Genomic DNA, 454,357 nt, shown 5'->3' on the forward strand with positions numbered 1-454,357 from the left:
CAATGCGCGCGGCTTTCCGCGACGAGCGCGTGGCCGGCCTCGTGATACGCGATGGTGAGCTTCTCCTGCGCGTTCATCACGCGGCTCTTGCGCTCGAGGCCCGTCAACGCGCGGTCGATCGCTTCGTCGAAATCGGCCATGCCGATCGCCGGCTTGCCGAGTTCGGCCGCATGCAGCGCGGCCTCGTTGACGACGTTCGCGAGATCCGCGCCGACGAAGCCCGGCGTGCGCGATGCAAGTTCGCCGAGATCGACGTCGGCCGCGAGCTTCACGCGCTTCACGTGCACGCCGAGGATCTGCCTTCGGCCATTCACGTCGGGCCGGTCGATCGCGATGTGGCGATCGAAGCGGCCCGGCCGCAGCAGCGCGGGATCGAGGATCTCGGGCCGGTTCGTCGCGGCCATGATGATCACGCCGGAGCCGGCCTGGAAGCCGTCCATCTCGACGAGCAACTGATTGAGCGTCTGCTCGCGTTCGTCGTTGCCCGACATCGGGCCGACGCCGCGCACCTTGCCGAGCGCATCGAGCTCGTCGACGAACACGATGCACGGCGCCTTCTGCTGCGCCTGCTCGAACAAGTCGCGCACGCGCGCCGCGCCCACGCCGACGAACATCTCGACGAACGCCGAGCCGCTGATCGAGAAGAACGGCACGGCCGCCTCGCCGGCCACCGCGCGCGCGAGCAGCGTCTTGCCGGTGCCCGGCGCGCCGACCACGAGCACGCCCTTCGGGATCTTGCCGCCGAGCCGCTGGTAACGGTCGGGGTTGCGCAGGAACGCGACGAGCTGCTGCAGCTCGGCCTTCGCTTCGTCGATGCCCGCGATATCGTCGAACGTGATGCCGGTTTCCTGCTGCACGTACACCCGCGCCCGGCTCTTGCCCATCCCGGTGAAATCCTGCAGCCCGCCGCGCCGGCGCAGCATCATGTTCCAGATGAACACGAACAGCACGAGCGGCAGCAGCCACGACGCCAGCGATGCGATCCAGCTCGTGTCGGACGCACCGTGATAACGGATGCCGGCGGCGGTCAGCGTGTCGGTCAGGTGCTCGTCGGTCACGCGGTTGGTCGTGAAGCGCCACGGCGCGCCGGCCTGCCGCACGGCCGCGGCTTCGGACGCCGGCAGCATCGTGCCGGCCTGCGGCATCTTCAGCGTGCCCGAGATCGATACGGGGCCGACTTCGAGATCGTCGACGAGCCGGGCGGCGACGAGCTGGTGGAAATCGCTGTACGCGATCGGCGCCGACGTCGGGCGCAGCATCAGCAACTGCGCGGCGAACAGCACGAAGAAGCCCGCCGCGATCAGCAATCCCGGGTAGTCGAATTTCCTGTCCATGGCAGCGGGCCGGACGTGCGCGCTACGCTTGCGTTGCGCGGCACGGCGGACGGGTGCGGGCACGCGCGCAGCCGGCGCGCGCCATCGGCGGCCATGCGGAAGCGGCATTCATGCGCGCCATCGTCGCCTCGCTTCATCGCCTCGTTCGTCGCATCAAATGGCTCCGCGGCGACGCCGTCGGCCGGCGCCGCCGGGCAATCCTCGCCCGGGCGGCTCGCTGCGACGCGCCGCCCCTGAATCCAGTCTAGTTCGCGCGCGGGCGTCGCGCATGGCCCGGGACGCGCGTCGAATCGTCCGACAAACACCTTTCATCCGCCCCCGTTGCCGCGTTATAGTCGCATTCGTGACATTTTTGTGACAGATGGATCGCGCCAGCCCATCCGTCACCGGGGCCGTTGCTTTCCATCCCGCGGCGCGGCAGCCTGTGCGACGCCGCCGCGCATCACGCCCCCGTCCACCCGCCCATTCGAGGAAACCACGACGTGAACGACACCCCCGATCGCCCCGACGACCTTCCCGCCGATCTCGACCGCCGCCGCGTGCTCGGCGGCCTCGCCGCGCTCGGTGCGGGTGTCGCGCTCAGCGGCTGTGAAACCACCGGAGGCAGCGCGCCGCGTTCGGCCGCCGACCTGCGCATCGACGAAGCGTTGCGCCAGCGCGTGCGCCACATCGTCGTGATCTATGCGGAAAACCGCAGCTTCGCGAACTTGTACGGCGATTTTCCGGGCGTGCGCCATCCGCTTAGCGAGGTGCGCCCCGAGCACGCGCAGCAGCTCGATCGCGACGGCAAGACGCCGCTGCCCGTGCTGCCGAAGATCTGGGGCGGGCTCGTGCCGCAGGCACAGGAAGTGGACGGCAAGCGCTACGCGATCGCCGAGCGCGACATCGACAAGCTGCCGAACGCGCCGTTCCTGATCAAGGACGCGCAGGGCAACCCGCTGCCCAACAGCGTGATCACGCGCGACCTGTGGCACCGCTTCTACCAGAACCAGATGCAGATCGCGGCCGGCCGCAACAACCAGTTCGCCGCGTGGGCCGATTCGGGCGGCCTCGTGATGGGTCATTACCGCAATTCGACCGACACGCTGCGGCTGTGGAATCTCGCGCGGCAATACACGCTGTGCGACAACTTCTTCATGGCGGCCTTCGGCGGGTCATGGATGAACCACATGTTCCTGATCTCCGCACAGCCGCCGCTGTATCCGGACGCGCACAAGCATCCGCATGCGGCGAAGCTGCTGTCGAAGGTCGAAGGCGACGATCCAACCGGTACGCGCCTGAAGCTCGCCGACAATTCGCCCGCGTCCGCGCTCGACGGCCCGCCGAAGTTCGTGGCCGACGGCCCGCTGACGCCGGACGGCTACGGCGTGAACACGATGGCGCCGCCGTACCAGCCGAGCTACGTGCCGCCGCCCGATCCGGGCAACGCCGCGTATGCGGATCCGGCCGACCATCGCGTGATGCCGCCGCAGGGCTATGCGACGATCGGCGACCGCCTGTCGGAAAAGAACGTCGACTGGGCGTGGTACAGCGGCGCATGGCAATACGCGCTCGAGCATCGCGACACGGGCACCGTGCCCGATTTCCAGTACCACCACCAGCCGTTCAACTATTTCGCGAACTACGCGCCGGGCACCGACGCGCGCCGCAAGCACCTGCGCGACGCGGGGCTCGGCGACGCGCCGTCGACCAACCATTTCATCGCCGACATCGACGCGGGCCGCCTGCCGGCCGTCACGTTCTACAAGCCGCAGGGCAACCTGAACATGCATGCAGGCTACGCGGACATCGAATCGGGCGACCGTCACATCGCGACCGTGATCGACCATATCCGGCGCGGGCCGCAATGGGACCACACCGTGATCGTGATGACGCACGACGAGAACGGCGGCTGGTGGGATCACGTCGCGCCGCCGGAAGGCGATCGCTGGGGGCCGGGTTCGCGGATTCCGGCGCTCGTGATCTCGCCGTTCGCGAAGAAGGGCTTCGTCGATCACACGCTGTACGACACGAACTCGATCCTGCGCTTCATCAGCCGCGTGCACGGGCTCGCGCCGCTCGACGGCGTGGTCGCGCGCAACAAGGCGTTCGCCGCGCGCGGCGCGACGCCGCCGGGTGATCTGACGAATGCGCTCGATCTGGGCTAAACGCCGACTGGCCTGACTGGCCGGCCGCCTGGCTGCTTGAAACGACGACGCCCCGGGCAATGCGATTGCCCGGGGCGTCGTTCATTGCGCGCCTGGAAACGCTACGCGGCGCGGCGCACTGCGTCGCACCCCGCTTGCGCGGCGTGACGCCCTGCCTGCCGGCCGAAGAACGTCGCGTCGGCCAGCGACAGCCCAGAGCTGTACCCGGCGCCCCAGCGCGGCAGCCCGCAGGTCGTGCGGCCCGCCGCATAGAGCCCCGGCACCGGCGCGCGTGTTGCATCGACCACCTGCCCGGTCGGCAACGTATCGAGGCCGCCGAGCGTGAAGTGCGGATAGAACGCATAGTCGATCCGGCAATCGAGCGCGACGAACGGCGGCTCGATCAGCGGCTGCAGCCATTTCTTCGCCTTGTGGAACAGCGGATCGGTGCCGTCGGCCGCATGGCGGTTGTAGACGTCGATGGTCGCCGTCAGCGTGCCGGCCGGCATCTGCAGGTCGCGTTCGACTTCCTCCCACGTTTCGCCGGCCGCCGCGATGCCGATCCGCGCGATCGCGGGCGGCTCCCGATAGGTGGCCTGATCGACGAGCAGGTAGATCCGGTCGTCGGCCTGATGGAACGCGTGATGGCCCGTGCGGCCGTGATAGCCGTCCTCGTTGATGAAACGCTGGCCGCGCGCGTTCACGAAGATCCCCTTGATCAGCGCTTCGGGCGCGTAGAACGGCAGGCTGACGAAGCCTTGATCCATGTGAATCGCCGCGCCGCCCGCGCTCTGGCCGAGCAGGATGCCCGAGCCGTCGTCGCCGGGGCTGCCGATCGGTTCGTCCGAGCGCAGGAACTGCGGCGCGTGCCGGCGCACCATGTCGCGGTTCATCGCGAAGCCGCCCGCGCACAGTATCACCGCGCGACGCGCCCGTACGAATGCCGTCTCGCCATAGGCGCGCAGCACCACGCCGCGTACGCCGCCGCCGTCGTCGACGATCAACGCGAGCGCGCGCGTGTCGTAGCGCGTCGCGACGCCGAGCGCCGCCACACGTTCGGCCAGCACGCGCATCAGCATCTGTCCGCCGCCCCAGCCCGGCCATTGCGGCGTGTGCCCGCGCGGGCACGGCTTCGCGGCCTCGCTGAACGGCCAGGCTTCCTCGCTGCCCGACCAGATCAGGCAATCGTCGGTTTCCGGTTCGACGATCCGCTCGGCGACGAACGTGTTCTTGTAGGTCAGGCCCTGCGCGACGAGCCAGTCGTGGTGCGCCAGGCTGTCGTTCGCGTAGAGGCGCACTTTCGCCTCGTCGGCGTCGCGGCCGCCGGCCAGCATCAGGTAGCGGTACAGATCCTCGGTGTCGTCGGTAAAGCCGGCCTGCCGTTGCGCGGGTGTGCCGCCGCTGCCGCCGAGGTAGATCTCGCCGCCCGACAGCGCGCTCGTGCCGCCGAAGCTCGACGCGCGCTCCACGATCAGCGTGTCGGCGCCGGCGCTCGCGGCTTCGATCGCCGCGCAGGCACCGGCCGCGCCGAAGCCGACGATCACGACATCGTGTTCGGCGTCCCAACGATGCACGTCGCGGGTATTCAGGGGGTGAGTCAGGGAATAGTCGGATGACATGAGGAATGGGTCAGCGTTTGGGGAAATCTGCGGAAAGCGATGGAGGTGGCGAGGGACTGACGCGGACGTTGCTGCGGGCCCCGTTGCCGAGGCGGACGTACGACGGTGCGCGTGCAACGCGCACGTCCGTCTCTCGTCCGGTTGAAGTCGAAGCGCGTAAAGCGGGATCGGCGCGCGGCGACTCCACCGTTGCCGTAGCGAATCGCATCCATACGCCATCGCGCCGCCACGGCTTCCGCGCTGCGCGGCGCGCGGCCGCGCCGGTGTCACATGCCGCGCATCGCGGCGAAACCGAAGTGCGACGGATCGATCGGCACGCAACCGGTCGGCAGGCCGTTCGCGTCGACCGAACGGCATTGCAGGATGCCGGCCGCATACGGCGGCGACGGGACCTGATCGGCGCCGTATCGCGCCATCGCCATGGCAGCGAACGTCCCTATCGCCAATACGCACAGCTTGCGAGTCGTCAGTCTCATGATCGTCGTCCCCTCCGGTTGTCCGCTGGTGCGGTTCGTGTCCGGCGTGCATCGCATGCGGCACCGGATGACTGCACGGTAGCCAGCGCCCGGCCGCCGGCCATCGTCCATTTCGACTAGGGGCAAACGCTGAGCGGACGATTTGCGGCCTGACGCGTCGCAACATCGCGCGCCGCGGCTTCGCCCACGCGGAGGAAACGCGGCACGTCGCGCGCCTGCCGCGGCCGGTCGCACGCATCGTCAGACGCATCTCGCACACCGGTCGCTGCGCCGCACCATCCCCGCGCCCTCACGTGACGCGTGGCGGCGTGCCCCGGTGTTTTCCCCGACCCTCGCCCTGCTCCGTATGGATGATGAATCCCGGCCTGCGCGATGCGAACCTGCGCGTCGACGTCGCAATGCCGTCGCGTCGGCCCGCCTTGCGCGGCCCACGCGTTCCGTTCTTCCACGGGAGCCCACGCATGACCGATTCCAATCCCCGCCACGCGCTGTACGAACTGGCGTGCCGCTACGCGCAAGCCGTCGACCGGCGCGACTGGCCACGCCTCACCACGCTCTTCACCCCCGACGCCACGCTGGCCGGCCCCGGCTTCCGCTTCGACGACCGCGACGCGATCGTCGCGGGCATGCGCGTGATCGAGCGCTACGAAGCAACCCAGCATCACGTGCACAACCAGCTCGTCACGCTCGACGGCGGCGAGGCCGACGTCGAAACCTACGGCGTCGCCTGCCACGTCTACGTGCGCGACGGCGTGAAGCGCAAGCTCGACTGGGGGCTGCGCTATCGCGACCGCTGCGTGTTCGACGGCGACACGTGGCGCTTCGCTGCGCGCACGCTGCACGTCGACTGGGCCCAAGATCTGCCGCTGGAGGGCTGAACGATGCGCACCTCCGCTCCCCTCGCCGGCCGCACTGCACTCGTGACGGGCGGCGCCGGCGGCATCGGCGCGGCCTGCGCGCATGCGCTCGTCGCCGACGGCGCGGCCGTCGTGCTGATGGGCCGCCGCCGCGACGCGCTCGAACGCACGCAGCGGCAACTGACCGACGCTGTGCCCGGCAGCCGCGTCGCGATCCATGCGGGCGACGCCTGCGACGAAAGCGACCTGCAGGCCGCGCTCGACTGCGCGTGGGCGCTCGACCATCGCCTCGACATCGTCGTGCCGACGGTCGGCGGAGCGGGCTTCCGGCCGCTGCTGCTGCACGACGCCGACACCTTCCGCGCGGAAATCGACCTGAACCTGCACAGCGCGTTCGCCGCGATCCGTCATGCGGCGCCGCGGCTCGCCGACAGCGGCGGCGGCGCGATCGTCTGCATTTCGTCGACGGCCGCACAGATCAATTTCCGCTGGCTGTCCGCGTACTGCGCCGCGAAGGCCGCGCTCGAAGCGCTCGTGCGCGGCGCGGCCGAGGAACTGGCCGGCGCGAGGATCCGCGTGAACGCCGTGCGCCCGGGCCTCACGCGCTCCGAAGCCACCGCGCCGATGTTCGACAACCGCGCGCTCGTCGACAGCTTTCTCGAACAGATCCCGCTCGGCACGCTCGGCGAACCCGAAGCGATCGCGCACGCGGTGCGCTATCTCGCCGGCCCCGAGTCGGGCTGGGTGACCGGCCAGAGCTTCGCGGTCGATGGCGGCCATGAGCTGCGCACCAACCCGCGCGTCGACGACACGATCGCGCAGATCTACGGCACGGCCGCGCTCGACGCGATCAAGGCCGGCCGTGTGCCGGGCGCCGCATGAGCGCGCCTTCTTTCAACGTCAAAGGAATCCGAACGAACATGAATCGAGTCGCAAACAAGGTCGCTCTGGTCACCGGCGCGGCAAGCGGCGTCGGCCGCGCGGATGCGCTGCTGCTCGCCGCGGAAGGCGCGCGTGTCGTGCTGACCGACATCGACGAGGACGCGGGCCGTGCGCTCGCCCGCGAGATCGGCGACGCGGCGCTGTTCGTCCGCCACGACATCGCCGACGAAGCCGGTTGGCAGCACGCGATCGCATCGACGCTCGACCGCTTCGGCCGCCTCGACGTGCTCGTCAACAACGCGGCGATCTGCCCGGTCGGTTCGATCGAGGACACGAGCCTCGACACGTGGCGGCGCGTGATGCGTACCAACGCCGATGGCTATTTCCTCGGCTGCCAATACGCGATCGGCGCGATGAAGGGCAACGACACGCCGGGCTCGATCGTGATGATGTCGTCGGTCGCCGCGCTCGGCGGGCTGCCGATGATGTGCGCGTACACCGGGTCGAAAGGCGCGGTGACGGCGCTCGCACGCAGCGTCGCCGTGCACTGCAAGCGCAGCGGCTACCGGATCCGCTGCAATTCGATCCATCCGGACGGGATCTGGACGCCGATGACGCAGGCGCTGATGCCCGATCTCGACGCCGCCGCGCTCGGCATTGGCAGCGATCCGATGGCGCGCATGTGCGACCCGCAGGACGTCGCGAATCTCGTGCTGTTCCTCGCGTCCGACGAATCGCGTTTCGTGAACGGTGCGGAGCTGCGGATCGACAACGCGCAACTGGTGTCGTCGCTGTGACGCGGCCCACTGCCTTCCCGTTCAAAGGAGTCCATCGATGATTTCATTCACCGGCAAGACCGTGCTGGTCACCGGCGGCGGCGCGGGAATCGGCCGCGCATGCGCGGAAGCGTTCGGCGCGGCCGGTGCGCGCGTCGCGGTAGCCGAGATCGACCCGGCCCGCGCGCAGGACGTGCGCCACGCACTCGAAGCGGCAGGCGTCGACGCGCTCGTCGGCACCGTGGACGTCACGCGCCGCGACGAGGTCGAAGCATTCGCGCGAAGCGTCGACGCACGCTTCGGCGGCCTCGACGTGCTCGTCAACAACGTGGGCGATTTCCTGCAGATCGCGAAACCGTTCGACGACTGCACCGACGACGACATCGCACGGCTGTTCGACGTGAACCTGCGCCAGGTCTTCCTCGTCACGCGCGCGATGCTGCCGTTGCTGCGCAAGCGCGGCGCGGCGCGGGCAGCAGCATCGTCGGCGTGTCGTCGATCGAAGGCTTTCGCGCGATTCCGAACTGCACCGTGTACGCGTCGTTCAAGGCCGCATTGACCGGTTTCACGAAGAGCCTTTCGCTCGAACTCGCGCCGGCCGGCATTCGCGTGAACCAGATCGCACCCGAAACCACCGAGACGCCGCAGGTACCTGTCAGTGCGATGGTCGCGGCCGAGCATCACGGGCACATTCCGCGCTGGATCCCGCTCGGGCGCTTCGGCGCGGCCGGCGATATCGCGGGCGCCGCACTATTCCTCGCGAGCCCGCTCGCCGCGTGGGTCACCGGCACGACGCTGCACGTCGACGGCGGCGCGCTCGCGGCGGCCGGCTGGTATCGCGACCCGAACGGCTTCTGGACCAACCTGCCCGTCGTCACGGGCAACGGCTTCAATTTCTGAGCGGCACCGCTCGCCTGTTCATTTCACGCGGCGAAATGGCGCCGCTTTCGGAGACATCATGAAGATCCTGATCGTCGGCGGCACCGGCCTCATCGGCGGCCATGCCGCGCTGCACCTGCATGCGCAGGGCAACCTCGTCACGCTCGCCGCGCGCAAGCCGCCCGCACCCGGCAGCGCGCTCGCGCGGTTCGACGTGCTGCTGCGCGACTACGTGGCCGGCAACTTCACGCGCGACGACCTTGCACCGTTCAATGCCGTGGTGTTCGCGGCCGGCAACGACATCCGCCACCTGCCGCCCGGCACCGACGAAGCCGCGCACTGGGAACGCGCGAACGTCGACGCGGTGCCGCGCTTCTTTGCGCTGGCGCGCGAGGCGGGCGTGAAGCGTGCGGTGCTGGTCGGCAGCTTCTATCCGCAGGTCGCGCCGGCGCTCGTCGACACGGTGCCGTACGTGCGCTCGCGCCATCTCGCCGACGAACGCGTGCGTGCGCTCGCGACGCCGTCGTTCGCCGTGTGCAGCGTCAACGCGCCGTTCGTCGTCGGGTCGGTGCCGGGGCTGCGCAACGAGATGTTCGCGGCGTACACGCGCTACGCGCAGGGCCAGTTCGCGGGGCTGCCCGTGTTCGGGCCGGCCGGCGGCAGCAACTTCATCTCGACGCAATCGCTGTCGGAAGCGATCTGGGGCGCGCTGCAGCGCGGCGAAGCGGGCAAGGCGTACCTCGTCGGCGACGAGAATCTCAGCTTCGCCGATTACTTCGCGGCCTTCTTCCGCGCGGCCGGCAATCCGCAGGACGTGCCGTCGCTCGACCAGGAGCATCCGCTGTTGCCCGACATCGCGATCTACACGGGGCGCGGCAACGTCGTGTCGTACGAGCCCGATCCGGCCGACAGCGCGCTGCTGCGCTACCGGCGCGGCGACGTGCTGCGCGCGGTGGACGAAGTCGTCGCGCATTGCCGCGCGCAGTAAGCGAACGGCGCGTGTGCGGGGCCGATGCAAAAACGTCCCGCCGCCGGCGATGCATGCCGGCGGCGGGACGTCAGGATGACTATACGAATGCGAACCGTCAGGCGCCGATGCGCTGCTCGATCTTCTTCATCGTGTCGGTCATTTCGGCCGGCAGGCGCAGCTTCAGCGTATCGAACAACGCCGCATGAAGCTTCAGCTCCTCGCGCCATTCATCGGCGTTCATCGACGTCACCGCATCGAACTGATCGCGCGTGAAATCGAGGCCGTCCCAGTGCAGGTCCTCATACGCGGGCGACACGCCGAACGCATGTTCGCCGCCACCACCGGTGCCTTCGAGACGATCGAGCATCCACTTCAGCACGCGCATGTTCTCGCCGAAGCCCGGCCACACGAACTTGCCGTTCGCATCCTTGCGGAACCAGTTCACGCAGTAGATTTTCGGCAGTGTCGCGCCCGCGCCTTCGAGCTGCTTGCCGAGCTTGAGCCAGTGCGCGAAATAATCGCTGACGTTGTAGCCGCAGAACGGCAGCATCGCGAACGGATCGCGGCGCACGATGCCCTGCTGGCCGACCGCCGCGGCAGTGGTTTCCGAGCCCATCGTCGCGGCCATGTACACGCCCTCGACCCAGTCGCGCGCCTCGGTCACGAGCGGCACGGTCGTGGAACGGCGGCCGCCGAAGATGAAGGCGTCGATCGGCACGCCGGCCGGGTTCTCCCAGTCGCCGTCGATCGACGGGCACTGCGCGGCCGGCGCCGTGAAGCGCGAATTCGGATGCGCGGCCTTGCGGCCCGTCTCCTTGCCGATCTCCGGCGTCCACGGGTTGCCCTGCCAGTCGGTCAGCTTCGCGGGCGGCGTGTCGGTCAGCCCTTCCCACCACACGTCGCCGTCTTCCGTCAGCGCGACGTTCGTGAAGATCACGTTCTCGGTGAGCGTCGAGATCGCGTTCGGGTTGGTCTTCACGCCGGTGCCCGGCGCGACGCCGAAGAAGCCCGCTTCCGGGTTGATCGCATACAGTCGGCCGTCGCGGCCCGGCTTCAGCCACGCGATGTCGTCGCCGATCGTCGTGACCTTCCAGCCTTTGAAGCCCTGCGGCGGAATCAGCATCGCGAAGTTGGTCTTGCCGCACGCGGACGGGAACGCCGCCGCGACGTGATACTTCTTGCCGGCCGGCGACGTCACGCCGAGGATCAGCATGTGTTCGGCGAGCCAGCCCTGGTCGCGGCCCATCGTCGACGCGATACGGAGCGCGAAACACTTCTTGCCGAGCAGCGCATTGCCGCCGTAGCCCGAGCCAAAGCTCCAGATCTCGCGCGTCTCGGGGAAATGCACGATGTACTTGACCGGATTACACGGCCACGGCACATCCTGCTGGCCGGCTTCGAGCGGATGGCCGACGCTGTGCACGCACGGCACGAACTCGCCGTCCTCGCCCAGCACGTCGTACACCTCACGACCCATGCGCGTCATGATCCGCATGTTCACGACGACGTACGGGCTGTCGGACAGCTCGACGCCGACGTGCGCGATTGGCGAGCCGAGCGGGCCCATCGAAAACGGCACGACGTACAGCGTGCGGCCGCGCATCGAGCCGCGGAACAGGCCGTTGAGCGTCTCGCGCATTTCGGCGGGTTCGATCCAGTGGTTGGTCGGGCCGACGTCGTCGCGCGAGGCCGCGCAGATGAACGTGCGATCCTCGACGCGCGCGACGTCGGACGGATCGGATTGTGCAAGATACGAGTTCGGGCGCTTCGCCGGGTTCAGGCGCGTGAGCGTGCCCTGGTCGACCATCGCCTGGCACAGCGCGTCGTTTTCTTCCTGCGAACCGTCACACCACACGACGCGCTCGGGCTCCGTCAGCGCCGCGATACGCGACACCCAGTCGATCAGCTTGCGATGTTTGACGAAAGCCGGCGGAGCGATCAGCGGGCCGTGTGTTGCTTCGGCCAAAGTGTTTTGCGACATGAGAATGTCTCCAGATTATTGGGCGGGGATGGGGGTTGCGGGGCGAGCCCGCGAGATGGGGTATGCGATTGGAGCGCAGGGTGCGGCGGCGCGCAGGACGGGACGCGCGAGCGGAGCGCGCGTCGATGCCGCGATGCGTGCGAGAGAAGGTGATGTCTCTTTAGTAATTGCGAACGCGAGTTTCGCCATACAAGCAACCTGCCGTACAACTCCATGACGGCCAGCATACCATCGCCGTTATTCGGCAAACGTTGCGTTGCAACAAGAAACAACTATGTCGGCGAGCCGGCACGCCGGTTGCATGTGCGTGCTTTTTACAGCGCCAGGGCGCGCGCTTTGGGGACGAAACGGCCAGGACGGCCGTCCGGCAAGGGTTTCGCGGAAGCGGCAAATTTGCCGCGCCGCTCACGCGTGAGGCCCACGCGAGCGCGGGCCGGGCGAATTCACGTTTTCGCTACTCAGGCAAACCCTGAATTAGGTTGCGTACACAAACATCCGACGTGAGCGTGTCGCAAGCACCCCTGCTCAAAACGGCGCGCCGGGCAATCCGGGGTAATACGCGCCTGCCGCCATCCCGCCGTCGACGGCCAGCTCGGCGCCGTTGCAGTACGACGCTTCGTCGCTCGCGAGGAACAGCGTCGCGCGCGCGATTTCGTCCGGCAGGCCGACGCGTTGCAGCGGCACGTTCGCATAGTGCTGGTTGATTTCCTCGAGCGGCGCGCCGGTCGGGTTCGACATCGCGGTGTTCACGCCGCCCGGATGAATCGAATTCACGCGCACGCCCTGATGGCCGAGTTCGAGCGCCGCGACCTTCGTCAGCCCGCGCACGCCCCACTTGCTCGACACGTACGCGGCCAGCGCGTTCACGCCGCGCAGCCCGTCGACCGACGAGATGTTGACGATCGACCCGCTCTTCTGCGCGATCATGCGCGGCGCGATGGTCCGGATGCCGACGAACGTCCCGACGAGGTTGATCGACACCGCGCGCTCGAAATCGCGTTTCGACAGCTCCGTGATGCCGCCGAACGTCAGCACGGCTGCATTGTTGACCAGTACGTCGATCCGGCCGAACTGCTCCATCGTCGCGTCGGTCACGCGCACCCAGCTCGCTTCGTCGGCGACGTCGAGCCGCACGAAGCGCGCCGCGTCGCCGAGCTCGCGCGCGAGCGCTTCGCCTTCCGCATCGAGCACGTCGCCGATCACGACGCGCGCGCCTTCCTCGACGAACAGCCGGCACGTTGCCGCGCCCATGCCACGCGCACCGCCCGTGACGATCGCTACCTTTCCTTCCAGTCGACCCATGTCGTCCTCGCTTCGATTCCGGATTGCCGGCGGCCGCGCTACGCCCATGCGCGGGTTTGCCGTCCCATGTTTCGCGCGCGGCCCCAGTGCCGCGCACCTTCGATTCCCGCCTTCAACCCCAGTACGCCTGCCCGCCGTCGAGCGGCAGCGTCGCGCCCGTCAGGTAGGCGGCATCGCGACTCGCCAGAAACACGATCGCGCGCCCGATGTCCTGCTCGCAGTCGCCGACGCGGCCGAGCGGAATCGTGCGGAAAAACGCCGCGGCTTCCTGCGGATTTGCGTCGACCCAGCCTTTCAGGCCCGGCGACAACGCATGCGGCGCGACCGCGTTCACGCGGATGCCGTCCACGCCCCATTCGCAGGCCGCCGCGCGCGTCAGCGCACGAATCGCCTCCTTGGTCGCCGCGTACGCGCCGTAGCCGGACGCATCCCAGCGCACCGCGGCCGACGACGCGAAATTGACGATCACGCCGTCACCCTTCAGATGCGGATGGCACGCGCGCATCATGCGCAGCGTCGCGATCGGCCCCGATTCGAGCCCCGCCAGGAAACTCGCGTCGGTCACGTCGAGCAAACGGCCGAGCGGCACGACCTGCGCGTTGTTGATCAGGATCTGCACGCCACCGAACCGCGCGACGACGTTGTCGACGCATTGCGCGATCTGCGTCGCGTCCATCACGTCGCACACGAACGGGTCGGCCACGCCGCCGCGTGCACGGATCGCCTCGCAGGTCGCGAGCAGTTTGTCGAGGGTGCGACCAACCACCGCGACGTGCGCCCCTTCCGCCGCGAGCGCCTGCGCGACGCCCTGGCCGACGCCCTGCCCCGCGCCCGTCACGAGCGCGACCTTGCCTGTCAGGATGCCCATGCGTGCTCCTCAGGCGACGATCGCCGGATGCGCCTGCACGGGGCCGCCGAGCAGTTCGCGGTAGGAAGGCGGCTGCTTGCCGTCGAGATCGGCGATGCCGTACCGCAGCGCGGCTTCCGCGCCGACGAGCACCTGCCCCGACAACGCCATGCGCTGCGGATCGCCGTGGATCGCGTGAATCACGCGGCCCGTGAATTCGGGGCTTTCCGCGACGAGCGAGAATTCCTTGTACAGATCCGGGTGTGCTTCCCACACGCGCGTCGTGCGCTCGGTGCGCAGCGGGCCCATCCAGATCGACACGGCTGCGACGTCGAACGGCTTCAGGTCGACGGCCATGTCCTTCGCGAACTTGTCGACGCCGGACTTCTGCGCGCCGTACGCCGCGCCGTGCATGTAGCAGCTCGCGCCGAACGACGACGTGAACGCGATCAGCCCGCTGCGGCGCCGCGCCATCAGTCGCGCCGCGTGCCAGCTCGCGACATAGGCCGAGCGCAGCCCGACATCGAGGATGTTGACGAGATCGAGCGACTTCTCCCAGAACGGGCCCGGCAGGATCAGCTGATCGTGCAGGTAGGTCGCGTTGTTGACGAGCATGTCGAGCCGCCCGCTTTCGCGCTCGACGCGCTCGAACAGCGCCTGCACCTGGGCGTCGTCCGCGTGGTCGCAGGCCACCGCGATTCCGCGCCCGCCGAGCGCATCGATCTCGCGTGCGGTCTCGTGGATCGTGCCGGGCAGCGGCGCATCGCCTTCGTTCTGCGAGCGGGCCGTTACATAGACGGTCATGCCGGCCGCGCCGAGCGCGCGCGCGATGCCCTTGCCCGCGCCGCGCGAGGCGCCCGTCACGACGGCGACCGGCGCCTCGTGGTGCTGTGTCATGTTCGATGTCTCCTGTGGAATGTGCTGGGCGCCACGTGGATGGCGTTCGCGTGCGTCACGCGGCCGCCGGCTGCGTGCCGGCGAACAGCACGCCCGGCGCATCGCCTTCGTAGCGGGCCGACAGCGTCGACGTGACGACGCAGCGCGTGCCCGCGATCTTCCATTCGCCGTCGACCTTCCGGTATGCGTCGTCGTAGTACGCGCCGAGCTGCGTGAGCGTGCGCGCATTCGTGTCGATCATCTGGTAGTGCAGGCCCCACGTGCCGCGTGCATGCGTCGCGTCGAGCACATCGATCTCGGGATTCACGCCGTGGTGCATCTCGACGATGTGCGGATGGCAGCCCAGTTGCGCGAAGACGTCGACGAGCGCGTCGCGTGTATCGAACGTGCCGATCCGGCCGTAGTCGATCTGCACGGGGCCGGGCGCGAAGCAGTCGCGCATCCCTTCCGGATCCTTGCGGTCGCAGCAGGTGAAGTAGCGCGCCTTCAGCCGGCGGATTGCGTCGGCGTCCTCGAGCCGGCGCACGCGCGCTTCCAGCGATTCGATGAGGGTCATCCTGTCTCCTTGTTCGGTGCCGGCGCGGTTCGAACGCCGCGTCGATGCCACGTTACCGCCGCGCGATGGGCCGGCCATCACCCGTTCGGATGAACTCCGCGATTCGTTTCGGCCGCGCTGTTGGCGCGTGTCTACGGCGTTCGTCCGAACAGACGATGTGATGCAGGCGGCTTCGTTCCTACTATCGAACGACACCACCACGAGACCCGGCGATGGACGACACGACCCGCACGCTCCACGAGTACGAGCAGATCCGACAGTTGAAGTACCGGTATTTCCGCGCGGTCGACACGCACGATTGGGCACTGCTCGCCGATTGCCTGACCGAAGACTGCGAGGCGCGGCTGTATGGCGGCAGCTATGCGTACGATGGCCGCGACGCATTCGTGTCGAGCCTGCGCGCGCTGATCGGCAAGCCGACCTTCCTGACGATGCATCACGGCCATCACCCCGAGCTCACGCTGGTGTCGGCCGATCACGCGTGCGGCGTGTGGTTTCTCGAGGATCACGCAATCAATCTTGAGGATGACTACCTGCTGCACGGCACCGCGTTCTACGACGACCAGTACGTGAAACGCGATGGCGTGTGGCGCATTCACGCGACGCGCCACGAGCGGCTGTTCGAAACCGTCACGTCGCCGATTCCACCGTCGTTCACGCTGACCGCGAACCGGTTCGCGCCGGATGCGCATCGGACGGCCGGATCGACAGAAGCCGCTTCCTGAATCCCGGCGGCGATGCCGCCGATCCTGTCATTTCCTTCTGGAGCCGGAGCAATGGAGAAAGTTATTTACGTGTTGTGGCGCGATACGCAGGCCGCGCCCGATCAGTGGAGCCGCACGGTGCGCGCTCAGCTCGCCGACAAGCTGCTGTCGCTCGGCGCGCACAGCGTGCAGGTGAACGTCACCGATGCGGATGTCGCGCCGGCCGCCGGCTTGAAGCAGACCAACACGCACCCTGCCATCGACGGAATCGTCGCGGTGTGGGTCGATAGCGCGAATGCGATGTTCCGTCAGCCGTTCGACGACGCGGTGCGCGCCGTGGTCCCGCACATGGCGGCGTATCTCGTCACCGAGTCGCAGCCGATTCCGAATACGCGCTTTCCCGCGCGGCCGGGCGAGCGGACGACGGGCTTTTCGCAGCTCGCGTTTTTGAAGCGGCCGCCGCGGCTGACGCATGAAGCGTGGCTCGATGTGTGGCACGGGCATCACACGCGCGTCGCGATCGATACGCAGGACAATTTCCTGTATGTGCAGAACGTCGTCGTGCGCGCGCTCACGCATGCGGCGCCGGGGTACGACGCGATCGTCGAGGAATGCTTCCCCGCTGCCGCGATGACCGATCCGCATGCGTTCTTCGATGCGGTCGGCGATGACGAGAAATTCCAGCGGAACGTGGCGGAAATGATGGACAGCTGCGGGCGCTTCATCGATTTCGACAAGATCGATGTGGTGCCGACGAGTCAGTATGTGGTGAAGGCGGTGCGGGGGTAAGGTCGGGGGATCGCTTTGTGCGGTCGCCTACGTCTGGATTGATTGCGGTTTTACGTTACGGGCCGGTGGAGCGCTTGTGCGCATCGCCGGCTTGATTTTTGCTGCTTTGCGAATTTCCGCGGTTGGCGTTGATCAACCTGGAACGGTCCCTGCTGGCCACGGGGAGCCGCCGTTCGTCGTGGTTGCGCGAGCTTTCCCGTCCCTCTTCAACTCACTCGAACTTGCCGACATCCACGACTTCCTTGACGAACTTCCCCATCGACAGGAGTGCGCTTTCGACGTCCGCGACGACGTGCGCGTTGTCGAACGTCGCCGTGACGAACAATCCCCAGATATCGTCGTCTATTTCGTAGTTGCCGCGGGCATACGTCCAATAGCTGAAGTAACGGTCCTGGGACAAGGCGACCTCGGGTTCGTCAAGGCCATCCGGATGCGGAACCTGGACCGAATGCAGTGCGTCTTGCAGGATCGCGGCGACGTCTGGAAAATCCGCTGCGCGATGGTCGTCGAGTACCTCGACCAGAAGATCGCTGCCGTGAAATACCGGCCGAACGCGGAATCGAATCAGGTTTGTCATGGTTCGTTTTTTGCGTTGACCGGTCGAATCTGCAACTCGATGCGGTCCTTCAACTAAGGCAGCCAAAGTTTTTTCAGCTCTGTCGTTCGTTGCTCTGTCAGATTGGTCAGACACGACGCTACGATCGCCGCACGCAATGTTCCATGTTGAAAGATGCGATCCTGAACCTGACAGTCAGCATCGCGGAACTTGATCCATTGTCGTTGTGCCGCCACCAACGCAGCTCTCGCATCGGCCCGCTCGGTGTCGGAACCCAAGAGATCAAGGGCGGCCCGGTAAGCGTCGTTTAGCTGCGCGTCAGCTCTAACGAAACCTTGATGCGCACAAGCAGCACTATCGGCACCCGATCCGTCGTCGTGACAAACGGGCGCTTGTGAGTTTGCCATCGTAGTGAAGCTGGCGGCAGCGAGGCAAAGGATCATCGATAGCGTGCGTCTCTTCATTTGGGAGCCTCTGTTCCGTGACGGTTACCGAACGGAAATAACGTGCTTCTGTCTTACTCCGGAACTAGCGCCGACTCGCTGGCGATGCGTGCACGAACGCCGCAATAGCCTCCACGACACCATCCGCCAGTGGCAGATCCGGGTTCGAATAAGCAGCGAGGTTTTCTTGCAGATCCGCCGTGCGGACGGCCTTGAGAACGTGATTGGCGTCGGCGATCAGCGCCATTTCGGCCTGCGGATTGGCTCGCTGTAACAGTTCCGCGTCCTGCACGGGAACCTGGATATCCCGCGCGCCCTGCACGATCAGCACGGGCTTCATGTAATCGGCCAGCAGTGCTGCCGGGTCGATGGTCAATTCGCTCATCAGGAAGCGCTGGACTTGCGGCCTGAACACCTGCATGAGCGCCGGATCGATATCGGTCGCGTCTACCCCATTCCCCGCTTCCAGAGAATCGAGGATCGACAGTGCATTGTCCAGGATCGGCGCATTTGCAGGGTTCGACCGCAGTTGCTGCCGCAATACGGGCCCGAGCGGACGCCCCGCCGTGGCAACCAGGATCAGGCCGGCAATGTCGGCCGATTGCCGCGCCGCCAGCAACGCCACCAAACCGCCCTCGCTGTGCCCCAACACCCATACGCTGGAAACACCTGTCCGCGCGCGGATGGCGGCTACCCACGAATGGACGTCGGCCGCGTAGTCGTCGATCACGACATCATTGGCATCCGGTATCGCCGACGCGCTGCCGTACATGCCGCGCTTGTCGATTCGTACCGACGCGATACCTTCTTCGCACAATCCTTCCGCGAGCAACCGGTACGTCGACGCCTGAAGCCAGCTCGGCGCGTTGCCATTTCTGTCGGTCGCGCCCGAGCCCGGCACGATCAGCACCACCGGCATGTCGTCGGAGTCCGGGGACAAGAGCGTGCCTTTCAGCGGGCCAGATGGCCCCGGCGCCTCGATTTCCGTCTGCATGGTTTGCAAAAGCCCCCTGGGAATGAGCTACCGACAATCGCTCCAACAGTGCAGCTCACGGCGCCTTGGCCAACGCCAGAATAGCCGTCACCGCATCGTCCTCGATTCCCTTGATATCCGACGGGAACCGATTCCTTTGCGGTATCAGCACGATGAGCCCCTCGATCTGCGCCGTCACGAGTGCCGCTCGCCGGATGCGCACCGCTTGTGGCAGCGCCGGGTTCACGGCTTCGATGAGGCCGGCGATCACGCCGCGTTGAAATTCATACCCCTCCTCGAGCATCTTCCGCGCGAACTCTTGCGTTTGGGCCAGTGCCCAGAAGTTCACGAACAGGCTTTGGGTCTTGGGCTGCTTTCCGTCTTCGAGCAACAGTCGGACCACTTTCTCCAGCCGACCCTCGGGCGTCAGCGACGTGTCCGCGCGCACGCCGTCGTATGTATTGGCGTACGCTTCCCGCGTCACGGCAAGGATGGCCTCGAAGATGTCTTCGCGCGTGGGAAAGTAGTGCTGCAGGTTCGACAGCGCCAACCCGGCTTTTGCCGCGACCTTCCTCATGGTCAGCCCGCCGTAACCTTCGTCCACGAAGATCTCGATCGCACTGACCATAATCTTGTTCACAGCGTGCTTGCCGCGTTCGGTCAAGACGCGCCCGTTATCGAGAGCCGCCCTCTTCAAGAAATCCTCCTGCAGCCCCGTGAGCGCATGCCCGGGGCGATGGTGCTGATGGCGCGCCAGCGCCGCTGATGCCCGGTCGCAGACCAACCACGCCGCATCCGCTCCATGCACGGGGAGTGGTGATATAGGTTGGGCGACCGGATTTTGCAAAACATCGATGCCTGACTCAGGGTCGTGCCGGTTCCACTGCAGAGACCGAAAGGCCGAACCCGACGGCGACATTCTACGCAGGATTGAAAATCCGGGGAGAGGCACCGATGTCGATTGACGAGCCTACACATGACTTGTTCGATACCCGTCACAAAATGGGTCGAGCGACACATTCTCGTCGATGCGCCCGAACGCCCTCGACTCCCCGCTCTCCCGCCCCTTTGCCACGCCCATGACAAAACGTCTATACTTGGACACTCCATCGACCGGCACGCCGAAGCATTCGAACCCGAGCGCGTCCCCGATTCCCCGGCCCAGTTTGCCCGGAGCGACATGAGCGACTACCCCGTTTTCGACACGCTTTGCGATCTGCTGAACACGTCCGGCGCGCGGTTCCGCGTGCTGGAGCATCCGGCCGAAGGGAAATCCGACGCAATCGCCGCACTGCGCGGCACGCGCCCCGAACAGGGCGCGAAGGCGATGCTCTGCACGTTCAAGGATGGTGGCGACACCACCGCGCTCGCGGTGATTCCCGGCCATTTGAAGATCGATTTCCGCAAGGTCGCCGATGCGGTCGGCCGCCGCAAGGCCACCCTCGCGTCGCCCGACCTCGCGGCCACCGTCACGCGCTGCGTGATGGGCGCGGTGCCGCCGTTCGTGTTCGATGCCAGCGTGACGCTCGTCGTCGACCCCGCCCTGGTCGAACGCAACACCGAGATCGCTTTCAACGCGGGCCGCCTCGATCGCTCCGTCGTGCTCGACGCGGCCGACTACGTGCGGATCGCGCAGCCGCTGCTCGCCGACATCACCCGGCCTGAAGCCGCGGAAGGCGAGTAACACGCCGGTTGCCCCTTCCCCCCGCAGTCGTCGCCTCGATCCGAAACCTGACCGCGAAACCATCATGAACACCACCCGGAAACTCGTGCAGTCCGAACAGGCGTCGCTGATCGAACAGGTGCAGCGCATCGCCGAAGGGCTCGGCGCGATGTTCGCGCCGTTCACCGAGGTCGTGGTTCACGACCTGCGCACGCCGAAGCACGCGATCCTCGCGATCCACAACAACCTGTCGGGGCGCGCAGTCGGCGATCCCGCGACCGAGCTCGGCCTCGCCCGCATCGCGGACGACGATTTCCCGCCCGTGCTCGCGAACTACCCGAACCGCTTCGCCGACGGCCGCACCGCGAAAAGCACGTCGATCGGCATCAAGGATTCGACCGGCCGCTATGTGGCCGCGCTGTGCCTGAATGCCGACGTCACGCTGTTCCGCGGCTTCCAGGGCATGCTGAACCAGTTCTGCAGCACGGACGGCGAAGCCGTCGCGGAAACGCTCGATCCGGCCGGCGCGGACGCGATCCGCCAACGCATCGACGCATTCGCGATGCGCCTCGCGACGACACCGCGCGAACTGAAGACCGACCAGCGCCGCGAGCTGATGCAGACGCTGAAGGCCGACGGTTTCCTCGAGGTGCGCCGCGCGATGGAGATCGTGTCGCAACATCTCGGCGTCTCGCGCGCGACCGTCTACAACGATGCGAAATGACGCAGGCGCGATACCCGCGCCGCTTTCCCGCTGACCGATTCCTACGACCACCGGACCACCCATGAACGCTCCGACTCTCCCCACCTACGACGACGTTGCCGCCGCCGCGGCCCGGCTCGAAGGCCATGCGCACCGCACGCCGGTGATGACGTCGCGGACGATCGACGAAGCGCTCGGCGCGCACGTGTTCTTCAAGTGCGAGAACCTGCAGCGCATGGGCGCATTCAAGTTTCGCGGTGCGTTCAACGCGCTGTCGCGCTTCGACGCGGTGCAACGCCGCAACGGCGTCGTCGCGTTCTCGTCCGGCAACCATGCGCAGGCGATCGCGCTGTCGGCGCGCATGCTCGGCATTCCCGCGACGATCGTGATGCCGCAGGATGCGCCGGCCGCGAAGATGGCCGCGACGCGCGGCTACGGCGGCAAGGTCGTAACCTACGACCGCTACACCGAGGATCGCGAACAGATCGGGCGCGATCTCGCGGCACAGCATGGGCTCACGCTGATCCCGCCCTACGACCACCCGGACGTGATCGCCGGCCAGGGCACGGCGGCCAAGGAACTGTTCGACGAAGTCGGCCCGCTCGATGCGGTATTCACGCCGCTCGGCGGCGGCGGCCTGCTGTCGGGCACCGCGCTCGCCACGCGCGCGCTGTCGCCGCACGCGACGCTGTACGGCGTCGAGCCGGAAGCCGGCAACGACGGCCAGCAATCGTTCCGGTCCGGCGCGATCGTGCATATCGACACGCCGCGCACGATCGCCGACGGTGCGCAGACGCAGCACCTCGGCAACCTGACGTTCCCGATCATCCGGCACGACGTCGACGACATCCTGACCGCGACGGACGCGGAACTGATCGACTGCATGCGCTTCTTCGCCACGCGTATGAAGATGGTGGTCGAGCCGACCGGCTGCCTGTCGCTCGCCGCGGTGCGACGGATGAAGGACGCGCTGCAGGGCAAGCGCGTGGGTGTGGTGATCAGCGGCGGCAACGTCGATCTCGAGAACTTCTGCGCGCTGGTGTCGACGCCGGCATGAACGTCGCGGCGCGCATGAATATTCCGTCATACGCGCCGCATCGCTCCTTCACGTCGCGTTAAGTTTCGCGCCCTAGACTGATGATGTTGTCCCGCAGTCAGTCGTGAAGGAGCCACCATGAAATCGCACGCGATCGTCGCCGCCGCCCTGACGGCTGCTTCCCTTTCGGCGTTCGCTCAACTGGGCGTGACGTCATCCGGTTTCCCCGCCGCGTCGCCGCACGACGCCGTCGCGCAAGCGACGCACCGCTCGCCCGGCGCGTTGCCGCACGCCGGCTTCGTGCTCGCGAAGATCGATCAGAACAATACGCCGCCCGATCGCGGCGGCGACCCGAGCGGCCGTTCGCACTCCGGCATGCGCATGTGACGGCACGCGCCGGGCGCGGTGCCGTGTCCGGCCCTCAGAACGCAGGCAGCGACGGATCGCGTGACGCGAGGATGTCGTCGGTACGCCGCTGCAGCGCGCCGTCGATCGTCTCCGGTTGCGGAATCAGCCAGTAGCGCCCTGCACGTATGCCGTCGAACACCCGCGCGGCGAACGCGTCGGGCGTGAGCCCGTGCGCGTTCAGCATCGCGCGCATCGTGTCGACGAAGCCGCGCACCTCGGGCCGGTCGTGCACCGCGCCGAACGGGTCGTTGAAGATGCCCGACTGCACGGGGCCCGGCGCAAGCAACGACACGCCGACCGGTGCGCCCAACATCTTCAGTTCTCCATACAGCGATTCCGTCAGCGCGACCACCGCGAATTTCGTCGCCGAATAAGGCGACATCAGCGGGCTCGGCAGGAACCCGCCGACCGACGCGGTATTCACGACGCGCGCCGGCAGGTTGCGCTCGAGCATCCGCGGCACGAAGCTGCGGATGCCGTTCAGCACGCCGTGCACGTTGATCGCGAAGCTGCGCTCGAAGCGTTCCGGCGTGATTTCCCAGCTGAAACCGGTCGCCATTACGCCCGCGTTGTTGAACAGCAGATCGACGCCGCCGAAGCGCTGCCACGCCGCTTCCGCCAGCGCGTCGACGGCTTCCGGCCGGCTGACGTCGGTCGGCACGCACAGGACGTCGGTGTCGAGCGTCGCGGCGAATGCGTCGAGCTTCGCCGGGTCGAGATCGGCCAGCACGACGCGCATGCCGAGCCCGGCGGCGTGGCGTGCGAGCCCGCTGCCGATGCCGCTGGCCGCGCCGGTGATCACGGCGGTGCCGCCGTCGAAGCGAATCGAGTTCGTCATGTCAATCAAAGTCCTGTCGGGTCGATGTGGGGATGCGCATACGCGGGAATCACCGGCGGCGGCAGCACCGTGCGGCCGTCGAGCGAGCGCACCGCGAGTTGCTGTGCGAGCGGGAAATGCAGGCTGTGCGTGACGAGGCCCGTGCGTTCGCGCGCCGGCAGGCGGCACAGCGCGAGCGCGGTCTCGGCGAGATACGCGACATCCTCGGTCGGATAGCCTTCGGGGATGTAGCGCGCGGCGCCCGGCGTGCGGATCGCCGTGCTCGGCGCGACCAGATTCACCGCGATTCCGTCGGCTTCGAGTTCGGCCGCGAGCCCCTGCGTGAAGCGCGACAGCGCCGCCTTCGCCGCCGCATAGACGGTCGCGCCGCCCGCGCGCGAGAAATCGTCGAACGGCCGCAGCGGCGGCAGCGCCGTCACCGAGCCGACGTTGACGATCCAGCCGGCGCCGCGGGCGCGCATCAGCGGGATCGCGGCCTGCGCCAGCGCGAACGGAATCCGCAGATAGTGTTCGATCGTCGTGTCGAACATCGTCATCGGCATCGCGTCGACGCACGCGTAGTCGGCCACGCCCGCGTTGTTGACGAGGATGTCGAGGCCGCCGGCGGCTTGCGCCGCGCGCCCGACGAGCGCTTCGCGCTCGGCCGCGTTCGACAGGTCGGCCGCCAGCGCGATGGCGCGGCCGCCGGCGGCCTCGATCAGCGCAACCGTTTCGGCGAGCGTGCCGGCGGTCGTCGCCGATTGCGTGAGGCTGCGCGCCGTCACGACGACGGTCGCGCCTTCGGATGCGAGGCGCTGCGCGATCGCACGGCCAATGCCACGGCTTGCGCCCGTCACGAGCGCGCACTTGCCGGCCAGTACGCCGGTTCGGGTATCGGTCATCGTTGTCTCCTGTGATGTGCGTGCGGGCCGCTCAGCGGGCGATATCCGCAACATGAAGCACCAGCTTCGTTTTCGCCTCGCCCGTTTGAACGAGATCGAGTGCGCGGGCCGCCTGTTCGAGCGGGAAACGGTCGAAGCGCGGCACACGCAGCGCGCGCTTGTCCAGTTGCGCGGCGATCCGGCCAAGCGTGCCGCCACTCGGCATCCGGCTGTAGGTCATCGCGGTGCGCAGGCCGCGTCGTGCGGCAACGGCTGCCGTCGCGGCGAACCGCTCCGCATCGCCGGCCGCGAACGTCATGATGTTCACCAGCGTGCCGCCCGGCGCCAGCAGGTCGAGCGGATTGGGCAGCGTGTCGCCACCGACCGCGTCGAGCACGAGGTCGACACCGCCTGGCGCCCAGGCGCGCAGCGCCGCGGCGATGTCCTGCGCGCGATAGTCGATGCTCGCCGCCGCGCCCAGCGATTCGACCGTCTCGCGGTTGCGCGCCGAACACGTTGCCGCGACGCGCGCGCCGGCCTGCACGGCCAGCTGGATCGCGAACGTGCCGACCGCGCCCGCGCCGCCGTGCACCAGCACGGTCTGGCCCGCCTTCAGCCCGCCGTCGTCGAACAGGCCGGCCCATGCGGCGAGCGCGGGCGTCGGCACCGTGGCGGCTTCCGCCAGGCTCACCGCATCGGGCACGCGCACGACCGAGTCGTGACGCACCGCGACGTATTCCGCAAACGCACCCCAGCGCCCCGCGCCGACGTCGGTCTGCGCGAACACGCGCATGCCGGGCGCGAAACCGTCGACGCCGTCGCCGACCGCTTCGACCACGCCCGCCGCGTCGAAGCCGATCACGAACGGAAACGTGTATTGCATGAAGGCGCCGAGGTAGCCTTCGCGGCATTTCCAGTCGGCGGGATTGATGCCCGCGTAGGCCACGCGGATCAGCACGTCGCCGGGGCCCGGCGTCGGGGCCGGCACGTCAGCCATGCGCAAGGTGTCGGAATGACCGACGCGGTCGATCAACAGGGCTCGCATCTTCGTGTCTCCAGGGTTGGTTCGATGTCAGCTCGATGTGGGCTGCGCGTCACGCCACCGTATCCACCAGCAGGCTCGACGCGAGCGGACAGAACGCATGCGAGATCGCATCGACCGTCCAGTCGGGGCTTTCGGCGTCGAACCGGCGGTCGACCCAGCCCCAGTGATACGGATGCATCAGGTATTCGCCGAGCAGATCGCCGACGTGCGCGAATTCCTGCTGCCACACGTGCGTCCATGCACCGGGCGTCTCGATCCGGCTCAGGCGCCAGTTGCGGATGCCGGGCATGAACGCGGGCATCCGCAGCAGTTCGCGTTCGAGCGCGGCGATCCGCGCTGTGCTGGCCTGCGGCCGCACGCGCAGCATCAGCGTGCGCCATACGCCGTCGCGCAGCGCCGGTTCGCGCAGGCCGCCGCCGATCACGCGGCATTCGGCGCCGTCGATGCGCTCGATACCCGGCAGCTGAGCCAGCGCCACAAAATCCGCCGTGCCGCCGGCTGCCGAATCGGCGCGCAGCACGTCGAGCGTGTAGTCGCCCGCCCCCCAGCTGCCGTCCAGATTGCGTGCCAATGCCACGCGTTTCGTGCCGACCAGCGCGTGCGCGGCTTCGCGCAATGCAGGCTCGATCCCGCCCGCATCGCAATCCGCGGACACGAATACCTGTGCCGTGTCATGCCGCATGATCGACCTCCGTCAGCGCGGGCAGCGGCGCATCGGCGTCCGTCATCACATGGCGGCGGCGCACGTCGCACAGCGCGTCGACCGCCATCCAGAATCCGACCACGTCGGCATCCGTCAACGCGCGCATCCGGTAGTAGGCCGGCGCGTCGGCCACGTGCCAGGTCAGCCATAGCGTGCTCGGCTGCCCCGGCACCGCGACGGGCGGCGACACCCAGCGGCCGGCCACCGTCAGCCCGCGCGCCGCGTGGCCCGGCAGGTAACGGTCGCGCAGCAGTGCAAGCACGTCGGGAATGCGCTCGGGCGCGAGCGTGATTTCGTCTACGATCTGGATCATTCGCGTGTCGTCCGTGGTCGTTCGTGACAGGGATGCGCAGCCGGCCTACGCCGTTCCGGCGAGGCCGAAGGCAGTCGGCGTGGATAGCATTCTTGCGTGGTGACGATTCGCAGACCCCTACCGGCCCGCTCACCGCCCCCTGTCGCAACGATCAGATCGGGAAACTCATGAAACAGCACGCCATCCCGGCCCGCGGCCGCGTCCTGCCGGGGCTCGGCGCGCGCCTGCTGAGCGAACTCACGCGCAGCGGCGCGCCGCCGGCCGACCGCGATGCGCAGCCGCCGCCACCGGCAGCGACGCCGGGCGATTTCGTCGCGCTGTACCGCGACGCGATCGAACGCCTCGAGGCGCAGGTCGCGCGCGGCGACGGCCACCCGCCGATGCGCAAGCGCGAAGTCGACCTGATGTGCCGCTGCCTGCTGAGCTGCGCGACGCTGGCCGACGCGATCCGCTGTGCGCGCGAATTCGGCGAGATGCTGACCCCGCGCGCCGGCGCGTTGTCGCTCACCGTGCGCGACGGGCGCGCGACGTTCCGGATGGATTCGCTGCGCCGCACCCGCAGCCCGGCCGCGTGCCTCGTCGACCTGACGGGGTTGCTCTGCTATCTGCAACTGTTCGGCTGGCTGATCGGGCAGCCGCTGCGGCCGACCGACGTATGGCTCGGCCATCCGCGCCGCGACGACGCGATGCCGCTGCTCGGGCTGTTCAATGCGCCGGTCGAGGTCGGCCGCAAGAGCTACGGCTTCGCATTCGATGCGGCGCGGCTCGCGTGCCGCGTGGTGCGGCAGCCGGCCGAGCTCGACGCGTTTCTCGTCGATTTTCCGTTTCGCCTGATCGATGCGGCGCCGGCCGTCGTGTCGTGGGCGCAGCAGGTGCGCGGTTTTCTCGACGCGGCGCTCGCGCACGAGCAGGCGTTGCCGGCGCTCGCCGAGCTCGCCGCGTGGCTCGGCGTCAGCGAGGCGACGTTGCGGCGGCGGCTGGTGGCCGAAGGCAGCGGTTATCACGTGCTGCGGGAGCAGTGTCTCGCCGAGGCCGCGCAACGCTGCCTGCGCGAGTCGGACTGGCCGGTCGCGCGGATCGCCGCGCATCTCGGGTTCGGCGGCGAGGAAGCCTTCCGCCGCGCGTTCGTCAGGTGGACGGGTGTCGCACCGAGCCTGTACCGGCGCGATTACATGGCAGCGAACCACGCCATTTCGTCAGACATGAAACGCGCCGTCGACGCATGAAAGACAGGATTTCGAAAGTTTTGGCGCGTCGATGACGTTTTTTCGCATCCGGGGGCTACCCGACAATTGACGCGCCGGCGCGCACGCCATTACCCTTGCGCGCTGATGGTTCCCAGGGATGGGATCAAAAGGGAACGCAGGCGAGGCAGTGCCTCGAATCTGCGGCTGCCCCCGCAACTGTGAGCGGCGAATCCGTGCCACTGCATGCCACTGGGAAACCGGGAAGGCCGGCACGAATCAGGACCCGCGAGCCAGGAGACCTGCCATCGACCCGAGGTCCAAGCAGCCGCACCGGGCGGGGTGTCCCGATGCGCCAGCACCGCCTTTGGCGGTGCCCGTTGCATGGACGGCCCGACCTCAGGATCCGCCCGATGTCCACTGTTACCGCATCCGCTTCCTCACCGGAAGCGTCGCGCCGGCACACCGCCGGCATGCACGGCCCGCCGGCTCGCGCGCGCCGTTCCCTGTCGATCGCGTCCGCCGGCATGTGCCGCGCCCACGCCCGCGATAACGACCTGGCCGGCCCGCTCGACCCGGTCGCGCGATAGCCCGATCACCGATAACAAAACCGGCGCTGCCCGCCGCACTCCCCCGATCGACACATGCGCAGCCCGACCACAACGACAGCCTCATGAAGATTCGACACCTCCTTGCCACGTCCGCCGCGACCGCGCTCCTTTCGCCGCTCGCCCACGCAGCCGGCGACACCGCGGTTGCGCAACCGGCCCCGGCCGCCGAAGGCGCCGACCTGGCGACGATCAATGTGACCGACACACGCCGGCTGCCCGAGTCGTTCGACCAGCGCTATGCGACGACCCAGGTGCTCACGCGCACCGATCTCGACCGGCTGTCGCCGAGCGACCCGAGCATCACGCAGGCGCTCGCGACGCTGCCCGGCGTGACCGTCTCGCAGAACGGCGGGCCCGGCTCGTCCGCGTCGGTCAGCATCCGCGGCTCGTCGGCCAGCCAGGTCGCCGTGTTCATCGACGGCATCCGGATCGGCTCGCCGACCACCGGCATCGCGCCATGGGCGGACCTGCCGACCGAATCGTTCGAACGCGTCGAAGTGATCTCGGGGCCGGCCGCCGCGTCGTTCGGCGCCAATGCGATGGGCGGCGTCGTGCAGCTCTTCACGCGCCGCGCGGCCAACCAGCCGAACCAGACCACCGTGTCGTTCGGCGGCGGCTCGAACAAGACGTTCGACACGCAGTTGCGCACGTCGGGCACGGTACCGTCGACCGGGCCCCTCGCCGCGCTCGGCGGGCTCACCTACTCGCTCGGCCTGCATTCGTACAACACGGCCGGCATCGACGCGACGCGGCCCTTCGCGTACGGGCACGAGGCGGGCCGCAACCCGTACCACGCGCAGGATCTCGATGCGCGCCTCGGCTACGCGCGCGACAACTGGTCGATCTCGACGTTCGCGCTGTATCACCGGTCCGATCTGTCCTACGACAACCGCGGCTATGCGAACCGCCAGCTCGATCATCAGCTGACGACCGGTCTCGCGTTCCACCTCGATATCACGCCGGACACGCAGTTCGATCAGTCGTTCGGTTATGCGAACGATCGCGGGTTCATCTACGCGAGCGATCCGACCATCCCGACCGACCAGATCAATTCGCAGCGCATCAGCACGTCGACGTCGCTGACGCATCAGGCGCGCGGATTCCATCTGTTCGGGCTGCCGCTGTCGGGCGAAACCAAGCTCGCCTACGACTTCACGCGCGAGCAGGCATTCCTGCCGGTCGACATTCCGAACGGCGTGCCGACGCGCAACGATTCCGCGTTCTCGCTGCACCAATCGGCGACGCTCGGCAGCGTGACGATGTTCCTCGCGGGGCGTCATGAAATCATCGCCGGGCAGTCGGTGAATACGGGCAACGCGGCGCTGTCGTGGGCGATCACGCCGGTGTACACGGCGCGCGTGTCGTACGGCAATGCGTTCAAGCTGCCGTCGTTCAACGACCTGTACTACCCCGGCTACGGCAATCCGAACCTCAGCCCGGAACGCAGCACGTCGGTCGAGACCGCGGTCGATGCGAACACGTCGTACGGCACGTTCACGGCCGCGATCTACGATACGCGCGTCAGCAACCTGATCGCGTACAACCCGGCGACGTTCTCGCCGATCAACATCGGCCGCGCGCATATTCGCGGTATCGACCTGTCGTACAAGGGGACGATCGGCCGCTCGACGCCGGTGAGCCTCGCGGTCGGGATCCTGAATCCGCAGGACGAGACCAACGACTCGTGGCTCAACCGCCGGCCGCGCCAGACGGTCAGCCTCAACATCGATCACACGTGGGATGAACTGCACCTGCATGCGTTGAGCACGGGGGCGTCGCTGCTTTATGGCGGCACGACGTTCGACGATCCGGCCAATTCGACCTATCTGCCGTCGTATCTGACGGTGGGCTTGCGCGCGTCGTACCGGATCAATTCGCACCTGACCGTGTCGGCGACGGTGTCGAACCTGTTCGATCGCCAGTACATGACCGCGTATGGGTACAACACGCTCGGGCGGACGGCGTTCGGGAAGGTCAGCTACACGTTCTGACCGGGATGGGGAGGCTTCGGCCGGATAGCTGGCGAAGCCTCCCATTTGAAAGGGCGCATCCGATGCCTGCGCCTCCGGATGCCTGAAACGGGTGATGCCGCCCTCAAACCAAGCGACAGACTGACGGCTGACGAGCCGTCGGTCTTTCGTCGCACTGCGCACGTTGCTGTCCGTATCAACATTGTTAGACTGCGGACACCTTCCCCGCCCATGTACTCACCATTCAGGACAGCGACATGACCGAATGCGCCCTGACATTCACCAGTCAGATCGAATGGGAAAACTGGTTGGGGCAAAACGGCAGCACGTCGGCCGGAACATGGTTGCGCCTCGCGAAAAAAGGGACCGGGCGGCGAACCCTCACCTACGAACAGGCATTGGAAAGCGCCCTCTGCTATGGCTGGATCGACGGTCAAAAACGGGCCGAGAGCGAGCAATACTGGTTGCAACGCTTCACCCCGCGCTCCGCAAGAAGCATCTGGTCCAAACTCAACACGGACCGGGCGGAAGCGCTGATCGCCGCAGGCAGAATGCGCCCGCCCGGCTTGTGCGAAATCGAGAAGGCCAGAAAGGATGGCCGCTGGCAGGCTGCCTATACGTCGCCCAGCAACTCGGCCGTGCCGGACGACCTGCTGGCGGCTTTGGACGCCAATCCGGAAGCCCGCACGTTTTTCGCAACACTGAACAGCCGTAATAGATATGCCATCCTGTATCGGATACAGCATGCCAAGAAGCCGGAAACACGGGCGCGCAAAATCGGGGAATTCATCGACATGCTGAATCGCGGCGAAACCATCCATCCATAGATTTTTCGCTGACGGGAATGGCGCGAAATGGGGCAACTCGCCCTTCACTGCCGCTTCGGCTCGGCAGCCGGTAACGCAACGCGCAACCCTGAAGGCGCAGCGACTGGGGGTGAACCATGGACCAAGGCGGAGACTTCATCGTGCGCACCATGTCGGCCGACGAGGTCGCCATGGCGGTCGAATGGGCGGCTGCAGAAGGCTGGAACCCCGGCCTGCACGATCCTGCCTGTTTCAGGGAAACGGACCCTGCCGGGTTCTTCGTCGGCGTATGGCGCGGCGAGCCGGTCGCGTGCATTTCTGCAGTTGCCTACGACGAACGCTTCGGCTTCATCGGCCTCTATATCGTGAAACCCGGGTTTCGCGGCAAAGGCTTCGGCATCCGAACCTGGCAGCACGGCATGCGTTACCTCGGAGACCGTAACATCGGGCTCGATGGTGTCGTGGCCCAGCAAGCGAACTACGGGAAGTCCGGATTCGAGCTTGCGTACCGCAACATCCGCTACGAGGGGCGCGTGGACGGCATCGGGTGCGCGCACGTGGCGGCAGCGGCCGACGTACCCTTCGAGCAGTTGCTTGCCTACGATCGCCAGTGCTTTCCCGTGGCGCGCGAGCGTTTCGTCTCCGCCTGGATCGGGCAGCCGGATGCCGTTGCGCTCGCGACGATGGACGCCGGCCGTGTCGCCGGTTACGGTGTCGTGCGCCGTTGCAGGACGGGCTGCAAGATCGGCCCGCTTTTCGCCGACGACGCGGGCGTCGCCACCGGGCTGTTTCGCGCGCTGGCGGCGCGCATGCCCGGCGAGGTCATCGTGCTCGACGTGCCGGAAACGAATCCTGCGGCCGTCGCGCTGGCCGAGCGGCACGGCATGACGAGCGTGTTCGAAACCGCTCGGATGTACACGAAAGACCCACCGGCGATAGCGATCGACCGCGTGTTCGGGGTGACGTCGTTCGAGCTGGGGTGATCGTCACGGACATGGCGGTGGGCGAATTCGGGAAATTGACATCGCCATCAAAACTAATAGAATTAGGTTTTTGACTAATTCGAGTAGCATCCGCCATGGCACGCGCCGGCATCACCCTGGACAAACTCGTCGAAGCCGGCGCGCAACTCGCCGATGAAACCGGCTTCGAGCACCTGACCGGTGCGGCGCTCGCGCGTCACTTCGACGTCAAACTGGCCAGCCTGTACTCCCACATCCCGAGCTTCGACGACCTCAAGAGCCGCATCGCACTCTTCGCGCTGAAGGAGCTCGCCGATCGCGCGACCGACGCCTTGGCCGGCCGCACCGCCAAGGACGCGCTCACCGCGCTCGCCAACGTCTATCGCGACTACGCCCGCGAGCACCCCGGTCGCTTCGCTGCCGCGCGCCACCCGGTCAGCGCCGAACGCGCCGCCGAAAGCGCGGGTGGCCAGCTCGTCAGGATGACCTCGGCCGTGCTGCGCAGCTACGCCATTCCGGAAGCCGAGCAGGCGCATGCGATCCGCCTGCTCGGCGGCTTTTTCATGGGCTATGTCACGCTCGAAAGCGCGGGCGGTTTCGCGCACAGCGCACCGGCTTCCGACGTGTCGTGGTCGCGCAGTCTCGATGCGCTGGACGTGATGCTGCGCCACTGGCCTGCTGCCACATGACTCGCCCAACGTCCAACGGAACCGAATCGATGAAAGACAAACCCGACGGCGTCGCCCTGCCGAGCCGCGTCGTCCCCTTCCCGACGTCGATCAGCGACGAAGCGCGAACCGCGTTGGAACGACTGGTCGGCAGCGACGGCGTGCCGCTGAACGCGCTGCACGTGATGCCGCCGCCGGACGATTTCGATGCATGGATGCGTGTGAAGGCAGCCGCCGACGCGCACTACGCGGCGGCCATCGAGCAGTTCGGCGGCTATCTGCGTTCGAGCGTGGAGACGATCCGGGCCGGCGCGGCGGACGTGCATGTCGCCACGCCCGAAGCTGCGGCGTCCGGCGAATGCGCGTACATCGAACTGCACGGCGGCGCGCTGGTGCTCGGTGGCGGCGCCGCGTGCCGCGCCGGCGCGCAGATGCAAGCCGACCGGCTCGGCATTCGGTGCTACGGCGTCGACTATCGCCTGCCGCCCGAGCATCCGTATCCGGCCGCGCTCGACGATTGCATCGCGACCTATGCGTATGTGCTGGAGCGCTACGCACCGGAAAATATCGTCATCGGCGGACGCTCGGCGGGCGGCAACCTCGCCGCCGCGATGGTGCTGCGCGCCCGCGACGAAGGCTTGCCGCTGCCGGCCGCGCTGGTGCTGCTGTCGCCGGAAGTCGACCTGACCGAATCCGGCGACAGTTTCGAAACCCATCGCCTCGTCGATGTCGTGCTGCCGGCGTCGCTGATGCCGAACAACCTGCTCTACGCGAACGGCGCGGATCTCGCGCATCCGTATCTGTCGCCGCTGTTCGGCGATTTCTCCGCCGGTTTCCCGCCGACCTTCATCCAGAGCGGCACGCGCGACCTGTTCCTGTCGAACGCGGTGCGCCTGCATCGCGCGTTGCGGCGCGCGCAGGTGCCGACCGAGCTTCACGTTTTCGAAGGGATGCCGCATGGCGGGTTCATGGGCGCGCCCGAGGACAGGGAACTGAGCGAGGAGATCGCGCGTTTCGTGCATGCGCATTTGCCGGCATCGGACGTCGAATTGAATCCGTCGAGCGTCGACCGATGAACGGGCAACGCGATCCGCACAACGCACCGACCTAGATGACCCCGCGCACGCCCGCGACCACCTGAATCACGCCGAATACCGCGATCACCGCGGCCGACACGCGCGACAGCCCGTGCATGAACGCGAGCGACATCTTCGTGCGCAGCGCGGCGGTCGTGCCGCTCAGGCATAGCCACCACGTCGCGGAACCGATGAACACCCCGGCGACCATCAGCGCCACGGCCGGCCACACCGCCCCTTCCCGCGCCCCCGACAGCGGGCCGAGTGCCGCGAAAATCCCGACGAACGACAGGATCGTCATCGGGTTCGACAGCGTCAGGCCGAACGTCGTCACGAAATCGCGCAGGACGGTCGTGCGCGGCAGGTCGCGCTGCGCCGTCGACGCGGCCGGCGCCTGGCGCGCGATGGTCCACGCCAGCCACACGAGAAACGCGCCACCGCCGATTTTCAGGCCGACGGTCAGCATCGGGAACGCCGTGACGATACCGGCGATGCCGAGCGCGCCGAGCAGGCCGTAGATCGCATCGGCGCACGCGGCGCCGACGCCCGTCGCGAATCCCGCCTGAAAGCCGCGGCTCAGGCTGCGCTGGATGCACAGCATGCCGATCGGCCCGACCGGCACCGCGATCGATAGCCCCATCACGACGGACTTGATGAACAGCATCGCCTGCTCCTTGCGACATGTAACGTGTTGAACAGGCATCGTAGGGAAAGTCCCGTCATTGCTGAATGCGGTTTTTAAGGAAAAATGGCCGCTCCGCCTTAAAAATTTCCGCCGCGATGGACGATCTGGACTGGAAGGTAGTGACGCTGTTGCAGGCCAACGGCCGCATCAGCTACACGGAGCTGGCGCGCCAGGTGCACCTGTCGGTGCCGGCGGTGACGGAGCGCGTGAAGCGCCTCGAAGCGGCCGGTATCGTCGAGGGCTACACGGCCCGGATCAATCCTGCCGCGGCCGGCTATCCGGTCAGCGCACTGATCGGCATCACGGTGCCGCAACCGGCAAAAGCAAAATTCCTCCGGTTGCTGGAGACCATTCCCGAAGTCGTCGAATGCCATCACGTGACGGGCGCGGACTCGTACATGATGCGGCTCGCCGCGCTCAGCATGACCCATCTCGAACAACTGATCGAACGCATCAACCTGTACGGCGAAACGCGCACGTCGATCGTGATGTCGACGCCGCTGCCCGCACGCGGGTTGGCGCGGCCGCCGTCGCAGCGCGACGTCGTTCGCGATTGACACATCTGGAGGCCCCGTCCGATCCGCTTCCCGCAGGGGATCATCAAGCCATTCTGGTTGGCGGTAACCGGAAGCCGATTGGTCGGTTGGCCGGTTACCGCCGTAACGATCTCAATCGATCGGCTACTTGCCCAGGCCCCCCAGGCCGCCCAGCAGGCCGCCCACCAGCCCCGTAACGGGTGCGAGCGGGTTGGAAAGACCACCCAACGGTGAGCCGCCGCCGGTGCCGCCCGTGCCGCCCGTGCCCGTCGTGGAACCGTTGTGGACGATCGCCGTATTACCGCCGACCACGCTCGTCACCAGGCCCGCGACGGGCACCGCGCCGTTCGCGCCGCCCGGGTTCACGAGGCCGCCCGCATTGGTCACGGTGTTGCCGACCGCGCGCACGAGGTCGCCGACGCCGCCGACCAGCGGCTGGGGCGACGTGGACGTCACCTTCCATCCCGCCGACGTGATCGCGCCGCCGATCTGTCCGAGCAGGCCCGCGACGGGCTGCCCGAGGCCGGTCGCCGTGCCGACCTGCTGCGTGACCTGGCCGACGGTCGTGACGAGCGGCGTGATCGCCGTGCTGATCGCCTGCGTCGTCTGCTGAACCGGGCCCGACGACAGCGCCGCGCCGAGCATGGTGCCGCCCGTCTTGAGGCCGCCGGCAACGGTGTCGAGCAGGCCGCCGACCGGCGTCGTGAGCGGCGCCAACGGCGACAGCGGGCCGGTGCCGAGCGCCTTCACCGTGTCGCTGAGGCCGGTGACCGGGTTGCTGATCGAGCCGACGATAGAGCCCAGCCCGGCGACCGTCGTGCCGACCGGGTTCGCCGTGAAGCCGATCTGACCAATGCCGTTGCTCACGGCGTTCGACGTGTCGCGGATGATCGTGCCCGCGCCCGCGACCGTGTTGCCAAGGCCGGTGGTCACGCCCTTGGTCGGTCCCGGCGGGCTCTCGCCGGAAATCGTGGCGCCTGCGTCGATGACGACCGCGCCGACGGCGCTGATGATGCCGTTCGTGCCCGGGGTGCCGCTTGTGCCGCTTGTGCCACCGATTCCGCTCGTACCGCTGGTTCCGCTCGTGCCACTGGTTCCACTCGTACCGCTGGTTCCACTCGTCCCGCTGGTTCCGCTCGTCCCGCTGGTTCCACTCGTCCCGCTGGTTCCACTCGTCCCGCTGGTTCCACTCGTCCCGCTGCTTCCACTCGTGCCGCTGGTTCCACTCGTCCCGCTGGTTCCGTTCGTCCCGCTGCTTCCACTCGTCCCGCTGCTTCCACTCGTGCCGCTGGTTCCACTCGTGCCGCTGGTTCCACTCGTGCCGCTGGTTCCACTCGTGCCGCTGGTTCCACTCGTCCCGCTGGTTCCACTCGTCCCGCTGCTTCCACTCGTCCCGCTGGTTCCGCTCGTGCCACTGGTCCCGCCCGTGCCGCTCGTACTCGTCCCGATCGTGTTGCCACCCGGCTTCGGCGCCGTAACATCGCTGCCGCCACACGCCGCCAGCGCGCAAGCCGCCGCAATGGCTGCGACCGCAACGTTCGCCTTGATGAAATGATTTTGCATGGAAGCCCCCGTTCGCTTTTTAGCTCGATCATCCCGACAAGCACCTATCGTGCCATTGCGATCGGCATCAACGTCGACTTCACGCCCACGCCGGACTGCCCTGTTCCAACGGCCGTCCGGGGCCCGACGCCTCGCATCCGGGCTCGCCTTCATCAGCGAGATCGAGCCTTGCGTTCCGGGTAACGCGTGCGTAACGCAGGCCCCGCGTTACGTAGCATCCCGCGGTGAAAGTGCCGGCATCGCTCGATGCAGGACCGGCCGCGGCCGGCCGTCACCCGTACACGGCGATACCACACGTCCGCACCCGCTTGCCCATGACGGCCCGTCACACGATCAACGTCGCACCGGCCCACGCAATCAGCACGACGCCCAGCGCGCGCCCGACACGTTCGCCGCCGGGCAGGATCTTCTCCGCGAACACGAAGAGCGACAGCGCGGCGATCCACACGACGTTCATCACGCCGCCGACGAACAGCAGCGCCATCAGCAACCAGCAGCAGCCGATGCAAACCATGCCGTGCCGCGCGCCAAGCAGGAAACCGCCGGTGACGCCCGGACGCCAGTGCGCGACCAGGAACCCGGCCGGCGCCCGGCATTGCCGAAGGCACGCGCGTTTCAGCGACGAGAATTGATAGAGCCCGGCGAGCGCCAGCACGATCGCGGAAAGGACGGCGCTCTTCGACCACAGCATCATCGCGGAGATCAGCCCGGCCGGCTGCAGCATCGCCTGAAGCAGCGCCGCGCCGATCGAGAACGCGAGCCATGCGGCCAGGTAGCCGGCCAGCAGCGACAGCGACGTGAACGCCGAACCCGCCCCGTCCACGCCGCGCTGCCGCAGCACCCGCCGGTACAGCATCACGAGCGGCGCAGCGCTGGGCGTCATCATCGCGATCATCATCACCCACCACATCACGATCACGGTGGGCAGCGACGGATCCATGCTGCCCATGGCGCCCTTCAGGCGATGCGGAAAGAGCGCAACGGCGGTCATGTCCAGCGCCGACATGCCGGTTCCCGCGCCCGTCAAAAGATAGAACCAGCACAGACCGACGAGCGACGCGATGCCGAGCAGCGTGATGACGCGCTCGCGCCCGAGCCAGTGGTCGACGGGAGTCATGCCGCGACGCGATGCCTGACCACCCCGTGGTTGTTCAGGTGCAGCCGCGCGAACTGCGCATAGCTGCCGTCGAGGGTCAGCGGGATGTGGCCTTGCGAGCGCGACGTGCCCGAGCCGATTTCGGCCAGCTCGTATTCGAAGCCGTGCGGCAGGTCGATTCGCGCGCGATGTTCGGCGCCCGACACCGGATTGAGGATGGGTTCGCCCGCGAGGTCGAACACGCCGTCGACGTGAATCCGGCCACGCCGCGCATCGACATCGACGTCGAAATCGATCTTCGCGAAGATCGGATCAAACGCCTGCTCGAGCGTCGAAGCGTAGACCGAGAACATCGTCGCAAACGGATCGGTATCCTGACCAGTCATGATCTTCAGCACAGCCTCGCGCTGGGCCGGGCCGGCGCGCTCGTCGACGATCGGCTGGCACCGGCCCCGTCCCTCGTGGACGGCCCCCGGCCACTCGAACACGACCGCGATCCTGACGCCGTCGAGCACCACGTCGCCGTAGTGGCCGCTGTCGATCTCAATCGCCCCCATCGCCGCACAATTCCCATGGGTCGGCAGCGCATTGAACTGGCACGGGCAACCGTATGAGCAATTGCAATTCATCAATTCGGTGCCCTGAATCTCCCACGGCGTCATGGCTCCACCTCGCGCTCGGCTACACAGGAATGTTTCGAATCTAGTGCACGGCACAGGGGAAATCAAAGCCGTCGTGGCGGCCCGAATCGACGCATCAAAACCGCCAGTCAAGCGCGCGTGGAAGACGTTTCGACACGCCCGTGCAAGACCGCACCGGCGGACGTCGGCGCATGCGAATCCTGCACGAAGCTCACACGACCAGCGACGCGACGATCGCACACCACAACGCACTCGCGCCGCACAGAAACACGCGTCGCGCGACGAACATCCTCGATTCGTCGTCGGGGGTCTTCATCGGCGACGTGGCGAGAAACGGCACGCTGACGAGGCACGCGAACCCGGCCAGCGCCGGCAGGATCACGACGTAGTCGCCGAACCGCCACGGCAGCGGCTCGTGCCAGCCCCAGTAGCCGAGAAACAGCATGCCCATCGAGAACATCGTCGCGGCGGCCGAACTGAGCGCGACCACCGATCCCGTCGGAAATTGCATGGGAGCCTCCCCTCGCGCGGCGTGCGCGACGCCGGACCATTATCCGGGCACGGCAGGAAAAAAGCACAACGACGGCCGATGGATGGCAACGCTCGTACCCGCGTGCGAGCCGACCAGCGCGTCGACGGAGCGGAACCCGATCCTGTCGGGCGGTTGCGCCTGCGGCGCGGAGATCCGAGGCGACGCTGACGATTGCGGCGATGCCGCATGAATGATCGTTGTCACGGATTGACAGCGACCGGTTTCGCGTAACGGAAGCGCCCGCCTTCAACCCGGCTTCTTCGCGGCCTGCATGACGGAGATCCAGCCCACCAGCGCCGCGGCGACCCAGCCGCACGCGATCATCAGGTCGAGATCCATCCAGCCTTCGAAGTTCGTGCTGTTTTCGAAACTGCAGCGCTGATGGCCCCTGACCCACACGCAGCCATTGATGAACTGCTGGATGTGCATATAAACGCTGTAGACGGCGAAGGCCGACGCAATGACGGTGAGCCGCAAACGAACGTGCTTTTTCATGTGACGCGGGTGCCGGTGGGAAAGCCTGTGCCGATCTTACGGCAACGGCAAGCTGCCCGGCAATCCGTCGCATCCTGGATCGCCCGGATGCCCGCTGCTCACCCGTCGATCGGCCTGATCGTCCTCAGGCAGTCCGCCGCCAGTTGCTGATAGATGCGCGTGCCGTTCGCCTTCGCGTCGATCTCCGCGTCGCTCAGCCGCCGCACGACGCGCCCCGGCACGCCCGCGAGCAGCACGCCGCGCGGCACGTCGTAGCCGGCCTTCACGAACGCGCACGCGGCGACGATCGTCGTCGCACCGATCGTCGCGCCGTCCATCACGACCGCATTCATGCCGATCATCGTGTCGGGTTCGAGCGTCGCGCCATGCACGATCGCGCCGTGGCCGACGTGGCTGTTGACGCCGAGCCGGCACGTCTCGCCGATCCCGACGTGCAGCACGCAGCCGTCCTGCACGTTGCTGCCGTCTTCGACGACGATCGCGCCGAAGTCGCCGCGCAGGCTCGCATGCGGGCCGATGTAACAGCGCGCGCCGATCGTTACGTCGCCGATCACGACCGCGCTCGGGTCGACATACGCGGACGGGTCGACGCGCGGGCGCATCCCGTTGAATTCGAACAGCGGCATCGGTCAGAGCGCCGCGGCCGCTTCCGGCACGAGCGTGAACAGGTCGCCGACCACGCCGTAGTCGGCCACGCTGAAGATCGGCGCGTCCGGGTCCTTGTTGATCGCGACGATCACCTTCGAATCCTTCATGCCGGCCAGGTGCTGGATCGCACCCGAGATGCCGACCGCGATGTACAGCTGCGGGGCGACGATCTTGCCGGTCTGGCCGACCTGGTAGTCGTTCGGTACGTAGCCCGCGTCGACTGCGGCGCGCGAGGCGCCGAGAGCGGCTTGAAGCTTGTCGGCCAGCGGCTCCAGCACCTTCGTGTAGTTCTCGCCGCTGCCGAGGCCACGGCCGCCCGACACGATGATGTTGGCGCTGGTGAGTTCCGGACGGTCCAGCTTCGTCACTTCACGGCTCACGAACTGCGACTTGCCCACATCGGCTGCTGCTTCGATCTTCTCGACCACGGCGCTGCCGCCTTCCGTTGCCACCGGATCGAACCCGGTCGCACGGACCGTGATGACCTTGACCGGATCGCCCGACTGCACCGTCGCGATCGCGTTGCCTGCGTAGATCGGGCGCTCGAACGTGTCGGCCGAATCGACTGCCGTGATGTCCGAGATCTGCGCGACGTCCAGCTGCGCGGCAATGCGCGGCGCGATGTTCTTGCCGTATGCCGTTGCCGGCGCAACGATGTGCGAGTAGTCGTTCGCGACGGTCATCACCGTCGCTTCGACGTTCTCGGCCAGACCGTCGGCCAGCTGCGGCGCATCGGCCAGCAGCACCTTCGACACACCGGCGAGCTTCGCCGCTGCATCGGCTGCCGCTTGCGCATTGTGTCCAGCAACGAGCACATGAACGTCGCCGCCGCCCACCACATTGAGCGCGTGTGCGGCAGCGACGGCATTCAACGTCGCGGCCTTGATCGACGTGTTGTCGTGTTCCGCAATCACCAGAATCGTCATTTCCTTCCGCTCCCTGTTACAGCACCTTGGCTTCGGTCTTCAGCTTCGCGACCAGCGTCTGCACGTCCGGCACCTTCACGCCGGCTGCGCGCTTCGGCGGCTCGTTCACCTCGAGCACCCTCAGGCGCGGCGTCACATCCACGCCGAGATCGTCGGGCTTCACGATTTCGAGCGGCTTCTTCTTCGCTTTCATGATGTTCGGCAGCGTCACGTAGCGCGGCTCGTTCAGGCGCAGATCCGTGGTGATGGCGGCGGGCAGTTGAAGCGACAGCGTTTCCGCTCCGCCGTCGACTTCGCGTGCGACCGTCGCACGGCCGTCGGCCACCACGACCTTCGAGGCAAACGTCGCCTGCGGCAAACCCGCCAGCGCGGCGAGCATCTGCCCGGTCTGGTTCGAATCGTCGTCGATCGCCTGCTTGCCGAGGATCACCAGTTGCGGCTGCTCCTTGTCGACCAGCGCCTTCAGCACCTTCGCGACACCGAGCGGCTCGACGCCTTCATTCGATTCGACGAGGATCGCGCGATCCGCGCCGATCGCGAGCGCCGTGCGCAGCGCTTCCTGCGCTTGCGCGACGCCGACCGACACGGCCACCACCTCAGTTACGACGCCGACCTCCTTCAACCGCACGGCCTCTTCCACCGCGATCTCGTCGAACGGGTTCATCGACATCTTCACGTTCGCGATGTCGACGCCCGTCCGGTCGGATTTCACGCCGACTTTCACGTTTGCATCGACCACGCGTTTCACTGCCACGAGCGCTTTCAACTGCCTGTCTCCTGTTCCGTTGCGTGCGCCGCGCCGCGTCAGCGCGCGGTAAAGCCACCGTCGATCACGAGCTCCGCGCCTGTGACGTAACGGCCCGCCGGCGACACGAGATACAGGATGCCGGCCGCGATGTCGCGCGGGCTGCCGATCTTCGCCATCGGCACGTGGGTCTGCATGTACTCGAAGGCGCGATCGGGGTCCTGCCCCATCTGGCGGAACGCGTCCTCGAGCATCGGCGTGCGGATGTAGCCGGGATGCACCGAGTTCGCACGGATGTTCTTCGCCGCGTACAGCATCGCGTCGACCTTCGCCATCATCCGCACCGCCGCCTTCGACGCGTGATACGCGGGCACGTCGGGCCCGCCGACGATCCCGTACATCGACGACAGGTTCACGATCGAGCCGCCGCCGGCCGCGTCGATATGCGGAATCGCCGCACGCGTGCACAGGAACACGCCGTTCACGTTGACGTCCTGCACGCGCTGCCACTGCGCGAGCGTGAGCTCGTGCGTCGGCACGTTGTGGCCTTCGATGCCCGCGTTATTCACGAGCACGTCGAGGCGCCCGAAGCGCGCGACGATCTCGCCGAACACGCGCGCCACGTCGGCCTCGTGCGTGACGTCGAGCGACCAGAACGCGGCCTGGCCGCCCTGCGCGCGGATTTCCTCGACCAGCGCTTCCGCCGGTTGCGACAGCACGTCGAGAATCGCGACGCTCGCGCCGGCGGCCGCCAGCGTGCGTGCGGTCTCCGCGCCGATGCCGCGCGCGCCGCCGGTGATCGCGGCCACCTTGCCGCGCAGGTCGAACAGGTCTTCGATGAGCTTCATGTCGTCTCCAGGGTATTGTTCAGACAGGCCGCCCGCATCGAGGCCGGCCTTCAAGGGCATCCGGCGTTATCGCGTATTCCGCGTCGCAAGAAAATCGAGGCATTCCCGATTGAAATAGTCGGCGTGTTCCACCATCACCCAGTGGCCGCACCGGTTCATCAGCACGAAGCGCGCGTCGCGGCAGCGTTCGAGAAACTTCAGCGCGCCGCCGACCGGATTGAAGCGATCGTCCGTGCCCCAGAAACCGAGCACCGGCGTACGCAGGTCGCGGAGTGCGTCGGTCAGGTTCGGCACGCTCATCGTCGACAGCACTTCGGTCGGCTGCTCGACGCACACCTTCATCCGCTCGGCGACGAGCGCGTCGGTGACGATCGCCGGATCGTGCACGAGCAGCGTCAGCAGCTCGCGCATCGTGTCGTCATTCATCTGGCGGTGGGTGAACAGCTGCACCATCCGCTGGATGCCTTCCATCCGGAAATAGGTGTCGCGATCCTCGACGCCGCCCGGCGCCATCATGATCAGGCCGTCGACTTCGTCCGGGTAGTCGAGCGCGTACTTCAGCGCGATCGCGCCGCCGAGCGAGTTGCCGAGCAGCACGGCCGGGCCGATGCCGAGCGCGGTCAGCTGCGCATGCAGCGCGCCGACGAAGAAATCGAGCGTATAGGCGACGTCGGCGGGCTTCGACGACTGCCCGTAACCGGGCAGGTCGACGACGATCGCGCGATAGCCGGCCGCCGCGAACGCGGGCACGTTGTGCTTGAAGTTGCTGAAACCGCTGGCGCCCGGGCCGCTGCCATGGATGAACACCACCGGCCGGCCTGCGCCCGCCTCGTAGTGGTGCAGGCGCAGGCCGCCCGGCACGTCGGTGAAGATGCCGGCCGGCGGCGTCGTGGGGATCGTCATCGCGGGTTGTCTCCTTCGTCGTTCGATGGCTGTCTGCCACGATGATTGCGCCGCCGGTGCCGGCCGGCATCATCCTTTCAGACTACGAAGCCGCGCGCGCTTCTTCCTATCATCGGCCCACCGAAACGGAGGCAACGATGAACGGATTCGACTACAGCGGCAAGACGGTGCTCGTGACGGGCGGCACCAAGGGCATCGGGCGGCGCATCGCCGAACGGTTTCTCGCGGCAGGCGCGCGCGTATTCGTCTGCGGACGCAGTGCGCCCGACACGCCGCCGTCGGCCGACGGCCGCACGGCGACCTTCGTCGCGGCCGACCTGCGCGACATCGAACAGGTCGACGCGATGCTCGCGACGATCCGCGCGGCGGCCGGCCGCCTCGACGTGCTCGTCAACAACGCGGGCGGCTCGCCGTTCGCGCTCGCGGCCGATGCGTCGCCGCGCTTCACCGAATCGATCGTGCGCCTGAACCTGATCGCGCCGCTGCAGCTCGCGCAGCGCGTGAACGCGCTCATGCAGCCGCAGCCCGAAGGCGGCGTGATGCTGTTCATCGCGAGCGTCAGCGCGTCGCGGCCATCGCCCGGCACGGCCGCATACGGCGCCGCGAAAGCCGGCCTCGTCAACGCGGTCACGTCGCTCGCGGTCGAGTGGGCGCCGCGCGTGCGCGTGTGCGCGATCAGCCCGAGCCTCGTGCAGACGGAATCGGCCACCGAAGGCCACTACGGCGACGGCGATGCGCTCGACGCCATTCGCGCGACGATTCCCGCCGGCCGGCTCGCGACACCCGACGACGTCGCCGCCGCGTGCCTGTTCCTCGCGTCGCCCGAAGCGTCGTATACGTCAGGCGCCAACCTGCGGCTCGACGGCGGCGGCGAACGGCCCGCGTTCCTCTCCGCCGCGCAGGCCGCCGCGCGCTGAATCGTTGCCAGTCCTAGGGAAGTCATCTAGTTCATTTTGACGATTCCCTGCTACCGCGATCTCCCTACTCTGCCTCTCACGACAACACACAGTCGACCGTCGTCGATACCCCAAGAGGAGACACCATGCATCAACGGATTTCGCGCCGTACCGACACGCGGGCAACCGCCACGCTGTCGACGCTGGCCGCCGCGCTGCTCGCGTGTGCCGCTCCCGGCGCACATGCAGGCAGCACGATCGAGCTGGGCGCCGACACGACGCTGGACTACACGTTCACGCTCAGTTACGGCCTCGGCATGCGCACCCGCGCACCGAGCGGCAATCTCCTCACGCCGGCGAACATCAACGGCGACGACGGCGACCGCAACTTCGCGAAGAACAAGCTGATCGAGAACCAGGTCAGCCTGCTCGGCGAAGTGAACCTGAAGCACGACGACTGGGGTGTGTTCGTGCGCGCCGACACGTTCTACGACCAGGCGTATCGCCGCCCGAACTACAACGACGCGCCGGGCACCGTGAACCAGTCGGGCCAATACAACAACTTCACGAGCGATGCACGCTACTGGTCGGGCGGCCACACGACGCTGCTCGCCGCATACGCGTACAACACGTTCAGGATCGGCTCGACGAGCCTGAACGTGAAGGTCGGCGACCAGGTCGTCGCGTGGGGCGAAAGCCTGTTCTTCCCGAACATCGCGGGCGCACAAGGGCCGTCCGACGCGACCAAGTCGTACATGGCCGGCGCCGAAGTGAAGGACATCCTGCTGCCGGTGCCGCAGATCTCGACGCAGTGGCAGATCACGCCGAACTTCAGCCTGCTCGGCTACTACCAGTTCTCGTATCAGCAGAACCGGCTGACCGCGCCCGGCACGTACTGGAGCTATTCGGACGTCACGGGCCCCGGCGCGCAGTTCATCATCGGCCCGGGCGGGATGATCATTCCGCGCGGCCCCGACGACAAGCCGAGCGCGCGCAACCAGTGGGGGATCGGCGCGCGCTTCCGCGTCCTCGGCGACACCGAGCTCGGGCTGTACCACCTGCACTACAACGACATGAACCCGAGTGTCGTCACGACCTACTTCCCGACGCTCCAGTACCAGCAGAAGTATTTCAGCAACATCAAGCTGACCGGCGCGAGCTTCTCGACGCAGGTCGGCCCGGTGAACGTCGCCGGCGAAGTGTCGTACCGCCAGGGCGCGGCCGTGCTCGTCAACACGCCGACCGGCCCGCAGTCGACCCGCGCGAACGTGCTGCAGACCAACCTGTCCGGCATCTACTCGATCGGGCCGAGCTTCCTCGCGAATTCGCAGTCGCTGATCGGCGAACTCACGTATGTGCACGCCGGCAGCATCTCCGAGCTCGACGGCTCGACCACGCTCGCGAATTCGCGCAATGCGCTCGCGATGGAGATCGCGTGGACGCTCAGCTACAAGAACGTGTTCAACGGCTGGGATCTCGACGTGCCGCTGACCTATACGCACGACCTGACGGGCACGTCACCGCTCGCCGGCGCGCTCGGCTCGCTGACGGGCCAGGGCGACCATCGCGTGACGGCCGGCGTGACCTTCACGCGCCTGAGCAACCTGCAGCTGTCGCTCGTCTACGCGAAGTTCCTCGGCTCGCCGAACCCGGTCACGCGCCCGCTCGCGGATCGCGACTACGTGCTGGCCACGGCGACCTACCACTTCTGAGCGGCCCGGCCGCTCGTCATTCAGCACTATGAGGATCGATATGAAACGCATTCATCTCCCCCTCCTGCGCGCGTCGGTGATGGCCGCGTGCGCGGTCGTCGCGACGGCGTCGTACCCGAAGGTCACGCCGGACGACCTGAAGGCGCTCGACGGCCCGCTGACGCCGATGGGCGCGGTGCGCGCCGCGAGCAAGGACAGCGGCGTGCCCGAGTGGTCGGGCAAGTGGCTCGGCACGCCGCCGGACGTGCAGTACAAGCGCGGCAGCCGCTACCCCGATCCGTTCGCGAGCGAGAAGCCGGTCGCGACGATCACCGCGGAGAACATGGCGCAGTACGCCGAGCACCTGACCGACGGCCAGAAGGCGATGTTCAAGCGCTACCCGGCCACGTTCAAGATCATCGTCTATCCGAGCCATCGCGACTTCCGTTACGCGGATGCCGTGTACAAGGACATCCGCACGTACGCGCCGGATTCGACGATGACCTCCGACGCGAACGGCCTCACGAACGCGCCGCCGACGGTGCCCTACCCGATCCCGAAAACGGCCGCCGAGCTGCTGTGGAACCAGCGCTTCTCGTCGGCGATCGGCGCCGAGCAGGCGACCTACGACCAGGCGGTCGTGTACTCGGACGGCAACATCGCATGGGGCAAGGTGCGCTACGACATCTACTCGCCGCGCAACGCCGGCAAGTACGACGTGAAGAGCGACCTGAACAACCGCACGTACTACCGCAACGCGACGGAGCTGCCGCTGTCCGACCGCGGCTCGCTGATCGTCGGCTTCACGAACTGGGACAAGGCCGGCGCGGACAACTCGTCGCGCACGTGGATGTACAACCCCGGCACGCGGCGCGTGCGCCAGGCGCCGGAATACGGCTATGACCAGCCGCAGGGCCCGGGCGGCTTCCGCACCGTCGACGACGACCGCCTGTACAACGGCCCCGGCGACCGCTACGACTGGAAGATCGTCGGCAAGCGCGAGATCTACGTGCCGTACGACAACTACAAGGCGATGGACAGCTCGGTGAAGTACGCGGACCTGCTGACCAAGGGCCACGAGAACCCGTCGTATATCCGCTACGAGCTGCATCGCGTGTGGGTGCTGCAGGCCACGCTGAAGAGCAATTACCGTCACCAGTACGCGAAGCGCGTGCTGTACATCGACGAGGATTCGTGGATGACGCTGCTCGCCGACAACTACGACGCGCGCGGCCAGCTGTGGCGCACCAACGTCGCGACGACGCTGTACGCGTATGACGCGAAGGTGTTCTACCCGGGCGTCGTGTTCTTTCACGACCTGATCTCCGGCGCGTACATGGCCGACCGCCTGACGAACGAAGGCCCGATGCCGAAGCTCGACAACAGCCCGCAGTTCAACGAGGCGTACTTCTCGCCGGACGCGATCCGCAGTTCGGGTAACTAAGCAACCCGCCGACGCGGCGCGCCCGCGACCCATGCGCCGGAGCCTCGCTCCGGCGCCCGGCGCCGCCCGCGACGGCGGCCTGTTCCATTCGATTCATTCGAGATTCTAGGGCCCTTTCATGTCTTCCCGCCTGCATACGACGCTCGGCGACGAGCTGTACGCCGCGTGGCACGCGCGTGCGCCGGTCGCGCCGCTGTCGAGCCGCCCGCGCCGCCTGTCGCTCGACGACGCGTACCGCATCCAGCAGCGCTTCATCGAACGCCGCATCGAACACGGTGAGGCCGTGGTCGGCAAGAAGATCGGCGTGACGAGCCAGGCCGTGCAGGACATGCTGAACGTGCGCCAGCCCGATTTCGGCATCCTGCTGTCCGGCATGCACTACGCGGCCGGCGAAGCGATCGCCGCCGATTCGCTGATCGCGCCGCGCGCCGAGGGCGAGATCGCGTTCATCCTCGCGCGCGACCTGCGCGGCCCCGGCATCGACCGCACCGACGTGATCGCCGCGACGGCCGCCGTCGCGCCCTGCTTCGAGATCGTCGATTCGCGCATCCGCGACTGGGCGATCCGCATCGAGGACACCGTCGCCGACAACGCATCGTGCGGCGTGTACGTGCTCGGCGATGCACGCGTCGATCCGCGCACGCTCGATCTCGCCGCGTGCGAGATGACGATCGACAAGAACGGCGAGCCCGTCGCGCACGGTCGCGGCGACGCGGCACTCGGCCACCCCGCCGACGCGGTGGCGTGGCTCGCGAACACGCTCGCCGCGTACGACGTGCCGCTGCTCGCCGGCGAGATCGTGCTGTCGGGCTCGCTCGCGAAACTGATTCCGGTCACGGCCGGCGACGCGCTGTCGATGCACATCTCCGGCATCGGCAGTTGCGACGTCCGCTTTATCTAAAGGAACAATCCTGATGAAGAAAATCAAATGCGCACTGATCGGGCCCGGCAACATCGGCACCGACCTGCTCTACAAGCTGCGCCGCTCCCCGGTGCTCGAACCCGTGTGGATGGTCGGCGTCGATCCGGCGTCCGACGGCCTCGCGCGGGCGCGCGAGTTCGGCCTCAAGACCACCGACAAGGGCGTCGACGGGCTGCTGCCGCACGTGGCCGCCGACGACATCCGCATCGCGTTCGACGCGACCTCGGCGTACGTGCACCGCGACAACTCCGACAAGCTCACCGCGCTCGGCGTGAAGATGATCGACCTGACGCCCGCCGCGATCGGGCCATATTGCGTGCCGCCGGTGAACCTCGACGCGCACCTCGACAGTGCACAGGCGAACGTGAACATGGTCACGTGCGGCGGCCAGGCGACGATCCCGATGGTGTACGCGGTATCGCGCGTGCAGCCGGTCGCGTACGGCGAGATCGTCGCGACCGTGTCGTCGCGCTCGGTCGGCCCCGGCACGCGCAAGAACATCGACGAATTCACGCGCACGACGTCCGGTGCGATCGAACAGGTCGGCGGCGCACGCAAGGGCAAGGCGATCATCGTGATCAACCCGGCCGAGCCGCCGCTGATCATGCGCGACACGATCCATTGCCTGACCGACGGCCCGCCCGACGTCGATGCGATCACCGCGTCCGTGCATGCGATGGTCAAGGAAGTGCAGCGCTACGTGCCCGGCTACACGCTGAAGAACGGCCCCGTGTTCGACGGCAATCGCGTGTCGGTGTTCATGGAAGTCGAAGGGCTCGGCGACTACCTGCCGAAGTACGCGGGCAACCTCGACATCATGACCGCCGCCGCGGCCGCCACGGCCGAGCGTTTCGCCGAACAGATGCTGGCCGCGACGGCCGCCACCGCTTGAGTTGAGGAGCCACGCAATGTCACTTGCAGGCAAGAAGATCACCGTCCACGACATGTCGCTGCGCGACGGGATGCACCCGAAGCGCCACCAGATCACGCTCGACCAGATGCGCAACATCGCGCGCGGGCTCGACGCGGCCGGCGTGCCGCTGATCGAGGTCACGCACGGCGACGGGCTCGGCGGCGCGTCGGTCAACTACGGGTTTCCCGCGCATACCGACGAGGCATACCTCAGCGCCGTGATTCCGGAGCTGAAGCAGGCGAAGGTGTCGGCACTGCTGCTGCCGGGTATCGGCACCGTCGAGCATCTGCGGATGGCGCACGCACTCGGCGTCGGCACGATCCGCGTCGCGACGCACTGCACCGAGGCGGACGTGTCGGAGCAGCACATCGGCCTCGCGCGCACGCTCGGGCTCGATACGGTCGGCTTTCTGATGATGGCGCACATGTCGTCGCCGGCGCAGCTCGTCGTGCAGGCGACGCTGATGGAATCGTATGGCGCGAACTGCATCTACATTACCGATTCGGCCGGCCACATGCTGCCGGATGACGTGACCGCGCGGATCAGCCAGGTGCGCGACGCGCTGAAGCCGGAGACGGAGCTCGGCTTCCACGGCCACCACAACCTCGCGATGGGCGTCGCGAACTCGGTCGCGGCGGTGGCCGCCGGCGCGAACCGGATCGATGCGGCCGCGGCCGGCCTCGGCGCCGGCGCGGGCAACACGCCGATGGAAGTGTTCGTCGCGGTGTGCGACCGGATGGGGATCGAGACGGGCGTCGACGTGTTTGCGATCTCGGACGTCGCCGAGGATCTCGTCGTGCCGATCATGGACGCGCCGATCCGCCTCGACCGCGATGCGCTGACGCTCGGCTATGCGGGCGTCTACTCGTCATTCCTGCTGTTCGCGAAGCGCGCGGAAGCGAAGTACGGGATTCCCGCGCGCGACATCCTCGTCGAGCTGGGGCGGCAGCGGCTCGTCGGCGGGCAGGAGGACATGATCGAGGACGCGGCGCTGACGATGGTGCGGGCGCGGGAGGTGGCGGCCTGAACCTACGCGGCCGGCATTTGTCCGGAAGCAACGGCAAACGGGGCGCAAGCAGCGTTTTCATTTCGGATGCGCGGATCGAGTCCCCTCGATCATGCATCGCCCGTCGACTTCAGCGATGCTTCCCGCCATGCCGCTTGCGCCGATGCGCTTCACGCGCCTGCAACAGCGACGGCATCAGTTCCTCGATGTATTGCCGCGCCTGGCCGCGCGTCACGATCTCGCTGAAGCGCTGATGGGCCTTGTCATGGCCGACCAGCGCCGCATGCGCTTTCTTCAGGATGTGCAGAAACGCGATCAGGCTCGTGCCGTCGCGCACGGGCAGCGCGTCGCGCGGGTCGAAGGCCGGTGTCGTACTCATGATCCGATCCTTTGTGGGCAGTCGGTGCGGCACGTCGGGGAGACGAGCGCCAGCAGGTCATTCGCGAGGCGGTCGCGATCCGTCAGCGGCGCGAGGCCGAACAGCCGCTCGAGCGTCGCGGCAACCGACGTATGATCGTACGGCGTATGGTCGACCTGCCCGGCCGCGACCCACGGCGAAATCACGATCGCCGGCACCCGCACGCCGTACACGTCGAACCCGAAGCCGCTCGCGTTCAGCGTCGCCGCCGCGCCGTCGTTCGGCGGCGGCGCGACGCCCGGCCTGACCGAATCGTAGAAGCCGCCGTGCTCGTCGTAGCAGATCACGAGCAGGCTGCTGTTCCACACCGGCGATTGGCGGATCGCGTTGTACACGCGCGCGGCGAGCTGGTCGCCACCGGCGAGGCCGTCCATCGGGTGTTGTGAGCTGCCGTTCTGGTAAGTGCCGTGCACGATGTCGCCGTAACCGGGCTCGATGAACGTGTAGCGCGCCGTATAGCCGGCCGCGAGATCGGCCTCGAAATGGGCGAGGTCGTCGATGTCGAAGAAGCTGATGCCCTTCAGCGACGCGACCTGCGGCACGTGGCCGAGCGGGTCGCCGGTCTGGTCCTGGTAGATGCGCCAGTTGCCGTCGCCGAGCGCGGCGAAGATCGACCCCTTCGGATACGGAAAGCCGTTGAACGCGTCCCATCCGGCCATTTCTTCCTTGGTCGGCGAATGGTCGAGCCCGGCCGACGACGCGCCGTGCAGGAAAAAGCGGTTCGGCCAGGTCGGCCCCGGCATCGACGCATGCCACGCGTCGCACAGCACGAACGCGTTCGCGAGCGCGTGCAGCGACGGCGCCTGCGTCGCGATATCGACGCCCTGCATGATCTTGCCCGCGTCGGCCGGCTGCGGCGGCGTGCCTTCGGAATGCGAGGTCGCGTAGTTCGACACGAACCCGGTGTTGACGACCGGCGGATACGGCTGCCCTTTCACGAACGGCACGCCCGCGCCGCACAGCTGCTCGAGCACGTCGGTGAATTCGTGGCACGGATCGGTCGGCATCCGGTCGGGCGCGCCGCCGCCGAACGGATAGACCGCATCGCCATACGCGTTGCTGTTGCCCGGCGACGCGGCGACGATGTCGGGATAGCCCGACAGCGCGAACAGGTGATCGAAGGAACGGTTCTCGAGCATCAGCACGAACACGTGCTGGATGCGGTCCTGAACCGACGGGGATGCGGGGGCTGCGTCTGCACTCATGGCGCCTCCTGGCGTCGCGCGACGAAAGTCCTGCTGGCACGGTCGTTGGCCCGCTGAAAGCTGCTGAAGGGATTGAAAGCCACGGCGCGGGCCGCGAATTGCCGACGAGTGTACGACCGCGCCGGCCCGCGCGTAAAGCCGCACGCGAACCGTGTGGCGGTGTGCGCGTTCGACCGCTTGCCGGCCCGTTGCACGAGGCCCTCCAAGACTAGGGCGTCGACCGTTTCAACTTCATCGTCGACCGTACGAGCAGGTCGCATCACGCGCCGATCGCCGAGACGACCGACGATGACGATGCGTTTCGCCGGCTCGTGCGATTCGCGACGGGGGAGTGTCGGCGCGCTGGGCCGACGTGAAGCTGCGGCAGAACCGCGCGCGCGTGGCGCCGGCTTGCCGGCTCGCGTATCTCGACATGCTGACCGGCACGGATTTCGTCGACGACATCCGCGGGCTCGACACCCGCTTCCGGGTGATCGTCGGCGACAAGGATCCGGGGCTCGACGCAGCGGCGATGCAGGCGACGTTCCTCGCGCGGCATCCGAACGCGCGGCTCGTGACGACACCGAATTGCGGGCATTACCCGATGCAGGAATGTCCGCCGTATTTTGCGATGATCGTCGAGGATTTCCTGCGGGACGCGGCCGCCTGCGCGTTGCGCACGCGCGGCGGCCGGTAAAGGCGGTATTGGCCGCCGCGGCCTGACGATGCCGGCGGCAACCGGCGGACGGCACGCGATGTGTCGTCCACCCGGTTCGTCCGGCTTCGTCGGCCGGACGGAATTCGATCGGCGAGGCGGTGCGGCATGCCCGCGCCGATCGTTGCCGCTTAACGGCGCGGTTGGCCGGTGCGCGGCGGACGCGGCGAATTCGCGTCCTTGTGACGGAAGTTGATGCGACCCTTGGTGAGGTCATAGACCGACAGTTCCAGCGTCACGCGATCGCCCGCGAGAATGCGGATGTGGTTCTTGCGCATGCGGCCCGACGCGTACGCGCCGACCACGACGCCGTTTTCCAGCGTGACACGGTATTTGCTGTCCGGCAGCACTTCGTCGACGATTCCGTCCAGTTCCAGCAGTTCTTCTTTTGCCAAACCAATTCCTCCAGACAAGGTAATTGACCGCGGCCGCGGCGATCTGCCCGGCGCCGTGCCCCACAACGGGACGGCGGCCGGCAGGCTGCCGGGGATCGGTTCGTTCAGACGGGCCCAGGGCCTGTCTTGCGATCGGAGCCCGGCGCGTTGCGGCGTTCAGGCGGTCGGTGGCGGCGGCGCATGGCGCGCCGCGCAAGTCGGGACCGCGCCTGCAACGGCATGGCGGCGGTCTGCTCGGGTTGATGCGTTGAAGCGGTGATGCGCTCGCGAAGCGGCGGGCGCTTCACGAGGGCGTTGCGTCGCACGCGGGTCGCGCATGCGATGAAGGAGGCGTCACGACCGATGCATCGCGGATGTCGCGATGCATCGGTCGTGCGCATCGGAAACGCGCCGGCTGCCGCCAAAGCGGCGCCCTGCGCGCCAATCCATCCGGCAGCGGCCACCGCGTGGCGGCCGTTGCCGATGCGACTTACTGCGGCGTGATGTTCGACGCTTGCAGACCCTTCGGGCCGCGCTTCACTTCGAAGCTGACCTTCTGGCCTTCGGCCAGGGTCTTGAAGCCCGTGCCGCGAATTTCCGAGAAATGGGCGAACAGATCGTCGCCGCCGTTGTCCGGGGAAATGAAACCAAAGCCCTTGGTTTCGTTGAACCACTTGACGGTACCGGTATCCACAAATACTTCCTTAATACAAATGACGAATAATTGAACATGCGCCCGCGACGGGCACATAAAGAATCAAAAGAGGGAGAGACCAACGACCGCCGCACGGAGTGCGGCCAATGATGAGCAATCGAACTTCTTGAACACTTCGGTCATGGACACTACGCGCGAGCGGCCGTTTCGTCAAGTCTTTTTGATGCGATGCACAAGCATGCCCGCCGTCTACGCCTTATGCGGCGGGCGTTGCGGGCCGACGGGACGCATTTCGATGCGCCCCCTTTTTCAGCCGGCCCGCCGGGTTTTTACTGCGGCTCGAACACGTGATGCAGCGCCGGCGGCGCGGCGCCTTCGCGAATCCGCATTTCGAATGCCTTGCGCGCGACGCTCGTCGGCCGCACGTCCGCCACGTCCAGATAGAACTGCGAATACCAGTCGCGCATCTGGTACAGCGGCCCGTCGCCTTCGCACAGCAGCGGGTTGTCGATCCGCGTCTTGCTGTGCCAGATGTCGACGTCCTCGTAGAACGCGCGCTGCGCTTCCTTCACGTACGCGTTCGCGATCTCCATGTTTTGCGCGTCGGTCAGCCCGGCCACCTTCTTCACGATCACGCCGTAACGCAGCTCGAAGCTGTTCATGTCGATCGGCACGTGGCAGTTCAGCAGCACCGAGTGGATCGGCTGCCCGCCGCTCTGCCCCGTCATCTGCGTGATGTGCACGGCCGGCCCGAAATACGTCGACAGCGCGGTCAGCGCATCGCCGCCAAGCTTCTCGCTGCGGCCGACCATCAGTTGCGTCGCCTTGTGATCCTCGAACAGGTTCGCGAAATAGTCGATCGGCGCGCGATGCACGGTCGCGAAGTGCGCGACGTCCGAGATGTTGTCGACCAGCTCGCGGCAGTTGGCCTGGATCACCATCGTGTCGACGACCCAGTCCGACCATTCGTCGGAGAAGCACACGTCGAGCCGCGGAATCGCGACTTCCGGCGGCGGCGCGTTGCCTTCCGGGTCGTTCCACACGAACAGCAGGTTGTTTTCCTCGCAGGTCGGCCAGGCGCCGATGCGCGCCTTCGGCGGGATCCGCTTGCAGTACGGGATCGATGCGCACTGCCCTTCGCCGCTCCACGCCCAGCCGTGGAACGGGCACACGAGATGGTCGCCCTGCACCGTGCCGAGGCTCAGGTCGGCGCCCATGTGCGGGCAATACGCGTCGACGACGTTGACCTTGCCGGTCGAATCGGCGAACGCGGCGAGCTTGCGGCCGAACGCGTTCAGCGTGTGCGGCTTGCCGTCCTTGAAATCGCGGGCGAGCCCGAGGCAGTGCCAGCCGCGCGCATAGCGCTGCGCGAGCGGCTGGGCTTCGATCTTGTAGGGGCGTGCGGACATGTGGGTTGACTCCTCTTGTGGAGAGCGCACGGCGGCCCGCCGCGCGCGGGGGAAATAGGGGCGCCGGTCAGCGCATCGGATTGCCGGGTTCGAGCGCGGGCGACGACTTCAGCGATGCCGGGGCCGCCGGCGACGGCTGCTGCCGGTGCGCCACGCGGCGCTCGGCCCGGTCGACGCCGAGCCAAGCGGCGAGCGCGGGCAGCAGGAACACCGCGCCGAACAGGTTCACGAGGAACATGAACGCGAGCAGCACGCCCATGTCGACCTGGAACTTCAGCGCGGAGAACGCCCACGTGCCGACGCCGATGAACATCGTGACGGCCGTGAACAGCGCCGCCGTGCCGCGCTGGCGCATTGCGTCGGCGAACGCGTCCGGCAGCGTCGCGCCGTGGCGGAGGTCGTGCTGCAGGCGCTCGTACAGGTAGATCCCGTAGTCGACCCCCACGCCCACGCCGAGCGTGATCACCGGCAGCGTCGCGACCTTCAGCCCGATGCCGAGGCGCGCCATCACCGCATTGCACAGGATCGACACGAGCGTGAGCGGCACGATGATGCACAGCACCGCGCGCCACGAGCGGAACGTGACCGCGCAGAGCAGCGCGATCGCGCCGAAGATCGACAGCAGCATCGCGATCTCCGCGTCGCCGACGGCCTCGTTGGTCGCGGCCATCACGCCGACGTTGCCGCCCGCGAGCCGGAACGCGACGTTCGGCGTCGGATTCTCGGCCGCGAAGCGCTTGATCTCGTCGACGACGTGCGCGAGGGTCGTGCCTTCGTGGTTCTTCGTGTAGATCAGCACCTGGATCGCCTTGCAGTTCGCGGTGTTCATCCCGTTGTCGGGGTCGAACGCGTTGGAACCCTGCGTGAGCCCGTCGCTGGAACGCGGCAGCGCGGCCCAGCGCGGATTGCCCTCGTTGAACGCGGCGATGAACACCTTGCCCTGCGACGACACGCTCGTCACCGACTGCACGCCGGCCACGCCGCGCATGTTCATCTCGAACTTCTCGATCGCGCTCATCACCGGGTAATGCAGGCACGCGTCGTCGAAGCCGGTCGTCTCGACGATCACCGACAGCACGTCCACGCCGATGTTGTACTGGTGCGTGATCGCCGCGTTGTCGAGGTTGTAGCGCGAGTTCGCGCGCAGCTCCGGCGCGCCGGTGCCGATGTCGCCGATCTCCAGCTTGCGCGATTCGAGCGTGCCGTAGGCGAGCAGCGCGAGCGCCACCGCGAACACGCCGAGCGCCGGCGCCGGCCGGGCGAACACCGCGAAGCGCGACCACATCCGGCTGCCGCCAGCCGCCGCGGTGCGCTGCGCACGCGCCAGCGTGCCGCGCTCGAGGCGCGTGTACGACAGCAGGATCGGCAGGAACACCTTGTTCGTCACGATCATCAGCAGCACGCCGAGGCACGCGGTGATGCCGAGTTCGCGCACGATGTCGATCCTGATCCGCATGATCACCATGAAGCCGAGCGCGTTGGTCAGCAGCGCAACCGTGCCCGGCACGAACAGCTTGCGGAACGCATCGCGCGCGGCATCGGCCGACGACGCGCCGCGCACCAGCGCCTGCTTCCACGCGTTGGTCATCTGCACCGCGTGCGACACGCCGATCGAGAAGATCAGGAACGGCACGAGGATCGACATCGGGTCGATGCCGAGGCCGAGCAGCGGCAGCGCGCCGAGCAGCCACACGACCGGCAGCAGCGCGACGACGAGCGCCAGCACGGTGGTCTTCAACGAGCGCGTATAGGCGAACAGCAGCGCGGCCGTCACGAGGAACGCGAGCGCGAAGAACGCCATCACGCCCGCGATGCCGTTCTCGACGTCGCCCACCAGCTTCGCGAAGCCGATGACGTTCACGTCGATGCCTTGCTTCGCGTACTTCGCGCGGATCTCCTCGAGTTGGCGCGCGACCGCGTTGTAGTCGAGCCGCTTGCCGGTGGCCGGGTCGGTCTCGCGCAGCTCCGCGCGGATCAGCGCCGACTTCAGGTCGTTGCCGACGAGGCGGCCGATCTGCCCGGAACGCGCGACGTTGCGGCGCACTTTCGCGAGATCGTCCGGGTTCGCGCTCGAGAACTGGCCCGGCACCACCACGTCGCCACGAAAGCCCGCCTCGGTCACCTCGGTGTAGTGGACGTTCGGCGTGAACAGCGAGAACACGCGCGAGCGGTTCACGCCGGGGATGAAAAAGACGTCGTCGGTCGCGTGGCGCAGCGCGTCCATGAACGTCTGGTTGTAGATGTCGCCTTCGCCCTTCCAGCGCAGGCTCACGAGGATCGTGTTGGCGCCGGGGAACGCACCCGCATAGCGCTCGAACACCTGCATGTACGGGTGCTGCATCGGGATCATCTTGTTGAAGCCCGGATCGAGCTTCAGGCGCGTCGCGGACAGCCCGAGCGCGAGCGTCACCGCGACGCACAGCAGCATCAGCAGCTTGCGCCGGCGGATGATCGTGTCGGCGCAGCGCTCGACGAACGCGGCGAGGCGCGACGCAGGAACGGCTTCAGGGGGGCGTGACAGGTCGTTCATGGAATTCTCTTGTCGATGCGAAACGAACGGGAGCAGGCAGCGGGACCGCCGCGCGTCAGGACGGGGTTGACGCAGCCGCGCCGGCGAGCGGCGCGACGCCGGCCTCGCCGCCGAGCAGCAGCGCGCCGTGGCCCATGTCGAGCACGGCCGCGAGGCTCTGCACGCCGCCGAGCTTGCGCACGTCGAAGGTCAGCCCGCCGTCGCGCGACGCGACGATCGCGCCGCCCTGGCCCACCAGCACGAGTTCGCCGTCGGCGAGCTGGGTCGCGCCGAAGTACGACACTGGCACGTGGCTGTCGACGTGCGTCCAGGTCGCGCCGCGATCGGTGCTGCGCACCACGTTGCCGCGCATCCCGTATACGACCCAGTCGCCGTTCGCGAGCATCAGCGCGCCGAACAGCGAGCCGGCGTACGGCGACGGCAGCTTGTCCCACGTCGCGCCGTTGTCGGTCGAGCGCAGCAGCGTGCCGCTCTCGCCCGCGACCAGCAGGTTGCCGTGGCCGTCGCCGACGATCGCGTTCAGGTGACGGTCGCCGGCCGGGGTTTTCACGGTCTGCCACGTGAGGCCCGCGTCGTCCGAGCGCAGCAGCTGGCCGAAGCTGCCGGCCGCGAACAGCGGGCCGTCGGCCGCCCCCCAGACGGACAGCAGTGGATCGGAATGCGCGTGATCCATGTGCACGTCGCGCCAGTGCAGGCCGGCGTCGTCGCTGCGCACGATCCGGCCGTCGTGGCCGACCGCGATGCCGAGCGTCGGCGTGATGAAGCGCACCTGCGTGAGCGTCGAGCCCTGATCGGGCGTCACCGATGCCGGCCGCCAGTGGGCGCCCGCGTCATCGCTCAGCAGGATCACGCCGCGTTCGCCGACCGCGACGATGCGCGCGCCGGCCCGGGCGAGCCCGTTGATCTGCAGCCGGTCCGCATGGATCGCGGTGACCGGGAACGCCGGCAGCGGGCGCGGCGAAAACGCGAACAACGCGGCGCCGAGCACCAGCGCCGACATCGCGAGTCCGGGCAAAGTTCGTTTCATCGCTTGTCTCCTGTGTCTGCGTTCGACGACGGTTCGCGCCATCGCGCCCACCGCCGTCGCCTGCAAGTCTCCGGGCCGTCGGTCGTTGCCGCGGCCTCGAATGGTCCTGAATGGCGGGCCGCCTGAGCGACGCGGCCCGTCCGCGCGCCGCTACGCGCCGACTTCGAACAGCGCGGCGGCGCCCATCCCGCCGCCGATGCACATCGTCACCACCGCGTGCCGCACACCGCGCCGTGCGCCTTCGAGCAGCGCGTGCATCGTCATCCGCGTACCCGACATCCCGAACGGATGGCCGAGCGCAATCGCGCCGCCATCGACGTTCAGCCGGTCGTCGGGAATGCCGAGCGTGTCGCGGCAGTACAGCGCCTGGCACGCGAATGCCTCGTTCAGCTCCCACAGCCCGATGTCGCCGACGGTCATCCCGAAGCGCGCCAGCAGCTTCGGAATCGCGAACACCGGGCCGATACCCATCTCGTCCGGCTCGCAGCCGGCCACCGCGAGGCCGCGGAACGCACCGAGCGGCGTCAACCCGCGGCGTACCGCCTCGCCGCGCGACATCACGACCACGGCGGCCGCACCGTCCGACAGCTGCGACGCATTGCCGGCCGTCACGAACGCGCCCTGCTCGACGACCTTGCCGCCGCTCCATGACGGCTTCAGCCCCGCGAGCCGCTCGGCCGTCGTATCGGCACGCACGCCTTCGTCGCGCGCGGCGTTCACGTCCTCGTAACCGGCCGGGTTGCCTTCCTTGTCGAACAGCGCGCGCCGCACGTCGAGCGGCGCGATTTCCGCGTCGAAGCGGCCGGCCGCCTGGGCTTCAGCCGTGCGCTGGTGGCTCTGCAGTGCGAATTCATCCTGTGCGGCGCGCGAGATCCCGTAGCGGCGCGACACGATCTCGGCCGTTTCCATCATCGCCATGTACGCAGCCGGCTGGTGGTCGAGCACGGCCTGCGAACGCGCGCGATACGCGTTCTTGTGCTGGTTCTGCGTGAGCGAGATCGACTCGACGCCGCCCGCGACGACGATCCGCGCATCGCCCGCGCCGATGCTGCGCGCGGCGCTCGCGATCGACATCAGCCCCGACGAGCACATGCGGTCGATCGCCATGCCTGGCACCGACGCCGGCAACCCGGCCGCCGCGGCCGACAGTCGGCCGATGTTGTAGCCCTGCGTGCCCTGCTGCGCGGCGCAGCCGATCAGCACGTCGTCGACGTCGGCCGGCGCGACGCCCGCGCGTTCGAGTGCGGTGCGCACGACGTGGCCGCCCAGCGCGGGCGCCTCGGTGTCGTTGAACATGCCGCGAAACGCCTTGCCGATCGGCGTACGTGCGACGGATACGATGACTGCGTCTTCCATGTCTCTGCTCTCTAGAAGTAGTAACGGCTGATCGTGTCGGCCACGCAACCGGGCTTCGCTTCGCCTTCGATCTCGACGGTCACGCGAATCCAGGCCTGCACGCCGCCGTCGAGCGGCTCGACGCGCAGCAGCTCGCCGACGCCGCGCACGCGCACGCCGACCTTCACCGGCGCCGGGAAACGGATCCTGTCGCAGCCGTAGTTGACGCCGAGCCGCGCGCCGTCGATCCGCACGATCTGCGGCAGGAAGTAATTGACGAGCGACAAAGTCAGGTACCCGTGCGCGATGCACGCGCCGAACGGGCCGTCCTTCGCACGCACAGGGTCGACGTGCACCCACTGGTGGTCGCCCGTCGCGTCGGCGAAACCGTCGATGCGGAGCTGGTCGATCGCGAGCCATGCGCTCGCACCGAGCGTGTCGCCGACGGCCGCCGCGAGTTCGCCGGGATGCGCGAACACGCGGGGCGTCGCGCGCACGGGGTCGAGGGTCGTGCTCATCAGGCGTGCTGGCTGCTGACCGACAGCACTTCGCCGGTCATGTACGACGCGTAATCGCTTGCAAGGAACACCATCACGTTCGCGACCTCCCAGACTTCGGCGGCGCGCCCGAAGGCTTCGCGCGACGCCAGTTGATTCAACAAATCGGCCGGGGCCGACTTCTTCAGAAAATCGTGCATCGCGATGCTCGGCGCGACCGCGTTGATGCGCACGCCGTACGGCGACGCCTCGAGCGCCGCGCAGCGCGTGAGCGCCATCACGCCCGCTTTCGCCGCCGCGTAGTGCGCCTGTTCCGCTTGCGCACGCCAGCCGAGCACCGATGCGTTGTTGACGATCGCGCCGCGGCCTCGGGCCTGCATGTGCGGCAGCATCGCGCGCGTCATCCGGAACGTCCCGGTCAGGCTAATGTCGATCACGCGCGACCATTCGGCATCGTCCATATCGACGATGCGGGTCGAGCCGCCGAGCCCGGCGTTGTTGATCAGCACGTCGACGCCGTCGAGCTTGTCCTGCGCTTCGGCAACCAGCGCCTGCACGTCGGCCTCGACCGCGACGTTGCACAGGCGGCCGTAGACCTGTTGCAGCCCCGTTTCGGCGCGCAATGTCTCGACCGCCTGTTCGAGGCGCTTTTCGTGGATGTCGGAGATGAACAGCGCGCGGCAGCCTTCTTCCGCGCAGCGGCGCGCGGCCGCGAAGCCGATGCCGGCGCCGGCGGCCGCCGTGATCAGCACCGATTTGCCGGCGAGCAGCTGGTGGCCCGGCACGTAGGCCGGCGCTTTCTGGATCTGGGGTTCGGTCATGCTGTTCCTCTGGCTTCCCTGGGCATGCCGAGCCCGCGCTCGGCCATGATGTTGAGCTGGATTTCGTTGGTGCCGGCGTAGATCGTGTCCGCACGGGAGAACAGGAACACGCGCTGCAGATGGGTGAGCTTTTCGTCGGCCGGATCGATCAGGTTCGCGCGCGGGCCGAGGGCATCCATCGCGAGCTGGCCGAGGTCGCGGTGCCAGTTCGACCAGAAATACTTGTAGATCAGCGCCTCGCGGCGCAGCGGCGCGCCGGCGCCGGCATCGGTGTCGTCCGCGCCGGACAGCATCCGCAGCGCGTTGTAGCGCATCACGCGCAGCCCGGCCCACGCGCGGCCGATCCGCTGGCGCAGCACCGGGTCGCGGTCCGCGCCCGATTCGCGCGCGGCGTCGATCACCCATTCGAGTTCGCGGACGAACTGCATCTGCTGGCCGAGCGTCGACATCCCGCGCTCGAAGCCGAGCAGCGTCATCGCGATCCGCCAGCCGTCGCCGGGTGCGCCGACGAGGTCGCGGGCTTCCGCTCTTGCGCCGTCGAAAAATACTTCGTTGAATTCGGCGCCGCCGTTGAGCTGCTTGATCGGCCGGATCTCGATGCCCGGCTGGTCGAGCGGCATCAGCAGGAACGACAGCCCTTTGTTGCCCTTCGATGCGGGGTCGGTGCGCGCCAGCACGAAAATCCAGTCGGAATCGTGTGCGAGCGACGTCCAGACTTTCTGGCCATAGACGCGCCACGTGCCGTCCGCATCCTGTTCGGCGCGCGTGCGTACGTTGGCCAGGTCGGAACCCGCGCCAGGCTCCGAATAGCCCTGGCACCAGAACTGTGTGCCAGCGAGGATGCCGGGCAGGAAGCGCGCGCGCTGGTCGTCGGTACCGCATGCAACGAGCGTCGGCCCGAGCAGCCCTTCGCCGATGTGCCCCATCCGCCCGGGGCCGCCGGCACGCGCGTATTCCTCGTGGAAAATCACCTGCTCGGCGACCGAGAAGCCTCGCCCGCCCGCGTCCGTCGGCCAGCCGAGGCCGGTCCAGCCGCCCTTCGCCAGCTCCTGCTCCCACGCCTTGCGCAGTTCGGGCCACGCTTCCTCGTCACCGGGGCCACCGCGGTATTTCAGGCAAGCGAAGTCGCCGGTCAGGTGCGACTGCACCCAGTCGGCCACTTCGTGCCGCAATTGCTGTTCGCGCGTTTCGCTGTTCATTGCAGGGTTCCTGCGCGTGCGGCCGATGGGCGCGATGCCATCGCGGCGGCGGGGGCGAACGCTTCGTCGCGAGGCGATGCGCCGCCGTCGATCGCATGGGTCGCGATCCATTCGAGCAGTTGCGGCGTGCTGCCGAACTGCGCGCCCGACGCCTGCGCGCGCTTGAAATAGAGATGCGGGTCGTATTCCCACGTAAAGCCGACGCCGCCGTGCAGCTGGATCGCTTCCTGTGCGCAGAACGCATACGCGTCGTTCGCGGCGGATTTCGCGGCGGCGATGTCGGCACGCAATGCGTCGCTCGGCTGCGTGCTGCCGGTTTCGGCATCCCACGCATGTGCAGCCCCGAGCACGGCCGATCGCGCCGATTCGATCAGCACCATCATCTGTGCGCAGCGGTGCTTGACGGCCTGAAACGATGCGATCGCACGGCCGAACTGCACGCGCTGGCTCGTGTAGTCGAGCGTCAGGTCGAGGCATTGCTGGGCGCCGCCGAGCTGTTCGGCGGCGAGCGCGAGTGCCGCGAACCACGCGGTGCGCTCCAGCACCTGTGCAACCGCTGTGCCGCCAGCAAGCAGCGCTGCTCGGCTCACGCAGGCTTCGTCGAGCGCCACGCACGCGATCGGCCGTGTCGCGTCGAGCGTGTCGAGCGGCGTGACTTTGAGCCCGGATGCCGTAGCGACGTCGATTGCGAACAGGCCGATCGACTGCCCTTCGTTCGCGATCCGCGCGGGCACCAGCAGCAGGTCGGCGCGCGCGCCGTCGAGCACCTGTTCGAGCGTGCCGGACAGCGCGTAGCCGCCCGCCGTTTCTTCCGCGACGACCGGCAACGACCGCACAACGGTCGGGAGTTCGAACGGCAGCGCCAGCGTCGCGCTGCACGCGCCTTCTCCGATCCTTGCCAGCCAGTCTTTCGTCAGCGGCGTCTCGGCACAGCCCGCGAGCACGGTCGCCGCGAGGCACGCCGTCGAAAAATACGGCACGCACGCGATGCGCCGGCCGAGCTGCTCCATCAGTACGGTCTGCTCGACCGCACCGAGCCCCAGCCCGCCGGCCGCCTCGGGCAATGCGAGCGCATTCCAGCCGAGTTCGGCGGACAGCGCGGCCCACAACGCATCGTCGCGGCCGGCCGACTGCTCGAGCGCGCGGCGCACGTCGGCGGACGCGCTGCGTTCGGCGAGCACGTCGGCCGCCGCGTCGCGGATCATCGCCTGTTCGTCGGTGAGCGCCAGATCCATTTCTCAGCTCCCGTACACGCGCTGCGCGGGGCGCGCAGCGGCGAGCAGCTGCGCCACCGCCGGGCCGACCTCGGCCGCTTCCCAGCGCGCGCCGCGATCGACGCTCGGGCCGGTACACCAGCCTTCCGCGACCGCGATCATCCCGCCCGCGACCTCGAACACCTGGCCCGTCACGTCGGCCGACAGCGCGCTGCCGAGCCATACGACCAGCGGTGCGACGTTGGCCGGATCGAAATAGTCGAAGCCGCCGTCCTCGGGCTTCTTCATCATGTCGGCAAACACGCCTTCCGTCATCGACGTGCGCGCGGCCGGTGCCAGCGCGTTCACGCGCACGCCGTAGCGCTGCAGCTCGGCTGCCTGCATCAGCGTGAGCGCGGCGATGCCAGCCTTTGCCGCGCCGTAGTTCGACTGGCCGATCGAGCCTTGCAGCCCGGCGCCCGAACTCGTGTTGACGATTCGCGCGTCGACCGGGTTGCCGGCCTTCGCCGCGTCGCGCCACACGCGCGCCAGCACGCTCGACAGGCAGAAGTGGCCGCGCAGGTGCACGCGCATCACGTCGTCCCAGTCGGTCTCGGTCATGCTCGTGAACATCTTGTCGCGGCAGATGCCCGCGTTGTTGACGAGCACGTGCACGTCGCCGAATGCTTCGCGTGCCGCGTCGACGATCCGCTGCGCGGTGTCGACCCGCGTGATGTCGTCCGCATTGGCAAGCGCGCGACCGCCGCGCTGTGCAATCTCGTCGACGACCGCTTGCGCGGCGTCGTGCCGGATGTCGTTGACGACGACCGCCGCGCCTTCGGCCGCGAACGCCAGCGCGTATTCGCGCCCGAGCCCGCCGCCCGCGCCGGTGATGATGACGGTGCGTCCGTTACAGATTCCCATGCTGGTGCCTCGTGGATCGTGAAGGTGACGCGCTCACAGGCGCTCGATGATCGTGACGTTCGCGAGGCCGCCGCCTTCGCACATCGTCTGCAGCCCGTAACGGCCGCCCGTGCGCTCCAGCTCGTGCAGCAGCGTCGTCATCAGCCGTGCGCCGGTCGCGCCGAGCGGATGGCCGAGCGCGATGCCGCCGCCGTTCGGGTTGGTCTTTTCGTGCGGGAAACGCGTGTCCGCAAGCCAAGCCTGCGCGACCGATGCGAATGCCTCGTTCATCTCGACGACGTCGATCCGGGACCAGTCGAGGCCGCTCCTCTTCAGCGCAGCCTTCGTCGCGGGAATCGGCGCGGTGAGCATCCACAGCGGATCGTCGCCGAGCACGCTCAGGTGATGGATGCGTGCGCGCGGCGTGAGGCCGTAGCGCTTCAGCGCATCCTCCGACACGATCAGCAGCGCGGCGGCCGCGTCGCAGGTCTGGCTCGCAACGGCGGCCGTCAGCGAGCCGCCCGGCGTCAGTGGTTCGAGCGTCGCCATCTTCTCCAGCGACGTGTCGGGGCGTGGCGTTTCGTCGTGCAGCACGCCTTCGAGCGGCACGATTTCCCGCTTGAAATGCCCGGCCTCGATCGCCGCCACCGCGCGGCGGTGGCTTTCGAGCGCATAGCGCTCCATCGCGTCGCGCGACAGGTTCCAGTGATCGGCGATCCGCTGCGCGGCGACGAACTGCGACACCGGCGCGTCGCCGAAGCGCGCGCGCCAGCCGGTGCTGCCCGAGAACGGGTCGTTGAAGCCGAGCGGCGCCGCGCAGGTCATCGCGGACGAGATCGGGATCTGCGTCATCGTCTGCACGCCGCCGGCCACCACCACGTCCTGCACGCCGCTCATCACGGCCTGCGCGGCAAAATGCACGGCCTGCTGCGACGAGCCGCACTGGCGATCGACCGTCACACCCGGCACCTGCAGCGGCAGCCCGGCCGCGAGCCAGCAGGTGCGCGCGATGTTGCCCGCGAGCGGGCCGATCGTGTCGACGCAGCCGAACACCACGTCGTCGTATTCATCGGCGGGAATCGCGTTGCGCTCGACCAGCGTCTTCAGCACGAAGCCGCCGAGGTCCGCCGCATGCACGTGCGCGAGCCCGCCCTTGCGGCGGCCGGTCGGCGTGCGCAGCGCGTCGACGATATAGGCTTGTCTCATCAGTTCAATTCCTCGAGGTCGAAGGTCTGCGCGGGGCCGATCGGCAACGCGTCGCCGAGGATCGCGTCGGCCACGCGGGCCTTGTGGAACGCGCTGTCGCCCCAGCTGCCGGACAGCGCCCAGATGCGTTTCATGAAGATCTGCAGGTCGAGCTCCCACGTGTAGCCGATCGCGCCGTGCACCTGCATCGAGTGGCGTGCGGCCAGTTGCGCGGCCGACGTCGCCGCGAGCTTCGCGTGCGACACGAACACCGCGCGCTGCGGGTGATCGTCGGCGATCGCCTGCGCGGCACGTGCGACCACCGGCCGTGCGAACTCGTAGCGGATCGCGACATCGGCGAGCAGGTGCTTGAGCGCCTGGTACGAACCGATCGCCTTGCCGAACTGCTTGCGCTGCGCGCTGTAGTCGATCGCGACGTCGAGCACGCGCTGCGTGAGGCCGAGCAGTTGCGCGGCGACCGCGAACGCGCCGTGGTCGAGCGCGCGGTTCAGCAGCGGCGCGGCTTCGTCGGCGCTCGCGATGCGGGTGGCCGCCGACGGCTCCCAGTCGAGCGTGAACAGCCGCCGCGACGGGTCGACGCTGTCCACCGCGCGCCACGCGCACTGCGCCGGGTCGACGCAGTGCAGCTCGCCGCGGTGCTCGCACAGCAGCGTCTGCGCGACATGCACGTCGGCCGCATACGGGTTCACCGGATGCACGAGCGCGACGCGCGCGCGCCCTTCGGCGATGTCGCGCAGCAGCGCGTCGCGCCAGTCGCTCGCCGGCAGCCGCGCGAGTACGCCGGCCGACACGAGCGCCGTATCGAGCAGCGGCTCGGGGCTGCCGAAATAGCCGTAGGCCTGCGCGAGCAGCGCCCATTCCGCTTCGGTCAGGCCGAGGCCGCCGTGCGCCTCGGGCACCGACACGGCGGTCAGCCCCTGCGACGCGAACAGCGCCCATAGGTCGTCCGAGCGCCCGGTCGGCGTGGCCCACAGCTCGCGGATCAGCTCGGGCGTCATCTCGGTCATCAGCAGGCGCTTCACGCTGTCCGCGAGCGCTTCCTGGTCTTCATCGAATACGAAATCCATACGATGTCCGTTCTGTAAGAGTGGCGCCGACGCGCTTACGCGCGCGGCATGCCGAGCATCCGTTCGGCGACGATGTTGCGCTGGATCTCGTTGGTGCCCGCATAGATCGTGCCGGCCTGCGCGAACAGAAAGCCGTCGAGCCAGTGGCCGAGCGTCGCGTGCTGCGCGGCCGTCTGCGGGACGACCTCGCCGTGCGCGCCGAGGATATCGAGCGCGGTCTGGTGCATGCGCAGGTCGAGTTCCGACCAGAACACCTTGTTGGTACTCGACTCCGCGCCGATATGGCCGCCCTTCAGCAGCCGGCTCGCGGTCGCGTAGGTCGACAGCGCATACGCCTGCGCATCCATCCATGCCTGCACCACGCGTTCGCGCAGCGTCGGATCGCGGTCGGCGCTGTCGCGGTGTGCGAGATACAGGTCGCGCAGCGCCTGCGCGGTGCGCTGGAAGCGTGCCGGCGAACGCAGCATCAGCCCGCGCTCGAACCCGGCCGTCGCCATCGCGACCTGCCAGCCCGCGCCTTCGGCCGCGAGCCGGTTCTCGACTGGCACACGTACGTCGTCGAAGAAGATTTCCGCGAAGCCGGTCTGCCCGTTCAGTTGGCGGATCGGCCGCACCGTGATGCCCGGCGCGGACAGCGGCACCATCAGGAACGTGAGCCCGTGGTGGCGCGACGATTCGGGATCGCTGCGGAACAGGCCGAACAACCAGTCGGCCCACACCGCGCGCGTCGACCAGATCTTCTGGCCGTTCAGCACGTATTCGTCGCCGATGCGGGCGGCCGTCGTGCGGATCGCGGCCATGTCCGAGCCCGCGTTCGGCTCCGACCAGCCCTGCGCCCACACGTGCTCGCCGGCCGCCATCGCCGGCAGGAAGCGCGCCTTCTGCTCCGCCGTGCCGAAATCCATCAGCGTCGGGCCGAGCAGGAAGATGCCGTTCTGGTTCACGCGCATCGGCGCGTCGGCACGCCAGTACTCTTCCTCGAAGATCAGCCACTCGATCAGGTCACAGCCGCGCCCGCCGAGTTCGCGCGGCCACGTGACCATGCTCCAGCGGCCGGAATGCAGCGTGCGCTCCCATTCGCGGTGCGCGGCGAAGCCTGCCTCGGTGTCGAAGCTCGGCAAGCGCTCGCGCGGCACGTGCGCCGCGAGCCATGCGCGGATCTCCGCGCGAAACGCCTGTTGCTGCGGCGTATAGGTCAGGTTCATGCGCGTGCCTCCTCGGCGGTTGCCTGCGCATCGAAACGCGCGTCGCGCTTCTCGACGAACGCGGCCCGCGCTTCCGTCGAGTCGTTCGTCATGTACGCCTGCAGCGTGAAGCCCTGCTCCCAGCGGTACTTGTCCTCGAGATCGCCGTCCTCGACGCCGTTCAGCGCCTCCTTCGCGAGCCGCACCATCGCCGGGCTCTTCGCCTCGATCTTGCGGGCGATCGCGAGCGCCGCGTCGCGCAGCGTGTCGCGCGTCACGACCTGCTCGACCGCGCCGAGCCGGTACGCTTCGGCCGCGTCGATCATGTCGCCGGTGAAATACATCGCGCGCACCTTCTGCACGCCGAACAGACGCTGCAAATGCGCGCCGCCGCCCATCGCGCCACGGTCGATCTCTGGCACGCCGAAGCGCGCGCAGTCGGCCGCGACGACGATGTCCGCCGCGCCGCAGATGCCGATCCCGCCGCCGAGCACGAAGCCGTGCACGGCCGCGATCACCGGCTTCGGGTTGCGGTGCACCGCGCGGAACGTCTCGTAGTTGCCCGCGTTGACCGCCACGATCCGCTCCGGATGCGCGGCCAGCTCCTTGATGTCGACGCCCGCGCAGAAACCGCGCCCTTCGCCGCGCACGACGATCACGCGCACGTCGTCGTCCTCGCCGAGCGCGTCGAGCGCGCGAGAGAGCGCGTGCCAGCCCTGTGCGTCGAGCGCGTTCACGGGCGGATGGGCGATCACCAGTTCGGCGATGCCGCCGGCGCGATCGATCCGGAACGGCATCGCGCCGGCCGGTTGGTTGGATGCTGTCATCTCCTCTGCCTCCCTGTGATTGTGTTCACGCGGCCTGTGCGGCCGGCACGCCGCGCAGCGGGGCCAATGCATCGAGCCGCTCGCCGGCTTCCGCGACGATCCGCGCGATCAGCGCGTCGCACGATTCGATCGCGCCGATCATCGCGGCCGCCTGACCGCTCGGCAGCACGCCTTCATCCGGGCGGCCCTCGACGATCGCGCGCTGGATCAGGAACGGCGCGTTCGCCGCCATCAGCGTCTGGCTGGCCGTGTAGTCGTGCGAACGCAGCGCCTTGATCGCGAGGCCGAGCATGTCGCCCGTGCTCAACCCGTTCTGGCGCCGCCACGCTTCGGCGGTCTTCAATGCGAACCACGTGCGTCGCAACGGGCCGAAGCGTTCGAGCTTCAGCAGATACGGGTTGTCGATCATCCGTTGCGGCAGCCCGTCGAGCGCGTCCGATACGCGGATGCGCGCCGGGTCGCCGACCGCGACGTAGCGTTCGAGCGTCTCGCGCGGCACCGGCGATTCGGCGCTCATCAGGAAGCGCGTGCCCATCGCGATGCCGGCCGCGCCGTACGCGAGCGCGGCCGCCAGCCCGCGCCCGTCGAAGAACCCGCCGGCCGCGACCACCGGCACGCGCACCGCGTCGAGCACCTTCGGCAACAGCAGCGTGGTGGGCACCGAGCCGGTGTGGCCGCCGCCTTCCGCGCCCTGCACCGTCACGATGTCCGCACCGAGTTCGACCGCCTTCGCCGCATGCTTCGGCGCGCCGACGGTCGGCATGCAGACGATGCCGGCCTCCTTGAAGCGGCGGATCGTCTTCGCATCGGGCCCGCGGCCGTAGCTCACCGCGCGCAAGCGGTGCTTGATCGCCAGCTCGACGACCTGCTGCGCGTTCTTCTGGAACATGTGGAAGTTGATGCCGAACGGCTGGTCCGTCAGCGACTTCACCTTCAGGATCTCGGCCTCGACCTGCTCGGGTTCGAGCGTCGCGCCGGCCAGGAAGCCGAAGCCGCCCGCATTGCCGGTGGCCGCGACGAGCCGGGCATCGGCCACCCAGCCCATCGCGGTCTGCACGATCGGGTAACGGCAGCCGAGCAGGTCGCACAAGGGCGTATGCAGCGTCGTGCTCATGCGGCGGCTCCGTTGACGGCAACCGGTGCCTGCGCCTGAGCCTGTGTGTCGCCGCGGTCCGCGCCGTTCGGCTGGCGCTGCGAGCTGGCCATGCTGCGCGCGTCGTAGCCGCCGAGACGGTCGCCGCTCACCAGTTCGTTGTGCGCATGCGCGAAGTGATGCCACGCGAACGCCGCATCCATCGCCGCGCGCTTGCCCTGCAGTTCCTCGACGTGGTTCAGCGCCTGCTTGGTCAGCGTGAGCCCGAGGCGCGGCATCGTCGCGATCTTCGCGGCGATCGCGTAGGTCGCGTCGCGCAGCCGCTCGCGCGGCACCACGCGGTTGACCATCCCCATCTGGTACGCGCGCTCGGCCGGCATCCGCTCGCCGAGGAACAGGAACTCCTTCGCGATGCGCGGGTTCAGCTCGTACGCATGCGCGAAATACTCGACGCCCGGAATCCCCATCCGCACGACCGGATCGGCGAAGAACGCATCCTCGGACGCGACGATCAGGTCGCACACCCACGCGAGCATCAGGCCGCCCGCGATGCACGCGCCCTGCACCATCGCGATCGTCGGCTTCGGCAGGTCGCGCCAGCGCCGGCACATCCCGAGGTACACCTCCTGTTCGCGCGCATAGAGGAATTCGCCGCCTTCCTTGTCGACGTGGTCGTACCACAGCGACGCGCGGTCGAACGACTCGTGGATGTCGCGGCCCGGCGTGCCGATGTCGTGGCCCGCCGAGAAATGCTTGCCGGCGCCCGCGAGCACGATCGCCTTCACCGCGTCGTCGTGCGCCGCGCGCCGGAACGCCGCGTCGAGCGCATACGTCATCTTCGAGTTCTGCGCGTTGTGATACTCGGGACGGTTCATCGTGATCGTCGCGATGCCATCCTCGACCGCGTAGTCGACGACACCGTCGCCGAAGGTCACCTGGGTCGCTTCCATGTCGTGCCTCATCCCCGGCGCGGCGCCGGATTGTTGCGCACGATCGTCGCGCGCAGGTTGTGCGGATCGAGCGCACGGACGATGCGCAGGTCTTCCGCGGTCGGCGGGGCCGTCGTGCCGAGGTCGGGTGCCGCGATCAGCGGGAAGCCCGTCGCGTCCTGCACTTCGTCGAAGCTCACGCCCGGATGCAGCGAACGCACGCGGATCGCATGGTCCGGCCCGCCGAAATCCATCACGCACAGGTCGGTGACGATGCTGCGCAGGTCGACGAAGGTCTTCATCCCGGGCAGCCGGCGCGCCGGGTTGTAGCCGACCGTGCACACCATGTCGACTTCGCGTTCGACGAACGTGCGCTTGCCGTGGCCGCTGACGAAGAACGAGTTCGCGTGGTTCGTCGTGTTGCCGGGGAAGCCGCGTGCGCCCAGCAGCTGGGTTTTCGGGCGCGCGTAGTCGCTGCCGAGCCACGAGATGTTGGCCTGGCCGAAACGGTCGATCTGCGTCGGCATCACGAGTGCGTGGCGGCGGCCGTGCCACAGGCAGTCGAACACGCGCTCGTAGGTCATCCAGCCGCTCGCCTTCACGCGATAGCCGTCGGGGCGGGGCCCAAGCGGCACCGGCTCCTCGACGAGATACGCTTCGCCGTCGGTCAGCATCAGCCCGTTGTTGTACGCGAGCCGCGCGAGACCGGCCGCGAGCCGCGGGCCCGTGCCGATGCCGGTCGCCAGCACTTCGCCGTCGTCGCGCCAGAGTCGCGCGGACGCGACGATCATCAGTTCCGCGAGGGAATGGTCGAGAGATTCGCTCACAGGCGCTCCTTTACAGAATCGGCAACGGCAGCGTCGTCACGTGCGACAGGCCGCCGACGCCTTCGAGGTACTGGCGTTCGTCCTGGCCGACCACGTCGCGCAGGTACGCCGTCGTTTTCGCGTCGTCTTCCGCACTCGCGCAGTACGCGCGCAGGTGCGGCAGGTCCCAGCCGTAGGCCGGCCCGCACGACGTCGGGTGCGCGCCGCCCGGCGCAGGCACGACGCCGGTGACGAGCGAGCGCTCGAAAGGATTGCGTTTGGCGGCATCGAGGTCCTCGCTCGCGAGCGATGCATCGACCGTTTCCGCCGACACGTAGCAGCGCCGTGCGGCCCGCGCCATCCACGCATCGAAGAACGGATCGGGGCCATCGATGCGCGTGTTGCCCATCCGGTCGGCCGCGTTCACGTGCAGCAGCGCGACGTCGAGGTCGATCGCGGGCATCGCGAGCAGCGTCTCGCCGTCGTCATATGGCGATTGCACGGTGCGCAGTTGCGGCGCGTGATCGAGCAGCGCGGTGCCGAGCCCGGCGCGGGTCGGCAGGAACGGCAGGCGCGCGGCGGCCGCGCGCAGGCCGAGCTGCAGCATCCCTTCGTCGAGTTCGAGCACGTCGACGCGGCCGTGCTCGCGGGCCCGGCGGAAATGCGGTTCGAGCGGAATCACGTCGAGCGACACGAAGCCGAACACCACCTTGCGCACCTTGTCCGCCGCACACAGCAGGCCGACATCGGCGCCGCCGTATGCGACGATCGTCAGGTCCTTCAGGTTCGAGCGCGCGATCTCGCGCACCAGCGCCATCGGCTTGCGCCGCGGCCCCCATCCGCCGATGCCGATCGTCATGCCGTCGGCGAGTTGCGCGACCACGTCGCGCGCGGACATCGTCTTGTCGAGAGGTTTCATCGTCATCGTGCTGGCTTACCGGTATCCGATGCTGAAATCGTGGCCCCACTGGCTCACCTTCGTGGCCTCGAACACCGCGTGCTTCGACCAGTCGACCGTGAGGCCGCCGAAGCCGTATTCGAGATCGAAGCCGCCGGGGGTCTTCATGTAGAAAGAGATCATCTGATCGTTGCAGTGGCGGCCCAGCGTCGCGGACAGCTTCACGTCGTGCGTCGCCACGCGATCGAGCGCGCGGCCTACTTCGTCCATCGAGCCGACTTCCGCCATCACGTGCACGCAGCCCGACGGCACGGCCATCTCGAACAGCGCGAGGCTGTGATGGCGCGCGTTGCGGCAGTGCATGAAGTGGATGCGCTTCTCGGGTTCGGCCGGATCGGGCGTGAACTTCACCCGAAAGATGTCGGACAGCTCGAAGCCGAGCACGCCGCGCACGAACGCGTCGGTCGCGTCGAACTGCGGCGCGGGCAGCACCGCGTGGCCGAGCCCCATGTCGCCGGTGACGAAGTGCGAGACGCCCAGCGGCGACACGAAGCGGCGGAAGTCGCAGCGCGCGCCCCAGTACAGCTCGTGGCGATTGCCGGACGGGTCGGTGCACCACGCCATCGCCTGCGCGCGGCGCAGCGCGGCTTCGTCGCGGGTCGCGCGCACCGGCTCGACGCCCGCCCGCTGCAGTGCCACCAGCGCGGCCTCGAACGCGGCGCCGTCGGGCAGTTCCCAGCCCGACGCGAAATAGCGGTCGGTCGAGCCGGGAACGATCACGTAGCGGAAATCGCGCTCGTCCATCTTCAGGTACAGCGCGCCGTCGGGCGCGTCGAGCGCCTGCATGCCCAGCACGTCTTCCGCATAGCGGCGCCACGCGTCGACGCGGGTCGCCTCGACGACGACATAGCCAAGCGCACGGACATCGATCATGTCGGCCTCCTCCTGGTTCAGAATCCGTTGTTCGTGAAAGGATTCTGGCCGGTCGGGGGTGGTGTTACATCGTCTGTTGGGACGAGAGGCGGCGGGGAATCGGCGCGGCGCAGGTGCGCGCGGAAGCCCGGTGGGACGGGCCATGCATGCGGGAGGAGACGGCGAGCAGGTGCGGGTCGCCGCGGCGCGGCAGCCCGGGTCAGTCGAACGGGTTCAGCAGCCGGACGCCGGTGCGGGCGAAATCCGCGACGTTGCGCGTGACCACGGTGAGATCGTTGATCAGCGCGGTGGCCGCGATCAGCTTGTCGAGTTCGTGCGTCGGATCGGGCACGCGCAAATGCCCCCACATCTGGCTGATCTCGATGTCGACCGGCAGGATGTTCGGCGCATAGCCGGACAGGATGGTCGCCATCCAGGCCTCGAGCGCCGACGCCTGAGGATGATCGCCGCGATGACGGATCAGATCGACGCCGCGGCGAAGTTCAGCAACCGTCACGACGGACAGGTAAAGCGGGCTTGCGTCCGCCGCGGCCTGCGTGAAGAACGCCCGCACGCCCCGGTTGGTTCGCTTGCCCTTCCTGATTTCGCTGACGATGTTCGTATCAATCAAAAATGCATGACTTTCCGGCATATTTACCTTCAATTTCAATGGTTTGATGCGCAAATCTGGCGGCAAAATACCCGCCAGAGTCTGCAACTTGCTGCCAGTAAAATCAAGCGCTTGCCGTAGGGTTCTGAACACCCTATTTCGCGCAGTTCTTCTGCCGCGCGAGCTCGTGCTCAAGGATCTCGCGCTTCGTCTCGGGCGTGTCGGCCGGTGATGCCGTCATGGGCTTGACCCACAGGCATCCAGTGTCGACGACGCGCGCTGGCGGCGCCGGCGGACAGGTCTGGCAGCCGGCGAGCAGCGCGGCCGCAGCGATCATCGTGCGCATGATCAATCCTTCCGCAGCGCGCCGATGTCAGCGAGCTGCGCGTCGAGGTCGGAATCGGGCGTCGCAGCCGCCTGCTGCTGCGCGCCGGCCGCCGCTGCCACCGCCTGCTGGCCGACCTGCGCCGCTGCAGCGTTCCCGGCGTCGACGGTAGCCTGGGCCTGAGCGACGGTCGCCGCCGCCTTGGCCGTGGCCGTCGCGGCCTGCTGGTGGCGGAACATGCCGAACAGCACGCCGGCCGCCGCGAGCAGCCACGGGCCGAGCTTCAGCAGGATGGGGATGATCGTCATGACGCGCTCCATTTGCCGGTGAGGAAGAGATCGCGTTCGCGCGCGCGGCGCGTCACGAGGCCCGGCATGACCTTTCCGTGAGCCAGATTCCACTTCGGGAACTCGTCGGCCGCCGCCTGGTAGTCGCCAGCATTCAAGCGCTTCAGGAGCGTCGAGCTCTCGAAGTTGCCTTCGCCGACGTTGTAGACGAAATCGACGAGCGCGGCCTTCTTCGCCGGTGTGAGCACGACCTTGACGAGTCGATCGACGATGTCCGCCCGGGCGTTCAAATCGAGCGTCAGGCGGCTGTCGGCATGCTCCTGTGTCCATACGGTGCCTTCGACGATTCCGGCGCCCGTAGCGCCCCATCCGATCGTCCACGGGGCACCGCCGCTTGCCGGGTCTGGATACGCCTTCAGACGGCACGATTCCGACGCCTCGGTCAGCGGGCGGCAGAGAACGAGCCAGTCCGGCTCATGGGCTACAGGAACCGGAACCACCGGGTCGACGGACGGCACCGGTGCAGCGGTTGCAGGCTTTTGCGCAGCGGCCGGCGTGCTACTTGGCGAAACCGGGGGCGCCACCATAGCGACCGGGATGGCGACCTCCGGAACGGTCGAGGCGGCCGGCACAGGGGGTTGCGGACGGGATTCAGCGGTCGGCGCGTGCCGGAACAGCGCGAGGATGGCGCTGATGAGGTCACTGAGCGCCATTGCCCCCTCCCTTCGCCCCGATCTCGAGCACGCGCGCGATCATCGCCAGCGCGACACCGGCCGCCGGCCAGAACGTCTGCGGGATGCTCGGGAAGTACGTCTGCACGTACGGATAGACGGTCGGCCAGTTGTCGGCCAGCATCTGCGCGAGGTGCGGCGCCGCGGCGAGCAGCGCGCTCAGCACGAACATGATGCGCATCTCGCTCCACTTCCATGCCTCTTTCCAGTCTTCGACGAGACGAATGCTCACAATGCAGTCCCCTTCGGAAACAGCTTCTCTTTGATCTGCAGACAGATCAGGATCAGCGACGCGACGCCAACGAACCAGGCGATGTCGTGCCCGGCGAGCCAGTTCCAACCGGCGACGGCTAGGCCGCTCGGTCCGACGATCGGCGCGGATGCGCTCATGGCGGCGCTCACCGCGCTCGCGGCAATTTCCTTTGTCATGGGTTCCCCGGTGTCCTTTGCGCGCTTCACGATTTTTAGTTTTCCATCGCGGCCGCGGCTGCTTGGGCCGCTGCCTTGTCTTGCTCGTCGACCTGCTGGCCGATGGCGGCAACGACGGGCGCGGCGCGGCCATACGGCACCGACGCCATGCCTTCGCCGAGGATCGCGAGCTGTTCGCGCGTGAGTTTCAGAAGGTATTCCACGGTGCGGCTCCTTAAACGTTGACTGCATTGGCAAAACCGGGCTGCGTCTTCACCCATGCATAAGCCTGCGTGAAGACGTCGGATTGACCTCCGGTGAGGTTCGGCATGAAGCCGAGGAGTGAAACGATCTGCTTGGGCGGATTGCCGGCGACGGCCGCCTGACTCGTCCAGACCTGCAGCCGCACGGTCATGCTGGCTGCAGTTCCTTCGAGATACGCCTGAAAGTAGGCAGCCGGCACCGAGGTGCCATCCGCGAATGTGAGCGGCATTTGAAGCGCCATGAGTTTCTCCTTAGCTGTTGCCGGCGCCGACGTTATCGACGACAGTCGTTTCAACGTTGCTAGTTCCGGCTACCGCAACGAGTTTTAGGGTTCCCGGCGTCGATCCACTTCGCCATCGGAGGGACGCGATGTTGCCGCCCGGTGCAATTGCAGGAACAGTCGTGCGCGTCATCACGAATGGCAACGCAAGGTCACCTTGAATCGTGATGCCTTGGCCAGTCACAGCCGGGAATCCGGAAACTGCAGTTCCCATATTGAGACGGCCGTTCTGATCGAACTTGAATTGTCCCGTGGCCAGCGATACCGAAATATCATTGCTGTCCATTCCCCAGAACCATTGCGTCGGGCTGCCTCTCCATAGCAAGAACGATCCTTCCGAGTTCAGTTTCCAAGGAACTGCAGCGCCCTTCTTCACGGCCATTTTTGTCGCGATGTTGTCGCCGAAAAGGATCCCAATTGGAGATGCGATCTGCGTATTATTGGGAGGGTCGCGCCAATAGACGCCTGAATCGATGAACATTCCCTGATCGACCCAACCGGTGCACAAAATACCGGTCGACCATCCGACCGTAGCGTTCGGACGAATGCTGATCGCGCGACTGTTGTGGAACGTCGACCAATCGGGATACACCTGAATTCCGAACGTGAAGTGCGTCGGATCAGTTTGGAGCGGCGTCGGCGACTCCATCCAGTTGGCATACTGGTTCGTGGTGTTAACTTCAATGCCGATGCAGTGCGTGAGATAGCCCTGATTGTTCGCGTCGAACCAACCACCCCATAGATCGCCACCCGAACCAGTGCCTGCCGGGTTACGGTTTGCCTGAGCGCGAGCCATCCCGACAATCGCAATCTGTTCAGCGTTGTTCGGCGCGTACGAGAGAATCTCTGAAAACAAACCGGCAACGAATGCGTTTGCACCAGGCCCCACAGTCGTCTGGACCTTCATGTTCGCCGTCCAATTGACGCCGATCGTCTCATTGAACGCAGTCCATAGTTGGCTGCTGAATACTGGGTTGTTGTCGGCCATGTAGCTGCCGATACCGCCCTTCGCGAGCGACGACATATCGCCACGACCACCCTCAAGGCGAGTTGCATATGCGCCAAACGTCTGCGGATAAAGCGGGATCTGCGAATACGCGTTGCCGGCCGACGCGCCCTGCAGCTTCCATCGACCTCCATCGTTCGCGACGATGACGGTGTTCCCGTTGTCTGTGCTACTCGTGTCGTTGGGGTCATACTGATAGGCACCTCCGCCACCATCATGTGGCGCGGAATACCCCGTGGCGAACGCGCGGGAGAAAAACGCGTGGTTTGTCGCCCGAAGCGATGCGATGGAATCGACGACTCGATTCAAGCCGAGCAACAACGTATTTGCCAGCGTGCTTCCGTCCGGCGTGCCGATCAAGGACGACCCAGTGCTTCCAGCCAACGAATCCGACGAGACGGCAGCGGATACGACCTGATCCCAGATCACAACGCCGAGCGCGTCTTGTGTGACTTGCCGATATGAGCCGTTGCCCCAGATGGTTGCTTGCCCCTTGGAATCGAGCACGACAGGATTCGTATTCGGCTGCGTCAGGGCTGCATCTTGGTATGTGTCCTTCTTCGTCGTGGTGCCGGGCAGATAGAACGTGACCGTCCCGTTGACGAGCGGCTTCCCGTTCTGATCGATGAACTGGTTTTTCCCGTTCGGAAGGATGGAGGCCATTGCCACCTCAAAACAAAAAGGCCGCTTCGATGAGCGGCCTATAATGAAAAACCCCGCACTGGGCGGGGTTCGGGGAGTCAATCGTGACGTTGCATTTTCAGGTGTTGGACCGGGGCGGCCGAGTGGTGCTCGAATATTCGAAGCGGCCGCGCGGAGCCGCGTTCGAGATCGATGAGGCTCGCGCGCGGCACGGAAAGCAGATTCCACAGCCGATGGCGATGTCGTGGAAGCGGTACGTCTTCATGATGTTTTTCTTCCCGTTACTGCTGCCAATCGATCTGTGGCTTCGAAAACGACTCAAGTAGCTTGTTCGCCGCGCGCTCGTTCACGAACTGCGTTGCCTTGCGCGTGAGTGCTGCGCCGGCCGGCGCAGCCACTGCTGCACCGAGCGGCCCGAACAGCGCGGATGCTGCGCCCGTCGTTGCTGCAGTCGGCGCCCAGATTACTGCGCGCTGCAGCAGGTTGTGGCCCTGCGCAGCCGCACCCGGATAGGCGGTCGGCTTCTGCAGCACGTGTCCGGCGTCGTTCAGCGTCCGGAACCTCCCCATCTGCGCATCATCGAACAGCAGCCCCATGCGTGATCGCTGATCATTCAGCATCTTCGTGACCTTCGCTGCATTCCATTCCGCGCCTTGTCCGGCATTTCGCACGCCGTCGGCGAATACGCCGCGTATTTCCGACAGCGCTTGCCGCGCGACCGGCTGCAGTTCGGCCGGCGCACTATTCAGCGTATCGACGATATGGCGCAGCTGTCCGACCGGCATCGACATCAGCTTCTGACCGACCTTTTCGTCGGGGATCGCCTGGTTGATGCCGTTCGGCCCCTGTTCGTTAAGCAGCGATGAGATCCCGTTCGGGTTGTCGAGCAGGTTCTTCCGCTCCGCGTGCAGCGCGCGTGCCTGCGCATACACGTCGTCGCCGGCCGACTTCGCGACATCCGTATCGAGCGATTCCTTGATCTTGCCAATCAGGCCGGAGTTCTGGGGCGACCACTGGCTGTTGATGTACTGGCGTACGCCTTCGGCCTGCTCTGCCGTCATGGGGTTGAACGTGCCATCGGCATTGCGCAGTCCCTGCTCGCGCAAGTACGCGTTGATGCCACGCCCGAGCGATCCGTTCTCGGCCTTCCCGGCGAAGTTGGATCGCGTGTCCATCATCGTCTTGAACGCGTCTGCGTCGATGCCGGCGATCCCGGCCGCGCGCTGGTCGGCGGCCTGGTAAATACCGCTCACCGCGTTGTCGTAGTACGCGTTCAGGTCGCGCAGCGGCTGCCGGATGATCTGCCCCACTTCCTCGGGTGATGCGCCACGCGCGCCGGTGTTCTGCGAGATCTGCTGCGCGTAGTTCTGGAGTGCCGAGCGCTCCCGGTCGAACTGCGCGCGTAGTACTTCGCCTTGCGGCGTGTCGGTCTTGGCGAGCTGGTACTCCTGCCCAGCGGAGAACTTGTCGCCGCTGATCGCGCTGGGGCGCGTCGAGTCAAGCCCGATCTCGCGCATCAGATCGAGGTTCTGCTGTTGCTGCGCCGGCGCGAGCGACGACTTGACGGTCGACGGTGCCTCCGCGTCGAAGCGGGGGATCTCGGCCGGTGCCGGGGTGGGCGCGGGAATCGGTGCAGCAGCGGCTGCATCGTTCGCCGGCGCGCCGCGCGCGACAGGCTGCGGCGTCGGCGCTTGAGGAAGGTTCGGACGTCCTCCGATCGCATCATTCGATGCACTGCGATTGAATGCTGTCACGTCATTCGCCGCAGACCCGATTGGAACGCCTGGCGCGGGCCCTCCAGATGCCGGTACAACCTCGATAGGCTGCCCGACGCGAATATCGCCCGGGCGTTGGATGAACGCAAGATCGTTCGACGACTGCCCCACCGGCAATCGATCCATCTGCGCGACAGGCAAACCCTGCGGCACCGGTCCAACCCCGCGGTTCGCAAGCTCGATGCTGCCAGGTGTAGGCGTCGGCACATCCGGGCGTCCGATCGCCTTGACGAGATTCGTCGCGCGCCCAGCGAGCTCCGGCGCAATCACGGCCGCCGTCACGCCGGGCACCATATCGTTCACCGTCGCCATGATAGGCGACTGCCCCTGCACGAAGTTGCGTTGGTATGCGTCCGTCAGCCCTTTCACAGGCGCCGTGTTGGCGATCGCGCTCAGTGCATTTCCGGCGACGCGCCCGATGTCGGCGTTCGCCTGTTGGCCGCCGGCCGTCACCGGATGGTAGGTCAGCGCATTCTGGACGTTTTCGCCGGCCTGCTTCGCCTGGTCGAACGAAGATCCGGTGAGTGCCGCGCCGAGGCGCGTCGCCCAGCCAGCCGGCGTCGCAATGGCACCCGTCGCCGCGGTCAGCAGCGGCTCGACGGCTGCGCCGAGGAGGTTCGTCGGTGTGGCAGGCGCACCAGGTGCCGGAGGCTTCGACGGTGCTGCCGGCGCTTGCGTGGCCTTCGTGGGTTGATCCTTCGCTGCCATGACGCCGGCAGCCATCGTCATCAGCGGATCCGCGTCGGCGCCTTGCGACGCGCCCGGAACCGCAGAAGGCGTCGACGATGCGCTTGCAGGCTTCGTCGTGCCGCCCATCACCCCATTCGCCATGTCGAGCAGCGGATCGCCTGTCGATGCCGTGGGGGTGCCGACAGTCGATGCCGGTGCAGTACCGACCTGCGGGCCGTTCAACCGCTGGCCCGTCGCCGAGATCACCGGTGGACCACCCATCTGCGCCGGCGTCAACTCGCTCGCATTGGCCGTGCCAGACAGCGCCGAGGCAATCGTGTCGCCGAACTTGCGCACCATATCGACCGCGCCAGAGAGCTTGCCGACGTACTTCGGGTCTTCAGCATAACCGCCGGCCTTCAGCGCGCCTGCGTAACCGGCGGCATCAGCACCCTTGCCGATCGCGTTTTTGTAGTTGTTCGCGATGAGATTCACGAAGTCGTTGCCGAAATCGAGCGGCGACGAATATGCGCGGTACTGGTCGACGGAGCCCGTCTGGTTGTCCTTCGCGGCAACGCCGGGCCCCTTGATGTTGCCGAGGTTGTTCGTTCCAGGGATAACAGACTTGCCCCACCCCGTCTCGAGTCCCCACTGACCGAGCAGCACGTCCGGAGCGACGCCGATGCGCTGGCTGACGGCCGCGGCCACCGGGCCGTATTGCTGAATGAACCCTTGGACGTCTGCCATCAGAATGCCCCGAGCGCCTTCATGGCCTGGTAGTCCTTCATCCACGACTGCAGCTTTCCCTGCGCCTTCAGCTGCTGCATGGCCGCCTGTTGCGCAGCCGGATCACCGAGCGAGCGAATGTAGGAAACGTCCGGATTGAACGACTGGTTCCACTTCGCCTCGAACTGCGGAAGCTGGCTCGTGTTGTTGCCGTTCTGCGCGAGAAAGTTCGTCGTCGCCTGCTGCCGGTCGAGGAGCGCTTGTTGCAGGCCCTTCGCATGAGCGATCGATTCCTGAAGCGCCGGCAGGTTCATGTTGTTCGGGTCGGGCTGTCCGGCCTTGGCTGCGGCCACGCGAGCGTCGCTGCCCGACAGGCCGAGCGATTGCGCTGCTTGGTCTGCTGCGCTGTTCAGGTAACTCACGGCCAACTGATAGTCCTTGACCGAATCGCCCGTCGGCTTCTGGCCGAGCGCGCCGAGCAGCGTCTGCACAACGCCACCTGCGGATGCGATCGGACCCGCGCCCTTGCCTGCGGCGATTGCCCCCTGCACAGCCTGATTCGCGAGGTCATAGGTCTGCATCATCGGCTTGGCCTGCGAGGCAGCCGTCTGGAGCGTGTTGTAGCGCGTCGCCGCGCCACTGGCAACATCGGATGCACCAAGCGGCGCGCCTGTCGCATAGCCGCCCCCAGGTGCCTGCGGAACCTGGCCACCAGCCATCTGACCTTTCGTGTACGTGGTCGGCTGGCCGTTCTGGTTGAGCGTGAGTCCAGGCGCAAGCGCCTCGCTGGGCGAGAGGCCGTTCTGCACCGTGTAGCCGACCGTGCCGACGCCGCCGCCGGCCGCGAGCGGATTCTGGTTGACCGCGACCGTCGCCGGGCCCGTGTTGACCTGGGCGTATTTCGGCATCATCGCGTTCAGCTGCGTCTCGCCGCTCAGCGCCGACATGTAGTGTTGCTGCAGCCATCCGCGGAGTGCCTGCGGGTCGGATGGCATCGACTGCATTTCGGCCTGAAAGACTTGCGGCGTGATCGCGCCGGCTTGCAACTGCGTTACGCCGAAATTCATCACGTCCTGCGGCGACAGATCGGGCTTTGTCAGCAGACTGCCGAGGCCCTGACGCAGTGCGCTCTGCGTCTTCATCGCCTGGTCCAGATTCGTGCCGGTCAGCGTTGCCTGCTTCTGCTGAGCATCGAGGATGGAGTTGTTGATTTGCGGCAGGTTGTACGCGCCCGCACCTGACGCCATGATCGAGCGGAACTTGTTGTAGTCCGTGTTACCGTTCGCGTCGGTCGACTGCTTGAACGCCTCCGACGCTGCCTGATTGGCTGCGAGCTGCTGCTGCTGAGCTTGGCCGCTCGCGTTGATCGCGCGGAACTGCGCAACCTGCAGCGCCTGCTGCAGCGGATTGAATTCAGACGTCTTGACCTGGAGCGGAATCGAAGGATCGAGCGGCATCGTCACACCTGGAAGTAGATCGGGTTGCCGGCGGCCGTGGTCCCATACGTCGGGTTAGCGGCGGTCGCGCTCGCCAGTGCGTTGTTGTTAAGCAGCCCGTATGTCATCGCACCGCTGCCGAGGCTACCCAGGGCACCCGAGAGAGCATTCGCTCCACCAACAATGCCGGAAGCCTGCGCATTCGCTCCGCTGGTCAACGTGTTGCCGATGTTACCGACGGCCGCCGCCCCGAGTGAGCCATTCGTCGCGGCCGCGTTCTGGCCATTGCCGACAACGCCCAGCAAGCGGTTCACATTGTTCGCGGCGCTGTTGTAGTTCGTCTGGAATGTGCTCTGCGCTTTCCCAAGATTCGTGTTGTACGTGTTCAGCGCGCGATTGAAGACGTCGTTGTATGTCGAGTCGGCGAGGCCGGTCGCATAATTCGCAGCCCCCTTCATTGCCGCGCCCGATGTTCCAAGCCCGCGCGCGGCCGCGCTGTTCTGGACGGATTTCAGCCCCTGATCAAGCGTAAATTGATAGCCCGGTGTCGCTGCCGCTTCCGCAGCGGTCGGCGCATTGAAGTCACCATAACTGAACTGTTGCGTCAGCATGGGGTTCGACAATGCGTTCTTCAGCGGATTGATGTAGGACGCCCCCAAATCCATATATGGCTGCAGGTTCTTCTGGGTCTGCTGCCACTGCTGATTTTGGAGCGCGGCCGCGTTATTCGCCGCATCGGCCTGGGTCTGGGCGGCATCGCCAGCGGCATTCGCGCCGATAACGCCAGAGGCGACGCTCCCAACTACTCCGGCGCCCGCAATTGCAGCAGCTACGCACATGCTTCACCTCCCGGCAAATCTTTGAGCTTGAGTTCCATCACCACGTCGTCGGCGATATAGCCGCGGCGCTTGAGAATCTCAAACAGACCACCAGTCATCGTGACCGGCCAGCCAATGATGCTGACGCCGCGCTCGCGAAGCGTGTCTTCGATCTTCGACATGAGACGCGGCATCGAGCGACGATGATCTGGCTGCACGAAGAACGTGTCGACGTTCCCGCACAGTTCGGTCTTCAGGTGCAAGCTTCGATAGAGGATCGCCAGGGCATATCCATGCAGACCGCATTCATCGTCGCGCAGGGTGAAGGCGATCAGCGATTGATGATTAGCCAGGTAGAGGTACTGGTCGATGTCCGGATCGATCGCAAGGCCGCGCTGACCGTGATAGGCACAGGTATCCTTCTTGATTTCCGAGCACTCGTCCCAGCTCTGTTGACCGAGCGGAACGATTTCTGCGGCGAGTTCGCGGGTGAACGTCTCGATTGCGATTTTCACGATGCGGTCGCCTCCGCGCCGGTGATCGTCAGCGTCACGCCGTTTCCATCCGCATACAGCGACGATGGGTTCACAACCTTCGTATTGATCACCTCGGTGACCGAAAGCGGGGACGTTGCTGGCACCGATACGCGATGGATGCGCGTTGCGTCCGTGGCGCTTCCCCCATTCGGTACAAGGTAGAAATTGACCGTCACGGCCGCTGCTGTGGGGTTCCAGAGGTTCACCGTATGCGCAGCGCCCTGAAGGGCCGCACCGGGCGCATAGACGGCCGCAGCGGTGCCCGTAAGAACGCCCTGATAGAGAGTTTTCCAGTTCACACTCATTTCCGAGCCTCGATAAGTTTGCGGAGATCGTCCGACGTACGCTGCGGGACGCTCACGGGTTCAGGAAGTGTTGTCGACGCGCGAGCGGGCATCGCGATGGGGTCGGGAAGCGTCTGTGCTGCGCGCGCCTGCACCGGCGCGACGCTCTGCACCATTGCTTCGAGCGCGACGAGGCGGCGGAACAGTGCGGCCGTGATCGCGCCAGATGCGGCGCTGTTCTCGAGGAAGAACAGATCGTTGATCTGGCCTGCCTGTAAATTCACCTGCTTCTGCAGGCTTCCGATGTCGACGGGCTGACCTTGGCCACCGGTGCGCGACAGCAGCGACAGGAAAAATGCGAACCACTCGGGAGCCAAGCGGCCATCCGGGCCGACAACCGGCGTACCCGGGTTCGGCATATTTGCGTTCGTGGCCGTGCTCACGTGCGCGCCCTCGAAACGTCAACCCACGCGCCATTCAAAGCGGTCCTGATCGGCTCCGACCATGAGAGCTCAAACACGCGATCGCGCGCGTATCCGAGTCGCTGGAACTGAATAGACGTGCGGAACTCGCCGCGGCGCCCCATCGTGCTCGTCACCGCATTGCCCCACGTCGCGCCGCGGTCATCGCTCCAACGCAGGCTGACGAGCGGATCGGTCGAATCACTGGGCATCCCGGAACCAACCTCCATATCCGCGATGAACTGGCGGAACATCACGCGGTTGCCATCGGCGCCGAGGATGTGCGGGAAGGACCGGATACGCTGGATCGGTGCTCCGTTGTCGGTGTAGGCGTTCGGGTCGAGCGCGTACACGACGCCCGTCTTCCAGTCTCCGACTAAGTTGCGGCCGCCATTGAACGAATGGCAGTTCATCCGATGGCGGCTCAACGAGCCGTCTGCCTCGAGATAGGCGCGCTGGTGCCACTGGCCGGTCGTCACGTCGAAGCACCACGTCGCGTTAGCGGTCGGGAACGTCAGCACATAGAATGCGTGGCCGCCCTGAAGATACGAGATGCCGATTGCGTCATCGATGCGGCTGTATGCGCTGATCGCCTGCTCGAGCGCGTGCGTCGAGATGCGTTCGGCCTGGTAATTCCGGCCCGCGAACACGACGCCCTGCCCTTGCAAATCACGACCGAGCCAGAAGAGCGCGAGATCGATCTTCGCGACCGAGTGTTTCGCCGCGCAGCCGTGCTCGATGAATACGCCGGGCATGCGCCCGAACGTGAAGTCGGAGGCGCCCGTGTTGAACCACACTTCCGTCGTCAATGCACCGAACAGCCAGATCTCGCGATGCATCACGGCAAGCGTTACGAGATCGTCCGAGTACGTCGACTTCGATGCAATATCGAGCGGATCAAACGTGATGTCGTTTGACCGCGAGATGTAGAACTGCGGCGTGCCGGGCTTGTTGAAGACAAAATAGCCGTCGACGAAATCCACCTTGTCTGCACCGTAGAACGCCGGATCGGTGCACTGCGTCATCGTGTTCCTGGCAATCGCGACCGTGAAGCCAGTCGCGGTGCCATCCACGATGAACATTGACGCCCCGTTGTCGACCATCGAAACAGGCCCGCTGATCGATGCGAGCGCGCCGAGCAATGTATAGCTGTTCGACGCGTCTACGTAATAGACGTTCTGCCCCACCACTTCATAGCGCTTGCCGTTCGATGCCGTGTAGATCCCACGCGACTCTGCCGCGACCGGCGGCGTCGACACGAGCGTGAGGCCCGGCGTCGGATAGTACGTGAACGGCACCGGCGCGTCCTGCGGGTTCTGCTCGCCGTACAGGTTCACGCAGCGCTGCGCCTCGGCAATCAGACTCTTCGCAGCATATGCGCCGATGGTAAGAGGGACGCGCATCAGTACGGCCTGTCGCTGTAGATGTTGTACCGCTGCTTCGTCGCGAGGCCGCGCGGCATGCTCATCGCCTTGATCTGCACGTTCATGCGCTTGACGACCCGCTTCGCATTCATTGCGAGGCGTACGAGCGCTGGCTGCGGATCGAGCTGATATGACGGCGCGATATAGCACGCGAGGTTGTAGCGGATCGCGGCCATGTACTGCGGCGGCAGATTGATCACGTCGGCCGGCGTCGCGAATTGCGGAAGTTCCTCGAGCGTCACGATGTGCAGCTCGAAACTCGCGTTCGGCACCGGATACATGAACAGCGCACCAAGCGGCCACGCCGAGTCGTAGAACGCGTAATTCGGGAACGACTGCAGCGCCTTGAGCGCGATACGCGCGTAGTCCTCGCGCGCCGGGATGATCGTCACCGGATAGTCGATCGGCGTCGCGGTGCCAGGATTCAGCCGCGCGTATGCCGCGTTGATCTGGTATGGCCACGACGGCGTGTTGAAGTTGCCGCCGGGCCCGACCGTGTACGACTGCGCGCCGGTCGATTGCAGCGCCGTGTCGACGAGGTGATAGACGCTCAGGCGCTCGCCCTGCCACTGGCCGAGCATCATGTTCAGCGTATTCAGCGCATCCTCGGTATCGTCGGGCGAGATCGACTGCCCGATACCCAGCGCGCCGATGTCCTTCAGCGCTAGGGTGATCAGGTCGACGGCGGTTGTCACGCTGCCTCCAACGCCGCACGGATCTTGTCGCTCGACCAGCGCTTGTCGATCTTGATACCCTTTTCGTCGGCGATCTGGATCAACACCGAGCGCTCATCGTCCGCTTCCACGGCCGGCGCGAGCGCGGCCTCTTCCTCGGCGCTCTGCACGAGCACATCGCCCACCCACTTCGGATACTCGATGAAATCCGGCGCCTGCTCGCGTGGCACGAGCTCGACGCGCGCGGGCTTCTTCCAGCCGTCGCCGAGCGACTCGAATGCAGCTTGCGACTCGACGATCTGCTGCGCGCCATTCGGGCCAATGACCCACATCGGGAATTCTTGGAACACGTCGCCTCCGGAAACAAAAACCCCCGCCGAAGCGGGGGGCGATTGCTGAAGCAGGACGCCCATCAGCGGACGATCCGGCAGGCCAGCTCGTTGTACACCGGCGCCCAGCCATACAGCACGTCGATACGGCACGGGACGGTATCGGTGCCGATCGCGTACTGGCGTGCGATCCGCATCGAAATGCCCTTGTGCACGCGACGCGCGCCCCAGGCGCCGTACTTGCTGACGTCCTCGAGGTCGGCGGTTGCCAGCGTGAACGCATCGCGGTGATACGCGAGGCTCGCCGTGTACTGCGTCGACGCGGCGATGTCCCACGTGACCGCGGCGGCGTTTGCCGGGCCGGCCGTGACGGTCTGGTATTGCTGGTTCGACGCGGCAGTATTGATGGCCGGGAAGATCGACAGCGTGGCATTCCCCGAACCGTCCGCCGTCGCATCGGCGAGCACCGTGAACTGGCGCAGCACGCCGGTGGACTGGCGGTTCTGCGGGTTCACGCCGAACACGCCAGCGATCGTGAACGTGTCGCCCTTCTTGACCGTCGCCGCAGCACCGAGACCCGTGACGAGCAGTGTCGAGCCGGTTTGGCCTGCGCCCGAGACGGTGCCGTTCGTGCGCGTGCCGGTCGTGAACGTGTTCACGTTCTGGCCCATGCCGATGTCGAAGCCGAGGCCCGACGGCGAGAAGATGCCGCTGTCGTACTGCTCGCCGATCTTGTTCGACGGATTGAACAGGCCGGCGGCCGACTTCACCATCGAGCCGTTCGTGGCCGGATCCCACACGACCGTACGGCGACCGTCGCGCGGCGCAGCCTCGTTGTCGAGCTTCACGCCGGCATCGAGCAGCACCTTGATGTCGTTCGGCGTGGTGCCTACCGTGCCGACGTTGTTCGCGACCGTCGTGGCGAGGCCCAGGCCGTCGAAATCGATCTTGTTGGCGATCGTCGCCATCGCCGGTTTGATGTAGCGGTCCGCAAACTCATCGACGATGAGGGTCAGCTCTTGCGAACTGAACGTGAAGTCGACGTGGAACTGCGTCGTCAGCGTGATCGGCACCGACGTTTCGTTCACGTTCTCGATGTTCAGCGCGGGGCCGGTCGTACCGACGAAGCGGTTCGGCTTTCGAGCGTTGACGGTCGCGCCGATCTTCGCGCCGCTGACTGCGAACTCGTCCGAGTAGTCGCGGTTCGAACGGGCCGTGAAGGTCAGCATGTTCTCGAGAATCATCAGCGATTCGTCGAGGATCTTGACGGGTGTGAGGAGAGTGTTCGGCATTTAAGACCTCATGAACGATTGCGACGACGCCATGCGACGTAATCCGCCGTCGTGGCAAATTCCTCCGGCTCAACCGGAGCGGACTTGCCGCCAACAGGCGAGATCGGCGCGGGCGCCTTCGATACGGGAGCGGGTTTCGCCTGACCGACCGTCGTTTCCAGACGGGCGAGTTCAAGCGCCATGCGAAGCGGAGGGAGAGACAGCAGGCGTTCGGCTTCTTCGGGGTTCTGGCCGAGGTGATGGAGCACCTTGTGGCCGGCATCCATCGAAGTGACCGCCTCCAGGAATTCGGGAGATGCGCCGCCGAGCATCTGGAACGTGCGCAGCGATGCATCCCAATCCGGGAATTCGGTCTTGCCGGCGTCGAAAACCTTGTTGCAGGCCGTATCGAACTTCTCCTGAGCAACGAGCCGGGCCGCCTCTGCGCGGATCTGGTCCGCGGTCATCGGCTGCGCCGTCGTAGTCGTCGCATCGGGTTGAAGCTCGCGCAGGCGTGCCTCGAGGGCTTCGCGCTGCCGCTTTTCCTCGTGCTTCTCCCGCGTCAGCTGGTCGATGCGCCGTTGAACCCAGTCGTTCTTGGGCTTTTCCTGCGGCTGCTGATCGGCTGCTGCTGCGGGTTGCTCGGTGCCCGGTACCGTGCTCGTTTCAGCGGGCTCATGCGCCTGTTCCGGGGTCTCCGTCGTCGGCGGTACGACTGCTTCCTGCGGTGCTACTTGGTCTTCGGTTTGCATGGACGTATCCAAGGATTTGCGCCCGGTGATGCCGCGCCGGTACGGAATGCAAAAAGGCCCGCTCCTTTCGGATGCGGGCCTTCGGGGAAAGCTGGAAGGTCAGTGGTTAGCGCTGGCCGCCGATGATGTATTGCTCGGCCGTCGGCGTGATCGGGCTGCCGGTCGTGTTCACGTACTGGATCGCCAGCGTGTTCGCCGCGGAGACGCGCACGTTGCCGATCGACAGGCCGACCTGGTGGGATGCCTTGTTGATGTCGAGCGAGTCGCCGACCTGCAGCCCGGGCACCGTGAACGTCTGCTCGGCCGTCGTGTTCGCGGCGACCTGCGCCGGCGTCAGCGTCTGGCGGATGATGAAAAGCGCGGTGATCGGCGTCGGATTCGACGCGTCCTGAAGCAGGCCGGGGTAGCTCATGTCACTGTCCTTGAGGTGCGGGCAAAGAAAAACCCGCACTCGGCGGGTTCTGGGGTTGCTGCTGCATCGGATCAGGCGATGGCGGTGGTGTACCCTCCGGCGCGCCAGTTCCCATCATCTGCATCACGACCTGCGTCGCGACGTGCGCAACGATCTGCGGGTCGAGCGGTTGGCCCAAGGCTGCGAGGCGCTTCGTTTCAGCGTCATATGCCTTGATGTTCGTTTCCTGCGCATCCTTGCCCTGCCGCGCGTTTTGAAGCTCGGCGGTCAGGTGCTCGATCATCTGGCCCATCTGCTGCATCTTGCCTTCCATGTCCTTCTCGGTAGGCGTGGGGCCTTCGCCGAGGATCTCTGGCGGAATCGTGCGATGCAGACGCTCCGCGACCTCATCGGCCATGGGGAAGTCGGCCGCCTTGAACAGCAGGTCGCCGGCCACCTTCATCAGCTCCTGATCCTGGCCCATGATCTGCGTGAGTGCATTGAATGCTTCCTGCCGGCGCGTCTCGTAGTTCGGGCCCACCTCGACGGTCACGTCGTAGCGGCCGATGCCGGGGTTGAAGATCATCTGCACTTCGTCGGCGATCGTCGGATGCGGCGCTTGCTGCAGCGGCTGCTGTTGATCCGGATCGACCGTTGCGAACGTCTCAGTACCATCCTCACCCACGATACGCACGACGCGCTTCGTGTCGTAGATCTTCGGGATCAGGTCGATCAGCACGCGGCCGGTGTAACGGATCGCGCGCGCCACGTTGTCGATGAAGTGGTACGTCGCACGGTCGCCCTGCCGCTGCCGCGCCTGGATCGCCACGCCGGCCTGCGCGTTCGACGGCTGGCCGAATTGCTCCTGATACTGGCCGGACGCCATCATCAGTTCCTGCTGCGCGTTCTGCATGCCCGTCAGGTACGCATTCGCACCCACTGGTGGCTGCTCACGCTGCGGGCGGTCGATCTTATTCCCGGCTTCGTCGAACGAGTTGTACGGCAGGTACGGCAGATTGTCCTTGTTCGCGTTCTTCCATTCGGATTCGTAGCCCTCAAACGCTTCGGCCGGCCCGACGAACGGCGTCTTCGTCTGCAGCGCGATGTACTCGACGTTGGCCGACGACATGTAGTTGTACATGCGCTGCGCGTCTTTCAGGTTCCGCGTGTGGCCCTTGCGTTCGACCTTGCCGTTGATGACGATTTCCTCGCCCACCACGCGCACGATCGGAATGTAGCGGCCGGCCCACGGCTTCGCGTCGATGATCTTGTCGCCGGCGATCAGATACCAGGTGATCTGCGGCTCGGTGATCTCGCGCTTCTGGATCGACGCATCCTTCTCGATCGCAGCGCGCTCGTCGGCGTCCTCGATCTCCGACAGACGAATCGGGCCACGCACTGGGTGATTTACCAGCTTGTCGACCTTCGCCGTCTTGCGGAAATACTCGCACACGCGGATCTTGTTCTTGCTGATCCAGCCGTCGCTCTGCGTATCGTCGCCAAACACGACGCTCTGCGCTTCCTCGCCCGGATAGCGCGCCTCGTACTCGGTCTTCGTCATTTCCTCGAACACGAATGCGAACTTCGCGTCGGAGCCATCGGCCGACTCGATGTCCGGGTCGAGGTAGATCGTCAGCGGATCCTTCACGCGGCGCAGGAAAATTTCCTGATCGAAGGAGCCGTCGTGCGCATATTCGCAGACGACGCGCCAGTAACCGAGGCCGCCCTGCACCGCGAACTCGGTCGCAGTGTCGTAGACGATCTCGGCGTGCGAGTTGTATTCGATGTGCCGCACGATGCCGTCGAGGATCTTGGCGATCTCGATGTCGGCTTCCCCGTCGACTGGCAGCGTCTTGACGCTCGGCTTGTTCTGCTTCGCGTCGTTGATGATCTGCAGATTGTGCTGGCGGACCTTGTTGATCGTCAGGCACGGCCGCGCATCGCCTTCCCGCGTGGTGCGGATCTGATCCGGCCACTGCCATCCGTTGTCAGCGTCCCCGTTCGAGAAACGCAGATCTTCGACGAAGCGCTGCCGAAACTCGGACTCGAACTTCTGGCAACGCTCGAAGCGCTCTTTCGCCTCGGCGACGATCTTCGCGCTCGAATCTTCTTTCGGTTTGCGGGCCATCAGCTCATCCAAGCGCCGCCGCCCATGACAGAGCGGCGCACGACGGGTTGTTTCGACTTCGCGGGTTTGGTAGCCCGGCGCGCGCCTTCGCAGGCATAGCGCAGCGCGTCGATCACGTGGTTGTCCTTGTCCTCCAGGATCGGCAGCACGGCGCCGGTCAGCTTGTCTTCCTTGTACTTGTAGAGCGTCAGCTCATCGATCAGGTGCTTGCACCGCGGATGCACGATGATGTCGAACGAGTTCAGAAACTCGACGCCCTCTTCCAGCGACTTCGCGCCCTTGATCGCGGCGCGGATCTTCGGGAAGCCGTGCTTCTGCATGTGGCTGATCGTCTCCGGACGTGCCGAATCGGCCGTAATCGGCCACTTCTCGGCCTCCGGAACAGCCATAAACAATTCCGGCAGGTTCACGATCTCGCAGCCGACCTGATACGCCTCATAGTCGACGTACAGGCGGTTGCCGTCGATGTCGCAGCGGATCAGCACCGAAGGATCGCTCGCGAAGCCCCAGTCGGCGCCCAGGCGGAAAACCGTGCCGGCAGGCCGCTCGAATTCCTCGACGTGCCAGTTCTTGAACACGCGCGCTTCGCTGCGCTGCTGATAGCCGCCCAGCCACACATGTGCGTACTTGTCGGGGTCGCGGCGCTTGTCGTACTCCATTTCTTCGTGGAGTTCGCGCGGCAGCCACGGGTTGTCCATGAAGTTCGCCTCGACGACGATCGAATCCGGCGGCGGCTCGGCGCCGCGCAGCAGCACGTCAATCGGGTCGGTCGGCTTGCTCGGGTTCCACCCGAACCAGAGCTGCGATCCCGGCTTGCGGATCGTCGGGCGAAGCAGCGTGAGGCTTTTCTCGGACGCGTTCTGCGCTTCCTCGAACCACGCGCGGTCGAATCCCTCCAGCGACTTGATCGAGTCGGCCGTGTGGTTCTGCATGCCCTCGAAAATCGTGACGCCACCGTGGCGCGACATGATGCGACGGTCCTGGATCTCGAAATAGTCGCCAGCGTTGAACGCGACGATCTTCGCCTCGAGCAACTTCTTTACCGAGAACTCGAGCGATTTCAGCGTCTCGCGCAGGCAGACGAAGTCGTACTTGTCCGAGACGTTTTCCTCCAGCCACAGCTCGCCGAAGAAGTGCGACTTGCCCGATCCACGGCCGCCGTGCGCGCCTTTGTAGCGCGCAGGGGCGAGCAGCGGAGCAAACACCCGCGGCGTCTGGATTTCGAGGATGGTCATTCCGATTTCGGATCGATGATGCGGCGCTCGACGCGCTGGAACTGGATGGCACCGCCGTCCTTGCCGGCGTGCTCGTGGTCGACCTTGTCGCGCCACTTGGCCGGCTGCCGGTTCTTCAGCCAGAAGATCTGCGCCGTCACGTTGCCGGCGAGCGCATTCGTGTAGAGCGCCCCGACCACCTCCGCGTCGGCGACTTCCTTCGCCTGCTCGAGCGCCTCCGCGAACTCCGGATGCTGCAGCTTCCACGTGCGAATCGTGCGATCCGTCGTGCCGAAGAAGCGCGCAAGGTCGACGTCGGTCGCACCGAGCAGGCAGTAGTTCCGCGCAAGCTCGACGAACTCGGGCTTGAACTTGGTCGGGTTGGCCATCACGCAATCTCCGCCACGAACCGGCGTTCGATCGAGCCGTGCGCACCCGTGTCGACCATTTCGACCGAAAGCCAATCCGGATCATCCGCGCGATCGGCCAGCACGTTATAGCCGGGATCGGCCACGATGCGCACGCGCTTGCCGTCGTTCGGACTGGCCGGACAGCAAATCACGTGCGTGGCTTCGGTGCGCATGGTCAAGAAGCAGGCCGTAGGCTCACGGTTTGGTTGGCCTGTGCGCCGCAGTTCGGGCATGTGCAGATCGCGCGGAGCTGCCGCGTCTCCCCGGGCATCGGAACATCGCCGCCGTCGTAGACATGCGCTTCACCTGCTTTCGGATCGGCCGAAGCCTCGAATTCCGTGAGGCAAAGCTGGCACGTGAGATCGACCACGCACGCGCTCATGTTCAAGCCAGGTTTCGTGATCTTCATGGCGTTACATCAGCTTCGCCAGGTGATCGCGCGCCGCGGTGACCTCGTGCGCGAACGTGTGAATGCCGGCGGCGATCTTCCGCTCGATCTCGGCGAGCATCGCGTCGAGCATCAGGAGGTGCGACGGGGCGTCAACGCCGCCGCCGACTGCGGGCGCATCAATGGTAGGTGCGTCCACCGTATCGTTCTCGGCGGATGCGCTCGTATCGCCAGAAACGATCGATTGCTCCCCCGATGTGGCCGTGCCAGCCTCCCGCACGGGCGGCTGACCGTTCTTCACCCAGTCCGGAAGCGCTTCGCGCTCGGCGTCGGTCATTGGGTCAGCCGGCTCGGTACTGCTCGGTGCTGCGTTCAGTTCGTCCATGTCATGCTCCGTTCGTTGAGGGAATTGCTGTCGCCCGTCGCCAGCACGAGTTCCGGAATCCGGCGGAGACCACTGGCTTCCAATACGTCGACAGCTGCCGCGGTTCGCGCACTCACGGCTTGCGGAAGAATCACTTCTTGGCCTTGTGCTTGGCCGTGCGCTCGCCGCGCTTCGGGGACTCGCCGAGCACCTTGTCGGCCTTGGCGTCGATCTTCGACTTTTCGCTCGGAGACATGCGCCCAGCGTTGACGGCCTGCGACGCGCGCGCCTTGGCGTTCGCCGCATGAGCGCGATCGTTGACCGGATACGAACGATCCGGGCCCGCAAACGCCTTCGCGGGCAGCTTGTCGCGCTTCTTCGTGCTCATCGTCGCCATGGCGGGCTCCAAAGCAAAAAGCCCGCTGGCGGCTGCCAAGCGGGCTTTCGGGTGCTGAATTCGGTTTTCTGAGGGCGAACGACTCCCCCACGGCGCGGATTATAGGCTGCCGCTATCGAGTTTACAAGTGGGATTCATTGCGCCGTCTCGACCAGATCACGCGCCTCGAACATCGGCCTGAGCAGCTTCTTCGCCCGCGCATACTCGTCCGGCAGCGGAGATTGCAGCCGAATCGACGACCAGGAACGCGCTCCGCTGAACCGGTTGCGCATTTCCGTCTGAATCGCCACGCGGCCACGCAGATCGAGTCGCGACACGCATGCATCAACGGCCTCGCAAACTGCCTTCCGCGCGCGCATGTCGGCCGCATCAGCCAGATCCGACGACTCGCGCCAGCCAGCCCGGTATTCGCGGCAAGCAGGATCGGCGCCCCCATAGCCGAGCTTCGGTCGATACGAATCTTGCCAGTCGTACCAGTCTTCGAGCAGGTCGTCGATTTCGTCGTTGGTGGTCATGCAGACTCCAGCGTGAGATAAAGCGCCCGTGTCGCAGGAGCCAGCGGCCGAGTGCGCATCGGCGTAGCGTGGTGCTCAGATGCGCAGTTCGGCCGCGAGCTGGCGGACAGTGCGTGTTTGCGAGTCGATGCGCGAAAGCAGCGCGCGAAGCAACCCGATCACCTCCGGGCCGGAAGGCGAGGCGCCAACGTTCTCCGGGTCGCAGGGCATCGGCTCGCGCACCGGATAAGTGAAATCGACAAGCCGGCCGAGTTCGTGCTCGAGCGTTTCGATGGCCTGATGCGCGCGCTCCGTGAGGCTGCGCACGGCGTCGGGCGCCGGAATTTGTGCGGCGTCGGCAATCTGCTTTTGGATTTGCTCGATCGATTGACCGGACGACAGTGGGCCAACGATCCCCAGGTTCCCTATTTTTTGGTATGCGTTCGATTGATTCATGCTGCTCTCCGGTTGTGATGCTGGGTTTGGACTACCAAAACTTCACGATGAAGTGCCAGCGGATATAGACGGTCGCCGCGAGAGCGACGACGCAAAATGCGAAAACGGCTTTTTCGAGGATGGTCATGCTGCTCTCCGTTCGTTGTGCTGCTGGTTGTCGCGCCAGACGACGAATGGCCGGCGCAGGAACTGGTGGAAGCGCTGCTGCGCCTGAGCGTCGGTCGCGAGCTCGCGGCGCGACGTGATCTCGCAGACCGTTCGGATGAACTCGGCCGCCGTATCGACGTCGACTTCGCGCGGCGGGACCATCCATTGCGCGACCCACTCGCGGAACTGCGCGTCGCGTGGGAGCATGCCGGCGAGTTGGATGAGGTTCATGCCGTCACCTGCGCGATGAGCGATGCGAAGTGGTTGCCCGGCGCCGTGCGAGCGACGCGCGCGATCACTCGCTTGCGAGCCTTGTAGCGACGCTCGACCTCTGGCTTGTTGCGCTTCGGGCGCTTCTTGCACGGTAGATCGCCACGCGCCCATACCGCGTTCTCGCGGCCGCCGTGCACGCGCGCCGGGAATTCCCAGTCCTTCACGTAGACGAGCTTCGGCTCGCCGCGCAGTTCATGGGCTCGGCGCATGACGTTGATCGCCGAGTGGATGTCCTGGATGCGCACGCCGAGGTAATCGGCGATCTCTCGCGCGCTCATCGGCCCGATCGTTTCGAGCAGGTTGAGCACGACGGCTCCGGTGGATGGCTTGCGGCCCAGCTTCATACGAGGTTCCTCTGCGCCCAGCGCGCGATCAGCACGCTTTCGGCACGGTTGTGATCCTTCGCCCGGGCCAGCGGCGCATGCGGGTACAGCCGGCGCGCAGCATCCAAGCACTGCGCCTTGTCTGCACTGAGCCCGTAAAAGCGCTTCCAGCGCTGCGGCGTCACGTACTCCATGCGCATGTCGCAGAGGATCGCGACAGCCTCGAGAACCCCCCGCGTATGCGCCAGCGCTCCCATGGTCTGCACCGATGAACCGCCGAGCAGCTGCATGTCCTCCATCGCGAAGATCGCGCGCTCGTCAGCGGGAACGCCGCGGCGCAGGATCTCGCGCAGCGCGCGGGCGTCGAGCTTGCGTTTGACGCGCGCCTTCGGGCCGGCAGTGGGAATTGGGCATGTCGGCAGATCCTCGACCGACAGCAGGTCGCCATTCGCGCCAAGGAACGTGAGCGCGCCGGTGAGGCCCGGGTCGCAGCCGATGATGATCGTCATGCGGCCTCCTTTTGGGCCGGAAGGTTCGCGCGGTGATTCCATGCCTCGATCGCCTCGGGTTCAGTGCGCCGCATCGGCCCCTCGGCCTCGCAATGGAGGCATGCGACGTCGAAACCGTCTGTCCACATCGGGAAGAGGCGCGCTTTCATGCCGCAGAAAGAGCATCGAAGCAGCTCGCGCGCGGGCGTAGTGGCTGCGGTCACCGGCTCCATTGCTGCCTCCATTGCGACGTTTCAAGGTCGAGGAACTGCGCGCCGTCCGTCCGCTGGTCACGAAACTGCAGCGACGCGGGATCGAACCAGAGCTTCAGGTTCCCTTCCCACGGGTAGTGCCGCTGCTTGGCGCAGATCAGCACCGTGTCGGCCTGCGCTTCGAACATCGCGCGCTTCTCGTCGTCGAGATCCTTCCGCAGCTCCGTTTCCTTGCGCTTGTTGCGATGCACGATGATCAGGTTGTCGACGAGGTCGGTGATTTCGCCGGCGCCCTTCAGGTCGAACTTGTCGGGGATGTCGGTCTCCCGCTCGCCCTTGCGGATGTGGTGCACGAGGTGGATATGCAGCCCGGTATCGCGCGCCAGCGAGCAGAGCTGATCGACGAAATTCTTCTGGCCGGCGTAGTCGTCGGGCGCAATCCCGCACTTCATCAGACTGTCGATGACCATGTGCGAGACGCCGAGCTCGTTGCGGCAGTACCGCGACACGGCCAGCATCCGATCGCGCTGCACGGTGCCGATGTGGTTGTAGATCCAGAGCCGGTCATCGGTCCAGCGCTCGAGAGAACGCAGGTACGTCTGTGCCGGCGCTTCGTTGCAGGCAGCCTGCCGCGCCATGCGCTCGAGCGTCTTGTGCGGAGGCATTTCCATCGAAGCGATGCACGCACGCTCGCCCTGCGACATCACGTGCAGGATCACCTGCCCGAGCACACCGGATTTACCGTGCCCATTGATGCCCCCCCATAGCGAGACTTCACCCGGACGGAAGGCGAGATCCTTGCCCAGGGACGACCATGGCGTCGACACACCGGTCTGCTGCTGCGCTTCGCCGTGGAACGCATCCACAACCATGTCGAAGAATTCGGACGCTCGACGGACGTCCGCACGACCGTCGTCTGCGTCGTTGACGTAGGCGTTCCAGTCGATCGAATCGGGAATCATGCGTGCCACTGCTGAGCCTCCTGTGCGGCCTTGATGACGAGCGTGCAAGCCTCGTCGTATGGGGTTGGTATGGACTTGCCGAGTTCGGCGAAGATGCGCGATGCGAGCGCCCGGGCGTCGTCCCAGGAGGGACCGCCAAGCGCCATCGGGCACCAGTCGAAAACACGGAAGTCGGTGATCTGGCGCCACTCGCCGAGCTCTACGCGCGGGCCCTCGCGGAACGTCAGCACCATGCGGCGCGGTACCGCTGCGGCCATGTCGACCAGCGAGCGCAGCAGCGCAGGAAACGCGATCGAAGCCGAAGCGAAAGCCTCGACGTCCAAGGCCGCAATCGGCCGCCAGTCGTAGCGCTCGTTGATCGAGGCATGCAGGGTCACGTTCGACCACTGCAGCGATCCAACGAACGAAACGAGGACCGAGCCAGCCGGAGCCTGACGGCGACGGCGCATGGCAACGAGAACTTCGGAGTTGGCGGGATAGCGGGTCATGGCGATCACGCGAAGGGGTTGTCGACCAACTGGCCGCGAGCATTTCGCACAAGCTCGCTTCCCGGATCAGTGCCATTGGGCTTGGTCGCGCCCAATGCACCGGCGTACTGCCCGAACTTCTCGGCGTTGAAAAGCGTCGCTGGACGCAGGTACTCGCACATCTTCGGGTCATGCGACCAATCCTTGACCTTCGCATCCACCACGGCCTTCAGCTGCTCGACTGTCGCCCCTTCGCGAATGCGAGCGGCGATGAGTTTCGTGTTCGCAGGAACCGCCTGAAAATTTCGATTCGCTTTCTCGTTGAGGTAGGACAGGATGTCCCGGGCAGCGTCGGGCATGCCCGACATATCCTCCTGTTCCTGCTCCTGTTCCTGCTCCTGTTCCTGCTCTTGGCTTCGATGGGGCTCCGAAGGGGCTTCCGAGGGGCTTAATTCGAACGCCTTAGATTCGCGTTTTTTCGTGAGATTGAAGACTTTCGCGTATCGGTCGTAGAAGGCCGCCAGGAAAGGGTTTTCGGGAAGCTGGTTGTATTCGTTCTGCACGCCGATTGAGCGCTTGTCGTTCTCCGACAGCTTCTCGGCGATCTGGAAACGAGCCATTTCGAACACCCAGACCATTTCCGACTCGCGGTCGTAAGCGCAAAATCCGGCCTCGATACACCTTTGGAGCCCCTTCGAAGCCCCTTCGAAGCCCAAACCAGTCTCATGCGCGATGAGCAATTCGGGCTGGTAGAACAGCCCGAGCATGTTCGAGTGCGGTGAGGTCATCAGATAGAGGCCCACGACGACCGCCTCGGCGCCCGCCTTCTTCAGCTTCTTGCCCGTGTCGCCGATCCAGAATTTCGGGGAGACGCGCGAGTAATCACGCATGGCGCACCTCCGCACGTGCGGTGAGGTAATTCGGGAGGTCGTTCACGCCCACCTCCAGCACGCGCCGAAGGGGAAGGAGATGACGCCTGCCATCCAGAAATCGATGATGAGTTCGATCATGGTCATTCCCTTCACCCTGCGATTCCCGCTTTCTTCAGCAGGTCGAGCAACTCCGGGCCGAGCGCCTGAATCTGCTCAAGCGCGGCCTGCTTCGTGTTGCGGCGATCGCCGAGGAATTTCTCGCAGAGGTAGTACAGCGGCGTCATATCGCCGCTGACATCGAGATAACGCTCGAAGCTGTCCAACGAGAAATGGCGCTGGGTATCGTCGGCAAGCTGGGCGCTGAGATTGCCCGGCGCCTGGTCCAGATCGATAGCGATGCGCTTCAATCCGCGTTGGTAGATACCTTGCGCCACACATTCACGTACGTTGCGATAGCGCTCGATGAGGCCCGGCTCGAAGTCCAGCGTGAGCTGGCCAGCGCCGGCATTGATGTTGGCTGATTTCATGTTCTATCGATCGCTATCGGTGGTTATCAATCGCGGCGATGAAAAATGGCGACAAGCGCCAGGCGAAAGGGAGGAGCTTCCAGCCATGTCAGAATCGATTCCGGCTGCCAGGCCAACGTCATTAATCCATTTCATGAAAGGAAGCTCCGTGAACCATCTGATCGTTTCGCTGCGCTACGACGCGCCGCTTTGGGTACTGCTCAAAATCATTTCGCGCCGGGCGAATCCAGACGCTGTTCTGCTTGAATTCGATGAGCCAGACGAAGCTCATCCCGAAAGCTCAGCCCTTCTTGGGTGCATCGAGGCTCATCAGGACGGATTCGGGTTTGTTCGCTTGGTCCTGAACCAGGAAGGAAATGACCCCGGAGACATTCCTCAATCGATCTCAGTGCCGCAGCACCTTGTGGCGTGGATAAGCGAAGAGACGAAACGGCCGACTGCGGGATTTCTCGCTGACTGGCGATCTGCGACGTGACCCTGCGGCGCGCGTCACGCTCACGTCGGCGCGCCCGCACTCGTTCGATATCAGGTCGCAGGCTCATACAGCCTCCGCGGCAAGATGAAACGGCACCAGGACAAGCGGCGGAAGCGCGTCCTTAGCCCATTGAGGGAGGGCATCGAATTCACGTTGCCAGCCCATCAACTGGCGGAAGAAATCGGCCTGGGAAAGAACCGTCTTCATGCGGGCACCTGAGCGGGTTCAGCGCCGCTGATGACGATCTCAGCGTGTACGCGTTGGATGGCGCGGAGAGTTTTCGACGAGCAGTCGACCTGCCCGTTAAGCAAACGGTTGACGGTGGGCTGCGAGATGCCGAGACGCTTCGCGAGTGCAATTTCGCCTTCTTTCGTCGTCTGCTTGATTTCGGCAAGCAGTTCGCTGGGGGGGCGCAGGTCCATGGTTTGGCTCGAACAGTTATTCACCTATACGCAATCTATACGATGATGAATAGTTTTGTCAATGCGACGGCGGATAGCGGCTTGAGCGACGCTTATTCGGTTCCGTATAGTTCGGGCATGAATCTCGCCGAACGACTTGATCTCGCGATGAAGGTGCGGGGCGTGGAAAGCCAGAGCGCGCTGAGTCGGCTCTCCGGCGTGCCGCAGCCCACCATCAATCGCATCCTGAAAGGAACGACCACGCAGCCGGACGTTGCAACGGTCCAGAAGCTGAGCGAAGCGCTGCAGCTCGATACCTCCTGGCTGCTCGAAGAAAAGGGCCGCGGGCCCGATCTGCCGAAAAGCGGCCCGAAACGCCCTCTTCCCGCCGAAAAGGGAAATGTCACTATCTGGGACAATCCCGAGGACTTAGAGCCGGACGACGATCGGATCTGGATCGATCGTTTCGACTACCATTTTTCGGCGGGGAATGGATTGATCCAATGGGAAGTGCGTGAGAAGCGGGCCCTCCCGTTCAATGCGGCGTTTTTCAAAGCCAAGGGCGCGCGGCCGCAAGACTGCAAGCTCCTCGTCGTCCGCGGGGACAGCATGGAGCCGTGGGCCGAGGATAAAAACGTAATCATGATCGACATCACATCGACGCGGATCATGGACGGCGAGCGCTACGCGATCTATTTTCAAGACGAGCCGCTTGTGAAACAGATCTTCAAAGAAGCCGGCGGCGGCCTGATCCTCCATTCCTACAATTCGCGCTATCCCGACAAGCTCGTCCCTCCGGATAAGCTCGAGTTCGTCCATATCGTCGGTCGCGTGATCTATCGCTCGGGGTAAACCATGAAATCTAGAAAAATTGCCGGCATCGCCCTGACCTTTCTCTCGCTTCAGGCATGGGGGGCCAATTGGCAAGAGTTCTTCGAGGGAAACGATGGCTCAAAAATGTATGTCGAAACCTCATCTCAAGCCGTAAAAAACGGGGAGGCGCGCGTCTGGATGTATATCGATTTTCCAGCACAGAGGGCAGACGGATACGGAATCTACAACTCTTTACGGCAAGAAATTCTGGTTGATTGTCGGCGCCGGAAAACCGCTTCGCTGCAGCTTCAAATGTTTCCGGAGGTCGGAATGGGCGGATCTGGCGGATATCAATCCGGCGTAAGCGATCAAGCGGCGAGAGCGAATCTTCGGGATGCGCCACCCGGATCAATGGTCGAAACTCTCATCCGGCTCACCTGCCGCTAGCCCAAATCATCCCGCCAGTGCGGGATTTTTTTTGCCCCGACCTATTCATAGACGTATTGACATTGCTATTCACTGTCGTATACTTGCCTCAACGTCACCTCCGACACCGAGGCCACCATGCTCCACCCCACCACCACCGAACGCGCGGCCGACTTCTGGTCAGACCGGCAGCTGCAGCGGTTCAACGATGCGCAGGCCGAGGCCGACGAAGCGCTCGAGCGCGCGACCGCGGTGGTCGCGCTCGACGACGTGCTCGAAGCGCTCGCCGGCCTGAACGAATCCGAGCAACGCAAGCTCGTCGACACCTACCGCGACACCTCAGACCGCGCGCATTTCCAGTGGCTGCTAATGGCTGCGTTCGAAGACGCCTTCTCTGCCGCAGCGAAGCGCATCGCCGAGTACTCGGGCGGTGGGCGCGTTCCGCCCCGCGTGCGCTTGTTTGATGAGATGTAGCCATGTGCGCCGTCCGATATGAAAGGGAGTACCGGATCTGGACGCTGATGCGCTCAAGATGCCGAAATCCTAAAACGCCTGGATTTCACTTATACGGCGGCCGCGGAATAAAAGTCTGCGATCGATGGGAATCCTACTCGAACTTTCTGGCGGATATGGGAAGGGCTCCGAGCAGGATGCATTCGATTGATCGAATTTGCACAAATAGTAATTACGAGCCATCGAATTGCCGATGGGCGACTCCCGCGCAGCAGGCTGTCAATCGGCGTGACAACGTGTTCCTCACGTATCAAGGGACGACGCTTTGCCTGAAGGATTGGGCGAGACGCTTGGGATTTCCCTACGAAACGATAAAGGCTCGGGTTCGATATGGATGGGAGGTGGCGCGAATTATTGAGACTCCCATCGATGTTACCAAGCGAAAGAAATCTGCAAAACCAAGAAAGACTCGTTATTGAGGCCTGACATGAACTTCCATCGCCTCCACACCGAAATCGTGCCGCTCTCGGGCGGCTATCTCGAAGTCGCATGCCCGGACATGGAACTGCCCGAGCTGCGTCGCCACTGGTCGATTCGCCGCCTGGTCGACTGGAAACACGTCGTGTGGTGCTGACATGCAGCTATTCGTCAAAACCGTCCTGATCGGCCTCGGCGTCCTCTTCGCTTTCGGCATCGTCTACGAGGTAGTCGATCGCATCCGCACAGCGATGAAGAACATCGAGAACGACGACCACCACCGCGGCTGAGCCGCGCACCTACCGGAGCACCACATGAAGATCGAAATCCTGAACCGCTGGACGCTGAAGGTCATTTTCGAGTGCGAGGCTGACTCGATGAAAGTAGCAGTCGAGCTGGCTTGCAAACAGGGGACGTACCTGCGCGACGCGAACCTGAGCGGCGCGGACCTGCGCGACGCGGACCTGAGCGACGCGTACCTGCGCGGCGCGTACCTGCGCGGCGCGAACCTGAGCGGCGCGGACCTGAGCGACGCGGACCTGAGCGACGCGTACCTGAGCGACGCGGACCTGCGCGGCGCGAACCTGAGCGACGCGTACCTGCGCGGCGCGAACCTGAGCGGCGCGAACCTGAGCGACGCGGACCTGAGCGACGCGGACCTGAGCGACGCGTACCTGCGCGGCGCGTACCTGCGCGGCGCGAACCTGAGCGGCGCGGACCTGAGCGACGCGTACCTGCTGCCGATCAAGGCCGATTTCATCGAAGTCATCTCGCAGGCGCCGCGCGAAGTGCCCGCGCTGATCGACGCGCTGAAAGCTGGCCGCGTCGACGGATCGACCTACTCGGGCGAGTGCGCGTGCCTCGTCGGCACGATCGCGAACGCGCGCGGTATCGACGTCGATTCGGCCGAACTCGGCATCCCGAAGGATTCCTCCCGCCCGGTCGAGCGCTTCTTCATGGCGATCCGCAAGGGCGATACGCCCGAGACGAATGCGGCTTCGAAGCTCGCACTCGAATGGGCCGAAACGTGGCTCGACACGCAGCGCAAGGCATTCGCGTCGTAACGCACCCCACACAGAGGGACCACATGAACGAGATCAACGACGGCGCACTGACGATTCCCGCGCCAGAACTCAACTGGTCGGTATTCGACTGGCTCGAAATGGAAATTTCGGCGGTCGATTGCTGGTATCGCGGCGATCCGAGCTACGAGCACGACGCCTACTGGATGAAAGAGCGCGCGCTGAAGCTGGTTCAGGAGGCGAAAGCCATTTTCGCGCCGGGCGTGGAAGCCGACGCGCTGATGGTCCTCGAAATGCTCGCCGCCGACGCTGACGCTGGCAAGGCCATGATCCCGTCACTCCTGCGCACAGCCATCGACGCCGCGCTGATCAAGGCCGGCCGCAAGGATGCGCCGGAGCCGGTGCGGCACGTGACGATTGCGGGGGTCTGACATGCCGGCACCGATGAGCATCGAACAAAACATCGACAAGTGGGTGTACATGGACCCGATCTGCGGATGCTGGATCTGGACGGGTTCATGCGATCGCGACGGTTACGGGAAATTTCGGCGCACACAGATCGCTCATCGAGCAATCTACAAATGGGCAAAAGGCCCTATCCCGGCCGGAATGGAGCTTGACCACCTTTGTCGCATGCGCTGCTGCGTAAATCCGAATCATCTTGAGCCGGTCACCACGCGCGAAAACATGATTCGTGGATTTTCCGTCAGTTCAATCAATGCGCGGAAAACGCATTGCGATCGCGGTCACGAGTTGTCTGGCGCGAACCTCTATGTCTGGCGTGGTGGCCGGTATTGCCGAGCCTGCAATGTGCTGCGTGCCAGAGCCTGCAAAGCGCGCAAAGGAGCCCAATGATGCGCGCCCCTCTCATCCGCCTCCCCGACTGGTTTTGGCTCGCGGTGATCGGCGCGCTGTACCTGATCGCGTGCGGCGTCGCGCCGGCCTACGAACTTCTCGCGGGGATTGCGCGATGAAAACACTTGCCGGAAAGCGCTGGTTCTATTCGCTCGGACAACGGTCGATGAGCCCGCTCTACATGGGTCCGTGGCCGTACAAGGATTGGCCTGAATGGGCTCTCATCGCGTACTTCACAGGCCAAGACGATGAGCGGTTTTCGCGAGCACGCCAGGCCATCAAAACATGGTCCGCATCAAAAATCATGGAGCAGTCGGCATGAACCCGATCACCTACCTCTGCGACGCCCTCGACCGGCTGTTCGAACGCAGTCCGGTCGCCGGAATCATCGTCGCGATCGTGATCGCGTTCCTGTGCGCGGTCGGCATCGCATACCTCGGCGCCACGCCGGAAGCGCCGCGCGGCGTGTGGGGGGCGTGATGCTGATCGAACACCTCGACATCGACGAATACCACGCGCGCCCCGAGATCTCGAAGTCGCAGCTCGATACGCTCAACGTGTCGCCCGCGCACTTCTGGGCGCTGCATCGCGATCCGAATCGGCCTGCGCCGACGACGCGCGGCGGCCAGCTGGAGGGCAATCTCGCGCATTGCGCGATCCTCGAACCGGACGAGTTCGACACACGCTACATGCTCGGGCCGAGCGTCAACCGCAACACGAAGGCCTGGAAGGACTTCGTCGAAGCGAACCCCGGCCGTATCGCGATCCAGCGGGATCAATACGACACCGCATGGCGCCAGTCGGACGCCGTGCGCGCGCTGCCGGAGATTCGCGAGGCGCTGTCGCGCGGCCGCGCCGAAGTGTCGGCGTTCTGGACTGATCCGGCGACAGGCGTGGCATGCCGATGCCGGCCGGACTTCGAACACGATCTGACCGAATCGAGCGTGCTGCTCGTCGACGTCAAGACCTTCAGCAGTGCGGCCCCGGACGAGTTCCGCCGGCAGGCCGCGCGCAAGCGCTACCACGTACAGGACGCGTTCTACAGCGACGGCTACGAAGCTGCGAGCGGCAAGGAGGTGCGCGCCTTCGTTTTCGTGGCGGTCGAAACTGAATGGCCGTTCGCCGCGCACGCAATGATGCTCGACGACATGTCGCGCGAGCAAGGCCGCGCCGACTACGCACGCAACCTCGCGACCTACGCGCGCTGCGACGCGGCCTGCGAGTGGCCTGGCTACTCGAAAGAAATCACCCTGATCACCTTGCCCCAATGGGCTTTCACGAATGACGAGGCATAACGATGGCAACGACAACGAATCTGGCTCAACTGAAATCGACCTCGAAGATGGTCGCGCGCGAGGCCGGCATCGGCAGCGTGAAGCAGTTCTTCGAATCGCAGAAAGGGACGCTCGCCGCAGTGTTGCCGCGGCACGTGAGCCCGGATCGCATGCTGAAGATCGCGCTTGGAGCGCTGCGCACGACGCCGAAGCTGATGGAGTGCACGGTCGAATCCCTGATGGGTGCAGTCGTACAGTGCTCCCAGCTCGGCCTTGAACCCAACACGCCGCTTGGCCATGCATACCTGATCCCGTTCGAGAAGAAGAAAAAAGTCGGCAACCAGTGGGTGACGGACAAGGTCGAGACGCAGATCGTCATCGGCTACAAGGGATTGATCGACCTTGCGCGCCGTTCGGGCCAGGTCGTCAGCATCGCCGCGCACGCCGTGCATGAGCACGATCACTTCGACTATGCGTTCGGCCTTGACGAGAAGCTGGAACACAAACCGGCGATGTCCGCGCGTGGCCGCGTCATCGCTTTCTATGCGGTCGCGAAGCTGGTCGGCGGCGGTCACGCGTTCGAGGTGATGAGCGCCGAGCAGGTCAACGAGATCCGTGACGCCAGCCAGAACTACAAATTCGCGCGTGACAAGGAAAAAACCGTCTGGGGCCAGCACTATGAGGAAATGGGCCGCAAGACCGTGCTGCGCCGTCTGTTCAAGTACCTGCCCGTGAGCATCGAGCTCGCGAGCGCAGCCGCGATCGACGACGTCGGCGCATCCGGTCGCTCGCAAGCGCTCGACACCGTGCTCGACGGCGACTACATCACGCCGACCGATGACGAACAGGACGACGACGGCGAGATCGATCCGCCGGCCGGCCTGACCGATCAACGCGCGCAGCAATCCGACATGACGCTGCCGAGCTACGACGACCTGCTCGCGCAGATCCAGAAGGCGAACGACGCCGAGGTGCTGGCTCTGGTCCTCGATAGTGCACGCGATCTGCCGCAGGCCGAGTACGTGAAGCTCGAGCAGGCGTATCAGGATCGCCGTGAAGTGCTGCTCGGAGCCTGACATGCACACCAGTAACGACCTCCACCGCCTCGTCGCCGCGATTCGGCACGACGTCGTCAGCTGCCCGATCGACCGCGAGCTGCTGAAGCCGGTATTCGCCGCGTTCGACGGCGGCCAGATCTGCGCAGTCCCCGAGTACGTCGAGAAGCGCATCCGGCACTGGGCCGGGCGCGTCGCGCAACCGCAGTAAGCCGTCCACCACAGGAGCCAGCATGTTCAACCTCGACAACACCCTCGCGAAGATCGTCTCGGTGACGAACGTGAGCGAGAAGCACGGCACCGAGCGCAAGCCCGCGATCACGATCGGCATGTCCGTCGTCGTGGGCGGCGACGTCCTCGGCGAGTTCGACCCGGCGCTGCGCGCGATGCTGTATCGCAAGCCGCAGCCGAAGCCCGGCGAGCTTCCGATGGAACACGACGGCCTGACCGAACTGCGCTTCCCGTTCATGCGCAACCTCGCGTGGGATCGAAAATACGAAGGGTACTTGCTGCGCTTCCACATCGGCGCGACGGGCGCGGAGGACGTGCTGCTCGCCGAGTGCGGCCTGAAGGACATCCGGTTCACCACGCAGGAAGGCGGCTCGGTGGGCGTGCACTTCAAGATCACCGCGCACCCGAAGGACGAGGTCGACCACGGGAAAATCGCAACGCGCCTGCAGCAGGAGATCGGCATCACGCTGACGCCGCCGGACAACTACGTCGAGCCGGGGCTGTTCGGGGATGCGCCGCCGGCTGACGACGAGCATCGCCCCTTCGCAGGCTCGGACCTCGATCAGCGCGAGGAAGTCGAGGAAGAGTGACCCACTCGCCGCGCCACGCGCGCGGCACTCCGGCTGCATCGGTGGGCGCTCGGATGACGGCCGGGCCCCGTCATAGCACCGACTCGACTCCCGGCGCTTTCATGCTAAACGCTGCCTGATGCGAGCCCAGCGCCCAACCGATGCGGCTGTTCTACTGATTGAGGATGACGATGAGCGAACAGTTTTCGCTTTTTCAAGGCGATGCCGCTTTTTCGCCGCGCCGCGGCGATCTTCCCGAGATTCGGCCGGCCAACATGCGCACTTCCCATGGTCTGCATGACCCGAAGTATCGCCACGGCTACTCGGTGTCGTCGGTCAGCTGTGTCGAAGAAATTCTCGCGGACAACCACGACGTTCGAGTTTTTGGCGGTGGCATGGATGCACCCGAGGACATTCCTACTGGATCTGTGAAAGCGTGCTTCTGGGATCGGCAATTGACCGGTCTGATTCAGCGAACAACGAGCCGAGAAAAACGGTGATCTCTTTTCTACCTCTCTGCACGCTCTTTTTAACCGCTTAGGGAAATAGACATTCCGACCACCTGAGGACCACCATGACCACCACCGACAACAGCCGCGCTGATGCGCTGACCCGATGCCCACTCCTGGTAGACGCGGACTGCCTCTATGGACCCTATGGCATGAACGGCGAAACCGTTTGCAAATTTTGCGGGTTCGCCAAGGATGCCAAACGTCCTGTCGAGCAGCACAAAGCAGCGCCGGCCGACGATGAACCCCTATCTATCGCGCTCGCGATGGTCGATCCGTGCCCGTTCTGCGGTTCCGAGAACGTTGACCCGAAGGGCTGGCTCGCGAACGACGGCCGCAGCGGTCCGGCTTGCGATGAGTGCGGCGCAACGGCCGAATCGATCGAAGGCTGGAATCGCCGCGCGCAACCCGCACCATCCGCCCCGCTCGAAGGCACGGGCAATGGGGCGGATGAGCAGTTTGAGCGTTTCGTTTCGCTTCACGAACTATGGGCCGACGCGGCAGCGCTTTGCCACCGCGTGCAACAGGGCTCGCTTTCGCCTGACGATCTCGCGGCGCACATTCGAACGAAGATCGATGCAGGTTTGGCGAATGCCCGCGCCCCTCGCACTGAGGTGGCGGGAGCGGTGCCGATCGCATGGGTCCGTGCCGACGATCCGCGCGAGGCTATCTCCGACGAGAAGAAGCGCGACATGATTGCGCACGCCGGTGCACCTGGTAAGAAGCTCGCCGAGTGCTATTCGATCCCCGCTTATGGACAGCCTCCCTCCGCAGATGCAGCGGCAGCGCCGATTAAAGGAGAAAGCCAGTGAGCAACCTCGCCATGCACGTTAAACGGCTTGCGAACGATTCCGGCTATGGCCGGTGTCTCGAACCTGAGATTCGGCGCGAATGCCTCGTCGCGTGCGCAGCTCGCCTGATTGCTGGCGAGTACGAACTTGACGAACAGCCGGCTCTTCCTGGCGCCTGACCAATCGCACCATATCGAGGCATTTCATGAACAAAGTCACCATCACCGTTTCGGGCGCAGTTGGCTCAGGAAAATCCGCGCTCTGCGGCGAGATCGAAATCTTGTGTAAAGCGCTTGGCCTGCAAGTCGACTGGATCGGCGGCCAAGAAGAAAAGAACCTGACGCATGCCGACTGGACGGAGGCGCTGGAAATGTACAAGCCCAGCGTCACGATCGCAGAATCGATCGAACGCGAAGCAGCGCCGGCAGACGAGCGGGCGGCGTTCGAGCAATGGTGGAACGACAACACGACGTGGCCGGTTACATCGAAGAACATCGCACTTCACGCATGGCAAGCCCGCGCGGCAGCATCGCAGCCCGCAGCGGCAGCAGGGCAAGAGGCACGCTATGCGCTTGTGCCGCGCGTTCTGACGCAGGCTATGGACGGTGCCATGCACCGCGCGTGGAAGCTCGGCAGCACGCAGCACCTGTGGGATGTCGCGCTTGCCGCCGCGCCGCCCGCGCCGGTCGCCAATCGGCAGGGGATGACGGAGATCGAATACGAGAAAGTGCGCCTCGGTCTCCATGCCGCCAAGCATTTCATCGCGAACGGCATTTCGCTCGGCTTCATTCGCATGCCGGACGCTGACTGCCCCGATCCTGCGCACAACACGCCGAAGCTGGTCGACGAAGCGCTCGCCCTTCTCGATGGAGCCAAGCATGAATAAGACGCTGACGGACGCCGAACTCAACGTGCTTTGGGAACTGGCCAAAAAACATGTCGCGGTCGAGGTATTCCGCCGAAACGCCCGTGCCCTCCTCGCTGCTCAGCAGCCGGAGCCGCCGACGTTCGAGGCCAAGCATATCAGCCTGAAGCAGAAAGGCGCGAAGTTGATCCTGACGCTCGAACTGGATGGCGTCGAGGGTGCTCCTCGCTATACGGTGACGCCGATCAATCCCAGTGTCGTCAGGCCGCAGCCGGAGCCGCGCGCCGAGGTGACGGACGACGATGTGCGTGCATTGCTGCCAGGCGTGTATTACATGGATCCGCCCGACGGCGGCAACGTGTCGCTGCTAGAACAGCTTCGGCGCATGGCCGAAGATGCTGCTCGCTATCGAGCATCCCGAGCGTTCGACGACGAGGCGCACGAGTTCCTATACGGGAATCTCGAAACGCTTGAGTCAGCCATTGCACTTGCTGACGCCACCGGAAATTGCAGCCAAGCGCGCGGCCTCGAAGCCGTCGAATACCAGATCCGCCGACTGTTCAGCGCCGCCCGCGCAGGAGAAGGCCAATGACTGAACCGATTCTGACGCATTTCTACGCCCTCCACCGGAGCAAGCCATGAAGATCAGACTGAGCGACTGGTTGGAACGAGAATTCAGCCCCGCGCCGGCGATGCGCACCGCGTCGCGCTGGATCAAGGAGGGCAAGATCTACCCGCCGCCGATCAAGGTCGGCAACGCCTATTACGTCGAACAGAACGCGGTCTATCAGGAAAGCGCTCGCCCGCGTCTCGTTCACAGGATCGCATGATGGCAGCCCGACCACGCATCCGTATCCGCGCCAACTGGCCCGAGCACCTTCACGAGCCGCGTCCGGGCTACTACACCTGGTTCGATCCACGCACGAAGAAGACGCACGTGCTCGGCCGTATGCCACTGGCGCAGGCGATCTATGAGGCAACAGAGGCCAACATGGCGATCGCCACGGGTAAGAAGACGCTGGCCGAGCGCGTCGAAAGCGATTCGCCGACGTTCAGCGAGTTGCTGAAAAAGATGCCCGTCTCAGAGAAATACAACACCGCGCAGAGCCGGAAGCTCGCCGACGGGAAACTCGAGGCGAAGCTCGGCAAGATGAAGTGCCGTGAGCTGACGACGAAGCACTTCGCCGACATCATCGAGGCGATCCTCGCGGAGGGAAAAACTGCTCTTGCGAAGGTCGTGCGCGCCCGCGCGATGTCGATCTGCCGCCGCGGTGTGTCGCTCGGCTGGATGGATGCCAATCCGGCCGCCGTCACCGAGGGCGTGAAGTTCAAGACGAAGCGCAACCGCCTCACGCTGGAGTCATTCCAGAAGATCTTGGAGCAAGCGCCGAGAGTAGCGAGCTGGCTGGAGAACGCGATGCTGCTCGCTCTCGTTTCAGGTCAAGACCGCTCGACCTGTGCTCGGTGGGAACGATCGTGGATCAAGCATGGGCATGCGCGCGTGACGCGACAGAAGACTGGCGTGGTGGTCGAGATCCCGATGGCGCTGCGGCTCGACGCGATCGACATGACGCTCGCCGACATCGTTGCACGCTGCAAGAAGACCGGAATCATCAGCCAGTATCTGATCCATTACACCGGGACGAAGAACGGGACGGTTCCTGGATCGCCGGTCGGACTCGGCGTCATTTCGGCGGCGTTCGCGCGCGCACGCAAGAAAGCTGGCATACCGGACGGCAACGCGCCGTCGTTCCACGAAATCCGGAGTCTTTCGAAGCGGCTGTATGACAAGCAGGGGAACGTCGACACGAAGGCGCTGCTCGGCCACATGTCGGACACATCCGCCGAAACCTACGCGGATGCGCGAGGGATTGAGCCTATTCGGGTGAAGGTCGGTTCTTAATGAATTCCGAACAGGTTCTGAACACGCCCTTGTGCGACAAGGGTTTCCGGCCGATCGAATGTTTCAATCAAATACACGCCTGGCCTCGCCGGAATCCTGAACACGTTGAAAATCCGCGTCGTCGCCAACATCGGGCATGCTCATCAGCACTTGCGCAAATGTCTTTCGCTTCGGCCGGCCGAGCGCATCGGCCAGGATGGCCCGATGTTCGGCCTCGGCACTCCTGCCATTTGCCGCAGCCTGCTCGCGCAGGCTCTGAACGATACTGTCATCCACGTTACGCACCAGTAGATTTGCCATGAATTCCTCCATCCGGGTTTGATATCAATGATAGCGCCACGAGGGCGAATTGCAATCATTGCTATCATCGCCATTCACGGAAAGAGGACGGTGATTGGCGTCGGCGAACGGCAACGGGCCGCATGAATCCTCTCGGCATGCGCCGCTCGCCCGACGGGTCGAATTGCTGTCTGCAAGGTAAGCCGGAACGGAACGGCAGGAAAGACGGCCGATTGGCTATTCACCGCGTCTTGCGAAGACGCACGCACACGCTGCAGCGACGGGGCTGCATTCACCGCCTCCACGCGCCGTACTCGCGTCGGTCGTCAGACGGCAGTCTTGCCAACCCTCGTTGCCCCGCCCGTATCGGCAATGCCGGCATTGCCCGCACCGGCACACGCAACGACGTCTCACCCACTCAGAACCGATACGAGATCCCGATCTGCAACACCGGGTACCACCGATAGCGCGACATCACCTGCCGCAGCGAATCCAGCCCGCTCGAGGCCAGGATCTGGCTCTTCGCCGGCCCGGCCGCGGCCGCCAGTTCCGGCGACAGCGTGTACGAACATTTCGGTATCCCGTACGCCACGCCGAGGTCGGCAACGAAGCCCAGCCCCTTCGACGACGGCCGGTGCCCGTAGCCGATCCCGAAGTACGGCATCACGGTCGGGTAGCGCGCTTCCGCCACCGCGAACATCCCCGGCATCGCCGGATAGTGCTTGCCGCCGAATACGTAGGTGCCGTTGGTCGGCACCGATACGCCGCGCAGATCGTCGTCGTTGAAGCGCAGACCGAGCGTCGCGCGGAAGCCGCTGCCTCGCCACGGAAAGATGTCCGCGTACAGGCCGCCCTGGCGCAGCTTCAGGTCGTCCTGATAGCGATTGCCCCCCACCGTGAAGTCGTGCGAAAGATCGATCGCGTTGAAGTCCGCGTGCGCACCCAGCATCGAATTGAAACTCACGGCCGCGCCGATGCCGACGCCCTGCGTGCCGCCCTGCAGGTAGATCTCCTGCGCGAGGACATGCATGCTCGCGGCACACGTCACCGCGACCGCTGCCCATTGTTTCACCGTCGTTTTCACGGGCGCCTCCCCCGACATGTGCCGGGCGCGCCTCGCCAACGCAAGCGACCTGCGCCGCCACGCGTGACGCGAACCCCGGCACGACACCTTGCAAGCACGCTTGCTGTTCGACGGATCGGGAACGCGTTGCCCCTTGCGCATGACCGATACGACATGCGCGGCATGTACGCCGCTCCAGGCGGCGCCCACGCCCCGATCCGATTCCCCGTTTGTTTCGATGTCGTTACATGCCGCCGATGCCCTGATCGTTCTGGCGAGATTCGTCTGCACTGACGGCACCGGGTCCACCGCAAGGCACGTGCCATGCCACGCAAATCCACGCGCAGCAAGCGTCGCATCCAAACGCTCGCCGTCGTGCTGGGCGAAATCGGGAGAAACGTTTCAGGAACGTATCGATATCCGGCACACGACGCCGCAGCGCGCGATTGTGTGCGCACGCATCGATATCGCGATGCACGCCGAACAAGGCCGGACGGCCGTCAGCGCACGTCCGTCTCCGTTACCGTCGATCGGACGTGGCCGCATGCATCGAAGAAACGTTGCAAAGGTGTGACCTCGCACAGGGCGTGGGCGAGGCCGATACGCAAGCGTGCCCGGCAGGTCAGGGTGAATACGGATGCCGGTTCACGCATGCTGCGCGAACGGGTCGTCGTGCGAGCCGCAACCGGTCACTACACCGCACCGATTCCCGCATCGCCCGAAGTTTCATCGACCGACGACAGCCGGCCAGCGGATGATAGAATCGTCCGTCCATACCCTCTGGACGGACACAATGCAAAAACTGCAGTGGTCTAGCGGAATCGATAACGAAATCGAATTCTGGTCGAAGTGGTTGGATACGAAGGGCGGTCCGTGGCCGGAAGATTTTCAGTTCCGCATCAACCCCGACACCGAAGTACATCCATGGATGGCCGAGCTGCTGAACGGCATTCCGAATCCGAAGATCCTCGACGTGGGTGCCGGCCCGATGACGGTGCTGGGCAAGAAGATGAACGGCATGCCGCTGGACATCACCGCCGTCGATGCGCTGGGCGATCTGTACAGCCGCCTGGATTTTCCCTCAGGGCTTCCCCTCATCAAAACCCGGCAGTGCGAAAGCGAATGCCTGACCACGATGTTTCCGGCAAACACGTTCGACATGACCTATGCGAAGAACACGCTCGACCACAGCTACAATCCGGTCGAAGCGTTTCGACAAATGGTCGCCGTGACGAAACCCGGTGGCTTCATTGCGACCGAGCATGCTGCGAACGAGGCGCTGAACGAGAACTGGGAAGGCTTCCACCAATGGAACTTCCACGTCGACGGGCGCGATTTCCTGATCTCGAATCGAAACGAGACATTCAGTATCTGCCGCGAAATCGAGGGCCTGGCGACGATCGAAACGCTCTCCCCTGATCGCGCTGACCATATCGGTTGCGTGATGCGCAAACTCTGATCGGCGACGCAGGGTGCGGCCGTTCAATTCAGTCGCACCCATCGGAACGATTCACCACTCGCGCATTCCCGCCCCCCTGAATTCCACAGTCCGAACCGGTCGGCCGGAATCGCGGCATGGCGACCGCAATCGGACATTGCTACCGCCTGCCGTGCAAATCCGGCAACGCTTTCCGGATGCAGCGATGCATTCGATCTGGGTGCGAACCCGCATCGTCATGGCATCGCTGTTCCTTCTGGGGACCCAGCGTTTCTGACCGCCAGGTTGATTTACACTTCGGCGTCCAACCCACCCACGTTATCGATGACGAAGTCCGCTCCGCCCCCCAATAGTCCGCGCGTATTCGGACTGGATATACTGCGCGCGCTCGCGGTTCTCCTCGTTCTCGCCAGCCATACCGTGGCGCACGGGGCGCCGCCGGCGTGGCTGCGGTGGTACTTCTCGGCACAGGGGACGATCGGCGTAGAGATCTTTTACGTTCTGAGCGGGTTCCTGATCGGAAGCGTACTGATCCGGTCCCGGAAAGCGGGCAAGCTCAAGGCCCCGGGCGATGTTCTTGATTTCTGGAAGCGCCGCTGGGCACGCACCCTCCCGCTCTATGCCTTCTTCCTGCTCGTCTATCTACGCTTCGACTACCACGGCCCGGCATCGCTCGACGTCGCCTGGCCGTTCTTCCTCTTTCTCCAGAATCTGGCGTGGCCGATAGGACCATTCTTCGAGCACTCGTGGAGCCTGGCCGTGGAGGAATGGTTCTACCTGTTGCTCCCGTGCATATTTCTCGCCGCCGCAGGAATGCTGAAGTCGAACGGACGTGCGATGCTCGCAACGTGCGCCGTGTTCATCGTTGGCCCGCTTGTCGCAAGGATCGTTTTTGGTTGGCATGCCCAGTCGCTATCGGATGTCGATCGTCATGTTCGATCCATCGTCTTGTGCCGGCTGGATTCCCTGTTCATTGGGGTAATCGTGGCGTATATCCGCATCGAACGACCGAAACAGTTTGCGCGTCTTGCATCGCTCTGGAAATTTGCGTTGCCGATTTTTGCCGCCCTGACGCTCTACTTCGCGTGCGGTGCGCCTTATCTCGTCACCAACGCCATCGTCCGCACCATGGCATACCCGATGCTGTCCGTCGTCATCGCCGCGTTGCTTCCCGCAGCGATGACCATTCGCACGTCGGGCAGTCGTCTGCTCGATCGTTTCATCGACTGGACCAGTCGGATTTCGTATTCCCTCTACCTGGGACACATCTGCATGCTGACACTGGTGCTCGGCATGTTTGCAAAATACGGTTGGTCAATCGAAAGTCATCGCACGACACTCATCCTGTATGTCACCCTCGCCGGCTTCTATTTCGCATTCGCACATCTGACATACAAGTTCGTCGAGCAGCCCTACATCCGGCTTCGCGACAAGGTCATGGGGAACAGCGATGAGCGAAGCGGGTGCAATGCTGTGAGCGTTCCCGCAGTCCGGCCGGAAACCCCGGCAAAGCGTACGCCGGAAGTGCTTGCGAACGTGCAACACATCGAGCATCGGTAGCAGGGCCGTCACGCGAATCGGAAATGCAAAGGCCGCTCGCAACGAGCGGTCAGCCCTTCGCGTTCGGTCGGCCGTGCTACAACCCATACCCCCCAGACACATTCAACTGCTGCCCGGTGATGTAATTGGCCCGGTCCGACGCCAGGAACACCGCCGCCCGCCCGACGTCATGCGCCTTCCCCCAGCGCTTGAGCGCGAGCATCTTCTGCGTCTCGTCAATCCACGCCTGGTCGAATTGCCCCTGTTCGAGCAGCACCGGAAACATCCCGGCCTCGATCACGCCGACCAGGATCGAATTCGCGCGAATGTCGTAACGCCCTTCCTCGCGCGCCAGCCCCTTGACCAGCGCCTCGTTCGCCGCCTTCGGCGCGACCGACAACCCGTCGCGATCCGGCCAGCGCAAGTGCCCGGCCGAGCCTAGCGTCACGAACGATCCGCCGCCCGACGCACGGAAGTGCGGCAACGCGGCCTTCGCCGCCACGAAGAAGCCGACTGTCTCGACGTCGATCGCGCGGCGCCAGTCGTCGTGCGTCATGTCGCCGATGTAACGCTGGTTCACGAACGGCCCCGCCGCCCAGACGACCGTATGCACGCGACCATGCGCGCCGATCGCGGCCGCGAGCGCGACCTCGACCTGGGCGGGATCGGTCACGTCCACGCAGTGCGTGGTGGCCGCAACGCCTTCGCCGCGAATCTCGCGCGCGACGCGCTCGGCCACGTCGGCCTTGCTCCGATAGCCCACCGCGACCGGCACGCCGGCACGCGCAAACTCGAGCGCGACACCCTGCCCGATCCCACCGCTGCCGCCGAACACCAGCACCGCGCCCTGCGGAAACCCGTTGTCGTTCATGCGTTCATCCCGTTCGTGTGTCGCGGCGCCGCTCAGGCCGCCGCCTCGGTCCCCGCCCGCAGGCGGTACTTCAGCACCTTGCCGGCCGCGCTCGTCGGCAATTGCTCGACGAACGTGAAATGCCGCGGCACCTTGTAGTTCGCCATGTTGCGGCGCGCCCAGTCGTTCAGTTCGTCGGCGTCGGCATGCGCGCCCGGCCGCAGCACGACATACGCATGCCCGACTTCGCCGAGCCGGGTATCGGGCACGCCGACCAGCGCGACCTGCGCGATCGCCGGATGCGCGGCGAGCAGCCGCTCGATCTCGGCCGGATAGCAGTTGAAGCCACCGACGATGAACATGTCCTTGATGCGATCGGTGATCTTCAGGTTACCGTTCGCATCGACGCAGCCGAGATCGCCCGTATGCAGCCAGCCGTCCGCATCGACGGTCTCGCGCGTCGCGTCCGGCTGGTTGAAGTAGCCGCGCATCACGTTGTAGCCACGCACCCAGATTTCGCCGGTTTCGTCCGGCCCGAGCGGCTCACCGCCTTCGCCCGCGATGCGCAATTCGACCTCCGGCATCGGGCGCCCCGACGTATAGGCAACCGTCGCCGCATCGTCGCCCTGGCGGCACAGCGTCGCGAAGCCGCACGATTCGGTCAGCCCGTAGCCGGTCAGCACCGTCTCGAAGCCGAGCTCCGCGCGCATCCGCTCGATCAGGCTCGGCGCGATCGCCGCGGCGCCCGTCACCGCGATCCGCAGCGACGACAGGTCGCGCGTCGCACGATCGGGCGCATCGAGCAGCGCGTAGTACAGCGTCGGCGGGCCGGGCAGCACCGACACGCGGTCGTCGGCGACGCGCCGCAGCACGTCGGCCGGCTGGAACACGAGCTGCGGCAGCACGGTTGCGCCGCTCGACAGCGCGGCGAGCCAGCCGGCCTTGTAGCCGAACGTGTGAAAGAACGGATTGACGATCAGGTAGCGGTCGTCGGCGCGCACGCCGGCGATCGCCGCCCATGCCTGCGCGGCGCGCAGGTTCTGGCCGTGCGCGGTCATCACGCCCTTCGGGCGGCCCGTCGTGCCGGACGTAAACATCAGGTCCATCACGGTGTCGGGCGTGACCTGCGCCTCCCGTTCGCGCACCGCGGCCAGCGGCACCTCGGCGCCGCGTGCGAGGAACGCGTTCCATGTCTCGTCGCGCGCGCCTGAAGGCAGTTCGCCGTCGAACACGACGACGCGCTCGAGCGTCGCGGGCCGGTGCGGCGCGAGCATCGCCGGATACGATTCGCCGAGGAAGGTGCCGCAGCAGAACAGCAGCCGCGCGCCGCCGTCGTGCAGGATGCCGCCCACCTCCATCCCCTTCATCCGCGTATTGACCGGCACGAGGATCGCACCGACGGTGTGGATCGCCAACGCCGCGACGATCCATTCCGGCAGGTTCGGCGCCCACACCGCGACGCGGTCGCCTGTCTCGATACCGCTCGCGAGCAGCGCGCGGGCCGCGGCGACGCGCGCCGCGTCGAGTTCCGCGTAGGTCAGCCGGCCATGCTCCGACTCGATCGCCGGATGCGCGCCGTGGCGCGCGGCTGCCCGGGCGATCAGCGCGGGCGTGGTCAGGATTTCATTGTCCATCGTCATAGATCAGAGTGGCCGTGCGCGCCGCCGGCGCGCGACGGCTCAGTCGGGAAACACCACGCGCAGCGCGTCGCTCGCGGGCCGTGCGCAACAGGCGAGCGTCCAGCCGGCCGCGATCTCGTCGTCGTCGAGCACGTGGTTGCTGTCGAGCGCGACCTCGCCGCGCTCGATCCGGCACATGCACGCGCCGCATTGCCCCATCCGGCAGGAATTCGGCGCCGGCACGCCCGCGCGCAGCATCGCGTCGAGCAGCGTTTCGCCGGGGGCACTGTCGAACGCGAACGCGTCGCCGTCCAGCACCGTCTCGATCGCCGCGCCATCGCCGGATGCCGAGGCCGCCGCTGCGACATTTGACGCCGTCGTATCAGCCGACGCCGGCGCCGGCGCCTGCGCCGGCGCATCGGGCAGCGAGGCGAAACGCTCGACATGGACCCGCGAACGCGGCAACCCGAGGCCGAGCATCGCGGCCAGCGCGTTCTCCATGAACAGCGCGGGCCCGCAGATGAACGTCTCCTGCTGGCTGAACGGCCGCGCGAGTTCCTCGAGATGGCGCTGCTGCGGGATGCCCTGCACGCTGTCGAGCCAATGAATCACGCGCACGCGGCCCGGATGGCGCTGCGCGAGCTGCCGCAGCTCGGCGCGGAAAATCACCGAGCGCTCGTCGCGGTTCGCGTAGATCAGCGTCAGCATCCCGCGTCCGTGCACGAGCGCCGACTTCAGGATCGACAACACCGGCGTGATGCCGCTGCCGCCCGCGAACAGCAGCAGGTCGCCGTCGAGCGTGCGCGGCGTGAACACGCCGGCTGGCGGCAGCACGTCGAGCGTGTCGCCCGCTTTCACGCGGTCACACAGCCAGTTCGACGCGCGGCCGTCGCGCACGCGCTTGACGGTGATCTTCGGCGCGGCGTCGATGCCGGGCGCGCTCGACAGCGAATAACAGCGCGCGACGGTCGCGTCCGCGCACGGCACGTTCAGCGTCAGGAACTGACCGGGCCGGTACGCGAAGGCGTCGCGCAACGCGGCCGGCACGTCGAACACGAACGAGCACGCGTCGTCGCTTTCGGCAATCACGTCGGCCACGGTCAGCCGATGGAAGCGCGAATCGCTCATGGCCGGCTCCTCACGTCACGCGGCCGCACGCGCCACCGGCGCGCCGGGCGTCGTGTAGGCGCCGTCGAGATAGACGAGCGGGTCGACGTCGCCGCTCATCAGCACCTCGCGGATGCGCCCGATGAACACCGTATGCGTGCCGTACTCGAAGCGGCCATCCTGCTCGCACACGAGGCTCGCCTGCGCGTCGCGCAAATACGGCACGCCGAGCGCCGACGTGTGCCAGTCGCCGGTCGTGAAGCGCGCCTCTCCCTTCAGGCGGCCGCTGCAGTCGATCGCGATGCCTTCGTGGGCCGCCGACAACACGTTCACGCAGAACCCGGCGCCCGCGTCGAGCGGCGGATACAGCGACGCGTTGCGGTTGATGCAGATCAGCAGCGACGGCGGATCGGTCGACAGCGAATCGACCGCCGTCGCGGACATCGAGTAGCGCCGGCCGTCGTGCGCACTGCTGATGACCGTGACGGAGCGCGCGAGGCGGCGCATCGCGAGCAGCATGTCGGTGCGCAGCGGATGGGTGGTGAGATCGCTCATCATTGGACTCCGTCAAGTTCAGTCGTGGATGGCCGGGCTGATTGGCCGCCGGCGTCGGCCGCGCGAGCAGCCAGGTGGTCGGCGGCGAGATACCCGAAGGTCATCGCCGGACCGAGCGTCGAGCCCGCGCCGGGGTAGCTCGCGCCCATCATCGAGGCGCTGGTGTTGCCGATCGCGTAAAGGCCGTCGATCGGCTCGCCGTCGGCGCGCAGCACGCGGGCATGCACGTCGGTGACGAGCCCGCCTTTCGTGCCGATATCGCCCGCGTCGATCCGCACCGCGTAGAACGGCGCCTGGTCGACCGGCCCGAGGCACGGGTTCGGTTTGTTCCGCGGATCGCCGTAGTACGTGTCGAACAGGTTGTCGCCCTTGCCGAACGCTTCGTCGATCCCGGTTGCCGCGTAGCGGGCCATGTCGCGCAGCGTGTCGTGCAGGCCGGCCGCGTCGATGCCGATGCGCGCCGCGAGCGCGTCGATCGTGTCGGCCTTCACGATCACGTCGCGGAATGCGGCCGGAATCCGTGAATCGGGCATCATCGACGCCGGCATGATCGGACCGCACGGATACTTGCGGCGAAATCGCGCGTCGAACACCATCCAGGCCGGCACGTTCGCGCCGGTGCGCGCATGGTCGCGATACATCGCCGGCACGAATTCGGAATACGGCGCGGCTTCGTTGACGAAGCGCTTGCCGAGGCGGTTCACGATCACGCAGCCCGGCAGGTTGCGTTCGACGAACAGCGCGCGCTGCTTCTCCTCGCCCGCGACACCGACCGTCGGCGCGCCCCACACGTGCGTCATCAACGCCAGCGCGCCGCCGAGCCGATGGCCTTCGGCGATCGCGTCGCCGGTGTTGGCCGGCGGCGTCGCGCTCCACTGCGCCTGCGTCGGCCGCGGCAGGTAGCGCTCGCGCATCGGCTGGTTGCGCTCGAAACCGCCCGCGCCGAGGATCACGCCACGCCGCGCGACGATCGTCACCGGCTGCCCGAAGCGCTGCGCGCGCACGCCGGTCACGCGGCCATCCACGTCGAGCAGGTCGCGCATCGGCGTATCGAGCCACACGGGCACGTTGCGATCGAGCAGCGCACGGCGCAGCCCGCCGATCAGCGCGTTGCCGAGCGTCAGGCGTCGGTCGCGCCGCGTGCGGCGACGCATCCCGATATCGAGCCAGTAACGGCCGAACTGCGCGATCGCGAGCTTCATGAAGCCGGGCTCGCGCGAGAACAGCGTGTGCGCCTCCTTCGACGTCACGGCGACGCGCCCGCCGATCAGCGTGCCGGGCGACGCCGGCCGCAGCCGGTCGAGTTCGTCGCCGAGCAGCCCGCCGTCGAACGGCATCGGATCGAGCGCGCGGTAGCCCGGCATCGCGCCCGGTACCTTCTGGAAGTAGTCAGCGTACTTCGGCAGCGACTGGTAACGCACCGGCGTCTTCGTTTCCAGGTAGCGCAGCATCTCCGGCGCGCGGTCGAGATAGGTATCGATCTTCTCGGGCGTCGATTCACCGGCTACGCAGGCTTCGATATAGCCGCGCGCGGCCTCGCGCGAATCGGTCGCGCCCAGCTCGGCGATATGGTGGTTGCACGGCACCCAGATGCCGCCGCCCGACACGGCCGACGTGCCGCCGTACAGCGCCGTCTTCTCGATCACGACGACGGACAGGCCGCGGTCGGCCGCGCGGCACGCGGCGAGCAGCGCGCCCGCGCCCGAACCGACGACCACCACGTCGAACACGTATTGCTGTGCTTGCGGGTCGTTCATCGCTGCCTCGTCAGATGAAGAAGTCGGTGTTCTCGCGGCCGAGCATCACGGCGCCGAGGTTCTGGCCGAAGCGGTCCACGTTGTTCGCGTAGTGCGCGCGGGCCGCATGCAGGTCGAGGAAGCGGCGCACCAGCGGATTGCGGTGATAGATGCCGTTGCCGCCCGCGTAGCGCAGCAGCGCGTTCGCCGCATGCGCGCAGCGCTCGGCGACCTGCGCGGACTGGTAGCGGAAATGCACGCGGCGCTCGATCGACACGGCCGGGCCGCCGGTGACCGACGCCATCAGTTCCGCGAAATTGCGCTTGAGCAGCACCTGCATCTCGTCGATCGCGACGGCCGCGTTCGCACACGCGTTCTGCGCTCCCGGATCGTCGGTCGTCTTCGCGCCGCTGTTGGCCGACACGCGCGTGGCCGCATAGCCGGTGAAATCGTCGAGCGCGCCCTGCAGCGCGCCGATGCACGATGTGCACACCGCGCGCACGAAGATCTGCGCGAACGGCAGCTTGAACAGCGGCGCGTCGTTGACGGCGAGGCCCGGGCTCGTGCCCATCATCCCGTCGATGGCCTTGTGCGTGCGGTACGCGGGCACGAACACGTCGTCGACGACGATGTCGTGGCTGCCGGTCGCGCGCAGGCCGAGCACGTCCCAGTCCTGCTGGATCCGGTAGTCGGCTTTCGGCAGCAGGAAGGTGCGGTATTCGGGCGGCTGGCCGGCAACGGCCGGCGGCACCAGCGCACCGAGAAACACCCACTCGCACAGTTCGCTGCCGCTCGAGAACTTCCAGTGGCCCGACAGGCGGAAGCCGCCGTCGACCGGCGTCACGCGGCCCACCGGCATGTAGGTCGACGCGATCAGCGTCGCCGGATCGTTGCCCCACACGTCCTGCTGCGCGCGTTCGTCGAACAGCGCGAGCTGCCAGTTGTGCACGCCGACGACGCCGTACACCCACGCGGTCGACATGCAGCCGCGCGCGAGCGCCATCTGGATGTCGAAGAACGCCTGCGGATCGAGCTCGTAGCCGCCGTAGCGCTTCGGCTGCAGCACCTTGAAGAAGCCGGCGGCCTGCATGTCGGCGATCGTCTCGGCCGGGATGCGGCCCTGCGCGTCCGCCTGCGCGGCGCGGCCGGCCAGCGTCGGCGCCAGTGCCTCGGCCCGGGCGATCAGCGTGGCGGCCAGTGCGTTCGAATCGTTGTCGCGATGCACGAATGTCTCCTGTGAAGCGGGTGATGCGCCGCGGCGCGTGCCCCGCTCTCGTTCAAAGTTGTCCGGCGCGGCCTGGCCGCGGGCGATGCTCGCCACCACCGATGGTCGGCTTCGCGCGAGCGCGCCGCATCGTCCGACCGGACGACGGGCGCGGCCCGGTGCATCACGCGCAGGCGCGCTCCTTCTCGCGGTTGAAGAACGGAATCACGTGCTCGCCGATGTTGCGGATCGTCTCCATCTGCGCGTCGTGCGGCACCGTGCCCATCTGGCACAGGAACAGCACTTCGTCGACGCCGGCTTCCTGCAGGCGGCCGACATAGCCGATGCAGTCGTCCACCGTGCCGTACGCATGGTTCGGGTTCATCATCGCGAGCGCCGGGTCGGCGAAGTTCACGACGACTTCCTCCGACGCGAAGCGCGAGCGGATCACCATCTCGCCGGTATCGGCCTGCACGAGGTCGTCGCCCCACTTCGCCGGGTCCGGACGCTCGCCGCCCGTGTACCAGTACGCGAGCGATTCCATGAAGTAGCGCTGGCCGCGGATGCCGATCTTGCGGGCGGCCTGGCCGTCGGCCATCACGACCGTCGGGCACAGCGCCGCGAGGTGCTGGGTCGGGCGGAAGCCGACCTGGTCCTCCAGCTTGCGGTTCGCCCACGCTTCGCGATACACGGCGTTCTTCTTCGCGACTTCGTCGGGGCCGCCGAAGCCGAGCACCAGCGCGCCCATCCCGCGCTGGCCGGCGCGCAGCAGCGCGTCGGTGTTGGTACACGCGAGGTACATCGGCGGATGCGGATCCTGGAACGGCTTCGGGTGGATCGGACGCTTCGGAATCTTGATGTACTTGCCGTCGTGCTCGATCTCGTCCTGCACGAACATCTTCGGCACGAGGTACATCGATTCGTCGATCATCGGCTGCAGTTCGTTGAGGTCATAGCCGAACGCGCCGGCTTCCTGCTGGCTGCCGCCCTTGCCGACGCCGAAGTGCACGCGGCCGCCGGACAGGATGTCGAGCAGCGCGACGCGCTCCGCGACCTTGATCGGGTGGTTCATCGCCGGCGGCAGGCACACGACGCCGTGGCCGAGGCCGATGCGCGTCGTGCGGCCGGCCAGGTACGCAAGGAAGGTTTCCGGTGCGCTCATGTGCGCATAGTTGGTCAGCGACGTGTGTTCGACGCACCAGATCGTGTCGAAGCCGACCTGCTCGGCGAGCAGCGCCTGTTCGACCGTCTCCTTGAATACCCGGTGGTCGCCCTCGCGCGATGCGTCGGTGGTCTGGGCTTCGTAGATGAGGGAAAACTTCATTGCGTGCGTCTCCATGGTTGTTGGACGAGTCGGGTCGTGCAGCCCGCCCGCACGATACGGACGAAGCGCGACGGTCCACGAATGGGAGTGTCGGCGCGCGCACGGGCGCGGGCATCGTCTGTTCGGAGTACCGGCGCGCCCGCGAGGACAGAGGGGTTTCACCGTCATCCGATCGGACTGCGTGAGCGCGCGGACGGCGCGCTAGCATCGAACGGCGGGCGCGTGGCGCGCGCCGACCAACGACAAGGGAGAGAGGGAATGAAGGTATCGATGCTGCTGTATCCGGTCGACGACATCGACACGGCGCTGCCGCTGTTCGTCGACGGACTGGGCCTGACCGTGAAGTTTCGCGACGGCGACCGTTATTGCGCGCTCGACGGCGGCCCGCTGACGATCGCGCTGGTCGCGGGCGACGAGCAGATCGTCGAGCGCGCGGCGCTTACGCTGCGCGTCGACGAGGGCGACGACCTGTATGCGGCGATGGCGCGGGTCGTGAAGGCCGGCGCGTCGGTGCGCGTGCCCGTGCAGGCCGGGCCGCACGAATACCGCGCGGTGCTGGAGGACAAGAACGGCGCACTGCTCGTGATTTCGCAGAAACGGGCCGCTTGACCGCACGCCGCACGGGCGCCGGAAACGGGCGCCTCGTGCGCGGCGAGTTGGCTAAGCGTGCGCGCCCGGCGTGCTCAGGTCGCTCGCTTCGAGCAATTCGAGCAGCGTGCGCGCCGGTTGGCTGAGCCGCTTCGCGGCCAGCGCGATGAATTCGATGTCGGGCAGCACCGGCAGCGCATCGCCGTTCACCAGCGGCGCGAGCCCGCGCGTCGACAGATAGTGCGACGTCGCGGTCAGCCCGAGCCCGGCGCGGGCGGCCGCGATGCAGCCCGGCTGGCTGCTGCTCGAACACACGACCTCCCAGCCGATCCCCTTCTCCGCGAGCGCGTTCAGGACGATCGCGCGCGTCACGCTCGGCTCGGCGACCAGCACGAGCGGCAGCGGCCGCTCCGGATCGACGACGGTGCCGGGCCGCGCGACCCATTCGAGCCGCGTGCGCAAGAGCGGCGTGCCGCGCCGTTCGCCGAGCCGCCGCTTGCCGATCATCAGGTCGAGCGCGCCCGCGTCCAGCCCTTCGCAGAGCCGGCTCGTCATGCCGGTGGTGATCTCCAGTGCGACGTCCGGGTGCGCGGCGCGAAACCCGGCGAGCACGTCCGGCAACGCGACGAGCGCGAGGTCGTCCGGCGCGCCGAGCCGCACCAGCCCCTGCAGCCTCGGCTTGCGGAACTGCGACTCCGCGCGGTTCAGCGCCTGCAGGATCACGTTTGCATGCACGAGCAGCGCCTCGCCGTCGGCCGTCATCGCGATCGAATGCGTGTCGCGCACGAACAGCCGCCGGCCGACGCTCTCCTCGAGACGACGGATGTGTTCGCTGACGCTCGACTGGTTGAGCCCGAGCTGCCGGCCGGCTTCGGTGAAGCTGCGGCAGTTCGTGACGGTCGCGAACGTGTTGAGCCAGACGGGATTGAGCATGGCGCATTGTCATCGGCATTACCGATGACAGTCAACGTCTTAAGGCCACTTCCCGATGACCATCGGAATCGGTACCATCGTGCGCTTGGAGACCGCAGGCGCCACGCAACCGCGTGAAGGCGCCCTCCGCGCCGGCCTTTGCACCACCGATTTCGCCATGTCCCGGGAACCCACACATTCCGCGCTGCTCTGGATCGTCGCCGCTGCATTCTTCATGCAGTCGCTCGACACGACAATCGTCAACACCGCCCTGCCTTCGATCGCGCAAAGCCTGCATGCGTCGCCGCTCGCGATGCAGCCCGTCGTGGTCGTCTATACGCTGACGATGGCGATGCTCACGCCGGCGTCCGGCTGGCTCGCCGACCGGTTCGGCACGCGCCGCGTGTTCTCGCTCGCGATTCTCGTGTTCGTGCTCGCCTCGATCGGCTGCGCGGCATCGCATACGCTCGGCCAGCTCGTCGCCGCGCGTGCGCTGCAGGGCATCGGCGGGTCGATGCTGCTGCCGATCGGCCGGCTCGCCGTGCTGCGCCGCGTGCCGGGCGAACAGTACGTCGCGGCGATCGCGTTCGTGTCGATCGCCGGCCAGCTCGGGCCGATCGTCGGGCCGACGCTCGGCGGCTGGCTCACGCAGGCGATTTCCTGGCACTGGGTGTTCATCGTCAACGTGCCGGTCGGCGTGGTCGGCTTCGTCGCCGTGCAGCGCTACCTGCCGCACGACCAGGCGCACCAGCCGCCGCCGTTCGACTTCGTCGGCTGTGCGCTGCTGTCGGTCGCGATGATCGCGCTGTCGCTCGCGATCGACCCGCCGATGCCCGCGCATCGCGCCGCATGGGCGGCCGGGCTCGCCGTGGTCGGGCTGGCGAGCGCGCTTGCGTACCTGCCGCACGCACGGCGCCGCGCGCAGCCGCTGTTCCGGCTCGGGTTGTTCCGTGAGCCCAACTTCGGCTCGGGCCTGCTCGGCAATTTGCTGTGCCGGATCGGCACGAGTTCCGTGCCGTTCATGCTGCCGCTGCTGATGCAGGTGCAGCTCGGCTATACGCCGCTGCAGTCGGGGCTGATGATGCTGCCGGCCGCGATCGCGGGCGTCATCGCGAAACGCTGGATCGCGCCGCTCGTGAAGCGGTTCGGCTACGCGGCGTTCCTGGTCGTGAATACGGGGATCGTCGGATGTGCGATCGCGGGGTTCGCGCTGGTGTCGGCGCGGCCCGCGCCGCTGCTGGAAGGCGCGCTGCTGATCGTGTTCGGCACGGCGAACTCGATGCAGTTCGCGGCGATGAACGGCGTGACGTTGAAGGGGCTGTCGCATGCCAACGCCGGCAGCGGCAACAGCCTGTTCACGATGATGCAGATGCTGGCGATGGGGCTCGGCGTGTCGATCGGCGGCGGCCTCGTCAACCTGTTTGCCGCCTATTGGGGCTCGATGGCGCACGGGTTCATGCTGTCGTTCGCGTGCATGGGCGTGGTGACGCTGTTGTCGTCCGTCGTGTTCCGGCGGATCGATACGGCCGCGCCGCCGGCCAGCGCGGCCGCACGCCCGTCCGCGTGAGCGCGGCCGTCAGTTCGCCTGGCGGCGCTCGACGACGCGCTTGAGCACCCAGCGGATCGACGAACCGTCGGCCGGCGGCTGCGCAACGCGGTACTCGTCGATTTCGAGCGTGTACAGGTAGCCGGGCTGGTACGCGAAGCCTTCGATACCGGCGTACCACAGGCTCCACGGCTCGTTGGGGCTGTTGCGCACCTGCAGGCACTCCATCGGCGCGACGCCCGTGCAGCGCGCGGATTGCGGCGCGACATACACGGTCTTGGTCACCGGCTTGCTGTCGGCCGGGCGCACCGCGCTCGGCTGCGTGGCGACGGCGTCGGTCTGGCATCCGGCGAGGAGCGTGCTGCCGGCAATGACGGCCGCGCCGAGCAGCGTTCTGGATGGGCGAATCATCGGGTATTCCTCTGGAAGCGTTGAAGGGCCGATTAGAGGCCCCCACGACAAGAAAGTTCACAAATAGCTTACAGGAATCATGCCCCCTTCATGCTCGGCGAGCCGCGCGACATCGCGGAACCGGTGACGTGGCTGTGCTCGCCCGCCGCGCGTTTCGTCACCGGTCAGGCGCTCGCTGGCGACGGCGAATTCACCGTGTGCTGATCGTGTACCATCGACGCTTCCCGATATGCCTGATCGCGCAGCGTTCGTCCGCCTTTTCACATGCGTGCGATCTGCACAGCGCACCTCGCCTCGCATGACCTCACCCGTTCCGTCCGACACCGCGCTGCGCCCGCTGCCGATCGATGCACTCACCGTGCCGGCCGCGCTCGACGGACGCACCGGCACCAACCGCTCGAGCAGCGCGCATCCGCAGATTGCCGCGACCAACGACCTCGACGCGGTGCGCGCGTGGCTCGCCCGCTTCGTCGATACGCCGACCACGTTCCAGAACTACCGCAAGGAAGCCGAACGCCTGCTGCTGTGGGCCGTGATCGCGTGCGGCAAGCCGCTGTCGTCGCTCACGCACGAGGATCTCGTCGTCTACCGGCAGTTCCTGCTCGCACCTGCGCCCGCCGAGCTGTGGTGTGCGAACGGCGGACGCAAGCATCCGCGCGACGATCCGCGCTGGCGGCCGTTCTACGGGCCGCTGTCGGCGGCCAGCCAGCGGCAGGCATTGGTGATCCTGAACGTGATGTTCTCGTGGCTCGTGCAGGCCGGCTATCTCGCCGGCAATCCGCTCGCGTTGTCGCGCCAACGGCAGCGCCGGCCCGCGCCGCGCGTCACGCGCCATCTCGGGCAGCCGCTGTGGCAGTCGGTCAAGGACGCGATCGCCGCGATGCCGCGCGACGACGCGCGGGCACGCTTCCATGCCGATCGCGCGCGCTGGCTGTTCACGCTGCTGTATCTCGGCGGGCTGCGCATCACCGAAGCGGCCGACACGACGATGGGCCAGTTCTTCTGCCGGCGCGACGCGGACGGGCGCGACCGCTGGTGGCTCGACGTGACGGGCAAAGGCGGCCGGCAGCGGCTCGTGCCGGCCACCGACGAGATGATGGCCGAGCTGTCGCGCTACCGGCGCGCGCATGGCCTGCCCGCGTTGTCGTCCGACGGCGAGGCCACGCCGCTCGTGCTGCCGGTCGGCCGCGCGCGCAAGCCGCTCACGCGCGCGGCGCTGCACCGGATCGTGAAGCAGGTGTTCCGGCACGCGGCCGACCGGCTGCGTGCGAACGGCGAAGCCGGCGCGCAGCAGGCGCGCGTGCTCGAACAGGCGTCCGCGCACTGGCTGCGCCACAGCGCGGGCTCGCATATGGCCGACGGCCAAGTCGACCTGCGGCTCGTGCGCGACAACCTCGGTCATGTATCGCTGACGACGACGAGCCAGTACCTGCACGCGGACGACGACTGGCGCCATCGCGAGACGGAGGAGAAGCACCGGATCGGGTGGTAGGCGCGCACCGATCTGACGGGTCGCGGCTCGTGCAACGCGTCCGCACTCAGTGGGCGAGTTCGAGCCCACCCAGGCCGCCGTTGCCGCGGCATTTCGCGCGATCGCTTTCGGCCGGCACGTCGATCTGCCCGCACAGCACGTCGATGCGCTTGCGGTAACTGTCGATCAGGCACTGCGTCGTCGTGCAGCGGTTGCGCGCCTTCAGCCACGCCTTCTGGCCGGCGATGAACCGGTGATATTCGGGCGGATCCTCGACCGGGTAGTTCGCGAAGTCATCCACGACGTGCTGGTAATCCGCGTTGAGCGCATCGTCGAGACGCGACAACGTCGGATTCGTGCAGATTTCGCGCTCCACGAACGTGGACGCCTTCGCGCAGTTGAACGACGCGGCGTGTGCGCCGGTCATGCCGGCCGCGACGGCCAGCGCAACGAGCCATGCTTTCATGTGGGTGCCGTAGCGAAGAAAACGGCGGCCGAGGATCGGCTCGCCGTGACGGGCGAACGGGCATGCCCGTCGCCGGAACCCGGCAGCTTAGGCCAACGCGCGTCCCATTTCAATACGCTGCTCGACATCCCGGCACCCTCGCCGCACGCCACGTCACGCCTCGCGTGATCAGTACACGCCCACCCAGTGCCCGGGCACCCACGCCCAATGATTGCCGGCCCACCGGTAATGCCCCTTCGCCCAGCGATAGCCCGGCGCAGGCATCGGCGGCGGCACCTCGACGACGGGCGCCGGCTGCGGCGGCCGCACGGGTTCGACCACGCAGGCGGACATCAGCGCCGCACTGGCCGCCACCAGCATGGCGAGCGAAACGGATCGGATCTTCAACATCGTGGATTCTCCCTTTTGTGTAGTGGATCGATTCAGTGCCGACGCGGCAACGCGGCGCGTCACGCGGCTCCGCGAATCAGCCCGCTCATCGGCCGCGTTGCACCGCTTTCCGCAAACAGCGCGGACGCGGTACGGTGCGGATCGAGCCGCAGGCTGTCGGCGGCGGCGCCCGAAATCAGCGCGTCGAGCGACGCGGTCGGTTTCAGGTCGCGCCTTTCGTACAGGTCGCCCGGCCGCAACCCCGGCCAATCGGCAATCACGCGGCCGCCCGCGACCGCACCGCCCGCGAGCATCGCAACCGACGCCTGCCCGTGATCGGTGCCGCCCGTGCCGTTCGCGGCCGCCGTGCGGCCGAACTCGGTTGCGACCAGCACCGTGGTTTGCTGCCACGCGGGCCCGAGGCCATCGCGCAACGCGGCGAGCATCGTGTCGAGCGCTTTCAGCTGATTCGCGAGCCGTGCGTTCTGCGCGCTGTGCGTGTCCCAGCCGCCCGTCTCGATCATCGCGATGCGCGGGCCGTCGTCGCGCGCGAGGAACGTCGCGGCGAGCTTGCCGACGCCCGCCGGATCCTGCCGCGCATGCGCATCGCCGGCGAGGCCGCGCGCGTCCATCGCCGACTGCCACAACGGGCCGAGCTGCGCATCGGCCTCGTAGAGCGCCGACACGCGCGCGAGCAGGTCGTCCGGTGCGGCCGGCAAACCGGACGGCGCGTACGACGCGGCCTGCACGGTGCCGCGCAACGCGAGCGGCACGGTCGGCGCGAACGCGATCGCACTTTCGCGCGTGGCCGGCAGCAGCGCGGCGAGCCGGTTCAGCCAGCCGTCCTTCACCTGGTACGGCGCGCGGCCGCCCGTCTCGAGCACGTTCTGGCCGTCGAAATGCGAGCGGTCGCGATACGGCGAGGCAATCGCATGAACGAACAGCGCCTGCCCGTCGCGGTACAACTGCGCGGTCTGCACGAGCGACGGATGCAGCGCGAACGTGCCGTCGAGCCGCGTCGCGGCCGACGTGTCGATTGCGAGCGGGCCGCGCAGCGACGCATACGCGGGTTCGGCATACGGGACGACGATGTTCAGGCCGTCGGCCGCGCCGCGCTGGATCACGAACACGAAGCGCCGATCGGTCTCGACGTTCGCGAACACGATCCGCGGTGCGACGAGGATCGCGCCTGCGCCGGCGGCGGCCACACTCAGGAATTGTCGGCGGGACAGTGCCATGGTCATCTCCGTTGGAAATCGGGTGAGACGAGCAGCAGCGCGAGCGACGTGGTCGCGCTTTCGGCGCGCGACAGTGCGGCCGCCGTCGGCGCGCTCAACGAACCGGCGAGCAGCGTGTTGCCGAGCGTGCGCGGGTCGAGCCGGTCGCCCGTGCGCGCGGCCAGCCGCTGCGCGAGCTCGACGCGGCGCACGAGCGCGTCGGGCGCGGCCCAGCTCGCGGCCACGTCGTCGTAACCGGCCGGCGAGCCGGGCCGCCACACCGGCTGGCCGAGCTGCGCGAGCAGCGGCGCGGCCTTCAGGTCGCCCGTGTCGCGCCAGCCGAGCCCGCGCAGCGACGACACGGCCCACTCCCACGGCGTCTTGAACTTGCGGTTGACCGGCGACCACGCATCCGTCGAATCGACGAGCGCGCGATAGACGCTCGGCAGATCGCCGCCGCTCGCGTCGAACGCGCGGGCCAGCCGGTCGGTCAACGCCGGCGGCGGATGGTCGGCGACGAAATGACGGGCCAGCTGGAACGCGATATGCCGGCCTGTCGACTCCGAATGCGCGAGGTCGTGCAGGATCGCGCGCGCCTGCGCTTCGCCGGGCTGGTCGTAGCTGCGGCCCATTACGGTCCGCACGCCGGGCTCGTGCAGTTTCGGGCGAAACACGAACGCGCCGGGCGCCGCATCGCCGGGCTGCGGGCCGCGCCCGCCGGCGATGCTCCAGCCGGTCAGCGCACGCGCGAATTCCGTCACGTCGGCCTGCGTGTATCCCGTGCGTACGCCGAGCGTGTGCAGCTCCATGATTTCGCGCGCGAGATTCTCGTTGAGCCCGCGTTTGGCCGACGGATTGCGTGCCTCGGCACGCAGCGCGGCCGGGCTGTCGGGGCCGACCGAGCGCGTCTGGTCGAGGAAAAGCTGCATCGCCGGATGCTGTTCGACGGCGACCAGCATGTCCTCGAAACGGCCGAGCACGTGCGGGCGGATCGCGTCGCGTTCGAACGCGCCCGCGTAGGCCGCCACCGGCCCCTTGTCGACCGATACCGCGAAATGGTTCGCCCAGAAATGCACGAGTCGCTCGACGAACGGTGCGGGCGTATTCAGCGCGCTGTTCATCCGGGCGACGACGGCGCTGCGATACGTGTCGTTGCCGTCGCGCCGGATCGACTGCTCGGTCGCGCGCTTCGTCGCCGGATCGTTGGCCGTCATCGCATTGCGTGCATCGGCAAAGCGCGTGGCGAGTGTGATTGCGTCCGGTTCGCCGACCCATGCGGCGGGTCGTGCGTCGTAACGGTCGAACTGCGCGACGAGCGCCGCCTTCGGGTCCGCCGGCGGCGCTTCGTCGGCCCGCGCGCCGAGACCGAAACGGTTCAGCGCGATGGCGGCCGGTGTGATGTCGTTCGGGTGGTCCATGACAGGGCTCTCGCGATGCGTACCCGTGTTTAACGCTGGCCGGCGGGAAATCCGTCGCCGGGAAGACGAATATTTCCGGTGCGTCGCGCGGCTTTGAATGCGTGCGTGCTGCCGCTCGAATGCCCGTCGCGGATTCGGCTGACGCATGCAGCGAATCGGTGGGTCGCTCAGCGGCCGTATCGGGACCCCGCATCCCTGCGAAGGACGGGCCTGTTTCGACATTCGGTTGGCGGGCTTTCACTTGCCTGACTGGCCTCGATCTCACCGGAGGGCTCGCCGGCCGCCCCACCCCGATGCTTGCCGTTCCCGCAAAGCCGCCTAGACTCAATGGAAGGTATCGCCCCCGCGTCACGGCGTTTTGCCGTCCCGACCCAGCGACCACTACGATGCCCACTTTTTCCGTCAGCTTGCGTGCGCGGTTTCGTTGCGTCGGTGCGATGCGTGCGCGCTCGCGCTGGACCCGTGCGTGGCTGCTTGCCGTCGCGCTGACGCTGCACGGCTATCCGGCCCATGCGCAGAATCCGCCCAAGGTCGTCGACATCCCGACGCGCCCCGGCGTGACTCAGCGGTTTCTCTTCATCGCGCCGGACGCGCCGAAGGCCGCGGCCATTCTCTATGCCGGCGGGCACGGCGGGCTGCAACTGGAACCGTCCGGCCGGTTCGGATGGGGCGCAGGCAACTTTCTCGTCCGCACCCGGCAGCTGTTCGTGAATGACGGCATCGCCGTCGCGGTCATCGATGCACCGAGCGACCGGCAATCCGCGCCCTACCTCAACGGCTTTCGGCTGTCGAAGGAACACGCCGACGACGCACGCGCCGTGATTGCGTGGTTGAAGGAGCAACTCCATGTACCGGTCTGGCTGGTCGGGACGAGCCGCGGCACCCAGTCCGCCGCCGCCATTGCGGTTGCGCTGGCCGGCGGCGGCGGGCCCGACGGTCTCGTACTGACGTCCACGATCCTCCGCGAAGAGCGAGGCGGGACCGCGGTCACGGACATGAACCTTGCCAGTCTCACGATTCCGGTTCTCATCGTTCACCACCAGAATGACGGGTGCAAACATTGTCCGGTGTCCGAAACGGATACGCTGCTGAAGAAGCTGGAGCAGTCTTCGAAGGCCGAGCTGATGATCGTGTCGGGCGGCACGTCCCAGGGCGATCCGTGCGAAGCCTTTGCCTATCACGGCTTCAATGGCCTGGAGAGCGGTGTGATCGACGCGATCTCCGCGTGGATGCTGGCACGCTGAACGTGCGTGCCGCGTAGCGAAGTCGCGGTGGCCGCTTGCGATCCTTCGCCGAAGCCCGGCGTGAGAGCATTGCCGACCAACCTTTCGCGCGCGTACGCGTTGCGCATCCCTGAAAACGCACGCCGCCGCACGTTGCCCGTGCGGCGTTGGCTTACTTGCTCGCCGCGTCGCCCTGCTTCTTCTGCCACTTCGGCGGCAGCCGCCAGTTCCCGCTGCGCCGCAACCCGTCGACGAACTTCGCGCGCTCGTCCGGCGTCAGCGTCGCCGCGAAATCGACGACGCTGCGCTCGACCTGCGCACGCAGCGCCGTATCGGCCGCACGCGTGCGCTCGAGCGCCGCGTCGATCGCCGTGCGATCGAGTTGCGGCGCGGCCAGCAGATCCAGCACGGTGATCCGGTCGTCGCGCCCTTCCCGCGCGAAATCGCGGCCGTCCTTGCGCGCCGCCTTCAGCGCCGCAACGAATTCCTGCTGGCGCGCATCCGGCAATTCGTCCGCGGCGAAACGCAATGCGGTGTGCGACGCCGGTGCGCCCGCGGCCCGCAGGTCGCGATGCGTCGAAAACCACTGATACGCACCGCCGCCGATCGCGCCGAGCATGAACACGTTCAGCACGACCGACCCGACGAGGATGAATTTCCAGCCACGTTCAGTCATTCATCGCTCCAGTCGACGCTCGGCCCACCGAACGTCGTAGTCAGATAGCCCGGCTCATGCGCAGGCGGCACGCCGCCGAGCATCAGCATCGACACGGCCACCGCACCCGCGAGCGCGCCGGCCAGACCCACGCCCGCGAATGCCGCGCCCGACCACCACACGGCGCCCCGCCGCCGCGCGCGCCGCGGGGCGGGCGCCGTCGCGACGATGCGCTCGACGAGCGCCGGTGCGGGCGGTGCGACCGTATCGTTGGCGAGCCACGCATCGAGTTCGGCGGCATCGTCCAGCGCGGCCAATGCGTCGCCCGGATGCGCGCGCGCCCATGCCTCGGCGGCCGCGCGCTCGCCGTCCGGCCAGCGCCGCGCATCCGAGCCGTACGCGGCGACGATGGTGCGAAATCGTTCGGGTGTCATCGGATGTCCTCGCTCGGTGAGTCGCCCGCCAGTTGCGCGCGCAAGTTTCGCCGCGCACGTGCAAGCAGGCTTTCCAGCGCGTCGACGGTAATGCCCATCAGGTGGGCCGCCTCCACGTTCGACATATCCTGATAGTACTGGAGCACGAGCGCTTCGCGCTGCCGCGCCGGCAACGCCGCGAGCGCCTGCCGCACGCGCGCGTCGCGCGAGCGGGTCTCCGCACGGGTGGCCGGCTCCGGTTGCGGATCGGGCACGTCGGGCAACACGTCGACCGGTTCCTCGCGGCGGCCGCGCAAGCGGTCGTAGCACAGATTCAGCACGACGCGATGCAGCCACGTGTCGAACCGTGCCTCGCCTTCGCGCCAGCCCGGCGCCTGTTTCCAGATCCGCAAGAACGTCTCCTGTGCGACGTCCTCGGCTTCCGTGCGGTCGCCGAGCATGCGCGTCGCGAGTGCGAGCAGTCGCGGCAGCTTGCGCGCGACGAGCATGCGCACGGCCGACGCGTCGCGCGCGCCGACCCGTGCGACCAGGGACGCGTCCGGATCGCCGTCGCTCAACGCGGGGCGCTCCAGCGCATCGCGCGTCTGGGCCGCGGCGCGATCGTTGACGCGCCCGCCGGCAGACTCAAGCTCATCGTCGTGCTCTCCTTGCATGCGCCGCGCCATTACCCGGCCCCGCCCCAGTGGCGGTTCGGGATCGCCGCGCGCATCGCGCACGGCCTCGGCAAGGTCCGTTTCATCGGCATCCGTTTCAGGCTGCATGGCGATCGGGCGCCGGCCGCCCGTTTGCGCGCGCGGCGGCCGGCGTGCTCAATATACGACGACCGGCGCGGGCCGGTAATAGGCCGGACGCGCCGGCACCACGACACAGCCGGCCAGCACGACAACTGCGGCCGCGAGTATCACCACGGTTCGAAAAGGCATGGCTGCGCCTCATGACGTTACGGGAAGGCGCCACCGCGCCGGCACCGCGTGCCAAGCGGCGGCATGCGCATCAGGCCCAGTGACCCGGCACCCAGCGCCAGGCCGGGCCGCGCGCAGCCCAGTGGCCCGGCACCCAGTGATAGCCGACGCGCACCACTTGCCAGTGGCCCGGAATCCACACGTAGCGGCCCTGCCGCCAGTGCCAGTGGCCCTGGTCCCACACGTAGCCCGCGCGCGGCGCCGGCATCACTTCGACGCGAGGCGCCGGCGGCGCGTAAGGCGCGACGATGACGGCCTGCGCGAAGGCGGCCGACGCGGCCAGCGCGGCCACGCATGCCGCGGCGAACCGCAATGGAATGGAAAGCTTCATGCAAGACTCCGAAGTAGCGGGTATCGACCGGAAGCGGCCGTTCATGCGTTAAACGGCGCGGGCGAACGGAATCCGTCGCGGAGTCTGCAAATAAATTTCGGTCGAACCTGGCGCGCGTCGGCGCTGGCCGGATGCCGCGATCCACGAGTTCGTGGCCTGAGCTCACGCGTATGCGAGGTTGCCCTGCTGTCACAACCCGGCAAAACTGCCCTTCGACAATGTCTCGCACCGGGATCCCGCTCGTTTCCGGCTCACGCACTGGCCGCGCCCGCGCTCGGCCAGGCGGTTCCACATCTCGCGTCTCCACCCACGAAAACACCGACCATGTCGAACCAGGACAACTCCCCGATCCAGCCGAACGAGCCGGCCGCGTCCGTGTCGCGTCGCGGCTTCCTGAAACTCGCCGGCGTATCCGGCCTGGCCACCGCCGCCGGTGGCCTCACGGCCGCCCGGGCCGCCGCATCGAACCCGGACGGCACGCCCGAACAGGTGCACCTGACGTGGGGCAACGACCCGACGTCGGAAGTCGTGATCTCGTGGGCCTCGCTCGCGTCGGCCGTCAATCCGCGTGCGCGCATCGTCGCCGACGGCGAGCCGGCGCGCACCGTGCACGGCGTCCAGCGCCTGTACACCGACGGCCTGAACGGCGAGACGGTATTCGCGTACCACGCACGCGTGCACGGGCTGAAGCCGAACACGCGCTACCGCTACGAGATCACGGCCGACAACGACAGCAACGCCGCGCAGCCGTTCTCCGCGCATTTCTCGACCGCGCCGCGCGGCCGCGCACCGTTCCGCTTCACGAGCTACGGCGATCTCGCGACGCCGAACGGCGCGTGGGTGCTGTCCTCGCCGCAGAGCCGCTTCGCGGTGCAGGCCGTCGAGCAGTTCCAGCCGCTGTTCCACCTGCTGAACGGCGACCTCTGCTACGCGAACCTGAACCCCGCGCACCAGCCCGAGGTGTGGCGCGATTTCGGCAACAACAACCAGACGTCGGCCGCGAATCGTCCGTGGATGCCGTGCCCGGGCAATCACGAGATCGAGTTCAACAACGGCCCGCAGGGGCTCGACTCGTATCTCGCGCGCTATACGCTGCCGGAGAATGGCACGCGCTTCCCGGGCCGCTGGTACAGCTTCCGCGTGAGCTCGGTGCTGTTCGTCTCGCTCGATGCGGACGATGTCGTGTACCAGGACGCCGCCGCGTTCGTCGGCGGCCCCACGCCGCTCGTGCCGGCCGCGAGCACCGGCCACCCGCCGATCGAACCGGGCACGTCGTTCTACGTGCGCGGCTACAGCAATGGCGAGCAGACACGCTGGCTCGAACACACGCTGCGTCATGCCGCGCATGACGACGACATCGACTGGATCGTCGTGCAGATGCACCAGGACGCGCTCAGCTCGTCGAAGACGGGCAATGGTTCCGACAAGGGCATTCGCGAAGCATGGCTGCCGCTGTTCGATCGCTACGGCGTCGACCTCGTGCTGTGCGGCCACGATCACGACTACGAGCGCAGCTACCCGGTGCGCGGCTGCAATCACCGCGCGGGTGTCGATGCGACGACCGGCGAAGTCGTCGAGACGCTGCAGCCGCGTCCGGTCGGCTCGAACGACCCGGACCGCACGACGTTCGACACGAGCCACGGCACGATCCACCTGATCCTCGGCGGCGGCGGCACCAGCGCGCCGCTCGACGTGTACGGCGAGAACCCGGCCACCGGCTTTGCGCGGGCGAAGGTGTTCACGAAGCCGAACCGGCCGGTGCCGGGCACGACGCCGAATACGTTCGTGCGCGCGCCGGCCGATGCGCTCGAGGATGCGATCTGGTCCGCACGCCGCGATACGGGCACCGGTTACGGGATCGCGGTGTTCGACCACGACCCGGGCAAGCCGGGCGGGCACACGACGATCACGATGCGCTACTACCACGCGCCGGGCGCCGACCAGCACCCGACCGCCGATTACGAACTGTTCGAGACGATCGAGCTGAGCAAGAAGCGCAACGAGCGGTGATCGGGCGGGCGCCCGTTGCGGCGGGCGCCTGATGCGGTGCAGTCAGGGCGGGTGGCGGCTTGGCACGCGCCAGACTGCCCGCCTCGCCCACCGGCCCATGAAGATGTGTTTCGAATACCGCATCCACACGACGCCGTCGGCCGACGCATTCGATGCCATCGCGAATGCGTTGCGGCAAGCGCATCACGCCGTCGAATCGATTCCAACCGACGACACTTGAAGTCCGCGGCGACGCCGGCGGCTGGCCGCTGATCTCCCTGTCAACCGACGAAGACGGTTTCTCCCCGGTCACGACGCTCGGGCCGACGCGGGACGCGATGCTCGACTCGATTGGCCGCGCGTTGTCGGCAAGCGGCGCGGCCTGGCGCATCGACGACGCGTGACCGGTAGCCGCGTGATGCCCGTACTCCCGGATGATCAGCCCCAAGCGCCGGGCGGATCACCGCCGACGCCGCTGCCCGTTCTCCGTCTCCCCGTTAAACTACGCGTTTTCGCCGGCAATGGCCGTCCCGCATGCCGAATGCGCGCGCGGTGCATGCAGGCGGACCCGAATCACCTGAAATCGAATTTGAATGTTGAAACAGGCAGGAAGCATGAAGCGCAAGAACAAGGCCACGCTCGCCGGGCTCGGCGCGGTGTTGTTGTGGGCCTCCGTGGTCGCGCTCGTTCGTGGCGTGAGCGAAAGCCTCGGCGCGACCGGCGGCGCCGCGATGATCTATACGGTGGCATCCGCGCTGCTGCTGTTCACGATCGGCTTCCCCGATCTCAGCAAGTTCCCGAAAAAGTATCTGCTCTGGGGCGGGCTGCTGTTCGTCGCGTACGAGCTGTGCCTGGCGCTGTCGATCGGCTATGCCAGCAACGGCCAGCAGGCGATCGAAGTCGCGATGGTCAATTATCTGTGGCCGAGCTTCACGCTGGTCGCGGCGATCGTGTTCAACAAGCAGCGTGCCAACCTGCTGGTCGTGCCCGGCGTCCTGCTGTCGATGCTCGGGATCTGCCGGGTGCTGGGCGGCGACCGGGGCCTCGACCCGGCCGGCATGCTGCACAACGTCGCGGACAATCCGCTGAGCTACGGCCTCGCGTTCGTCGGCGCGCTGATCTGGGCCGGCTATTGCACGGTGACGGCGCGCCTCGCCGACGGCAAGAACGGCGTCACGCCGTTCTTCATGCTGGTGGCGCTGGCGCTCTGGATCAAGTTCGCGATCGAAGGCGGCGGCGGCATGACGTTCAGCCTGCATGCGGTCGTCTACATCGTGCTGGCAGCCTCCGCGCTGGGGTTCGGCTATGCGGCCTGGAACACCGGCATCATGCACGGCAACGTGACGGTCATCGTCGGCGCGTCGTACTTCACCCCGGTGCTCGCCGCCCTGCTCGCCGCGACGCTGCTGCATGCGCCGCTGTCGATCGAATTCTGGCAAGGTGCATCGATGGTATGCGGCGGGTCGATCCTGTGCTGGCTCGCGACGCGCAGCCGGCGTCGTGAACAAGCCGTGCCCGTCCGGGTCGGCAACGAAGCGCAGGGCAACTGCCAGGGTTGACGATGCCGGACGCTTGCGTTGCGATGCCGCTTGAAAGCCCTCCGGTGGCCCTGCATACCGCCAACCATTCGGGCTAGCGCGACGCCAGTGCGATACGCACGGCCAGCCCGGCCAGCACCGTACCCATCAGCCAGCGCTGGACCGACGCCCAGACCGGCCGCCCCGCCAGAAAGCCCGCGATGCCGCCTGCCATGCAGGCAATCAGTGCATTCACGCTGACACTCACGGCGATCTGCACGCAGCCGAGCGCCAGTGATTGCGCGAGCACGCTGCCGTGCCCCGGCGAAATGAACTGCGGCAGAAGCGACAGATACATCACCGCGATCTTCGGATTCGCGAGGTTCGTGACGAAGCCCATCGTGAACAGCCTGGCCCGGCTGTCGTGCGGCAACTGCCTGACCTGGAATGCCGAGCGACCGCCCGGCTTCAACGCCTGCCAAGCCAGGTACGCCAGATAAAGCGCACCGGCGAAACGCAGCGCGTCGTACGCATACGGCACGGCCATCACCAGCGCGGTGATGCCGAGCGCCGCGCACACCATGTAGAACACGAACCCCAGCGCGACGCCGCCGAGCGACACCAGCCCGGCACGGCGGCCCTGGCAGATCGAGCGCGACACCAGGTAGATCATGTTCGGCCCGGGCGTCAGCACCATGCCGAGCGACACGAGTCCGAAAGCAAGCAAGGTGGGCAAGGCCGGCACGGCAATCTCCTTCGGGACGAAGCGGTCAGGGGCGAGTTCGAACACTGTATTGCATCTCGACTGTCATCGGCTTGAATAAACTTCAAGTCGCCCATGAGCGCGGTTCATCGCTGAAGCCGCTCGTTACCTGGCCTTTCTCGCGCGCGTGTCGACCGCCTTCGCCGCCTTCGCGCGTTGCGCGTCGACGAGCCGCACGAACTCGTCTGCGATCGCGTTGCCGGCCGTATTCCACGACAACCGCACCGAGCGATGCAGCCTCGGCGACAACTCCAGTACGCGGCCGCCGAACGGCGTGTACGTGAGCGTGATGCGCGGCACGATCGACACGCCCATGCCGGCCTCGGCCATCGACAGAATGGTGCGCATCTCGACCACGTTGAACGCGGCCCGCAGCGGCACCCCGCCGCGCGCGAAGTAATCCGCGATCACCGGCCCGCACCCTGCCTTCGAGAAGATGAACGGCGCCTTGGACAACTGCTTGGCCGACACGCGCTTGCGGCCGGCGAACATGCCGTCGGCCGCCACCGCGACAAAATTCTCGTCGAGCAGCGGCAGATTGTGTGCGAACGTCTTCGTGCCGGCCACCACGCCGACGTCGGCCGTACCGTCGTCGATCCACCCTTCGACCTCGCTGTCCGTGCCTTCGAGCAGCACCGCCGACACGCCCTGGTGCATGTCCTTCAACGCCTCGAGCGCGGGCACGACGAACGCCAGCGACACGCTCGGCAACGACGCGACCACCAGCTTCCCTTCGAGCTTGCCGCGCGACAGGCTGAACTGCTGGCGCAGCAGCTGCGCTTCCCGCACCACGTTCTGCACGTACGGCCACAGGCGTTCGCCCGCCGCCGTCAGGACGACCGGCTGCCGGTCGCGCCACAGCAGCTTGACCTCCGTGAGGTCTTCCAGCTCGGTCAATGCATGACTGATCGCGGACTGACTGCGGCTCAACCGGTCGGCCGCAGCCGTGAGCGAGCCGAGTTCGACCACGGCCGCCAGTGCCTGCAACTGGGCCAGTGTCATCGACGCCTCCTTGTTCGAAGTTATGAATCCGGCACATGAAATGACAAACCATCATGAATTATATTGAACCGCGAAAATGATCACGTCGACGCGCCCCATGACGCGCCACGGCCAGTGCCGACTGCCCTTCGCAACGCTCGGGTAAGATGCACCGTCGAACCGCCTGTCGATTGCCTGCGGCCCCGGCCGCACAACGGCGCGGCGCCAGGCGATCGACTTCCGGTTCGAGCCAATCCAGAACACATGCGTGCCAGACACACGCGACCGCCGCGGGCGCCATCGACAGCGCTCGCTGCCGGATATGCCGCGACATGCCAATCCATGATGCATTTCAATCTGACTGAAGGGGTGCTGGTCTCCAGCCTGCAGGGGCTCAGCACGTTCGAGCTGGCCGGCATCGCCATCGCGCTATTGCTGGGCGGCATGGCCAAGGGGATCACGGGCATCGGCGTGCCGCTGATCGCGATGCCGATACTCAGCCAGTTCCTGCCGATCCGGCATGCGGTGCTGCTGCTGTCGATGCCGATCATCCTCGGCAACATCCCGCAGGCGCTGGAAGGCGGCCAGTTGCTGGCGACGGCACGCAAGATCGCCGCGCCGATCGCGGGCACCGTCATCGGCAATATCGTCGGCGTGGCGATCCTGCTGTCGCTCAATCCGGGGCACGCGCAGGCGGCGTCCGGCGCGCTGTTGATCGTGGCCGCGGCGCTGATGCTCGCCGCGCCGAAGCTCAACCTGCCGGAAGCATGGCGGAAGCCCGTCGGTTTCGCGCTCGGCTTCGGTGCGGCGCTGATGGAGAGCATTGCGTCGGTTCCCGGCCCGCTGCTCGCCACCTACCTGATTTCGTCCGGCGCGACCGGGCGCGTCTTCACGAAGCAGATCGCGATCATCCTCGTGGTGTCGATCGTCACGCTGATCACGACGTTCAGCGGCGCCGCGCACGCGAGCGGCGCCGACCTCGCGATCTCGGCGGCGGCGAGCCTGCCGGCGATTGCCGGCATGTGGCTCGTTCGCCCGCTGCGGGACAAGATGTCGCCGAAGCGCTTCCGGATGGTCGTGCTGCTGTTCGTGCTCGTCGCGGCATCGCAGATGATCTGGAAATCGGGCGTGTTCCGGCATGGTGGCTCGCACGTTACGCAGATGAACCACGCGCACACGGGCAAGAACTGACAGATGGCGCAAAGCCATCGATCGCGCATGCGTTCTGAAAGCTGCGAAGCGTAGTATTCGCGGACCCGGCGTATCGCCCCGCCCGACGGGCCGAACGATACGTCACCGACCTGGCTGCTCGCTCGCGGATGCCCGCATCGGCGCTGCCACGCTTTCAGAGGCATGACATGGAAACCTACGTATTGCTCGGCTGCGGACTCGGCCTTGGCCTGTTGATCGCCGTCTGGGGCATCTGGCAACTCAAGTAACGCGTGGCCGCCCGTCCACGCGCAAGCCATCCGTATTCTTCACGCGACTACTTCGCATTCCGATCCATCTGCCCGACAGCGTCGGCTACCCGCGTCCGCTCGAAAGCAGATGTGAACGCGCGGCGTCGAAGTGCGTGCATTCGGCCTTGAGCCAATTCGAAAACGCCTCGGTACGCGGATCGTCGGGATGGCGTGACAACAGCACGTAGCGCGCCGGCGCACGCACGTGCCGGCCAAAGACATCCACGAGCCGCCCGCTCGCGATCTCGTCATGCACGAGCGCGCCGCGCCCCATCGCGACACCCTGATGGTTCAGCGCGGCCGTGATCGCCAGGCTGGAGAAGTTGAACTGCGGGCCGTCAAGATGCGCCGTCCACGCCGGACGGACTTCGTCGAGCCACGTGCGCCACTCCACGAACTCGGGCGCGCCGCCCCACGGCGCAGCGTCGTGCAGCAGGACGACGCCATCCAGCGATTCGCCGCGGGCAAAAGCCGGATGCTGCGCCAGATATGCCGGCGTGGCGACCGGAAACAGGATTTCGTCGAGGATGGCCTCGGCATGCAGCCGATCGTATTGCACCGGGTCGTAGCGCACCGCGACATCGATGTCGTCGGTCTCCATGGCCTGGCGATCCAGCACCTGAAACTCGGCCTTCACGCGCACCGGCACGTTCGGCTGTTGCCGGTGAAATTCGGACAGGCGCGGCATCAGCCACTGCAGCGCGAGCGACGGCAGGCAGCTGACCTGTAGCGGGGCATCCGGCATGCCGAGCGCCTGAAGCGTGCGGTTGATGTCGACGAACGCGCTCGACATCGTCCCGAGCAGAATTGCGCCCTTCTCGGTCAGCTTCAGTCCGCGCGCCTGGCGCACGAACAGCGGATAGCCGAGCCGGTCCTCGAGGTTCCGGATCTGCTGGCTCACGGCGCTTTGCGTCAGGTTGAACGCCTGGGCCGTCTTCGTGAAGCTCAGCAACCGGCCGGCGGTTTCAAAGCAGAGCAACGCACCCAGGATCGAACCGTCGAGTCGCATAGATATCAGTCAGGCTAATGGATTCATTAGAAATCGGCGCTTTCGCGCAGGCGTCCCGGATCGTAGCATTCCGGCCATACCTGTCGTATGTCCAGCACAAGACCGATCCATGACCCTCACGCTCCAGCCCGCCGATCTATTAGCCAGACTGCAATCCCGTCACCCGCTACTGTGGCTGAATCCCCATGCCGGCAGCCCGTTGCCGCACGACGCGCCGGGGCTCGGCGCCATTGCAATGGCCGAAGCGCGGCTGGCGCGCTGCGAACCGCTGATGGCCGCGCTGTTTCCCGAACTCGCGGCAAGCGCGGGCAAAATCGAATCGCCGCTGATGCCGGCAGACGACCTGCCGCGCAGGCTGGCGCTCCCGGCAGACACACACGGCGCCTGGTTCATCAAGCGTGACGACGCGTTGCCGATCGCCGGTTCGATCAAGGCGCGCGGCGGCTTTCATGAAGTGCTCGCGCTCGCGGAGTCGATCGCGATCGAACACGGATTGCTCGACCCCGCGGGCGACCGGCGGATCCTCGCATCGGCCGCCGCACGCGAACGGTTTGCCGCGCACACCGTCATCGTCGGCAGCACCGGCAATCTCGGCCTGAGCATCGGCGTGATGGCCGCCGCGCTGGGGTTCGAATCGGTCGTCCACATGTCGACCGACGCGAAGCCATGGAAAAAGGCACGTCTGAGAAAGCGCGGCGTTCGCGTGATCGAACATGACGGCGACTATGCGCAAGCCGTCGCCGCCGGACGCGCGCAGGCACGCGATCAGCCGCGCAGCCACTTCGTCGACGACGAAGGCTCGCTGATGCTGTTCCTCGGCTACGCGGCCAGCGCCCGGCATCTCGCCGCGCAGCTCGCCGACGCGGGCCGCCGCGTGGACGCGCAGCATCCGCTCTTCGTCCATATCCCATGTGGTGTCGGCGGCGCACCGGGCGGCATCGCGTATGGCCTCAAGGCGCTGTTCGGCGAGCACGTGCATTGCTTCTTTGCCGAACCCGTCGCGTCGCCGTGCATGCTGGTCCAGCTGGCCGCCGGCCCGGGCAAGCCCGTGTCCGTCTACGACGTGGGGCTCGACAACCGGACCGAAGCCGACGGCCTGGCCGTCGCACAGGCATCGCACCTCGTCAGCCCGCTAATGGCGTCGCTGCTGTCCGGCGTGTTCACAGTCAGCGACGCGCAGCTCTACGCGCAGTTGCTCGCGGTTCAGCGCGCGACGGGCGTGGAACTCGAACCGTCGGCCGCTGCCGCCGTCAGTGGCCCCGGCTGGCTGACGGCGTCCCCGGCCGGCCGCGACTACGTGCGTCGCCACGCGATCGACCTGCGCCGGTCGACGCACGTCATCTGGGCGACCGGCGGCTCGCTCGTGCCGCCGGAAGAGCACCGACGCTTCCAGTTGCATGCGAATGCGCTCGCCGGCGCCGCAGCCAACCCGTGACGCAGCCGGGCAAGCGTTCAGCCCCGCTCGCGAAGACGCGTTAGACTGTCCCGATGGAACAATGCCGTTATTGCCAGAGAATCCGCGATGAATGGGATTGCCACGGTGACGAATGCCGCCGGGCAATCGCCAAGGCGCTGCGCCGGCAGCGCGCGGGCCTGCCCATGGTGCCCGATCGCATCCGCAACGAACTGCCGTCCGGCGCGCCGACCCAGCAGGTGATCGCCGTGCTGTCGCGCCAGCGCCTGCGCGCGCGCCGCGGCAACGAGGAACGCCGGGAACGCAAGGAAATCGACGACGACGTCTGATCGATCCGGCAGCGTCGCAGTTCGCCCCCCTCTCCGCCCGCGCCTTCGCCGCCGCGCGCCCGTCCGCGCGTGCGCGCGCATCCGCCGCCCTTTCCCTTGCAAATCCGGCAACATCGATTAGGGACGGAAGGCATTTATCTCGAAATTATTGCCCCGGCTGCAACGATCTTTCGCCAAAACTCACGTTTACCCTAGGTCAACCGGCGCCTACGATGTAATCAACCGCTTACGACATGGTGTCGAACGCGGAAAGCCAAGAACATCGGAGGTCATCATGAAATCGCTCGTTTCCGCAGTCGTTGCCGCTGCCGCCCTGTCCGCCTCGTTCGGCGCCTTCGCCCAAAGCACCGTGACCCGCGCTCAAGTGCGCAATGAACTCGTCCAGCTCGAAAGCGCCGGCTACAAGCCGAGCCAGTCGAGCCCGTATTACCCGGCCGACATCCAGGCCGCGCAAGCCCGCGTGCAAGGTGCCGACAACAGCGGCTACGGTGCGCAACCGGCCGCGACCGTCCAGGGTGGCGCTCCGGTCGTCAAGGCGCAAAACCCGCGCGACTCGGTCTACTTCGGCCACTAAGCAAGCCTGCCGCTGCGCGCGTTCGCGCGCAGTCCGAACCCGCCACGAGCCCGTCTTGCGACGGGCTCGTGGCGGGTGCAACGCGCGGCCCCGCGAGCGGCCGTCACCGGCCGCCGCCCGACGCGACCCGGCCGGCCGCTTCGTCCGTCCCGCTGCCGGCGCCACGCCCGTTGCCGACCAGTTCCTGATAGCGCACGAACGCGCGCTGCGCGGACGCCTTCGCCGCGTACATCGCCGCATCGGCCTTGACGAGCAGTTCCTCGGCCGACGCGCCGTCAGCCGGAAACTCGCTGACGCCGATACTCGCGCCGACGGCCACGCGCCGGTCGCCGAACTCCAGCTCCTCGTCCATCACGCGCTGGATGCGCGACGCGACGTCGCCGATCACCGCCGGTGAGCGCACGTCGGTAATCAGCACGATGAATTCGTCGCCGCCGAGCCGCGCGACCATGTCGCCGCCACGCAGCACGAGGCTCAACCGCTTGGCGACCGCGACGAGCGTGCGGTCGCCGGCCGAGTGGCCGTGCTGGTCGTTGATCTGCTTGAAGCGGTCGAGGTCGACGAACATCACGGCCAGCCCTTCGTGCAGCGCGGCTGCCCGCCGGATCGCGGCATCGAGATGCTCCATGAACAGCAGGCGATTCGGCAGTTCGGTCAGCGCATCGTGTCCGGCGAGGTGCGTGAGTTCCAGCTGCTTCGCGCGCAACATCGCGACCTGCGTGCGGATCTCGACGCGCATGCTGTCGAAACAGCGCGCGAGCACGCCGATCTCGTCGGCACGCCCGACCGGCAACTGCTCGGTGGCCGGATCGTCGAACACGTGCGTCGCGGCGCGTGCGAGCGTTTGCAGCGGCCGCGTGATCGCACGCGCGAACAGGATCGCGAGGATCACCGCCATCAGGCTCGACACCAGCACCATCCGGACGATCCGCTCGCCGAGCATGCCCGCCGGCGACAACACGTCCGCCAGCGGGCGCCCCATCCCGAGCACGACGAAGCGGTTGCCCTCGTCGTGCCCGAACGGCGTGCGCACGAACGCGAACATCTGGCCCGGCGCCGCGGTGGGGTCGGCCAGGCCATCGAGGGTCACGTTTGTGCGTGCGCTGTCGAACAGCGCACGCGTGACGGCGAAGCGGTCCTGCATCAGCACGCGCCGGCCGCGATCGAAGCCGAACGTCTGCGTCGGATCGGGATGCACGAGGAAATCGCCCCACTCGTTCGCGAGGTACACCGTGTAGTCTTCCGGCAGATCGCGCTCGAGCCGGTCGAACACGCGCGACAGCTCGACGTCGACGACGAGCGCCCCCACCGTCTGGCCCGACGCGTCGACGACCGGCGTACCCACGCGCAGGATCGGCAGCCCTTCGGCCGCGTGCGCGCCCGTCTCGTGGTTGATCACGATCGGCGACAGGTAGATATGACCGGGCGCCGTGGCCAGCGTATCGAATACGTAGGAAAACTGTCCTTTCTCCTGCAACGCACGGTCCGGCAGGACGACGATGCCGTTCGCATCGCGATCGACACGGATGCGTTCGAGGCCGAAATCCCCGCGCGCGATCAGGCGGATCTGCAGGTACTCCGGGTGATTTCTCATGAAGCTGTAGAACACCTGCTCGAGCCGCGCACGTGGCGCGCCATCCCGGTTGTCGCCGCCGGAGACCCGCGCACACGACGGCAACTGTGCGAGCACGAGCGCATCGTCCGAGACGTCGGACAGCGCCGTGGTGAAGCGCTGCCCGAGCAGTTGCGTCGACATCAGCAGGCTGTGCTGCGCTTCCTGCACGAGCATCGTGCGGTTCGCGCGATACGCGTAATAGCCGGTCGTGCCGGACGCGATCACGCCGATGCAGGCGAACAGCACCGACAGTTTCGACGTGAGCCCGAGCCGGATCATTTTCCGAAACGCTCCGGCCGGTCGCCCGACACGATGCGGCTCCACAGCGATTCGCGCCGCGCGATGTCCTCGACGGGCTGGAGCCAGACGAGATGCTGGTGTCCGGTGTCGAGTCCCGGCGGCGACGCGAGCGTGTTCGCGAGGCCCTGGCGTTCGGTCAGCAGCGCGCCGATCGCCGGTTCGAGCATGTAATTGATCCACGCGAACGCGAGCGCCGGATGTTGCGCGCCGCGCGTGACAGCCCAGCAGTCGAGCCACGCGAGCGCGCCTTCATCCGGGATCACGTAGCCGACGTCCGCGCCGGCCCGTCGCAGCAGTTCGACCTGTTGCGTGCCGTAGTTGCCGAACATCAGCGCCGCACGATGCTGGACGAACAACGCGGTCGCCTCTTCAGGAAGCGTGTAGTACGTCAGCAGGTTGCGGCGCAGGTCGATCAGCTTGTGCGCGACGGCGAGCGTCTGCGCGGGCGACAGGCGAAACGGATCGCGATAGCCGAGCGCCAGCGCCGTGAACGAAAAATTGTGCTGCGCGCTGTTGAAGTCGAGCACCTTGCCGCGATAGCGCGGATTCCACATCTCCCGCATCGAGCGCGGCGCGGCCGGCACCTGCTTGCGGTCGTAGATCAGCCCCATCGACGAATACGTGAACGGAATCGCATACGGGGCGCCCGCTTCAACGAGCCCGTCGATCGCCGCGAGTTGCTGGAAGTTCGGCAACTGCCGCCGCCGGTTCGGGATGCGCGACAAGTCGATCGGCGCGAGCAGGCGTTCGTGCGCATAGCGCTGGATCTCGGCCGTATTCGCGGCCAGTACGTCGTACGGCGGCGGCGCCGCGCTGTGCATGCGCGTCCACAGTGCTTCGTCGGAGTCGACGAACGTCACTTCGACGCGCGCGTGAAATTGCGCCTCGAACGCACTGACGACATCGTCGTCCGCATAGCCGGGCCATGCGAGCACACGCAGCACGGTGTCGTTGACGGTTTCGGGAGAGGCGGCGAACGCTGGGGGAAGCACGGAGGCAAGTAAGCCCGCCGTCAAAATGATGAGCAGCCGGCGCACGGCGAACCGTACGCGCGTACGCGCGCCGATTCCCCTGATGAATAGGACCCCGTGTGAATCGCCCGGCTGCATTCGACTGTCCTTTTTCGAGTCGATGCGATATCCCGCAACAAGACCATAAAACCTGTGGTCGTGCAATCGGAAGAAGCCGTACAACGGGAGCGCGGGCGCCGTTGCTCACCGCCGTATGACGGTAACGTGACGCCGGCCTCTTTCCTCTGACGGAACGCGCGTCAGCGCCACGCCTGCGTGAATTCCGCGATCACGCGCGACAGGTGTGCACGCATCGCGTCGCGTGCCGCCGTTGCGTCGCGCGCCATGATCGCCGCGAAGATCCGCTGGTGATCTTCCTGCGACGCCTCACGCAGCGCGGTCGAGTGAAAATGCTCCTCGATCTTGTCCCACAGCGGATCGCTGCGCGCGCAGTCCCACATCGCGGTGACCATGTGCAGCAGCACCGTGTTGCCGGTCGATTCCGCGATACGCAGGTGGAACTGGCGATCGGCCGCGTCGTACGCGACCTTGTCGTCCATCTGCTCGCGCATCGTCGTCAGCGAGAAAAACAGCCGGTCGAGATCCGCATCCTTGCGTTCAGTCGCCGCGAGCGCCGCGACTTCCGCCTCGATCAGCCCGCGTGCGCGCAGCGTCTCGATCGGCCCCGGGCCGCGCGGCACCTCGAACGTCACCGGCCGCGCGGCGTCGGCCGCCGATACGTAGATGCCCGAACCGATTCGCACCTCGACGATCCCCTGCACCTCGAGCGCGATGATCGCCTCGCGCACCTGCGTTCGGCTCACGCCGAACTGGTCGGCCAGGCTGCGCTCGGACGGCAGCCGCGCGCCGGCCTCGAACGCACCGGCGGCCACCATCGCGTGAATCTGCCGCGCAAGGCCGATATAGGAGCGATCCGCGGCATCGGTATCGCGGCTGGCGGGCAGGCTGGAAAGATCGGTCATCGAAAGGCTCGCAACAGGCTGGCCGGCGCCGTCGCGGCGCCGGATCGCCAAAATGGTACACCAATTACGGGCCGCCTCCGATTCGGCGTGGTGGCCGGTGCGACGCGTGCCTTTCCGGTGATGCGCTGACGCTCCGATTTCATCTCGACAACTGGTAAACCACTATCCCGCGAAACTGGCATACCAATCATAATCCGCACACCGGAGACGGGGCCGCCACGCTGCCGCCCGTCCGTCCGATGCCTCAACCGCCCGTCAGGAGCCGCTCCAGTGAAGATGTCTTTCCGTTGGTACGGCGAGTCCGATCCGGTCTCGCTGCAATACATCCGCCAGATCCCGGGCGTCACGCATATCGTGTCCGCGATCTACGACGAACCGGTGGGCGCAGTCTGGCCCGCGCACAAGATCGACGCGCTGAAGGCGACGATCGAGCGCGCCGGCCTGCAGTTCGAAGTCGTCGAGTCGGTGCCGGTACACGAGGACATCAAGCTCGGCAAGCCGGGCCGCGACCGCCTGATCGACCACTACCGTCAGACGATTCGCCATCTCGGCGCGGCCGGCGTGCGCGTGATCTGCTACAACTTCATGCCCGTGTTCGACTGGACGCGCACCGAGCTGTCGAAGACGCTCGACGACGGCTCGACCTGCCTCGCGTTCAGCACCGCCGCGGTCGAGCGGATCGATCCGGACGACGGCATCGCGCTGCCGGGCTGGGATTCGAGCTACCGGCCCGAACAGTTGAAGGCGCTGCTCGCCGAGTATCGCGACGTCGACGAAGCCGCGCTGTGGGCGAACCTCGAATACTTCCTGAAGGCGATCATCCCCGTCGCCGAGGAAGCCGGCGTGAAGATGGCGATCCACCCCGACGATCCGCCGCGCCCGATCTTCGGGCTGCCGCGCATCGTGAAGAACCGCGACGATCTCGCGCGGATCGTGCGCATCGTCGACACCCCCGCGAACGGGCTGACGCTGTGCTCGGGCTCGCTCGGCGCGGGCCCGCAGAACGATGTCGAGGCGCTCGTGCGCGAATTCGGCGCGATGGGCCGCATCCACTTCGCGCACATTCGCAACGTGAAGGTCGACGCGAACGGCGATTTCGAGGAAACCGCCCACCTGTCGAGCTGCGGCTCGCTCGACATCGCCGCGATCGTGAAGGCGTACCACGACACCGGCTTCACCGGCTACGCGCGCCCCGACCACGGCCGCATGATCTGGGGCGAGACGGGCAAGCCCGGCTACGGCCTCTACGACCGCGCGCTCGGCGCGGTCTATCTGAACGGCCTGTGGGAAGCGCTCGCGAAGTTCGACCGCACGCCGTCGCACGCCACGCGCTAACCCGCCCATCGAGGCCGCCGGCGCTGCGGATCGCCGGCGGCCCGTCACGATATTCCGCGCGGAGACACCGCATGCCACGCATCCGATGGGCCATGATCCTCATGTGCTTCCTCGCCAACGTCATCAACTTCATCGACCGCGCGAACCTTGCGATCGCGGCGCCCAGCATCCGTGCCGACCTCGGCCTCGACGCGGTCGGCATGGGGCTCGTGCTGAGCGCATTCTTCTGGACCTACGCGTTCCTGCAACTGCCGGCCGGCTGGTTCATCGACAAGGTCGGCGTGCGCGTGAGCCTCGCGCTCGCGGTCGGCTGGTGGTCGGTGTTCACCGTCGCGACGGGCGCCGCGCGCGGCCTCGCGCAGCTCGTCGGCGTGCGGCTGATGCTCGGCGTCGGCGAAGCGGCCGCGATCCCGTCGTTCGCGAAGGTCGCGTTCAACTGGTTTCCGCGCAGCGAACGCGGACTCGCGAGCAGCATCTTCGACAGCGGCTCGCGCGTCGGCTCCGCGCTGTCGCTGCCGCTCGTCGCGTGGCTGATCTCGATCGTCGGCTGGCGCGGGTCGTTCGTGATCACGGGCGGCATCGGCATCGTCTGGGCGCTGGCGTGGTGGTTCGTCTATCGCGACCCGGAACGCTATCGCGCGATCGCGCCCGACGCCGTCGATGCCCTGCTCGCGCAGCGCGGCGCCCCGACCGTTGCGGCCGCAACCGATGGCCCGAAGGTGTCGTGGCTCGACCTGTTCCGCTACCGCACCGTGTGGGGCATGATGATCGGGCTGTTCTGCCTGAACTTCGCGATCTACTTCTTCATCACGTGGTTCCCGAGCTACCTGCTGCAGTCGCGCGGCTTCTCGCTCGCGTCGCTCGGCACGTGGGGCATGCTGCCCGCGCTGCTCGCGATTCCCGGCGGCTGGCTCGGCGGCTATGTGTCGGACAGCCTGTTCCGCCGCGGCTGGAGCGCGACCGCCGCGCGCAAGACCTGCCTCGTGCTCGGCATGCTGCTGTCTTCGTCGATCGCGCTGTCGGCCTTCGTCGAGAACGTGTGGGCCTGCCTCGGTTTGTTCGCTCTCGCGTATGCGAGCCTGTCGTTTGCAGGCGCCAACGTGTGGACGCTCGTCGGCGAAGTCGCGCCGACGCCCGCGCATGTCGCATCGCTCGGCGGCATCCAGAACTTCGCCGGCAATCTCGCGGGGATCTTCATCACGACGTTCACGGGCGTGATGCTGTCGATCACGAAGGGCTCGTTCGTCGTGCCGCTCGCGGTGGCCGGTGCGTTGTGCGTGGTCGGCGCGCTGTCGTACCTGTTCATCGTCGGCAAGGTCGAGCCGTTGCCGCCGCTGCGCGGCGCCGCGACCCGGCAGAACGTCGAGCCGAACGCGGCCTGACGCGGCAGGAAAGCGCGGCCCGCCTTGAACTGACCTCGCCTGCGCTTTCCTTTTCGGGCCGCGCATCGGACAATGAGCCGCGCCCGCCGGCGCGGCGCCACTCCGGCCCGCGCGTGGCGACGGCGCGCGCCACCCTCGCCGATGAAACGCTACGAAACCCTCGCCCACACGATCGCCGACGACATCCGCAACGGCAACCTCGCCGTCGGCACGCGCCTGCCGTCGCTGCGGCAGATCATCGCGCAGCACGGCGTGAGCCAGTCGACGGTGTTTCGCGCGTACTACCTGCTCGAACAGTGGGGGCTGATCCGCGCGCGCGAACGCTCGGGCTACTACGTCGCGCCGGGCGCCACGCCGGCGGCGAGCCCGGCCGCCAAACGCCAGGCAAGCCGCGCCGGCGTCACGCGCAAGGTCGACATCAGCAGCCTCGTGTTCTCCGTCCTCGACGCGGCCACGCAACCCGGCATCGTGCCGCTCGGCTCCGCGTTCCCGTCGCCGCAACTGTTTCCGCTGCCGCGTCTCGCGAAATCGCTCGCGCAGGCCACGCGGCTCGTCAGCCCGTGGAGCACGGTCGTCGACCTGCCGCCCGGCAACGAGGCGCTGCGCCAGCAGATCGCGCGGCGCTATCTCGCGACCGGCGTCTCGCAGCCGATCGACGAGATCGTCGTCACGAACGGCGCGCTCGAAGCGCTGAACCTGTGCCTGATGGCCGTCACGCGGCCCGGCGACGTCGTGGCCGTCGAAGCACCCGGTTTCTATGCGGCGCTGCAGGCGATCGAACGGCTCGACCTGCGCGCGGTCGAGATTCCCGTCGATCCGCGCACGGGCCTCGATCTCGATGCGCTCGCGAACGCGCTCGACCGGCACGACATCCGCGCGTGCTGGTTCATGACCAACTTCCAGAATCCGACCGGCGTCACGCTGTCCGTCGAAAAAAAGCGCGCGCTCGTCGCGTTGCTCGCCGCGCGCGACGTACCGCTGATCGAGGACGACGTGTACGGCGAGCTGCACTTCGGCCCCGACTACCCGCTGCCCGCGCGTGCGTTCGATCGACACGGCCTCGTGATGCATTGCAGCTCGTTCTCGAAAACGCTCGCACCCGGCTACCGGATCGGCTGGGCCGCCGCCGGCCGGTTCGCGGAGAAGGTGCAGCGGCTCAAGCTGATGACGACGCTGTCGGCCAGCATTCCCGCGCAGGTCGGCATCGCGAACTATCTCGAGCACGGCGGCTACGACCGGCACCTGCGCAAGCTGCGCGGCGCGCTGCACACGCAGCTCGACCGGATGGACGACGCGCTGCGGCGCTGGCTGCCGGCCGGCGTCGAATGGGTGCGGCCCGAAGGCGGTTATTTTCTGTGGCTCGCGTTTCCCGACGCGATCGACGCGATGGAGCTGCATCGCCAGGCCATCGCACGCGGGATCAGCTTCGCGCCGGGGCCGCTGTTTTCGGCCGCGCACGGCTTCGAGCGTTGCGTGCGCGTGAACTTCGGCCATCCGTGGAGCCGCGACATCGAGCGCGCGATCCGGGTGCTCGGCGAGCTCGTCGCGCAGCCGTCGGTCCGCAAGGGCGGTTGAATCTCACCCGGGGCGCGCCGCCGGCGTCACGGCGATGCGCGCAAGCCGCATGCGGGTTACAGTGCTGATCCCGCCGCCCTTCATGATTGCCCATGAGTCAACTGCCCTACCTCGATCACGACGCGCTGTTGAAACTGACCGTTGAAGCCGCGCACATCACGCAGTCGTGCCTCTGCACGAAAACGCCGCTCGCCGGATGGACGACCCTGCCGCTGTCGCTGCAGGACGCGCAACTGACCGAAGTCGCCACGCTCGCGCCACTTGGCGAGACGGAACCGACCTACGCCGAATATCATCCGGCCGGCACGCGCTACGCGTCGGACGACGCGCCGATCGCACTGCGCCATTTCCCGTACAACCGCTGCACCGTCAACCGCTGCCGCTCGTGCGGCCGCCTGTTCCTGCGCTATCAGGAAGGCGGCGGCTACTTCATCGACCAGCGCATCCGCGCGCTCGATCCGGCGCTCGTCGTCGACGCTCCCGCATAAACGCCCGCCACGGGCATGCACGCACGCATGCCCGGCCCGCGCCGGCGTCACGCCGGCCATCTGCTGCGCCCTTTTCGTCCCCATCTGCTGCTTGTCCCGCCGCACCGCGTTCCTTACGCTGTCCCCGGTTGCCTGACACCCGTCGCAACGTCTGTCCCGAGCCACGCGCGCCGCGCCACGGCTCCTCTCGCGTATCACGTCATGTATCGATATACCGTTTTCGACCGGGCGCTCGTGCACAGCCGCGCCGCCCAGTTTCGCGACCAGCTCGAGCGCTGGCAGCACGGCACGCTGAGCGAGGACGCATTCCGGCCGCTGCGCCTGCAGAACGGCTGGTACGTGCAGCGCCATGCGCCGATGCTGCGCGTGGCCGTCCCGTACGGCGAACTGTCGAGTGCGCAGCTGCGCGTGCTCGCGCGGATCGCGCGCGACTACGACGTGCCGGACGACGCCACCTACCGCGCCGCATCGGACGCGCAGGCCCTGCTCGGCACGCTCCGCCTGCCGACCCGCAGCGCGCACTTCACGACACGCACCAACGTGCAGTTCAACTGGATTCCGCTCGACAAGGCCGCCGACGTGATGGACCTGCTCGCGACCGTCGACATGCACGGCATCCAGACGAGCGGCAACTGCATCCGCAATATTTCGTGCGACGAGCGCGCGGGTGTCGCGCCGGACGAGATCGCCGATCCGCGCCCGTTCGCGGAAGTGATGCGCCAGTGGACCACGCTGCACCCCGAATTCGCGTTCCTGCCGCGCAAGTTCAAGATCGCGATCACCGGCGCGACCGAAGACCGCGCGGCCACCGACTGGCACGACGTCGGGCTCAAGCTCGTGCGCAACGACGCAGGCGAGCTCGGCTTTCGCGTGAGCGTCGGCGGCGGGATGGGGCGCACGCCGATGATCGCGACGCTGCTGCGCGCGTTCCTGCCGTGGCAGCACGTGATGAACTACATCGAGGCGATCGTCCGCGTGTACAACCGCTACGGACGGCGCGACAACAAGTACAAGGCGCGCATCAAGATCCTCGTGAAGACCGAGGGACAGCGCTACATCGACGACGTCGAGGAGGAGTTCCGCCAGATCGTCGATCACGACGGCGGGCTGCACACGATTGCCCAGGTCGAGTTCGACCGCGTCGCCGCATCGTTCGTCCCGCCGCGGCTCGAGCCGCGCACGGTCAGCCTGCGCGACGCGGACCTGCGCCTGTCCGCCCAGGCGGCACGCCATCCGGCCTTCGCGCGCTGGCTCGCACGCAATGTGGCCGACCACCGCGATCCGGCGCTGCGCATCGTCACGCTGTCGTTCAAGCGCCGCCTGCAGGCACCGGGCGACGCGTCGCCGGACCAGCTCGACGCGCTCGCCGATCTCGCCGACCAGTTCTCGGCCGGCGAGGCGCGCGTCACGCACACGCAGAACGTCGTGCTGCCGTGGGTGCATGTCGACGACCTGTTCCTGCTGTGGGAACACGCGCGTGCGGTCGGGCTCGCGAGCGCGAATGTCGGACTCCTGACGGACATGATCGCGTGCCCGGGCGGCGACTTCTGCGCGCTCGCGAATGCACGCTCGATCCCGATCGCCGATGCGATCGCCGAGCGCTTCCAGGATCTCGACATGCTGCACGACGTCGGCGACATCGACCTGCACATCAGCGGCTGCATCAACTCGTGCGGCCATCATCACAGCGGCCACCTCGGCATCCTCGGCGTCGACAAGGACGGCGCCGAGTGGTATCAGGTCACGCTCGGCGGCTCGGACGGCTCGACCGCGAGCGGCCCCGCGCGGCCGGGCAAGGTGATCGGCCCGTCGTTTTCGGCGGACGAGATCGTCGATGTCGTCGATGCGATCGTCAATGCGTATCTCGACGCGCGCATCGACGACGACGGCCGCAGCGAACGATTCATCGACACCGTCCGCCGCATCGGCCCGGAACCCTTCAAGGCCGCCGCGAACGACGCGCGCCATCAGGTGGAGCACGCATGACGCACGAAGAGAATCCGACCGCACGCATCCGGCTGCTGACACCGGCCGAACACGCCGGCGATTCGCAGCAGCACGGCACGGCGACGCTGACGATCGGTAACGACGAGGAACTGCCACCGCTCGCCGAACACATCGCGCGGGCCGCGCGCATCGACCTCGCGTTTCCGTCGTTCACCGATGGGCGTGCGTACAGCCAGGCGTACCTGCTGCGCAAGCGCTACGGCTTCACGGGCGACCTGCGCGCGACCGGCGAGGTGCTGGTCGACCAGTTGCTGCTGATGGAACGCACGGGGTTTTCGAGCGCGGTGCTCGGCGACGGCACGGACATCACGGCCGCGCGGCGGCAGCTCGACCGGTTCACCGGCTTCTACCAGCACGATGCGCGAACGACAACGCCCGCCGAAAAATGAAACGGGCGGCCCGCGGGCCGCCCGTACGATGCACCGGAAGCTCCCGGCCGGCGCCCGCCGCGAAGCGGGCGCCGGCGTTCAGCGCGCCGCGACCGGCTTGCCGAACGCGCCGAGGATCTTCTTCTCGAGCGCGATGTAGTCGCGGCCGAAGTGGTGATCGCCTTGCGTCTTGATCACGTCGGCGCCCGTGTTCACGAGTGCCGGACACATCGTGTCCTTCTCTTCCGCGCCATAGAAGCACTGCACGAGCTGCGGCGGCACCTTCGCGATTTCCGGCGCGACCTTCAGCGCCTTGTCGCTTGCGGGCATGCCGAGCCAGCCCGTCACGCGGATCTGGAAATCGGCGGCCGGCGCGAAGCCGAGCAGCGACATCACGGCGACCTTGTCGCGCAGGTCGGCCGGCAGCCGGTTGTACGCGAACGGCATCACGTCGGCGCCGAACGAATAGCCGACCAGTGCCACGCGGTTCGCATGCCAGCGCGCCATGTAGGTGCGCATCACGCGCGCGAGATCGCGGCTCACTTGCGCCGGCGGCTTCTCGCTCCAGAAATAGCGCAGGCTGTCGATGCCGACCACCGACACGCCGTCGCGCTGCAGCGCCTCGGCGATCGTCTTGTCGAGATCGCGCCAGCCGCCGTCACCTGAGATCACGATCGCGAGCTGGCCGTTGCCACCTTTGGCCGGCAGCTCGACGAGCGGCAGGTCCGACACGTCGAGTTCGTCGCCGCGGGTGGTGTCCAGCAGATGCGACGTGACGAGCGACACGAGCTTCGCGGAATCGCCCGTGGCCGCCGTATCGACGAAGCCGGGCATCGCGCGGCGCACGATCGTCGGATCGGGCGGGCACGGCTTGAAGCGCGGATCGAGCTTGGCAGCGGGATCGACCGAGACGACGCCGGCGATCGTGTTCTCCGGCGCCATCGACAGGATCTGCTTCGCGATCGCGCCGCCCTGGCCCACGCCCGCGACGATCGGCGTGAAGTAGCGCGACGACTGTGCAAGGCGCTCGAGCTGATGACTGACCGCTTCGGCGTCGCCGTCGAGGTGATGGCAGGTCTCCTGCTTCGCGGCGAGATTCATCGCGTACCGCTCGGAATCGACGCCGACCGTCATCGCACCGGCCTTCGCGAGCGCATCGGCGGCCTGCTGGTCGGCCGCATTCCAGCCGGCCTCGCGCGAGAACAGCACGACGAAGCCGCGCAGCGGCCCGCTGGGTTTGGTCACGGTCACGGGCCCGTAGCGGCCGCCCGATACGGTTTCGGCCTTCATTGCGGCTGGCTGGGTGGCGCACGCGGCGCCGGCCAGCATCATTCCCGCGCAGGCGGCTGCCGCCCGCGCGATTCCCTTCTTCAACATCATGAACGCCGACCTCCAGCCAGCAATGACAGATCCGCCAGCGTGACGAACACGCCGACCGTGCCCGAGGCCGCGAGGTAACGCGGCTCCCAGTGCGGTTCGAACTTGCTCTTGAATGCGCGCAAGCCGCGGAAGTTGTAGAAGCGGCCGCCGAAGCGCCAGACCATCAGGCCGATGCGGTGCAAAGGCGACGGCATCTTCGCCGCCCCCATCCCCGAGAACGGCGCGATGCCCAGGCTCAGCTTGCGGAAACCCGCTTCCTTCAGATGCAGCGCGAGCTGCGTAAACAGATATTCCATCGCGTACGGCGACGCGTCCGGCAGATGGCGCATCACGCCGACCGTCGCCTCGGTGTTGAGGTCGGTCGTCATGAACGTGACGAACGCGATCGGCTTGTCGGCCTGCCGCACGAGCATCACCGACTGCGTCGCCAGATAGCCGTCGTGGAACGCGGCGACCGAGAAGCTCTTCTCGCGCGCGTCGCGGCTGTCGAGCCAGCCGTCCGAGATGTCGCGCAGCGCCGGCAGCGCGGCCGGCACGTCGCTCGGCGCGATCACCTCGACCGTCAGCGCGTCCTTGTCGCCGCGGCGCAGCGCGTAGCGCAGGTGCGAGCGGTTCGAACCTTTCAGGTCGAACCGGTCGAGCGCGATATGCGCTTCCTCGCCGAGCTTCATCAGCGTGAGCCCCGCGTCGAGATACAGCGGCAGCGCGTTCGCGCGCACCTGGTAGAACGCCGCACGGCCGCTATGCGCGTGGGCGAGCGCGATGAACTTGCTGATCAGCGCCGGCCATTCCTCGCGCGGCCCGACCGGATCGTGCAGCGCGGCCCACGTGCGGCCGTTCTTCGCATACATCAGGAAGGCCCGGCGGGACTCCGAGAACAGGAACGACTTGTCGCCCATCAGCGCGAGGCCCGCATCGCTGCATTCCTGTGCGCGGATGATTCGTTCGGCATCCGACAGGTCCTGCTCCGCAGGCTTCACGAAACGACCCGGCGCCGGGCGCAGCAGTTGCCACAACGCGAACAGCGCGACGAATACGCCGGACGCGAGCGTCGCGCGCAGTGCCCGCGGCGCGCGCGCGTCGAACGAGAAATGCGACCACAGCTCGCGCGTGTACGGCACGTCGCGGAACGCGAAGAACAGCACCCACACGGCCAGCATCAGTACCATCGCCACCGACACGAACCAGCTCACCGTGAAGCGCTCCGCCAGCAGCGACGAATGGCGGTTGAAGCGGCGACGGCTGACGAGCAGCAGCACCAGCAGCGTGCCGAGCACGCCGGCCTCGACGAACGCGAGGCCCTTCGCCAGCGACAGCGCGAGGCTGGCGAGCGTCAGCGCGAAGGTCATCCACCAGGCACCGTCGAGGCGGCGCAGCAGCCCGCGCGCGACGAACAGCAGCGCCACGCCGAGCACGCTGCAGATCACCTGCGAGCCTTCGAGCACCCACAGCGGCACGAGGTGGCGCAGGATCGCGATCCGGTGCCAGAACGCGGGCGTCGCGCTCGAGATCACCAGCATCCCGCCGACCGCGAACGTCACGAGGCTCAGGAACACCGGCGCGAGCTGCGACACGCGCACGGCCTGCCGCGTCACGAGCCGGCGCCGCAGCGCGCGGCCTTCGAAACCGGCCAGCAGGCCGGCCGACAGCACGAGCGGCACGCCGAAATAGATCGCGCGATACGCGATCAGCGCGGCGACCATCGCGTGCGGCGGCACTTCGCGGCCCAGCGTGAAGACCATCGCCGCTTCGAACACGCCGATCCCGCCCGGCGTATGGCCGATCATCCCGAGCAGCAACGCGGCGGCGTAAACAGTAATGAAGGTCGGGAAGCCGACCGGCGCGGCCGGCAGCAGCACCCACAGCGTCAGGCCCGCCGCGACGACGTCGAGCACCGCATAGACGACCTGCGCGACGAGATCGCGCCGCGCCGGCACGTCGAACGACAGCCACTTGAAGCGCGTGACGACCGGGCGTGCGGCGTGGCCGCACATCACGACCATCGCGGCCAGCACCACCAGCAGCGCCGCGCCGGTCCACGTCAGCACGCCGGGCGCGACGTGCAGCATCGCGGCGAGCGCTTCCGGCATGCAGACCATGCCGACTGCCGTCATCAACACCATCGCGAGCGCCAGCGTGCCGCTCGTGAACACCGTCATCCGGCCGATCTGCGCGGGCGTGACGCCCGACACGCCGTACACGCGTGCGCGCACCGCGCCGCCCGTCAGCGCGCCGAAGCCGGTCGCGTTACCGAGCGCGGACCCGGCGATCGCGCCGATCCACAGCGCGACGCGCGGCACCTTCGCGGCGACGTAGCGCAGGCCGACCGCGTCGCGGGCGACGAGCGCGAGATAGCTGAGGGCCGTCGCGGCCAGCGACGCGCCCCACTCGCCGGCGGACATATGACGCAACTGGCGGATCACCGACCGGTAGTCGACGGATTCCGACAGGTGCTGGAAAACCACGATCAGCAGCAGGCCGATGCCGAGCGCAAGCAGCGGCGACAGCACGCGCTCGTTGCGGATCAGCGCCCGGGCACGGGCGATCACCGCCGCGGCACGACCAGGCGAACCAGAGTGGCGGGAAGACATAAGTTGTTCAGTGGTGGTGCATAGCGTGTCGCGGCGCGGGTTGGCCGGGCGGCGACGTATCTGTGGTTGTTCTGCGTGGGCGGCCGGCCGAAGACGGGCTCGGAGGCGCCTGGGTCAGAACTTACGAGTATACGGAATTTATATTACAGAATCTTTCACGTCGGCTTTGTGCGGATTTGTGGTATCTCGTCCATCAAAAACGCATAAAGAAACAAGGCGTCCTGCAACGCAAGGTGCGCATCATACCGGGAACCGGGATGGTTTTTTCATCTGATGAATGACTTGTGATGCATTTGGGAGAAAATCGCCGCGCGCGCCCGCGCGGACAGGGACAAATGCGCAATGCCGCGCGGCTTTTCGGGGACGGGACGCGCCGATCCCGGGCAAGCATCCCGCTTCCCGTCACTTCGCCCGCTCATGCTCCCCCAACCCGATCGCCTTGTAGTCGTAAGTCGGATAGAACTCCGTCCGGTACGCGCCCCACGCCGTGTCCTCGAGCACGCGATTGACCTCCCGCAGCCGCGACGCCGGCAGCCGCAACACGACGATCTGCCCGATCCCCATCGTCACGGTCCAGCTCACCACTTCGACACCCGGCGGCGGAAACGCCTTGTAGAACCCCTGCTTCGCAAGCTGCGCATTCAGCTCGGCCAACGGGCGCGACTGATCGTGTTTCAGGAATACCGTGAGCAATATTGCGTTGTCGGGGGTCGCGGCGGCCGAGCCGACGGGCGACGACGCGCCCTGCGCGGCAGCGGACAGGTTCCATGCCGCTGCCGCCATCAGGATGCCGATGGTCGCGGCCCGGGCCGCCGCCCTGACGAATCTCGTCTTCATGTTTGCTCCGGTCGATCGTGAAGGAAGGTGTGTGCCGGCCGCGAAACGAACCGGCCGTTGCCGGCGCCGACGCCTGTGCTACGCTGCGACGATCGATTCCCGCCCGCGGCCGCGACGCCGCCGGCCGAGCGCAAGCGGCATGCCCGCCGCCGCGAAGGAACCCATCGGAATGAAAATGACTTCGCTGAAGAATATGCCGATTTTCGGCGGAGATACGCCGGAAACGGTCCGGGTGGCCGTCACGCTGCTGGCTGGCGCGTGGTGCATCTTTTCGTACCGCGTCGCCATTTTCGAGTCGGCCATCGTTCCGGCCCTGCTCGACCGCGTCTCGGGCGACGCGTTACGCGTCAGGATCGTCCAGATGCTCGCGGCGGCCTTCATCGCGATCGCCCTCGTCCTCGCGCTGCTCGTCGTGCAGATCGCGCGCCGGAAGAACTGGGCGCGCCTCACGATGATCGGGCTGGTCATCGCCATGCTCGCGTTGATGGCCTTTACGGTCGCCCATCGGCCGGCCGATTTCCTGAGCGCCGTCTACTGCCTGTGCACGCTGGCGACCTTGCTGTTGCTGTCGCGCTCGAGCCGGCAGTGGTTCGGCCGGCCGCAACCGGACGATCACGCGTAACCCGCCGGGCCCGCGTCGCCGGGGTTCAGTACACGTCCCGCATGTAGCGCCGCGCCTTCGAAAGCCGCGCGACATAATCGTTCGCGGCTTCATCCGACATCCCGCCGTGCTCGGCGACCACCGCCTTCAGCGCCGTATCGACATCCTTCGCCATCCGCGCGGCATCGCCGCACACATAGAAGTGCGCGCCTTCCTCCAGCCACGCGAACAGCTCGGCGCCCTGCTCGCGCATCCGGTCCTGCACGTAGATCTTGTCGGCCTGGTCGCGCGAGAACGCGAGGTCGAGCCGCGTCAGGAAACCGCTGTCGTGCATCGCACCCAGCTCGTCGCCGTAGTAGAAGTCGGTCTGCGCATGCTGCTCGCCGAAGAACAGCCAGTTGCGCCCGCGCGCGCCGCGTGCCTGCCGCTCGTGCAGAAAGCCGCGGAACGGCGCGACACCGGTACCGGGGCCGACCATCACGATCGGCACGTCGCCGTTCACCGGCGGCCGGAAATGCGCGGACTTCTGCACGAACACCGGCACGCGGCCGTCGTCCGCGCGATCGGCGAGGAACGTCGACGCCACGCCTTTGCGCGCGCGCCGGCCATTGTGATAGCGCACGGCCGACACGGTCAGGTGGATCTCGCCCTGGTGCGCGCTCGGGCTCGACGCGATCGAATAGAGGCGCGGCTGCATGCGCTTGAGCATCCCGACCAGCTCCGTGCCCGACAGCTCGACCGGAAACTCGTGCAGCACGTCCGCAAGCTGCTGCCCCCACAGCCATTGCTTCAGGTCGCCCTTGCGGTCGTCGCCGAGCAGCGACTTCAGCGCGCCGTTCGCGCTGCGCGACGCGATGAAGGCGAGCGTGTCCGGATGCGGGCGCGTGATGTCGAAGTGACGCGCGAGCGCGTCGCCGAGGCGCACGTCGCCGACACCCGCGATCGACACCGGCGCATCGGCCTTCAGCGCCGTGACCGACAGCAGCTCGTCGACCAGCTCCGGGCAGTTGGTCGGCCACACGCCGAGCGCGTCGCCGGTTTCGTATTCGAGGTTCGCGCCTTCGGTCGACAGCGACACGTAGCGCGTGTCCTTCGCCGCGCCCGGGCGGTTCAGCCGCAGGTTCGCGACGAGCTTCGACGGCGCCGGATGCGCCTTGGTCGGCAGCAGCCCCGACGGGCTGATCCCGCCGCTCGGCACCGCGTGCAGCGCGGCATCGGCCTCCTTGATCCGCGCGACGACGCGTTCGAGCCAATGGTCGGCGTCGCGCTGGAATTCGACGTCGCAATCGACGCGTGCGCAGAGGCGCGCCGCGCCGAGTTCCGCGAGCCGCGCGTCGAGCCGGCGGCCGTGGCCGCAGAACTGGTCGTAGTTGCGATCGCCGAACGCGAGCACCGCGAAGTGCACGCCGTCGAGGCGCGCGGCGCTGCCGGCCCGCAGCGCGTCCCAGAATTCGCTGCCGTTGTCGGGCGCATCGCCGTCGCCGAACGTGCTGGTCATCAGCAGCACGTATTGCGCACCGGCCAGCGACGCCACCGGATAGTCGGACATGCATGCCGTGCGGATCTCGAAGCCCGCGTTCATCAGTTGCGTCGCGTAGTCCTCGGTCAACGATTCGATGTTGCCGGTCTGCGACGCCCACAGCAGCACGACCTTCGGCCGTGTACGCACGATCCGCACGCCGCCGGACGCAGTGACATCGGCCGTCGGCGCAGGCGCCGCGGCACCCGGCACGCTCGCCGGCAGCGAGCGGCTGAACAGGCCGGCCAGCATGCCGTCGAGCCAGAACCGCACCGGCGGCGTGAGCGGCGCGCCGGCCGGCAGCACGGGTACGCCGCCCTCGCGCCGGCCGGCGCTCGCCCTCAGCCCGCTGACGAGGCCGGCCACGTACAACCGTTCGGTGTCCGTCAACGGCGGCGGCGCGAGGTCGGCCACGCCGAGCGCGGCCGCGAAAGTGTCGAGGTCTGCCATGTCGGATTCCTGTGAAGCAAGCGCCGGCGCGGACACTGGCCGCGCGTCGTCGGCGCGGGCGTCGGGTTGCGCCGTCTCGTCGTCGGCGGACGCGAACGCATCCGTCTCGACGCGCCGCAGCGCGACCGCGCAGTATTTCAGTTCGGGTTGCTGCGATTCGGGATCGATCGCGTCGTTCGTCACCGCGTTGATGCACAGGTCGTCGCCGTACACGTCGTTCCAGTGCATCGGCGCGAAGCAGTTGCCGCGCCGCACGCGCTCGGTCACGACCGCCGGCAGCACCGCGCGGCCGCGCGCCGAGCGGATCTCGACGCTGTCCTTCGCGGCGATGCCGAGCGCGCTCGCATCGTCCGGGTGCAGCTCGACGAACGGGCGCGGGTTGAGCTTGTTCAGCATCGCGACCTTGCCCGTCTTCGTCATCGTGTGCCATTGATGCTGCAGCCGCCCGGTGTTCAGCACGATCGGGAACGTGTCGGCGGGCCGCTCGGCCGGATCGACGTGCGGCCGCGCGAAGAAGCGCGCCTTGCCCGACGGCGTCGGGAACGCGAGGCGCGGCGCGTCGCTCGCGCTACCGTTGCCCGCCGGCCGCAGCGTCTGGCTCACGCCGTCGTTCAGATAGCGGATCGGGTGCCGTTCGCGCGCGGTGCCCGGCGCGACCGGCCACTGCACGGGCCCGTCGCGCAGCGCCGCATGGCTCGCGCCGCGCAAGTCGTAGCCGGTCGCCGGATTCGAGAAGCGCACGATCTCGTCGAACACGTCGGCCGCCGACGCATAGTCGAACGCATCGCCGAAGCCCATCGCACGCGCGACTTCCGCGACGATGCGCCAGTCGGGCAGCGCGTCGCCCGGCGGCGCGACCGCCGCGCGCATCAGCGTCATGTTGCGCTCGGAGTTGACCATCACGCCGTCGCCTTCCGCCCACAGCGCGCCGGGCAACAGGATGTCCGCATAGCGGTTGGTTTCGGTGTCGAGGAAGGCGTCCTGCGCGATCACGAGCTCGGCGGCCTGCAACCCGGCGATCACGTTCTGCCGGTTCGGCACCGTGGCGACCGGGTTCGTGCAGATGATCCAGCAGGCCTTGATGTCGCCGGCCGCCATCCGCGAGAACATGTCGACCGTGCCTTGCCCTGTCTCCTTGCGCAGCGTGCCGGCCGGCACGCGCCACAGGTTCTCGACGAAACGGCGATCGTCGTCCGACGCCACCGAGCGCTGGCCCGGCAGCCCGGGGCCCATGTAGCCCATCTCGCGCCCGCCCATCGCGTTCGGCTGGCCGGTCAGCGAGAACGGGCCGCTGCCGGTGCGGCAGATCTTGCCCGTCGCGAGATGCAGGTTGCAGATCGCATTGGTGTTCCACACGCCGTGCGTGCTCTGGTTGAGCCCCATCGTCCAGCAGCTCATCCACTCCTGCGCGTCGCCGATCCACTCCGCGGCCGTGCGAAGGTCGGCTTCCGCGAGGCCGGTGATGTCGGCGACACGCTCGGGCGTGTAGTCGGCGAGGAACGCGGGCATCGCGTCCCAGCCTTCGGTGTACGCGTCGATGAACGCGGCATCCGTGCGGCCGTTCGCATGCAGCAGGTGCAGCAGCCCGTTGGTCAGCGCGAGATCGGTGCCCGGCCGGATCTGCAGGAACAGGTCGGCCTTGTCGGCCGTGCCGGTGCGGCGCGGATCGACGACGATCAGCTTCGCGCCGGCCTTCACGCGATCCATCATCCGCAGGAACAGGATCGGATGACAGTCGGCCATGTTCGCGCCGATCACGAAGAACAGGTTCGCGCGATCGAAATCCTGGTACGACCCGGGCGGCCCGTCCGCGCCGAGCGACTGCTTGTAGCCGGTACTCGCGCTCGCCATGCACAGGCGCGAATTCGACTCGATGTTGCGGGTGCCGACGAAGCCCTTCGCGAGCTTGTTGACGAGGTATTGCGCCTCGATCGACATCTGACCCGATACGTAGAACGACAGCGCGTCGGGTCCGTGCGTATCGAGCACCGCGCGCAGACGGCGCGCGGTATCGGCGATCGCGTCGCGGGCCGGCAGCGGCACCAGGTCGTCCTCGCGCGCGCGCCGCACGAACGCGCGGTCGAGCCGCCCCGAGCGGCGCAACGCGACGTGCGCCGACGCGCCCTTCGTGCACAGCCGCCCGAAGTTGGTCGGATGGTCGGCGTCGCCGGACACCTTGACGACTTCGCCTTCCTCGACGTGCAGCACCATCCCGCAGCCGACGCCGCAGTACGGGCACACACTTTTGACGGGGGTGGCGGTCATGCGCGCTCCGGGGCGGTCAGGCTGCGATCCACACGAAACCGTCCTCGACCCGCGACGGATACGCGCTCACCGACTGCTCCGGCACCTCGAGGCATTCGCCGGTGCGCAGGTCGAAGTGCTGCTTGTACAGCGGCGACGCGACGACCACGCGCTCGCCGAGGCTGCCGATCAGCCCACGCGACATCACGGCCGCCTGCGACACCGGATCGACGTTGTCGATCGCGAACACGCCGCCGGCTTCGGCATGCGCGACGTGAAAAACCGCGACCTGCTCGCCGTTGACGAGCGCACACACGCCGGTGTTGGGCACGATGTCGTCGAGCGCGCACACGCGGGTCCAGGACAGCGGAAGACGATCGTTCATGATGGACTCCTTTGGAAAAACGCGGGTGTCGGTCAGGGTCAAACGGTAGCGGGTTCGGTGGCGGCTTGCGTCACGCCTTCAGCGACGACGGGAATCGACACAAGCTTGCCGCCCGCGCGTTCGCCCGGTGTCGCGGGCCGGATCTGGCCGCGCGTCTCGACGAATTCGATGGTCGTGTCGGGCGCGTCGCTGTTCACGAAGTGACGGAAGCGCTTGCGCGTGTCGGGATCGGTCACGGCCTTCTTCCATTCGCACTCGTAGGTGTCGACCACATGCTGCATGTCGGCTTCGAGTTCGGCGCCGATCCCGAGCCGGTCGTGCACGACGACGTCGATCAGGTAGTCGAGGCCGCCTTCGAGGTTGTCGCGCCACACGCTGGTGCGTTGCAGCCGGTCGGCGGTGCGCACGTAGAACATCAGGAGGCGGTCGATGTAGCGGATCAGCGTCGGACGATCGAGATCGGACGCGAGCAGTTCCGCATGACGCGGCTTCATCCCGCCGTTGCCGCACACGTACAGGTTCCAGCCCTTCTCGGTCGCGATGATGCCGACGTCCTTGCCCTGGGCTTCCGCGCACTCGCGCGTGCAGCCGGACACGCCGAACTTGATCTTGTGCGGCGCGCGCAGCCCCTTGTAGCGGTTCTCCAGGTCGATCGCGAGGCCGACCGAATCGCCGACGCCGTAACGGCACCACGTCGACCCGACGCACGACTTCACGGTGCGCAGCGCCTTGCCGTACGCGTGGCCCGATTCGAAGCCGGCGGCGATCAGTTCTTCCCAGATCGACGGCAGTTGCTCGACGCGCGCACCGAACAGGTCGACGCGCTGGCCGCCGGTGATCTTCGTGTACAGCCCATACTTTTGCGCGACCTGGCCGACCGCGATCAGCCCTTGCGGCGTGACTTCGCCGCCCGGCATGCGCGGCACCACCGAGTACGTGCCGTCGCGCTGGATGTTCGCAAGGTAGTAGTCGTTCGAATCCTGCAGCCCCGCGTGCTCCTTCTTCAGCACGAATTCGTTGAAGCACGACGCGAGGATGCCCGCCACCGCCGGCTTGCACACGTCGCAGCCGAGGCCGTGGCCGTGCTTCGCGAGCAGTTCGTCGAAGGTCGTGATGCGCTCGACGCGGATCAGGTGGAACAACTCCTGGCGCGAATGGGGGAAGTGCTCGCACAGATGGTTGTTGACCGCGAGGCCCTGCTTCTTCATCTCGGCCTTCATGATCTGCGTGACGAGCGGCACGCAGCCGCCGCACGACGTGCCGGCGCCGGTGCACGTCTTCAGCGCGCCGAGACTCGTCGCGCCGTCGGCGACCGCCGTGCAGATCTGCGATTTCGACACGTTGTTGCACGAGCAGATCTGCGCGGCCGCGGGCAGCGCCTCGACGCCGATCGCCGGCTTCGCGACGCCGTCCGACGACGGCAGGATCAGGAATTCTGGCGATTCAGGCAGCTCGATGCGATTCAGCATCATCTGCAGCAGCGTGCCGTACTCGGCCGCATCGCCGACCATCACCGCGCCGTGCAGGAACTTGCCGCAGTCGGACACCACGAGCTTCTTGTAGACCTGGCGGCGCTCGTCCGCGTACTGGTAGGTGCGGCTACCGGCGGTCGTGCCGTGCGCGTCGCCGATGCTCGCGACGTCCACGCCCATCAGCTTCAGCTTCGTGCTCATGTCGGCGCCGGCGAAGGCGACTTCGACTGCACGGTTCGCATCGCCGCCGAGCTGCTTCGCGACCACGCGCGCCATGTCGTAGCCCGGGGCGACGAGGCCGTACACCATGCCGTTCCAGGCCGCGCATTCGCCGATCGCGTAGATGTCGACATCGCTCGTGCGGCACGCGTCGTCGATCGCGACACCGCCGCGCGGGCCGATGTCCAGACCGCATGCACGGGCCAGTTCGTCGCGGGCGCGGATGCCGGCCGAGAACACGATCATGTCGGCGTCGAGGTGCGAGCCGTCGGCGAACGCCATCCGGTGCGTGCCTGCCTCGCCATCGACGATTTCCAGCGTGTTCTTGCCCGTATGCACGGTCACGCCGAGCGCCTCGATCTTCGCGCGCAGCATCCGGCCGCCGCCGTCGTCGACCTGCACGGCCATCAGCCGCGGCGCGAATTCGACGACGTGCGTGTCGAGCCCCATGTCGCGCAGCGCCTTCGCGCATTCGAGGCCGAGCAGCCCGCCGCCGACCACGACACCGCGCTTCGCGTGCGTGCCGCACGCCTGCATCGCTTCGAGATTCTCGATCGTCCGGTACACGAAGCAGCCGTCACGATCGTGCCCCGGCATCGGCGGCACGAACGGGCGCGACCCCGTCGCGAGCACCAGCTTGTCGTACGCGAGCGTTTCGCCGGACGCGAGCGTGACCGTATGCGCGGCGCGGTCGATCGACGCGACTTGCGCGTTCAGGCGCAGGTCGAACTGCGGATGACGCGCGAAGAAGCCGGGTTCGACGAGCGACAGGTCGTCCGCCGACTTGCCCGCGAAGAATTCCGACAGGTGCACGCGATCGTACGCCGGACGCGGTTCCTCGCCGAGCACCGTGACCTGCAGCGCGCCCGCGGCGCCCGCTTCCGCCGCGACGCATTCGAGGAACTTGTGGCCGACCATGCCGTGGCCGATGACGATGAGTTTCATGGTGACGTTTCCTTCGGTCGATCAGTTCGCGACGCCGCTGGCAGCCAGCGCGCGGTCGCGCAACTCGGCTTCGCGCGCCTTGTGTTCCGCGCTGAAGCGCACGGCCATCGCGCACAGCGCGGTCGCGGTGACGGCCAGCCCGAGCAGGCTCAGCGTGTGCTGCACGTCGCCGACACCCTTCAGCAGGAAGCTCGCGGCCACCGCGCCGACGTTGCCGCCCGCGCCGACGATCCCCGCCACGCCGCCGAGCGCCTTGCGGTCGATGAACGGCACCAGCGCGTAGGTCGCGCCGCAAGCCATGTGCGTGAAGAGGCCGAACGTGAGCATCGCGACGAGCGCGATGCCGACGCTTTGCGCATGCGAGAACCAGATCAGCCCGAGCCCTTCGCCGATGATCAGCGCGCACAGCAGCGTCGCGCGCACGTCGAGGCTGCGGCTTGCGGCGATCTTGTCGGACAGCCAGCCGCCGAGCGCACGCGCGAACAGCGCGAGCAGCCCGAACAGGCCGACCGCGAACCCGGCGTCCTTCAGCGACAGGCTGAAGTGATCGACGTAGTACAGCGCGGCGATGTTGTGGATGAACACCTCGACGCCGAAGCACGCGCCGTACGTGACGAACAGCATCCACACACGATAGTTGCCGCAGGCCGCGAAGAAGCTCGCCCAGCCGCCCTTCTTGCCGCTGTCGACCGTCACGCCTGCGTGGCGCAGCGCGATGATGTCGCCTTGCGGGCAGTCCTGCGTGAAGCGCCAGTACGCCCAGGCCATCACGAGCATCGCGGCGCCCGGCACGACCAGCGCGATGCGCCACGACGAATCCTCGCCGAAGCCGAGCATCAGGCCGGCGGCGACGAGCAGCGGCATCAGCGCCTGCGTCGCGCCTGCGCCGGCGTTACCCCAGCCGGCCGTCGTCGCGTTCGCGGTGCCGACCACGTTCGGCGCGAACATCACCGACGTGTGGTACTGCGTGATCACGAAGCCCGCGCCGATCGCGCCGATGCCGAGCCGGCAGATCAGGAACGACAGGTAATCGTGCGTGAACGACACCGCGAACACGGGGATCGCGCCGAGCAGCAGCAGGCCGACGTACACGCGGCGCGGGCCGAAGCGGTCGCACAGCGGGCCGACCAGCAGCCGCACGGCGATCGTCGCGGCCACCGCCGCGATGTTGATGTTGGCAACCTGCGCGGCCGTCAGGTGGAATTCGCGTGCAATCAGCGGCATCAGCGGCGCGCACGCGAACCACGCGAAGAAGCACACGAAGAACGCCATCCACGTCAGGTGGAACGCGCGCATCGGCGCGGTGCGGAAGCTGAAGAGATCGATACGGGTAGCTTTGTCGGTCATGTCATCCGCCAAACGAAAAACGGCGTCCTGCGCACCCGGTCTCGTCGAGACCCGATGCGTAGGACGCCGTTGCCCATGAAGCCCGTTGCCGGGCGCGTCGGTAATCGGTACTGCCGGACGAATCGCCATTGATCCGCCCGAAGCCCCTGACGCAAACGCCGTGCCATGTCGTCGCGAATCGGGCCCGCAGCCCCGCCACGCAAGGCTCATCGGGCGTTGCACGATGCGCGGCTTCGTGCGACCCACGATGCGCCGTGAGGCAGCGAGGCACAGATGTGGTGCGCTGCAGCACTGTCGCCGTGCGACATCGCGGTGCGCGCTGACGGGGCACGATGCACGCCGATGCGGCATCGCGGCTGCCCGCGCGCGGCGGCTGCCTTCACGCTCGGGGGCATCGCGCGGCGCAATGCGCGCCGTTGCCGCCGCCCCGGCGCGACGCGTCATGCCGGTTGGCCCGGATATTGCTGAATCCGCTGATGACACCGGCAACGGCGCCGGTGGGCAGTCCCCGCAAACCCTGCCCGTCATTCAGGCGGGCCGATCAGGACAACGGCGTCCTTCCGTGCGCGGCACGGCCGGATGCCGGTGCGTTTCGACCGCCCGCCGCCGCCGCGCAAGACATACGCGCTATCGACCGCCGCATGCCGGCGGCACTGGAACACGACATGACGACAGGCAAAGTCACGCTGCTGGGCGCCGGCCCCGGCGATCCCGATCTCCTCACGCTGAAGGCCGTGAAGGCACTGGCCGCCGCCGACGTGCTGCTGCTCGACGATCTCGTCGCGCCCGGCATCGTCGAACTCGCGCCGCAGGCACGCGTGATCCGCGTCGGCAAGCGCGGCGGCTGCCGCTCCACGCCGCAGGCATTCATCGAGAAGCTGATGCGCCGCCACGCGCTGCGCGGCGCGCACGTGGTGCGCGTGAAAGGCGGCGATGCGCTGCTGTTCGGGCGTGCCGGTGAAGAACTCGCGACGCTGCGCGCCGCCGCGATTCCGGTCGAGATCGTCAACGGCATCTCGTCGGGCTTCGCGGCCGCAGCGAGCCTCGGCATCTCGCTCACGCACCGTGCGCATTGCCACGGCGTCACGTTCGTCACCGCCCACCGTCAGGACCACGGCGAACCCGACTGGGCGCGTCTCGCGGCGACCGGCACCACGCTCGCGATCTACATGGGCATGAGCCGCGTCGACAGTATTGCCGCCGGCCTGCTCGCCGTGCTGTCGCCCTCGACGCCGGCCGCAGCCGTGCAATGGGCCGGCACGCCCGACGAACGCCGCTGGACCGGCACGCTGGGCGGTCTCGCGCGCGGCATCGACGCCGCGCGGCTCGGCAGCCCGGCCGTGATCCTCGTCGGCGGCGCGATCGGCGAAGCGGCCGTGCAGCACGTGCCGGACGCGGGCACCGCGATCGAAACGGCCTTGTCCCGGGCCGCGTAGCATGCGCGACGCCACGCGGCACCGGCCGCCTACCTATCATGAAGACAGCGGCGCCGGCCGCCGGGCCATCGCGCGCGGCACCGACCCGAGGTCCGCACGGGGCCGCCGCCCCCGATCCGCCCATCGCGCCACGATTTCGCCGCCGCCGTCCGCGTCATGAGTCCGTCTGCTTCTTCCCCCCGCCTGCGCGTGCTGCTCGTCACCGACACCGACAAGCCGATCGGCGAGCTCGGCGAGGCGCTCGCGCACCTCGGCTACGAGATGCTGAACGACGTCGCGACGCCCGCGCGCCTGCCGGCCGCCGTCGAGGAGCAACATCCCGACGTCGTGATCATCGATACCGATTCCCCGTCGCGCGACACGCTCGAGCAGCTTGCCGTGATGCACGCCACCGCGCCGCGCCCCGTGCTGATGTTCAGTCACGACGCCAATCAGTCGCTGATCCGCGCGGCGGTCGGCGCGGGCGTCAGCGCGTATCTCGTCGAAGGGCTGTCGGCCGAGCGCCTCGCGCCGATTCTCGAAGTCGCGCTCGCCCGCTTCTCGCACGACGACGCGCTGCGCCGCCGGCTGGCCGACGTCGAGCGCGAGCTCGCGGAACGCAAGCTGATCGACCGCGCGAAGCGCCTGCTGATGGACGAGCGCAAGGTGTCCGAACACGACGCCTACGCGGCGCTGCGCAAGCGCGCGATGGATCAGGGCCTGCGCATCGTCGACGTCGCGCGGCAACTGCTCGACGCGTCACCCCAGTCATGAATGCCATGGATACCTCCTCTCCCGCCGCGCCGGAACGCGCACATCTTCGCCTCGGGTTCGTCGCGCTGAGCGACGCGGCCCCGCTGATCGTCGCGCAGCGCCTGAACCTCGGCGAACGGCACGGCCTCACGCTCGAGCTCAGCCGCCAGCCGTCGTGGGCCACCGTGCGCGACAAGCTGCTGAGCGGCGAACTCGACGCCGCGCATGCGCTGTACGGGCTCGTCTGCGGATTGCAGCTCGGGATCGGCGGCCCGCAGGCCGACATGGCCGCGCTGATGGTGCTGAACCGCAACGGCCAGGCGATCTCGTTGTCGCGCGGCCTCGCCGACGCGTATCGCGCCAGCGGCAGCGTGCGCGACGCGTTCGCGACGCTCGGCCGCAAGCCGCTCCTCGCGCAGACTTTCCCGACCGGCACGCACGCGATGTGGCTGAACCACTGGCTCGCGTCGCACGACGTCGATCCGCTGCGCGACGTGCGCAGCGTCGTGATCCCGCCGCCCGAGATGGTGGCCGCGCTCGCCGGCGGCGAGCTCGACGGCTTCTGCGCCGGCGAGCCGTGGCATGCGGTGGCCGAGGCCTGCGGCGCGGGGCGGACCGTTGCCGTCACGAGCGAAATCTGGCCCGATCATCCGGAGAAGGTGCTCGCGGCCCGGCGCGATTTCGTCGCGCTGTATCCGGCCACGGCCCGCGCGCTGATCCGCACCCTCGTCGATGCGTGCGCCTGGCTCGACAGCGCCGCGCACCGTCGCGAGGCGGCCGACTGGCTCGCGTCGCCCGATGCGCTCGGCGTGCCGGCCCGGCTGATCGCACCGCGCCTGCTCGGCGACTACGGCTCGGGGCCGTTCGCCGTGCCGCCGCTGCCGATCCGCTTCCACGACGGCGGCACCGTGAACCGCCCCGATCCGCGCGAAGGCGAGTGGTTCCTGGCCCAATACCGGCGCTGGGGCATGCTCGACGGTGCGCACGACGACGCGGGGATCGCCCAAGCGATCGCACAAACCGCGTTGTATGATGCTGCCGTCGCCGAAAGCGGCGCACCGGGCCTGTCGCAGGCGTGATGCGCACCGCGTGATGCAGGCGGCGCGCGCTCCCGCGCCTCGCCTTTCCCGGGCCGCCTGCCGGCGCCCGGCACGCGGCCCCGGGTGACGCCGCATGACCACTCCGTCCCCGATCCGATTCGATGCCGAAACCCACGCGCGCGCCGCTCGACGTGCTGCTCACCGAAATCCGCGCGTGCCGTGCCTGCGAAGCCGACCTGCCGCTCGGCCCGCGCCCCGTCGTGCGGGCCCATCGCGACGCGCGCATCCTGATCGTCGGGCAGGCGCCGGGCACACGCGTCCATGCGAGCGGCATCCCGTGGGACGACGCGAGCGGCCAGCGGCTGCGCGGCTGGCTCGACGTCGATGCCGACACGTTCTACGACGAGACGCGCTTCGCGATCGTGCCGATGGGCTTCTGCTACCCGGGCCGCGGCGCAAGCGGCGACAACCCGCCGCGCCCCGAATGCGCGCCGCTGTGGATCGACCGGCTGCTCGCCGAGTTGCCGTCGATCCGGCTCACGCTGCTGATCGGCCAGTACGCGCAGCGGCATTTCCTGCGCGAGTCGCGCAAGGCCACGCTGACCGACACCGTGCACGCCTGGCGCGACTATGGCCCCGACGTGTTGCCGCTGCCGCATCCGTCGCCGCGCAATCAGGCGTGGTTCAAGCACCACCCGTGGTTCGACACCGACGTTGTGCCCGAGCTGCGGCGCCGGGTCGCGCCGCTGGTCACCCGATGAACGCGCACCGTTGCCCTGTCGCGACGCTTCGCGGCACCCTGTTATCCGTATCGAATCAAGCATGAACGACACCCCCACCGATATCGACTTTGCCTGCAACGGCTGCGGCGGATGCTGCCGCGACCTGCGGATTCCGCTGACGATCGACGAGGCCATCGCGTGGCTGCAGCGCGGCGGCCACGTGGAGCTGCTGTGCGATGCAATGCCGTGGCTCGTCGAGCCCGAGCCCGACAACGCGTTCGCCGCGTACAAGCGCGTGCGCTCGAGCGCCGCGCTCAGCGGCTCGCTGCCCGTCCGCATCACGGTCATGCTCACCGCCACCCATGCAGGGCCGTGCCCGAACCTTGGCGATGACATGCGGTGCGCGATCTACGACGCGCGCCCGCTCGTGTGCCGGATCTATCCGGCCGAAGTGAATCCGTTCGTGCCGCTGGTGCCGGACGGCAAGCAATGCACGCCCGATGCGTGGCAGCAGGCGCCGTTCGTCCGCGGCGGCACGATCGTCGATGCGGCCACCCGCGAGAACATCGCGCGCGCGCGTGCGGCGAGCGAAGCCGAAACGCCGCTGCGGGCGCGGTTGTGCAAGGTGCTGGGGATCGATACGGCGGCGGTGGCCAACGAAGGGTTCGCGGTCCACGCGCCGCCGGCTGCCGCGCTGCTTGCCGCGCTGACGGCTTTGACGGCGCAGCGCGCGTCGGAGTCGGCCCCGGCCGGCGCCGACGAGGCCATCGCCTGGATGTTGGTGTCGAACCGTACGTCGACGCTGGATGCGCTCGGGTCGGTCGGCGCGGCAAGCCAGCGTGCCGATAGCGCCACCCCGCACGCCAGTTATCTCGGCTTCCATCCGGACGAGTAATCGCCGCGCGGCATGCCGCGAGCGACACCGGGCGAAGCCATGCGGCCGCACGGATCGCCGCCGCGCCCGGTTCGCTGTACCATCGCGGCTCAACCGCGTCACGAACAGCAGAATCCTTCATGCCCTCCATCGCCCCGCCGCGCCTGTACGGGATGCCCGAACGCAGCGACCGGCTCGACTTCTACATCCGCGACCAGGCGTCGCGCCAGGCGATCACCGAGCCGCACCGGCACGCGTATTTCCAGATCCAGTTCAATCTCGGCGGCGACACCGAGCAGCGGATCGGCGGCGTCACGCGGCCGTTTCCGCGCGGCGCGCTCGCGTTCGTGCTGCCGCACCGCGAGCACCTGATCCCGCATCCGGAAGGCGCGCACTTCATCGTCATCAACTTCAGCCAGGCGTTCCTGCGCGCCGATCTCGACGTCGACCCGCTCGATCTCGAGGACGTGCCCGCGCACCGCTTTCCCGAGCTGACGCCGTTCCGCTTCCAGGAACACCTCGACTTCATCCTGACCGGCGACACCTACGAAGAAGCGCGCCGCCTCGCGCTGTGCATGCTCGACACCGATCGCGTGCGCACGTTCGGCTCGACCACGCTGCTGCGCGGCTACCTGCTGCAGCTGATCGGGCTCGTCTGCACGCAGTACGCGGGTGCGCTCGACAAGCTCGCGCAGCGCGGCGCCCAGCGCGCGGGCCGGCGCGACGCGCTCGCGCGCGTGCTGCGGCACGTGCGCGCCAACCTGACCCGCGAGGACCTGACGCTCGCCGCGACCGCCGAGGCCGCGTTCCTGTCGCCCAACTACCTCGCGCACCTGGTCCGCAAGGAAACCGGCAGCACCTTCACCGATCTCGTGACCGAGCGCCGGATCGCGCTCGCGCAGTCGCTGCTGGCCCATACCAGCCGGCGCATCGCCGATATCGCGCGCTCGGTCGGCTTCCGCGACGAAGGGTATTTCGCGCGGCGCTTCCGTGCGCGGGTCGGCGTGTCGCCGAAGGCGTACCGGGACGCGAACGCCGCGCGGCCGGACGGCGACGATTCCCCGGCGGCGGCCGACGCGTAGTTTTGTCCCGGTAAAACGCAGTTGCGTCGCATCCGGCCGCACGGCTGTCGGGTATCGTTGCACGCATGCCGGCCCGTGCACCGCACGGGCGCGGCATCCGTCTTATCACCGAACGAGGCCATCCGATGTCCGCTTATGTCATCGACGCTGCCGAGCGTCCTTCCGTCGAAGTCGACCAGTCGTCCGCGCGCTTTCCGGTACGCCGCGTCTTCTGCGTCGGCCGCAACTACGCCGACCACGCGCGCGAAATGGGCGCCGATCCCGACCGCGAACCGCCGTTCTTCTTCACGAAGCCGGCCGACGCGATCGTCCCGGCCAGCGGCACCGTCGCCTATCCGCCGCTGACGAACGACCTGCATCACGAAATCGAGCTGGTCGTCGCGATCGGCAAGGACGGCCGGTCGATCGACCCGGCCGACGCACTGTCGCACGTGTGGGGCTACGGTGTCGGCGTCGACCTCACGCGCCGCGACCTGCAGGCCGAAGCGAAGAAGCTGAGCCGTCCGTGGGACTGGGCGAAAGGCTTCGATGCATCAGGCCCCGTGACTCCGCTGCGCGCGGCAGCGGCCACCGGCCACCCGGCGACGGGCCGCATCTGGCTCGCGGTCAACGGCGACACGCGCCAGCAAGGCGACCTGGCCGACATGATCTGGGCCGTGCCCGACGTCATCGCGTATGTGTCGCGCTCGGTCGAGCTGAAGGCAGGCGACCTGATCTTCACCGGCACGCCGGCGGGTGTCGGCGCGCTGCAGCCTGGCGATCGCGTCACGGGCGGCGTCGACGGCGTCGCGACATTCGAATTCGTCGTGGGCGCGAAGCCGTAAGCCGTCACGCAGCACGCAGCACGCATGGCGGTCGCCCGTCCGGGGCCGCCGTGCGATATCCCGATTTCGGTCAGTCGTAGCGGTGCAGGAATGCGTCGGCGACGGCCGGCGGATTCAGCGCCTTCGCCGACTCGTTTTCCAGCGCCTCGGCCGCATCGTCGTCGCTGATCGACACGAACAGCGTGATCGCCGCCCTTTCGTCGCCCGTGCCGAACAAACCTTCGCGGTCGAGCAGGCGCAACGCCGCGATCATGTCGGCGTGCAGTTGCCGCACATGTTCCGGGAATCTCGAGCGGACGAACTGCGGGCTCAGCACGTCATCGGCGAGCTTGCCGCAGATCGCATTGAACGGCGACGCTTCCGCCGCCGCGTACGCCCATTCAGAGAAACCCCACGCGTACCACGGGTCGTCGTCCGGGACGGCCTGTTGCTCGCGGATCCGGCGCAGCCCTTCGACCGAATTGGCCGCCGGCACCACCGTCATCGCACCGCTGTCGGTATACAGCGCGAACGCATAGAAATGCTCGTCCGGATGTTGCGCCCGCAGCGCCCTGAATGTCGCTCTCGCGGCGTCGGCAATGTCTCGCTGGAAATCAGAAAAGTCGCTCATCGCATCCTCGTCCAGTCGCCCTTCACGCGTTGGGGCATGCCCGGCGCGCGGCGGGTTCGTCGTCTCCCGATAATCGATCGATTGTCCGCCAATCGTCCACGGCACGGTAGCCGTGCCCACCCCATGCCCGGCTCCGCGCGGTGCTGCCGCGCGTTTCCGTTCACCGCCCGGCGTCGCGCGCATCGAACACCCGCACGCAGACGGCCGCCGCCAGTGCGATCGCCGCCGACAGGAGCATCATCGCGAGCGGCGCATAGCCCGCGTTGCCGGCCGTCAGCACCGCCCCCGTCAACGACGAAAGCGCGGCCCCGCCGGCGATCGTCATCGCACCGGCCAGCCCCGACGCGCTGCCCGCCAGCGCCGGGCGCACCGACACCGCGCCGGCATGCGCGCCGGGATTGGTCAGCCCGTTGCCGATGCCGACCAGCACGCACGGCCCGAACCACGCGATCGCCTGCGTCACGCCGCCGAACCTCAGCGCGAGCCCGATCAACGGCCCCGCGCATGCGACCACCCGCCCGAACAGGATCGTCGTGGCCAGCGCGTAGCGGCGTGCGTAGCGCGCGGCCACGAAGCCGCCGAACACGAAACCGGCCGTGATGGTCCCCATGTAGAAACCGATCTCCGCCGGTGCGATGCCGAACACCGTTTGCGCGGCGAGCGGCGCGCCGGCCAGGAACGCGTAGAACGAGCCGGTCGAAAACGCCATGCAGAGCGCATAGGCCCAGAAACGGCGCGCGCGGAGCAGCGCCGGATACGCGCGAAGCTGCTGCCCGAGGCTCGACGACCGGTTCGCATGGGTTTCGACGAGGTCGAACGCACACCAGACGAACAACGCGATGCCCACCGCGCCGAGCAGCCAGAAGCTCGCGCGCCAGCCCAACGCCTGGTCGAACGCGCCGCCGAGCGTCGGGCCGAGCATCGGCGCGAACGCGGCCGCCATCGCCGCATAGCCGATCCGGCTCGCCGCGCGCGCCCCGCCGCCGGTGTCCCGGATCGTCGCCATCGATACCGGATAGACCGACGTGATCGCCGCCTGCATCAGCCGGCACGCCAGGAATGCACGAATATCGGTCGCCATCGCGCAGCCGAGCGAGCCGAGCGCGAACACGCCGACGCTCGCCAGTACGACCGGCCGCCGCCCGAACCGGTCCGACAGCGGCCCCATCACGAACTCCAGCGACGCCGCCACCGCCGCGTAACCGCCGAGCGACAGCGCGACGAGCGCATAGTCGGCGTGCAGGTCGCGCGCGATGGCCGGCAGCGACGGCAGGAACAGGCTCAGCGGCAGCACCGAGCACGCACACAGCAGGATCAGCGTCGCGAGTCTCGGCGACGCCCGTTCGGAAGCGATCGGCAGGTTCGATTGCAAGCGGATGCCCTCCATGCACGTGCCGCACGGCCGTGCGCAATGCAAAAAAAAGCCCCCGAACGAGTCGGGGGCGCATGGGTGCCGGCGCGGTGCCGCTACCGGACCCTGCGCCTGTGGACTACTACGATGATGAATGCTGCGTTCATGCCGGATGGCTCCTGAATGCCTCGCTGACTGCGTGCGAGATCGAACGATGGTAGGCCGACGATAGCGACCGCGTCAACGCCCTAACGCGCACGCACCGACACGAATTTCCGGGCGTTGTTGCGCTGGATCAGCACCGCGATCACGCTGCCGTTCGCTTCGAGCGTCGGTATGTCATCGGGCGTCTCGAGCAGCGTGTCGTTGAGCTCCAGCACGACGTCGCCCGGTTGAATACCGGCCTTGGCGGCCGGGCCGTGCACCGCGTCCACCATCATCCCGACCGCGAGCCCGGTCGAGCGGCGCTCGTCGTCGCTGAGCGCATGCATCGTCAGCCCGAGGCGGTCGCCGCCGTCGGCAGCCGCTGCGCCCGCCGCTGCTCCCGCCGCCGGTCGTGCAGCCGCCTTCGGCGCAGCCATGCCGACGGTCGCACCCGCGTTGCCGGCGGCCTCGTCGGCGCCCGTGATCGTCAGCATCACCGGCGCGCGGTTGCGGATCAACCGCAGCGGCACCTTCTGGCCCGGCGGCAGCGCGGCAGCCAGGTCGTTCAGCTCGGCCGATCGGCCGATCGTCTTGTCGCCCAGCTTCACGATCACGTCGCCGGGCTTCACGCCAGCCGCGGCAGCCGGCGAGCCGGGTGCGACGCCATTGACGAGGGCGCCCGCCGGACGCGGCAGCCCGAACGCCGCGGCCAGCCCGATGCCGACATCCTGCACGTCGATGCCGATCGCATTGCCGGACGACGACGCATCCGGCGCCTGGGACTGCTGCGCCTGCGCCTGCATCTGCTTCTGCAGTTGCGCCCGCACCTTTGCGGCCAACGCGATCGGGATCGCGAACGTCGTGCTCGCGTAGCGGTCCGGGCCCGTATAGACCTGCACCGCGATGCCGATCACGTCGCCCGCGCGATTGAAGACGGGGCCACCGGAATTGTCGGGGTTCGGCGCGATGTCGGTTTCGAAGAACGGAAACGCGCTGCCGTCCGGCATCCGGTGCGACGTGGCGCTGACGATGCCGGCCGTGACCGTGTTGCCTGATCCGTCCGGCGCGCCGATCGTCATCACCGGCTCGCCCGCGTGCACCTTCGACGAATCGCCGACGCGCACGAACGGCAGCTTCTTCCCGTCGATCCGTAGCACCGCGACGTCGCTTTGCGGGTCGACGGCCAGCACCGTCGCCTTGAATTCGCGGCGGTCGGTGAGCCGTACCGTCACGTCGGTCGCTTCGTCGACCACATGCGCCGACGTGAGGATCAGGCCGTCGGCGCTGACGATGAAACCCGAGCCGCTGCCCGATACCGCGCGCGGCAACATCTCGGGTGCCTGTACCTGTGCCGGTGCACCTTGTGCCGGCGGCGGTACGTCATGCCGGAAGAACGCCGCGAGCGGATCGTCGGGATCGAGGATCGCGAAGGACGGGCCGCTCGCCTGCTGGTCAGGTGCGGCGGTCATGACGGTCACGACGGCCGGGCCGTAGCGGTCGACGATCGCCGGAAAATCGACCGGCATCGCGTAAGGCGCGGCAGCCGGCCGCTGCTTCATCGGGTGCGGCGTGACGGGCGGCGAGAGGGTTCCGGCAAAGGCGTCCGGCGGCGGCAACAAACAGCCGGCAAACACGCCCCCGATCAACGCGGTGCAAAGCACGGCGCGAGCAAGCGTCTGGCGAACCACGGTGCACCTCCCCCGGGAGTCACGGCGCCGACATGCGCGAGACGCGCAGACGCTCGACAAGGCCCGGTACACCCATCCATTTATAGTCCACGCGGCCTGTTCGAACATACGAATCGAAACCCGAATGCCGGGCGGAGCGGCAGGCGCGGAGCCGCGACGGTGGCCGTTTCGAACAAAGTGCGCGGTTCGTCAATCCGCACAAGTCCGATCGTCATCCGTCGCACGAGAGCGCCCTGCTCACGTAGCGAAAGTAGCCGGAGCAACGACGGTCATCACCGATCCAGTTCGCATCTTCATGACTTGATTCTCCTGTCGGGATGCCGAGACGAATGCGAGATCGAAAGCGAAATCGATACGGTCGCGGAAATCACCGGCGACGGGTGACGTCATCCCCGCGCCCCGCCACCCGCAGGTGACGCCCCACCCACCCGCTCCGCGATCGCCGACAACATCCGCAACATCGGCTCGAACGCGTCGGCCGACGTATTACCGAAGCCGAGCACGAGCCCGTTGCCCGCCGATCCCGCCTCGATCGAAAAACCCGACAACGGAAACGGCCCGATGCCATGCGCGCGCGCCGCGTCGACGATCGCGCGATCGCGGTAGCGCGCCGGCAGCCGCAGCGCGAGATGCAGCCCGCACGGCCCGCCCTCGATCTGATGCGGCACGCTCAGGTTGCCGTCCAGCGCAGCCAGCAGCAACCGCCGCCGGTCGCGATACAGCCGGCGCATGCGGCCGAGATGGCGGCCGTACTCGCCCGTCTCGATGAAATCGGCCAGCGCGAGCTGCACGTGGCGCGTCCCGCCGCGCAGCATCTCCGGCAGCACCGGCCGCACCGCGGCCAGCAGCGCATCGGGCAGCACGAGAAAACCGATCCGCAACGCCGGAAACATCGTCTTGCTGAACGAGCCGAGATAGACGACGGGCGAATCGGGCGCGAGCCCGTGCATCGCGCCGATCGGCTCGCCGGTGTGGCGGAATTCGCTGTCGTAGTCGTCCTCGATGATCCACGCGCGATGCCGGCGCGCGGCATCGATCAGCGCGAGCCGGCGCGAGATCGACAGTACGGCGCCGGTCGGGAACTGGTTCGACGGCGTCGTGTAGACGAGACGCGGCGTCCGCTCGCGCCAATCATCCTCGTCGGTGCGCAGCCCTTCCGCGTCGACCGGCATCGGCACGACGTCGAGGTCGGCCGCCTGCATCGCGGTGCGCGCACCGCGATAGCCGGGCTCCTCGACCCACACCGTATCGCCCGGGTTCGTCAGCAACTGCGCGCACAGTGCGATCGCGCCCTGTGCGCCTTCCGTGATCACGATCTGCTCGGGATCGCAGCGCACACCGCGCGTCACGGCCAGGTGGCGCGCGATCGATTCGCGCAGCGCGGGCTCGCCGAGCGGGTCGCCATAGCCGAGCAGGTCGCGGCCGGCGCGGCGCAGCGCGCGGTCGATCGCGTGGCGCCATGCGTCCGCCGGGAAATGCGTCAGCGCGGGCACGCCCGGCCGGAAGCCCTCCGATTCACCGGTGCCGATGCGGCTCGGGCGAATCCGGCCGAGCCGCTGCGCGACGGCCGGCGGCGCGGCACGCCGGCGCGGCGGCGCCGGCCGTGACAGCCCGACCACGCGCGTACCGCGGCGGTCGGACTGCAGGAAGCCTTCGGCCACGAGCTGCTCGTAGACGGCCGCCGTCGTGTTGCGCGAGACGCCGAGCGTCTCGGCCAGCGCGCGCGTGCCGGGCAGCCGCGTGCCGGCCGGCATCGCGCCGCCGAGAATCGCGTCGCGCACGCGACGCAGCAACTGGCGCTGCAGCGAAGGCGCGCCGGGTGTGCGCGCCAGCGGCGCGTCGAGCGGCAGCAACGGCGCATCGCCGGAAGGAAGGACAGTCGTCATCGGAACTTCGCAGCGTGAAAATGTCGGAACGTGGCGCACGGCTGGTGGCGCACGGCGCGTGGCGCGCGGCTGGTGAACGACGGCTCGCGATTCGCGCCCCATCAATCGTGGCACCATAAATTTGCCGATCTCTGGCGCTTCTCATGGTACCTCGTCGCGACTACGATCGTCTGCATGCCGGCATGTCGCCGGCCGCCAACCGAAGCGAGATCGACCTTGTCCACGCTCACCAACGCTTTCCAGCAACCCATCGGCCACCCCGTTCCCGACTGGTCCGCGCGTCCGCGCCCGGAGCGCATCGTGCTCGAAGGCCGCTACTGCCGGCTCGAACCGCTCGACGCCGAGCGCCACGCGGCCGACCTGCACGCCGCCTACTCGCAGGCGCCGGACGGCAGCGACTGGACCTATCTCGCACACGGCCCGTACGCCGACGAAGCGAGCTACCGCGAGTACGCGCGTACCGCGCAGGCGAGCCCGGATCCGCTGCACTACACGGTGATCGACCGCGCCACCGGCCGCGCGGTCGGCACGCTCGCGCTGATGCGCATCGATCCTGCCAACGGCGTGATCGAGGTCGGCTCCGTCACGTTCTCGCCGCTGCTCAAGCGCACGCCCGTTTCGACCGAAGCGCAGTTCCTGCTGATGAAGTACGCATTCGACACGCTCGGCTACCGGCGTTACGAATGGAAGTGCGACGACCTGAACCTCCCGTCGCGCAAGGCCGCCGCCCGGCTCGGCTTCCGCTACGAGGGCACGTTCAGGCAGGCGGTCATCTACCGCGGCCGCAATCGCGACACCGCGTGGTTTTCGATCATCGACGGCGAATGGCCGGATGTGCGCGCCGCATTCGACGCGTGGCTCGCCCCGGAGAACTTCGACGCGCAGGGCGAGCAGCGCCGGTCGCTCACCGCGATCCGCCACGCGCAGGCAAGCGCGCGCGATGCGGCCAGCCGCGCGAACGACGCGACGCGCGTCACGGTGCGCCCGCTCGTCGCCGCCGACGAAGCCGCGTGGCGCCCGCTGTGGCAGGGTTATCAGAAGTTCTACGACACCGCGCTGAGCGACGCGGTGTTCGCGACGACATGGGCCCGCCTGATGGATCCGGCGGAGCCGATGTTCGTGCTGGGCGCATTCGACGCCTCGGGGGCGCTGGTCGGGATCGTGCATGCGATCTACCACCGCTCGTGCTGGACCGAAGGGCCGTACTGCTACCTGCAGGACCTGTACACCGCGCCCGACGCACGCGGGCAAGGCGCAGGCGGCGCGCTGATCGAGGCCGTGTACGAACACGCCCGCGAAGCCGGTGCGAGCCGTGTGTACTGGCTCACCCACGAAACCAACACGACGGCACGCGCGCTCTACGACAAGCTCGCGAACAACGCCGGGTTCATCCAGTACCGGCACGACGTGAAGAAGTAACGAACGCGTGTCGCAGCCGGCCGGCGTTCAACCGGAAACGTCGGCCGGCTCGCGCGCGTCGTCGCCCTCCGGCGCGGCGTCACGTGCGTGGCCCGCCGCACCCGGCACCGCCGCCGGGCAGATCATCTCGTCGCCATTGGCCGGCACGGGCCTTCGCACCGGCCGGAACACCGGCTCGCCCGGCTCGATCGGCTGCCCCGAGATCGCGCAGCGGCCCGGCTGCAACGCGACGCGCAAGCGCCAGCGCTGCTCGCCGTAATGGCACCGGCCGCTCTCGACCCAGCGGATCAGCAACGCATGGTCGTCGGCCTCCAGCACCGTGACGAACAGTTGCGGGCGCAACGGCGAGACGGCCGCCGCCGCGTGCTCGGGAACCGGCGCCCGGCCGATCGGCCCGAGCGGATGCGCGACGCCGCCACGTGGCGGCATCGCATCGTCTTCGACCCAGGCCGGCGCATCGCACGGCACGTCCTCTTCGCAAATCAGGCTTTCCATGGTGTTGAGCATGCTTGACGGATTTCCGTGCAGGTTGAACGGCGCCGCGCTCAGCGCCGGCCCATCGGTTCGCGCGGCAGCGACAGGCCGATCGCCGCACCGGTGACGGCAGCGGCGAGCATCAGCCCGATGCCGCCCGACCAGCCGAATGCGCCGACGATCGAGCCGATCGCGAGCGGCCCGATCACCTGCCCGAGATAGTTGCCCTGCACGACCCAGCCGATGCTGAGCGGCGCGAGAGACGGCGTCGGCGCGGAGCCCGGCGCACACGCGAGGATCGTCGCGGGCAACATCCCCGCGATCGCCGAAAACGCAAAACCCAGCGCGACCGCGAGCGGCGCCGGCGTGGCCGCGCTGAAGAGCCCCGCGCCGGCCGCGCCGATCGCGACCGACGTCGCGGCCATCACGATCCCGGGCCGTGCGCCGCGCGACAACAGCCAGCTGGCCGTCAGGTTGCCGATCACGCACGCGGCGACGATCGCCGCGCTGATCACCCCCGCTGCACCGACCGCGACGCCGAGGCGCTGCATCAGGAACACCGGCAGGAACGTCATCGCCGCGAAGAACTGCACGTTGTAGGTGGCGAACCCCAGCGCCAGCAGCGTGGTCGAGCGCGACGCGAGCACGTCGCGCAGCGCGGGCCCGATACGCGGCGCGCCGGCCTGCCGCGACGGCGCATCGGCCGACGTCGTGACGGGCACCGCGGCCGCCGCGGCGAGCGTCAGCGCCGCGGCCGCGAGCCAGCCGTTGCGCCAGCCGCCGAGCAGCGGCCCGACCAGCATCGACAGCGCCATGCCGACCGGCATGAACGTGCTCCACAAGCCAAATACGAGATTGCGCCGCTCGGCCGGCGTCACGCGATTCAGCACGGCTGGTGCAGCGACCACCACGATCACGAAACCGAGCCCTTCGGCGAAACGCGTGGCCAGCAGCAGCGCGAAGCTGTCGGCCCATGCGCCGGCGACACTCGACAGGCCGAGGACGACGAGGCCCGCGATCAGCAGCAGCCGGTCGCCCCAGCGTCGCACCAGCAGGCCGGCCGCGATGCCGCCGAACACGCCGACGAACGGAAACACCGACATGATCCCGCTCAGCGACGCAAGCGAGCCGCCGAATTCGTGCTGGAGCGACGGCAACGCGATCGTCGCCTTGCCGACGTGCAGCGCCGACACGATGCTCGCCAGCACGACGTTCGCGACGGCGGCCCCGTGGCTGCGCGACGGCAGCGTGGCGGCATCGGCCGCGACAGGCGATTCGGTCATCTTCCCCTCCGTTGAAGCGGCCGCGTGCAACGGGATGCATCACGCGTCCGGGATCGGACTGGCGCACATGATACAAATTGAAGTTCACTTCAAGTAAAGGGGTAATGTGCGCAACGATCCGTTCCGCCGATCGCGGCAATGGATCGGCGTGGCAGCATGCGTCTCGCGATTCGTCTCATTGCGCTGAGACGAACGTCCCAGCGTCTCACCCGGTCCGAGCTTTTGCTTCCGCAGCAAATCTCACCACCCTCCTCCGTCAAATCGTTTCCCGTCAAAGAGCCGGCAAATGGTGCATCGCATCGCGCCTATCCCGTGTAATCGCCGCCTGGCGCCCCCACTCGAGCTGGCCCCGTTCCTGCATACCGGTCGTTCGCGCACTCGCGCGACGGGCGCACCGGAAACCACGCCTCGCGCCCGACGACAACCTGATGGAGACAGCAACGTGAGTACACCGGCAACGACCACCGCCCCGAGCATGAAAGCCGCCGTCTGGCACGGCCGCCACGACATCCGCGTCGAACAGGTTCCCGTTCCCGAGCGCCCGCCGGCCGGCTGGGTGACGATTCGCGTGCACTGGTGCGGGATCTGCGGCTCCGACCTGCACGAATACGTCGCGGGCCCGGTCTTCATCCCGGTCGATGCGCCGCATCCGCTGACGGGCCTGAAGGGCCAGTGCATCCTCGGCCACGAGTTCAGCGGCGAGATCGCCGAGCTCGGCGCGGGCGTGACGGGCTACGCGGTCGGCGACCGCGTGACGGCCGACGCCTGCCAGCATTGCGGCACCTGCTGGTATTGCAAGCATGGGCTGTACAACATCTGCGAGAACCTCGCGTTCACCGGGCTGATGAACAACGGCGCATTCGCCGAATACGTGAACGTGCCGGCCGAGTTGCTGTACAAGCTGCCCGACGACTTCCCGACCGAGGCCGGCGCGCTGATCGAACCGCTCGCGGTCGGGCTGCATGCGGTGAAGAAGGCCGGCAACATCGTCGGGCAGACCGTCGTCGTGGTCGGCGCGGGCACGATCGGCCTGTGCACGATCATGTGCGCGAAGGCCGCGGGCGCCGGGCGCGTGATCGCGCTGGAAATGTCGGCCGCGCGCAAGCAGAAGGCGCTGGAGGTCGGCGCGAGCGTGGTCATCGATCCGAAGACGTCCGACGCGATCGCGGAAGTCAAGGCGCTGACCGGCGGCTATGGCGCCGACGTGTCGTTCGAGTGCATCGGCCACACCACCACCGCGAAGCTCGCGATCGACGTGATCCGCAAGGCCGGCAAGTCGGTGATGGTCGGGATTTTCGAGGAGCCGGCGCCGTTCAACTTCTTCGACATCGTGTCGACCGAGAAGGAAGTGATCGGCTCGCTCGCGTACAACGGCGAATTCGCGGACGTGATCCGCTTCATCGCGGACGGCCGCATCGACGTGCAGCCGCTCATCACCGGGCGCATCGCGCTCGGCGACATCGTCTCGCATGGCTTCGAGGAACTCGTCAACCACAAGGACCGGAACGTGAAGATCATCGTCCAGCCCGCCCTCGCCTGACCGCGCGCGCGGCCGCGGCAGCGATTCGCGCCGCGGCACGCGGGCTGCAAGCGTCACCCTGGCGCGTCACCCGTGCGCGGGCGGCGCGCCTGCCTGCCGTTTCCTTCCAGCGCGCCCTCCTTGCCGCCGTCGTCCGTCGCGAACTTCGTGCCGCGCATCGATCGAATACGACGGCCATAAACATTCGCAATCCAAACCATCCGTCGTAACGCGCCACCGGTCCGATGCGCGTTCAGGGTTTCTCCGGATCAATCGCGACTCGTCCGATGTCGACAGCACACTGACGCAAGGTGATCCTGTGCGAGGCCCGGTCCGGCATCCCTGCCAGGATCGTTGCCGCCCCGTTGAAGGCGGCCCCCGCCCCCCCACAAAACCTTACGGTATCGCGGCGCCGACAGGCCGAGAATACGGGCCCACCCGGGATAGCTTGCAAACATGGTGTGTCATGAATCGTACATTCTCGTCTAGCCGGGAACGCGCATACAACATTCGATCGCTGACGATCCAGCAGAAGACCCATATCGGCTTCGCCCTCGTCACCACGCTGCTGGCCTTGCTGTGCGGCACGATCATCTGGGGGAGTGTCCGGCAATACCGGCAGGAGAACGCCGACCTGCAGCGCTTCGAATTCGTCCGCGGCGCGATGAGCGCCGCCAACGTGATCTCGGCCGAACGCGGCCCGACGAACGACCTGCTGGTGCGCCCGCAGGACGACGGCGCCACCGAGGTCCGCCACCTGCTCGCCGCGCGGGTGCGTTCCGACCAGGCGCTCGAACGTTTTCGCGGCGGCATCGCGCAGGCGACCGTGCTCGACGATCGCGAACGCGGCAACCTGCTGCATGCCCTCGACTCGGTCCGGATCACGCTCGCCGATGCGCGCACGGAGGTCGACGCACTCGGCATGCGGCCGCGCGCGACACGCAGCGTTCACGATATCCAGCACGCGCAGGCGCGCCTGTTCCGGATCGTCGACACGCTGTCGCTGCTGATCGACGGCGCCATGACCGACACCTCGATGGGCGACCCGCGCACATCGGGTGCGATCCTGCTCGCGCGGCTCCTCGGCGATCTCCGCGAATACGCGGGCCGCACGGGCTCGCTGCTGATCGCGCCGATGTTCGCGCGGCAGGCGCTCGACCGCACGCAGTTCGCGGACATCATGCGGATGCGCGGCCGCATCGAGCAATTGCGCGCGCTGATCGACGGCTCGATCGGCGCGAAGCTCGACGACCCAGACGTGGCGCGCGAATACGCGCAGCTCAACGGGGCCTTCGACGCGCACATCCTGCCGCTCGTCGACGCGGCGGTCGCCGGCGGCAAGAACGGCGTCTATGCGATGAGTGCGGCCGACTTTTCCCGCGCGATCGTGCCGCATTTCCGGCCGAGCGAGCGGCTGCGCGACCACGTGATCGATCTGGCCCGGCATCGTGCGATCGGCGGCCGGAACACCGCCCGGATCAAGGTCGCGTTGTCGGCATTCGCCGCGACACTGTGCGTCGCGATCCTGGCCTCGCTCGCGCGCGGCGTGCAGCGACTGCTGTCGAAACCGCTCGATGCGCTCGGCCGCCGGATCGTCGCACTCAGCGATGGCGATACGTCGCACGTCGCGATGCCGCGCGGCATCGGGCCCGAACTCACGCAGATCCACCACGCGCTGGAAACCTTGCGCCACGCGACCGTCCGCCGCGACATGCTCGAGCGCCAGCGCAACGACATGCTGACGCTGTTCTCGCACGACATGCGCGCTCCGCTGACCTCGCTGATCATCCTGATCGACACGCAGGCGCGACGGGCGGGCGACGTGCAGATGAAGCAGCAGTTCGCGAGAATCGGCAAGCTGGCGCGGCACACGCTGGCGCTGGCCGACGGCTTCGCGCAGCTCTCGCGTGCGGAGGCCAGCGACTACGAACGCGTGCCGGTCAACCTCGCCGACCTGATGAACGAGGCACGCGACGCGGTGTGGCCGCTCGCGCACCGGAAATCCATGTCGATCGACGACGTGCCGCGGCACGACGACACGATCGTACAAGGCGACCCGGCGCTGCTGTCGCGCGCGCTGATCAACCTGCTGGACAACGCCATCAAGTACAGCGCATCGCTGACGAGCGTCGAATGCCGGGTCGAGCCGGGCGCCGACGGCAAGACCGTGCGCTGCACGATCCGCGACAGCGGGTGCGGGATCAGCAGCGCGGACCAGACGCGGCTGTTCGAGCGTTACCGGCGCTTTCGCACCGCCGGCCAGCCGGAAACCAGCGGCGTCGGGCTCGGCATGGCGTTCGTCAAGGCCGTCGTCGAACGGCACGAAGGCACGATCCACGTGCACAGCGTCATGCTGCAGGGCACCACGGTCACGATCACGCTGCCGGCCGCGGCGCTTCCATGACGATGGCACCGGCGCCGCCGGCGGCACGCGGCCGACACGGCACCGCAGCACCGCCCGATTCTTCGATATACTCAATCGAACCCTTTTCGGGGCAACCGCGGGCCACCACGCCCTTCGCGGGTTCGCCCCAACCTGCGTGGAATTGCTCACCGTGAAACCGCGAGCCGGACTGATCCTCGAACTCTTCGTCAACCTGGTGCTGCCCTGGGTTGCCTACCGGGCCGCGCAGCCTTATTTCGGCGAAACCGGCGCGCTGTACGCGTCGGCGGTGCCGCCGATCATCTGGTCGATCGTCGAATTCATCCGCTCGCGCCGCATCGATGCGGTGGCGGCCATCGTGCTGCTCGGCATCGCGCTGTCGATCCTCGGGATGGCGCTCGGCGGCAGCGCGCGCACGCTGCTGATGCGCGAATCGCTCGCGTCGGGCACGATCGGCGTCGTGTTCCTGCTGTCGTTGTTCCGCGAACGCCCGCTGATCTTCTACCTGGCCCGCGCCACGGTGGCCCGCGAGATGGATGGCGGCGCCGCGCATTTCGAAGCCGTCTGGGAAGCGCAGCCCGGGCTGCGGCAGATGCTCCGGCGGATGACCTTCGTGTGGGGCGCGTTCATGACGCTGGAAATGCTGCTGCGCCTCTGGATGGTCGTGACCTGGCCGGTCGAACGCGTGCTGGTCGTGTCGCCGGTCATGGGCTATACCGTGTTCGGCTGTCTGCTGCTGTGGACGTTCTGGTACCGGCGGCGGATGCGCGAGCGCAACAGCGTCCACGTCCCGGGCCGCGACCGCGCGACCGAAACCGCCGGCCGCTGACCGCTCTCCACCGGCATCGCAAGCCGGCTGCTGTATGATGCGCGGCGTCTCGTCCGACGAATGCCGCTCCTGTCATGTCCCTTTCGCTTCTTCCGTCCGCCACGATCTGGCTCGCGCTGTTCGCGGCCGCCGCGTTCGCGTGGCATCGCCCGCAGCACGGCCTGAGCGTCGGCCTCGCCGCGCTCGGCTATGCGTGCGCGCTGGCGTTCGGCAAGCTCGGGCCGCTCGCGCTGGCCCCGCTCGCGTTGCTGGCCGCGGCCGCGTGGGGTGTGATGCCCGAGCGCCCGCGCGCGGTGCGCCTCGCCGCGCACGTCGTCTTTGCCGCTGTCGCGATCGCGCTCAGCCTGCACCTGATTCCCGGCTTCCACAATCCGCGTGTGATCGGCCCGACGCGCTTCACGCCGGATGCCGTGCCGTTCACGATGTACCTGAATCTCGACAAGCCGCTCGTCGGCTTGTGGCTGGTGTGGGTGTTGCCGTGGGTCGCCCCCGACGTCCCGCTGTCGCGCGCGCTGCGCACCGGCGCGGTGGCGGCCATCGCAACGGCGGCCGCGTGCCTGGCCGGCGCGCTCGCGATCGGGATGGTCGGCTGGGCGCCCAAATGGCCGCCGTCGGGCTGGCTGTGGCTCGTGAACAACCTGCTGATCGTGACGCTCGCCGAGGAAGCGCTGTTCCGCGGCTACGTGCAGGGCGGACTGACGCGCGCGCTACGCGCGTTCGCATGGGGGCCGTGGGCCGCGCTTGCGATCGGCGCGGTGCTGTTCGGCGCCGCGCATGCGGCCGGCGGCTGGCAATGGATCGTGCTCGGCACGGTGGCCGGCATCGGCTACGGCCTCGCCTGGCGGCGCGGCGGGCTGCTCGCGTCCACGCTCGCCCATGCGGGGCTGAACGTCGTCCACTTCGGCCTGTTCACCTACCCGATGCTCGACGCCGCGCGCTGACGGCCGCGCGGCGCCGCCGCTCAGCTGATCCCGGCGACCGCGTGCGGCACGTACGGGCGTTCGAGCGCGGCGATCTCGTCGTCGGTCAGTTTCAGTTCGAGCGCGGCCAGCGCATCGTCCAGCTGCCGCGGCTTGGAAATGCCGACGATCGGCGCGGTGACTCCGCGCTTCTGTGCGACCCACGCGAGTGCGACCTGCGCACGCGGCACGTTGCGTGCCTCCGCGATCGTCGCCACGGCATCGACGACCGCCTTGTCCGCCTCCGCCGTCGCATCGTAAAGCCGCTGGGCGACCGCGTCGCTCTGCTGCCGCTCGGTCGACTCGTCCCAGTTGCGCGTGAGGCGGCCGCGCGCGAGCGGGCTCCACGGAATCACCGCGATCCCTTCGTCTTCGCACAGCGGCAGCATTTCCCGCTCCTCTTCCCGATACAGCAGGTTCAGGTGGTTCTGCATGCTGACGAAGCGGGTCCAGCCGTGCTGCTTCGACGTGTGCAGCGCCTTCGCGAACTGCCACGCGAACATCGACGACGCGCCGATATAGCGCGCCTTGCCGGCCTTCACGACGTCGTGCAGCGCCTCGAGCGTCTCCTCGAGCGGCGTGCCGTTGTCCCAGCGGTGAATCTGGTAGAGATCGACATAGTCGGTGCCGAGCCGCTTCAGGCTCTGGTCGATGTCGGTCATGATCGCCTTGCGCGACAGCCCGGCGCCGTTCGGCCCGGGCCGCATCCGGTAGAACACCTTGGTCGCGATCACGATGTCGTCGCGTTTCGCGAAATCGCGCAGCGCGCGGCCGACGATCTCCTCCGACGTGCCGTCGGAATACATGTTCGCGGTATCGAAGAAGTTGATGCCGGCTTCGACCGCCCGCTGGATGATCGGACGGCTCTCCGCTTCCGGCAGCGTCCACGGATGCGTGCCGCGTAGCGGTTCGCCGAACGTCATGCAACCCAGCACCAGCTTCGACACGTCCAGCCCTGTCGATCCGAATTTCACGTATTCCATTGCACGCCTCGCCATTGAAGTTGAGCTGACGGCCGGATGCGCGCCGCGCATCCGCCGGACCGTCGCATGGTATCCCGGGCGGCAAAAATGCGTGCGGCGGCGCCGCAAGGTGCGAAGGAAGCGCTCGCGAGCGCGAGGTCGTACGGGCGCCGGCCGCACAGCACGTGCGCAGCGGCGCGGGGCGCTTGCTTACTTGGCCTGGTCGGCGATCGGTTGCAGGAACGCGGAAAAACCGGTCAGCATGATCTGCACGCCGATGCACAGCAGCAGGAATGCCGACACGCGCTTCGCGACCTTGGTGCCTTCGCTGCCGAGGTAGCGCGACAGCAGCGCGGAGCGGCTGTAGACCTGCCAGATCACGATCGCCACCAGCACCGAGACGGCGATCGACACGATGCTCGACAGCGCGAACTCCGACAGCTTGTGCGTGCGGTTCGCGTTCAGCGCGATCGCGGTCGCGATCGAGCCGGGGCCGACCGTCAGCGGCATGGTCAGCGGGAAGAATGCGCGCGTCATGATCGCGTTCGCGTCGATCGGCTTGACCGGCGTGTCGCCGCCGCCCGGCCCGTCGGGCTCGTTCAGCATCTGCCAGCCGGCCACCGCAACCGCGAAGCCGCCGCCGATCCGCAGCGCTTCCATCGAGATACCGAAGAAATGCAGCACCGGCGTGCCGGCGAAGAACGCGACCATCAGCACGACGAACGCGTTGAATGCGACCTTCCTCGCGAGCAGATCGCGTTCTTGCTCGGTGAGCGCCTCGGTCCGTTCGAGAAACAGGAACGCGATGCCGATCGGGTTGATGATGCCGATCAGGCCGGTGAAGCCGAACAGGATCTCGGAGATAAGGCGATTGACGATCATCGGATGAAGAATCGGTCGGGGCTGGGCCGGCAGCGCGCCGGAGGTCACGCATTGTAGAGCAAGCGCCCGCGCCCGAGCCGCAAAATTCGGCCGGGCCCGCTGCCCCGCCGCGCGCCGCCGTTTCGCCCTGGTTTCCCCTCGGTTTCCCCTCAGTTTCCCGTTACTCGGCGCCCGCCTCCCAGGCCGGCGGCCGCTTCGCGAAGAACGCGGCGAAGCCTTCCTTCGCTTCCCGCGTCGCCCGCACGCGGGAGATCGTCTGCGCGGTGAACGCCGCGCGCGCGTCCGACGGCGGATACTCGCCGATCGCATCGAAGAAGCGCTTGATCTCCATCAGCGCGTCCGGGCCGTTGCGGCCGAGTTCGGCGAGCGTGCTGTCGAGTGCTTCGTCGAGCGCATCGAGCGGCACGGCGTGGTGGATCAGGCCGATCGCGACCGCTTCGCCCGCTGCAAGCTGGGTCGCCGTCAGTGCGAGCCGGCGTGCTTGGCGCTGACCGACCGCCTCGACCAGATACGGGCCGATCACGGCCGGCAGGATTCCGAAGCGTGCCTCGCTGACCGAGAAGCGCGCGTGATCGCTCGCGATCACGATGTCGCACGCCGCGCACAGGCCGACGCCGCCACCGAACGCATGGCCCTGCACGCGCGCCACCGTCGGCTTCGGGCATTGCCGGATCGCGCGCATCATCGCGGCGAACCGCTCCGCGTCGCGCAGGTTCGCGGCCGCGTCGTTCGCGCTCGCGCGTTGCATCCACTGCAGGTCGGCGCCCGCGCAGAACGCGCGGCCCTCCGAACGCAGCACGATCGCGCGCACGTCGTCACGCCGGCCGAGCGTGGTGAACGCATCGGTCAGTTCAGCGATCATCGTCTCGTCGAATGCGTTGAGCACGTCGCCGCGCTGCAGCGCGACGGTTGCGATCCCGCGCGCATCGACCGTGACGGCCAGGGTCTTCAATCCATCCATCGAACAGGTTTCCTCGGGTTGAACGGCAAACAGGGGAATCAGGCGGCCTGGCGGCGGTCGATCACGCGCCGGGCCTTGCCGGTCGCGGTGGCGGGAATGCCGCCCGCGGCCAGCACCGTCACGCCGGACGACACGCCGACCATCGTCTTGATCCGGTGCTGCAGCTCGCGCGCGAGCGCCGCGCGATCGCTTTCGCTGACGGACGCGGCCGCTTCGGAGCGCAGTTCGACCGCGAGGTCGAGGCGGTCCATGTGCCCGTCGCGCGACAGCGTGATCTGGAACTGGCCCGACAACTGCGGCAGCGCGACGACGATCTCCTCGATCTGGCTCGGGAACACGTTCACGCCGCGCACGATCAGCATGTCGTCGGAGCGGCCCGTGATCTTCGCGAGCCGGCGCATCGCGCGCGCGGTCGGCGGCAGCAGCGCGGTGAGGTCGCGCGTGCGGTAGCGGATCACCGGCATCGCCTCCTTCGTCAGCGACGTGAACACCAGTTCGCCCTGGCTGCCGTCGGGCAGCACTTCGCCCGTGACCGGGTCGATGATCTCCGGGTAGAAATGGTCTTCCCAGATCACCGGGCCGTCCTTCGTCTCGACGCATTCGCACGCGACGCCCGGGCCCATCACCTCCGACAGCCCATAGATGTCGAGCGCGTCGATGCCCACGCGCGTCTCGACCTCTTCACGCAGCGCCTGCGTCCACGGCTCGGCGCCGAAGATGCCGATCTTCAGCGACGATTCGGCCGGGTCCATCCCCTGCCGCACCATCTCGTCGATCAGGTTCAGCATGTACGACGGCGTGACGAGGATGATCTTCGGCTCGAAATCGCGGATCAGCTGCACCTGCTTCTCGGTCTGCCCGCCCGACATCGGCACGACCATGCAGCCGAGCCGTTCCGCGCCGTAGTGAATCCCGAGGCCGCCGGTGAAGAGCCCGTAGCCGAACGCGTTGTGCAGCGTGTCGCCCGGGCGGCCGCCGGCCGCGCGGATCGAGCGCGCGGTCACGTTCGCCCACGTGTCGATGTCACGCGCGGTGTAGCCGACCACCGTCGGCTTGCCCGTCGTGCCGCTCGACGCGTGCACGCGCACGACCTGCTCGCGCGGCACCGCGAACAGCCCGAACGGATAGTTGTCGCGCAGATCGTGCTTGGTCGAGAACGGGAATTTCGAAAGATCGGCGAGCGACTTCAGGTCGTCCGGATGCACGCCCGCCGCATCGAACGTGCGCCGATAGTGCGGGACGTTGTCGTACGCGTGGCGCAGCGACCACTTGAGGCGCTCGAGCTGCAGCGCCTGCAGTTCGTCGCGGCTGGCGGTCTCGATCGGCTCGAGGGCGGCGGCGGGATGCGTCGGGTAAGTCATCGGGGTGCTCCTCCAATGGAGTGATGTCGTTATCGTGTTCGAAGTGACGGGGGCGAGGCTACGACCGGAACGTGCGGCCGGCCGCATGCAACGCGGCGATGCGCGGCGACACGCGATAGCGGTCCTCGCCGTAGCTCGCCGCCAGGTTCGACAGCACGCGATGCACGCGACCGATGCCGATCGCATCGGCCCACGCGAGCGGGCCGCACGGGTAGTTCACGCCCTTCTCCATCGCGAGATCGAGATCGGCGGGCGAGCACACGCCCTGGTTCACCGTGTCGGCCGCCTCGTTCGCGAGCATCGCGACGGTGCGCATCGCGACCATGCCCGGCACGTCCGCGACACCGACGACGCGAAAACCCGCCTGCTGGAACAGGCCGACCGCGTCCGCATAGGCCGCGTCGCTGCACTGGAGCGCGCGCGTCAGTGCAACGAGCCCGGCCTGCGCGTAATCGCGCGCCAGGTCGACCAGCACGAGATCGGCCGCGCCCGTCTGCGCGGCGCGCTCGGTCGCGGTACGGCCGTCGGTCAGCGCGATCGATGCGCGGCCGGCCGTCGCGAGCAGGTCGTCGGCATGCGCGCCGGCCTGCCGGGCGCCCGGAAGGCGTTCGGCGAAGCGTGCCTGCAGCGCGGCGGCCGGGCCGTCCTGCGCAAACAGCGCGACGTTGGCCGGCGCATCGTGCGGGGCTTCGAGATCGGGTGCAGGCGGCGTCGCGCCGTCCGCATACGAATAGAAGCCGCGGCCCGACTTGCGCCCGAGGAAGCCCGCGTTCACGAGTTCCTGCTGGATCAGCGACGGCGTGTAGCGCGGATCGTTGAAATACGCGCGGAACACCGATTCGGTCACCGCGAAGTTCACGTCGTGGCCGATCAGGTCCATCAGCTCGAACGGCCCCATCCGGAAGCCGCCGGCCTCGCGCATCACCGCGTCGATCGATGCCGGCGCGCCGCCCTGCTCGTTCAGCACGCGCAGCGCCTCCGCGTAATACGGCCGCGCGACACGGTTCACGATGAAGCCCGGCGTCGATTTCGCCATCACGGGCTGCTTGCCCCACGCGGCGGCGGTTGCAAATAGCGCCTGCGCGACTTCCGGCGCGGTCGCGAGCCCGCTGACCACCTCGACGAGCGCCATCAGCGGCGCCGGGTTGAAGAAATGCAGGCCGGCGACGCGCTGCGGCACACGCAGCCCGGCCGCGATCGACGTGATCGAGATCGATGACGTATTGGTGGCCAGCAGGCACGCGTCGTCGACATGACGCTCGAGCGTCGCGAAGATCCCGCGCTTCACGTCGAGCCGCTCGGCCGCCGCCTCGACGATCAGCGCGGCGCCCGCGAAGTCGGCCAGCGCACGCACCGCGCGAATCCGGGCGCTGGCCGCGTCGGCCTGCGCCGGTTCGAGCCGGCCTTTCTCCGCGAGCCGCGCGAACTGCGCGCGGATGCCGGCCAGCGCCTTGTCGCAAGCGGCTTCGTTCAGGTCGTACAGCAGCACCGCATGGCCGGCCGCCGCCGCGACCTGCGCGATGCCCGCGCCCATCGCGCCGGCACCGATCACGCCGACAACGGCCGACGGCGCCAGCGCGCCCGAGTTCACCGAATGTGCAGAGGAAACAGCCATCGCTTGCGATCCGTCATGAAGTGGAGGTGCGAGCGATTATAAACCGACCGGTCGGTAGATTTATGTCAGGGCGAGCCCGAATGTGTCGTGCAAGAGACCGTTACGGAAACGGCAAAGACAAAAAAATCGACAGGTCGGGGCACTTTTTGTAAACCGAAAGGTCTATGAAAGCATTCGAATATGAGATAGTGACCCCCGAACGCCTGATAAAATTCGACAAACCGCCGGATTTCAGGGGGAAACCGCGTGTCACGTCGCCACCGCCGTCCATTGCCGGCCGCCCTTCCAGGGTCGGAACCGAGCCTCCGGCCCGTGCGTCGTCACACGTGCTCGCCTCGTCGTTCGCGGCCGGCCGCATCGAATCGTTTCATCCCGCGACGGGCTCCAGCCCGCCCGCGCCCCTCGCTGCCTCATGGCGGCGAACCCCGGGCAGCACCGTTACGTGCCGCCCTCCTTCGGTTTCATCATCCTCGTTCGGCGGATAGTACGGCCGGGCTTCGTCAACCCGTGACGGCGCGTCGCGCGCCGTCACTCGCATAAGGAAACCCTCCATGCCGCTCTCGTCCAACCAGCTCCCGCGCTGGACCCTCGTGGCCCCGCTTGCCGCCTGGCTGGTCCTCGCGCTGTCGCGCGTCGTACCGGCCGAAGGCCTCGTCATCGCGGTGTTCGCCGCCGCCCTCGCCGGCGCCGTGTTCGCCGCCGTCCACCATGCCGAAGTCGTCGCGCACCGCGTCGGCGAACCGTTCGGCACGCTCGTGCTCGCGATCGCCGTGACCGTCATCGAAGTCGCGCTGATCGTGTCGGTGATGCTCGGCGCGGGCCCGGAGAAATCGGGCCTCGCCCGCGATACCGTGTACGCCGCCGTGATGATCATCTGCAACGGCATCGTCGGCATCTGCCTGCTGGTCGGCGCGTGGAAGCACGGCGAGCAGGACTTCCAGGGGCGCGGCGCCAGCAAGGCGCTCGCGGTGCTGGCTTCCCTGTCGGTACTGTCGCTCGTGATGCCGAACTACCTGAGCGCCGCGCCGGGCCCGTTCTTCTCGAAATCGCAGCTCGCGTTCGCCGGCGTGGCGTCGCTCGTGCTGTACGGCGCGTTCGTGTTCGTGCAGACCGTGCGCCATCGCGACTACTTCCTCACCGGGCACGACAGCGCGAACGAATCGGTGCATGCGGCGCCGCCGAGCGGCCGCACTGCGCTGATCAGCCTGGTGCTGCTGTTCGTGAGTCTCGTCGCGGTCGTGCTGCTCGCGAAGCTGCTGTCGCCGGCCGTCGAGCATGCGGTGATGAAGCTCGGCGCGCCCGAGGCCGCGGTCGGTATCGTGATCGCCGCGCTCGTGCTGCTGCCGGAAGCGCTCGCGGCCGTCACCGCCGCGCGTGCGAATCGCCTGCAGACCAGCATGAACCTCGCGCTCGGTTCGGCGCTCGCGAGTATCGGGCTCACGATCCCGACCGTCGCGGCCGTGTTCATCTGGGTCGGTCAGCCGCTCACGCTCGGCATCGGCCCGATGGAAACCGTGCTGCTGGCGCTCACCCTGCTGGTCAGCACGCTGACGCTCAGCCAGGGGCGTACGACGGTGCTGCACGGCGTCGTGCACCTGTCGCTGTTCGCTGCCTACCTGTTCCTGTCGATCACGCACTGACGCAGAAAAGCGCGCGGCCCGGCGGATCCTCTCCGCCGGGCCGCGCGCCGTCCTTCACGTCCCTTCACGTCCCTTCAGCTTCCTTCGTTCGCGTCACGCCGCCGTCACCGCACCGGAATCACCAGATGCTGGCCCGCCAGGATCAGGTTCGGGTTGGCGAGGTTGTTGCGGCGTTGAATCTCGCGATAGCGCTGGCCGCTGCCGAGCTTGCTCGCGGCGATCATGTTCAGCGTGTCGCCCGCCTTCACCACGTACGTATGCTCGCCCGACGCGGCCGCGGTCGTCACCGCCTGGTCGCTGACGAAGTACTTGCGCAGCAGGTCGAGATACTGCGGCGACTGCTTGAGCTTCGCGATCGCGGCGTTCAGGTAGATCAGCAGATCCTGATCGTCGGCGCGCACGCCGATCTTGTACGCGATGTTCGAGCCGTCGAGCTTGGTCACCGCGAACTTCAGGTCGGTGTCCTTGATCGAGCTGACCGCGAACGGATAATCGTAGATGAACGCGTCGACCGCATGGCCGTCGATGCTCTTCGCGATGAAAGCCGGATCGGAATCGTCGACTTCCACGAACTTCACGTTCGGGTACTGGCGCGTGACGAACGCACGCACGTCCGGGTCGCCCTTCAGGATGCCGACCGTCTTGCCCGCGAGATCGTCGGTCGAGCGGATCGCGGAGCCTTGCCGCACGATCAGCGAATAGCCGAAATCGTCGACGTACGGCACCGAATAGACGACGCCCGACGGCGTGTTGTCCGGGAACGTCAGCCCGTCCATCGCCACGTCGACCACGTGGTTCCCCTTCGCATCCGTATCGAGCAGTTGCTTCGGCACGCCCGGATACGTGTCGACCTCGTGACGCGTATCGACGACCACCGGCTTGCCGCCGTGCGAGAACGACGGATCCGCGAACAGCAGCCGCGCGAATTCGACGTTGAAGCCGTGCGGCGTGCCCTTGTCCTCGCCGAAGAACGGTTCGCTCGGGTTCTGCACGGAAATCCGCACGATGCCGTTTTCGGCAATCGATTTCAGCGCGCTGGCCTGCGGCGTGAAGCCGGCCGGCAGCACGTTGGCCGATGGCGACGCCTGCGTGGACGGGCCGCTGTCGCCACCTTGCGCGGACGTCGAGGCCGGGGCCGCGTCATGCGCGGGAATCAGCGTCGACAGGCCGCCCTGATGCACGATCCATACGCCGACGAGCACGACCAGAAATGCGATGGCGCCAAGAAGTTTTTTCATGGTTGCGAGCCTGCAGGAGGTTATTGTTGTTTCGACGGCAGTTGCGCGGGGGGCGTCGCGTCGAGCCCGGGCGCGTGCGGCGCGTTCATCACCGCCTGCTGCTGTGCCTGCTTGACCTCGGGGTTATCCATCAGCGACGTCTCCATTTCGGAGAACGCCTTGTTGACCGAGCGCATCACGGAATCGACGGCCACATCGGTCTTGATCTGCTCGAACGTGTCGGACGCCTGCCGGCCCGCGAGCTTGTTCATCTGCTGCGCGGCCTGCGACATGTCCCACATCGCCTTCGCGCGGTCGATCGCCGACGCGAAATTCTTCAGTTCGGCCTGCACCTGCTTGTAACGGCCCTCGCGAAACGAGAGCAGCTGCTTCATCGTGTCGAGCTGCTGCCGGAAGCGTGGCGCGTCGTCCGGATACTGCTTCTCGAACAGCTCCGTCTTGTTCTCGAAATTCTTCACCTCGGTGCGGAACGCGGTGATGCTGTCCGCGAATTTCTGGGCCGCCTGGCGCTTCTCCGCGAGCTGGTTGATCAGCGTCTCGATCGGATTCGCCTGCGCCTCCTGGACGATCATCTTCACCTTCTGGTTCGCGAACTTCATCGCGACGACCGGCGCGAAATAGATCGCGCCGAGGCCGATCACGCCCGCCGTGACCAGTGCGACCACCCCCTTCAGGATGAACAACGCCGCCGGTGCCGCGATCGCGACGCCGGCGATGATGATCGCCCACTTGATCAACTTGACCTTGCCACTCCCCGAACTGCCGTTTGCTTCTTCATTCGAAAGCTGCGACATGAGTTTTTCTCCTTGAACCTCGAACCGAACTGCTTGCGTTTGCTTTTTCAAGCTCAATCGAAATGCTTCGGACTCCGGTGCCGCCGGGCAGTCAGGCAGGCCGGCGGCGCAATACAAGGATGGGCGCGACGGACGTCACGAGACGCCGGTGTAGGCGCCGTTCAGGATGCGATGGTGTGGAGCGGCAGACGACGCTGCGATTCGGCGCGCCAGACGGGCGCCGTTCATCGTCGCGGCTCGCGCGCGGACGGGAAAGTGTACCGAGGCACGGTACGAAACGGGATGACGTATACGTGACGCGACGGGCGTCGGATGAAGCGTGGTTCCCGCGGGCCGACAAACGCGGGGCCGGTATTCCGGTACGAGTGCGTAAAGGCTCATCGTTGTTCTTTTGCGTATCGCGTGTGCAGGAACCGCGCGGCCGGCGCGTCCCGCTCCACATGCACGGACGTATCCTGCGCCGACCGGCATGCAGCGTCAAGCAGTTGTCGCAGTGCAGCGAAACACCGCGTTCCTCCGTTGGAACACCGGCAGCGAACCAGCTTTCAGCACGGTAAGGATTGGCAGGACTGCGACCTGTCTGGCTCGGTCAGGATTGCTTGGCATCGCTTGCGCAAGCTTCCGGATTGAAAGCTTGTGACGCTCGGCCTCGTCCTGGCGGACGACTCAGAATCCGTAAAGTACGGTCGGGTTGTCGACCAGAATCGCGCGGCTGACCGCGTCGTCCGCCGTGCAGTCGTCCAGCCAGCCGAGCAGGCGCAGGTCGTCGGGGACCGGCGACGCGTTCGGGTGCGGCCAGTTGCTGCCCCATACGCAACGCGCCGCGTGGTGGCGCGCCAGCACGGCGGCGAGACGCGCGACATCGTCGTAACCGGGCGCGCCCGAGCGCGACGTCTCGTAAGGCGCGGACAGCTTCACCCAGGCGTGGCCGCGGTCGAGCAGGCGCCGCAGCGCGAGAAACGCAGGCGCGTCCGGCTCGACGGGCGTCAGGAACTTGCCCGTGTGATCGATCACGACCCGCGCCGGTAGCGAGGACAGCAACGGCACGACCTCGGGCAGCGTCCGGCCGTCGAGCTGCACGTCGACGTGCCAGCCAAGCGGCGCGATCCGCGCGGCCACTCGCTCCAGTTCGTCCCATCGCGCGAGGCCGCCCGCCAACGTCATGAACCGGACGCCTCGCACGCCCGCCGCGTGCAACCGCGCCAGTTCGGCATCCGGCACGTCGGCCGGCAACGTCGCGACGCCGCGCGCCTGCGGGCCGAATGCAGCCAGCGCGTCGAGCAGGCAACGGTTGTCGACACCATAGCCGGTCGGCTGCACGATCACGACGCGGGCCAGGCCGAGCGCCTGCTGCACCCGACGATACGCGTCCACCGGCGCGTGCGGTGGACGGAACGTCGCCGTCGGCGCGAGTGGATACGCGTCGTCATAGATGTGGATGTGGCAATCGCACGCGTCGGCCGGCCGCCCGGTGGGTGTGTCGGGTCTCATCGCGCGCCCGGCCCGGTATCGGCCCCTGCCGTGCGCCAGCGCGCCAGCCGCGACGCGTGCGCCGCGTTGACGGCACCGCGCGGCACGCTTCCGGCGAGCAGCGCGGCGAGCTGATCGACCGTCTCCAGCGCCTGGTGCTCGACCGCGGGCAGCGTCAGGCCGCCGACGTGCGGCGTCGCGATCACGCGTGGATGGGCGGCGAGCGCGGGCGTCGGCATCTGGTCCGCCGCGCGCCCGACGTCGAGTGCACAGCCCGCGAGCCGGCCGGTGTCGAGCGCATCGGACAGCGCCTGCTCGTCGACCAGTTCGCCGCGCGACGCATTGATGAAATACGCGCCCGGCTTCATGGCCGTGAACGCGCCCGCATCGATCAGGTTCGCGGTGGCCGGCGTCGCCGGTGCGAGGCACACGACGAAGTCGGCCGCCTGCAACAGCGCCGCGAATTCGACCTGTTCGAGCATCGGCGCGTCGACGCGCACATACGGATCGCTGACGAGCACGCGCATCCCGAGCGCCGTCGCGATCGGCGCGAGGTGGCGCGCGATCTGTCCGTAACCGATCAGGCCGAGCGTGCTGCCGCGCAATTCGCGCCCCATCTGCGGCACGAGCGGCATCCCTTGGTGGTAGGCCGACGCATAACGGCCGATACCGCGCGCGAGATCGATCATCGCGCCGATCACCCACTCGGCGACCGCCGGCGCGAAACCGGGGCTCGCCTGCGTGACCAGCACGCCGAACGCGCTCGCCGCGTCGACATCGACGGTGCGGATATCGACCGCGCAACGCAGGAACGCCGCCAGCGCGGGCAGCCCGGCGAACAGCGCACACGGCGCGGGCGTCTGCCGGTACGCGATCATCGCATCGCAACCCTGCGCGGCCGCGATCAGTTCGTCCGTGCCCAGCTCGCGATCGAGCGGATTGCACGTGACGTCCGCGATCGCCTGCAGCGCGCGCATGGCCTTCGCGCCGAAATAACGGTCGAGCATCCCCGACGGATGCGTGACGAAGACGCGCGTCATGCGGCCCCTCCGTGCGAGTGATCCGCTTGCGGCGGCGACGCGACCGAGGCGCGCTCGATGAGCGTCACGCCGGAGAATATGTGCGGCTCGGGCGCCAGCGGCGTGTCGCGGTCCGGACGCATCACGCGCCGCACCATGTCCTCGGCCATCTCGGTGACGGGCAGTTGCACCGTGGTCAGCGCCGGATGGGAAATCGCCGACAGGAAATGACCGTCCATCCCGACGATCGACACGTCGTCCGGCACGCGCAGGCCGCCATCGCGCAACCCGGCCATCAGGCCGAGCGCGAACAGGTCGTTGACCGCGACGATGCCGGTCGGCCGCGCCGGATCGGCGGCAAGCGCGACACCCAGCGCGCGGCCCACGTCGACGATCACGGCGTCGCCGTACTCGTTCGCCGGATCGCCGTCGAGCACCCGCGCGTGTGCGTCGACGCCCGCCTCGCGCGCCGTCTCGAGAAAGCCCCGGATCTTGTCGCTGCGGCTCACCGTCATGCCGGCGACCGTCGCGAACGCGAGCCGCCGGTGGCCCGCATCGACCAGGCAACGCGTCGCGAGCCGCGCGGCGGCCTCGTTGTCGGCCGTGACGTGTTCGACCTTCGACCGTTCGCCGGGCGTCGCGCGCCGGTCATAGCTCACCACCGTCATCCCGCGCTCAGCCGCGCGCTCGAGGTGGCTTTCGTCGGCCAGCGACGAAATCACGATCACGCGCCGCACGCCATGCGCGAACAGGTCGTCGAAGAACGATGCTTCCTTCTTCGCATCGCGATACGTATTGCCGATCAGCACGCGATGGCCGTACCGCTCCTGCGCGCAGGCCTCGACCTCGCGCGCGATATAGCCGTACATCGGGTTCGCCATCGACGGCACCAGCAGCCCGACGAGCGGCGTCTGCCCGGTCTTGAGCTGGCGCGCGAGCGTGCTGGGCCGGTACTGCAGCGCTTCCATCGCGGCCTTTACGCGTTCGAGCGTTTCCTGCTTCATCTGGTCGGTGCGGCCGTTGAGCACGTTCGAAACCGTGCTGACCGAAACGGCCGCATGACGGGCCACGTCCTGAATCGTACTCATGTCGTCTTGCTGTAAAAGGCGGCTACAGGCCGAAATGGGCCGGCAGCCACAACGAAAACGCCGGCACGAGAATCAGCGCCACGAGGGCGGCGACCAGCACCAGCAGATATTTCACCATCGGCCGCGCAACGTGCCGGACTTCGGTGCCCGTGATCGCGCAGGTCGTGAACAGACCGAGTCCGACCGGCGGCGCGAACAGGCCGAGCCCCATCGCCACCACCACGACCGTGCCGAAATGCAGCGGGTTGATGCCGAGCTGCAGCGCGATCGGCGCGAGCAGCGGCCCGAAGATGATCAGCGCCGGCGCCCCCTCGAGCACCGCGCCGAACACGATCATGACCAGCGCCGCGAGCAGCAGGAACATCGTCGCACCGTACTGGTGGGCGAACGCGGTCATTGTGCCCGAGACCAGCGCCGGAATTTGCTCGATCGACAGCGCGAACGACACGCTCGACGCCGCGGCGACGATGAACAGGATGCCGCCGGCCATCGACGCGGCACGCACGAACACGCGCCCGACCGACCGCCAGGTCAACTCGCGAAACGCGAGCCAGCCGGCCACGAGCGCATAGACCACCGCGAACGCCGACACCTCGGTCGACGTCGCGATCCCCGACGTCACGCCCTTGCCGATCATCGCGACCATCACCAGCGCAACCAGCGCACCGCCCGCGAGCGGCAGCCACGCACGGCGTTCCGTGAACACCGCCGAGACGTCGATCCTGCGCCCGGTGATCACCGTGACCACCGCGAGCGACGCGGCCAGCACCGCGGCCGGCACGATGCCCGCGACGAACAGCCCGGCAATCGAGATGTTCGCGACGAAGCCCATGATGATCATGTTCACGCAGGGCGGGATGGTCTCGGCCATCACCGCGCTGCACGCAAGCAGCGCGGCCGTTTCGTCGGGATCCTGGCGCGCACGGCGCACGGCCGGCATCACGACGCCGCCGACTGCCGCGATGTCGGCGAGCTTGGAGCCCGACACGCCGGAAAAGCAGGCCGTCGCGAGAATCACGATCAGGCCGAGCCCGCCGCGCACGCGCCCGAAAATCCGCAGCAGCAGCTCGACGAGCCGGGCGGACATGCCGTTCGATTCCATCAGCAGCCCGGCCAGCACGAAGAACGGCACGGCGAGCAGCACGAAGTGATCGGCGCCGGCCATGACCTGCTGCGAATAGACGAGCAACGGCAGCGTCGGGTCGGCCAGGAAATACAGCAGCGCCGAGAACGCGAGCACGAAGCCGATCGGCACGCCCAGTACGAGCCCGCCGACGAAACCGGCCGCCAGCAGCAGGCCCGGCGCGATCGCATGCGCCGGCACCAGCGCATTCCATCCGTACAGCGCGGCCGCAAACCCCGCGCAGCATGCCAGCGTGCCGATTACCCGGCGGCGCGGTGCGTCGAGCGCGTTCGCCAGCGCGAACACGGTCATGAACAGCGCGCCGAACATCATCGGGTACACGTTGATCCAGCCCGGCAGCCCGCCCGGCGTCAACTGGTCGTACGAATCGGCCAGCAACTGGCAAGACGACACCAGCAGGTTCAGCGAGACGGCCGCGACGATCCAGTGGCCGATCTGCACGAGCGCGCCCTGCCAGCGCGCGGGGAACGCGCCGCGAAACAGGTCGATGCCGACGTGCTGGCTGCGCCCGAGCACCGTCGCCGCACCGAAAAACACCAGCACGATCATCAGCGCGCTCGCGACCTCCTCGGTCCAGTCGAGCGGGTCGTGCAGGAAATAACGACACACGACCGACACGAACACGACGAGCACATCGACGGCCAGCACCGCCGCGGACACGTATTCGATCGCGCGCAGCATCGCGTCCAGCACCCGCGCGCCGCGTCGTGCCGGGCGGCCGGCGCCAGGCGCCGTCGCGGCGCCCGAAACGGAACAGGTCTCCATCGTTCAGCCCCGCCCGGCGGCGATCGCCGGAAACAGCGGCGCGGTCGCCGGATACTGCGCGGCGAATGCCGTATAGAGCCGGTCGTGCATCGTCTGCCGCACCACCGCGCGTTCGGCCGGCGCCATCGGATGGAAGCGCATGCCGTGCTGCTTCAGCGCCTGCTCGGCCTGGTCGGCCTTCTGCGCGGCAATCGCGCGCTGCTGCGCGGTGGCGTCGGCTACCGCGCGATCGAACGCGGGACGCAGGTTCGCCGGAATCCGGTCGAGCGCACGCCGCCCCATCACGACGGTCATCGCCGCAAACACGTGCTGCGATTGCCAGCACGACTTCACCACTTCGTCGAACTTGCTCGCGAGCACCGTGGCCGGATCGTGCTCGAGCCCGTCGACGACGCCCGTCTGCACGGCCATGTACAGCTCGCCGAACGGAATCGGTGTCGGCACCGCCCCCATCGCCTTGAAGGTGTCCATGAACGCCGGCGTCGGCAGCACGCGCAGCTTCGTGCCCTTCAGCCCCTGCAGCGCCAGCACGGGCTGCTTCGTGAACACGCAGCGCCCGCCGAAATGCGAGCCCCAGGTCAGCACCGAGCAGCCCGCGCGCTTTTGCAACAGCGCGTTCAGGCTGGCACCGACCGGGCCGTCGAGCACCTTCGCGACATGCGCATAGCTGTCGAACAGATAGCCGAGATCGAGCATGCCGAGCTCCGGCGCCACCGTCGCCCAGATCGACGAACCCGCGATCATCATGTCGATCGCGCCGATCTTGACCTGCTGCACGACATCGCTCTCCTTGCCGAGCTGGCTGTTCGGAAAGTAGTCGACCCGGATCGCGTCGCCGACACTCGCCTTCAGGTTCGCGGCAAGACGCTCGTACCACACGTAGTGCGCGGCGTTCTGGTCGGCCGGCATCGATGACGAGCAACGCAGCGTCACGACCGGCTGCGCGCGCACGGCTTCCGGCAAGCCGCCTGCAGCCGCGAGCGTGGCGGCGGACACCGTCTGCAGAAAGCGCCGCCGGGTGTAGGTATTCATGGGCCGTCTCCTTTGCGATGGCGTCTCACGACGCACTGTATCGATTTAGTGTATCGATACAGTAATACGACGACCGATGAGATAAAAATGAGGGTTTTCCCGTGACAAAGGTAAAAATGGAGGATCCGCGGCGTTGATTTCCGTCCGATTTCGTGCATGTAACGGGATTCCCGCTGATTCCGGTCGACCCGAAAATGATTCGAGCGGGCATCTCTAATCATCAGACGACAGACTTTTAATCCGGCATGCGGGCAGGACGCTCGCGCGAGTCGCCCCTCGCCTCTATGCGCCCGCTTCGTCGGCGCTCTCGGTCAGGAACCGCTCCACCATCGCGTTGAACACCGGCAGCGCCGGGTTGTCGTTGTCCGCGCGCCATGCGAGATACAGCTCGGCCGCCACGTCGGCGCCGGCCAGCGGCCGGAACACCACGCCGTCCACATGCAGTTCGCGCGCCGACGCCGGCACGAGCGCGGCGCCGAGCCCCGCGCGCACGAGGCCGAGGATCGTATGCGTCTGCCCGACGTAATGCAGGTAGTTCGGCAGCCGCCCCGCGTTCGCGAACAGGCCCGAGATCAGGTCGTGGAAGTATTTCCCCTCGTTCGGCGAATACGCGATGAACGGCTGCCGGTCGAGATCGTCGGGGCCGATGCGCTCGCACGCGGCAAGCGGCGCGCCCTCCGCGACCGCGACCAGCATCGGCTCGCGCTGCACGAGCCGGTATTCGAGCGGCTGGCGCGCGGCGCGCTGGCGCACGAAGCCCGCGTCGAGCATCCGCGACGCCAGCGCATCGATCTGCACGGTCGACACCATCTCGCGCAATTCGATGTCGACGTCCGGCAGCGCGTGCGCGGCGTGCGCCAGCAGCATCGGGATCATCCGGTATGCGCTGACCGCCGTGAAGCCGAGCGTGATGCGGCCCGCGCCGCCATGTGCGACGCGCTGCGCGGCCTGCTCGGCCCGTGCGGAGAACTCGAGGATGTGCCGCGCGTCGCGCAGAAAGCGCTCGCCCGCGGCGGTCAGGCTGACCTGCCGGCTGCTGCGTTCGAGCAGCGCGATGCCGAGCGCATGCTCGAGCAACTGGATCTGCCGGCTGAGCGGCGGCTGGGTCATGAAAAGCCGCCGCGCCGCGCGGCCGAAATGCAGCTCCTCGGCGACCGCGACGAAACAGCGAAGCTGATGCAGTTCAATCATCCAATTATTGAATCAATCGATAGTATTTTGATGTTAGACGCATATCGATGCGATTTCTATACTCGGTTGCACCTGATGCGCGGCACGGCCCACGCCGCGCATACCGACCGAGACCTTCATGACCATCGACATCCTCCTCACCCAGCCGCTCCCCGACGCCATCGACGCCGAACTGTCCGCCCGTTACGCGGTGCACCGGCTGTATGCGGCCGACCAACCGGACGCGTTGCTCGACCGCGTGGCCGCACGCATTCGCGGTGTCGTGACCGGCGGCGCGAACGGCCTCGCCGCCGCGCTGATGGACCGGCTGCCCGCGCTCGAGATCGTCGCGATCAGCGGCATCGGCACCGACGCCGTCGATCTCGACCGGGCGCGGGCACGCGGCATCCACGTGACGACGACGCCCGACGTGCTGACCGACGACGTCGCCGACATGGCGATGGGGCTGATCCTGATGACGCTGCGCGACCTCGGCGCCGGCGAGCGCATCGTGCGCGCCGGCCGCTGGGGCAAGACGGCCCAGCCGCTCGCGACGCAGGTGACCGGCAAGCGGCTCGGCATCGTCGGGCTCGGCCGCGTCGGCCGCGCGATCGCACAGCGCGCGCAGGCGTTCCGGATGCCCGTCAGCTACTTCGGCCCGCGCGAGCATCGCGACAGCGGCTATCGCTTCGTGCCCGACCTCGCCGCGCTCGCGCGCGACAGCGACGTGCTCGTGATCGCGGCATCGGCCGATCACGGCAACGTGCTCGTGACCGCCGACGTGCTCGCCGCGCTCGGCCCCAAAGGATTCCTGATCAATGTCGCACGCGGCAAGCTGGTCGACGAAGCCGCGCTGATTCGCGCACTCGCCGACGGCACGATCGCCGGCGCCGGCCTCGACGTATTCGCGAACGAGCCGCACGTGCCGGCCGAATTGCTCGAGCTCGACCGTGTCGTCGTGCAGCCGCACCGGGCGAGCGCGACCCGCGAAACCCGCGAAGAGATGGGCCGGATCGTGCTGGCCAACCTCGCCGCGTGCTTCGCGGGCCAGCGCCCGCCGACCAGCGTCACACGCTGATCGCGGCACACCGCACGGCCGCCCCTCGTTACAACACCGGATGCCTCCGCATGACGGAGGCCAGGAGACACGCATGCCCAATCGATCCAGCGGCGCCGCCCTCGCCGCGTCACCCGCCGCCTCGCGCACGATCGGCCGCGTCCGCTATACGGTCCTCGCGCTGATTTTCGCGGTCACCGTCATCAACTATGCGGATCGCGCGACGATGTCGATCGCCGGCACCGGCGTCGCGCACGACCTCGGGCTGACGCCCGTGCAGCTCGGCATCGTCTTTTCCGCATTCGCGTGGGCCTATGCGATCGGGCAGATTCCGGGCGGCTGGCTGCTCGACCGCTTCGGCGCACGACGCGTGTACGGCCTGAGCCTGCTGCTGTGGTCGGTCTTCACGATGCTGCAGGGCACGGTCGGCTGGCTCGCCGTGCAGGGCGCGTCCGCCACACTCGCGCTGTTCGTCATGCGCTTCATGCTCGGCCTCGTCGAATCGCCGGCGTTCCCCGCCAATTCGAGAATCGTCGCGTGCTGGTTCCCGACCGCCGAACGCGGCACGGCGTCGGCCCTGTTCAATTCCGCGCAGTACATGGCCGTCGTGCTGTTCACGCCCGTGATGGCATGGCTCACGCATGCGCTCGGCTGGGAGCACGTGTTCCTGTGGATGGGGATGCTCGGCATCGCGCTCGCCGCGCTGTGGTTCGCGTGGTATCGCGAGCCGCACGGCCACCCGCGCGTGAGCGACGCGGAGCGCGACTACCTGCGCGCGCACGGCGCGCTCGTCGATCTCGAAGCGAACCGCGTGCGCCATCGGCCGCGCGTGTCGTGGCACGACGTGTCGCAACTGTTCCGCCACCGGAACCTGTGGGCGATCTACGTCGGCCAGTACTGCATCACGGCACTCACCTACTTCTTCATCACGTGGTTCCCGATCTACCTGATCAAGGGGCGCGGGATGACGATCATGGAGGCCGGCTGGGTCGCCGCGCTGCCGGCGATCTGCGGCTTCACGGGCGGCGTGCTCGGCGGCGTGCTGTCGGACTGGCTGATCCGGCGCGGCATGCATCCGTCGAAGGCGCGCAAGACGCCGTTCGTCGTGGGGATGGCGATGGCGACGCTGCTCGTGCTGGCGAACGGCGCATCGTCGAATGCGGTCGTGATCGCGCTGATGACGATCGCGTTCTTCGGCAAGGGGCTCGCGGCGGTCGGCTGGGCCGTGCTCGCCGACACGGCGCCGGAAGGCATGGTCGGGCTGAGCGGCGGCGTGTTCAATGGCCTCGGCAACATCGCCGGGATCGTCACGCCGCTCGTGATCGGCTATTTCGTCGCCAGCACCGGCTCGTTCGCCGGCGCATTGTGGTTCGTCGCCGCGCACGGGCTGCTCGGCATTGCCGCCTACGCGTGGCTCGCGGGACGCTTCGAGCGGATTCGCATCACGCCGCGCGCATGAACCGCGCCGCGGCCCGTGCGGTTCGCGCGGCGGCCGCCCGCGCGGATCGTCACGCGCGCTTGCGGCCGCCCGGCGTCAGTTCGGTCGTCAGCCGGTCGAGTTCGCGCAAGTCGCTCTCCAGCGCGGGCGTGAGCGTCGTGCGCAGGTGGTCGAGGAACGTGCGGATCTTCGCATCGAGATAGCGGCGCGTCGCGTAGACGGCATACACGCTCACCGTCTGCAGCCGGTACTCGGGCAGCACGCGGATCAGCCGCCCCTCGCGGATGTCGTCGAGCACCGTATACAGCGCGACGCAAGCGATCCCGCGCCCGGCGCGCACCGCGACGCACAGCGCGTCCGGCACGTTGACCTGGAACGGCGCGGGTTGCAGTTCGTAGACGGCCTCCTCGCCATCGCTGCGCTCGAGCCGCCATTCGCCGGCCGGCGACGCAGGCGTGTCGAGGCGCAGGCACACGTGGTTTGGCAATTCGTCGGGCGACTGCGGCGTGCCGTGGCGCGCCAGATATTCGCGCGACGCGACGAGCACGCTGCAGCTCGTGCCGCAGGTTTGCGCGACATAGCCGGAATCGGGCAGCTGCGACGCCGTCACGATCGATACGTCATAGCCCTCCTCGACGAGATTCGGCATCCGCTGCGCGAGCGTCAGTTCGACCGACACGTCGGGGTTGTCCTCCTGGTAGCGCACGATCGACGACACGACATGACTCTGCCCGAGCCCCGTCATCGCATGGATGCGCATCTTGCCGCTCGGCCGCAGCAATGCATTGCGCGCCTCAGCGTTCGCGTAGTCGATTTCCGCGAGGATCGATTTCGCGCGCTCGAAATAGCGTTCGCCGCTTTCGGTGAGGCCGAGGTGGCGCGTCGTGCGATGCAGCAGCCGCGTCTGTACGTGCGCTTCGAGGTTCGATACCGCGCGCGACACCTGCGCGGTGGTCGCGTCGATTTCCTTCGCGACCGCAGTAAAACTGCCGGATTCGACAACGCGCACGAACAGGCGCATGTTTTCGAGCATGTCCATTGAATTGGCTTGGGGGAGTCAGTGGGGAGGCGTCGGCAGCGCTCGCGTCAGGTGGGGAACGGAACGCAGCCGCGAACCACGTCGAATCGATCACCGTGCCGGGAGAAAGGCGGGAGAGCGGGCATCGCGTACGGGGTTCTGGCATGACGGGGGATTCAGTGGCCCGAATTGTACGCCGCTGCAGACAAATTTGCGCGGATCTGCGACCCGCAAACTCTCATCTGATGAAAGGTTCTTGCAAGCAACGCGCGTCGCGCATGTGCAACGGCCTGATGCAGCGCGACAATTTGTATCACAACACGATATAATTCGCCGCTTGTCGCTGCGCGCCTCCGCGCCGTCACTCTTACCGCTTACCGTCCATGTCGTCAGGCTCCCCTTCGTCGCGCCGCACGTTGCGGCAATGGCTGCACAGCTTCATTCCCCATCCGATGTCGCTGGGCTGGCGCGAGCGCCTGCGTTCGTGCACGGGCGCGCTCGTCGGCATCGCGACGGTCGGCGTGACGATGCGGCTGCTGCCCGGCGTGCCGGGGCTCGTGCCGTTGCTCGTCGCGCCGATGGGCGCGTCGGCCGTGCTGCTGTTCGCGGTGCCGGCGAGCCCGCTTGCGCAACCGTGGTCGATCATCGGCGGCAATCTCGTCGCGGCGACGGTCGGTGTCGCGTGCGCCCAATGGATCGCCGATCCGATCACGGCCGCCGCGGTCGCGATCGCTTGCGCGATCGGCGGCATGTTCGTGCTGCGCTGCGTGCACCCGCCGTCGGGCGCCGTCGCGCTCACGGCCGTGGTCGGCGGCCCCGCGATCCATTCGCTCGGGTTCAGCTTCGTGCTCGAGCCGATCGCGCTGCAATCGGCCATCCTGCTGTCGGTCGCGCTCGCCTATCACGCGCTGACCGGGCACCGCTACCCGCACGGCGGCGTGCGCCCCGAAGCGAAACCGCAGGAGGCGGCGCCGCGCCCGCGCGCGGCGGCTTCACGCGCGGCGACCTCGACGCGGTGCTGAAGCGCCGCGGCGAATGGCTCGACGTCGATCCGGACGATCTCGAAGCGCTGCTGCGCGAAACCGAGATGCAGGCTTATACGCGCACCTTCGGCCAACTCTCGTGCGCTGACCTGATGACGAAGCATGCGATCGAAGTCGCGCCGTCGACGTCGGTGACGGCCGCGCTCACGCTGCTCGACCGCCACCGCGTGAAGGCGCTGCCGGTCGTCGACGGCGAAGGCCGCCTGACCGGCATCGTCACGCGCGCCGACCTCACGCGCCCGCCGCGCCGTCCGACCCCGCTGTGGCAGCGCCTGTCGGCACGGCTGCCGCAATCGTTCGGCGGCCAGCCGGCGAGCGTCGCCACCGTGATGACGCGCGACGTCGCGTGCGTGCCGGAAACGATGCCGATCACCGCGCTCGTTCCGCTGTTTACGCATTCGGGCCACCACCACATTCCGGTCGTCGATGCATCGCGCCGGCTCGTCGGGATCATTACCCAGACGGATCTCGTCACGGGCCTCTATCGCCAGACGCAGATGCTCGAGGCGGCGTAGCGCATGCGACGCGCGTAACGCGCCGGCACAACACGGAGGGCATTTTATTCGCCGCCATTCGACCATTTATATCATGTTGTGATATATTCATCGCTACCGAAACTGACTGTCCGACCGCCCCGATGAACGATACCCGACGCGCGCTGACGAAAGGCGATTTCCAGCAACTGTCCGAGTTCCGCTACCAGATGCGCCGCTTCGAGCGCTTCTCCGAACGCGCCGCGCAAAGCGAAGGCGTGACGCCGCTGCAATACCTGCTGCTGCTGCACATCAAGGGCTATCCGCATCGCGAATGGGCGACCATCGGCGAGCTCGCGGAACGCCTGCAGGCGCAGCATCACGGCGTCGTCGCGCTGGTCACGCGCTGCGAAGCGCTCGGCCTCGTGAAGCGCAAGACGAGCGAAGCGGATCGCCGCCAGGTCGAGGTCCACCTCGAGCCAGCCGGCGAAACGCTGCTCGCGCGTCTCGCGGCCATGCATCGCGCCGAGCTGAAGTCGCTCAAGGACGCGTTCCAGGTTCCCCAGATCGATTACTGACCCCTGCTCTTTCCACTCCGATGAACGCACCACACAAACGCGATTTCGCGACCAACGACCGCCTGCCCAGGATCGCGTTGCTCGCCGCCGGGATCGGCCTGTTCAGCACGCTGGCCGCATTCGTGCTGTTGAGCCTGATCCACCTGTTCACGAACCTGTTCTTCTACCAGCAGTTCTCGTTCGCCGACCGCTCGCCGGCGAACAACACGCTGGGCGCATGGGTGATCGTCGTGCCGGTGATCGGCGGGTTGATCGTGGGGTTGATGGCGCGCTTCGGTTCGGAAAAGATCCGCGGCCACGGCATTCCCGAAGCGATCGAGGCGATCCTGTTCGGCAAGAGCCGCATGTCGCCGAAGGTCGCGATCCTCAAGCCGCTGTCGTCCGGCGTCGTGATCGGCAGCGGCGGCCCGTTCGGTGCGGAAGGCCCGATCATCATGACGGGCGGCGCGCTCGGCTCGCTGATCGCGCAGTGCGTGCACGTCACCGCCGCCGAGCGCAAGACGCTGCTCGTCGCCGGTGCGGCCGCCGGCATGACGGCCGTGTTCGGCACGCCGGTCGCCGCCGTGCTGCTCGCGGTCGAACTGCTGCTGTTCGAATGGCGCCCGCGCAGTTTCCTGCCGGTCGCGCTCGCCTGCGCGGTGGCCGGTTTTGCCCGCGCCGTGTTCTTCGGCGTCGATCCGCTGTTTCCGTTGACCACGGCCGCACCGACGCCCGTCGCGCTGCTGTCGTGCATCGTGGCCGGCCTGCTGTCGGGCATGCTTGCATGCGGCCTGTCGGCGGCGCTGTATCGCGTCGAGGACACCTTCGCGAAGCTGCCGGTGCACTGGATGTGGTGGCCCGCGCTCGGCGCGATCGTGATCGGCATCGGCGGCTGGCTCGAGCCGCGCGCGCTCGGTGTCGGCTACGACGTGATCGGCGACCTGCTGCATCAGCACATCGCCTTGAAGATCGCGCTCGCGCTGCTGATCGTGAAGGCCGTGATGTGGGTGATCGCGCTCGGCTCGGGCACGTCGGGCGGCGTGCTCGCCCCGCTGCTGATGCTCGGCGCCGGCCTCGGCACCGTGTTGTCGCCGATGCTGCCGGGCGGCGACCCGGCGCTGTGGCCGCTGGTGTGCATGGCCGCGACGCTGGGCGCCACGCTCGGCGCCCCGCTGACCGCGATCGTGTTCGCGTTCGGCCTCACGCACGACGCGAATGCGTTGCTGCCGCTGCTCGCGGCGACGCTCGTCGCGCACGGCTTCGCGACCATCGTGATGAAGCGCTCGATCATGACGGAAAAGATCGCGCGCCGCGGCTATCACATCTATCGCGAATACGGCGTCGATCCGCTCGAGCGGCACGACATCGGCGAAGTGATGACGTCGGCCGACCGGCTCGTCGCGATCGACGGCGCAGCAACGCTCGATGCCGTCGAGTCGCAGTACTTCGGCGCGAAGCAGACGCACCGTGCGTACCCGGTCGTGCAGAACGGCCGCCTGCTCGGTCTCGTCGATCGCGCGACGCTCGACGCACTGCGCGCACAGGCCGCGGCCGACACGCCGATCGCGGGCGCATTCGCCGACCGCGCGCCGGCGGTCGCGCAGGCGCACGAAACCTGCCGCGTCGTTGCGTCGCGACTCGCGATGCTCGGCCTCGAACGCCTGCCCGTCGTCGACGACGAGCAATCGATGCGCATCACGGGCATCGTGTCGCGCAGCGACCTGATCAAGCCCGCACTCCAGCACTTCGACGACGAACAGAAGCGCGAACGCTTCCGCCCGATCGTCCCCGCCAACCTGCGCGACATCGGCCCGCGCAAGGCCGGCTGACCGACTGCACTGCGCGGCACGCTCGCCGCGCACGCTCCGCTCGATGCGGCACGCCCCTCGCATGCCGCATCGCATTCCGTCGCTTCCCGTGTTTAAAGTTGGTTAACAATTCGACGGGCGAAAGTTTGTCATCATGGTGCTCATGCGACGGGGCCATCCATCTAGCCATTCCACTTCGCGATCCAATAAAGAGTCACGGCACGGCATGCAGACACATGCCGTTCGCCGCGGCCGTCACGTCACCACACGACCGGGCAGCGCGCCGACCACGCAGCGCATGACGTCGTGCCGCACACGATGCATGCCGCGCCGCAGCAACGCTGCAGAGCATCGGAGCCGCCATTTGGCAAGCGCGTTAACAACTTGTTTCGGAATAGCCGGAACCGTGCTCCGCCGATGCAATCTCACTTGTACGCAGTCCTGTGCTGCGCATCCCACTCAATCAATCACGACTCGAGGGAGATAACGTGAACGCGAAATACTTACCGCTCATCGCATTGACCGTGGCATTTTCTGCTCATGCAGCCGATTCTGCCCTGCAGAACGTGGGACAAAGCCAGAAACCCGCCGACGAGGTCGCGCAGTGCATCGCGAAGACCTGGGCCGACAAGTCGCAGCAACAAGTGACGTCGCAGTATGAACTCGCGAACGGCCTCGCCATGGCCGTGTATGCGCCGGGCCAGCAGCCGCCGAATGGCGCTGCCGCCGTCGTGCGCCCGGCCAACGCCGCGACTGCGAAAACCTGGGTGGGTTTCCGCGGCGGCGATGCATCGTCGGCCGGCGACATCAACGCCTGCCTGTAACGAGAACAGGCGCTTCGGATGGCCTGTGCGCCATCCGCTTGCGACACGCCCCGCTTCGGCGGGGCTTTTCTTTTGCAGCGCGGCTGCGTGTTACAGGTAGCTGCAGACGTAATCGAGCGTCTCGAGCACTTCGATGTCGAAGCGGCTCTTGCCCGGCACCGAGAACGATTCGCCGGCGCCGTAGGTCTGCCATTCGCTGCTACCGTCGAGCTTCACGCGGCACTTGCCGGCCTGCACTTCCATCAATTCGGGGGCGTCCGTGCCGAAGTTGAGCGCGCACGGCAGGATCACGCCGAGCGTCTTGCGCGTGCCGTCCGGGAAGAGCACGGTATGCGACACGCACTTGCCATCGAAATAGACGTTCGCGCGCTTGACGACCGATACGTTGTCGAATTGGGTTGCACTGGTCATGAAATGCCTCTGATTGCTGGATGCCGGATGGCGATGTTGTTGGAGGCCGGCCGGAGCGGCGGGCCGGCCGCTATGATACCGGCTCGCGCGGCATGCGCCGGATTGGCGTGCCCGCTGCGCAAGCCGCGTGCCCGTCAAACGACGACAACGCCGCACGGATAATCGTCAGGATGACGATGCATTGAAGATCGCCCGCCGCGGGCGCCGGCTCACCGCAGCCCCTTGCGCCGCGCGGAATCACGCAGGCAGTCGAGCAGCATCGCCGCTGCCGGTGTCAGCGGGCTGTCGCGACGCGTGATGACCTGCATCGAGACGCCCGGCAGGCGCTCGCGGATCGGCAGCACCGCGAGCTGGTCGCGCGCCCATTCGGCCTGCAACAATTGCTCGGGCATCGACGCGATCAGGTCGCATTCCATCATCAGACTGCGCGCGAGCCCGAAGCTCGGGCACTCGACGACACGCGCCGGCACCGGCAGCCCGTAGGCGACGAACGAATTGAACAGTACCTGCGTCGAGCTTTCCGGCGACGGGTTCATCAGCCAGTCGGCTTCGACGAGCTCGGCGAGCGACGTGGCCGACGCGAGCGGATGCCCCTTGCGGGCGACGATCAGCGACCGGCTCGCATAGAGTTCCGCGTGATCGAATTCGGCCGCCAGCAGTTCGGGCACGACAACGGCCACCGCGAAATCGAGCGAACCATCGTGCAGGCGCGGCAGCGCGACCCCCGGAAACCCTTCGATCAGGTTGACGCGCGCCACCGGGAAGCGGCGCCGGAATGCGCGAAACGCATCGGGCAGGATCGTCACCGCGGCGGCCGGCGTGATCGCCGCCGCGACGGAGCCCGTCATCGCGCCCTGCGCCTGCTCGATGTCGTCGCGGGCGCGCTGCATTTCGGCGACGATCAGCCGCGCGCGCACCTGCAACTGCTGGCCGAACGCGGTGAGCTGCACGCCGCGCGCGGTGCGCACGACGAGCGACACGCCGAGCGCGATCTCCAGTTCCTTGACCGCCTTCGTCAACGCCGCCGGCGACACGTTCAGGCGCCGCGCGGCCGCGCGAATGCTCCCCTCTTCCGCGACGGTGACGAACGCTTTCAGCTGATGGTATTTCATGGCGGCGACGCGTGATCCGTGGAAACCCTGTGCTGCGCGGCACACGCCGGCTCAGGGTATTCCCGAGCGGCAACCGGTGGTGAGCACCAAAGCAATTTATCAGCTTCTGGTACACAAAAGAAATTTATATGCTTGCTCGTCATATGTGCGTCAAACGCCCACCTGCCCCCCCAGGAGATACCATGCTGCAAGCCGTGAACCCCGTCATCCCCGGTATCGCCGCGATCGCACCCGAGCTGGTCGAAGTGCGCCGCCGCATTCACGCTCATCCCGAGCTCGCGTTCGAGGAAACGCTCACGAGCGATCTCGTCGCCGAGCTGCTCGCCGGCTGGGGTTATGAAGTGCATCGCGGCATCGGCAAGACGGGCGTGGTCGGCGTGCTGCGCGAAGGGCAAGGCACGCGCACGGTCGGGCTGCGCGCCGACATGGACGCGCTGCCGCTCGCGGAAGCCACGGGCCTGCCGTACGCGAGCCGCCACGCGAACAAGATGCATGCATGCGGCCACGACGGCCACACCGCGATGCTGCTGTGCGCGGCGCGCCACCTCGCGGCCACGCGCCAGTTCTCCGGCACGCTGAACCTGATCTTCCAGCCGGCCGAGGAAAACTTCGGCGGCGCGAAGGCGATGATGGACGACGGCCTGTTCGACCGCTTCCCGTGCGACGCGATCTTCGCGATCCACAACATGCCGGGCCGCGCGGCCGGCGACATGGCCTTCCGCACCGGCGCCGCGATGGCGTCGGCCGACCGCGTGACGATCACGCTGCGCGGTGTCGGCGGCCACGGCGCGATGCCGCATTTCGCGCGCGATCCGATGTCGGCCGCGGGCAGCATCATGGTCGCGCTGCAGACGATCGTCGCACGCGAGGTCGATGCGCAGCATGCGGCCGTGATCACGGTCGGCAGCGTGCAGGCCGGCGAGACGTTCAACATCATTCCCGAAACCGTCACGATGAAGCTGTCGGTGCGCGCGTTGAACGCCGACGTGCGCGCGCTGCTCGCGCGCCGCATCGAAGCGCTCGCGAAAGGCCAGGCGGAAAGCTTCGGCGTCACGGCGGAAGTCGACTACGACTACGGCTACCCGGTGCTCGTCAATCACGCGGAGCCGACCGCGTTCGCGGCCGACATCGCGCGCCAGATGCTCGGCGCCGAACGCGTCGAAACCGACGCCGCGCCGCTGATGGGCAGCGAGGATTTCGCGTTCATGCTCGAAGCGCGCCCCGGCTGCTACGCGTTCATCGGCAACGGGATCGGCAGCAAGGGCGGCTGCATGGTGCACAACCCCGGCTACGACTTCAACGACGACATCCTCGCGATCGGCGCGAGCTACTGGGTTCGCATCGCCGAAGCCTGGCTCGCGGCCTGACGGCCCTTCACCCCATCGTTTCGCGCCCAACGGGGAGCCCCACATGGAAACGTCCGCCCTTTCGTTCGCCGGCACGCCGGTCGATGCACGCGCCGCCGCGAAGAAACGCCGGCTGATCGCGGCCGCCGCCGTCGGCAACGCGCTCGAGTTCTACGACTTCACGGTCTACAGCTTCTTCGCCATCCTGATCGGCAAGCTGTTCTTTCCCGTGCATTCGCCGTTCGGGCAATTGATGCTCGCGGTGGCGAGCTTCGGCGTCGGCTTCGTCACGCGTCCGCTCGGCGGGCTCGTGATCGGCATGTATGCCGACCGCGCCGGCCGCAAGAAGGCGATGATCCTCACGCTGCTGCTGATGGCGCTGGGCACCGCGACGATCGCGGTCGCGCCGACCTTCGCGCAGATCGGGCTCGCCGCACCGCTGCTGCTCGTGCTCGCGCGCCTGCTGCAGGGGTTCGCGTCGGGCGGCGAAGTTGGCGCGTCGACCACGCTGCTGCTCGAACAGGCGCCGCAGCATCGTCGCGGCTTCTACGCGTCGTTCCAGTTCTCGAGCCAGGGGCTCGCCGCACTCGCCGGCGCGCTGACCGGCGTCGCGCTGACGTCGACGCTGAATGCCGCGCAGCTCGAAAGCTGGGGCTGGCGCGTGCCGTTCATCATCGGCACGCTGTTCGTGCCGCTCGGCTACTGGCTGCGCCGCACCGTCGAGGAAGTGCCGGCCGCCGCGCCTGCCGCCGCACACGACGAGCCGGTTGCATCGCTGCCGCTCGCCGACGTGCTGCGCCATCACGGCAAGGCCGTGTTCGCAGGCCTCGGCGTGACGATCGGCGGCACGTCGATCCACTACATCATCGTGTTCTACATGGCGATCTACGGCGTGCAGGTGCTGCACCTGCCGACGTGGCTGTCGATGACGGCCGGCTGCGTCGCGGGCGCGATCCTGATGCTCGTGACGCCGATCGGCGGCCACCTGTCCGACGTCTACGGGCGCAACCGGATCGTCTGGTGGACGCGCATCGTGCTGATGGCCGCGATCTACCCGGCGTTCATCGCACTGAACCGCTGGCCGGGCGCCGCATCGCTGCTGTCGATCATCGCCGCGCTGTCGATCGTGCATGCGATCAACATCGGCGCGACGGGCGCGATGCTCGGCGAGCTGTTCCCGCGTGCGGTGCGCGCCACCGGCGGCGCGCTCGTGTATAGCGTCGGCGTCGCGATCTTCGGCGGTTTCGCGCAATTCTTCGTCACGTGGCTGATCGCGGCGACCGGCAATCCGAATGCGCCCGCGTGGTATGCAATCGGCTGTGGCGCAATGACGCTGCTTGCCGTACGGTGCATGGATGAAAAGGCCGGGAAGGCGCTCGACTGACTGGTGGCCGATGCGCGATGCACGATGCGCGATTGACGTGGCGCGCGCGCATCGTGCATGATCGCTTCATGCGCCACATCACGACCACCGCTTCGACCACGACGCGCACGACCGCCTTCGGCGGGCTCGTGCGGCGAGTGCGCGCAAGGTCGTAGCGCCATCCCTCACAGGCCCCGCCGGTTCCGGACGGGGTCTTGTCGTTTCTCCGTCCGTATCGGCCACTCAGGAGAAACGCAATGCCAGAAGTCTGTTCCCCGAAACGCGCACTGCTCGTCATCGACATGCAGGTCGGCCTGTTTCACGGCCCCGAGCATCCTTACGACGGTGAACGCGTGCTCGCGAACATCAACCGGTTGATCGGTCGCGCGCATGAAGCCGATGCACCGGTGTTCGCCGTGCGCCACACCGGGCCCGCCGGTTCGCCGATTGCGCCCGGTTCCCCGCTGACCGCGCTGGTGCCGGAACTCGAGATCGATATGAAGCGTGACATCGTGTTCGACAAGGCGCAGTCGAGCAGCTTCGCCGGTACGCGGCTCGCCGAATGGCTGCGCGAAGCCGGCATCGGCGAGATCGTCATCGCGGGAATGAAGACCCAGTACTGCGTCGATACGGCCTGCCGTGCGGCCGCCGATCACGGCTTTCGTGCGGTGCTCGTGACCGATGCACATACCTGCATGGACACACCGGAGCTGCCGGCCGAGCGGATCGTCGCGCATCACAACGCAACGCTTGGGGGGCCGTTCGCGACGCTGACGACGACGGAGCTGTGCGGGTTTTGATCGACACCGTTCATACCCCGTAAACACAACAACGGACGGGCAGCCACCGCCCGTGCGTTGCGTACCGGTCGCGTAACCGCCTGCTCAGAACGTATGCATCATCCCCACATACGCCCCCGTCTGCGACTCGCCCGTCATCGGGCTCGTCCCCGACGTCGCGTCGCGCGGCGTCGCGAGCAGCGAGAAATTCGAATTCCCGCCGTTGCGCACATACGCAACCGTCCCATACAGGAACGTGCGCTTCGACAGGTTGTACGTCGTGCCGAGCACATACATCATCGCGTGCCCCGACGGATCGTGCGACGCATCGCCGCCGCCATCGCCCACCTTCACGTAGTACCCGCCGCCCGTCACCGCCCACTGCGGCGTCGCGGTGTAAGTCGCGCCGAGCCAGTAGTGATCGGCCCGATCGGCAACACCGGCCGGACTATCCGGCGCCTGGTAATGCGTATACGCGCCCTGGATCTTGAACTTCGACACCTTCACGTTCGCGCCGACGAAATACTCGCGCGACGCGGTAAAGATGTTGCTGAACTTGCCGTTGTTGTCGCGCAGTTCGTCGTAGATGCCGCGCACGTCGAGCAACGGCGAATGGTACGAGATCATGATCCCGTCCGAGCGGCCGAAATCGTCGGCCGCACCGTAGTTGAAGCCGCGTGATTGATTGCCGAACGCGTATTGCGCCTGCACGTCGAAGCCGCCGATCACCGGGCTGTGATACTCGATGTTGTTGCTGGTCTGCTGCCAGTTACGACCGCGCACGAGCGAGGCCGACGAAAACGCCTGCTGCACGAACGGGTCGAATTCCCACACGCCGTCGCTGTCGATGAACAGGTTCCGGCCGGCCTGCAGCTGGCCCCACGTGTTGCTCTTCAGCCCGACGTACGCACGCCGCGACCACATGCGGCCGCCGCCCGTCTGGCCGTTCATCACCTGGAACGCGGTTTCCAGGTTGAAGACCGTCGACAGCCCGCCGCCGAGATCCTCGATGCCCTTCAGCCCGAACATGCTGGTGCCCCAGTCGCCGCTTTCGGCGCTCCAGCGGGTCCCGCTGCCGCCATTCGGCTTCGCGATGTGGTTCAGGTATTCGATGCCGCCGTCGACGCGGCCGTACAGCGTCACGCTCGTCTGCGCAAAAGCGGCCGCCGGTGTGGCAGCCGCGATCAGCCATGCGAAATGTTTGAGTCGCAAAATGATGCCCCCTCGGAGTCTCGACCTTCCAGCGCGTGCCCCATGCGCGCGCCCCGGGTCCGTTTATCCGCGATCGATCGAAAAACGACCGGGGCCCGCCGCGCAAAGCGCGAGCAGGCCGCCGGCGATCGCGATGTTCTTGTAGAAATGAATCATGTTGTTGATCTGCTCGCCGCCCGTCATCGTCCAGTAGTGGTGGCCGATGATGCCGGTGCCGATCGTATAGAGCGCCAGCAGCAGCGCGAGCGCCCGCGTCTGAAAACCGACCAGGATCGCGATCCCGACGAACAACTCCATCACGACGGAAATCGCGGCGGAGATGATCGGCGCGGGCGCGCCTTCGGAACCCATGAACGCGATGGTCCCGGGGAAGTCGACGATCTTCTTCCAGCCGAACATGACGAACAGGATCACGAGCAGGATCCGGGCAAGCAGCAGCAGCACATCGCGCTGGGACGCGAGAAACGGTTGGTTCGGTGTCATGGTGTCGATCAACGAAAGCGATGCGCATGGCGAAAACACGCCCGGCGCACCGGATTGCGAATGAACCAGGACGGGCGGCCGCCTGCGCCGCCCGCCCCGCTCTGCAACAACCGGCATCGGGTAACAACCCGATGTGCTGTGCTCCTCCTCTTGTCAGTTATCGCCCTGCTTCGTCACGCGCCGCATCAACGCAGCTTCGCGACGTCCTGCTCGGTCACCTTCGCGGCCGGGTTGCCGAACTGCCCGGTCAGGTAGTTCGTCAGCGCGGCGATCTGCGCATCCGACAGCTCGTGGCGGAACGCCGGCATCCCGACGTCCTCGCTGCCGGCCTTGCGCTGCACGCCGTTCAGGATCACCTGCACGAGGTTGGTCGGATTCGATGCGCCGACCGTCGAGTTGTGGAACAGCGGCGGGTAATAGCCGTCCGGCGTGCCCTTGCCCTGCATCTGGTGACAGGTCGCGCAGTTGCCGAGATAGAGCCGGGCCGGATCGATGCCCGACGACGCGAGCGCGACGCCGCGCAGCGTCAGGCCATCTTCGGCCGGCTTGCCCCACGACGCGCGCGACTGCTTCGCATCGCCGCTGGCGACGGCCGGCACCGTGCGAATGTACGTCGAGATCGCGCCGATGTCGGCTTCCGTCATCTTCGAGAAGCTGTGCTCGATCGCCTCGGCCATCGGGCCGGCCGCCTGCGCGAGACCCGGCACGCTGCCGGTGCGCAGGTACTGGACGAGCTGCTGCTGGGTCCAGCCGCCGATCCCCGCGTTGGCGTCGGACGTGATGTTGTAGCCGTCCCAGCCCGCGAGCACCGAGCCCGACAGGAAGCTGCCGCCCGTCTCGTCGAGCGACTTCTCCTGCATCGCGATGCCGCGCGGCGTGTGGCACGTGCTGCAGTGCGCGAGGCCCTGCACGAGATACGCGCCGCGGTTCCATTCGGCGCTCTGCGCCGGCTTCGGCTGGTAGACACCGTCCTTCAGGAACAGCCAGTTCCAGATCTTCAGCGGCCAGCGCATGCTCAGCAGCGCGGGGATCTCGTTCTTCGGCGGCGCCTGCTTGACCGGCTCGACGCCGTGCATGAAGTACGCGTACAGCGCCTGCACGTCGTCGTCGTTGATCTTCGCGTACGACACGTACGGCATCGCCGGATACAGGTTGTCGCCGTTCTTCGACACGCCGTGGCGCACCGCGCGCTCGAAGTCCTCGGCCGACCAGTTGCCGATGCCCGTGTCGGGATCGGGCGTGATGTTGCTCGTGTAGATCTTGCCGAGCATCGGGACCGGCATGCCGAGACCGCCCGCGAACGGCTTGCCGCCCTTCGCGGTGTGGCACGCCATGCAGTCGCCCGCGACCGCGAGATATTCGCCGCGCTTGACCAGCGCCGGATCGGCCGCATCGGCCGCGCGTACGAGACCCGGCAGCGCGAGACAGCCGGCGAGGAGGAAGGTGAGAGTAGATTTCCGCACGGTCAGACTTCCTTCTTCAGCGTGTCCGACATCCGCAGCGCCAGCGCCGCGATCGTCAGCGTCACGTTCACCGTACCGACGGTCGGCATCGTCGAGCTGCTCGAGATGAACAGGTTCGGATGGTCGAACGTGCGGCAGTCCTTGTCGACGACCGAGTCGCGTGCATCCGCGCCCATGATCGTCGCGCCCGTGATGTGGTTGTTCGGCGCGAACTCGTCATTGAAGACGACTTCGGTGCCGCCCAGCACCTTCGCGGCCGTCGCGTAGACCTCGCGCGTGTGCACGGCGCCGCGCTTCACGTAGTCGTCGATCGCATACGTGATCTCGGGGCGCGGGATGCCGACCGCGTCGGTGGCCGTCTTGCTCGGCACGATGCGGTTCTCGGGTTGCGGCAGGATTTCGTGGAAGCAGTCGAACTGCACGTAGCGCGCGGAACGGTCGCGGATCTGCGCGTCGAGCTCCTCGGGCTTCATCAGCTTGCCGGCCTTGAAGATCTTCTGCGTTTCCTGGTTGATGCGCGACATGTTCGACAGGTGGATCTTCTTCGCGGCTTCGGTCGCGCGGAACGGGCCGTCGCGGAAACCGATCAGCGACGTCATCTCCTGCGGGCCGCGGCCCGGCCACAGCTTCTCGTTCGCGTAGAACGACACGCCGGTGCCCGGGTGGTCCATCAGGTTGCGGCCGACCATGTCCGAGCTGTTCGCGACACCGTTCGGGAAATCGCGGTTCGCGGACATCAGCAGGATCTTCGGCGTCTCGATGCCGTTCGCGGCGATCACGAAGTACTTGCCTTCGACGCGATGGTCGGCGCCCGTCTTGTCCTTGTAGACCGCGGCGGTGATGCGCTTGTCCGGCCCGGTCTCGAGCTTGTAGACGACCGCGCTGTCGATCAGCTTCGCGCCGGCCTGCTCGGCCTTCTCGACGTGCACGATGCCGTTGTACATCGCGCCGATCGGGCAGATCGGCATGCAGTTGTTGTTCCCGCAACAAGTCGGCCGGCCGTCGTACGGGCGGCTGTTGCGCGCGACCGGCTCGGTCACCACGTGGAACTTCGGGTCATAGCCGTTGAGCGCGCTCTTGATCGTCTGCTCGTTGAACGACAACGGCAGCGGCGGCATCGGGTACGGCTGCTTGCGCGGCGAGTACAGGTCTTCCTCGGGGCCCGGGCCCCACACGCCGAGTTCCTCTTCGGCGCGCTGGTAGTAATGCTCGATGTCGTCGTACTGGATCGGCCAGTCGCGGCCGACGCCGTACACGGTCTTCATCTTGAAGTCGTTCGGGATGAAGCGCCATGCCGACGCGGCCCAGTGCCACGTCGTGCCGCCCACCGCACGGATGTACTGCGAGTTGAACTTGTGCTCGCCCTTCAGGATCAGGTAGTCGTTCGGCGGGCCGTATTCCGGATGCGGCGCCCACGCGCTCGACGGGTACGGCGCCATGAAATCGGTCTTGTCCACCTGGTTGCGGAAGCGCTCGACGATTTCCCAGCGCGGCATGCGCGGGCCGGCTTCCAGCAGGATCACTGATTTACCCGCCATCGCGAGCTGGTGTGCAACGATCGCGCCTGCGACACCCGATCCGACGACGACGACGTCGGCCTTTTGCGTATCGGTATCGGCCATCAGGCTTGCCTCTCGATCGGTTTTTCGGCCCAGAAGCCGGGTTTGTTGGGGCAATACGAAGGGATCACGAGCGTATCGGATACGACGCTGAACATTAATGCTTCTTCGTAGGTAATCACGACGTTGTCGACGATGCCGAGATACCACGCTTCAAGAATCTTCAGCGCGAGTGCTTCCTGGTCGGGATTCAGCGAACCGGACGCGAGTGCGCCGGCGAGTTGCGACAGGCTGTCGGCCGTCTTGAACGAACCCTTCTGCAACGCCTGCAGGAAGCGCTGGCCGAGCACGCGGCTCAACCCCTTCTTGCCTGTCACTGCTTCGGAGAGCGTCATGAACGTATCGAGCGGCGCGGTGCCGGGATCGTCGGCCAGGGCCCGCAACGCCAGCGAGCCCGTGAGGCCCGCCGCCGTCAGCGCCAGTGCGCCCTGCAGCCATTGACGCCGTGTGATGCCTGTTACGGCTGCGTCGCCCGAGCGACGCGAGTGGGGAGTGTTGTCGTTGTGCATGTTTCCTTCTCTCGAACACCGGATTCGGGAAAACCACGCTTGATATTTCTCAAACATTGGCGCGGACCTGAAATGTACGCGCACAAATCGGATCGAACAATCTTTTTATAGTCCATTAAATGTTCCGCAATCCGAGACAATCGACATTTCGCTGCATTTTTGTGTCGTTGACGCGACAAATCTGCGGCACGCACCCCAGTGTCGCACGCCGACGACACACTGTGCAGCGCGATGCGCGCGCAGGTCGGTCGGTTAGAATCGCGTGCAATCAAACAGAAAGCTTCCCTCCGAGGGCGATCGAGCGATGAAGCAGCACGACAAACAGAACAAAGCAAACCGAACCCACCCCACCACCCGGCTGCTCTGGCGCATCGGCGCCGTCGCGGCGCTCGGCGGCGCCACCGCACTGTCGCTGCATGCGGGCGCGGCGCGCACGGTGAGCGTGTCGCCGCAAGGCACCGTCACCGAGGTCCGGCAGACCGTCGTCAAGTTCGACGAACCGATGGTCGCGTTCGGCTCGGCCTCCGCGCCGAATCCCGCACGCGTGACCTGCAACGATTCCACGGCCGCGCGCGGCCAGGGCCACTGGCTCGACGACAAGACCTGGGTTTACGATTTCGAAAACGACCTGCCGCCCGGCGTGCGCTGCTCGGTCGCGCTCAACGACACGTTGCGCTCGGTCGCCGGCAACGCGGCCAGCGGCCCGCGCCGCTTCACGTTCCAGACGGGCGGCCCGTTCCCGGTGAACGTCCGCCCCGGCTTGCGCGAGATCGAGGAACGGCAGATGTTCGTGCTGAAGCTGAACGGCCCGGCCGAACCGCGCTCGGCGCTCGCGAACATCTGGTGCGAAGCGGCCGGCATCGGCAACCGCATTCCCGTCACGGCCGCCGACGACGATGCGCGCAACGCGCTGCTCGATCACTTCGGCCTGAAGAAGGATGCCGCGCGCGTGCTGACGCTGTCGTGCGCGCAGGCACTGCCGGCGAGCGCGAAGATGCAGCTCGTGTACGGCAAGGGCGTCACGAGCCCGAGCGGCATTCCGAACGAAACGGAGCGTCGCTTCGATTTCACCGTGCGCGCCCCGTTCGCCGCGAGCTTCTCGTGCGAACGCGAGAACGCGAAGGCGCCCTGCACGCCGCTGCGCCCGCTCACGCTGTCGTTCAACGCGCCGATCTCGCGCAAGCACGCCGAGGCGATCAAGCTGCGCGGCCCTGACGGAACGCTCGCGCCGACCTTCGCGGCCGACGACAAGAGCGAGGAAGTCACCACTGTCACGTTCAACCCGCCGCTGCCCGAACAGGCCGGCCTGACGATCGAACTGCCGTCGGGCCTGCGCGACGTGACCGACCGGCCGCTGTCGAACGCCGACCTGTTCCCGCTCGCGACGCGCACCGCGCCGATGCCGCCGCTCGCGAAATTCTCGTCGGGCACCTTCGGGATCGTCGAGCGTTTCGCCGAACCCGATTCGCCCGCGCTCGTGCCCGTCACGCTGCGCAACGTCGAGGCCGACCTGCATATCGACGGCCTCAACACCCAGGGCGCGCAGTTCTCGAACCTGAAGGTCGACGACGACACAGCGATCCGCCAGTGGATGCGCACCGTCGACCGCTTCGACAACTGGTCGATGACGGCCGGCGCGATCGACCGCCAGATTCCCGGCCTGCTCGAACGCAAGGGCCAGCATCCCGTGTACGTGCCGCGCGAAGCCGGCGAAAAGGCGCCCGCGCCGAAGGATCGCCGCATCGACGTGCGTTCGCTGACGCTGCTCAAGGGCCAGCCCGGCGTGCAGGCGCTGACGCTGCCGAAGGCGGACCCGAAGGCGCTGCGTCCGTTCGAGGTCGTCGGCGTGCCGATCGACAAGCCCGGCTTCTACGTGCTCGAACTCGCGTCGCCCGCGCTCGGCCGCTCGCTGCTCGCGAAGCCGTCGAGCATGTACGTGCGCACCACGGTGCTCGTCACCAACCTCGGCGTGCACCTGAAACAGGGCCGCGAAAACAACCTCGTGTGGGTCACGACGCTCGACAAGGGCAAGCCGGTGCCGAACGCGCAGATCCGCGTGTCGGACTGCAACGGCGACGAGATCGCGTCCGGCAAGACCGATGCGCAGGGCCTGCTGAAGATCGACGGCGCGTTCGAATCGAAGCGCGCCTGCAGCTCGTCCGATTCGGAGCAACGCTTCGACGACTACTTCGTGTCGGCCCGCGTGAACGATCCGAAGACGGGCCCCGACATGGCGTTCGTCAGCTCGGGCTGGAACCGCGGAATCGAATCGTGGCGCTTCAACGTGCCGACCGACACGGACAGCGCACGCACCGTGCGCGCGCATACGGTCTTCGACCGCACGCTGCTGCGCGCCGGCGAAACCGTGTCGATGAAGCATTTCATCCGTGCCGAGACGCTGCAGAGCCTCGCGTTCCCGTCGCAATACCCGACGCGCGTGACGATCCGCCATCTCGGCACGGGCCAGACCTACAAGCTGCCGCTCACGTGGGCAGCCGATCACAGCGCGGACACGCAGTTCACGCTGCCGGCCGCCGCGAAGCTCGGCGAATACAGCGTCGAGCTCGAAGGCGGCCCGGAAGACGCACCGACCGCCACCTACTACAGCGGCAGCTTCCGCGTCGAGGCGTTCCGCCTGCCGGTGCTGAAGGGCTCGATCGGCGCGCGCGACGCGCAGAAGAGCCCGCTCGTCGCCGTGAAGGAAGCGCCGCTCGCGGTGCAGATCGACTACGTGTCGGGCGGCGGCGCATCGAACCTGCCGGTGCAGGTGTCGGCGCTGATGAAGTGGGCGTCACCGCCGTTCGCGGATCGCTTCGAGGATTTCAGCTTCACGCCGTATCGCCCCGAAGCGAGCGACGGCAATGCCGACGACGATTCGCAGGACGGCGACAACGCATCGACGTCGAACAACGATCCCGACGCGACGAAGCTGATCGCCGACAAGCTGCCGCTGACGCTCGACCGCAACGGTGCCGGCTCGGTCACGCTCAAGGGCCTGCCCGACGTCGACGCGCCGAAGCGCATCGCGCTCGAAGCGACGTTCGCCGACCCGAACGGCGAAGTGCAGACGATTCGCGGCGACACGATCCTGTGGCCGGCTGCGGTCGTGGCCGGCATCAAGGCAGGCCGCTGGGTATCGGTCGGCCAGCGGGTGCCCGTGCAGGCCCTGGCGGTCGACCTGCAAGGCAAGCCGCGTGCGTCGGTGCCGATCGAGATCAAGGGCATCGCACGCGTCACGACGTCGTCGCGCAAGCGGATGGTCGGCGGCTTCTATGCGTACGACAACAAGAGCGACACGCGCGACCTCGGCGTGCTGTGCTCGGGCAAGACCGACGACAAGGGCCGCATGGCCTGCGACGCGACGCTCGAACAGGCCGGCAACGTGCAGCTGATCGCGGTCGCCAAGGACGGCGACGGCCGCACGTCGAACGCGTCGACGTCGGTGTGGGTCACGCGCGAGGACGAACTCTGGTTCGGCGGCGACAACACCGACCGGATTGACGTGATCCCCGAGAAAACCGCGTACGAACCGGGTGAAACCGCCCGCTTCCAGGTACGCATGCCGTTCCGCTACGCCACCGCGCTGGTCGCGGTCGAACGCGGCGGCGTGATGGAAACGCACATCGTCGAGCTGAACGGCAAGAATCCGACGGTCGACCTGAAGGTCGGCGAATCGTGGGGGCCGAACGTCTACGTATCGGTGCTCGCGCTGCGCGGCCGGATTCGCGAAGTGCCGTGGTACTCGTTCTTCACGTGGGGCTGGAAGGCGCCGGTCGAATGGGCGCGCGCGTTCTGGCGCGAAGGCCGTCACTATGAAGCGCCGACCGCGTTCGTCGACCTGTCGAAACCGGCGTTCCGCTATGGTCTCGGCGAGATCAAGGTCGGCACGGGCGTGCACCGCCTCGGCGTGACCGTGACGACCGACGCGACGCGCTACACGGTGCGCAGCAAGGCGCAGGCGCACGTGAAGGTCACGCTGCCGAACGGCCAACCGGCGCCTGCCGGCACGCAGATCGCGGTCGCGGCCGTCGACGAGGCATTGCTCGAACTGATGCCGAACAACAGCTGGGACCTGCTCGACGCGATGCTGCGCCGACGCGCGTACGGCGTCGAGACATCCACGGCACAGATGGAAATCGTCGGCCGCCGCCACTTCGGCCGCAAGGCCGTGCCCGCGGGCGGCGGCGGCGGCAGCGCGCCGACGCGCGAACTGTTCGACACGCTGCTGCTGTGGAATCCGCGCGTGACGCTGGATGCCAATGGCAGCGCGACCGTCGAGGTGCCGCTGAACGACGCGCTCACACGCTTCCGGATCGTCGCGATCGCGGCAGTCGGCCCCGACCGCTTCGGCACCGGCAGCACGTCGATCCGCAGCACGCAGGATCTGCAGCTGATTTCCGGCCTGCCGCCGCTCGTGCGCGAAGGCGACGCGTTCCGCGCGCAGGTCACGCTGCGCAACACGACCGACCGCGCGATGCAGGTCGTCGTGACGCCGCGCGTGACGGGCCTCGACGTCGCGCCGCAAACCGTCTCGCTCGCGGCCAACACGGCCACCGAGGTCGCGTGGACGATCACCGTGCCCGAGCAGGCGCTCGACGCGGCCGGTGCGCTGAACTGGCGCATCGAAGCGGCCGAGCAAGGCGGCAAGCGCGCGTCCGACGCGCTGGCGGTCGCGCAGAAGGTCGTGCCCGCGCTGCCGGTCACGGTGCAGCAGGCGACCCTCGCGCAAGTCGACGGCACGCTGACGGTGCCGATCGCCTCCCCGGCCGGCGCCGCGAACAACGCGCAAGGCCTGCCGCGCGGCGGCATCGCGGTGTCGCTGCAGTCGAAGCTTGCCGACGGGCTGCCCGGCGTGAAACGCTGGTTCGAGCGCTATCCGTACCGTTGCCTCGAACAGCAGACCTCGCGCGCGATCGGCCTGCGCGACCCCGCGCAATGGCAGGCGCTGATCGCACGCATGCCCGTCTATCTCGACAGCGACGGGCTCGCGAGCTACTTCCCGCCGTCGTCCGACGATTCGCATGCCGGCAGCGCGACGCTGTCGTCGTACCTGCTCGTGGTGTCCGACGAGGCGAGCCGTCTCGACCCGCGCTTCGCGCTGCCGGAAGACCTGCGCTCGCAGCTCGAGGCCGGGCTTGCGCGCTTCATCGACGGCCGCCTCGAGCGCAACCCGTGGGCGCCGCGCCAGGATCGCGACCTGCGCAAGCTGGCCGCGATCGAGGCGCTGTCGCGCTACGGCGCCGCGCAGGGCCGCATGCTCGGCTCGATCGAGATCGCGCCGAACCAGTGGCCGACTTCCGCGGTGATCGACTATCACGCGATCCTGACGCGCGTGAAGGATATCCCGCAACGCGACGAGAAACGCGCGCAGGTCGAACAGATCCTGCGGGCCCGCCTGACGTACCAGGGCACGCAGCTCGTGTTCTCGACCGCCCGCGACGACGACTTGTGGTGGCTGATGACCAGCAACGAGACCAACGCGGCACGGCTCGCGCTGGAATTCGCCGGCGACCCGGCGTGGAAGGACGAGATGCCGCGCGTGACGGCCGGCCTGCTCGCGTTGCAGCGCCAGGGCGCATGGCAGACCACGACGTCGAACGCGCTCGGCCTGCTCGCGGTCGAGCGCTTCTCGCGCACCTACGAGAGCACGCCGGTGGCCGGCGCGACGAAGGTCGCGCTCGGCGGCGACGCGCGCACGATCTCGTGGTCGCAGGCGTCGGCCCCCGCGTCCACGCCCGCCGACACGCCGGCGTCGGCCACCCCGGCCACCCGCGCCGCCGCGGCCCGCAGCGTGATGCTGCCGTGGCCGCGTGCGTCGCAGGCGCCGGCCACGCTGTCCGTCACGCAGGACGGCACGGGCCGCCCGTGGGCCACGATCGAAAGCCTCGCGGCGGTGCCGCTGCGTGCGCCGTTCGCGGCCGGCTACCGGATCACGAAGACCGTCACGCCCGTGTCGCCTGCTGTCAAGGGCGTGCTGACGCGCGGCGACGTCGTGCGCGTGCATCTCGACATCGATGCGCAGAGCGACATGACGTGGGTCGTCGTCAACGATCCGGTTCCGGCCGGTTCGACGATCCTCGGTTCGGGCCTCGGCCGCGACTCCGAAGCCGCGACCCAGGGCGAGAAGACGCCGGACGGTGCGTGGCCGGCGTTCATCGAGCGCGACTTCGACGGCTATCGCGCGTACTACGACTACCTGCGGAAGGGCAAATTCTCGGTCGAGTACACGGTGCGGCTGAACAACGTCGGCACGTTCGGGCTGCCGCCGACGCGTGTCGAGGCGCTGTACGCGCCGTCCGTGTACGGCCTGTGGCCGAACCCGCCGATGACCGTGAAGCCGGCTGAAGCGGGCAAGTAACGAGCAAGCGATGATCGATCTGGTATTGCCGCGGCCGGCGCGTTTCGCCGGCCGCGTATTCGTCGCCATCGTGCTGGCTGCACCGCTCGTCGCGCATGCGCTGCCGAGCTACGACGACGTGCGCCGCAACTGGCGCAGCTCCGACTGGGTGCTGCTCGCACGCGACGGCACGCCGCTGCAGCGCACGCGCGTCGACCTCACCGAACGGCGCGGCGACTGGGTGTCGCTCGCCGACGTGTCGCCCGCGTTTCGCGAGGCGATCGTCGTGTCCGAAGACAAGCGCTTTTATGAACACAGCGGCGTCGACTGGCGCGGCATCGCCGGCGCCGCGTGGGGCAACCTGTGGAACGAGCGCACGCGCGGCGCGTCGACCGTCACGATGCAGCTCGCCGGGCTGCTCAGCGATTCGCCGCGCCGCTCGGGCCAGCGCTCGCTGCCGCAGAAGGCGTCGCAGGCGGTCAACGCGCTGCTGCTCGAACGCGGCTGGCGCAAGGACCAGGTGCTCGAGGCATACCTGAACCTCGTGCCGTTCCGCGGCGAGACGATCGGCCTTGCCGCGCTGTCGCAAGTGCTGTTCGGCAAGGCGCCGTCGGGCCTCGATGCCCGCGAAGCCGCGATCGCCGCCGCGCTCGTGCGCGCACCCAACGCAACCTCCGCGAAAGTCGCCGAACGGGCATGCCGGATCCTGCGCGACATGCATGCCGAGCAGGGCTGCGCGTCGCTCGACGGCTACGTGCAGCTCGTCATCGCGCGTCCGTCCGGCGCCGCGCGCGACGACGGCGCCGCCCTCGCCCCGCACTTCGCGCGACGCATCGCGGCCGAGGTCCGGCCAACGGCCGGCGCGCAGATACGCACGACGCTTGACGCGCCGCTGCAGCGCTTCGCGCGCGACACGCTGGTGCGCGCGCTGACCGAACTCAACGCGCCCGCGCACCGGCGCAACGTGCAGGACGGCGCGGTCGTCGTGATCGACAACGCGACCGGCGAGATTCGCGCGTGGGTCGGCTCGTCCGGTGCGCTGTCGGGCGCACGCGACGTCGATGCCGTGCTCGCGCCGCGCCAGGCCGGCTCGACGCTCAAGCCATTCCTGTATGCGCAGGCGATCGACGAGAAACGGCTGACGGCCGCGTCGCTGCTCGACGATGCGCCGATCAACCTCGCCGCCGGGGGCGGACTGTACATTCCGCAGAACTACGACAAGGATTTCAAGGGCTGGGTGAGCGTGCGCAGCGCGCTCGGCGGCTCGCTGAACGTGCCGGCCGTGCGCACGCTCGTGCTCGTCACGCCGCACCGCTTCGCGCGCACGCTGACCGCGCTCGGCCTGCCGCTCGCGCAGGAAGGCGACTACTACGGCTTCAGCCTCGCGCTCGGCAGCGCGGACGTCACGCTGCTGTCGCTGACCAACGCGTACCGCGCGCTCGCGAACGGCGGCGTCGCGCGCAAGGTCGTCGATGTGCCGGCGCCGGCGGCCGGTGCGGCCGGCGCATCGGCCGCGTCACCCGCCCGCGCGGCCGACGGTACGCGCGTGTTCAGCGAGGCAGCCAGCTTCGTCGTGACCGACATCCTCGCCGACAACAACGCACGGGTGCGCACGTTCGGCTTCGACAATCCGCTCGCGACGCGCTTCTTCTCGGCGGTCAAGACCGGCACCAGCAAGGACATGCGCGACAACTGGACCGTCGGCTTCACGTCGCGCTATACGGTCGGCGTGTGGGTCGGCAATGCGGACGGCTCGCCGATGTGGGACGTGTCGGGCGTCACGGGTGCGTCGCCGGTGTGGTCGGCGGTCGTCGGCTACCTGCACCGCGACCAGCCGAGCCGTGCGCCGCGCGCGCCGGCCGGCGTCGAGACGCGCCGCATCACGTTCGAACGCGATATCGAACCGTCGCGCAACGAGTGGTTCATCGCGGGAACGGCGGTCGACACGATCCGGCTCGCCGCCCCCGTCACGCCGGGCAAGGACGGCGCGCGCGCGCCGCTGACGATCGGCACGCCGACCGACGGCACGATCTTCGCGATCGATCCGGACATTCCGCCGAAGAACCAGCGGATCTGGTTCGAGCGCTCGGCCGGACGCGCGACGAAGTTCGCATGGCGGCTCGACGACAAGGTGATCGGGCATGCCGATCGCGTCGCGTGGATGCCGTGGCCGGGCCGGCACCGGCTCGAACTCGTCGATGCGCGCGGCAATGTGGCCGATACGATCCGCTTCGAGGTGCGCGGCGCGTTCGCGAAGGCGAGCGCGCGCAAGCCCTGAGTGGGTGAATGCGTGAGCCGGGGTTGCCTGTTGCTCGCCTACGTGGTGGCGCCGGCACGCTCACCGCACGACTGACGCCCGCCGGCGGCACAACGGCACGGCGCACGACTCGCTCGACGGCAGCATGCCAAACGGCCAGGCAGCGCCCCGATTCGGGACCTAGAATAGGAACGGCGCCGCATTTTCGGCGCTCACCCGGTTGCCCCACTCTCCTCAAGGCCCGCGACCATGAACATTCGCCCCACGCGTTTCATCCGCCCCGCGCTGGGCACGCTCTGCGTCGCCACCCTCGCGACGCTCCAGGCATGCAACGGCGACGCCTGCTTCGGCGTCGATGCCTGCTTCAACAACAACAACAACAACACGCAGACGGTCGCGCTTTCCGGCACGGCCGCGACGGGCGGCGCGCTCGCCAGCGCGCAGGTAACCGTCAGTTGCGCGGCAGGGTCGGCAACAACGCTGACGGACGGCGGCGGCAACTACAACGTGACGGTCAATGCGGCGCTGCCGTGCGTGATCACGGTGACGTCGGGCGGCACGAGCCTGCATTCGCTCGCATACGCGGGCGGCACGTTCAACACGACGCCCGAGACCGAGCTGATGCTGGTCTATCTCGCCGCCCAGCTCGGCACGAACGCGGCCACATTGATCGGCAATTTCCAGGGGAATTCGCGCTATCAGCAGGCGATGAACAGCGCGAACACCGTCCAGGCCGCGCAATCGGCCGTGGTGACGAACCTGCAGCAGCGCTATTCGGTGGCGCTCACCGCGCCGGCGTTCCTGACCACATCGTTCACGGTCGGGCAACCGGGTGTCGACAGCGATCTCGCCGCACTCGCGAAAGCCGGTGCAATCGACTCGAACGGGATGCCGGATCCGGCGGCCGTTTCGCTGCTGACGCAGGCCGGCACGGCGCATCCGCTATAGACGGCCGGTGGCGGGAAGAAGATCGCCCGGTATCGGGCGTTAGGCGCGCGCTTGGGGCTCACTGTCGGCCAGCAGCGCCCACCGTTCGTGGTCGCGCCATTCGCCGCCGATGCGCAGATAGCGCGGCGAAAAACCCTCTTTCGTGAAACCGAGCCGCCGAACCAGCGCAATCGACGCGTGGTTGCCGGGCTGGATGTTCGCTTCGAGCCGATGCAGCCCGAGTTCGCCGAACGCGACGCAGATCGCCGCGCGCAGGGCTTCGGTCATCAGCCCCGTACGGCTGAACGCCGCCATCCCGTAGTACCCGAGATACGCGCTCTGGAACACGCCGCCGACGATCTCGTTGAGGTTCACCACACCGACCACCGCCCCGGACGTGCGTTCGCGCGCGACGAGGCCGACGTTCGGCCCCGTCAGGCAGCGGCCGAACCACTGGTCGAATCCCGCCTGGTCGGTGAACGAATCGACCCACGGCAGATGGTGGCTCCGGCTCGCGCGGTTGGCGGCGAGCAGATCGGCGGCGTCGGTAAGGGCGACGCGGTTCAGCAGGATCGGGCTCACGGCCCGGTCGACAGGCAGCACTTACGCGGCCTCTTCGCGCCCGCACGCGACGGGCGCGGCCTGGGCCTGCTGCTGCGACAGGTACCGCAACAGCTTGGTGACCATCCACACGACGATGCACGACAGCACGACGAAGAACACCGCAAGCGGCGTCAGCACGTGAATCGACACGAAGCCGGCCAGCCCCATCATCGCGGACGACACCAGCAGCAGCGCGCATCCAAGGATCGCGCTCGTTAGGCCAGCGATATGCGGAAACAGCGAATTGCCCTTGGCCATCAGCGTCGGATACATCGCGCCCGCGCAGAAACCCATCACGAGCACCGGCGTCGCGAGCGTCCATACGCGCAACCCGACGGTCAGCGCCAGCACCAGCATCGCGACCGACGCGCCGGCCATCACGCGCGCGCCGATGCGCAGCCGTTGCTCGGCGCTCGGCAGCCCGGGCCGGTGAATCCGGTTCGACAGGCCGCCGAGGAAATACATCAGCCCGATCCCGAGCGCGAGATAGCCGAAGAAGGTCGGCGGCTTGTGCAGCGTGGTCTGCACCATGAACGGCCCGACGATGTTGAACACGAGCAGGATGCTGTAGCACAGCCCCTGTGCGAGGAAGCAGCTCTGGAACACCGGGCTCGCCAGCACCTTGCCCGCGTTCGTCATCAGCGTGCGCGGCTCGAGATGCACGGGTTTCGGCAAGGTTTCGCGGTATCGCCACAGCAGCGCCCACATCACCAGCGAGTACACGAGCAGGAACACGAGGCACGCGCGCCAGCCGAACCATTCCTGCAGGTGCGCGCCGATCACCGGTGCGACGATCGGCGCGAGCCCCCACGCGATCGACATGTACGTAAACGCGTGCATCAGCGCCTGGCCGGAGAACGAATCGGTGATGATCGCCTTCGCGAGCAGGTTGGTGGTCGCGATCCCGAAGCCCTGCAGGCAGCGCGCGAGCACGAACGTCTCCAGGTTCTGCGCGCCGAGCGACAGCAGGCAGCCGATCGTGTAGATCACGAGCCCGAACGCGAGCACACGCTTGCGCCCGTAGGCATCGGCGACCGGCCCGAAAATCAGCTGGCCGAGCGCGTAGGCCGCCATGTAGCCGGACACGCTCGACTGGATCGCCTGCGGCGTGGTGGCGAACGAACGTGCCATGTCGGGCAGCGCGGGCACGTAGATGTCGATCGCGAGCTGGCCGGCGGACGCGAACAGGCAGATCAGGAACAGCAGGAAACGCGGCGAATTCGACTCGCGCGCCGGAGTGAGCGTGGTGTTCATGACGACGGGGAAGGAGGTCGGACAGCAGCGGCGCAGCCGTGCGATGTTCGAATGGCGAACACGCGTGCGTGTCGTGGCGAATTTCGTATTGTGCCTGTTGTTGCATCGGGCGACAGGATTCCCCTGGCACGGACGAGGTTGAATGCCGATTGCGGAGCGTCCTGACATGCGCTGACCGGGCCGGCCGGCGGCGGTTTTAATGTTGATTTAAGCCGACGGCTGCATCGTCCCGGATGGCTCACTCCGTGAGCCGCACGTCATTGTTGATTCGATCAGTCTCGTTTGATGGAGATACGAAGATGCGATTCCGTTCGTATATGGCGGCGGGCGCGCTGGCGCTGGCGCCCGTGTTCGCCCTGGCCGGGCAGGCCGGCGCGGCGGCCGCCCAACCGATGTTCGTCAACGTCGACGGGCAGGCCGTGCCCGTGAAAGCCGAAACGCGCGTCGTCCAGACGGCCGTCGGCCCGATGAAGGTCAGCACATGGAGCTGGCACAGCCCGCAAGGCGGCGCGAGCTTCGAGATGCAGACGTCGTCGTCGAACGGCCTGCCGCCCGCCGCAGCGTTGCGGCACATGCAGGCCGTGCAGTACCGGATGCAGGCGGCCCAGGCGCAGATGGTCGCGATGCAGCAGCAGATGATGGCGCTCCAGCACATCGCGCTCGCCCATGCATTCGCGATGCCGGTGTCGCAGCCCGTCGGCTTCGCGATGGCGCCGTGGGCCATGCCCGAGCCGGTGCTCGTCATCGTGCCGGCGCAGCCGTCGGTGCGTTCGACGGCCCCGGCAACGCCGGCCACCCCTGCCGCCCCCGCCGCGCGCGGCGCGGAAATCAAGGCCTGACACGCTTCGCGCCGCTCGGCGCGGCGCGCGCGAACCGCCGGCATACGCCGGCGGTTTTTCATTGCGACGGCCGAATCAATACTGCGCCTGATCCGTCGGATTCCTGAACAGCTGCTTCATCTCCGCCGACAGCGGATAGTTCAGGCTCACGCCCTTGGGCGGAATCGGCTGCGTGAACCACTGGTTGTAGAGCTTCTCGGCCGCGCCCGACGTCTGCATCTTCGCGATCACACCGTCGACCACGTGCTTGAACGCCGGATCGTCCCTGCGCATCATGCACGCGTAGTTCTCATGGACGAGCGGCGTGCCCGTCACCGTGTACGCGCCCGGGTTGCGGTCCTTCGCGATCTCGCCGTACAGCAGCGGCTCGTCCATCACGAACGCCACCGCGCGCCCGGTCGTGACGTTCATGAACGCTTCGGCATGATCCTTTGCGCTGATGATCGTCATGTTCATCGCCTTCTCTTCGTTGAGCTTGCGCAGCAGGCGCTCGTCCGACGTGCCGGCCGTCGTCGCGACCGTCTTGCCGGCCAGGTCCGCGAAGTCCTTCACGCCGGAATCCTTGCGCGTGCTGAAGCGGATGCCATAAAGAAAGATGCTGTTCGAGAACGCGGCCTGCTTCTGCCGTTCGAGCGTGTTCGTCGTCGATCCGCATTCGAAATCGATCGTCCCGTTCTGCAACAGCGGAATCCGGTTCTGCGACGTGATCGGGATTTCCTTCACGGCGAGGTTCGGCGCGTTCAGTTCCGTCCTCAACTGGTCGATGATGCGCGACGCGATGTCCCGCGAATAGCCGATGTTCTTCTGCTGGTTGTCCGAATACGAGAACGGCACCGACGATTCGCGAATGCCCAGCGACACGACGCCCGTGTCCTTGATCTTCTTCAGCGTGCCGGTGAGGGCCTGCGCGTGCGCGGCGCCCGCCAGCGCACAGGACAGCGTAACGGCCAGCCAGCGTAAGCGGCGATCCATGCCTTTCTCCTGACGAAACGTTGATCGAATCGCGATCGTACGCCCGACAAAATTCGCGTCGCATCAGGGAAAGCGTAATCAACCTTCCACGGCGACCGGGCCGTGAAAGATGTTTTCCGTACCGCGCAAATGTACCCGCGCCGCACGTGTCGCCCGACCAACCGCGCACGGACTCGCCCCACCTTCTGTGCCACGCGTTCCAAACACGTGTTCATGCTGCAGCGCAGCAACGTAATCGTTTGCGCCCGCCCCGGTTTTTCTCGTGAAACGCACTCAAGAAGCCGCCGCGCTGGCCGTTACCCAGTGCATGGCGCGTCGCAGCAACCTGGCTGCAACCGTCAGACAAAAAAGACAAGGTCCGGGTCAGCCGGACCAGCGCCACCGCCGGCACGACGGTTATCTACGAGGATCGAGTTTCAACATGAGAACCAAGCGTTTCAATTTCGCGCTGGCGCGCTCCGCACATGCGCGCATGCTCGCCGGCATGCTGTCCGCCGCCGCCCTCCTGCCCCTCGCCGGTTGCGGCGGTGGAGGCGGCGGCGACGGCAGCAACCCGTCTTCTTCCAACGCAGCGCCTGCCCCTGCCCCCGCGCCGTCTCCCGCGCCCTCCAATCCCACGGCCCCGCCCGCGTCTTCCGGCAGCAATGCGTGCACGACGCAGCAGGCCGCCGTGCAGATGGCCGCGCAGACCGCGCCGACCGAACCGCCGATCGATCACCTGATCGTCAAGCTGAAGACGCTGACGGCCACGCGTGCGATGGCGGCCATCGACAACGGGACGCGGCTCGACGCGGTGATCCAGCGCTCGCTGACGCGCTGGACGGCGCCGGTCGCCGGCAGCGCACGTGCGTACGCGAGCACGGTCGGGCAAACGCCGGTGAACGTGCAGGTCGAGCGGACGATCTCGAACGGCGCGACCGTGCTGTCGCTCGGCCAGCGCATGGCCGCCACCGACGCAGCCGCGCTCGCGCAGGCATTCGCGGCCGATTCCGACGTCGACTACGCGGAACCGGATCATCCGATGCAGATCCGCGACACGCCGAGCGACCCGCTCTACAGCCAGCAGTGGTACCTGTCCGACCCGACCGCAGGGATCAACCTGCCGCCCGCGTGGAGCGTGACCAAGGGTTCGCCGACCGTCGTCACGGCCGTGCTCGACACGGGCTACCGGCCGCACGCCGACCTCGTCGGCAACATCCTGTCCGGCTACAGCTTCATCAGCAACGTCAACACCAGCAACAACGGCCTGACCCGCAGCCCTGACGCAACCGACCCGGGTGACTGGGTCACGCAGCAGGAACTCGACAACGCAAACGGTCCGTACTATCACTGCGCGAGCCAGCCGAGCGACAGCAGCTGGCACGGCACCCGTGTGATGGGCGTGATCGGCGCGACCGCCAACAACGGCACCGGCATCGCCGGCGTGTCGTGGCTCGGCCAGATCCTGCCGGTGCGCGTGCTCGGCAAGTGCGGCGGCACGACGAGCGACATCGCCGACGGGATGCGCTGGGCTGCCGGCATCGCGGTGAACGGCGTGCCGAACAACCCGCGTCCCGCGAAGGTCATCAACCTGAGCCTCGGTGGGGTCGGCGCGTGCAGCTCGACGTTCCAGCAGGCCATCGACGACGTGACCGCGAAGGGCGTGACCGTCATCGTCGCCGCCGGCAACGACGGCCTGTCGACCGGGCTCGACCAGCCCGCGAACTGCCGCGGCGTGATCAGCGTCGGCGCCACCGACGCAACCGGCCGCCGCGCGTCGTTCAGCAACTTCGGCCCCGATGTCTCGCTGAGCGCGCCGGGCGTCAACATCCTGTCGACGTCGAATACCGGCACGACGACCCCGGGCTCGGACACCTACGGCCTCGCGAACGGCACCAGCCTCGCCACGCCGCAAGTGACGGGGGTTGCCGCGCTGATGTTGTCGGTGAACGGCAACCTCACGCCCGCGCAGATCCAGCAGAAGCTGCAGGGCGGCACGCGCACGGCCAAGCTCGCGGCCGGCACGTCGTGCACCGCGATGCCGGCGGGCTCGGGCATCCTCGATGCAGGGGCCGCCGTCGCATCGGCTCACTGATACGCCACCCTGCTTCGACGCGGCCGCGCGCATGCCGATATCGCATGCGCGCGGCTGTTTCATTGGCGTCGATCCGACGGCGCGCCGCGCACCCATCACCCCGATTACGTTTCTCGAAATAACGACTGACAAAAGGGTTGACGCTTCGCACAGCGACCCATTACCATCGCTCCCGTCTAATTACATGGAGTGTTCTGTGAACACCGATGCGAGTTGTAGTTGGTCCTCGACCAACTTGACTGCTGCCTGAGGAAAACGCGCAGAGCCTCGTCTTCTGCCGCATCCCGGGAAGCAGGATGCGGCGTCCTTCCGGCCTGACTTGACTGGCCAGATCTCCCGCCGAATTTTCATGGTTGTCGAATGCACGCGATGCGCCGTCGCGCGCGTGCGTTCGTGTTGCGCGCAGCGTCAGCCGCGTGCGTTTTCCGTTCGCGTGCCGTCCGGCCTCGCGCCTTCGTGCGTGCGTCGCCGTCGATCGCCCGTGCCGACTATCCGCAACCGACAGGAGTGCAGATGAACTCAGACGACAGTAGTCGATTACCGCTCGCCGGTGCGACGCTGCGCATCGCCCCTCCGGCCGCACCGCACGCGCCGGCGAGCATTCCCGCCTTCACCGATTCACAGCCGATCGCGCCTGACGCGACGCGGCGGGGAGCGCTCGTGCGTCGATAACGTCACGGTCGCTCCCCGCCCGCCGCCTCGTGCGCAAGGAGCGACTCATGACGACACGACACAACACATCGCACAAGAAACAGCGCGGCTTCATCAAGGCCGGCGGCGCCCAGCAGAACGATCCGCGCATCATGCGCGCCGCGCAGGAAGCGGCCCGCCCGCTCGAAGAGACGCTGAAGTCGCTGAACACCAGCACGCGCGGCCTCACCTATGACCAGGCCGCCGACCGCCTGCAGCACTACGGCCCGAACGAAATCGCGCACGACAAGCCGCCGCACTGGACCCGCCAGTTGCTGCTCTCGTTCCACAACCCGTTCGTCTACGTGCTGCTGGTACTCGCCGCCATCAGCTTCTTCACCGACGTCTACTTCGCCGCGCCCGACGATCGCGACTACGTCGGCATGACGATCCTGCTGACGATGGTCACGATCAGCGCGCTACTGCGCTTCGTGCAGGAATTCCGTTCGCTGCGCGCGGCCGAGAAGCTGAAGGCGATGGTCCGCACGACGGCCACCGTGCAGCGCGCCATGACCGACACGTCCGAGCCGACACGTCGCGACGTGCCGATGCGCGAAGTCGTGGCCGGAGACATCGTGCACCTGTCGGCCGGCGACATGATCCCGGCGGACGTGCGCCTGCTCGCGTCGCGCGACCTGTTCATCAGCCAGGCCGTGCTGACCGGCGAGGCGCTGCCCGTCGAGAAGTACGACACGCTCGGTGCGGTCGCCGGCAAATCCGCCAGCACGCGCGCGGCCGACTCCGCGACCGATACGTCGGCATCGCTGCTCGATCTCGAGAACGTCTGCTTCATGGGCACCAACGTCGTCAGCGGCACGGCGACGGCCGTCGTCGTCGCGACCGGCGAGGACACCTACTTCGGCTCGCTCGCGCGCAACGTCGTGAGCCACAAGCGCATCGAGACGAGCTTCGACCGCGGCGTCGCGAGCGTGAGCTGGCTGCTGATCAAGTTCATGTTCGTGATGGTGCCGATCGTGTTCATGATCAACGGGCTGACCAAGGGCGACTGGCTGAGCGCGCTCACGTTCGCCCTCGCGGTGGCCGTGGGCCTCACGCCGGAGATGCTGCCGATGATCGTCAGCGCGAACCTCGCGCGCGGCGCGGTGGCGATGGCGCGCCGCAAGGTCGTCGTCAAGCGGCTGAATTCGGTGCAGAACTTCGGCGCGATGGACGTGCTGTGCACCGACAAGACCGGCACGCTCACGCAGGACAAGATCATCCTCGAGCATCACCTCGACCTGTCAGGCTACAAGGACGAGGAGATCCTGCGGCTCGGCTGGCTGAACAGCTTCCACCAGAGCGGCCAGAAGAACCTGATCGACATCGCGGTCGTCGCGCGTGCCGACGAGATCGGCGAGCGCGTGAAGCCGCAGGGCTACAAGAAGATCGACGAGCTGCCGTTCGACTTCGTGCGGCGCCGCCTGTCGGTCGTCGTCGAGGACAGGCACGGCACGCACCTGCTGATCTGCAAGGGCGCGGTCGAGGAAATGCTGGCCGTCTCCACGCACGTGCAGGACGAGGACGGCGTGCGCCCGCTCGACTTCGTCGCGCGAAAGCGACTGCTCGAACAGGCCAGCGCCTACAACGAGGACGGCTTCCGCGTGCTCGTGCTCGCCACGCGCACGATCCCGCGCGGCGACGAGCGCCAGCAGTACCGCACCGCCGACGAACACGACCTCGTCGTGCGCGGCTTCCTGACCTTCCTCGATCCGCCGAAGGAATCGGCCGCGCCGGCGCTCGCCGCGCTGCGCGAGAACGGCGTCGCGGTGAAGGTGCTGACGGGCGACAACCCGGTCGTCACGATGAAGGTGTGCCGCCAGGTCGGCCTCGAACCCGGCAAGCCGATCCTCGGTACGGAAATCGAAGCGCTCGACGACGCGACGCTCGCGGAAGTCGTCGAACGCACCACCGTGTTCGCGAAGCTCACGCCGCTGCAGAAGGCGCGCATCGTCAAGGCGCTGCAGGCGAACGGCCATACGGTCGGCTTCCTCGGCGACGGCATCAACGATGCACCCGCGCTGCGCGACGCCGACGTCGGCATCTCGGTCGACAGCGGCGCCGACATCGCGAAGGAAACCGCCGACATCATCCTGCTCGAAAAGAGCCTGATGGTGCTCGAGGAAGGCGTGATCAAAGGCCGCGAGACATTCGGCAACATCCTCAAGTACCTGAACATGACCGCCAGCTCGAACTTCGGCAACGTGTTCTCGGTGCTCGTCGCCAGCGCGTTCCTGCCGTGGGAGCCGATGCTCGCGACGCAGCTGCTCGTGCTGAACCTGATCTACGACACGTCGCAGATGCTGCTGCCGTGGGACAAGATGGATCCCGAGTTCCTGAAGAAGCCCCGCAAGTGGGAAGCCGGCAACATCAGCCGCTTCATGCTGTGGGTCGGGCCGACGTCGTCGGTGTTCGACATCACGACGTACATCCTGATGTGGACGGTGTTCGGCGCGGGTGCGATGTATCACCTGAACGGCGGCACCGGCGGCCAGATCGTGATGAACTCGGGCTGGTTCATCGAGAGCCTGGTATCGCAGACGCTCGTCGTGCACCTGCTGCGCACGCAGAAGATCCCGTTCCTGCAGAGCACGGCCGCGCTGCCGGTGCTGCTGTCGACGTTCACCGCGATCGCGATCGGCTGCTGGCTGCCGTTCTCGCCGTTCGCCGAATCCCTCGGCTTCATGCACCTGCCGGGCACCTTCTGGCTGTGGCTCGCCGCGACGATGGTCGGCTACATCCTGCTCGCGCAGATCGTCAAGACGATCTACGTGCGCCGCTACAAGCAGTGGTTCTGAGCTTCCCCGCTTGAAGGCGTCGTGCCAGCCCGCGCCACCCGCGCGGGCCGGCAGGCACGCCACGCACGACAGGTGACCCCATGAAAAGAATGCTTCCGCTCGCAGCCGCGAGCGCCTTCCTCGCGCCGTTCGACGCGTTCGCCACCCACCCGCTCGTCAGCGACGACACGAGCACGCAGGGCAACGCGAACTGGCAGTTCGAATTCAACGCCGAGGAAACCTCGAAACAGGAAGAAAACGGCCGCCATCAGCTGTGGAACGCGACGCTCACGCGCGGGTTCGGCGAACACGTCGATCTCTACGTGAACGCGCCTTACACGCATCTGCAAACCCGAACCGATGAAAACGGCGCCGGAATCGGCGATGTCGAGATCGGCATGAAATGGCGGTTCGTCGAACGCGGTCCGCTGTCGATCGCGCTGAAGCCGAAAGTGACGACGCCGACCGGCAACGACCGGCGCGGGCTCGGCACCGGCCGCGTGGGCGCCGGCGCAACGCTGCTCGCGCAGCTCGACGTCGCGCGGTTTTCGTTCCTCGCGAATGCGGGCATGACGTATCAGCCGAATCGCCAGGGCGACCGGACGTCGATCTGGGCCGTGTCGGGCGCGGCGATCTACAAAGCGACCGACACGCTGCAGATCGTGGCCGACATCGGCACGTCGCGCCACACGGCAAGTGGTGCCGGCACGAATCCCGCCTTCGTGATCGCGGGCGCGATCTATTCGCCGAAGCCGTGGCTCGATCTCGACCTTGGCTACCGGCGCGGGCTGAACGACCAGACCTACGATCATTCGGTGATGGGCGGCGTGACGGTGCGGTGGTAACGCATCGACGCCGCGCGTCGAACCGCAAGACGACGGGCCGCTTCCAGCGGCCCGTTTTTCATTGCGCGTCGTTCGCGCCGAACAGTTGCGCGCACACCGCGCGCCCTTCGTCGGTCAGCGCGGCGCTGCCGGTACCGTCCTCGTTCAGCGTCGTCGCGCTCAGGCCCGCGGCATCGAGCTGCGTGAGCGCGCGGCGCAGCGTGCTCATCGGCAGCTGCGTGCGTTTCGCGATCTTCGGCAGCGACCAGGCCTTGCCGGCCGGATCGCTGGCGGCGTCGTTCAGCGTCGCGAGCGTCGCGACGAGTGCGGGATCGAGCGGGGCGTCGTCGGATTCTGAAGTCATGGGTGGCAGTTGGTGAGCGAGACTGGGGCTTGCGATCGGGCGACCGCTGCCGGCTGAGGACACTATACCGCTTCGTCCCTCATGCATTCCTGATCGCAGCACGCATGAACGACACGAAGCGTGTGGTGACGGGATCGTCGCGATCCGATAGCCATGCGAGCCCGACGCGCCACTTCGCATCCCGGCCGTCGAGCGGCAATACCGTCGCGTCGCGCAGCAGATATTGCGCACGCGACGGAATGAACGCGACGCCCGCGCCGGCCGCGACCGACGCGAGCACCGACTGCACGTCCTCGGCCTGCTGCGTCACGTGCGGCACGAAGCGGCGCTCGACGCACCACCGGTCGACCTGCGCGGCCAACCCTTGGCCGCGTGCGCGCTGCAACGCGATGAAGCCAATCTCGTTGAGCGTGCCGAGATCGGCCGGCACGCGCTTCAGGCCGAGATGCGGCGGCACCGCCAGCGCCAGCGCCTCGTCGATCACCTTGAACGACGACAAACCTTCGTCCGACGGCAGACGCAGAAATCCCGCATCGAGCTTGCCCGCGCGCAACCGGCGCGTCTGCTCCGCGGACGACAGGTCGCTCAACGTAACGGCAATGCCGGGATTCCGGCTGCGAAATTCCGCGACGAGCTTCGGGACGAGCGTCAGCACCGACAGGCAGATGCCCAGCCGCAAATGGCCGCGCTGCCCGCTCGACAGCTCACGCGCGCGGGTGAGAATCTCGTCCGCATCGCGCACCAGCGCCTGTGCATCGGGCAGGAAGCGCTCGCCGAACGCGGTGAGTTCCGCGCCGTGCCGGCCGCGCTCGAACAGCTTGCCGCCGAGGCTCGCCTCGAGCGCGCCGATCTGCTTGCTCAGTGCCGGCTGGCTCATGTGCAGCGCATCGGCCGCGCGGCTGAAATGGCTCAGCTCGGTGACCGTCAGGAAGGTTCGCAGCAGTTTCAATTCCATTCTTAAAAGGAATCGTAATGATCGAAACATTCATTTTACCGATCGAATGCGATGACGTTCAATACGGACATGCCCTTTCAGGAATCGACCGCCATGTCTGTAGATCTCGTCTGTGAATGTCCGCCCGACGACACGTCGTGTGCACCGACCGCCCTCGATGAGCGCGCCGCAACGGCCGATCCGCGCGCGCCGAAACGTAGTGCCGTACGCGCCGACGGCCGCGGCCGCCGCTTTCGTTTCGGCGATGCGGTGGATGCGATGACCGCAACGAACGACGCGCCGCCGCGCCCCGTGACCGGCTCGATCGCGATCAGCTTCGCGGTGGTGTCGCGGCGTAACTGGCCGCGTTGAGCATCGGCGCTATCGATCCACGATCGCGCCGCGTATCGCGTCATATATCGAGCGACCTCAAGCGCGCAGGCCACTGCGCCCTCCTCGAATCACCGATCAGCGTCTCCCGATTTCACCGAATCGCGCATCTTTTCCCGCCTTCAATCGTCATCGCCCCGCGATCGACCGTATAATTTTCCGCATCCCGCCGACCACCACGCATTTCACGCAGCCTCGCCACGCGTGAAAAGGAGACTTTCGCTTGACCGGCCTCATCGCGCGCCTGCCTCTCGCCCGGACCATCCTGCTCGTCGCCCTGTCAATGCTGATGTTCGCCTTCTCGACGAACGCGTCGTCCGCACAACGTCACGCGCCGCAGCGCGTCGCGCATGGGCAGCCGCATGCAAAAAAGGTCGTCAAGAAAGCCGTCAAGAAAAAGCCCGCGCAGCGTAAGCAGAAGGCCGTCAAGCACCGCCGCCCGCGTGTGAAGCACCAGGCGGTCAAGCGTCACGCGGCACCGGCGCCGCAGCAGCGTCGCGCCAAGCGCACGACCGCCGTGCGCCCGCGCCCGGCGGCCGCCAGGCCGCGCCTGATGGCGAGCTGCGGCTACACCCCGCGCGCAGTCAACTCGCTCCACTCACGCGCCGCCTACGTGCTCAACGTCGACTCGGGCACGCCGCTGCTGGCCCGCAACGCACGCACGGTGCGGCCGATCGCGTCGATCTCGAAGCTGATGACGGCCGTCGTCGCGCGCGACGCGGATCGCCCGCTGAACGGCGTGCTGCGCGTCACCGCGCACGACCGCGACACGATCAAGTTCACCGGGTCGCGCCTGCAGGTCGGCTCGGAACTGTCGCGCCGCGAGATGTTCCATATCGCGCTGATGTCGTCGGAAAACCGTGCGGCCGCCGCGCTGAGCCGCGACTATCCGGGCGGACGCGCCGCGTTCGTCAAGGCGATGAACCGCGAAGCGCGCCGCCTCGGCATGCGCCATACGCACTTCCGCGAGCCCACCGGCCTGTCGCCGCACAACGTGTCGACGGCCGAGGATCTCGCGAAGCTCGTCGGTGCAGCGGCACAGGATCCGCTGATCCGCTATTTCTCGACGGATACGTCCACCACCGTGCGCCCGGGCGACGGCGAGCTGCTGTACGTGAATTCCGACCCGCTCGTCCGCTATCGCCGCCTGCCGATCCGGCTGCAGAAGACCGGCTTCATCAACGAGTCGGGGCACGGCGTCGTGATGCGCATGCGCGTGAAGGGCCGCCGCGAAACGGTCGTGCTGCTCGGTGCGCCGACACGCGCGGGCGTCTCGAGCGATGCCATCAAGATCCACCGCTGGCTGTCCTGCTCGATCCAGTAAGCGCGCACGGGCGGCCGGCGCGTCCATCCTCACGGAGCGATGCCATGCAGGACGAATACCGCTTCAACGCATTTGGCCGGCTACTCGCCGTCGTCCGCAAGGACGACCGCTGGATCGTGTTCGCGCTCGGCGCCGAAGGCAAGCGGCGCCCGGCAGACCTGCACATTCCGGCCGCGCTTGCCGCCGACGAACTCGCGCAATACCTCGGTGACCTGCTGCACGAGAACGCGACCCCGCGATACAGCGAAGTCGTACCGGTCCCGCTCCCCGGCGCGTAACCACCCACCCGGCCACACCGCGATCCGGCGATCAATTTAACAGTTAAACTTGCAAGTTTAACTGTCGTGTCCTATGATCCGCCGCATGAACCCGCCACGCAAATCCGGCGTTTCCGCCGATATCGTCGCCGCCGATCTGACCCTCGCGGTCGGCCAGTTGATCCGCCGGCTCCGCTCCGAAATCGAATCCGGCGGGCTCGGCATGTCGCAGACGAGTGCGCTCGCGCGGCTCCAGCGACACGGGCCGATGACGACCGCCGACCTCGCGCGCGCCGAAGCGATGAAGCCGCAGTCGATGAAGGCAACGCTTGCGAGCCTCGAGGAAGACGGTCTCGTCGAACGCGAACCGCATCCGACCGACGGTCGGCAGATCCTGTTCCGACTGACCGCGGCCGGCCTCGACGCACGGCTCAAACGCAACGCCGCGAAACACCAGTGGCTCGGCGCCGCGATCGCGCAGCTCGATCCCGAAGACATCGCCACGCTCGCCGCCGCGATCCCGCTGATCCGCCGCATCGGCGAGCAATGAATCCGGCCGGCGCGCCCGGCGGCATTCGCGCGCACGGCTTCCTTCGTCCCTTTCACGGAGTCCCATCATGAGCGCAACCCGTCTCGACACGAACACGGCACTCGTCGTCATCGACCTGCAGAAAGGCATCGTCGCCCTCCCCACCGCGCACCCGGTCGAACCGGTGATCGCGCACACCCGCACGCTGCTCGACGCATTCCGCAGCCGCGGCCTGCCGGTCGTGCTGGTCAACGTCGCGGGCGGCGCACCGGGTCGCACCGAGCAACCGCCGCGCACGGCACAGCTCCCGGCCGACTGGGCAGAGCTCGTGCCCGAACTGGACCGGCAGCCGGGCGACCACCTCGTGACGAAAAAGACCTGGGGCGCCTTCACCGGCACCGACCTCGACGCGCACCTGAAGGCCGCCGGCGTCACGCAGATCGTGCTGACCGGCGTCGCGACGAGCATCGGCGTCGAATCGACCGCACGGCAGGCGCATGAACTCGGCTACAACGTCACGCTCGCCATTGACGCGATGACCGACCTCAACGCCGACGCGCACGTGAACAGCATCGAGCGTCTGTTCCCGCGCCTCGGCGAGACGGGCACGACGCAGGACATCGTCGCGCTGCTCGACCGGCGCGGCGCGTGAGCGATCCACGCAATCGGCCGGCGCGGGCCCCCGCGGCCGGCCGGCTCGATCCGTCGATCTGGAAGGTCAGCGCGGTCGCGGTGCTGGGCTCGTTGCTGTCGCAACTCGACGCGACGATCGTCAACGTGTCGCTGTCGAGTCTCGCGACCGACCTGCACGCGAACCTCGCGACGATCCAGTGGGTGACGAGCGGCTACCTGCTCGCGCTCACGCTGGTGCTGCCGCTGAACGGCTGGCTCGTCGACCGGATCGGCGCGAAGGCGCTCTATCTGTGGTGCTTCTCGGCGTTCACGCTCACGTCGGCGCTGTGCGGGCTCGCGTGGTCCGCGCCGTCGCTGATCGCGTTCCGCGTGCTGCAAGGCGTGAGCGGCGGGCTGCTCGCGCCGATGGCGCAGATGATGATCGCGCGCGTCGCCGGCCAGCAGATGGCGCGCGTGATCGGCTACGCGGCCGTGCCGGTGCTGCTCGCGCCGATCCTCGGCCCGGTCGTTGCCGGCGCGATCCTGCAGCACACGTCGTGGCGCTGGCTGTTTCTCGTGAACCTGCCCGTCGGCGTGCTGGCGCTCGCGCTGGCCGCGCGGTTCCTGCCCGGCGACCGCGACGACACGCAGCCGCGCGAACTCGACTGGGTTGGCCTCGCGCTGCTGTCGCCGGGGCTCGTGCTGTTCCTGTACGGGATCGAGCGGATCAACGAAGCGCTCGGCATCGCGGCGATCGTCGCGGCCGCGCTGTTGCTCGCGGCGTTCCTGCGGGTCGAAACGCGCAAGGGCGACCACGCGCTGATCGACCTGGCGCTGTTTCGCCGGAAGGTGTTCGGCGCGGCCGCGTCCACGCAGTTCCTGTCGAACGGCGCGCTGTTCGCGGGCCAGATGCTGATCCCGGTGTTCCTGATCCAGGCGTGCGGCCGCACGCCCGGCGAAATGGGCTGGCTGCTCGCGCCGATGGGGCTCGGCATGCTGGTTACCTACCCGTCGATGGGCACGCTCACGAGCCGGTTCGGCGTGCGCCGGCTGGCCGCCGCAGGCGCCCTGCTCGCGCTGTTCGCGACGCTGCCGTTCGTGTTTCTCGCGCTGACCGGCTACGATCCGATCCTGCTCGTGCCCGCGCTGTTCCTGCGCGGCATGGGCCAGAGCGCGATCGGCGCGCCGTCGATTTCCGCCGCGTATGCATCGGTCGAGCGCCGCAACCTGCCGATGGCGACGACCTCGCTCAATATCGTGCAGCGTCTCGGCGGCCCGACGTTCACGACGATCTGCTCGCTGTTCCTCGCGTGGCGGCTGCAGGCCGAATCGGTGGCGAGCGGCGGCACGCAGGCAAACGCGTATGCGTGGGCGTTCGGCCTGCTTTGCGTGCTGCACGCGGCAAGCTTCGTCACGACGCTGCGGCTGCCGTTGTGGTCGGCCGGTGCAGGCGGCAAACCTGCCGGCGTCGCGCGCGCCGGTTCGCGCTGACCGCGGGCGCCGCACCGCGCTACGTCACGCCGCGCCCCGCGCGCGGCGTGGCTACGGCAGCCACATCGGCACGATCGACGCCACCAGCAGCGCGCCGAGCCCGGCATTCAGCCAGCGCCACTGCCGCTCCGTACGCAGCACGCGCGCGAACAGCAGCCCGGCGAAACACCAGAGCGACAGCGACACCATCGCGGCCACGCCGAACGCCAGCCCGAGCAACACGCCGAGCCTCGCCGGGCCGGATGCAAGCGCGGCGAACGACGCGGCCGCGCCGAGCGTCATCGCCCAGCCTTTCGGGTTGTGCCAGAGCATCCAGACACCGCTGACGAACCCCTGCGGCCGGTGCACCGCGGCATCAAGCCGCGGCTTGCCGCCACGCCCGATACGGACGGCCAGCCACACGAGGTACACCGACCCGACCGCCTTCATCGCGAGCTGCAACGCGGGCCACGCCAGCAGCACGCCACCGAGCCCGGCGGCGGCAGCGGCCGCCATCGACGTCAGGCCGGCCGCGATGCCCGCCATCAGCGGCAGCGAACGCCGATAACCGAAATGCGCGCCCGAGGCAGTCGCGAGCGTCGTCGCGCCGCCCGGCGTCACGGTGGATACGATCACGAACAGCATCAACGGCAGGTAGTCGCGGAACGGCACGGAAGCTCCCGGTTGTCGTCGTCGAAGCCTCGTTTTACCCGCGACCTTCCCATTACGACAGCGAAATCTTTTTATGCCTGCCATTAGCGCTCATAATGCGTCGCATGGTACGCAATCTCGACATCGCGCTGCTGCGCGCCTTCGTCACGGTCGCCGAGCATCGCAGCATGACGGCGGCCAGCCGAGCGCTGCACCTGACGCAAGGCGCGATCAGCCAGCAGGTCGCACGGCTCGAAACGCTGTCCGGCCCGCTGTTCGTCCGCGAGCATCGCAACCTGCTGCTCACGGCGGACGGCGAGCGGCTGCTCGGGCAGGCGCGCCGGCTGCTCGCCGTGCACGATGCGCTGCTGACCGACCTGACGGCCGGCGCGGTCGAGGGCACAGTTCGCCTCGGTGCGCCGCAGGATCTCGTCGGCAGTTGCCTCGCGCCGATTCTCAAAGGCTATGCGCAGGCGCATCCGCGGGTCGCCCTCTCGCTCGTGTGCGCTGCGTCGCCGGAGCTGCGCCGCGGACTCACGCAGGGTGAACTCGACGTCGCGCTGATCGAGGCGCCGGTCGGGCCGTCACGCGGCGAGTGCATCGCCATCGACCGCCTGGTCTGGGTCGGCGCGAAAGGCGGCACCGCGTACCGGAACACGCCGCTGCCCGTGTCGATGGTCGCGCAGACCTGCGCGTTCCGCCCGACGGTGCTCGACGCGCTGCGCGGCTGCGATCGCGCGTGGCGCACCGTGTTCGAGAACGGCAGCATCGATGCGACAGCCGCGACCGTGCGCTCCGACCTCGCGGTGACGGCCTGGCTCGCGTCGACCGTACCGGCCGACCTCGACATCCTGCCGGCCGACAGCGGCCTGCCCGCGCTGCCGAACTTCGCGATCAACCTGCATCTGCCGCGCGGCCAGCGCACGCCGGCCGCGACGGAACTCGCCCGCCATCTGCGCAACGGCTTCGCGCGCGTGCGGGCGGCGGCCTAGCGCCCGCTCCCGCTACACGGTGCCCGGTTCCTGCGGCGCCGGCGTCGTGCCTGCAGCCTCCAGTGCCTGGTGCAGTGTCGGGAAGATGCACGACGCGCCGACGATCTCCGTGATCCGGTGACGATCCATGTCCGCGCGCAGGTAACGGTTGACGCGCCCGAACAGCACGCCGACCCCGCGGGCCTGCAGCATCTTGATGAGATCGGTCAGCGTCCGCGCGGCCGAGTAGTCGATATCGGTGATCGCGCCCGCATCGACGACGAACCAGCGCGTCGGCGCCGGCGCCGCCTCGACGAGCTCGGTCACTTCGGCGGTGAACAGATGATCGTTCGCGAAGAACAGGTCGGAGCCGAACCGGTAGACGATCAGCCCGGGCGCCGTCATCGCGCCTGGCCGCGTGGGCACCGGCTGCCACCGCCCGTTGCCGTCGACCGGTTCGAGCACCATCGTGTGCGGCTGGTAGCTGTGGCGCACGTGTCGCATCAGCGACAGCGCGACGGCCAGCAGGATGCCGTGCTCGACGCCGACCGTCACGACGGCGAGCGCCGTCACCAGCGCGAGCGTGAACTCGCCGGGGCTTTCCTTGCGGATCGCGGCGAGACTGCGCACGTTGATCAGCCCGAGCGCGATCGTGAACACGATGCCGGCCAGCACCGCATGCGGCAGGTACTGCAGATAGGTGCTGAAGAACAGCAGGACCACCGCCACCACGGCCGCGAATGCGAGGTGCCCGATCTGGCTGCGCACGCCCGCGCCGTCGGCCATCGCCGTCTGCGTCGGGCTGCCGTTGACGACGAACGCGCCGCCCACAGCCGCCGCCGCATTCGCGGCCGCGAGGCCGAGGATGTCGGCGTTGGTGTCGACCTCCTCGTCGTACTGCTGCGCGAATACGCGTGCGGCGGCCGCACTCTGCGCGATGATCATCACGAAGCAGGAAGCCGCGACCGGCACGAGATCGAGGCACTGCTGCCACGTGACGGACGGCCAGCGCAACGGCGGCAGCCCGCCGGCGACCGGCCCGAGCACCGCGATGCCGCGCGCGGCGAACCCGAACGCGTAGCTCGCGGCGATGCTGCCCACGACCACGATCATCGGCATCGGCACGCGCGGCAGGAACCGCTTGCACGCGAGAATCGCGACGACGACGAGCACCGCGAGCGCGAACGTCGGCCGGTTCGTGTGGACGAGATGCGTGACGACGTAGTCGAGCTGTGCCAGGCTGCGCGACGCCGGGTACGGCACGGCCAACCCGAGCATGTCGCCGAGCATCGCGATCGACACCTGCACGCCGACGCCGGCGAGAAAGCCGACCAGCACCGTGCGCGACAGGAAATCGGCGAGAAAGCCGAGTTTGAAGAGGCGTGCGAGCAGCAGCATCGCGGCGGTCAGCAGCGCGACCATGCCGGCCAGCGCCGCATACTCGGCGCTGCCGGCCGGCGCCATCGACGACAGCCGGCTCGCGAAGATCGTCGCGGTCGCGGAATCGGCGGCCACCACCAGATGCCGCGACGCGCCGAAGCACGCGAACGCGACGAGCGGCAGGAACACCGTGTAGAGGCCCGTGACGGCCGGCATGCCGGCGATGCGCGCATAGCCGAGCACCTGCGGGATATCCATCGACGCGAGCGACATGCCCGCGAACACGTCGCGGATGGCCCCGCCACGGCGGATCGGGAGGATGCCTTTCAGCAGCCGCACGCCTGGCGGGCGGCTTTCGTTGGAATCTTGCATGCGTGGAATGCGTGAATACGGAGTGGCGGGGTTCGCGAAGTCGTTCGTGCATCGTGCCCCGGGTAGCCATCACATGGCAAGTGCGCAAAGGTGGCACGTGTCGCTCACCGTCGGCGATGAGCCGCACGCGAAGGCGAGCGTCACACGCGCCGGCACGGGCGACGCCCGCATGATTGCATGGATCGCCGTTCACGCGCATCGAAGCGCGAAGGCCCGCTGGAGCGGGCCGCAGCCGATCCCCGGCCAGTGCGCAACGCATCCGGCCACGCGCGCGCGGCGGCTCGCGGTGATGCGCTTTCACCACCCGCCCTCACCCGATTACAGAGGAAGCCTATGCAATGGTGAGGAGGTTCGGGAGCCGCGCACCATGCACTCGCGGTAACGCACCCGGAACCCGATGGCACAATCACGGTCCCTTTCATGTGCCCTTCACCGGGCGCGCGCCGCGCCGCGGCGCCGATTCAACGCACGAGAAGGCCCCTGTTTGCCCCTATGACCCTGAACGAATCCTGGTTTGCGCCGCTCGTCGGCACCCTCATCCTGCTTGCCGCCGCCGGTGCGATCACCGCCGTCGTCCATTTCCTGCTGTTCCGCGTGGTCGCGCGGCTCGCCCGGCTGTCCGCCACGCGCGTCGACGACGCGCTGTTCGAGTTCGGCGCATTCAAGTGGCTGAACCGCATCGTCCCGTTCGTCGTGATCAAGTTCGGGCTCGGCGCTGTGCCCGGCATCCCCGAGACGGCCGCGGAGGTCGCCGACAAGGTGCTGTTCGCGCTGATCGTGTTCCTCGTGACGATGACCGTCAGCGCGACGCTGTCGGCGCTCGAACACACGCATCGCACGTACCAGCGCGATCAGCGCGGCCAGCCGCACCTGTCGCTGAAAGGCGCGATGCAGCTCGTCAAGCTCGTGATGTTCATCACGGCCGCGCTGGTCGTGATCGGCGACGCGACCGGCAAGCAGATCGGCCTGCTGCTGTCGGGCATCGGCGCGATGTCCGCGGTGCTGATGCTGATCTTCAAGGACACGCTGCTCGGCCTCGTCGCGGGCGTGCAGCTGTCGTCGAACGACATGCTGCGGATCGGCGACTGGATCACGATGCCGTCGGCCGGCGCGGACGGCACCGTGATCGACATCACGCTGAACACCGTCAAGGTCGCGAACTTCGATCACACGATCATCACCGTACCGACGTGGAAGCTGATCACCGAGAGCTACCAGAACTGGCGCGGGATGACCGAAGCGGGTGGGCGCCGCATCAAGCGCGCGCTGTTCGTCGACGCGACGAGCGTGCGCTTTCTCTCCCACGACGAGATCGAACGGCTCGAACGCCTGACGCTGCTGAAGGACTATCTCGAGGACAAGGTCGACGCGATCGAGCAATGGAACGGCACGCTCGGCGCGGCCGGCGACTGCCCGGCGAACCGCCGCCAGCTGACGAACCTCGGCACGTTCCGCGCGTATGTCGCGAACTACCTGAAGGGCCATCCGCGCATCCGCCGCGACATGACCTGCATGGCGCGGCAACTGCCGCTCACGGCCGAAGGCATTCCGCTCGAACTGTACTGCTTCACCGACACGACGACGTGGGTCGACTACGAGGCCATCCAGTCCGACCTGTTCGATCACCTGATCGCGGTGCTGCCGGAGTTCGGGCTGCGCGTGTACCAGCACCCGTCGGGCTTCGACATGCGGCAGATGGTCAGCGCCGCGCAAGCCGGGCTGCAGGCGCCGCACGCGGGGTGATGCATGCGGTGGCGGCCGATCGTCGGCCACCGCTTGCCGCGCGGCCCCCGGTACTCAGCGCGCCGCGCACTCCGACGCGAGCCGCCCGAGTACCTTCAGCGCATCCTCGATCTGCCGCGACCACGGATAGCTGTAGTTGAGCCGGATGAAATGCCGGTAATCGGTGCTCGCCGAGAACATGTGCCCGGGGCCGACCGTGATCCCTTGCGCGAGCGCGGCCGCATACAGCTTCATCGCATCGACCTGCCGCGGCAGCTCGACCCACAGCACGTACCCGCCCTGCGGCTGTGACAGCCGCGTGCCTTCCGGGAAGAAACGCCGCACCATCGCGCTCATCAGGCTCGCCTGCTGCGCGTACTGCTTGCGCATGCGCCGCAGGTGGAAATCGTAGCCGTCGTATTTCAGGTACTCGGCAATCGCGAGCTGCTCGATCGCGGGCGTGGCCAGCGTGTTCAGGAATTTCAGCTTCTCGACCTGATCGCGGTAGCGGCCCGGCATCGCCCAGCCGATCCGGTAGCGCGGCGACAGGCTCTTCGTGAACGACGCGCAATGCAGCACGAGCCCGTCGCGGTCGAACGACTTCAGCGCGCTCGGCGTCGTGTCGCCGAAGTGCAGCTCGTGATAGACGTCGCTTTCGATCGCCGGCACGCGGTGCTTCGCCAGCAGTTCGACGAGCGCGCGCTTGCGCGAGTCGGGCATCTGGAAACCGAGCGGATTCTGGAAGTTCGGCATCACCATGCACGCGGCGATGCGCTCGCGTTCCAGGACCCGTTCGAGCGCGTCGAGATCGATGCCGTCGACCGGGTGCGTCGCGACTTCCAGCGCGCGCATGCCCATCCGCTCGATCGCGTGCAGCATCGCGTAGAACGTCGGCGACTCCACGGCGATCGTGTCGCCCGGCTTCGCGACGGCCTGCAGGCACAGGTTGATCGCCTCGGTCGCGCCGATCGTCACCACGATCTCGCCGGGTTCGACCACGATCCCGCGCTCCGCGTAGCGCCGCACGATCTGGCGGATCAGCTCCTGGTTGCCGGGCGGCAGATCGTCGATCACGCCCCAGCGCGTGCGGCGGCGGCCGATCGTCTGTGCATAGCGCGCAAGACGCTGCACCGGAAACTGCGACGCATCGGGATACGGCGAACCGAGCGGCACCGCATCGTCGCGCGAGATCGAGCGCAGCGTCGACAGCACGAGCCGGCTCACGTCCACGGCCGACGGCTCGGCGGCCGGCGCCGACATGTGCAGCTCGGCCTCGGCCGGCGCCGACGCGCGCGCACGGACGAAATAGCCCGATTGCGGCCGGCTCTCGATCAGGCCGCGGCTTTCCAGCACGAGGTACGCGCGCAGCACGGTCGTGACGCTGAGCTGCTGCTGCCGGCTCGCCTGCCGCACCGACGGAATCCGCTCGCCGGGCCGGTACACGCCACGCTCGATCTGCGCCTGGAGATCGTCGGCCAGTTGTTCGTAACGCTTCACGCGCCTCCCTTTCAACTTCCCTTCAACAATACAGTTGCGATCCGCACTGTCTGAATGGCCGAAACTGTACTCTTTTTTGGAGTGAACAGGTGTACACACAGCCGGATGGGGGCCGCGCGTACTCTGCACCCATCGACCCCGACACCCGCTGCATCATGAAAAAGAAATCCGCCACCGCGCGCATCGAACCGTACACCCACCCGGCCGCCGGCTGGGGCGCGCTCAAAGCCGTCACGATCAACCTGATCAAGGAAAAGGTCGCGGGCGGCAACTACCGGACGCTGCTGCGCCAGAACCAGCCGGACGGCTTCGACTGCCCGGGCTGCGCATGGCCCGATCGCCAGCACGCCTCGACGTTCGAATTCTGCGAAAACGGCGTGAAGGCCGTGGCCGCGGAAGCGACGAGCAAGCGCGTGACGCCCGAATTCTTCGCCGCGCATACGGTCACCGAGCTGCTTGAACAGTCGGATTTCGAACTCGAGCAGCACGGCCGGCTCACCGACCCGATGGTGTACGACGCGCAAACCGACCGCTACGTGCCGATTGCGTGGGACGACGCGTTCGAGCTGATCGCGCGCCACCTGCGGGCATTGCCCGACCCGAACCAGGCCGCGTTCTACACGTCCGGCCGCGCGAGCAACGAAGCGGCGTTCCTGTACCAGCTGCTCGTGCGCCTGTACGGCACGAACAACTTCCCGGACTGCTCGAACATGTGCCACGAGGCGACGAGCCGCGGGCTGCCGGCGTCGGTCGGCGTCGGCAAGGGCACGGTCACGCTCGACGATTTCGAACATGCGGACACGCTGCTGATCTTCGGCCAGAACCCGGCCACCAACCACCCGCGGATGATGGGCGAGCTGCGCGAGTGCGCGAAGCGCGGCGCGACGATCGTGTCGATCAACCCGCTGAAGGAGCGCGGCCTCGAACGCTTCGCCGATCCGCAAAGCCCGATCGAGATGCTGACGATGTCGGGCACCAGGATCGCATCGACGTTCATCCAGCCGACGATCGGCGGCGATTTCGCGCTGATCAAGGGGATGGCGAAGCGCGTGCTCGAACTCGACGACGCCGCGCGCGCCGCCGGTGCGCCGCGCGTGCTCGACACCGCGTTCATCGGCGAGCACACGGCCGGCTTCGACGCATTCGCCGACGACCTGCGCAACGAAAGCTGGTCGGCGCTGACGGCCGAGAGCGGCGTGCCGTACGAGCAGATCGACAGCCTCGCGCAGCTCTATGCGCGCAGCGAGCGCGTAATCGCGACGTGGGGGATGGGCATCACGCAGCACAAGCATTCGGTCGCGACCGTGCAGATGCTGACGAACCTGATGCTGATGCGCGGCAACATCGGCCGCCCGGGCGCGGGCCTGTGCCCGGTGCGCGGCCACTCGAACGTGCAGGGCAACCGCACGGTCGGCATCGAGGAAAAGCCGTCGCAGGCATTCCTCGACCGGCTCGGCCAGGTGTTCGACTTCGAACCGCCGCGCCATCACGGCCTCGATGTCGTCGAGACGATCGAAGGGATGCTCGAGGGCCACGTGAAGGTGTTGATCGGCCTCGGCGGCAACTTCGCGATGGCGACGCCCGACACGCCGCGCACGTGGGAAGGCATGCGCCGCTGCGACCTCTCCGTGCACATCACGACGAAGCTGAACCGCAGCCACCTGATCCACGGCCGCGACGCGCTGATCCTGCCGACGCTCGGCCGCACCGAGATCGACCTGCAGGACAACGTCGCGCAAGGCGTGACGGTCGAGGATTCGATGAGCATGGTCCACGTGTCGTACGGGATGAACAAGCCGGCGTCGCCGAACCTGATGTCGGAGCCCGCGATCGTCGCGCACATCGGCCATGCGCTGTTCGGCAGCGGCAAGATCGACTGGCTTGCCTACAAGGACGACTACGCGAAGATTCGCGACGCGATCGAGGCGACGCTCGACGGCTTCTACGACTACAACACGCGCATCGCGCGGCCGGGCGGCTTCCACCTGCGCGTCGCGTCGCGCGACCGCGAATGGCTCACGCCGACCGGCAAGGCGAACTTCATCGCGCACGCGCTGCCGGCCGACACGCCGATCCAGCGTGCCCGCGCGCTGCACGGCGAGCGCCTGATGACGCTGATGACGACGCGCTCGCACGACCAGTACAACACCACCGTCTACGGGCTCGACGACCGCTATCGCGGCGTGTTCGGCCAGCGCCGCGTGGTGTTCGCCAATCGTGACGACCTCGCGATGTTGGGCCTTGCGGCCGGCGACTGGGTCGACATGGAAACCGTGTGGCACGACGGCATCGAGCGGCGCGCGGACGGCTTCCTGCTCGTCGAGTACGACATCCCGCGCGGCTGCATCGGCGCGTACTACCCGGAAACGAACCCGCTCGTGCCGCTCGACAGCGTCGGCGACGTGTGCAACACACCGACGTCGAAGTCGATTCCCGTGCTGCTGCATCGCGCGGCCGCGCCGGCCTCGATCGCCGCCTGACGGAGCGCGGCGATGATCGTTCGTCCGCGCGAGCACTGGCTGCGGATGCTGCTCGTCTGGAACGGCTCGGTGCTGCCGACCATCCTGCCGCAGCTCGTGCTGACGCTCGCGATCAGCCTCGTCGCGGTCTGGGGCGGCGGCCGCGTGCTCGGCGAGAAGGTGCCGCTGAACCCGACGCCATTCACGCTGATCGGCCTCACGCTCGCGATCTTCGCGGGGTTCCGCAACAACGCGAGCTACGAACGCTACCGCGAGGGCCGGCAACTGTGGGGCGGCGTGCTGACCGCCACGCGCACGCTGGTGTCGCAGGCGCTCTGCTACGGTGCGATCGACCGTGACGACGCATCGCGGCGCGCGTTCGTGCGGACGGTCGTCGCGTTCGTCTATGCGCTCAAGCATCAACTGCGCGACACCGATCCGGCCGCGGACCTGCTCGGGCTGCTCGACGGCGCCGCTTACGCGCGCGTTGCCGCTGCGCGCTTTCGCCCGGTCGTCATCGTGCACGCACTGCGCGAAGCGTTCGCCGCACGCGCCGATGCGGGCCATCTCTCCGACACGCGACTGTGGATGCTCGACGCGCGCCTCGACGATCTCGTCGCGATGGTGAGCGGCTGCGAACGGATTGCGTCCACGCCGATCCCGTTTTCATACGACGTGCTGCTGCACCGGACCATCTACGCGTACTGCGTGCTGCTGCCGTTCGGTCTCGTCGATTCGATCGGCGCGGCGACGCCGTTCGTCAGCGTATTCGTCGCCTATACGCTGATCGCGCTCGACGCGATCGCGCATGCGATCGCCGAGCCGTTCGGCGACGGGCCGAACCATCTCGCACTCGATGCGATGACGCGGCAGATCGAGCGCACGTTGCTCGAACTGAACCGCGAGCCGCTGCCGGCGGAGGTGACGCCGGGCAAGGCCTATCGGCTCAGTTGATCCGGCCGACTCAACTCGACAGTGGCGCCCGTGACGGCTTCCGCATCGGCTGCCCCACCCTGCGTAGCGCACGCTGATGATGCAGCACTACCTGCGCCTTGTTTGACAAGGGTCAGCGCATAAACCTACGCCGCAACCAACGCCAACCTTCTCGGAATCGGCAATTATCGACGCCGAAGCGTACCCGGCACTTCCGGTCGGGAGCGTTTGCCACGACCCTGTGATCTCAGTGCGAATCGCCCCGCCTGCCCTGAAAGAGTTGATAAAGGCACTGGTGGTGGAGTATTAATATCGCCGTGGTAAGACGCTAAACGAGGCGCATCACGCCAAGGGGGCGAGCACCATGAGCGAGACCAACAACAAGAGAAAAATGCTATCGGTTCCGCGCACATCAGGCGGAACGTTCTTTTTGATTGTGATGTTGTCCGGGGGAATCATGGTGACCATGGCGCTCCGAAAAGGCCATCTTATTGATGCCGCGGGAACCATTGCCGCCGTCGGATTGTGTGGAACGATGAGTTTGCTCTACCTCTTGTCGAAAGAAGTCTGCGTATTCACAGGCGACCCACGATCGATGCAAATCGAGAGACGGATTATCGGGAGACTGCTACAAAAAGAACGGGTGGACATCCATGCGGTAACGTGGATCCGGTCTCGTTGGACGATCCAAGGCATAACGTTGGAACTCGGAAGCGAAAATTCCTGGGAAACGATCGAGGTGCAAACAACGTACATGCGCCTACAGCAACTATCACTCGCGTCTGCCCGCGACCAGCAGGAATCGCGGGTGACTGAAATTCGCGCTTCTATCGCTGGGCTGCTCAACATAAGAGACGCAGGATGGGAAAAGTATCCATCCCAACGGAGTCTTACTTAGTGCGTAGCGCTTCGGGGGACGGAAACGGCAAAGCCTGCCTAACGCAGACTTGTAGATTTCCTTCGTCAGTTCTTTCCACGCCCTTCAAACGACCATTCATATCCGCCTTTCATGCTAACAGGATGCTTCAGTCTAGGTGATGGATCTGGGTTCGGGACAATATATGCGCTCAACACTTGGTTAGTCGCGAAACAATGGAGACGGAGATGGTGTTTTTTGCATGCTCGAAGATCGGGGTTGCCGCATTCGAGAGTTTATGGCGCGATAACACTGACCACCAATTATGGGTGGACGCGGGCATCCTAACTGAAGAAGAAATTGCGGTGCTTCGCTCTACAGGAGCACGCATCACGAATTTTACGGGCCATGCTCGCGCGGGAGACGCCCACGAAATGGCGCGCGCAATTGCCGTAATTCAAGAGCACCATCCTGCGGAACAGATTTGGGTCGAGGCCGCGTGAACTGAAGGAGGCGTTTTCTCGTTCAAGGTGTTCCGCATGCGTTTTTACACAGTCTCGGCCGATAGCTGCCGGGCACCATCGCCGACAACTGGCCGGATGGCGAACTTCAACCGATCCCGTGCAGGCCACTGGTGAACTCGGGTAGCCAAAGCAACTTTTCCTGGTCACATGAGCATGAGCATGCAACCCACCGCAGCACCTGCACCCGTCACCTCAATGATGCAGCAGTACCTGCGTCAGGCCTGACAAGACTACAGAGAAAAAGCTGCGCTAAAGCCCACGCCGCCGAATTGACGGAGGCACCTTTCCCTCTCCATGCCTGCAAGGTGTCGGTGTGCCTTCGGTCACTGGATCAGAGCCGCTCGAGAAATTCGAGGAAGAGCAATACGACGATGAGGGCGCCGAGCCATTTCACCGTTACATTGAGGTTGGCAAGCTTGAGGCCCAGCGTGACCATGGAATCCGCGACGAGTTTCGTCGCACCATTGTCTTTCTGGTCTACGCCCTGCTCGGTGCCACGTAATGATGTTGTCGCAAAGTCGATCCGAAGGCCGGTGACATAGCCCGTGGCAATAGTCGGCCACTCGATCGTGTCGTCGCTGTCGTTGGGTTTGAGAAAAAGTCGAGACTGCCGTACGACGGCAGCGGTCGGGCGTTCGGCCAAATACAAATGCCGCATGGTCAATCCCAACTCTACCGCGCCAAGCTGGCCATCCGAGCTTGCCTTCGCGAGCACCTGCAGGCAGGCGTCGGGAATATGGCAGGCGAGCCACCATTGATCGGGCTCGTCGACTTCGTCGTCGGCACGATTGAAGCCTAGCCGGGCACTGCCGAGCGCGACGTCGGACAACGAGGTACCCAGCTCGTCTTCCAACGCACGCAGACCCAGCCGGTCGGCCGTGGTGACGTCGCGCGCCTCAAAAGTCACCTGAAGCGTGCGCGTCGAACCTTGCGTGTCGCCCAAGATCGACAACTCCTGCCCCTCGATACTCGCCACGCCGTGTAGCGAGGTGGAAAGTGTCGGCTGCTTGCCCATGTCCAGCGGCTCGACGAGCTGTTGCACGATCTGAAGCTGCTCCAGCTTCAACCACATGGACGTCGCCGCGTAGTACGTCTGTTTCTGGTTGTCGGACCCGACATGTTCAACGGTGTGAGCCCTCTGCCCAATGGGACTCACCGCAACCCCTTTTTCCAGAGAATCCATGACATGCCCCCGCTGCCGCCTATTGCATCAAACCCCTCGCCGGCGAAAAAAGACGCGAGTGTTATCCGTCTGACCACGTGATTGGATCATCCGTGGTTTCATGGCGCTTCGCATTAGGGGAATACGTGGCATTTTTCCCGCCCCCCGCCTTCGCCAACCGTGTACTGAATTGGCACGATTTTGAGGCTGGCCCAATTTCCGTCCCAGTCCTAGTTGGAAAATTCCGGCTCTTCGGGGCGGGCCGAATCGGCCCGATCGGTGCACTGGCCGGCGAAGCACGCCGGCCACGACAGCCGCGCCGCGCGTCGAGCGCTCCGTCAATCCCGGCGGCCTCGCAGGAAGCCATCGTGCGCGGCTGCCGTCTCCGCGATCGTTCTCAGCAGCACCGCACCGCGCAGCAGTGCGCGGCCGTCGTCGCTGTCGACTTCGGTCACGCGCCGCAGCAGCACGCGCGCTGCCGCGTTGCTGGTGCGCGCAAGCCGCGCGAAATCCGCCTGCCCGACCCGCCCCCGCACGACCGCGACCGCACGGCGCGCCGCCGGCTCGCGTGCCGCCAATTCCGCCAGCGCCAGCAGGCTGTCGCCGATCGTCCAGGCCGCGAGCAGATCGCGCAGGTCGCGCTCGATGAGCGTGGGCGACAAACGGCCCGCGAAACCGAGTTCGCGCCCGAGACGGTCGGCCGTGCGGCTCAGCCACGCGCTCGCCCGCCACGCGCGTGGATTGCGTGCGATGCGCACCAGATCGTCGCGCACCGCGCGATGCAGGCGCCGTCGGCTCGTGCCGGGATCGCCGGGAAACACGAGCGCGAACACCAGCGCCCCGAACGCGATGCCGAGCAGCGTGGCGAGCGCCGAATTGAGAAACGCGGCATCGCCGATGCGCGCCGTATTGTCCGGCGACGTGAAATTCCAGAAGAAGATCGAGAAGCCGCTGCCGATGCCGGCCGTGCGCGGATTGCGCATCGCGATGCCCGTGCCGATCATGAACACGCCGAGGATATACGCGAGCATCTCGAAGCCCGACACCGCCGGCAGCAGCACGAAATTGCAAAGGGCACCCGCGACCGCCGCGCAGGCCGCCCCTTTCAGGAAGCCGACGGTGGCGCCGACCGAGTTCGGGCGCGTCGAGAACAGCGCGCAGACCACGCCCGTGATCGCGACGAACCCGGCGCCCGACGGCCACGCGGTGACGATCCAGAGCGCCGAGGCGACCAGCACGGCGACGAACGCGCGAATGCCGTTGTGCCATGCGAGCACCGGATCGTGGTGGAACGCATAGCGCACGCGCGACGCCGGCGGATTCGGCCGGTCCAGCTGCGCCTTGCCCGCAAAGGCGGCGTCGAACCCGGCAAGCAGCGCTGCCAGCCGGTCGAGCGTGAGCAGGCGCGACGGATCCGAGCCGGCCGGCTCCGCGGCCTCGGCACGCACCGCGTCGTCCACGCGCGCACGCAACGCGGTCAACTCGGATCCCGCTTCGCCCGACGCGGCCACGCCGTCGAGCACCCGCGCGGCATCGGCGACCAGCGGGTCCGGCGTGCCGCCGCTGCGTGCCGCGTGCTCGTGCAGCGCCTGCCCGGCGGCCTGCGCGGACAGCACGCCCAGCACCGCCGCACGCAGATGCCCGATCGCGTTGCGCATCGGCGGCGCGCCGGCCGCCGCATATTCGGCCGCCGTGTCGAGTTCGAGCGCATCCGCGAACAGCCGGTGCACGGCCGCGCCGTTCGGCTCGCGACGCAGCGCGCCCGCACCGACGGCCACCGCGCGGTCGAGATAGCGCGCGAGCCGCGTGCGGACGTCGGCCAGCGGTGAACCGGGCGCGAACACCGTCTCGAACGCCGCGCCGCACAGGATGCCGACCACCACGTACAGGAAGCGCGCGGTCGCGATGTCGAATGCGTGCAGCGGCGCGGAAACGGCATCCATCGCGATGATCGCCGCCGTATAGCCCGCGAGCACCGCCGCATACGCGCGGAAATTGCGCAGGAAGGTCGCGACGCCCGCGCACAGGCCGATCCACGCGGCGAGCGCCGGCAGGAACAGCTCGGGCGTCTGCGCGAAGGCGCCGGTCAGCACCAGCGCGACGGCCGCGCCGATCGCGGTGCCGAGAATCCGGTACTGGCTCTTCGACAAGCCCATCCCGCGGCTGCCCTGCGCGACGATCCACACCGTCGACGCGGCCCATTTCGGGTCGTCGAGATTCATCCGGAACGCGATGTAGAGCGCGAGGAGCGACGCGGCCGTGTTGCGCAACGCGAAGCCGAGGGTGCCGGGCGGCAGCGTGGGCCGGGCGTCGCGCAGCGCGGTGCGCACGGCAGCGAGCGGCGGTAGAGGGGGCAAGACGAATTTCATGCGGCGAGCATACGGGGGCACGCCGCCGCCACTAAGCAGCGCGGACAGGATGCGTTATTGCACCGGGCAGGATAATCGCCGCCGCGCGAAGCAATTCGGCCGGCAAAGGTAAGATGCGCGCAGGTCGAACACTGAAGCACTTTGTATGGACTTCGAAAGCATCCGGATATTCCTGCGCGTGGTCGAGCGCGGCAACTTCACCGCCGCCGCCACGCACCTCGACATGCCGCTCAGCCGCGTGAGTCGCAAGGTCAAGCAACTCGAGGACGATCTCGGCGTCCAGCTGCTGTACCGGACCACGCGTCGTGTGTCCGTCACCGAAGCCGGACGCGACTACTACGAGCGCTGCCTGCGCGCCGAGGACATCCTGCTCGACGCCGACCGTCAGGCCCGCGCGCTGCGCACGGCGCCGGAGGGCATGCTGCGCGTGCTGGTGCCCTATTCGATCGGCCTGTTCGAGCTGGAGCCGGCGCTCGCCGAGTTTCGGCGGCGCTATCCGCTGGTCCAGCTCGTGCTGATCTACGACAACAACCCGCTCGATCTGGTCGAGCACGGCTTCGACGTGGCGCTGCGCGCGGGCGTGCTGACCGACTCCAGCTACATCGCGCGCTCGCTCGGCTGGTCGCAGGCGAAACTCGCCGCGAGCCCCGCTTATCTCGACCGCGTCGGCCGGCCCGCCACGCCGCAGGATCTCGCGCAGCACGACCTGCTGCTCGTCGGCCGCGACGCGCCCGGCCTGACGCTGCGACTCACCAATGCGGCGGGCGACGTGGCCGACGTGCCGGTGCGGCCGGTGCTGATCACCAACGAATCGGTGACGGTGCTGCGCCAGGCCGCGAGCGGCGGCGGCATCGCGCTGGTCTCGACCCACTACACGGCCCGCCGGCTCGAGCGGAACGAGCTCGAAGTCGTGCTGCCCGACTGGCACCGGACCGACGACGTTGAGCTGCACGTGCTGTATCCGCGGCGCGCGACGCTCGACAGCAAGGTGCGCGCATTCGTCGAATTCCTCGCGGAAGTGTTCGACGATTGGCGCACCGCCCCGTAACCGGCACGGTTCGCCCAGCGATTGTTGCAGCAAGCGAAATCGATTAATGAGCCGGCACGTGTTGATGGCGGCTCGCCACATCGTTAGCCTGTCGCGATGCAAAACCATTCCACACGCGACGGCAGCCGCCTGACCGCTGCCCGCAGGCGCGTCACGCGCGTCCCGCCTTCCTGACCGGCAGCATTCCGCCCCCGAAGCCCGCCACGGCTTCGTGCATTCGATCGAGCAGCACGTCGCACGCGTCGGCCCCCTTTACCGGGCCGCGTCGCGCGCGCCGTGCTTCCTTCCGTTCAGCAGCCGCGCCGTCCGTGCGTCGCCTCCGCGCGCGGGGCCGCGCGTGCCCGCCGCAACGGGTCGCATCCGTTCCGCCCCTTACGTCCCTTACGCAGGAAACCCATGTCCTCTCCGTCCACTCCAGCCCCGCTATCGGGCGGCCGTCTCGCGATCGGCACGATCGCGGTATCGCTTGCGATGTTCATGAACGTGCTCGACTCGTCGATCGCGAACGTCGCCATTCCGACGATCTCGGGCGACCTCGGCGTGTCGGTCGACGAAGGCACGTGGGTGATCACGATCTTCGCGGCCGCGAACGCGGTGTCGATTCCGTTGACCGGCTGGCTCACGCAGCGCTTCGGCCAGGTGCGCCTGTTCGTCACGTCGATCCTGCTGTTCGTGTTCGCGTCGTGGCTGTGCGGGATCGCGCCGAACCTGCCGACGCTGCTCGCCGCGCGGATCCTGCAGGGCGCGGTCGCCGGGCCGCTTGCGCCGCTGTCGCAGGCGCTGCTGCTCGGCGCGTGGCCGCGGCAGAAATCGTCGAGCGCGCTGGCGCTGTGGTCGATGACGGCGCTCGTCGGCCCGATCGCGGGGCCGTCGCTCGGCGGCTGGATCACGTACGACTACAACTGGTCGTGGATCTTCTACATCAACATCCCGGTCGGCTTCTTCGCGGCCGCCGTCACGTGGATCGTGTTCCGCGACCGCGAATCGGCCACGAAACGCATGCCGATCGATACGATCGGCCTGTTGCTGCTCGTGCTGTGGGTCGCGTCGCTGCAGATCATGCTCGACAAGGGCAAGGATCTCGACTGGTTCAACTCGCCCGTCGTGGTCGCGCTTGGCATCGTCGCGCTGATCGGCTTCGCGTTCTTCCTCGTGTGGGAGCTTCACGAGGCGAACCCGATCGTCGACCTGCGGCTGTTCACGCAGCGCAATTTCGCGGGCGGCACGATCGCGATCTCGGTCGCGTACGGGATGTTCTTCGGCACGCTGGTGCTGCTGCCGCAGTGGATGCAGGGCTATCTCGGCTACCGCGCGGTCGATTCCGGGCTCGCCACCGCGCCGCTCGGCGTGTTCGCTATCCTGCTCACGCCGGTCATGGGACGCCTGCTGCCGCGCACCGATCCGCGCTACATCGCGACGCTCGCGTTCGTCGGCTTCGCGGTCGTGTTCATGATGCGCACGACCTTCTACACCGACGTGTCGCGCTGGGATCTCGTGCTGCCGACGCTGCTGCAGGGCATCCCGATGGCGATGTTCTTCGTGCCGCTGACGTCGATCATCCTGTCCGGGCTGCCGCCGGAGAAGATCCCGGCCGCCGCCGGCCTGTCGAATTTCGGCCGCACGTTCTGCGGCGCGGTGGGCACGTCGCTGATCAGCAACGCATGGAACGACCGCACGATCCTGCATCACGTGCGGCTCACCGAACAGGCGAGCGTCACCAATCCGGTCTTCACGCAGCAGGTCGACACGACGCGTTCGCTGCTGCACCTCGGCCCCGATTCGGCACTCGCGTTCTTCAACACCTCGGTCGATTCGCAGGCGGCCGTGATGGGGCTGAACGACATCTTCTATGTGTCGGCGATCATCTTCATCGCGATCATTCCACTCATCTGGATCACGAAACCGAAGCGCTCCGGCGGCGGCGATGCCGATGCGGCGGCGGCCGGCGCGCATTGATCCGCATGCGTGACGGTCGGGCCCTGCGCCGCGCACGCCGGGGCTCGCGTCGCCACGCGCGGACGTAATAAAGACTTGCAATCGATACAGGCCGAAACGTCAACAGCCGGTGCCCGCTCCGCGTTTTTTGGACAAGCGCCCACGATCCGGAGCGCAACGACAGGAGAACACACCATGCGAGCCCTGACCCGCCATCTCGCGATTGCCGCGACCCTGATGTCGGTGCTGACCGGTACCGCGTTCGCCGATACGCCGTGGCAACAGGCGCATCCGCGCCGCGAAGCGGTCAACCAGCGCCTCGCCAACCAGAATCGCCGGATCCGTCACGAAGTGAAGGAAGGCGAGATATCGCACGCCGAGGCCGCGCGCCTGCACCGTGACGACCGCAAGATCCGCCGGGAAGAGCGGGACATGGCTGCGCAGGATCACAGCCACATCACGAAGAGCGAAAAGCACGTGCTGAACCAGCAGGAAAATGCGGTCAGCCACCAGATCGGCCAATAAGATCGACAACACCGGCAAGTGCCCATTCGCCATCACCTGAAACGCCCGCTGCCGCGATGCGGTAGCGGGTGCTTGTTGTGTATCGAATCGTTTCAACGCGCCGACGGCTTCAAACGCTGCGGGTATACTCCGTCGTCAGCCGCCTGTCGCATCGTCATCCGTCAAAAACGGCCCGATTCCGGGCGGTTTCGTCGCGAAGCTTCGCGTTTCGCCTACCCCGCGCCCCAGCCTCGATACGAGACCCACGACGACCCATCATGAAACGATTCCTGCTGCTCCTTCCCGCCGCCCTGCTCGCCGCCTGCGGTTCCGCGCCCTCGTCCGACCCGGGCTCCGCCTCCGCCTCCGGGGCAGCGCCGATGATCTACGTGTCGTCGCAACGTCCGGCCTACGCGGTCGCCAACTGCCTCGACAGCCGCCTGTCGGGCACCGAGCAATCGCAGCACAACGGCGTGACCGACATCGCCATCGGCTCGAACTCCTACTTCGTCACGCTGACGCCGTCGGGCAACGGTTCGGTCATCAAGGTCGTGCGCGGCTCGGGCAACGAGCCGGCCGAGGAAGCGATGCGCTTCGCGATCGCGCGCTGCGCGATCTGATTCGAACCCGCCGACGCCGGGCGCCCGCCCGGCTCGCGGCTGCGCGCCACCCCGCCGGCGCGCACGCCGAATATTTTCATCCGGGCAGCCGTCGATGAGAGAATCGCACCCACGATTCCCTTTCAACGGAGCCCGCATGAAGCACCTGCTGTCCCGCCTGTTCGTCAGCGCCGCGCTCGTCGCGCTTGTTCCGGCACTCCCGGCGCAGGCGGCCACGCCGCCCGGCATCTTCGTCGTCGCCACGCAGCTCGGCGAATTCACGACCCTCGACCCGAGCGGGATCTACGAGCTGGTGCCGTCCGAATACGTCGCGAACACCTACGAACGCCTGGTGCGGGTCGACCTGAAGGACCCGACGCGCTTCGACGGGCAGATCGCGCAATCGTGGACGGTCGGCGCCGACGGCGTGACCTACACGTTCAAGCTGCGCCCCGGCCTCACGTTCCACTCCGGCAACCCGGTGACCGCCGACGACGTCGCGTGGTCGTTGCAGCGCACCATCCTGCTCGACAAGGGGCCGGCCGGCGTGCTCGCCGATCTCGGCCTCACGAAGGCGAACGTGATGCAGAAGGTGCGCGTGGTCGATCCGCAGACCGTCGTGCTCGAAACCGACCGCAAGTACGCACCGAGCTTCGTGCTCAACGTGCTGAGCGCGTGCCCGGCGTCGGTCTTCGACAAGAAGCTGCTGCTGTCGCATCAGCAAGGCAACGATTTCGGCAGCGCCTGGCTGCGGACCAACGACGCGGGCTCGGGCCCGTACCAGCTCGTCAAGTGGACGCCCAACGAGACCATCGTGCTGCAGCGTTTCGAGAAATACCGCACCCCGTACCCGATGAAGCGCGTCGTGCTGCGCCACGTGCCCGAGGCATCCGCGCAACGGCTGCTGCTGGAGAACGGCGACGCCGACGCCGCGCGCAACCTGAGCCCCGACAGCCTCGCCGCGCTGACGAAGGCCGGCAAGATCAAGGTCACATCATGGCCGGTGTCCGCGCTGCTGTACCTGAGCCTGAACACGAAGAACCCGAACCTCGCGAAACCCGAGGTGCAGCAGGCGATGAAATGGCTCGTCGACTACGACGGCATCCAGCGCAACATCGTCAGCACGACCTACAAGGTGCATCAGACCTTCCTGCCCGAAGGCTTCCTCGGTGCGTCGAACGCGCGGCCGTACAAGCAGGACGTCGCGAAGGCGAAGGCGCTGCTCGCCAAGGCCGGCTTGCCGAACGGCTTCGACGTGACGATGGACATGCCGAACGACTATCCGTACCTCGAGATCGCGCAGGCGCTGCAGGCGAACTTCGCGCAGGGCGGCATCCGCGTGAAGCTGATTCCGGGCGATGCGAAGCAGGCGATCGGCAAGTATCGCGCGCGCCAGCACGACATCTTCGTCGGCGAATGGTCGCCCGACTACATGGACCCGAACAGCAATGCGCGCGGCTTCGCGTGGAATCCGGACAACTCCGACCAGTCGCCGACCAAGATGCTCGCGTGGCGCAACAGCTGGGACATTCCGCAACTGACGAAGGACACCGAGGCCGCGCTCGTCGAGCCGTCGCCGGCGAAGCGCGCGCAGCGTTACGAAGCGCTGCAGAAGGCCGTGCTCGCGAACTCGCCGTTCATCATCATGTTCGAGAAGGTCGTGCAGGTCGCGACGCGCCCCGGCGCGACCGGGCCGGAAATCGGGCCGATCAACGACCTCGTGTCATACCGCACGCTCGCGAAGTAATCGGGGCTGCCCGCGCGGCCGGCCCTGCCGGCGCGCGGGTAATCGCCGCCACCGCCGCGCCGGCGCTAGGGCGTGGGGCGGCCGGCGATCTACAATGGCCGGCACCGCGGGGGCCAGCCGATCCCGGCGATGGCACCCACCACCGAATCCGGTTCGCGAAGGAAAACAGGATGCGCACGCTACAACAACTGAGACTGGAATTCCTGCAGTACCAGATCGAACCGATCGGCTGGCTCGGCGACAGCCCTTCCCGCTTCGACTTCTATACGGAAACGGCGATCGGGTGCGACACCATCCTCGAGCTCGGCGTGTTCACCGGGTTGACCACGACGGCCTTCATGCTCGCGCAACCGAAGCGCCTCGTGTCGGTCGACATCTCCGACGAGCACTTCCGCATCCGGCACGAACTGGAGCAGGCCGCGAAAGACCTGTCGGTCGACTTCGAATTCAGGATCGCCGACGATCTGGCGATGGAACCGCTGGCATCCGACCTGCTGTTCATCGACACCACGCATACGTACGAGCAGACGCTCGCCGAACTGAACCGCTTCGGCCCGCTGGCGCGCAAGAAGATCGTGCTGCACGACATGACCACGGCCGGCGTATATCAAGCCGTGTTCCAGTGGCTGTGGGACAACAAGCAGTTTCATATTACGTATCACGACAGCCGCGGCTGCGGCGCGGTCGTCTGCGAGCGCCACGTCGGCTACTGAGCCGGGCACGCCCACCGGGGAAAGAACATGCATTCGAGCGAGCACGCGGTCTGCGTGGCGATCAACGACAACAATCGCGCCTGGTACGAAATGCTCGTGCCGTTCCTGCTGTCGCTGCGGCACACCGGCTACGACGGCCGGATCGCGGTGATCGGCTACGGCCTCACCGAACGCAAGCGGCAGATCCTGGCGAGCCAGTCGGTCGACGTGATCGAGGCGTCGGGCGCGTATGCGCTGCCGGTCGGCCGCTTCATCGAGGCCGCCGAGTATTGCGCGCGCCACCCGCAGATTCGCAAGCTCGCGCTGTACGACGCCGACATCTGGTTCTGCGCGCCGGGGTTCGACCTGTTCTCGCAGATCGGCGACGACCGGATCCACGCGTGCCCCGACCCGCTGTTCTGCACGTTCGTCGTCACGCCGCTGATCGGCGAGCGGCGCGACCATCACTGGCGTCTCGTCGTCGACGAAGTCTCCGCGCGCCACGGCGGCGCCTTGCAGGCCGGGCTCGTGGCCGGGACCGCCGATGCCTGGACACGCTACGCCAGCCACCTGCGCGACTGCATCGCCCGCATCGGCACCGATTTCCAGGAATGCTTCGGAATCGATACGACCTTCCTGCACCTGTGGAGCGCACAGGGTGAAACCGCGCTGCTCGATCCGGTCCAGAACTTCGTCAGCAAGTACGGCATTCACGAAGCGTTCGATGCGAGCACCGGCACGACGACGCTCCGCTATCACGGCGAGCCGATCCGCGCGCTGCACATGACCGGCGACATCCGCTTCCTGGACCGGTGGCGCTACTACGCGAACCACACCGACGCCGCGCTGCGCGACGGCATGCCGTTCGCGCTGTCGGACGGCACGCCGGCGCAATCCGGCACGGTTGCCGCGCGCATCGCGGCGACCGGCTACGTCCGCTCGGCCGGGCTGGCCGTCACGGCCGCGGCGATCGAGGAAAGCACCGGCGCCTACCTGCAGGCGATCGACGAACCCGGCGGCACGATGCTGATCGGCAGCGGAAACCACGAAATCGTGCTCACCGCGACCCGCGACATCGCGCGGTTGAACGTCTACGTCACGCATCCATCCGGCTCGCCGTCGCCGCTGCTGTGCGAGGTGCTGGTCGACGGGCAGCCCCAGCGCAAGGGCACCGAGCTGATGGCGCATTTCTCGTATCGGATCGTGGCCGGCACCGTCATCACGCTGCGCTCGACGAGCCTCGGCGGCCAGCAGTGCAACGTGATCTGGCGGCTTCGCGAGGCGCCGGACATGCAGCAGTAGGCCGCCGGCCCGCGGCCGTTCAATTGAAGGCCGCCCACACCAGGTACGCATTCAACCCGACGATCACGACCGTCGTCGCGCCGGCGACGATCCGCAGCGGCAGCCGCATCGCGTAGGCGCCCATCACGTCCGCGCGCGCCGACAGCAACAGCAGCGCGATCATCGGCAGCGGCAGCGCGAAACTCAGCACGACCTGGCTCGCGACCATCGCGCGCGTCACGTCGCAGCCGAGCGCGACCACCGCGAACGCGGGCACGACCGTCACCGCGCGCCGCACCCAGACCGGCACGCGGCGATGGATGAAACCCTGCATCACGACCTGCCCGGCCATCGTGCCGACCACCGAACTCGATACGCCCGACGTCAGCAGCGCGACGAGAAACAGCGCGCCGGCCGCCGGCCCGAGCACCGGGATCAGCGTGTGATACGCGTCGCCGATGTCGGTCATGCCCGGCGCGCTCGCGTGAAACGCCGACGATGCCATCATCACCATCGCGAGATTCACGAACCCGGCCAGCCCGAGCGCGACGACGACCTCGCGGTTCGAGAAGCGCACGAGCCGCCGCCGCTCCGTGTCGTCGCGCGGCGCGGTGCGATCCTGGGTGAGACCCGAATGCAGATACAGCGTGTGCGGCATGATCGTCGCGCCGATGATCCCCACCGCGATCGTCAGCGCCGCGTGATCCGGAATCTGCGGGACGACCAGGTGGAACGCGGCCGCACGCCAGTCCTGCGGCGCGATCAGCAGCTCGCCGAGATAGCACGCGCCGATCACGCCGACCAGCGCCGCGATCGCGGCTTCCAGCGGCCGGAAGCCGCGCTTTTCGAGCGCGAGGACCGCGCCGGTCGCAAGCGCCGTCGCGATCATTCCCGCGAACAGCGACAGGTGGAACAGCAACCCGAATGCGAGCGCGCCGCCGAGGAATTCGGCGAGGTCGGTCGCCATCGCGGCGATCTCGGACGCGATCCACATGCCCCACACGACCGGCGCGGGAAAACGGTCCCGGCACAACTCGGCGAGATTGCGGCCGGTCACGATGCCCAGCTTCGCGGACATCGCCTGGAACAGCATCGCGATCGCGTTCGCGGCCAGCACGACCCACAGCAGCCGGTAGCCGTATGCGGCGCCGGCCTGGATGTTGGTCGCGAAGTTGCCGGGATCCATGTAGCCGATCGACGCGATCACGGCCGGGCCGACGAACGGCAGCAGCGCGGCGACGCCGGTGCGGCGCCCTTCCAGCGCGGCGCGCGCCGCGCCGTCGGGGTGCGCGGTGGACAGGTCGGGCAGCGCGAAGCCGCCGGCACGTTTGCTCGTGACGGGAATCATGGTGAGGTTCCGTTCGAATGAGGAAGGATTCCTGAAGTTCGGGCGCCGTGGCCGGCATGCCGCCTGCCGGCCGAGGCGGCGGCTTTACAGCGGCACGACGTCGGGACGGTTGCGCGGAAACTGCGCGATCACGTCCGGCGCGACGTTCAGGTGCGCTTCGACGAGCTGCGGCGGCGTATGCGCGAGCCAGTCGGACAGCGACACTTCCGCATAGCGGTCGGTCTTGAAGATCTCGAGGAACACCAGATCGGTGCTGCCGGTGTTCTGCACGTAGTGCCCCAGGCTCTTCTTCACGTAGCCGACGTCGCCCGCGCGGAAGTCGGCCGTCTGCGCCTTCGGCCCGGTGTCGAACACGGTCATCCGTGCGTCGCCCTGCAGGTAGTACTGCCATTCGTCCGCGTTCGGGTGCCAGTGCAGCTCGCGCATGCCGCCCGGATGCACGGTGACGAGCGCCGCCGCGACCGTGGTCGACACGTTGAAGTTCGTGCTGTCCGCGATCCGCACTTCGCCGCCGCGGGTCTTCCTGACCGGCTTCATGTCGCCGAGCGAGAAGATGAACGGATGCGGCGGCGCCCCGGCCGACGACGCCGATGCGCGCTGCGCTTGTGCGAGCGGGCCCGGTTCGTCGCCCTGGAAGATCCACAGGTTGTCGAGCGGAATGTTCTTGAACGCGTCGGCCGGCACGCCGAAGTTGAGCGCAAGCACGTCGGGCGGCGTGTGCGCGATCCAGTCGGTCAGCAGCAGCGTGTTGAATTCGGACGCGCGGCCGTTATCGAACGCGAGCAGGAATTCGGCGCCGTCGGTGCCGAGGCCCTGCAGCGAATGCGGCAGGCCGGGCGGGAAATACCAGAGATCGCCGGTTTTCACGTCCTGCACCGATGGCCTGCCGAGTTCGTCGAGTACCGTGATCCGGCAGCGGCCGTCGAGCATGATGGCCCACTCGGCCTGCTGGTGCCAGTGCATCTCGCGAATGCCGCCGCGTGTGAGGCGCATGTTGACGCCGGAAATGGTTTCGGAAATCGCAAAATCGTCCTGCGTGACTTCACGCGCCCATCCGCCATTTTGAATGCGTTTATGGGCGTTATTGAATGACGCCCAGAATAACGGCATCCCATTGATATCGGTGGCCGGCGGATCCTGAAAGGACGGGAATTGATTGGCGATTGCCGGGTTTTGGGGCCCCGGGTCGGTCAGGCTCTGGCGGTTGCGCGCATTCACCGCGCCTTCCGGCGGGCGGTCCGGATTACCGAACGAAGCAGCCTTGGCCGATACGGCGATACCCGCCGCGGCAATGGCGCCGGCCGTTCCAGCCAGCATCTTGCGTCGAGAAAGATTCGTCATGATTTCCTCTTCATGCCTGCGATTGAGCGAATTTTCATTTACGGAACACATGCCGTTTTTCGGATTATCGAAAATCGAACATCCCGTGACGCAAGTTAAATCCATATTCATCTAAAAATTAAATGAATTATTAACCTGAATTGATGAGTTAATCTGATTCTCTTTAGTTTTGTAATGATTGAGGGATGTGGGACGCAGGCGAACCGGTCGGATCAAGTAAGGGTGGAAATTCAACCGTCGGTGGCTGGTCAAATATTCCTGTCAGGCATAAACGCAAAATATGCCTGTCAGGAATAATCCACCGCCCTGCTCACGCCCCCTTCGCCCCTATCACCTATCCTCACACCATAGTTTTTATCCGCTGGCGCGGATGATTTTGGCTTTGTTAGATGGATGACATTCGATCACCCGACGACAACGATCTAACAGCCGATGACCTGCGCGTTTGCCCGTACCGTCGAATCCCGCTATGCCGAGCTGACGCCGACCGCCAAGCGCATCGCGAGCTACATGCTCGCGAACCTCGACCGGCTCGGGCTCGAGACGGCCGACCAGATCGCGCAGCAGGCCGGTACCAGCGGGATCTCGGTCGGGCGCTTCCTGCGCAGCGTCGGCTACCGCAACCTCGACGACCTGAAGCGCGAACTGCGCGGCGGCGGCGACCGCCCGTGGATGATCACCGACCGGCTCGACGAATACCGCCGCGTCGCCGGCACGCAACCGGCCGAACCCGACGGCAACGGCCGCGAGGGTCCGCTCGCGTCGTCGCTCGAGCGCGAGCTCGATGCGATCCGCCACGTGTACCGGCTCGCCGAAGGCGCGGTGTTCGCGCAGGTGGCCGACCGGATCGCGCAGGCGGACGCCGTGTTCATCCTCGGCATCCAGTCGACGCGCGGGATCAGCAATGCGTTCAGCAGCTACCTCGAATACCTGCGCCCGCGCGTGTTCTATTCGGACGGCCAGTCGGGCTCGTACGTCGATTCGCTGAACTCCGAATTCGAGCGGCCGTACTGCATCGTCACCGATACACGCGCGTATTCGCGCAGCGCGCGCCGCTATTGCCAGGCGGCCGCGGAGCGCGGGCAGCCGTTCGCGCTGGTCACCGATCTCTCGTGCCCGTGGGCGCGCGACTGGCCGGCCGACCTGCTGCAGGTGAAGACCGACGTCGGCCAGTTCTGGGATTCGCTCGCGCCGCTCACCTGCCTGTTCAACCTGCTGATCACGGCCGTGGTCGACCGCCTCGGCCCCGCGATCGACCGGCGCGTCGCGCGCAACCGCGAACTGCAGCGCACGTTCGATCAATTCGAATCCTGAATGCGAGTGCCTGCCGAACCGCCGATGAACGCTCCCCGTCTCGTTGAAATCACGTCCGCCACGCATCGCGTCGACATCGATCTCGTCTACGCGACCGACCGCAACCTGACGGGCAAGCCGATCTACCGCCGCGCGCACTGCCTGCTGCTGGCGCCGGCCGAAGCCGCGCTGCGCCGCGCGGTGACCATCGCGGCGCAAGCCGGCTTCACGCTGCGCCTCTACGACGCGTACCGGCCGCCGCAGGCGCAGCAGGTGCTGTGGGATTTCCTGCCCGATCCGAACTTCATCGCCGATCTCGGTCGCGGCTCGAATCACAGCCGCGGCACCGCGCTCGACCTGACGCTCGTCGGCGCGGACGGCAAGCCGCTCGACATGGGTACCGGATTCGACGAGATGGTCGCCGAGTCGGGCCACTTCCACGCGGGGCTGCCGGCAGCGGTGCAGCGCAACCGCCTGCTGCTGCTCGGCGTGATGCACGCGGCCGGCTTCGCGCACATCGACAGCGAGTGGTGGCACTACGAATTGCCGGGCTCGTGCGCGCTGCCGCAGATCGACAATGCCGACAGCGGCCCGTGGCACCTGATGTGATGCACGTCCCCCTTCCCGTTCACGTTCGACAACCGATGGAGCGCACATGAAATTGCTGACATCCCGGCTCGTCGCGGCGCTGGCCGCCGCGTCCGTTCTCGCCGCCGTTCCGCTTTCCGCCGCGCGCGCGGAAACGCCGAAGGACATGTTCGTGATGGCCACGCTGCTCGACGAATTCACGACGCTGGACCCGGGCGAGATCTACGAGCTGGTGCCCGAGGAATACGTCGCGAACACGTACGACCGGCTCGTGCGCGTCGATCTGCGCGATCCGTCGAAATTCAACGGCGACGTCGCGCAGTCGTGGACGGTGAGCACCGACGGCCTGACCTACACGTTCAAGCTGCGCCCCGGCCTCAAGTTCCACTCGGGCAACCCGCTGACGGCCGACGATGTCGCGTGGTCGATCCAGCGCGCCGTGCTGCTCGACAAGGGCCCGGCCGCCGTGCTGACCGGCATCGGGCTCACGAAGGCGAACGTCGTCGCCAACGTGAAGAGGCTCGACGACCTGACGGTATCGGTCACCACCGACCAGAAGTACGCCCCGACCTTCGTGCTGAACGTGCTCGGCTCGTGGCCCGCCTCGGTGGTCGACAAGAAGCTGCTGCTGTCGCACCAGCAGGGCAACGACTTCGGCAATGCGTGGCTGAAGACCAACGAGGCAGGCTCCGGCGGCTACAAGCTCGTGAAATGGACGGCCGGCGACAGCGTCGTGCTGCAGCGCTTCGATGGCTACCGTCTGCCGCTCGCGATGAAGCGCATCGTGCTGCGCCACGTGCCCGAAGCCGCAAGCCAGCGCCTGCTGCTGGAAAACGGCGACGTCGACGCGGCGCGCGACCTGAGCCCCGACGATCTGGCGTCGGTCGTGAAATCCGGCAAGGCGAAGGTGTCGGCCTCGCCGCAGGCGACGCTGCTGTATCTCGGCCTGAACACGAAGAACCCGACGCTCGCGAAACCGGAGGTACAGGAAGCGCTGAAGTGGCTGGTCGACTATGCGGGCATCCAGGCCAACGTGGTGAAGACGACCTACAAGGTGCACCAGACCTTCCTGCCCGAAGGCTTCCTCGGCACGCTGAACGCGAACCCGTACAAGCTCGACGTCGCGAAGGCGAAGGCGCTGCTCGCGAAGGCCGGCGTGCCGAACGGCTTTTCGGTGACGATGGACGTGCGCAACGACTATCCGTACACCGAAATCGCGCAGGCCGTGCAGGCCAACTTCGCGCAGGCCGGCATCAAGGTGCAGCTGATCCCCGGCGACAACAAGCAGACGCTCGCGAAATACCGCGCGCGCCAGCATGACATCTACATCGGCGAATGGTCGGCCGACTACATCGACCCGCACAGCAACGCGCAGGGTTTTGCATGGAACCCGGACAATTCCGACAAGTCGAGCTATAAAATGCTGGCCTGGCGCAACAGCTGGGACATCCCGCAACTGACGAAGGAAACCGACGCCGCGCTCGCCGAACCGACCGCCGCGAAACGTGCGCAACGGTATCAGGCGATGCAGAAGGACATGCTCGCGCATTCGCCGTTCGTGATCATGTTCGAGAAAGTCGCGCAGGTCGCGACGCGGCCCGGCGTGAGCGGGCTCGAAGTCGGGCCGATCAACGATCTCGTGTCGTACCGCAACCTGAAGAAGCAATAAGATTCGCCGCATGTCGACACCCGCCTCCTCCCTCGAAGCACTGCGCACGCTGCCCGCGCGGCGCCCGGCCGTGCGCTGGGCCCTGCGCGTGCTGCGCTGGGCGCTCACGCTCGCCGTCACGTTCGCGGGGCTGCTCGCGCTGACGTTCGTGATCGGCCGCAAGGTGCCGATCGATCCCGTGCTCGCGATCCTCGGCGATCGCGCGTCGGCCGACGCGTACGCGGCCGAGCGCATCGCGCTCGGGCTCGACAAGCCGCTCGCCACGCAATTCCTGATCTATGCGCGCGACGTGCTGCACGGCAATCTCGGCATGTCGCTGCTGACCGCGAACCCCGTGCTCGACGACATCAGGCGCGTGTTCCCGGCCACGCTCGAACTGGCGACGATCGCGACGCTGATCGGCATTGCGATCGGCGTGCCGCTCGGCGTCGCGGCCGCCGTGAAGCACAACCGGCCGATCGACCACGTCGCGCGCTTCGTCGGGCTGATCGGCAATTCGGTGCCGGTGTTCTGGCTCGGGCTGATGGGGCTGCTGCTGTTCTACGCGCGGCTGCACTGGGTCGGCGGGCCCGGCCGGCTCGATCCCGTGTACGACGGGATGGTCGACACGCGCACGGGCAGCCTGCTGATCGACGCGGCGCTCGCGGGCGAGTGGGACGTGTTCCGCAACGCGGTGTCGCACATCGCGCTGCCGGCCGCGATTCTCGGCTACTACTCGGTCGCGTACCTGAGCCGGATGACGCGCTCGTTCATGCTCGACCAGTTGAGCCAGGAATACATCGTCACCGCACGCGCGAAGGGCTTGTCGGAACGGCGCGTGATCTGGCGGCATGCGTTCGGCAACATCATGGTGCCGCTGCTCACCGTGATCGCGCTCACGTACAGCAACCTGCTCGAAGGCTCGGTGCTGACCGAGATCGTGTTCGCGTGGCCCGGGCTCGGCTCGTACCTGACCGGCGCGCTGCTGAACGCCGACATGAACGCGGTGCTCGGCGCGACGCTCGTGATCGGCGCGATGTTCATCACCGTCAACCTGCTGACCGACGCGCTGTACCGCGTGTTCGATCCGCGTGCGCGCTGAGGGCCGCCCCGACATGACCGCTTCCCCCCAGCTTCTTTCATCGCCCATGCCGAAGGTCGTCCAGTCATGAACGCCGAGCGCCTCACGCTGCGCGCGTGGCTTCTCTCCGACGCGCCCGCATCGCGCTCGCAGGCCGCACTCGGCCTCGCGTACCGACGCTGGCGTCGTTTCGCCGCGAACCCGCTCAACCTGTTCGGGCTTGCGATTCTCGTCGCGCTGATCGTCGTCGCGATCGTCGGCCCGCTGATCATGCCGCACGATCCGCTGCGCCAGGTGCTGTCCGACCGGCTGCTGCCGCCCGGCTCGCCGTCGCACTGGCTCGGCACCGACCAGCTCGGCCGCGACATCCTTTCGCGGCTGATCGCCGGTTCGCGCCTCACGCTCGGCATCGCCATCCTCGTCGTCGTGATCGTCGTGCCGATCGGCCTGCTGATCGGCACGACGGCCGGCTACTGCGGCGGCTTCGTCGACAGCGTGCTGATGCGCGTCACCGACATCGCGCTGGCGTTCCCGAAGATCGTGCTCGCGCTCGCGTTCGCCGCCGCGCTCGGGCCGGGCGTGATCAACGCGGTCGTCGCGATCTCGATCACCGCGTGGCCCGCGTATGCGCGGCTCGCGCGGGCGGAGACGATCCGCATCGCGCAGGCCGACTTCATTCACGCCGCGCGCCTGCAGGGCGCGTCGGGCCCGCGCATCCTGCTGCGCTACATCGTGCCGCTGTGCATGTCGTCGGTGATCGTGCGCGCGACGCTCGACATGGCCGGCATCATCCTGACCGTCGCGGGCCTCGGCTTCCTCGGCCTCGGCGCGCAGCCGCCGAGCCCCGAATGGGGCTTCATGGTCGCGTCGGGCCGCAACGTGCTGCTCGACGCATGGTGGGTCGCGACGCTGCCCGGCTGCGCGATCCTGCTCGTGAGCCTCGCGTTCAACCTGCTCGGCGACGGGCTGCGCGACGTCTTCGATCCCCGCCATGGAGCATGACATGCCGATGAATCCCGCCCCCTCGCCCGCGCCGCTCTGCGAGATCGACGGCCTGAAGATCGGCTTTCGCGGCCACGACGGCACCGTCACCGACGCGGTGCGCGACCTGTCGCTGACGCTCGCGCCCGGCGAACGGCTCGGCATCGTCGGCGAATCGGGCTCCGGCAAGTCGCTGACGGGCCGCGCGCTGCTCGGCCTGCTGCCCGACGCCGCGCGCTGGTCGGCCCGCACGATGCGCTTCGCGGGCCACGACCTGCTCGCGATGCCGCCGGGCGAACGCCGGCGGTTGTGCGGCAGCCAGATGGGCATGATCCTGCAGGACCCGAAATATTCGCTGAACCCGGTGATGACGGTCGCGAAGCAGATGGGCGAGGCGTTCCGGCTGCACGAGCCGGGCCTGCGCGGCCGCGCGCTGCGCGAACGGATCGTCGACGCGCTCGCGGCCGTGCAGATCCGCGACCCGGCGCGCGTCGCCGATGCGTATCCGCACGAACTGTCGGGCGGCATGGGCCAGCGCGTGATGATCGCGATGATGGTGTCGACCGGCCCGCGCCTGCTGATCGCCGACGAGCCGACTTCCGCGCTCGACGTCGCCGTGTCGATGCAGGTGCTCGCCGTGCTCGACGCGATGATCGCGCGACACGACACGGGCCTGATGTTCATCAGCCACGACCTGCCGCTCGTGATGTCGTTCTGCGATCGCGTCGCGGTGATGTACGCGGGCCGCGTGGTCGAAACCTGCGCCGCGCACGACTTGCGCGACGCATCCCATCCCTATACGCGCGGGCTGCTCGCGGCGAACCCGCCGCTCGCGAACCCGCCGGACGAACTGCCCGTGCTGCGGCGCGATCCGGCGTGGCTCGAACCCGCGTCGCCTGCCGGCACGCCCGCCGATCGACAGGAGGCCGCACGATGATCGACGTCGATCACGCATCGATCCGTTTCCCGACCCGCACGGGTCACGTCGACGCCGTGCGCGACGCGAGCTTCGCGGTGCGCGACGGCGAGGTGTTCGGGCTCGTCGGCGAATCGGGTTCCGGCAAGTCGACGCTGCTGCGCGCGCTGACGGGCCTCGTGCCGCTCGCGTCCGGCAGCCTGTCGATCGACGGCCGGCCGGTGGGCGGCACCCCCGATCGCGCCTTTCGCCGTCACGTGCAGATGGTGTTCCAGGATCCGTACGCATCGCTGCATCCGCGCTTCACGGTCGACCAGACGCTGCGCGAGCCGCTGTCGATCCATCGCATCGGCGACACCGATGCGCGCATCGCCCGCGCGCTGTCCGAGGTCGGCCTCGGCCCCGCGTTCCGGTTCCGCTATCCGCACCAGTTGTCGGGCGGCCAGCGGCAGCGCGTCGCGATCGCGCGCGCGCTGATCGTCGAGCCGCGCGTGCTGCTGCTCGACGAACCGACGTCGGCGCTCGACGTGTCGGTGCAGGCGGAGATCCTGAACCTGCTGCGCCGCCTGCATCGCGAACGCAACCTGACGATGATCCTCGTCAGCCACAACCTCGCGGTGATCGGCTTCCTGTGCCAGCGCGTCGCGGTGATGCAGCATGGCCAGATCGTCGAGCAGCTCCGGATCGAGGACGTACGCGCCGGGCAAGTGGCACGCGACTACACGCGCACGCTGCTGAACGCGACCGAAGGCTATCGCCGTCTCGACCCGGTGGCGGGCGCGCCGGCGGCCTGACATCTGCGCGCCGAGCCGGCGTGCGATACTCCGCACGCCACGCGGCGCCCTGCCGCGCATGGAACCCTTGTGCGCCGCACGGGTCAACTTTCTTTCGTCAACAGCTCAACCGCAATAGGGAGGCGTTCATGCTGCAATTCATCGAAACCCTGGTCGTCGGGCTCATCGTCGGCCTCCTCGCCCGCGCGCTCAAGCCCGGCGACGACAAGATGGGCATCCTGATGACCACCGTGCTCGGCATCGTCGGCTCGCTGGTCGCCGGCTACGTCGGCCGCGCCGCCGGCTGGTACGCACCGGGCCAGGGCGCGGGCTGGATCGCGTCGATCATCGGCGCGATCGTGCTGCTCGTGGTCGTCGGCGCGGTACGCAAGCGCACGGCCTGAACGACGCACCTTCCGCTTCAACGCAAAACGGCCGCTCGTTTCCGGGCGGCCGTTTTCTTTTGGATCGCCGATATTCACCCGCGCATCATTTCCACGATCCGTAAACTCGTTGACTTCGCAACGACCTGTCGTGACGACCGGCACTGGGCGTCCGCTTTCCGGTCGAGCGTACACCACCGGCATTACCCTGATTTGATATCTCGCAAATCAGGCATAGATTGAATTCAGCAATACGAAATCGTTTGCTCCTATCCCAAATTGGTAATTTTCCACTCAAGAGTTTCGATGGTTTTGCCGTTTACGCATACAGCATCGCAGCGTTAGACGGACTGCCACCCGAGCGGCCCCGCTGCGACGCGCTTCCTCTCTGGAGCCTGTCATGAAGCATCGCCCTATCGCCGCCTCGTTCGTCCTGGCTGCTTCGCTTCTGGCCACTTCCTCGTCCTTCGCCGCCGGCGCGTCCGGCACCATCTATTTTTCCGGCATGATCGTCGAGCCGCCCTGCTCGTTCGCGGTCGATACGGCCGATGTCGCCCGCGGGCAGGTCCGTCCTGACTGTCCGCGCCCGGCCTCCGGCCAGATCGCGTTCGTCGACGCGGCGAGCCAGCAGGCCATCAAGACCACGACCTTTACTCAGGCCTCGCGCGCAATCGTTTTACCGAACCGTTCGGGCAACAACCAGGCGCCGATGATCGCCGTCGTGACGTACCAGTAAAGCCGTCCGCCGGCGCGCGGGATCCCACGGATTCCGCGCGCCGGTTCGGCGTACCTGCGTGATCGCCGGTCAATCGCGATGGCGCGCGATCCAGTCGCTGAACGCGCGGATCTTCTGCTGGTTGCCGAGGTTCTCGGGATAGACGAAGAAATAGCGCGCGCCCGTCTCGAGCACGATGTCGAACGGGCGCTCCAGCCGGCGCGCGCTGACGTCGTCGTCGACGAGCGTCACGTCGCCGATCGCGACGCCGAAGCCCTGCATCGCCGCGTTCGTCGCGAGATCGAGCGTGTCGAACGTCGGCCCGCGTGCCGGATCGACGCCGCGCTCGCCGGCGTGATCGAGCCACGCGCGCCAGTCGCGGTGGTCACGCGTCGGATGCAGCAACGTATGGCGCGCGAGATCGCCGACCGCATCGAGCGGCGACGTCTGCCGCAATTCGGGCGCGCAGACGGGCGTCAGCCGCTCGTCGAACAGCGGCAGCGCGAACACGCCGGCGCCCGGCGACGTGCCGTAGACGACAGCCGCATCGAACGGCTCGGTCGAGAAATCGACGACGTGCTGCCACGCGGTCGTGATCTGCACATGGAGATCGGGATGCTCGCCCTGGAAGCGCATGATGCGCGGCAGCATCCAGCGCATCACGCAGGTCGGCACTTTCAGCGCGAGATCGGTGCGCTGCCGCGTGAGCCGCATCGAAATATCCTCGATCCGCGCGAAGCTCTCGTTGACCACCGGCAGCAACTGCTCGCCCTCCGCCGTCAGCGTGAGGCCCTTCGCATGCCGCTTGAACAACGGGAAACCGTAATGCGCCTCGAGCGTCTGGATCTGCCGGCTTACCGCGCCCTGCGTGATGCACAGCTGCTCGGCCGCGCGCGTGAAGCTGCGGTGGCGGGCCACCGTCGAGAAGATCTGCAACGCGTGCAGGGGCGGAAGTCGGCGCATGAAGAAGGCAAACGGAAAAACGGCGCGGAAGGACCGCGCGCCGACCCCGGCGCGCACTGTCCGACACGATAAGCCAAACGCCGGCTTTGCGCGAGGCGCGGGACGCTCAGGCCGTCGCGGTCAGCGCGCCCGCCACGATGCGCGCCGCCGACGCGACGACGTCCGCGCGGGCCGCCGCGGCGGCCTGCGGCTGCGTGAACGACACGGCCATCACGATCGGCGCACGCGACGGCGGCCACAGCACCGCGATGTCGGTCGTCGTGCCGTAACCGCCCGTGCCGGCCTTGTCGGCGATGCGCCAGCCGGGCGGCACGCCGGCCGCGATGCCGGTCGCGCCGCGCGCGCCGCCGGCCATCCATTCCGTCAGTCGCGCGCGCTGCGGCTCCTGCAGCGTGTTGCCGAGCAGCAGCCGCTGCAGCGTGTCGACCATCTCGACCGGCGTCGACGTGTCGCGTTCGTCGCCGGGCGCGGCGTTGTTCAGTTCGGGTTCCCAGTGATCGAGGCGGAACGACATGTCGCCGCTCGCGCGCACGAACGCCGTGACGGCCTGCGGGCCGCCGAGCACGCCCATCAGCAGGTTGCCGGCGCCCTTGTCGCCGGACTGCAGCATCGCCGCGCACAGCTGCTCGATCGTCATGCCGGTGTCGACGTGGCTTTCGGTGATCGGCGAGCCCGCAACGATTTCATAGCGGCGGTACAGGATGCGGCGCGGCAGCAGCGACGCGTCGAGCGAGCCGCGCGCGAGCATCGCGGCCGCCGCGGCGACCGCATACGTGCCGCACAGCGGGAAGCGCTCGCGCGCATGGTGCGCGATGCGCTCGCCGTTCGACGTGTCGAGCGCGGCGACGCCGAGCCGGCCATTCGAGGCCTTCTCGAGCGCGGTCAATTCAGCCTGGGCGGTGTGGGCGCGCCCCTGGTCGGCGACCGGCGCGGACGTGCACGCGGCGACGAACGGCGCGGCAACGGCGGCAAGCAACAGCGAGCGGCGTGTCGGAGAGTGTTCCATGAATGTCGTGAGTTCTGTCGGAATCGGTGGCACGAAGCAGCTCGGGCACGCGTCGAAGCAGCGTGCCCGTTCACGCCGGCGGCCGGCCCGCGACGGCCTACGCCACGCATCCCCGAAAGACGACCGCCGGCCCCGCGAAGCGCGGGACTTGCATGAACAGACCCTAGCGTAGCAGCGACCGCCGCGACGTTCCAGCGAAACGGCCCGGCTTCACCCTTGCGACGAAGGCAGGTACGGCATCGGATTGACCGGCTTGCCGTCGCGTCGCACTTCGAACAGCAGCGCGACACGCGAGTTGTCGAGGTCGCCCATCTCGGCGATCTCGTCGCCCTGACGCACGATGTCGCCCGTCTTCACGAGCAGCTTGCGGTTGTGCGCATAGGCAGTCAGGAAATCCGCGTTGTGCTGGACGATGATCAGGCTGCCGTAATCGTTCAAGCCGGTGCCCGCATACATCACGCGGCCGTCGGCCGCGGCGCGGACCGGGTCGCCCGGCCGGCCGGCGATCTGGATGCCGCGGTTCTGCCCCGGCCGGAAGCCGTCGACGATCTTGCCGCTCGCGGGCCACTTGAGCGCGACGCCGCCCGCATGCCGCTTCGTTTCCTTGACGACCTGACGGTCGCTCGCATTCGACGCGATGGTCTGCGTAGCTGCCGGGTTGCTCGCCGCGCCATTGCCCGACGCCGACGATGCGGCTACCTGCGTGCCGGCCGCGCCCGGCGCCGGCAACGGCTGCTGCTTGACGATGCGCAGCACCTGCCCCATGCGCAGCCTGCCGTTTGCGCCCAGCTTGTTCCAGGTGCGCAGGTCGGCCATGCTGCAGCCGTTTGCGGACGCGATGCCCGTCAGCGTGTCGCCGCGCTTCACGACGTACTTCTGCGCGACGAGAATCGGCGCCGGCGGCGGTGTATTGGCCGACGGCGCAGCGGCGGGCTGGCTCGACGGCGAAGGCATTCCCGCCAGCGTGTCGCTCGGCGGAACGGACTGCGTGCTTGCACAACCGGCCATGACGAGCACGGCTGCCAAGCCTGGCAGCCACGCCGCGTTGCGGTGAATCTCGCGCGTTTTCATGGACGATCCGACTCCGGTTTGACAATCTTTCAAGCATCTCAAAAACGGAACGGCCGACGTGTAACCGGATGCAAACAATGATGACAAACGATCACGAACCGGATGCCGGCCGGCATTCGTTACCGGTAATACGGTCCGATTCAGGAAAACTTGATGGTCTTTTTGCAGGAAGGCGGAAGAATTTTCGCCCCGGGAAACTATGACGGATTTGTTTCAATAGGCACGAGGCGGCGATCGCCGCGACGTTCAACGCAACCACGCGGCGAGTTCGGAACAGGCCCACGCGATGCCGATGCACAGGAACAGCACGTGCAACGCGATCTTGAACGACACGCCCCACGACGGATCGATCTGCATGACAGGCTCCCCGGTTGATGTGCGGCCATGATCCGCCATCGATCGCGCCCCGAAAATGCGGAACCGGCGAATCGGGCCTCAAGCTGCGCCTGAGACCCGGGCCGCGGTTCCCTGCTAACTTATCGGCCATTCCAATACGATTGCCCCACCCATCATGCGCTTCGACCTGACCGACCTGCGGCTCTTCCTGAACATCTGCGAGGCCGGCACGATCACGAGCGGCGCCGAGCGGACCCACATCACGCTGCAGGCCGCGAGCGAGCGCATCCGCGGCATGGAGGACGAGCTCGGCGTGCCGCTGCTGCACCGGACCAAGTCGGGGGCGCAGGCCACCGATGCCGGCCGCGCGCTCGAACACCACGCGCGCACCGTGCTGCAGCAGATCGACCACATGCGCGGCGAACTGCAGCAATACGGTCAGGGGCTGCGCGGGCATATCCGGCTGCTGTGCAACACGGCGTCGCTGAGCGAATACCTGCCCGACGCGCTGGCCGACTACCTGCCGCATCATCCGAAGCTGTCGATCAGCGTCGAGGAGCGCTCGAGCCAGGAGATCGTGCATGCGATCCGCAACAAGACGGCCGAGGTCGGCATCGTCGCCGATTCGGTCGGGCTCGGCGGGCTCGAACAGAAGCCGTTCCGCGAGGACTGGCTGATCGTCGTCGTGCCGGCCGCGCATCCGCTCGCGTCGCAGGAGAAGGTCGCGTTCGACTCGATCGCCGATGCCGACTTCATCGGCCTCACCGACGGCAGCGCACTGCAGGTGCATCTCGCCGACCAGGCGCGCGTGCTCGGCAAGCGGATCCGCTATCGTGTGCAGTTGAAGAGCTTCGATGCGATCTGCCGCGTGATCGCGAGCGGCGTGGGCATCGGCATCGTGTCGCGTCATGCGGCCGAGCGCGCGATGCAGACGATGGACGTGCGGCTCGTCGAGCTGTCCGATGCGTGGAGCCATCGTCGGCTGAAGCTGTGCGCGCGGTCGTTCGATGCGCTGCCGAAGTACACGCGGGAGTTTGTCTCGTTCCTGTCGGGCGAAACCACGCCGCGGTGACGCGCGCCGCATCCGACTCATCCCGTCGACATACGGAGGCACGGCCATGACCGACACCGATCTCGCAACCAGCTACCGCGCATACATCGACTGCCTGAACCGGCAGGACTGGCCGGCGCTCGGCGAATATGTCGCCGACCACGTGATCCACAACGACCGGCCACTCGGCCTCGCCGGTTACCGCGCGATGCTGGAACAGGACTTCCGCGACATTCCCGATCTCCGTTTCGACATCCGGCTGCTCGTGTGCGAGCCGCCGCGCATCGCCTGCCGGCTGCGCTTCGCCTGTTCGCCGAGCGGGACGTTCATGGGGCTCGCCGTCGACGGCCGGAAGGTCACGTTCTGCGAGAACGTGTTCTACGAGTTTCACGACGGCAAGATCCGCCAGGTCTGGTCGGTGATCGACAAGACGGCGATCGAGGCACAGCTTTAGGCTCGACGAAACGGCGTGGCTGCCCGTCGCCATCGCGCCCCGATGTCGGTCGAATTCGTCTCGACCCTTATGGATAACGTTTTCTCTCTCAATCCAGTGAGCTGGCATCGACGGACATTCCTTCCGGCCGTCATTTCCGCATTGATATCCTTCGCCACCCGCTGCCTTACCAAGAAGAAATCCCGGTAAATTCTGCAAAATTTCGCCCTCCCCCTTCACTCCCGCCTTCCCACCCTACGGGTTTTTCCCGCCCCTTCCGACGTGAAAGTTCATTGACATCACGCCGATGGCTGCCTAAATTTGGAAAACGTTTTCCAACACATCCGCACGACGCCGGTCACGGCCCGTGCAGGGAGAACGCTTGCCCGCTCGACAAGCGATTCAGGCCGTCCGTCTTCAGGGATCAGGGTTGCAAGACGGCGGCCGGGTACGGGCATCGAGCGCGGCAACGGCCACACCCGCCCGTGCTTCATCACTATTCAAAACTGGAGACACAATGCATCCGCGCAGCAGATTCGCGCTCGGCGCCGCGCTCAGCGCCCTTTCCGTCCTGTTCGTCAGCGCCTGCGGCGGCAACGACGTGACCGACACGCCGCCACCGTCGTCATCTTCGCCGCCCCCGTCCACGACACCGACGCTCGCGTCGAACTCGCTGCAGGCGCTCGTCTACGGCGCGCCCGACACCAGCGTGCCGGCCGGCGCGAACATTCCGGTCACGATGATGGGCCAAATGCGCGCACTGTTCGACCTGATCCGGAAATCGTCCGACTTCACGCAGGTCGTGATGGATCTCGGCGACGGCACGCCGGTCCACGTGCTCGACACGAACACCGGCGACAAATTCCTGCCGGGCAAGCTCGCGCTCGGCCTGTCGTACATCCTGATCGACATGAAGTCGAAGAACGATCCGCAATACGCCAGCTACCTCGCGACGTACCAGACGATCACGACCGCGATGATGGCGCAGTCGGGCAGCAACTACACGTATGCGAATACGTCCTGGGGCGAGTACTACTACCTCGTCGCGCTGAACAACCTGAAGGCGCACGGGATGCTCAACGAAGTCTTCAGCGACGCGATGCTCGCGACGCTGCAGCGGCGGCTCACCTTCTGCGACATGTTCGGCCCCGATGCGAGCGGCAAGACCGATACGTGCCCCGCGGCCGGCACGCCGATCGACATCGCATCGCTCAACACCGCGCAGAACTACTATGCGGTGTCCTACGGAATTGCCGGGCTGCGCCAGAAGCTCGGCTGGAGCAGCCCGTCGTTTGCATCGAAGACCGATCCCTCGGTCGCGACGATGGGTGCGCGCGACGCGCTGCTGTACACGCTGACGAACCATATCCGCAACGACTCGTCGGGCGGGTTCTCGGACGAAGCGTCGAACACGCACACGACCTACTACGACCAGGCGCGCTTCGACCGCTACAGCACGCTGCTGATCGGTGAAGTGACCGAGCGCACGTTCGAGATGGGCAACGAGGCGAACCTCACGCCCGAGCTGAAGGGCTATCTGCGCAAGTCGGTCGACCTGATCCTGCCGCAGTTGAACGCGAACGGCCAGGGCTTCAACTACGGCCGCTCGATCGGCCCGTACGGCGATTCGGCGTTCATGGAAGTGCTGACGGCCGCGGCCAATGCCGGCGTGCTGTCCGACCAGGAGAAGCAGGTTGCATACAAGTTCATCTATCAGGCCGCGCAGCGTTTCGACACGTACTGGTACGACCCGTCGCTGCCGACGCCGTCGGTGAACATGTGGGTCAAGGGCCGCGGCACGGACGCGTATCGCGGCAAGCCGCGCGTGATGGGCGAAAACTTCAGCCTGCTGCACCAGTACCTGTACGTGAACGCGTGGTGGAACAAGCTCGGCTTCGGCGGCAAGGCGCCGATGGCCGATACGGACTACAACGCGTGGCTCGACGCGCTGCCGCACTACACGCTCACCTGGTACAACCAGCCGGGCGACGCCGCGCATCCGTACAGTGCGGCGCTCGTCACCGTGCGCGACGGCCGGCGCGTGATCAACCTGAATCTCAGCCAGGCGCCCGACTACAACTCGTACACGCCGTACTACCCGGTACCGTTCTCGGACAAGCTGATCTACGGCACGACCGATCTCGGCTACGCGCTGCTGGTGCCGCAGGTGTCGTACAACGGGAAGACCTACATTCCCGTCACGTACTACAAGAACCTGAACGTCCAGCAAAACAACGGGCAGGTGATCGTGTCGTTCGATACCGCGAAGTTCCGGCTCGCGTCGAAGAACGCGGCGTACACGACGGATCTCGACCTGCAGGTGCATACGGTGCTGACGTTCGCGCACGGCTCGGTCGCCCGCAGCGACACGCTGAGCACGGGCTCGCTCACCGGCAACCTGTCGGTCGAGACGGACTTCACGTCGTTCGCGGATTTCGCGTCGACGCAGGCGAACGGCGACGGCGTGTCGGTGACCTACGCGAACAGCGCCGCGACCGGCTATGCGGCGTCCGGGTTCGACACCTGCGCGCTGTCGACCTTCGACACGGTGAACGGCACGACGAACCCGCTGTCGACGACGCCGATCGGCCAGCTGCATTCGAACTTCGCGTGTACGACGAAGCCGTTTGCCCTCGGCGCGGGCGCGACCCGCACGTTCGGTTGGACGCTGAAGTACGCCGACCCGGCCTGAGCGAAGTGACCTGCGCCCGGTGAACGCGCCTGAAGCCGGCTGATGTCGAAACCGGCTTCGGGCACGTCACGGACAGTGGATCGCGGGCATCGCGCTCGTCAGCGAGGCCCGCTTACAGCCATCCCGAAGCCGCCATGTATGCGCCGAGCGCGATCAGCCCGACGAAGAAGCAGCGCTTGAACGCCTTCTCGCTCATCACACGCCGAGCATATTGCCCGCTAGCCATGCCCGCCAGCGCCGGCACGAGCGCGAGCGCCGACACGCCGAGATCGACCGTCTCCAGCGCGCCCGTCACGCGCAACTGCAGGCCAAGCACGATCGTCGATGCGGTGAACGACAGCCCGAGCGCCTGGATCAGGTCGTCCTTCGACAGCCGCAGCGCCTGCAGGTACGGCACGGCCGGCACGACGAACACGCCGGTCGCGGCCGTCACGACACCCGTCAGGTAGCCGACCACGGCAGACAGCCATTTTTCATGGCGGCCCGGCGCGGGCAGCCGCGCGGCGGCCAGCCCCCACAGCCCGTAGAGGATCAGCACCATGCCGAGCGCCGCATGCGTCCAGGTGCTGCCGGCCGCGAGCGCGGGCAGCCCGCCCGTCAGCGTGCCGATCGTCAGGCCGGCGAGCAGCGGCCACAGCCGGCGCAGCAGCGGCCCGAACGAAGGGCCGAGCCACAACTGCCACACGTTGGTGACGAACGACGGCACGAGCAGCAGGCTCGCGGCGGCCGACGGCGGCATCGCAAGCGTCAGCAGCCCCATCGCGATCGTCGGCAACCCGAGCCCGATCATCCCCTTGACCGCGCCGGCCAGCAGGAAGACCACCGCGATGATCGTCAGCGTATGAAGGTGCATGAAAGGCATTCCGTCCGGTTGAGTACGGCGCCGATGGTGAACTCCGATCGCGCCGCTCGCCATCTGGTTTTGCCTGAGGCTGGCTAGGGCTTGCCGGATGGGCGGCGGCGCGATTGTGCCGATGGGCTGGCGCGCCGTGGGCCGGCGAAACCTGCGCCGCCGGCGTCAAGTCGGGCCAGGCCAGCCATGCACCGCAATCGGGGTTGCCAGCCCGGCCTCAGCACCAGCCTCAGCACAAGCCTCAGCACCAGCCCCAGCCCCAGCCCCAGCCCCCGGATTCGAGCCGAATGCAGAGCCTGTTCCGAAACCATTGCCGATCCGCGCCGATCAGTCCCCGTGAGATGACCCCCGGCCTTGCTCGCTGTCGAGGTGCGCCATCTGTGCGGCCGGATAACGCTCACCGGCAGCCGCCCCGGCGGGAACCGCCGCTTCGATGCGAGCGATCTCATTGACCGTTAGTTGCATCTCAATCGCCTTCAGCGCATCCTGAAGCTGCGTCCGCTTGCGCGCGCCGATCAGCGGCACGATATCGCCGCCGCGCGACAGCGCCCACGCGATCGCGACCTGCGCCGGATTGCTGCCCTTCTCGTCGGCGATGGCGCGCAGCGCATCGACGAGCGCGAGGTTGTGCGCGAGGTTCTCTCCCTGGAACCGCGGGCTCGCCGCACGGAAATCGCGCTCGCCTTGCCGCGCCGTGCTCCAGCGTCCGCCCAGCAGCCCGCGCGACAGCACGCCGTAGGCCGTGACGCCGATCCCGAGTTCGCGGCACGCGGGCAGGATCCCGGCCTCGATGCCGCGCGACAGCAGCGAATACTCGATCTGCAGGTCGGAGATCGGCGCGACGGCCGCCGCGCGGCGGATCGTGTCGACGCCGGCTTCCGACAGGCCGATATGGCGCACGTACCCGGCCTTCACGAGATCGGCGATCGCGCCGATCGTCTCCTCGATCGGCACCGCCGGATCGACGCGCGCCGGCCGGTAGATGTCGATGTAGTCGGTGCCGAGCCGTTTCAGCGAGTACGTGACGAAGTTGCGGATCGCCACCGGCCGCGCGTCGTAGCCGGCAAACCCGCCGGGCGGATCGCGCAGCGCGCCGAATTTCACGCTGATCAGCACCTGGTCGCGTGCCCGGCCGCGCAGCGCGTCGCGGATCAGCATCTCGTTGTCGCCCATCCCGTAGAAATCGCCGGTGTCGAGCATCGTGATGCCGTGGTCGAGCGCCGCGTGCAGCGTCGCGATGCTTTCGTCGCGGTCGGCCGGGCCGTAGAAGTCCGACATCCCCATGCAACCAAGTGCAATTGCCGACACCCGCGGGCCGGTCCGGCCCAGTTCACGCGTTTCCATATCCGTTTCCTCGAGTGATGAATGAACAGGCCGGATTCTGGGCGCATCGCGGCGCGCGATAAACGCGAAACACTCAACCAAACCATTCGACGCTGATTAACAATGGAGCCTGCTCCCTCCACCCACGCACCCGCCCCGCATGGATCATCTGCAAGCAATGCGCATCTTCGCGCGCGTCGCCCATCTCGGCAGCTTCACGAAAGCGGCCGAGCAGTTGCAACTGCCGCGCCCGACGGTCAGCAACGCCGTCCAGTATCTGGAAAAGCACCTGAAGGTCCGCCTGCTGCAGCGCACGACGCGGCGCGTCGCGCTGACGGCCGAAGGCGCGACCTATTACGAGCGCTGCATGCGGCTGCTGGCCGATCTGGACGATGCGGAAACGCTGTTCGAGGACGCCGGCACGACGCCGCGTGGCGCGATCCGCGTCGACCTGCCCGAACGCTTCGCGCTGAACCAGGTGATTCCGGCGCTGCCGGGTTTCCACGCGCGCTACCCCGACCTGCGCGTCGTGATCGGCACGACCGACCGCTTCGTCGACCTCGTCGCCGACGGCATCGACTGCGCGGTGCGGGTCGGCGCGATGTCCGATACGTCGCTCGTCGCACGGCGCATCGGCGAACTGGCGCAGATCAACTGCGCGGCGCCCGCGTATCTCGAGCGGCACGGCACGCCGCGCTCGCCGGACGAGCTGCCGGACCACGTCGCGGTCGGCTATTTCTCGAGCCGCACGGGCCGCGAGCTGGACTGGGAATATGCGGATATGGATTCGGGCCAGCTGCACGCGGTCAAGATGCGCAGCGTCGTGTCGGTCAACAGCTCGCAGGCGTATCTCGCGTGCTGTCTGGCGGGCCTCGGGCTGATCCAGGCGCCGCGCGAAGGGCTCGGGCCGCTGCTCGCCGACGGCTCGCTGGTCGAGGTGCTGCCGGAATGGAATGCCACGCCGCTGCCCGTGTCGGTGGTGTTTCCGACCGGCCGGCATCTCGCGCCGCGCGTGCGGATCTTCGTCGACTGGCTCGCGGATACGCTCGGGGGCAACCCCCGGGCAGACTGACGGCAGCGGGCGCCGAGGCGCTCGGCCTCGGCACTCCCCGCCCCCCGATCAGAACTTGTGGCGGATCGCGGCGCGCACCGCGAACTGGTTCGACGACGCCGACGGGCCGTCCGTGCCGACCACGTAGCCGCCGTCGGCCGCCGTGCCGGTCTTGTCGCCGCCCACCTTCTGCCACGCGCCCTGCAGGTACACGTCGGTGCGCTTCGACAGGCTGTAGTCGGCCATCAGGCCGACCGTGTGGTATTTCGGCTTGAACGTCCCGGCCGCGGCATCGTACTTGCCGTCCGTGTACACGTATTGCGCGCCGAGATAGAAATCGGGCGTGAGCTGGTACTTGCCGTTGATCTCGAAGTTCTGGAACTTCGTCGCGGTCAGCCCGAGACCGGCGAACGTCGACGCCGGCAGGTAGACGGTCGACACCGGGTTCTTCACGTCCGTCTTCGTGTAGACGAAGCCGACCGTGGCCGGGCCGAACGTGTAATTGACGCCGCCGCCGAAGATCCGCAGGCGGTCGGCGACGAAGTTCGCATCGTCGGCCGAGATCGCGCCCGCGCTGCCGATGCCCGGGTTGTTCGCCTGCAGGTACGCCGCCGCGACCTGCAGCCCGGCCAGCGAGTACTGCGCGCCGAGGCTGTATTGACGGTTGTTCGAGAAGCCGGTGCTGTTGCTGAAGCTGTACGTGCCGCCGAACGTCAGGCCGTTCCAGTCGGCGCTCGCATATTTGACCGTGTTGTTGACGCGGAACGAGTTGTCCGTGTTGTCGTTGTCGAACGGGTGCGAGAACAGCGTGCCGCCCCAGTTGCCGTTGGCGGTGAGCGGCGCGAGATAGTCGACGACGGAATCGTACTGACGGCCGAAGGTCAGCGTGCCGAAGCGCGGTGCGCTCAGCCCGACGAACGCCTGTCGGCCGAACATGCGGCCGCCCTGGCCGAGCCGGCCGTTGTTCACGTCAAAACCGTTTTCCAGCGTGAAGATCGCCTTCAGCCCGCCGCCGAGATCCTCGCTGCCCTTCAGGCCCCAGCGGCTGCCCTGCGCATAGCCGCTCGCGAGCTGGTAATTCGTTTTTCCGACCCCATTGACGTTCACGTTGTTCGTGTAATTGAAGCCTTCATCGATCACACCGTACAGCGTCACGCTGTTCTGGGCGAAGACCGGCGCGGCGAAAGCGGCCAGCGCGGCGGTAAAAAAGATGTGCTTCTTCATGACGGTTCTCCGGAGCCGGGTGGCCGGGCATGGTCGAGCGCCCGGCGAATGTTTGGTCTGTTATAGGTGTGGCCCGCAGGGCGGACGACGCGGTGTGCGGCCGCGTGAGGTCAAAATGGTGTCACGTCGGAAACCGTCCGTCCATCGGGGTAGATGAACCCTGCGCAAACCGTTGCGCTCGTCCAACTGCCCCGTTGCGTGGGCTGCCTGACCCGGCTTATCGGCAGCAGCACGACGGCCGACCATTCGCGTAAACCCGATATGCACCGCATCGGTGGCACAATGCGCATCCGTTCGTCATTTCTTCACGAAGTCATGCTTCCCCCCGATTCATGCGCGGCGCGTGCCGGCCGCGCCCGCGGCCCGCGCCGGGAGGCGGTTCGATGACCGCACCGGCCCGGGCCGGCCGCTACGCCGAGCTCGATTTCTTCCGCGGTCTCGTGCTGCTCGTCATCGTCGTCGACCACATCGGCGGCAGCATCCTGTCGCGCGTGACGCTGCACGCTTACGCGCTGTGCGACGCGGCCGAGGTCTTCGTGTTCCTCGGCGGCTTCGCCACCGCGATCGCGTACAACTCGCTCGCCGAACGGCACGACGAGGCTGCCGCGCGCCAGCGCTTCATCAGGCGCGCGTTCGAGATCTACCGTGCGTTCCTCGTGACGGCCGGCCTGATGCTGCTGATCACGGCCGCGCTGAACGCGTTCGCGATCGACGGCCCGAACATGCCGACCAACGATCTCGACGGCCTGCTCCACAAGCCGCTCGCCGCGCTGCGCGACATCCTGCTGTTCCGCCGCCAGCCGTACCTCGCGTCGGTGCTGCCGATGTACGCGTTCTTCGCGCTGCTCGTGCCGCTCACGCTGCCGCTCGCGCGCACGCAGCCGTGGCTGCTGCTCGCGTTCAGCGGGTCGCTGTGGGTCGCCGCGCCGCACGTCGCGCGCTTTTTGCCGACCGTGGAAGGCGCGCCGTGGGACTTCAATCCGTTCGCATGGCAGTTCCTGTTCGTGCTCGGCGTGATCGCGCGCTGCCAGCCCGTCTACCAGACGCTCGCGCCGAAGCCGCAGGGCTGGCTGCTGACGGCCGCGGCGCTCGCGATCGTCGCGGCCGGCGCGTACTACCGGCTGCGCATCGAGCCGTTCCCGACCGATCCGTCGATCAAGCAGAACCTCGGCGCGCTGCGGCTCGCGAACTTTCTCGCGATCGCGTGGCTCGCGGCCAAGCTGGTCCACCTCGGCTGGATGAAGAAGGTTGCGCACGCGATGCCGTGGATCGGCACGATCGGCCGGCAGGGGCTGCTGTGCTTCGTCGCGGGCACCGCCATCTCGCTCGCGGTCGATTCGGTGCTCTACCAGGCGACCGAAGGCTATCTCGACGTGAAGCTCGGCCTGATTGCCGACGTCGTCGCAATGGGCCTGCTGTATCTCGTCGCCAAACTCTACGGGCCGCTCGTCGCGCGGTTGCCGTTCCGTTCGCGGCGATGACGCGCCGCGCCGTCATGCGCCGCTGCTACGATAGCCGGCGCCTCTCCTGAAACGATTCGACATGCGCCGACTCGCCCTTCCGCTCGCCCTCGCCCTGATCGCCGGCTCCATCGCCACCGCCCGAGCCACGCCGCCCGCGCCGGTGGCAGCGCCCGCGCCGCCGCCGACCGTCCAGACCGCGACGACCCCGTCGGCCGCCCAGGAGAGCGCGCTCAATCCGGGCAGCAGCGTCGTGCTGCGCACGTTCCGGTCGGCGTCGCTGAAGCGCGACTGGTCGTACACGGTCTACCTGCCGCCCGGCTACAACCCGGAAGGCGCGCGCTACCCGGTGATGTACCTGCTGCACGGCAACGCCGGCAACGCGAACGACTGGGTCACGCAGGGCCGGCTGCAGGCCACCGCCGACACGCTGATCGAGCGCCGCGAGATCCCGCCGGTCGTGATCGTGATGCCGCAGGGCGGCACCGACTGGTACGTCGACCGCAAGGAGAAGATGCAGAGCGCGTTCCTCAACGACCTGCTGCCCGAGGTCGAAGCGCACTTCGCGGTGTCGAACCAGCGCGCGGGCCGCGCGATCGGCGGCGTGTCGATGGGCGGCTTCGGCGCGCTGCGCTTCTCGCTGCTCGAACCCGGGCTGTTCTGCGGCGCGATGCTGCTGAGCCCCGCGATCTACGCGAACGAGCCGCCGCTCAATTCCGCCGCGCGCTACGTCGGCGTGTTCGGCGAACGGCAGTTCGACCCGCGCGTGTGGCACGAGCTCAACTACCCGGCGCTGATGCGCGGCTATTTCGCGCGCAGCTGGCGGATCCCGATGTTCATCGCGGCCGGCGACGACGACCTGACCATCCAGGCCGAATCGAGCGTGCTGTACACGCAGCTGCGCCGTGCGCAGAACCCGGCCGAGTTGCGCATCGTCGACGGCGGGCATACGTGGGATGTATGGCGCGGCCTGCTCGGCCAGGGGTTGAAGTACGCGCTCGAATGCGTGAAGTGACGGCGGGCGGGCGTTGCCCCGCCCGTTTTCGTCAGGCTGGCCGGTGACCGGCGGGCCGACGGCCGTCGACCCATGTCATGCCCGGCGCATGCAATCCCGGCGAGCCGGTCGCGCCTGAGGGCTCACGCGTGGCGCTGGCCGCCGCACCCCTGCTCCAGATTGGCAGACTCAAAGCCAAGTGCCGCCCTGCCGCTCGCTCGGCTCCCCCGCCAGCGCGTCGAAACCGTGAATCCAGTCCAGGTGATGCAGCACGCTGTCGCGCTCGGCCAGACGCGCATTGCGCGCCTGCGCGGCCGGCCCGTCGGGCAGGTGCAACACATCGGCCACGGAGATCGACGCGTACTGCACCTTGCGCGTGCGGCCGCGACGCAGCCGTTCATACGCTTCCTGTGCTTCGCGCCAGTTGCCCGGCCCGGCCTGCGCCAGTTGCGCGGCCAGCACCACCGCATCCTCGATCGACTGGTTCGCGCCCTGCCCGTGATGCGGCACCAGCGCATGCGCGGCGTCGCCGATCAGCGTCACGCGCCCGCGGCTCCAGCGGCCGAGCGGCGGCCGGTGGAATAGCCCCCAGCGCTGGCTGATCGGCACGGCGGTGATCATCTGCACCACCGCCGGATGCCAGTCCCTGAACACGCGCAGTTGCTCGCCCTCTTCCGACGGCATCACCCAGTCGCGTGACGGCCACGGTGACGGATGGCGCTCGACCAGCAGGAAATTCTGGTCGCCGTCGTCGCCGATCGGATAGTGCAGCAGGTGCCCGTGCGGCCCGATCCAGTACTGCAGCGTCTCGGGATCGGGCAACAGGCTCAGCCGCGCGGCCGGCACCACGCCGCGAAACCCCGAACACCCCGAATACAGCGCATCGTCGTAGCCGAGCATCCAGCGCCGCGTGATCGAGCGCGCGCCGTCCGCACCGATCACGAGATCGGCGTCGACGCGCACCCCGTTGTCGAACGAAAGCGTGACGCGATCGGGATGCTGCGCGAGATCGGTCAGCCGATGGCCGAGATGGATGGCGTCGAGGCCGACCGCCTTCGACAGCACGGCCTGAAGATCCGCGCGATGCACGCCCCAGTACGCACCGCCGAATTGCCGGCGATAGTCGGGGTCGCCGCGATGATGGCCGATCACCGCGCCGCTGCGGCCGTCGCGATAGACGAGCCCCGGGATGTCCGCGCACACCGCATCGAAGGCCGCCCGCAATCCCATCCGTTCGTAGAAGCGCGTCGCATTGGCCGACAACGCGACGGCCGCGCCGACTTCGCGCAACACCTCCGTCTGTTCGTAGAGCTGCGCGTCGATGCCGTGCTCGCGCAAGGCAAGCGCGAGCGTCAGGCCGCCAATCCCGGCGCCGACGATCGCAATCTTCAGGTTCGTCTGCATGATGAAGGTGTCTCCGATGTTCCGATGTGGGGTCTGCGGCGTGCGCAGCGGTCATGTCGAATGCATGGACCGTATCGGTATTCTCGGGAGCGGACTTTCATCCCGCAATAAAATGACCGGAATCTGCTTCATCACTCGATGCAATGAACCCGGCGAGGCCCAACCCATGGAACTGAGCGATATCGACCTCAACCTGCTGCTGCTTTTCCAGCGGCTGATGCAGGAACGGCGCGTGTCGAGCGTCGCCGAGCAGATGAACATGAGCCAGCCGGGCGTGAGCAATGCACTCGCGAAGCTGCGCCGCCGGCTCGGCGATCCGCTGTTCGTGCGCGGGCCCGGTGGCGTGGTGCCGACGCCGTTCGCGCTGCGCCTCGCGGAACCTGTGTCGCACGCGCTCGCGACGCTGCACGCCGCGCTCAACCCCGAGACCGGTTTCGATCCGCAGCGCGCCACGCGCACGCTGACGATCGGCATGACCGACATCGGCGAAGTCGTGTTCCTGCCCGCGCTGCTCGAACACCTGTCGCAAGCGGCGCCGGGCCTCGCGCTCAATACCGTGCGCGACACGAGCGTCAACCTCGGCGACGAAATGGCCGACGGCCGCGTCGATCTCGCGATCGGCCTGCTGCCGCAGCTCAAGGGCGGCTTCTATCAGCGCCGGCTGTTCGATCAGCGCTATGTGTGCCTGTTCCGGCGCGGCCATCCGCTCGAGGACGCGCCGCTGACGGTCGACGCGTGGCGCAATGCCGAACATCTGGTCGTGGTGTCGGCCGGCACCGGTCACGGGCAAGTGGACGAATGGCTGAAGCGCCGCCGCGTGGCGCGCCAGGTGCGGCTCACGGTGCCGCATTTCATGAGCGTCGGCTACATCCTGCAGCGCACCGACCTGATCGCGACGGTGCCCGAGCATCTCGCGCAGCAGCTTGCCGCACCGTTTTCGCTGAGCTGGCGCGCGTTGCCCGTCACGGTGCCGGGCGCGCCGATTCACATGCTCTGGCATACGCGGGTCAATCAGGACGAAGGGAACAAGTGGCTGCGCGACGTGGTGGTCGATCTGTTCGCGGAGTCAGGCACGCGGGCGCGGAAGGCCATACCTGGCCGCAAGAAGTAGCCGAGGTCATCACGCCATCGCGCGTGCCTGACGATGTCGCTTGAGCATGTGCGCCTCGCATTTCGACTACATTGCCGAAGTGGCGACGATTCCGGTCGTCGGCCGCGTCGCCCCTCTTTCAATCCGCAGGAAATCAAGCCATGTCTGTCTTCACGAAATTCGCAGCCGTCACCGGCGCCGGCTCCGGCATCGGTCGCGCGGCGGCCATCGCGCTCGCCCAGGCCGGTTACACCGTCGCGCTGCTCGGACGCACCGAGGCATCGTTGCGCGACACGCAGGACGCAATCCGCACCGCCGGCGGCGACGCGCACGTGTTTCCTGCGGACGTCACCGACGAAGCATCGGTCGACCACGCGTTCGCCCGGATCGCGCAGCAGTTCGGCCGGCTCGACGTGCTGTTCAACAATGCCGGCCGCAACGCGCCGCCGGTATCCCTCGACGAATACGAATTCGACGTGTGGAACAGCGTCGTCGCGACCAACCTGACCGGCGTCTTCCTGTGTGCGCGGGCCGCGTGGCGCCTGATGAAAGCGCAAACGCCGCAGGGCGGCCGGATCATCAACAACGGCTCGATCTCGGCCCATGCGCCGCGCCCCGACACGATCGCGTACACGGCCACCAAGCATGCGGTGACCGGGATCACCAAGTCGCTGGCGCTCGACGGCCGCCGGTACAACATCGCGTGCAGCCAGATCGACATCGGCAACGCGGCGACGTCGCTCACGGACCGCATGACGCAAGGCGTCCCGCAGGCCGACGGCAGCCTCGCGCCCGAGGCGCGCATGGACGTCACGCATGTCGCGAATGCGATCGTCCAGATGGCGAACCTGCCGCTCGACACGAACATCCTGAACATGACGATCATGGCGACCGCGATGCCGTTCGTCGGCCGGGGCTGAACGAAACGCACGCAACGCCCGATCCAGTCCGGCCCGCATCGCGAGACGTCACCCGCGCCATGATTGCGGACGACATCACGTGCTGTCGGGCGAACGCGAGTTGCACGTCGAGCATGGCGAGCCGACGCGATTGCGCGCCGGTGTGAACGCGCTCTTCTAGTCGCCTCGGCCGCATGCGTACGTGGCGCCGTCGCCGGCAGGCGCGACGCTGCGCGTGGTGCTCACGCCGCCCGGTCAGGCATCGGCGAAGCCGCTGTCGCCGTAGCCCGACGCCCGCGGTCAGCTGCGCCTGCTTTTCTTGCCGGCGGACGGCGGCTTGACGACGACGAACTGACGACGATCCTTGCCCCTGATCCAGAGCGGCGCATTGCCGCGCCCGCTCCACTCCTTTCCGCTCACCGGATCGCGATAGCGCGCCGGCAGCACTTTCACGACGTACGAACCCCGGCTGCCGTTGCGGCCGACCAGGTCGCGATGCTTGATCGCATAGGTATCCATGAGCGAGTGAACCTCCGCGATCGCATCGACGCGTTCGCGCGCGCGTGCGCGCTCGATTTCCTCGTCCAGTTCGGCCAGCTCGACGACGAGCTGTGCATAGGTCTTGCTCGCGTTCATCTTCTGCTTCCTGCCCCGCATCCGCATCTGCATGCGAACCGGCATGATTCGCATGACTAACCGACTGTTTCACGACGTCCCGTGACGGCCACATTCACTCGATCGGCAAGCAGCTCGCGCCGGCGCATCGAAGCACGCGACAAGAGAACAGCGACACGCCGCCACGCACCGGCACACCGTGCGCGCCCCCGCGTCGACCCGATCGCCCGCCCGGGGCCCCCGCTGCAGACGTTCGGCGACACAATCGCGCCCGGCATTTCAAATATCGAGTGATATCTGAAATGCGATCGTAATGGTATCCATCTCAAATATCAACTGATATCCTGCCGGCCATGAACATGGTTCCCCCTCCCCCGCGGCTGAGCCGCGAAGAAAGCCGACAACAGACCCGCGCTCATTTGCTCGCCGCGGCGAAGCGGCTGTTCGTCGACCGCGGGTTCGGCGGCACGTCGCTCAGGGATATCGCGGCCGAGGCCGGCTATACGCAAGGCGCGTTCTATTCGAATTTCGCGAGCAAGGAGGCATTGTTCGTCGAGCTGATGCGGGAGCGCTCGCAGACGCAAGTGGCCGACATCGCCCGGGTGCTGAGCGACCCCGCGGCGTCCGGGGAGGACATCCTGAATGCGCTGGATGTCTGGTCGCGGACCGTCGATGCCGAGCCCGAGTGGTCGGTGCTGGGTGTCGAATTCAAGCTTCAGGGGCGGCGCAACCCCGCTTTCGCCATCGCGTCGCAGGCGTTGCTGGACGCCCACCGCGATGGCCTCGCCTATTGCATCGAACAGATTTTCGCGCGGCTGAAGAAGGTGCCGCCCGAACCGCCGGCCGTCCTGGCCGTTGCGTTCATGGGGCTCTCGCAGGGCCTGTCGCTGCAGCAGTCGATCCTGTCCGAGGTGCCGATCGGGCACATGATCATGGTGTTCCTGCGCAGCCTGCTGGCCACGGCCGAGCCGGTGCGTTGACCGGGGAAGGTCGCCGCTTTCGCACGGGCGCCGATCCGGCGCGAGCGCACGCGTGACGATCCTGCGTACGGGTCACCGCGCCGGCAGATCGCGCGGGAAATGAAACCTGTGCGCGCGACCGCTCACGCCACAGGGAAATCATCATGCTCGGGCACGAGGACAAGGTGCGCGAGGAGTACGGGACGGCGGACGACGACCTGAACCAGTTCGTCTGCGAGTAGCTTGCCGCTCCCGTCGCGACGCCCCCCGGCAGCGGGCCTGGCACTTCGGCACGGCAACCATGACGACCGACATCTTGGGTTGTCAAGTTGATGTTGTCGTCCGACGCGGCGTCGCTTCGGCATTTCTCGGCAAGAGCATCATCGCCGCTCTCCAAACGTTCTACTCCACCGCCGTGCGCTTCAGGAACCCGCTCTCGCCCCGGGAGCGGCTGGTCATCGAGGTGCGACGGTCAGATGCCGCGAAGGCTCCGTTCGTTCATCGCCAGCCGACGCAACCGGGTTTCGCAACACGCCAAGCCGTTCAATTTCGACTTCGCATACGTCACCAGACTTCATCCAGAGCTGAGGATCGCGCGCCATCCCGATCCCGGCCGGTGTCCCGGTGACGATCACGTCGCCGGGTTGCAGTGTCATCACGTCGCTCAACAATGCGACCAGCGTCGCGACATCAAATATCATGTCGGACGTCGACGCGTCCTGGACGACTTCCCCGTTCAGGCGTGTCTGGATCCGTAATCCATCACAGCCTGCCGGCAATTCATCCGCAGTAACGAACCAAGGCCCGAATGCTCCTGTGCCATCGAAGTTCTTGCCCATCGTCCACTGCGGCGTACGAAACTGATAGTCACGCAGCGTCGCATCGTTGAAAATTGAATATCCGGCTACGTGATCGAGTGCCCGCTCACGCGAAATTCCGCGCCCGCCTTTCCCGATCACTGCTGCCAGCTCGCCCTCGTAGTCAAGTTGAGTGGACTGCGCCGGTAGCGCTATTGGTTCGCCGTGTCCGATCAGGCTCGACGTAAACCGGGCGAATACGGTCGGATATGTCTGCTTCGCAAAACCTGTTTCGTTCGAATGGTCAAGGTAGTTCAAACCCACGCACAAGATCTTGTTGGGATGCGTGAATGGCGGCAGCAGACGCACCGAGTCGAGATCGATTCGCGCTCCGCGCGCAAGGCGATCAGCCACCTCGACAAGATCGACACCCTGAGCCAGCATCGTGTCCAGATCCCAGGGAGCGTCCGACTCCTCGGCCGATGAGCCAAACCATTCTCCATTTCGTTCGACGGCCAAACCACGAAAGCCATTCATTTCATACGCTGCAAATCGCATAGCTTGCTCCTTGTTCGACATCTGAAAAGATGTCGGTGACCTCGTCAACATCCTGTCCGGGCATATCACTGGCGCAGCCGACGGTATGCCCCCGCATTCCCGACATGTCGGGATATCATCATTCGGCGTGGCACGAGCCCCGCGACTTGATCACGTCTTGCAATGCGCCGGGCAACGGCCCGCCAGTCGCCCAGTCGAGCAACTGCACTGTATGCACGAACGGCATGCTGACCGCGCTAGCGAGCTGGGTCATGCAACCGATGTTGCCGCTCGCTGCAATTGTGGCGCCCGTTGCCGCGATCGCCGCGACCTTGCGCTGCTTCAACTCGTCCGCGATCTCGGGTTGCAGCAGGTTGTATACACCGGCCGACCCGCAGCACATGAAGTTGTCCGACGGTTGGACGACGTCGAACCCTGCGGCATTCAGCAAGTCGATCGGCTGATGCACTATCCGCTGGCCGTGTTGCATCGAGCACGCGGCGTGATAGACAACTCGCAACCCAGGCACGATCACCGGCATCCGAAGTCCCAGCTGCGTCATGAACTCCGAAATGTCCCTGGCAAGTGCACTGATGCGCGCGGCCTTATCCTTCCACGCAGGATCGAGCCGCAATGCATGACCGTAAGCCTTGAGCGAGGTACCGCATCCAGACGTGTTGACGATGATGGCGTCGAGCCCCTCCGGCCCGTCGGCCTCACGCAGCCACGCATCGATATTCGACTTTGCCAGCTGCAGTGCCTGCGCTTCATGTCCCATGTGCTCGGCCGGTGCCCCACAGCACCCAGCCCCACGCGCGATAACGACTTCGACACCATGCCGCTGCAACAGCCTGATCGTCGCTTCGTTGATGGCAGGATCCAGTACAGTTTGCACACAACCATTCAGCAAGCTCACGCGCGCACGCCGCGGCCCTTGCGCGGGAAACACCTGCGGTCGGTCGACTGGGCTTGCCTTCGGAAGCGGCTTGCGAGGGATCGTCTCCAACATCGCACGCGGCGCGCCGCCGAACACCGACCGCAGCGGCCAGAACAGCCGACCGACAGCCAGTGCGGCACGAAACATTCCGCGCCTCGGAATCAGTGCGGCCAGTGCGCGACGGATCGCACGCTGCACGAGCGGCCGACGATAATGGTTCTCAACGTATTCGCGGCCATGTGCGATCAACTTCGAATACTGTACGTCGGACGGACAGATCGCCTCGCACGCGAGACAAGTAAGGCAGCGATCGAGGTGCTCGACTGTCTTCGGGTCCGGTGCACCGCCCGACTCGTACATGTTCCTCATCAAGACAATGCGCCCGCGCGGGCTGTCGTTCTCGTCGTGGCGAACTTGATAGGTTGGGCAGTGCGAAAGGCAAGTACCGCAATGTACGCAACTACGGATGATGTCGTTCGACAGTGCGATATCAGGGTCGATCAGTGCAGTGTCGGGAATGCGGGTTCTCATGTCACGCCACTCCCGCAGCGAAGGGTACGAGCCGGCCTGGATTAAGCACTCGGTTCGGATCGAAGATTCCGCGCACCCGTTCACCGAGCGCACGCAGCGCTGCGGGATGACGATGAAACGCGCCGACCGTACGCCGCAGCGTCGCAGGCGCTCGCAACAAACAGGCACGCCCGCCTACTGCATCAGCAGCGCGCCTGAGCGCCTCCGCTTGGACCGCAGCATCTGCCTCGCCGGTTCGCAGGAACACAAGGCTACCGCCCCAATCGTAGATCGCGTCACCCCCCATTGATTCGACGATTCTCGCGGCTTGTGTGCCAGGTAGCATGAGTCGCCATATGCATGCGTTCGGGTCGTCAGCGAACTCCTGCAGATTGCGCAACGCACGCCAAAATTCACGACTCGCGTCGGTGCCTATCGATTGAATTGTGAAGGATCGCCCCAGGTGCTTCACGAGCGCCTTCGCACGCGCCGCTAACGACACACCGAAACCTTCCAGCCTTAAAGCCGTGGTCTGGGCCTCACGACGCGCGCCGCCGATATGAGCTGCGGCACTAACGTCGAAAGGCAACTGCAGCGCATCGGTCAACAGTTCGATCGCCGCCCCGTCGTCGAGCCCGTCGATCAGCAAAGTGATCTCGTCCAACCACGCCGGCTGCAGTTTCAAGGTGACAGTCGTCAGCACAGCCAGCGTTCCGAACGAGCCGGCCATCAACCGAGGCAAATCGTAGCCGGTCACATTCTTGACGGTGCGCCCGCCCGCCTTGAACGCCTCCCCTCGACCGTTCACGCCCTCCACGCCAAGCACCGCGTCGCGCACCCCACCCGAAGATACCCGGCGCGGTCCGGAAAGATTGGTGGCGACAATACCGCCAATCGTGCTGCGTCCCGCCTGCTCCCCAAACAACGCGCCGTAATCCGGGGGCTCGAACGCGAGCTGTTGCCGGTGTGCAGCCAGAGTCTCGTGTACCACCTCGATAGGCGTGCCAGCCCGCACTTTGATCACAAGTTCCTCGGGTTCGTAGAAGTCGATCCCGGAAACTGCAGACAAATCCAGCAGCGCGTCGGCGCTGATCGGCTCGCCGAATCCGCGCTTTGTCCCACCTCCGACGATCTCGAAGGAGCGGCCATGAGTATCCGCGTCGACGACGATGTCGACCAGATCTTCCGCATCACGCGGGCGGATTCGATCTAGTGTTAGGGGATTGTCGGTCGGTATCATTTGCATATCCTAGAAGCGGGGAACATCGGCAAAGCGCACGTTGCCGTCGCGCATACGGGTGCGGCCCAATTCGACGCAACGGCAAGCTGTCGGGAACACCTTGCCAGGGTTGAGCAACTCATTCGGATCGAATGCACACTTGAGCCGTTGCTGCTGCGCAATGTCGTTCGGGTCGAATTGGTAATGCAGCAAATCACGCTTCTCGACACCAATGCCATGTTCACCGCTCAGCACACCACCGAGATCGACGCAGGCTCGAAGAATGTCCGCGCCGAATGCTTCTGCCTTCTCGAGATCACCTGGAATGGCAGCATCGAACAACACCATCGGATGCAAGTTGCCATCGCCCGCGTGAAAGCAGTTCGCGTACTCGAGCCCATGCCGTTTCGACAACGCCTCAATCCGATTCAATATCTCCGCGAGACGGCGACGGGGAATCGTTCCGTCCGTTACGTAGACATCCCGCGCGATCTTTCCCATCGCACCGAATGCAAGCTTGCGGGCACGCCACAGACGTTCGCGTTCAGCTTCTGTCCGGCTGACCTTCAGGTCGACAGCACCAGCGTTGCGGGCGATGCGCTCCACCTGCTCGACCAGCGCATCCACCTCGCTTTCGGTGCCATCCAGTTCGCACAGCAACAACGCCTCGACACCGGGGGACGGCATCTCACCGAGCAACGACGCCACCGCTCCGATCACCCTGCGGTCGACGAATTCGAGTCCGGCCGGCACAATGCCGCTCCCAATGATGTCGCCGACACACTGGCTCGCGTGGGCGACATCGACGAAACCCAGCGACACGACGCGCGCTAGCGGTGGTTCAGGCGTCAGCCGCACCGCGATTTCAGTCACGACGGCCAACAGACCTTCGGAGCCGATCAATGCACCACAGAGGTCGAACTCGCCGTCCGCGCCACCAACAAACGCACCGCCCAGCCTGAGTATTTCGCCCGTCATCAACACGATTTCCATTCCGGTAACGTGATTCGACGTGACACCATATTTCAGGCAATGCACTCCTCCTGAGTTCTCGGCGACGTTTCCCCCGATCGTCGAAATCGCCTGACTGGATGGGTCCGGCATGTAGCAGAGGCCAAGCGAACGAACCGCCTCGGTCACCCGGATGTTCTGCACACCAGGCTGAACTCGCGCGACACGATTTGCGGCATCGATATCGACGATGCGGTTCATGCGGGCTGTGCCGAGCAAGATGCCATCCTCAAGCGGCAACGCGCCGCCAGACAGCGACGTACCCGATCCTCGCGGCACAACCTTGATGCGCGCGGCGTGGCAGTACGTGAGTATTCGGCTAACCTGCTCCGTCGTGTCGGGGAGAACTACAAGTAACGGCAATGCCGTATATGCGGTCAGACCATCGCACTCGTACGGGCGTCGCTCCGCCTCGCTATCGAGCACCCATTCTTCTCCAACGATCTCTCGCAAGTCTTCCGCAATCGTGGCGCGGCGATCGATAACGGACGAATCGACAACAGGCATTTTCACGTTGGAAGCTCCTTCGGCGACTGGTTGTCCAGACATGCGGGCACGACCAACTTCGGGCGCACCGTCCATTCAATAACTTACCTGCCAATTAGATAACTCAACCCAATCAAAAACAACTTAATCTTTATTAATTCATTGACGAACTTTTCGAATATAAACTGGTTCGAATCGATGAAAAATCGCAACCAACCTTTCAGTTGATAGAATTTCTTTGGCGAAAAATAATTTTTTGCACAGATATATAACCCATCAACCAGCGATCATCTTCTAAAAACGAAGAATATTCGACCGCATAACAGGCGGATACTTTTTTGATCGAAACAGAATACGAATCAATCAATCCGATTTATTTTCTGAATTCCGCCACTCGATCTGGCGTAACTTGCCCTCTCTTTCCGCTGAATTGAGCGATCGTGTAGTTTGCGACTGCAGCAATCTCGACATCACTGTATGCGGCACCGAACGCAGGCATTGACGTGGAAGGGGCGTCGTCGCGGCTGTGCGACCCATCGAGCAGCAAGCCTATGAGGTTGTCGCCGGCCGGGTCGCTCAGGGCATGGGCCCCGGCTAGACTGGCACGCTTCATTTGCTGCCCATTTCCATCGTAACCATGACAACTCACGCAGGCAGCTTCGAATATGCGCTTGCCGACACCGTCACCTCCAGGTACGGTTGCCCATCGCCCCGATCGCGCGAGTGTTGACGATGCCACGGAAATGGCCGCCTCCGGATCGCTACGCTGTGATGGGACGGTCCGCAGGTATGTCACCATATCCTCAATGTCGCGCCGTGGTAGTCGACCAAGACTCATCTCGACCGCCTCTCGCATACTGCCCGACGCCGCGCCATGGCCGACTGCATATCCGCTTGACAAATACTCGACGAGATCCGAATCGCTCCATCCACCGATTCCGGTGTCGGGATCAGAAGTAATGTTCCACGCTTTCCAACCATCCACGACACCACCCGACAACATTTTCGCGGTCTTCGTGGCGAACAACATATTTCGCGGTGTGTGACATTCCCCGCAATGGGCAAGGCCATTGACGAGATAGTTTCCACGGTTCCAGGAGATGCTGCGCGTCGGATCGGGAGTGAATACCTTGTTATCGAAGAAAAGTAACTTCCAGGCCCGCATCAATCGACGCTGATCAAAAGGGAAGGCGAGGTCATTCGACGGTGCCGGCGTATGGACCGGCTCCATCGTTGCGAGAAACGCTCGGATCGCCAATGCGTCATCATTGGAGAGCTTTGAATACGACGTATATGGAAACGCAGGATAGAGATCTTCGCCATGCCGCCCCACGCCTTCGCGCAAGGCTCGTACGAACTCCGCGTCGCTCCACGCTCCGATGCCGTAGGTTCTGTCTGGCGTTATATTGGGTGCGTATATTTTGCCGAATGGGAGCTTGAAGCTCGTACCGCCCGCGAACGGCCGACCGTTCGGTACCGTGTGACATGCAGCACAGTCTGCAGCGGTAGCAAGATAACGACCTCGAGCTATTAACGCATCGCCTCGTGGCAACACCGTACTTGTCGAGACTGGCTCAAGGCGATGCGGCCAGAAAAAGACCGACGCCAGGCCGGCGAACGCCGCACTTCCCAGGGCGATCGCGACCACCCATTTTTTTTGACGGAGCATCATGCGCGTCTCCCGTCGAATGCAGAAATCGATGGTGGACGTCGATTTTCCCCTTTGATCGCCAACGCCGGCCTGTTGATAGGCAGACTACGCTGCCGCACCCCGGTCGCCGCGAATATGGCATTCGCCAGCGCTGGGGCAGCCGAGACCGTTCCGACTTCACCGAGTCCGCCCGGCGACTCCTCGCTCGGCATGACGATTACCTCGAATGGAGGCACTTCGTTCATGCGGATCTGACGATAGTCATGGAAGTTGCTCTGCTGGACCACACCATTTTCTATCGTGATCGCGTTATAGAGCGCAGCCGAGAGCCCGAACAACACGCCACCCTGGACTTGCGCCACAACGCTGTCTGGATTGACGGCGATGCCACAGTCAACGACCGCCGTAGCTCGCCGCAACCGAATATCTCCTTGTGGATCCACCTCGATCTCCACCACGAGTGCAGCGTGCGTGCCGAAACTGTCATGCAGTGAGACACCTCGGCCGCAGCGTGGTGGTAGCGGGTCTCCCCAACCGGCAGCCTTTGCCGCTCGATCGAGCACGGCTAGCGAACGGGGGTTTTGGCGCAGGAGCGCACGGCGGTATTCGATCGGATCGCGTTTCGCGGCATGCGCGAGCTCGTCCAAAAAGGATTCGACAACAAATACGTTATGAGTCTCCCCGACCCCGCGCCACCAATTCAGTGCGACAGGCCCATCCTGCCTCACCCAATCGGAGCGCATCGCGGCAATTTCATAAGGCAGGTCTGCCGCACCGGCCACGGCATCATGATCGAGTTGACCCTGTGGCCACGGCTTGCGATCGTAGTATGGACGGACGGTCGAGCATCTCGTGCGGTGTATCCAAGCTGCCGGCATACCGTCCGCTCCGAGCGTCGCAGAGATGGTGTCATGATATGCAGGACGAAAGCGATCGTGCTGGATATCCTGTTCACGCGTCCAGATCACCTTGAGCGGATACGTGACTTGGCGCGCAAAGCGCACCGCTTGCTCGATCGTATCGACAGCCAGTCGGCGGCCAAATCCGCCACCAATCAGGTGATTGCGAACAACGACCTGTTCCATCGATAGACCGGTGATCTGTGCAGCAACAATACGTGCTGTCTGCGGCACCTGCGTGCCAACCCAGATATCGCACCCGTCTGGCCGCACGTGAACCGTCGTGTTGATCGGCTCGAGTGCTGCATGCGCCAAGTATGGCAGCGTATAAACGGAATCGATCCGGTGATTGCCGGCCTCATTCAACTTGCGTTCCGGATCACCGACCTGCTTGCCGAGTATAGGTGTACCCCGCGCATCTCGTAGCTCGTTCGCGAGCGCGCTCGAGGTCAGCGCAGCATTGGGCCCGGCTTCCCATTCGACCTGCAATTGCGCCAGCGCACGACGCGCTATCCAATAGTTTTCACCGACCACTGCTACGGCATCGTCAATTCGCAACACGTCAATCACGCCTGGCATTGCACGAGCGGCCCGGTCGTCGACGCGGTGGACCTTGCCGCCGATGGTCGGACTCATCACCAGTGCTGCAACACGCATTCCTGCGACATGTACATCGATCCCGAACGTAGCGGTCCCGTTAACCTTGGCCGGCGTATCGACCCGCTTGGTTGATTTGCCGATGAGCCGGAAACGTGAAGGTGGCTTCAACGCGACACGCGTCGGCATTGGCTGCCGGCGTGCGGCCGACGCGACTGCTCCAAAAGACAGCGTTCGCCCGGTCGGATCGTGGGTGATGATCGCGCGCGATACGGAACATTCCGTTGCAGGAACATGCCACCGCTCGGCCGCGGCCCCTACCAACATTGTGCGCGCGGCCGCACCGGCACTTCTTAGCGAACCGAAATAAGCCCGAACCGATGTAGAGCCCCCTGTGGCCTGTGCTTTCAGAAGCGACTGAGTATAGGCATGAGCATCGGCGGGCGCCATCACGACCTCGACCTGGTCGAGTTCCACCTCGAGTTCCTCGGCCAGCATCATCGCCTCGCCGGTAGCGATACCCTGCCCCATTTCGACGCTCGGCACCACAAGCACGATTCGCCCATCGACACCGATGCGAATGAAACCATTTGGGACAAAACCATCAAAACCCGTACCCGACGCGTCGAGGGCACCGACAGCAGCAAGATCCGGTTCTCTCATAAACGCACGCGCCGGCGCCGCAAGGGAAAAGCCAACCAGCAACGCGCCTGCCGTCAAGAACCGACGGCGTGCGATGTCAGGTAAGGTAGCTTCGTCAACAGGCCCATACGTTTTCATGTTGCCACCTTGATTGCTGCACGAATGCGCGGGTACGTACAGCATCGGCACAGATTTCCTGACATCGCTGCGTCGATGGCCGCATCGTCGGGATGGGGGTCGCGCATCAGCAGGCCAGCAGCCGACATGATCTGCCCAGACTGGCAGTAACCGCACTGGACTACTTCAAGCTTGAGCCAGGCCGCCTGGACCCGCTTGCCGATATCGGTTTTACCGATTGCTTCGATTGTCGTCACTGGCCCGTTGACGTCAGACACCGGCAAAACGCACGAGCGCACCGGATTTCCGTCCAGGTGCACCGTGCAGGCACCGCACTGTCCGATGCCGCAGCCGAATTTCGTACCGCACAAACCGACGATCTCGCGCAACGCCCACAGGAGCGGCATGTCAGGGGGAACGCGAAGTTCAGTGCGCTGCCCGTTGATGACCAGTGACGTAACCGGCCACGGTGAATTCGTCTGTTGCTCCAGTATTGGCACTTGCTTTCCCATTGGCAGTCGTCCTTGATCAGCGGATGCGGTTAATCGCACGCCTTTGTCACCATGTCCCGCGAGTCATGGAAATTGACACTCACAGATTAGGGGATTCCATAACGAGACTCCTGAATCTGCCTGAATCGTTCTTGGAGAATGAAACGAATCGACTGGACGAGGAAGAAGGTCCGGCAATTGGGCATTGATCTTCGAGTACCGTCGGACACGCCATCGTCGACCGTACGCCAATTGCAAACCGATCGGTTCGCCGGCAGACAGACCTGTCGCGCCTCGACACAACAGACCTGCAAGTGGCAACCGCATGCGGCTCATCTGAAATGCGGATTGGGTATGTACCGCGATAACGCGCGATTCGAGGACAACGCTCAGGGTTTTAGCAGCGTCCGATAAGCTGCGCCGGCACATGCAGTCCGATACGCGCGCACCGCGTCATCGAGGTCAAACATGTAATCGTCGTGAATCGGAAAAGGTCTCAACGCGCCACGCTCAAATGCGGGAAGCAGCTTGTCCAGGATGACCGCACTTTTGCGTGCATCGAGACCGAGCGTGTTGGCTCCAACATAGCTGTGCTGGTCACGATAGAACGTGGAGATATCGAACGGCACCGTCCCCTCGGCCGTCGAAATGAAGATCTGTGCACCACCGGCCGCCATTACCAAATTGGCTTGCTCGAAGTACGGGCTGCCGATCGCGTTAAATACGATGTCCGCACCATGTCCATGTGTGACATCACGCACCATCACTTCGAAATCGCTCGAAGACGCATCGATCATACGTACCTTGTTGTTCGCGTGACCAAGGTAGGCCGGTGCTGTACGCTCGGCAGCTACCGTGGTGGCGCCCACCATCGTCGCGAGTTGAATCGCAGCTTGTCCGACAATTCCGTTGGCACCGATGACCAGCACCACATCCCCTTTATTGACCCCACCAGCCCGACGAAAACCCTCGAATGCCGTAACAAACGGCACACCGACTGTCCCGGCTTCGTCCAACGTCAAGTTAGCAGGCTTTTCGCGCACGCTATGGAGCGGAATTGCAAGATAGCGCGCGTGCGTGCCGTCACGCCGGATTCCAAGATCGGCGCCGCTGCCCCACACCGACCGTCCAACAAGCGCCGGTGGCCCATCGATTACTCGACCGGCATAGTCGCGACCTGGTGTGCGCGGCCACACGGCGTGTTGCATTAGGCCAAGCATTGCGTTCACGTCACTTGGATCAACGCCGGCACTTGCAATTTCGACAATGCATTCCGAATCATTCGTTTCGGGAAGCGATTGTGTCTCAACTTCCAGGCGCAAGGTGTTTACATCATTGCTGCTCTCAAGGACGCGAACGCGCCTCATTCGTCTGCCTCTCCAGGAAGCTCCAACTGCCGAAATGACGTTCCGAGTACAGCCGCATACGATCGCTCACGAACTCGGGGATAGTCGCTTAAGATGGGGCTAGCATCAGAACCTGCGATGACCGTGGGAGCGCCGCCTGGCGCCACGCACCGATGAAACTCCCGAGATGTCGACCCGACCACTGACTGTGCGACAGTCGCACTTGCGGTGTTCAGCTGCTCACTTATGCAGCAGCTTCGAGAAGCTCACCGTGTGCCTGACATTGCTCGGCCAGGCCGTTGCGCTCGAACGCAACGGCCATCCTGGCTATCAATACTCCGCGTTCTCGCCGCCATCAGATCAGGTCTGGCACAACGCTCAGCTGCCGCCTTCGGTAAGCGTCAGCCGGTTGCTCACCGACGTCACACCCGGTACCGCACTCGCGCGCTTTTCTGCAAGCTGGATCTGCGCATCATCCGCAGTCTCGCCGGTCAACGTCACTGCGCCGCCTTTGGCAAACACGACAATGCGTGCCGAATCCAGCGCGTGATCCTGCTCGAAACTTTTCCGCACGCGCTTTGCAAGAGCCCGATCGGCGGCTTTCGCTTTCTTGCGCGAGGCGACAACAGCAGGATCCTTATGTTTCCGGGCAATGGCGGAAGATCCTGGCTCGGCGGGTGCATACGCAACCGATGCGGACGCTATCGAAGGAGCCGCTACGACTGCAGCAATGAAAACGGAAAGAAGGCTAGATTTCATGTGATTTCCTCAGGGCTATGATGAACGTTGCAGAGCCTGCTACGCGACGCAGAAATCGAATTCCACTGAGCGATCACCGTCGTCAAGTGCACTTACATGCGGCTGGAGTGTTCGTTCGGAATCGACACAGATCGCGCTATTTTTGCTGCCCAACCGAGTGCGGTTATTCGTGCGCTCGCACGAAAGCAAGCAGATCTTCATTCAGTTGCTCCGCATGCGTCAGGTACAGTGCGTGTGGACCACCTTCGTATTCGCGTAGAGTCGCGTGAGGCACGCGATTGGCTGTCGCTCTTGCCGTAAGCCCGATCGGTGCGGTCTGGTCATCATCGCCGTGCACGATCAACGTCGGTACATCGAGCTTGTTGAGATCTGCACGGAAATCCGTTTCTGAAAACGCATGCACACAATCGAGCGTGGCGTTCAGGCCTGCCTGCAGCGCCATGTACGTCGTTGCGTCAAGCGCCGCGCGTGAGACTGTCGAACCGGCTCGGTTGGAACCGGTGAACAACGGCCAGAAATTCTCGAGAAAGGTGGCGCGGTCGGCGAGTATTGCCGTGCGCATGCCATCGAACACTTCGACCGCGACGCCCTCCTGATAATCGTCGCGCTGCGCAATCAAAGGCGTAACCGCTCCGATCAGCACGGCCTTTGCCACGCGGGCGGTGCCGTGTCGAGCGATGTAGCGCGCAACCTCGCCGCTCCCCATCGAGAAGCCAACGAGCGTAACCTCGCGCAGATCGAGCTGATCGAGCAAGGCGGCGAGATCGTCAGCCAGCGTATCGTAGTCGTAACCTTGCCACGGCTGGCTGGACCGACCGAACCCGCGTCGGTCGTATGCGATGCATCGAAACCCCCGCGATGCGAGGTGATGCATCTGAACATCCCACATATCAGCATTCAACGGCCAGCCGTGAATGAAAACAACCGGTTTACCGGAACCCCAGTCCTTGTAGTAAAGCGAAACGCCATCGTGGGTGGTGAACAGACTCATAGTTATTTCCTGACAGGTTGGCGGTCGGCGGATTGGCCCGCGACCTGAATAAATATCAATGGCGACTCAGTTCGACGATCAGCCGTTCCAGTTCGGTCGTCAGAATCATCTCCGCACCGTTCGCCGGTCTTCTTGCGCCACGCCACTGCGGCTTGTAAACAGGATCGCCCGGGCGAATGACGCGTCCACTCAACGCGCAGAGCGCTCGCATTCGGGACTTCGCGTTGATCCAGCGTTGCTCGTCGTAGCGACAGCACGTCGGATCACTCCAAGATACGAGAACGGACGACTCGGTCTGGCGCTCGACGGAAACGATTGAGCTCCGCGCTCGCACGTTGCCGAGCGATTGCATAGATGCGACATCGCGTCGGCATCGTCCGGCGACATCGACACTTTGACAAACCGGCAGATGACTGTCCGTGCCGAACAACGGGGCGAACTGCGTAATCATCCGCTCCCAGCGACTGATCTCATTCATGGCAAGGCATCCTCGCAAATGACGTGGGTGACGCGTCCCCGTGTCTGACCGCTGCGTCAGTCGTGACGCCTCCTGGCGTGAAGCGATACGGGTAGGGGGGACGATTCGGGACCAACGATAGCGAGACTCCGTTGAAGCGTCCTTTATCGTTTCTGAAACTTTCTTGCCGGTGCGCTCGCACGGCGTGACCGTGGCGCTTTCATGAAGATTGAGACAGCTTTCAGTACTTGCCGCCTCAACACGATCTAGGCTGCCTACCGCGCTTGTCAGTACTCGGACGAGGTCCGATTTCGACGGTGCATCACTGCCGACCCGGTGCCACCGCCTCGCGCCGGCAGCCTTACCCGCTCGTTCAACGCGGCATCATCCGCCGCACGCACCTGGAGCCCTTGGATGCGCATTCCGCAAACTGAAGTTCCGCCCTCGCCACGGCGACGCGACATGATGCTCGCCGGCGCCACAGCCCTGGCGGCGGCAGCCCTGCCCGCCGCCGCGTCGGCCGTCAGTCCGACGAAACATTCTTCTGCCACCTCGGCCCATCACGGAGTCAACGCAATGAACACGATCACCACGAAAGACGGCACCCTGATTTACTACAAGGACTGGGGCACCGGCCGTCCGGTTGTTTTCTCCCATGGCTGGCCGCTTTCCGCGGATGCGTGGGACGCGCAGATGCTGTTCCTCGTCCAGCGCGGCTTTCGGGTCATTGCGCATGATCGGCGCGGTCATGGACGGTCGAGCCAGCCGTCCCAAGGCAACGACATGAACACCTATGCCGATGACCTCGCTGCGCTGATAAACGCCCTCGATTTGCGCGAAGCGACGCTCGTCGGCCACTCCACGGGCGGCGGCGAGATCGCGCGCTACATCGGTCGCCACGGTACGGAGCGGGTCGCCAAGACCGTCCTCATCGGCGCGGTGCCTCCGCAAATGGTGAAGTCGGCGAGCAACCCCGGTGGCTTGTCGATGGAGGTGTTCGACGGCATCCGCAAGAACGTCGCCGAGAACCGCTCACAGTTTTACAAGGAACTCGCAGTGCCGTTCTTCGGCTTCAACCGGCCGAATGCGAAAGTCTCGCAAGGGACGATCGACGCATTCTGGAGCCAGGGCATGATGGGCGGCGCATACGGTCAGTATCTGTGTGTCAAGGAATTCTCGGAGATCGACTACACCGAAGACCTCAAGAAGATCGACGTGCCGTCGCTGATCTTGCATGGCGATGACGACCAGATCGTGCCGATCGGTGACTCGGCTGAGCTATCGGCCAGGATCGTCAAGGACGCCCGGCTCAAGGTCATCGCCGGAGCGTCGCACGGGATGTGCGTCGTCAACGCGGACCAGATCAACGCCGAACTGCTGGCGTTCCTGCAAGCCTAATCGTGCGATACCGCGCAAGGGGCCGCTGGAGCCGGCGCGCGCGGCTGCAGCAGCCTCGGGCCCCGCTTTTGCGTGGCGACATTGCCGGGTTGCGCGCTGACGCCGCTCCAACTGGAGCGGACAACCCATAATCCAGTCGGCATGCATGACGCGCGATGCGCAGACCGGAACGCACACGTTACCGACCCGCGCACCGCGGCCATCCGATCACGGCTCCACTGGCAGCGGTGCGTACGATGCTCTACGTTCAGCGAACCCTTATGTCGGTAGGTTCGACTTCGGTTGCGGCCCGAGGTCATGCGCCAAACTCACCGATGACTCCCTGCACGCTCGCGCTCTGTCGGGGCGCGGTCGTTGCCACCTGTACTAAGCTCAACGGCGACCGGAACGATAGCGCCATGTCTTCACATGTCGGGTGACACGGCAAGCCTCGCCGTGTCGCTCACACAGATCGACCGTGCGTTTCACCTGTTCGTCAGAGAATCGCTCGGCGATCCGCTCCAAAACGCAAGCTGACGATAGCGACAGCGCTCGGCGCGAGCGTGAGCCGGGTGGCGGCTTTCGTGCCAACGCCTTGATCTCTCCTCGACATTTCGCTGCCTGTCGGCTTCGGTTCTATGGCCGTGCAGTTCCTGATCCAGCTCGTCGTGCATTTTCGATCGGACGATGCGCGTGGACGCGTGGTTGCCGCAATCATGACCGGTCGATCGGTCATCGGGTGACAGTGCGACATTGGCTGGTCGATGTTCGGCAGGTGTAGCCAACTTAGACACATGGATAATAGCGACATACCGGCTCCCGAAATACGATGGCGACAAGTTCTCGGACCGCCTGCCACGCGTCCGGGCGAGTGCTCAACAGACGGCGCGCCTGCGCTATTTCATTGAATGAGCAAAACATGCATACATTCGACCGGGTAGCGGTATCCCTCGAAAGCCGCGAAATTTTCGTGAACGGCGACGTACACCATATCAGCATGCGGGCATTCGACATCCTCGAGTTGCTGATCAAGGCGGACGGACGACTCGTCACGAAGCACGAGATCATGGACACGGTCTGGCCGAATACCTTCGTCGTTGAGAACAATATCCAGGTTCATATCTCGGCGCTACGCAAGATTTTTGGGGGTGGTAAGCATGGCATCATCAAGACGTGTGCCGGACGCGGCTACCGGCTCGCCCGCCCGGTAGAAGCACCGTCTGGCGGCGGTTCGATCGATAGGCCAAGCCGCATCGCGGTCGTGCCATCCGTCCTCGTCGGTCGTGATTCCGTGATCGCCGGCGTGCTCGATTCCATCACGTCCGAGAACATCGTGACGCTCTGCGGCCCAGGCGGGATTGGAAAAACTACCGTCGCCCACGAATGCGCCCGGCAGTTCTCGGCCGGCTCAGGCATGGCCGTTTGCTTGGTCGACCTGTCCGACGGTCACCCGTACGAATCGGTGTTGCATGCCACCGGACGCGCCTTGAAGGTGACGCCGACCGATCTCGACCACTTGCTTGCGACGCTCGACGCGCGGCCGACTTTGCTGTTCTTCGACGGCTGCGAGCACGTCGCCGACGAAGTCGCGGAACTCTGCACTACCCTTCATGCTCATCTCCCTGACACCCGTATTCTTGTGACAAGCCGCGAGCCGCTGCGGATCGCACGCGAACGGGTGTACCGGATTCCTCCGCTGGATTCACCGGCCGCGGGCGCCTCCGGCGAGGACGTACTAGCCTGTAGTTCGGTCCAGATGTTCCTGAAGCGCGCGACTGCGACTGGTTCGGACATTTCGCTCGATCCGTGTACGCTGCAACTCGTCGCATCGATGTGCCGCGCGCTCGACGGCATACCGCTCGCGCTGGAACTGGCAGCTTCATGTGTCGCTTCGCTCGGGATTCCGACATTGAGCGCCGAACTCGATACACGACTCCTGGAGTTGCCCAACCTGTTGCGCGCCGCCCCGCCGCGACATAAGACGATGGGAGCGGCGCTTGACTGGAGTTATCGGTTGCTGGACGATGACGAACGCACGCTACTGGGACGCTTGTCGGTCATCGATGGCCCATTCGAACTGGCAACCGCCCACGCAGTCGCCAGTTGTGAGCGCTTTGGCTCAGCGCGAATGCTGAGTGGTATCGTCGGGCTGGTGGAGAAGTCGCTGATCCTGACCAGCCCGACCGCCAAATCGCAGCGCTACCGGCTGCCGGGGCCGACACGGGCCTACGCTCTGAAAAGACGGATGGAAGCGGGCGAACGCGGCGAACTCGAACATCATCGCCCGTATCGCGAACCCGCAACCTACGCCCCTGCCTCCGCATCGGCGTCGCAGGCCACAAATTGACGTTGCCGCAAGTCGCGAACCCGGTCGATTCAGGGCTAGCCCGGTTTGTCCGTTCGGTGCAATTATACGAACGACTAATCGCGGCGAGCCGAATCTGTCTTTATTATTACAGCCTGCCTCGTAAAGTTCGCGCTCATGGCCTTCGTTTGCATTATCGATGATGACGCGTCGGTACGGAAAAGTCTCGAAAGCCTTCTCAAGGCGGCTGGACATACAGCCTTGTCGTTTGCGTCGGGCGAGGACTTTCTGCTTTCCGACCAACGATTTCACGCCGCCTGCATTCTTCTCGACTTCAAGATGAAAGGAATGAACGGCCTGGAAGTCCAGCGCGCGCTCAAAGAAAAAGGGGCGCGTACGCCGGTCATCATCATGTCCGCCCAACGCGACGAAGATGTCGTCAAGCGTGCACTGGATCAAGGTGCGTTAGATTTTCTGCGCAAGCCCTTTTCGGATGACGATCTATTGAATCTGGTCGACCAAGCGACGTCCTCGGGCCCCGCCGGGTCCTGCTGATTCCGCGTCGAATCGCTGTGATATTTCAACCGCATAGAATGTCGGGAGCCGTGGCGACATGATGCACGCCGGTTTAATCACCCCGAAGGAATCCAGAATGACAAGCGAAACAAGCACGATATCGCCGCACGTGCCAAACCATCCGCCTGTCGTTTACATCGTCGACGACGACGAAACTTTGCGTCGCTCGCTCGACTCTCTGCTGCGCTCGGTCGGACTGCACGTCGAAACGTTTGCGTCGTCGCGTGACTTTCTCGCCTTCGATCGACCGGACGCTCCGAGCTGCCTGCTACTCGATGTGCGCCTCCGCGGAGAAAGTGGTCTCACCTTTCAGGAAGACGCCACGCGAAACGGGTTGAACATTCCAATCCTGTTCATGACAGGTTTCGGCGATGTCCCGATGTCGGTCAAGGCAATGAAAAGCGGTGCAGTCGACTTCCTGACCAAACCGTTTCGCGAGCAAGATCTTGTCGACGCCGTCACGCACGCCCTCGCGGTCGATGCCGCGAGGCTCGATGCAGCGCGCTCACTGACCGGCCTACGCGCCGCATACGCTTCTCTGACGCCGCGCGAACGCGAAGTCATGGGATACGTCATCACCGGCCTGATGAACAAGCAGATCGCGGGGCACCTGAACCTGCACGAAATCACCGTGAAGGTCCATCGCGGTCAGGTGATGCGCAAGATGGGCGCACGCACGCTGCCCGATCTCGTCCGCATGGCGCAGGCGCTCGGCGTCGAACCGCACGACATCCGGAAATAATAACGGGCTGCTGCCACGACAGTCTGTTCAGTGCGCGATGTCGGCAAGCGGCAGCCGGAACACGAATGCCGCTCCTCCGGACGGTCCGGGCGTGGCGGTCAACATTCCGCGGTGCACCTCCATGATCGATTTGCAGATGGCGAGCCCCATGCCCATTCCGTGCGACTTGGTCGTAAAGAAGGGGTCGAAGATGCGCTCCATCAGCGACTCGTCGATCCCTGGGCCGCTATCGAGCAAGCTGACAACAACATAGCCAGCCTCGATCGTCGACGCCACATCGAGCAGGCGTGGGTGTTCGACACCGTCCATCGCGTCCAGCGCATTGGTAATCAGATTCAGAACGACTTGCTGGATCTGGATCCGGTCGGCCAGGACCTCGGCGCTGCCGCTTTCCAGCCGGACCCGCAGCCGGACACGCTTCGAGTCGATCTCCATCGCCGTCAGCTTCAGCATCTCTTCGACGAGGTCATCGATTACGACCGGCGCGAGCGCGACGGGTGTCTGCTTCGCCAGCGACCTCAGCGCTCGCACGATCTCCGCCGCGCGAACGCCCGACGAACGGATATCTTCGAGGTTGGACAGCGCCTCGGCAATGTTCGGCTGCGCACCGCCCAGCCAGCGCAGGCTCGCACCGGCACTCGACACGATGCTGGTGAGCGGCTGGTTGATCTCATGAGCGATTGATGCGGCGAGCTCCCCCATCACCGTGACGTGGGCCGCATGAGCCAACTCCGTCCGGGCGCGTCGCAACGCCTCTTCCATTTCCTGGCGGCGCGCATTCTCCTCGATGAGTTCGGTATAGAGCCGTGCGGTTTCAAGGGAATTCGCGGCCTGAGGCGCGAGCACCTCGAGCATCGCGGTACGCTTAGGCGTGAATACGCCGTGCACCAACGCGTTCTCAAGATAAAGCACGCCGATCAGGTCTCCCTGCTTGAGCAACGGCAAGCAGAAGGCGGATCGGGTCGGGCGAACGGCGAGGCTCGCCGCATGCTCGGGCATACCCTGCGTCGACGCGTCGTCAAACACGAGCGGCTTGCGCGATCGCATGACGCGATTCAGCATCGATGTCGGTATGTCCTTGTCGACTGGCCGTGTCCGCGTGAAATCGACGACCACGTCGTCGCCATGGACACGGGCCGATGCCTCGATCCTCGGCACGCCGTTGCGCACCAGGATCAGTACGCCGTACTGTGCGCCGGCATGTACGACCATGTTAATCATGAGCGACTGGACGAGGCGCTCCAGGTCGAGCTCTTCGGATAGCGACTGCGCGGTACGCATCGCGACCATGAAATCGAGGTCCGTGCTGCCTTGGATCTCCAGCGGCGTCGCCGCCGGTATAGCGTCGGTCGCGACAAACGAGTGCTGTGCCTCGATCCGAGCCGCCTTGCCAAGCGCGCCCCACCGCCGATAGCACGCGTGGGCGATGCGCAAATGATGGCGTGCAACGCCAGAAAGGGACGATTCGGTCGCGTGACGACTCGCCAATTCGTGGGCAAGCGCCTGTTCGTGCACAAAGCCTTGTGCAGCTGCCATGTGGGCCGACGCCTCGTACAGCTGCATCGCGCGCAGATCGTTGCCTCGCACGCGCTCGAACTCTGCCTCGATCAACATCAGCTTATTCCGGAACGTACCCGGGTTCAGAGCCGACCAAATCACCATCTGTTCTCGATGAATACTGACTTTCGCGAGCAGTTGCTCCGGCTCCAGCCGCCCCCGATTTGCATGGATCGCGGTCAAAGTCGCGAACAAACGAAAATCTGACAGCATGATATGCGCTGGTGTGGACCAGCTCAGCGGCACAGCCGCTTCGAACGCGGACTCGGCAGTAACCAGATCGCCAAGCAAGAACGCGGATTGTCCGCGCAGAACGAGCGTCCAAAACGACAACACAGCCATGGGGGGGTTCTCACAGCATTCGGTGTGCCCGCTTTCCCTGCCCCGGGATTGCCATGTCCCGATCGTCCGCCCGCTGTCTGTCTGGAGCGATTCGATGAACTCGGCCTGAGTCGTCACCAAGTCGACTATATCGTGGTAGCCGGCACCGCGCGCGATCGTCAACAGCGATTCGATTTCGTCACGGATTCGGGGCAACGTCTCGCCCATCGCGATCAAGTCCGACACGATGTGGTTACAGCTATAGCACTGCCACCGCAATTCCGCACTTTCGTTTCCGGCCGCCCTTGCCTGACGTGCATAACCGAGCGCAGACGCGAGCGGTTGGGTCCACACGCTGACCTGGTCGAGCGCGACCAGGGTTGCCGTTCGATAGCGCTCGAAGCCATGCTTGTCGACGAGCGCAAGCGCGACTTTCGCGAATGCGAACCCCTCTTCGTACGCATCGTAGGCATCCGCAATATAGACGCCGTACCACGCGAGGCCTTGCACGGAGGCACCCGTGACGCCGTATTGCAATGTCAGCCGTACCATGGTCGCCAACTGCAGCAATGTCAGCCCCGCACTCGGATAGAACATCGCCGCCTCAAGGGCGGTCAGCAAACCCATCGCCGCCTCGATGCGAGCGTCATTCATCTTCTCGAGCGCGACGAGCTCCGCGATCGAACGCCCGGCGAGTTCGGCCTCAATTTCACGATACGCGTCTGTCAGATCGTCGATCGACGGTTGGGCGGGAAAATCGATGTCGAACAACCTCAAGCCTTCGAGCGCGACATCGACGGCCCCCGCATAATCCGAATTGACGGTCAGCAGTGCTGCCTTGAGCCGATAAGCTTCCGCGACATCGATCGCCGAACGCATGCGGGGCAGCAATGCATCGATTTCCCGTGCGGCGCTCTCTAGGTGACCAGTGGCAAGCAATGTGCGACAACGCAGCACGGTCAGAGCCTTCGCGAGATCGTACGTATCACTCCAGGCGCTCTTGCCGAGCAAGGTTTCGGCCGCTGCGAGAAATGCAAGCGTCCTGTCGCGCGCGGCGGCTGCCGCGGTGCGCTCCGCCGCGAGAATCAGCGTGCTTGCAAACGAAACTGCCCGTGCACGCTCGACCGGGATGCGAATCGCGCGCTCGATCTGCGCTGCGATATCAAGCACATTGTCCGGATTACCTGCAGACGACAGCGAAATCATTGCGGCAGCAATTTGCTCGTGCCGCGCCGCGCGGGTAGCCGGATCGATCAGCCCGTAAGCCGCCTCGCGAATCCTGTCGTGGGCGAATCCCCATTGCTCGCCCTGCCGCCAGACGAAACCCGTCCGCCGCGCTTGCTCCAGCCGATACAGTACGTCGCCCCGCGACGTTCCCAGTATGCGGGCGATGCGGCCGGAATCACACTCCGTCCCGATACACGCAAGCCAACTGAGCATATCCCGCTCGGCCGGCGACAATCCCCCCAGTCGATGCTCCAACAATTCGACGACGTTTTCCGCGTCGTGGTGTCGTTTGATTGCCTCTCCGTCCCAGGACCACTCATGACTGTCCCCATCGAAGCGAACGAGTCGGGCATCGAAGAGCGCACGCAACAGTTGCCGCACATGGAGCGGATTGCCTTCCGCCTTCGTATGGATCAGTTCACCTAGATCGCGCACACGATCGAGCGGTTCGTTCAGAAAAGATCCGATCATTCGAGCGACGTCGGATACTTGCAGCGGCGTGAGATCGATCGCAGTCGTGCAGACGCCGCGCAGGCGTTCGACGAACGCTCGAAAACGGGCTGTCTGATCGTACTCGGGAGGCCGACAGGTGACGACAACGCACAGGTTCGCCGGCGCATCGGCAATTAACGCCTCGACGAAGTCGAGCGTCGCGTCATCGGCCCATTGGACGTCGTCGATCGCAAGCAACAGCGGCGAACCTGGTGACGCGAAGGCGGAAAATGCGCCGGCCAGTATCTGGTGAACGCGCGATACCGGCATCGTGCCGGTCCCATCCGCTTCGACTTCCTGTATGCCCATCGTCTGCGCGAACTCGGGGGCCAATTGAGCTAGCAAGCCAGCGTGTTCGTGCAGACGCTCACGGATTCCCTGCGTCAGATGTACGCGTGCGTCGTCTTCCCGCGGGGCGACATGAGGTAATAGCGAGCGCAACGCGCCGACGATCGGCGCATACGGTTGCGAAGACTGATATTGATCGACCTTTCCGATGCCGCAGAACTGCGACGACAGATTCAACCGCACCTTGAGCCGGTTGATGAGCATCGTTTTTCCCAGCCCGGCCCCGCCCTCGATCAGTACCATTGACGAGCGCCCCGTCAGCGCAACATCGTCATAGGTATCGACGAGCTGGCGCAGTTCGCCTTCGCGCCCGACGAACGCACCGGACCCAGCCTCCTGCAAGAAGCGGTCGGCACGTGCGAGATCGAACGGTGCTACCGCACCGGACGCCGTCCACGCTGCCACAATGTACGCGAGATCGTGATGAAGCGATTTGGCGGTCTGATAGCGGGTATTCGGATCTTTCGACAACAGCTTGAGGATGACCTCGTCGAGTATCGGCGGCACGTCTGCCCGGTGCTTGCCCGGTTTCGCAGGCTCGATTGCGACATGTGCATGCAACCATTCGGCCAGCGAGGACACCTTGAACGGATACGTGCCGGTCAATAGCTCGAATAGCGTGACGCCAAGCGAATATAGATCACTTCGTTCGTCGTCGAACGCATCTTCCCACATGGTTCGCTCAGGCGCGGCGTACGGCGCCGCAGCCTCGCTGGGCTGCCGTCTGAAACGTAGCTCGCCAGTCAGGTCGCAAGCATGCATGAACGAGCGAATACGGACGATGCCATTCGAGTCACGTACGAAATTCGCAGGCTGAATATCGCCATGTACAAGACGCTGCTCATGCGTCTTCGCGACGCACCGCGCCATTCCAATCGCGATCGAGAGAAACTGAGCAACGGACAATTTTCCGCACAGCGCCGATAGCGACGTGCCAGCGCTCATCTCGTAAATCAATGCCGGTCCGTCCGCGGTCCGGACCAGCGCATGCGGTACGACGGCCCAGTCCTGTGACAGCTTGGCTCGGACATTGAATTCGCGTTCAATGTGGCTGCACGACACCTCATTTGACCATTCCGTCTGCAATGCAAGCCAGGCTGTGTCCGACGCGAGATCGACAATCTGAAATTCGACAAACTTGTCTGATGCCCGAATGAAGTTCTGCGTGGCTTGCGCGTATCGTCTCTCGTCCCAGACGATCCCTTCAGCGACGTGATTCTCCATGCTTCGTTTCACTATTCAACACATAGTCACATACGACGAATCGCTTCCCCGACTCGTCCCTCCCACCCAGTGCCGCTAGCGGCACGACACTTCAAACGACACGTCCCGTCGGTTATGTGTATCTTGTCCGGTCACAATTTTTGGGATGTTCTGGCGCCATTGTGAGCGCATGTCGGCAAACGCAAGCTGATTGTCTGCGCGCTTCGAATCGCGGCGCTTTCGGGCCGAACCTTCGAAATTGCTTTCAACGTTCACTTACCCTGCACCGCAACGATCGATGCGGTCCCGACTTTATCTCAAAAGAGGAGGCTGTTCTTGTACTTTTGGTACGTGAATTGAAGGAGAGTTACGTCACAGCGCACCGATACGTTCATCGTAGGTTGCAAGCACCGATCGTGCGCACCGTGGCTTTCATTGATTCGAGGTTTTTTTGTGCGGCGCAACAGTGTAATCTTCACTCTTCGCCAACCTTCCTTATTTTGATCCGAGGTACGCCGCATGCTGCTTACTGCCCAGCCCGCCGCCGGCCCGATGAAGAAGGATACGCTTGGGTGCACGTCAAGCCAGCTGCGCACAAATCTGGAAATGCGCGGCACCGATGTGACGTTCTACCGAAAATGCATGGACAACGGTACCGTCCATCGGGTTGCCATGCCCGCCTCGGATCGTGGGTACTTGATTGGCGTATCGATGAACAGTGGTCATCGGCGCGACATTTTCCGTGGGCAACGCAAGATTGCACGACAATTCAGCGACGACTCGATCTATATCCGCGATATGTCCGACGACTATCGCGCCGATCTTCACGGCAATTTCGATTTCGTGCTCATCGAGCTGCCTGGATTATTTTTTGATCGTCTCGATGCCGAACGCGACGCGGGCCGGTTCGCCGGACTGACATGTTCGATCGATCAGCGTGACCCGGTACTGGGCCACCTTGCCCGCGCGGTCGCCGGGTGTTTCGATACCGCGGGCGCGCTGAACGCGCTCTTCGTCGAACAGATGGGGCTTGCCATCGGCATCCATCTTTCGAAGCAATACGGAACGCCTTTGCTTCCCGCAAGCCGTATGGGTGGCATGCTGTCGCGCGCGCAGGAAGCGCTGGCAAAAGAACTGCTGATCGCGAACCTGAATGAAGGCATGGCAATCGCGGACGTCGCTCGCGAATGCAATCTGTCACGCGGCTATTTTATTCGCGCATTCGCCAAGACCACCGGTCGCACGCCGCATCAGTGGTTACTGGATCAACGCATTCAGAAGGCCCGCAAGCTCGTCGAGTCATCGGAGATGACGTTAACCGAAATTGCCACTTGTTGCGGGTTCGCCGACCAAAGCCATTTAAACCGCACCTTCACCCGGGTCGTTGGCAAACCGCCCGGCGCCTGGCGACGTCGGGGCGGCCGCTGACGCGATAAGCAAGCGGGTAATCAACGCCCGGTCCAGCCGCCCAGAAAATCGAGCAGCAACGCATTGACGCGCTCGGGCTGCTCTTCCTGCGGCAGATGACCGCAACGTGAGATCGGCTCGGCGCGCAGATTGGTCGCCATCCCCTCCCACACCGCCTTCATATCGAACATTCCACCGACCGCGTAAAAGTCCTCGCCCCATATTGCCATCGTCGGGCAGGCGATCCGGATGTCGGCGTCCGCCTGATCTTGCTCGACGTCCTGCGCGTTCGCTCGGTAGTCCGACATCGCGCCCCGTACGGCGCCTGGTCGCTTGTACGCTTTCACGTACGTCTCGAAATCCGTTCCCTCGATCGTGTGCGGGTTGTAACACCAGTCGGAGAAGAAATGGCGCAACCAGGCCTCCTCATTGCCGGCGATCAGCGTCTCGGGCAAGTCCACTACCAGATGGAACAGGAAGAACCAGTATGCGCGCGCCGTTTTCGGACTCATGTTTTCTGCAACGATACGCGTCGGCACATTGTCCATGACCACCAGCCGGTCGACACGTTCCGGATGATCCTTCGCGAGCCGCGTAGCAACCCGTGCGCCGCGATCGTGCCCGACCAGCACGACTTTCTCGATCCCCAGCGCGTCCAGCAGGCGGATGATGTCCAGCGCCATGTTGCGCTTGTCGTATCCGGACGCCGGCTTGTCGGTTTCGCCGTAGCCGCGCAAATCCGGCGCAATCACGCGATACGTTCGGGCGAGCACCGGAATCTGGTGGCGCCATGCGTAGCTGGTCTCCGGAAAGCCATGGAGCAACACGACAACCGGCCCGCTGCCTGCGTCGAGGTAATGTTGCCTGATGCCGTTCGCGACCAGCGTATGGTGAGTGACTGCAATGTTTTCCAACGTTTCCACGATCGATCCTTCAAAAAGTCTTGGAAAATTGCCGCTGCCTGCGCGGCATCAAGGGCCACGCGTTACACTGGTCCTGGGCATCGGCGAAGCGTCGTAGTTGACAGGCACCCAGTCAAAGGTGTCACCATCCTTCCGCACGTGCCCGAGTCCCGGAAACGAAACATGGGCCGCACCGACGAGGTAACGTCGGTCCGCAACTTCACGCAGAATTTCCTGTCGAGATTCGTGCGCTTCCGATGGATCGCTGTCGTACTTGACGGTAGCTTGCAGTTGCCGAAGCTGAATTGCAGCGACATGCACGACATCCCCCCAGACCAGCAGGCGCGCGGAGCCGCTTTCGACCAGATAGGCCATCTGGCCAGGTGTGTGGCCAGGAAGTGAAATCGCACGAATGCCCGGTTCGAGTACGCCGTCGCGATCGTACGTCTTGAACCGCCCAACAGCACGGTAAGGTTCTATTGCCGCTGTTGCTGCGTCAAAGAACGGCGCGAGAAGCGGCGACGCTTGAGTCTTGTTGGCCGGATTGAGCCAGTAGTCGGCCTCCTTGCGGCTTACCCTGACAACTGCATTCGGAAACACGGCCACACCTTTCGAAGCAATACCGCCGATGTGGTCTTCGTGCATGTGGGTAAGCAAAACCTCGTCGACCTGTTCCGGTCGATAGCCGGCTGCACGAAGGTTGTCGACCAATCGTCCGCAGCAATCACCATACAGCGAGCCAGCGCCAGCATCGATCAAGATCAGTTTCTCTCCGGTATTCACCAGAAACGCATTGATCGATCCTTGCACGGGCGGCGCAAGGAATGCGCGCTGCAGATCGTTCTCGATGTCTGCATTCGACACACCTTCGACCACCTTGTCGATCGGGAACGGATGGGTTCCGTCCGACAGCGCTGTAACTTCGAACGTCCCCACCATCGTTCTGTAGAAGCCCGGCGCCTGTTTGCCGGCAAACGGTGCGGCAGCAAAGGCAGCAGCTACCCATGCCGTCGCGAACCCAGCCAGACACAGCTTCAAGCACTTGCGCGCGTGCATCCAGGCTCTTTCTCGAAAGCTTTCCATTCAAGTCCTCTGGTGTTTGGTCATGTGCATCCAGCATAACGACCGCCGCACGCTGCGTCCCTAAACTTCCTGAATCGTTCTGATTCGTTTTCTTTAGTCGCTAACGCGAGACCCGGCACCGCGACCCCGAGGTCTCCGATCACTTCCGTCGCTTCCGGAAACGAGATATTGCGGTCGCCCTGATCACTGAGGAGCGTCGTCGCTGACGCGAGTCTCGATCGATATGTGTACAGGGAATTGCATGCCTATACGCAAGGAGTATCGACTGTGCCCGGATGTCTAAACCGACCTCCGCATGTATGGATAGCTTGATTGCCAGCACCCATCTATCTTTCGTCTGAAGCACGGCAGTTGATTGACAAGATCACGTGAGCGGAGGCCTGCACCAGCGGTGCATCACCGGTGACGAACCGTGCCACCCTCGACCGTTCGACCAGGACTGAACGTATCCATGGACAAGATCACAAACATGCGCATCTTCGCGCGCGTCGCGGAAGTCAAGAGCTTCACTGCAGCGGCGGAGCATTTGCAATGCACAACAGGCAGCGTTTCGCGCGCCGTATCGACACTCGAAATCCAGCTACGAGCCCGACTGCTGAACCGCACGACGCGTTCAATTTCGCTAACCGAACCAGGTGAACACTACTATCGGAAATGCAAGAAAATCCTCGCTGATCTCGAGGATGCGGAGACTGAAGTCGGCACGGCGCACCTGTGTGCGCGAGGTCAATTAAAAGTACATTGCATGCCTGAAGTCGGACGCGTGCCCTTGACGCACGCAATCGTCGACTATCGACGAGATTTCCCCGCCGTTTCCGTCAATCTCCGATTCGCGCCGAGAACTGGAAATCTGGTTGAAGAGCATGTCGATGTCTCAATCGTCTCAGCGAAGTCGCTGCCGAATTCAGAAAACGTCGCGAAGCGGGTCGGGGAATGCCGCCGAGTCCTAGTAGCAGCACCATCGTTCGTCCGTGAGCATGCGATCGAGACAATCGACGATCTATCGCAGCATGCACTGACTCCGATCCCGCTAGCAGCCCGTTCTGTACGACCGGCGATCCAGGCTACTGTGCCCGGACATGTCAGCCGAGATTCCCATGCGCCGTTCGTCGTTGACGACCCGGAAGCTATCCGGATCGCGCTGCTTGCAGGAATCGGCGTCGGCGTGCTGCCACTTCATTGCATTGCGGACGACATACTTGAGGGTCGCCTGATACCACTATTTCCCGACCACACCATCGAAGGTACGAGTATTTTCATCGTCTATCCGTGTCGTCAGTTTCTCGATGCCAAGATTGCCACGTTTGTTGATTTTGTGACGGTGCGGTTGCGAGAAATACTCAGCGCGGCAACGACAACGCAGCAAGCAACTCGCACCGCGTTCAGACGCTCTGTCCCGCAGGCTCAAAGCTGACGACCGAATACAGTGGCTTCCAGGCGTCAAGAATTTCACCTTTCCGATAGCGGGTTAGGAGACTCGCCCAGCCCCATCACCAATTGCTTTTCCATGAGCGATCAGTCGCGTGATCGACCAGACCCTGGAGTTCTCCGGCGAAGCACATCAACGTGCCACCGGAACGCGTGGCGCTGGTATGCCGAGTTGGTAAGTGAGCGTCGCGCCGTATGCGAACACGACGGCGAACACTGGCAAATTTCGATTGACGGCCGTCGTCTGGCGGGCGATCACTCGTTCGATATGGCCCTCCTCAACGCATATGCAATCACAAAGGCGCGGGAGGCTCTGGGGCGAACGCAGACCGTCTTGCCGTAACCAGACCGCTTTCATTTCCTATTGCACAAAATCGCTGCCGGTCGCTCCGGTCGTGGGTACTGCCGGCACGCGCTGGACTGGGCATACACGCAAATACGAGCCGACTAGGTGCTCGACAGCCATCTAACGGGAGCGGTCGAGGGCGTCTATTACGCTGTCGGCAACACGATCCAGGCATCCGGCGGCCATGACGGCACGTATCTGGGTGCCGAACTCAAATTCGGATGGTAGGTGTGGCCGATTTATTGAAATCGTTGAAAAACATACCTGTTGCCGCATGGATGCCACCTAACCAGGCTTCGAACCATCGATTCCAACGAGGATCGAAGTGGCTTGATGCGGATTCCGGACGCCTACACGACGCCCATGCAGTGCGCACCGATAAGAATTTTCCTAAAAATGAAATATATCAACGCACTGAATTAGTTTATTTTTTCCAGTCCAATCTCCTCAAACATCCGGATCCGGAATCCGCGCCGACTGGATCACGACCAGCGTGTCCCCTTTCTCGATCCGGCACGGCGGGTCTTCATAGAACGAAAAGATCTTCCCGCACCGATCGAGCCCGACGACGATCGCGCCCGGCACGACGTTCGTCATGCAGCCGACTTCCTGCGGCATCGCCTCGCGCTCCAGCAGCGTCGCGCGGCCGCGCGTCGACAGCATGTCGTTCACGAACGGCACGATATAGCGGCTATGCACGGCGTCCGCGAGCAGCAGCGCGCCGATCTTCGTCGACGACACGATCACGTCCGCGCCCGCCTGCCGCAACTGCCGCTGGTACAGGTTCTCCTGGATCCGCACGACGATCTTCGTATCGGGCGCGATGCTGCGCACCGACAACGTGAGCAGGATCGCGGTCGGATCATCGGTCACCGAAATGATCACGGCCTTCGCTTCGCGCACCTGTGCCTGCTGCAGCAGATCCTCGTGCGCGGGATCGCCGAGCAATCCCGCCACGCCGAGCGACGTCGCGGCCTCGATCGCCTGCTGCTGCGAATCGATCACGATGAGCGTCGCCGGATCGACACCGCTTTCGAGCAGTTCGCGCACGGCGATCGAGCCGGACAAGCCATAACCGCAGACGACGATGTGATCGGACAACTGTTTCTGCAGGCGTTTCATGCGGAATTCCTCGATGACGCGCTGGATCACGAACTGATACGCCGTGCCCAGGAAAATGAACCAGATGCCGATGCGGATCGGCACGATGAAGAACGCATCGATCAGGCGCGCCCGCGCGGTGACGGGCACGATGTCGCCATAGCCGACCGTCGCGACCGTGACCATCGTGAAGTACACGAGATCGGCGACGGTCATCGGCGTGCTCTTGGTCGAATCGCGCAACCCGTCGCGATCGAGATACAGCACGAGGAACGCGAGCGTGCACAGCAGCACGACCGCGCCGATACGGAACAGCAGCGTGCGCCGCGGCGACGTCGCGGGACGCGTGAACAGCGTGCGCGCACGCGGCGCCTGCCACGGATTGCGGGCGCGACGCAGGCGTGAGCGCAACGAGCGGCGCTGGGCGGAGGGCGAAGCCAACGGGGAATCTCCTGAAGGATGCGGGCTCGATTCTACGATGGGTCGGCCGCGACCGGCCGGCGTCCTCGTGTCGATGCGCCGATGCGGCCGTTACAGCATGCTGCGCGGCCGCACCATCGTGCCGTCGACGAAGCGCTGCGCACGAAACGCCGACAGGTCTAGCGACGGCGCCCCCGTGTCGATCCATTCGGCCAGCAGCCGCCCGACGATCGGCCCCATCGCGAAACCGTGTCCGCAGAACCCCGTCGCGATCGCGAGCCCGGACGGCGTGCCCGGCGCATCGATCACCGGAATGCCGTCGGGCAGCACGTCGATCAGGCCGGCCCAGGCCTCGACGATCTGCGCGTCCTTCAGCGCGGGAAAGATCGTCTTCAGTTTCGCGAGTGCGCGCGGCGCATGCGCGCGATTCGGCTGCGGCTGCGGATCGCGCGGCTCTATCGGCCCGGTCGCCCCGTTGATGCGTGCCAGCGCATCGCGCCACGCGGCCCCGTTCACGTGCAGCCGGAATTTGTCGCGCTGCGACCAGAACTCCGGCCAGAACAGGCTCAACCCGCGCAGGTGGCCAAGCGTCAGGTCGACGTCGACCTGCATGTCGTCGGCAAGATTGATCGCACCGTTCTTGCGCTGCCGGATACCGAGGCCGTGGCCCCACACCGTCGACGCCGACACCGGCGGCACCACATTGGTGCGCATGCAGGTGCCGCGCACGGCCTGTTGCGGGAGCCGGATGCCGACGCCATCGAGCAGCCGGAAGCTGGTCGCGCCGGCCGCGCAGATCACGCGCCGCGTGCGGATCGTGCCGCGCTCGGTCACGACGCCGACCACCGCACCGCCGGCCGTCTCGATCGCGGTCACGCCGCAGCCTTCGAAGAAGCGCGCGCCCGCCTCGGCGGCACGCGCGGCGAACGCGGCGGCCACGCGACGCGGCTCGGCCTGCCCGTCGGTCGCGGTGTACAGCCCGCCGAGCGTGCGTGCGTCCTGCGAAAGGCCGCTGACGCGCGCGTCGATCTGCGCGCGCGTCAGCGTACGCGTGTCGAGCCCGTGCTCGCGCGCGACGGCGAGCCACGCGTTGAACGACGCCCAGTCCGTTTCGTTGTCCGCAATATAAAGACAGCCGCCCTGCCGCCATTCGAGATCGAAACCGAGGGTTTCCTCTAACCCCTCCCAGATCTTGATGCCGGCCATCATCAGCGGCACCTCGGCCGCTTCGCGCCCCTGCTGCCGCACGAAGCCCCACGCACGGGTCGACTGCTGTCCGGCGAGGCGCGACTTGTCGAGCACGACGGCCTTCAGGCCGCGCAGGCCCAGGTAATACGCGGCTGCGCAGCCCATGATGCCGGCGCCGGCGATCACGATATCGGCTTCTGCCGGGAAGGCGGTATCGGCGAGGGTCAGGGCGTCATGCAGCGGATAGGTTGTCGTCATTGTTTCCTGTCAGGCATTAATGCATCCGAATGTGGGCGGCGGTGGTAACGTCGTGACACACCTTTCACACAAACGCACCTTTCGCCACGCTGAATAACGACCATTTTGCGGTAAAGTTATCTTTTCCGCGCGTGGCCGGTCGGCTCGCCCCTGGACGTCATGAAGACTGTCCGTCGAGACTGCCGCAAGGCGTCGTTCTGAACGTCACGATCCGTTCCCGTAGCATGACCACTGAAGCAATCACCACGGATTCCCTCGCGGTTGCCGAGCGCGTGCGCGAGCTGATGACCCGCAACGGCATCGGCAAGCGCCAGCAGACCACCGAGCTGTGCCGCATCCTCGACCTGAGTTTCTCGCAAGGCCACCGCAAACTGCGCGGCAGCAGCCCCTGGACGCTCGCGCAGATCAAGAAAGTCGCCGAAGCGTACGGCGAACCCGCCGCGCAGCTGTTCGGCGCGCAAACGCTCGACCCCGGCATGGTCGGCGCCTATTCGCAGGAGGCGGTCCTTTACGCGGGCGTCGCCGAGATTCCGTGCACCGCCTGGATCGGCGCGCCGCTCGAAGCCGGCGCGCGCCCCGAATTCGTCGCGTACGAACAGAACGGCCGCTGGCGCGTGCTGCGCCACACCGGCGTGCTGTACCAGAACGCGTACGACGTGCACAAGATCGAGATCTATCCGCGCCGCGCGGAAAGCGACAAGCTCGTCGTCGCGGTGATCGACCCCGATCGCGTCAGCGCGACCGAGCTGTGCCGCTATCTCGAACGCCAGGGTTTCGCGACCGCCGCATTCGACGGCCTCGCGCCGTTCGTCGACGCGCTGCAGGGCCAGGCGTTCGACGCGGTCCTGACCGAATGGCTGTTCGACGACAGCACGGCCGCCACCGCGATCAAGGCCGTGCGCACCTCCGACAACCCGGGCGCACCGATCTTCGTGCTGACCGGCGACCTGCTCACCGGCCGCGCGAGCGAGGCCGACATCAGCGAAGTGATCCGCGCGTTCGACGTCGTCTGCTACGAAAAGCCCGCGCGCATGGCGATCCTCAGCGCCGATCTCGCGAAACGGCTCGCCCGCGGGTAACGTCCCAGGGCCGTTCTTCCTCCTGACGGCCAACGTCCGCGCGGCTCGGCGGTCGTGAACCGGTGCATAGCTCAGTACAATAGCCGCACCCGTTCACGCCCACGCCGGCTTCCGCCGCCCGACGCCATGGCCCGCCTCATCCCCGACGACTGGAAAAGCCTCGCCGCGACCGGCGCGGCCGAACGCGAGCGCGAAACGCTCGCCGCGCTCGAACACGCGCTGCCCGACAGCTACACCGTGTATCACGGCGTGCACTGGACCCGCGCCGACCAGGCGTTCTCGGTGTTCGGCGAGGCCGCGTTCGTCGTCGTGAGCCCGGCCGGCCGCGTGCTGCTGATCGAGCAGAAGGCCGGCTTCCTGCGCGAAACGCCGAAGGGGCTCGTGAAGGTCTATCTGCAGAAGGAACGCAATGTCCCGATCCAGCTCGCGCGCACGCAGGAAACGCTGCACCGGCGCCTGACGGCCGCGCTCGGCGCGGGCGTCTACGGCGTCGAGGCGCTCCTGTACTGCCCCGACTACTCGATCCGCGACGCATCGATCGCCGGCGTCGCGGCCGACCGCATCGTCGATGCGTCGCGCAAGGCGCAGCTCGCGCAGGTGATCCTGCAGATCCTGCCGGAAGACGACGAGCACTTCCCGAACGCGCCGAAACTCCACCACTTCCTCGCGGACGAGCTCGCGCTCACGCCCGACACGAGCGCGCTCGTCGGGCAGGCCGGCACGCTCGTCACGCGGCTGTCGGGCGGGCTCGCCGCGTGGGCGCGCCAGCTCGAATTCGCACCGTTCCGGCTGCGCGTCACCGGCACGGCCGGCTCGGGCAAGACGCAGCTCGCCGTGCAGGCGATGCGCGACGCGGTCGCCGCCGGCAAGCGCGTGCTCTACGTGTGTTTCAACCGGCCGCTCGCCGACTACATCGCGCGCATCGCGCCGCCCGGCGCGAAGATCGCGAACTACCACCAGTTGTGCGACTGGGTCGCGCGTGACGGCGGCTATACACCTGACTTCCAGGTGCCCGGCGAATTCGAACGGCTCGAAGCGCGCTTCGCGGCAGCCCCGATTCCCGAGCGCTGGCGCTTCGACGTGCTGGTCGTCGACGAAGGGCAGGATTTCCATGCGCCGTGGGCGGCCGCCCTGGCGCGCCTGCTGGCGCCGGAGGGCGCATGGTGGTGGCTGGAAGATCCGCTGCAGAATTTGTACATGCGCGAGCCCGTCGCGCTGCCGGGCTGGGTCACGCTGAAGGCGCTCACGAACTACCGGAGCCCGCGCGATCTGCTCGAATTCGTGCGCGACATCGTCGGCCGGGTCGAGCCGCTGGCGGCCGAGCTACGCTCGGGCAGCCCGTTCGACGGTTCGGATCCGTCGGTGTCGTCGTACGGGGAAGAAGGCGCGTCGGCAGACGCGCTGGCCGACGCCTGCATCGACGCGACCAAGCGGGCGATCACGCACGCGCTGTCGCTCGGCTTCCGCAAGCAGGACATCGCGGTGCTGTCGTATCGCGGTCGCGAAGGCTCGGTGCTCGCGCCGCTCGACCAGCTCGGCCCGCACCGGCTCAAGAGCTTTACCGGCAAGTACGACCTGTTCGGCAACCCGGAGTATCGCGAAGGCGACGTGCTGCTCGATTCGATCTACCGCTTCAAGGGCCAGTCGGCGCCGTGCGTGATCCTCACGGAGGTCGACTTCGACACGCTCGACGCGCGTGCCGCGCGCAAGCTGTTCGTCGGCGCGACGCGTGCGACGATGAAGCTGCTGATCGTCGCGTCGTCCCGCGCGGCCCCGCAACTCGCGGCCGTCTGATGTAACGGGCGGACGGCAGGCGGGCCAGCGCCCGCCCGTCGCCGCCCACGGTCGATCAGGCGACGCGGAACGCGCCGACCGCGCGGCGCAGCCCGTCGGCCTGCTCTTCCAGCGACGCGGCCGCCGCCGCGGCCTGCTCGACGAGCGCCGCGTTCTGCTGCGACACCTGGTCCATCTGCGACACCGCGCGGTTCACCTGCTCGATCCCGTCGCGCTGCTCGTTCGACGCCGCCGCGATCTCGGTCATGATGCCCGTCACGCGGCCGATCGCCTGCTGGATGTCCTGCATCGTCGCGCCAGCCGTGCCGACGAGCCGCGAGCCGGTCGCGACGCGCTCCACCGATTCCCCGATCAGCGTGCGGATTTCCTTCGCCGCCGACGCCGAACGTTGCGCGAGCGTGCGCACCTCGCCCGCGACCACCGCGAAGCCGCGGCCCTGCTCGCCCGCGCGCGCGGCTTCGACCGCCGCGTTCAGCGCGAGGATGTTGGTCTGGAACGCGATGCCCTCGATCGTGCCGATGATGTCGGCGACCTTCTGCGAGCTCTGGTCGATCTCGTTCATCGTGCCGATCACTTCGCCGACCACCGTCGCGCCGCGCGTGGCGATCTCGCTCGCGGTATCCGCGCAGGCCTGCGCCTGCATCGCATTGTCCGCGTTCTGCTTCACGGTCGCGGTGAGCTGTTCCATGCTCGCGGCCGTTTCCTGCAGCGCGGACGCCTGTTCCTCGGTGCGCTGCGACAGGTCGGTGTTGCCGGCCGCGATCTGGTGCGTCGCCGTCGAGATCGCTTCGGAACCCTGGCTGACCTGGCGGACCGTATCCGCGAGGCTGCGCTGCATGCCGGTCACGCCCTTGACCAGTTCGGCCATCTCGTCACGCGACGACCAGCGCACTTCCGACGTCAGGTCGCCTTCCGACAGGCGGCGGAAATGCGACAGCAGCCGGTTCACCGGCTGGGTGATCGCGTAATGCAGGCCGATCGCGCAACCGAGGCACGCGGCCAGGCCGAACGCGATACCGGCGATCGCGCCCGCGCGCATCCAGCCGTAATAGGTCTGCGCGGTGTCGTACACGTCCTTGCCGCGTGCGACCTGGTACGCATCGAGCGCATCGGTCGCCTGCGTGAGCGCGACCGACAGCGGCGGCGCAACCGCCATCAGCAGCCGGTCGGCCTCGTCGCGACGGCCGTCGCGGACCGCGTCGATCATCGGCTTCAGCGCCTGCCCGATCAGCGCCTGGCGCGCGGCGTCGAGGCGGCTCGCGAGCGGGCCTTCGTCGCCGTCGTGCGGCATCGACGCGTAGCCGCGCCAGGCAGTGTCGGCCTTCGCGAGATAGTTCTCGGCCTTCTTGACGAGATCGGGCACTTCCGGCGCTTCCGGATGCAGCATCGCGCGGTCGAGCGTCGTGCGCACGATCGTCAGGTTCAGGCTGGCCGCCGACAGCGCGGTCTTCGCAGCCAGTTGCTGCGTATAAGCCTCGTCGAGCGCGCGGTTCGAGCTCTGCATGCCGGCGAGGCCGATCAGCCCCGATACGACGAGCAGCGCGGCAACGAGGCCGAGCGTGGAGAAAATCCGCGTACGGATCGAGAAACGGGAAAACAGGGCGTTCAGGTTCATGACGGGACGTGAGCGGTGAAAAGAGCCGCGGCAATCGGTCCGCAGCACTCTGGATTACGGTTTGCCTGCAAAAAACTTGAGTCCGTCCCCGCTTTCCCCTGATCCCGGTCAATTTTCCGGGCCGGCAATCTCCTGTTACGGTTGCAACACATCGAGGCTGGGCAGAAATTGACCAGTCAACTATCTGTCGCTATAGTTCGACACAATTCCCTGCCCTGGCAGATATCTCGATGACCACCGACACCCTCCTCCCTTCGCCGGCCGCCGAAACGGCCCGCCGCGACGCGCCGACCGGGCTGATCGTCGCCGCGCTGCTGCTCGTCATGCTGCTGTCCGCCCTCGACCAGACGATCGTGTCGACCGCGCTGCCGACGATCGTCGGCGAGCTCGGCGGGCTCGACCAGTTGTCGTGGGTCGTCACCGCTTACCTGCTCTCCTCCACCGTCGTGCTGCCGCTGTACGGCAAGCTCGGCGACCTGTACGGCCGCAAGATCGTGCTGCAGGCCGCGATCGTGCTGTTCCTCGCGGGCTCCGCGCTGTGCGGCGTCGCGCAGGACATGACGCAGCTGATCGTGCTGCGCGCGCTGCAGGGGCTGGGGGGCGGCGGCCTGATGGTCGTCACGATGGCCGCGATCGGCGATCTGGTGCCGCCCGATCGCCGCGCGCGCTACCAGGGGATGTTCGGCGGCGTGTACGGCCTCGCGACGATCATCGGCCCGCTGCTGGGCGGCTTCCTGGTCGAGCACCTGTCGTGGCGGTGGATCTTCACGATCAACCTGCCGCTCGGCTTTCTCGCGCTCGCGGTGATCGGCGTCGCGTTCCGGCCGCACGGCGCGCACGTGAAGCACCGGATCGACTACATGGGCGCCGCGTTCCTCGCCACCGCCCTCACCTGCGTGATCCTGTTCACGAGCGAAGGCGGCTCGCTGCTGCCGTGGACGTCGCCGCAACTGTGGATGACGCTCGTGCTCGGCATCGTCGCGATCGGCGGCTTCATTTATGAAGAGCGGCTCGCGGCCGAGCCGATCATGCCGCTCGAGCTGTTTCGCCATCGCACCTTCGTGCTGGTCAGCCTGATCGGCTTCGTCGTCGGGATCGCGCTGTTCGGCTCGGTCACGTTCATTCCGCTCTACCTGCAGGTCGTGAAGGGCTCGACGCCGTCGCAGGCCGGGATGCAACTGCTGCCGATGATGGGCGGGATGCTCGTGACGTCGATCGTCAGCGGCCGGCTGATCTCGCGGCTCGGCTCGTACCGGATGTTCCCGATCCTGGGCACGCTGACCGGCGGCATCGCGATGGCGCTGCTGTCGACGCTGACGCTCGATACGCCGCTGCACACGATGTACACGTACATGGCGCTGCTCGGGATCGGCCTCGGCATGGTGATGCCCGTGCTCACGCTCGCCGTGCAGAACACGGTCGAATTCCGGCACATGGGCGTCGCGACGTCGGGCGCGACGCTGTTCCGCTCGATCGGCGGTTCGCTCGGGGTCGCGGCGTTCGGCGCGCTGTTCTCGCACGGGCTGCAGTCGCGGGTGATGGCGGCGCTGCCGGCCGGCACGGCGCTGCCGCCCGCGCTCGGCCCGGCCGCCGTCCACCAGTTGCCGGATGCCGTGCGCGACGCGTACCTGCACGCGTTCGCCGGTTCGCTGCATGTCGTGTACCTGGCCGCGGCGACGGTCATCGCGATCGCCTTCGTGCTTGCGTGGTTCGTCGAGGATGCGCCGCTGCGCAAGCACCACTGAGCCTCCCGTGGATCGCGACGCGAGCGTCGAGCCGCCTCGCGATCCCCATCCCCCGCCATCACGGCACCAGCACGACCCCGCCCGTCGTCGCACGCGACTCCAGCAACCGGTGCGCATCGGCCGCCTGTTCGAGCGGCACCCGCGCGCCGATCTCCACATGCATCCCGGCCGCCAGCCGTTCGAGCGTCGCGCGCGCAGCCTCCCGATATCCGTCGACGTCGCGCGCGATGAAGCCCAGCACGCTCGGCCGCGCCAGCGCGATCGACCGCGCCGGCCCCAGTTCGTCGAGATCGAACGTCTGCCGCGCACCGATCGCGGCCACCTGCCCGATGCTCGCGACCATCCCGAACGGACGGACCGCGCCGAGCGTGCGCGTCAGCACGTCGCCGCCGATCCCGTCGATCGCGTAATCGACCCCCGCGCCGCCGCCGAACGCGCGTGCCGCCGCGACGAAATCCTCCTCCCGGTAATCGACGACCGCGTCGGCACCGTGCGTGCGAACAAGCGCGGCTTTCGCGGCCGACCCGACCGTGCCGATCACCCGCGCGCCGAGCGCACGCGCCCATTGCGTCGCCAGCAAGCCGACGCCGCCGGCGGCCGCATGCACGAGCACCGTGTCGCCGGCGCCGACCTGCCGGACGCGATGCAGCAGCATGTAAACGGTGATCCCTTTCAGCAGCCCGGCCGCGGCGGCTTCGTCGCTCAGGCCGTCGGGAATCGGCAGCACACGCCCGGCCGGCATCGTGCGCAGGCTCGCATAGCTGCCGGTCGGCATGCCCGCATACGCGACGCGCTGGCCGGGAACGAGATCCGTCACGCCCGGCCCGACCGCATCGATCACGCCGGCCGCTTCGACACCGAGCGCATCCGGCAGCGCCGGCAACGCGTGCGCGCCCGACCTGAAATAGATGTCGACGAAATTCACGCCGATCGCGGTCTGGCGAATCCGTACTTCGCCCGCGCCGGGCGGCGCGACGGGCGCATCGACGCGGCGCAGCACGCCGGCGTCGCCGTAGCGGTCGATCCCGATCCGGATGGCGGTGGCAGTCTGGGTCATGACGTTCCTCGTAATCGAATGAAGTGACACGATCATCCCATCGTGCATAATCGAACGGAATTCCCGTCAATCGCCCATCTACTGTGCAAAATTCGACCGATCACGATCCCGGTTCCGCGTCCGCGCTGCCGATGAGCTGGGACGACATCCGTTATTTCCTCGCGGTGATGCGCGGCGGCAGCCTGTCGGCCGCCGCGCGGGCGCTGCAGGTTCAGCACTCGACGGTCGCGCGGCGCATCGACGCGCTGGAGTCCGCGCTCGGCATCCGGCTGTTCGACCGGCTGCCGCGCGGCTGGCCGCCGACCGACGAAGGGCTGCACCTTGCCGAGCACGCGGCACGCCTCGAAACCGACGCACATGCGTTCGCGCGCGCCGCCCAGGGCGCGGCGGCGCTCGACGGCGTGGTGCGCGTATCGGCGTCGCCGGTGTTCGCCAGCCACTTCCTCGCGCCGCGGCTCGCCCGCGCGCAGCGCGCATGGCCGGCGCTGCGCATCGACCTGCTGGGCGAGATGCACGCGGCGAACCTGTACGCACGTGAAGCCGATCTCGCCGTGCGGCTGTCGCGGCCGACCGAGCCGGGGCTCGCCGCGCGCCGGCTGGGCACGATGCGTTTCGCGCTGTGCGCAGCACCGGAATGGGCGGACGCACCGCCCGACACCTGGCCGTTCGTCGGCTACGACGACGCGCTCGCTCAGACGCCGCAGCATCAGTGGCTCGCCCGCTTCGCGGCCGGCCGCCGTTTCGCGTTCGTCACCAACGATCTGGCCGCGCAGCATCGCGCGTGCGCGGCCGGCGCCGGCGTTGCGCTGCTGCCGCGGTTTCTCGTCGACGATCCGGCCGCGCATGCGGGCGCGCCGCTCGTCGAGCTGACGGCTGCACCGCGCTGCGACATCGAGCGCGAGATCTGGCTCGTGGTGCACCCGGACGTGCGCCGGTCGCCGCGCGTGCAGCGCGTCGCCGACGCAATCGCCGAAGCCGTTCACGCAGCGGCCGGCCGGCTGTAGCCGGGTGCCGCCGAACAACGCTTTGCGATCCGCTCCAGCGACCGGCATAGTGACGCTTTGAATTCACCGGACTGCCGCCATGCCGACCGCCCCCGCCTGTGTCGTTCGCGACGCAACCGACGCCGACCTCGACGCGATCCGCGCGATCTATGCGCACCACGTGCACCACAGCGTCGCGTCGTTCGAGGAAACGCCGCCCGATGTCGCCGAACTGCGCGCGCGCCGCGACGCGGTGCTACGCGACGGGCTGCCGTATCTCGTCGCCGAATGCGACGGCCGCGTGGCCGGCTACGCGTACGCGACGCCGTACCGCACCCGCCGTGCGTACCGCTTCACGATCGAGGACTCGATCTACATCGACGATGCGCAGCGCGGGCGCGGAATCGGCCGCGCACTGCTCGCGGCGCTGATCGAACGCTGCGAGGCCGGCCCGTGGCGGCAGATGATCGCGGTGATCGCCGACGGCGGTACCGGCGGCTCGACGTCACTGCATCGCGCGTTCGGTTTCGAGCCGGCCGGCGTGCTGAAGGCGGTCGGTTTCAAGCACGGCCGCTGGATCGATACGGCGCTGCTGCAGCACCCGCTCGGTAACGGCGCGGACACGCTCCCCGTCTCGCCTGAGCCTGTCGCGTCGCGCTAGAATGGCCGCATGTCAAAACAGACTCATTCCACACCCGACGAGGCAGCGCCGGACGCCCGCAACGAGTACACGGTCGACGAACTCGCGCGCGTGTCCGACACGACCGTGCGCAACGTCCGTGCGTACCAGGATCGCGGTTTGCTCGCGCCGCCGGAAAAGCGCGGCCGCGTCGGCATTTACGACGACACGCACGTCGCGCGGCTGAAGCTGATCAACCACCTGCTCGCGCGCGGCTACACGCTGTCGAACATCCAGGACCTGATCAAGGCGATCGACGAAGGCCACGACCTGCGCTCGATCCTCGGTCTCGAAAACGCGATCGGCGGCCGCTGGTCGCACGAACTGCCGAAGACCTATTCGCTTGCCGCGCTCGCGCAGATGTTCGGCCCGCAGGCCACCACGCAGCTGTCGCGCGTGACCGAACTCGGCCTGCTCGAACGGCGCGGCCTGTCGTTCGTCGCCAAGAGCCCCGCGCTGCTCGAAGCGGCCGCCGCGATGACGAAGGAAGGCATTCCGCCGCGCGAGCTGCTCGACGTGATCAGCCTCGCACGGCCGCACTTCGACGCGATTGCGCGGCTGCTCGTCGATCTCGTCGTGAAGCGGCTCGACCGCTACGACGCGGGCACGCTGCCGCCCGCCACCGACGTGCCCGAACTGGTCGACGCGATCTGGCGCCTGCGCCCGCTCGCGGCCGTGTTCGTCGAAGGCGAGACGAACCGCGCACTGGAAACCGCGGCGAGCGCGTATCTCGGCGGCCGCGTCGCGACGATCCTCGACAAGAAGCTCAGCGACGAGGCCGCGCGGCAGTCCGGCACACCTTCACCGGAAAACGGCGGCGACGAAGCATAGGCGCACCGCCGTCATATTGATATCGGCAATGCTTCGTTTGCGGGCGTGATTGCCCATGCGACGATTCTTCCAACCGAGCGGCACCGCCGCTCGCCCGAAGACGTTTTGCATGGAGTCCGTTCGATGATTCGTTTCACCCGCTGGATCGCCCGCACCGCCGCCGTCACCACGCTCGTCGCGCTGTCCGCCGCGTCGGCTTTCGCGCAAGGCGGCGCCGACAAGGTCGTGCGCATCGGCTACCAGAAGGCCGGCCTGCTGTCGGTCATCAAGGCGCAAGGTTCGCTCGAAGCGCGGCTCAAGCCGCTCGGCTATGGCGTGCAGTGGCTCGAATTCCCGGCCGGCCCGCAGCTGCTCGAAGCGCTGAACGCGAACAGCATCGACTTCGGCTATACGGGCGCGCCGCCGCCCGTGTTCGCACAGGCGGCCGGCGTGCACTTCGTCTATGTCGGCGCGGAACCGCCGGCGCCGCACAACGAGGCCGTGATCGTGAAGGCCGATTCGCCGATCGGTTCGGTCGCCGGCCTGCGCGGCAAGAAGATCGCGCTGCAGAAGGGCTCGAGCGCGAACTACCTGCTGCTCGAAGCACTGAAACAGGCCGGCGTGCGCTACGACGAAATCCGCCCCGTGTATCTTCCGCCAGCCGACGCGCGCGCCGCATTCGAGAGCGGCAACGTCGATGCGTGGGTCGTCTGGGATCCGTACTACGCGGCCGCGCAGAATGCGCTGAAGGTGCGCACGCTGTCCGACTACACGGGCCTCGCGGCGACCAACAACTTCTACGAAGCCACGCAGGATTTCGCGCAGCAGCATCCGGACGTGGTCGGCGCGATCCTGAAGCAGGCGCGCGAGACGGGCCAGTGGGTCAACACGCATCCGGCCGACACGGCGGCGCTGATCGCACCGAAGGTCGGCCTGCCGCAACCGATTGTCGAGACGTGGATCAAGCGTGTCCCGTTTGGCGCGGTGCCGCTCGACGAAAAGATCGTCGCAACCCAGCAACGCGTCGCCGATGCGTTTTATGCGGCGAAGCTGATTCCGCAGAAGCTGAACGTGGCCGACAACGCATGGGTCGACCAAAACGCGCAGCGTGCGCTCGCGGCGAAGTAGCGGGAACCCAGCGCGCAACTTGTCGAAACGGCCGCCGGGCACACGACTCGTCGGCCTTTCTTGTTCTTGTCGAATTTTCGGGAAACGCGGGACGCACTGTCGGCGTTCGCGCCAGCGCGCGAGTCTCGCGTTTGCGTTTACCGTGGACGCCCCTGCACGCGATGCCGCGCAGCACGCTCCGCTACGCAGGGCCACATCGCTTCGTCCGCAAACAGGCTGCGCGGTGAAACAGTTACAAGTTAATGATTGACGCCACCGCTGCCCAGCGGTTAATGTCTCGGTCGAAGTTCAAGAAGTCCGATTGCTGTTCATCAATTGATCGCTCCTCAGCGGTATTCGTTGTCCTCTCCCTCCTTGACGCTTCAAGCGCTCTTTCCAGAGCAAATCTTCATATTTTTTCTCAAGGAATCTTCATGGATACCGGTATCGTCAAGTGGTTCAACGACAGCAAAGGCTTTGGCTTCATCACGCCCGACAACGGCGGCGACGATCTCTTCGCTCACTTCTCCGAAATTCGCGCCGACGGCTTCAAGACGCTGGCTGAAAACCAGAAAGTGAGCTTCGAAACGAAGCAAGGCCCGAAGGGTCTGCAAGCGGCCAACATCAAGCCGCTGTAAAGTTTGAAGGACCCGGCCCCCGTAACGGGCGCCGGGTTGCAGCGACATCCTCGCGGAGCCTGGTCTCCCAAAGTTGGCGCGATTGCTCTTGGCTGCATCGGTTCATTCCGCAGCTCGCCGCGCGCCACACGCCTCGTTGCACTTCATTCCCCCTCTGGCTGCCAAGCCCTTTTTCGCTTTACGACTGCGTCAGATTCAGCTCGCAATGGCTTTGAATCGGCATACCCGTGCATATTCCGCACGGCACGCGCGCACTCGAACATCATTAAAATTAAAATGCACAACAAACAAATTCATCAATACAACGGCTATGCCGTCCAACCCTCGGCGCATCGTTTGCCCGACGGTAGTTTTTCATCCAACCTGCTGCTTGAACGCGCCGGTAGCCCACGCACCGAAGGTCGCTACCAGTTCTATTCGCTCGATTACTTCACGAGCGAGGAGCAAGCGTTGCAGCATTCGGCCCGCTGGGCACGCAACTGGGTCGACACGCGCGGTTAAACACAACGCCCGGCCGTCGATCCAGCGACGCGCAACGCGCCGACGGTCTTCGCCGGCCGACTGGCTTCACTAGCCTGCCCCCTCTCCGCCGAACGCGTTCCGTCTGATCAGGCACATCCCGATCGGCGGCCAGGGCGCGGTGGGGGGACATCCGGAAACACGCCGCCGATCGCTTCGGCCACGTGTTCCAGCCCGTTCGCGCACTGTCCGACGATGACGACCTGCGCATTGCGCTGAGCACCATTCATCGCCGTGGCCAGTTCGATTTCCGCCCCGTCGCCACTCACCGACACCAGCCGACTCGTCGCATCGCGTCACAGAGCGTCGTTCGATGGCAACCATTCGGGCTCGTACGCACCCAGCGCGCGTGCCGGATAAAACCATCGCAGCGGCGCACCGTCGATCCGTACGGGCGGAAGGAGCCGGGATGCCGGCCCCCACGACGTCGGTTCGACGTGTTCCGCACGATCACGTTGATCGTCGGCAACCAGTTCGATCACCTCGCTCATCGGCTCCGACCGCAACTGCAACTCAGCCGCCGTCCGCGCCAGCGAAGCGCGCACCTCGGTACCGACACCCTCGTTCATTCGCATCGTCAACCCGCGGATGGCGGCCGTCGCCATCAGGTAGCCCGTCGCGTGATCGATCGCCTGAACGGGCAAGTTCACCGGCTCGTCGCCACCCATCACGCGCATGCCCGCCTCGGCGATTCCCGTGCTCATTTGAATGAGGCTGTCGAAGCCGCGCCGGTAATGCCATTCACCACTCCAGCCATAAGCGTCGAGCGACACGTCGATGAGCGCAGGATTCAGCTCGCGCCGATGCGCAGCATCGAGCCCAAGGCGCGCGAGTGCATCGGCCCGATAACCGTGCACGACGATATCCGCGCTGCCGAGCAACTGCTTGAGCATATCGAGATCCGCGGCATCCTTCAGGTTCAGCCGCGCGCACCGCTTGCCGAGGACGACTTCGGGCACCGTGCCCGGCTCTTCCCAGCCGTGCGGATCGATGCGCAGCACGTCGGCGCCCAGGCCTGCAAGAAACCGTGTCGCCACGGGGCCGGCGAGAATGCGCGTCAGGTCGAGCACGCGAATGCCGCGCAACGGCCGGTCTTTCGAAGGCCGCCAGGCGTGCGCGACGGCATCGGTCGCGGCACGGACATGCAGCAACGGCTCGGTTGCGACTGCCTTGCCCTGTGGATGCCCGGCCCACTCCCGCGCCGAGTACATCGCCGCGGCACAACCGCCGCGCTCGACGATCGCCGCTTCGAGCGCGCCGGCATCCCAGCGATTCACCGCTTGCGCGACCGACTGCGCATCGGCGGCGCAGCCGAGCACCGACAACGCGGCCAGCCGATGATGCGGCGCGTTCGTGTGCAACCGGATCCAGCGATCGCGTGCCCGATAGTTGCCGGCCACCGGATCCCATTGCGGTGGCATCGACCAGCCTTGCGGACGCAGCGACGTGCCGAACCATAGCGACGCCATGCGCCGGTCGACTCGCCCCGACGGCAACTTCCCGGTCGACGCATGCAGCAATTCGGCAACGGACGTTCCTGCCGCACCGATCGCCGCCGTGGCCAGGTCGGTTACGCGAAATGCCGAAACCAGTTCGCCCGCCCCGCTGAAGCTGCACGACTCGAGAAAAGCCTGAGACCCGCCCGCCGCGCGCCAGAACGCCCGTAGATGACGCGACACCCGCTCGTCATCGGCCGCGGCCCGTTCCCTCGACATTTGATCGACACCCATGTTCGCCTCGCATGAATTGATGAGGCAAAGATCGTCCCGCTCGCATTTGCTGTCAACGTTGATTATCCTGATCAACCTGTCGAACGATTCCCCCTGCGCACGATGTCGAACTACCTGAATTCGACCGCAGCCGCGGCAAGGCTCGGTGTCTCGCGGCAAACCCTCTACGCGTACGTCAGCCGCGGCCTGCTTCGCGCGGAGCCAGGCGGCAGCCACCGTGAAAGCCGCTACCTCGCGGCCGATGTCGAGCGCCTCGCGGATCAACGCGCACGCGGCCGCAAGCCGAAGGAAGTGGCGAAGGCCGCGCTGAACTGGGGGTCGCCCGTGCTCGAATCGAGCATCACGTTGATCGATGGCGGCCGGCTTTTCTATCGCGGCGTGGATGCACTCGATCTCGCTGCCCGCGCGAGTCTCGAGGAAGTCGCGGCGCTGCTGTGGCGATGCGACGAGCAGACCGCTTTCGGCCCTCACGTCCCCACGACGCCGTCAGTACTGCGAACGCTCTTCAGGCACTACGCCGGTCAACGCACCGAGCAAGCACTGCTGCCGCTCTTCACCGTCGCGAGCGAGGACGCGCCCACGGCGATCTGGCATCAGTCGGCCGATCGTCAGGCGCAGGGCTGCGGCGATCTCGTGCGGATTCTGGCGGCGTGCCTGCTGCGCACCCGGATCGATACCGCCCCGATCCACGCGCAATGCGCGCGAGCATGGGGCGTCGGGCCGGCGGGCGCCGAGCTGATCAGGATGGCGCTCGTGCTGTGCGCGGATCACGAACTGAACGCGTCGAGCTTCACGGGGCGGTGCATCGCGTCGACGAACGCGAGCTTGCGCGCCGTCGTGGTCGGCGGCCTGGCCGGCTTGTCGGGCGAGCGGCACGGCGCCACCACCGCGCGTGGCGAAGCACTGTGGGACGAACTGGGTAGTCAGGACGTCGAGCAAAAAATGGTCGCGCGTCTCGCCCGGGGTGACGGCTTGCCGGGCTTCGGACATGCGCTCTATCCCGATGGCGACGTGCGCGCGACGTATCTGTTGTCGCGGATCCTGCCGCGTCATCCTCAGTGGAAGAGGATGATCGATACCGGGAGCGCGCTCGTCGGCCAGAAGCCCTCGCTCGATCTCGCGCTGGTGGCGTTACGCAGACATTTGCGGCTTCCCGTCGGCGCGGCATTCGGCCTGTTCGCGCTCGGCCGCTCGATCGGCTGGATCGCGCACGGGCTGGAGCAGCGCGAGCAATCCGATCTCATCCGGCCGCGTGCGGTTTATACGGGGGCCTGGCCAGATGGCGCCGGCGCCGGGGCGGATCACGCTCGTTCTCGCGGACGGTCGGGAAAACAGCAAGCAACGCAACCGGCAGCGCCGAAAGACGACATGCTTGCGGCTTTTTTCAGGAGCAAATAGGTTTTTGCTCGATGAAGTCGCGGCACGTCATCGGGGATACGCTAACGCCTCGTTGGTGAACGGAAGCAACCAACCACAGACGTTTCGCGGATTTCGCCAACGGGTCGGCAGGTCCCTTCCACGGAAATCCGCGAAGACTTTTCTCCCGATTCACGGGATACGAACAGCACACGGCGCCTCGATCCGGCAATGCGCGCACCGCGCCAGCGGCACGCGCATGGCCGGCATGCCGACTTACTTCAGCGCCCCCGCCACCTTCTTCTGCCGCCACAGACACAGCAAGTCACACGCGACATGCGCGGCTGCGATCGCCGTGATGTCCGCGTGGTCGTACGCGGGCGCGACCTCGACCACATCCGCGCCGACCAGGTTCACCGCGCCGAGCGCACGCACGATCGCGAGCGCCTGCGCCGACGACAGCCCGCCCGCGACCGGCGTGCCGGTGCCGGGCGCGAACGCCGGATCGAGGCAATCGATATCGAACGTCAGGTACGCCGGCCGCGCGCCGACGATAGCGACGATCCGCTCGACCGCCGCACGCGCGCCATGGTCATGCACCCACGCCGCATCGAGCCGCTCAATGCCGAGAAAGTCGTCGTTCCACGTGCGAATCCCGACCTGCACCGATGTCGCCGGATCGATCAGCCCTTCCTTCACGGCCTTGTAGAACATCGTCCCGTGATTGAGGCTGTCCGGATCGTCGTCGGCCCACGTATCGCAGTGCGCGTCGAAATGGATCAGCGACAGCGGCTTGCCGTAGCGCTCCGCATGCGCGACCAGCAGCGGATAAGTGATGTAGTGGTCGCCGCCGAGCGTCAGCATCTTCGCGCCGGAACCGAGAATCGTGCGCGCATGCTCGACGATCGCGGGCTTGATCGACAGCGGGTTGTGCGCGTCGAACCAGCAGTCGCCGTAGTCGACCGCCGCGAGATCGTCGAACGGGTTGAAACCCCACGGATACGGATGAAGCTCCGCGAGCTGCACGCTCGCCGCGCGGATTGCGGCCGGCCCGAGCCGCGCGCCGGAGCGGTAGGTCGTCGCGAGATCGAGCGGCACGCCGGAGATCGCGACGTCGACGCCGTCGAGCGCGCGCGAATAGTTGCGGCGCATGAACGACAGCACGCCCGCGTAGGTGTTTTCGATCGACGAGCCGTACGGCGTCGTGCGACGGATCGCGCCGTCGCCGTGGAGAAGTTCGGTCATGGTCGGACCTGTTTTCGTGGAGAGGCCCGCCCGCCCCGCTTCGCATCAGCGCACGGGCCGGGCACGGCTGGGATTCATCGGGCCCGCACCGGCTCGTGCATCCAGTCGCGCGGCCGGGCGGAAACAACGACAACGACGGCAACCACCACATCGACAACGGCAATACCGCGGCGATCATAGCAAGCCGAATTGCAGTCGTTGCCCCGGTTCAACCGGGGCAACGCGCGGAGAAATCCGGCGGCCGCGCCCACGCACCAGAGCCCGGCATCGCCGGATTGCCGCGCCGGCGGGCAATCCTCGTGCATCGCGATCCCGGTCGTTTCCTAGAAGGATTCGCCGGTTTTGGCACGCCCTTTCTTCCGGATAATGGCCGACAGCCGCGCCTCGACCGCGCGCCGTCCACCGCAGACGACAACAAACCGGAGACACCCGCCTTGATCGCCACGCTTCCCGCCCCCTACCGCCGGCTCTGGCCGCTCGCCGTCGTCGCCGCGCTGCTCTATGGACTGTCGCTCGCCGCCGCGCCCTATCCCGGCCAGGCCGCCGCGAAAGCCGTGATGGGCATCCTGTTGCTCGCGGCGGGCAGCACCTGCGCCGCACCGCGCGAACGCGCATGGCTGTGCGCGGCGCTCGTGACGGCCGTGCTCGGCGACGTACTTCTCGCGCTGCCCGACTGGCCGCTGTCGTTCGTCCTCGGCCTCGGCGCGTTCCTGCTCACGCACCTGTGCTACTGCGCGATCTTCATGCGCTGGCGCGCGCGGCCGCACGGCTGGCGCATCGTCGCGCTCGTCGGGCTGTGGATCGCCGCGCCGGCGTTCTACGTGGCGTTCTTCCCGCACCTCGGCGAGCTGATGGCGCCGGTCGCCGTCTACATGCTCGTGCTGTGCGCGATGGCGAGCTTCGCGCTCGCCGCCCGCACGCGTGGCCCGCTGGTGGCCATCGGCAGCCTGATCTTCGTCGGCTCCGATACGCTGATCGGCGTCGGCCGCTTCCTCGGCGGTTTTCCGGGCATCGATTACCTGATCTGGGGCCTCTACGCGCTCGCGCAGGTCACGATCGTGGCCGGGGTTTTCCATGAGACAGCCGCTCGGTCGATCCGTCCCTGATACCGTTTCAAACAGGCCGCCGCGCGCCGGCGGTCTCGCCAGCGTCCTCTCACGCCCTACCGACGGCCCTTTCCGCGTATCCCGCAATGCGGAAACCGGCCCATTCCAAACCCCGCTCAGCCTTTTCCCGTCTGGCTTCCGGCCCTTAGAGCGCTGCTTCTAGCCTCTTGCGATTTCCAGGTTCACCCACTATCGTTACATCAAACAATGTAACATTCGAAAATGAGCCAAATCGGAGACACCCGGATGAATGCTCGCACGTTGCCTTTCGGTCCGCCCGGCCACGACGGCCTGGACGAAACCATCGACATCGCCATCATCGGCACCGGCTTCGCCGGCCTCGGGATGGCGATCCGCCTGCGTCAGACAGGCGTGACCGACTTCGTCGTCCTCGAGAAGGCCGCGTCGGTCGGCGGCACGTGGCGCGACAATCATTACCCCGGGTGTGCATGCGACGTGCAATCGCACGTCTATTCGTTCTCGTTCGCGCCGAACCCGCGGTGGACGCGCATGTTCGCGCCGCAGCCGGAAATCCGCGCCTATCTGGAGGACTGCGTGCAGCGCTTCGGCGTCGGCCCGCACCTGCGCCTGAACCACGAACTGCAGCGCGCCGAGTACGACGAGGCCGCGCAACGCTGGCGCCTCACGTTCGCGAACGGCAAGCGGCTGTCCGCGCGCGTGCTGGTGTCGGGGATGGGCGGCCTGTCGCGCGCCGCGCTGCCGGCGATTCCCGGCGTCGAGACCTTCAAGGGCCGCGCGTTCCACTCTCAGCAGTGGGATCACGACTATCCGCTCGAAGGCAAGCGCGTCGCGGTGATCGGCACCGGTGCGAGCGCGATCCAGTTCGTGCCGCAGATCGCGCCGCGCGCGAAGGCGCTCGCGCTGTTCCAGCGCACGCCGCCGTGGATCATGCCGAAGCCCGATCGCAACCTGACCGGGTTCGAGAAGTGGCTGTTCCGCACGCTGCCGTTCACGCAGAAGGCCGTGCGCAGCGGCATCTACTGGATGCTCGAATCGCGCGTGCTCGGCTTCGCGATCCATCCGTCGCTGATGAAGAACGTGCAGAAGCTCGCGCTGCGCCACATCCGCAAGCAGATTCCCGATCCGGAGCTGCGCAAGACCGTCACGCCGAACTACACGCTCGGCTGCAAGCGCGTGCTGATCTCGAACGACTACTACCCGGCGCTGTCGCGCAAGAACGTCGACGTGATCACCACCGGCATCGACCACATCGAAGCCGACGCGGTCGTGACGACCGACGGCAAGCGTCATGAAGTCGACTGCCTGATCTACGGCACCGGCTTCCAGGTGGCCGATCCGTATCCGCGCGGCGCGATCATCGGCCGCGGCGGGCTCGACATCGTCGACGCCTGGCGCGACGGCGCGCACGCGTATCTCGGCTCGACGCTGCCCGGCTACCCGAACTTCTTCATGATCGTCGGCCCGAACACGGGCCTCGGCCACAACTCGATGGTGTTCATGATCGAGTCGCAGATCGAATACATCCTCGGTGCACTGCAGGCGATGCGCCGCGAACGGGCGGACGCGATCGAGGTGCGCCCGCTCGTCGAGGCGCAGTTCAACAGCGACCTGCAAGGCAAGCTCAAGAAGGCGATCTGGTCGACGGGCGGCTGCAAGAGCTGGTACCTCGATCCGCGCACCGGCAAGAACACGACGCTGTGGCCCGGCTTCACGTGGCGTTTCCGCCAGGCGACCGCGCACTTCTCGATCGCCGACTACCACGCGTATCGCGCGCCGCAACACGACACCACTGCGCGGCCCGCCGCCGCGCCCGCCGCTTCCGCTTCGACTTCCCCGTCCGCCGAAGCGGCCTGAGCCAGACAAGGAGCCACCGACATGAGAGATTTCGCCAACAAGGTCGCCGCGATCACGGGTGCCGGCTCGGGCATGGGCCGCTCGCTCGCGATCCAGCTCGCGCGGGCCGGCTGCCACGTATCGCTCGCCGACAAGAACGGCGTGGGCCTCGCCGAAACCGAACGGATCGTCCGCGCGATCGCGCCGAACGTGCGCGTGTCGACGCGCGTGCTGGACGTCGGCGACCGCGACGCGATGTTCGCATGGGCCGACGACACCGCGAAGGAGCACGGCAAGGTCAACCTGATCTTCAACAACGCGGGCGTCGCGCTGTCGAGCACGATCGAAGGAATGGAATACAGCGATCTCGAGTGGATCGTGAACATCAACTTCTGGGGCGTCGTGCACGGCACGAAGGCGTTCCTGCCGCACCTGAAGGCCTCGGGCGAAGGCCACGTGATCAACACGTCGAGCATCTTCGGGATCTTCGCGCAGCCGGGCATGAGCGGCTACAACGCGACCAAGTTCGCGGTGCGCGGCTTCACCGAATCGCTGCGCCAGGAACTCGACATGATGAAGTGCGGCGTATCGGCCACCTGCGTGCATCCGGGCGGCATCCGCACGAACATCGCGCAATCGAGCCGCGTCGCGAAGAACATGGTCGGCTTCATCGTCGAGAGCGAACAGCAAGGCAAGGACAGCTTCGAGAAGTTCTTCATCACGACCGCCGACGATGCCGCGCGCACGATCCTCGCCGGCGTGCGCAAGAACAAGCGCCGCGTGCTGATCGGCCGCGACGCGAAGGGCGCGGACTGGATGGCGCGCATCCTGCCCGCCGCGTACCAGGCGCTCGTCGTGCTGGCGACGCGCCGCGAGGCCGCGAAGGCCCGCCGCGCCGCGCGCGGCACGCCGGCGGCCGCACCGCTGCACGCCACCTACAACAATGCAGGCAACCAGGGAGGAGAACAATCATGACCACCCCGAACATGATGCCCGTGCGGCGCGACATCCGTTTCGCGCTGCCCCCCGAACGCGCACGCGACTGGCACGTGCAGGGCGTACCCGTCACGCACTTCATGAACGCGCTGTCGCTGCTGTTTCCGGCCGGCGAACGCTTCTTCATGGATTCGGTGCGCAACTACCGCGACCAGATCGAGGATCCGGAACTGAAGAAGCAGGTGCTCGGCTTCATCGGCCAGGAAGCGATGCACACGCGCGAGCACATCGAATACAACGACCTGCTGCAGGCGTCGGGCCTGCCCGCGCACAAGCTCGACAAGCGCCTGTGGACGATCCTCGGCTGGTTCAAGAAAGTGCTGCCGCATTCGATGCAGCTCGCGATCACGATCGCGCTCGAGCACTACACGGCGATCCTCGCGAACCAGCTGCTGTCCGGCCACGAGCACCGCATCGACGGCTCGGTCGAAGGCTACCAGCAGATGTGGATGTGGCACGCGATGGAGGAAACCGAGCACAAGGCGGTGTCGTACGACGTGTGGCGCACCGTGATGAAGCCGGGCCTCGGCAGCTACCTGCTGCGCACCGGCACGATGCTGACGACCACCGTGTTCTTCTGGGCCATCGTGTTCGACTTCCACGTGCGCCTGATGCGCGCGCACCGTCGCGAGCACGGCAAGTTCGGCGGCATGTGGCGCCTCGTGAAGTACCTGTACAGCCCGAAGCACGGCGTGTTCCCGAGCATCGCACGCGAATGGCTCGACTACTTCCGCCCGGGCTTCCACCCGTGGGACCACGACAACCATCAGTACCTGCAGGAGCTCGACACGCTGCTCGAGAACATCGACGCGACCAACGCGCGCTACGCCGCGCAAGCCGCCCCGCGCCGCGTGCCGCTGCACTCGGTGGCGCAGGCATGACGCCATGGCGCGCGCCCACGAGATGCTGACCGTCCAGTCCGGCGACGTGAAACTCGCCGTCTACGTGAGCGGGTCGCGTCGCGCCCCGCCGCTGATCCTCGTACACGGCTACCCGGATTCGGCGGCCGTGTGGGCGCCGATCCGGGCGCGGCTCGCGAAGCGCTACCGCGTGATCGCGTACGACGTGCGCGGCGCCGGCGCGTCCGATGCGCCGCGCCGCCGGGCCGACTACTCGCTCGAGCGGCTCGCCGCCGACCTGAAGGCGGTGGCCGACGCGACCTGCGGCGGCCGGCCGTTCCATCTCGTCGGCCACGACTGGGGGTCGATCCAGTGCTGGGAGGCCGTGACCGACCCCGCGTTCCGCGGCCGGATCGCGTCGTACACGTCGATCTCGGGCCCGTGTCTCGATCACGTGTTCCGCGCGAAGATGCGGCTCAAGCAGAGCCTGAAGTCGTGGTACATCGCGTTCTTCCACCTGCCGCTCGTGCCGTCGCTGGTGTGGCGGCTCGGCGGCGCGGCACTGTGGCCGCGCTGGCTGCAGCTCACCGAGCGTGTGCGTGCGGAGCGCGATCCCGTGCAACTGAAGAACGCGCTGAACGGGCTGCAGCTGTACCGCGCGAACTTCATCGCACGGGCCCGCAAGCCGCGCGAGCGGTACGCGCAGGCGCCCGTGCAGATCCTGGTGCCGGTGCGCGACCGCTACGTGACGCCCGAGATGTCGGTCGACCTCGACCGCTGGCTCGGCGACCACGTGCGCGAGGAAATCGACGGCACGCACTGGATCGTGCTGCGCCACCCCGACCTGATCGCGTCGCGGATCGACCGCTTCGCGTCCGCGCAGGAGCGGCCGGCACTCACCCCGGTCGCGGCCCGGGTTCAGCGCACTGCGGGCGCCAGCGCCGGGAGGCGTCTGAACAGCGTCTCGTAATCGACGACGAGCCCGTCGTCGTCGATCTCCATCTCGGCCGTGAAGTCGCGGAAGATTCCTTCGTAGCGGTAGCGCCGGCCCGGCTCGAGGCACGCATAGGCCTGCTTGACCGGCGTGACCTTCAGGTCCGGCGTCGAGATGTACGCGACGTCGATCGGCCGCCGCTCGCCGCGCGCGAGGCCGAGGCGGCCGATCGGCAGCGAATTCGTGAACGGCGTCGCCGCGATGTCGATGTCGATGCAACCGTCGAGTTCCGACAGTGCGCGGCCCGAGCCGTCGCGCCAGTGGCCCGCGCCGTCGCCGCGCAATTCGAGCGTGCCGCCGCCCATCACCTTGAGCACCGCATGGGTCACGTGCCAGTGCGCGTCGCACTCGACGCGATACGCGAGCCCGTACGCACGGCCATACCGCTGGCCGACCACCGCGCTTTCGACGACGATCCCGCCGCCGCTCCGGTCGAACGTCAGATGTTCGACCCCGTCGCCTTCGAGCGACGCCCAACGCACTTCGCGCATCTTTCCGCCTCCCGGTATTCCCGATGCGAGGCATCGTCGCACGAATCGCTCAACGAAAGTACCGGCTACCGCGAGGATTCGAGTCCCGAACCGGCCACCCCGCCGAAAGTGCCGACGACGCGGCGTTCGGGCTCGAACCGACCTCCGGATTCACCGTTTCGGGGCATCGGCCACAAATCCTGACTATCCAGAATTCCCTATTCCGGTGCACGGGATTGTGTCCTATGCTCGCGGCTCGTCCTGTTCCGCCGCCATCATGCCTACCGCCCGCCCCGTTTCGCCATCGATCGACCTGCGTATCCTGCTGCGCGGCATCGGGCAGATCGTGCTGCAGGCGAATGCGCTCACCGGCACGCTGCTGCTCGCCGCACTGGCGCTGACCGACCTGCGGCTCGCGAGCGCGGCGCTGGTCGGCTCGGCCGCCGCCAGCATGACGGCGGTGCTGACGGGCGCCGAGCGCCGCGACGTCGAACAGGGGCTGCACGGCTTCAACGGCGCGCTCGCCGCGCTGATCGCCGTGCTGTTCGCACCCCATCAACTTGCCGCCATCGTGCTGGTGCCGCTGGCCTCGATCGGCGCGGCGCTCGTGCAGCACGCGATGCGCGTGCCGCTCGCACGCTGGCGCCAGTGCCCGTATTCGAGCCCGTGCCTCGCCGTCACCGCGCTGTGGTTTCCGTTTGTCGCATTGCAGCAGGCAGGCGGCGTGACGGCCGGCCCGGCGCTGACGTTTTCATCCGCGGCCGACGCGTTGCTCTCGGGCATCGCGCAGACCACTTTCGCGCAAGGCGCATGGGCCGGCGCGCTGATCGTCGTCGGCCTCGCCGCTGCATCGCGCCGCGCGGCCGCATTCGCACTCGGCGGCGCGCTGGTGTCGACCGTGCTGCTGGTCGCGCTCGGCGCGAGCGGCGCATCGTTCGCCGACGGCGTGCTCGGCTTCAACGGCGCGCTCGCCGCGCTTGCGCTGATGCCTCGCGGCCCGCGTGCGGCGCTCGCGGCCGCCGCTCTCGCCGCGCTGATCCAGTGGCTCGCGACGCGCGCCGGCATTCCGGCGTTCACGGCCCCGTTCGCGCTCGCGTCGTGGGTCACGGTGATCGTCGCCCGCCGCTTCACCTTCGGAGAACCCGATGTCGTCATTCGCACACCGTCCTGATGCCGTGAAACCCGGCGGCCCGATCTCGGACGCCGAACGCCGGATGCGCGTCGACCTCGCCGCCGCGTACCGGCTCGTCGCGCTGAACGGCTGGGACGACCTGATCTACACGCACCTGTCCGCGACCGTGCCCGGCGAGCCCGGCCACTTCCTGATCAACCCGTTCGGCCTCACGTTCGACGAAGTCCGCGCGTCGAATCTCGTGAAGATCGACTTGGCCGGCAACCGGATCGGCGACAGCGACCATGCGGTCAACGTGACGGGCTTCGCGCTGCACGCGGCCGTGCATGCCGCACGCGCCGATGCTGTGTGCGTGATGCATCTGCACAATACGGCCGGCATCGCCGTGTCGATCCAGCGCGACGGGCTGCTGCCCGCGTCGCAGCACGCGCTGCGGTTTCATGGCGACCTCGCGTACCACGACTACGAGGCGCTCGCGTTCTCGCCGGCCGAAGGCACGCGGCTGACCGCGAGCCTCGGCGCGAAATCCGCGATGCTGCTGCGCAACCACGGCACGCTGACGGTCGGCCGCACCGTGGCCGAAGCCTATGTGCTGATGGACACGCTGATCAAGGCGTGCGATATCCAGGTGCGCGCGCAGGCCGGCGGCGGGCCGCTCGTGCTGCCCGCACCGGCCATCGCCGACCGAACCGCCGAACAGCTGCGCGACGGCGGCGCGATCGAGGGCGAACTGGAATGGCCGGCGCTGCTGCGCCGGCTCGACCGGATCGATCCGACGTATCGCGACTGACGACGCCGGCTCCCAACGCCTCATTCATCCCAACCAATCGGAGCACTCCGTCATGCCGACTTTCAATATCCAGCTCTTCGAAGGCCGCACCGTCGACCAGAAGCGCGCATTCGTCGAAGCCATCACGCGCGTCACGTGCGAGACACTCGGCTGCGAACCGGGCTCGGTCGACATCATTCTCACCGACGTGAAGAAGGAGAACTGGGCGACCGCCGGCAAGCTGTGGAGCGACGAGCGCTGAGCGTCACAGGCGGCGGCCCTGCGGCGCTGCCCGCCCTGCCCTGACTCACACGCTGCAGCGCCCGCCAAAGGCGCTGCACGCGGCCTCCTCCAGCCGCCCCTCGTTGTGCGCCCGCACATCGCTTTGTCACGCAATCGGCGCATAATGCCGGACAGACGCAGCAGCCGATGGCCACCCGACGAGGAGACCGCCATGGAAGCGAAGAACGAGGAAGTCGTCGCACACCTGCTCTCGGACGTCGTCGAGTTCGCGCGCGGGCGCCTGCCCGAAGCCACGTTCCGGATCGTCGAACCCTTCCTGCGTCACTACTACGATTTCGTCGATGCCGACGATCTGCAAAGCCGCAGCATCGCCGATCTCTACGGCGCCGCGATGGCGCACTGGCAGACCGCCCAGAAATTCGTGCCCGGCAGCGAACGGCTGCGCGTGTACAACCCGATCCTCGAACAGCACGGCTGGCATTCCGATCACACGGTCATCGAGATCGTCAACGACGACATGCCGTTCCTCGTCGATTCGGTGTCGATGGCCGTCAACCGCCTCGGGCTCGCGCTGCATTCGGCGCTGCACCCGGTATTCCGCATCTGGCGCGGCCGCGATGGCGGCATCGAGCGCGTCGACGCGGGCGGCGCGACGCCCGGCGACGGCCAGTCGCAGCTCGCGTCGTTCATCCATTTCGAAGTCGACCGCTGCGGCGATGCCGCGCTGCTCAACACGTTGCGCAACGACATCGCGCACGTACTCGGCGACGTGCGCGCGTCGGTGGAAGACTGGCCGAAGATCGTCGAGATCGCACGCGCGACGATCAAGGAAATGAAGGCGCGCGAATCGACCGCGGAAGACATCGAGGCACGCGCCTTCCTCGAATGGATGGCCGCCGATCACTTCACGTTCCTCGGCCAGCGCGACTACGCGCTGGTATCGGACGGCACGGGCTTCGGGCTGCGCGGCATCGAAGGCACCGGCTTCGGCATCCTGCGCGAATCGCTGCGCACGTCGGGCGCGCCCGACGTCACGCCGCTGCCGCAGGCCGCCGCCGACATCATCACCGGCGCCTGGCCGATCTTCCTGACCAAGGCGAATTCGCGCGCAACCGTGCACCGGCCCGGCTATCTCGACTACGTCGGCGTGAAGCTCGTCGGCCCCGACGGCAAGGTCGCGGGCGAGCGCCGCTTCATCGGGCTCTACACGTCGACCGCGTACATGGTGTCGAGCGCCGAGATCCCGATCGTGCGCCGCAAGTGCGCGAACATCGTGCGGCGCGCGGGCTTCCTGCCGAAGGGGCACCTCGGCAAGTCGCTCGTGACGGTGCTCGAAACCTATCCGCGCGACGAGCTGTTCCAGGCCGACGAAGACCAGCTCTACGACATCGCGCTCGGCATCCTGCGGCTGCAGGAACATCAGCGCACGCGCCTGTTCGTGCGGCGCGACCGCTTCGACCGCTTCGTGTCGTGCCTCGTGTTCGTGCCGCGCGACAAGTACAACACCGACCTGCGCCGGCGCATCGCGAAGCTGCTCGTCGATGCGTACAACGGCGTGAACGTCGAATTCACGCCGCTGCTGTCGGAATCGGCGATCGCGCGCATTCATTTCGTCGTCCACGCGGAACCGGGCACGATGCCCGACGTCGACACGCGCGAGCTCGAAACGCGGCTCGTGCAGGTCACGCGCCGCTGGCAGGACGATCTCGCCGACGCGCTGCTCGACGCCTTCGGCGAAGAGCAAGGCAACCGCCTGCTGCAGCGCTATGCCGATTCGTTCCCGGCCGGCTATCGCGACGACTATCCGGCGCGCACGGCCGTGCGCGACATCGAGCTGATCGAGCGCGTGAAGGATTCGGGGCAGCTCGCGATGAACCTGTACCGGCCGATCGAGGCCGACGCGCGTGCGTTCCGCTTCAAGGTCTATCGCGCGGGCGACCCGATCGCGCTGTCGCGCAGCCTGCCGATGCTCGAGCATCTCGGCGTGCGCGTCGACGAGGAACGGCCGTACCGGATCCAGACGCAGGACGCCGCGCATGCGTGGGTACACGACTTCGGCCTCGAGCTCGCCGACGATACCGAGTTCGACATCGAGCGCGTGAAGGGTCTGTTCGAGGATGCGTTCGACCAGATCTGGAGCGGCCGGATCGAGAACGACGACTTCAACCGCCTCGTGCTGCGCGCCCACCTGAGCGCACGCGAAGTGACGATCCTGCGCGCGTATGCGAAGTACCTGCGTCAAGTCGGCTCGACCTTCAGCGACGCGTATATCGAGCGCGCGCTGACCGGCAACCCGGCGATCGCGCGGCAGCTCGTCGAGCTGTTCCTGCTGCGTTTCGACCCGGCCACCGGCGACACGCGCGACGTGCAGGCCGAGCGGCTACTGAAGGCGATCGAAGGCGCGCTCGACCAGGTGCCGAACCTCGACGAGGACCGCATCCTGCGCCAGTTCCTCGGCGTGATCAACGCGACCGAGCGCACGAACTACTTCCTCGCCGATGCGAACGGCGAACCGAAGCCGTACCTGTCGTTCAAGTTCAATCCGGCGAAGGTGCCGGGCCTGCCCGAACCGAAGCCGATGTTCGAGATCTGGGTGTATTCGCCGCGTGTCGAGGGCGTGCACCTGCGCGGCGGGCGCGTCGCGCGCGGCGGCCTGCGCTGGTCGGATCGCCGCGAGGATTTCCGCACCGAAGTGCTCGGGCTGATGAAGGCGCAGATGGTGAAGAACGTCGTGATCGTGCCGGTCGGCTCGAAAGGCGGCTTCGTCGTGAAGAACCCGCCGCCGCCGAGCGATCGCGAAGCGTGGATGCGCGAAGGCATCGCGTGCTACCAGACCTTCCTGCGCGGCCTGCTCGACCTGACCGACAACCTCGTCGGCAACGCGATCGTGCCGCCGCCCGACGTCGTGCGTCACGATCCGGATGACCCGTACCTGGTCGTCGCCGCCGACAAGGGCACGGCCACCTTCTCCGACTACGCGAACGCGATCTCGCACGAGTACGGCTTCTGGCTCGACGACGCATTCGCGTCCGGCGGCTCGGTCGGCTACGACCACAAGAAGATGGCGATCACCGCGCGCGGCGCGTGGGAGTCGGTGAAGCGGCACTTCCGCGAGATGGGCATCGATACGCAGACGACCGACTTCACGGTGGTCGGCGTCGGCGACATGTCGGGCGACGTGTTCGGCAACGGGATGCTGCTGTCGCCGCATATCCGGCTGGTCGCCGCGTTCGATCACCGGCACGTGTTCCTCGATCCGAACCCCGATCCCGCGACGAGCTTCGCCGAGCGCGCGCGCATGTTCGCACTCGAACGCTCGAGCTGGGCCGACTACGATCCGGCATCGATCTCGTCGGGCGGCGGCGTCTACCCGCGCACCGCGAAGACGATCCCGCTGTCGCCGGCCGTGCAGGCCGCGCTCGGCATCGATGCGCATGCGCTGCCGCCGGCCGAGCTGATCCGCGCGATCCTGCAGGCGCCGGTCGACCTGCTGTACAACGGCGGGATCGGCACCTACGTGAAAGCCGCGCGCGAAACCCACCTGCAGGTCGGCGACCGCGCGAACGACGCGGTGCGCGTGAACGGCGCGGACCTGCGCTGCAAGGTGGTCGGCGAAGGCGGCAACCTCGGCTGCACGCAGTTCGGCCGGATCGAGTTCGCGCAGCGCGGCGGCCGCATCAACACCGATGCGATCGACAACTCGGCGGGCGTCGATTGTTCGGATCACGAAGTCAACATCAAGATCCTGCTCGGGCTCGTCGTGTCCGACGGCGAGATGACCGAGAAGCAGCGCAACGCGCTGCTCGCGGAGATGACCGACGAAGTCGGGCTGCTCGTGCTACGCGACAACTACTACCAGACGCAGGCGCTGTCGATCGCCGGCCGCTACGCGGTCGAGCTGCTCGACGCCGAAGCGCGCCTGATGCGCTGGCTCGAACGCGCGGGCCGCCTGAACCGCGTGATCGAATTCCTGCCGACCGATGACGAAGTCGCCGAACGGCAGGCCGCGAAGCTCGGCCTCACGTCACCGGAACGCGCTGTGCTGCTCGCGTACAGCAAGATGTGGCTGTACGACGCGCTGCTCGAATCCGACGTGCCCGAGGATCCGCTGGTGGCCGCGATGCTCGTCGACTACTTCCCGAAGCCGCTGCAGCAGCGCTTCAGCGAGCCGATGCGCCGCCATCCGCTGCGCCGCGAGATCCTCGCGACGCACCTGACCAACGCGCTCGTGAACCGCGTCGGCTGCGCGTTCGTGCACCGGCTGATGGAGGAGACCGACGCGAAGCCCGGCGACATCGTGCGGGCGTGCATCATGGCGCGCGACGTGTTCGATCTCGATGCGGTGTGGCGTGACATCGACGCGCTCGACAACCGCGTCGCCGACGACGTGCAGGCGCGCATGTTCGTCGACGTCGCAAGGTTGCTGGAGCGCGCGGCGCTGTGGTTCCTGCGGCACCTGCAATCCGGCGCGGTGGCCGATGGTGGCGTCACCGAGCTGATCGCGCGCTGCCGCGACGCGGCGGAGCGGCTCGCGCCGCAACTGCCGTCGCTGCTGCCGGCCGACGATCTCGAGGCATTGTCCGAGCGGCAGCGCGTGCTGGTCGAAGCCGGTGTCGACAGCGCACTTGCGGTGCGCGTCGCGAGCGGCGACATCTCGGCCGCGCTGCTCGACATCGCCGAAGTGGCCGCGACCAGCAACCGCAGCCTCGAACTCGTCGCGGGCGTCTATTTCTCGCTCGGCACGCTGCTCAATTACAGCTGGATCGGCGAACGCGCGGCAACACTGCCGACGCCGACGCACTGGGACATGCTGGCGCGTGCGGCCGCGCTCGCGGAAGTCGCGCGTCTCAAGCGCACGCTGGCGACGAGCGCACTCGCGGAATCGCCGGATTCGACCACGCCGGAGACGATCGTCGGCGCATGGCGCGCGCGCCGCGAAGCCGCGCTCGCGCGTTACGAGCACCTGCTCGCGGATCTGCGCGCATCGGGCGGTGCGAGCCTCGCGGTGCTGCTCGTGGTCGTGCGGGAAATGGCCGTGCTCGAACGGGCGTGATGGTTGCTGTGGTTGCTGTGGTTGCTGTGGTTGCTGTGGTTGCTGTGGTTGCTGTGGTTGCTGTGGTTGCTGTGGTTGCTGTGGTTGCTGTGGTTGCTGTGGTTGCTGTGGTTGCTGTGGTCGCTATGATCGCAACAGCTCAGACCGTCGCGACCAGCAGCTCTTCCGCGTTGTTCGGCGGCCGCAGGCCGTCGGTGCGATCGGCGAAGTAACGGCGCGTCAGTTCGGCGGCCGATACGTGCGCGGTCTCCGCGAAACCGGCCTCACGCGCGAGCGCCTGGATCTGCGCCGGCATGAAGAAGCTGATGAACGGCGTGCCGCTGGCGCGCGCGCCCTTCGCGGCCATTTCCAGCCCGGGGCGCACATCCGGATCCGCCTGCTCCAGCGGCAACAGGAACGTCATCGCGAGCGTCGAGCCCGGCGCGAGCGACGCGACTTCGCGCAACGCGGCCGCATTCGCTTCGTGCGTCAGGTACATGCTGACGCCGGTGGACACCACGACCGCCGGCTTGCCGGCATCGAAGCCCGCGCCGACCAGCGCAGCACGCCACGACTGCTTCGCCTCGAAATCGACCGGCACGAAACGCAGCCAGTCGGGCACGCCGAAACCGAGCTCGACCAGGCGGCGCTGCTTCCAGGCCTGCGGCGCGGGCGGGTCGACTTCGAACACGGTCACGCGCGACGCCATCTCCGGCCGACGCTGCACGAAGCTGTCGAGGCCCGCGCCGAGGATCACGTACTGGCTCACGCCGCGCGCGGCCTGTTCGACGACGAGATCCTCGATGAAGCGCGCCCGCGCGACGATCGACGCGCGGAACGGGCGCGTGAATTGCGGATCCATGTCGCCGCGCTGCTGCCAGCCGGGTTCCGGCGCGAGCAATTGCAGCCCGACTTCATCGGCGAGCACGTGCGGCGGCGCGTCGAGTTCGACGTGCAGTGCGCGCCACAGCGCAACGCGCGCGGCCGTGCTGTCGGGGGCGCTTTCTCGGGGTTCGGTCATGATCGCCTCACGCGCCCTGCTTGCCCGGCGCCTGCAGGCGCCATACGCGGCCGTCCGGATCGCGCACGGTCATGTCGCGCGTGCCCCAGTGGGTATCTTCGAACGGCGTGACGACGTCGACGATCGGCTGCGGCTGCACCGCCTGCTCATCCGCCACCTTGAGCACGACCTGCATGGCCGGCGTCTCGCCCGGCGGCACTTCGGCGATGAACAGAAAGGGGCCGTCGCCGCTGCGCAGCTGCCCAGATTGGTGATCGGTTTCGAACTCCAGCTTGAAGCCCAGCGCCTGGAAGAACTTCGCCGACTTGCCCCAGTTGTGCGTCGTCAGGTACACGGCTTCGATTCGCTCGGATGACATGTCACTCCTCCTTGGTGGACGGCTCCGCACCCGGCGGCGGCGCGGCCAGGTACGCGCGCAATGCGTCGGCCACCAGCGCGGACAGCGATTGCTCCGTTTCGATGGCGCGATGCTTGACCTGCCGGATCAGGCCGAGCGGCAGGTACACGTTGAACTGCTTCACTTCTTCATCGGTCATGGTTGCTAGTATGCTAGCAATCTAGCAAAAGTCAATCGCAGGCGCGACCCGTGGGTGCGGGCCGCCGTTGGCGATCGGTCGTGAATCCGGGTTACGCGGCGGCGCGCGCCGCCAGTCGCACAAACAGCGCGTCGAGATCGAATCCCGTCGTGTCGATGCCGATCGTGTCGCGCAGGCACGCGCCCCAAGCGGCCGCATCGTCGAACGTGACGGTGCGCCCGACGCCGGCCGCGTCGCGGATCGTCAGCGTGGTGTTGCGCAGCGCGGCACGGCCGTCGGGCAGCACGCGGCAGGCGATCAGGTTATGCAGGAAGATCGATTCGGGGTACGTCGACGTGAACCAGTTCGCGGCGTCGTAATCGATCCACTCGACCCGCTTCGGCTGGAAGCGATAGGTGGTCTGCCAGCCGTCGGGCGTCTCGATCTGCATGTCGAATTCACCGTCGACCGGCGCGGCGACGACGCGGAACGCGCCGTGCGGCGTCAGCTGCCGCTCGTCCGGCACGAAACGCAGCGGCGCGGTGAGCGTCGCGCTGCCGAAGCCGATGTCGGCGAACCAGGCCGCGCCGTCGAGATCGATGCGCAGCAGCATGTGCGTATGCGCGGTGGCGACTTCCGGCGGCAGCATCCAGCGCACGCGGGCGATCATCGGCGTCACGCGAAAGCCGATCGCCGTGAGCGCGGTGTAGAACAGCTTGTTGAGTTCGAAGCAGTAGCCGCCACGGCGATGCGCGAGCACCTTGTCGACGATCGACGGCAGGTCGAGCGCGACGGGGGCGCCGGTCAGCGGATTGAGGTTTTCGAACGGAATCGCCTGCGGGTGCAGCAGATGCAGCCGGCGCAGCACGTCGAGCGTCGGCTCGACCGGGCCGTCGTAGCCGATGCGGGAGAAATAGCGCGAGAGGTCAAACGAGTCTGTCATGAACCTGCACCGAAAAAAGGGACACGCCACGATAGCATCGTGCGCAATCCCCATGTTGGGCGGGGTCATCTTCGTGTCGCGCGCGATGCCGGCACCGCATCGCGCACGGCCCCGCGCAACGTTACGGCAGCAGCTTCAGCGCGGACGATGCGACCGACGGCACCGAAATGCCCTGGCTCGTCGCGAACTGCACGGCCTGGCTGAGCGTCGTCGCGAGCGACTGCAACTGGCCCGGCGCGCTTTGCGCGATATACGACGCAGCCTGCATGTTCTGCGGATTCAGGCCCGACTGCAACAGCGACGCCGCGCTCGTCGAACCGAGATTGCCGAGCCCCGACTGCAGTTGCGAATACTGCGTGAGCCCCTGCCCGAGCGACGCGAGGCCGTTGCTGAATGCCTGCTTGTCGATCGGGCCGTGCGTCGCACCGCCGCTCGCGAAGGCCTGGCCGAGCGCCTGCGATACCGATTGCTGCGCGCCGCCCATCTGCGACAGCGCGGCCGGCGTCAGCGCATTGCCGCCGGCGAGCTGGCTCGCGGCCTGCTGCGCCTGCCCGGCAGCACCGGTCAGCCCCATCGCCGATGCGAGCGACGACTGGCCGGTCAGCACCTGCTGGTTCGCACCGACATAGGCCTGCAGCAATTGCGCGACGCCGCCCTGCGTGGGCGCCGCCTGCTGCTGCCCGCCGCCGAGCAGCGACGCGCCGATCGACTGCAGGTCGAGCTGCGCGTGCGCGGTGCCGCTTGCGAGAATGCCGAACGCAATGCCTGCCGAGGCCAGGTGCCGGCCCGTCGCGCGAATCTGCTTCATGTGTTGTCCTCGTGCCCGAATGGTTGAGCCCGATATTGTCGAAGCGCGCCGCGCGCGGCCGCAACGACTGAAACACATCGAAACGAAATCACGCCGCGCGGCCGCTTGCAATTGCGCGCGTCACGTACGTGCTCGAGGGAATTCATCCACGATTGCGTGCGATTTCGCGCGGGGGCTGGAATTCGTTCGCGAGCCGCATGAATGGCGATGGCGGCAGAGGTTGGCAAAGTGGGGCGGCCGGTGGTCGGCCACCCGCTTTCGGCTTTCGGCCAGTGTCGCGCTACGCCGCCATCCACGCCGGCAACCGCCCGCCGACCCAGTCAGCCGCCTGCTCGTAGCCGCGCGCAAGCTGCAACACGGCGAGATCGGCGCGCGGACGCCCGATCAGTTGCATTCCCATCGGCAGCCCGGCATCGTTGAAGCCGACCGGCACGCTGATCACCGGGCAGCCGGCCAGCGTCCACGGCACGACCGTTTCCATCCAGCGGTGGTAGGTATCCATCGCACGGCCCGCGATCTCCTTCGGCCAGCGCTGGTCGACGTCGAACGGGAACACCTGCGCGGTGGGCGCCGCGATGAAGTCGTAGCGGTCGAAGAAGCTCAGCACGGCCTGATGCCACGCGGTGCGCTCGACGCTCGCGTCGAACACGGCCGCGCCCTGCATCGCGAGCAACCCCTCGACCTCGTAGATCGCCTCGGGCTTCAGCAGCGCGCGCCGCGCCGGGTCGCGATAGTGCGCAAGCAGCCCGCCGCCGGACAGCAGGTGCCGGTGTGCGAGCCACAGGCGCCAGATCCGGTCGGGCGCGAACGCCGGCAACGCGGCATCGACGTCGCAGCCGATCTCGCGCAGCGTCGCCAGCCCCTGCTCGCACAGCGCGAGCACGCCCGCGTCGGTCGCGAGATAGCCGTTCCAGTCGCCGACCCACGCGATGCGCTTGCCGCGCAGGTCGGCGTCGAGCGGCTGCGCGAACACGGCCGGATCGTCCGCGAGCGACAGCGGATCGTTGCGGTCGTAGCCCGCCTGGATCGCGAGCAGTTGCGCGACGTCGCCGACCGTACGGCCCATCGGCCCTTCGATGCCGAGCTGCTGCACGAACACGTCGACGCCCGGCCAACGCGGCACGCGGCCCTGCGACGGACGGAAGCCGTAGATATTGCAGAACGCGGCCGGATTGCGCAGCGAGCCGCCGAAATCGCTGCCGTCCGCCACCGGCAGCATCCGCGACGCGAGCGCCGCCGCCGTGCCGCCGCTGCTGCCGCCCGCACTCTTGGTCAGGTCGTACGGGTTGCGCGTCGCGCCGTAGACCTCGTTGAACGTGTGCGAGCCGAGCCCGAATTCGGGCGTGTTGGTCTTGCCGATGAAGATCGCGCCGGCCGCGCGCATCCGCGCCACGCCCACGGAATCGGCCTGCGGCACGTTCTCGCGGAAGATCGGCGAGCCGTAGGTCGTCCGCAGCCCCTTCGTCATCGCCAGATCCTTCGGCGCCTGCGGCATCCCGTGCATCCAGCCGTGGTACTCGCCGCGCGCCAGCGCGGCATCCTTTTCCGCGGCTTCGGCGAGCAGTGCGTCGCGATCGCGCAGCGCGACGATCGCATTGACCGCGCCGTTCACGCGCTCGACGTGATCGAGATACGCACGCATCGTCTCGACGCACGACACGGCCTTGCCGCGGATCGCCGACGCGAGCTCGCCCGCCGACAGGCGCACGATCGGATCGACGGGGATGGAAGCGGGAGCGAGAAGCTGCGGGGCGCCGTGCGGCATGCGAAGTCTCCTGGAATCGGAATGGAATGGCGGGCCGCATGGCGGCGGTCGCGCCCGAACCGGCCGGGAGCGGCCGCGCCGCGGCCGATGCACTACTCTACGCGACGCCCGATCGGCGACCTCCGATATTTTCCGCCGTGATTCATTGCGGTTCCGACTGAATCGGGGTGGCGGGCCACGCTTCGCGCGCGCCGCCCCGGCCGATGAAATCGTTTATGCGCATAAACTTAAATTTCTTATATTTCTATTAGGCGCGGCACGAGGCGGCGCGCGTTAACGACATTTTTACGCGGTCGCCCGTTCTCTTTAGATCGTCCGGCCCGGCGGCGCGCTACGCTGGAATCATCACGTTTCCTGGACAACATTCATGCTCAAGCTGCTGGTTCCGGTCGGCCACTCTCCCCGCTCGCTTCAGGCGGTTCGCCACGCGACCTTCCTGTACCGCGAACGGTGCGCGTCGGAAATCGTGCTGATCAACGTTCAGGCGCCGCTCGAATCGACGCGGCTCGAGGCCTACCATCCGCTGTCGCGGCTGCGCTCGATCGAGGAGAAGTTCGCGTCCGACGATCTGGCCATGGCCGAACGGATCCTGCAGGAAGCCGGCGTCAAGTACAGCGTCGTGATGAAGGTGGGCCCGGTGGCCGATACGATCGCGTCCGTGGCCGCGGAGACGGGGTGCGACGAGATCGTGGTCGTCGCACCGCGGCACGGCCCGTTGCATGCGCTGCTGTCGGTGTTCCGTCGCAGCGTGATGAGCCGGCTGGTGCGGATTTCGAATGTGCCGGTCACGGCCGTGCAATGACGGGGATGAAGCGCGACGATGCGGCAACGGCCCGTTCGTCGACGGGCTGCGGGTTTGCGACGCGCGGTGCGACACGTGTGCGCGTTACCGCTCACCCGTGTTGCATCGGCGTTCATGCAGCGCTTAGTCGATGACCTTGCGCCAGAACACGAAATAGGCAGCGGCCGAAGACGCAACGAGCAGGATGGCCCACATCGGGGCGAGGCTGATCAGGACGGAAGAGACGTTAAGCATTTGGATTCCTCACTAATTCGATAGCGATGTTCGACACGCACCTGCTTGCCGGAACCGACGCATTCCTCCGCGATCGCTTTCCGTCAAATCATGCATTCATGCTATCGCTTTGAACGGCTGCGCGACCGCCCCCTTCCGTCCGTAACCTGACATTCGTCAAACTCCCGTGAATCGCGCGCCTGTCGCGCAAAAAACCGTTGCACGCATGTGTCGCCGCGCGTCTGGTTGCGCCTGCCACGCGCATTGAAACCGCGCCTTCCCTCCTCCCGCAAACCACGAAAACGGGACAGGATCACCCACCGCGCCGTTATTTCAGCAGACGTTTACCGGGGGAACCCCCAAGTGCTTCGTCGAACGGGTCCGCGTTACGCTTGAGCCACGAGGAGACGAACCATGAGACGAGCCGTACATATCGCTGTTTTCGCGCTGCTGGCGTATCTCATTGGCGATCGCGCGATCCTGCACGCGCAGGGCCGCGACACCAGCCCGCTCGCGTGCGGACAAGGCGCCGCGCAAGTGAAGGTCGATGCGCTCGGCCGCGGTTTCGGCGAGGCCGCTGCCAGCAGCCAGAGCGAGGCGTTCATGTCGGGCTGCCTGGTGACGGGGCGCGGCAACCAGGATGTCGCGCTGGCGAACCGCTGATGGGCGTCCGGTGACGCGCAGGCCGCGTTCGGGTCACGACAGCCGAGGCAGAGCCACACACGCCCGCATCCATTCCCGCTTTTCGATCGATGTCGCGACGCATGTCACGGCTGGGACGGTGGTCATACCGAACGCCTGGGCGTAACCTGCCTCGCGGCGGGGAAGATGCGTCGACATCGAGTCGATCGGAGCGTCCTTGCCGTATGGCACTCGCCAGACGTTCAACCGGCCGCATTCCCGGCCGCCGCGTCGAGACCCCGCTTCATCGCCAACGACAACACACCCAAAGATGAGCCATCCGCACACCGAATTGATCCAGCGCTTCTACACGGCGTTCCAGCAGCGCGACATCGACGCGATGCTCGCCTGCTATGCCGATGACGTCGTCTTCAGCGATCCCGCATTCGGCGAACTGCGCGGCGACCTCGCACGCGACATGTGGCGCATGCTGGTGGCGCGTGCGCAGGATTTTTCATTGACGTTCGGCGACGTCGCCGCGGATCAGCAGGCCGGGCGCGCCGAGTGGATCGCCCAATACCGCTTCACGGCGACCGGCCGGATGGTGGTCAACCGGATCGACGCGCGGTTCCGGTTTCGCGACGGACGCATCGTCGAGCATCGCGACAGCTTCGACCTGTGGCGCTGGGCACGTCAGGCGCTCGGGCTGAAAGGCGCCCTGCTCGGCTGGACGCCTTTCGTGCAACGCGCGATCCGCGCGCAGGCGCGCAAGAACCTCGATGCTTATCGCGCCAAGCGGAAATAGCGCACACCGTCATCGCTTCATCGTCGCGTTGATCAGGTCGTCGGCCATGTCCGGCCGAACGCCGTCCGGATTCTTGAGACCGTTCTCGCGATACCAGCTTTCGTCGGCTTCGGGATGCGGGCCGACGAGCCCGACGCGCCCCTTGCCGTAGCGATAGGTCGCCGCCGCGATATCGCGGTTCGGATAGGTCGCCAGCACGACCGCGCCCCGGGCGGCCGGGAGCATCGCGCCGTCCTGGAAGTAGATCCAGCGCTTTCTCCCGCGCCAGACCACCGGTGTCACGGTGTCCTCGATACCGTGAAGCGTCGAGCCCGGCCGGCCGACCTCGGAGTCCAACTCGCCGGCAACCAGCCCGAAACCCGGGTCGCCCGCCAGGTAGGCGCCCATGCAGATGCCCAGATAGCGGCCGCCGTTCGACACGTAATGCCGCACGGCGTTGATCGAACGCTTGCCGATGCTGGCCGCCGCGCCGGGGATGTCCTGTCCGCCGCCCGGCTGAACATAGAGCGCGGCGCCGGCCAGGACGGCGGGCGTGATCTTGAGTTTTTCCGCCGGCCCGACGTAGATCACCCTGAACCTGTGGCTGGATTCACGCAGGCGCTGCGCGATCGTCTCGGGGCAGCCATCGCATGCGGCCGGGCCGCGATAGACCAGTGCGACGGGACGGCTGGCGGAGTCGCGCGCTTCACCATCGGCCACGGCCGCGTGAGCGACCGACGACGCAATGAGCGACACCACCACGAAAATCGATTCTCTGGATCGCATGTACTTGATCGACGGGCTTTGAGGGCTCGCGGCCGTTCAGGACGGTGCAACCGGCACGTACCGATGTGGGCCCCATCTTTTGAAACCTGCTTGAAAGCCGCGTGAAATAGAGCGTAGGCGCGCGAAAGCGGCCCGTGTGTAACGTTTCTTGCTTGCTTGTGCAGATATCTGTGCCGCCGGTAGCCGGTAGCCGGACTCCCGACGCGTCGTTACCGGTGGCGCCCCTCCCCGGCCGTGGCCTCGAACGGTTCGTGTCGGTTCGCATGACGTCAGCCAAAACCGACAACGGAGGCACCCGACGCAAACGAACGCGCCCGGATCGCAGTCAGGCACCCCGCAGCGCCTCCCCTCCACTGTCGGGACCACCCAAAACACCCTGCCGGCATCCGCACCCGGGTGAACCTCCAAAACATACCCCGACACACCGACGCCCCCGTGCCACCGGGCTTCCCCGTGCCCGGTCATCAACTCTTATATAAGACATAAGACATTTGACGTTAAAGAGCATTGAGATTAGAATCCCGCTCAAAGCAGTGTCTGGAACAGCCCCGGAGTGCCGGCAAGGCCTTCCCCTCAAACGCAATATCAGCAGGTCTCCCCATGCTTGAAAACTTTCGTGCTCACGTGGCCGCCCGCGCCGCGCTCGGTATTCCTCCCCTGCCGCTGACGGCTCAGCAGACCGCCGAACTGGTGGAACTGCTGACGAACCCGCCCGCCGGCGAAGAGCAGACGCTGCTCGACCTGATCACCCATCGCGTGCCTGCCGGCGTCGACGAAGCCGCCCGCGTGAAGGCCGGCTTCCTGGCCGCCGTGGCCAAGGGCGAGACCGCCTGCCCGCTGATCTCGCGCGAACGCGCGACCGAACTGCTCGGCACGATGCTGGGCGGCTACAACATCCAGCCGCTGATCGAGCTGCTGTCCGATGAAGCCGTCGCCGCCGTGGCCGCTGATGCACTGAAGAAAACCCTGCTGATGTTCGACCAGTTCCATGACGTCAAGGAACTCGCCGACAAGGGCAACGCGCACGCGAAGGCCGTGCTGCAGAGCTGGGCCGACGCCGAATGGTTCACGAGCCGTCCGGAAGTGCCGCAAAGCCTGACCATCACCGTGTTCAAGGTGACGGGCGAAACCAACACCGACGATCTGTCGCCGGCCCCGGACGCCACCACCCGCCCGGACATCCCGATGCACGCACTGGCGATGCTGAAGAACGCACGCCCGGGCATCACGCCGGAAGAAGACGGCAAGCGCGGCCCGGTCAAGTTCATCGAATCGCTGAAGGAAAAGGGTCACCTGGTCGCCTACGTGGGCGACGTGGTCGGCACCGGCTCCTCGCGCAAGTCGGCCACCAACTCGGTGCTGTGGTTCACCGGCGAAGACATCCCGTTCGTCCCGAACAAGCGCTTCGGCGGCGTGTGCCTCGGCGGCAAGATCGCCCCGATCTTCTACAACACGATGGAAGACGCCGGCGCGCTGCCGATCGAGCTTGACGTGTCGCAGATGGAAATGGGCGACGTGGTCGAACTGCGCCCGTACGAAGGCAAGGCGCTGAAGGACGGCAAGGTCATCGCCGAATTCCAGGTCAAGTCCGACGTGCTGTTCGACGAAGTGCGCGCCGGCGGCCGCATTCCGCTGATCATCGGCCGCGGCCTGACCGCGAAGGCACGTGAAGCGCTCGGCCTCGCGCCGTCGACGCTGTTCCGCCTGCCGCACCAGCCGGCCGACAGCGGCAAGGGCTTCTCGCTCGCGCAGAAGATGGTCGGCCGCGCGTGCGGTTTGCCGGAAGGCCAGGGCGTGCGCCCGGGCACGTACTGCGAACCGAAGATGACCTCGGTCGGCTCGCAGGACACCACGGGCCCGATGACCCGCGACGAACTGAAGGATCTCGCATGCCTCGGCTTCTCGGCCGACCTCGTGATGCAATCGTTCTGCCACACCGCCGCTTATCCGAAGCCGGTCGACGTGAAGACGCACCAGACGCTGCCGAACTTCATCAGCACGCGCGGCGGTATCGCGCTGCGCCCGGGCGACGGCGTGATCCACTCGTGGCTGAACCGCATGCTGCTGCCCGACACCGTCGGCACCGGCGGCGATTCGCACACGCGCTTCCCGATCGGCATCAGCTTCCCGGCAGGTTCGGGCCTGGTCGCGTTCGCGGCCGCCACCGGCACGATGCCGCTGGACATGCCGGAATCGGTGCTGGTCCGCTTCAAGGGCAAGATGCAGCCGGGCGTCACGCTGCGTGACCTCGTCAACGCGATTCCGCTGTACGCGATCAAGCAAGGCATGCTGACGGTCGCCAAGCAAGGCAAGAAGAACATCTTCTCGGGCCGCATCCTCGAAATCGAAGGCCTGCCCGACCTGAAGGTCGAGCAAGCGTTCGAGCTGTCGGATGCGTCGGCCGAGCGTTCGGCTGCCGGGTGCTCGGTGCACCTGAACAAGGAACCGATCATCGAGTACCTGAACAGCAACATCACGCTGCTGAAGTGGATGATCGCGCAGGGCTACCAGGATCCGCGCAGCCTGCAGCGCCGTATCCAGGCGATGGAGCAGTGGCTGGCCGACCCGCAACTGCTGTCGCCGGACGCCGACGCCGAGTACGCGGCCGTCATCGAGATCGACCTCGCCGACATCCACGAGCCGATCGTCGCATGCCCGAACGACCCGGACGACGTGAAGACGCTGTCGGACGTCGCAGGTGCGAAGATCGACGAAGTGTTCATCGGCTCGTGCATGACCAACATCGGTCACTTCCGTGCCGCGTCGAAGCTGCTCGAAGGCAAGCGCGACATCCCGGTCAAGCTGTGGGTCGCGCCGCCGACCAAAATGGACCAGAAGCAGCTGACCGAAGAAGGCCACTACGGCGTGTTCGGCACGGCCGGCGCGCGTACCGAAATGCCGGGCTGCTCGCTGTGCATGGGTAACCAGGCTCAGGTGCGCGAAGGCGCGACGGTCATGTCGACGTCGACCCGCAACTTCCCGAACCGTCTCGGCAAGAACACGAACGTGTATCTCGGCTCGGCGGAACTGGCGGCGATCTGCTCGCGTCTGGGCAAGATCCCGACCAAGGAAGAGTACATGGCCGACATGGGCGTGCTGAACGCGAACGGCGACCAGATCTACAAGTACATGAACTTCGACCAGATCGAAGACTTCAAGGAAGTGGCCGACACCGTGCAGATGTAAGCACGCGGAGCGCGCTGCGGCGGGTGGTTGACGGCGCAGCACACTACGTAATGGCGTCGCAGGCTGAATGCCGGCGGCGCCATTTTTTTATGCGGTTTCGAAACAAGCCTCTCCGGAGATAGCGGGAAAGCCGCGATGACCGGCGTTTCTACCGCTGCGTCGCGACGCTCACGCGCCCTCGCCGCCCGGCTCGCGGCGGATCACCAGTTCGTTGAAGCCGGTGTGCGGGTCGGGTTCGCGCGCGAAGCGATGCGCGGGCAACACGGCCAGCAGAATCTCGGCGGTCGTGCGCACCACGCAGCCGCTCGCGACATGGCCGCCCGTCACGCGGCCGGCCGCATCCGAGATCGACATATGCAGATGCGCGCCATCCGGCGACACCGAGCCGGCCAGCGTCAGGATTTCGAGGTCACCGCGCAACTCGGTCGGCACGTCGGCCCCGGCAAAGCGCAGCTGCGCGACGCTCAGGCTGCCGATGCCCTGGATCACGAAGGCCGCGTGCGATGCGTGGCCGCGCAACGCTTGCTCGATCGCGCCGCGCAAATCGTCGCCGGGGGAAAGACGCAGAGGATGAGCTTGCATGGTCGAGCACCTGCCGATGGTGGATGGTGTCGGCCAAGGGTACGTTCGCGCCGTGAATCCGGCAAGTCACCCGCGCCGATCGCTCGCCAGCAACCCATACAGCGCGCTGTCCGACACTTCGTCGCCGACGATCCAGCGTTCGCGCAGCAGCCCTTCCCGCACGAAGCCCAGCCGTTCGAGCAGCCCCGCGGACGCGGCGTTGCGCGGATCGATATCGGCTTCGAGCCGGTTCAGCCGCAGCGTGCCGAACGCATGATCGATCATGGCCGATGCCGCCTCGCGCATGTAACCGCCGCGCCAGTACTTGCGCCGCAGGCTGAAGCCGATCTCGGCGCGCCGGCATGGCTCGTTCGCATGAAACAGCACGCATTCGCCGAGCGCTTCGCCGGTTTCCCGCAGTTCGAGCACGCAGGTCAGGCTCTCCCCGCTCGCGGACGTCTGCACGTTGCGCGCGACGCGTTCGATCGCCTGTTCGATGTGCGTCATCGGCGAGAACGAGAAATAGCGCATCGCTTCGGCATCCGACCAGATCTCGAAGAAGGTGGGCGCATCGGCTTTGCGTAGCGGTCGCAGGACGAGGCGGGAGGTGTCCAGCGTGACGGGTTCGAACAGAGGCATGGCGACAATCGTTCTGAAAACGAGATCGTGAATTAGAACATGCAAGCCGCAAGTCGGCCATCTCACGCGTTCGCGCGCCCCGCCGCACAGCAGCAACCCCGATCGCCGCCCAACAAAAAGGCCCGGGCGTCGCCCGGGCCTCGTCACTGCAGCCGTTGCCACCGGCCGCGCTTACGCTTCAAGCGCTTCGAGCACCTTCCCCTTCGTCTCGATCCCGACGAAGTGCACGGTCACCGCCGCGATCAGCGGCACGATGCCGATCAGGTAGAACGCCGGCGCGAGGTTGCCGCCGATGATCGCGTGCGGCACCACCATCGGTGCGACGAACGACGCGATCTTCAGCCATGCGCTGCCGAGCCCGCAGCCCGACGCGCGGATGCTCGTCGGATACTGCTCCGGCGTATAGACGTACGCGGTAATGAACCCCGACGCCATCAACCCGAGCGACAGCGAGCAGAAGATCGACACGACATACACCGACGACGCGTGATAGAAACCCGCGAACGCCAGCGACAGCGCGCACAGCACGAACGACCACACGATCACCGGCTTGCGGCCGAGCTTGTCGACGAGCAGCGCCGACGCCAGCGACCCGAGCACGCCCATCATCGAGCCGATCACCGCGAGGTTCAGCGCGAGCTGCAACGGCGCGTGATAGAAGTTCTTGTAGATCGTCGGCAGCCACGTCGACAGCCCGTACTGGATGAACCCGCAGGTCGCCCACAACGTCGCCACCGCGAGCGTGCGCTTGCGATACGCGGCGCTGAACAGGTCGCTCATCTTGCGCTTCGGATGCTGGCGCACCATCTCGTCGAACGCCGCTGCCTGCGTGACCGGCGGCAGCTCGCCGCGCACCGACGCTTCGAACACGCCGACCGCCCGCCCGGCTTCCGGAAGCCGCCCGCGCGACGCGAGCCAGCGCGGCGATTCCGGTACGAGACGCGTGAGCACCAACGACAGGATCAGCGGCAGCCCGCCGACGAAGTACATGATTTCCCAGCCGAAGCGCGGCACGAGCCACGCACCGAGCGCCATCGACACGAGCAGGCCGATCGGGAACACGATCTCGTACAGCAGCACGAAGCGGCCGCGGCCATGGGCGCGCGTGATCTCGTTGATGTACGTCGCCGCAACCGGCAACTCGCCGCCGAGACCCAGGCCCTGCAAAATCCGCAGCAGCACGAAGATCTCGAAGGTCGGCGCGAAACCGCACGCGATGCTCGTGATGCCGATCACGGCCGAGCTCCACGCGATCGCCTTCACGCGGCCGTGCTTCTCCGCCAGCGCGGGAAACAGGAAGGCGCCGATCAGCTGGCCGATCGCGCCGGACGCGATCAGCATGCCGATCTGCGTCGGCGACAGCCCCCATTTGTGAATCAGCAGCGGCAGCGTCGCCGCGATCGTGATCACGTCGAAGCCGTCGAAGAACGTCGCGGTGCCGATCAGCACGCGCGCGCGGATCTGCATCGCGTTGGCGGGAAGCCGCTCGAGCCGCGCGATGATCGCGCCGGGCGTGGAGGCGGCAGCTTCCATCGTGGCGCGACCGGCCACGACATTGTCGAAAGTGCTCATGCGGGGGTCTCCTGTGTCTCGTCGCCCGGTCAGGCCAGTGTCTTGCTCGTGTCTGCCAGGGCTTCCGTATCCACTGCCCGGCCCTGGTTCATCCACTTGCGCGCGAGCTTCAGCTCACGTGCGTTGTTGACGGCGATGACACCTCTCACATGTCCTTCGCCTACGAAAAACAGCGTCGCGCGTCGCGCGGCAAGCTCGCCGCGCACGACGAGCTGCGCATCGGCCGGCAGATCACCGAGGATCTGCAGGTTCACGTCGTACTGATCGGACCAGAACCACGGAATCTCCGCGTACGGGGCGCGCACGCCGAGCACGGCCTTCGCCGCCGCGATCGCCTGGTTCTGCGCGTTGGCCCACGACTCGAGCCGCACGCGCCGCTTCAGCCAGCCGTTATGATGGTTCGCGACGTCGCCGCACGCGAAGATCGCCGGGTCGCTGGTCGCGCCGAATTCGTCGACGACGATGCCGTCGTCGAGCGCCAGCCCCGCGTCGCTCGCGAGCGACGCGTTCAGCGCGAGGCCGATGCCGGCCACCGCGAAATCGGCGTCGATCGTCGTGCCGTCGGCGAGCGTCGCGCGCACCTTCGACGCGTCGTCCGGCTGCGCGTCGAGCGACGCGAGCGCCGCGCCGAGGCGGACGTCGACACCGTTCGCGCGATGCAGGTCGAGCAGGAAATCCGACACGATCTGCGGCACCGAGCGGCCGCACAGCCGCGGCGCGCCTTCGACGACCACGGCTTCGACGCCGAGCTTGCGCGCGGTCGCCGCGACTTCGAGGCCGATCCAGCCGCCGCCGATCACGAGCACGCGCCGGCTCGCACGCAGCTTCTCGCCGAGCGCGGCCGCTTCGTCGAGCGTACGCAGGTAATGCAGGTTCGGGGTCCTCACGAGTGCGTCCGGCAAGCGGCGCGACGTGCCGCCGGTCGCGATCACGAGGCGGTCGTACTCGATCTCGCGGCCGCTTTCGGTTGTCACGACGCGGCGTGCGCGGTCGATCGATGCGGCGCGCTCCGGCTGCCATGCTTCCACGTTCAGCGCGTCGAATTCGTCCGGACGCACGACGCGCACGGTTTCGATGTCGGCGTCGCCGGCCAGCACGGCCTTCGACAGCGGCGGACGCTCGTACGGCAGATGCGGTTCATCCGCGATCATCACGAGGCGGCCCGCAAAGCCTTCCGCGCGCAGCGTCTTCAGCACCCAGCCCGCGGCCTGGCCGCCGCCGATCACGACGACCGTGCCGGGCGCGGCCTGCTCCGGTGTGTTCTCTTCGCTCAAGATTTGCGCTCCGTCATGAACTTGCCTTCCGGCGCCTTCGCGTTCTTCTGCCGGCGCGTGTTGCCGTCGAGGCCGCCATCGACCGCCCATTCGGCGAACACGGTCGGGCCCGGCTCGAACTCGCGCGGCTGCCACTCGGGCGTCAGCACGTCTTCATCCGCGTAGTACTCGATCAGCGCGCCGGCCGGGTTCTGGAAGTACCAGAAGTACGCGGACGACACCGGGTGGCGGCCCGGGCCGAGTTGCGTTTCCCAGCCGCAGCGGTCGATGTGCATGCCGCCGCCGAACACCTCATGGATGTCACGCACGGTGAATGCGACGTGGTTCAGGCCACGTTTGCCGTTCGGCAGCGCGAGCAGGAACAGGTCGTGATGGCCGCCGTGCGGCGCGCAGCGCATGAACGCGCCGCGGCCCGGGTAACGGTCGGACGTCTCGAAGCCTAGCAGCTCGTGATAGAACTTTTCCTGCGCGTCGAGGCAGTTCGTGAAGAACACCACGTGCCCGACCTCGACCGGCTCCGCGCGCGCATAGATCGGGCTCGGCTGGTCGACGCGCAGCGTCTGGCCCCACACGTTCGACGGCGAGCCCGTGATGTCGAGTGCGCGCTTGCGCGTGACTTCGATGCGGATCGCCATCCCGTTCGGGTCGATGCAGCCGACCGCATCGTCCTGCGCGTAATAACCAGGCTGGCCGGCGAGCTTCGTGCGCAACGCGTCGAGTTCCTGCCGCGTCGCGACGCCCCACGTGACTTCCCGCAGCGTCGGCCCCGCCTCGAACGCAGGCGGCAGCGACGGATCGTCAGCCTTGACGGCCAGCACGGTGCAGCCGTTCAGCGTCTCGAAGCGTGCGCGCGTGTCGTCGTGCGAGACTTCCTTCATCCCCCAGTCGGCGAAAAAGCGCCGGCACGTCGCGAGGTCGTCGACGCCGTACGTGATCTGCTCGATTCCCAAAATGCTCATTGCGTCATTCCCCTTCGCTCAGTTCGCCCACGGCAGCGGCGCGTCGTTCAAGCCCCAGTAGAGGCTCTTCTGCTGCATGTACTCGCGGATGCCGAGACGCCCCTTCTCGCGCCCCATCCCGCTCTCCTTCCAGCCCGAGAACGGCGTGGAGATCGAAAACAACTTGTACGTGTTGATCCAGACGGTGCCCGTCTCCAGCGCGCGTGCGATGCGCCACGCACGCTTGTAGTCGCGCGTCCAGATGCCGGCCGCCAGGCCGAACACGCTGTCGTTCGCCTGCGCGATCAGCGACGCTTCGTCGTCGAACGGCATCGCGACGAGCACCGGGCCGAAGATTTCTTCCTGGCAGATGCGCGCGCTGTTCGGCAGCCCTTCGAGAATCGTCGGCTGATAGAAGAAGCCGTCCTCGCGCCCATCGCCCGCAGGCCGCTCGCCGCCGCACAGCAGGCGACCGCCTTCCTCGAGACCCAGCGCCACGTAGCGCTCCACCGATTCGCGATGCTTCGCGGTGATCAGCGGCCCCATCTGCGTGTCGGGGCGCGTCGGGTCGCCCACGCGCAGCTTGCGTGCGCCCGCGACCAGGCGCTTCATGAATTCGTCGTACACCGAACGTTGCACGAACAGCCGCGAGCCCGCGATGCACGCCTCGCCCGACGAGCTGAAGATGCCGTACAGCACGCCGTTGACCGCATGATCGAGATCGGCGTCGTCGCAGACGATGGTCGGCGACTTGCCGCCGAGTTCGAGCGACACGGGCATCAGCTTCTCGGCCGCGATGCGCGCGATGCCGCGGCCCACTTCGGTACCGCCGGTGAACGACACCTTCTTCACCAGCGGATGACGCACGAGCACGTCGCCGATCACCGAACCCTTGCCCGGCAGCACGCTCAGCACACCCTTCGGCACGCCCGCTTCCTCGCAGATGCGCGCCAGCGCCAGCGACACGAGCGGCGTGACTTCCGCCGGCTTCAGCACCACCGCGTTGCCGCCCGCCAGCGCCGGCGCGAGCTTCTGCGCATCGGACGCGATCGGCGAATTCCACGGCGTGATCGCCGCGATCACGCCGATCGGTTCGTACACGCTCATCGTCAGGTAATCGCCGCGCGACGGCGTCAGCTCCTCGTCGAGCGTTTCGAGGCACGCCGCGAAATAGCGGAACGTGTTCGCGGCGCTCGCCACCAGCACGCGCGTCTCGCCGATCGGCTTGCCGTTGTCGCGGCGCTGCAGGTTCGCGAGCGCCTCGTGGCGCTGCATGATCAGATCGGCGATGCGGTACAGCACCTGCGCGCGCTGGTGCGGCTTCAGCCCGGCCCAGTCGGCGCGGCGCCATGCGGCGTCCGCCGCCACGACGGCTTCGGCCGCGTCGTCCGCATTCGCGGTCGACACTTCCATGTTCAGCGACTGGTCGGCCGGATAGATGCTCGCGTAAGGCGCGCCACGGCCGCGCCGCCATTCGCCGCCGATCAGGATGTTGCCGTCGGGTACGAGGCTCGTATCGAAAGGAGTCATGTCACAAGTCCCACAAATCTGTCTCTGCACGCCCGCCCTCGCCGTGGCGCGGGCAGGCATTCAATGGCCCGGTCAGATCACGCAGCGGGCCGCGCGGTTGCGCAGCGCGCGGATCGCGCTGTACGCCGTCAGCGCGGACGTCTTCGGGTTGTCGGGCAGCGGTTTGCCACTCATTTCCAGCGACATCTCGCCGAATGCGCCGCGCGCGGTGATGCGGTGCACGTTGCGCTCGACCGCCGGATCGGCGATCAGGCGCACGTGCGTCGCATCGAGGCCGAGGCCCGCGAGCGCGACGGTGGCCGCGACGTTCGCGTTCTTCGGATACAGGCGCGCGGCATCGCGCGCGCTGCCTTCGAAGATCACCTTTTCCGCGGTCATCGCGCGCAGGTCGCACAGCGCCTCGGCGGGCGTGCCGAGCCAGCCGAGCGGCGGCTTGCGGCCCACGTACAGCACTTCGTCGAGGCCGCCCTGCTTCGCGGACGCCAGCGCATCGATCCCGCCGATCGCGCCGGACAGCAGCGTGACCGTCGCGTCGCCTTCGTCGGCCGCCTGTGCGAGCACGTCGAGCAGCGCGAGATCGGACAGCGCGCCGATCGACGCGACCGCGCAATCGGTGCCGGCCTTCAGCAGCGGCACGACGTGATCGACGAGCGCGCTGTGGCCCGCGCATTCGAGCGCGAACTCGGGGCGGCGGGCCAGTGCGTCGACCGACGACACGACCTCCACCGCGCCGCCCAGCACGCCCTGCACCGCCGCGCGCTGGTGTTCCGGCACGATCACGTGGGCGACGCGCAGCGACGCATCGTGCTCGACCGCGTGGTACACGGCCGCGCCGATCGCACCGAAGCCGATCATCGCGACGTCGACGGGTGCGTGGGCCCGCTTTTGCCCGTTAAGCATATTGGCGCTCCGACGGCTCTTCCTTCTTCACCGGCGGGCCTGCGAAGTTCGACGCGAACGCGCCGACCGACAGCATGTCGACCTCGACCATCACGGGGCCTGCCTTCGCCATCCCTTCGCGCACGATCGCTTCCGCGTCGTCGAGCGACGTGATCCGGTAGTGCGTGAGGCCAAAGCTCGCGCAGAACTGCGCGAAATCGGGCTGGTGCAGCTGCACGAAGCAGCGGCGGCCACCGTAGTGCGCGTCCTGGATGTTGCGGATCACGCCGTAGCACTGGTCGTTCATCAGCACGATCATCACGTTCGCGTTTTCCTGCACGGCCGTGACGAGCTCGCCGACGTTGACCATCAGCCCGCCGTCGCCGACGAGGCACACCGTCTTCGCCGCCGCATCCGCCAGCGCCGCGCCGATGCCCATCTGGATGCCCTGGCCGATGCCGCCGCCGAGCGCATGCACGCCGGAGCGCGGCTCGAAGATCTTCAGCAGGCGGTTGCCCCACGTGCTGTTCGAGATCGTCACGTCGCGCACCCAGTTGTAGTCGCGGCCGACCGCGCCCTGCAGCGTGTCGACGAGCTGCTTGTACGGCCCGAGGCCCTTCGACACGTCGGCCACCGCCTGCTCGCGGGCGGCCGCGAGATCGGCCGCGAACTGCGGATCGACCGCCAGGCGGCCTTCGAGCTGGTCGGCCAGCTCGGCCAGCACACGCTTCGAATCGCCATGCACGAACAGCTCGTTGCGATAGCCGCGGTTGTCGGCAAGCGCGTCGGCATCGACGCGGAACAGCGGCTGCGGCAGCGCGAGCTTGTACTTCAGCGTTTCGTTGCCGCGCAGGCGCGAGCCGACGACGACGAGCGCATCGCAGGTCTTGTAGAACGCTTCGACGGACGCGTGCACGTTGAACGCGCCGAGCGTCGCCGGGTGATCCTCGGGCAGCACGCCGCGGCCCTGCACGCTCGTCACGACGCCGAAGCCGAGCTTCACGAGGCGTTCGACTTCCTCGCGTGCGTGGCGCGCGCCGCCGCCGAGCCACAGCAGCGGGCGGCGCTTGGCCGCGAGGGCATCGGCGAGCTTCGCGACGCGGGCGGTGTCGTGCTCGCGCACCGCGACGTGTGCCGGCGCGAGGTCTTCCGGCCATTCGATTTCAGCGGCCTGGATGTCGATCGGAATCTCGACCGACACGGGGCCCGTCGGCGCGGTCTGCGCGATGCGCACGGCTTCGCGGATCGTCGGCAGCACGGTTTCGACGGTACGCACGCGGAATGCGGCCTTCGAGATCGAATGCAGCATCGACAACTGGTCCGGCGCTTCGTGGATGTACGCGAGATCCTGGTCGAGGTACGGCGTCTCGATCTGCCCCGTGACGTGCAGCAGCGCGGTGCCGGCCGTCAGCGCCTCGACCATCGCGCCGGCCGCGTTGCCCGCCGCCGTGCCCGTGCTCGTGAACGCGACGCCGAGGCCGCCCGACACGCGGGCCAGCCCGTCGGCCATGTTCAACGCGCCGGCTTCGCCGCGTGCCCCGACATACCGGATGTTGCCGCGCGAATTGATCGCGTCGAGGATCGGCATGTTGTGGATCGAGATGACACCGAATGCGGTCTTCACGCCGCACTGCTCGAGAAAGGCGGCAATCAGCTCGCCAACCGTGGTTTTTTTAGACATGGCGTGCAAAGCCTCCAGAAACGTCGATATGGCTGCCCGTCGTGTAGGACGACAGATGCGTTGCGAGATAAAAGAGTGCCCAGGCGGCCTCGTCAGGCTTGCCGAAGCGGTTCAGCGGAATGTTCTTCGTGCGGGCGATCGCGCCCGTCCAGTCCTCCCAGCTCTCGCCGGACTGCGCCTGCGTTTCGTAACGGCGGCGCCACTGGCCCGACTCGACGATGCCGATCAGGATCGAGTTCACGCGGATGCGCTGCGGCGCGAGTTCGGTCGCGAGCGACTTCACGAGGCTCAGCACGCCCGCGCGCGCCGACGACGTCGCGACCATGTGCGGCTCCGGCTGCAGCGCGAGCAGCGAGTTCACGCAAGTGATCGTCGGCGCCTGCGCGTCGCGCAGCAGCGGCAGGAACGCGCGCGTCGGGCGGATGATGCTGAAATACTTCAGTTCGAGTTCTTCGCGCCATGCGTCGTCGGTCGTGTCGGCGAAGGTCGACACGCGGCCCTGGCCGGCGTTGTTGACCAGCATGTCGGCACGACCGAAGCGCGCCGATACGGCTTGCGCAAACGCGGCCACATCGGCTTCGTCGAGCACGTTGCAGCGCGCGGCGAGCAGTTGCGCGCCCGGATACTTTTCGACGAGCATCGCTTCGGCGCGTGCGAGGCGCTCGCTGTCGCGGCCGCAAATCGCGACCGACGCGCCCGCCTGCAGGAACCGTTCGGCGGTCGCGAGGCCGATGCCGGACGAACCGCCCGTCACCACCGCCACCTGCCCGGTCAGATCGATCTGAATCATCGGAGTCCTAATGCCTTGAGAAACGTGTGCTCGTCATCCGAGCGGTAATTGAGCCGCCGCGACAGTTCCGCCGCCGCGCGCTGCACCTTGTCGATCAGGCCGTCCGCGATCAGCGCCGCGTCGATTTCCGGCCTCGGCACCGTCACGGTGATGCACGCGACGATCTTCTGCGTCTCGTTGCGCACCGGCGCGGTGACCACCGAAATACCGCGCTCGAACGACGAATTGCTGACGCCGTAGCCGCGCAGCGCATCCTCGCGGATCACTTCGTACAGCGCGTCGACCGTTTCCGGCGTCGCGTTCGTCATCCGGTTCAACGCGCCTTCCGGGTACAGCGCATGCAGCTCCTTCAGCGACAGGTCGCCCATCAGCACGTGACCGTGCGTCGTCGCATGCGCGGGCAAGCGCGTGCCGACGTTCACGCGGATCGAGCTGAACACCGGCGCCTGGCTCTGCGCCTTCGCGACGAACACCACGTCGCGGCCATCGCGGATCACGATGTGCGTCGTGAAGCCGGTCGCATCGCGCAGGCTTTCGATCACGGGCAGGCCGAGATCGGTCAGCTCCAGCGAGCTCAGGTATTCGAAGCCGAGCCGCAGCACGGCGATGCCGAGCTTGTAGTTGCGATCCTTGTCCGCACGCTCGAGGAAGCCGAGCGATTCGAGCGTCTGCAGCAGACGGAACACCGTCGTGCGCGGAATGCCGAGCCGTTTCGACAATTCGGGCGCGCCGAGCACGGGCTCGCGCGGCGAGAATTCGGCGAGAATCCGCAGCCCGCGTTCGAGGCCGGGGACCACGTAACTGGCTTCGGCCTTGCCGTTTTCGGTATCGGGTTGTTGCAGCGGTTCGTTCATGCCAGTCCCCGCTGTTGGTCGCACTGACGGCAGAACGTGTCGATCAGTGCGGAATAGACGGCCGGTGCTTCCACGTAGCCGGCATGGCCTGCTTGCGGAATCACCTGCAGCCCGACGTGCGCGGCCGCGGCGATCCGCTCGCATGCAGCGGGCGGCGTGATCGCGTCGTTCGCGCCCACCGCCACGGCCGTGCGGCCGCGAAAGCCGGCGAGATCGGTGGCGAGATCGGCGTTCGCGAGCAGATGCGTGGCCTGCGCGTAGCCGGCCGGCACGATGCGCGCCATGTTCCAGCGCACCCACGCACGCGCATCCTCGTTCGCGAAACCGGACAGCATGTTGCCGCTGCGCTGCTCGGCGAGCCTGGCCGGGCCGAGTTCGGCGAGCATCGCGAGCCGCGCGTCGCGGCGCGATTCGCGTGTTTCAGCCGGTGCGCTGCCGTAGCCGCCCGCGGGCGACACCAGCAGCAGGCCGGCGATCCGCGCGGGCATCACTCGGACGAGACCGCCCGCGATGATCGCGCCGAGCGAATGACCGACCAGCACGCAGCGTTCGATGCCGAGTGCCTCGAGCCACGCGTTCAGCGATGCCGCGTAATCAGCGGCTGCCGGCGACGCGCCGTGCACCGGGGTCGACACGCCGTAACCGGGCGCATCCCACGCGAGCACGCGCCGCGATGCGCCGAGCGTGTCGAGCTGGCGGACCCACGATGCGGCGCCCGAGCCGATGCCGTGCAGCAGCACGACGGGCAGCGCACGGCCTGCATGCTGCGCGCCGGCCTCGCGATAACCGATCGTGCCCGCCGCGCCGACCGCGCAACGCTGCTCGGGAAACTGCCCGAGCAGCGCGGCGAACGCCGCGGTGCGGTCGCGTTCACGTTTGTCGATGACACTCATTGCTTCACCTGCTCCGTCTCAGCGCTTGATCTTCGCGAGCGGCGAATCGGGCGGATAGGTCGGCGTGACCGGCTTCGGCGAACCGAGCATCACGCACATCAGCGCATCTTCCTCGCCGATGTTGATTTCCGTGCGATACACGCCCGGCGGCACCGAGATCAGGTCGCGCTCGCCGAGGATCGCTTCCCACGTCTCGCCGTCACGCTCGCAGATCACCTTCATCCTGCCGCGCAGCACGAAGAAGATTTCCTCGACGTCCATGTGGATGTGGCTCGGGCCGATGTTGCCGGCCGGGATGACCATCGTCGAGAACGTGAAGCCGCCGGCCGGCACCGTGTTGACGTCCTTCGCGACGCCCGTGCCGCCCGTGCCGACGTAGCGCATCTGCGCACGGCGGTACTTCGGGTCGTAGTCGGCCTGGAACTTCAGTGCGTCCCAGTCGTAGCGACGGGTTGCGTAGCGCGCCACGCGCCCTTCCATCCAGTCGTTGAAGCTTGCGCCTTCCGGCTGGTCCCACGACTTGCGTTCGAGATCGGCGTCCGCCATCGTCCTCTCCTTCATCAGAGTGAAAACTTCAATTCAATCAATTCATCACGAAGCCGCCGTTCACCGGCAGCAGTTGACCCGTCACGAAGCGCGCGCCGTCCGACAGCAGGAACAGCACGGGGCCCGTCACGTCGTCGGCCACCTGCGCACGCGTCAGCGCGCGGCCCTGCAGGTAGAACGCATGGCGCTCGGCGGGCACGTAGGCGGTCGCCTCGACCTCGGTCAGCCCCGGCGCGATCGCATTGACCGTCACGCCGTGCGTGCCGAACTCGCGTGCCTGCGCATGGGTCATCGCGATCACCGCGCCCTTGCTCGCGACGTACGCGAGCAGCTTCGGCGCGCCCCACAGCGCGGTGTCCGACGCGAGGTTCACGATCGCGCCGCGGCCCGACTGCGCGAGATACGGCAGCGCCGCATTGCTGACGAGCCACACGCCGCGCACGTTCACGTTCATCACGGCGTCCCACGTCGACACGTCGAGCTCGGTCGACAGCTTGCCGCCCGAGTTCGTGATCGCCGCGTTGTTGATCAGCGCGTCGATGCCGCCGAGCGCCGCCGCGCCCTGCGCGACGAACGCGGTGACGCTCGCCGGATCGGCGAGATCGAGCGCGAAGCAATGCACGACATGGCCGGCTTCGGCGAGTTGCGCGGCCAGCGCGCGGCCTTCGTCGAGCAGCACGTCACCGAACGCGACCTGCGCGCCCGCTTCGACGAGCGCCTTCACGAACGCCGCGCCGAGCCCGCGCGCGCCGCCCGTCACGAGCACGCGGCGCCCCGCGAGCGACACGACCGGAGCGCGCTCAGCCATTTGCCGGCTCCGAGGCGGCCTGCGCCTGCGCCGCGCGATGCGCGTCGAGCGTCGCAAGATGCTCCTGCGCACGCGTGCGCAGCATCCGGCGCACACGCGTCATGCCGACGTCGTGCTGGTACAGGTATTCGTGATCGCGCGCGTTCGGCGCGAGGCTTTCGAGGACGTAGCGGTCCTGCTCGAGCACGTCCCAGTGCAGGCCCTCGAGGCGGTTGCGGTACATGAAGCGCCACACGTCGCGCTGCCAGCCGCTGACCTTGCGGGTGCGCCAGAAGTAGACCTGGCAGTTGTCGCCGTCGACCGGCGTCGCGAAGCCGATGATCCCGAAGTTGCCGCCCGGGCCGAATTTCTGCTTGTACGGGATCGCGAGGCGCATCCACAGGCAGCCCGTTTCGCCGAGCTCGACCCAGTCGAAGTTCACGTCGCGCTGGCCGATCTTCTCGAACATCAGGCCCGTTTCCGTCTTGCGCACGCGCATCTCGGCCTGCTTGTCGCCTTCGGCCATCGAGTGCGAGGTGGCATGCAGGTACGCGCCGTGCATCGGGTCCATCACGTTGTCGATCGCGTACTGGTAATTGCACTTCCAGTTCGACACGCACAGGAAGTGGCCGTACGCGTCGTCGACCAGTTCCTCGGGCAGGTTCAGCGGCGCCGGCTCGCCGTGCGCTTCGTCACCGAACCACAGGAAGATCGCGCCTGCCTTCTCTTCGACCGGATACGACTTCACGCACTTCGTGCCTTCGAGCGGACAGTTCGATACGGCCGGCACGCGGTTGACCGTGCCGCCGCCGTCGACTTCGATGCCGTGATACCAGCAGGCGATGTTGCCGCCGAGGTTCCAGCCGAGCGACAGGCGTGCGCCGCGGTGCGGGCAGCGATCCTCGAGCGCGTGGACCTTGCCGTCGTGATCGCGCCACAGCACGATCTGCTCGGACAGGCGCGTGAGGCCGACCGGTGCATTCGACACCTGCCAGCTCGGCGCGACGGGGTACCAGTAGTTCTTGATGCCGCGGTCGAGATAGGCACGGACCGGGTCGTGTTGTGCTGCGTGTTGTTCGGGGGACGTCATCAGTGTGCTCCGGATGCGGTTGTCGTCGGATCGGCAGTCGGCGCTTACGCGGTCATTCCGCGAGCGAGGCCATTTCGGCGCGGAAGCGTTCAGGTGTCCAGACCGTGCCGTCCGGCGCGCGGAAGCCGATGCGGTTCAGGCCCGCGACGACCTCGTCCAGCTCGATCGCGCCGGCTTCGAACACGCGTTCGAGCGCATCGCCGAGGTCGTTTTCATACTGGGTCGGGGCGGCCTTGCGGTTCTGCCAGACCTGGTTCTCGACCTGGCCGGGGATCTCGATCTGCCCCTTGCCCGCGACGTTGTTCGGCTGCGGCGCCACCCACGGCTTCAGGAAGGGATTGAAATTCACGGTCGCTTCTTTCATGTCACTCCACCTTGATCTGGATTTCCTCGCCGGCGAGCCGCACCGCGTACTGCTTCAGTGCGCGTCCGCCCGGACCCTTCAGGCATTCGCCCGTCTTGATGTCGAACACGGCCTCGTGCAGCGGGCATTCGACCGTACCTTCGTCGACGAACCCCTGCGTCAGCAGCGCGTACGCATGCGGGCACACGTTCTCGAGCGCATACACGTCGTCGCCGACGCGGTAGATCCCGATTTCGACGCCGTCGGTCCGCTTGAACTCGATCGGCGTGTCTTCCGACAGCGCGCCGGCGTGCCCGGCGCAAACCCATTGTTCAGACATCTCACACCCTTCCTTCTGATCGACTCTCGGTTTGTTCCGATTTGTTCCATACCCGGAACATCAGTTTATGGATGGTGATTATAGGAGCGACTTTCCACGAGTAAAACAAAAAGCTGCTCGCCCTAGGGAAAACACTGACCGCCGGGTCGGCAATCGCGTGTATCCACCCCATCAAATGAAATTTTTTGTTATGCGACGGGGATTTACCGGGTTTACGCGAGTTTTGTGCAGCGACGCCGGGCGGCGGCCGGAAACCCATCCGTCCCGAAAAAATTATTTTTGATACGGTGCGAGACGCCCCTATACTCCATTCCATCAGAGGTACATTGTTCCTTATATGGAACATACGAATGCCCACCCGATGGCGAAAACGCGCGACGGCCGGCCGTTCCCGCGCATGCCGCCACGGCACGTATTCATCAGGTTGGAGATTCAGGAGATCAAATGGTCAAGCATGCGGTAGCAGCAGCAGTGATCGGAGTGGGCGCCGTGTCGGGCGCGTGGGCGCAGAGCAGCGTGACGCTGTACGGCAGCATGGATGCGGGTGTCGCGTACGTGAACAACGTCGGCGGCCATGCGAAGTGGGCGATGATCCAGGGCAATACGCAGCCCGATCGGTGGGGCCTGAAAGGCAAGGAAGACCTCGGCGACGGCCTGTCGGCGATCTTCCAGCTCGAAAACGGCTTCTATACGAACAACGGCCAGTTCGCGACCGCGAACACGATCTGGAACCGCGCGGCCTTCGTCGGCCTCGGCTCGGAACGCTACGGCACGCTGACGCTCGGCCGCCAGACGCCGCTGTCGTTCGATTATCTCGATCCGCTCAGCACGGCCTACCTCGCGATGAGCTGGTACGCGTTCCACCCCGGCAACATCGACGGGCTCGCCGCGACCGGCAACGTGCCGTACAACAACTCGGTCAAGTACCGCTCACCGACCTTCGCGGGCTTCTCGGCCGCGGCGACGATGGCGCTCGGCAACACGACGAACTTCTCGACCGGCAAGTCGGTCGGCGTCGCGCTGAACTATGCGAACGGGCCGTTCAAGGCGTCGGCCGTGTACTCGAACGAGCACGACCGCGCGATCCTGATCAGCACGACCGGCATCACGTCGTTCCAGGGGCAGAACACCGCGAACGGATACACCGCGAGCAAGGTCGAGAACATCGGGGCGGGCGCGTCCTACCAGTTCGGCGACTTCCTCGTGCACGGCCTGTACACGCGCACGAAGATGCAGTCGAACGGCTTTTCGGACACGTTCCAGAGCTACGACGCGGGGGTGAACTACCGCAGCAGCGCGTTCAACACGATCGCGGGCGGCGCGGCGACCACGACGCTGGCCGGCCGCCGCTGGACGCAGGTCGAGCTCGGCGACATCTATGCGCTGTCGAAGCGCACGCAGCTTTATGCGAACGTGTTGTACGAGCACGGTTCTGGCGGTGCGAAGGCCGCGTTCTTCACGGCGGGTGTATCGAGCACGGCAAACCAGGTGATCGTGCTCACCGGGATCCACCACTCGTTCTGAACGATGTCGGGCGTGCGTCGCCTGAAACGACAAAAGCGGCCCGCGGGCCGCTTTTGTCGTTCGCACATGGCATTTGCACGACCGCCGGCCGCGCATCGGCGCACTCAGAACATCGCGACCTTGTGGCGCGCGTGCGCGAAGGTCGGATCGCTTTCGAGCGGACGATAGTTCAGCCGCTGTGACAGGTCGACCGCCGCGCCGCACACGGCTTCGACGAGCCGCTCCTTCTCGCGCGCCTCGCCGATTTCCGAGCGCGGCACGGTCGCGGTGATCGCCGCGACGATCGAGCCCGAATGATCGCGTACGGGTGCGGTCACGGCCGAAATGCCGCTCTCGAACGCCGCCTCGCTCACCGCGTAGCCGAGCCGCGCGTAATGGCGCACGCGTTCGTACAGTTCGTCGACGGTGCCCGGCGTGCGCTCGGTGAACTGCTCGAGCCGCTTTTCCGGATACAGCTGGCGCAGTGCGTCGCGCGTCAGGTCGCCCATCAGCACGTGGCCGTGCACGGTCGCATGCGCGGGCAGGCGCGTGCCGACGTGCACCTTCACCGAACCGAACATCGACGCGTTGCTCTGCGCCTTCGCGACGAACACGACGTCGCGCTGGTCGCGGATCAGCAGATGCGTCGACAGGCCGGTCGCATCGCGCAGCCGCTCGAGCACGGGCGTGCCGAGATCGGTCAGTTCGAGCGAATTCAGGTATTCGAAGCCGAGCCGCAGCACGCCGACGCCGAGCCGGAAATAACGGTCGCCGTTCACGCGCTCGAGGAAACCGAGCGCTTCCAGCGTCTGCAGCAGGCGGAACGTGGTCGTGCGCGGAATGCCGATGCGCTTCGACAGCTCGGGCGCGCCGAGCACCGGCTCGCGCGCGGAGAATTCGGCGAGGATCCGCAGCCCGCGTTCGAGCCCCGGCACCAGATAGGACGACGCGCCGCCGGACGATTCGTCGTCGCCGGGCGCCGTGGTTTCAGGTGCGTCGCTCATCGTTGTCTTGACCATGTGGACATGGACGGTAGGAAATCAGTCACGTAACAGGTCACGGATCGTCGTGGATATTCAGTCATGCTACCTCAGCGCGCACGGGGTTCACACCCGCGCGCATCGCCGCACCGCAGCATGCGGATCGCGACGCCGTGGAGAGTCAATCACGGTCGAGAGGATAGCAGCGATGGACAGCGCCACGCCATGCCGGAGCGGCCGGCAGCGCGGGAAGGCAGCCGCGTGAGTGGCGGCCGGCCGACGCGTGGCGGCCGGCGTGGCAGGCAAGGCCGTGCCGGGCCGCCTACAGGCGCGACAGGTGAACCCGGATGTTCGCGCGATCGTACGTAAAGCCGCCGGCCGCATCCGGCTCGAGCACGCGCGCCAGATCGACCGCATACATCCATCCGCTGCCCAGGCGGCCGCCGTTGATCGCCCGGATCCGGCTGCCGCCGACGGCGATCGCCGCATGAAAGACCGTACCGCCGCGCGAGAAGCCGACCGCGGTTCCCGCCGGAATGCTCGCGCGCCCGTCCCATTCACCGCCGGTCTCGAAGTTGAAACGGGTTCGCCAGTGCTGGCCGATCGTGTCGAGCAGCGCGCCGGGCGCGATCATCGCATCGCTGCGCAGCAGGTACCGGACATAAGCCGCGGCGTCGTAGCAGACGCCGCCGGAAACATACTCGTTGATGTCGGCCATGCCGAACATCAGCGCCTGGGCGTGCTTCTGCCGTTCGGCGAAACCGGACTGGGCGACATGCCCGCCTAGCTGGGAGAGTTGCATGGGTGGCTCCTGGTGAAGAAGCAGGACGTCATCGTCCCGCCAACGCAATAACGTCATATGTTATTACGATATCGAACCACGTCCGGGCACGCGCTCGGACGTCACGGCATGCGCGCCGCCGAAGCCGGCGCGGCGGCGGCCGCCGCATCGGGATTCGGCGCGAGCCGCAGGCGCACGCGCAGCGGCTGCAGCATGTCGGGCGGCGGCGCTCGCCGACGATCGCACCCGAGATCCGACAGCGCGCGCACGTCCGGCGCGATCGCTCGCATCACGGCGCCCAGCGCCACGGCGACGATCGCCAGCGCGATCAGCACCTCGATCAGCGTGAATCCCCGTTCCGGCGCCCGCGCCGTGCGCGAGCCGCCGCGCGCATGGCGGTTGTAGTCGGTTCTGTCGTCGCACATGGCCTGCACTCTTGTCGATGGGTCGGCGTCCGGCGTCCGGTATTCGAATCACGGCGCGAAGAGCCGCATCGCCGGCGCGACGGACGCCTTGCAGGGACGTTAAGCGCGACGTATGGCACACACACGTGTCGAATGGTACGGACCATTTGGCACGGCGAGCCCCGGCGGACGAGCGCGCAAGTGCGCCGCACGCGCCATCGCGCGAAGCGCGACAGGCGACGGAAAACTGGAAACGATCGGGAAGAACCACCCGGCGGCGGGCGGCATGCGATGAAGACGATCCTCGGGCGGCGGGATCGACGCGACGGCGTCAGGCTGTCACGGCGGCGTCATACGCGGCGCGGGCAAGCTGGCCGGCGGCGTAGGCCTCGGCTTCGCCGCGAAAGCCGTCCCGGCTGAACGCAACGACTTTCACGCCAACGCCGGTCGCCCGCTTCACCGTCAGCGCCCATTGCCATCCGCCGTCTTGTTCGAAGACGTGCAGCGAGGGTTCGAAGGAAGGGTCGAATACGGTCACGCGTTTTGCTCCTGCCCCCTTGCGCACCGCATCGGCAACGCTTGGAGCATGTCGAAAGGATCGCGCCGGGATGCGACGCGCTTTTGCCATTCGACAGTCTAGTCAAGGATTGTTGCGACGCACCATCAGAGGTTTCACTCATCTATCGGAACCGGGCGGTCGATCAAATTTCCTGAAACCCCATATGGCACGGGCCTCAGCGGCGTTTCAGCGCGCATGGCTCAGCAGTCGTGCGGCAACGTGCCGCACACGCGACCGCTTGCCTGTATCGATCGCCCATGAATCGCAAAACGGGGCGCGAATTTCCCGGCACGTCGGCGATGGGCGGGGTTACCGGCCCGTACCCACCGGCATCACGCGCCGAAACGTCAGGTTCACGCGCTCGCCCTGCACGCCCGGCGCCTTCGGCACGCGATGCTGCCATTCGGCCTGTGTGCGGCCTCGCATCACGAGCAGGCTGCCATGTCCGAGGCGATACGCATGCGTGACACCGGTCTTGCGATGGCGAAGGTCGAACACGCGCATCGCCCCGAGGCTCACCGATGCGCTCACCGGCGCATCGCCCAGCTCGGGCTCGTTGTCCGCATGCCAGCCGAGGCTGTCCTGCCCGTTGCGGTAGCGGTTGAGCAGCACGCTGTTGAAGTGCGCGCCGCACGTCGCCTCGACCGCGCGCTTCAGGTCGAGCACGGCCGGCGTCCATGGCGCCGGCACGTTGCGGATCCCCGAATACACGTAGACGGCTTCCGGTTCGCCCTGCCATGCGGTCAGCCGCGGCAACGGAATGCGCCCGCGCGGCGTGCGGATCGTGTCCTGCTGCCACGCGACTTCCCCGATCAACGCGGCCAGCGCGCGATCGGCATCGGACGGCGCCAGCCAGTCCGGGTACCAGTCCACGTCGGGTGCGGGCGTATCAGCGAAGAAATCGGGTGTCGACATGTCGGGAGAAACGGGCGATGAACGGAGCGAACGGGGCATGCCTGCATACTAGCCAACGGCGTCGCACACAGCCATGCACTGTCATTCGCGGATGCAAGGTGGCCGCGCGCGCACTCGGCGTCGACGCAGGCCCGATGTCCGGCTTCGACGGCGCGAAGATCGATGCCGCGTTCTTCGCGGGCACGGCGATCAAACGCAACTTCCTCGCGAATCTGGCCTACGGCGATCCGGGCGGCCCGTTCCCGCGCAGCCCGTGCTTCGATTTCGACGATATTGCCGGCATCGAGTGACGGCCGCGGGCCAGGGCCGGCGCCCGTAGATGTCGGGCTTGCGCCGGCCTGTTTCCAAACGGGGAAACGTGCCCTACCCGCCGCGCGTCAGCCGGATCAGCGTGATCTCGGACGGCACGCCGAAACGGTTCGGCGGCCCCCAGTATCCGGTGCCGCGGCTCGTGTAGAGCCACAGATTGCCGATGCGGCTCAGCCCGCCGATCACCGGCTGCTGCAGCCGCACGAACGGCGGCCATGGCAGAAACTGGCCGCCGTGCGTATGCCCCGACAACTGCAAGGTAAAGCCGGCGCGGTTCGCTGCTTCCGCGCTGCGCGGCTGATGCGCGAGCAGGATCTTCGTACCGACGTCATGCGGTGCACCCGCCAGCGCCTGCACGGGATCGCTGCGATGAGCGGGATCGAACCCGCCCGCCGTGAAATCGGTGACGCCCGCGAGCACCGCGTGCGCACCGTCATGTTCGATGAGCACATGCTCGTTGAGCAGCACCGTCAGCCCGATGCGCCGGAACTCGTCGATCCACGCATGCGCGCCCGCGTAATACTCGTGGTTGCCCGTCACCAGGAAGCTGCCGTGCCGCGACTGCATGCGGCCGAGCGGCGCCGTGTGGTCGCGCAGGCGCTTGACCGAGCCGTCGACCACGTCGCCCGTCACGACGACGAGGTCGGCATCGAGCGCGTTGACCGCGCGCACGATCCGTTCGACGTAGGGCCGCTTGATCGTCGGCCCGACGTGGATGTCGGACAGCTGCACGATCGTCAGGCCGTCGAGCCCGGCCGGCAACCCCGCGACCGGGATCGACACGCGCTTGACCGCCGCCGTGCGGCGCGCACCGACGAACCCGATCACGGTGACGAACACCGCACCGGCCAGCACGCCGATCGCCGTGTCGGTCGCCGCGCCGGGCCACGCCCCGTCGTGCCCGAGATGCCGCCATCCGGACACGCCGAGCAGCACGAATTCGCGAAGGAACGTCAGCAGGAGCAGCGACGAGAAGAAGCCCATCACGAGCGAGCCGGCCCAGCCGGCCAGCGTCGCGGCCCAACCTTCGTCGAAGCGGCGCGAGAACATGCCGACCGGGATCAGCACGACGAAGCTTGCCAGCACGAGCGCCGCGATCGTGCGCGCGACCGGCGACGTGAATGCATCGGGAATGATCCGAATCCCGACGTACAGATGGAACAGCATGCCGATTGCAATGAACCGGACAAAGAAACTTCGCATGGAACACTCACCTTCGTTGCGATACCGATACCGCTTCCGCGTTGCGTGTCGCACGAGGCCGTGAGGCTCCGTGCCGCGCGTCGCGCCATACGTACGATGGTACACAGATCGCGGCTGTGACGACCGGTCGCCGGCCGGGCTTCGACGCCGCTCGGCGCACCGGTCGACCGCGACTTCATCGGCCAGCCCGACGCGAGCGACGTTGACGCTTTCCCGAAGCCCGTCGTTACCGACATGCAGCGCACGCTGCACTTGCCCATCCCGGTCAGCCACTTCGAGAACGACGGCCGGATGATCGATGCGAACTTCCGCGTCTTGCCCGAGGGCACTGCGCGTTGCCGCTCTCGCGGGCGAGCACACGAGCAAACGAGCAGACAGCTCAGGCCGAACGCCCGCCGCAAATCCGTGGCGCCGATCACGACACGCTGCCGCGCTTCACACGCAATCCGGTCGACCCACTCGTCAACATTGCCCTCCATCCGCCGGATCGACCCTATTCCCCTGCGTTCGAACGGCAATCGGCCTATTCCGTCCCGATTCCGCGCTGTCGACACGACAAATCGGCCGCCCTTCGTTCGTCTGACGATTCTTTACAGTCCGTTAGCAACCCTACGCGAGCGTGCGCTGGCAGAATCGCGACGGTCCGGTTTCGGTCGCCGAAACGCGATGCCGGACGTGTCGACGCGTCCCGTGACCGGCTCGCTCCCCCGCACGATGTACAGGGCGGGTAGCTGGCGGTCCGCATCGCGCTGATTTATTATCGGCCCCATATCCCGGAATCGTCGTCGCGGCGACGATTCGCATTGCGCCGCGCCCGGCATCCACCCCCAACGTCGAGCTCGTCACACCATGAGAAAAACAACGCCGCGCGCGCCCTTGCGCGTCGCCGCCGTCCTGGCGCCAGCCCTGCCGCTCGCGGGCTGCGCATCGCGCGGTGCACCGTCGTACGTCCTGTTCGGCGCGTATTTCCCGCTTTGGCTCGTCAGCGCGATCGTCGGCGTCATCGGCGCGATCGTCGCGCACCGCATATTCGTCGCGACCGGCTGGGCCGCGACGGTGCCCTACCAGCTGGCCGTCTGCACCGCGATCGGGCTCGTGGTCGCGGTGATCGTGTGGCTCACCGGCACGGGGCCGTTCGCATGAAGGCCGCCGGTATCGCCCGCCCCTCCGTCAAAGGCCGCGTGATCGCCCTGGCGATCGTCGCGCTCGGCATCGCGGCACTCGTGTATGCGTACCACCGCACGACGGCGTACCCGTCCACCGACGATGCGTCGATCGACGCGGACGTCGTACACGTCGCGTCGCCGGTCGGCGGCCGCATCGTGCAGCTCGCGGTACATGAAAACCAGCGCGTCGCGAAAGGCGACCTGCTGTACGTCATCGATCCCGTGCCGTACCGGCTGACGGTTGCGCAGGCGCAGGCCGACCTCGAACTCGCGCGCGCATCGCTCGACACGCGCCGCCGTTCGCTGATCGGCGAGCGCTCGAACGCGGCCGTGGCCGCCGAGCAGGTCAAGCGCGCGACCCAGAACAACGACCTTGCCACGCGCGACGTGAACCGGCTCGCGCCGCTCGCCGCGCAGGGCTACGTCAGCGCGCAGCAGTTCGACCAGGCGAAGGTCCGCCAGCGCGACGCGGCCGTGTCGCTCACGCAGGCACAGGAACAGCAGCGCGCGTCCTCACAGACGATCGGCGACGAAGCCGACGCGATCGCGACGCTGCATGCGCGCGAGGCCGCGCTCGCCCGCGCGCGGCATGCGCTCGAAGACACCGTCGTGCGTGCGCCGCACGATGGTCTCGTCACGGGCCTGAGCGTGCTCGCCGGCGAAACCCTTGCGCCGAACCAGTCGATCTTCACGCTGATCGACGCGAGCGAATGGTTCGCCGTCGGCAACTTCCGCGAGACGTCGCTGAGCCGCATCGAGGTCGGCGACTGCGCGACCGTCTATTCGATGATCGACCGCAGCCGCCCGCTGACCGGCAAGGTCGTCGGCGTCGGCGCAGGCATTGCCGACAGCGCCCGCATCAACCTGCCGCGCACGCTGCCGATCGTGCAGAACTCGGTGAACTGGGTGCACGTCGCGCAGCGCTTCCCGGTGCGCGTGAAGCTCGACGAACCCGACGGCAAGCTCGTGCGTGTCGGCGCCAGCGCCATCGTCGAGGTCCGGCATGGCACTGCCTGCCGCTGAGGTTCGTGCGCCGGGCCCGCGCGAAGTCCTGCGACTGCTCGCGCCGTTTCCGGGGCGCACGTCGATTGCCGTGCGGGTCGCGCTGATCTGCGCGCTGACCGCGCTCGTGACGGCCGCCTACGGCACGCCCGAAGCCGCGCTGTCCGCGTACGTCGTGTTCTTCATGATCCGGGCCGACCGCGTGACGAGCGTCGTGCTCGCGGCCGCGCTGCTGGTGATCGTCACGATCGTGATCGGGCTCGTGCTCGGCATCGCGATCTTCAGCATCGACTATTCGATCCTGCGGGTCGCGTGCATGGCCGTGCTGTCGGTCGCCCTCCTCTATCTGACGTCGGCCAGCAAGCTGCGCCCGGTTGGCGCGATCCTCGCGATGATCGTCGGCTTCGGGCTCGACCAGCTCGGCCTCGCGCCGTTCGGCGAAGCTGCAACGCGCGCGCTGCTGTACATTTGGCTGACGATCGCGATCCCGGTCGGGGTCGCGATCGTCGTCAACCTGCTGATCGCGCCGTCGCCGCGCAAGCTCGCGCACGCGCAACTCGCGAAGCGCTTGCGGCTTGCCGCGCAGCGGCTGCGCGGTGACGATGCCGCGCGCGACGCATTCAATGCCAGCCTGCACGAAGGCGACAAGCAGCTGCTCACGTGGCTCAAGCTGTCGAAACTCGAAGGCTCTTCGTCGGCCGCCGACGTCGCGGCGTTGCGGCAGGCCGTGGCATCGAGCACCGCGCTGCTCGTCGGCGTCGCGCTGGCCGATCGCGAACCGGATGCACGGCTGCCCGACGCATTTGCCACCCCGATCGCAGCGACGCTCGACGAGATGGCCGACATCCTCGACCAGGGCGGCTACCCGGTCGACGTGACGCTCGCGCTACCGCCGACCGACACGCTGCCGCCGCTCGCGCGTATTGCCGCGACGGATCTCCAGGCGGCGATCACGCATTTCGCGGAACCGGCCGCAACGACCGATGCCGCTTCGTCGGCTTCGACAACTGCCTCCGATGCCCCCGAATCCGCTCCGCCTCCCGCCCCGCGCGGCGGCTTCTTCCTGCCCGACGCGCGCACCAATCCCGACCACATCCGCTACGCGCTGAAGACGACCGCCGCGGCGATCTTCTGCTACCTGCTGTATTCACAGCTCGACTGGTCGGGCATCCATACCTGCGTCGTCACCTGCTACATCGTGTCGCTCGGCTCGACGGCCGAGACGGTCGAGAAGCTCACGCTGCGGATCTTCGGCTGCATCGTCGGCGCGCTGCTCGGCACGGCGGCACTCGTCTTCGTCGTGCCGTCGCTATCGTCGGTCGGCCACCTGATGGCGCTGGTGTTCGCCGGCGGGTGGCTCGCCGCGTGGGTCGCGTTCGGCTCGCCGCGCATCGCGTATGCCGGCTTCCAGATCGCGTTCGCGTTTTTCCTGTGCGTGATCCAGGGCGCCGGCCCCGGCTTCGACCTGACGATCGCGCGCGATCGCACGATCGGCATCCTGCTCGGCAACGTCGTCGTGTATCTCGTGTTCACGCGCATCTGGCCCGTCAGCATCGGCAAGCAGATCGACGCCGGGCTCGCCGCGCTGATCGACCAGTGGCGGCGCCTCGTGCAGGTCGCGCAGCCGGCCGAACGACGCGCGCTCGCGGCTGAGGCGTTCGCCCGCCACGGCGCGATCACGCAGGAACTCGGGCTGGTCCACTACGAACCGTCGTGGGTCCGGCCGGCCGCGTCGTGGCTCGCCAGCCGACGCCGTGCGCTCGCGGAACTCGGCGCGCTCGAAGGGCCGCTGTTCCTGCTCGCCGAACGCAAGCCCGGCGACGCGGCGATCGGCGCGCAGCTCGCCCGCGTGACCGAACCGCGCGACGACGCCGCCGCGCCTCATCGAGAACCCTCCGCGCCGCCGGCCACCCCGCCGCGCGCAGCCCCCACCGACCCCGCGCGCGACGCGCTGCTGAACCTGATCGACACGCGGCTCGCGCACATCGCCGATGCCGCCCGTCAAGCCACACCGAAGGAGCCTGTTCCCCATGCGCCTACCTGAACCGCCGGCCGCCTCGATCGCCGCCGCCGCCCTCGCGACCGCCGTCGCGCTGGCCGGCTGCGCGACGTCGTCGATCGATCTGGCGCCGGAGGCGTCCGACCGCCCATGGCAGCCGCAAACGTCGGCCGCAGGCGACATCGTGCCAGGCCCGCCGCGCGCGTCCGCGCAAGGTTCGCACGACTACACGCTGCCCGCGTCGCCGGCGCTCGCGTCCGTTTCGCCGCCGGCCGCGCTCGATGCCGCGCACGCGTACACGCTGCCCGAGCTGATCGATCTCGCCGAATCGGCGAACCCGTTGACCCGTATCGCATGGAACGACGCGCGCAACGCCGCGCTCGCGGTCGGCCTGGCCAAGACCGCCTACCTGCCGAAGCTGTCCGCGACTGCCATGGGCGGATACCAGGCAAACCACGGGTCGACGTCGTCGTTCCTCGGCGACTCGTCGAGCAACTCCACCGTGCACGGCACCATCTCGGCGCTGTCGCTGCAATGGCTGCTGTTCGATTTCGGCGGCCGCGCGGCGCGCGTCGAAGCGGCCGAACAGGCGTCGATCGCGTCGAACGTCGCGTTTACGGCCGTTCACCAGCAGGTGATCCACGACGTGACCGTCGCGTACTACCGCTACGAAGCCGCACGCTCGCGCGCGCTCAGCGCCCAGCAGGGCCTCGCGAACGCGGACGCGATCCTCGCGGCGTCCCGCGCGCGGCTCAAGCACGGCGTCGGCACGGTCGTCGAACTCGCACAGGCGACGCAGAACCGCGCACAGGCCAACCTCGCGCTCGTGCAGGCGAACGGCACGGAGAGCGACGGCTACCTCGCCCTCGTCTCCGCGCTCGGCATCTCGCCGCTGTCGAAGCCAACCGTCGCTGCGCTGCCGAAGCGGCCGCTGCCGCCCTCGCTCGGCTCGTCGGTCGACGCGATCGTGTCGGATGCGATCGCGCGCCGCCCCGACCTGCAGGGCGCGTTCGCGCTCGAAAAGGCCAATCGCGCGAAGATCAAGGCCGCGGAAGCCGCGTTCATGCCGAAGATTTTCCTGTCCGCGTCGACGTCGTACGCGAGCGGCGGCACGTCCATCTCCGCGCTGCCCGCGATCGGCGACCAGGCGCCGACCGTCAACCTGAACGGCAGCCGCTACGGCGGCGGCGTGTTCCTCGGCGTGACGATTCCGCTGTACGACGGCGGGCTGCGCTCGGCCGTGCTGATGCAGGCGCGCAACGACGCGGAAAGCGCCTCCGCGCGCCTCACGCGGACCAAGGAGGAAGCGGTCCGCCAGGTGGTCGCCGCGCAGAACGCGGTACAGACGAGCCTGGCGTCGCACGACGCCGCGCAGGCGCTCGTCGATGCCGCGCAGACGAGTTACGACGCGGCGCTGACCGCGTACCGGAACGGCGTCGGTTCGGTCACCGATGCGACGATCGCGCAAAGCCAGTTGCTCGCCGCCCGCAACGCGGAGGTCGACAGCTATGCCGGTGCACTGTCGGCCGCTGCCGCGCTCGCACTTGCGACGGGAACGATCGGCTCGGCGCAGTAGCGCAGCCGCCGCGAGGCGGTTGACGCATGCGCTCGCCGCCCACTAGAATGCCGCCCATTCTTCCTTCAGGAACCATCGTGGACAGTTGCAGCACTCCGTTGCGTGCGCCGCTTGCCGCCTGAACGCCTGTCCGACGCAGTTCTCCTGCCCGGCTCGCGTTCCGCGAGCCGCACGCCACCCGTTTCACACTGAATGACGCATTCGCGCGGTACAGTACCGCGCGATGACGGCTATCTTCGTGTCGCCCTCGGCCTTGCGCCGCCGCGACGCGAAACGGCACGCGCTCCTTGCACGGCAGGACAACCATGACTTTCGATTTCGCACTCCGTCTTTTCACCGCGTTCGCCTGCGGCGTCGCCATCGGCATCGAGCGCCAGATGCGCCAGCGCACGGCCGGCCTGCGCACGATCACGCTCGTCGCGAGCGGCGCGTGCCTGTTCGTCACGCTCGGCGTGCTGACCGGCAACGGTGTCGCGGGCGTCACGCAGATCGCCGCCTACGTCGTGTCGGGCGTCGGCTTCCTCGGCGGCGGCGTGATCATGCGCGACAAGGGCTCGATCCAGGGCATCAACACCGCCGCGACGCTGTGGTGCTCGGCCGCCGTCGGCGTGCTGTCCGGTTCCGGTCATTACGTGCCGGCGCTCGCCGGCACCGGCGTCGTGCTGCTTACCAATACGCTGTTGCGCAGCGTCAGCCAGGCGATCAACGCGACGCCGGTATCGAACGCCGATCTCGTGCGCGAATACCAGATCACCGTGATCTGCCTGGCCTCCGACGAAGTGCACATCCGCACGCTGCTGTCGAACGCGATGTATGCGAAGCCGCTGTCGTTCCAGAGCCTCACGAGCGAGGACGTGCCCGACCAGCCGGACCGGCTGAAGGTGACTGCGACACTGAAGCTGCATCCGAAGGATCAGCAGAAGCTCGAGCAGATCGCGAGCCGGATGAGCATGGAGAAGAGCATTTCCAGCGTGAGCTGGACCGCGAAGGAAGCGGAGCCGATGATGGAGTGAGCGGCCCGGCGGCAGCTGCATATTGCGCTGCCGCCTTCACGCCCTGTCAGGGCGTCTCGATCAGCCCGGCCGAGATGGCCTTGACGACGGCCTGGACCTTGTTCGTCGCGCCCAGCTTTTCGAGGATGTTGTTGACGTGGAAGTTGACCGTCCGCTCCGAGATGCTGAGGATCTGCCCGATTTCGCACGCGGTCTTGCCCTCGGCCGTCCAGCACAGCACCTCGCGCTCGCGCGCGGTCAGCGTGACGGCCGCCGCCGGCGCCAGCTTCGGCACCATGAAGCGGCTCATCAGCGAATGCGACAGGTTCGCGAGCCAGTTGGTCTGCAACGTCAGCATGTTGATCTCGGCCGGCGTCAGCCGGTCGGCATGGCGGGCGATGCTCAGCAGGCCGAACGCACCGCGGGGCGCCCAGCTCGACTGCGCGACGCCCACCGACAACCCGAAATCACGGGCGTCCTGCCACAGCGGGCACGGTTCGATCCGGTCGACGTCCGGCCAGACGATCATGTTGGTGCTGAGCGCGCCGTCGCGAACCGTCGAGTCGATCTCGATGTAGTTCTGCGCCTGGTAGTGCGCCATCCAGCCGTCCGGATAGGTATCGAAGATCGCGACCGCGGGCTTCGATACGGGCAGCGGGACGCGAATGCCGTAACAGCAGTATTCGAATCCAAGCCGCCTGGAATAGGCGGCGATCCGCTGGAAGAGCTGCTGCTCGTCTTCCGCGGCGCTGAATTGTTGATAGGCATCCTGCCAGCGCAGTTCCATTCATTCTCCGACAACGTCACGCTGTCATACTTGTCAGGTTCCAGACCCGTTCGAGGCTGATACATTCCGCGCATGACTTCACCTTTGCTGCACTCGGTCCCCGGCCCGTCCCCGGACGGCTACGTACGCCTGTCAGAAAGCGCACTAGCCGTGCTTGCGCTCGACCATGTCGCAAGCGGCCTCGACGCATCGCTGCTCGAGGAATTGCGCGACAGCGCCATCGACGCGCGCCTCGCCGGCTACACCGAATGGCACCGCCCGGCCAGTGCCGGCGTCGCTTACGTGACGATCGGCTGGGACTGGTACCTCGAACGTGCGACGGGCGCGTTCGTGATCGCGGGCGGCGACGTCCGCAGCAACGTGATGGTCACCGACGCCACGGGCGCCGACATCGGCATGGTCCGCACGGCCGCCGCACTCGCCGCACGGCTCGCGTGCATCGACTGGCCCGCCGCGGTCGCGTCGGCCCTGCTCGGGCACAACGACGCCTATCATGCCGGTCCGACGCTCCAGTGACAACTGGCTGCGCCTCTATTCCTCTGACAATTTCCGCCATGCTGGCGCTCTTTATAAGCAAAAGCGCCACGGTTTTCAATCCCGTTGATCAAGAAACCGTTACCACGTCCTAAACAGCGTCTTTCCGACGCGATCCTGTAAGAGTTACCAGTTACAGCCCCCTCGTGCTGCGCGATGTAATGCATGCATACAAAAGCACAGATCCGAGGACACCATGCGGACCTTCGTTCACGAGGAAGGGCGGTTGCCACACGAACTTGCGGCGGATCTAGGGCGCTACCGGCGCCGTGTGTTCGTCGAGCAGCTCGGCTGGGCTCTCCCGTCGGCGAACGAAAGCTTCGAGCGCGACCAGTTCGATCGCGACGATACCGTGTACGTGTTCGCGCGGAACGCCGGCGGCGACATGTGCGGATGTGCGCGCCTGCTGCCGACGACGCGCCCGTATCTGCTGAAGTCGCTGTTCGCCGACCTGATCGCCGAAGACATGCCGCTGCCGCAATCGGCCGCCGTCTGGGAGTTGTCCCGGTTTGCGGCAACCGACGACGAAGGCGGGCCGGGCAATGCCGAATGGGCCGTGCGCCCGATGCTCGCAGCCGTCGTCGAATGCGCGGCGCAGCTTGGCGCGCGGCAGTTGATCGGCGTGACGTTCGCGAGCATGGAACGGCTGTTCCGCCGGATCGGCATACACGCGCACCGCGCAGGCCCGCCGAAGCAGGTTGACGGACGTCTGGTGGTCGCCTGTTGGATCGACATCGATCCGCAAACGTTTGCCGCACTAGGAATCGAGCCGGGGCAAGCCGCCCGGCAAGCCATCGCCGCCTGAACCGGAACGCGCGTTTCTGTCCGGGCGGTATCGTAACGAAGGAGAATCAACGTGGACCCGTCTCAGGTCTTTCGCGCGATGATGCCCGGGTTGACGAGCGCCAACGGCGCCCGCATCGCGGTCGCCTACCCGTCGTTTCCCCGGCCGCTGCCGCTCGTGCGGCTCGACCGCCGCGGGCTCGTGTTCCGTGCGGCCGGCGCCGCGCCGCTCGTCTGCGGGCTGCCGCGCGCGGCGACGCTGCTGGTCGCGGACGAGCCGCTCTGCTCGCTGCGCCTTGTGATCCGGGACATCGCGCCGGCCGGCGAAGGCCGGCATGACCTGACGATGCAGCCATCCGGCGCCGCCGGCGACGAATTGCTGTGGCACGCGTTGCGTGATCGCGAGCCCTACCGCCAGATTCAGCAGCCGCTTGCGCCCGTCGACGCGTCCGTCGCCACTGACGGCGACCCGCATGCGTCGGCCGGCGAAGCCGCGCCGCGCCCGTCGCGCAGCGCGGCCTTCCGGCTGCCGTGCCACAGCGACGCGCTGTTCTTTGCCGACTGGCTCGAATATCACTTCGACGAACTCCGTGCGTTGTCGCAACAGCATGGGCCGCAACTGCAGCTCAACCAGCTCGAGCGGCAGGTGGCCGACGACGAGGTCGGCGTACGCTTCGTCTACGACATCGATGGCCATGCGACGCGGCACGCGCTGACCGACTGCGCGCGCGAGGCCTGTGCATGGATCGAGACGGAGATGCGCGACAAGTACGCATTACCGGTTGCGCAGGAGCGTTTCAGCGCGTTTGCGGCGCACGCGCGGGCAGGCGGCATGTGAGTGCGATGCAACACGAAGTTGTATCGATACAACTAGGGCTTGCCATGCCTCGGGTTTTCCCTTAAATTTACGTCTGTCTCCTCCATGTCTCCAAACATGGATTCAGCCCGCTCAATGTAGCGGGCTTTTTCTTGCCCGCGTGAATTACGGGGACAGATCATCTTCCTCCCCGCCTAACCTGCCTGGCGCACACCAGACGGCCACGGCCAGTAGTGGTGTACCGCAAATATCAGCGCCACCACCCCGATCACGACCAGCAGCAGGTACAACCAGCCTTTTTGGTGGTGGGCAGATCAACCAGCGCACTCACGTCGCCCGTCAGGGCCGCCAGCGCGACCATGCCGAGTCCGACCAGCACCATCGTTCCCTTGGCCACCCATCCAAAGGCAATCTCCAACGCGCCCGCCCATCGCGACTGGCGATAAGGGCCGGTAACCGGCCGACGGAGATCGGGCTTACCCATTTACGCGCACTCGCCCGGGACCGGCACGTCGGCCCATCGATCGACAGACTGACGCGAAAACAGGACGTCGAAGGTTGTCCTGACAAGCACCGGCTGCAATGGGGTGCGCGCATTTGATCGGGAGCGCCATGTTTTTTTCTTTCACGAGACGAGGTTCGGCGGTTCGATTCGTTTGGCCGGAAGAAGCCCATATCGTTCGATACGATGGACCCACGCCGGAACGCGCGCCGTTCGTCACACGCAATCCGGATCGGCCGGCTTATCATTGACCGGCCCGCCACTCGCCCCCGAGGCCATCTTGCACGCCCATCTGCGCATTGCCCGCCCGGTCAGCAACCTCGCCCGTACCGAGCGCATGTATCGCGACGCTCTCGAGCTGTCCGTTCTTGCGCGCTTTGAAGATCACGACGGTTTTTCCGGCGTGATGCTCGGGCGCGACGGCCTCGACTATCACTTCGAATTCACGCACTGCCCCGACCACCCGATCGCGCCGTCACCGACGCCCGAAGACCTGATCGTGTTCTATCTTCCCGATCGGCCGGAATGGGAAGCTGCATGCGCGCGCGCCACGGAACATGGCTTCATGCCGGTGACGTCGTTCAATCCGTACTGGGAGATATCCGGGCAGACTTTCGAGGATGCCGACGGCTACCGGATCGTGCTGCAGAACGGCACGTGGCGCTGACAGGCGAACACGCGTGAATCGTTACGCGCCGGCCACGCCGGCGGCACGGGCGGCATACACGACGTGCCGACGCAGCGCGTGCCCGTCCGGCAACGCAGGATGGTCGAAATCACGCGCGGGCTGATGCTGCATGCCGAGCCGCTGCATCACGTGGCGTGATCGCAGGTTGGTGTCAGCCGTCCACGCGAAGATCTCGCCGAGCCCGATCCGGTCGAACCCGTCGGCCAATGCGGCGGCGGCGGCTTCGGCAACGTAGCCGCACCCCCAGGCGTGACGCGCCTGCCGCCACATGATCTCGACGCACGGCGCCATCGGATGCGTTGCACGCGCTTCGTGCGACAGGCCGCACACCCCGATCAGCATCGCGTCGGCACGGCGCTCGAAGGCCCACGGGCCGAAACCGTGTGCATCGAAATGCGCGTCGAAGCGCGCGAGGACGTCGCTCGCCTCGTCAACGGACATCGGGCCGCGCGCGAGCCATGCGGTCACGTCTGGATCCTCATGCATCGCCGACAGCGCGCCCGCATCCGTCGGCCGCCAGCGACGCAGCGTCAAACGCTCGGTTTCGATCTTCGACGGTGTGGACATAGGGGCGATGGATCGTTCTGGCGACGTAACGCGAGCGCCGTCACAAACCTGAAAGCGGAACGGATGGGAGAAATGAAAATCGTCGCCTTTGTAGGCGACGATCCAGGGAACAGATGACGAGAAACGGGCGCCGGTGCGCCCGAGGCGGTTACTCGTTTTCCTCGAAGTAATGCCCAAACTTCGTCTGCTTCGTGCGGATATAACGCTCGTTTTCCTCGCGCACGGGCACCGCAAGCGCCACGCGTTCGCAAACCGGAATACCGTGCTTCGCGAGCGTGTCGAACTTCGCCGGGTTGTTGCTCATCAGCCGCACCGACGTCACGCCAAGGATCCGGAGAATCGCGGCAGCCGAATCGTATTCGCGGGCGTCGTCAGGCAGGCCGAGGTCGAGGTTCGCCTCGACGGTGTCGCGCCCCTGCTCCTGCAGTGCGTACGCACGGATCTTGTTGCTCAGGCCGATCCCGCGCCCTTCATGGCCGCGCAGATACAGCAGCACGCCGCGGTCTTCCGCCGCGATGTAACGCAACGCGAGATCGAGCTGCTCGCCGCAGTCGCAGCGGTACGAGCCGAATACATCGCCGGTCAGGCACTCGGAATGAAGGCGCGTCAGCACGGACTGCTCGCCGGCGACGTCGCCCATCACGAGCGCGAGATGTTCGGCATCGCTGCCCGATACGCGGAAAGCGTACGACGTGAACGTACCGTAACGCGTGGGCAGCGACGCGGTAGCGACGAGCGTCACGCACTCGTCGGCCTGGCCATTGCCCGGCGTGGGCGATTGGGGACGCGAAGACATCATGAATTCAATCGAAACGTTCAGGAATGTAGGAATTGTGTGGATAGTGCGTGACCGGAGTTTACCGCTAATCTGGAATCGTCACGCGACTGCCGCCACCTGCGCGGCTATACTGGGCTCATCGGGTGACAAGCATCACACCCTGCCTGCCCAGCATCGACCTGCACACGGAGAAAGCGAATGAGTACGACTGTCGCGCAACTTCTCAAGGCCAAGCCGGATTCGGGCCGCACCATCTACACCGTCACGAAGAGCGATCTCGTCTACGACGCCATCAAGCTGATGGCGGAAAAAGGCATCGGCGCGCTACTGGTCGTGGACGGCGACGACATCGCGGGCATCGTCACCGAGCGCGACTACGCGCGCAAGGTCGTCCTGCAGGACCGCTCGTCGAAAGCCACCCGCGTCGAGGAAATCATGACGGCGAAGGTGCGCTACGTCGAACCGTCGCAATCCACCGACGAGTGCATGGCGCTGATGACCGAGCACCGGATGCGCCACCTGCCCGTCCTCGACGGCGGCAAGCTGGTCGGCCTCATCTCGATCGGCGACCTCGTCAAGAGCGTGATTGCCGATCAGCAGTTCACGATCAGCCAGCTCGAACACTATATCCACGGCACGCCCGCGGTCACGTCCGCCTGACCCGCCCAGCAAAAAAGGCCCAAACGCGCGAGCGTCTGGGCGGAAAGCCGCCGGAATGCGGCGACGGAGGTTCTGCTCCTGCGGGCGAATGACGCGCACAACGGGTGCGCGTCTCGTCGATTAAGCGGTGCGCTCGGGCAGACCCGGGGGCGTTCAGTTGCCGAAATAGACCGAGTTCACGGGATTCGGTGCTTCGCGCGTCATGCGACGGCCGGCTTGGCCCGCACCCGTCGCCACGGCACCGTAGCCGCTCGTATCGGCTTGCGCGAGCATCGGCTGGTTCGGTTGAATGCGTTGTTCAGCGGCCTGGATGTTGTCCGGATATTGCGAATCGCTCGCCAGCGGCTTGTAGCCGTTCTGTTCGAGTTGCACGAGCTCGGCCTTGACCTGGTCGCGGGTCAACCCCTGCTCGGACTGTGCAAACGATGCGATCGGGGTGGCAAGGACGGATGCGGCGATAGCTGCGTAGATGACCGACTTCATGATTTACCTCCGGTATGTGTTCTCTTTTGGTGTCGCCTCGGCAGGGACTGTCTGAAGCGATTGAATCCAGTGTAGTGCTCGCCCATCCGAGGGGAAACCCTTAGTTTGAACATACAGCGTTGCGATTTTGACAAAAATCGCTGGCACATCCGGGACGATATCGCGGCAACTTGCTTCACTCGCACAACAATCGCTGACAAAATGCCGACAGCCGAATCACATATCCCGAAGGTTGTGTTGTAGAATCGTAAGGTTATATTCGTCAGTCGATCTTCCATCCACCATGTACGCGCTCACGCCCCTTTCGGTTTCGCCGTCCGGCCCGGCCGGCGTGCGCGCGCGCGCCCGTCATCCGGCGCATCCCCTCGCTCGACGCACGGCCCAGACGCCGCTCGCCCCTGCCCGGCGCCTGATCTGACGGCTCGGTCTCCTCCCGGAGCCAGGTCAGACAGGCTCCGGGCGATCCCCATAGGCACGCCACGCCTGCCCTTGCCGATCATTTGGAGAACTGCCATGAAACAACGCCTTTACCAGTTGACCGAACTCGACGTTGCTCGCCTCGAGAAGCACGCCGAACACAACCCGCGCTTTCAGACGATGCTCGATACGCTTCTTGAGCGCGCCGACATCGTCCAGCCCGACGCCATCAAGGCGAACGTCGTCACGATGAACTCGCAGATCACGCTGCTCGACGAAACGACCCAGGAACAAGCCACCTGGACGATTGTTTATCCGGACGCCGCCAATCTCGAGCTCGGCCGCCTGAACGTCTTCTCGCCCGTCGGCATGGCACTGCTGGGCACCCAGCGCGGCCAGATGGTCAAGGTGACGCAGCCGAGCGGCGCCGAAAAACAGATGAAGGTGGCCGCGATCGTGTTCCAGCCCGAAGCCAACGGCGAATACACGCGCTGAGCCCCCCACCGTCGGCACCGCGCCGTAGCGGTGCGCAACGAAAAAAGCGAGGCACAGGCCTCGCTTTTTTGCATCCGGACGACATGAATCGTCGACATCGCATTCCGCAGACGAAAAAAAAGGCGCCCGAAGGCGCCTTTTTCGATGCTGCGTAGCGGGTTACCCCGCCGTCACGCTTAGAAGCGGTGACGCAGACCAACCGTTGCTGCGGTTTGGTTGATCGACGAGCTCGGCAGGTTGTCGCTGAAGTTGCTGCCGTTGTAGATCGACGCGCCGATGCCGTTCTTCGCTGCACGCTGGTACACAGCTTGTGCGTAGACGTCCGTGCGCTTCGACAGAGCGTAGTCAGCTTGCAGGCCGAACTGGTTCCAGTGCGTGCTGCCGTTGTTGATCTTCGCGTTCGTGTACGTGTAAGCAGCGCCCAGGCCGAGAGCCGGCGTCAGGTTGTACTTTGCGTTGACTTCGTAGTTGTCGGTGCGCAGCGTGCCGACGCCAACTGCGTTGTTGTCGAGGCGAGCTTGCGTCCATGCAGCGCCGACTTGTGCCGGGCCGAATGCGTAGCCAGCAGCAGCACCGTACGTGCGGACGCGGCCTTGGCTAGCGATGCCACCGATTGCCGACGACGTTGCGCCGTTTGCGTTCGTACCGTCACCCAGGTTCGCTTGCGAGTATGCACCCGCCAGCTTCAGGCCTTGGAACTGGTATGCAACGCCTGCGCTGTACGCACGGTTGTTACCGAAGTTCGTGTTGTTCGAGAACGAGTACGTGCCGCCGAATTGCAGGCCAGCATAGTTAGCGCTCGTGAACTTGATCGTGTTGTTCTGAGCGACATCACCGTTCGTGCTCAGACGGTCGAGGTTCAGCGGGTGCGCGAAGTACGTGCCGCCCCACGAGCCCGTTGCCGTCAGCGGCGCCAGGTAGTCTTGCGTTGCGTCATACTGCTTACCCAGCGTGACCGTGCCGTACTGGCTCGACAGGCCGACGAAAGCTTGGCGGTTGAACATGCCGTTGCTGTTCGCGAACTTGCCGTTACCGATGTTGAAGCCGCTTTCCAACGTGAAGATTGCCTTCAGGCCGCCACCCAGGTCTTCCGAGCCACGCAGGCCGAAACGGCTCTGGTCAATGCCCGAACCCATCGCCCAACGCGACTTGCCAGCTTGGCCGAGTGCCGGCTGGACGTTGCTCGTGTAGGTGATGCCTGCGTCCAGCACGCCGTACAGCGTGACGCTGCTTTGTGCGTGAGCGACGGTAGCAAACGATGCTGCAGCTGCTGCAACGATCAGAGTCTTGTTCATTCGTGGAGCTCCCTTCTAAAAAGAGGCAGGTCTCGCGACCTTGTTCATAAACGGTCTGCAACCGCCCGGGAGCGCCATCGATCCTGCTGGCCGCGCCCGGATAGTTGCCCGTTTGGGAACCGTGAGTTTAGGGGTGTACCCTAGGGGAGCGATCCGCAAATAAAGAAATAAGCTTTTCCAGAACTAGAAATAATGAAAGTGGGGACGAGTTATAAGTATTTGTTTTGACGTTTGTTTTTGACTTCTTGACGGGGGCTTTTTGGAGCCTTTCATCGCACCATTCTTACATGTCATCGTCTTGACGGTTGCATAGAAACAACAAACGGATTCGGCGCGACACCCCGAAATCGGTAAATTCTACCCAACTGGATCTCGAATTTCTGGCTCCGGACACCTAAAACGCATCCGTCGGCCAGTAAACAGGGCACGACAGTCGTTCGGCGGGTCACATCCCCTGCACCCATCCATATAGAAAGGCCAGCTTCCACCTGCCGTGACACACGGTAACAGCGTTAACCGCTCGCGTAACCCGGCCGGCCGACTGGCAGGCTAATGTAAGGCAGCCTCGAATACAGAACAGGACACGCCATGAATCGACGCTCGTTGTTGCGCGCCATCGGATTGACTGCCACCTTCGTCGGCACCGGCGGCTGGCTCCGCGCCGCCTCGGCCCAGCCGGCGCCGCCCGTGTACCGGCCGTCGGGCCCGAATCGCGTGCCCGGCGGCCCGCCCTATCCGGACCGCCCGGGCATCGCACCGCCGGCCGCCCGGCACGACCGCCGTCCGCCGCCGCCACGGCCGCACGGCTACATATGGACCGACGGCTACTGGCGCTGGCAGCGTGGCCGCTATATATGGGTGCCGGGGCGCTGGGTCGCACGGCGCCCCGGGCGTCGGTGGGTGCCCGGCTACTGGCGCCGCCAGGGACAGGTGTGGATCTACGTCGACGGTACGTGGCGATAGGCAGCCACCGGGCGCCCGGCCAGTAGCAGGCTCGGGGCGGACGGCGCGAGAACCCGTGCCGTTCTGCCCCGATATCAACATCATGATGCCCGGCAGGCGCCCCGACGAATCCTGCCCCCTGGCCCAATGCCGGCGCGCAAACCGGGGAGATGCTTCCGGTCACGCAACCTCGACCATCGACGTGCTCGCCGGTCTACGGCGCACCATCCCGCCTCGACCGGACCCTGCCGCACTCTTCGTGCGCGATGCACAGAAAGACCGCCGTCTCGATCGCCCCGTACCTGCCCTTGTTAAACGGAGCATCGCCAGCGCATTGCCGCATACGGGACGAATGGAACGCACTGCAGCATCCGGCGCCCTTGATCAAACCGACGAAATCATTTGGATAACGAACTCATGCAATGGCGATGCACCGGCAACTACGCCACGCCTCGTCGCATCGCCCCCGAACGCAGCACAACGCCCAGCGACAAGGCGGCGCAAGCCCCCGCTCAGCGCCCGCCCCCTTCCATTTCCCGCGCACGACGTCGCGCAACGCAGATCGCGCGATGATGTTCGTCGGCCCACCGGATCATCGCCTGCATCGGCGTCAGGAACGAACGCCCGAGGTCGGTCAGCGCATATTCGACACGCGGCGGCACTTCGGCGTACAGCGTGCGACTGACGAAGCCGTCCTGCTCGAGCCGCTTGAGCGTGCGCGACAGCATCTGGTTCGACACATCGCCGATCGTACGGCCGAGTTCGTTGAAACGCATCGTCCCGCTGGACAACGCTTCGAGCACGAGCAGGCTCCACTGGTCGCCGATGCGGTCGAGCACATCGCGAATCGGGCATGGCTGATCGAGTTCGACGGATTCGTCGGCGGGCGGGAACGGCATGACTGGATTCTCTTTCACGGGCAACGCAGGGTCAGCGCGGTGTGACCTGTTCACACCGCGCTGACTTCTTGTGACGGGTTCGCGGCAACTGTACCATTCGATCGCCCCGACAGCCGCGCGGATTCGCCAGTTCAACGAAGCATGACGACGGCGCGCGGCCGTTACCGGCCCGTGTCGTCACGATACGGGCCGGGCGGAAAACCCCTCGCGGCGACAAGGCGCGTGCATCCGCAACCATGCGCCGCCGCCCGCTGATCGCCGCGGCAGGCTCGACCCGCGGTCGCTCTTCGCGCACCCACCCACGCTTCATCAGACAAGGAACCCGCTACATGTCATCGCTCCGCTCCCCCGTTCGCGCCGTTGCCGCGCTCGTCCTGCTGGCCGCGTCGACGGCCGCGCTGGCCGCCGGCCCGGCCACGCGCGACCTGGCCGCCGGCCCGGCCACGCGCGACCTGGCCGCCGAGGAAGCCAACCGCCAGCTCGTGCTGACGTTCTACGACCGCTTCTTCAACAAGCACGAAGCCGTCGAAGCCGCCGCCGTCGTCGCGGACGACTACAAGCAGCACAACCCGCACGTGCCGGACGGCAAGAAGCCATTCGTGTCGTACTTCGTCGGCGCGTTCCAGAAGAACCCGGCATCGCGCGCGCGCATCGTGCGCAGCGCAACCGACGGCGACCTCGTCTACCTGCACGTGTATGCGACCGAGCGTCCGGGCGACCGCGGCGAAGCGGTCGTCGACATCTTCCGCGTCAAGGACGGCAAGATCGTCGAACACTGGGACGTGATCCAGCCGGTACCGGAAAAGTCCGCGAACGCGAACACGATGTTCTGACGCGCGCGGCCGGCACGTGGTGCGCCACGATGCGCAACCCCCGTCTAAGGACGATCGGCCGCCCACCGGGCAAGCGCGCATGCCCCGCGGCGGCGAACTCCCCTACAATCGAGCTTCGCCGCCGCGCCGGCCTCCGTCCCGCATGACCGCACCGCCAGCCGCCGCGCCGCCGGCGCGCCATGGCAAGCGAAGCACGGCCGGCACGGGCGGCCGTTCGCGCAGACGGTGTCAACGATGAGCCCCGCCCATATTTCCCTCAGCAATGCCGGCGACCTGGTCGCCAGCCTCGGCAGTCCGCAGTTTCCCGCCCGGCTCTGGGCATGGCTGCGCGAAACCGTCGATCCGCAGTCCCATTACAGCGTCGCGACGCGCTACCGCCGCGATGCGCCGTCGCAGTCGGTCGACAGTGTCGACGTGCTGTTCTTCGCGGGCGGCGACGATCCCGACGGCACGCGCCACGCGCTCGATCTCTATACCCAGGGCGACTGGCGCACCGACACGCTCCTCCCGCATATCGAGCGCGCCACCGATTCGCAGCTCGTGTTCTCGTGCAACGAAGACATCGATACGGCAACCGAATACGGCCGCCATTTCGCGCTCGGCGATCTCGGCGAAGACTGCACGCTGCTCGGCAGCGAGCGCGACTATGTCTATGCGTTCTCGTTGTTCCGCCGGCGCGGCCAGCCGTCCTATACGCTGGCCGAGCTGGCGCTGCTGCGGCAGCTCGGCGATTTCGTGCTGCCGCTCCTGATCCAGCATGCCCGGCTCGCCCGCCTGACGCCGCGCTCGGACGACGGCGCGTTGCTGCAGCGGTTCGAACAGCGCCTGTCGGCCAGCAGCGCGGTGCTGTCGCAGCGCGAACGGCTCGTGTGCCGCGCGGTGCTGCAAGGCCAGCCTGTCCCGCAGATTGCCGATACCCTCGCGCTCAAGCCCAGCAGCGTGCGCACCTATCTCGGGCGCGCGCTCGCGAAGCTCGGCGTGGCGAACCGGGCCGGGCTGTTCGCGTGGTGCGTGACCGAAGAGGAACCGCCGGGGGACCGCGGTCAATAGCTGACACCTCCGCATCGCTGCACGCCCGCTCGCCCCCGCCTTCTTTGTCGCGCTTTGTCCTCAAAACGATGACAGACAACCGGCCGCCCCGCTCCTAGTATCTGACTCACCCGACGACCGGAACGCGTCGGATATCACGGAGACACGGCATGCCGAATACCGGATGGACGCCGGCCCGCACGGCCGCGCGCGCATCGCCCATCGATCCGCCGATTCAGACCTGGCGGCGCGATCGGCATGACGCGCCGGCAGCGGCCGGCCTTCACGGCGACGCATCGCCGCGCCCGCCGCGCAACACCGGCACCTAGCCGCCCCGCATCTCATTCCAACCCGACCGGGTTCACGCGACCGGACGAGCCAGACGGCCCGCCCGCCGGACACGTGCGCCCGTCGAATCTTCCCCCATCCGGAGGAGACACATGCAACACGCCGATACCGTCTATCTGAACGGCCTGCTTTACACGGGCGACGCGCAGCGCCGCTTCGCTCAGGCGCTGGCCACCCAGGACGGCAAGATCGTCGCCGTCGGCCGCGACGACGACATCCGCCCGCTGGCCGGCCCGGCGACGCGCGTCGTCGACCTGGCCGGCAGGCTGATGCTGCCGGGCCTCATCGACGGCCACGTGCACCCGCTCGAAGGCCACCAGATCCTCGGTGACTTCGACCTGTCCGGCATCAACGATCCCGACACGATCCTGCAGCGCATTCGCGCATGCGCCGATGCGACGCCGAACGAACCGTGGGTCTATCTCGGCGGCGCCAACCTGGCCGCATTCGGCGCGTATCCGACCCGCGAGCTGCTCGACCGGATCGTGCCCGACCGGCCGCTGCTCGTGGTCGGCTTCGACGTGCACAGCGGCTGCCTCAACACGAAAGGGCTCGAAGCGGCCGGCATCCACGCCGATACGCCCGACCCGGCCGGCGGCGTGTACGAGCGCGACGCGTCCGGCGCGCCGAACGGCGTCGTGCACGAAGCGGCGTTCTACCGCGTGTGCCCGCTCATTCCGCAACTGAGCCCGGCCGGCTACCCGAAGTCGCTCGCGAAAGCGCACGCGATGGCGCACGGTTACGGCCTCATCGGCTGGTTCGACGCGCGCGTCGAGGAGGCCGAGCTCAAGGCGTATGCCGACGCGCAGCGCGCGGGCATGCTGAAGGTGTACATGAGCGCGGGCCTCTATGCGAACCCGCGCCGCGATCCGCGCGAGCAGATCGAGCGCTTCTCCAGATGGCGTCGCGAATACGAATGCGACAACCTGCGCCTGCATACGGTGAAGATCTTCGTCGATGGCGTGCCCGAATCGAAAACCGCCGCGCTGCTCGAGCCGTACGCCGGCACCGACGACTGCGGCCTCGCGCTGTGGAGCCAGGACGCGCTGAACGAGATCTGCCTGCTCGCGGATACGGCCGGCTTCGACCTGCACTTCCACACGCTCGCCGACCGCGCGGTGCGCATGACGCTCGACGCGCTCGAATACGTCCAGATCCGCAACGGTATGCGCGACCGGCGCGCGCAGCTCGCGCACCTGCAGCTCGTCGATCCGGCCGACATGAGCCGCTTCAACCGGCTCGGCGCGATCGCCAGCGTGCAGACGCTGTGGACGGCCGCCCGCGAGGAGCAGCAGCAGCTCTATCGCGACCTGCTCGGCGCCGAGCGCACCGCGCGCAACTATCCGTTCCGCAGCCTGCGCAACGCGGGCGCGATGCTCGCGGCCGGCTCCGACTGGTCGGTCAGCACGATGGACCCGATGCAGATCATCCAGACGGGCGTCACGCATCTGCTGATCGACCAGCCCGACAGCCCGCCGTGGAATCCGCACGAACGCCTCGACCTGCTCACGATGCTCGAGGCCTATACGGTGAACACCGCGTATGCGCTGCGCTTCGACGACTGCACGGGTTCGCTCGAAGCGGGCAAGGACGCGAGCTTCGCGATCCTCGACCGCAATCCGTTCGCGCACCCGGTCGAGACGTTCGCGCAAACCCGTGTGATCGAGACGTGCTTCCGCGGCGAAGTCGTGTATGCCGCGCCGGGCTGGGCCGACTGAAGCACGCAATCGGCGTCAGGCGACGGCCAGCGCCAGCACCTGCTCGGTCGTCAGCACGTCGCCGAACGTGTCCGACAGCGCGGCCAGCGTCGCGCGATGGAGGTCCCGGTGCGATACCGTGCCGCCCTCCGCGAGGTCGAGGTCGCGCGTCGCGCATGCGTCGTCGACGACGATCACCGCGTAGCCGAGCGGCACCGCATCGCGTGCCGCGCCGGCGACGCATGCATGCGTCATCAGCCCCGTGACGATCAGCGTGTCGACACCGGCCGCCTTCAGGCGCGCATCGATGTCCGTCGTCGGGAACACGCTCACCGACGTCTTCTTCACCACCGTGTGATGCGCCGCCGGCTGCAGGTCCGCGTGAAAGCGGAAGCCGTCGCTGCCGTCGGCGAAGATCGGGCCGTCGGCCGCATCGACGTGCTGCACGTGAAACACCGGCATGCCCGCGCGGTCGGCGAACGCGATCACGCGCTGCGCGTTGCCCAGCGCGCGCGGCCCCTCCGGAATCGGCAGGCGGCCGCTGAAATATTCATTCTGGAAATCGATCACCAGCAGCGCGGTGCGGGCGGCGGCGATCGATGTCGGCGCGCTCGCGCCCGCCAGGGTACGGATGGTCGGATGTTGCATGGGTCGCTCTCTCGGTTGGCATGTCGAAGGAACGGCGCGCCGGGCCAGCCGGCGCCGCCGGACGCGGCCCGGATACGCCCGGGACGCGAGGCGCCAGTGTCGTGCCGCGCGGCCTGGCGCGACAGCGGTGCGCGGGACAACCTCCGACAGGATCGGGCCAACGTGCAAACCGCCTACGACAGCGCGGCTGTTCGCGCGCCCGGCTGCGTGCGGCCATACGCGACCATCATCGCGAAGCTGAGCAGGAAGCCCGCGCCACCGATCAGCAGCAGGCCGGTCTCGCCGAACACCGGCAGCAGGTTCGTGAGCGCGCCCGTCACGACCCACGCAACGGCCATCACCGAGCCCGCGACGCCGAGCGCCCAGCCTTGCCGGTCCTCGCTGACCGCGTCGGAGAACGCCGTATACATCGTCGTGTACGCAACCATGTCGAAGCAGCCGACGACCATCGCGAGCGACCACAGCACCGGCTCGTGCGGGAACAGCGCGGACAGGACCTGGCCGACGCCCGCGACGAGCAGGCCCGTCTTCGCGATGTCGACCACGCGCCACACGCGCAGCATCCGCCGTACGACGAACAGCAGCCCGAACACGAAGCAAAGGCCGATCACGCCGCTGAACAGCCCCAGCCGCGCGCTCGTGTAGCCGAATCTCGCCTGCAGCAGCAGCATGATGGTCTGCAGGTAGAGCCCGTAGCCGACCTGCATCAGGAAGAACACCACCGACAGGAACGCGACGTTGCGCTGGCGCGCGGCCTCCCCGATGATCCGCAGCGGCAGCAGCGGATCGATGCGCGTGTCGCCGCGCGGTGCGGCCGAATCGCGGTACGACGCCCAGGTCCAGCACGCGCAGGCCAGCGACAGCGCGGCGACCAGCACGAACGGCGTGCCGTAGTCGAACAGCGGCGAAATCGTGCGATCGGACGTCACGCCGCCGAGCACGGGGCCGACGATCACGCCCGCGCTGAACGCGAGCGACATGATGCTCATGTTGTGCGCCTTGTTCTCCGGCGTGCTCAGGTCGGTGATCGCTGCCTGCGCGATGCCCTGGCAGCCGGCCAGCAGCCCGGTGAGCCCGCGGCCCGCCAGCAGCAGCGCGACGCTCGCGTGCCACGCGCCGGCCGCCATCATCGCGTAGCCGGCCGAGAGGCCGAGCACGCACAGCAGCAGGATCCTGCGCCGGCCGTAACGATCGGACAAGTCGCCCATCAGCGACGAGCCGAAGAACATGCACAACGGGTAGATCCCGTAGCCGAGACCGAGGTAGAAATTGCGCGCATGCGCGCCGGCGTCGGCCGGCAGGATGCCCGCGTGCGGATCGCTGAAGATCGCGGACATCATCGGATAGACGAGCCCGAAGCCCATCGCGTCGATCGCGATGGCGAGCAGGCAGGGGCCGAGCAACGTGTAGTCGAGCCGGGACATGGCGACCTTCCGGACAGAGTGGATGATCGCCCAAGCGTAACGATGGGGCGGCGGCCGCGGTAGGCCGCCGCCCGTGATGCTAAGCATCGGCAGGACCACTACCCTGCCCACCGCCCGCGCCGATGGCTCGCCGGCGCGGGCGGCAGGCCACGGTCGCTACTTGACGCTCAACGGCTCGCCCTGAAACTGCCGGCGCGCGAGCACGCATGGCGCGCCGTCGTGCATGAACACGCTCGCGAGCAGCCCGAACGACGCCGCGAACAACACGTACCACGCGGGCGCGACAGGTGACCCGCTCGCGTGCGTCAGCCACGTGACGATGAACGGCGCGAAGCCGCCGAACACCATCACCGCGACGTTGTACGCGAGCGCGATGCCCGTGGAGCGCGAACGCGTCGCGAACTGCTCGGCGAGCGTGGTCGGCGCGGGCCCGTAGCAGATGCCGATGATCGTGCAGGTCACGAGCTGCATCACGAGCAGTCGCCCGATGCCCGGCGCGGCAGCCAGCCACGTGAACAGCGGATACGTGACGGTCAGCAGCGCCAGCGAACCGGCGATCAGCACGGGACGCCGGCCGATGCGGTCGGACACGAGCGCCGCGAACGGGATCGTCACCGTCAGCAGCGCAACCGCCACCATCTGCACCTTGAAGACCTGGTCGAGCGGCAGCCCGAAGGTCTTGTGCACGAACGTCGGCATGTTGACGAGCATCACGTAGAACACGGCCGTGCCGGTGATCGTCTGCCCCATCGACACCAGCACGCCGCGCAGGTTGTCGCGCAGCACGCCCGACACGCTCGCCGGCGGCTCGATGGTCGACTTGCTCGCGGCGACGAACGCCTCGGTCTCCTCCATGTGCCGGCGGATCCACAGGCCGACCGGCCCGATCAGCAGCCCGAGCGCGAACGGCACGCGCCAGCCCCAGCTATGCAGCGCCGCATCCGACAGCGACTGCGTGGCCCACGCGCCCATCGCGGCGCCCGAGAACACCGCGAGACACTGGCCGATCAGTTGCCACGATCCGTACAGCCCGCGCCGGTTCTCCGGCGCGCTTTCCACGAGAAACGCGGTCGCGCTCGCGTATTCGCCGCCTGTCGCGAAACCCTGCAGCAGCCGCGCGACGACGATCAGGATCGGCGCCGCCGGGCCGATCACGGCGTACGACGGCGCGAACGTGATCAGCGCGATCGACAGCGTCATCAGGAAGATGATGAGCTGCATCGCGGCCTTGCGGCCCTTGCGGTCCGCATAGAGCCCGAGCAGGATGCCGCCCACCGGGCGCATGAAGAAGCCGACGCCGAAAGTCGCGAGCGACATCAGCAGCGACGCGTACTGGCTCTCCGCGGGAAAGAACAGCCGCGCGATGATGCCGGAGAAGAAACCGTAAACGATGAAGTCGTACCACTCGAGGGTATTGCCGACGACAGCGGCAACCACCTGCCGATGCCGCGAGTTCCGACGTGAGTCGCGCATGCTTGTCTCTCCTGCAGTCTCATGGCGCCGCGCCGCATGCGTACCGGGTTGCTGGCACGCATGGGCGAACCGGCTGTTCATATCGCCGGCCGGCAAGGCGCGGGCACGGGCCCGCATCATCGGAACCTCGCGGCCTGCCCGTGGGACCGGCGTGAAACGATCATAGGGACGCCGAAAACCCGTATCAATTAATACCCGCGGCAGATGATTAGCCGGAGATTAAATGTTGCCCCGCCGGGCGCCGCCACGCGGAAACCCCGGAAATCCGCGCATTGTTGCAGCCCCGGTTCTGCGGCAGAATCGTCGGCCGCCCTTCCCGTCGCCCGCACCATGCGCAACCGCATCAACGAAGAGATCACGTTCCGCAAGCTCGAGGTTCTCCTCGCCTTCTTGGAAGCCGGTAGCCTCGCGAAGGCCGCCGAGGCGCTGGGCGTGAGCACGGTCAGCGTGCACCGCGCGTTGCACACGCTCGAGGAAGGGATGCACTGCGCGCTGTTTCGCCACGAGGGGCGGAACCTGATGCCGACCGACGCCGCGCAGGTGCTCGCCGAAGTCGCTGGCGAAGTGCTCAAGACGATGACGGACGGGATCCGCTCGACGCGCGAGGCGGCCGGCTACGGCGCCGGCCAGTTGAAGATCGGTTCGCTCTACTCGTTGACGATCCGCACGGTGCCCGAAGTCGTGATCGCGTTGAAGGAGCGCCGCCCCGAGCTGCAGGCCGAGCTCGTGCTCGGCTCGAATGCCGACCTGCTCGACAAGCTCCGGCAAGGCGCGATCGACGCGACGCTGATGGCCCTGCCCGAACCGGATGCCGAGATCGAATCGATCGCGCTGTTCGAGGACGAGATGTTCTTCGCCGCGCCGATCGACTCACCGTACGCGCGGCACGATGCCATCGATCTGTGCTCGTGCGGCGACGCGCCGTTCGTGTCGCTCGGCGCAGGCTTCGCGACACATCATGGCTTCACGGAAGCGTTTCGTTCGGCCGGCGTCACGCCGAACGTCGTGATGCGTGTGGGCGACATCTTCTCGCTGATCAACCTCGTGTCGGGCGGCGTCGGCTGCTCGCTGCTGCCCGGCCGCGTGCGCGACCTGTTCGCGCACAAGATCGCGCTCGTGCCGCTCGCCGGGCCGACGATCCGCCAGACGATCGGCTTGAGCTTCCTGCACCGGCGCGAACGCGACCCGAACCTGCTTGCGCTGACAACAGTGTGCCGGCTGACAGTCAAGGGGCCGAACGCGCGGTAACGCGCGGATCGCCCGGCCGCAAGCGCGCCTTCTCCGTTCCGCTTCGCATTCCGGCATCGTCGCGCCCCGGCGCACCCACTCGCCCGCCACGCCACGGCGAAGCGCGCGAGGTCATCCGTTTGGACGGCACGCCGCGCGCGCTTTGTTGCGATCATGGCCGTCAATCATCGCGAGGCACGCCCACGCGTGTCCGCCACGGAGACGCCATGAACGACACACTCCTCGGCCCCATCGACCAGATCGGCTACGTGGTCGCCGATCTCGACCGCAGCATCGCGCGCTGGCGCAAACGCCACGACGTCGGCCCGTGGACCGTATTTCGCAACGTGCGTCTCGACGGCCATCATCTCGGCGCACCGGTGACAGTCACGATGGATGTCGGGCTCGCGTATCGCGGCGATCTGCAGATCGAACTGATTCACGTGACGAACGACACGGCGTCGCCGTACCGCGACGCGCACGGGCAGCCGCTCGTCGGGCCGCATCACGTCGCGTGGGTCGTCGACGATCTCGATGCCGCGCTCGCGCAGCTCACGGCCCGCGGCCTGCGTGTCGTGTTCGACGCGCGCAACCCGGCCACGCGCGTCGCCTATCTCGACGATGCCGACGATCCCGGCGTACGCGTCGAAGTGATCGAAGGCGCCGGCATGCGCGACACGATCGCGCGCGGCATCGCCGAGGCCCGCGCATGGGACGGCGCCGATCCGGTTCGCATCATCGACGCGCCGGCCACCTCCGCATAAGCGGCCCCGCGCGTCCCTCTCACTCACAGGAGCAAGCAACATGAAACGACTCGAAGGCAAGGTGGCGCTGATCACGGGCGGTGCCCGCGGCCAGGGCGAAGCGGAAGCGCGCAGGTTCGTCGCCGAAGGCGCACGCGTGGTGATCGCCGACGTGCTGGACGAAGCCGGCCAGCGCGTCGCGGCAGAACTCGGCGACGCCGCACGTTTCCAGCATCTCGACGTGACGAACGAAGCCGACTGGCAGGCTGCCGTCGATGCGACGCTCGTGCAGTTCGGCCGCCTCGACATCCTCGTGAACAACGCCGCGATCCTGAAGCTCGTGCCGATCGAAGCGTGCTCGCTCGACGACTATCGCAAGGTGATCGACGTGAACCAGGTCGGCTGCTGGCTCGGCATGAAGTCGGCGCTGGGCGCGCTGAAGGCGGCGGGTGGCGGCTCGATCGTCAATGTATCGTCGACGGCCGGGATGGAAGGCGTCGCGGGCGGCAGCGCGTACGTATCGAGCAAGTTCGCGGTGCGCGGGATGACGAAGGCCGCCGCACTCGAATTCGGCCGCTACGGCATTCGCGTGAACTCGGTACACCCAGGTGGCATCGATACGGTGATGGCGCGCCCGCCCGAGTTCGCGGATTTCGATCCGTCGTCGATCTACAGCGGCCTGCCGATCGCGCGCATCGGCAAGCCCGATGAAGTGGCCAATCTCGTGCTGTTCCTCGCGTCCGACGAATCCGCGTATTGCACCGGGTCGGAATTCATCGTCGACGGCGGAATGCTCGCCGGCAGTTCATTCCACTGAACCGCATCCAGGTCGACGCGCGCCCGCCAATCCGATGGGCGGTTTCGTTTGCACTTTCGAGTGCGCTGCGTAGAGCGTACAGCCGCCCCATCTGGCCACACACGCCCGAAAACGACAATGCCGCCGGCGGCTGTCCCGCGCGGCGGCATCGTCATTTGCGGCGCTACGCACCACGCGTCGCGCTTACCCCCTCGACTGGATCGCCGGCGCGCCATTGCCGCGCGCCGCCTGCCGGCCACCGCCACGCACGAAGCGTCGCCCGTGCGGACCGTACACGCCATCCGGTTCCGGATACAACATCAGCAGCACGAAATACAGCACGCCGCCCACCACCAGCGACACCGGCACGCTCAGATCGAGCCCGCCCGCGAGGTTGCCGAGCGGCCCGACGAACTGCCCCGGCAGGTTCACGAACGACAGCCCGACGAACGCGGCCGGCAGCCACGCGCCCATCGCCCGCACGTTCCAGCCGTGCGTGAACCAGTAGTGGCCGCCGCGCAGCCCGCGGTTGAACACCTGCAGGTCGTCCACGAGATAGTAGCCGCGCCGCGTCACGTAGCCGATCACCATGATCGCCATCCATGGGCAGCTGAACGTATCGATCAGCGTCGAGAACGTCGCGACGCTTTCGACGAGGTTGAACCAGAAGCGGCCGACGAAGATGAACGCGATCGCGATCGTGCCGATCAGCAGCGTCGCACGCACGCGGTTCAGCAGGCGCGGGAACATGCTCGACACGTCGAGGCCGGTGCCGTACAGCGCGGTCGTGCCGGTCGACATCCCGCCGATGATCGCGATCAGGCACATCGGCAGCAGGAACCAGCGCGGCGAGATCGCGAGCAGCCCGCCGACGTAGTCGTTCGACGCGATGAACGCGGGCGCCTTCGTCGCGATGATCGTCGCGGTCGCGAGGCCGAAGAAGAACGGTACGAAGGTCGCGATCTGCGCGGCGAACACGGCGCCCATCACGCGATGCTTCGGTGTGCGCTGCGGGATGTAACGCGCCCAGTCGCCGAGCGTCGACGCGAACGACACCGGGTTGCTGAGCGCCACCAGCACCGCGCCGACGAACGCGGCCCAGAATCCCGCGCTGCCCTGCTGCACCGTGCCGGCATAGCTCACGTCGAACAGGCCGGCGAACGCGAACAGGCCCGCGACGAACAGCACGCTCGCGGCCCACACGGCGATCTTGTTGACCCACAGCATGAAGCGGAAGCCGTAGATACAGACGATCAGCACGAGCACCGCGAACACCATGTACGCCGCGCCGAGCGTGAAGCCGTTGACCGGCACGCCGACCATGTTGTGCGCGCCGCCGACGAGCGCGTCGCCCGAGCTCCACACCGCGAGCGAGAAGAACGCGATCGACGTGAGCAGCGCGAGGAACGAGCCGACGATCCGGCCGTGGATGCCGAAATGCGCGCCGGACGACACCGGGTCGCTCGTCCCGTTGCGCGGGCCGAACAGGCTCATCGGCGCGAGGATGCAGGTGCCGGCGAGCACGCCGAGCACGATCGCGCAGACCCCCGCCTTGAACGACAGCCCGACCAGCACGGGAAAACTGCCGAGCACCGACGTGGAAAAGGTATTGCAGCCGCCAAACAACAACCTGAACAGATCGATCGGCCGCGCGTAGCGCGATGCATCGGGAATGCGCTCGAAACCGAACGACTCGACCTGCGTAATCCTGCCTTCACTCATTTGTCTCCTACTCCTCTGGTGCGTCTGTACCGCCCGGGACTGCGGCGATACGACACATCGTCATCAATTCGCGGCCACTCTAAACCGGATCGCGCGGCGCAAATATCACGCATTCGAGACGTTTACGACGAAGGAGAACAATGTTTCCCGGCAGGCCGGCGGGCGGCGCCCGCGCCATCCGTCCGGCGCGGGCAATGCGAGGTCAGTGCGCGCCCTCCTCCGCCGGCGCGCGGCAGGCGATCAGGCCCCGCTGAACGGCTTGCCGCGCCTCGATGCCGGCGAGCCAGCGCTCGACGTGCGGGTAGTCGGCCAGATCGAGATCGAGTTCGGGCGCCGCGCGCAGCCACGGAAACGCGGCGATGTCGGCGATCGAGTACCGCGGCGACGCGAGATACGCCGATTCCGCCAAGCGGCCATTCACGACCCCATAGAGACGCCGCGCCTCGTTCCGGTAGCGCTGGAGCGCTTGCGCATTGACCGTCTTCGATGCATGCAGGAACCACCAGAGCTGGCCGAGCATCGGCCCGATTCCGCCGATCTGGAAGTGCAGCCACTGCTGGACGGCCGTGCGCTCGGCCAGCGTGCCGGGATGCAGAACGCCCGTTTTCGCGGCGAGATAGCTGAGGATCGCGCCGGATTCGAACACGGTCAGCCCGGCGTCGTGGTCGACGATGGCCGGGATCTTGCCGTTCGGGTTGATCGCGAGAAACGCCGGGCTGCGCTGCTCGCCGGCGGAAAGATTCACGTGCACGCGGTCGTAGGCGAGGCCGGCCTCTTCCAGGTAAATGGCGACCTTGTGCCCGTTCGGCGTGTTGGCCGTATAAAACGTGAGGGGATGCGTCGAGATCATGGTGGTCCTTGTCTTCCGGTTATCGTTGCAACTACAATCGTTGCAATTGCAATCCTATGCCGGAACCGATAGACCCGGCGACATGCCAGTACTCGAAGGAGGGACATGCAGACTGCGCGATCCGGTCCGCCCGTGCGGACACCCGACACCCGCCGCGCCGCGGCGGCCTGCCTCGACAGGCTGATCACGCAGCGGCTCGCGCCGCGTGGCCGTGCGGTGTCGCCGCTCGCCGCGATGCGCGCGGCCGCCGATTGCCTCGAACGCGATGCGGCGACAGCGGAACGTGTCTGGATCGTGCGAGCCGATGCGCGGGAGCCGTCTGCGGACGCGGACGCACATCGCCGCATCAGTGCGTGGCCGCTACGGTTTCTCGATGCGCGCAAGCGGTTCGAGAAACCGCTGCTGTACCTGCTGCATGCGCGCGCGACCGACCGGTTGCGGCTGGCGTCGGTCGAAACCATCGATCGCGGGATCTTCGTCAACGATGCCGAAACGGTCACGTCGTGCTGGCCGAAAGGCGTGACACCCGACGTCCCGCACTGGCTCGCCGCGAACCCCGCGTGCACGCCGTACGATCCGGCGTCGGGCCATGAGGCGATCGCGATCCTGCGCCACGCGCTGCGCACGCTCTATGTCGCCGGCCAGCCGGGATTCTGCTACCTCGCGAGCCACGACGACCTCGTACCCGATGCGAAGCCGCTGTCGGCCACCGCGGCCCGCGATGCGTTCAGCGGCATGGTGCGGGCCGGCCGGCGTACGGCGGCCGGCGCGGCTGCACATATCCGGCTGTGCGGCGCGGGCAGCACGCTCGCACAGGTGCGGGAGGCGGCCGACCTGCTGCACGACGAATGGCGCATCGATTCGACGATCTGGAGCTGCCCGAGCTACACGCAACTCGCCCGCGACGGTCATGCAGCCGACCGGTGGAACCTGCTGCATCCGCACGACGAACCGCGGATCGCGCATGTGCGCCGATGCCTCGGCGACAGCCGCACGCCGGTGCTTGCGATGACAGGCTATGCGCGGCACGTCGCCGCGCAGATCGGCGCGTTCGTCCCGGCCCGCTTCGCGGCGCTCGGCGCGGACCTGGCCGGCCCGGGCCCCGGCACACGCGCGCCGAATGCCCGCTGGATCGCCGCGGTCGCGCTTCGGCTGCTGGCCGACGACGGCCGCGTGCCGGCCGCCTGGGCCGCGCAGGCGATGCGCCGCTGTGCGAGCGGCTGACGTGCGGGCCGGCCGCCGCTACTTCGCGTCGGCGCCCGCGTCGCGCGCCGCGGCGGTCGCACGGTCGAGCGCGGCGGCCATCGCCGCCTGCTCCTTGCCGCCGAACTGGTCGAGGAAGAGCTCCGACACCGTCGACTGGTACACCTTCCACATCTTCTTGCGCAGCGTCCGCCCCTTGTCGGTGATGCTCGCATAGGCGGCACGGCCGTCGTCCGCCGAACGGGCGCGCGTGACGAGCCCCTCCTGTTCGAGCCGGTCGACAAGCCGCGTGAGGTTGTAGCGCTCGATCGCGAGCACGTCGGCCAGCTCGTGCATGCGGCGCGTGCCGTCGGGCCCGCTTTCGAGCCCCCACAACGCGTCGTACCACGCATAGGCCGGCAGGCCGGCCGCCGCAAGGCGGCGCTCGATCTCGCGAATCATCGTCCGGTGTGCGCGGACGAACGAGAACCACAGATCGGGTTCGGGTGCGCTCATGTCAGGTCGTTCCTCTCGTTGAATTGCAGTTGCAATTAAATTTTACCTCGATAACAATTGCCCTCATACGATTGCAATTGCAACCATCTGCCCGCCGATCGGCGGGCGTTCCGTCGCGCGACGCGGCGCCACGACCGTCGCCCCGCGCAGCCTTATGCTTCTGGAGACACTGCATGACCGCACCTCTCACGCTACCCGACATCGACCCGCAGGAAACCCGCGAATGGCTCGATGCGCTCGAATCCGTGATCGCGCTCGAAGGCCGCCCGCGCGCGCACTACCTGCTCGACCGGCTTTCCGATCTCGACGCGGCACGCCACGGCGACCTGCACGGCCGCGTGACGACCGCGTACGTGAACACGGTGCCGCGTGAACGGCAGCCGCCCTACCCGGGCGATCTTGCGCTCGAACGGCGCCTGAACGCGATGATCCGCTGGAACGCGATGGTGATGGTGCTGCGTGCCGGAAGGCATTCGAACGTCGGCGGGCACATCGCAACCTACCAGTCCGCCGCGGTGCTGTACGACGTCGGCTTCGATCACTTCTTCCGCGGCCGCACCGACACCTTCGACGGCGACATGGTCTACATCCAGGGCCATTCGGCGCCCGGCATCTATGGCCGCGCCTATCTGGAAGGCCGCATCACGGACGCGCAACTCGACAACTTCCGCCGCGAGACCGGCCGCGAAGCGGGACGCGACGGGCTGTCGTCGTATCCGCATCCGCGGCTGATGCCGCATTTCTGGCAATTCCCCACCGTGTCGATGGGGCTCGGGCCGCTCACGGCCGCGTATCAGGCGCGCTTCATGCGCTACCTCGAATATCGCGGGCTGAAAGCGCATCAGGGCCGCAAGGTCTGGGCATTCCTCGGCGACGGCGAAATGGACCAGCCGGAATCGCTCGCCGCGATCTCGCTCGCCGGGCGCGAACGGCTCGACAACCTGATCTTCGTCGTCAACTGCAACCTGCAGCGCCTCGACGGCCCCGTGCGCGGCAACGGCAAGGTCATCCAGGAACTCGAAGGCACGTTCCGCGCGGCGGGCTGGAACGTCATCAAGGTGATCTGGGGCGCCGGCTGGGATCGCCTGCTCGAACGCGACACGACGGGCCTGCTGCGCCAGCGCATGATGGAATGCGTCGACGGGGACTACCAGACCTTCAAGTCGCAGAGCGGCGCGTACGTGCGCGAGCATTTCTTCGGCAAGTATCCCGAGTTGCTCGACCTCGTCGCGGACCTGTCGGACGACGACATCTGGAAACTGGCACGCGGCGGCCACGATCCGGAAAAGGTGCATGCGGCCTATGCGCGGGCGATGCGCGCGGACGGACGGCCGACCGTCGTGCTCGCGAAGACGGTCAAGGGCTTCGGGATGGGCGAAGCCGGCGAAGGCCAGAACGTGAACCACCAGTTGAAGAAGATGAGCGCGGACGCCGTACGCGCGTTTCGCGACCGCTTCGCGCTGCCGGTCAGCGATGCGCAGCTCGACGAACTGCCCTACCTGAAGCCGGAGCCGGGCAGCGCCGAGGCACGATACTTCGCCGAACGCCGTGCCGCACTCGGCGGCCACGTGCCGGCCCGCTTCAGCACCGTGGCGCCGCTGCCGACACCGCCGCTTGCCGCGTTCGACGGTCAGCTCAAGGACAGCGGCGAGCGCGGGCTGTCGACGACGATGGCGTTCGTGCGCATCCTCGGCACGCTGCTGAAGGATCCGGCACTCGGCAAGCTCGTCGTGCCGATCGTGCCGGACGAGTCGCGCACGTTCGGGATGGAGGGCCTGTTCCGCCAGATCGGCATCCACTCGCATCTCGGCCAGCTCTATACGCCGCAGGACGCTGGCCAGCTCAGCTACTACAAGGAAGCGAAGGACGGGCAGATCCTGCAGGAAGGCATCAACGAATCGGGCGCGATCGCGTCGTGGATCGCGGCCGGCACCGCGTACAGCAACCACGGCCTGCCGGCGATTCCGTTCTATATCTTCTACTCGATGTTCGGGCTGCAACGCGTCGGCGACCTCGCGTGGGCAGCCGGCGATGCACGTACGCGCGGCTTCCTGCTCGGCGCGACATCGGGCCGCACGACGCTGATGGGCGAAGGGTTGCAGCACGACGACGGGCACAGCCACGTGCTGTCGTCGGTGATTCCGAACTGCGTGTCGTACGACCCGACCTATGCATACGAACTCGCGGTGATCGTGCGCGACGGGCTGCGGCGGATGTTCGCGGAACAGGAGGATGTCTACTACTACATCACGCTGCTCAACGAGAACTACACGCATCCGGCGCTGCCGGACGGCGCGGAGGCCGGCATTCTCAAGGGGCTCTACCTGCTGCGCGAAGGTACGTCACACATAGCCGATGCGCCGCATCTGCAGTTGATGGGCAGCGGCGCGATCCTGCGCGAAGTGATCGCCGCGAGCGACCTGCTCGCGCGGGACTTCGGCGTGTCGAGCGACGTGTGGAGCGCGACGAGCCTGAACGAGTTGCGCCGCGACGGGCTTGCCGCGGAGCGCTGGAACCTGCTGCATCCCGAGCAGGCGCCGCGCGTGCCGTACGTGCAGCAATGCCTCGACGGCCGCACGGGGCCGGTGGTGGTGGCGACCGACTACATGAAGATCGTCGGCGACCAGATCCGCGGGTTCGTCGACGGCCGGCGCTTCGTGTCGCTCGGCACCGACGGCTTCGGCCGCTCGGATACGCGCGACGCGCTGCGCACGTTCTTCGAGGTCGACCGGCACTTCATCGTGATCGCGGCGTTGAAGGCGCTCGCCGACGACGGCGCAATTGCGCGTGCACGCGTCGGCGAAGCCATCCGGCGCTACGGCATCGACATCGACAAGGTCGATCCGGCCAGCGTGTAGTTGCGCGGCGCGGGGCAGGCCGGATGGCCCGGCCTGCCGCGCCGCCGCCCCGTCCGCGCTACTGCGCTGGCTGCCCCGCCTGCGCGAGCGGGCCTTGCTGCGGGCCCTGCCCCGTTCCCGACGGCCAGCCGCCCGCCAGCGCCTTGTACAACGCCACTGTCGACGACGCGCTGCGCATCTGCCCGTCGGCCGCCGCATCCTGTGCCTGCAGCAGCGTGCGTTGCGCGTCGAGCACTTCGTAGTAGTCGATCGCGCCCGCCGAAAACCGCGCCTGCGCCAGTTGCGCGGCACGCGCGCTGTCGGTCGCGGCCTGCACCAGATGGCCCGTCTCGTCACGCGTGCGGGCGGTGCGCAGCAGCGCGTTCTCCGTTTCCTCCAGCGCCCCGAGCACGGTCTGCCGGTACTGCGCGAGCTGGCCGGCCGCTTCCGCATCGCTCGCGGCGATCCGCGCACGCACGCGGCCGACGTCGAGGAACGACCAGTCGATGCCGAGCGCGATCAGGTTCGTGTCGCTGCCCGCGCGGAAGAACCCGTAGCTGCTCGTCGCGCTGCCGAGCAGCCCCGACAGCGTAAAGCGCGGGAACAGGTCGGCCGTCGCGACGCCGACACGTGCGGTCGCCGCGTGCAGCCGTGCCTCGGCGGCCGCGACGTCGGGACGCCGCCGCAGCAGGTCGCCCGGCGTGCCGGGATCAATGTCGGCGGCCAGCGCCGGCAGCGGCACGGGCGTGCCCGCCGACGCGGCGGCCTTCGGGAGATCGAAGCGGCCGATCAGCGCATCCGGCGTCTGTCCGGTCAGCACCGCGAGCCGGTGCTCGTCGACGCCGATCGCCGCTTCGTACACGGCAATCCGCGACGTCGTCGATTCGTATTGCGCGCGCGCCCGCGCCGCATCGAGTTCGGAGCCGCGCCCCGCGCCGACGCGTGCATTGATCAGCGCGAGCGTCTGCTTCTGGTTGTCGGCGTTCTCGCGCGCGATCCGCAGCCGCTCCTGCGAGCCGCGCAGATCGACGTACGTGCTCGCCACCTCGCCGGCGATCGCGACGCGCACCGCGCGCACGTCCGCCGCGCTGGCGGCCGTTTCCGCACGCTGCGACTCGATCGAACGCCGCACGCGGCCGAACAGGTCGAGCTCCCACGCCGCATTGATCCCGACGCTGGACGTCGGCGTATCGCGCTGGCTGCGCGGCGCGCCGAACGCCTGGTCCTTGCTCATCAGCTGATGGCCGATCTGCCCGCTCGCGGTGATCGTCGGGTAACGATCGAACGTCGCCTGTGACAGCAGCGCATTCGATGCGTCGTAGCGCGACACGGCGACCTGCAGGTCCTGGTTCGCCGCGAGCGCCGTGTCGATCAGCTGCGTCAACACCGGATCGCCGAAGCCGCGCCAGAACGCGGCATCGGCATCGGCCGACGCATCGGGCGGCATATCCGGCGTCTCCGGCGTCGTACCGGACGACTCCGCCGGATGCGCATCGCGCGCGAACCGCGTGGCCGTGCCCGTGTCGGGCCGCTTGAAATCGGGGCCGACCGCGCACGCGGCGAGCGCCACCGACATCGCGAGCGCGGAAAGACGAAAAGCGGCGCTCATCGGTTTTCTCCTTCGAGGGTGCCGTGGTGTTCGCTCCACACGGCCGGCGTGCCGCCCGCGAGCTTGCGGATCGCCACATAGAACACGGGCGTCAGGAACAGCCCGAACAGCGTGACGCCCAGCATCCCCGCGAACACGGTGATGCCGGTGGCCGCCCGCACTTCGCTGCCCGCGCCGCCGCCGATCAGCAGCGGCACCGAGCCCGCGATGAACGCGACCGACGTCATCACGATCGGGCGCAGCCGCAGCTTGCACGCTTCGAGCGCGGCGTCGATCACGCCCTTGCCCTGGATTTCGAGCTCGCGCGCGAACTCGACGATCAGGATCGCGTTCTTGCACGCCAATCCCATCAGCACGACGAGACCAACCTGCACGAACACGTTGTTGTCGCCGCCCGACAGCCACACGCCGAACAGCGCGGCGCAGATGCACACGGGCACGATCAGGATCACCGCGAGCGGCAGCGTCCAGCTCTCGTACAGCGACGCGAGCACGAGGAACACGAGCATCACCGCGAGCGAGAACACGACGATCGCCGCGTTGCTCTGCGTGACCTGCTGGTAGCTGAGGTCGGTCCATTCGAGCGTGATGCCCGGCGGCAGCACGTCCTTCGCGATCTGCTGCAGCTTCTCGATCGCCTGCGACGACGACATCACCTTCGGATCGGCATCGCCGATCAGGTTCGCGGCCGGATAGCCGTTGTAGCGCACCACCGGGTCGGGCCCGTACGCCGGCGCCACGGTCACCATCGAGCCGATCGGCACCATCTCGCCCTTCGCGTTGCGCGTGCGCAGGTTCGCGATGTCGGCGGCCGTCTGCCGGTGGCCGGCATCGGCCTGCGCCATCACGCGGTACACGCGGCCGAACAGGTTGAAGTCGTTCACGTACATCGAGCCGAGATAGACCTGCAGCGTGCTGAACAGGTCGGTCAGCGCGACACCCTGCGCCTTCGCCTTCAACCGGTCGACCTTCACCTCGAGCTGCGGGATGTTCGCCTGGTACGAGCTGACCGGGTAGCTCATCCCCGGCGTCTTCGCGACCGCGCCCTGGAACGCGGTGAGCGCATTCTGCAAGGCGCCGTAGCCGAGCCCGCCGCGATCCTCCAGATACAGCGAATAGCCCGAGCCGTTGCCGAGGCCCTGGATCGGCGGCGGCATCAGCGCATAGGTGATGCCGCCGCCGATGGCCGCGAAGCGCGCGTTCAGGTCCGCGTTGATCTGCGCGGCGCTGCGGTGGCGCTGGTCGAACGGCTTCAGGATCACGTACGAGTTCGTGATGTTCGGCGTGTTCACGCCCTGCAGCGCATTCAGCCCGGCAAACGCCGGCATCATTTCGACACCGTCGGTGCCAAGCGCGATCTTCGTCATCTGCTCGGTCACCTCGCTGGTGCGGGCGAGCGACGCGCCTTCCGGCAGCTTCGCGCCCGCGAACAGGTACAGCTTGTCCTGCACGGGGATGAAGCCGCCCGGCACCGCGTTGAGCAGCAGCGCGGTGGCCGCGAGCAGCGCCGCATAGACCGCGAACACCACGCCGCGCCGCTTCAGCGTGCGGCCGACGAAGCCGTGATAGCGATCGGAACTGCGGTCGAAGAAGCGGTTGAACGGATGGAACAGCCAGCCGAACGCGCGATCGAGCCCGCGCGTGAGCGCATCCTTCGGCGCATCGTGCGGACGCAGCAGCTTCGCGGCGAGCGCGGGCGACAGCGTCAGCGAGTTGATCGCGGAGATCACCGTCGAGATCGCGATCGTCACCGCGAACTGCCGGTAGAACTGGCCCGTGACGCCGGACATGAACGCCATCGGCACGAACACCGCGCACAGCACGAGCGCGATCGCGACGATCGGCCCCGACACCTCGCGCATCGCCTGGTGCGCGGCGTCGCGCGGGCTCAGGCCCTGCGCGATGTTGCGCTCGACGTTCTCGACGACCACGATCGCATCGTCGACGACGATCCCGATCGCCAGTACCAGCCCGAACAGCGTCAGCGTGTTGATCGAATAGCCGAGCAGATAGAGCCACGCGAACGTACCGACCACCGACACGGGCACCGCGACGAGCGGGATGATCGACGCGCGCCACGTCTGCAGGAACAGGATCACGACGAGCACGACCAGCACGACGGCCTCGATCAGCGTGTGCTGCACCGCGCGGATCGATTCGCGCACGAACACCGTCGGATCCCACACGGGCCGGTACGCGACGCCCGGCGGGAAACGCTTCGACAGTTCGTCGAACTTCGCATACACGGCCTTTGCGACCTCGAGCGCGTTCGCGCCCGGCGACAGGAAGATGCCGACCACCGCCGATGGCTTGTCGTTGAAATACGAGCGCAGCGTGTAGTCGCCCGCGCCGAGCTCGATGCGCGCGACGTCGGACAGCTTCACGACCTGCCCGTCGTTGCCGGTGCGCAGCACGATGTCGCCGAACTCCTGCGCGGTGCGCAGCCGGCCGCGCACGTTGATCGACAACAGGAAGTCGTTTTTCTGCGGCGACGGCTCCGCGCCGAGCTGGCCGGCCGACACCTGCACGTTCTGCTCGCGCACGGCGGCAATCACGTCGCTCGCGGTCAGCCCGCGCGACGCGAGCCGGTTCGGGTCGAGCCAGAGCCGCATCGCATAATCGCCGGAACCGGACAGGCCGACGTCGCCGACACCCGTGAGCCGCGACAGCTCGTCCTTCACGTGCAGCGTCAGGTAGTTGCGCAGGTACAGCGAATCGCGGCTGTTGTCCGGCGAATAGAGGCTCACGTACATCAGCGGCGTGGGCGACTGCTTCTGCGTGGTCACGCCGTACTGGCGCACCTCGTCGGGCAGGCGCGACAGCGCCTGGCTCACGCGGTTCTGCACGCGCACGGCGGCCGTGTCGGGATCGACGCCCTGCAGGAACGTGACGACCACCTGCAGGCTGCCGTCGGAACCGGCGACCGACTTCATGTACATGATGCCTTCGACGCCGTTGATCGCCTCCTCCAGCGGTTCGGCGACCGATTCGGCGATTTCCTTCGGGTTCGCGCCCGGATACGTCGCTCGCACGACGACGCTCGGCGGCACGACTTCCGGGTATTCGCCGGCGGGCAGCATCGGAATCGAGATCAGGCCGATCGCGAAGATGACGATCGACAGCACGACCGCGAAGATCGGCCGGTCGATGAAGAATCGGGAGAAATCCATTGCATGTCTCCCGTTACTGCGCGGCCGGCGGCGCGCCGGCATCGGCGACGGCCTGCGTGCCGTTGCCCGGCCCGTTGCCCGCGCCGTTGCCGGCACCGGCATCGGCGTCCGCGCGGGCGGGCAGCGTCTTCGGCTTCACCTGCGCGCCCGGATAGTAGATCCGCTGCATGCCGTCGACGACCACGCGGTCGCCCGCCTGGATCCCCTTCTCGATGATCCGCTCGCCCTCCACCCCGCGGCCGATCGTCACGTCGCGGCGCAACGCCTTGTCGCCCGGCCCGATCACATACACGTACTTGCGGTCCTGGTCGGTGAGCACGGCCTTGTCGTCGACGAGCAGCGCATCCTGGTCGCGGCCGCTGACGAGTTGCACGCGCGCATACAGGCCCGGCGTAAACGTATGGTCCGCATTCGGCAGCCGCACGCGCGCGCGGATCGTGCCGGTTTGCGGATCGAGCCGGTTGTCGAGGAAATCGACGGTGCCCGCATGCGGGAAGCCCGTCTCGTTCGCGAGGCCCACGCGCACCGGATCGGCACCGATCGCACGATGTTTCGGATCGGCGCGCCGCGCGTTGTAGCGCAGGTAGCTCTGTTCGTCGCAGTCGAAATACACGTAGACGGGGTTCTGCGACACGACGGTCGTCAGCAGCGTGTCGTCCGCGCGCGCCAGGTTGCCGACGGTGGCGACCGCGCGGCCGACGCGGCCCGCGATCGGCGCGCGCACTTCGGTGAAGCCGAGATTGAGCTTCGCATCGGCGACGGCCGCGTCGGCCGCCTGCAGGTCCGCGCGCGCCTGCTCGGCGGTGGCGCGCGCGTTGTCGAGCTCTTCCTGCGACGTCGCGTGCGCATCGATCAGCGTCTGCACGCGCTTGAGCTGCACATTCGCGAGGCTTGCGGCCGCACGGGCCCGCTGCAGCTGCGCATTGGCGCGATCGAGCGCGATCCGGTACGGGCGCGGGTCGATCTCGAACAGCAGCGCGCCCTGCGCGACCACGTCGCCTTCCTTGTAGGCGACGCGCTGCAGATAGCCGCTCACGCGCGGCCGCAGTTCGACCGCGTCGACCGCTTCGACGCGTCCGTTGAATTCGTCCGCGAGGCGGATCGTGCGGGGCGCGATGGTGGCGACGCCGACTTCGGGAAGGGATTGAGCCGACGATGCGCCTTTGCCGTCGTGACAGCCCGACAACGCCAGCAGCAGTGCGCAGGCCGCGCCCAAAGGCGACGTCCTGCGTAGGGAAAAGGAGAGCATGATGCCTCGCGACGGGTTAAACTGCCGCGTAGCATAAAAGTTGAAGTTAACTTCAAGTCAAGCTTTCCCGGAGGGGCAACATGGGTATCCAGGAAACACCGCAATGGCCGCTGATGTCGATCCGCGAAGTGGCCGCGCGCAGCGGCGTGCCGGCGTCGACACTACGGTTCTACGAGACGCGCGGGCTTATCAAGTCGCACCGCAACGGCTCGAGCCATCGCCACTATTCGCGCGCGGTGCTGCGATTGATCGCGTTCATCGTGTTCGCGCAGAAGATCGGCTATTCGCTCGACGAGATCGCCGAGCAACTCGTCAGCCTCCCCGAGGACACCGCGCCGAGCAACAAGGACTGGCAGCGGCTGTCGCGCGGCTGGAAGCAGCGCGTCGCGAGCCGGATCGAGGAGTTGCAGCGCCTGTACATCAACCTCGACGAATGCATCGGCTGCGGCTGCCTGTCGCTGAAGCGCTGCAAGCTGACGAACCCGGAGGACCGTGCAGGCCGCAACGGGCCCGGCGCGCGCCGCTGGCTCGGCGACAAGCCGCCCACGGATATCGAATGACCGGCGGGCCGGACGTGGCGCGCGATGCCGCCGCATCCAGCCACCTGGGTAGATTGCGTCACCCGACCCGCCAGCCGCCGTTCACCGCGATCGTCGCACCGGTGACGAACGACGCACGCGGCCCGGCGAGCCACGCGACCGCGTCCGCGATATCGTCCGGATGCCCGGCGCGGCCGGCCGGCGTCTGTTCGCGGATCGTCGCCGCAATGGCCGGCGCGACGCCGCTTTCGCCGAAGAAGCGCGTGTCGGCGATATAGCCGGGCGCGACCGTATTGACCGTGGCGCCGCGCGGCCCGAGTTCGCGCGCGAGCGCGACGGTGAACCCTTCGACGCCGGCCTTCGCCGCCGCGTACGCCAGGCCACCCGGCAGCAGGCTGCCGGCGCGCGCCGCGATCGAACCGAGGTTGACGATCCGCGCGGCACGCTCGGCCAGATGCGGCAGCACCGCCAGGGTCGTCACGAACAGGCTTTTCAGGTTCGCGTCGAGCACGGCGTCCCACACGCGCTCGGCCTCGCCCGCCTCGGTATCCGCACCGACGCGGCCGGTCAGCCCCGCGTTGTTGACCAGCACATCGACGCAAGACCACTGCTCGATGATCGCGGCCACCGCCGCCTCCGCCTCCCGTCTCACGCTCAGGTCGGCGGTCTGCCCGATCGCCGCGCCGCCAAGCCGCGCGACGGCTGCTTCCAGCCGTGCCGCGTCGCGCCCGACGATCGCGACCCGATACCCGTCCTCCACCAGCCGGCGCGCGATTGCGAAGCCGATCCCGCTCGACCCGCCCGTGACGATTGCCGTTCGCTGCTGTTCGATCCCTGTCATGACCTGCCCTCCCGAATGTCGACCGTTGATGACAAGGCCATTCTGGGCAGCACAGTGTGATAGGTAAAATACGAATTCGATGATCCACCGATACGCGAAAGGTATCGCATGATCGATCTACGCCAGTTCAGGCAATTCATCGCGGTCGCCGAGACGCTCAGTTTCCGGCGTGCGGCCGAGCGGCTGCACATGGCGCAACCGCCGCTCAGCGCGGCGATCCGCAAGCTCGAGGACGAGCTGGGCGTCGTGCTGTTCGAGCGCGACAACCGCGGCACGGCGCTCACGCCGGCCGGCGACGCGTTCCTGCTCGAAGCACGGCGCGCGCTCGAACAGGCCGAGCGCGCGGTGGCCGTGGCCCGCCGCGCGGGCGCCGGCCTCGGCGGCACGCTACGGTTGCGTTTCGTCGACAGCACGGTCAACGCGCTGCTGCCGCTGATCCTCCGCGCGTTCCAGGAACGCCATCCGGACGTCGACTTCCAGCTCGAGGAAGGCACGACCGCCGAGCAGGTACTCGCGCTGCGCCAGGACCGCACGGACGTCGGCCTCGTCGTGCTGCCGGTGGCCGATGCGGGCGACGTGCGCGTCGAGCCGCTGCTGCGCGACCGGATGGTCGCCGCGCTGCCCGACGGTCACCGGCTCGCACGCCGCCGGCGCATCGCGCTTGCCGAACTGGCGGACGAACCGTGGGTCATGTTTGCCGCGCACCACGGGCCCGGCATGCATGCGCTGATCTCGACGGCGTGCGCGCAGGCCGGCTTCGCGCCGCGCGTCGTCCAGCAGCCGCGCCAGATGCAGACGACGGCCGGGCTCGTCGCGGGCGGCATCGGCGTCGCGCTGATGCCGCGCCTGTTCGTGCCGATGCAGCCGCAAGGCATTACGTTCTGCGAACTGAAGGATGCGGGCAGCCCGCTCGCGTACGAGCTGGCGATCGCGTATCGGACGCCCTCGCCGCTCGTCGATGCGTTGCGCGAGACCGCACGAAGCGCGGTGCGCGAACTGGGGCTGGTGCCGGCGACGTGACCGCGCGCGTCACGCGCGCGGCGCTCAGCCGCCGACGACGTTGAATGCAATGTCCACCACGGCCTGCCGGAACGCGTCCGGCCGCGTGGGCAGCGACGTGTACTCCAGCATCATGTGACTGTATGACACGGTCGTGCCGATCGCGCTCGCGATCATGAAGAACAGCACCGCCGGATCGACCGGGCGGATCACACCGGCCTCTACCGCCTCCGACAGCAGCGGGAACATCACGTCGTAATACGGGCGCACGAGCCGCTCCTGCAACCGGTCGAGCCGCCCGCCCTCCTCGGTCGCCGCCGTCGAGAAAAACATGCCCAGGTCGGGCTCGTCGAACTCGTGCTCGACGCACAGCTCGATCGCGCGCCGCACACGCTCGCGATGTGGCAGCGACGACGTGCGCAGCGCGCGCATTGCGTCGAACATCGGCTCGGCCAGCTCGGCGATCTGCTCGACGACCGCCAGCCACAACGTTTCCTTCGTCCCGAAATGGTGCGCGATCAGCGCCGCGTCGACCCCCAGCTCGCGCGCGACTTCGCGCACGCTCGTGGCGTCGTAGCCGCGCTTCGCGAACGTGCGGCGCGCGGCCCGCAATATCACGTCCGGCCCCACGGACGCCCCGGCCAGCGGCCGCCCTCGCATACGCCGCTTGGCCGGCGCGCGCTCAGTGACTTCAGCCACGTCTTCCTGCTCTCCTTGAATGACTCGAATACCCCTGTTCCGGCCCCGCTCGAGCGACGCCGAACACCGGGTGACCTGCCCCGCTCCGTTGACATGCGAAGCCGGGAAGCGCTAGGATCATACCTTATTCATCACGTGATGATTTATCCATGACAACCCCTACACGCATCGTCATCGTCGGTGGCGGGATCGCCGGCCTGCAGCTCGCCACCCGCCTGGGCGAGCGCCTCGGCCGGTCCGGGCGCGCCCAGGTGACCGTCGTCGACCGCAGCCCGACCCACATCTGGAAGCCGATGCTGCACACGATCGCGGCCGGGACGCGCGACGTGCAGCAGCAGCAGGTGATCTTCCTCGCCCATGCACGTGATCACGGTTACACGTACCAGCCCGGCGAACTGACGGGGCTCGATCGCGCGCGCCGCCGCGTGCAGCTCGGCGAGATCCGCTCGCAGGACGGCGAACTCGTGCTCGACGCGCGCGAACTCGAATACGACGTGCTGATCTTCGCGCTCGGCAGCCAGGCCAACGATTTCGGCGTGCCGGGCGTGCGCGAGCACTGCTACTTCATCGACAGCCAGAAGCAGGCCGAAACTTTCAACGAAGCGTTGCGGATGCGCGTATTTCGCAGCATCGCGCGCGACGAGCCGTTTCGCGTCGCGATCGTCGGCGCGGGCGCGACCGGCGTGGAGCTCGCGGCGGAGCTGAGCCGCTTGCTGGAAGTGGCGCAGGCGTACGGCGACGCGACGGTGCGCGAGCGGCTGCAGCTCACGCTGCTCGAGAGCGGCCCGCGCATCCTCGCCGCGTTTCCGCCGCGGATTTCCGCGTCGGCGCAGCGGCGGCTCGAACAGATCGGTTTTCATGTGCTGACGTCCACCCGCGTCACGTCGGCCGACGCAAACGGCTTTCACTACGGCGACGGTTCGTTTGCGGAAGCGGACCTGATGGTGTGGGCAGCCGGCGTGAAGGCGCCCGATTTCATGCAGGCGCTCGACGGACTCGACACGAATCGCGCGAACCAGATCGTCGTCGGGCCGACGCTGCAGGCCACCGGCGACGAGCACGTGTTCGCGATCGGCGACTGCGCGAGCCTGCTGCCCGACGGCCACGAACGGCCGCTGCCGCCCACCGCGCAAGTCGCGACCCAGCAGGCCGAGCATCTCGCGAAGCACCTGCCCGCGTGGCTCGACGGCACGCCGATTCCGCCGTTCGCGTTCCACGATTTCGGTGCGCTCGTGTCGATCAGCGACTACGACGCGTTCGGCACGCTCGGGCAGTTCGGGTTCTTTCGCGGCGGCTTCATCCAGGGGCGTTTCGCGCAGTTCAGCCACCTGATGCTCTACCGGCGGCACCAGCAGGCGCTGCACGGCTTCTCCAAGGCGACCCTGCTGTGGATCGCCGAACGGATCAACGGCTGCGTGCAGCCGCGCATCCGCCTGTCGTGATACCGCACGTGGCGGTGTCGCATAACGTTTCGAGGAAAACCGACATGAACAACCGTTTAGCGCCCTGGCTCATGACCGTTGCCGCGATCAGCAGCTTCGACATGCCGTCCGTCTCGTGGGGGGCGCCGCGGCGGCGCAGCGTCACGCGCGACCGGCTGCCGTCGTGGGACGTGACGAGCAAGCCGTCCATCAGCGTGCTCGAGCGGCCCACGGCCGACACCGTGATGATTTCATGGCGCGACGCCTGCACCGGGCACTACGGTTATCAGAAGTGGCGGCTGTTCACCACGCGCAAGCGCGGCGTGTGCGCGCTGTCGGGGCAGCCGATCGAGATCGGCGACAGCGTCTATGCGCCGCAATTGCTCGGCTCGACGCCGGGCAACGCCGCCGCGATGGTGCTGGCCGCGTGCATCGACGCGGCCCGCCCCGCCGAGGCGGCCTGACAGCCCGGGAGTCGACCCGGGGCCCCGCTTCAGCCAGAGGTGACGCGATCCGTATCGCGAACCGCCTCGTTCATGCGCGCTTCGGCTTCCGCATCCAGCCGCGCCGCATTCGCTTCGGCTTCTGCTTCCGGCATCAGCTCGCCTTCCCATTTCGCGACCACCGCGCTGGCGATCGAGTTGCCCACCGCGTTCGTGGCCGACCGGCCCATGTCGAGGAACGTATCGACGCCCAGAATCAGCAGCAGCCCGGCTTCCGGGATGTTGAACTGGTGCAGCGTCGCGGCGATCACGACGAGCGACGCGCGCGGCACGCCGGCCATGCCTTTCGACGTCAGCATCAGGATCAGCAGCATCGTGACCTGCGTGCCGAGCGACAGGTGAATGCCGTAGGCCTGCGCGATGAACAGCGACGCGAACGTGCAGTACATCATCGAGCCATCGAGGTTGAACGAATACCCCATCGGCATCACGAAGCTCGAGATCTTGCGACGCACGCCGAAACGGTCGAGCGCATCGAGGATCTTCGGATACGCGGCTTCCGAGCTCGCGGTCGCGAACGACAGCATGAACGCTTCCTTGATCAGCACCAGCAGCTTGAACACGCGGCGGCCGAGGAACAGCAGGCCGGCCGCGACGAGCGTGCCCCACAGCAGGAACAGGCTCAGGTAGAAGTCGCCCATGAACACCGCGAACTTCAGCAGGATCGACAGGCCGTTGATCGCGACGGTCGACGCCATCGCCGCCAGCACCGCGAGCGGCGCAAGTTTCATCACGTAGCCGGTGATCTTCAGCATCACGTGCGCGAGCTGGTCGATCGCCGCGACGAGGATCTTGCCGCGTTCGCCGAGCGACGCGAGCGCCACGCCGAAGAACATCGAGAACACGACGATCTGCAGGATCTCGTTGTTCGCCATCGCCTCGGCGATCGACTTCGGCACCATGTGGCCGACGAAATCCTTCAGCGTGAACTTGGACGTCGCGAGATGCGCGGACGCGCCGATATCCGGCAGCGGCAAACCGAGGTTCTCGCCCGGGCGCAGCAGGTTCGCCATCAGCAGGCCGAGCAGCAGCGAGATCAGCGACGCGGTGACGAACCAGCCGAGCGCCTTCACGAACACGCGGCCGACCGACGACGCGTCGCCCATGTGCGCGATGCCGACGACCAGCGTCGAGAATACCAGCGGGCCGATCACCATCTTGATCAACCGCAGGAACACGTCGGACACCAGCGAGATGTAGCCGGCGATTTCCGCCGCCGACTGTTTGTCCGGCAGCTGCGTGTAGATCATGTAGCCGATCAGGATGCCGGCCGCCATCGCGAGCAGGATCCAGCCTGCCGCGGACATTCGTTTGTTCATATCGGAATTGGACGCACGGGAAGAAGTTGACGGACGAAAGGCGCGCATTCCTGTGCCGTGCCAGGGTGCGCGCGTGGCGAGCCGGTCGTGCCCGGCGTATCGGGCACGGTCGCCGGCGCTGGTCGGCTCGCGGATCTCCACGAACCGACGTGCTGTCGCCGCAACGGCATTCGCGCGAGGGCGAGCGCCGTTGCGGAGCAGCGATTCAGCATGAAGCGATCAGGTCGGCTCGGGTCAGTAACCGATTGCCGAGCCGGCCGGACGGCGCGGGTCGTTGTAACCGTAGATGAAGCCGACGCGCACGTTCCCGGACACGGACGAATCGTTCCCGGAACTCTGGCGGCTCGCCGCTTCGGTGCCCGGCAGGCCGACCATGATCAGCTCGGCGGCGCCCCACGGCGTCTGTTCGACCATCTTGTAGCCCATGTTGCGCAGGATCGAGAGCGTGTCGGGCGACAGGCCGTAGGTTTCGTAATAGACCTCGTCGGGCAGCCACTGGTGGTGGATGCGCGGCGCGGTGACCGCGTCCTGCGGCGTCATCCCGTAGTCGATCACATTCAGCACCGTCTGCAGCGTGATCGTGATGATGCGCGAGCCGCCCGGCGAGCCGACCACCATGAACACCTTGCCGTCCTTCTTCACGATGGTCGGCGCCATCGACGACAGCGGTCGCTTGCCCGGCGCGATCGAGTTGCGCGTGCCCTGCACGAGACCGAACAGGTTCTGCGCGCCGACCTTCACGGTGAAGTCGTCCATCTCGTCGTTCAGGAAGAAGCCCGTGCCCGGCGCGATGACCACGGCGCCGAAGCGGCCGTTGACCGTGTAAGTCGTCGATACCGCGTTGCCGTCGTGGTCGACGATCGAATAGTGGGTCGTCTCCGGCTTCTCGTGCACGCCGACGCCCGGCTGCACGTCGACCGACGGCGTCGCCGTATCCGAATGGATGCTCTTGCGAATCTGCGCCGCGTAGTCCTTGCTCGTCAGCTTCGCGACCGGGTTGTCGATGAAGTTCGGGTCGCCGAGCAGCGTGTTGCGATCTTCGTATGCGTGGCGCATCGCTTCGGTCATGTAGTGCACCGCCGCGGCCGAATGGTAGCCGAGCTTGCGCATGTCATACCCTTCGAGGATGTTCAGCGTCTCGCACATCGTCACGCCGCCCGAGCTCGGCGGCGGGGCCGACACGAGTTCGTAGCCGCGATACGTGCACGTCAGCGGCGCCATGTCCTGCGCACGGTACGACGCGAAGTCGGCCGCCGTGATCAGGCCGCCGCCCTTCCTGGCCGCCGCCTCGACGATCTTGGGAATCTCGCCGTGATAGAACGCGTCGGGGCCCTGCTCCGCGATGCGCTCGAGCGTGCGCGCCAGGTCCTTCTGCACCAGGCGATCGCCCGGCTGCAGCGGCGTGCCGTCAGGACGCAGGAAGATGCGGGCCGCTTCCGGATCCTTCTTGAAGCGGTCGATCGTCGTGTCGAGGATGTCCGTATCGGCACGCGTCAGCACGAAGCCGTCGCGCGCGAGCCGGATCGCCGGCTCCATCACCTGCTTGCGCGTGAGCTTGCCGTACTTGCGCTGCGCGAGATCGAGGCCGGCAACGGTGCCCGGCACGCCCACTGCGCGATAGCCATACAGGCTGTCGTCCGGAATGACGTTGCCCTTCGCATCGAGATACATGTTCGCGGAAGCCGCGGCCGGCGCGGTTTCGCGGAAATTGATGAAGCGGTCGCGACCGTCGGCCAGGTGGACGGTCATGAAACCGCCGCCGCCGATGTTGCCGCAGCACGGATTGGTCACGGCCTGCGCGTAGCCGACCGCCACCGCGGCGTCCACCGCGTTACCGCCTTCCTTCAGGATGTCGACGCCGATTTGCGACGCGAAGTGCTGCGACGAAACGACCATGCCGTTCTTCGCTTCGACCGCGGGGTCCGATGCCGCGAACGCGCACACGCTCATGGCCGACAACAGGGTGAGTACTACGAGCCGCCTCATGACGGGATCCTCCAGACAAATAAAACCGTGGCATGCCGGAACGCGACGCCGCATCGGGGTGTGTCGACGCGGCAATCGAGCATGTAATAAACAATACATTCCAGCGAGGCCGCGATCATAGCACTCACTTTTTTGCACCAAAACCTAGGGTTATCACTAGACGAAGAACGAATATCAGCCGAATGGCTCGTTTCTCAATGTTTGATTTATTACAATGGTGAATGAGCCGGTCCACCGGGCGATGCGTCCCTCTAATTTCGGAGCGTGCACGGCCCGCCTGACGTCGATCGGCTAACATGCGTGGAGTCGCCGGCAGACACCCGTCTGCCGTTTGTTATTCAGATACGAGAGTTGGAGTGCCCGATGGGGACGAGCATCAGGGCGTTGCTGTTATCCCAGATGGATAGCTTCACGCCGTCGGAACAGAAGGTCGCGCAGGCGTTGCTGGACCGCTATCCGAGCCTCGGGCTCGGGCCGATTGCGAGCTTCGCCAAACAGGCGGAAGTGAGCGATCCGACCGTGTTTCGCTTCGTCGTCCGGATCGGCTTTCCGAATTACTCGTCGTTCCAGCAGGCGCTGTACGGCGAGATCGACACGGCGATGAATTCGCCACTCGCGCGGATGGATGCGTTCCACTCGCCCGCGGGCATGCGCGACAGTCATTCGGCAATCTTCCAGCGGCTGTCCGAGTCGCTGGCGACCACGATCGAAGGGCTCGATGCGGCGGCGTTCGACGCCGCGGTGGCGCTGCTGGCCAATCCGGATGTGCGTGTCTTCTGCGGTGGCGGGCGTTACACGGCGCCGCTCGCGTCGCTGTTTTCGTTCACCCTCGCGTATGCGCGGCCACATGTTCAGTATGTCGAACCGAATGTGAACCTCGCGTCGGTCGCGCTGGCGGACATGGGGGCCGGTGACGTGCTCGTTATTTTCGATTTTCGCCGTTATCAGCGGGACAGTATTCGGTTCGCGCAAGCCGCGCATCGGCTTGGTACGCGTGTGCTGCTGATCACCGACGAATGGCACTCGCCGATTGGCGAGTTCGCGGAGATCGTGCTGCGGATCCAGGGGCAGCCGTTCGCGATGCTGCAAACCAACGTGCCCGCGCTCGCGCTCGCCGAGGCGCTCGTGATCGGTGTGACGAACCAGTTGCCGGAGATGGCAAGGCAGCGGATGGAGAAGATCGAGCATCTCAATTCCGGGGGGAGCGAGCCGGATATCAGTCAGCGGGATTTGCCGGAGTGAGGGCTCATTGCCATTCAAGCATGGGTTTCAACGTTCGACGCCATCGAATTTGATCAAATCCTGCAACCCATGACATTCTTGAGTTACGCCAACAATCTTCGCGATGTTGCGCTCACGGCACCAGCTCCATGCGGTTGCCCCTCACGACCAGCTTGACGGGGTCCGTCTTTTTCCACTGCGACTTCGGAATCGTCAGTTGCCACTCGGCACCGCCCTCATCACGAAAGAACCCTGCTATACCCACAATTTGCGCGTCATCCTCCATTGGCATGGACAGCCGCACCGTGGCATCAGGCGCAAGCGTGACCTCCCGACTGCCGAGCAAATCGGCACTCAGCAACACCCTGTCGTCGTCGAGCAGCTCGACGTAGGCGGCACGCTCGAAAACTTTCGCATCCTTTAACTGATAGACGCGCATCACAACCGGCAGGGACTCTCCTTGGTCGTTCTGGTTGAGTGCGGAACGGCTCTCGATCACGAGATTCATCTGCTTGACCTTCGCGACGAAAATCGCTCGCGTCACGTCGACAGTCGTCTCCTTCACCGATTGCCACGTGCCGCAGCCGGCCAACAACACTGCCGTCAGCGCAACGGCGCTCGCCAAACGAACGCTTCGCATCATCCGATATGTTCGTGGTGTCACAACCAATCTCCCGTTTTGAGCGAGCATGGATAGCGCCGGATCGGACCGCCCACACTTTCATACAGAACGAGCCGCACCGCAAAATGGAAACTCGCGTAGCGGCCTACGAAGCGGCTGAGTACGTCCCCGAACAGCGCAACGTCGCCCGGTCCGGCGAAACCCGCCGGCTCGATACCCACGTTCACATTCACGATGCGGTCGACACGCGCGCCTGCCGGTTCCGTTTCCTCGTCGAGCCAGACGTAATGAATCGCCTCGATACGTCGCCGGTTATCGTCGTGTCGCGTCCAGTCGTACAACGACAGTGCGCCGCGCAGCACGTTCGCGTCCATCATGTTCAGCTCGGTTGTGCCAGCACCATTGAAATGAGAAATCACGTGCCAGTGATAGTCGCCGCCGCGTGGGGGATACAGCGGCATCGTCGGGGCCGTCAGATTGCGCACGCGTTCGACACCGTTGAAATTCGAAGCAGGCGTGTTGATCATCGATTCACGCAGCGCCATCCGCGGCAAGCGCCCGTTGTTTGCCAACACCCGAACCGTTACGTACGCATCCGGCAAGCTGCCGGGTTCGTCCCAGAGATGCCCGCCTAACGTCACGACCATCTCGCGCCGGCCCGTCACGCCCTGCCGAACCAATGAGTGGTAGTACCGATCCGGCGACTCGTATCGGATCATCCCGCCCCGGTGCCGGAATTCCTTGATCGACTGATAGGTGTATTGCCTGGCGGTGCGTGGATCGTTTGCCACTACCGACAGTACGTCGTACGGCTCGACGTGCTCGCCCGCTGACGCCGGGGCGCACACCGGATAGTCACGGTCGTGTACGTTGGGCCGGATTGCCTGCGCATCCAGTTCGAACAGATTGATCACCGGCGTGCAGAATAGCCGGATGTTGTCCGCGCCGAACGTGACGTCACCGGGTATCCGATCACGGATCACGATATCGAATTCAAGGCGCGTTTCGCCAGGTGGCACACTGGCCGCGTCGAAACCGCACAAGTCGACGAAGTGAAACTTCTCGGGGAACGAGAAATATTCGAGCATCGTCTGCTCGCGGTCGAGATTGGCGTCGCGCTCGTCGAGATCGATCGGCCACAGCCGCGCCTGCGTGCCGAAGCCAGCCGCCTCGATAGACATTCCCGGCCCTGGTTGCAGCTGGCCGTCGAGTATGCGCGGCATGCGCACGCCGATCGACTCGACCTGGCGCGTAAAAACGCCGTACAGCGCCGATGCAGTCGGCCGGTCGCCATGCAGGTATAGCCGGATACGCGACAGGTCGTCCAGCAACCGCTGCTCGCGGTGCAGCAGGTCAAACGCGAGCCGGATCACCGTACGACCGTCCTCGCGCATGCGCGCGCCCGCGTCGCGCACGGCGAGCGGAAGCAGGCGTATCGCCTGAGTGGTTCGATAAACACATATCGTCCCGCCCGGTCCAACCGGTGTCGAACGTACCTGCAACCCCGGCGGCAACGTATCGAGAATCCGCGCCTCGCCGGTGCGCGGCAGGCACTCGAGGATTGCCAGCGACGGAATCGTGCGGCCGGCATGTGGCCACAGGTGATCGACCAGCGGATCGGTGATTTCCGGTAGCGCGTCGTCGAGCTTCATTCGCAGCCGGCTCGTGAGGAATGCGAAACCCTCGTAAGTCTGCTCCACACTGTCGTGGCGCGCGCCGAGCATCGACATCCCCACGCGGCGCGCGACATGCGGCTGGGATTTCGCAAATTCCCTCCCCGCTTCGCGCAGGTAACGCATCTCCGCATCGAAGTAGCGCAGGTACGGGTCGTCCTCCGCGCTGAAACCGCCTCCTTCAGGCATCGTCGGTTTGTTTTTGTCTTCACTCATGGCTGGAGATCCGGTGGCAGCGGCGGCAGGAGCGGCATCGTCGATGCGACGCCCGCCTTGCCGACGATGAAAATGCGCTCAGGCATGCGGAACCCGCGTAGTTTCAACAGGTCGATCGGCC

Annotated in this window: 428 protein-coding genes, 4 pseudogenes and 1 riboswitch (2 of these 433 only partly in view); of the genes and pseudogenes, 191 read left to right on the forward strand and 241 right to left on the reverse strand. The window is 66.9% G+C overall.

Going from position 1 to position 454,357, the window contains the following annotated elements:
• Positions 1 to 1,334: the 5' portion of an ATP-dependent zinc metalloprotease FtsH gene (gene ftsH / locus LGM89_RS00245; RefSeq protein WP_089498123.1), read on the reverse strand. 649 nt of this gene lie to the left of the window's left edge; the window shows 1,334 of its 1,983 coding nt (coding positions 1–1,334); it begins with the start codon at positions 1,332 to 1,334; its stop codon lies beyond the left edge, outside the window.
• 482 nt (positions 1,335 to 1,816) lie between these two features.
• Here ftsH and LGM89_RS00250 point away from each other — a divergent pair, with 482 nt between their 5' ends.
• Positions 1,817 to 3,481: an acid phosphatase gene (locus LGM89_RS00250; RefSeq protein WP_226271913.1), complete on the forward strand. Its 1,665-nt coding sequence runs from the start codon at positions 1,817 to 1,819 to the stop codon at positions 3,479 to 3,481.
• A 101-nt stretch (positions 3,482 to 3,582) separates the two neighbouring features.
• Here the strand turns inward: LGM89_RS00250 and LGM89_RS00255 are convergent, their stop codons facing one another.
• Complete coding sequence (locus LGM89_RS00255) at positions 3,583 to 5,079, reverse strand: FAD-dependent oxidoreductase (protein WP_226271914.1); 1,497 nt, start codon at positions 5,077 to 5,079, stop codon at positions 3,583 to 3,585.
• 266 nt (positions 5,080 to 5,345) lie between these two features.
• On the reverse strand, positions 5,346 to 5,555 hold the full coding sequence (locus LGM89_RS00260; RefSeq protein WP_089427420.1) for a hypothetical protein: 210 nt from the start codon (positions 5,553 to 5,555) through the stop codon (positions 5,346 to 5,348).
• A 461-nt stretch (positions 5,556 to 6,016) separates the two neighbouring features.
• On the opposite strand from LGM89_RS00260, the gene LGM89_RS00265 reads away from it, so the two are divergent.
• The 5 genes and pseudogenes from LGM89_RS00265 (at position 6,017) to LGM89_RS00285 (ending at position 9,937) form a co-directional block, all read left to right on the forward strand.
• Positions 6,017 to 6,433, forward strand: a complete 417-nt coding sequence (locus tag LGM89_RS00265; RefSeq protein ID WP_226271915.1) for a nuclear transport factor 2 family protein — start codon at positions 6,017 to 6,019, stop codon at positions 6,431 to 6,433.
• Between the two features lie 3 nt (positions 6,434 to 6,436).
• Complete coding sequence (locus tag LGM89_RS00270) at positions 6,437 to 7,294, forward strand: SDR family NAD(P)-dependent oxidoreductase (RefSeq protein WP_226203151.1); 858 nt, start codon at positions 6,437 to 6,439, stop codon at positions 7,292 to 7,294.
• A gap of 38 nt (positions 7,295 to 7,332) precedes the next feature.
• The gene (locus LGM89_RS00275) at positions 7,333 to 8,091 is read left to right on the forward strand and encodes an SDR family oxidoreductase (protein ID WP_089496887.1); all 759 of its coding nucleotides are present in this window, start codon (positions 7,333 to 7,335) and stop codon (positions 8,089 to 8,091) included.
• A 40-nt stretch (positions 8,092 to 8,131) separates the two neighbouring features.
• A pseudogene (locus LGM89_RS37355) lies at positions 8,132 to 8,970 on the forward strand (SDR family NAD(P)-dependent oxidoreductase).
• Positions 8,971 to 9,028: 58 nt separating this feature from the next.
• Positions 9,029 to 9,937 (forward strand): NAD-dependent epimerase/dehydratase family protein, encoded by a 909-nt coding sequence (locus LGM89_RS00285; protein ID WP_226271916.1) that lies wholly within the window; start codon positions 9,029 to 9,031, stop codon positions 9,935 to 9,937.
• Positions 9,938 to 10,034: 97 nt separating this feature from the next.
• Here LGM89_RS00285 and LGM89_RS00290 read toward each other — a convergent pair whose 3' ends face one another.
• The 5 genes from LGM89_RS00290 to LGM89_RS00310 all read right to left on the reverse strand — a co-directional run bounded on the left by LGM89_RS00290 (position 10,035) and on the right by LGM89_RS00310 (position 15,502).
• Positions 10,035 to 11,900, reverse strand: coding sequence for a phosphoenolpyruvate carboxykinase (GTP) (locus LGM89_RS00290; RefSeq protein ID WP_089496884.1), 1,866 nt, complete (start codon positions 11,898 to 11,900; stop codon positions 10,035 to 10,037).
• 525 nt (positions 11,901 to 12,425) lie between these two features.
• Positions 12,426 to 13,202 (reverse strand): glucose 1-dehydrogenase, encoded by a 777-nt coding sequence (locus LGM89_RS00295; protein ID WP_226271917.1) that lies wholly within the window; start codon positions 13,200 to 13,202, stop codon positions 12,426 to 12,428.
• Between the two features lie 112 nt (positions 13,203 to 13,314).
• The gene (locus tag LGM89_RS00300) at positions 13,315 to 14,070 is read right to left on the reverse strand and encodes an SDR family NAD(P)-dependent oxidoreductase (protein ID WP_089496882.1); all 756 of its coding nucleotides are present in this window, start codon (positions 14,068 to 14,070) and stop codon (positions 13,315 to 13,317) included.
• Between the two features lie 9 nt (positions 14,071 to 14,079).
• Entirely contained in the window at positions 14,080 to 14,946 is an 867-nt protein-coding gene (locus LGM89_RS00305) for an SDR family NAD(P)-dependent oxidoreductase (protein WP_226271918.1), read from the reverse strand.
• Between the two features lie 55 nt (positions 14,947 to 15,001).
• Positions 15,002 to 15,502, reverse strand: a complete 501-nt coding sequence (locus LGM89_RS00310) for a nuclear transport factor 2 family protein (protein WP_089496880.1) — start codon at positions 15,500 to 15,502, stop codon at positions 15,002 to 15,004.
• A 212-nt stretch (positions 15,503 to 15,714) separates the two neighbouring features.
• Between LGM89_RS00310 and LGM89_RS00315 the strand changes: the two genes are divergently transcribed.
• Together LGM89_RS00315 and LGM89_RS00320 are read left to right on the forward strand one after the other, a co-directional pair.
• Positions 15,715 to 16,227 carry a nuclear transport factor 2 family protein gene (locus tag LGM89_RS00315; RefSeq protein ID WP_226271919.1) on the forward strand — a complete coding sequence of 171 codons (513 nt, stop codon included), beginning with the start codon at positions 15,715 to 15,717 and terminating at the stop codon, positions 16,225 to 16,227.
• Positions 16,228 to 16,278: 51 nt separating this feature from the next.
• Positions 16,279 to 16,995, forward strand: coding sequence for an EthD domain-containing protein (locus LGM89_RS00320; protein WP_226272461.1), 717 nt, complete (start codon positions 16,279 to 16,281; stop codon positions 16,993 to 16,995).
• 211 nt (positions 16,996 to 17,206) lie between these two features.
• Here LGM89_RS00320 and LGM89_RS00325 read toward each other — a convergent pair whose 3' ends face one another.
• The 4 genes from LGM89_RS00325 to LGM89_RS00340 form a co-directional block, all read right to left on the reverse strand.
• Positions 17,207 to 17,572, reverse strand: coding sequence for a hypothetical protein (locus LGM89_RS00325; protein ID WP_226271920.1), 366 nt, complete (start codon positions 17,570 to 17,572; stop codon positions 17,207 to 17,209).
• Positions 17,573 to 17,625: 53 nt separating this feature from the next.
• On the reverse strand, positions 17,626 to 18,015 hold the full coding sequence (locus LGM89_RS00330; protein ID WP_089496876.1) for a lysozyme inhibitor LprI family protein: 390 nt from the start codon (positions 18,013 to 18,015) through the stop codon (positions 17,626 to 17,628).
• Positions 18,016 to 18,079: 64 nt separating this feature from the next.
• Entirely contained in the window at positions 18,080 to 18,988 is a 909-nt protein-coding gene (locus LGM89_RS00335; protein ID WP_226271921.1) for an alpha/beta hydrolase, read from the reverse strand.
• Positions 18,989 to 19,043: 55 nt separating this feature from the next.
• A complete protein-coding gene (locus LGM89_RS00340; protein ID WP_179254892.1) occupies positions 19,044 to 19,664 on the reverse strand; it encodes a TetR/AcrR family transcriptional regulator in 621 nt (206 codons plus the stop codon).
• 483 nt (positions 19,665 to 20,147) lie between these two features.
• On the opposite strand from LGM89_RS00340, the gene LGM89_RS00345 reads away from it, so the two are divergent.
• From LGM89_RS00345 to LGM89_RS00360, 4 genes are all read left to right on the forward strand, one after another.
• Positions 20,148 to 20,651 (forward strand): YbaK/prolyl-tRNA synthetase associated domain-containing protein, encoded by a 504-nt coding sequence (locus LGM89_RS00345; RefSeq protein WP_089432741.1) that lies wholly within the window; start codon positions 20,148 to 20,150, stop codon positions 20,649 to 20,651.
• A gap of 64 nt (positions 20,652 to 20,715) precedes the next feature.
• Positions 20,716 to 21,354, forward strand: a complete 639-nt coding sequence (locus LGM89_RS00350) for a transcriptional regulator (protein ID WP_089496874.1) — start codon at positions 20,716 to 20,718, stop codon at positions 21,352 to 21,354.
• A gap of 61 nt (positions 21,355 to 21,415) precedes the next feature.
• A complete protein-coding gene (locus LGM89_RS00355; RefSeq protein WP_226271922.1) occupies positions 21,416 to 22,390 on the forward strand; it encodes a threo-3-hydroxy-L-aspartate ammonia-lyase in 975 nt (324 codons plus the stop codon).
• A 117-nt stretch (positions 22,391 to 22,507) separates the two neighbouring features.
• Complete coding sequence (locus LGM89_RS00360; protein WP_226271923.1) at positions 22,508 to 22,756, forward strand: hypothetical protein; 249 nt, start codon at positions 22,508 to 22,510, stop codon at positions 22,754 to 22,756.
• Between the two features lie 34 nt (positions 22,757 to 22,790).
• On the opposite strand, the gene LGM89_RS00365 is transcribed toward LGM89_RS00360, so the two are convergent.
• From LGM89_RS00365 to LGM89_RS00385, 5 genes are read right to left on the reverse strand one after another with little or no spacing between them, the layout of a single operon-like run.
• On the reverse strand, positions 22,791 to 23,615 hold the full coding sequence (locus LGM89_RS00365) for an SDR family NAD(P)-dependent oxidoreductase (RefSeq protein ID WP_226203128.1): 825 nt from the start codon (positions 23,613 to 23,615) through the stop codon (positions 22,791 to 22,793).
• A gap of 5 nt (positions 23,616 to 23,620) precedes the next feature.
• Entirely contained in the window at positions 23,621 to 24,496 is an 876-nt protein-coding gene (locus LGM89_RS00370; protein WP_226271924.1) for an SDR family NAD(P)-dependent oxidoreductase, read from the reverse strand.
• A 31-nt stretch (positions 24,497 to 24,527) separates the two neighbouring features.
• The gene (locus tag LGM89_RS00375; RefSeq protein WP_226271925.1) at positions 24,528 to 25,520 is read right to left on the reverse strand and encodes an NADP-dependent oxidoreductase; all 993 of its coding nucleotides are present in this window, start codon (positions 25,518 to 25,520) and stop codon (positions 24,528 to 24,530) included.
• 49 nt (positions 25,521 to 25,569) lie between these two features.
• Positions 25,570 to 26,202 carry a Dabb family protein gene (locus LGM89_RS00380; RefSeq protein WP_226271926.1) on the reverse strand — a complete coding sequence of 211 codons (633 nt, stop codon included), beginning with the start codon at positions 26,200 to 26,202 and terminating at the stop codon, positions 25,570 to 25,572.
• The gene (locus LGM89_RS00385; protein ID WP_226271927.1) at positions 26,192 to 26,536 is read right to left on the reverse strand and encodes a hypothetical protein; all 345 of its coding nucleotides are present in this window, start codon (positions 26,534 to 26,536) and stop codon (positions 26,192 to 26,194) included. Before LGM89_RS00385 ends, LGM89_RS00380 begins: the two co-directional genes overlap by 11 nt.
• A 167-nt stretch (positions 26,537 to 26,703) precedes the next feature.
• On the opposite strand from LGM89_RS00385, the gene LGM89_RS00390 reads away from it, so the two are divergent.
• From LGM89_RS00390 to LGM89_RS00415, 6 genes are all read left to right on the forward strand, one after another.
• Positions 26,704 to 27,762, forward strand: a complete 1,059-nt coding sequence (locus LGM89_RS00390; protein WP_226271928.1) for a helix-turn-helix transcriptional regulator — start codon at positions 26,704 to 26,706, stop codon at positions 27,760 to 27,762.
• 89 nt (positions 27,763 to 27,851) lie between these two features.
• Positions 27,852 to 28,045, forward strand: a riboswitch (cobalamin riboswitch).
• A gap of 348 nt (positions 28,046 to 28,393) precedes the next feature.
• The gene (locus LGM89_RS00395) at positions 28,394 to 30,322 is read left to right on the forward strand and encodes a TonB-dependent receptor domain-containing protein (RefSeq protein WP_226271929.1); all 1,929 of its coding nucleotides are present in this window, start codon (positions 28,394 to 28,396) and stop codon (positions 30,320 to 30,322) included.
• A 236-nt stretch (positions 30,323 to 30,558) separates the two neighbouring features.
• Positions 30,559 to 31,128 carry a YdeI/OmpD-associated family protein gene (locus LGM89_RS00400; protein WP_089496864.1) on the forward strand — a complete coding sequence of 190 codons (570 nt, stop codon included), beginning with the start codon at positions 30,559 to 30,561 and terminating at the stop codon, positions 31,126 to 31,128.
• 116 nt (positions 31,129 to 31,244) lie between these two features.
• Positions 31,245 to 32,090, forward strand: a complete 846-nt coding sequence (locus tag LGM89_RS00405; protein ID WP_226271930.1) for a GNAT family N-acetyltransferase — start codon at positions 31,245 to 31,247, stop codon at positions 32,088 to 32,090.
• 95 nt (positions 32,091 to 32,185) lie between these two features.
• Positions 32,186 to 32,758: a TetR/AcrR family transcriptional regulator gene (locus LGM89_RS00410; protein WP_089496862.1), complete on the forward strand. Its 573-nt coding sequence runs from the start codon at positions 32,186 to 32,188 to the stop codon at positions 32,756 to 32,758.
• 29 nt (positions 32,759 to 32,787) lie between these two features.
• Entirely contained in the window at positions 32,788 to 33,813 is a 1,026-nt protein-coding gene (locus LGM89_RS00415; protein WP_226271931.1) for an alpha/beta hydrolase, read from the forward strand.
• 31 nt (positions 33,814 to 33,844) lie between these two features.
• Here the strand turns inward: LGM89_RS00415 and LGM89_RS00420 are convergent, their stop codons facing one another.
• The gene (locus LGM89_RS00420) at positions 33,845 to 34,477 is read right to left on the reverse strand and encodes a LysE family translocator (protein WP_226271932.1); all 633 of its coding nucleotides are present in this window, start codon (positions 34,475 to 34,477) and stop codon (positions 33,845 to 33,847) included.
• Between the two features lie 116 nt (positions 34,478 to 34,593).
• Between LGM89_RS00420 and LGM89_RS00425 the strand changes: the two genes are divergently transcribed.
• Positions 34,594 to 35,055, forward strand: coding sequence for an Lrp/AsnC family transcriptional regulator (locus LGM89_RS00425; RefSeq protein WP_226271933.1), 462 nt, complete (start codon positions 34,594 to 34,596; stop codon positions 35,053 to 35,055).
• A gap of 123 nt (positions 35,056 to 35,178) precedes the next feature.
• Here the strand turns inward: LGM89_RS00425 and LGM89_RS00430 are convergent, their stop codons facing one another.
• The 10 genes from LGM89_RS00430 to LGM89_RS00475 all read right to left on the reverse strand — a co-directional run bounded on the left by LGM89_RS00430 (position 35,179) and on the right by LGM89_RS00475 (position 43,431).
• Positions 35,179 to 36,597: a collagen-like triple helix repeat-containing protein gene (locus LGM89_RS00430; protein WP_226271934.1), complete on the reverse strand. Its 1,419-nt coding sequence runs from the start codon at positions 36,595 to 36,597 to the stop codon at positions 35,179 to 35,181.
• 325 nt (positions 36,598 to 36,922) lie between these two features.
• Positions 36,923 to 37,714, reverse strand: a complete 792-nt coding sequence (locus tag LGM89_RS00435; RefSeq protein WP_089496858.1) for a DUF2182 domain-containing protein — start codon at positions 37,712 to 37,714, stop codon at positions 36,923 to 36,925.
• A complete protein-coding gene (locus tag LGM89_RS00440) occupies positions 37,711 to 38,355 on the reverse strand; it encodes a DUF1326 domain-containing protein (protein WP_226272462.1) in 645 nt (214 codons plus the stop codon). Before LGM89_RS00440 ends, LGM89_RS00435 begins: the two co-directional genes overlap by 4 nt.
• A 190-nt stretch (positions 38,356 to 38,545) precedes the next feature.
• Complete coding sequence (locus tag LGM89_RS00445) at positions 38,546 to 38,845, reverse strand: hypothetical protein (protein ID WP_043186617.1); 300 nt, start codon at positions 38,843 to 38,845, stop codon at positions 38,546 to 38,548.
• Positions 38,846 to 39,112: 267 nt separating this feature from the next.
• Positions 39,113 to 39,361, reverse strand: coding sequence for a hypothetical protein (locus LGM89_RS00450; RefSeq protein WP_226271935.1), 249 nt, complete (start codon positions 39,359 to 39,361; stop codon positions 39,113 to 39,115).
• Between the two features lie 98 nt (positions 39,362 to 39,459).
• On the reverse strand, positions 39,460 to 39,987 hold the full coding sequence (locus LGM89_RS00455) for a transferase hexapeptide repeat family protein (RefSeq protein ID WP_226271936.1): 528 nt from the start codon (positions 39,985 to 39,987) through the stop codon (positions 39,460 to 39,462).
• 3 nt (positions 39,988 to 39,990) lie between these two features.
• On the reverse strand, positions 39,991 to 40,935 hold the full coding sequence (locus LGM89_RS00460) for an electron transfer flavoprotein subunit alpha/FixB family protein (RefSeq protein ID WP_226271937.1): 945 nt from the start codon (positions 40,933 to 40,935) through the stop codon (positions 39,991 to 39,993).
• A 16-nt stretch (positions 40,936 to 40,951) separates the two neighbouring features.
• Positions 40,952 to 41,701, reverse strand: coding sequence for an electron transfer flavoprotein subunit beta/FixA family protein (locus LGM89_RS00465; RefSeq protein WP_226271938.1), 750 nt, complete (start codon positions 41,699 to 41,701; stop codon positions 40,952 to 40,954).
• Between the two features lie 38 nt (positions 41,702 to 41,739).
• Entirely contained in the window at positions 41,740 to 42,528 is a 789-nt protein-coding gene (locus LGM89_RS00470; RefSeq protein WP_089496852.1) for an SDR family NAD(P)-dependent oxidoreductase, read from the reverse strand.
• A gap of 66 nt (positions 42,529 to 42,594) precedes the next feature.
• The gene (locus tag LGM89_RS00475; RefSeq protein WP_226271939.1) at positions 42,595 to 43,431 is read right to left on the reverse strand and encodes an alpha/beta fold hydrolase; all 837 of its coding nucleotides are present in this window, start codon (positions 43,429 to 43,431) and stop codon (positions 42,595 to 42,597) included.
• A gap of 137 nt (positions 43,432 to 43,568) precedes the next feature.
• Here LGM89_RS00475 and LGM89_RS00480 point away from each other — a divergent pair, with 137 nt between their 5' ends.
• The 6 genes from LGM89_RS00480 to dmpG all read left to right on the forward strand — a co-directional run bounded on the left by LGM89_RS00480 (position 43,569) and on the right by dmpG (position 50,324).
• Positions 43,569 to 44,348: an SDR family oxidoreductase gene (locus LGM89_RS00480; protein ID WP_226271940.1), complete on the forward strand. Its 780-nt coding sequence runs from the start codon at positions 43,569 to 43,571 to the stop codon at positions 44,346 to 44,348.
• Positions 44,349 to 44,473: 125 nt separating this feature from the next.
• Positions 44,474 to 46,039: a DUF1302 domain-containing protein gene (locus LGM89_RS00485; RefSeq protein ID WP_226271941.1), complete on the forward strand. Its 1,566-nt coding sequence runs from the start codon at positions 44,474 to 44,476 to the stop codon at positions 46,037 to 46,039.
• A gap of 40 nt (positions 46,040 to 46,079) precedes the next feature.
• Positions 46,080 to 47,462, forward strand: coding sequence for a DUF1329 domain-containing protein (locus tag LGM89_RS00490; RefSeq protein WP_089496849.1), 1,383 nt, complete (start codon positions 46,080 to 46,082; stop codon positions 47,460 to 47,462).
• Positions 47,463 to 47,580: 118 nt separating this feature from the next.
• The gene (gene dmpE, locus LGM89_RS00495) at positions 47,581 to 48,363 is read left to right on the forward strand and encodes a 2-oxopent-4-enoate hydratase (protein ID WP_226271942.1); all 783 of its coding nucleotides are present in this window, start codon (positions 47,581 to 47,583) and stop codon (positions 48,361 to 48,363) included.
• Positions 48,364 to 48,376: 13 nt separating this feature from the next.
• Positions 48,377 to 49,276 (forward strand): acetaldehyde dehydrogenase (acetylating), encoded by a 900-nt coding sequence (locus LGM89_RS00500; protein ID WP_046547936.1) that lies wholly within the window; start codon positions 48,377 to 48,379, stop codon positions 49,274 to 49,276.
• A gap of 16 nt (positions 49,277 to 49,292) precedes the next feature.
• Positions 49,293 to 50,324 carry a 4-hydroxy-2-oxovalerate aldolase gene (gene dmpG / locus LGM89_RS00505; RefSeq protein WP_089496847.1) on the forward strand — a complete coding sequence of 344 codons (1,032 nt, stop codon included), beginning with the start codon at positions 49,293 to 49,295 and terminating at the stop codon, positions 50,322 to 50,324.
• A gap of 109 nt (positions 50,325 to 50,433) precedes the next feature.
• Here the strand turns inward: dmpG and LGM89_RS00510 are convergent, their stop codons facing one another.
• Together LGM89_RS00510 and LGM89_RS00515 are read right to left on the reverse strand one after the other, a co-directional pair.
• Positions 50,434 to 50,682, reverse strand: a complete 249-nt coding sequence (locus tag LGM89_RS00510) for a hypothetical protein (RefSeq protein ID WP_089496846.1) — start codon at positions 50,680 to 50,682, stop codon at positions 50,434 to 50,436.
• Entirely contained in the window at positions 50,679 to 51,926 is a 1,248-nt protein-coding gene (locus LGM89_RS00515; RefSeq protein ID WP_226271943.1) for an alkaline phosphatase family protein, read from the reverse strand. Before LGM89_RS00515 ends, LGM89_RS00510 begins: the two co-directional genes overlap by 4 nt.
• 331 nt (positions 51,927 to 52,257) lie before the next feature.
• Between LGM89_RS00515 and LGM89_RS00520 the strand changes: the two genes are divergently transcribed.
• Complete coding sequence (locus tag LGM89_RS00520) at positions 52,258 to 52,602, forward strand: alpha/beta fold hydrolase (RefSeq protein WP_226271944.1); 345 nt, start codon at positions 52,258 to 52,260, stop codon at positions 52,600 to 52,602.
• A gap of 149 nt (positions 52,603 to 52,751) precedes the next feature.
• Here LGM89_RS00520 and infA read toward each other — a convergent pair whose 3' ends face one another.
• The 57 genes from infA to LGM89_RS00805 form a co-directional block, all read right to left on the reverse strand.
• On the reverse strand, positions 52,752 to 53,015 hold the full coding sequence (infA, locus tag LGM89_RS00525; protein WP_011355053.1) for a translation initiation factor IF-1: 264 nt from the start codon (positions 53,013 to 53,015) through the stop codon (positions 52,752 to 52,754).
• A gap of 469 nt (positions 53,016 to 53,484) precedes the next feature.
• Positions 53,485 to 53,688, reverse strand: coding sequence for a cold-shock protein (locus LGM89_RS00530; RefSeq protein WP_006483056.1), 204 nt, complete (start codon positions 53,686 to 53,688; stop codon positions 53,485 to 53,487).
• Positions 53,689 to 53,978: 290 nt separating this feature from the next.
• Complete coding sequence (locus tag LGM89_RS00535; protein WP_089496843.1) at positions 53,979 to 55,058, reverse strand: Rieske 2Fe-2S domain-containing protein; 1,080 nt, start codon at positions 55,056 to 55,058, stop codon at positions 53,979 to 53,981.
• 67 nt (positions 55,059 to 55,125) lie between these two features.
• Positions 55,126 to 57,588, reverse strand: coding sequence for an efflux RND transporter permease subunit (locus tag LGM89_RS00540; RefSeq protein WP_226271945.1), 2,463 nt, complete (start codon positions 57,586 to 57,588; stop codon positions 55,126 to 55,128).
• A 55-nt stretch (positions 57,589 to 57,643) separates the two neighbouring features.
• On the reverse strand, positions 57,644 to 58,615 hold the full coding sequence (locus LGM89_RS00545; protein ID WP_226271946.1) for a WD40/YVTN/BNR-like repeat-containing protein: 972 nt from the start codon (positions 58,613 to 58,615) through the stop codon (positions 57,644 to 57,646).
• Between the two features lie 150 nt (positions 58,616 to 58,765).
• Positions 58,766 to 59,971 carry an acetyl-CoA C-acyltransferase gene (locus LGM89_RS00550; RefSeq protein WP_226271947.1) on the reverse strand — a complete coding sequence of 402 codons (1,206 nt, stop codon included), beginning with the start codon at positions 59,969 to 59,971 and terminating at the stop codon, positions 58,766 to 58,768.
• 11 nt (positions 59,972 to 59,982) lie between these two features.
• Complete coding sequence (locus tag LGM89_RS00555; protein WP_226271948.1) at positions 59,983 to 60,468, reverse strand: MaoC family dehydratase; 486 nt, start codon at positions 60,466 to 60,468, stop codon at positions 59,983 to 59,985.
• Positions 60,468 to 61,268, reverse strand: coding sequence for an SDR family oxidoreductase (locus LGM89_RS00560; RefSeq protein ID WP_089447760.1), 801 nt, complete (start codon positions 61,266 to 61,268; stop codon positions 60,468 to 60,470). The genes LGM89_RS00555 and LGM89_RS00560 overlap by 1 nt, the downstream gene beginning before the upstream one ends.
• Complete coding sequence (locus tag LGM89_RS00565; protein ID WP_226271949.1) at positions 61,265 to 62,467, reverse strand: acyl-CoA dehydrogenase family protein; 1,203 nt, start codon at positions 62,465 to 62,467, stop codon at positions 61,265 to 61,267. The genes LGM89_RS00560 and LGM89_RS00565 overlap by 4 nt, the downstream gene beginning before the upstream one ends.
• Positions 62,464 to 63,702 carry an acyl-CoA dehydrogenase family protein gene (locus LGM89_RS00570; RefSeq protein ID WP_226271950.1) on the reverse strand — a complete coding sequence of 413 codons (1,239 nt, stop codon included), beginning with the start codon at positions 63,700 to 63,702 and terminating at the stop codon, positions 62,464 to 62,466. Before LGM89_RS00570 ends, LGM89_RS00565 begins: the two co-directional genes overlap by 4 nt.
• Positions 63,703 to 63,705: 3 nt before the next feature.
• Positions 63,706 to 64,584 carry an SDR family oxidoreductase gene (locus LGM89_RS00575; protein WP_226271951.1) on the reverse strand — a complete coding sequence of 293 codons (879 nt, stop codon included), beginning with the start codon at positions 64,582 to 64,584 and terminating at the stop codon, positions 63,706 to 63,708.
• A 33-nt stretch (positions 64,585 to 64,617) separates the two neighbouring features.
• Positions 64,618 to 65,769 (reverse strand): acetyl-CoA C-acetyltransferase, encoded by a 1,152-nt coding sequence (locus LGM89_RS00580; protein ID WP_226271952.1) that lies wholly within the window; start codon positions 65,767 to 65,769, stop codon positions 64,618 to 64,620.
• The gene (locus LGM89_RS00585; RefSeq protein ID WP_226271953.1) at positions 65,769 to 66,836 is read right to left on the reverse strand and encodes an acyl-CoA dehydrogenase family protein; all 1,068 of its coding nucleotides are present in this window, start codon (positions 66,834 to 66,836) and stop codon (positions 65,769 to 65,771) included. The genes LGM89_RS00580 and LGM89_RS00585 overlap by 1 nt, the downstream gene beginning before the upstream one ends.
• Positions 66,837 to 66,871: 35 nt before the next feature.
• Positions 66,872 to 68,041: an acyl-CoA dehydrogenase family protein gene (locus LGM89_RS00590; RefSeq protein WP_089496833.1), complete on the reverse strand. Its 1,170-nt coding sequence runs from the start codon at positions 68,039 to 68,041 to the stop codon at positions 66,872 to 66,874.
• Positions 68,038 to 68,847 (reverse strand): enoyl-CoA hydratase family protein, encoded by an 810-nt coding sequence (locus LGM89_RS00595; protein ID WP_226203069.1) that lies wholly within the window; start codon positions 68,845 to 68,847, stop codon positions 68,038 to 68,040. Before LGM89_RS00595 ends, LGM89_RS00590 begins: the two co-directional genes overlap by 4 nt.
• A gap of 25 nt (positions 68,848 to 68,872) precedes the next feature.
• On the reverse strand, positions 68,873 to 69,961 hold the full coding sequence (locus tag LGM89_RS00600) for an NAD(P)H-dependent flavin oxidoreductase (RefSeq protein ID WP_226271954.1): 1,089 nt from the start codon (positions 69,959 to 69,961) through the stop codon (positions 68,873 to 68,875).
• On the reverse strand, positions 69,958 to 70,890 hold the full coding sequence (locus LGM89_RS00605) for an enoyl-CoA hydratase (protein WP_089462538.1): 933 nt from the start codon (positions 70,888 to 70,890) through the stop codon (positions 69,958 to 69,960). Before LGM89_RS00605 ends, LGM89_RS00600 begins: the two co-directional genes overlap by 4 nt.
• Positions 70,891 to 70,898: 8 nt before the next feature.
• Positions 70,899 to 71,696: a CoA-transferase subunit beta gene (locus tag LGM89_RS00610; RefSeq protein ID WP_226271955.1), complete on the reverse strand. Its 798-nt coding sequence runs from the start codon at positions 71,694 to 71,696 to the stop codon at positions 70,899 to 70,901.
• Between the two features lie 10 nt (positions 71,697 to 71,706).
• Positions 71,707 to 72,600 (reverse strand): CoA transferase subunit A, encoded by an 894-nt coding sequence (locus LGM89_RS00615; RefSeq protein ID WP_226271956.1) that lies wholly within the window; start codon positions 72,598 to 72,600, stop codon positions 71,707 to 71,709.
• Between the two features lie 9 nt (positions 72,601 to 72,609).
• On the reverse strand, positions 72,610 to 73,506 hold the full coding sequence (locus LGM89_RS00620; protein WP_226271957.1) for a VOC family protein: 897 nt from the start codon (positions 73,504 to 73,506) through the stop codon (positions 72,610 to 72,612).
• A 199-nt stretch (positions 73,507 to 73,705) separates the two neighbouring features.
• Positions 73,706 to 74,137 (reverse strand): type II toxin-antitoxin system VapC family toxin, encoded by a 432-nt coding sequence (locus LGM89_RS00625; protein ID WP_226272463.1) that lies wholly within the window; start codon positions 74,135 to 74,137, stop codon positions 73,706 to 73,708.
• A 112-nt stretch (positions 74,138 to 74,249) separates the two neighbouring features.
• Entirely contained in the window at positions 74,250 to 74,441 is a 192-nt protein-coding gene (locus LGM89_RS00630; protein WP_226271958.1) for a hypothetical protein, read from the reverse strand.
• Between the two features lie 2 nt (positions 74,442 to 74,443).
• Positions 74,444 to 74,728: a hypothetical protein gene (locus LGM89_RS00635; RefSeq protein ID WP_226271959.1), complete on the reverse strand. Its 285-nt coding sequence runs from the start codon at positions 74,726 to 74,728 to the stop codon at positions 74,444 to 74,446.
• Positions 74,725 to 75,420 carry a lysozyme gene (locus tag LGM89_RS00640; protein ID WP_226271960.1) on the reverse strand — a complete coding sequence of 232 codons (696 nt, stop codon included), beginning with the start codon at positions 75,418 to 75,420 and terminating at the stop codon, positions 74,725 to 74,727. Before LGM89_RS00640 ends, LGM89_RS00635 begins: the two co-directional genes overlap by 4 nt.
• Positions 75,407 to 75,670 (reverse strand): hypothetical protein, encoded by a 264-nt coding sequence (locus LGM89_RS00645; protein WP_226271961.1) that lies wholly within the window; start codon positions 75,668 to 75,670, stop codon positions 75,407 to 75,409. The genes LGM89_RS00640 and LGM89_RS00645 overlap by 14 nt, the downstream gene beginning before the upstream one ends.
• Positions 75,667 to 75,867, reverse strand: a complete 201-nt coding sequence (locus LGM89_RS00650) for a hypothetical protein (RefSeq protein WP_226271962.1) — start codon at positions 75,865 to 75,867, stop codon at positions 75,667 to 75,669. The genes LGM89_RS00645 and LGM89_RS00650 overlap by 4 nt, the downstream gene beginning before the upstream one ends.
• 35 nt (positions 75,868 to 75,902) lie before the next feature.
• Entirely contained in the window at positions 75,903 to 76,070 is a 168-nt protein-coding gene (locus LGM89_RS00655; protein ID WP_226271963.1) for a hypothetical protein, read from the reverse strand.
• An 11-nt stretch (positions 76,071 to 76,081) separates the two neighbouring features.
• Positions 76,082 to 76,351 (reverse strand): hypothetical protein, encoded by a 270-nt coding sequence (locus LGM89_RS00660; protein WP_226271964.1) that lies wholly within the window; start codon positions 76,349 to 76,351, stop codon positions 76,082 to 76,084.
• Positions 76,352 to 76,361: 10 nt separating this feature from the next.
• Positions 76,362 to 78,059 (reverse strand): hypothetical protein, encoded by a 1,698-nt coding sequence (locus LGM89_RS00665; protein WP_226271965.1) that lies wholly within the window; start codon positions 78,057 to 78,059, stop codon positions 76,362 to 76,364.
• 260 nt (positions 78,060 to 78,319) lie between these two features.
• The gene (locus LGM89_RS00670; RefSeq protein WP_226271966.1) at positions 78,320 to 81,274 is read right to left on the reverse strand and encodes a glucosaminidase domain-containing protein; all 2,955 of its coding nucleotides are present in this window, start codon (positions 81,272 to 81,274) and stop codon (positions 78,320 to 78,322) included.
• Positions 81,229 to 82,671, reverse strand: a complete 1,443-nt coding sequence (locus tag LGM89_RS00675; protein WP_226271967.1) for a hypothetical protein — start codon at positions 82,669 to 82,671, stop codon at positions 81,229 to 81,231. Before LGM89_RS00675 ends, LGM89_RS00670 begins: the two co-directional genes overlap by 46 nt.
• On the reverse strand, positions 82,668 to 83,483 hold the full coding sequence (locus LGM89_RS00680) for a hypothetical protein (RefSeq protein WP_226271968.1): 816 nt from the start codon (positions 83,481 to 83,483) through the stop codon (positions 82,668 to 82,670). Before LGM89_RS00680 ends, LGM89_RS00675 begins: the two co-directional genes overlap by 4 nt.
• Complete coding sequence (locus tag LGM89_RS00685; protein WP_226271969.1) at positions 83,474 to 83,977, reverse strand: hypothetical protein; 504 nt, start codon at positions 83,975 to 83,977, stop codon at positions 83,474 to 83,476. Before LGM89_RS00685 ends, LGM89_RS00680 begins: the two co-directional genes overlap by 10 nt.
• Positions 83,974 to 84,297 (reverse strand): hypothetical protein, encoded by a 324-nt coding sequence (locus LGM89_RS00690; protein WP_226271970.1) that lies wholly within the window; start codon positions 84,295 to 84,297, stop codon positions 83,974 to 83,976. The genes LGM89_RS00685 and LGM89_RS00690 overlap by 4 nt, the downstream gene beginning before the upstream one ends.
• Positions 84,298 to 84,299: 2 nt before the next feature.
• Positions 84,300 to 84,725 (reverse strand): hypothetical protein, encoded by a 426-nt coding sequence (locus LGM89_RS00695; protein WP_226271971.1) that lies wholly within the window; start codon positions 84,723 to 84,725, stop codon positions 84,300 to 84,302.
• Positions 84,722 to 86,002 (reverse strand): packaged DNA stabilization protein, encoded by a 1,281-nt coding sequence (locus LGM89_RS00700; protein ID WP_226271972.1) that lies wholly within the window; start codon positions 86,000 to 86,002, stop codon positions 84,722 to 84,724. Before LGM89_RS00700 ends, LGM89_RS00695 begins: the two co-directional genes overlap by 4 nt.
• Before the next feature lie 143 nt (positions 86,003 to 86,145).
• The gene (locus LGM89_RS37285; protein WP_146254070.1) at positions 86,146 to 86,862 is read right to left on the reverse strand and encodes a packaged DNA stabilization gp4 family protein; all 717 of its coding nucleotides are present in this window, start codon (positions 86,860 to 86,862) and stop codon (positions 86,146 to 86,148) included.
• Positions 86,859 to 87,191, reverse strand: a complete 333-nt coding sequence (locus tag LGM89_RS00710) for a hypothetical protein (RefSeq protein ID WP_226271973.1) — start codon at positions 87,189 to 87,191, stop codon at positions 86,859 to 86,861. Before LGM89_RS00710 ends, LGM89_RS37285 begins: the two co-directional genes overlap by 4 nt.
• Before the next feature lie 62 nt (positions 87,192 to 87,253).
• Positions 87,254 to 88,462 (reverse strand): P22 phage major capsid protein family protein, encoded by a 1,209-nt coding sequence (locus tag LGM89_RS00715; RefSeq protein WP_226271974.1) that lies wholly within the window; start codon positions 88,460 to 88,462, stop codon positions 87,254 to 87,256.
• Positions 88,463 to 88,470: 8 nt separating this feature from the next.
• Positions 88,471 to 89,193: a hypothetical protein gene (locus LGM89_RS00720; protein WP_226271975.1), complete on the reverse strand. Its 723-nt coding sequence runs from the start codon at positions 89,191 to 89,193 to the stop codon at positions 88,471 to 88,473.
• A 106-nt stretch (positions 89,194 to 89,299) separates the two neighbouring features.
• Positions 89,300 to 89,605, reverse strand: coding sequence for a hypothetical protein (locus LGM89_RS00725; protein ID WP_200097343.1), 306 nt, complete (start codon positions 89,603 to 89,605; stop codon positions 89,300 to 89,302).
• Between the two features lies 1 nt (position 89,606).
• The gene (locus tag LGM89_RS00730) at positions 89,607 to 91,712 is read right to left on the reverse strand and encodes a portal protein (RefSeq protein WP_226271976.1); all 2,106 of its coding nucleotides are present in this window, start codon (positions 91,710 to 91,712) and stop codon (positions 89,607 to 89,609) included.
• Positions 91,712 to 92,947 carry a PBSX family phage terminase large subunit gene (locus tag LGM89_RS00735; protein ID WP_226271977.1) on the reverse strand — a complete coding sequence of 412 codons (1,236 nt, stop codon included), beginning with the start codon at positions 92,945 to 92,947 and terminating at the stop codon, positions 91,712 to 91,714. Before LGM89_RS00735 ends, LGM89_RS00730 begins: the two co-directional genes overlap by 1 nt.
• Positions 92,944 to 93,315: a terminase gene (locus tag LGM89_RS00740; RefSeq protein WP_226271978.1), complete on the reverse strand. Its 372-nt coding sequence runs from the start codon at positions 93,313 to 93,315 to the stop codon at positions 92,944 to 92,946. Before LGM89_RS00740 ends, LGM89_RS00735 begins: the two co-directional genes overlap by 4 nt.
• Complete coding sequence (locus tag LGM89_RS00745; RefSeq protein ID WP_226271979.1) at positions 93,315 to 93,569, reverse strand: hypothetical protein; 255 nt, start codon at positions 93,567 to 93,569, stop codon at positions 93,315 to 93,317. Before LGM89_RS00745 ends, LGM89_RS00740 begins: the two co-directional genes overlap by 1 nt.
• 180 nt (positions 93,570 to 93,749) lie before the next feature.
• Entirely contained in the window at positions 93,750 to 94,109 is a 360-nt protein-coding gene (locus LGM89_RS00750) for a hypothetical protein (RefSeq protein ID WP_226271980.1), read from the reverse strand.
• A gap of 130 nt (positions 94,110 to 94,239) precedes the next feature.
• Positions 94,240 to 94,524, reverse strand: a complete 285-nt coding sequence (locus LGM89_RS00755) for a hypothetical protein (RefSeq protein WP_226271981.1) — start codon at positions 94,522 to 94,524, stop codon at positions 94,240 to 94,242.
• Between the two features lie 95 nt (positions 94,525 to 94,619).
• Positions 94,620 to 95,000, reverse strand: a complete 381-nt coding sequence (locus LGM89_RS00760; RefSeq protein WP_226271982.1) for a hypothetical protein — start codon at positions 94,998 to 95,000, stop codon at positions 94,620 to 94,622.
• 75 nt (positions 95,001 to 95,075) lie between these two features.
• Positions 95,076 to 95,435, reverse strand: a complete 360-nt coding sequence (locus LGM89_RS00765; protein ID WP_226271983.1) for a hypothetical protein — start codon at positions 95,433 to 95,435, stop codon at positions 95,076 to 95,078.
• Positions 95,436 to 95,558: 123 nt separating this feature from the next.
• Positions 95,559 to 95,813: a hypothetical protein gene (locus LGM89_RS00770; RefSeq protein ID WP_226271984.1), complete on the reverse strand. Its 255-nt coding sequence runs from the start codon at positions 95,811 to 95,813 to the stop codon at positions 95,559 to 95,561.
• The gene (locus LGM89_RS00775; protein WP_226271985.1) at positions 95,810 to 96,199 is read right to left on the reverse strand and encodes a hypothetical protein; all 390 of its coding nucleotides are present in this window, start codon (positions 96,197 to 96,199) and stop codon (positions 95,810 to 95,812) included. The genes LGM89_RS00770 and LGM89_RS00775 overlap by 4 nt, the downstream gene beginning before the upstream one ends.
• Positions 96,196 to 96,687, reverse strand: coding sequence for a hypothetical protein (locus LGM89_RS00780; RefSeq protein ID WP_226271986.1), 492 nt, complete (start codon positions 96,685 to 96,687; stop codon positions 96,196 to 96,198). Before LGM89_RS00780 ends, LGM89_RS00775 begins: the two co-directional genes overlap by 4 nt.
• Positions 96,684 to 96,899: a Lar family restriction alleviation protein gene (locus tag LGM89_RS00785; RefSeq protein ID WP_226271987.1), complete on the reverse strand. Its 216-nt coding sequence runs from the start codon at positions 96,897 to 96,899 to the stop codon at positions 96,684 to 96,686. The genes LGM89_RS00780 and LGM89_RS00785 overlap by 4 nt, the downstream gene beginning before the upstream one ends.
• Positions 96,887 to 97,840 carry an AAA family ATPase gene (locus LGM89_RS00790; protein ID WP_264172447.1) on the reverse strand — a complete coding sequence of 318 codons (954 nt, stop codon included), beginning with the start codon at positions 97,838 to 97,840 and terminating at the stop codon, positions 96,887 to 96,889. Before LGM89_RS00790 ends, LGM89_RS00785 begins: the two co-directional genes overlap by 13 nt.
• Complete coding sequence (locus tag LGM89_RS00795) at positions 97,837 to 98,328, reverse strand: histidine ammonia-lyase (RefSeq protein ID WP_226271989.1); 492 nt, start codon at positions 98,326 to 98,328, stop codon at positions 97,837 to 97,839. Before LGM89_RS00795 ends, LGM89_RS00790 begins: the two co-directional genes overlap by 4 nt.
• Before the next feature lie 5 nt (positions 98,329 to 98,333).
• Complete coding sequence (locus LGM89_RS00800; protein WP_226271990.1) at positions 98,334 to 99,197, reverse strand: conserved phage C-terminal domain-containing protein; 864 nt, start codon at positions 99,195 to 99,197, stop codon at positions 98,334 to 98,336.
• Positions 99,198 to 99,328: 131 nt separating this feature from the next.
• Complete coding sequence (locus tag LGM89_RS00805) at positions 99,329 to 99,706, reverse strand: hypothetical protein (RefSeq protein ID WP_226271991.1); 378 nt, start codon at positions 99,704 to 99,706, stop codon at positions 99,329 to 99,331.
• Between LGM89_RS00805 and LGM89_RS00810 the strand changes: the two genes are divergently transcribed.
• On the forward strand, positions 99,705 to 100,181 hold the full coding sequence (locus LGM89_RS00810; RefSeq protein ID WP_226271992.1) for a hypothetical protein: 477 nt from the start codon (positions 99,705 to 99,707) through the stop codon (positions 100,179 to 100,181). The two genes, LGM89_RS00805 and LGM89_RS00810, sit on opposite strands and share 2 nt — an antisense overlap.
• Positions 100,182 to 100,244: 63 nt before the next feature.
• On the opposite strand, the gene LGM89_RS00815 is transcribed toward LGM89_RS00810, so the two are convergent.
• Positions 100,245 to 100,388: a hypothetical protein gene (locus tag LGM89_RS00815; RefSeq protein ID WP_226271993.1), complete on the reverse strand. Its 144-nt coding sequence runs from the start codon at positions 100,386 to 100,388 to the stop codon at positions 100,245 to 100,247.
• Positions 100,385 to 100,603 (reverse strand): helix-turn-helix domain-containing protein, encoded by a 219-nt coding sequence (locus LGM89_RS00820; RefSeq protein WP_226271994.1) that lies wholly within the window; start codon positions 100,601 to 100,603, stop codon positions 100,385 to 100,387. Before LGM89_RS00820 ends, LGM89_RS00815 begins: the two co-directional genes overlap by 4 nt.
• A gap of 81 nt (positions 100,604 to 100,684) precedes the next feature.
• Here LGM89_RS00820 and LGM89_RS00825 point away from each other — a divergent pair, with 81 nt between their 5' ends.
• The 21 genes from LGM89_RS00825 (at position 100,685) to LGM89_RS00920 (ending at position 111,825) form a co-directional block, all read left to right on the forward strand.
• Positions 100,685 to 101,434 carry an XRE family transcriptional regulator gene (locus LGM89_RS00825; RefSeq protein ID WP_226271995.1) on the forward strand — a complete coding sequence of 250 codons (750 nt, stop codon included), beginning with the start codon at positions 100,685 to 100,687 and terminating at the stop codon, positions 101,432 to 101,434.
• A 3-nt stretch (positions 101,435 to 101,437) separates the two neighbouring features.
• Positions 101,438 to 101,842, forward strand: coding sequence for a surface-adhesin E family protein (locus tag LGM89_RS00830; RefSeq protein WP_226271996.1), 405 nt, complete (start codon positions 101,438 to 101,440; stop codon positions 101,840 to 101,842).
• Positions 101,843 to 101,959: 117 nt separating this feature from the next.
• Positions 101,960 to 102,295, forward strand: coding sequence for a hypothetical protein (locus LGM89_RS00835; RefSeq protein ID WP_226271997.1), 336 nt, complete (start codon positions 101,960 to 101,962; stop codon positions 102,293 to 102,295).
• Positions 102,296 to 102,761: 466 nt separating this feature from the next.
• Entirely contained in the window at positions 102,762 to 102,908 is a 147-nt protein-coding gene (locus LGM89_RS00840; protein ID WP_226271998.1) for a hypothetical protein, read from the forward strand.
• A gap of 1 nt (position 102,909) precedes the next feature.
• Entirely contained in the window at positions 102,910 to 103,041 is a 132-nt protein-coding gene (locus tag LGM89_RS37095; RefSeq protein WP_264172425.1) for a hypothetical protein, read from the forward strand.
• Between the two features lie 24 nt (positions 103,042 to 103,065).
• Positions 103,066 to 103,815: a pentapeptide repeat-containing protein gene (locus LGM89_RS00845; RefSeq protein ID WP_226271999.1), complete on the forward strand. Its 750-nt coding sequence runs from the start codon at positions 103,066 to 103,068 to the stop codon at positions 103,813 to 103,815.
• Positions 103,816 to 103,838: 23 nt separating this feature from the next.
• Positions 103,839 to 104,204 carry a hypothetical protein gene (locus tag LGM89_RS00850; RefSeq protein ID WP_226272000.1) on the forward strand — a complete coding sequence of 122 codons (366 nt, stop codon included), beginning with the start codon at positions 103,839 to 103,841 and terminating at the stop codon, positions 104,202 to 104,204.
• 13 nt (positions 104,205 to 104,217) lie between these two features.
• Positions 104,218 to 104,628, forward strand: coding sequence for an HNH endonuclease signature motif containing protein (locus tag LGM89_RS00855; RefSeq protein WP_226272001.1), 411 nt, complete (start codon positions 104,218 to 104,220; stop codon positions 104,626 to 104,628).
• Between the two features lie 115 nt (positions 104,629 to 104,743).
• Positions 104,744 to 104,950 carry a hypothetical protein gene (locus LGM89_RS00860; RefSeq protein ID WP_226272002.1) on the forward strand — a complete coding sequence of 69 codons (207 nt, stop codon included), beginning with the start codon at positions 104,744 to 104,746 and terminating at the stop codon, positions 104,948 to 104,950.
• Entirely contained in the window at positions 104,947 to 105,108 is a 162-nt protein-coding gene (locus LGM89_RS00865) for a hypothetical protein (protein WP_226272003.1), read from the forward strand. The genes LGM89_RS00860 and LGM89_RS00865 overlap by 4 nt, the downstream gene beginning before the upstream one ends.
• A complete protein-coding gene (locus LGM89_RS00870; RefSeq protein ID WP_226272004.1) occupies positions 105,108 to 105,923 on the forward strand; it encodes a PD-(D/E)XK nuclease-like domain-containing protein in 816 nt (271 codons plus the stop codon). The genes LGM89_RS00865 and LGM89_RS00870 overlap by 1 nt, the downstream gene beginning before the upstream one ends.
• Before the next feature lie 2 nt (positions 105,924 to 105,925).
• Positions 105,926 to 106,978 carry a recombinase RecT gene (locus tag LGM89_RS00875; RefSeq protein ID WP_226272005.1) on the forward strand — a complete coding sequence of 351 codons (1,053 nt, stop codon included), beginning with the start codon at positions 105,926 to 105,928 and terminating at the stop codon, positions 106,976 to 106,978.
• A 1-nt stretch (position 106,979) separates the two neighbouring features.
• Positions 106,980 to 107,168 carry a hypothetical protein gene (locus LGM89_RS00880; protein ID WP_226272006.1) on the forward strand — a complete coding sequence of 63 codons (189 nt, stop codon included), beginning with the start codon at positions 106,980 to 106,982 and terminating at the stop codon, positions 107,166 to 107,168.
• 22 nt (positions 107,169 to 107,190) lie between these two features.
• Positions 107,191 to 107,778 carry a hypothetical protein gene (locus LGM89_RS00885; protein WP_226272007.1) on the forward strand — a complete coding sequence of 196 codons (588 nt, stop codon included), beginning with the start codon at positions 107,191 to 107,193 and terminating at the stop codon, positions 107,776 to 107,778.
• 170 nt (positions 107,779 to 107,948) lie between these two features.
• Positions 107,949 to 108,257, forward strand: a complete 309-nt coding sequence (locus LGM89_RS00890) for a hypothetical protein (protein ID WP_226272008.1) — start codon at positions 107,949 to 107,951, stop codon at positions 108,255 to 108,257.
• Positions 108,258 to 108,331: 74 nt separating this feature from the next.
• Positions 108,332 to 109,078, forward strand: a complete 747-nt coding sequence (locus LGM89_RS00895) for a Lar family restriction alleviation protein (RefSeq protein ID WP_226272009.1) — start codon at positions 108,332 to 108,334, stop codon at positions 109,076 to 109,078.
• Positions 109,075 to 109,236, forward strand: a complete 162-nt coding sequence (locus tag LGM89_RS00900) for a hypothetical protein (protein ID WP_226272010.1) — start codon at positions 109,075 to 109,077, stop codon at positions 109,234 to 109,236. Before LGM89_RS00895 ends, LGM89_RS00900 begins: the two co-directional genes overlap by 4 nt.
• Before the next feature lie 26 nt (positions 109,237 to 109,262).
• Positions 109,263 to 109,943: a hypothetical protein gene (locus tag LGM89_RS00905; protein ID WP_226272011.1), complete on the forward strand. Its 681-nt coding sequence runs from the start codon at positions 109,263 to 109,265 to the stop codon at positions 109,941 to 109,943.
• Positions 109,936 to 110,514 carry a hypothetical protein gene (locus tag LGM89_RS00910; RefSeq protein WP_226272012.1) on the forward strand — a complete coding sequence of 193 codons (579 nt, stop codon included), beginning with the start codon at positions 109,936 to 109,938 and terminating at the stop codon, positions 110,512 to 110,514. The genes LGM89_RS00905 and LGM89_RS00910 overlap by 8 nt, the downstream gene beginning before the upstream one ends.
• A 46-nt stretch (positions 110,515 to 110,560) precedes the next feature.
• Positions 110,561 to 110,752, forward strand: a complete 192-nt coding sequence (locus LGM89_RS00915) for an excisionase (RefSeq protein WP_226272013.1) — start codon at positions 110,561 to 110,563, stop codon at positions 110,750 to 110,752.
• On the forward strand, positions 110,752 to 111,825 hold the full coding sequence (locus LGM89_RS00920; protein ID WP_226272014.1) for a tyrosine-type recombinase/integrase: 1,074 nt from the start codon (positions 110,752 to 110,754) through the stop codon (positions 111,823 to 111,825). The genes LGM89_RS00915 and LGM89_RS00920 overlap by 1 nt, the downstream gene beginning before the upstream one ends.
• A 63-nt stretch (positions 111,826 to 111,888) precedes the next feature.
• Here the strand turns inward: LGM89_RS00920 and LGM89_RS00925 are convergent, their stop codons facing one another.
• Together LGM89_RS00925 and LGM89_RS00930 are read right to left on the reverse strand one after the other, a co-directional pair.
• On the reverse strand, positions 111,889 to 112,125 hold the full coding sequence (locus tag LGM89_RS00925) for a FitA-like ribbon-helix-helix domain-containing protein (RefSeq protein WP_039351245.1): 237 nt from the start codon (positions 112,123 to 112,125) through the stop codon (positions 111,889 to 111,891).
• A gap of 397 nt (positions 112,126 to 112,522) precedes the next feature.
• Complete coding sequence (locus tag LGM89_RS00930; RefSeq protein ID WP_226272015.1) at positions 112,523 to 113,206, reverse strand: hypothetical protein; 684 nt, start codon at positions 113,204 to 113,206, stop codon at positions 112,523 to 112,525.
• Between the two features lie 754 nt (positions 113,207 to 113,960).
• Between LGM89_RS00930 and LGM89_RS00935 the strand changes: the two genes are divergently transcribed.
• Complete coding sequence (locus tag LGM89_RS00935) at positions 113,961 to 114,626, forward strand: class I SAM-dependent methyltransferase (RefSeq protein ID WP_226272016.1); 666 nt, start codon at positions 113,961 to 113,963, stop codon at positions 114,624 to 114,626.
• A 303-nt stretch (positions 114,627 to 114,929) separates the two neighbouring features.
• The gene (locus LGM89_RS00940; RefSeq protein ID WP_226272017.1) at positions 114,930 to 116,165 is read left to right on the forward strand and encodes an acyltransferase family protein; all 1,236 of its coding nucleotides are present in this window, start codon (positions 114,930 to 114,932) and stop codon (positions 116,163 to 116,165) included.
• A 76-nt stretch (positions 116,166 to 116,241) separates the two neighbouring features.
• Here LGM89_RS00940 and LGM89_RS00945 read toward each other — a convergent pair whose 3' ends face one another.
• From LGM89_RS00945 to LGM89_RS00975, 7 genes are all read right to left on the reverse strand, one after another.
• Positions 116,242 to 117,015 (reverse strand): SDR family NAD(P)-dependent oxidoreductase, encoded by a 774-nt coding sequence (locus LGM89_RS00945; RefSeq protein WP_226272018.1) that lies wholly within the window; start codon positions 117,013 to 117,015, stop codon positions 116,242 to 116,244.
• A gap of 32 nt (positions 117,016 to 117,047) precedes the next feature.
• On the reverse strand, positions 117,048 to 118,634 hold the full coding sequence (locus LGM89_RS00950; protein ID WP_089496823.1) for a FadD3 family acyl-CoA ligase: 1,587 nt from the start codon (positions 118,632 to 118,634) through the stop codon (positions 117,048 to 117,050).
• A gap of 39 nt (positions 118,635 to 118,673) precedes the next feature.
• Positions 118,674 to 119,741 carry a ferredoxin--NADP reductase gene (locus LGM89_RS00955; RefSeq protein ID WP_226272019.1) on the reverse strand — a complete coding sequence of 356 codons (1,068 nt, stop codon included), beginning with the start codon at positions 119,739 to 119,741 and terminating at the stop codon, positions 118,674 to 118,676.
• A gap of 15 nt (positions 119,742 to 119,756) precedes the next feature.
• Positions 119,757 to 120,275 (reverse strand): flavin reductase family protein, encoded by a 519-nt coding sequence (locus LGM89_RS00960; RefSeq protein WP_011355019.1) that lies wholly within the window; start codon positions 120,273 to 120,275, stop codon positions 119,757 to 119,759.
• Positions 120,275 to 122,032 (reverse strand): FAD-dependent oxidoreductase, encoded by a 1,758-nt coding sequence (locus LGM89_RS00965; protein WP_226272020.1) that lies wholly within the window; start codon positions 122,030 to 122,032, stop codon positions 120,275 to 120,277. Before LGM89_RS00965 ends, LGM89_RS00960 begins: the two co-directional genes overlap by 1 nt.
• Before the next feature lie 10 nt (positions 122,033 to 122,042).
• On the reverse strand, positions 122,043 to 123,236 hold the full coding sequence (locus tag LGM89_RS00970) for an acyl-CoA dehydrogenase family protein (protein ID WP_226272021.1): 1,194 nt from the start codon (positions 123,234 to 123,236) through the stop codon (positions 122,043 to 122,045).
• A 163-nt stretch (positions 123,237 to 123,399) separates the two neighbouring features.
• Complete coding sequence (locus LGM89_RS00975) at positions 123,400 to 124,539, reverse strand: LLM class flavin-dependent oxidoreductase (protein WP_226272022.1); 1,140 nt, start codon at positions 124,537 to 124,539, stop codon at positions 123,400 to 123,402.
• A 258-nt stretch (positions 124,540 to 124,797) separates the two neighbouring features.
• Here LGM89_RS00975 and LGM89_RS00980 point away from each other — a divergent pair, with 258 nt between their 5' ends.
• Positions 124,798 to 125,148: a VOC family protein gene (locus LGM89_RS00980; RefSeq protein ID WP_089496817.1), complete on the forward strand. Its 351-nt coding sequence runs from the start codon at positions 124,798 to 124,800 to the stop codon at positions 125,146 to 125,148.
• 51 nt (positions 125,149 to 125,199) lie between these two features.
• Here the strand turns inward: LGM89_RS00980 and LGM89_RS00985 are convergent, their stop codons facing one another.
• Positions 125,200 to 126,060: a LysR family transcriptional regulator gene (locus LGM89_RS00985; protein WP_089496816.1), complete on the reverse strand. Its 861-nt coding sequence runs from the start codon at positions 126,058 to 126,060 to the stop codon at positions 125,200 to 125,202.
• Between the two features lie 157 nt (positions 126,061 to 126,217).
• Here LGM89_RS00985 and LGM89_RS00990 point away from each other — a divergent pair, with 157 nt between their 5' ends.
• The gene (locus LGM89_RS00990) at positions 126,218 to 127,606 is read left to right on the forward strand and encodes a DHA2 family efflux MFS transporter permease subunit (RefSeq protein ID WP_226272023.1); all 1,389 of its coding nucleotides are present in this window, start codon (positions 126,218 to 126,220) and stop codon (positions 127,604 to 127,606) included.
• A 9-nt stretch (positions 127,607 to 127,615) separates the two neighbouring features.
• Here LGM89_RS00990 and LGM89_RS00995 read toward each other — a convergent pair whose 3' ends face one another.
• A complete protein-coding gene (locus tag LGM89_RS00995; protein ID WP_226272024.1) occupies positions 127,616 to 127,996 on the reverse strand; it encodes a DUF4377 domain-containing protein in 381 nt (126 codons plus the stop codon).
• Between the two features lie 90 nt (positions 127,997 to 128,086).
• Here LGM89_RS00995 and LGM89_RS01000 point away from each other — a divergent pair, with 90 nt between their 5' ends.
• Both LGM89_RS01000 and LGM89_RS01005 read left to right on the forward strand, forming a co-directional pair.
• Positions 128,087 to 128,200 carry an SDR family oxidoreductase gene (locus tag LGM89_RS01000; protein ID WP_226272025.1) on the forward strand — a complete coding sequence of 38 codons (114 nt, stop codon included), beginning with the start codon at positions 128,087 to 128,089 and terminating at the stop codon, positions 128,198 to 128,200.
• A gap of 94 nt (positions 128,201 to 128,294) precedes the next feature.
• Entirely contained in the window at positions 128,295 to 129,488 is a 1,194-nt protein-coding gene (locus LGM89_RS01005; RefSeq protein ID WP_226272026.1) for a tyrosine-type recombinase/integrase, read from the forward strand.
• A gap of 46 nt (positions 129,489 to 129,534) precedes the next feature.
• On the opposite strand, the gene LGM89_RS01010 is transcribed toward LGM89_RS01005, so the two are convergent.
• The 4 genes from LGM89_RS01010 to LGM89_RS01025 form a co-directional block, all read right to left on the reverse strand.
• Positions 129,535 to 129,933: a lysozyme inhibitor LprI family protein gene (locus LGM89_RS01010; protein WP_226272027.1), complete on the reverse strand. Its 399-nt coding sequence runs from the start codon at positions 129,931 to 129,933 to the stop codon at positions 129,535 to 129,537.
• A gap of 168 nt (positions 129,934 to 130,101) precedes the next feature.
• Entirely contained in the window at positions 130,102 to 130,320 is a 219-nt protein-coding gene (locus LGM89_RS01015) for a YXWGXW repeat-containing protein (protein WP_089498116.1), read from the reverse strand.
• A 62-nt stretch (positions 130,321 to 130,382) separates the two neighbouring features.
• Positions 130,383 to 131,540 carry a DUF1501 domain-containing protein gene (locus LGM89_RS01020; RefSeq protein WP_413227455.1) on the reverse strand — a complete coding sequence of 386 codons (1,158 nt, stop codon included), beginning with the start codon at positions 131,538 to 131,540 and terminating at the stop codon, positions 130,383 to 130,385.
• Positions 131,541 to 131,542: 2 nt separating this feature from the next.
• Positions 131,543 to 132,937 carry a DUF1800 domain-containing protein gene (locus LGM89_RS01025; protein WP_226272029.1) on the reverse strand — a complete coding sequence of 465 codons (1,395 nt, stop codon included), beginning with the start codon at positions 132,935 to 132,937 and terminating at the stop codon, positions 131,543 to 131,545.
• A gap of 386 nt (positions 132,938 to 133,323) precedes the next feature.
• On the opposite strand from LGM89_RS01025, the gene LGM89_RS01030 reads away from it, so the two are divergent.
• Complete coding sequence (locus LGM89_RS01030; protein ID WP_226272030.1) at positions 133,324 to 134,181, forward strand: alpha/beta hydrolase; 858 nt, start codon at positions 133,324 to 133,326, stop codon at positions 134,179 to 134,181.
• Positions 134,182 to 134,332: 151 nt separating this feature from the next.
• Here LGM89_RS01030 and LGM89_RS01035 read toward each other — a convergent pair whose 3' ends face one another.
• The 4 genes from LGM89_RS01035 to LGM89_RS01050 form a co-directional block, all read right to left on the reverse strand.
• Positions 134,333 to 134,836, reverse strand: coding sequence for a periplasmic heavy metal sensor (locus tag LGM89_RS01035; RefSeq protein ID WP_226272031.1), 504 nt, complete (start codon positions 134,834 to 134,836; stop codon positions 134,333 to 134,335).
• Positions 134,833 to 135,249 carry a hypothetical protein gene (locus LGM89_RS01040; protein WP_226203025.1) on the reverse strand — a complete coding sequence of 139 codons (417 nt, stop codon included), beginning with the start codon at positions 135,247 to 135,249 and terminating at the stop codon, positions 134,833 to 134,835. Before LGM89_RS01040 ends, LGM89_RS01035 begins: the two co-directional genes overlap by 4 nt.
• Positions 135,246 to 136,010 (reverse strand): RNA polymerase sigma factor, encoded by a 765-nt coding sequence (locus LGM89_RS01045; RefSeq protein ID WP_226272032.1) that lies wholly within the window; start codon positions 136,008 to 136,010, stop codon positions 135,246 to 135,248. Before LGM89_RS01045 ends, LGM89_RS01040 begins: the two co-directional genes overlap by 4 nt.
• A gap of 232 nt (positions 136,011 to 136,242) precedes the next feature.
• A complete protein-coding gene (locus LGM89_RS01050) occupies positions 136,243 to 136,542 on the reverse strand; it encodes a YXWGXW repeat-containing protein (protein ID WP_089427339.1) in 300 nt (99 codons plus the stop codon).
• A gap of 324 nt (positions 136,543 to 136,866) precedes the next feature.
• Between LGM89_RS01050 and LGM89_RS01055 the strand changes: the two genes are divergently transcribed.
• The 3 genes from LGM89_RS01055 (at position 136,867) to yddG (ending at position 140,090) form a co-directional block, all read left to right on the forward strand.
• Entirely contained in the window at positions 136,867 to 138,552 is a 1,686-nt protein-coding gene (locus tag LGM89_RS01055; protein WP_226272033.1) for a purple acid phosphatase family protein, read from the forward strand.
• Positions 138,553 to 138,704: 152 nt separating this feature from the next.
• Positions 138,705 to 138,935: a hypothetical protein gene (locus LGM89_RS01060; RefSeq protein WP_226272034.1), complete on the forward strand. Its 231-nt coding sequence runs from the start codon at positions 138,705 to 138,707 to the stop codon at positions 138,933 to 138,935.
• Positions 138,936 to 139,145: 210 nt separating this feature from the next.
• Positions 139,146 to 140,090, forward strand: coding sequence for an aromatic amino acid DMT transporter YddG (gene yddG / locus LGM89_RS01065; protein WP_226272035.1), 945 nt, complete (start codon positions 139,146 to 139,148; stop codon positions 140,088 to 140,090).
• A gap of 73 nt (positions 140,091 to 140,163) precedes the next feature.
• Here the strand turns inward: yddG and LGM89_RS01070 are convergent, their stop codons facing one another.
• The gene (locus tag LGM89_RS01070; protein ID WP_226203249.1) at positions 140,164 to 140,793 is read right to left on the reverse strand and encodes a LysE family translocator; all 630 of its coding nucleotides are present in this window, start codon (positions 140,791 to 140,793) and stop codon (positions 140,164 to 140,166) included.
• 123 nt (positions 140,794 to 140,916) lie between these two features.
• Positions 140,917 to 141,813, reverse strand: a complete 897-nt coding sequence (locus tag LGM89_RS01075; protein ID WP_226272036.1) for a LysR family transcriptional regulator — start codon at positions 141,811 to 141,813, stop codon at positions 140,917 to 140,919.
• A gap of 321 nt (positions 141,814 to 142,134) precedes the next feature.
• Here LGM89_RS01075 and LGM89_RS01080 point away from each other — a divergent pair, with 321 nt between their 5' ends.
• Complete coding sequence (locus LGM89_RS01080) at positions 142,135 to 142,983, forward strand: sulfite exporter TauE/SafE family protein (RefSeq protein WP_226272037.1); 849 nt, start codon at positions 142,135 to 142,137, stop codon at positions 142,981 to 142,983.
• 333 nt (positions 142,984 to 143,316) lie between these two features.
• Here LGM89_RS01080 and LGM89_RS01085 read toward each other — a convergent pair whose 3' ends face one another.
• The gene (locus tag LGM89_RS01085) at positions 143,317 to 144,267 is read right to left on the reverse strand and encodes a LysR substrate-binding domain-containing protein (protein ID WP_226272464.1); all 951 of its coding nucleotides are present in this window, start codon (positions 144,265 to 144,267) and stop codon (positions 143,317 to 143,319) included.
• Between the two features lie 70 nt (positions 144,268 to 144,337).
• Between LGM89_RS01085 and LGM89_RS01090 the strand changes: the two genes are divergently transcribed.
• The 3 genes from LGM89_RS01090 to LGM89_RS01100 all read left to right on the forward strand — a co-directional run bounded on the left by LGM89_RS01090 (position 144,338) and on the right by LGM89_RS01100 (position 146,578).
• Complete coding sequence (locus tag LGM89_RS01090; RefSeq protein ID WP_413227458.1) at positions 144,338 to 145,696, forward strand: D-serine ammonia-lyase; 1,359 nt, start codon at positions 144,338 to 144,340, stop codon at positions 145,694 to 145,696.
• A 53-nt stretch (positions 145,697 to 145,749) separates the two neighbouring features.
• Entirely contained in the window at positions 145,750 to 146,004 is a 255-nt protein-coding gene (locus tag LGM89_RS01095; protein WP_027791787.1) for a hypothetical protein, read from the forward strand.
• A gap of 274 nt (positions 146,005 to 146,278) precedes the next feature.
• Entirely contained in the window at positions 146,279 to 146,578 is a 300-nt protein-coding gene (locus tag LGM89_RS01100; RefSeq protein WP_226272039.1) for a DUF4148 domain-containing protein, read from the forward strand.
• Positions 146,579 to 146,681: 103 nt separating this feature from the next.
• Here the strand turns inward: LGM89_RS01100 and LGM89_RS01105 are convergent, their stop codons facing one another.
• The 3 genes from LGM89_RS01105 to LGM89_RS01115 all read right to left on the reverse strand — a co-directional run bounded on the left by LGM89_RS01105 (position 146,682) and on the right by LGM89_RS01115 (position 150,486).
• Positions 146,682 to 148,472: a sensor domain-containing diguanylate cyclase gene (locus LGM89_RS01105; RefSeq protein ID WP_226272040.1), complete on the reverse strand. Its 1,791-nt coding sequence runs from the start codon at positions 148,470 to 148,472 to the stop codon at positions 146,682 to 146,684.
• Positions 148,469 to 149,602: an ABC transporter substrate-binding protein gene (locus LGM89_RS01110; protein ID WP_226272041.1), complete on the reverse strand. Its 1,134-nt coding sequence runs from the start codon at positions 149,600 to 149,602 to the stop codon at positions 148,469 to 148,471. The genes LGM89_RS01105 and LGM89_RS01110 overlap by 4 nt, the downstream gene beginning before the upstream one ends.
• Before the next feature lie 161 nt (positions 149,603 to 149,763).
• Entirely contained in the window at positions 149,764 to 150,486 is a 723-nt protein-coding gene (locus tag LGM89_RS01115) for a FadR/GntR family transcriptional regulator (protein WP_089429080.1), read from the reverse strand.
• A gap of 270 nt (positions 150,487 to 150,756) precedes the next feature.
• Between LGM89_RS01115 and uxuA the strand changes: the two genes are divergently transcribed.
• The 6 genes from uxuA to LGM89_RS01145 all read left to right on the forward strand — a co-directional run bounded on the left by uxuA (position 150,757) and on the right by LGM89_RS01145 (position 157,662).
• A complete protein-coding gene (uxuA, locus tag LGM89_RS01120) occupies positions 150,757 to 151,821 on the forward strand; it encodes a mannonate dehydratase (RefSeq protein WP_226272042.1) in 1,065 nt (354 codons plus the stop codon).
• Positions 151,822 to 151,892: 71 nt separating this feature from the next.
• The gene (locus tag LGM89_RS01125) at positions 151,893 to 153,203 is read left to right on the forward strand and encodes an MFS transporter (protein ID WP_089496801.1); all 1,311 of its coding nucleotides are present in this window, start codon (positions 151,893 to 151,895) and stop codon (positions 153,201 to 153,203) included.
• Positions 153,204 to 153,344: 141 nt separating this feature from the next.
• A complete protein-coding gene (locus LGM89_RS01130) occupies positions 153,345 to 154,778 on the forward strand; it encodes a PLP-dependent aminotransferase family protein (RefSeq protein ID WP_226272043.1) in 1,434 nt (477 codons plus the stop codon).
• Between the two features lie 92 nt (positions 154,779 to 154,870).
• On the forward strand, positions 154,871 to 155,266 hold the full coding sequence (locus tag LGM89_RS01135; RefSeq protein WP_089496799.1) for a hypothetical protein: 396 nt from the start codon (positions 154,871 to 154,873) through the stop codon (positions 155,264 to 155,266).
• A 201-nt stretch (positions 155,267 to 155,467) separates the two neighbouring features.
• Positions 155,468 to 157,252 carry a nitrite/sulfite reductase gene (locus LGM89_RS01140; RefSeq protein ID WP_226272044.1) on the forward strand — a complete coding sequence of 595 codons (1,785 nt, stop codon included), beginning with the start codon at positions 155,468 to 155,470 and terminating at the stop codon, positions 157,250 to 157,252.
• Positions 157,249 to 157,662, forward strand: coding sequence for a DUF934 domain-containing protein (locus LGM89_RS01145; RefSeq protein ID WP_226272045.1), 414 nt, complete (start codon positions 157,249 to 157,251; stop codon positions 157,660 to 157,662). Before LGM89_RS01140 ends, LGM89_RS01145 begins: the two co-directional genes overlap by 4 nt.
• A gap of 78 nt (positions 157,663 to 157,740) precedes the next feature.
• Here the strand turns inward: LGM89_RS01145 and LGM89_RS01150 are convergent, their stop codons facing one another.
• From LGM89_RS01150 to LGM89_RS01160, 3 genes are all read right to left on the reverse strand, one after another.
• A complete protein-coding gene (locus LGM89_RS01150) occupies positions 157,741 to 159,021 on the reverse strand; it encodes a virulence factor family protein (RefSeq protein ID WP_089496796.1) in 1,281 nt (426 codons plus the stop codon).
• Positions 159,018 to 161,612 carry a bifunctional lysylphosphatidylglycerol flippase/synthetase MprF gene (mprF, locus tag LGM89_RS01155; RefSeq protein ID WP_089496795.1) on the reverse strand — a complete coding sequence of 865 codons (2,595 nt, stop codon included), beginning with the start codon at positions 161,610 to 161,612 and terminating at the stop codon, positions 159,018 to 159,020. The genes LGM89_RS01150 and mprF overlap by 4 nt, the downstream gene beginning before the upstream one ends.
• 402 nt (positions 161,613 to 162,014) lie before the next feature.
• A complete protein-coding gene (locus tag LGM89_RS01160; protein ID WP_089498111.1) occupies positions 162,015 to 162,395 on the reverse strand; it encodes a hypothetical protein in 381 nt (126 codons plus the stop codon).
• Positions 162,396 to 162,447: 52 nt separating this feature from the next.
• Here LGM89_RS01160 and LGM89_RS01165 point away from each other — a divergent pair, with 52 nt between their 5' ends.
• Positions 162,448 to 163,071, forward strand: coding sequence for a hypothetical protein (locus LGM89_RS01165; RefSeq protein WP_226272046.1), 624 nt, complete (start codon positions 162,448 to 162,450; stop codon positions 163,069 to 163,071).
• Between the two features lie 25 nt (positions 163,072 to 163,096).
• On the opposite strand, the gene LGM89_RS01170 is transcribed toward LGM89_RS01165, so the two are convergent.
• From LGM89_RS01170 to LGM89_RS01185, 4 genes are read right to left on the reverse strand one after another with little or no spacing between them, the layout of a single operon-like run.
• A complete protein-coding gene (locus tag LGM89_RS01170; RefSeq protein ID WP_226272047.1) occupies positions 163,097 to 167,284 on the reverse strand; it encodes a bifunctional nitrate reductase/sulfite reductase flavoprotein subunit alpha in 4,188 nt (1,395 codons plus the stop codon).
• Between the two features lie 16 nt (positions 167,285 to 167,300).
• Positions 167,301 to 167,648 carry a nitrite reductase small subunit NirD gene (gene nirD, locus LGM89_RS01175; RefSeq protein ID WP_226272048.1) on the reverse strand — a complete coding sequence of 116 codons (348 nt, stop codon included), beginning with the start codon at positions 167,646 to 167,648 and terminating at the stop codon, positions 167,301 to 167,303.
• Between the two features lie 38 nt (positions 167,649 to 167,686).
• Complete coding sequence (nirB, locus tag LGM89_RS01180) at positions 167,687 to 170,284, reverse strand: nitrite reductase large subunit NirB (RefSeq protein ID WP_226272049.1); 2,598 nt, start codon at positions 170,282 to 170,284, stop codon at positions 167,687 to 167,689.
• 21 nt (positions 170,285 to 170,305) lie between these two features.
• The gene (locus tag LGM89_RS01185) at positions 170,306 to 171,631 is read right to left on the reverse strand and encodes an MFS transporter (RefSeq protein WP_226272050.1); all 1,326 of its coding nucleotides are present in this window, start codon (positions 171,629 to 171,631) and stop codon (positions 170,306 to 170,308) included.
• Between the two features lie 665 nt (positions 171,632 to 172,296).
• Here LGM89_RS01185 and cobA point away from each other — a divergent pair.
• The 7 genes from cobA (at position 172,297) to LGM89_RS01220 (ending at position 178,341) form a co-directional block, all read left to right on the forward strand.
• Positions 172,297 to 173,067 carry a uroporphyrinogen-III C-methyltransferase gene (cobA, locus tag LGM89_RS01190; RefSeq protein ID WP_089498110.1) on the forward strand — a complete coding sequence of 257 codons (771 nt, stop codon included), beginning with the start codon at positions 172,297 to 172,299 and terminating at the stop codon, positions 173,065 to 173,067.
• Between the two features lie 156 nt (positions 173,068 to 173,223).
• On the forward strand, positions 173,224 to 173,820 hold the full coding sequence (locus tag LGM89_RS01195) for an ANTAR domain-containing response regulator (protein WP_089442307.1): 597 nt from the start codon (positions 173,224 to 173,226) through the stop codon (positions 173,818 to 173,820).
• 5 nt (positions 173,821 to 173,825) lie between these two features.
• Positions 173,826 to 174,878 (forward strand): CmpA/NrtA family ABC transporter substrate-binding protein, encoded by a 1,053-nt coding sequence (locus LGM89_RS01200; RefSeq protein ID WP_226272051.1) that lies wholly within the window; start codon positions 173,826 to 173,828, stop codon positions 174,876 to 174,878.
• Between the two features lie 122 nt (positions 174,879 to 175,000).
• A complete protein-coding gene (locus tag LGM89_RS01205; RefSeq protein WP_226272052.1) occupies positions 175,001 to 175,600 on the forward strand; it encodes a uracil-DNA glycosylase family protein in 600 nt (199 codons plus the stop codon).
• Positions 175,601 to 175,661: 61 nt separating this feature from the next.
• Positions 175,662 to 176,456 carry a YkgJ family cysteine cluster protein gene (locus LGM89_RS01210; protein WP_226272053.1) on the forward strand — a complete coding sequence of 265 codons (795 nt, stop codon included), beginning with the start codon at positions 175,662 to 175,664 and terminating at the stop codon, positions 176,454 to 176,456.
• 119 nt (positions 176,457 to 176,575) lie between these two features.
• The gene (locus tag LGM89_RS01215; RefSeq protein ID WP_175237560.1) at positions 176,576 to 177,517 is read left to right on the forward strand and encodes a helix-turn-helix transcriptional regulator; all 942 of its coding nucleotides are present in this window, start codon (positions 176,576 to 176,578) and stop codon (positions 177,515 to 177,517) included.
• 125 nt (positions 177,518 to 177,642) lie between these two features.
• Positions 177,643 to 178,341: a fumarylacetoacetate hydrolase family protein gene (locus LGM89_RS01220; RefSeq protein WP_089427313.1), complete on the forward strand. Its 699-nt coding sequence runs from the start codon at positions 177,643 to 177,645 to the stop codon at positions 178,339 to 178,341.
• 70 nt (positions 178,342 to 178,411) lie between these two features.
• Here LGM89_RS01220 and LGM89_RS01225 read toward each other — a convergent pair whose 3' ends face one another.
• The 4 genes from LGM89_RS01225 to LGM89_RS01240 form a co-directional block, all read right to left on the reverse strand.
• Positions 178,412 to 179,134 (reverse strand): DUF4303 domain-containing protein, encoded by a 723-nt coding sequence (locus tag LGM89_RS01225; protein ID WP_226272054.1) that lies wholly within the window; start codon positions 179,132 to 179,134, stop codon positions 178,412 to 178,414.
• A complete protein-coding gene (locus LGM89_RS01230; protein WP_226272055.1) occupies positions 179,112 to 180,323 on the reverse strand; it encodes an MFS transporter in 1,212 nt (403 codons plus the stop codon). The genes LGM89_RS01225 and LGM89_RS01230 overlap by 23 nt, the downstream gene beginning before the upstream one ends.
• 227 nt (positions 180,324 to 180,550) lie before the next feature.
• The gene (locus LGM89_RS01235; protein ID WP_226272465.1) at positions 180,551 to 182,134 is read right to left on the reverse strand and encodes a trypsin-like peptidase domain-containing protein; all 1,584 of its coding nucleotides are present in this window, start codon (positions 182,132 to 182,134) and stop codon (positions 180,551 to 180,553) included.
• Between the two features lie 386 nt (positions 182,135 to 182,520).
• Entirely contained in the window at positions 182,521 to 184,020 is a 1,500-nt protein-coding gene (locus LGM89_RS01240; protein WP_226202995.1) for a PLP-dependent aminotransferase family protein, read from the reverse strand.
• A gap of 216 nt (positions 184,021 to 184,236) precedes the next feature.
• Between LGM89_RS01240 and LGM89_RS01245 the strand changes: the two genes are divergently transcribed.
• Positions 184,237 to 185,439 carry a GNAT family N-acetyltransferase gene (locus tag LGM89_RS01245; protein WP_089496780.1) on the forward strand — a complete coding sequence of 401 codons (1,203 nt, stop codon included), beginning with the start codon at positions 184,237 to 184,239 and terminating at the stop codon, positions 185,437 to 185,439.
• A gap of 27 nt (positions 185,440 to 185,466) precedes the next feature.
• Here the strand turns inward: LGM89_RS01245 and LGM89_RS01250 are convergent, their stop codons facing one another.
• Both LGM89_RS01250 and LGM89_RS01255 read right to left on the reverse strand, forming a co-directional pair.
• On the reverse strand, positions 185,467 to 185,946 hold the full coding sequence (locus LGM89_RS01250; RefSeq protein ID WP_226272056.1) for a DUF3331 domain-containing protein: 480 nt from the start codon (positions 185,944 to 185,946) through the stop codon (positions 185,467 to 185,469).
• Positions 185,947 to 185,984: 38 nt separating this feature from the next.
• Entirely contained in the window at positions 185,985 to 187,196 is a 1,212-nt protein-coding gene (locus LGM89_RS01255; RefSeq protein ID WP_226272057.1) for a CynX/NimT family MFS transporter, read from the reverse strand.
• Between the two features lie 475 nt (positions 187,197 to 187,671).
• On the opposite strand from LGM89_RS01255, the gene LGM89_RS01260 reads away from it, so the two are divergent.
• From LGM89_RS01260 to LGM89_RS01275, 4 genes are all read left to right on the forward strand, one after another.
• Positions 187,672 to 188,736, forward strand: a complete 1,065-nt coding sequence (locus LGM89_RS01260; protein ID WP_089475036.1) for a 2,3-butanediol dehydrogenase — start codon at positions 187,672 to 187,674, stop codon at positions 188,734 to 188,736.
• Positions 188,737 to 189,181: 445 nt separating this feature from the next.
• Complete coding sequence (locus LGM89_RS01265) at positions 189,182 to 191,119, forward strand: sensor histidine kinase (RefSeq protein WP_226272058.1); 1,938 nt, start codon at positions 189,182 to 189,184, stop codon at positions 191,117 to 191,119.
• A 151-nt stretch (positions 191,120 to 191,270) separates the two neighbouring features.
• Positions 191,271 to 191,927 (forward strand): VC0807 family protein, encoded by a 657-nt coding sequence (locus LGM89_RS01270; RefSeq protein ID WP_226202988.1) that lies wholly within the window; start codon positions 191,271 to 191,273, stop codon positions 191,925 to 191,927.
• Positions 191,928 to 192,001: 74 nt separating this feature from the next.
• On the forward strand, positions 192,002 to 192,868 hold the full coding sequence (locus LGM89_RS01275; RefSeq protein ID WP_226272059.1) for a CPBP family intramembrane glutamic endopeptidase: 867 nt from the start codon (positions 192,002 to 192,004) through the stop codon (positions 192,866 to 192,868).
• 20 nt (positions 192,869 to 192,888) lie between these two features.
• Here the strand turns inward: LGM89_RS01275 and LGM89_RS01280 are convergent, their stop codons facing one another.
• From LGM89_RS01280 to LGM89_RS01300, 5 genes are all read right to left on the reverse strand, one after another.
• Positions 192,889 to 193,869, reverse strand: coding sequence for an aldo/keto reductase (locus LGM89_RS01280; RefSeq protein WP_226272060.1), 981 nt, complete (start codon positions 193,867 to 193,869; stop codon positions 192,889 to 192,891).
• 189 nt (positions 193,870 to 194,058) lie between these two features.
• Positions 194,059 to 194,730 (reverse strand): MarC family protein, encoded by a 672-nt coding sequence (locus LGM89_RS01285; protein ID WP_046548012.1) that lies wholly within the window; start codon positions 194,728 to 194,730, stop codon positions 194,059 to 194,061.
• A gap of 160 nt (positions 194,731 to 194,890) precedes the next feature.
• Positions 194,891 to 195,691, reverse strand: a complete 801-nt coding sequence (locus tag LGM89_RS01290) for an enoyl-CoA hydratase-related protein (RefSeq protein WP_226202984.1) — start codon at positions 195,689 to 195,691, stop codon at positions 194,891 to 194,893.
• Positions 195,692 to 195,729: 38 nt separating this feature from the next.
• On the reverse strand, positions 195,730 to 197,052 hold the full coding sequence (paaK, locus tag LGM89_RS01295; protein ID WP_089496772.1) for a phenylacetate--CoA ligase PaaK: 1,323 nt from the start codon (positions 197,050 to 197,052) through the stop codon (positions 195,730 to 195,732).
• 58 nt (positions 197,053 to 197,110) lie between these two features.
• Positions 197,111 to 198,667, reverse strand: coding sequence for a 3-hydroxyacyl-CoA dehydrogenase (locus LGM89_RS01300; protein ID WP_226272061.1), 1,557 nt, complete (start codon positions 198,665 to 198,667; stop codon positions 197,111 to 197,113).
• Between the two features lie 551 nt (positions 198,668 to 199,218).
• Here LGM89_RS01300 and LGM89_RS01305 point away from each other — a divergent pair.
• A complete protein-coding gene (locus LGM89_RS01305) occupies positions 199,219 to 200,307 on the forward strand; it encodes a calcium:proton antiporter (RefSeq protein WP_089427295.1) in 1,089 nt (362 codons plus the stop codon).
• A gap of 104 nt (positions 200,308 to 200,411) precedes the next feature.
• Here LGM89_RS01305 and LGM89_RS01310 read toward each other — a convergent pair whose 3' ends face one another.
• From LGM89_RS01310 to LGM89_RS01345, 8 genes are all read right to left on the reverse strand, one after another.
• The gene (locus LGM89_RS01310) at positions 200,412 to 201,545 is read right to left on the reverse strand and encodes a transporter substrate-binding domain-containing protein (RefSeq protein WP_226272062.1); all 1,134 of its coding nucleotides are present in this window, start codon (positions 201,543 to 201,545) and stop codon (positions 200,412 to 200,414) included.
• Positions 201,546 to 201,565: 20 nt separating this feature from the next.
• Positions 201,566 to 202,339, reverse strand: a complete 774-nt coding sequence (locus tag LGM89_RS01315; protein ID WP_226272063.1) for a hypothetical protein — start codon at positions 202,337 to 202,339, stop codon at positions 201,566 to 201,568.
• 666 nt (positions 202,340 to 203,005) lie between these two features.
• Positions 203,006 to 203,830: an amidohydrolase family protein gene (locus LGM89_RS01320; protein ID WP_226272064.1), complete on the reverse strand. Its 825-nt coding sequence runs from the start codon at positions 203,828 to 203,830 to the stop codon at positions 203,006 to 203,008.
• Entirely contained in the window at positions 203,827 to 204,849 is a 1,023-nt protein-coding gene (locus LGM89_RS01325) for a hydroxyacid dehydrogenase (protein WP_226272065.1), read from the reverse strand. The genes LGM89_RS01320 and LGM89_RS01325 overlap by 4 nt, the downstream gene beginning before the upstream one ends.
• Positions 204,846 to 205,916, reverse strand: a complete 1,071-nt coding sequence (locus LGM89_RS01330; RefSeq protein WP_226272066.1) for a LacI family DNA-binding transcriptional regulator — start codon at positions 205,914 to 205,916, stop codon at positions 204,846 to 204,848. Before LGM89_RS01330 ends, LGM89_RS01325 begins: the two co-directional genes overlap by 4 nt.
• Before the next feature lie 22 nt (positions 205,917 to 205,938).
• Positions 205,939 to 207,825: a TRAP transporter large permease subunit gene (locus tag LGM89_RS01335; RefSeq protein WP_089496765.1), complete on the reverse strand. Its 1,887-nt coding sequence runs from the start codon at positions 207,823 to 207,825 to the stop codon at positions 205,939 to 205,941.
• A 3-nt stretch (positions 207,826 to 207,828) separates the two neighbouring features.
• Positions 207,829 to 208,857, reverse strand: coding sequence for a TRAP transporter substrate-binding protein (locus LGM89_RS01340; RefSeq protein ID WP_226272067.1), 1,029 nt, complete (start codon positions 208,855 to 208,857; stop codon positions 207,829 to 207,831).
• 282 nt (positions 208,858 to 209,139) lie between these two features.
• Complete coding sequence (locus LGM89_RS01345) at positions 209,140 to 210,048, reverse strand: LysR substrate-binding domain-containing protein (protein WP_089485589.1); 909 nt, start codon at positions 210,046 to 210,048, stop codon at positions 209,140 to 209,142.
• Positions 210,049 to 210,166: 118 nt separating this feature from the next.
• Between LGM89_RS01345 and LGM89_RS01350 the strand changes: the two genes are divergently transcribed.
• A complete protein-coding gene (locus LGM89_RS01350) occupies positions 210,167 to 211,105 on the forward strand; it encodes a 2-hydroxyacid dehydrogenase (RefSeq protein WP_226272068.1) in 939 nt (312 codons plus the stop codon).
• Positions 211,106 to 211,178: 73 nt separating this feature from the next.
• Positions 211,179 to 212,543 (forward strand): MFS transporter, encoded by a 1,365-nt coding sequence (locus LGM89_RS01355; protein WP_226272069.1) that lies wholly within the window; start codon positions 211,179 to 211,181, stop codon positions 212,541 to 212,543.
• A 49-nt stretch (positions 212,544 to 212,592) separates the two neighbouring features.
• Here LGM89_RS01355 and LGM89_RS01360 read toward each other — a convergent pair whose 3' ends face one another.
• Positions 212,593 to 213,561, reverse strand: a complete 969-nt coding sequence (locus LGM89_RS01360; RefSeq protein WP_226272070.1) for a LysR family transcriptional regulator — start codon at positions 213,559 to 213,561, stop codon at positions 212,593 to 212,595.
• Positions 213,562 to 213,923: 362 nt separating this feature from the next.
• On the opposite strand from LGM89_RS01360, the pseudogene LGM89_RS01365 reads away from it, so the two are divergent.
• From LGM89_RS01365 to LGM89_RS01380, 4 genes and pseudogenes are all read left to right on the forward strand, one after another.
• Positions 213,924 to 215,098: pseudogene (locus tag LGM89_RS01365) on the forward strand (HPP family protein).
• 122 nt (positions 215,099 to 215,220) lie between these two features.
• Positions 215,221 to 215,634, forward strand: a complete 414-nt coding sequence (locus tag LGM89_RS01370) for a MarR family winged helix-turn-helix transcriptional regulator (protein ID WP_089442277.1) — start codon at positions 215,221 to 215,223, stop codon at positions 215,632 to 215,634.
• 20 nt (positions 215,635 to 215,654) lie between these two features.
• The gene (locus LGM89_RS01375; protein WP_226272071.1) at positions 215,655 to 217,442 is read left to right on the forward strand and encodes a chloride channel protein; all 1,788 of its coding nucleotides are present in this window, start codon (positions 215,655 to 215,657) and stop codon (positions 217,440 to 217,442) included.
• A 467-nt stretch (positions 217,443 to 217,909) separates the two neighbouring features.
• A complete protein-coding gene (locus LGM89_RS01380) occupies positions 217,910 to 218,245 on the forward strand; it encodes a hypothetical protein (protein ID WP_226272072.1) in 336 nt (111 codons plus the stop codon).
• 90 nt (positions 218,246 to 218,335) lie between these two features.
• Here the strand turns inward: LGM89_RS01380 and LGM89_RS01385 are convergent, their stop codons facing one another.
• Both LGM89_RS01385 and LGM89_RS01390 read right to left on the reverse strand, forming a co-directional pair.
• Entirely contained in the window at positions 218,336 to 218,656 is a 321-nt protein-coding gene (locus LGM89_RS01385) for a pyrimidine/purine nucleoside phosphorylase (protein ID WP_006478890.1), read from the reverse strand.
• A 209-nt stretch (positions 218,657 to 218,865) separates the two neighbouring features.
• Positions 218,866 to 219,768 carry a LysR substrate-binding domain-containing protein gene (locus tag LGM89_RS01390; RefSeq protein ID WP_089496759.1) on the reverse strand — a complete coding sequence of 301 codons (903 nt, stop codon included), beginning with the start codon at positions 219,766 to 219,768 and terminating at the stop codon, positions 218,866 to 218,868.
• Positions 219,769 to 219,950: 182 nt separating this feature from the next.
• On the opposite strand from LGM89_RS01390, the gene LGM89_RS01395 reads away from it, so the two are divergent.
• The 3 genes from LGM89_RS01395 to LGM89_RS01405 all read left to right on the forward strand — a co-directional run bounded on the left by LGM89_RS01395 (position 219,951) and on the right by LGM89_RS01405 (position 223,277).
• Complete coding sequence (locus tag LGM89_RS01395; protein ID WP_226202956.1) at positions 219,951 to 221,135, forward strand: M20 aminoacylase family protein; 1,185 nt, start codon at positions 219,951 to 219,953, stop codon at positions 221,133 to 221,135.
• Positions 221,136 to 221,178: 43 nt separating this feature from the next.
• The gene (locus LGM89_RS01400) at positions 221,179 to 222,498 is read left to right on the forward strand and encodes an MFS transporter (protein ID WP_089432841.1); all 1,320 of its coding nucleotides are present in this window, start codon (positions 221,179 to 221,181) and stop codon (positions 222,496 to 222,498) included.
• 236 nt (positions 222,499 to 222,734) lie between these two features.
• Positions 222,735 to 223,277, forward strand: a complete 543-nt coding sequence (locus tag LGM89_RS01405; RefSeq protein WP_226272073.1) for a cysteine hydrolase family protein — start codon at positions 222,735 to 222,737, stop codon at positions 223,275 to 223,277.
• Positions 223,278 to 223,361: 84 nt separating this feature from the next.
• Here the strand turns inward: LGM89_RS01405 and LGM89_RS01410 are convergent, their stop codons facing one another.
• From LGM89_RS01410 to LGM89_RS01430, 5 genes are all read right to left on the reverse strand, one after another.
• Positions 223,362 to 224,468: a porin gene (locus LGM89_RS01410; protein ID WP_046548031.1), complete on the reverse strand. Its 1,107-nt coding sequence runs from the start codon at positions 224,466 to 224,468 to the stop codon at positions 223,362 to 223,364.
• 63 nt (positions 224,469 to 224,531) lie between these two features.
• Positions 224,532 to 224,951, reverse strand: a complete 420-nt coding sequence (locus tag LGM89_RS01415) for a DoxX family protein (RefSeq protein ID WP_089429075.1) — start codon at positions 224,949 to 224,951, stop codon at positions 224,532 to 224,534.
• 185 nt (positions 224,952 to 225,136) lie between these two features.
• Positions 225,137 to 226,414, reverse strand: a complete 1,278-nt coding sequence (locus LGM89_RS01420; RefSeq protein ID WP_089496755.1) for a cytochrome c — start codon at positions 226,412 to 226,414, stop codon at positions 225,137 to 225,139.
• A 2-nt stretch (positions 226,415 to 226,416) separates the two neighbouring features.
• Positions 226,417 to 228,036 carry a GMC family oxidoreductase gene (locus LGM89_RS01425; RefSeq protein WP_089496754.1) on the reverse strand — a complete coding sequence of 540 codons (1,620 nt, stop codon included), beginning with the start codon at positions 228,034 to 228,036 and terminating at the stop codon, positions 226,417 to 226,419.
• The gene (locus LGM89_RS01430) at positions 228,036 to 228,542 is read right to left on the reverse strand and encodes a sugar dehydrogenase complex small subunit (RefSeq protein WP_089442267.1); all 507 of its coding nucleotides are present in this window, start codon (positions 228,540 to 228,542) and stop codon (positions 228,036 to 228,038) included. The genes LGM89_RS01425 and LGM89_RS01430 overlap by 1 nt, the downstream gene beginning before the upstream one ends.
• 304 nt (positions 228,543 to 228,846) lie before the next feature.
• Here LGM89_RS01430 and LGM89_RS01435 point away from each other — a divergent pair, with 304 nt between their 5' ends.
• From LGM89_RS01435 to LGM89_RS01445, 3 genes are all read left to right on the forward strand, one after another.
• Positions 228,847 to 234,900, forward strand: a complete 6,054-nt coding sequence (locus LGM89_RS01435; protein ID WP_226272074.1) for an alpha-2-macroglobulin family protein — start codon at positions 228,847 to 228,849, stop codon at positions 234,898 to 234,900.
• A gap of 10 nt (positions 234,901 to 234,910) precedes the next feature.
• Positions 234,911 to 237,157, forward strand: a complete 2,247-nt coding sequence (gene pbpC / locus LGM89_RS01440) for a penicillin-binding protein 1C (RefSeq protein WP_226272075.1) — start codon at positions 234,911 to 234,913, stop codon at positions 237,155 to 237,157.
• A gap of 228 nt (positions 237,158 to 237,385) precedes the next feature.
• Positions 237,386 to 238,084 (forward strand): hypothetical protein, encoded by a 699-nt coding sequence (locus tag LGM89_RS01445; protein ID WP_226272076.1) that lies wholly within the window; start codon positions 237,386 to 237,388, stop codon positions 238,082 to 238,084.
• Positions 238,085 to 238,123: 39 nt separating this feature from the next.
• Here LGM89_RS01445 and LGM89_RS01450 read toward each other — a convergent pair whose 3' ends face one another.
• Entirely contained in the window at positions 238,124 to 238,645 is a 522-nt protein-coding gene (locus LGM89_RS01450; protein WP_226202939.1) for a GNAT family N-acetyltransferase, read from the reverse strand.
• Between the two features lie 21 nt (positions 238,646 to 238,666).
• Entirely contained in the window at positions 238,667 to 239,920 is a 1,254-nt protein-coding gene (locus tag LGM89_RS01455; RefSeq protein WP_089496748.1) for a multidrug effflux MFS transporter, read from the reverse strand.
• Between the two features lie 299 nt (positions 239,921 to 240,219).
• Here LGM89_RS01455 and LGM89_RS01460 point away from each other — a divergent pair, with 299 nt between their 5' ends.
• Complete coding sequence (locus LGM89_RS01460; RefSeq protein ID WP_226272077.1) at positions 240,220 to 240,759, forward strand: hypothetical protein; 540 nt, start codon at positions 240,220 to 240,222, stop codon at positions 240,757 to 240,759.
• Positions 240,760 to 240,834: 75 nt separating this feature from the next.
• On the opposite strand, the gene LGM89_RS01465 is transcribed toward LGM89_RS01460, so the two are convergent.
• Positions 240,835 to 241,731: a glutamate/aspartate ABC transporter substrate-binding protein gene (locus LGM89_RS01465; protein ID WP_226272078.1), complete on the reverse strand. Its 897-nt coding sequence runs from the start codon at positions 241,729 to 241,731 to the stop codon at positions 240,835 to 240,837.
• Between the two features lie 421 nt (positions 241,732 to 242,152).
• Between LGM89_RS01465 and LGM89_RS01470 the strand changes: the two genes are divergently transcribed.
• The 3 genes from LGM89_RS01470 (at position 242,153) to LGM89_RS01480 (ending at position 248,114) form a co-directional block, all read left to right on the forward strand.
• Positions 242,153 to 243,805, forward strand: a complete 1,653-nt coding sequence (locus tag LGM89_RS01470; RefSeq protein WP_226272079.1) for a S8 family peptidase — start codon at positions 242,153 to 242,155, stop codon at positions 243,803 to 243,805.
• A gap of 719 nt (positions 243,806 to 244,524) precedes the next feature.
• Positions 244,525 to 247,290 (forward strand): magnesium-translocating P-type ATPase, encoded by a 2,766-nt coding sequence (gene mgtA, locus LGM89_RS01475; protein ID WP_089496742.1) that lies wholly within the window; start codon positions 244,525 to 244,527, stop codon positions 247,288 to 247,290.
• Positions 247,291 to 247,370: 80 nt separating this feature from the next.
• Positions 247,371 to 248,114, forward strand: coding sequence for a transporter (locus LGM89_RS01480; RefSeq protein ID WP_226272080.1), 744 nt, complete (start codon positions 247,371 to 247,373; stop codon positions 248,112 to 248,114).
• Positions 248,115 to 248,172: 58 nt separating this feature from the next.
• Here LGM89_RS01480 and LGM89_RS01485 read toward each other — a convergent pair whose 3' ends face one another.
• Together LGM89_RS01485 and LGM89_RS01490 are read right to left on the reverse strand one after the other, a co-directional pair.
• Complete coding sequence (locus LGM89_RS01485) at positions 248,173 to 248,457, reverse strand: transcriptional regulator (RefSeq protein ID WP_226272081.1); 285 nt, start codon at positions 248,455 to 248,457, stop codon at positions 248,173 to 248,175.
• Positions 248,458 to 248,536: 79 nt separating this feature from the next.
• Positions 248,537 to 249,412 carry a LysR family transcriptional regulator gene (locus LGM89_RS01490; RefSeq protein ID WP_089496739.1) on the reverse strand — a complete coding sequence of 292 codons (876 nt, stop codon included), beginning with the start codon at positions 249,410 to 249,412 and terminating at the stop codon, positions 248,537 to 248,539.
• Positions 249,413 to 249,463: 51 nt separating this feature from the next.
• Between LGM89_RS01490 and LGM89_RS01495 the strand changes: the two genes are divergently transcribed.
• The 6 genes from LGM89_RS01495 to LGM89_RS01520 all read left to right on the forward strand — a co-directional run bounded on the left by LGM89_RS01495 (position 249,464) and on the right by LGM89_RS01520 (position 253,994).
• Positions 249,464 to 249,763: a hypothetical protein gene (locus tag LGM89_RS01495; protein WP_226202927.1), complete on the forward strand. Its 300-nt coding sequence runs from the start codon at positions 249,464 to 249,466 to the stop codon at positions 249,761 to 249,763.
• Between the two features lie 241 nt (positions 249,764 to 250,004).
• On the forward strand, positions 250,005 to 251,105 hold the full coding sequence (locus LGM89_RS01500) for a serine hydrolase (protein WP_226272082.1): 1,101 nt from the start codon (positions 250,005 to 250,007) through the stop codon (positions 251,103 to 251,105).
• Positions 251,106 to 251,149: 44 nt separating this feature from the next.
• A complete protein-coding gene (locus LGM89_RS01505) occupies positions 251,150 to 251,383 on the forward strand; it encodes a hypothetical protein (protein WP_089496736.1) in 234 nt (77 codons plus the stop codon).
• A 73-nt stretch (positions 251,384 to 251,456) separates the two neighbouring features.
• Positions 251,457 to 251,912 carry a MarR family winged helix-turn-helix transcriptional regulator gene (locus tag LGM89_RS01510; protein ID WP_089496735.1) on the forward strand — a complete coding sequence of 152 codons (456 nt, stop codon included), beginning with the start codon at positions 251,457 to 251,459 and terminating at the stop codon, positions 251,910 to 251,912.
• Between the two features lie 67 nt (positions 251,913 to 251,979).
• A complete protein-coding gene (locus LGM89_RS01515) occupies positions 251,980 to 252,543 on the forward strand; it encodes an isochorismatase family protein (protein ID WP_089496734.1) in 564 nt (187 codons plus the stop codon).
• Positions 252,540 to 253,994 (forward strand): DHA2 family efflux MFS transporter permease subunit, encoded by a 1,455-nt coding sequence (locus LGM89_RS01520; protein WP_226272083.1) that lies wholly within the window; start codon positions 252,540 to 252,542, stop codon positions 253,992 to 253,994. The genes LGM89_RS01515 and LGM89_RS01520 overlap by 4 nt, the downstream gene beginning before the upstream one ends.
• A gap of 51 nt (positions 253,995 to 254,045) precedes the next feature.
• Here the strand turns inward: LGM89_RS01520 and LGM89_RS01525 are convergent, their stop codons facing one another.
• The gene (locus tag LGM89_RS01525; protein WP_226272084.1) at positions 254,046 to 254,645 is read right to left on the reverse strand and encodes a LysE family translocator; all 600 of its coding nucleotides are present in this window, start codon (positions 254,643 to 254,645) and stop codon (positions 254,046 to 254,048) included.
• Positions 254,646 to 254,740: 95 nt separating this feature from the next.
• Between LGM89_RS01525 and LGM89_RS01530 the strand changes: the two genes are divergently transcribed.
• Positions 254,741 to 255,616, forward strand: a complete 876-nt coding sequence (locus LGM89_RS01530) for a LysR substrate-binding domain-containing protein (RefSeq protein WP_226272085.1) — start codon at positions 254,741 to 254,743, stop codon at positions 255,614 to 255,616.
• Positions 255,617 to 255,628: 12 nt separating this feature from the next.
• On the opposite strand, the gene LGM89_RS01535 is transcribed toward LGM89_RS01530, so the two are convergent.
• Positions 255,629 to 257,347 carry a SulP family inorganic anion transporter gene (locus tag LGM89_RS01535; protein ID WP_226272086.1) on the reverse strand — a complete coding sequence of 573 codons (1,719 nt, stop codon included), beginning with the start codon at positions 257,345 to 257,347 and terminating at the stop codon, positions 255,629 to 255,631.
• 492 nt (positions 257,348 to 257,839) lie between these two features.
• On the opposite strand from LGM89_RS01535, the gene LGM89_RS01540 reads away from it, so the two are divergent.
• Positions 257,840 to 259,090, forward strand: coding sequence for a mechanosensitive ion channel family protein (locus LGM89_RS01540; protein ID WP_175237610.1), 1,251 nt, complete (start codon positions 257,840 to 257,842; stop codon positions 259,088 to 259,090).
• A gap of 54 nt (positions 259,091 to 259,144) precedes the next feature.
• Here the strand turns inward: LGM89_RS01540 and LGM89_RS01545 are convergent, their stop codons facing one another.
• Entirely contained in the window at positions 259,145 to 260,566 is a 1,422-nt protein-coding gene (locus tag LGM89_RS01545) for a PLP-dependent aminotransferase family protein (RefSeq protein ID WP_226202919.1), read from the reverse strand.
• A 155-nt stretch (positions 260,567 to 260,721) separates the two neighbouring features.
• Between LGM89_RS01545 and LGM89_RS01550 the strand changes: the two genes are divergently transcribed.
• From LGM89_RS01550 to LGM89_RS01565, 4 genes are all read left to right on the forward strand, one after another.
• Positions 260,722 to 263,046, forward strand: coding sequence for an FdhF/YdeP family oxidoreductase (locus LGM89_RS01550; RefSeq protein ID WP_226272087.1), 2,325 nt, complete (start codon positions 260,722 to 260,724; stop codon positions 263,044 to 263,046).
• A 12-nt stretch (positions 263,047 to 263,058) separates the two neighbouring features.
• Positions 263,059 to 263,979: a bestrophin family protein gene (locus LGM89_RS01555; RefSeq protein WP_226272088.1), complete on the forward strand. Its 921-nt coding sequence runs from the start codon at positions 263,059 to 263,061 to the stop codon at positions 263,977 to 263,979.
• Between the two features lie 343 nt (positions 263,980 to 264,322).
• Entirely contained in the window at positions 264,323 to 264,856 is a 534-nt protein-coding gene (locus tag LGM89_RS01560; RefSeq protein ID WP_226272089.1) for a hypothetical protein, read from the forward strand.
• A 206-nt stretch (positions 264,857 to 265,062) separates the two neighbouring features.
• A complete protein-coding gene (locus tag LGM89_RS01565; RefSeq protein ID WP_226272090.1) occupies positions 265,063 to 265,317 on the forward strand; it encodes a hypothetical protein in 255 nt (84 codons plus the stop codon).
• Between the two features lie 352 nt (positions 265,318 to 265,669).
• Here LGM89_RS01565 and LGM89_RS01570 read toward each other — a convergent pair whose 3' ends face one another.
• Together LGM89_RS01570 and LGM89_RS01575 are read right to left on the reverse strand one after the other, a co-directional pair.
• Positions 265,670 to 266,521: a hypothetical protein gene (locus LGM89_RS01570; protein ID WP_144023097.1), complete on the reverse strand. Its 852-nt coding sequence runs from the start codon at positions 266,519 to 266,521 to the stop codon at positions 265,670 to 265,672.
• A gap of 317 nt (positions 266,522 to 266,838) precedes the next feature.
• Positions 266,839 to 268,869 (reverse strand): FUSC family protein, encoded by a 2,031-nt coding sequence (locus LGM89_RS01575; protein ID WP_226272091.1) that lies wholly within the window; start codon positions 268,867 to 268,869, stop codon positions 266,839 to 266,841.
• 145 nt (positions 268,870 to 269,014) lie between these two features.
• On the opposite strand from LGM89_RS01575, the gene LGM89_RS01580 reads away from it, so the two are divergent.
• The 7 genes from LGM89_RS01580 (at position 269,015) to LGM89_RS01610 (ending at position 276,696) form a co-directional block, all read left to right on the forward strand.
• Positions 269,015 to 269,917, forward strand: coding sequence for a LysR family transcriptional regulator (locus LGM89_RS01580; RefSeq protein WP_226202910.1), 903 nt, complete (start codon positions 269,015 to 269,017; stop codon positions 269,915 to 269,917).
• A 396-nt stretch (positions 269,918 to 270,313) separates the two neighbouring features.
• Complete coding sequence (locus tag LGM89_RS01585) at positions 270,314 to 271,873, forward strand: DHA2 family efflux MFS transporter permease subunit (protein ID WP_226272092.1); 1,560 nt, start codon at positions 270,314 to 270,316, stop codon at positions 271,871 to 271,873.
• Between the two features lie 174 nt (positions 271,874 to 272,047).
• Positions 272,048 to 272,377, forward strand: coding sequence for a hypothetical protein (locus LGM89_RS01590; protein ID WP_226272093.1), 330 nt, complete (start codon positions 272,048 to 272,050; stop codon positions 272,375 to 272,377).
• A 257-nt stretch (positions 272,378 to 272,634) separates the two neighbouring features.
• A complete protein-coding gene (locus tag LGM89_RS01595) occupies positions 272,635 to 272,976 on the forward strand; it encodes a sugar ABC transporter ATPase (RefSeq protein ID WP_089496723.1) in 342 nt (113 codons plus the stop codon).
• Between the two features lie 136 nt (positions 272,977 to 273,112).
• Positions 273,113 to 274,702 carry an ABC transporter substrate-binding protein gene (locus tag LGM89_RS01600; protein WP_089496722.1) on the forward strand — a complete coding sequence of 530 codons (1,590 nt, stop codon included), beginning with the start codon at positions 273,113 to 273,115 and terminating at the stop codon, positions 274,700 to 274,702.
• 170 nt (positions 274,703 to 274,872) lie between these two features.
• A complete protein-coding gene (locus LGM89_RS01605; protein WP_089496721.1) occupies positions 274,873 to 275,415 on the forward strand; it encodes a class I SAM-dependent methyltransferase in 543 nt (180 codons plus the stop codon).
• Between the two features lie 27 nt (positions 275,416 to 275,442).
• Positions 275,443 to 276,696, forward strand: a complete 1,254-nt coding sequence (locus LGM89_RS01610) for a hypothetical protein (RefSeq protein WP_226202904.1) — start codon at positions 275,443 to 275,445, stop codon at positions 276,694 to 276,696.
• A 19-nt stretch (positions 276,697 to 276,715) separates the two neighbouring features.
• On the opposite strand, the gene LGM89_RS01615 is transcribed toward LGM89_RS01610, so the two are convergent.
• The gene (locus tag LGM89_RS01615) at positions 276,716 to 278,023 is read right to left on the reverse strand and encodes an Nramp family divalent metal transporter (RefSeq protein ID WP_226272094.1); all 1,308 of its coding nucleotides are present in this window, start codon (positions 278,021 to 278,023) and stop codon (positions 276,716 to 276,718) included.
• Between the two features lie 84 nt (positions 278,024 to 278,107).
• Positions 278,108 to 279,364 (reverse strand): oxalate decarboxylase family bicupin, encoded by a 1,257-nt coding sequence (locus tag LGM89_RS01620; protein WP_089496718.1) that lies wholly within the window; start codon positions 279,362 to 279,364, stop codon positions 278,108 to 278,110.
• Between the two features lie 432 nt (positions 279,365 to 279,796).
• On the opposite strand from LGM89_RS01620, the gene sapR reads away from it, so the two are divergent.
• The 9 genes from sapR to LGM89_RS01665 all read left to right on the forward strand — a co-directional run bounded on the left by sapR (position 279,797) and on the right by LGM89_RS01665 (position 287,763).
• Entirely contained in the window at positions 279,797 to 280,678 is an 882-nt protein-coding gene (gene sapR / locus LGM89_RS01625) for a sap1 transcriptional regulator SapR (RefSeq protein ID WP_226272095.1), read from the forward strand.
• Between the two features lie 24 nt (positions 280,679 to 280,702).
• Complete coding sequence (gene ddpX / locus LGM89_RS01630; protein WP_226272096.1) at positions 280,703 to 281,266, forward strand: D-alanyl-D-alanine dipeptidase; 564 nt, start codon at positions 280,703 to 280,705, stop codon at positions 281,264 to 281,266.
• 46 nt (positions 281,267 to 281,312) lie between these two features.
• Positions 281,313 to 282,914: an ABC transporter substrate-binding protein gene (locus LGM89_RS01635; RefSeq protein ID WP_226272097.1), complete on the forward strand. Its 1,602-nt coding sequence runs from the start codon at positions 281,313 to 281,315 to the stop codon at positions 282,912 to 282,914.
• A gap of 10 nt (positions 282,915 to 282,924) precedes the next feature.
• The gene (locus LGM89_RS01640) at positions 282,925 to 283,995 is read left to right on the forward strand and encodes an ABC transporter permease (protein ID WP_089432870.1); all 1,071 of its coding nucleotides are present in this window, start codon (positions 282,925 to 282,927) and stop codon (positions 283,993 to 283,995) included.
• Between the two features lie 66 nt (positions 283,996 to 284,061).
• The gene (gene nikC, locus LGM89_RS01645) at positions 284,062 to 284,976 is read left to right on the forward strand and encodes a nickel transporter permease (protein ID WP_226272098.1); all 915 of its coding nucleotides are present in this window, start codon (positions 284,062 to 284,064) and stop codon (positions 284,974 to 284,976) included.
• A 1-nt stretch (position 284,977) separates the two neighbouring features.
• The gene (locus tag LGM89_RS01650) at positions 284,978 to 285,892 is read left to right on the forward strand and encodes an ABC transporter ATP-binding protein (protein ID WP_226272099.1); all 915 of its coding nucleotides are present in this window, start codon (positions 284,978 to 284,980) and stop codon (positions 285,890 to 285,892) included.
• Complete coding sequence (locus LGM89_RS01655; protein WP_089496713.1) at positions 285,889 to 286,665, forward strand: ABC transporter ATP-binding protein; 777 nt, start codon at positions 285,889 to 285,891, stop codon at positions 286,663 to 286,665. The genes LGM89_RS01650 and LGM89_RS01655 overlap by 4 nt, the downstream gene beginning before the upstream one ends.
• A gap of 128 nt (positions 286,666 to 286,793) precedes the next feature.
• Positions 286,794 to 287,048, forward strand: a complete 255-nt coding sequence (locus tag LGM89_RS01660) for a GlsB/YeaQ/YmgE family stress response membrane protein (protein ID WP_089496712.1) — start codon at positions 286,794 to 286,796, stop codon at positions 287,046 to 287,048.
• Positions 287,049 to 287,427: 379 nt separating this feature from the next.
• Positions 287,428 to 287,763, forward strand: a complete 336-nt coding sequence (locus LGM89_RS01665; protein ID WP_089496711.1) for a type 1 fimbrial protein — start codon at positions 287,428 to 287,430, stop codon at positions 287,761 to 287,763.
• Between the two features lie 69 nt (positions 287,764 to 287,832).
• Here the strand turns inward: LGM89_RS01665 and LGM89_RS01670 are convergent, their stop codons facing one another.
• The 3 genes from LGM89_RS01670 to LGM89_RS01680 form a co-directional block, all read right to left on the reverse strand.
• On the reverse strand, positions 287,833 to 288,705 hold the full coding sequence (locus LGM89_RS01670; protein ID WP_089442238.1) for a LysR substrate-binding domain-containing protein: 873 nt from the start codon (positions 288,703 to 288,705) through the stop codon (positions 287,833 to 287,835).
• A 106-nt stretch (positions 288,706 to 288,811) separates the two neighbouring features.
• Positions 288,812 to 289,711 carry a class A beta-lactamase gene (bla, locus tag LGM89_RS01675; protein WP_226272100.1) on the reverse strand — a complete coding sequence of 300 codons (900 nt, stop codon included), beginning with the start codon at positions 289,709 to 289,711 and terminating at the stop codon, positions 288,812 to 288,814.
• 210 nt (positions 289,712 to 289,921) lie between these two features.
• Positions 289,922 to 290,782 (reverse strand): peptidoglycan DD-metalloendopeptidase family protein, encoded by an 861-nt coding sequence (locus LGM89_RS01680; protein WP_226202892.1) that lies wholly within the window; start codon positions 290,780 to 290,782, stop codon positions 289,922 to 289,924.
• Between the two features lie 511 nt (positions 290,783 to 291,293).
• Here LGM89_RS01680 and LGM89_RS01685 point away from each other — a divergent pair.
• The 3 genes from LGM89_RS01685 to LGM89_RS01695 all read left to right on the forward strand — a co-directional run bounded on the left by LGM89_RS01685 (position 291,294) and on the right by LGM89_RS01695 (position 295,294).
• Positions 291,294 to 292,190 (forward strand): LysR family transcriptional regulator, encoded by an 897-nt coding sequence (locus LGM89_RS01685; protein WP_226272101.1) that lies wholly within the window; start codon positions 291,294 to 291,296, stop codon positions 292,188 to 292,190.
• A gap of 46 nt (positions 292,191 to 292,236) precedes the next feature.
• On the forward strand, positions 292,237 to 292,623 hold the full coding sequence (locus LGM89_RS01690; RefSeq protein ID WP_226272102.1) for an ester cyclase: 387 nt from the start codon (positions 292,237 to 292,239) through the stop codon (positions 292,621 to 292,623).
• 496 nt (positions 292,624 to 293,119) lie between these two features.
• Complete coding sequence (locus LGM89_RS01695) at positions 293,120 to 295,294, forward strand: hypothetical protein (RefSeq protein WP_226272103.1); 2,175 nt, start codon at positions 293,120 to 293,122, stop codon at positions 295,292 to 295,294.
• Between the two features lie 112 nt (positions 295,295 to 295,406).
• On the opposite strand, the gene LGM89_RS01700 is transcribed toward LGM89_RS01695, so the two are convergent.
• Both LGM89_RS01700 and LGM89_RS01705 read right to left on the reverse strand, forming a co-directional pair.
• A complete protein-coding gene (locus LGM89_RS01700; protein ID WP_089496705.1) occupies positions 295,407 to 296,147 on the reverse strand; it encodes a sulfite exporter TauE/SafE family protein in 741 nt (246 codons plus the stop codon).
• Between the two features lie 327 nt (positions 296,148 to 296,474).
• A complete protein-coding gene (locus LGM89_RS01705) occupies positions 296,475 to 297,491 on the reverse strand; it encodes an aldo/keto reductase (protein ID WP_226272104.1) in 1,017 nt (338 codons plus the stop codon).
• A gap of 139 nt (positions 297,492 to 297,630) precedes the next feature.
• Here LGM89_RS01705 and LGM89_RS01710 point away from each other — a divergent pair, with 139 nt between their 5' ends.
• Positions 297,631 to 298,542 (forward strand): LysR family transcriptional regulator, encoded by a 912-nt coding sequence (locus LGM89_RS01710; protein WP_089496703.1) that lies wholly within the window; start codon positions 297,631 to 297,633, stop codon positions 298,540 to 298,542.
• Between the two features lie 48 nt (positions 298,543 to 298,590).
• Here LGM89_RS01710 and LGM89_RS01715 read toward each other — a convergent pair whose 3' ends face one another.
• Complete coding sequence (locus tag LGM89_RS01715; protein ID WP_226202875.1) at positions 298,591 to 299,745, reverse strand: porin; 1,155 nt, start codon at positions 299,743 to 299,745, stop codon at positions 298,591 to 298,593.
• A gap of 383 nt (positions 299,746 to 300,128) precedes the next feature.
• On the opposite strand from LGM89_RS01715, the gene LGM89_RS01720 reads away from it, so the two are divergent.
• Together LGM89_RS01720 and LGM89_RS01725 are read left to right on the forward strand one after the other, a co-directional pair.
• Positions 300,129 to 301,226 carry an OpgC domain-containing protein gene (locus LGM89_RS01720; RefSeq protein WP_089498106.1) on the forward strand — a complete coding sequence of 366 codons (1,098 nt, stop codon included), beginning with the start codon at positions 300,129 to 300,131 and terminating at the stop codon, positions 301,224 to 301,226.
• Between the two features lie 61 nt (positions 301,227 to 301,287).
• Positions 301,288 to 302,220 (forward strand): alpha/beta hydrolase, encoded by a 933-nt coding sequence (locus LGM89_RS01725; RefSeq protein WP_226202873.1) that lies wholly within the window; start codon positions 301,288 to 301,290, stop codon positions 302,218 to 302,220.
• 168 nt (positions 302,221 to 302,388) lie between these two features.
• Here LGM89_RS01725 and LGM89_RS01730 read toward each other — a convergent pair whose 3' ends face one another.
• Positions 302,389 to 303,603 carry an FAD-dependent monooxygenase gene (locus LGM89_RS01730; RefSeq protein ID WP_226272105.1) on the reverse strand — a complete coding sequence of 405 codons (1,215 nt, stop codon included), beginning with the start codon at positions 303,601 to 303,603 and terminating at the stop codon, positions 302,389 to 302,391.
• A 166-nt stretch (positions 303,604 to 303,769) separates the two neighbouring features.
• On the opposite strand from LGM89_RS01730, the gene LGM89_RS01735 reads away from it, so the two are divergent.
• Both LGM89_RS01735 and LGM89_RS01740 read left to right on the forward strand, forming a co-directional pair.
• A complete protein-coding gene (locus LGM89_RS01735; RefSeq protein WP_226272106.1) occupies positions 303,770 to 304,714 on the forward strand; it encodes a LysR family transcriptional regulator in 945 nt (314 codons plus the stop codon).
• Between the two features lie 140 nt (positions 304,715 to 304,854).
• Positions 304,855 to 305,613, forward strand: a complete 759-nt coding sequence (locus LGM89_RS01740; protein ID WP_226272107.1) for an SDR family oxidoreductase — start codon at positions 304,855 to 304,857, stop codon at positions 305,611 to 305,613.
• A 279-nt stretch (positions 305,614 to 305,892) separates the two neighbouring features.
• Here LGM89_RS01740 and LGM89_RS01745 read toward each other — a convergent pair whose 3' ends face one another.
• Positions 305,893 to 306,228, reverse strand: coding sequence for an H-NS family nucleoid-associated regulatory protein (locus LGM89_RS01745; protein ID WP_226202869.1), 336 nt, complete (start codon positions 306,226 to 306,228; stop codon positions 305,893 to 305,895).
• Positions 306,229 to 306,560: 332 nt separating this feature from the next.
• On the opposite strand from LGM89_RS01745, the gene LGM89_RS01750 reads away from it, so the two are divergent.
• On the forward strand, positions 306,561 to 307,187 hold the full coding sequence (locus LGM89_RS01750) for a TetR/AcrR family transcriptional regulator (protein ID WP_089496696.1): 627 nt from the start codon (positions 306,561 to 306,563) through the stop codon (positions 307,185 to 307,187).
• Between the two features lie 434 nt (positions 307,188 to 307,621).
• Here the strand turns inward: LGM89_RS01750 and LGM89_RS01755 are convergent, their stop codons facing one another.
• The 11 genes from LGM89_RS01755 to LGM89_RS01805 form a co-directional block, all read right to left on the reverse strand.
• A complete protein-coding gene (locus LGM89_RS01755; protein WP_226272466.1) occupies positions 307,622 to 308,521 on the reverse strand; it encodes a fumarylacetoacetate hydrolase family protein in 900 nt (299 codons plus the stop codon).
• Positions 308,522 to 308,639: 118 nt separating this feature from the next.
• Complete coding sequence (gene glcF, locus LGM89_RS01760) at positions 308,640 to 309,968, reverse strand: glycolate oxidase subunit GlcF (RefSeq protein WP_089496694.1); 1,329 nt, start codon at positions 309,966 to 309,968, stop codon at positions 308,640 to 308,642.
• A 1-nt stretch (position 309,969) separates the two neighbouring features.
• Positions 309,970 to 311,187 (reverse strand): FAD-binding protein, encoded by a 1,218-nt coding sequence (locus LGM89_RS01765; protein WP_226272108.1) that lies wholly within the window; start codon positions 311,185 to 311,187, stop codon positions 309,970 to 309,972.
• A 9-nt stretch (positions 311,188 to 311,196) separates the two neighbouring features.
• Positions 311,197 to 312,684, reverse strand: coding sequence for an FAD-linked oxidase C-terminal domain-containing protein (locus tag LGM89_RS01770; protein WP_226272467.1), 1,488 nt, complete (start codon positions 312,682 to 312,684; stop codon positions 311,197 to 311,199).
• Between the two features lie 352 nt (positions 312,685 to 313,036).
• Positions 313,037 to 314,335, reverse strand: coding sequence for a c-type cytochrome (locus LGM89_RS01775; RefSeq protein WP_226272109.1), 1,299 nt, complete (start codon positions 314,333 to 314,335; stop codon positions 313,037 to 313,039).
• The gene (locus tag LGM89_RS01780) at positions 314,332 to 316,635 is read right to left on the reverse strand and encodes a xanthine dehydrogenase family protein molybdopterin-binding subunit (protein ID WP_226272110.1); all 2,304 of its coding nucleotides are present in this window, start codon (positions 316,633 to 316,635) and stop codon (positions 314,332 to 314,334) included. The genes LGM89_RS01775 and LGM89_RS01780 overlap by 4 nt, the downstream gene beginning before the upstream one ends.
• Complete coding sequence (locus LGM89_RS01785; RefSeq protein ID WP_226202859.1) at positions 316,587 to 317,081, reverse strand: (2Fe-2S)-binding protein; 495 nt, start codon at positions 317,079 to 317,081, stop codon at positions 316,587 to 316,589. The genes LGM89_RS01780 and LGM89_RS01785 overlap by 49 nt, the downstream gene beginning before the upstream one ends.
• 368 nt (positions 317,082 to 317,449) lie before the next feature.
• The gene (locus LGM89_RS01790) at positions 317,450 to 318,427 is read right to left on the reverse strand and encodes a quinone oxidoreductase family protein (RefSeq protein WP_226272111.1); all 978 of its coding nucleotides are present in this window, start codon (positions 318,425 to 318,427) and stop codon (positions 317,450 to 317,452) included.
• A 357-nt stretch (positions 318,428 to 318,784) separates the two neighbouring features.
• The gene (locus LGM89_RS01795; protein ID WP_226202855.1) at positions 318,785 to 319,165 is read right to left on the reverse strand and encodes a BON domain-containing protein; all 381 of its coding nucleotides are present in this window, start codon (positions 319,163 to 319,165) and stop codon (positions 318,785 to 318,787) included.
• 163 nt (positions 319,166 to 319,328) lie between these two features.
• Entirely contained in the window at positions 319,329 to 320,156 is an 828-nt protein-coding gene (locus tag LGM89_RS01800) for an alpha/beta fold hydrolase (protein ID WP_226272112.1), read from the reverse strand.
• Between the two features lie 55 nt (positions 320,157 to 320,211).
• Positions 320,212 to 320,634, reverse strand: coding sequence for a DUF3331 domain-containing protein (locus LGM89_RS01805; protein WP_082138633.1), 423 nt, complete (start codon positions 320,632 to 320,634; stop codon positions 320,212 to 320,214).
• Between the two features lie 555 nt (positions 320,635 to 321,189).
• Between LGM89_RS01805 and LGM89_RS01810 the strand changes: the two genes are divergently transcribed.
• From LGM89_RS01810 to LGM89_RS01825, 4 genes are all read left to right on the forward strand, one after another.
• Positions 321,190 to 322,011, forward strand: coding sequence for an alpha/beta fold hydrolase (locus LGM89_RS01810; protein WP_226203241.1), 822 nt, complete (start codon positions 321,190 to 321,192; stop codon positions 322,009 to 322,011).
• Between the two features lie 898 nt (positions 322,012 to 322,909).
• Positions 322,910 to 324,337: a winged helix-turn-helix domain-containing protein gene (locus LGM89_RS01815; RefSeq protein ID WP_226272113.1), complete on the forward strand. Its 1,428-nt coding sequence runs from the start codon at positions 322,910 to 322,912 to the stop codon at positions 324,335 to 324,337.
• A gap of 135 nt (positions 324,338 to 324,472) precedes the next feature.
• On the forward strand, positions 324,473 to 324,850 hold the full coding sequence (locus LGM89_RS01820; protein WP_089496684.1) for a response regulator transcription factor: 378 nt from the start codon (positions 324,473 to 324,475) through the stop codon (positions 324,848 to 324,850).
• A 97-nt stretch (positions 324,851 to 324,947) separates the two neighbouring features.
• Positions 324,948 to 325,613 (forward strand): response regulator transcription factor, encoded by a 666-nt coding sequence (locus LGM89_RS01825; RefSeq protein WP_089496683.1) that lies wholly within the window; start codon positions 324,948 to 324,950, stop codon positions 325,611 to 325,613.
• Positions 325,614 to 325,640: 27 nt separating this feature from the next.
• Here the strand turns inward: LGM89_RS01825 and LGM89_RS01830 are convergent, their stop codons facing one another.
• Positions 325,641 to 330,782, reverse strand: coding sequence for an ATP-binding sensor histidine kinase (locus tag LGM89_RS01830; RefSeq protein ID WP_226272114.1), 5,142 nt, complete (start codon positions 330,780 to 330,782; stop codon positions 325,641 to 325,643).
• A gap of 498 nt (positions 330,783 to 331,280) precedes the next feature.
• Here LGM89_RS01830 and LGM89_RS01835 point away from each other — a divergent pair, with 498 nt between their 5' ends.
• Positions 331,281 to 332,189, forward strand: a complete 909-nt coding sequence (locus tag LGM89_RS01835) for an AraC family transcriptional regulator (protein ID WP_089496681.1) — start codon at positions 331,281 to 331,283, stop codon at positions 332,187 to 332,189.
• A gap of 20 nt (positions 332,190 to 332,209) precedes the next feature.
• On the opposite strand, the gene LGM89_RS01840 is transcribed toward LGM89_RS01835, so the two are convergent.
• On the reverse strand, positions 332,210 to 333,082 hold the full coding sequence (locus LGM89_RS01840) for an alpha/beta fold hydrolase (RefSeq protein WP_264172453.1): 873 nt from the start codon (positions 333,080 to 333,082) through the stop codon (positions 332,210 to 332,212).
• A 57-nt stretch (positions 333,083 to 333,139) separates the two neighbouring features.
• Entirely contained in the window at positions 333,140 to 334,153 is a 1,014-nt protein-coding gene (locus LGM89_RS01845) for an MBL fold metallo-hydrolase (protein ID WP_226272115.1), read from the reverse strand.
• Between the two features lie 451 nt (positions 334,154 to 334,604).
• On the opposite strand from LGM89_RS01845, the gene LGM89_RS01850 reads away from it, so the two are divergent.
• Positions 334,605 to 335,567 (forward strand): LysR family transcriptional regulator, encoded by a 963-nt coding sequence (locus LGM89_RS01850; RefSeq protein ID WP_226272116.1) that lies wholly within the window; start codon positions 334,605 to 334,607, stop codon positions 335,565 to 335,567.
• A gap of 807 nt (positions 335,568 to 336,374) precedes the next feature.
• Here LGM89_RS01850 and LGM89_RS01855 read toward each other — a convergent pair.
• Positions 336,375 to 337,469, reverse strand: coding sequence for a potassium channel family protein (locus LGM89_RS01855; RefSeq protein ID WP_226272117.1), 1,095 nt, complete (start codon positions 337,467 to 337,469; stop codon positions 336,375 to 336,377).
• 90 nt (positions 337,470 to 337,559) lie between these two features.
• On the reverse strand, positions 337,560 to 338,894 hold the full coding sequence (locus tag LGM89_RS01860; RefSeq protein ID WP_226272118.1) for an NAD(P)/FAD-dependent oxidoreductase: 1,335 nt from the start codon (positions 338,892 to 338,894) through the stop codon (positions 337,560 to 337,562).
• 224 nt (positions 338,895 to 339,118) lie between these two features.
• On the opposite strand from LGM89_RS01860, the gene LGM89_RS01865 reads away from it, so the two are divergent.
• Positions 339,119 to 339,973 (forward strand): helix-turn-helix domain-containing protein, encoded by an 855-nt coding sequence (locus tag LGM89_RS01865; RefSeq protein WP_006485970.1) that lies wholly within the window; start codon positions 339,119 to 339,121, stop codon positions 339,971 to 339,973.
• A 126-nt stretch (positions 339,974 to 340,099) separates the two neighbouring features.
• Complete coding sequence (locus LGM89_RS01870) at positions 340,100 to 341,767, forward strand: ATP-dependent helicase (protein ID WP_226272119.1); 1,668 nt, start codon at positions 340,100 to 340,102, stop codon at positions 341,765 to 341,767.
• A 55-nt stretch (positions 341,768 to 341,822) separates the two neighbouring features.
• On the opposite strand, the gene LGM89_RS01875 is transcribed toward LGM89_RS01870, so the two are convergent.
• The gene (locus tag LGM89_RS01875) at positions 341,823 to 343,382 is read right to left on the reverse strand and encodes a methyl-accepting chemotaxis protein (protein WP_226272120.1); all 1,560 of its coding nucleotides are present in this window, start codon (positions 343,380 to 343,382) and stop codon (positions 341,823 to 341,825) included.
• Between the two features lie 230 nt (positions 343,383 to 343,612).
• Here LGM89_RS01875 and LGM89_RS01880 point away from each other — a divergent pair, with 230 nt between their 5' ends.
• A complete protein-coding gene (locus tag LGM89_RS01880; protein ID WP_226272121.1) occupies positions 343,613 to 345,127 on the forward strand; it encodes an MDR family MFS transporter in 1,515 nt (504 codons plus the stop codon).
• Positions 345,128 to 345,185: 58 nt separating this feature from the next.
• Here the strand turns inward: LGM89_RS01880 and LGM89_RS01885 are convergent, their stop codons facing one another.
• A complete protein-coding gene (locus LGM89_RS01885; RefSeq protein ID WP_226272122.1) occupies positions 345,186 to 346,184 on the reverse strand; it encodes a quinone oxidoreductase family protein in 999 nt (332 codons plus the stop codon).
• A 131-nt stretch (positions 346,185 to 346,315) separates the two neighbouring features.
• On the opposite strand from LGM89_RS01885, the gene LGM89_RS01890 reads away from it, so the two are divergent.
• The 6 genes from LGM89_RS01890 to LGM89_RS01915 all read left to right on the forward strand — a co-directional run bounded on the left by LGM89_RS01890 (position 346,316) and on the right by LGM89_RS01915 (position 350,902).
• A complete protein-coding gene (locus tag LGM89_RS01890; RefSeq protein WP_226203239.1) occupies positions 346,316 to 347,188 on the forward strand; it encodes a LysR family transcriptional regulator in 873 nt (290 codons plus the stop codon).
• A gap of 79 nt (positions 347,189 to 347,267) precedes the next feature.
• Positions 347,268 to 347,828, forward strand: coding sequence for a GNAT family N-acetyltransferase (locus LGM89_RS01895; RefSeq protein WP_226272123.1), 561 nt, complete (start codon positions 347,268 to 347,270; stop codon positions 347,826 to 347,828).
• 9 nt (positions 347,829 to 347,837) lie between these two features.
• Entirely contained in the window at positions 347,838 to 348,677 is an 840-nt protein-coding gene (locus LGM89_RS01900; RefSeq protein WP_089485512.1) for a MerR family transcriptional regulator, read from the forward strand.
• A gap of 123 nt (positions 348,678 to 348,800) precedes the next feature.
• A complete protein-coding gene (locus tag LGM89_RS01905; RefSeq protein ID WP_226272124.1) occupies positions 348,801 to 349,784 on the forward strand; it encodes a sulfonate ABC transporter substrate-binding protein in 984 nt (327 codons plus the stop codon).
• A gap of 413 nt (positions 349,785 to 350,197) precedes the next feature.
• Positions 350,198 to 350,401 (forward strand): cold-shock protein, encoded by a 204-nt coding sequence (locus LGM89_RS01910; RefSeq protein WP_006485974.1) that lies wholly within the window; start codon positions 350,198 to 350,200, stop codon positions 350,399 to 350,401.
• A 276-nt stretch (positions 350,402 to 350,677) separates the two neighbouring features.
• On the forward strand, positions 350,678 to 350,902 hold the full coding sequence (locus tag LGM89_RS01915) for a hypothetical protein (protein WP_089475116.1): 225 nt from the start codon (positions 350,678 to 350,680) through the stop codon (positions 350,900 to 350,902).
• 314 nt (positions 350,903 to 351,216) lie between these two features.
• Here the strand turns inward: LGM89_RS01915 and LGM89_RS01920 are convergent, their stop codons facing one another.
• A complete protein-coding gene (locus LGM89_RS01920) occupies positions 351,217 to 352,650 on the reverse strand; it encodes a CoA transferase (protein ID WP_226272468.1) in 1,434 nt (477 codons plus the stop codon).
• Between the two features lie 102 nt (positions 352,651 to 352,752).
• Between LGM89_RS01920 and LGM89_RS01925 the strand changes: the two genes are divergently transcribed.
• Positions 352,753 to 354,048: a citrate synthase family protein gene (locus LGM89_RS01925; RefSeq protein WP_226272125.1), complete on the forward strand. Its 1,296-nt coding sequence runs from the start codon at positions 352,753 to 352,755 to the stop codon at positions 354,046 to 354,048.
• Positions 354,049 to 354,282: 234 nt separating this feature from the next.
• On the opposite strand, the gene speB is transcribed toward LGM89_RS01925, so the two are convergent.
• Positions 354,283 to 355,251: an agmatinase gene (speB, locus tag LGM89_RS01930; RefSeq protein ID WP_089433328.1), complete on the reverse strand. Its 969-nt coding sequence runs from the start codon at positions 355,249 to 355,251 to the stop codon at positions 354,283 to 354,285.
• Positions 355,252 to 355,685: 434 nt separating this feature from the next.
• Between speB and LGM89_RS01935 the strand changes: the two genes are divergently transcribed.
• The 5 genes from LGM89_RS01935 (at position 355,686) to LGM89_RS01955 (ending at position 360,977) form a co-directional block, all read left to right on the forward strand.
• Positions 355,686 to 356,357 carry a lysoplasmalogenase gene (locus LGM89_RS01935; protein WP_226272126.1) on the forward strand — a complete coding sequence of 224 codons (672 nt, stop codon included), beginning with the start codon at positions 355,686 to 355,688 and terminating at the stop codon, positions 356,355 to 356,357.
• 246 nt (positions 356,358 to 356,603) lie between these two features.
• Complete coding sequence (locus LGM89_RS01940) at positions 356,604 to 358,193, forward strand: flavin-containing monooxygenase (RefSeq protein WP_226272127.1); 1,590 nt, start codon at positions 356,604 to 356,606, stop codon at positions 358,191 to 358,193.
• 21 nt (positions 358,194 to 358,214) lie between these two features.
• Positions 358,215 to 359,147 (forward strand): SDR family NAD(P)-dependent oxidoreductase, encoded by a 933-nt coding sequence (locus tag LGM89_RS01945; protein ID WP_226272128.1) that lies wholly within the window; start codon positions 358,215 to 358,217, stop codon positions 359,145 to 359,147.
• The gene (locus LGM89_RS01950) at positions 359,144 to 360,049 is read left to right on the forward strand and encodes a metal-dependent hydrolase (RefSeq protein ID WP_039344147.1); all 906 of its coding nucleotides are present in this window, start codon (positions 359,144 to 359,146) and stop codon (positions 360,047 to 360,049) included. The genes LGM89_RS01945 and LGM89_RS01950 overlap by 4 nt, the downstream gene beginning before the upstream one ends.
• 4 nt (positions 360,050 to 360,053) lie before the next feature.
• Positions 360,054 to 360,977: an alpha/beta fold hydrolase gene (locus tag LGM89_RS01955; protein ID WP_089496663.1), complete on the forward strand. Its 924-nt coding sequence runs from the start codon at positions 360,054 to 360,056 to the stop codon at positions 360,975 to 360,977.
• On the opposite strand, the gene LGM89_RS01960 is transcribed toward LGM89_RS01955, so the two are convergent.
• Positions 360,926 to 361,492, reverse strand: coding sequence for a putative glycolipid-binding domain-containing protein (locus tag LGM89_RS01960; RefSeq protein WP_089496662.1), 567 nt, complete (start codon positions 361,490 to 361,492; stop codon positions 360,926 to 360,928). The two genes, LGM89_RS01955 and LGM89_RS01960, sit on opposite strands and share 52 nt — an antisense overlap.
• Positions 361,493 to 361,748: 256 nt before the next feature.
• Here LGM89_RS01960 and LGM89_RS01965 point away from each other — a divergent pair, with 256 nt between their 5' ends.
• The 4 genes from LGM89_RS01965 to LGM89_RS01980 all read left to right on the forward strand — a co-directional run bounded on the left by LGM89_RS01965 (position 361,749) and on the right by LGM89_RS01980 (position 368,668).
• Entirely contained in the window at positions 361,749 to 362,642 is an 894-nt protein-coding gene (locus LGM89_RS01965) for an urea transporter (protein ID WP_226272129.1), read from the forward strand.
• Positions 362,617 to 363,393, forward strand: a complete 777-nt coding sequence (locus LGM89_RS01970; protein ID WP_226272130.1) for a class II aldolase/adducin family protein — start codon at positions 362,617 to 362,619, stop codon at positions 363,391 to 363,393. Before LGM89_RS01965 ends, LGM89_RS01970 begins: the two co-directional genes overlap by 26 nt.
• A gap of 52 nt (positions 363,394 to 363,445) precedes the next feature.
• Positions 363,446 to 363,634 (forward strand): 4-oxalocrotonate tautomerase, encoded by a 189-nt coding sequence (locus tag LGM89_RS01975; RefSeq protein WP_039344138.1) that lies wholly within the window; start codon positions 363,446 to 363,448, stop codon positions 363,632 to 363,634.
• A 192-nt stretch (positions 363,635 to 363,826) separates the two neighbouring features.
• The gene (locus LGM89_RS01980) at positions 363,827 to 368,668 is read left to right on the forward strand and encodes an NAD-glutamate dehydrogenase (protein WP_226272131.1); all 4,842 of its coding nucleotides are present in this window, start codon (positions 363,827 to 363,829) and stop codon (positions 368,666 to 368,668) included.
• A gap of 139 nt (positions 368,669 to 368,807) precedes the next feature.
• On the opposite strand, the gene LGM89_RS01985 is transcribed toward LGM89_RS01980, so the two are convergent.
• From LGM89_RS01985 to LGM89_RS02010, 6 genes are all read right to left on the reverse strand, one after another.
• The gene (locus LGM89_RS01985) at positions 368,808 to 369,668 is read right to left on the reverse strand and encodes a class I SAM-dependent methyltransferase (RefSeq protein ID WP_226272132.1); all 861 of its coding nucleotides are present in this window, start codon (positions 369,666 to 369,668) and stop codon (positions 368,808 to 368,810) included.
• Between the two features lie 7 nt (positions 369,669 to 369,675).
• On the reverse strand, positions 369,676 to 370,026 hold the full coding sequence (locus tag LGM89_RS01990) for a VOC family protein (RefSeq protein WP_089496656.1): 351 nt from the start codon (positions 370,024 to 370,026) through the stop codon (positions 369,676 to 369,678).
• Position 370,027: 1 nt separating this feature from the next.
• Positions 370,028 to 370,204, reverse strand: a complete 177-nt coding sequence (locus tag LGM89_RS01995) for a ribbon-helix-helix protein, CopG family (RefSeq protein WP_176050107.1) — start codon at positions 370,202 to 370,204, stop codon at positions 370,028 to 370,030.
• A gap of 91 nt (positions 370,205 to 370,295) precedes the next feature.
• Complete coding sequence (locus LGM89_RS02000) at positions 370,296 to 371,126, reverse strand: arylamine N-acetyltransferase family protein (RefSeq protein WP_226272133.1); 831 nt, start codon at positions 371,124 to 371,126, stop codon at positions 370,296 to 370,298.
• A 121-nt stretch (positions 371,127 to 371,247) separates the two neighbouring features.
• Entirely contained in the window at positions 371,248 to 371,934 is a 687-nt protein-coding gene (locus LGM89_RS02005; protein WP_089496653.1) for a hypothetical protein, read from the reverse strand.
• Between the two features lie 280 nt (positions 371,935 to 372,214).
• Complete coding sequence (locus tag LGM89_RS02010) at positions 372,215 to 373,699, reverse strand: amidase (RefSeq protein WP_226272134.1); 1,485 nt, start codon at positions 373,697 to 373,699, stop codon at positions 372,215 to 372,217.
• Positions 373,700 to 374,066: 367 nt separating this feature from the next.
• On the opposite strand from LGM89_RS02010, the gene LGM89_RS02015 reads away from it, so the two are divergent.
• From LGM89_RS02015 to LGM89_RS02025, 3 genes are all read left to right on the forward strand, one after another.
• Positions 374,067 to 374,501, forward strand: coding sequence for a universal stress protein (locus tag LGM89_RS02015; RefSeq protein ID WP_089496651.1), 435 nt, complete (start codon positions 374,067 to 374,069; stop codon positions 374,499 to 374,501).
• A 627-nt stretch (positions 374,502 to 375,128) separates the two neighbouring features.
• Positions 375,129 to 375,377 carry an adhesin gene (locus tag LGM89_RS02020; RefSeq protein ID WP_226272135.1) on the forward strand — a complete coding sequence of 83 codons (249 nt, stop codon included), beginning with the start codon at positions 375,129 to 375,131 and terminating at the stop codon, positions 375,375 to 375,377.
• 289 nt (positions 375,378 to 375,666) lie between these two features.
• On the forward strand, positions 375,667 to 376,140 hold the full coding sequence (locus tag LGM89_RS02025; protein WP_226202804.1) for a nuclear transport factor 2 family protein: 474 nt from the start codon (positions 375,667 to 375,669) through the stop codon (positions 376,138 to 376,140).
• Between the two features lie 9 nt (positions 376,141 to 376,149).
• Here the strand turns inward: LGM89_RS02025 and LGM89_RS02030 are convergent, their stop codons facing one another.
• A complete protein-coding gene (locus tag LGM89_RS02030; protein WP_264172428.1) occupies positions 376,150 to 376,905 on the reverse strand; it encodes a BPL-N domain-containing protein in 756 nt (251 codons plus the stop codon).
• A gap of 600 nt (positions 376,906 to 377,505) precedes the next feature.
• On the opposite strand from LGM89_RS02030, the gene acnB reads away from it, so the two are divergent.
• A complete protein-coding gene (gene acnB / locus LGM89_RS02035) occupies positions 377,506 to 380,091 on the forward strand; it encodes a bifunctional aconitate hydratase 2/2-methylisocitrate dehydratase (protein WP_089427183.1) in 2,586 nt (861 codons plus the stop codon).
• 168 nt (positions 380,092 to 380,259) lie between these two features.
• Here the strand turns inward: acnB and LGM89_RS02040 are convergent, their stop codons facing one another.
• From LGM89_RS02040 to LGM89_RS02115, 16 genes are all read right to left on the reverse strand, one after another.
• On the reverse strand, positions 380,260 to 380,673 hold the full coding sequence (locus LGM89_RS02040; RefSeq protein WP_089496647.1) for a PPC domain-containing DNA-binding protein: 414 nt from the start codon (positions 380,671 to 380,673) through the stop codon (positions 380,260 to 380,262).
• A 66-nt stretch (positions 380,674 to 380,739) separates the two neighbouring features.
• The gene (locus tag LGM89_RS02045) at positions 380,740 to 381,291 is read right to left on the reverse strand and encodes a GNAT family N-acetyltransferase (RefSeq protein WP_226202798.1); all 552 of its coding nucleotides are present in this window, start codon (positions 381,289 to 381,291) and stop codon (positions 380,740 to 380,742) included.
• Positions 381,292 to 381,462: 171 nt separating this feature from the next.
• Positions 381,463 to 382,863, reverse strand: coding sequence for an MFS transporter (locus tag LGM89_RS02050; protein WP_226272137.1), 1,401 nt, complete (start codon positions 382,861 to 382,863; stop codon positions 381,463 to 381,465).
• Positions 382,864 to 382,892: 29 nt separating this feature from the next.
• Complete coding sequence (locus tag LGM89_RS02055) at positions 382,893 to 384,137, reverse strand: NAD(P)/FAD-dependent oxidoreductase (protein WP_226272138.1); 1,245 nt, start codon at positions 384,135 to 384,137, stop codon at positions 382,893 to 382,895.
• Positions 384,134 to 385,096 carry a VOC family protein gene (locus tag LGM89_RS02060; protein ID WP_089458496.1) on the reverse strand — a complete coding sequence of 321 codons (963 nt, stop codon included), beginning with the start codon at positions 385,094 to 385,096 and terminating at the stop codon, positions 384,134 to 384,136. Before LGM89_RS02060 ends, LGM89_RS02055 begins: the two co-directional genes overlap by 4 nt.
• 18 nt (positions 385,097 to 385,114) lie before the next feature.
• Positions 385,115 to 386,605, reverse strand: coding sequence for an aldehyde dehydrogenase (locus LGM89_RS02065; protein ID WP_089427177.1), 1,491 nt, complete (start codon positions 386,603 to 386,605; stop codon positions 385,115 to 385,117).
• Between the two features lie 72 nt (positions 386,606 to 386,677).
• Entirely contained in the window at positions 386,678 to 387,505 is an 828-nt protein-coding gene (locus LGM89_RS02070) for an aspartate dehydrogenase (protein WP_089496643.1), read from the reverse strand.
• Positions 387,498 to 389,165: a thiamine pyrophosphate-binding protein gene (locus LGM89_RS02075; protein ID WP_089496642.1), complete on the reverse strand. Its 1,668-nt coding sequence runs from the start codon at positions 389,163 to 389,165 to the stop codon at positions 387,498 to 387,500. The genes LGM89_RS02070 and LGM89_RS02075 overlap by 8 nt, the downstream gene beginning before the upstream one ends.
• The gene (locus LGM89_RS02080) at positions 389,158 to 389,955 is read right to left on the reverse strand and encodes an SDR family oxidoreductase (protein ID WP_089427174.1); all 798 of its coding nucleotides are present in this window, start codon (positions 389,953 to 389,955) and stop codon (positions 389,158 to 389,160) included. The genes LGM89_RS02075 and LGM89_RS02080 overlap by 8 nt, the downstream gene beginning before the upstream one ends.
• The gene (locus LGM89_RS02085; RefSeq protein WP_089496640.1) at positions 389,952 to 390,809 is read right to left on the reverse strand and encodes an IclR family transcriptional regulator; all 858 of its coding nucleotides are present in this window, start codon (positions 390,807 to 390,809) and stop codon (positions 389,952 to 389,954) included. The genes LGM89_RS02080 and LGM89_RS02085 overlap by 4 nt, the downstream gene beginning before the upstream one ends.
• A complete protein-coding gene (locus LGM89_RS02090) occupies positions 390,806 to 391,702 on the reverse strand; it encodes an alpha/beta fold hydrolase (protein ID WP_226272139.1) in 897 nt (298 codons plus the stop codon). Before LGM89_RS02090 ends, LGM89_RS02085 begins: the two co-directional genes overlap by 4 nt.
• Positions 391,703 to 391,720: 18 nt before the next feature.
• The gene (locus LGM89_RS02095) at positions 391,721 to 392,248 is read right to left on the reverse strand and encodes a cupin domain-containing protein (protein WP_226272140.1); all 528 of its coding nucleotides are present in this window, start codon (positions 392,246 to 392,248) and stop codon (positions 391,721 to 391,723) included.
• Positions 392,249 to 392,285: 37 nt separating this feature from the next.
• Positions 392,286 to 393,056 (reverse strand): SDR family oxidoreductase, encoded by a 771-nt coding sequence (locus LGM89_RS02100; RefSeq protein WP_226202788.1) that lies wholly within the window; start codon positions 393,054 to 393,056, stop codon positions 392,286 to 392,288.
• Positions 393,049 to 394,125 (reverse strand): aromatic ring-hydroxylating oxygenase subunit alpha, encoded by a 1,077-nt coding sequence (locus tag LGM89_RS02105; RefSeq protein WP_226272141.1) that lies wholly within the window; start codon positions 394,123 to 394,125, stop codon positions 393,049 to 393,051. The genes LGM89_RS02100 and LGM89_RS02105 overlap by 8 nt, the downstream gene beginning before the upstream one ends.
• Positions 394,126 to 394,177: 52 nt before the next feature.
• Positions 394,178 to 394,489, reverse strand: coding sequence for a recombinase-like helix-turn-helix domain-containing protein (locus LGM89_RS02110; RefSeq protein ID WP_089427169.1), 312 nt, complete (start codon positions 394,487 to 394,489; stop codon positions 394,178 to 394,180).
• A 1-nt stretch (position 394,490) separates the two neighbouring features.
• A complete protein-coding gene (locus tag LGM89_RS02115; RefSeq protein WP_011354710.1) occupies positions 394,491 to 394,808 on the reverse strand; it encodes a non-heme iron oxygenase ferredoxin subunit in 318 nt (105 codons plus the stop codon).
• 444 nt (positions 394,809 to 395,252) lie between these two features.
• Here LGM89_RS02115 and LGM89_RS02120 point away from each other — a divergent pair, with 444 nt between their 5' ends.
• Positions 395,253 to 396,332 carry a porin gene (locus LGM89_RS02120; RefSeq protein WP_089427168.1) on the forward strand — a complete coding sequence of 360 codons (1,080 nt, stop codon included), beginning with the start codon at positions 395,253 to 395,255 and terminating at the stop codon, positions 396,330 to 396,332.
• A 104-nt stretch (positions 396,333 to 396,436) separates the two neighbouring features.
• Here LGM89_RS02120 and LGM89_RS02125 read toward each other — a convergent pair whose 3' ends face one another.
• The 5 genes and pseudogenes from LGM89_RS02125 to LGM89_RS02145 all read right to left on the reverse strand — a co-directional run bounded on the left by LGM89_RS02125 (position 396,437) and on the right by LGM89_RS02145 (position 399,950).
• Complete coding sequence (locus LGM89_RS02125) at positions 396,437 to 397,330, reverse strand: IclR family transcriptional regulator (protein ID WP_226272142.1); 894 nt, start codon at positions 397,328 to 397,330, stop codon at positions 396,437 to 396,439.
• A gap of 283 nt (positions 397,331 to 397,613) precedes the next feature.
• Positions 397,614 to 398,150: a type 6 secretion system effector deamidase TecA gene (gene tecA, locus LGM89_RS02130; RefSeq protein ID WP_226202780.1), complete on the reverse strand. Its 537-nt coding sequence runs from the start codon at positions 398,148 to 398,150 to the stop codon at positions 397,614 to 397,616.
• Positions 398,151 to 398,350: 200 nt separating this feature from the next.
• A pseudogene (locus LGM89_RS02135) lies at positions 398,351 to 398,497 on the reverse strand (type II secretion system protein); the annotation flags it as partial.
• 310 nt (positions 398,498 to 398,807) lie between these two features.
• Positions 398,808 to 399,014, reverse strand: a complete 207-nt coding sequence (locus tag LGM89_RS02140; RefSeq protein ID WP_089429068.1) for a hypothetical protein — start codon at positions 399,012 to 399,014, stop codon at positions 398,808 to 398,810.
• A 330-nt stretch (positions 399,015 to 399,344) separates the two neighbouring features.
• Positions 399,345 to 399,950: an alpha-ketoglutarate-dependent dioxygenase AlkB family protein gene (locus LGM89_RS02145; protein ID WP_226272143.1), complete on the reverse strand. Its 606-nt coding sequence runs from the start codon at positions 399,948 to 399,950 to the stop codon at positions 399,345 to 399,347.
• A 98-nt stretch (positions 399,951 to 400,048) separates the two neighbouring features.
• Here LGM89_RS02145 and LGM89_RS02150 point away from each other — a divergent pair.
• A pseudogene (locus LGM89_RS02150) lies at positions 400,049 to 400,240 on the forward strand (nitroreductase family protein); the annotation flags it as partial.
• A 73-nt stretch (positions 400,241 to 400,313) separates the two neighbouring features.
• Here the strand turns inward: LGM89_RS02150 and LGM89_RS02155 are convergent.
• Positions 400,314 to 401,462: a metallophosphoesterase gene (locus tag LGM89_RS02155; protein ID WP_089496634.1), complete on the reverse strand. Its 1,149-nt coding sequence runs from the start codon at positions 401,460 to 401,462 to the stop codon at positions 400,314 to 400,316.
• Positions 401,463 to 402,311: 849 nt separating this feature from the next.
• Between LGM89_RS02155 and LGM89_RS02160 the strand changes: the two genes are divergently transcribed.
• From LGM89_RS02160 to LGM89_RS02180, 5 genes are all read left to right on the forward strand, one after another.
• Positions 402,312 to 402,605 (forward strand): hypothetical protein, encoded by a 294-nt coding sequence (locus LGM89_RS02160; protein ID WP_089496633.1) that lies wholly within the window; start codon positions 402,312 to 402,314, stop codon positions 402,603 to 402,605.
• Positions 402,602 to 403,651: a multidrug transporter subunit MdtN gene (gene mdtN, locus LGM89_RS02165; RefSeq protein WP_226272144.1), complete on the forward strand. Its 1,050-nt coding sequence runs from the start codon at positions 402,602 to 402,604 to the stop codon at positions 403,649 to 403,651. Before LGM89_RS02160 ends, mdtN begins: the two co-directional genes overlap by 4 nt.
• Complete coding sequence (locus LGM89_RS02170) at positions 403,632 to 405,674, forward strand: FUSC family protein (RefSeq protein WP_226272145.1); 2,043 nt, start codon at positions 403,632 to 403,634, stop codon at positions 405,672 to 405,674. Before mdtN ends, LGM89_RS02170 begins: the two co-directional genes overlap by 20 nt.
• Entirely contained in the window at positions 405,661 to 407,205 is a 1,545-nt protein-coding gene (locus LGM89_RS02175; protein WP_226272146.1) for a TolC family protein, read from the forward strand. The genes LGM89_RS02170 and LGM89_RS02175 overlap by 14 nt, the downstream gene beginning before the upstream one ends.
• Positions 407,206 to 407,510: 305 nt before the next feature.
• Entirely contained in the window at positions 407,511 to 408,218 is a 708-nt protein-coding gene (locus tag LGM89_RS02180) for an MgtC/SapB family protein (RefSeq protein ID WP_174911619.1), read from the forward strand.
• Positions 408,219 to 408,264: 46 nt separating this feature from the next.
• Here LGM89_RS02180 and LGM89_RS02185 read toward each other — a convergent pair whose 3' ends face one another.
• Complete coding sequence (locus tag LGM89_RS02185; RefSeq protein WP_226272147.1) at positions 408,265 to 408,984, reverse strand: autoinducer binding domain-containing protein; 720 nt, start codon at positions 408,982 to 408,984, stop codon at positions 408,265 to 408,267.
• 72 nt (positions 408,985 to 409,056) lie between these two features.
• Here LGM89_RS02185 and LGM89_RS02190 point away from each other — a divergent pair, with 72 nt between their 5' ends.
• The 3 genes from LGM89_RS02190 (at position 409,057) to LGM89_RS02200 (ending at position 411,139) form a co-directional block, all read left to right on the forward strand.
• Positions 409,057 to 409,500, forward strand: a complete 444-nt coding sequence (locus tag LGM89_RS02190; RefSeq protein WP_089432911.1) for a DUF4902 domain-containing protein — start codon at positions 409,057 to 409,059, stop codon at positions 409,498 to 409,500.
• Positions 409,501 to 409,714: 214 nt separating this feature from the next.
• Positions 409,715 to 410,323: an acyl-homoserine-lactone synthase gene (locus tag LGM89_RS02195; protein ID WP_027789397.1), complete on the forward strand. Its 609-nt coding sequence runs from the start codon at positions 409,715 to 409,717 to the stop codon at positions 410,321 to 410,323.
• A gap of 51 nt (positions 410,324 to 410,374) precedes the next feature.
• Entirely contained in the window at positions 410,375 to 411,139 is a 765-nt protein-coding gene (locus LGM89_RS02200) for a hypothetical protein (RefSeq protein WP_179254884.1), read from the forward strand.
• 247 nt (positions 411,140 to 411,386) lie between these two features.
• Here the strand turns inward: LGM89_RS02200 and LGM89_RS02205 are convergent, their stop codons facing one another.
• On the reverse strand, positions 411,387 to 411,602 hold the full coding sequence (locus LGM89_RS02205; protein WP_226272148.1) for a hypothetical protein: 216 nt from the start codon (positions 411,600 to 411,602) through the stop codon (positions 411,387 to 411,389).
• Positions 411,603 to 411,900: 298 nt separating this feature from the next.
• On the opposite strand from LGM89_RS02205, the gene LGM89_RS02210 reads away from it, so the two are divergent.
• Positions 411,901 to 412,287: a VOC family protein gene (locus LGM89_RS02210; RefSeq protein ID WP_089427154.1), complete on the forward strand. Its 387-nt coding sequence runs from the start codon at positions 411,901 to 411,903 to the stop codon at positions 412,285 to 412,287.
• A 21-nt stretch (positions 412,288 to 412,308) separates the two neighbouring features.
• Here LGM89_RS02210 and LGM89_RS02215 read toward each other — a convergent pair whose 3' ends face one another.
• Positions 412,309 to 412,875, reverse strand: a complete 567-nt coding sequence (locus LGM89_RS02215) for a GNAT family N-acetyltransferase (RefSeq protein WP_226272149.1) — start codon at positions 412,873 to 412,875, stop codon at positions 412,309 to 412,311.
• Positions 412,876 to 413,023: 148 nt separating this feature from the next.
• Positions 413,024 to 413,674 carry a GTP cyclohydrolase II gene (gene ribA, locus LGM89_RS02220; RefSeq protein WP_069260282.1) on the reverse strand — a complete coding sequence of 217 codons (651 nt, stop codon included), beginning with the start codon at positions 413,672 to 413,674 and terminating at the stop codon, positions 413,024 to 413,026.
• A 177-nt stretch (positions 413,675 to 413,851) separates the two neighbouring features.
• Between ribA and LGM89_RS02225 the strand changes: the two genes are divergently transcribed.
• A complete protein-coding gene (locus LGM89_RS02225) occupies positions 413,852 to 414,313 on the forward strand; it encodes a CBS domain-containing protein (RefSeq protein WP_069252006.1) in 462 nt (153 codons plus the stop codon).
• Between the two features lie 153 nt (positions 414,314 to 414,466).
• On the opposite strand, the gene LGM89_RS02230 is transcribed toward LGM89_RS02225, so the two are convergent.
• Complete coding sequence (locus LGM89_RS02230) at positions 414,467 to 414,796, reverse strand: DUF4148 domain-containing protein (RefSeq protein ID WP_089496625.1); 330 nt, start codon at positions 414,794 to 414,796, stop codon at positions 414,467 to 414,469.
• A gap of 513 nt (positions 414,797 to 415,309) precedes the next feature.
• Here LGM89_RS02230 and LGM89_RS02235 point away from each other — a divergent pair.
• Positions 415,310 to 415,708 (forward strand): GreA/GreB family elongation factor, encoded by a 399-nt coding sequence (locus LGM89_RS02235; protein WP_089496624.1) that lies wholly within the window; start codon positions 415,310 to 415,312, stop codon positions 415,706 to 415,708.
• 176 nt (positions 415,709 to 415,884) lie between these two features.
• On the opposite strand, the gene LGM89_RS02240 is transcribed toward LGM89_RS02235, so the two are convergent.
• Complete coding sequence (locus LGM89_RS02240; protein ID WP_089442094.1) at positions 415,885 to 417,003, reverse strand: porin; 1,119 nt, start codon at positions 417,001 to 417,003, stop codon at positions 415,885 to 415,887.
• A gap of 588 nt (positions 417,004 to 417,591) precedes the next feature.
• Here LGM89_RS02240 and LGM89_RS02245 point away from each other — a divergent pair.
• Positions 417,592 to 417,966 carry a YXWGXW repeat-containing protein gene (locus tag LGM89_RS02245; RefSeq protein ID WP_226272150.1) on the forward strand — a complete coding sequence of 125 codons (375 nt, stop codon included), beginning with the start codon at positions 417,592 to 417,594 and terminating at the stop codon, positions 417,964 to 417,966.
• A 491-nt stretch (positions 417,967 to 418,457) separates the two neighbouring features.
• On the opposite strand, the gene LGM89_RS02250 is transcribed toward LGM89_RS02245, so the two are convergent.
• Positions 418,458 to 418,844 (reverse strand): winged helix-turn-helix transcriptional regulator, encoded by a 387-nt coding sequence (locus LGM89_RS02250; protein WP_089496622.1) that lies wholly within the window; start codon positions 418,842 to 418,844, stop codon positions 418,458 to 418,460.
• A gap of 329 nt (positions 418,845 to 419,173) precedes the next feature.
• On the opposite strand from LGM89_RS02250, the gene LGM89_RS02255 reads away from it, so the two are divergent.
• The 3 genes from LGM89_RS02255 to LGM89_RS02265 all read left to right on the forward strand — a co-directional run bounded on the left by LGM89_RS02255 (position 419,174) and on the right by LGM89_RS02265 (position 422,772).
• Positions 419,174 to 419,677 carry a nuclear transport factor 2 family protein gene (locus LGM89_RS02255; RefSeq protein ID WP_226272151.1) on the forward strand — a complete coding sequence of 168 codons (504 nt, stop codon included), beginning with the start codon at positions 419,174 to 419,176 and terminating at the stop codon, positions 419,675 to 419,677.
• 234 nt (positions 419,678 to 419,911) lie between these two features.
• Entirely contained in the window at positions 419,912 to 420,727 is an 816-nt protein-coding gene (locus LGM89_RS02260) for a helix-turn-helix transcriptional regulator (protein ID WP_226272152.1), read from the forward strand.
• A gap of 419 nt (positions 420,728 to 421,146) precedes the next feature.
• Positions 421,147 to 422,772, forward strand: coding sequence for an amidohydrolase (locus LGM89_RS02265; RefSeq protein ID WP_226272153.1), 1,626 nt, complete (start codon positions 421,147 to 421,149; stop codon positions 422,770 to 422,772).
• A gap of 15 nt (positions 422,773 to 422,787) precedes the next feature.
• Here the strand turns inward: LGM89_RS02265 and LGM89_RS02270 are convergent, their stop codons facing one another.
• The 3 genes from LGM89_RS02270 to LGM89_RS02280 all read right to left on the reverse strand — a co-directional run bounded on the left by LGM89_RS02270 (position 422,788) and on the right by LGM89_RS02280 (position 426,296).
• Positions 422,788 to 423,399 carry a cysteine hydrolase family protein gene (locus tag LGM89_RS02270; protein WP_226272154.1) on the reverse strand — a complete coding sequence of 204 codons (612 nt, stop codon included), beginning with the start codon at positions 423,397 to 423,399 and terminating at the stop codon, positions 422,788 to 422,790.
• A 173-nt stretch (positions 423,400 to 423,572) separates the two neighbouring features.
• Positions 423,573 to 424,823 carry an MFS transporter gene (locus LGM89_RS02275; RefSeq protein WP_226272155.1) on the reverse strand — a complete coding sequence of 417 codons (1,251 nt, stop codon included), beginning with the start codon at positions 424,821 to 424,823 and terminating at the stop codon, positions 423,573 to 423,575.
• Positions 424,824 to 424,979: 156 nt separating this feature from the next.
• On the reverse strand, positions 424,980 to 426,296 hold the full coding sequence (locus LGM89_RS02280) for an MFS transporter (RefSeq protein ID WP_226272156.1): 1,317 nt from the start codon (positions 426,294 to 426,296) through the stop codon (positions 424,980 to 424,982).
• A gap of 330 nt (positions 426,297 to 426,626) precedes the next feature.
• Here LGM89_RS02280 and LGM89_RS02285 point away from each other — a divergent pair, with 330 nt between their 5' ends.
• The 3 genes from LGM89_RS02285 (at position 426,627) to LGM89_RS02295 (ending at position 429,083) form a co-directional block, all read left to right on the forward strand.
• Positions 426,627 to 427,544 (forward strand): LysR family transcriptional regulator, encoded by a 918-nt coding sequence (locus tag LGM89_RS02285; protein WP_226272157.1) that lies wholly within the window; start codon positions 426,627 to 426,629, stop codon positions 427,542 to 427,544.
• 206 nt (positions 427,545 to 427,750) lie between these two features.
• Complete coding sequence (locus LGM89_RS02290; protein ID WP_226272158.1) at positions 427,751 to 428,287, forward strand: VOC family protein; 537 nt, start codon at positions 427,751 to 427,753, stop codon at positions 428,285 to 428,287.
• A gap of 40 nt (positions 428,288 to 428,327) precedes the next feature.
• Entirely contained in the window at positions 428,328 to 429,083 is a 756-nt protein-coding gene (locus LGM89_RS02295; protein ID WP_226272159.1) for a glucose 1-dehydrogenase, read from the forward strand.
• Positions 429,084 to 429,266: 183 nt separating this feature from the next.
• Here LGM89_RS02295 and LGM89_RS02300 read toward each other — a convergent pair whose 3' ends face one another.
• Positions 429,267 to 430,784 carry a purine-cytosine permease family protein gene (locus LGM89_RS02300; protein WP_226272160.1) on the reverse strand — a complete coding sequence of 506 codons (1,518 nt, stop codon included), beginning with the start codon at positions 430,782 to 430,784 and terminating at the stop codon, positions 429,267 to 429,269.
• 202 nt (positions 430,785 to 430,986) lie between these two features.
• The gene (locus tag LGM89_RS02305) at positions 430,987 to 431,634 is read right to left on the reverse strand and encodes a glutathione S-transferase family protein (RefSeq protein WP_226272161.1); all 648 of its coding nucleotides are present in this window, start codon (positions 431,632 to 431,634) and stop codon (positions 430,987 to 430,989) included.
• Positions 431,635 to 431,739: 105 nt separating this feature from the next.
• Here LGM89_RS02305 and LGM89_RS02310 point away from each other — a divergent pair, with 105 nt between their 5' ends.
• Entirely contained in the window at positions 431,740 to 432,858 is a 1,119-nt protein-coding gene (locus LGM89_RS02310) for a transketolase-like TK C-terminal-containing protein (RefSeq protein ID WP_226272162.1), read from the forward strand.
• 18 nt (positions 432,859 to 432,876) lie between these two features.
• Here the strand turns inward: LGM89_RS02310 and LGM89_RS02315 are convergent, their stop codons facing one another.
• Positions 432,877 to 433,332 (reverse strand): MarR family winged helix-turn-helix transcriptional regulator, encoded by a 456-nt coding sequence (locus tag LGM89_RS02315; RefSeq protein WP_089432930.1) that lies wholly within the window; start codon positions 433,330 to 433,332, stop codon positions 432,877 to 432,879.
• Between the two features lie 173 nt (positions 433,333 to 433,505).
• On the opposite strand from LGM89_RS02315, the gene aceE reads away from it, so the two are divergent.
• On the forward strand, positions 433,506 to 436,190 hold the full coding sequence (aceE, locus tag LGM89_RS02320) for a pyruvate dehydrogenase (acetyl-transferring), homodimeric type (protein WP_226272163.1): 2,685 nt from the start codon (positions 433,506 to 433,508) through the stop codon (positions 436,188 to 436,190).
• 58 nt (positions 436,191 to 436,248) lie between these two features.
• On the opposite strand, the gene LGM89_RS02325 is transcribed toward aceE, so the two are convergent.
• Genes LGM89_RS02325 through LGM89_RS02335 form a run of 3 tightly spaced genes read right to left on the reverse strand, consistent with a single transcriptional unit; the run spans position 436,249 to position 442,197 of the window.
• Positions 436,249 to 437,778 carry an efflux transporter outer membrane subunit gene (locus LGM89_RS02325; protein ID WP_226272164.1) on the reverse strand — a complete coding sequence of 510 codons (1,530 nt, stop codon included), beginning with the start codon at positions 437,776 to 437,778 and terminating at the stop codon, positions 436,249 to 436,251.
• Complete coding sequence (locus tag LGM89_RS02330; RefSeq protein WP_226272165.1) at positions 437,775 to 440,948, reverse strand: efflux RND transporter permease subunit; 3,174 nt, start codon at positions 440,946 to 440,948, stop codon at positions 437,775 to 437,777. The genes LGM89_RS02325 and LGM89_RS02330 overlap by 4 nt, the downstream gene beginning before the upstream one ends.
• Positions 440,949 to 440,961: 13 nt before the next feature.
• Complete coding sequence (locus LGM89_RS02335) at positions 440,962 to 442,197, reverse strand: efflux RND transporter periplasmic adaptor subunit (RefSeq protein ID WP_226272166.1); 1,236 nt, start codon at positions 442,195 to 442,197, stop codon at positions 440,962 to 440,964.
• An 80-nt stretch (positions 442,198 to 442,277) separates the two neighbouring features.
• Here LGM89_RS02335 and soxR point away from each other — a divergent pair, with 80 nt between their 5' ends.
• Positions 442,278 to 442,757: a redox-sensitive transcriptional activator SoxR gene (soxR, locus tag LGM89_RS02340; protein ID WP_124585397.1), complete on the forward strand. Its 480-nt coding sequence runs from the start codon at positions 442,278 to 442,280 to the stop codon at positions 442,755 to 442,757.
• A 58-nt stretch (positions 442,758 to 442,815) separates the two neighbouring features.
• Here the strand turns inward: soxR and LGM89_RS02345 are convergent, their stop codons facing one another.
• Positions 442,816 to 443,577, reverse strand: a complete 762-nt coding sequence (locus LGM89_RS02345; protein ID WP_226272167.1) for an SDR family NAD(P)-dependent oxidoreductase — start codon at positions 443,575 to 443,577, stop codon at positions 442,816 to 442,818.
• A gap of 108 nt (positions 443,578 to 443,685) precedes the next feature.
• Here LGM89_RS02345 and LGM89_RS02350 point away from each other — a divergent pair, with 108 nt between their 5' ends.
• Positions 443,686 to 444,597 carry a LysR family transcriptional regulator gene (locus tag LGM89_RS02350; protein ID WP_089496606.1) on the forward strand — a complete coding sequence of 304 codons (912 nt, stop codon included), beginning with the start codon at positions 443,686 to 443,688 and terminating at the stop codon, positions 444,595 to 444,597.
• Between the two features lie 24 nt (positions 444,598 to 444,621).
• Here LGM89_RS02350 and LGM89_RS02355 read toward each other — a convergent pair whose 3' ends face one another.
• Positions 444,622 to 445,275 (reverse strand): TetR/AcrR family transcriptional regulator, encoded by a 654-nt coding sequence (locus tag LGM89_RS02355; protein WP_089496605.1) that lies wholly within the window; start codon positions 445,273 to 445,275, stop codon positions 444,622 to 444,624.
• Positions 445,276 to 445,424: 149 nt separating this feature from the next.
• On the opposite strand from LGM89_RS02355, the gene LGM89_RS02360 reads away from it, so the two are divergent.
• Positions 445,425 to 446,717 (forward strand): NAD(P)/FAD-dependent oxidoreductase, encoded by a 1,293-nt coding sequence (locus LGM89_RS02360; protein ID WP_226272168.1) that lies wholly within the window; start codon positions 445,425 to 445,427, stop codon positions 446,715 to 446,717.
• Positions 446,718 to 446,761: 44 nt separating this feature from the next.
• The gene (locus LGM89_RS02365; protein WP_226202737.1) at positions 446,762 to 447,160 is read left to right on the forward strand and encodes a DUF3331 domain-containing protein; all 399 of its coding nucleotides are present in this window, start codon (positions 446,762 to 446,764) and stop codon (positions 447,158 to 447,160) included.
• A gap of 29 nt (positions 447,161 to 447,189) precedes the next feature.
• On the opposite strand, the gene LGM89_RS02370 is transcribed toward LGM89_RS02365, so the two are convergent.
• Both LGM89_RS02370 and ggt read right to left on the reverse strand, forming a co-directional pair.
• Positions 447,190 to 448,518 (reverse strand): dicarboxylate/amino acid:cation symporter, encoded by a 1,329-nt coding sequence (locus LGM89_RS02370; protein ID WP_226272169.1) that lies wholly within the window; start codon positions 448,516 to 448,518, stop codon positions 447,190 to 447,192.
• 234 nt (positions 448,519 to 448,752) lie between these two features.
• A complete protein-coding gene (ggt, locus tag LGM89_RS02375) occupies positions 448,753 to 450,504 on the reverse strand; it encodes a gamma-glutamyltransferase (RefSeq protein WP_226272170.1) in 1,752 nt (583 codons plus the stop codon).
• 363 nt (positions 450,505 to 450,867) lie between these two features.
• Here ggt and LGM89_RS02380 point away from each other — a divergent pair, with 363 nt between their 5' ends.
• A complete protein-coding gene (locus LGM89_RS02380; RefSeq protein WP_319001492.1) occupies positions 450,868 to 451,746 on the forward strand; it encodes a MurR/RpiR family transcriptional regulator in 879 nt (292 codons plus the stop codon).
• Positions 451,747 to 451,858: 112 nt separating this feature from the next.
• Here LGM89_RS02380 and tssJ read toward each other — a convergent pair whose 3' ends face one another.
• The 3 genes in view from tssJ to LGM89_RS02395 are tightly spaced (at most 17 nt apart) and all read right to left on the reverse strand, a layout consistent with a single transcriptional unit that may run on beyond the window.
• Positions 451,859 to 452,368 carry a type VI secretion system lipoprotein TssJ gene (tssJ, locus tag LGM89_RS02385; protein WP_226272172.1) on the reverse strand — a complete coding sequence of 170 codons (510 nt, stop codon included), beginning with the start codon at positions 452,366 to 452,368 and terminating at the stop codon, positions 451,859 to 451,861.
• A 17-nt stretch (positions 452,369 to 452,385) separates the two neighbouring features.
• On the reverse strand, positions 452,386 to 454,236 hold the full coding sequence (tssF, locus tag LGM89_RS02390) for a type VI secretion system baseplate subunit TssF (RefSeq protein ID WP_226272173.1): 1,851 nt from the start codon (positions 454,234 to 454,236) through the stop codon (positions 452,386 to 452,388).
• Positions 454,233 to 454,357 carry the end of an ImcF-related family protein gene (locus LGM89_RS02395; RefSeq protein ID WP_226272174.1) on the reverse strand. Its footprint extends 3,415 nt past the window's final position, so only the last 125 of its 3,540 coding nucleotides appear in the window; its start codon lies beyond the right edge, outside the window; it ends in the stop codon at positions 454,233 to 454,235. The genes tssF and LGM89_RS02395 overlap by 4 nt, the downstream gene beginning before the upstream one ends.

It is taken from the genome of Burkholderia sp. AU31624, from assembly GCF_020420065.1.
Lineage (GTDB): Bacteria > Pseudomonadota > Gammaproteobacteria > Burkholderiales > Burkholderiaceae > Burkholderia.

Coding starts and splice junctions, on each gene's coding strand:
- LGM89_RS00255 (WP_226271914.1), bottom strand. CDS start 5,079: ATGTCATCCGACTATTCCCTGACTCACCCCCTGAATACCCGCGACGTG.
- LGM89_RS00260 (WP_089427420.1), bottom strand. CDS start 5,555: ATGAGACTGACGACTCGCAAGCTGTGCGTATTGGCGATAGGGACGTTC.
- LGM89_RS00265 (WP_226271915.1), top strand. CDS start 6,017: ATGACCGATTCCAATCCCCGCCACGCGCTGTACGAACTGGCGTGCCGC.
- LGM89_RS00270 (WP_226203151.1), top strand. CDS start 6,437: ATGCGCACCTCCGCTCCCCTCGCCGGCCGCACTGCACTCGTGACGGGC.
- LGM89_RS00275 (WP_089496887.1), top strand. CDS start 7,333: ATGAATCGAGTCGCAAACAAGGTCGCTCTGGTCACCGGCGCGGCAAGC.
- LGM89_RS00285 (WP_226271916.1), top strand. CDS start 9,029: ATGAAGATCCTGATCGTCGGCGGCACCGGCCTCATCGGCGGCCATGCC.
- LGM89_RS00290 (WP_089496884.1), bottom strand. CDS start 11,900: ATGTCGCAAAACACTTTGGCCGAAGCAACACACGGCCCGCTGATCGCT.
- LGM89_RS00295 (WP_226271917.1), bottom strand. CDS start 13,202: ATGGGTCGACTGGAAGGAAAGGTAGCGATCGTCACGGGCGGTGCGCGT.
- LGM89_RS00300 (WP_089496882.1), bottom strand. CDS start 14,070: ATGGGCATCCTGACAGGCAAGGTCGCGCTCGTGACGGGCGCGGGGCAG.
- LGM89_RS00305 (WP_226271918.1), bottom strand. CDS start 14,946: ATGACACAGCACCACGAGGCGCCGGTCGCCGTCGTGACGGGCGCCTCG.
- LGM89_RS00310 (WP_089496880.1), bottom strand. CDS start 15,502: ATGACCCTCATCGAATCGCTGGAAGCGCGCGTGCGCCGGCTCGAGGAC.
- LGM89_RS00315 (WP_226271919.1), top strand. CDS start 15,715: ATGGACGACACGACCCGCACGCTCCACGAGTACGAGCAGATCCGACAG.
- LGM89_RS00320 (WP_226272461.1), top strand. CDS start 16,279: ATGGAGAAAGTTATTTACGTGTTGTGGCGCGATACGCAGGCCGCGCCC.
- LGM89_RS00325 (WP_226271920.1), bottom strand. CDS start 17,572: ATGACAAACCTGATTCGATTCCGCGTTCGGCCGGTATTTCACGGCAGC.
- LGM89_RS00330 (WP_089496876.1), bottom strand. CDS start 18,015: ATGAAGAGACGCACGCTATCGATGATCCTTTGCCTCGCTGCCGCCAGC.
- LGM89_RS00335 (WP_226271921.1), bottom strand. CDS start 18,988: ATGCAGACGGAAATCGAGGCGCCGGGGCCATCTGGCCCGCTGAAAGGC.
- LGM89_RS00345 (WP_089432741.1), top strand. CDS start 20,148: ATGAGCGACTACCCCGTTTTCGACACGCTTTGCGATCTGCTGAACACG.
- LGM89_RS00350 (WP_089496874.1), top strand. CDS start 20,716: ATGAACACCACCCGGAAACTCGTGCAGTCCGAACAGGCGTCGCTGATC.
- LGM89_RS00355 (WP_226271922.1), top strand. CDS start 21,416: ATGAACGCTCCGACTCTCCCCACCTACGACGACGTTGCCGCCGCCGCG.
- LGM89_RS00360 (WP_226271923.1), top strand. CDS start 22,508: ATGAAATCGCACGCGATCGTCGCCGCCGCCCTGACGGCTGCTTCCCTT.
- LGM89_RS00365 (WP_226203128.1), bottom strand. CDS start 23,615: ATGACGAACTCGATTCGCTTCGACGGCGGCACCGCCGTGATCACCGGC.
- LGM89_RS00370 (WP_226271924.1), bottom strand. CDS start 24,496: ATGACCGATACCCGAACCGGCGTACTGGCCGGCAAGTGCGCGCTCGTG.
- LGM89_RS00375 (WP_226271925.1), bottom strand. CDS start 25,520: ATGCGAGCCCTGTTGATCGACCGCGTCGGTCATTCCGACACCTTGCGC.
- LGM89_RS00380 (WP_226271926.1), bottom strand. CDS start 26,202: ATGCGGCATGACACGGCACAGGTATTCGTGTCCGCGGATTGCGATGCG.
- LGM89_RS00385 (WP_226271927.1), bottom strand. CDS start 26,536: ATGATCCAGATCGTAGACGAAATCACGCTCGCGCCCGAGCGCATTCCC.
- LGM89_RS00390 (WP_226271928.1), top strand. CDS start 26,704: ATGAAACAGCACGCCATCCCGGCCCGCGGCCGCGTCCTGCCGGGGCTC.
- LGM89_RS00395 (WP_226271929.1), top strand. CDS start 28,394: ATGAAGATTCGACACCTCCTTGCCACGTCCGCCGCGACCGCGCTCCTT.
- LGM89_RS00400 (WP_089496864.1), top strand. CDS start 30,559: ATGACCGAATGCGCCCTGACATTCACCAGTCAGATCGAATGGGAAAAC.
- LGM89_RS00405 (WP_226271930.1), top strand. CDS start 31,245: ATGGACCAAGGCGGAGACTTCATCGTGCGCACCATGTCGGCCGACGAG.
- LGM89_RS00410 (WP_089496862.1), top strand. CDS start 32,186: ATGGCACGCGCCGGCATCACCCTGGACAAACTCGTCGAAGCCGGCGCG.
- LGM89_RS00415 (WP_226271931.1), top strand. CDS start 32,788: ATGAAAGACAAACCCGACGGCGTCGCCCTGCCGAGCCGCGTCGTCCCC.
- LGM89_RS00420 (WP_226271932.1), bottom strand. CDS start 34,477: ATGCTGTTCATCAAGTCCGTCGTGATGGGGCTATCGATCGCGGTGCCG.
- LGM89_RS00425 (WP_226271933.1), top strand. CDS start 34,594: ATGGACGATCTGGACTGGAAGGTAGTGACGCTGTTGCAGGCCAACGGC.
- LGM89_RS00430 (WP_226271934.1), bottom strand. CDS start 36,597: ATGCAAAATCATTTCATCAAGGCGAACGTTGCGGTCGCAGCCATTGCG.
- LGM89_RS00435 (WP_089496858.1), bottom strand. CDS start 37,714: ATGACTCCCGTCGACCACTGGCTCGGGCGCGAGCGCGTCATCACGCTG.
- LGM89_RS00440 (WP_226272462.1), bottom strand. CDS start 38,355: ATGACGCCGTGGGAGATTCAGGGCACCGAATTGATGAATTGCAATTGC.
- LGM89_RS00445 (WP_043186617.1), bottom strand. CDS start 38,845: ATGCAATTTCCGACGGGATCGGTGGTCGCGCTCAGTTCGGCCGCCGCG.
- LGM89_RS00450 (WP_226271935.1), bottom strand. CDS start 39,361: ATGAAAAAGCACGTTCGTTTGCGGCTCACCGTCATTGCGTCGGCCTTC.
- LGM89_RS00455 (WP_226271936.1), bottom strand. CDS start 39,987: ATGCCGCTGTTCGAATTCAACGGGATGCGCCCGCGCGTCGACCCGTCC.
- LGM89_RS00460 (WP_226271937.1), bottom strand. CDS start 40,935: ATGACGATTCTGGTGATTGCGGAACACGACAACACGTCGATCAAGGCC.
- LGM89_RS00470 (WP_089496852.1), bottom strand. CDS start 42,528: ATGAAGCTCATCGAAGACCTGTTCGACCTGCGCGGCAAGGTGGCCGCG.
- LGM89_RS00475 (WP_226271939.1), bottom strand. CDS start 43,431: ATGACGATCCCCACGACGCCGCCGGCCGGCATCTTCACCGACGTGCCG.
- LGM89_RS00480 (WP_226271940.1), top strand. CDS start 43,569: ATGAACGGATTCGACTACAGCGGCAAGACGGTGCTCGTGACGGGCGGC.
- LGM89_RS00485 (WP_226271941.1), top strand. CDS start 44,474: ATGCATCAACGGATTTCGCGCCGTACCGACACGCGGGCAACCGCCACG.
- LGM89_RS00490 (WP_089496849.1), top strand. CDS start 46,080: ATGAAACGCATTCATCTCCCCCTCCTGCGCGCGTCGGTGATGGCCGCG.
- dmpE (WP_226271942.1), top strand. CDS start 47,581: ATGTCTTCCCGCCTGCATACGACGCTCGGCGACGAGCTGTACGCCGCG.
- LGM89_RS00500 (WP_046547936.1), top strand. CDS start 48,377: ATGAAGAAAATCAAATGCGCACTGATCGGGCCCGGCAACATCGGCACC.
- dmpG (WP_089496847.1), top strand. CDS start 49,293: ATGTCACTTGCAGGCAAGAAGATCACCGTCCACGACATGTCGCTGCGC.
- LGM89_RS00510 (WP_089496846.1), bottom strand. CDS start 50,682: ATGAGTACGACACCGGCCTTCGACCCGCGCGACGCGCTGCCCGTGCGC.
- LGM89_RS00515 (WP_226271943.1), bottom strand. CDS start 51,926: ATGAGTGCAGACGCAGCCCCCGCATCCCCGTCGGTTCAGGACCGCATC.
- LGM89_RS00535 (WP_089496843.1), bottom strand. CDS start 55,058: ATGTCCGCACGCCCCTACAAGATCGAAGCCCAGCCGCTCGCGCAGCGC.
- LGM89_RS00540 (WP_226271945.1), bottom strand. CDS start 57,588: ATGAACGACCTGTCACGCCCCCCTGAAGCCGTTCCTGCGTCGCGCCTC.
- LGM89_RS00545 (WP_226271946.1), bottom strand. CDS start 58,615: ATGAAACGAACTTTGCCCGGACTCGCGATGTCGGCGCTGGTGCTCGGC.
- LGM89_RS00550 (WP_226271947.1), bottom strand. CDS start 59,971: ATGGAAGACGCAGTCATCGTATCCGTCGCACGTACGCCGATCGGCAAG.
- LGM89_RS00555 (WP_226271948.1), bottom strand. CDS start 60,468: ATGAGCACGACCCTCGACCCCGTGCGCGCGACGCCCCGCGTGTTCGCG.
- LGM89_RS00560 (WP_089447760.1), bottom strand. CDS start 61,268: ATGACCGAACCCCAGATCCAGAAAGCGCCGGCCTACGTGCCGGGCCAC.
- LGM89_RS00565 (WP_226271949.1), bottom strand. CDS start 62,467: ATGAACAGCGAAACGCGCGAACAGCAATTGCGGCACGAAGTGGCCGAC.
- LGM89_RS00570 (WP_226271950.1), bottom strand. CDS start 63,702: ATGGATCTGGCGCTCACCGACGAACAGGCGATGATCCGCGACGCGGCG.
- LGM89_RS00575 (WP_226271951.1), bottom strand. CDS start 64,584: ATGGGAATCTGTAACGGACGCACCGTCATCATCACCGGCGCGGGCGGC.
- LGM89_RS00580 (WP_226271952.1), bottom strand. CDS start 65,769: ATGAGACAAGCCTATATCGTCGACGCGCTGCGCACGCCGACCGGCCGC.
- LGM89_RS00585 (WP_226271953.1), bottom strand. CDS start 66,836: ATGGATTTCGTATTCGATGAAGACCAGGAAGCGCTCGCGGACAGCGTG.
- LGM89_RS00590 (WP_089496833.1), bottom strand. CDS start 68,041: ATGAACCTGACCTATACGCCGCAGCAACAGGCGTTTCGCGCGGAGATC.
- LGM89_RS00595 (WP_226203069.1), bottom strand. CDS start 68,847: ATGACAGCATCCAACCAACCGGCCGGCGCGATGCCGTTCCGGATCGAT.
- LGM89_RS00600 (WP_226271954.1), bottom strand. CDS start 69,961: ATGAGCACGACGCTGCATACGCCCTTGTGCGACCTGCTCGGCTGCCGT.
- LGM89_RS00605 (WP_089462538.1), bottom strand. CDS start 70,890: ATGGAAGCGACCCAGGTGACCTTCGGCGACGGTGTCGTCGACTACGCG.
- LGM89_RS00615 (WP_226271956.1), bottom strand. CDS start 72,600: ATGACGATGAAACCTCTCGACAAGACGATGTCCGCGCGCGACGTGGTC.
- LGM89_RS00620 (WP_226271957.1), bottom strand. CDS start 73,506: ATGATCGATGTCCGTGCGCTTGGCTATGTCGTCGTCGAGGCGACCCGC.
- LGM89_RS00625 (WP_226272463.1), bottom strand. CDS start 74,137: ATGCCGGAAAGTCATGCATTTTTGATTGATACGAACATCGTCAGCGAA.
- LGM89_RS00630 (WP_226271958.1), bottom strand. CDS start 74,441: ATGCGCACGATGATCGCTGCGGCCGCGCTGCTCGCCGGCTGCCAGACC.
- LGM89_RS00635 (WP_226271959.1), bottom strand. CDS start 74,728: ATGACGATCATCCCCATCCTGCTGAAGCTCGGCCCGTGGCTGCTCGCG.
- LGM89_RS00640 (WP_226271960.1), bottom strand. CDS start 75,420: ATGGCGCTCAGTGACCTCATCAGCGCCATCCTCGCGCTGTTCCGGCAC.
- LGM89_RS00650 (WP_226271962.1), bottom strand. CDS start 75,867: ATGACAAAGGAAATTGCCGCGAGCGCGGTGAGCGCCGCCATGAGCGCA.
- LGM89_RS00660 (WP_226271964.1), bottom strand. CDS start 76,351: ATGGCGCTTCAAATGCCGCTCACATTCGCGGATGGCACCTCGGTGCCG.
- LGM89_RS00665 (WP_226271965.1), bottom strand. CDS start 78,059: ATGGCCTCCATCCTTCCGAACGGGAAAAACCAGTTCATCGATCAGAAC.
- LGM89_RS00680 (WP_226271968.1), bottom strand. CDS start 83,483: ATGTGCGTAGCTGCTGCAATTGCGGGCGCCGGAGTAGTTGGGAGCGTC.
- LGM89_RS00715 (WP_226271974.1), bottom strand. CDS start 88,462: ATGCCGAACACTCTCCTCACACCCGTCAAGATCCTCGACGAATCGCTG.
- LGM89_RS00720 (WP_226271975.1), bottom strand. CDS start 89,193: ATGCAAACCGAAGACCAAGTAGCACCGCAGGAAGCAGTCGTACCGCCG.
- LGM89_RS00725 (WP_200097343.1), bottom strand. CDS start 89,605: ATGAGCTACCCCGGCCTGCTTCAGGACGCGTCGAATCCGACGCCGATC.
- LGM89_RS00730 (WP_226271976.1), bottom strand. CDS start 91,712: ATGGCCCGCAAACCGAAAGAAGATTCGAGCGCGAAGATCGTCGCCGAG.
- LGM89_RS00735 (WP_226271977.1), bottom strand. CDS start 92,947: ATGACCATCCTCGAAATCCAGACGCCGCGGGTGTTTGCTCCGCTGCTC.
- LGM89_RS00740 (WP_226271978.1), bottom strand. CDS start 93,315: ATGGCCAACCCGACCAAGTTCAAGCCCGAGTTCGTCGAGCTTGCGCGG.
- LGM89_RS00745 (WP_226271979.1), bottom strand. CDS start 93,569: ATGCCCGAACTGCGGCGCACAGGCCAACCAAACCGTGAGCCTACGGCC.
- LGM89_RS00750 (WP_226271980.1), bottom strand. CDS start 94,109: ATGGACGAACTGAACGCAGCACCGAGCAGTACCGAGCCGGCTGACCCA.
- LGM89_RS00760 (WP_226271982.1), bottom strand. CDS start 95,000: ATGACCACCAACGACGAAATCGACGACCTGCTCGAAGACTGGTACGAC.
- LGM89_RS00765 (WP_226271983.1), bottom strand. CDS start 95,435: ATGAATCAATCGAACGCATACCAAAAAATAGGGAACCTGGGGATCGTT.
- LGM89_RS00770 (WP_226271984.1), bottom strand. CDS start 95,813: ATGAACCTCATCCAACTCGCCGGCATGCTCCCACGCGACGCGCAGTTC.
- LGM89_RS00775 (WP_226271985.1), bottom strand. CDS start 96,199: ATGAAGCTGGGCCGCAAGCCATCCACCGGAGCCGTCGTGCTCAACCTG.
- LGM89_RS00780 (WP_226271986.1), bottom strand. CDS start 96,687: ATGACGATCATCATCGGCTGCGACCCGGGCCTCACCGGCGCGCTCACG.
- LGM89_RS00785 (WP_226271987.1), bottom strand. CDS start 96,899: ATGGAGCCGGTGACCGCAGCCACTACGCCCGCGCGCGAGCTGCTTCGA.
- LGM89_RS00790 (WP_264172447.1), bottom strand. CDS start 97,840: ATGATTCCCGATTCGATCGACTGGAACGCCTACGTCAACGACGCAGAC.
- LGM89_RS00795 (WP_226271989.1), bottom strand. CDS start 98,328: ATGACCCGCTATCCCGCCAACTCCGAAGTTCTCGTTGCCATGCGCCGT.
- LGM89_RS00800 (WP_226271990.1), bottom strand. CDS start 99,197: ATGCGTGATTACTCGCGCGTCTCCCCGAAATTCTGGATCGGCGACACG.
- LGM89_RS00810 (WP_226271992.1), top strand. CDS start 99,705: ATGTTCTATCGATCGCTATCGGTGGTTATCAATCGCGGCGATGAAAAA.
- LGM89_RS00805 (WP_226271991.1), bottom strand. CDS start 99,706: ATGAAATCAGCCAACATCAATGCCGGCGCTGGCCAGCTCACGCTGGAC.
- LGM89_RS00815 (WP_226271993.1), bottom strand. CDS start 100,388: ATGAAGACGGTTCTTTCCCAGGCCGATTTCTTCCGCCAGTTGATGGGC.
- LGM89_RS00820 (WP_226271994.1), bottom strand. CDS start 100,603: ATGGACCTGCGCCCCCCCAGCGAACTGCTTGCCGAAATCAAGCAGACG.
- LGM89_RS00830 (WP_226271996.1), top strand. CDS start 101,438: ATGAAATCTAGAAAAATTGCCGGCATCGCCCTGACCTTTCTCTCGCTT.
- LGM89_RS00835 (WP_226271997.1), top strand. CDS start 101,960: ATGCTCCACCCCACCACCACCGAACGCGCGGCCGACTTCTGGTCAGAC.
- LGM89_RS00840 (WP_226271998.1), top strand. CDS start 102,762: ATGAACTTCCATCGCCTCCACACCGAAATCGTGCCGCTCTCGGGCGGC.
- LGM89_RS37095 (WP_264172425.1), top strand. CDS start 102,910: ATGCAGCTATTCGTCAAAACCGTCCTGATCGGCCTCGGCGTCCTCTTC.
- LGM89_RS00845 (WP_226271999.1), top strand. CDS start 103,066: ATGAAGATCGAAATCCTGAACCGCTGGACGCTGAAGGTCATTTTCGAG.
- LGM89_RS00850 (WP_226272000.1), top strand. CDS start 103,839: ATGAACGAGATCAACGACGGCGCACTGACGATTCCCGCGCCAGAACTC.
- LGM89_RS00855 (WP_226272001.1), top strand. CDS start 104,218: ATGAGCATCGAACAAAACATCGACAAGTGGGTGTACATGGACCCGATC.
- LGM89_RS00860 (WP_226272002.1), top strand. CDS start 104,744: ATGAAAACACTTGCCGGAAAGCGCTGGTTCTATTCGCTCGGACAACGG.
- LGM89_RS00865 (WP_226272003.1), top strand. CDS start 104,947: ATGAACCCGATCACCTACCTCTGCGACGCCCTCGACCGGCTGTTCGAA.
- LGM89_RS00870 (WP_226272004.1), top strand. CDS start 105,108: ATGCTGATCGAACACCTCGACATCGACGAATACCACGCGCGCCCCGAG.
- LGM89_RS00875 (WP_226272005.1), top strand. CDS start 105,926: ATGGCAACGACAACGAATCTGGCTCAACTGAAATCGACCTCGAAGATG.
- LGM89_RS00880 (WP_226272006.1), top strand. CDS start 106,980: ATGCACACCAGTAACGACCTCCACCGCCTCGTCGCCGCGATTCGGCAC.
- LGM89_RS00885 (WP_226272007.1), top strand. CDS start 107,191: ATGTTCAACCTCGACAACACCCTCGCGAAGATCGTCTCGGTGACGAAC.
- LGM89_RS00890 (WP_226272008.1), top strand. CDS start 107,949: ATGAGCGAACAGTTTTCGCTTTTTCAAGGCGATGCCGCTTTTTCGCCG.
- LGM89_RS00895 (WP_226272009.1), top strand. CDS start 108,332: ATGACCACCACCGACAACAGCCGCGCTGATGCGCTGACCCGATGCCCA.
- LGM89_RS00905 (WP_226272011.1), top strand. CDS start 109,263: ATGAACAAAGTCACCATCACCGTTTCGGGCGCAGTTGGCTCAGGAAAA.
- LGM89_RS00910 (WP_226272012.1), top strand. CDS start 109,936: ATGAATAAGACGCTGACGGACGCCGAACTCAACGTGCTTTGGGAACTG.
- LGM89_RS00915 (WP_226272013.1), top strand. CDS start 110,561: ATGAAGATCAGACTGAGCGACTGGTTGGAACGAGAATTCAGCCCCGCG.
- LGM89_RS00920 (WP_226272014.1), top strand. CDS start 110,752: ATGGCAGCCCGACCACGCATCCGTATCCGCGCCAACTGGCCCGAGCAC.
- LGM89_RS00925 (WP_039351245.1), bottom strand. CDS start 112,125: ATGGCAAATCTACTGGTGCGTAACGTGGATGACAGTATCGTTCAGAGC.
- LGM89_RS00930 (WP_226272015.1), bottom strand. CDS start 113,206: ATGTCGGGGGAGGCGCCCGTGAAAACGACGGTGAAACAATGGGCAGCG.
- LGM89_RS00935 (WP_226272016.1), top strand. CDS start 113,961: ATGCAAAAACTGCAGTGGTCTAGCGGAATCGATAACGAAATCGAATTC.
- LGM89_RS00940 (WP_226272017.1), top strand. CDS start 114,930: ATGACGAAGTCCGCTCCGCCCCCCAATAGTCCGCGCGTATTCGGACTG.
- LGM89_RS00945 (WP_226272018.1), bottom strand. CDS start 117,015: ATGAACGACAACGGGTTTCCGCAGGGCGCGGTGCTGGTGTTCGGCGGC.
- LGM89_RS00950 (WP_089496823.1), bottom strand. CDS start 118,634: ATGACGATGGACAATGAAATCCTGACCACGCCCGCGCTGATCGCCCGG.
- LGM89_RS00955 (WP_226272019.1), bottom strand. CDS start 119,741: ATGAGCGATTCGCGCTTCCATCGGCTGACCGTGGCCGACGTGATTGCC.
- LGM89_RS00960 (WP_011355019.1), bottom strand. CDS start 120,275: ATGAGCGATCTCACCACCCATCCGCTGCGCACCGACATGCTGCTCGCG.
- LGM89_RS00965 (WP_226272020.1), bottom strand. CDS start 122,032: ATGAACGACCCGCAAGCACAGCAATACGTGTTCGACGTGGTGGTCGTC.
- LGM89_RS00975 (WP_226272022.1), bottom strand. CDS start 124,539: ATGAAGTTTTCCCTCATCTACGAAGCCCAGACCACCGACGCATCGCGC.
- LGM89_RS00980 (WP_089496817.1), top strand. CDS start 124,798: ATGAAGGTATCGATGCTGCTGTATCCGGTCGACGACATCGACACGGCG.
- LGM89_RS00985 (WP_089496816.1), bottom strand. CDS start 126,060: ATGCTCAATCCCGTCTGGCTCAACACGTTCGCGACCGTCACGAACTGC.
- LGM89_RS00990 (WP_226272023.1), top strand. CDS start 126,218: ATGTCCCGGGAACCCACACATTCCGCGCTGCTCTGGATCGTCGCCGCT.
- LGM89_RS00995 (WP_226272024.1), bottom strand. CDS start 127,996: ATGATTCGCCCATCCAGAACGCTGCTCGGCGCGGCCGTCATTGCCGGC.
- LGM89_RS01000 (WP_226272025.1), top strand. CDS start 128,087: ATGCTCGGCGAGCCGCGCGACATCGCGGAACCGGTGACGTGGCTGTGC.
- LGM89_RS01005 (WP_226272026.1), top strand. CDS start 128,295: ATGACCTCACCCGTTCCGTCCGACACCGCGCTGCGCCCGCTGCCGATC.
- LGM89_RS01010 (WP_226272027.1), bottom strand. CDS start 129,933: ATGAAAGCATGGCTCGTTGCGCTGGCCGTCGCGGCCGGCATGACCGGC.
- LGM89_RS01020 (WP_413227455.1), bottom strand. CDS start 131,540: ATGGCACTGTCCCGCCGACAATTCCTGAGTGTGGCCGCCGCCGGCGCA.
- LGM89_RS01025 (WP_226272029.1), bottom strand. CDS start 132,937: ATGGACCACCCGAACGACATCACACCGGCCGCCATCGCGCTGAACCGT.
- LGM89_RS01030 (WP_226272030.1), top strand. CDS start 133,324: ATGCCCACTTTTTCCGTCAGCTTGCGTGCGCGGTTTCGTTGCGTCGGT.
- LGM89_RS01035 (WP_226272031.1), bottom strand. CDS start 134,836: ATGACTGAACGTGGCTGGAAATTCATCCTCGTCGGGTCGGTCGTGCTG.
- LGM89_RS01040 (WP_226203025.1), bottom strand. CDS start 135,249: ATGACACCCGAACGATTTCGCACCATCGTCGCCGCGTACGGCTCGGAT.
- LGM89_RS01045 (WP_226272032.1), bottom strand. CDS start 136,010: ATGCAGCCTGAAACGGATGCCGATGAAACGGACCTTGCCGAGGCCGTG.
- LGM89_RS01050 (WP_089427339.1), bottom strand. CDS start 136,542: ATGAAGCTTTCCATTCCATTGCGGTTCGCCGCGGCATGCGTGGCCGCG.
- LGM89_RS01055 (WP_226272033.1), top strand. CDS start 136,867: ATGTCGAACCAGGACAACTCCCCGATCCAGCCGAACGAGCCGGCCGCG.
- LGM89_RS01060 (WP_226272034.1), top strand. CDS start 138,705: ATGCCATCGCGAATGCGTTGCGGCAAGCGCATCACGCCGTCGAATCGA.
- yddG (WP_226272035.1), top strand. CDS start 139,146: ATGAAGCGCAAGAACAAGGCCACGCTCGCCGGGCTCGGCGCGGTGTTG.
- LGM89_RS01075 (WP_226272036.1), bottom strand. CDS start 141,813: ATGACACTGGCCCAGTTGCAGGCACTGGCGGCCGTGGTCGAACTCGGC.
- LGM89_RS01080 (WP_226272037.1), top strand. CDS start 142,135: ATGATGCATTTCAATCTGACTGAAGGGGTGCTGGTCTCCAGCCTGCAG.
- LGM89_RS01095 (WP_027791787.1), top strand. CDS start 145,750: ATGGAACAATGCCGTTATTGCCAGAGAATCCGCGATGAATGGGATTGC.
- LGM89_RS01100 (WP_226272039.1), top strand. CDS start 146,279: ATGAAATCGCTCGTTTCCGCAGTCGTTGCCGCTGCCGCCCTGTCCGCC.
- LGM89_RS01105 (WP_226272040.1), bottom strand. CDS start 148,472: ATGATCCGGCTCGGGCTCACGTCGAAACTGTCGGTGCTGTTCGCCTGC.
- LGM89_RS01110 (WP_226272041.1), bottom strand. CDS start 149,602: ATGCAGCCGGGCGATTCACACGGGGTCCTATTCATCAGGGGAATCGGC.
- LGM89_RS01115 (WP_089429080.1), bottom strand. CDS start 150,486: ATGACCGATCTTTCCAGCCTGCCCGCCAGCCGCGATACCGATGCCGCG.
- LGM89_RS01125 (WP_089496801.1), top strand. CDS start 151,893: ATGCCACGCATCCGATGGGCCATGATCCTCATGTGCTTCCTCGCCAAC.
- LGM89_RS01130 (WP_226272043.1), top strand. CDS start 153,345: ATGAAACGCTACGAAACCCTCGCCCACACGATCGCCGACGACATCCGC.
- LGM89_RS01135 (WP_089496799.1), top strand. CDS start 154,871: ATGAGTCAACTGCCCTACCTCGATCACGACGCGCTGTTGAAACTGACC.
- LGM89_RS01140 (WP_226272044.1), top strand. CDS start 155,468: ATGTATCGATATACCGTTTTCGACCGGGCGCTCGTGCACAGCCGCGCC.
- LGM89_RS01145 (WP_226272045.1), top strand. CDS start 157,249: ATGACGCACGAAGAGAATCCGACCGCACGCATCCGGCTGCTGACACCG.
- LGM89_RS01150 (WP_089496796.1), bottom strand. CDS start 159,021: ATGATGTTGAAGAAGGGAATCGCGCGGGCGGCAGCCGCCTGCGCGGGA.
- mprF (WP_089496795.1), bottom strand. CDS start 161,612: ATGTCTTCCCGCCACTCTGGTTCGCCTGGTCGTGCCGCGGCGGTGATC.
- LGM89_RS01160 (WP_089498111.1), bottom strand. CDS start 162,395: ATGGCGGCAGCGGCATGGAACCTGTCCGCTGCCGCGCAGGGCGCGTCG.
- LGM89_RS01165 (WP_226272046.1), top strand. CDS start 162,448: ATGTTTGCTCCGGTCGATCGTGAAGGAAGGTGTGTGCCGGCCGCGAAA.
- LGM89_RS01170 (WP_226272047.1), bottom strand. CDS start 167,284: ATGACCGCCACCCCCGTCAAAAGTGTGTGCCCGTACTGCGGCGTCGGC.
- nirD (WP_226272048.1), bottom strand. CDS start 167,648: ATGAACGATCGTCTTCCGCTGTCCTGGACCCGCGTGTGCGCGCTCGAC.
- nirB (WP_226272049.1), bottom strand. CDS start 170,284: ATGAAACTCATCGTCATCGGCCACGGCATGGTCGGCCACAAGTTCCTC.
- LGM89_RS01185 (WP_226272050.1), bottom strand. CDS start 171,631: ATGACCGACAAAGCTACCCGTATCGATCTCTTCAGCTTCCGCACCGCG.
- cobA (WP_089498110.1), top strand. CDS start 172,297: ATGACGACAGGCAAAGTCACGCTGCTGGGCGCCGGCCCCGGCGATCCC.
- LGM89_RS01195 (WP_089442307.1), top strand. CDS start 173,224: ATGAGTCCGTCTGCTTCTTCCCCCCGCCTGCGCGTGCTGCTCGTCACC.
- LGM89_RS01200 (WP_226272051.1), top strand. CDS start 173,826: ATGGATACCTCCTCTCCCGCCGCGCCGGAACGCGCACATCTTCGCCTC.
- LGM89_RS01205 (WP_226272052.1), top strand. CDS start 175,001: ATGCCGAAACCCACGCGCGCGCCGCTCGACGTGCTGCTCACCGAAATC.
- LGM89_RS01210 (WP_226272053.1), top strand. CDS start 175,662: ATGAACGACACCCCCACCGATATCGACTTTGCCTGCAACGGCTGCGGC.
- LGM89_RS01215 (WP_175237560.1), top strand. CDS start 176,576: ATGCCCTCCATCGCCCCGCCGCGCCTGTACGGGATGCCCGAACGCAGC.
- LGM89_RS01220 (WP_089427313.1), top strand. CDS start 177,643: ATGTCCGCTTATGTCATCGACGCTGCCGAGCGTCCTTCCGTCGAAGTC.
- LGM89_RS01225 (WP_226272054.1), bottom strand. CDS start 179,134: ATGCGCGCGACGCCGGGCGGTGAACGGAAACGCGCGGCAGCACCGCGC.
- LGM89_RS01240 (WP_226202995.1), bottom strand. CDS start 184,020: ATGACGACTGTCCTTCCTTCCGGCGATGCGCCGTTGCTGCCGCTCGAC.
- LGM89_RS01250 (WP_226272056.1), bottom strand. CDS start 185,946: ATGCTCAACACCATGGAAAGCCTGATTTGCGAAGAGGACGTGCCGTGC.
- LGM89_RS01255 (WP_226272057.1), bottom strand. CDS start 187,196: ATGACCGAATCGCCTGTCGCGGCCGATGCCGCCACGCTGCCGTCGCGC.
- LGM89_RS01260 (WP_089475036.1), top strand. CDS start 187,672: ATGAAAGCCGCCGTCTGGCACGGCCGCCACGACATCCGCGTCGAACAG.
- LGM89_RS01265 (WP_226272058.1), top strand. CDS start 189,182: ATGAATCGTACATTCTCGTCTAGCCGGGAACGCGCATACAACATTCGA.
- LGM89_RS01275 (WP_226272059.1), top strand. CDS start 192,002: ATGTCCCTTTCGCTTCTTCCGTCCGCCACGATCTGGCTCGCGCTGTTC.
- LGM89_RS01280 (WP_226272060.1), bottom strand. CDS start 193,869: ATGGAATACGTGAAATTCGGATCGACAGGGCTGGACGTGTCGAAGCTG.
- LGM89_RS01285 (WP_046548012.1), bottom strand. CDS start 194,730: ATGATCGTCAATCGCCTTATCTCCGAGATCCTGTTCGGCTTCACCGGC.
- LGM89_RS01290 (WP_226202984.1), bottom strand. CDS start 195,691: ATGGATGGATTGAAGACCCTGGCCGTCACGGTCGATGCGCGCGGGATC.
- paaK (WP_089496772.1), bottom strand. CDS start 197,052: ATGACTTACCCGACGCATCCCGCCGCCGCCCTCGAGCCGATCGAGACC.
- LGM89_RS01300 (WP_226272061.1), bottom strand. CDS start 198,667: ATGGCTGTTTCCTCTGCACATTCGGTGAACTCGGGCGCGCTGGCGCCG.
- LGM89_RS01305 (WP_089427295.1), top strand. CDS start 199,219: ATGCCGCTCTCGTCCAACCAGCTCCCGCGCTGGACCCTCGTGGCCCCG.
- LGM89_RS01310 (WP_226272062.1), bottom strand. CDS start 201,545: ATGAAAAAACTTCTTGGCGCCATCGCATTTCTGGTCGTGCTCGTCGGC.
- LGM89_RS01315 (WP_226272063.1), bottom strand. CDS start 202,339: ATGTCGCAGCTTTCGAATGAAGAAGCAAACGGCAGTTCGGGGAGTGGC.
- LGM89_RS01320 (WP_226272064.1), bottom strand. CDS start 203,830: ATGAGACCCGACACACCCACCGGGCGGCCGGCCGACGCGTGCGATTGC.
- LGM89_RS01325 (WP_226272065.1), bottom strand. CDS start 204,849: ATGACGCGCGTCTTCGTCACGCATCCGTCGGGGATGCTCGACCGTTAT.
- LGM89_RS01330 (WP_226272066.1), bottom strand. CDS start 205,916: ATGAGTACGATTCAGGACGTGGCCCGTCATGCGGCCGTTTCGGTCAGC.
- LGM89_RS01335 (WP_089496765.1), bottom strand. CDS start 207,825: ATGGAGACCTGTTCCGTTTCGGGCGCCGCGACGGCGCCTGGCGCCGGC.
- LGM89_RS01340 (WP_226272067.1), bottom strand. CDS start 208,857: ATGAATACCTACACCCGGCGGCGCTTTCTGCAGACGGTGTCCGCCGCC.
- LGM89_RS01345 (WP_089485589.1), bottom strand. CDS start 210,048: ATGATTGAACTGCATCAGCTTCGCTGTTTCGTCGCGGTCGCCGAGGAG.
- LGM89_RS01350 (WP_226272068.1), top strand. CDS start 210,167: ATGACCATCGACATCCTCCTCACCCAGCCGCTCCCCGACGCCATCGAC.
- LGM89_RS01355 (WP_226272069.1), top strand. CDS start 211,179: ATGCCCAATCGATCCAGCGGCGCCGCCCTCGCCGCGTCACCCGCCGCC.
- LGM89_RS01360 (WP_226272070.1), bottom strand. CDS start 213,561: ATGGACATGCTCGAAAACATGCGCCTGTTCGTGCGCGTTGTCGAATCC.
- LGM89_RS01370 (WP_089442277.1), top strand. CDS start 215,221: ATGAACGATACCCGACGCGCGCTGACGAAAGGCGATTTCCAGCAACTG.
- LGM89_RS01375 (WP_226272071.1), top strand. CDS start 215,655: ATGAACGCACCACACAAACGCGATTTCGCGACCAACGACCGCCTGCCC.
- LGM89_RS01385 (WP_006478890.1), bottom strand. CDS start 218,656: ATGACCAGTGCAACCCAATTCGACAACGTATCGGTCGTCAAGCGCGCG.
- LGM89_RS01390 (WP_089496759.1), bottom strand. CDS start 219,768: ATGAAATACCATCAGCTGAAAGCGTTCGTCACCGTCGCGGAAGAGGGG.
- LGM89_RS01395 (WP_226202956.1), top strand. CDS start 219,951: ATGCTGCAAGCCGTGAACCCCGTCATCCCCGGTATCGCCGCGATCGCA.
- LGM89_RS01400 (WP_089432841.1), top strand. CDS start 221,179: ATGGAAACGTCCGCCCTTTCGTTCGCCGGCACGCCGGTCGATGCACGC.
- LGM89_RS01405 (WP_226272073.1), top strand. CDS start 222,735: ATGCCAGAAGTCTGTTCCCCGAAACGCGCACTGCTCGTCATCGACATG.
- LGM89_RS01415 (WP_089429075.1), bottom strand. CDS start 224,951: ATGACACCGAACCAACCGTTTCTCGCGTCCCAGCGCGATGTGCTGCTG.
- LGM89_RS01425 (WP_089496754.1), bottom strand. CDS start 228,036: ATGGCCGATACCGATACGCAAAAGGCCGACGTCGTCGTCGTCGGATCG.
- LGM89_RS01430 (WP_089442267.1), bottom strand. CDS start 228,542: ATGCACAACGACAACACTCCCCACTCGCGTCGCTCGGGCGACGCAGCC.
- LGM89_RS01435 (WP_226272074.1), top strand. CDS start 228,847: ATGAAGCAGCACGACAAACAGAACAAAGCAAACCGAACCCACCCCACC.
- pbpC (WP_226272075.1), top strand. CDS start 234,911: ATGATCGATCTGGTATTGCCGCGGCCGGCGCGTTTCGCCGGCCGCGTA.
- LGM89_RS01445 (WP_226272076.1), top strand. CDS start 237,386: ATGAACATTCGCCCCACGCGTTTCATCCGCCCCGCGCTGGGCACGCTC.
- LGM89_RS01455 (WP_089496748.1), bottom strand. CDS start 239,920: ATGAACACCACGCTCACTCCGGCGCGCGAGTCGAATTCGCCGCGTTTC.
- LGM89_RS01460 (WP_226272077.1), top strand. CDS start 240,220: ATGCGATTCCGTTCGTATATGGCGGCGGGCGCGCTGGCGCTGGCGCCC.
- LGM89_RS01465 (WP_226272078.1), bottom strand. CDS start 241,731: ATGGATCGCCGCTTACGCTGGCTGGCCGTTACGCTGTCCTGTGCGCTG.
- LGM89_RS01470 (WP_226272079.1), top strand. CDS start 242,153: ATGAGAACCAAGCGTTTCAATTTCGCGCTGGCGCGCTCCGCACATGCG.
- mgtA (WP_089496742.1), top strand. CDS start 244,525: ATGACGACACGACACAACACATCGCACAAGAAACAGCGCGGCTTCATC.
- LGM89_RS01480 (WP_226272080.1), top strand. CDS start 247,371: ATGAAAAGAATGCTTCCGCTCGCAGCCGCGAGCGCCTTCCTCGCGCCG.
- LGM89_RS01485 (WP_226272081.1), bottom strand. CDS start 248,457: ATGACTTCAGAATCCGACGACGCCCCGCTCGATCCCGCACTCGTCGCG.
- LGM89_RS01490 (WP_089496739.1), bottom strand. CDS start 249,412: ATGGAATTGAAACTGCTGCGAACCTTCCTGACGGTCACCGAGCTGAGC.
- LGM89_RS01495 (WP_226202927.1), top strand. CDS start 249,464: ATGACGTTCAATACGGACATGCCCTTTCAGGAATCGACCGCCATGTCT.
- LGM89_RS01505 (WP_089496736.1), top strand. CDS start 251,150: ATGCAGGACGAATACCGCTTCAACGCATTTGGCCGGCTACTCGCCGTC.
- LGM89_RS01510 (WP_089496735.1), top strand. CDS start 251,457: ATGATCCGCCGCATGAACCCGCCACGCAAATCCGGCGTTTCCGCCGAT.
- LGM89_RS01515 (WP_089496734.1), top strand. CDS start 251,980: ATGAGCGCAACCCGTCTCGACACGAACACGGCACTCGTCGTCATCGAC.
- LGM89_RS01530 (WP_226272085.1), top strand. CDS start 254,741: ATGCGTCGCATGGTACGCAATCTCGACATCGCGCTGCTGCGCGCCTTC.
- LGM89_RS01535 (WP_226272086.1), bottom strand. CDS start 257,347: ATGCAAGATTCCAACGAAAGCCGCCCGCCAGGCGTGCGGCTGCTGAAA.
- LGM89_RS01540 (WP_175237610.1), top strand. CDS start 257,840: ATGACCCTGAACGAATCCTGGTTTGCGCCGCTCGTCGGCACCCTCATC.
- LGM89_RS01550 (WP_226272087.1), top strand. CDS start 260,722: ATGAAAAAGAAATCCGCCACCGCGCGCATCGAACCGTACACCCACCCG.
- LGM89_RS01555 (WP_226272088.1), top strand. CDS start 263,059: ATGATCGTTCGTCCGCGCGAGCACTGGCTGCGGATGCTGCTCGTCTGG.
- LGM89_RS01560 (WP_226272089.1), top strand. CDS start 264,323: ATGAGCGAGACCAACAACAAGAGAAAAATGCTATCGGTTCCGCGCACA.
- LGM89_RS01565 (WP_226272090.1), top strand. CDS start 265,063: ATGGTGTTTTTTGCATGCTCGAAGATCGGGGTTGCCGCATTCGAGAGT.
- LGM89_RS01570 (WP_144023097.1), bottom strand. CDS start 266,521: ATGGATTCTCTGGAAAAAGGGGTTGCGGTGAGTCCCATTGGGCAGAGG.
- LGM89_RS01575 (WP_226272091.1), bottom strand. CDS start 268,869: ATGAAATTCGTCTTGCCCCCTCTACCGCCGCTCGCTGCCGTGCGCACC.
- LGM89_RS01580 (WP_226202910.1), top strand. CDS start 269,015: ATGGACTTCGAAAGCATCCGGATATTCCTGCGCGTGGTCGAGCGCGGC.
- LGM89_RS01585 (WP_226272092.1), top strand. CDS start 270,314: ATGTCCTCTCCGTCCACTCCAGCCCCGCTATCGGGCGGCCGTCTCGCG.
- LGM89_RS01590 (WP_226272093.1), top strand. CDS start 272,048: ATGCGAGCCCTGACCCGCCATCTCGCGATTGCCGCGACCCTGATGTCG.
- LGM89_RS01595 (WP_089496723.1), top strand. CDS start 272,635: ATGAAACGATTCCTGCTGCTCCTTCCCGCCGCCCTGCTCGCCGCCTGC.
- LGM89_RS01600 (WP_089496722.1), top strand. CDS start 273,113: ATGAAGCACCTGCTGTCCCGCCTGTTCGTCAGCGCCGCGCTCGTCGCG.
- LGM89_RS01605 (WP_089496721.1), top strand. CDS start 274,873: ATGCGCACGCTACAACAACTGAGACTGGAATTCCTGCAGTACCAGATC.
- LGM89_RS01610 (WP_226202904.1), top strand. CDS start 275,443: ATGCATTCGAGCGAGCACGCGGTCTGCGTGGCGATCAACGACAACAAT.
- LGM89_RS01615 (WP_226272094.1), bottom strand. CDS start 278,023: ATGATTCCCGTCACGAGCAAACGTGCCGGCGGCTTCGCGCTGCCCGAC.
- LGM89_RS01620 (WP_089496718.1), bottom strand. CDS start 279,364: ATGACGAATCTTTCTCGACGCAAGATGCTGGCTGGAACGGCCGGCGCC.
- sapR (WP_226272095.1), top strand. CDS start 279,797: ATGACCTGCGCGTTTGCCCGTACCGTCGAATCCCGCTATGCCGAGCTG.
- ddpX (WP_226272096.1), top strand. CDS start 280,703: ATGAACGCTCCCCGTCTCGTTGAAATCACGTCCGCCACGCATCGCGTC.
- LGM89_RS01635 (WP_226272097.1), top strand. CDS start 281,313: ATGAAATTGCTGACATCCCGGCTCGTCGCGGCGCTGGCCGCCGCGTCC.
- LGM89_RS01640 (WP_089432870.1), top strand. CDS start 282,925: ATGTCGACACCCGCCTCCTCCCTCGAAGCACTGCGCACGCTGCCCGCG.
- nikC (WP_226272098.1), top strand. CDS start 284,062: ATGAACGCCGAGCGCCTCACGCTGCGCGCGTGGCTTCTCTCCGACGCG.
- LGM89_RS01650 (WP_226272099.1), top strand. CDS start 284,978: ATGCCGATGAATCCCGCCCCCTCGCCCGCGCCGCTCTGCGAGATCGAC.
- LGM89_RS01655 (WP_089496713.1), top strand. CDS start 285,889: ATGATCGACGTCGATCACGCATCGATCCGTTTCCCGACCCGCACGGGT.
- LGM89_RS01660 (WP_089496712.1), top strand. CDS start 286,794: ATGCTGCAATTCATCGAAACCCTGGTCGTCGGGCTCATCGTCGGCCTC.
- LGM89_RS01665 (WP_089496711.1), top strand. CDS start 287,428: ATGAAGCATCGCCCTATCGCCGCCTCGTTCGTCCTGGCTGCTTCGCTT.
- LGM89_RS01670 (WP_089442238.1), bottom strand. CDS start 288,705: ATGCGCCGACTTCCGCCCCTGCACGCGTTGCAGATCTTCTCGACGGTG.
- bla (WP_226272100.1), bottom strand. CDS start 289,711: ATGGAACACTCTCCGACACGCCGCTCGCTGTTGCTTGCCGCCGTTGCC.
- LGM89_RS01680 (WP_226202892.1), bottom strand. CDS start 290,782: ATGAAAACGCGCGAGATTCACCGCAACGCGGCGTGGCTGCCAGGCTTG.
- LGM89_RS01685 (WP_226272101.1), top strand. CDS start 291,294: ATGCGCTTCGACCTGACCGACCTGCGGCTCTTCCTGAACATCTGCGAG.
- LGM89_RS01690 (WP_226272102.1), top strand. CDS start 292,237: ATGACCGACACCGATCTCGCAACCAGCTACCGCGCATACATCGACTGC.
- LGM89_RS01695 (WP_226272103.1), top strand. CDS start 293,120: ATGCATCCGCGCAGCAGATTCGCGCTCGGCGCCGCGCTCAGCGCCCTT.
- LGM89_RS01700 (WP_089496705.1), bottom strand. CDS start 296,147: ATGCACCTTCATACGCTGACGATCATCGCGGTGGTCTTCCTGCTGGCC.
- LGM89_RS01705 (WP_226272104.1), bottom strand. CDS start 297,491: ATGGAAACGCGTGAACTGGGCCGGACCGGCCCGCGGGTGTCGGCAATT.
- LGM89_RS01710 (WP_089496703.1), top strand. CDS start 297,631: ATGGATCATCTGCAAGCAATGCGCATCTTCGCGCGCGTCGCCCATCTC.
- LGM89_RS01715 (WP_226202875.1), bottom strand. CDS start 299,745: ATGAAGAAGCACATCTTTTTTACCGCCGCGCTGGCCGCTTTCGCCGCG.
- LGM89_RS01720 (WP_089498106.1), top strand. CDS start 300,129: ATGACCGCACCGGCCCGGGCCGGCCGCTACGCCGAGCTCGATTTCTTC.
- LGM89_RS01725 (WP_226202873.1), top strand. CDS start 301,288: ATGCGCCGACTCGCCCTTCCGCTCGCCCTCGCCCTGATCGCCGGCTCC.
- LGM89_RS01730 (WP_226272105.1), bottom strand. CDS start 303,603: ATGCAGACGAACCTGAAGATTGCGATCGTCGGCGCCGGGATTGGCGGC.
- LGM89_RS01735 (WP_226272106.1), top strand. CDS start 303,770: ATGGAACTGAGCGATATCGACCTCAACCTGCTGCTGCTTTTCCAGCGG.
- LGM89_RS01740 (WP_226272107.1), top strand. CDS start 304,855: ATGTCTGTCTTCACGAAATTCGCAGCCGTCACCGGCGCCGGCTCCGGC.
- LGM89_RS01745 (WP_226202869.1), bottom strand. CDS start 306,228: ATGAACGCGAGCAAGACCTATGCACAGCTCGTCGTCGAGCTGGCCGAA.
- LGM89_RS01750 (WP_089496696.1), top strand. CDS start 306,561: ATGAACATGGTTCCCCCTCCCCCGCGGCTGAGCCGCGAAGAAAGCCGA.
- LGM89_RS01755 (WP_226272466.1), bottom strand. CDS start 308,521: ATGCGATTTGCAGCGTATGAAATGAATGGCTTTCGTGGTTTGGCCGTC.
- glcF (WP_089496694.1), bottom strand. CDS start 309,968: ATGAGAACCCGCATTCCCGACACTGCACTGATCGACCCTGATATCGCA.
- LGM89_RS01765 (WP_226272108.1), bottom strand. CDS start 311,187: ATGATACCGACCGACAATCCCCTAACACTAGATCGAATCCGCCCGCGT.
- LGM89_RS01770 (WP_226272467.1), bottom strand. CDS start 312,684: ATGCCTGTTGTCGATTCGTCCGTTATCGATCGCCGCGCCACGATTGCG.
- LGM89_RS01775 (WP_226272109.1), bottom strand. CDS start 314,335: ATGATGCTCCGTCAAAAAAAATGGGTGGTCGCGATCGCCCTGGGAAGT.
- LGM89_RS01780 (WP_226272110.1), bottom strand. CDS start 316,635: ATGCTGTACGTACCCGCGCATTCGTGCAGCAATCAAGGTGGCAACATG.
- LGM89_RS01785 (WP_226202859.1), bottom strand. CDS start 317,081: ATGGGAAAGCAAGTGCCAATACTGGAGCAACAGACGAATTCACCGTGG.
- LGM89_RS01790 (WP_226272111.1), bottom strand. CDS start 318,427: ATGAGGCGCGTTCGCGTCCTTGAGAGCAGCAATGATGTAAACACCTTG.
- LGM89_RS01795 (WP_226202855.1), bottom strand. CDS start 319,165: ATGAAATCTAGCCTTCTTTCCGTTTTCATTGCTGCAGTCGTAGCGGCT.
- LGM89_RS01800 (WP_226272112.1), bottom strand. CDS start 320,156: ATGAGTCTGTTCACCACCCACGATGGCGTTTCGCTTTACTACAAGGAC.
- LGM89_RS01805 (WP_082138633.1), bottom strand. CDS start 320,634: ATGAATGAGATCAGTCGCTGGGAGCGGATGATTACGCAGTTCGCCCCG.
- LGM89_RS01810 (WP_226203241.1), top strand. CDS start 321,190: ATGAACACGATCACCACGAAAGACGGCACCCTGATTTACTACAAGGAC.
- LGM89_RS01815 (WP_226272113.1), top strand. CDS start 322,910: ATGCATACATTCGACCGGGTAGCGGTATCCCTCGAAAGCCGCGAAATT.
- LGM89_RS01820 (WP_089496684.1), top strand. CDS start 324,473: ATGGCCTTCGTTTGCATTATCGATGATGACGCGTCGGTACGGAAAAGT.
- LGM89_RS01825 (WP_089496683.1), top strand. CDS start 324,948: ATGACAAGCGAAACAAGCACGATATCGCCGCACGTGCCAAACCATCCG.
- LGM89_RS01830 (WP_226272114.1), bottom strand. CDS start 330,782: ATGGAGAATCACGTCGCTGAAGGGATCGTCTGGGACGAGAGACGATAC.
- LGM89_RS01835 (WP_089496681.1), top strand. CDS start 331,281: ATGCTGCTTACTGCCCAGCCCGCCGCCGGCCCGATGAAGAAGGATACG.
- LGM89_RS01845 (WP_226272115.1), bottom strand. CDS start 334,153: ATGGAAAGCTTTCGAGAAAGAGCCTGGATGCACGCGCGCAAGTGCTTG.
- LGM89_RS01850 (WP_226272116.1), top strand. CDS start 334,605: ATGGACAAGATCACAAACATGCGCATCTTCGCGCGCGTCGCGGAAGTC.
- LGM89_RS01860 (WP_226272118.1), bottom strand. CDS start 338,894: ATGACGACAACCTATCCGCTGCATGACGCCCTGACCCTCGCCGATACC.
- LGM89_RS01865 (WP_006485970.1), top strand. CDS start 339,119: ATGACCACTGAAGCAATCACCACGGATTCCCTCGCGGTTGCCGAGCGC.
- LGM89_RS01870 (WP_226272119.1), top strand. CDS start 340,100: ATGGCCCGCCTCATCCCCGACGACTGGAAAAGCCTCGCCGCGACCGGC.
- LGM89_RS01875 (WP_226272120.1), bottom strand. CDS start 343,382: ATGAACCTGAACGCCCTGTTTTCCCGTTTCTCGATCCGTACGCGGATT.
- LGM89_RS01880 (WP_226272121.1), top strand. CDS start 343,613: ATGACCACCGACACCCTCCTCCCTTCGCCGGCCGCCGAAACGGCCCGC.
- LGM89_RS01885 (WP_226272122.1), bottom strand. CDS start 346,184: ATGACCCAGACTGCCACCGCCATCCGGATCGGGATCGACCGCTACGGC.
- LGM89_RS01890 (WP_226203239.1), top strand. CDS start 346,316: ATGAGCTGGGACGACATCCGTTATTTCCTCGCGGTGATGCGCGGCGGC.
- LGM89_RS01895 (WP_226272123.1), top strand. CDS start 347,268: ATGCCGACCGCCCCCGCCTGTGTCGTTCGCGACGCAACCGACGCCGAC.
- LGM89_RS01900 (WP_089485512.1), top strand. CDS start 347,838: ATGTCAAAACAGACTCATTCCACACCCGACGAGGCAGCGCCGGACGCC.
- LGM89_RS01905 (WP_226272124.1), top strand. CDS start 348,801: ATGATTCGTTTCACCCGCTGGATCGCCCGCACCGCCGCCGTCACCACG.
- LGM89_RS01910 (WP_006485974.1), top strand. CDS start 350,198: ATGGATACCGGTATCGTCAAGTGGTTCAACGACAGCAAAGGCTTTGGC.
- LGM89_RS01915 (WP_089475116.1), top strand. CDS start 350,678: ATGCACAACAAACAAATTCATCAATACAACGGCTATGCCGTCCAACCC.
- LGM89_RS01920 (WP_226272468.1), bottom strand. CDS start 352,650: ATGGGTGTCGATCAAATGTCGAGGGAACGGGCCGCGGCCGATGACGAG.
- LGM89_RS01925 (WP_226272125.1), top strand. CDS start 352,753: ATGTCGAACTACCTGAATTCGACCGCAGCCGCGGCAAGGCTCGGTGTC.
- speB (WP_089433328.1), bottom strand. CDS start 355,251: ATGACCGAACTTCTCCACGGCGACGGCGCGATCCGTCGCACGACGCCG.
- LGM89_RS01940 (WP_226272127.1), top strand. CDS start 356,604: ATGAATGCTCGCACGTTGCCTTTCGGTCCGCCCGGCCACGACGGCCTG.
- LGM89_RS01945 (WP_226272128.1), top strand. CDS start 358,215: ATGAGAGATTTCGCCAACAAGGTCGCCGCGATCACGGGTGCCGGCTCG.
- LGM89_RS01950 (WP_039344147.1), top strand. CDS start 359,144: ATGACCACCCCGAACATGATGCCCGTGCGGCGCGACATCCGTTTCGCG.
- LGM89_RS01955 (WP_089496663.1), top strand. CDS start 360,054: ATGGCGCGCGCCCACGAGATGCTGACCGTCCAGTCCGGCGACGTGAAA.
- LGM89_RS01960 (WP_089496662.1), bottom strand. CDS start 361,492: ATGCGCGAAGTGCGTTGGGCGTCGCTCGAAGGCGACGGGGTCGAACAT.
- LGM89_RS01965 (WP_226272129.1), top strand. CDS start 361,749: ATGCCTACCGCCCGCCCCGTTTCGCCATCGATCGACCTGCGTATCCTG.
- LGM89_RS01970 (WP_226272130.1), top strand. CDS start 362,617: ATGTCGTCATTCGCACACCGTCCTGATGCCGTGAAACCCGGCGGCCCG.
- LGM89_RS01975 (WP_039344138.1), top strand. CDS start 363,446: ATGCCGACTTTCAATATCCAGCTCTTCGAAGGCCGCACCGTCGACCAG.
- LGM89_RS01980 (WP_226272131.1), top strand. CDS start 363,827: ATGGAAGCGAAGAACGAGGAAGTCGTCGCACACCTGCTCTCGGACGTC.
- LGM89_RS01985 (WP_226272132.1), bottom strand. CDS start 369,668: ATGACCGAACCCCGAGAAAGCGCCCCCGACAGCACGGCCGCGCGCGTT.
- LGM89_RS01990 (WP_089496656.1), bottom strand. CDS start 370,026: ATGTCATCCGAGCGAATCGAAGCCGTGTACCTGACGACGCACAACTGG.
- LGM89_RS01995 (WP_176050107.1), bottom strand. CDS start 370,204: ATGACCGATGAAGAAGTGAAGCAGTTCAACGTGTACCTGCCGCTCGGC.
- LGM89_RS02000 (WP_226272133.1), bottom strand. CDS start 371,126: ATGACAGACTCGTTTGACCTCTCGCGCTATTTCTCCCGCATCGGCTAC.
- LGM89_RS02005 (WP_089496653.1), bottom strand. CDS start 371,934: ATGAAGCAGATTCGCGCGACGGGCCGGCACCTGGCCTCGGCAGGCATT.
- LGM89_RS02010 (WP_226272134.1), bottom strand. CDS start 373,699: ATGCCGCACGGCGCCCCGCAGCTTCTCGCTCCCGCTTCCATCCCCGTC.
- LGM89_RS02015 (WP_089496651.1), top strand. CDS start 374,067: ATGCTCAAGCTGCTGGTTCCGGTCGGCCACTCTCCCCGCTCGCTTCAG.
- LGM89_RS02020 (WP_226272135.1), top strand. CDS start 375,129: ATGAGACGAGCCGTACATATCGCTGTTTTCGCGCTGCTGGCGTATCTC.
- LGM89_RS02025 (WP_226202804.1), top strand. CDS start 375,667: ATGAGCCATCCGCACACCGAATTGATCCAGCGCTTCTACACGGCGTTC.
- LGM89_RS02030 (WP_264172428.1), bottom strand. CDS start 376,905: ATGCGATCCAGAGAATCGATTTTCGTGGTGGTGTCGCTCATTGCGTCG.
- acnB (WP_089427183.1), top strand. CDS start 377,506: ATGCTTGAAAACTTTCGTGCTCACGTGGCCGCCCGCGCCGCGCTCGGT.
- LGM89_RS02040 (WP_089496647.1), bottom strand. CDS start 380,673: ATGCAAGCTCATCCTCTGCGTCTTTCCCCCGGCGACGATTTGCGCGGC.
- LGM89_RS02045 (WP_226202798.1), bottom strand. CDS start 381,291: ATGCCTCTGTTCGAACCCGTCACGCTGGACACCTCCCGCCTCGTCCTG.
- LGM89_RS02050 (WP_226272137.1), bottom strand. CDS start 382,863: ATGAGCACTTTCGACAATGTCGTGGCCGGTCGCGCCACGATGGAAGCT.
- LGM89_RS02060 (WP_089458496.1), bottom strand. CDS start 385,096: ATGAGCATTTTGGGAATCGAGCAGATCACGTACGGCGTCGACGACCTC.
- LGM89_RS02065 (WP_089427177.1), bottom strand. CDS start 386,605: ATGACTCCTTTCGATACGAGCCTCGTACCCGACGGCAACATCCTGATC.
- LGM89_RS02070 (WP_089496643.1), bottom strand. CDS start 387,505: ATGCTTAACGGGCAAAAGCGGGCCCACGCACCCGTCGACGTCGCGATG.
- LGM89_RS02075 (WP_089496642.1), bottom strand. CDS start 389,165: ATGTCTAAAAAAACCACGGTTGGCGAGCTGATTGCCGCCTTTCTCGAG.
- LGM89_RS02080 (WP_089427174.1), bottom strand. CDS start 389,955: ATGATTCAGATCGATCTGACCGGGCAGGTGGCGGTGGTGACGGGCGGT.
- LGM89_RS02085 (WP_089496640.1), bottom strand. CDS start 390,809: ATGAACGAACCGCTGCAACAACCCGATACCGAAAACGGCAAGGCCGAA.
- LGM89_RS02090 (WP_226272139.1), bottom strand. CDS start 391,702: ATGAGTGTCATCGACAAACGTGAACGCGACCGCACCGCGGCGTTCGCC.
- LGM89_RS02095 (WP_226272140.1), bottom strand. CDS start 392,248: ATGGCGGACGCCGATCTCGAACGCAAGTCGTGGGACCAGCCGGAAGGC.
- LGM89_RS02100 (WP_226202788.1), bottom strand. CDS start 393,056: ATGGCTGAGCGCGCTCCGGTCGTGTCGCTCGCGGGGCGCCGCGTGCTC.
- LGM89_RS02105 (WP_226272141.1), bottom strand. CDS start 394,125: ATGACGTCCCCCGAACAACACGCAGCACAACACGACCCGGTCCGTGCC.
- LGM89_RS02110 (WP_089427169.1), bottom strand. CDS start 394,489: ATGAAAGAAGCGACCGTGAATTTCAATCCCTTCCTGAAGCCGTGGGTG.
- LGM89_RS02115 (WP_011354710.1), bottom strand. CDS start 394,808: ATGTCTGAACAATGGGTTTGCGCCGGGCACGCCGGCGCGCTGTCGGAA.
- LGM89_RS02120 (WP_089427168.1), top strand. CDS start 395,253: ATGGTCAAGCATGCGGTAGCAGCAGCAGTGATCGGAGTGGGCGCCGTG.
- LGM89_RS02125 (WP_226272142.1), bottom strand. CDS start 397,330: ATGGTCAAGACAACGATGAGCGACGCACCTGAAACCACGGCGCCCGGC.
- tecA (WP_226202780.1), bottom strand. CDS start 398,150: ATGACGTTATTGCGTTGGCGGGACGATGACGTCCTGCTTCTTCACCAG.
- LGM89_RS02145 (WP_226272143.1), bottom strand. CDS start 399,950: ATGTCGACACCCGATTTCTTCGCTGATACGCCCGCACCCGACGTGGAC.
- LGM89_RS02155 (WP_089496634.1), bottom strand. CDS start 401,462: ATGCGAAGTTTCTTTGTCCGGTTCATTGCAATCGGCATGCTGTTCCAT.
- LGM89_RS02160 (WP_089496633.1), top strand. CDS start 402,312: ATGAGAAAAACAACGCCGCGCGCGCCCTTGCGCGTCGCCGCCGTCCTG.
- mdtN (WP_226272144.1), top strand. CDS start 402,602: ATGAAGGCCGCCGGTATCGCCCGCCCCTCCGTCAAAGGCCGCGTGATC.
- LGM89_RS02170 (WP_226272145.1), top strand. CDS start 403,632: ATGGCACTGCCTGCCGCTGAGGTTCGTGCGCCGGGCCCGCGCGAAGTC.
- LGM89_RS02175 (WP_226272146.1), top strand. CDS start 405,661: ATGCGCCTACCTGAACCGCCGGCCGCCTCGATCGCCGCCGCCGCCCTC.
- LGM89_RS02180 (WP_174911619.1), top strand. CDS start 407,511: ATGACTTTCGATTTCGCACTCCGTCTTTTCACCGCGTTCGCCTGCGGC.
- LGM89_RS02185 (WP_226272147.1), bottom strand. CDS start 408,984: ATGGAACTGCGCTGGCAGGATGCCTATCAACAATTCAGCGCCGCGGAA.
- LGM89_RS02190 (WP_089432911.1), top strand. CDS start 409,057: ATGACTTCACCTTTGCTGCACTCGGTCCCCGGCCCGTCCCCGGACGGC.
- LGM89_RS02195 (WP_027789397.1), top strand. CDS start 409,715: ATGCGGACCTTCGTTCACGAGGAAGGGCGGTTGCCACACGAACTTGCG.
- LGM89_RS02205 (WP_226272148.1), bottom strand. CDS start 411,602: ATGGGTAAGCCCGATCTCCGTCGGCCGGTTACCGGCCCTTATCGCCAG.
- LGM89_RS02215 (WP_226272149.1), bottom strand. CDS start 412,875: ATGTCCACACCGTCGAAGATCGAAACCGAGCGTTTGACGCTGCGTCGC.
- ribA (WP_069260282.1), bottom strand. CDS start 413,674: ATGATGTCTTCGCGTCCCCAATCGCCCACGCCGGGCAATGGCCAGGCC.
- LGM89_RS02225 (WP_069252006.1), top strand. CDS start 413,852: ATGAGTACGACTGTCGCGCAACTTCTCAAGGCCAAGCCGGATTCGGGC.
- LGM89_RS02230 (WP_089496625.1), bottom strand. CDS start 414,796: ATGAAGTCGGTCATCTACGCAGCTATCGCCGCATCCGTCCTTGCCACC.
- LGM89_RS02235 (WP_089496624.1), top strand. CDS start 415,310: ATGAAACAACGCCTTTACCAGTTGACCGAACTCGACGTTGCTCGCCTC.
- LGM89_RS02240 (WP_089442094.1), bottom strand. CDS start 417,003: ATGAACAAGACTCTGATCGTTGCAGCAGCTGCAGCATCGTTTGCTACC.
- LGM89_RS02245 (WP_226272150.1), top strand. CDS start 417,592: ATGAATCGACGCTCGTTGTTGCGCGCCATCGGATTGACTGCCACCTTC.
- LGM89_RS02250 (WP_089496622.1), bottom strand. CDS start 418,844: ATGCCGTTCCCGCCCGCCGACGAATCCGTCGAACTCGATCAGCCATGC.
- LGM89_RS02255 (WP_226272151.1), top strand. CDS start 419,174: ATGTCATCGCTCCGCTCCCCCGTTCGCGCCGTTGCCGCGCTCGTCCTG.
- LGM89_RS02260 (WP_226272152.1), top strand. CDS start 419,912: ATGAGCCCCGCCCATATTTCCCTCAGCAATGCCGGCGACCTGGTCGCC.
- LGM89_RS02265 (WP_226272153.1), top strand. CDS start 421,147: ATGCAACACGCCGATACCGTCTATCTGAACGGCCTGCTTTACACGGGC.
- LGM89_RS02270 (WP_226272154.1), bottom strand. CDS start 423,399: ATGCAACATCCGACCATCCGTACCCTGGCGGGCGCGAGCGCGCCGACA.
- LGM89_RS02275 (WP_226272155.1), bottom strand. CDS start 424,823: ATGTCCCGGCTCGACTACACGTTGCTCGGCCCCTGCCTGCTCGCCATC.
- LGM89_RS02280 (WP_226272156.1), bottom strand. CDS start 426,296: ATGCGCGACTCACGTCGGAACTCGCGGCATCGGCAGGTGGTTGCCGCT.
- LGM89_RS02285 (WP_226272157.1), top strand. CDS start 426,627: ATGCGCAACCGCATCAACGAAGAGATCACGTTCCGCAAGCTCGAGGTT.
- LGM89_RS02290 (WP_226272158.1), top strand. CDS start 427,751: ATGAACGACACACTCCTCGGCCCCATCGACCAGATCGGCTACGTGGTC.
- LGM89_RS02295 (WP_226272159.1), top strand. CDS start 428,328: ATGAAACGACTCGAAGGCAAGGTGGCGCTGATCACGGGCGGTGCCCGC.
- LGM89_RS02300 (WP_226272160.1), bottom strand. CDS start 430,784: ATGAGTGAAGGCAGGATTACGCAGGTCGAGTCGTTCGGTTTCGAGCGC.
- LGM89_RS02305 (WP_226272161.1), bottom strand. CDS start 431,634: ATGATCTCGACGCATCCCCTCACGTTTTATACGGCCAACACGCCGAAC.
- LGM89_RS02310 (WP_226272162.1), top strand. CDS start 431,740: ATGCAGACTGCGCGATCCGGTCCGCCCGTGCGGACACCCGACACCCGC.
- LGM89_RS02315 (WP_089432930.1), bottom strand. CDS start 433,332: ATGAGCGCACCCGAACCCGATCTGTGGTTCTCGTTCGTCCGCGCACAC.
- aceE (WP_226272163.1), top strand. CDS start 433,506: ATGACCGCACCTCTCACGCTACCCGACATCGACCCGCAGGAAACCCGC.
- LGM89_RS02325 (WP_226272164.1), bottom strand. CDS start 437,778: ATGAGCGCCGCTTTTCGTCTTTCCGCGCTCGCGATGTCGGTGGCGCTC.
- LGM89_RS02330 (WP_226272165.1), bottom strand. CDS start 440,948: ATGGATTTCTCCCGATTCTTCATCGACCGGCCGATCTTCGCGGTCGTG.
- LGM89_RS02335 (WP_226272166.1), bottom strand. CDS start 442,197: ATGCTCTCCTTTTCCCTACGCAGGACGTCGCCTTTGGGCGCGGCCTGC.
- soxR (WP_124585397.1), top strand. CDS start 442,278: ATGGGTATCCAGGAAACACCGCAATGGCCGCTGATGTCGATCCGCGAA.
- LGM89_RS02345 (WP_226272167.1), bottom strand. CDS start 443,577: ATGACAGGGATCGAACAGCAGCGAACGGCAATCGTCACGGGCGGGTCG.
- LGM89_RS02350 (WP_089496606.1), top strand. CDS start 443,686: ATGATCGATCTACGCCAGTTCAGGCAATTCATCGCGGTCGCCGAGACG.
- LGM89_RS02360 (WP_226272168.1), top strand. CDS start 445,425: ATGACAACCCCTACACGCATCGTCATCGTCGGTGGCGGGATCGCCGGC.
- LGM89_RS02365 (WP_226202737.1), top strand. CDS start 446,762: ATGAACAACCGTTTAGCGCCCTGGCTCATGACCGTTGCCGCGATCAGC.
- LGM89_RS02370 (WP_226272169.1), bottom strand. CDS start 448,518: ATGAACAAACGAATGTCCGCGGCAGGCTGGATCCTGCTCGCGATGGCG.
- ggt (WP_226272170.1), bottom strand. CDS start 450,504: ATGAGGCGGCTCGTAGTACTCACCCTGTTGTCGGCCATGAGCGTGTGC.
- LGM89_RS02380 (WP_319001492.1), top strand. CDS start 450,868: ATGGGGACGAGCATCAGGGCGTTGCTGTTATCCCAGATGGATAGCTTC.
- tssJ (WP_226272172.1), bottom strand. CDS start 452,368: ATGATGCGAAGCGTTCGTTTGGCGAGCGCCGTTGCGCTGACGGCAGTG.
- tssF (WP_226272173.1), bottom strand. CDS start 454,236: ATGAGTGAAGACAAAAACAAACCGACGATGCCTGAAGGAGGCGGTTTC.